Source organism: Brenneria izadpanahii, from assembly GCF_017569925.1.
GTDB classification, from domain to species: domain Bacteria; phylum Pseudomonadota; class Gammaproteobacteria; order Enterobacterales; family Enterobacteriaceae; genus Brenneria; species Brenneria izadpanahii.
Map to the genome: position 1 here is coordinate 3,916,225 of NZ_CP050854.1, position 461,373 is coordinate 4,377,597.

The following is a 461,373-nucleotide window of genomic DNA, read 5'->3' on the forward strand; positions in this document are numbered from 1 at the left end:
GGCGCTCCGCTGCACAAAACAGGCGGCGCTCTCCGCCTGTTTTCTTTTCCCCTTCCGCCCTGCCCCGCCAAATCGCGTAACAAAGCTATCGTTTACGCGCTGACGGATATCGAACTAGAATAGCGCCGACTGTTTTCCAGAGGTATCAATGAACGACAATAAAATGACTCCCGGCGAACTACGTGCGACCTGGGGCTTAGGTACGGTATTTTCGCTGCGCATGCTCGGCATGTTCATGGTACTCCCCGTTCTGACCACCTACGGCATGGCGCTGCAGGGCGCCAGCGAGTCGCTTATCGGTATCGCCATTGGCATTTACGGCCTGATGCAGGCGATTTTCCAGATCCCCTTCGGCCTGATGTCAGACCGCGTCGGCCGGAAGCCGTTGATTGTCGGCGGCCTGCTGATCTTCACCCTGGGCAGCGTCATCGCCGCGCTCAGCGATTCAATCTGGGGCATTATCCTTGGCCGGGCGCTACAGGGCTCCGGCGCGATTTCCGCCGCCGTGATGGCGCTGCTTTCCGATCTTACCCGCGAGCAGAATCGTACCAAAGCGATGGCGTTTATCGGCGTCAGCTTCGGCGTCACCTTCGCTATCGCCATGGTGGTCGGTCCCATCGTCACCCATGCATTCGGATTGCAGGCTTTGTTCTGGGGCATCGCCGTTCTGGCGCTGATGGGCATCGTGATTACCTTAACCATGATCCCGGCGGCGCCATCGCATGTATTGAACCGGGAATCGGCGATTGTACGCGGCAGCTTCCGCAAGGTTTTAGCCAATAGCCGCCTGCTAAAACTAAACTTCGGCATCATGTGTTTGCATATTCTGCTGATGTCGAGTTTCGTGGCGCTGCCAAGAGTTATGGAACAAGCCGGGCTGGCGCCGCAGGACCACTGGAAAGTCTATCTGGTCACCATGCTGATTTCATTCGCCGGCGTGGTGCCGTTCATTATCTATGCCGAATTGAAACGGCGGATGATCCGGGTATTTATCCTCTGTATTGTGCTGCTGATCGCTGCGGAACTGGTGCTATGGGCGGCCGGAAACCAGCTCTGGCGCATCATTTTCGGCATTCAGCTATTCTTTCTCGCCTTTAACGTGATGGAAGCGCTGTTGCCGTCGCTGATCAGTAAAGAGTCCCCCGCCGGATACAAGGGAACCGCTATGGGCGTTTATTCCACGACGCAGTTTCTCGGCGTCGCCATCGGCGGTAGTCTGGGCGGCGGACTGTTCGATCTGTACGGTCCGGCGGCGGTCTTCGCCATTGGCGCAGGCATTGCCGCGCTGTGGCTGATCGTCGGCTTCACGATGCCGGAACCGCCTTATCTCAGCAGCCTGAGAATCACTCTCTCCGATTTAGCCTTAAAGAACAGCGACCTCGAACAGAAAATGCGAACCCAGCCGGGGGTTGCGGAGGTCATCATCGTGCCGGATGAGTACAGCGCCTACGTTAAGATCGATAACAAGCGAATCAGCAGACAGCAACTAGAGCAGTTGGTCAGACAGGCATAAGAACGACAAGGCCGGCAATGCCGGCCTGTAAAATCTTAATCGCGAAAATTGGTGAACTGGAACGGTTGCCCCAGATCGGCGCCGCGCACTAACGCCATCACGCTTTGCAAATCGTCGCGCGATTTTCCGGTCACCCGCACCTGTTCGCCCTGAATCTGGGCCTGCACCTTCAGTTTGCTGTCTTTAATCAGTTTAACGATTTTTTTCGCCAGCGCGCTTTCTATACCCTGCTTCAGCTTGGCCTCAACGCTGTAGGTTTTGCCGCTGTGATCCATCTCTTCAGGAACCTCCAGCGCGCCGCCTTCGATACCCCGCTTCATCAGTTTTTCACGCAGAATATCAACCAGTTGCTGAACCTGAAAATCCGATTCGCTGGCGACTTTGATGCTTTGTGATTTTTCATTCAGTTCAAAGCTGGCCGGCACATTGCGAAAATCCCAGCGAGTGCTCAGCTCACGCGTGGCGTTATCCACCGCATTACGGACTTCCTGCATATCAATTTCCGAAACAATATCGAAAGATGGCATAATCAATCTCCTGACAATTTTGACCGGCGAGCATAATAACCGCTCCTTTTCCATATACCCAATAGATTTCATGGCGCAAGACGGCGTCAATGCACGAACCCCAAACGCAAAGCATTTAGGGAGCAATACGCCGCCGCAACTTGAAAGATAATGGATATAACCGAATAGTGATGCAAATAGTAACCTATGACTGGCCTATATAAGAACGACTGTTCCCGTGTCAATAAAGGGAGTATCAAATGAAAATAACCGTTCTTGGTTGCGGTGCTATCGGGCAGCTATGGCTAGCCGCCTTCCATCAGCATGGGCATGATGTCCAAGGGTGGCTACGTATTCCACAACCTTTCTGCCCGGTTAATGTGATCCAGCTAAACGGGCAGCACTGTAATCTGAATCTGACCGCCAACGATCCCGAGCATCTGGCGCAAAGCGAGCTGTTATTGGTCACGTTAAAGGCCTGGCAGGTTTCTGATGCCGTTATCGCGTTACTGCCGCAACTAAACCCCCATTGCACTATTTTGTTATTACACAATGGAATGGGAACACACGAAGAGCTGCCGCCTCTCAGTCAGCCGCTGATTTTTGGCGTGACGACGCACGCAGCTCGCCGTGATGCCACCACCGTAGTCCATGTCGCGGCGGGCACAACGCACATCGGATCGGTCAACAATGCCGATACGCAAAGTCATTTTGCAGAAATACTGCACCAGGTTTTACCCGATGTCGCCTGGCATAACAATATTACCGCCACCTGCTGGCTAAAACTGGCGGCCAACTGCGTCATCAATCCGTTAACGGTGGTGTACCAATGCCAAAACGGAGACCTGCGGGATCATCCGCAACAGTTGGAATCGCTTTGTCAGGAAATAGCGGCCGTGATGGATCGGGAGGGCTTCCATACCTCAACGGAAAGCCTGCTAATCTACATTAACCAAGTTATTCAGAACACTGCGGCTAATATCTCTTCCATGCGGCAAGACATCATGGCGCAGCGGCATACCGAGATCGACTATATCACCGGTTATCTGCTGCGGCGGGCGCGTATCCACGGTCTGACGCTGCCCGAGAATAGCCGGCTGTTTGAAGCCATCAAGCGTAAGGAGAATGAATATGAGCGCATCGGTACTGGCGTGTCTGGCTCCTGGTAGCGAAGAAACCGAAGCCGTCACGACAATAGATCTCCTGATCAGAGCGGGCATTCAGGTTACGACCGCCAGCGTCGCCAGCGATGGCGGCCTGGAAATCATCTGTTCCCGCGGCGTAAAACTTTTGGCCGACGTTCCGCTGGTCGCGGTTGCCGATCGGCATTTTGACGCATTGATTTTACCGGGCGGGCTGCAAGGCGCCGAATGTTTTCGCGATAGCCCGCTGCTGGTGGAATGTATTCGTCAGACCCATCAGGAAGGAAAAATCATCGCGGCGATGTGCGCCTCGCCGGCCGTGGTGCTGGAACATCACCAGCTATTCCCCATCGGCAATATGACCGGTTATCCGGGGTTAAAAGATAAAATCGCGCCGGAGAAGTGGATGGATAAGCGGGTGGTTTACGATCCCCGCGTCAAGCTGCTGACCACCCAAGGTCCGGGCACCAGCATGGATTTCGCCCTGAAACTGATCGATCTGCTGCTGGGTAAAGAGAAAGCGGCGGAAGTGGCGGCACAGCTAATCCTGCCGCCCGGTATTTATAACTACCGGGACTGACAAAGAAGGGCGCGGTCCGGCGCCCTTCCCATCGCATTACGGACGGTACACCTTCACGTTGCTGAACCCTTGTTCGCGCAGGTACAGCGCCTGTAAACGGCTCATCACCCCGCGCTCGCAATAGAGCAGATAGGTTTTACTCTGGTCCAGATCGCCGAATTGCGTGCTCAATTTGTAAAATGGCAGCAATTTAATCTCGGCGCCGTTCGGCTCCAACGGTTTATCTTCCTGCTCGTCCGGCGCGCGGATATCCAGTAAGACATCCGTTGGCGCAAACGCCGCCACAGTTTCCACCTCAGCCACTTCCTGACTGGCTTGCTCGGCGATTTCGCGGATATCGATGTTACGCGCTTCGCTGACCACGCGTTCCAGAATCGAGAAATCGAACAGGCTTTCTTCATGCTCGATTTTAGCTTTAACCGCTTTCACCGTCGGGCTTTTGGAAATCACGCCGCAGTATTCCGGCATCGTTTTGGCGAAGTCTTCGGTTCCCAGTTGACGAGCCAGCTTGATGATGTGCTCTTTGTCATGAGAAATCAGCGGGCGCAAAATCAATGTATCGGAAGCATTATCGATCAGGCGCAGGTTCGTCAGCGTCTGACTGGAAACCTGTCCCAGCGCTTCGCCCGTCACCAATGCCTGAACGCCATAGCGTTCAGCCATTTTGGAAGCCGCGCGCACCATCATGCGCTTGAGCACCACGCCCATCTGACCATCATCGATCTTTTCAAGGATCTCGCCGACTACCGGCTCAAAATCAATGGCAATGAAACGCACCCGATGTGAACTGCCAAAACGGCTCCACAGATAATGCGCGACCTGCTTAACGCCGATTTCATGAGCCGCGCCGCCCAGATTAAAGAAGCAGTAATGCACCCGACAGCCGCGGCGCATCAGCATATAGCTGGATACGCCGGAATCGAAGCCGCCGGAAATCAGCGACAAGACGTCTTCCTGCGTGCCGATGGGAAAGCCGCCAATCCCTTCGTAGCGGCCATTAATCAGCAGCAGCCGATCCTGATCGATTTCCAGATGGACGGTAACCTGCGGAGACGTAAGGTTTACCCTGGCGGTTTCAATATGCTGGTTCAAACCGCCGCCGACATAGCGCTCCACGTCCTGAGAGCTAAACTCATGCTTACCCCGGCGTTTCACGCGCACGCAAAACGTTTTCCCTTCCAGTTGCTCGCGGTACAGCGCCAGCGTCTGCTCAAAGATGTCATGAATATCGCTATAGGCGCGATCTTCAACATCCAGAATGTGATGAATGCCGGGAATACGCGTCAGCGCATCGCGAATACTCTCATGCTGGCTTTCGTCTTTTGCGCGAACTTCTATATGATCCCAGTGACGGACAACCGCCAGCGTTTCATCATGATTTTTGAGTACGTTGCGGATGTTCCCCGTCAGAATCTTGATAAAGCGCAACCGCACGGATTGGCTTTTGATGGTGATTTCCGGGAACAATTTAATGATAAACTTCATGGCGGCTGTCGTTACTTGATCAGATAGGGTGTAAATAAATTTACCCTGAGCGCTAAAATCACGTTATCGGTAAAATTAGCCAGACAGCGATGATTTTACCGATAGCATCCAGGGCGCGGAGTATATCATTATCTATACCCAAAGTAATTGGCGTTACGGCCAATCACGCGGCGGCATCAAATAATCAGCCTATAACCAATATATTTCGATATCCAGGAAGGCGGAAGCCCCAACGGGGCGAGGCCCAGCGAAGGGCCGAGTAATAAGCGCGGCCGCGCGCCTGCAATTTGAAAGATGACGGGGATATAGAGATTGCCCTATGCTTTAGCCGTATAATTGCATCGGCATTGGTTGATGTTCGCATGTAAAATAACGCTATGCAGTAACCACACCGCAGCGTATAAACCAGGATTCTGAAAATACTATGCCCAAGAAAACCGAGCAGCCAGTGAGTTTTGAAAACGCGCTGAACGAGCTGGAAAAAATCGTGACCCGCCTTGAATCCGGTGAATTGCCGTTGGAAGAGGCTCTGAATGAATTTGAGCATGGAATACAGCTTGCGCGTCAGGGGCAGCAAAAACTGCAACAGGCTGAGCAGCGGGTACAGATTTTACTTAGCGATGAGCCGGATGCGGAGCTGTCGCCTTTTACCCCGGACAGTGAGCCGCTATGACAGACTTCTCCGAACAATTGGATGCCCACTGCCAGCGGACTAATCGTATCCTGAGTCATTTCATCTCCGCGTTACCCTTTCAGAGTAGTCCACTGGTTAACGCCATGGGTTATGGTTCATTGTTAGGCGGCAAGCGGCTGCGTCCATTTCTGGTTTATACTACGGGTGAACTGTTTGGTATGCCGCTGGAAAGTCTGGATGCGCCCGCCGCGGCGGTAGAATGCATTCATGCCTATTCATTAATCCATGACGATCTACCGGCGATGGACAATGATGATCTGCGTCGCGGTCAGCCGACCTGTCATATCAAGTTTGGCGAAGCCAGCGCCGTTTTGGCCGGAGATGCCCTGCAAACGTTAGCATTCTCAATTTTAGCTGATGCCCCGATGCCGCAAGTTACGGTGCAAAATCGCCTGGCGATGTTGTCCGAGCTGGCCCAGGCCAGCGGCGTCGCAGGCATGTGCGGCGGCCAGGCGTTGGATTTGGCGGCGGAAGGCCATCAGGTGGATTTGGCCGCGCTGGAGCAGATCCACCGGCATAAGACGGGCGCGCTAATCCGCGCGGCGGTAAGACTGGGCGCGCTGGCGGCCGGCGAGCCGGGCCGGGCGGCGTTGCCTTACCTCGATCGCTACGCCAACGCTATCGGTCTGGCCTTTCAGGTACAGGACGATATTTTAGATGTGGTCGGGGATAGCGCCACGACGGGGAAACGTCAGGGCGCCGATCAACAACTGGGTAAGAGTACCTATCCCGGCTTGCTGGGGTTGCAAGGCGCGCGGGAAAAGGCGCGGGAGCTTTACCAGGAATCACTGGCGTCGCTGGACGATCTGGTCGCTTCCAGCCAAGAACCATTGAATATTGAGCCATTACAAGCGCTGGCGAATTTCATCGTCGAGCGCAACAAATAAAATCTCTAAACGAGTCTCTAATGAGTTTTGATACAGCGAAATACCCTACATTATCGTTAGTGGAAACACCCGATGAACTGCGTCTGCTACCGAAAGAGAGCCTGCCGAAGCTGTGTGATGAACTTCGCCAATATTTATTGGATAGCGTCAGCCGTTCAAGCGGTCATTTCGCCTCAGGATTAGGGACCGTTGAACTCACGGTCGCCCTGCATTACGTCTACAACACGCCGTTCGATCACCTGGTCTGGGATGTCGGGCATCAGGCCTATCCGCACAAAATCCTGACGGGCCGCCGCGACCGTATCGCCACCATTCGTCAAAAAGGCGGTTTACACCCCTTCCCGTGGCGTGAGGAAAGCGAATATGACGTATTAAGCGTCGGCCATTCGTCAACCTCAATCAGCGCCGGACTGGGTATGGCCGTCGCCGCGGAGCGTGAAGGGAAAGGCCGCCGCACCGTTTGCGTGATCGGCGACGGCGCCATTACCGCGGGAATGGCCTTTGAAGCCATGAACCACGCCGGCGATATTAACGCCGACCTGCTGGTGGTGCTGAACGACAACGAAATGTCGATTTCAGAGAACGTCGGCGCGCTGAACAACCACCTGGCGCAGTTGCTGTCCGGCAAGCTGTACGCCAGCCTGCGCGAAGGGGGCAAAAAAGTGTTATCCGGACTGCCGCCGATCAAGGAACTGGTCAAACGGACGGAAGAACATCTCAAGGGCATGGTGGTTCCGGGCACTCTGTTTGAAGAGCTGGGATTTAATTATATCGGTCCGGTGGATGGTCACGACGTGCAGGCGCTGGCGCAAACGCTGAAAAATATGCGCAGTCTGAAAGGTCCGCAACTGCTGCACATTATGACCAAAAAGGGTAAAGGCTATGCCCCGGCAGAACAGGATCCCATTAGCTGGCATGCGGTGCCCAAGTTCGATCCCGCCAGCGGCACGCTGCCGAAAAGCAAAGACAACCTGCCGACCTATTCCAAGATTTTCGGTCAATGGCTCCAGGAAACCGCGGCGAAAGACAGTAAATTGATGGCCATCACCCCCGCGATGCGTGAAGGATCCGGCATGGTGCAGTTCTCCCGTGACTATCCGCAGCAATATTTTGACGTCGCCATCGCCGAACAGCACGCGGTTACTTTTGCCGCCGGTCTGGCCGTTGGGGGATACAACCCGGTAGTGGCGATTTACTCCACCTTTTTGCAGCGCGCCTACGATCAGGTTATCCATGACGTCGCCATTCAAAATCTGCCGGTGCTATTCGCCATCGATCGCGGCGGCATTGTCGGCGCCGACGGTCAGACGCATCAGGGCGCTTTCGATCTGTCGTTTTTACGCTGCATCCCCAACATGGTCATTATGACGCCAAGCGACGAAAATGAATGCCGTCAGATGCTGCACACCGGTTATCACTACAAGAAAGGACCGGCGGCGGTGCGCTATCCCCGCGGCAGCGGCGTCGGCGCGGATTTAGCTCCGCTGGCTGAATTGCCGATTGGCAAAGGCGTCGTGCGGCGTCAGGGCAAAGGGATCGCAATCCTTAACTTCGGCACGCTATTGCCGGAAGCGCAAAAAGCCGCGGACAAACTGAACGCTACGCTGGTGGATATGCGTTTCGTCAAACCGTTGGATGAAGCGCTAATTATGGAAATGGCGAACACCCACGATACGCTGGTTACGCTGGAAGAAAACGCCGTTATGGGCGGCGCGGGCAGCGGCGTAAACGAGCTGCTGATGGCAAAACGCAAACCGCTGCCGGTACTGAATATCGGCCTGCCGGACGCCTTCGTTCCTCAAGGTGTGCAGGAAGAAATCCGCGCCGATCTCGGTCTGGATGCCGCAGGCATCGCACGTCGCATCCAGGAGTGGCTGGCCTAACGCCCTCCTACGCGGAATAGCGCTTTCACCGGCGTTATTCCGCCCTTCCCTATTTTTCATTTCACATGGAACCCAAGCCGCGCTCCCGCCACTCAAGGAAATCGAAAAGGAGAAATGGCATGAGCAGTAAGCGAGGTTTCCACATCGTCATGTCCAAGCTGATGAAACGGTATCAGGTTGACGCGGAAAAAGCGGCGGAGAACGGGCACGATGTCTATATCATTACGCTGGAAGATGAAATGCAGATCCTGCTGTTGGGGAACCAGCAGGATTACCTGAACATCATCAGCCCGGTTATCTCGCTGGAGCCGGACGTCAGCGCGCGCCCCGACATTCTGTTATCGCTGCTTTCCATGAATATGTGGAACACCAAACATCCGGTGTTCAACATTGGTCTTGATATCCGCAACATGCAAGTCATGCTTTCGTGCCGGCAGGCGCTGGCCGAGTTGGATGAAGCCGAAACCTATAAATTAGTTGGTTCATTTATCGATACGGCATCAAAACTGAAAGCCTGGATCAACAAGCTGATGAATTCCTCCGCAGGGAAATAGATCGCCCGCGTTTGCCTGACATCTCCTTTTCATCAATCAGTGATGACCGCAGTACATGCATTACGCCGGACTAAAACGGAAATTTATCCTACGCCGCTACATCACTCTTAAGACGTTAAAAAGGTTAAGGACAGGAAAACCATGCTAAACGCCACGCACAACAGATATTTCCCCGGAGGAGTTGCGGTAAACCCGCTGGAAAATTTCAGCCGAGAACGTACGGTTAAACTCCATGACGCGGTCAGCGCGCAAGAGTTGGGCATTGGCGCTTATGAAGGCAAACGCGTCAGCGTCAGCGCCGCCACGATGGAACACTTGCAACTGGCGCAGGAAACGCTGCGCAAAGTGAAGATGCTGTTGCCCTATGGGGCGGGCAACCAAAAAGTGGAAATGGTTTACACCAACGGAGAAAGTTCAGCGCGCGCGCTAATGCACAGAAATAACGCGTCCATTGACAACCCCATCCCTAACGCTTATCAGGCCGCACGCTATCAGGCGGGTAACTGCGCAGAAAATGCTGATGTAGCCTATACGTTGCTGGCGCAGAAGCAAATCAACGCGCCGGTGTTATATGTAAGCGATAGCGATTGGGAGCATAACTACATACTCATTGGCGATCCGCGCGATCAAACATGGGGAGAGAAAAATACCGTGGTCGTAGATCCTTGGGTCAGGTATCCCGCGGCGGTCACGCTGGAACAAGCCAGCCGGCGTAATCCTTATCCCGAGCCGGAATATCAGAGAGCCCGCAATGCGTCGCCTCTGACCGGCGCCCAGGCGTTAAACAGCATACGCCACGTGACTACCGACGAAGTAAGCCACTATCTCGCCGAGATTGAACTCCCTTCCCTCGGTGACGATTTTCTGGAATGGTTTTCCCAAAGCGGAGTTGAGTCTGAAACGTTTGATGAGAAAACCGCCGCCAAAGATCCCAGCACGCGTTATTCAAGCAACCTTTTTAACGCCAGATCAATGGACGATATCGCGCAGGCTACGGTGTCCCGGCAGCGCGCGGCGCAGCAAGCCTGGAATAATTCGCCATATCGATGGTAGCGCTCGCTTTTGCCTGTTTACTCGCGGGGAATGCTTCACGCTATTGAGAATGACCGCGGTATATGCATTACGCCGGCGGCCTACTTAGAACGGAATTTATCCTACGCCGGCACATCGCTTTCAATACGTTACAAGGATAAGGACGGAAAACCATGCTAAACGCCACGCATAACAGATACTTCCCTGGAAGGGTTACGGTAAACCCGCTGGAAAATTTCAGCAGCGAACGTACGGTCAAACTCCATGACGCGGCCAGCGCGCAAGAGTTGGGCATTGGCGCTTATGAAGGCAAACGCGTCAGCGTCAGCGCATCCACGATGGAGCACTTGCAGCTGGCTCAGGAAGCGTTGCGCAAGGTGAAGATGCTGCTGCCCTACGGCGCGGGCAATCAAACGGCTGAGGTTTTATATACCGGCGGCGAGAGCATGGCCCGTACCTATATGGTCAGAAGAACGCCGTTCTCCTCTCCAATCCAGGCCGCATGGGACGCCGCCCGCCATCAGTCCGGCAATTGTCAGGAATTCGCCAGCGTAAGCTATACGCTATTGGCGCAACAATCGATTAATGCCCCGGTATCCTTCGTGAAGGATCAAAACTGGTGTCATGCCTATGTTTTGATCGGCGATCCGCGCGATCAGACCTGGGGAGAAAAAAATACTGTCGTGGTCGATCCCTGGGTCAGATATCCTTCCGCCGTCACACTACAGGAGTCGAAAAATCGCACTCCGGCCCTGCCGGCCCTTTATCAGCGCCCCCCTAATGCAGCGCCGCTCCCGGCGGCGCTGACGCTCAATCATATAAAGCACGTGACCAGCGGTGAAGTGGCGAACTACCTGCGGCAGAACCAATACCCGCCGATCGGCCGGAGCTATATCCAGTTGAATGATTACTACGGCGTACTCAGTAGTCTGTTGGATGAGCGGCTCGTCGCCAAAGACCCCAGCACGCGCTATTCCAGCGACGCCTTAAGCGCCAGGTCAATGGACGACATCGCCCAGGCCACGGTGTCCCGGCAACGCGCGGCGCAACAAGCCTGGGATGATTCGCCTTACTAAGCGGGCCAACGCGCCTTACAGGAGCGTCAGTGGATGCGGGCAAACACATTTAAATCAAGGCCAGTAGGCCCCAATGCCGTAGATTATGCCGGCGGCAATCACCCCGGCGACGATATCGTCGATCATAATGCCCATTCCGCCATGCACATTGCGATCGAACCAGCGGATCGGCCAGGGCTTCCAGATATCCAGGCAACGAAACGCCACAAAGCCTACAGCGACCCACCGCCAGTCGTTTACCGGTATGCTCATCAGGGTAATCCACATGCCGACAAACTCGTCCCAGACGATGCTGCCGTGATCGTGAACCCCCATATCTTTTGCCGTCCGATGACACAGATAAACGCCGATACAGATGCTGAACATCACCACCAGCGCATAAAGCTCGGTAGGAAGAAACGACATCACATACCACAGCGGGATCGCCGCCAGCGATCCGAATGTGCCGGGCATCCAGGGCGCCAAACCACTGCCGAATCCCGTAGCCAGCAGGTGCCACGGGTTGCTCAAATGCAGCCGGCTTTTTGCCGTTTGCGACCCTTTAGTTTTACTGGCTAAAATGGTCATATCCCTTCCAGTTCAATTCAATCTCTTTCTCGCCCCGGAAGAAACGCACCCCTTCGGATGAAGGCGATATTTGCCCGATACAGGTATAAGCGGCGCCCAGATGGCCTAATGCCATATCCAGCGCGCCACGGTTGATTTCAGGTACGGTGAAGCACAGTTCGTAATCTTCGCCGCCTGACAGCGCCCAGCGCAGAGCCTGCTCGGCATCGACATGATCGCGCAGCCAAGGCGAGTGGGGAATGGCGTCCAGATTGATTCGCGCCCCACATTCACTGCTTTTCAGCACGTGACGTAAATCGGAAATCAGGCCGTCGGAAATATCAATCGCCGAACTGGCCAAATCACGCAGCGCCTGCCCTTGCAATATTCGGGGCTGCGGACGCAGATGACGCTGAATCAGCGCCTGACGGGCATGCTCGTCATCGATCGACAATTCGCCCTGTAGCAGCGCCAGCCCGGCCGCGCTATCCCCCAGCGAGCCGGTAACGTAAACCCAATCGCCTATCCGGGCGCCTTTGCGGGTCAATGCGCGCCCAGCGGGGACTAAACCGTAAATCGTCAACGTCAGGCTCAGAGGGCCTCTAGTAGTATCGCCGCCGATTAACTGCATGCCGTAATAGTCGAGCAGTTCAAACAGGCTATCGCTATAACCAGACAGCCAGTTGCTGTTTGTTTCAGGCAGGGTGATTGCCAGCGATAACCAAGCGGGATCGGCGCCCATTGCCGCCAAATCGCTTAAATTGACCGCCAGTGATTTGTAACCCAAATCCGCAGGATCGATATCGGGTAAAAAATGAATCCCGGATACCAACGTATCGGTACTCACCGCCAGTAATTGTTTTTCGGCAACCGACAATAACGCGCAATCGTCTCCGATACCCAACGCAACATCCCGGCGTGAACTTCTGCCCCGATTGAAATAGCGGGCAATAAGGTCAAACTCACCTTCAACCATAACCTTTCCAGCCAGCGTTTAACTTAAAAGGCCAGGGCCGGATATCCGGCCCTGACTTATTTATTTTTTACCTTTCCGCACCGAAGGCGCAGCCTTGTCGAGCACGCCATTAACAAACTTATGACTATCCTCGGCGCCAAATACCTTGGCCAGTTCTATCGCTTCATTGATAGCCACTTTGTAAGGAACATCGTCGCGTTTGCTGAGTTCAAATATGGCCAAGCGCAGAATAGCCCTTTCAACCTGCCCCAACTCATCGAGCTGACGCGACAGGAAAGGCGCCATCAGTTGATCCAATTTTTCTGCCTGAGTGGCGACGCCCGCCAGCAGCTCTCGGAAATAGGTGATGTCGACATCTTTGACATCCTGCTCGCTCAGGAATTGTAGTTCAATATCGGCAATATCGTTTTTAGACAATTGCCAGGAATAAAGCGCTTGAACCGCACATTCACGGGCGCGGCGACGAGCAGCAGGTTTCACGGAATTCCCCTTACTTAATCAGGCTTACTTATTAATAGCTTTCAATACATTAATCATTTCTAACGCGGTCAAGGCAGCTTCTGCGCCTTTATTACCCGCCTTCGTGCCGGCGCGTTCAATAGCCTGCTCAATACTTTCTGTGGTCAGCACCCCGAAGGCAACCGGGACATCGCTGGTCATAGCGACTTGTGACAAACCTGAGCTGCATTCGCCAGCAACAAATTCAAAATGGGCTGTTCCACCACGGATAACCGTTCCCAGCGCGACCACGGCATCGTAACCGCCGTTTTGAGTGCTTTTGGTCAGCGCGCGAACGGCTAACGGCAACTCATAGGCTCCAGGAACCCAAACAACGGTAATATTCTCGTCTTTAACCTGACCGATGCGTTTCAATGCATCAACGGCGCCTTCCAACAGGCTGTCGTTAATAAAATGGTTAAAACGAGCAATAGCAATCGCCACGCGGGCATCAGGAGTAGCGACAACACCTTCAATAACGTTCATAGCTTTCCTTTATCTGGTCTTTATACCCCGCAGGGGGGCGGATTCTATCATATTCTTCCGGTTACGTATTCGGTTTTAACCGCAGCCGTAAATCCGGTCCGACCTGGCGAACATCAATTATCTCAAACTCAGGCGCCAGCGACAGTTGGCTTAATCCCGGCAGGACGCAGAGCCCGCGAGCATCGTCGCCCAAAAGCTTCGGCGCCAGATAGACAATGAGTTCGTCCACCACGCCGGCCGTCAATAGGGCGCCCGCCAGGTTCGCGCCGGCTTCAACCCATACTGAATTAACCTGCCGCTTGCCCAGCACCATCATCAGAGCGACCAGATCGATACCGCCATTGTGCTGCGGCAACCGGAGTTGCTCAACATTTTCAGGCCAGGCCTGCTCATCCGTCTGCGTGCGCGCCAGCCAGGTTTGCCCCGGCTGCGAAATGATACGATGTTGCGGGGTAACACGCCGCCGGCTATCAACAATGACGCGTACGGGCTGCCGCACATGCTCGGCTGGGTAAACCCGCTGCGTATCGGCGTCCATCTCCTGCCAACGCACGGTCAACGATGGATCATCCGCCAATACCGTGGCGCTGCTGCTTAGGATAGCTGCGCTCTCCGCCCGAAAACGCTGCACATCCCGCCGGGCCTGCGGCGAGGTGATCCACTGGCTTTCCCCTGAGGCCATTGCCGTCCGGCCATCCAGCGAGGCGGCCATTTTAAGCTGTACATAGGGAAAACCGGTACGCATACGCTTCAGAAACCCCGGATTGACCTTCTCCGCCTCAGACAACATCAACCCATGACTGACATCGACGCCGGCCTGCTGCAAACGGCGTAACCCTCGCCCCGCCACCTGGGGGTTAGGATCCTGCATGGCGGCGACAACCCGGGAAATGCCGGCCGCGATCAGCGCGTCCGCGCAAGGCGGAGTTCTGCCATGATGGCTGCATGGCTCCAGCGTGACGTAAGCCGTCGCGCCACGGGCCCGCTCTCCGGCCATCCGCAGCGCATGAACTTCTGCGTGAGGCTCACCGGCGCGCAAGTGGTATCCTTCCCCGACAATCTCGCCGTCTTTGACTATCACGCAGCCGACATTAGGATTGGGTGCGGTAGTAAACCGCCCACGGCGCGCCAGCTCAAGCGCCCGCGCCATATACCGCTCATCCTGCGAAAGCGCCAATTCGTCCAGTGGATTACCCATTCCCCGCGCCTCTTCTCTCTGTTGGGCCTATTACCCCGCCGCGCTTAATCTTGCAGGCGAGCAATCTCTTCACCGAATTCCCGGATATCCTCAAAACTTCGATACACCGACGCAAAGCGGATATAAGCGACCTTATCCAGCTTTTTCAGCGCGTCCATCACCAAATTACCTATCATCTTGGCCGTCACTTCCCGCTCACCGGTTGCGCGCAGCTGAGATTTAATATGGTTAATCGCCATTTCAACATCATCAGAACTGACCGGCCGCTTCTCTAAGGCCTTGAGCATGCCACTGCGCAATTTATCTTCATTGAATGGTTCACGCACATCGTTACTTTTTATAACCCGGGGCAACACCAACTCCGCCACCTCAAATGTGGTAAAACGTTCATTACAAACCAGGCACTGCCGACGACGGCGTACCTGGGAACCTTCACCGACCAGACGGGAATCGATAACTTTGGTATCCACAGCGGAACAAAATGGGCAATGCATAATGCTTCCTGACCACTAATCCTTAACATAGAGACAGTTTACCCTGAATTAACAGACTAACCAAAGCACCTGAATATTGTTGCGAACTGATTCGCATGCCCTGGAAATCGCATAAAAATATCCAGCGATCGATACCCCATGGATAGCGCGATGCCGGCAGCCTATGACTTGCCTACGATCACGGCTAAACTGTCAGAAAAGAGAACTGAAGGATTCGTAAATAAAACCACGCAGGGGAAACGCTGAAATGACAACCCGATACCGCATACTCTCAATTCTGCCAGCCCTGGTTTTCCTGGCCGGCTGTGCGCAACAACGCCAGGTGCCGCAGTTGCAAAATCAATTGAGTCAGTTGAACCACCAATTACAAACGCTGACCGACCAGGCCGCCGCGCTGGAACAACAAAATGCGCTGAATGAACACTCAGACTCCGGCGTCTATTTATTGCCGGCGGCGCAAAGCAGCGCGGTATTGCAAAGCGATATCGGTCAGCTTCGCGTATCACTCAGTCATATCGAAACTGAAGCCAACGGCACCCGCGCGCTGTTGAATATTCGCACCCTTGATGCGGCCCGCTTGCCTGGGTTCAGCGCTCATGTAGATTGGGGGCAAATCGACCCCGTAAGCGGAAAACCATTAATCAGCGATACGCAAACGCAGGCGTTCAGGTTCCTGCCTCCGCTGTTGCCCAAAACCGAAACGGCGATCGAACTGAGGCTTAGCGGGCTATCCCCGGAGCAACTGGGTTTTGTCCGGTTATACCGCATAACGCGCGAAGAGCAGACGCCGCCGCCCGTTGCCAGCACCGATGCGCCTTAACCGGCATCGGCGGCCTAACGGCCCGCAGGATGGATAATCAGGCATAAAAAACTGCGCCTTACTCAGTTGGATCTCCAACTTTTAGGGCGCAGTTAAAAATGGGGCTCAGACTAATGATCAAACTGCCTTCGTAATACCGACACTCCCGCATAGGCAGGCGTTTTCATGATATCAACGCGCCGCCTGACAGCGGATCCCCGCCTGCGCGGGGATGACGGAAAGGGATTGTCAGCAATTTCAAACCCCGGAAACGTTTTTTACCGGGGCGCACGGCAAACTTACGGCAGCAGCGAGGGCTGATCGGCCCCCTCTTTCTCCACCTTCTGAACCAGCAAATGCTCGCGTTTCATCCCCAGCTTCAAAGCCAGCGCAGAAGCGACATAGATAGAAGACACCGTACCAATCGATACGCCGATCAGCATGGCCAGCGAAAAGCCTTCCAGCATCGCGCCGCCGAAAATGTACAACATCAGCACCACAACCAGCGTGGTCGCCGACGTCATGATGGTGCGGCTCAGCGTTTGCGTCAGAGAGACGTTCATAATCTCATAAGGCGTACCACGGCGAATTTTACGGAAATTCTCACGGATACGGTCGGAGACCACGATACTGTCGTTCAGCGAGTAACCGATGACCGACATTAACGATGCGACGATAGTCAGGTCGATCTCTATCTGAAAGAGAGAGAGCACGCCCATGGTGATAACCACGTCATGCGCCAGCGCGATAACCGCCCCCAACGCCAGCCGCCATTCGAAACGGAAACCGACGTAAATCAGGATACAGATCAACGCGCTCAGCAAGGCCATTCCCCCCGCCTGCGCCAAATCGCTCCCGACGCTGGGGCCGACAAACTCAATGCGTTTTACCGTCGCATGTTGTTCGGTGCTCTGATTAATCACGCTCACTACGCGATTACCCAGTTCCTGACCGGAGGTGCCGACGCTCGGCGGCATACGCACCATCACGTCACGACTGCTGCCGAAGTTTTGCAGCAGCGGATCGTGGAACCCTGCCTGCCGCAATGAATCGCGGATCAAATCCAGATCGGCGGGTTTTTCGAGACTGATTTCAATCACCGTACCGCCGGTGAAATCCAATCCCCAGTTGAAACCCCGTACGCCCATAACAATCAGCGAGAGAATCAGCAGCGTTCCTGAAATCAAAAACGCGACGTTATCCCACCGCATAAAGTCATAGACCCGGCGTCCATAGTTCAGTTGTTCAACAGTATAATCCTGTGCCACAACGCACTCCTCAGATAGACAGCTTGTTAATGCGTTTGCCGCCGTAAAGCAGGTTAACGATGGCACGAGTACCGACGATCGCCGTAAACATCGAGGTCGCTACCCCGATAGCCGTGGTGATGGCAAAGCCTTTGATCGAACCAGTACCGACGGCGTAAAGGATAACGGCAGTAATCAGAGTGGTCAGGTTGGCATCCACAATACTGGAGAATGCGCCCTTATACCCTTCATGAATTGCCTGCTGGACGCTGCGTCCGTTTTTAAGCTCTTCCTTAATACGCTCGTTAATCAGCACGTTGGCGTCAACCGCCACCGCCAGCGTCAACACGATACCGGCAATGCCCGGCATGGTCAGCGTAGCGCCCGGCAGCAGCGACATGATACCGACAATCAGCACCAGGTTGACCACCAGCGCCGTTGTCGCGATCACGCCGAACTTACGGTAGTAAACCACCATAAAGACGATTGAAGCGATCAGCCCCCACAAACAGGCTTCCAGCCCCTGGGTGATGTTCTGCATACCCAATGTCGGCCCGATGGTGCGCTCTTCCACAATCTGGATCGGCGCAATCAGCGCGCCGGCGCGCAGCAGCAGGGAAAGCTGGCGGGCTTCGTTCGGATTATCAATACCGGTGATACGGAAGCTGCTGCCCAGCCGCGACTGGATCGTCGCCACGTTGATCACTTCTTCCTGTTTCTCCAGAATCGCACGGCCGTTGGCGTCTTTTTTGCCGCTGTCTTTATATTCGACAAACAGCGTCGCCATCAGCTTGCCAATGCTGTCTTTGGTGAAGTTGGACATGGTGTTACCACCGGCGCTATCCAGCGATATATTCACCTGCGGGCGGTTGTATTCGTCATTGCTCGACGTGGAGTCGGTAATGTGATCGCCAGTCAGGATAACGCGCTTGAACAGCACAACCGGCGAACCGTCGCGCATATTCTTCACTTCGGAGTCGCCCGGCACACGGCCATTGGCGGCGGCCGTCGCATCGGCGTCGCTATTTACCAGGCGGAATTCCAGCGTGGCGGTCGCCCCCAGAATTTCTTTCGCCCGGGCGGTGTCCTGAATACCCGGCAGTTCAACAACAATCCGATCGGCGCCCTGGCGCTGAACCAACGGCTCGGCGACGCCAAGCTGGTTAACGCGGTTGCGCAGGATAGTGATGTTTTGCTGCACCGCATATTCACGCGCCTCGCGCAGACGTTCGTCACTCATTACCGCGCGCAGCAAATTGCTGCCGCTAGCGCTGATGACCAGATCGCGGTGACGGGAAGTCAGATAGCTCACGCCTTCGTCACGCGTTTGCGCATCGCGGAAACGGATTTCAACACCGTAGTTGTCGATTTTGCGCACCGCGGCATAAGGAATATTTTTCTCGCGCAAATCGCTGCGCAGAGAATCCATTGACTGTTCTTGCAGCTTGCCCAGCGCTGTATCCATATCCACTTCCATCAGGAAGTGAACGCCGCCGCGCAGGTCAAGCCCCAGCTTCATCGGCTCGGCGCCCAGAACGCGTAACCATGTCGGCGTGGCGGGAGCAAGGTTAAGGGCCACAACAAATTTATCGCCCAATTCGCTTAAAAGGGCTTCACGGGCACGGATTTGTATGTCCGGGTTAGAGAAGCGAGCCAGAATCGCACCATTTTCCAATGCAATCGACTTACTGGTGATATTTTGCTCTTTTAATACATTTTGGACTTGGATCAGCGTCGTTTCGCTGGCGGCGGTTCCCCGCGCGCCAGTAACTTGTACCGCAGGATCCTCACCATACAGATTAGGAAGCGCATAGAGCAGACCGATGACTAAAGCCACGATCAGCATCAGGTACTTCCACAAAGGATAACGGTTTAACACGGCAGTTCCCTTCGGGAAAATCGAAAATTACAGGGCTTTGATCGTGCCCTTCGGCAGCACGGCAGCCACGAAATCACGTTTGATAACCACTTCATTGGTGTCATTCAACGCAATGGCGATATAGCCGGTTTCAGACACTTTCGTCACACGGCCGACCAGACCGCCGGTAGTTAAGACTTCATCGCCCTTGCTGATAGAATCCATTAACTTTTTGTGTTCCTTGGCGCGCTTTTGCTGTGGACGCAGGATCATAAAGTAAAAAATCAGACCAAAAACGGCCAGCATAATAACCAGAGAGTACGGGCTTCCCTGAGCCGGAGCGCCAGTCGCTGCTACAGCATCGGAGATAAAAAGACTCATTTAAATTTCCTCTTTGTTATCAAAAAGATAAGTTATCAGTGTGACAAAATTGAATAATATGAAAATCACAATAACGCCGGCTGTCAGTTGCTGTCGGCAACTTCTTTTTCAGCAAGCGGCGGAACCGGTTTACCCATCCGTTGGTAAAAATCCACCACAAAGTGCTCTAATTTACCCTCATCAATAGCCTGACGTAAACCTGCCATTAAACGCTGATAATAACGCAAATTATGGATAGTATTGAGTCGCGCTCCGAGTATTTCGTTGCAACGGTCAAGATGATGCAAGTATGCGCGGCTATAATTGCGACACGTATAGCAATCACAATGCTCATCAAGCGGACGGACGTCATCCTTATGCTTCGCATTACGGATCTTAACCACGCCGTCCGTGACAAATAGATGACCGTTACGCGCATTACGCGTAGGCATGACGCAATCGAACATATCAATACCGCGGCGTACGCCTTCCACCAAATCTTCCGGTTTACCGACCCCCATCAGATAGCGTGGCTTATCTGCCGGGATCTGCGGACAGACATGCTCCAGAATACGGAACATATCCGCTTTAGGCTCACCAACCGCCAAACCGCCCACAGCGTACCCATCAAAACCAATGTCTACCAGTCCTTTTACCGATACGTCACGTAAATCTTCGTAAACACTTCCCTGGATAATACCGAATAGCGCGTTCTTGTTGTTCAGCTCGTCAAAACGCTGGCGGCAGCGTTTCGCCCAGCGCAGGGACATTTCCATCGAGCGCTTTGCGTAGTCCCATTCGGCCGGATATGGGGTACATTCGTCAAAAACCATGACCACATCAGATCCCAGATCGTACTGAATCTCCATCGATTTTTCCGGACTGAGGAAGATGGCGTCGCCATTGATGGGGTTGCGGAAATGAACGCCCTCTTCGGTGATTTTGCGGATATCCCCCAGGCTGAAGACCTGAAAACCGCCGGAATCGGTCAGAATCGGGCCATGCCATTGCATGAAATCATGTAAATCGCCATGCAATTTCATAATTTCCTGACCGGGGCGCAGCCACAGGTGGAAGGTGTTTCCCAGCAGGATCTGCGCGCCGGTATCTTTCACTTCTTCCGGCGTCATGCCCTTCACCGTACCGTAGGTTCCCACTGGCATAAACGCCGGGGTCTCCACCACGCCGCGTTCAAAAATCAATCTGCCGCGCCGGGCGCGGCCATCGGTTTTTTGTAATTCGTACTTCACTTAGCCTCCAGCATCAGAAAAACAGTCTGATGTTGACATTGATAGTGCCGGACAAACGCCTGACAGAGCCTGGCCTGCGGCGTACATAAAAAGTTCGGACAGGGTAACTATCCGATTTGCTCCTGTTCAGCCAGCGGATTGCGCGTAATAAACATGGCGTCTCCGTAGCTGAAAAAACGGTACTGTTCGGCCACCGCCTGCCGATAGGCGGACATGGTATGCCGGTAGCCGGCGAAAGCCGACACCAGCATAATCAGCGTCGACTCCGGCAGATGGAAGTTGGTTACCAGCGCATCAATAATCCGGTAGTGATAACCAGGATAGATAAAGATACGGGTATCGCCGAAAAAAGGCGCGATCAGCGCGTCTTCGCTGGCTTGCGCGGCGCTCTCCAACGAGCGGACAGAGGTGGTGCCGACCGCCACCACTCTGTTCCCGCGCGCTTTGCAGGCCAGCACCGCGTCGACCACCTCCTGCGGCACCTCGGCATATTCGGCGTGCATCACATGATCTTCAATGGTCTCTACGCGCACCGGCTGAAATGTCCCCGCGCCAACGTGCAAGGTGACAAACGCCATCTCCACGCCCTTTTCACGCAGAGCGGCCAGCATCGGCTCATCAAAATGCAAGCCTGCCGTCGGCGCCGCCACCGCGCCCGGACGCTGGCTATAGACCGTCTGATACAGTTCGCGGTCAGACTCTTCATCAGGCCGAGCGATATAAGGCGGCAGCGGGATATGGCCGATATCGTTCAGAATCGACAGCACATCGCGGGTATCATCAAAATGCAGTTCAAACAGCGCATCGTGGCGGGCGACCATCGTCGCCCTGACGCTGTCGTCATCGCCCAGCAGCAGCTCCGCGCCGGGTTTCGGCGCTTTTGACGCGCGCACATGCGCAAGCACTCGGCGCTCATCCAGCACCCGCTCCACCAGCACTTCCAGTTTACCGCCGCTGGCCTTGCGCCCGAACAGCCGGGCCGGAATAACGCGCGTATTGTTAAACACCAGCAGATCGCCGGCATCCAGCTTATTCAGCAAATCGGTAAACACGCCGTGCGTCAGATTTCCCGTCGGCCCGTCCAGCGACAGCAGACGACACCCGCTACGCTGGGCCTGCGGATAATGGGCGATCAATGATTCAGGGAGTTCAAACGAGAAATCGGCAACACGCATGACAATTCACTTAGCTATTTAATACATTAAAAAATGGGCGGCCTAGTCTAGAGCCGCAAGCGCATGGCTGCAAGAAATAAGCACACGGGAAGCGTAATGCATTATACTTCCGCCATGAATTTTCTTGCTCACCTCCACCTGGCCACGCTGGCTGACAGTTCGCTGTTAGGCAATCTGATGGCTGACTTTGTCCGCGGCAATCCTCAGGAAAACTATTCTGATGACGTCGTCGCGGGTATCCGTTTACATCGCCGGGTTGACTCTCTGACCGACAGCCTGCCGGAAGTGAAACAGGCCCGCCAGTATTTCAGCGCTGATTACCGCCGCGTCGCGCCCATTACGCTTGATGTGCTGTGGGACCATTTTCTGGCCCGCCACTGGCGGCGGTTGGAGCCGCAGATATCGCTGCCAGCGTTCGTCAGCCAGGCGCAAGCGCAAATCACGCCGCATCTGGCGCAGACGCCCGATCGTTTTCAAAATCTGAATAGCTACTTATGGCCGGAACGCTGGCTGGAACGTTACGCCGAATTGCCGTTCATCGCCGATGTGTTGCATAGAATGTCGATTCGCCGTCCCAGACTGGCGGCGCTTTCCGGCTCATTTGGCGATATTGAACGGAGCTATCCTCAATTTGAAACACTTTTCTGGCAGTTTTATCCAAGGATGATGAACCTGGCGAAAGCGCGGCAGATTTGAATCCGGGAACGATGGACACAAGGCCATGATATAAATCATCTATTAGATTGATAGATGAAAGCTATCTCATTGATTGGTCTCTTCGCCTGTCTTCCCTCCGGTAAAGTCCATATACTTATTAATGTTATTTACATTAATCCATCATTAATAATAAATCACAGGAGTAATTATGGTCCTGGTAACGCGTCAAGCCCCTGACTTCACTGCCGCAGCCGTTCTCGGCAGTGGCGAAATCGTTGAAAACTTCAACCTGAAAAAACACATCAGCGGTAAATCGGCCGTGATTTTCTTTTGGCCGATGGACTTCACCTTTGTCTGTCCGTCGGAATTGATCGCATTCGATCACCGTTACGCCGAATTCCAACAGCGCGGCGTTGAAGTGGTCGGGGTTTCTTTCGACTCCGAGTTCGTTCATAACGCATGGCGTAACACGCCGGTCGATAAAGGCGGCATCGGCGAAGTGAAATACGCCATGGTCGCCGACGTTAAGCGCGAGATCCAAAAAGCTTACGGTATCGAACACCCGGATGCCGGCGTTGCGCTACGCGGATCCTTCCTGATCGACAAAGAAGGCATCGTCCGCCATCAGGTGGTAAACGATCTGCCTTTGGGCCGCAACATTGATGAAATGCTGCGTATGGTCGACGCGCTGCAGTTCCATGAAGAGCACGGCGAAGTTTGTCCCGCCCAGTGGGAAAAAGGCAAAGCCGGTATGGGCGCCTCTCCGGACGGCGTTGCGAAATACCTGTCTGAAAACGCCGACAAACTGTAATCGCCCCGCACGTCATTCCGCCGAAGCCAGTTGCCCGCAGCAGCTGGCTTCTTTGCTTTCCGACAACGTTCTTACCGCCCCGTTAAGTCAACCCGTAGCGCAACCCCGGCTATTTCCGTCTTGACCCGCGTCGTCAAAACAAAAAGTTGACTGAGTGCGCCAAATCCTTAGCCTTAAACGTCACCTATCGTTAATACCTGGCCGGTTTGCTGGCATATCAAAGAGGGACGCATGCAACAAAATCTTGCTCTGTGGCTGGAAAACGCGGGAATGCAACACACCGGCATCATTGCGCTACTGATTGTTCTGGGGCTGATATTGCTGATTTCAGCCGTCATTCATCTGATTCTCCATCAGGTGGTGCTAAAAAGGATGGTATTGCGTTCGTCAAACCAAACGAACAGTGCCGACGTCCCTGGTTGGAAGCAGGCTTTAACGCAGCATAACCTGTTTAATCGCCTGGCCTTTCTTTTCCAGGGCATCATTCTCAATATTCAGGTGGTACTGTGGCTGCCGTCCCAAAGTGAAACCCGTGAAGCGCTGGTGATCTGTTCTCAGGTCTGGATCATGATTTTCGCTTTGCTGGTGCTGTTTTCGCTGCTTGATATCCTGCTGACCGTTTCCGCGCGTTCAAAAGTCGCCACCCAGTTGCCGCTACGTGGGATCTTTCAAAGCCTGAAGCTGATCGCCACCATCGTGATCGGCATTATGGTGGTGTCGCTGCTGATCGGAAAATCGCCGTTGATTCTGATCAGCGGTCTGGGGGCGATGACCGCCGTCCTGATGCTGGTGTTTAAAGATCCGATTATGGGGCTGGTGGCGGGAATTCAGCTCTCGGCCAACAATATGCTGTTGCTGGGAGACTGGCTGGAAATGCCGAAATACGGCGCGGATGGCGCGGTAATCGATATCGGCTTGACCACGGTTAAGGTCAAAAACTGGGACAATACCATCACCACCATCCCCACTTACGCCCTGATATCGGACTCATTCAAAAACTGGCGCGCCATGTCGGAATCGGGCGGTCGCCGCATCAAGCGCAGCGTCAATATCGATACCACCAGCGTGCATTTTATGACCGAAGACGAACAGCAGCGGCTGCTACGCAGCAGACTGCTCTCGCCGTATATCGCCCACAAGACCAGTGAATTGCAACAACATAATGCGCAGGCCGACCTCTCCTCGCCGCTCAACGGACGCCGGCTGACCAATCTGGGGACGTTCCGCGCCTATCTTCAGGCTTATCTGCAAGCGCATCCGGGGATTCATAACGGCATGACGTTGATGGTGCGCCAGTTGGCGCCGACGCCGGAAGGCTTACCGCTGGAAATTTACGCCTTCACCAATACCACTGCCTGGGTGGAATATGAAAGCATACAGGCGGACATCTTCGACCATATCTTCGCCGTGATGCCGGAGTTTGATTTGCGAGTGCATCAGACGCCGACCGGTTATGATATGCAGGCGCTGGCTCGGCAGGCGGTTGCAACCCGTTAACTCACGCCGGCGCAAAGTAAAACGGGGATGAAGCCTTCATCCCCGTATGCTCGCCCGCTTGTTCAACCTAGCGCCGCTGATATCTCTGCTTGATCACAAAACCCGCCAGCAGCAATACAATCCAGACAATGCCGACATAAAGCGACACGCGGGTGTCGGGGAAATAACCAATCAAGCCAATAATAAAAAACAGGAAAACGATAGCGAACATCGACGTCGCCACGCCGCCCCGCAACGGGAACGCCAGCGCTTTCACCTGATCCCGGTTCAAGCCGCGTCGAAAAGCGATCTGGGAACACAGGATCATGATCCAAACCCAAACGGTGGCGAAGGTTGCCAGAGAGGCGATAACCAGAAATACTTTACCCGGCATGATGTAGTTCAGATATACCGCTATCAGCAAAGCCAGCATCATTACCACCACCGTTACCCACGGTATCCCGCGTTTAGAAACCTGGGTAAAGACCTTTGGCGCATTGCCCTGCTCAGCCATACCGTGCAGCATGCGCCCGACGCCAAACACATCGCTGTTAATGGCGGATAGCGACGCGGTAATCACCACGAAATTCAGGATACCGGCCGCGGCGGTGATCCCCAGATGCTGGAATGTCAGAACAAACGGACTCCCGTTGGTGCCAACCTGATTCCACGGGTAAATCGACATGATGACGAACAGCGTGCCCACATAAAACACCAGAATACGCCAGGGAACGGAGTTAATCGCGCGCGGGATCGATTTTTTCGGATCCTGGGCTTCACCGGCGGTAATGCCGATAATCTCCACCCCGCCATAGGCGAACATCACCAACTGCAACGAGAGGATCATCCCCATCACGCCGTTGCTAAAGAATCCGCCGTTGGTCCATAAGTTATGAATGCCGGTAGGTTCGCCTCCGTTGCCGATGCCCCAGACGATAATGCCTACCCCGGCCACTATCATTATGATAATGGTGGCGACTTTAAAGAAAGACAGCCAAAACTCCAGTTCGCCGAAAACTTTTACATTCATCAGGTTAATGGCCCCGATGATCAGCACCACGCTAAGAACCCACACCCAATGGGGAACCGCCGGAAACCATACCCCCATGTAAATACCGAACGCGGTTACATCGGCAATGGCGACAATCAGCATCTCAAAGCAGTAGGTCCAACCGGTAATATAACCGGCCAGCGGTCCAAGATAGTCGTGCGCATAGCGGGAAAAGGAGCTGGCCTGCGGGTTGTTCACCGACATTTCGCCCAGCGCCCGCATGATAATATAAGCGACGACGCCGCCGATCAGATAGGCCAGCAGGACGCTAGGCCCCGCCATCTGAATGGCGCTGGCCGAACCATAGAAAAGCCCGGTGCCGATCGCCGAGCCCAATGCGATAAAACGGATATGCCGGGTACTTAACCCACGCTTGAGCTTAGTGGATTGTTGTTCCATAAATAAGCAGCCCTGTTGAAAAAAGAAAAACCACAGGCAACTGCCTGTGGTATATGAAGCAAATTCACCGCGCGATTAATGAACCGCGACTTTCTCACGGCCGCACAGCCGATCGTAGATAGCCGCCGCCAGTAAAATCAATAATGAAGGCGGCAGCCAAGCCAAATCCTGTTCACCCAGCGGCATGTGCAGACTCCACTCCGGCAACAGCGACTTAAAGTTCGACGATTTTATTCCATCAATAATGCCGAATAACAGGCTGATTAACATGACAGGTGCCACAATACGCGAGCTGTTATTCCACCAGTGGCGCGTAAAACTCAGTAAAACCAGCACGATACAAGGCGGATAGATGGCTGTCAGTACCGGAATCGACAGTTGAATCAGATGGCTTAAACCAAGGTTTGACACCACCATGGAGAAGCAGCCCAGCGCAAATACCAGCGAGCGGTAGGAGAACGGCAGATACTGAGAGAAAAACTCCGCGCAGGCGCAGGTCAGGCCGACCGCCGTTACCATACAGGCAATAAAAATCAGCAACGCCAAAAAACTGCTGCCCATAGCGCCAAAGGTATGCTGAACGTAAGCATGCAGAATTTCGGCGCCATTCTGGGCTTCCGGCGCTAAAACGCCGCTGACGGAGCCGAGCTGGAATAAACTCAGGTAGACCAGCATCAGGCCGACGCCGGCAATAAGACCGGCCCAGATGGTGTAACGCGTCAACAGCTTGGCGTTGTCAACGCCGCGCGAACGGGCCGCATTAACGATAACGATGCCGAACACCATCGCGCCCAACGTATCCATAGTGAGATAGCCATTCACAAAACCGTTGGAAAACGGCACGCGTTGATAGGTTTCAATCGCCGGGAGAGGAGAACCAGCCGGCAGCAGTATCGCGGCAATCCCCAGTACCGCCAAGGCGGCGATTTTCAGCGGGGCCAGAATGTGTCCGATGGTATCCAGCAAGCGCCCCGGATACAGCGAAATGCCGATGACAATCGCAAAATAGATCAGGCTATAAATCAATAACGGAGAAGCGCCGTTTCCTACCAGCGGCGCCAGTCCGACTTCAAACGATACCGTGGCGGTGCGCGGCGTGGCGAATAACGGACCAACAGCCAGATAACAGACCGTCGCCAATACCACGCCCGCTTTTTTACCGATGGGGGAGCTTAATGCATCAATACCGCCGCCGGTACGCGCCAGCGCGATAATGGTGAGTACCGGCAATCCCACGGCAGTCAGTAAAAAGCCGGCGGCGGCCAGCCAGACGTGTTCGCCCGCCAGTAAGCCCACCATGGGCGGGAAAATAATGTTCCCCGCGCCGACGAACAAGGCGAAGGTCATAAAACCTAATGCCATGATATCTTTGGAAGTTAAACGATGACTCATAATTATGTCGTGTTGCCTGTATCAATCGAAACGAAAAATAAGAAGAAAAACTGCGCTGCCGACTGCCGCCGCCGATTAAAAAACGAACGGCATATGAACTTATAAGAATTATATTCTGTCGCACAGCCATATTGCGGGCTAAGTAAAACGTTTATAGCGATAGAAGACAACCCTTTCGCTAAAAAGCAGAGTTTTTGACTGTATTAATTGATGTATTTGGAATATACAATTAACAATACAGATTTACCCAATACATGATTTGCGCATTTAATCGCACCACATTGCAATAAAAACAGCAATAAATGCCTAAAGCGCGCAAATTATAACCATATATTCATCTTATGGCAAAAAATAAGGCGACGGCGCGCAACCCGCCGGCTTAATCGGCGTAGCGGTTGGATAGTCGGGTGATAGCCTAATGAGAATAAAAAACGGCTGAGAGAGACTTAACGCTGAAAAGGGGGAGCCGGCGTAGTCAGACCAAGCTGCTGGCGGGCCGCCCGGCGCGTCTCTTCCGGTAACGGTAAATAACCTTCCTGACTGACCAATGTCTGGCCGGCATGCGACAACACCCGATCCAAAAATGCGGACGTCAGCGCTTCCAGCGGTTGGCCCGGCGTTTTATTAACATAGATATACAGATAGCGGGTATATGGATAACGTCCGTTACGTATATTCTCCATGGAAGGATACACATAATCCGTACCTTGAGATGCCAACGGCACCATTCTTACCCCACTGGTAATAAATCCAACGCTGGCATAGCCAATCGCCTCGGTCGAGGCCGAAACGGCCTGCACCACAGAGGCGGAACCAGGAAGCTCATTAACCTGGGGCAGAAAATCGCCGCCGCATAGCGCCCGCTGCTTAAAAAAGCCGTAGGTTCCCGAGGCAGAATTACGCCCATAACGCACCAGCGATCGCTTTTCCCAACTGCCGCCCAACCCCAGATCGCGCCAGTTTTTTGCCGGCTGATGCCCGCCGCAGCGCCGGGTGATGGAAAAAATCGCATCCAACTGCGATAAATTCAGCCCCGGCAATGGATTATCTTGATTAACCATCACCACCAGCGCATCCATGGCGACCGGCACAGCCAGCGGCGGGTAGCCATAGCGTTGAACAAAAGCATCGATCTCGCTGGATTTCATGGCCCGGCTCATCGGCCCCAACTGTGCGGAGCCCGATGCCAGCGCAGTCGGCGCGGAAGAAGAGCCTGCAGCCTGAATCTGTATATTCACGCCGGGATAGCGCCGGCTGAAATCCGCCGCCCAACGCGACATCAGATTAGCCAGCGTATCCGATCCCGCGCTGGAGAGATTACCCGCCAACATTTGAGGTGGTTGCGCCATGCAGAAAAAACCGAGCAACGCTAAAATAGCGCCCGCGATTATATTAACGGCGGATTTCATGAATAAAATTATCCGTCAGGCTTAGAGGTTCGCTGTATTCTCGGCCAGAGAGGCGGGCACAATCAACCTATTCGGCAGCGTAAACACAAAACGAGAGCCTAAACCGAACTCACTGATAACTTCCAAGCGGGAATCATGATGGGTCAGCGCATGTTTAACAATCGCCAGGCCTAACCCGCTGCCGCCGGTCTGCCGCGAGCGCGCTTTATCGACGCGATAAAATCGCTCCGTCAAACGCGGCAAATGCTCCGCCGCGATCCCCGGCCCGTTGTCGCTGACTTGAAACTGCGCGCCCTGAGGCGTTTTTTGCCAGCAAACCTCGATACGGGTGCCTGCCGGCGTATGGTTAATAGCGTTGTAGACCAGATTGGAAACGGCGCTGCGCAGCTGTTCTTCGTTGCCGAAAACATGAAGGTTTTCATTCACGCGGAACACAATCTCATGGCGATCCTGACTTAACGCCTGAGCCTCGCGCTGCAATACGCGCAACATCAGAGGCATGTCGACTTTCTCGCTGAGATCGATGGTAGCGGCGGCTTCAATACGCGACAGGGTTAGCAGCTGTTTGACCAATCCGTCCATACGCCGCGTCTGCTCCTGCATGGTATTCAGAGCCTTACTGCGCAGAGAGTCGTCCAGCGCGTCATCCTGCATCATTTCCAAATATCCTTGCAATACGGTCAAAGGCGTACGCAGCTCATGGCTCACGTTGGCAAAGAAATTACGTCTGGCCCCTTCCAACTGGTGCATCTGGGTAATGTCGCGCGCCACCATCAGCAACTGCCCCTCGGAATAAGGCATAATGCGGAATTCAACGTGGTGGGAGTTATTCAGTTGCAGCGTGAGAGGACGGCTGAAATCCCGCCCTTTCATATAGCTGGCGAATTCAGGATAGCGCAGCAAATTGAGAATATTTTGCCCGCTGTCTTCCGGCCAGCGGAAATTGAGCAGATGCTGGGCCAGCCGGTTGCACCAGAAAATGGTGCCGTCTTCGGTGGTAATCACCACCGCATCCGGTAACGATTCGGCGCCGCTACGAAAACGCTTAATCAATAATGCCAATTCGCGCCGCCGCCGGCGGTTGCGCAATTGCATTTGATAAAGGCCGTAGAACAGCGGTTCCCAGCTCCAGCGTCCGGGCGGCGGCGTCATACTGCGATCGACCCACAGCCAGTAGGAGAGTTTAAGCTGATTGTAAAAATGCCAGCAAAGCACAATCAAAACAGCGGCGAAAAGAAACCAGGGCAGATAACCAAATACCAGCCCCAGCAAAAGCGCGGGCAGACAAAAAAAAGCCAGCTCCAGCGCCAGCCTCTTCCATGATAGACGTTCTAGCACGTTGATGTTTCTCCGGTACGACAACCTTCAATAGCGCGTTGAAAAACGGTACCCCGTTCCTCGAACGGTTTGCACCATTTTATCATGGCCGCTGGTTTCCAGCGCTTTACGCAGCCGGCGGATATGAACATCAACAGTGCGATCTTCAACATAAACGTTAGTGCCCCAAACGTGATTGAGCAACTGTTCACGACTGTAAACCCGTTCGGGGTGAGTCATAAAGAAGTGCAGCAGCTTAAACTCCGTTGGCCCCATGTCCAGCGCGAGTTCTTCCGTCGTTACCCGGTGAGAGGAGGGATCCAGACTCAAGCCGCGCATTTCAATCACCTCTTCAACGGCCATTGGCGAAATGCGGCGCATGACCGCTTTAATGCGCGCCACCAACTCTTTGGGAGAAAAAGGTTTGGTAATGTAATCATCCGCGCCGACTTCCAGCCCGCGCACCCGGTCTTCTTCTTCGCCCCGGGCGGTTAGCATCATGACGGGTATGTCACGAGTCAGCGCTTCACGTTTCATATGCTTGATGAATTGCAACCCCGATCCGCCCGGCAGCATCCAGTCCAGCAATACCAGCTCAGGAAAAGGTTCTGACAGTTGCATTACCGCGCTGTCATAATCTTCAGCTTCGACGGGCTGATAACCATTCTGCTCCAGTACAAAACATACCATTTCACGAATCGGTGCTTCATCTTCCACGACCAATATGCGTCTTGCCATTGTTAATCCTGCCGTTAATCATCGTCGCTGTTAGCATGCGCTGTGCATTATGCGTCAGTTTTGTGACAGATTTATGAAAAAAACGCCGGCGCATTTTTCCACGTCACGGAGTGACGACCCGAAAGGCGGCGGGCTCTCCAGCCCATCGCGAAAAAACGTTCCACCTTGCCGCATATTTTCGAACCGCTTTCCAAACTTATGTTTTCGCAACGACAGCGCGCTCACAGGCCGTTTATAATCAGAGACATTGCGATTACACGCCGTTCAGGGAGTTCCATGCGTATTATTCACACCGCCGACTGGCATCTAGGGCAATATTTCTATACCAAGAGCCGCGCGGCCGAACATCAAGCGTTTCTGCACTGGCTCATTGCTCAGGTCGAACAACATCAGGTGGATGCAGTAATAGTAGCAGGCGATATCTTTGATAACGGTTCTCCGCCAAGTTATGCGCGGGAAATGTATTACCGTTTTGTTGTCGATTTACAGCGTAAAGGCTGTCAGTTAGTCATATTAGCGGGCAACCATGATTCCGTCGCCACCCTGAATGAATCACGGGAATTGCTGGCCCGTCTGAACACGCAGGTCGTTGCCAGCACTGACGGCGATATCGAAAAACAGACGCTTGTGCTGAAAAACCGCCAGGGGCAGCCCGGCGCCGTGCTTTGCGCGATCCCCTTTCTACGTCCGCGCGATCTGATCGTCAGCCAGGCCGGGCAATCCGGCGACGAAAAACAACAGGCATTGCAGGACGCCATCACCGAGCATTACCGGCAGTGCTACCAGTTGGCCTGCCAGACGCGCGAAAGATTGGGGCTGCCGTTGCCCATCATCGCCACCGGCCACCTGACGACCATCGGCGTCACCGCCTCCGAGTCGGTGCGCGATATCTACATCGGTACGCTGGATGCCTTCCCGGCCCAGGCGTTTCCGCCGGCGGACTATATTGCCCTCGGACATATTCACCGTCCGCAACGCGTGACGAAAAGCGAACATATTCGTTACAGCGGTTCCCCTATTCCGCTCAGTTTTGATGAACTGGGCAGTGAAAAATCCGTTTGTCTGGTCAGCTTCGAACCAGATACCCCGCCAGCGATAGAGACGCTTGCGATCCCGATGACGCAGCCAATGCGGCTCATCAAAGGCAATCTGGCCGACATTGAGCGCCAACTCTCCGCCTTCAATGATTATCAGGGCGAAAAAACGGTGTGGCTGGATATCGAAATCAGCACCCAGGATTATCTGAACGATATGCAAAAGCGCATTCAGGCGCTGACCGAGGATTTACCCGTTGAAGTGCTGCTGCTACGCCGCGCCCGCGAACAGCACATGCAGGCGATTGTGCGGCAGGAAAAGGAAACGCTGAATGAACTGACGGTACATGACGTTTTTGAACGGCGGCTGGCGGCGGCCGGCGACCTGGAGGAAAATCGTCGGCAGCGCGTGCGCGCGTTGTTCGATCAGGTTATTGAAGAATTGGAACAGGATAAGCGCGCCGAATGAAAATACTCAGTCTGCGGTTAAAAAACCTCAACGCCCTGAAAGGCGAATGGAAAATCGACTTCACGCAGGAACCTTTTTCCAGCAACGGGCTGTTTGCCATCACCGGCCCGACCGGCGCGGGGAAAACCACGCTGCTCGATGCGATTTGCCTGGCGCTATATCACGAAACGCCAAGACTAAAAAGCATCACCGCCAGCCAGAATGAACTGATGACCCGCAACACGGCCGAATGCCTTGCCGAAGTGGAGTTCGAAGTCAAAGGCGTCGGCTATCGCGCCTTCTGGAGCCAGCGCCGGGCCAGAAACTCCCCCGACGGCAATCTGCAAACCCCGAAAGCGGAGCTGGCGCGTATCAATGACGGCAGGATACTGTGTGAAAAATTGACCGAAAAACTGAGCATGACCGCCGAAATAACCGGGCTGGACTTCGGTCGCTTCACCCGCTCGATGATGCTGTCGCAGGGGCAATTCGCCGCGTTTCTGAATGCGGATGCCAATGACCGCGCCGAACTGCTGGAAGAGCTGACCGGCACCGATATTTACGGGCTCATATCCGAACGCGTTTTCGATCGGCACAAACAGGCCAGGATAGCGTTAGAGACGCTGCAGGCGCGCGCGTCAGGAATTGAGTTACTGAATGATGAACAGCGCCAGTCGCTGGAAACGCAGCTGTCATTATTAACGCAGCGGGAGCAAGAGCTGGTTGCCGAGCGAGAGCAAGCACTAACTTATCAGCGTTGGTTTGAACAGCAGGATCGGTATCTGCACTCGCTGACGGCCGGCAAAACGCAGCGCGACGCGGCGCAAACCGCTATCCAGCAGGCGCAGCCCCAACTCGAACGTCTGGCGCAAAACGAACCGGCGGAAAAACTCAGACCCTTCCAGCAAAACAGGGATCGTTACCAACAGGAGTCCGCGGCGCTGTCGCAGCGCATCGCCGGCCTGGCCGAGCAGCAAAAAACGCAGCTATCCGCCGTAGCCGCGCTGCGCCAAGAGGAAGAAAAGGCGCAGCAAACCTGGCGCCGGCACGTTGATTACCGCCAGCAGCAGGAGGTATTGATCCGTGAACGCGTGATACCGCTGGATCACCAGATAGACAGCCTGCTACAGCAGGGTATAAAACTGCGGCAAGAACTGGAACAGGCGCAAAAACGTCAACAGGACGATCGGCTCAAGCTGGCGCAAACAGCGCAACGGCGCCAGCTTGCCCAACAACGGAGCGAGCAACTTCATAGCTATCGCCAGCAGCACCCGCATCACCAACACTGGGGGGAAAACCTTTCCCTGTGGCGGACCCAGTTTCAGCGTCAGCAACAGCTTGAAAGCGAACTGGCGAATTTGCGCCACAAGCAGGAAAGCTACACGCGACAGTCGGAACAGTTACAGCATCAAACGGCTCAGTTAGCCGCGCAACAAACCAAACAGCAGCATGAAGCCGATCGGGTTCAGCAGCAGTTCGCCCTGCATCAGCAAAGTCTGCAAGAACAGGAAGCATGCCAGCCGCTTGCCGCGTTGCATCAGCAACTTAGCCGCTCCATCGCGCAACGTCCCGACCGCCAGCAATTGGCCACGCTCAGCGCCTTATTTCAGCGGCTGGGCGAGGAGCGGCGGCAGTTGGAAACGCATCAGGCTCAGCAACAGGCGCAAATCGGCCGGTTGGAAGAACAACGCAAACAGCAAAGCAAAGAATACGCTCAGCGCCGCCAGCATTTAGCCGACCTGGATAAACATCACCAGTTGGAAATGCGCATCGTTAAGCTGGAGGAAGAGAGGAAGCGGCTACAGCCTGGCGACGAGTGTCCGCTATGCGGCTCAACGCACCATCCGGCAATCGACCGCTATCAGGCATTACAGCCATCGGAAACCGAGCAACGCTTGCAACTGTTACGTCAGGAAGTCAGCGATCTGGAAAGCGCGCTGACGCGCGCCGAAGCGCAGTTGGTTTCACAACAACAACAGACTGAACAACAACGGCTTGAACTCACCCGAATAGATGAAGAGCGCCAGCGTTTGCTGCAACAGTGGCAGGATGTCAGTAAGCGCTTACAAGGGGATTTCGATCCCGAACAATCCGCCGCAATAACCGCATGGCTGGAGCAGAGCGAAACCCAGGAACAGCACATTCAACGGCAAATTTCGCACCGAGAACAGATACAACGGCAATGGCAGGAAAGTAAGGATTCACTGACCAATGCGAATGCCCTGCTGCAACAGACCCTGCAGCAGATAGAACTGAATACCCAGCGGCAGCAGACGCTGAAAAACGTTCGGACCGAACTGGAACAATCGCTGCAACAAACGCAGGAGCAGCAAAGACAACACCGGTTGGCGCTGGAGCAAACGATCACCGGCTTTGGCCTGGGCCTGCCGGAGGCGGCGGAGCAGTCCGCCTGGCTGACGCAACGCGGCGATGAATGGCGAAAATGGAAAGACGCCGAGCAGGAGCAGCAACAGCTATCTAACCAGTTGTCGGCGCTGGAAGCCGATCGCCAGCACCTGACGAAATCCCTTGAAGAGTTTGAACGGCATCTGCTGGCATTACAGCAGCAGCAGGCGGCGCATATAAAAACCCTGGAGGCGGCGCAACAGCAGCGGCGCGAGCTTTTCGGCGACCAACAAACCGCGGACGTCAGCAATCGGCTTCGGCTAAGCGATCAGCAATATGAGCAGGCCAGCCGACAGGCGCAGGAACAGCGCCAGCAGGCGGAATCATCGTTGAGCCGTTTAACCGGCGAATTGACCGGCTTTCAACAGCAGCAAACCCGCGTAAACGCGTTATGCCAGCAGGCGGCGCAAGACTTCATGCAGGCGTTACAGCACAGTATTTTTACCGACGAGGAGGCATTTCAACGCGCATTGCTTGATGAGCAGGAACGCAACGAACTGCGCGACTGGAAAGAAAAACTGTATCAGCAGTTGCAGCAGGCCAGCGCGCTTCATCAGCAGGCCGAGCAGTCGTTGGCCGCGCATCGGCAGCAACGTCCGGCGACATTGGCGGCTGACGCCACCCCGGCGTCGATACAACAGGCGCTGTCCGAATTCGGCGAGATGCTGAAAACCAACCTTCAACAGCAGGGGGAAATCAATCAGCAGCTAGCCACCGATCGCCGCTACCGCCAGAATCAACAGGCACTGCTGGCCGAAATCGCACAAAGCCAACGCCACTATGACGACTGGAGTTGCCTGAATGAACTTATCGGCTCGCAAAAAGGCGATAAATTCCGCAAATTCGCCCAGGGGCTGACGCTCGATCATCTGGCGTATCTGGCTAATCTGCAACTTGCCCGTCTGCATGGGCGCTATCTGCTGCAACGTCAGACCGATGACGAATTGAAGCTCCAGATCGTCGATACCTGGCAGGCCGACGCCGTCAGAGATACCCGCACTCTTTCGGGCGGAGAAAGTTTTCTGGTTAGTCTGGCGCTGGCGCTGGCGCTCTCCGATCTGGTGAGCAACAAGACCAGTATCGATTCGCTGTTTCTGGACGAGGGCTTCGGCACGCTGGACGCCGAAACGCTGGACGCCGCGCTGGATGCCCTGGATAACCTCAACGCATCCGGCAAAACCATTGGCGTAATCAGTCACGTCGAAGCCATGAAGGAACGCATCCCGGTACAGATCAGGGTCGCTAGAATTAATGGGCTCGGCATCAGCCGCTTAGCGCCGGAATTCGCGGTTTAGTTTAGGTTCGGCCGATGAATAATCTTATTTTTATGCAACATAAGCCGGCCGAATTCGCTATTATGCCCGCTGCCTCAATGAACCTGCGCGCAAATTCGCGCGCCCAGTCTGAGATAACACCATGCTGTGGTTTAAAAATTTAATGATTTACCGCTTAAGCCGGGAAAGCGCTTTCTCTGCGGATGAGATGGAAAAACAGTTAAGCACCTTCGCCTTCGCGCCGTGCGGCAGTCAGGACATGATGAAAACGGGTTGGGTATCGCCGATGGGCTCCCACAGCGATGCGCTGACGCATGCCGTTAACGGCCAGATCATCATCTGTGCGCGTAAAGAAGAAAAGATCCTGCCCTCACCGGTCATCAAGCAAACGCTGCAGGCCAAAATCGAGCGGCTGGAAGCGGAACAACACCGCAAACTGAAAAAAACCGAAAAAGACGCGCTGAAAGACGAGGTGCTGCACAGTCTGCTGCCGCGCGCCTTCAGCCGTTTCAGCCAAACCTGGCTATGGCTCGACACCGTTAACGGACTGATCATGGTCGATGCCGCCAGCGCCAAGAAAGCGGAAGATACGCTGGCGCTATTGCGTAAAACGCTGGGGTCGCTTCCGGTTGTGCCGCTGACGATGGAAAACCCGATAGAACTAACGCTGACCGAATGGGTGCGCTCCGGTGAGCCGCCGGCGGGTTTCGCGCTACAGGACGAAGCCGAACTGAAAGCGATTCTGGAAGATGGCGGCGTCATCCGCTGCAAGAAACAGGATCTGGTGTGTGATGAAATCGCCGTCCATATCGAAGCCGGCAAACTGGTCACCAAGCTGGCGCTCGACTGGCAGGAACGGGTACAGCTGGTGTTGTCGGATGACGGTTCGCTGAAACGGATGAAGTTTTCCGAAACTCTGCGTGAACAAAATGATGATATCGATCGGGATGATTTCGCCCAGCGTTTCGATGCCGACTTTATTCTAATGACCAGCGAACTGGCCGCGCTAATCAGCAACCTGATTGAAGCATTGGGCGGAGAAGCGCAACGCTAGCCTAACGGCGCATGTTCCGCGCTGATGAAATAGTGCCCGCCGAAGCTACGCCAACGGCGGGCATGCCGGTTACACCTTGAAGTGTCCGATAGCCGCCGTCAGATCGTCGGCCTGAGACTGCAACGCGGCGGATGCAGCCGCAGACTCCTGAACCAATGCCGCATTCTGTTGCACCATCGAATCCAGTTGCACAACCGCCTGGTTGATTTCATGGATGCCGCGCATCTGCTCATCCGCCGCATGGGCGATCTCGGACATCACCGTCGTTACCGTCGATACTCCGCCGACGATGCCGTTCATGGTATTACTGGCCTGACGCACCTGAGCCGAGCCGGATGATACGCTGACCACGGTCGATTCAATCAACGCTTTAATCTCTTTCGCCGCCTGTGCGCTGCGCTGCGCCAGATTACGGACCTCGCCGGCGACCACCGCGAAGCCGCGCCCCTGTTCGCCGGCCCGCGCCGCCTCCACCGCGGCATTCAGCGCCAGAATATTGGTCTGGAATGCAATGCCGTCAATCACGCCGATGATATCGCCGATTTTGCCGGACGCGGTCACGATATCCTCCATCGTCACAATCACATCAGACACCACTTTCCCGCCGATCTCCGCTTCTTTCGCCAGCGCCAGCGACCTTTCATTAACCTGCCGGGCGGAACCGGCGGACTGTGTGACCGTTGCGGAAATTTGCTCTAACGCCGCCGCCGTTTGCTGAATGCTGGAAGCCGCAGATTCCGTGCGCGACGACAGGTCGTTATTTCCGGCTGATATTTCATCTGCGGCGGCCTGCAGCGACGCACTGATATCGCGGATCTGAATCATCACCAGACTGAGCTTATCGATAAAGGTATTAAACGAGCGCGCTATCTGCGCCACCTCGTCATGACCCTCATCAGGCAGGCGCTGCGTCAGATCGTTGTTGCCATGACTGATATCGTCCATCGCATCGCGGATCAGCAGCAAACGTTTCAGCGTAGAAGTGATAATGACGCCAACGACCAGCGAACCCAGCAACGCAATAATCAGCAGCGTACTGACCGAGGTGACCAGTAAAGAGCGCATCCCCGCCGTCGCTTCCGCCTTGTCCAGCGCCACCAGCATATGCCAGTTGGTGCCGCGAATCGGCTGAGCAAGAACCAGCTTGGTTACGCCGCCGAAATCGACAGCGAGCGGATGCGTTGCCGTCATCAACGCATTCAGGTCGATGCCCGGCGCAATCTCGGCGATATTCTTCAAAGTGAGGCTTTCATCAGGATGCGCGATAATCGTCCCATCCTGAGCGATCAGCACGCCAAAGCTGGAAGGCGTTGGGTTGATCGACTTGACGTTTTCAATCACGCTGCCCATCGTTAAATCGCTGCCCAACACGCCTTTGACCGTATTTCCCTCCACGACCGGAACGGCGAAAGACACAATCAGCGTTTTGGTCGACACATCGACATAAGGCGCGGTGGCCACCGGCTTCCCTTCCCTTACGGCTTGCTGATACCAGGGCCGAATGGTGGGATCGTAGTCGGCGGGAATGCCGTTGGAGTCGGAAAATTTCGCCGTTTTATTTTCGTAGCCCATGTAAACGTTCAGAAAACCGCCGGCCGCGGCGATCTGCTGAAACATCGGCACCGGATCATCCTCCACCAGCGCCCGTTCCTGGAGCGACGTCATCATCAACGTCTTAGACGCGACCCAATCGCCGATCGCCATACTATGACTGGCGGCGACGGACTGTAGCATATTGTCGATGGATTCCTCATTGGCACGATTTACAATGGTGTAATTGAGGAAAGTATTAATGGTGAGCGAGAGTACGACGATCATCGTACAAGCCGCCAAAATTCGGGCTCGTGTCGTTTTTAGCATAGGACGTTCTTCACATAGAAAGCTGATAAAGATCTTAACGGCACAACCGAATAAAACTTGAAATAGCCTAAATAACAGCAGATTGATTTATAAAGGAAATTAACGAGAAAGGCGAAATACGTTATCGCGTATTCAGACCACGGAAGAGTCATTAAATACGTTCAGGAATAAAACCTTAGTTTAATTTACTAAAAAAATTAATATTTTCAGCTAATAAAAACTATTTTTTGCATAAGAGATGATTAGCGCTAAAAAAAACGGCTATCGCTGCATTTTTACTCAACAAGTTCGCGCCTCCCGGCGTGTGGCATAACAATTAATTATTACCGATAGTTTTTAGTTTAATGATTTATATAGATAATAAAAAGTAATATATAAAAAAGCCGCTTTGCACTAATTACGAAAAGCAGCCCCATATTAATCAGACTTAGGCGACTACAGATACTTACACAAGTAAGAAGACGTTTCCGCCACCTCTAAATTGAATTCGCTTTGTCCAGGAACAGAGAACGAATCGCCGGGCATAAATACCTGCCAATCAGTCTCTCCTGGCAATAATACCTTCAGCGCGCCGCTAACCACCGTCATTTCTTCAGGCTGTCCCGTTCCAAACGTGTATTCCCCAGCCTCCATGACCCCGACACTGGCGCGGCCAATGCTGTCGCTTTCAAAGCCAATAGACTTCACTTTCCCGGCAAAATACTCATTCACATTCAGCATAGCTGCGGCACCTATCATCGAAAAAAATCAAGAAAATTCATCATAAAAGGAGAATAGCGCCGCTGTCATCAACTATTCGATGAAAAATATTTCGTCAGCGCAATAAGAGGCTAGGCCGCCGATAAGCGCAGAATCCGCATAACATGGGCGACGATGGCGATCGGCTCCTGCGTCGCATCAATAATATGATGAGCCACGCCGCGGTAAAACGCCTCGCGCGACGCCAGTACGTCGGCCATCTCTTCCGCGATAGGACGACCGGTCAGCGTTGGGCGCTGATGCGCCTGCGGGCTGTGTTCCAAACGCCGGGCCAGCAGTTCAGCAGGCGCGCGGAGATAAATAACCGTCCCTTTGTCATGCATAAACCGCCGGTTTGATTCCGACAGCACCATGCCGCCTCCGGTGGCAATCACGCGACGACGTTTCGTCACATCCAGCAATGCCTGGCTCTCCCGCCGGCGGAAACCGTGCCATCCCTCTAGCTCGACCACCTCGGCAACCGTCATATTGCTGTTTTGCTGCATAAAAAGATCGGTATCGACAAAGTCATACCCTAACGCCTGCGCCAGCTCTCTTCCTATCGTGGTTTTACCACAACCTCTGGCGCCAACCATAAAAATGGGTTGTGTCATCTAATGATATATCCTTAATTTTCTCCAGGCTTGCACTGAACACCATAATTCCGCCATCGGGTAGCCCATTATACCCAATGGATTTCAGGATGAAGGCATAGTCGAATGGCTGAATCATACCGATAAAACCCAACAATATGAAAGCCGCGATTAAAGCAGAAAGCCCCGCAATAAATAACGGGGCCATCATTTTTTTATTCGCTACTGATTTTTTATGACGGACGTCCTGCCCGTGCCCCTTCGGGCCGCCGCAAGCGGCGTTGAAAATCGCTCCCGGCGATTTTTATCTGAAGCGAATATCAGTACGTATGGAAATACTCTTGAATCACCGCCGGATTGGTGGTTTTCGTCAGCGCCAGCATCAGCAGAATGCGTGCTTTAGCCGGATTCAGCGAATCGGAAACCAATCCTGGCTGAGAAGCATCCGGCGGCACGATGCCGCTGCCGGTACGGCTGGCGCGAACCACCACGATGCCTTTGCTTTCTGCTTTACGAATTCCGGCATCGCTGCGTTTGGATACGCTGCCGGCGCCCATACCGGCATAAACGATACCCTTCACGCCATGAGCGATGGCCGCGTCATACATATATTCCGGATCGTCCTGATAGCCATAAATAATATCGACTGCCGGCAGTTTTTCCAGTTTGGAGATATCGAATACGGAACGCGTGGTATGAATTTTATCCAAACGGTTCTGGAAATAGACTTTGCCGCCGATAATCACGCCCAGGTAGCCCTCTTCCGGCGCTTTGAAGGTATCCAGCGTGGAAGCATTGGTTTTAGTGATGAAACGGGCGGAACCGATACGGTCATTCAGCACCACCATCACGCCCCGGCCGCGCGCATTTTTATCCGCCGCCACTTTAACCGCGTCGTATAGGTTCATTGGACCGTCGGCGCTGATCGATGTCGCCGGACGCATTGCCGCCGCGAAAACAACCGGCTTGTCGCTTTTCACCGTCAGGTTCAGGAAATAAGGGGATTCATCAAGCGTATCCGTACCGTGCGTGATGACGACGCCGTCCACATCGCTGCGGGCCAGCAGCTCATTGACCCTTTTGCTCAACTTCAGCAAAACGTCGCTGGTCATATTCTCGCTGCCGATATTGGCGATCTGCTCGCCGGAAATATTCGCTAGCGTTTTCAACTCCGGCACGGCCTGAATCAGCGTATCCACGCCTAATGCGCCGGCCTTATAACCCGTGGTTTGCGTGTTGGCCGCCGCGGAGCCCGCGATTGTTCCGCCGGTAGCCAGAATAACCACGTTAGGCAGGTTTTCAGCCGCACTCGCCACGGCGGAAAAACAAACAAAAATGACTAAAAACAGAGAATTAAATATCCTTTTCATACCTGTACCAACCCAATATATTTAAATACGAAGACTTTCTGAAATCGTGTTATCGCATCAGAATGCCGCCAGTGAGCGATATACCCAATAAAATAAACTTCAAGACGCAGGGTATCGATATCCTGTCTGCCAGCAGGCTAGCTGACATCGGCGTTTATGATGCCCCAGCGCCGCTGATCTGTATAGCGTTTGCTGCAAAATCATTGGCATAGTTCATTATGCTCATAGTTCAAGCTAATGGGCGTAATGATCCCTGCTGATGGAGTATCAAGAAAACGATGCCCCGCGCAGGGGCTGGGAAGTCTAGTTACGGAAAGGGGGGTTGATCTCCTTTGTCGGTAATCCAGGCAGCCTCATCCATGAGGCTCCATTCACTTTATCCCTGCTTCAGTTCAGGAAAAAGTATGCGTTTCAGCGCCAGCTCGATGCCGCGCACTTCCGCCAATCCTTTCAGACGGCCAATCGCCGAATAACCGGGGTTGGTTTTCTTTTTCAGATCGTCCAGCATTTGATGGCCGTGATCCGGACGCATCGGGATCGGACGCAGATCGCCGGATTTCTGGCGACGCAGTTCTTCCGTCAGGATCGCCTTCACGACGGCAACCATATCTACATCGCCATACAGGTGAGCGCCTTCATGGAAACTTTTCGGATTCTGCTCGCGGCACGTCGCCCGCAGATGGGTAAAATGAATGCGATCGCCGAAGGTTTCGATCATCTTGACCAGATCGTTATCCGCCCGCACGCCGTAAGAGCCGGTGCACATGGTGAAACCGTTATTGATGCTATCCACGGTCTGTTTCAGCCAGTGCATATCATCAATGGTTGAAACGACGCGCGGCAGGCCGAGGATCGGACGCGGCGGATCGTCCGGGTGGATAGCCAAACGGATCCCAACCTCTTCCGCAACCGGCACAATCTGCTGTAAAAAATATCCCAGATGAGATCGAAGCTTAGCATGATCGATGCCGTCATATTCCGCCAGGCGCGCGCGGAACTGATCCAGCGTATAACCCTCTTCCGCGCCCGGCAGTCCGGCGATGATATTGCCCGTCAGACGTGCGATATCTTCCTCGCTCATCGCCTTGAAGTATTCAGCGGCCTGCGCCTGCTCTTGCTCCGTGTAATCCCGATCCGCGCCGGCGCGTTTCAGAATATGCAGTTCAAAGGCCGCGAAGGCTATCTGATCGAAACGCAGCGCTTTGGCGCCGTTCGGCAGTTGATACTCCAGATCGGTTCTGGTCCAATCCAGCACCGGCATAAAGTTATAGCAAACGGTATCAATACCGCACTGCGCCAGATTGCGCAGCGACTGCTGATAGTTCGCGATATGCTGTTGATAATCGCCGGTTTGCGTTTTGATCTCTTCGTGTACCGGCACGCTTTCCACCACCGACCACACCAGCCCTTTGGCTTTTAATTCAGCCTTGCGCTTTTCAATTTCTTCAACCGACCAGACTACCCCATTGGGGATGTGATGCAGCGCCGTCACCACGCCTGTGGCCCCGGCTTGCCGGATATCATCAAGTGATACCGGATCTTTCGGGCCGAACCAACGCCAGGTTTGTTCCATACAGAGTTACCTTCTCGCTAAAGTCACTGTTTATATCAGACCAGATTTATGTCAGACCAATTACGACAAAAATATAACCAAAGCCTACATCAACAGGTTTTAGTGTCAAATAAAAAGCCGAATTGGTTGATCGATTACACAAAAATAACCTGTTTTGGACAAACAAATTTCATTTTAGGCCGTTAAGGCTTACATTATTGCTAGCGGCACAGCACCATAATGTCTGTTTTTTGTCCAAATATGCATTTTGGTCTGACATATTTCGGTTTCCCGTCTATAAAAACGCTTTATGGCAAGGGAAAGAACTCAGAGAATCCGTATGAAAACGACTATCGCTGGAAAAAATACATTGAATAATGAATCACTGGCCGATGATCAGAACAACATCGCCAATACCCCTTTACCCGATGAAGTTCAACAACCGCATTACGATCGCAAGACGTTGAAAAGCCGCATCGTACATATTGGATTCGGCGCGTTCCACCGCGCCCACCAGGCGCTGTTGACCGACCGCGTGCTCAATCGGCAAGGGGGCGATTGGGGAATTTGCGAAGTCAGCCTATTCGGCAACGAGAACCTGTTTAAAAGCCTTCGCCAACAGGCCCACCGCTATAGCGTGCTGGAAAAAGGCGCCAACGACAATCAGGCCATCATTATCGGCTCGGTCAATGAATCGCTGCATGCCCGTCTGGAAGGCATCACCGCCATAATAGAGAAACTGGCCGAACCGCAGGTCGCCATCGTTTCGATAACCATTACAGAAAAGGGCTACTGCATTGATCGAAGTACAGGCAAGCTGGATCGCGAAAACGCGCTAATCAAGATGGATCTGGAAATGCCGGATGCGCCGGCTTCCGCGCCGGGCGTGCTGGTGGAAGCGCTGCGCGTGCGCCGGGAACGCGGCCTCGCCCCTTTCACCGTGCTTTCCTGCGACAACATGCCGGAAAACGGGGATGTGGTGAAAAGCGCCGTGCTGGAGCTGGCGGCCCTCAGAGACCAGGAATTGGCGCAGTGGATTGAAACCCACAGCGCGTTCCCGAACACCATGGTCGACCGCATCGTGCCGGCGGCGACGCCGGAAACCTTGCAGCAAATTGCCGATACGCTGGGCGTCTACGATCCCTGCGGCATTGCCTGCGAGCCCTTTATTCAGTGGGTGGTGGAAGACAAATTCGTCGCAGGCCGCCCCGACTGGGATATCGCCGGCGTACAGTTGGTCGACGATGTGCTGCCGTTTGAGGAAATGAAACTGCGTATGCTGAACGGCAGCCACTCTTTCCTCGCCTATCTTGGCTACCTGGCAGGCTATCAACACATTAATGACTGCATGACGGACGAACATTACCGCCGTGCGGCCCACCATCTGATGCTCAAAGAACAAGCGCCGACGCTGCGGGTTACCGGCGTCGATCTGGCGGACTACGCCGGCCAGTTGATTACCCGCTATGAAAACCCGTCGCTGAAACACCGCACCTGGCAAATTGCGATGGACGGCACGCAAAAATTGCCGCAGCGTATGTTGGACTCCATTCGCTGGCATATCAGCCACGGCGGCGATTATCGTTGCCTGCTGCTGGGCGTCGCAGGCTGGATGCGTTACGTCGGCGGCGTAGACGATGCCGGACAGGCGATTGACGTTCGCGACCCGATGGCCGAACAGCTTCAGCAAATCGTCGGCGCCACCGCGGACGGCGAACCCCGCGTGCGGGCGCTATTGGCCCTAACGGCGGTGTTCGGCGAGGAATTGCCGCAAAACGAAGCGTTTGTTGACCAACTGATTAAGGCTTACGCGTCACTTCAACAGCACGGCGCAAAAGCCGCCGTCGCCGCGTTGTTGTAATTAATAATTAAACGGCTAAGCCCGACTCGCGCGTTCGGGCTTATGCATAATGGAGTCCGGGCGGGAAAGCCCGTCAGTACTCCAGACGAGAAGGTACGGACTCGAACAGATAGCCGTCAAAGGCCGGATCGTCCATGTTTGAGATTTCCAGCAGCTTATTTTTCACGTTTTCCAAATGCAGCCACATTTCCTGACGCGCCATTTTTGAATCTCGCCGCGACACCGCCCGCAGGATTTTCTGGTGGTCGTCCAGCCACTGCCGTTGATAGCTGAAATCATCGGTATGAGAATGAATCCCCTGCCACATCGGGCTTCGTTTACGGGCCTGCCACACTTCATACACCATATTGGCCAGCACGCTGTTTTGGGTGGACTGCGCCAGCAGGCAATGAAACTGCTCGTCCGCGCTCTCATCCACGCTGCCGTTTTCCAGAGAGAGCGTCTCCTGTTCAATGGCCTGACGCATTTTAATAATATCGCTCTTGGTAGCCTGCATCGCCGCAAACGCCGCCACTTCGCTTTCCAGCAGCTGACGCGCCTGCAACAGCTCAAACGGGCCATAACCGCTGTCCGCGGCGTCGTCCTTTTCCGGCCCGTCGGGGATCTGGATCACATAGACGCCTGAGCCTTTACGCACTTCGATCAGCTTTTCCAGCTCAAGCATAATCAGCGCCTCGCGCACTACGCTGCGGCTGACGCCATAGGCATCGGCGATATCGCGCTCAGGAGAAAGACGATCGCCAATCTGATATTTTCCATTCAGAATTTCTGCGCGGATGTTACCGCCTATTTGCTGATATAACCTCATATCACCTCGTTCCTTCATCCATTCCGCCGCCACAGCCCACAATTGGCAGGACCAATAACGCGATAAGTCACCCAATTTGTCCGAAGTATAACACGAAGACCGGAAACCTTTTCTATTGGAAGAACCTATATAACCCCAAAAACGTTGCTATTACCGGGGGACGGATCCCGGAATATTGCGGCGCGGCCGGGTGCGCGGGCTTAAATTGAAGGTAACTTGCTGCGGAATATGGTTTATATACTATATCCACCAGATTTCGAGATGCAGGACAAGCCAATGGGAAAGCGCGTCTTTTGGCCAGCCGTTCCGGCGATGATTGCGAAAAGCCTATCCTGCGCGATTGTCGCCGTCTGCCTGCTTTTCATTTCAGGCTGCGGCGGCAAACAGCGCGACGTTACGCCGCTTGGACAAACCACGTTCGCTCAATATCAGCGCGACGCCACGCAATGGGTAGAGCGGCATCGCGCTTTCCAGAGCGCCGATAGAGGCGTCGAACTGGCCTGGAATACGCCGCGGGAAATGCGTCCGTCCGGTAAGCCGACCAAGGGAATGTTACTGGTTCACGGCCTGGGCGACTCTCCCGGTTCATTTAACGATATTATGCCGCGTCTGGCGGAACAGGGCTTTCTGGTCCGAACCGTGCTGCTGCCGGGACACGGCACCCGCCCTGCGGACATGCTGCATATCACCGTCGATGACTGGCGCAGAGTCGTCAATGAACAGGCGGCGATTCTTCGCCATGACGTAAGCGAGGTTTATCTGGGCGGTTTTTCCACCGGCGGCAATCTGGTTTTGGAATATGCGCTTAACCACCCGGAAATCAAAGGATTGTTGCTATTTTCACCCGCGATAAAATCCAACGAGCGGTACGATTTTCTGACGCCGCTGCTTGCCGTTTTTACCGACTGGATACTGAAACCCCGCCCCGGATATCCTGAACAGCTGGCGACGCGTTACATGGTGGTGCCGACCAACGGTTTCGCCCAGTTTTACCATTCCAGTAGCGCGGTGCGGGCGCGGCTGGCCCGAACGACTTACGATAAGCCCGTCTTAATAGCGCTTGCCGAGCATGACTCGGTGCTGGATACGCCCTATATGCTCGAACTCTTCGAGCGGAAATTCACCAACCCACGCAGCAGGCTGATTTGGTACGGCAGCCAACCGGCGGAACCGCACTCCTCGCGCGTGCTGGTTCGCAGCGACTACTTGCCCGAACGGCGGATAAGTCAGTTCTCCCATATGTCGATGCTGTTTGCGCCGGACAATAAAGAGTACGGCGAGACGGGCGCCATCATTATTTGCGCTAACGGACAAACCCACGTCAGTCAGCCTCAATGCCGGGATAGAAGCAAACTGTGGTATTCCGACTGGGGCCATCAGGAAGCGGGCAAAACGCATGTTCGCTTAACGTTCAACCCCTATTTCAATTGGCAAACCCAGGTGATGAATGAAGTCCTGAAAAACGAATGACTTATCGGTCAAATTCCCCTGGCGAGAGGGCGTATTGTCATTATTCGTTCATAAACATCGGCTATTTTAGCCTCAAGGACGATCAGCTTGTAAAAAAGGGCCATGACTTCTCTCTCTGTTCCACGCGATAAGCAATATCACTGGGGGCCGACCAAGGCGCTGGATCTCTGCATCCCGGCCCCAAGCGTCTCCCCTGACACAGATAACTCCACCGTGTTACAGCTTTTCAGTAAAAACAAAGAGCTGGTCAGTTTGCCGGTCGTCGAAAACGGCCGCCCTTTCGGGTTAATCAGCCGCCACATATTCATGTCCCAAATGTCCCGCCCTTTTTATCATGAGCTGTACGATAAAAAGAGCTGCATCGCCTTTATGGATAAAAATCCATTGATTATTGATGCTGCGTCCCCGTTGAGCGATGTGGCGGATCAAACGGTCATCACCGGGGATAAATCGCTGACGGACGGCTACATTATTACGGAAGACGAGCGGTATATCGGTATCGGGCTCGGCATCGATCTGATCAAAGCGGTTTCCGACATGCACTCGCAACAGCATCAGCAGATCATGCAGAGCATCGAATACGCCAGAGTGCTCCAGGAGGCCATGCTGACCACGTCGCGCCAGTCGATGTCCGGTTCGCTGACGGACTGGTGCATGGTATGGGAGCCGCGGGACTGCGTCGGCGGCGATTGTTATTACTTCAAAGCATATAAAAACGGCTGGCTCGCCGTTGTCGCTGACTGCACCGGTCATGGCGTTCCCGGCGCATTTATGACCCTGATTTTCGCCTCCGCACTGGAACAGGCGCTGACGCAACATGGGCCGGAAATGCCCGATCTATTGCTGCAGGCCATCAACCGTCATATCAAGAATACCCTCGGTCAGGGCAATGGCGGGCGGCAACATCCCTCATCTAACGACGGTTGCGACGCCATTCTGATCTTTTGCGATACCACAAAAAATACGATCGTTTGGGCCAGCGCCCACATGTCCGCCTTTCTGGTCAAGCAACAAGCGTCGCAGGTGGAGATCCTCGCCGCTGACCGCATGGGAGTCGGTTATACCGACACGCCCTACGATTACTGCTGGCCCTGCCATCAGTTAACGCTCGACAACAACGATCTCTTTTTCACCACCACCGACGGGCTGACCGATCAAATCGGTGGCGAGCGGAAAACGATGTTCGGCAAACGCCGGCTACAAGAGCTGCTTCTGCGTTACCAGGATCAGCCGATGCAGGCTTTCGCCAGTCATTTACTACAAAAACATATGGATTATCAAGGCGATCAGGTAAGAAGGGACGACCTGACTTTTTGGGGTTTCCGACATTGTTCGACATTGACTTAATCAGGTGAAACGGGATTATGCCAGATACTAAATACACCGAACTTTTCGACTCTACGAATCAACGGGATATCACGTTGTATTACGTCGGATATTTTTCGCAGAACATCATCAGTTCTCTGGCTGAAACGGTGCGGTTACAACTTGAAAAAAAACAGGTTCCCACCGGAATACGCCGGAAGCTATTTTCCGCTTTCGTCGAAATGGTGCAGAACATCACCCGCTATTCGGCGGCCCATTTGACCGAGATCGACCAGCTCAATGAGATACGTCACGGGTCCGTGTGCGTCGGTCTTGAAAACGGGAAATATTTTTTACTTTGCGCAAACCAGGTCCATCCTGACGACATCGAAAAGTTGCGGATCCGGCTTGAGCCTTTGCGCTATATGACGCTTGATGAAATCAAGCTCGCCTATAAAGCCTCCCTGCGCGATGAAACGCCGCCCTGGAGCAAGGGGGCGGATATGGGATTACTGACCGTCGCACGTGATGCCAGCGAGCCGCTGCAGTTCACCTTTCGAGCGGACGCATCAACGGGACTGTCTATGTTTTATCTGAAGGCGATCATCTGAAATGGCGAATATTATAAATATGGAAAATCTTCACATCGCAGGGACGCCCTGTACACCGGCCGTGGACTTTTACTTTGACGCGCACCGCCTTTCTCTGACCGGCGAGTCCTATCCCGAAAATGCGGCGGCGTTTTATCGCCCGCTGATTGAGCAGGTTCAGAACTACCTTCATACGCTGGCGGCAGAAATCGATGCCTCGGAGGCGGCCCCGCCGACGGCCGTCGAGTTCCATGTGTCGCTGGTTTACTTCAACAGTTCCAGCACCAAAATGCTGTTTAGCCTGCTCAACGTGCTGAATCAGGCGGCGGAACATGTACTGCCCATTACTTTGCATTGGTATTACGACCAAGATGATGACATTGCGGAAGAGTTCGGTGAAGAATTACGCATCGATTTTCCCGCTCTCAACTTCAACAGCCATACTCTGGAGTAACCCAACGATGAGCACTTTTGAGCTATTCACGCCGGAATACGATATTCTCATCGCCGCACGTAATGTCGCCACCCAGCATGATATGCCGGCGGAGGTCTACCGGGATACGCTGCTGGCATTGACCGAACACTACCAGCGCCTGGTCCGGGAGTCCCATCGGCTGATTTCCCGTAGCGACCGGGCGGAAAAAGAACTGAATCGCCTGAACGCGCAGCTACACAAACTGGCGATCGAGCTGGAATACAAAGCCAGCCACGATCCGCTGACCAACGTTTATAACCGCGGCGCGATCATCGAACGCATAAACCAAACGCTGGAACGCAATCAGGCCGCGCTTATCGTATTGGATATCGACCATTTCAAGCGGGTAAACGACGCCTACGGCCATCCCACCGGGGATGCCGTAATATGCGCGTTGATATCACGGGTACGGGAAGTCCTCAAAGAGAACGGCAGCGTCGGCCGGGTGGGCGGCGAGGAGTTCACCATCTTACTGGATAACTTTACCCTTGAGCAGGCCGCAGAGATTGCGGGGCGCATCCATTTCAGCCTGAACGACGCGCCGCTGCCGGTTTTACCCCACCATACGGTAACGGCCAGCTTCGGCGTGAGTTGGGCGCCGCCCAAGGCCTGTTTTGATACGATCTACGGTTCGGCGGACGCCGCGCTTTATAAAGCGAAGAACCGGGGCAGAAACTGCGTTGAATATCAGTAAGCGCTCCCGCGGCGGGCGCGGCCGACCGCTTCCCCAAGTTGCCATACCGCCATCGCATAATGGGTACTGTGGTTATAACGGGTAATGGTGTAAAAGTTCGGTAGACCGTACCAATATTGATAGCCGCTACCGATGTCCAGACGCAATAAACTGGCCTCCTCATTACCGCCCAGCGTGCTCAACGGTTTTAATCCCGCCGCCTGCAATGTGGCGATGGAATAACGCGTATTGAAACCATTTTTCAGCGACGGAGCCTGACCCAAAGCGGGCACGGCCACCAAACCATCCTTGACCCAACCGTGAGCCTTAAAGTAATTGGCGACGCTGCCGATGGCGTCCACCGGATCCCACAGATTAATATGACCGTTACCGTCAAAATCGATGGCATATTGCTTAAACGACGACGGCATAAACTGGCCGTATCCCATGGCGCCGGCGTAGGAGCCGCGCAAGCTAAGAGGATCGTTGCCTTCATTACGGGCCATCAGCAGGAACGTCTCCAATTCGCCGGTAAAATATTCGGCCCGGCGCGGGTAGTCGAAAGCCAGCGTCGCCAACGCATCAATGATTCGGGTCTTACCCATCACCCGGCCCCAGCGGGTTTCAACGCCGATAATGCCGACGATAATCTCCGGCGGAACGCCGTATATTTCCCAGGCGCGTTGCAACGCATCCTGATACTGATTCCAGAAAGCCACGCCGTTTTGCACGTTACCCGGCGTGATGAATTGGTTACGGTAGCGAAGCCAGGCGCCGTTAGGAACAGACGGCGCCGTAGTCGTAGGCGTGGGAGCCTGTTTATCCATCAGGCGCAGCACCCAGTCCAGCCGCTGCGCCTGGGCCAGAACATCGTGTAACTGCTGACGGTCGAATCCGTGCTCGCTTACCATCTTATCGACGAAGCGCGTCGTCGCCGGATTGAAAGCGAAATCGCCGCTCAGCAGATGACCGCTATGCGCAGGCTCCAGCAAAAAGCCGCCTTTAAAAGGATTGCCTTTAGGCGCTTCAGGTGGCGGCGGCGTCGGTTTACTGCTACAGGCGGAGAGAAACACAACCAGTGGAAGAAGAGTGGCCAAATGACGCATCAGATGTCCGTGTAACCGAGTCAGGGAAAAGTAACCGCAATGGTAAATCATTGCCCGATACGAAAAAACTGAAATATGCGCCCCGGACCGTTTAAAATCGAAGCGCACCAGATTGTCAGTTTTTCTTAACAAACTCAGATTTCAGCTTCATCGCGCCGAAACCATCAATTTTACAGTCAATATTATGATCGCCTTCGACAAGGCGAATACCTTTAACGCGCGTACCGATCTTCAGCGTTGATGAACTTCCCTTAACTTTCAAATCCTTAACTACCGTTACGGAGTCACCATCCGCCAGCAGATTACCATTGGCGTCTCTGACGACCAGTCCTTCTTCTTCGGCCGCCGGATCAGCGTTCATTGCCCATACATGCCCACACTCCGGGCAGTTCAATAATTCATTGTCCTGCCAGGTATATTCAGAATTGCATTTAGGACAATTAGGTAGCTGTTGCATGATAAAATTCCCGAAAATTTAAAAAATTAGATAAAAAGCCAATAAAATCAAAGATGGTGTTACCAGCTATGTATATTTTAACTTTTTATTCGCCCGGAGAGTAGCCATCTCTTAGGCCGGCGCGGTTGAATCACTTCACAATTTTCCCGTCCTGCAGGATAAACATGACCTTCCCATTCCAAAACTCGGCGATAAAGACATCCTCTTCCTCAAGGGCATGCCGCTCCAGCTCACCTTTCAGCCAATCTTCATCTTTTTCTATTTGCTCCAGCTCGTCATGTCTGATCTTGCCGTCCTTCATAATAATGACCGAGGGCATCTTGGCGTCATCGCAAACCACGGTGAGTTGACCGCTGGGTTCTATTTGAGCGTAGGTTACCTGCTGAAAAGAGTTGATCCCCTGGGAATGAAGTTGAGAGGCGACATTCAGGATATCGATCTTATTTTTCTTGCGCAGAATATTATCCATCAGGAATCTTCCTTTCTTAACGATAGGAAGCGGATTGCCGATAGCGATGGAGCGAAACAGACTAACGTGCTTGGTGATGGCATTCAGCAACGAGATCAATCCGACGCCGATAAATAGCACGATAATATATTGTTGCAGAGGAATACTGTCGCTGTAGATTACCCCGCCGATGATGCCCCCAAGAACAAAGTTGCCAATAAAATCAACCGGCGTCATTTGAGACAGTTGCGTTTTTCCTGACAGATTGAGATGCATTATCACAATGCAGAACCCAATGACGAATTTTATTAGTACAAAACTGTAATATTCCATATATTTTCTAACCCGCGTATTACGCTATTTCAAATAAATTACCGGCCCTAAAGCAAAAGCAAAGCGCCACAAAAATAAACCAGCCAAGAAAGAGGCCGTTACTTATTGTGTTTGCATTAACCCATTACTTATCAATGTGTCACAACACTAATTTATATAGATGAAAATCGGCGTCCATGCCGATTTTTTACGTAAAATAGACGGAATTAATTAAATCGTGGTTAAACATACATGCATTTCAAACCAATTCGTCATTGCGCGGATTCGTTGTTAAGTAAATATATTAACTTTTCATTTCCATACCTTCGCTTTTCAGCTGGTGCATCGCGGTGGCCACGCCGGCGCCGGCTTTGGCAATATCGCCCTCCAACACAAATCCGATCGGCGTATCCTGATCTCTGCCATATTTCAGGCCGATCGTACCGGTGTTTTTGGTCATGGATACGGTGGCGCTGCTGTTCCCGCCTAAGATCAACGTGGGCGTATTCAATCCCTCTTTTTTACTCAGCGTCTGGTAAAACATAATGCTGCCCAGCCGCAAATTAGTTCTATCGCCGAACAACCGGACGATATCCTGCCGATCCAGCTTTTTATCATGTATCCCATCAAGTACCCGCTGTTTCAGATCCTCCTTTAATTCCAGCTTAACTATCATCAGTATGGGCGCGTCCTTCCTCAGTTTATCCAGAACCGATTTCACTTCCGGCGTAGAGTCCATCAGCGTTTTTATACGTTTGGCATTATCCGGCGCCAGGGCGGAATCCAACTGCCGATGCAGATAGTGAGATACCCCTTCGCGCTTGAGACTCGGCACCCAGTTGTAATACGACCTTAGTCTTGCGTTCGACAATATTTCCTCGCCATGAAGCGCGGCATGGTGCTCAAACAACGAGGCCTTGATTTTATTGACCGCTTCATAGCGTTCGTCGCTGTTAATCTCCTGCCCGCTGAAATGCTTATGTAAAATGGTCAGTTTCTCCCCGATATCCGACACATCCTTCAACGCGGCTAAAACCTGACGGCTGGTATTGTCTTTAAAATGCTTGCCCAACGATTTGACGAGATCGTCTACGTTATCCTCAGTCAACGGCTCGGCGTTTTTCATGGTGACATCCACGCGCTTATGGGCGTTTTTGTCCACGCTGGCGCTGACGGACGCAGAAACCGCGCTAAAGAACGGCAACGTTTCCGGCGGATTATCGCTGGTGGCGCGCATAATGCCTGCGCTGGCGGAAACATGCGCATCCACGTTGGCCTGATTGAAAAATCGCACCTTGCTGTCTCTATGACTGATGGTTGTCAAGGCGCTCCCCTCTTCAACAGCGCGCTCGCGGTTAACCGACATCAGCTTCGCCCCGCCGCCCACGCCCACGGCCAAACGCGCCACTGCCGATGTCGGCGCGGCGCCGGTATCGGTGAGATTAACGCCGGCGCGCGCCTCCAGCGCACCGTTGACATCCAGACTGAAACCGAGCTTGTTCCCTTCCATCACCCGATGCCGAACCCCTTTGGTCATCACATCCACCGGGTTCAACGTCCCCTGGGTTAATCCTTTGATAAAATCCGGTAATTCGTCATTCGTTAAGTAAAAATAGAGGCCGCTTTTCGGTCCGCCGGTCACGGTTCCGCTTACGGTTCCGCTGGCCCGCAGATCCGGCAAGAGATCGCGTTCTTTATTAATCGCGACGGCGCGCGCTTTTTCCTTGAGGTTATCCGGCAACAGTTCCGGTATCAGATTAAAACCGGTGGCGACGGAAAGGCTGCCGGTAGCGTTGCCCTTTTTGTCGAACTCGACCAAAAAATCGTTGCCGACACGCGTCAGGCTGAGTGCGTAAGTTCGGTTAAATCCCACGCTGGCGCCCGGTATTAGCGGAATCGGCAGCGATTTCGGCGATAAGATATAGGATGAAGAGGCCGCCGCGCCGTAATGGCGCTCAAAAGTAATAAACTCCTCTTCTTCCAGCGACTGTAATGTATCGACAAGTTTCGACTCCAGCTGCGTCTGGCTTTCCGCCTCCAGCACGGTGCGCGACGTCATATTGATCCCGTGGTTTTCTTTACGGAACGCGTTCAAAAACGCTTTAACGGTATCATAATCGGCCTCCAGCGCCCGATCGCTGACAAATCCCATATCCGTAAATTGCTTGACCGGATTATCGCCGTACTGGTGATTTCGCAACTGCGAAAGTTCCTGTTGCAGCTGCTTTATCTGCCCCTCATCAGGCGATCTTTCCGACAGCAGCTCCGCCTTGCGCACCAGCTGATGCAGATCTTTCAGCGTCAAGGTATCCAGAATCAAGCGGGATTTAAGCAACGAACCGCGATCGTTGGGATCGCGCTGGCGCGCCATATCCGTTTTCTGGTGGCTGATGTCGGCCTGCTTGTCGACAAAGCCGGCCAGTAGCTTTTCGACTTTGCTTTCCCTGGCTACCGGAACGCTCCGCCAGACATCCAGCAGCATGCGAATGAGATCGTGCCCGGAACGATGCGGATTCAGGGATTGCGCCACCGGTTTCAGTATGGAAGGTTTGAATTTGTCGTTCAGTTCGCCGTTCTGCGTGACGACTTCTTGTTGCCGCCCCAAACGGATAACGCTATGCAGCGCGCTATCTTCCAGCTCATGACGGAAATGTTGTAGCTGCGCGACCACGTTTTCTCCCCGTTCGCCCAGATCCAGTTTTTCCAACCGCAGCTGCAAATCTTCCCCGGCATTCACGTCATCGGGCGATACGGCGATAGCGGACTTATGGATGTTTCCGGCTTCCAGCTGTTTAAATAAAGCGCTTTGCATCTGGTACAACGGTTTGAGTCCGTCACGTCCTTGCCACTGGTGCTGAACGGCGTAAGCCAGATTTTTAAGCGGCCTGGGCGCCGCCATTGAGGGGGAGAACATATGAGCGCTGAGACGCTCGGAAAATTTGCTCTTTATCTTTTTACTTTCTTCGCCGGTGAAACCGCCCAGACTCACCGCGCCCTGTACCGTAACGCCGGTTTTGGGTATGCGGTGACGCTTCATCGCTTTCCCTAACCGCTCAAATACGGTTTGTTTCAACAGCTCTTCCGACGACGACGTTTTCGCCGGCTCGATGTTGTGCATCGGACGCCAGCCATCGCCATCGCGCTGATAGCTGTCCATATCCCGCGTAACCACGAGATTGCCGGCGGCGTCATTCTGAATATGGCTAATATGACCGGCGCTTTCGTCCGGTAACGGCAGCGTCTGCCAGACGGCGTTGGTCTGTACGCCGGGGGGCTGCTGCCACTGCGCTTTCGCCAGGGTAAAGACCTCGCCCTGGTTCGTTAAGGCGTACAAATTCTGACCGCGGTCGAGCACGATGTCCTTAACCTCGCCGCGGATGCCGGTTTTCGGCAACGTTTGCGCCGGGTGCAGCGACAGCCTGGAATCCGGTTTGGCCTGGTGAAAGCGAATGTCGCCTTTGTCCGATACGACCAGAAACTTATAAGGATTAATAACCGCCATTGCCGTAGCGTTATCGGGCTTGGCGTCCGGCAACAGTCCGCCGCCGGAAGAGGGTTTATTGCGCACATGCGCAAGCGAGAAAACATTATCCCGCCCTTGTCTGAAACCGCCGCTGTTCACGCTGATGCTGACTTTTCTGACTTCGCCGTCTTTCAGCACGTAGGCCTGACCGTCCAGGCCTTTCTTTAACTGGCCGCACCCGCCTTCCGCTTTGGCCCAGGATTGGGTCAGTTTATCGAGATAATACAGCGCCCCCTCTTGCTGCGTCAGCTTGCCCAGGTGCTTCAAATCTACGGTTTCCAGCTCGGTGGGATGGATGTGCGTCAAACCTAACTGGTTATCGCACACCAGCGCGTCGCTCAGGTTCCAGCCGGGGCGGAAACGGCCCTCTTCGCCCAGCGGACAAACGTGCGTTTGCTTGAGCGGGTCTTTTACCAACGCGTTCAGCCTGCCGTGCTCATCGCTGGAAAAGCCTTCGATCTGATAGTCTTTTGAAAAAGCCCGCTCCAGTTCCGGTTGCGGCGCCGGCTTCAGCGCCGCTTCCCGTTGGCCGGGGCGCGGATAGTCCCCGACAAACAGTTTGCCGTCGCTATCGGTAACATAGAATTGGTCATCCGCCATGCCGAGGGTTTGCGCTTCAAGATGTTCGCTGCCGCGTTCAAGCGCCAATGCCGAATTAGCCAGCGCCAGCGTCACCGTCTCACGCTGGCGCGCCGCGTCCAGCGACGGCATAAAATGCATCCTGGCGTTTTCACCGCTATCCGTCAGCACCGCCGCCTGACCGCGCTTATTCACCGCAAAGGCGGCGATATCATCGTCAAACGATGCGGAACGCACGCTGTCCGTCAAATTGGTCAGCGTGCGTTTATCCTGTACCGCATAGAGTTTATTATCCGCCTGCGCCGACAGCTTGCTGAAAGAAATATCGCTTTTCTTTTGCCATACCTCCAGCGTTTCGTCCAACGCATAGAGTTTTCCGTCGTGCAGGCGAACCTGCTCTTCCGACCGATCCGCAGGCGTGGCCGGCTGACGGTAGATGCCGGTCAGCAGCGACTCATGCAGCCGCCCCGGCAATGGCAGCGTCGCTAGCGTCTCGCCGCCGGTATGATGTTTATCACTCATCCGCACGCTGGCGTTTTCGCCATCCGCCGCCACGTGCAGGCTATAGGCGGACTTCCCTTTCGCCGCCTGTTCCAGCATTTTTTTCTCCGCGCAACACTCGCTGGAATGTAGGGCGATGCTGGCGTGCGCCGAACTTTTCAGCGCGAACAGTTTGCCCTCGTCCCCCAGCAGCAGATGACGCCGTTCGCCGCCGTCCGTCTCATAGGTCGTGTGGGCAAGAAACCGCTGGCTGTCTTTTCCTAACGTTTCGTCCAGCAGCGTCCGCAGCGCGGGGGAAACCGTTTCATCCGCCTGAAGGCGGCCTTTCCCGTCCAGCTTCAGATTCAGCCCCGGCGAGGAGGAACCTTCGCCTGGCGGCCGCCGCGCCGCGCTAAGCTGACCGAACGGTTCCGCCTGCGCGACGTCATCGTTAAACTGCGCGCCGTCGGACTCTGGGGCGGACTCCGGCGACACGCCGTAAAACTCCACCGGATCAAATACTTTCCCCGGCTTGCCCGCCTGACGCTCCATCATTTCACGATACAGGCGCTCCGCAACGCCATCATCGTCAAACGACGCATCGTCAGCCATTTCCGGCGGCGGCAAATCGAACGTCTCGGCGGACATATAGCCAGACGACGACGGCGACAACAGCGGCGTATGGTAGTGGGAGGAAATGGAATCCGCATTGCTGCTTTCCGCCGCATAGGCGTGCGATGCGATCTTGCCGAGAATGTTTTGCCGCACCTGATTGAAGTTTTGCTGATAGCGCCGCGCTTCCTCTTTGGTCGGGCGCTCCGCATACTCGCGCAGTAAATCCGTCGGCCGCTCGGCCAGCATTTTATCCAGCAAGCTATCGCCGCCCGGCTTCCGCGCGCCTTCCGCCCTGGCTGGCTGTTCCGGCGCCGCGGATTTTTTCCTGAAGAACGGCAAACTATGCAGCAGGCCGTCCAGCTTGCCGCCGCGGCCCCGTTGACGCGCCGGCATGTCATCCTCAACGGAAGAGCGCGCCTGACGAACATCGGTTCGGCTGGCGTGACGTTTTCCCTCTTCAATCAGGGAGCCCGCCGCGGCCTTCGCTGAATGCTGAGTTGCCTTTTGCTGTAGTTTCGCCTTACCTGCGCCCTCCATCCCTACCGCGTTTTGCGCAATAGTTTGCTGCGCAGAGGTAATCCGCCCCCTGTTGTTGAGCATCGCCTCCCCCTATTTTCATTTTTGCAATAACAATTTATTTTTTAAGGAATAAATATTGTTTTTTATCAAATAGGGTAAGCGCTGTTCCTGTGGCGAAAACATCGATCGTTCTCGTCATGCCGACGCCGCCAGCCGCTGGAATCGCGGTTAGCGCCCAACCACTATCCTTCAGCCGTTTCTGACGTAATCGACTTGCGCCCTCACGCGGCGGCTATCCGCGTGAGCGCATCGCGTAAAAACGCGCCCACTTCGTCAACCTGTCGTATAAAGCCCTCAACCAGCGCGGTAAATGCCTGCTCATTCAGCGTATTGACGGTATGTTGCGTACACAGGCGGAGCGTCTGGTACTCATCCATCGCCAACCAACAGCCGCGCATGGCGTTCATTTCGAAATTCAATTGCAGACAAAACCGCGAAATCCCTTCGGCGATCTCTTCCGGCAACACCGGTAGCTGGCAATGCAGCAGCAGGCTGTCGCTTTGCGCCGGCACTTCAATGATCGCCGCTTCGCCGCCGTTCTCGTCGCATAGCGCGCACACGCCGTCCCGCAGCGTCAGATCGGTCCGATAGCGTTGAGCAAGATGCTGCAACCAGCGCTCAACCTGTCGTTGATACTGTGTCATGTTCTCGTTTCCTTATTTCTGCCCGTGAATTAACTCTTCATTTCCATACCTTCGTTCTTCAACTGATACATAGCGTTAGCGAGGGTCGGATTCGCCTTGGCGATATCGCCGTCCAGCGTGAATCCGCGCGGGACGCTCTGATCCTGCCCATATTTGAACGCGATCGTGCCGATGTTCTTCGACATGGAGACGCTGGCGCTGCTGCTACCGCCAAAGACCAGCGTCGGCGTATCAAACCCCTCTCTCTTTTTGGCGGTTTGATAGAATGCGATGTAACTCAAACGCAAGTTATTACGATCGTTAAACAGGTTGGCAATATCCTGATGTTCAACCTTCTTCTGTTGAATACCCTCAATAATTTTTTGTTTTAACGGTTCTTTTAATTCCAGTCCGATCGTTGCGTTAGTGCCGGGCAACTGTTTTATGCTTTCAATGGCCCTGTTTAGCTCAGGCGTTGACGCCATGAGCGCTTTAAGGCGATCCGAGTTGGTGGGCGGCAACGAGGCGTCCAAAAATTTACGCACGGCATGGATCATGCCGTTGTTATCCAGCCGCGACAGATTGTTATAGGTGGTGTTGAGCGTGATCCCCGCCGCCATCATGCCGCCGTCCTGGGCGATCTGGTGCTGAAAAAAGGCGGATTTAACGTTATTCAGCGCCTCATAACGTTCGTCGCTGTTGATCTCCTGACCGATGAAATGATTATTCAGAATGCGCAATTTTTCCCCGACATCCTTCACGTCGGGCAGCGCCGCAAGTACCTGACGGCTGGCGCTGTCTTTAAAATGCTTACTGAGTTGAACGGTCAATTCGGTAACGTCATCGTCAATGACAGGTTCCGCCCGCTTCATCGTCATATCGACCATTTTGTTGACCGAACTGTCTATGGTGAGATTCGCCGATGCCCCGGAGCCGACGAATATCGGAACAAGGTCATTCGGATCGTCGGCATTGCCGTCTTCAATGGGGAAAATCGCCCCCGCGTTGATACCGGCATGCGCATCCATGTCCACCCGGTTAAAGAAACGCACCCGGTTGTCGGTGTAGGTTCTGTTAATGGCATTCTCGCCTTCGGCTAACGTCCGTTCGCGGGTGGCGGACAGCACATTCAATCCGGCGCCGACGCCCAACGACGCGCGCGTCAACGTTTCCGGGAACGGCGCTCTTGATTGCGACGTCGCCGGATCGACGATATTCGCGCCCAGGTTCACCGCGGCTCGCGCTTCCAGCGAGCTGCTGATATCCAGGCTAAAGCTGATTTTATCGCCGCTTCTCACCAGATGCTGCACGCCCTTTTGCATCAACTCCGCAGGGTTCAGCGTTCCCTGGGTCAGGCCTTTAACAAAATCAGGCAACTCCTCGTCCGTCAGCGTGAAGGCCAGCCCTTTTTGACTGCCTTTGGTTAACGCGCCGGCCATTGAACCGTTGATGCGCAAATCCGGCATCAGGTTGTAATGGTCGTTGATACTTATCGCGCTCACTTTTTCTTTGATGGATTTAGGCAGTAATTCCGGCAAGAGGTTAAAGCCGGTCGCCATGGAAACATTGCCGACCGTATCTCCCCGCCGGTTAAATTCGACATATAAACTGTTATCAAGGCGCGTCATGGTAAGCCCATACACGCGGTTAAACGTCATACCGCCGCCCGGCACGACGGGAAGCGGCGAATTCTTCAGCAAAAAGACATAGGCCGCGCTGGCGCCGCCGCCGTAGCTGCGCTCAAAGTTGATGACGTCGCCTTCGCCCATGGATTTCAGCGTATCGACCAGCTTCGACTCCAGTTCAGCCTGATGCGAGGCGTCCAATACCGTTTTCGCCGTAACGTTTAAGCCGTGATTCTCTTTACGGAAAGCATTGAGAAACGCTTTTACCGCGTCATAGTCCGCCTCCAGCATGCTGTCGCCGGAAAATCCCATATCGGTGAATTGTTTAATCGGGTTCTGGCCATACTGACCGTCGCGTAGCTGGGTAACTTCCTGCCGCAGTTGGCTAATCTGTTGCTCATCCGGCGCTTTACCGGACAACAGTTCCGCCTTGTCGACCAGTTGGTGGAGATCTTTGAGCGTCAGCGTATCCAGAACCAGGCGGGATTTGAGCAATGAATTTTGATCGTTGGGATCGCGCTGGCGTCCCAGCGCGATATCCGCTTTCTGATGACTGATGTTGACCTTTTTATCCACGAAGGCGGACAACAGCGTTTCGACCTTGCTGTCTTTCGCCGCCGGGGCCGAACGCCAGGCGTCCAGCAAGGACTTACTGAGATCGCGGCCGGAACGGTTGGGGTTCAGAGACTGCGCGGCGTTTTTCAGCGGCGACGGCTTGAACCCTTCGTTCAGTTCGCCGTTGTCTTTCACAATGCCTTTATGCTGCCCCAGCCGGGTAACCGACAGCGTCGCGCTCTCTTCCAGTTCGGAACGAAAACGCTGCAACATCGAGATTAGTTCTGTCCCTTTCTCGCCTAAATCAAGGCGATCCAAACGGGTACGCAAATCCGCCACGGCCTCGGCATGAGCAGCGACCGGCGTAATCGCCACCGCCGACTTGCGAATATTTCCCCCTTCCAACTGTTTGAGCAAGGCGCTCTGCATCTGATAGAGGGATTTTAAGCCTTCACGTCCCTGCCATTGGTGTTGAACGGCGTAGGCCAGATTCTTAACCGGCCTTGGCACGGACAGGGTCGGCGAAAATACGTGCGCGCTAAGACGCTCGGCGAACTTGCTTTTCACCGCGCCGCCTTCCGTGCCGGTAAAACCGCCTTTCATAATCGTACCCTGCGCCGTCAGCCCGGAACCCGGCAGACGCACGCGCTTATTCACGTTATTCAGACGGTTATAAACGGTCTCCGACGAACGCGACTCTATCGGCGGCGGCTCCGCGTGGCGCACGGTATCCAATGAGTGCCAGCCGTTATCGGTTAACCGGTGATGAACGGCATCCTGGGAAACGACCAGATTGCCCGCATCGTCATTCTGAATATGGCTAATCTCGCCGGCGGCGACGTTGGGCGGCGATACGGCTTCCCAGGCTATCTGTCCCTGTTCGCCCGGCGGTTTCCGCCACTGAGATTGCGGCAAAGTGAATACGTCCCCCTGCCGGGTCAACGCGTACAGGTTTTGATGACGATCCAGCGAAATGTCTTTTATCTCGCCGTTAATCCCCGTTTTAGGCACGACATGGGCCGGATGCAGCGACTGCTTAGTGCCGGGTTTTACCTGATGAAAATGGATATCGCCCTGTTCCGACGCCACCAGAAACTGCTGAGCGTTGATCACCGCCATGGCGGTCGCATTGTCTTTCTTCGCTTCGGGCAACAGCGCTTTGCCCAATTCGGGTTTATTGCGCACATGCGGCAACGAAAAAATATTGTCCGTTCCCTGCCGCAGCGTACTGCTCTGGTGGTTTATGCTGAGTTTTTTGACCTCGCCGTCTTTCAGAATATAGGCTTGGCCGTCGCTCCCTTTTTTCAATTGCGCGCAGCCGTCCTCCGCTTTTGTCCAGGCATGCGTCAGGCTGTCGTGGTAATACAGCGTTCCTTCCTGCAACGTCAGCTTACCCTGATATTGCAGGCCGACGGTTTCCAATTCCGTGGGCTGAATATGCGTCAGGCCCAGCTGATTATCGAGCACCAGCGCATCGGTCAGGTTCCAGCCGGGCGTAAACTGATTATCTTTGCCTAACGGACAGGCGTGCGTTTGTTTGAGGTTGTCTTTAACCAGCGCGTTCAACTGGCCGTATTCATCGCTGGCAAAGCCTTCGATGTGATAATTCTTTGAAAACGCCTGCTCCAGCTTCGGCTGCGGGGCCGGCTTAAGCGTAAGTTCATCCTGTCCGAGCCGCGGATAGTCGCCGACGAACAGCTTGCCCTCGCTATCGGAGACATAGAACTGGTTATCCGCCATGCCGATGGTTTGCGCTTCGATATGCTCGCTGCCGCGCACCAACGCCAATGCCGGATCGGCCAGCTTAAGGATAACCGGCACGCGGTGTTCCGGCGCGGCGTCCAGCGACGGCATAAAGCACACTCTGGCGCGATCGTCCGTATCCACCAGCACCGCCGCCTGACCGCGCTTATTGACCGCGAACGCGGCAATGTCATTCACGAATTTCTCAGAATGCGCGCCGTCCGTTAAGTTGCTCAGCGTATGCTTATTCCGGATCGCATAAAGTTTGTTGTCCGCCTGAGCGGACAACTTATCGAAGGCGATATCGCTTTTCTTTTGCCAAACGTCCAGCGCCTCGTTCAGTTCATGCAGTTTTCCGCCGTGCAGACGCACTTGCGCCCCTTGCGTATTGGTTGCCGTTGAGGGATGACGATAAATGCCGGTCAACAGCGACTCATGCAGACGGCCGGGCAAGGGGAGAGACGATTGCGAACTACCGCCGGGCCGGTGCTTACTCTCGGCGCGCATGCTCACTATGCCGTTATCCGCGTCCGCATGCAGGGTGTAATTCGCTTTACCTTTCCCCGCCAGTTCCAGCGTTTTCTTCTCCGCGGCGGGCACGCTGGAATGAATGGCGGTATAGGCGTTGGGCGAACGGTTTAGGGCAAACAGCTTACCCTCTTTGCCCAACAGCAGATGTTGCTGATCGCCCTCGTCCGAGAGGCGCGTCATATGCGACAAAAAGCGCTGATTGTCTTTCCCCAACGTCTGCTGCAACAGGCTTTGGAGCGCCGGCGACGCCGTCTCATGCACCGCAAGGCGTCCTTTGTCGTCCAGACTCACGTTCAGCGGCTGCGTGGCCGGCCCCGCCTCCAACTGCTGTCCCGACACCTCGCGCTGACGGGAAGACGCCTCTTCGGCGCCTTCATACGGTTTCTCTTTTATTGGGGATAACGACGGCTGAAATGGCTCGCGCTTGGGCGGAGCAAGCGTCGGATCGAATACTTTCGGCGGTTTGCCCGCCTGGCGCTCCGTCATCTGACGATGCAACCGTTCCAGCATACCGTCGTCGTCAAGCTGCGCGTCGTCAGCCGCCTCCGCGGAGGTTGATGCCGCCGGTTCCGGCTCCAGGCCATAGAACGCCACCGGATCAAATACCTTGGGCGCCTGCCCCGCCTGCCTATCAAGCATGTCGCGGTACAGCTGGTCCACCGCGCCGTCATCGTCAAACATATCGGCGGGCAAAGAATCCAAAGACTCGGAGGAGAGATAACCGGAAGAGGTCATCGATGAAGGCGGGGTGTAATAGTGGGACGAGCCGCTGACAAAGCCCTCGTCCCCGGAAGCTCGCCCAATCTTTTTCAGGATATTCTGCCGGACCTGGCTGAAATTATGCTGATAATGCCGCACCTCATCCGCGGACGGCTTCTCATCGAGAGCGATCGTCCGGCCATGAGTCAACGCTGACGGCCGTTCCTCCGCCATCTTCGCCAACAACGAGTTGGGCTGGTACGCCGCGGCCGTTTTTTGCGGTTCGGGTTGCTTTGCCGGTTGTGCCTCGGCGCTCTTTTTTTTAAAAACCGAAAAACCATGCAAAAAGTTGCCGAGTTTGGAGCCGCGTCCGCGTTGACGCGCAGGCATCTCATCTTGGGCCGCGGGCGGCGCCTGACGAAGATTCGTCCGCGAGGCGTGATTTCGCCCTTCGCCAGCCAAGGAGCCAGCCGCAGATTGCGACGCGTGTGACGTCGTCGCCTGATGCAGTTTTTTATTCCCTCCGTTTTCCGCACCCGCTGCTCTGCTCGCGTTGACCCACTGCGTCGACGAAACATTTACTTTGCCGATGGCCATGCCGTGTTCCTGCCCATAATTATTTCAATTTTTTCCTTGAGTGGAAAAAAATATGGGGCAGTTCCCGCCGGCAATATAAATGTTGCGGTATTTTCTACATGAATTTGCTCGCTTTTTATGCGATCACATCACCTTACTCCATCAGCATCACGCGTAAAAACGCCAACGAACTTTCCTGCTCAATCCGGGTTAAACGTTGATACAGCGCATCGGCGTCGGCCAGCCCGGCGCAGCAGTCAGCAAACTTGCGCTGACGATCGGCAGCGCTGAAAGGATCGCTGATATCGCCTTTCGCCGTTAACCGCTGAGCGTTCAGCTTACGGCCGTCTTTTAGCGTGATCGTAACGATGTGCGGCAGATTGTCATTAGCTTCCTCTTCCGCTTCGCTCCAGCTTGTCATACTGACCCGGTTCAGTTTGTCCGCCGCCGACTGCCTGACGACCTGCTGCGGCGTAAAGTCCGCGACACTTAACGCCCCTTTTTCCAGCAGGACGCTGACGCAATAGGACATGGAGAAACGCGCCTGCATTTCATTTTCGGGCAGCGGATAGGCCAGATTACGCCGGTTGGCGATACCGACTTTGGCTTCGACTTTTACCACATCGTCGGCGCTGAAGGCATGCAGCGCCTGCAAATCGCTGATGGCGTCCAGAATTCGGTGCGTCGATCCGCAGCAGGGATGCTTTTTCGGCAGAACCCCAACGCTCTCGATCACATGCCGCGACGGGGCTAGCCAGCGCTCGATATCCGCGGGCTGAAAGCGCTTTCCGGCGAAGAGCTGATAAAAGCCCTGATCGCCTTCAATAATATCCAGGCGGCCGGACATACCGGCGGCGGCAAGTTCCGCCGCATCCACCGCATTACGGGCCGCCATGCCGGCGTGGAACGGTTTCAGCGGCGTACCGAACTGGCCTTTAACGCCGCCGGCAAGGCTGACGGCGATGCTCAACGTCCTGGCGATCCCTTGTTCGTCCAGACCTTTCAGCCAGGCGACGCCCGCGGCGGTGCCGATACAGCCCACGGTGGAGGTGCCGTGCCACCCTGCGGTGTAATGCGACGCGCTGACCACCGAGCCGACAAACGCCTGCGCCTGCAATCCTATCAGGTAGGCATCGACAAGGTCGCCGCCGCCGCGTTTTTCCGCCAGCGCCACCGCCAGCAACGCCGGCACCAGCACCGCCGACGCGTGGCTCATTCCGGGAGCAAAATTATCGTCGTAATCAATGGCATGAGCCGCGGTGCCGTTAATCAGCGCACACACGGCCGCCGGCTGCGGCTGGTAAGCCGCCCACGCCTGCCGCACCGCTCGGCTGGAGAAATCATTATGTCCGGCGTACAGGCACGCCAGCGTATCAATAATGGCCTCGCAAGCCCGTTGTCTGGCGGCCTGGCTGAACGTCGGTTTACGCGCGCACCAGGCGGCGATGGTTTCAATCACCGTCATCATGTTCTCCCTAGGAAAGTTCATTAAGCATTAGCTGCAACGCTTTACCGATCTGAAAACGGTTCACTTCGCGTCCGGGCTCGTCGGTATCGACGCGATGCACAACAACCGCATCCAAGGCGGGAATGACCAGGCAAACGTGGCCCCCCGCGCCGCAGGCGGCGTAGCTGCCATTGGGTAAAATCACTTCCGGCCAGGCGATACCGTCCCGAACGATCCACCACATATAGCCATACGCGCCGCGGCCGCCGGCATGGGAGATCGGCAATGTGCTGGCGCGCGCCCATTTAGCGGGGATCACTTGTCTGCCATGCCATGCGCCCTGTTGCAGAAACAGCTGGCCGAAACGCAACAGGTCGCGGGAAGAAAGCCGGAAAGGATATGCGGGATGACGGGAGGATTCTCCCGGCTCCATCCAGCCGTCCCGCCGCGCGAGGAAATCCTCCATCCCGATGGGCTGTGCGATGCAGCGCTCAAAAGCCTGATGAATCGGCTCGCCGGTCAGTTGCAGCCAGGCGGTTCCCAACGCATTAAAGTCCCAGTTGTTGTAACACCACTGTTCTCCGGGGGCGTAGCTATGACGCCGCGGCTTAATACGCTTCATCCAGGCGGTTTCGTAATTGGCCGGGTGATAGATGCCGGATCGGGCGGTCAGCAGGTCATACAACGTGGCCTGTTTTTCCACATCGGACAGACCGCCGATATCGTCTAATCCGAGCGCCTCCAGCGTCAGCGACAAATCGATGCGTCCCTCTTCCACGGCGATGCCGATCAGCGCGCTGAGAAAACTTTTGCGCATTGAATGGCACTGAAAGCGGGTTTGGCAATCGCCGTATTCATAAACGCGGCTCCCGGCGCGCCACACCATCATGGCCGCCGTATCAATGGTGGAGAGATAGGCAGTCAGCGACTGAAACATGGTTCTGGCTCCTTTACGCCTCGCTGGCGGCGAGAAAATGCCGGGTATACTCTTCGCGGGCGTCTCCCCGCCGCAGAGCGTCCGCGCTGAGTTCTTCCAATAATTTGCCCTGATGCATAATCGCCACGCGCTGGCACAGATGGGTCACCACCGCCAGATCGTGCGTGACCATCAGATAGGTCAATTTGCGTTGCCGGCGCATACCCGCGAGCAGATTAAGAATTTCCGCCTGCACCGACACATCCAGCGCGGAGGTGGGTTCGTCCAGCAGCAGAACGGAAGGCTCCATGATCAACGCCCTGGCGATGGCGACGCGCTGCCGCTGACCGCCGGATAGCTGGTGCGGATAGCGATAGCGGAAAGCATCCGACAAACCGACGGCGTTCAGCGCTTCGCTGATCCGTTCCTCATGGCGATCCAGCCCATGCAGCTGCAACGGTTCACGCAACGTGCCGTACACCATTTTGCGTGGATGGAGCGAAGCGTAAGGATCCTGGAACACCATCTGTACCTGACGATAAAAGGCTTTATCGCGCACCGGGTGCTGTTCGCGGTTGCCAAACAGAATCGCCCCTTGATAATCGCTGTTCAGCCCGGCGAGCGCGCGCAGAATGGTCGACTTGCCGCAGCCGGATTCGCCGATCAGCCCGTAACTTTCGCCTTCCGCCAGCGTGAAGCTGACGTCGCTGACCACCTGACGCCGCATCATCCCCTCGCCGAAAGCGATATTGAGATCGACGACCTCCACACTACGTTGCGATGCTGGAATAATCATAAGGCGACTCCATTGCGGTAACTGGGGCCATTCAGCCAGTCGGGATCGCGCGTCGGCACGCTTAGCGTCTCCACCGGGTGATGCAAGCGCGGCTGACTGGCCAACAGCGCCTGGGTATAAGGATGACACGCTTCGTGCAGGCGGCTGGCGAGGATCTCTTCGACGATGCGTCCGGCGTACATCACCAGCACCCGATCGCAAAAACGCGATACCAAATTCAGATCGTGGGTGATAAACAGTAATCCGGTATTACGGCGGGCCAACTGTTCATCGAGGATCGACAGCACCTGCCGGCGTACGGTGACATCCAGCGCCGAGGTCGGCTCGTCGGCGATGATCAGGTCTGGCTCCGGGATCAGCATCATGGCGATCATGATGCGCTGCCCCATGCCGCCGGAAATTTCATGGGGATAACGCTCAAACACATTTTCACAATCGCGGATATGTACCGATTCCAGCATCGCCAACGCTTTCTCACGGGCGATCTTATGGCTGACGCGCGTATGCAGACGATAGGCCTCGGCGATCTGGCGGCCGACGCGCATCAGCGGATTCAGCGAAAATTTAGGATCCTGCAAAATCATCGAAATGCGATTACCACGGATGGTGCGCATCTGTTTTTCGCTGGCGTTCAACAGATCGATATCGCCAAAACGGATCGCTTTGGCGCTGATGCGGCCGATTTTCGGCGTTAACTTCAGCAGCGCGCGGCAGGTCTGCGATTTCCCCGAACCGGATTCGCCGACAATCGCCACTTTCTCGCGCCCCACCTGAAAAGAGACGTCGCGCACCGCGTGGTTGTCCTGCTGAGCGCCCTTAAAAACGATATTCAGATCCTGTACATCAAGCAGCGTATCACTCATGGCGAAGATCCATTACGTCGCGCAGGCCGTCGCCGAGCAGGTTAAAGGCCAGGCTGGTGAAAAGAATGGCTAAACCAGGTATGGCGGCGATCCAGCCGTTATTAAGCATAAACTCGCGTCCCGACGCCAACATCGCGCCCCACTCCGGGCTGGGAGCCTGCGCGCCCAAACCGAGGAAACCGAGCCCCGCGGCGGTCAAAATAATGGCCGCCATATTCAGCGTCACCCGCACCACCACCGACGGCAGACACATGGGAATGATGTGGAACAGGATGATGTGCCAGGACGACGCCCCCTGCAAACGTACCGCCGCGATGTAATCCATCTTACGGATCGACAGCGTTTCCGCCCGCGCCAGACGGGCTATCGGCGGCCACGACGACAGGGAAATGGCGATGATCGCGTTCTCGATGCCGGGGCCGAGCGCGGCGACGAACGCCAGCGCCAGAATCAGGCTGGGGAAAGCCAGAAAAATATCCACCAGCCGCATCAGCACCGTATCCACCCAGCCGCCGAGATAACCGGCCGTGGTGCCGATCACCAGGCCGAGCGGCGTAATGATAATGGCGGTCAGCCCGGCGATATACAGCGTGATGCGCGCGCCGTACAGCAGCCGGCTGTAGATATCGCGTCCCAGTTCATCGGTGCCAAGCCAATTATCCAGGCTCGGCGGTTGCAGGCGATGCGCCAAATCCTGCGCATAGATATCGTGACTGACCAGCCAGGGCGCGAACAGCGCGGCGAAAACAATCACCAGCAGCACAATCAGGCCGAATAGCGCCGAGTGGTTGGCGCAAAAGCGGCGCCACTGAATCCATGTCTGTTGCATCCGAGCCTGAAACGGCGTGGTCGGCACCGGCGCGTTCAGCCAGTCGCGCAGGGAAGAACGCGGCCGGGCGGCAGAGGATTTGTTGGTCAAATCGGTCATTTATCCTCCTGACGGGTACGAGGATCAAACAGGCGGTAGAGCAAATCGCAAATCAGGTTGAGGGTGACGAATATCGCGCCGGTCAGCAGCGCGCAGCCTACTACCGCATTCATATCGCCCGCCAGCAAGGCGTTGGTAAGATAACGGCCAAACCCCGGCCAGGCGAAAACGGTTTCGGTCAAAACCGCGCCCTCCAGCAGCCAGGCCCAGGAGAGCGCGACCACCGTCAGCGTGGGAACGGCGATATTGCGCAGCGCATGCACCCAGACGCAGCGCGCCCAGGATAAACCTTTAACCCGCGCGGTGATGATGTACTCCTGAGAAAGCTGTTCGATCATAAAGCTGCGGGTCATGCGGCTGATGTAGGCCAGCGAACTTAAGCCCAGAATCGAAGCCGGCAAGACAATGTGGCTGAAAACGTTTTTGAATACCGCCCAGTTGTTGGCCAGCGCGCTGTCGATCAGCCAGAACCCGGTGACCGGCTGCAGATCGAATTCGTAGATAAAATCAATACGTCCGGGACCGCCGATCCAGCCCAGCGAGGCGTAAAACAGCAGTAACCCCATCAGGCCGAGCCAAAAATGCGGCGTCGAATAACTTAGCAAGCCGATGAAACGGATCAGGTGATCGAACCAGGAGTTTCGGTACATGGCCGACAACACCCCGGCGGGGATCCCCAGCCCCGTCCCGATGATCGCCGCCAGCGTCGCCAGTTCCAGCGTCGCGGGAAAAACGCGGGCGATATCCTGAGCGACCGGGTGACTGGTCGTCAGGGCGATGCCGAAATCAAGATGCGCCAACTGCCAGATATAATCGACGAACTGTTTCCACAGCGGCTGATCGAGCCCCAACTGGATATACATGGTGTTATAGGCCTCCTGACTGGCGTTATCGCCAATCACGGCCACGACCGGGTCGATCGGCAGCAGCCGGCCGATAAAGAAGGTCAAGGCCGCCAGCCCCAACAGCGTACAGAAAATGGAGATCGCGCCTTTTACCAGCCTTATCAGACGGCGGTAACGCAGCGACCACGCCAGGTTCATAGGTTGTTGCGAAAATACCTGCGACATTGACGCCCCTCCGATTATTTGCTTGCGGCGTTGTACCAGACGCGAAAGCCATTCCAGGTCCAGTTCTTAATCACCGGACTGATGCCCGCGGTGTTATACATCTGGAACATAATGGCCATCGGCCCTTTCTCCATCACTTCGCGCTGCAGCTCGGCATATCGCTCAATTCGCTTGGCCTCGTCCGCTTCCAGCAGCGCCGCCTCAACCTGCTTATTCAGATCCTCGTTATAAAACGCGGCCCGCCAGCTCGGATACTGCGTGGCGCGGGCATCCTTACTGTTATCAGGGTTGAATACCAGGCGCGATGCGTTGCCATGGGCGTCCGGCACCGAAGTCTGCCACGCCATCATGGCGCTGGAGAACTCGCGCCCGCGCGCCCGGCTGAACAACTGCGCGTTCGCCATGCGTTCCAGCTTCAGCGTGACGCCGATTTTGGCGGCGTTCTGCTGGATGCTTTGCGCGATAGGCGCGGAGTGCGGCAAGGTGCCGAAAATAACGCTGGAGGTGAATCCGTTGGGATAACCGGCTTCGGTCAGCAGCTGTTTGGCTTTTTCCAAATCCAGCTTGAACGGCTGCCCCTGCTGCTCGTCCAGCGCGCCGAATGCGCCGATCTGGACGAAACTGGCGCGGGGAACGCCAAGATACGGCATCACATTTTTGGCCAGGCCGTCGTAGTCGATCAGATAACGCATCGCCAGACGGACTTTTTCATTTTTGAAAATCGGATCTTCGTTATTAAAGGTCCAGAAGAAGAGCTGGGGCTTCAGCACTTTCTCCACCTTGATCTTGCCGCCTTCATCCAGCGTTTTCAGATCGTCGGCGGAGAGATCGCGCGCCACGTCCACATCTCCCTGCGTCAGCAGCAGGCGCTGGGTGCCGGTTTCCGCCACGTGACGGATCAGTACGCGCTTCAGCGCCGGCGGCGTCGACCAGTAGTTGTCCGTCGCCTGTAACACCACGCCTTCGCCGGCGTTCCAGCGCACCAGCTGATAAGGGCCGACGCAGGCGGTGCGGGTGGAGAGATATTTATGGCCGAAGTCGCCGTTCACCGCTTCTTTCTCCAGCAGCTTACGATTCAGCAAGGAGGAAACCACATTCGCGGCAATGGATTGTAATACCAGATTGGTGGGATAGGGCTTATCCAGCTTCATGACCAGCGTTTTATCATCCGGCGCGGCGATCGTCTGGTCGACGTTTTCCTTATTGAATCCATAATCGGTGATGGCGGCGGCATTGCCGTATCCCAATTTAACGATCCGCTGCATCGACCAGGCGAGATCGCCGGCCGTAGCGGGCGAGCCGTCGGGAAATTTCAGGTTATCCTGCAAATGAAAGGTGATCTGCTGATGATCGGGCGACACGTCCCAGCTCTTCGCCAAATTAGGGACGACCTTTTTTTCGTCGCCGGCGTCAAACTTAACCAGCGAATCGCAGGTATTCAGCACAATCTCATTGGTAACCACTTCGCCAATCTGCGCCGGATCCCAGGTGCTGATGGCATCAATATTCCATGCCATGACCAGGGAATCTGACGGCGTGGCGGCATGGGCGTTCGCGACGATCGCGCCTGAAAAAACGAGTGCTGCCGTAATCGTATTGAATTTTATCATTGAACGGACTCCAGCGTATTGAAAAACAAAGGATTAGAGGTTTTCCGGGCGCGGCTGAATCGGCGGTTTGACCTCGGCCGGGATAGGACAGCGGTAAGGGGTTTCCTGTACCTGTACGGCGTGCGCTTGCTTCACCTGCGCCAACAGCGCGTCATCGGTCAACGCATCGACGGCGGTGGCGGCCATGATTTTGGCGACATGAGCCAGCCCCTTATGCGCGGCCGGCATTTTGCCCTGCGCGGTAAGCTGCCACGAGTGGCCCGGCGTGCCGATAGCCATTGTCGGCACATGCGCCTGAACGGTGGGGATCACCCAGCTGACGTCGCCGACATCGGTGGAGCCGATCATGATTTCCCCGTGCACATCCAGCGGAACGATGTAATCACTGAGCGGTTTTAATTCGGCGGGTTTCATCCCCACGCGGCGATAATCGCTGGCGATCTCTTCCGGGCTCAGCGTGGCCTGAATTTCCGCCGCGAAAGCCATATCCGTGTCATCGAAAGGCACCGGGCCCAGCGCCTCGAAATTACGCTGCATCGCTTCTTCCAGCGGTCGGTTGCCCAGCAGATTGGAGACGGCGCTCATAATGCTGATATCCACCTGGGTATCCGTCATCATGGCGGCGCCGTTGGCCACGCGTTTTACCCGCTCGTTGAGATCAAACATGGTCTGCACATCGCGGGCGCGAATCGCATAACGGACGGCGGCCTTGGCCTGCACCACATTGGGCGCGATACCGCCGGAATCGAGCATCGCATAGTGAATGCGGCAATCCTGCGGCACATGTTCGCGCAGAAACTGAACGCCGACATTCATAAGTTCAACCGCGTCCAACGCGCTGCGGCCCAGATGGGGAGAGGCGGCGGCATGCGAGGAGCGGCCGGTAAAGCGGAAATCCATGCGGGTATTGGCCAGAGAGAGCGGTTTCGCCACCTCATGATGCGGGCTTGGATGCCAGGTAATGGCGACATCCACCCCGTCAAACGCGCCGGCGCGCGCCATAAACGACTTGGCCGCCCCGCCCTCTTCCGCCGGACAGCCGTAATACCGCACCCGTCCCGGCTGGCCGGTTTTCTCCAGCCACTCTTTTATCGCCGTCGCCGCCAGCATCGCCGCCGCGCCCAGCAGGTTATGCCCGCAGCCATGACCATTGCCGTTGCCCGGCAACGGCGAAGGTTTGGCGACGCCGGAAGCCTGGCTCAGTCCCGGCAAGGCATCGTATTCGCCCAGAATGGCGATGATCGGGCCGCCCTCGCCGGCCTCGCCCATCACCGCCGTCGGAATATCGGCCACGTTTTCGGTTACGCGGAAACCTTGCTTTTTCAGCATCGCCGTGTGCTCGGCGACCGAACGATATTCCGTATAGCAGATCTCCGGCATACCCCAGACGCGATCGCTCAGATCGCAAAATTCGGCCTTGCTTTCATCCACCAATTTCCAGACTAACGCTTTATTTTTCATGACAATCCCCAGAATTTACCGTTGGATGGGACGACGGGCGCATTAGGCCCTGGAGATTCACAGAATGCGACAAGAATAAGCGGCAATGCCAATGAGCAATTCACACCACCTATTCCAAAAATTCATAGTTTGGCGAAAATCCCGGCTGAAAATTTTTATGGCGGGCTATCTCTGCCCGCGCCTTCGGGATGGGACAGGAAGCCGCTCGCCTTTTGTACTCCGAATTGCCCCGTCTACCGCCGCGCAGATAACGGGATCGATGAAAAGAAAAAGCGGAGGGGTTGGCGGGTGCGGCTTGAGACCAGGCTCGGCACAACGGCGGAAGAAAGATGATGGGGTTAACTCACCGCCAGTTCCGGCAGGACGGAAGCCGCCGCAAGTTGCCAGAACTCTTCCCCCTGACGGTTGCGCAGCGCGGGCTGCCGGTACAGACGGATATCCAACGGCACATCCCAGTGGCTATCGCCTGCGCGCACCAATTCACCGCCGGCAAGCTCATCTTTCATCAGGCTCTCCGGCAACCAGGCGACCCCGCAGCCGGAAAGCGCCATGGCCTTAAGGTTAATCGACATGCTGTTTTCATAAATCGGCTCCAGCGGCAGCGGTTTGACGCTCTGCATTTGCGCAAGCGCATGGGCAAAAAACGAATGCTTGCCATAACTAAGCCAGGGAACCGCATCGCGTGAAAAACCGATGGGATAAAGCGGACGCCCGTGGCTATCCGGGCGACAGACCGCAATCGCGCGCTCTGAGCCCAGCGTCAACATCGGGTAAGCGGAAAGCTGCTTGATTAACGATACCGAATCATGCGCATACGTCAGCAGGAAATCCGTCTCGCCGCTGTGCAACAAAGAAATATGCTCAACAAAGGTCGGCTTTTGATCGCACAGGCGAATGTAACCCATGCGCTGCTGGCTATTAACATGCTTGAACCACTCTGGGAAAAACGTCAGCGATAAGGTATTCAACATGGCGAAGCGCAGAACGGCGGTGCGCTTCTCATAGCGCTGGTGCATATTACTGCGTAAATGCGCCATGGCAAACACGGTTTCATTGGCCGTAGCGAGAAACTCCTGCCCTTCCGGCGTTAAGGTTACAGGATAGGTTTTGCGATCGAATAACGGCACGCCAAGCCACTCTTCCAACTGGCGGATGCGGCGGCTCAGTGCTGATTGCGTAATATGGCGCTCATTGGCGGCGCGAGTGAAGCTATAACAACGAGAGACACTGAGGAAATCTTCAAACCATTTCAATTCCATAGCAAGAAACCTCTGTCTGGACGAAAGGGAACAAAGTCATTTCAACTAGTGGTCAATTTACAAGCAAGAAGCGAGCCACTTTTCAAGCCATATCAAATCAGTTGGTTATATCTATCTTTAAACCAGAGCGCGATGCTAACGGCACAGAAAACCCATACCGATGCACAAAAAAGGTGCAATCCGACGGCATGCAGATAAATAGCTGCGCGGGCGAAATCATCATTCCCCGGTTCTCGCCGAGCAGAATATGCGTCTCACCGGTTTTCAGTTCAAAATCGCCCAGTCAATGCGCGCACGCCGGGATTCCGTTTTTGACTGGCTAGCGCCTGTAGCGGCATAACCGTCTCTAGGATCCCTGGGCAAAAATGCGAACCGCTTCGCGCGGCCAATCAATATTCGCAAAATTAAACACATTTCCAATCGATGCCCGGATAAGGCGGCTTAGCGCACGGAGGATCGCGGCGTACGTCCGGCGAATAAGTACGGTCTACTTTTATATCTTTCTTTCGATTACCGATGAATTTCCAGATAGTAGTCATCCGACAGCAATTCATAGTTCGACGAGCGAGGCACGGGCGCGTAGTTTTTCCAATCGTAGATATACTCATTATTTCCGTTTCTTTCGAAAACAACCGAATGGGCTTCACTGACTTCACCTTGCACCGAAACAATGGCCAAATCAGGCAGGTCACTCCAGTCAACATCCTGATCGTGCCTGCTGGCTTCAACCCCCATGGATTCAAGAATGTCCTGCGCCTCGGTAAAGGTTAATCCTCTTTCGCCATCGAAATCCGCGACAGACTCCGCCTGATCGCGCGCTTCCTTATAAGGTACGCCCGCCACCATCGCAATACAGGCCACCACGCATCCCGGTTCATTCCATCCTTCTCCGCGATCAAAACGTAATGTCGGTCCGTGTGATGAAGCGCTGCCGGCCGGATAAGAGACCTCATGCGACGACATCAATGCCGAATAGCCTTGAGCAAGATGACTTAAATTGCCATAGCCGGGCATGGCGGCAAAACCGGCGGGAAAATACGGCGCTTCCGGCGGCGCGTACTGCGCGTACTGGTAATGGCTGGACTCATGATAAACGTTAGCGTTGTCATACCCATGGTTTACGGCATACGAATGGACGTACCCGGAATTATCGGCATCATGATAATCGTTGGAAGACTCGCCGCTTGCAGACTGCGTATCGTCTGATACAGCGGTGTTGTTAACCGCATCTCTCAAGCGCTGATATGCATTAATGTCATAAAGATAGGGGTTTATATTAAACATTTGATTCCTCCTGAAAAATGGTTTTCCTAAACAGCTACAATGTCTGAACGCGTCATTGATAATGACCGTACAAAAATCTCAGCTTCTTGAGTGGTTCAAACCGCGTTTAGTTCCATCTGATATGGCATCGCCATATGCAAAGCGGCACGTATCGCCGTCGTGCGCCGGAACGTTAATGGAATGAAGTCTGTTGGCGCGGCGGTGAAGGGAAAAAATTTTGCCGCAAGGCCGATCTATCTGGGTCCGGCGCTCCTGATTTGCCTCTCTCCCTTGCAATGCCATCCTCGCTATTACAAGCAAAGTTTGCGAAGCGTTTTCAGTTTTTACCGGTGTCAGTTTACGGGACGCTGGGCTAGTATAGCGGTAGAAAAAAGCCTTAATATCTATCGCGCCGCGCATGGCGAACCGGCTGCCGGCTTATCGGCAATCATTTGATTTATTTGCACTGATTTTCATTTTCAGCAGAAGCGTGTAGGTTATTTGCACCAAAAATATCCGTGCATTATAACCGGCGCCTTAAAACACCCAGTCAGTGAGACACTGTGATACCCGATGAAAACAACAAAAATCACAATTAACTTTAAATTCAATGGACTAAAAAACATAATCGCATGAAAACCACCGATAACCTCGATAACCACACGCCGATGATGCAGCAGTACTTCAAGCTGAAGGCGCAGCATCCGGAGATTCTGCTGTTTTATCGTATGGGCGACTTTTATGAGTTGTTCTATGACGACGCCAAACGGGCATCGCAGCTTTTGGATATCTCGCTGACCAAGCGAGGCGCCTCGGCCGGCGAACCCATCCCGATGGCCGGCGTTCCCCACCATTCCGTCGAGAACTATCTGGCAAAGCTGGTGCAACTGGGCGAATCGGTCGCAATCTGCGAACAGATCGGCGATCCGGCCACCAGCAAAGGGCCGGTAGAGCGCAAGGTGGTGCGCATCGTCACGCCGGGCACCATCAGCGATGAAGCGCTGCTGCAAGAAAAACAGGATAATCTGTTAGCCGCCATCTGGCAGGATGGCCGCGGATTTGGCTATGCCACGCTGGATATCAGTTCCGGCCGTTTCCGCGTAACCGAACCGGCCGATCGGGAAACCATGGTTGCAGAGCTGCAACGAACCAATCCGGCCGAGCTGCTTTATCCTGAATCATTCGAATCCATGTCGTTGATTGAACATCGTCACGGATTACGCCGTCGCCCGCTGTGGGAATTTGAACTGGATACCGCCCGTCAGCAGCTAAATCTGCAATTCGGCACGCGCGACCTCATCGGATTCGGCGTCGAGCAGGCGAAACTCGCGCTGCGGGCCGCCGGCTGCCTGTTGCAATATGCCAAAGATACTCAGCGCACCTCGCTGCCCCATATTCGCAGCATAACCATGGAGCGCCAGCAGGATGGCATCATTATGGATGCCGCCACGCGACGGAACCTGGAACTGACGCAAAACCTTTCCGGCGGAACGGAAAATACATTGGCCGCGGTGTTGGACAGCACGGTAACGCCGATGGGCAGCCGAATGCTCAAGCGCTGGCTGCATATGCCCAGCCGGGACATTGATACGCTGACCAACCGTCAGCAGGCTATCGGCGCCTTGCAGGATCTCACCTCGGAGCTGCAGCCCTATCTGCGCCAGGTCGGTGATTTGGAGCGGATTCTGGCGCGTCTGGCGCTGCGTTCCGCCCGACCGCGCGATTTAGCGCGTATGCGTCACGCCTTCCAGCAGCTTCCCGATATTCGAGCGCTGCTGGCCCCGGTGGAAACCGAGTATGTGCAAACGCTGGTCAGCCAGATCGGCCAGTTCGACGAATTGCGCGGCCTGCTTGAACGCGCGGTCGTGGAATCGCCGCCGGTGCTGGTGCGCGACGGCGGCGTCATCGCCGCCGGTTACAACGCCGAGCTGGATGAATGGCGGGCGCTGGCGGATGGCGCCAGCGATTATCTGGATCGGCTTGAGATCCGTGAACGTGAGAAGCTGGGGATTGATACGCTCAAGGTCGGCTTTAATGGGGTGCATGGTTATTATATCCAGGTCAGCCGCGGTCAAAGCCATCTGGTGCCGATACACTATGTTCGCCGTCAAACGCTGAAAAACGCCGAACGCTATATCATCCCGGAGCTGAAAGAATATGAAGACAAGGTGCTGACCTCCAAAGGCAAGGCGCTGGCGCTGGAAAAAGCCCTCTATGATGAACTGTTCGATCTGTTGCTGCCGCATCTGGCGGAACTGCAACAAAGCGCGGCGGCGTTAGCCGAACTGGACGTATTGTCTAATCTGGCGGAACGCGCCTATACGTTAAACTACGTATGCCCGACGCTCAGCGATAAACCCGGCATCAAAATCATTGGCGGCCGCCACCCGGTGGTGGAACAGGTACTCAGCGAACCCTTTATCTCAAACCCGCTGTCGCTTTCACCGCAGCGCCGCATGCTGATTATCACCGGTCCCAATATGGGCGGGAAAAGCACCTATATGCGTCAGGCGGCATTGATCGTGCTGATGGCGCATATTGGCTGCTTTGTCCCTGCGGATCAGGCGGTTATCGGCCCGGTGGATCGCATTTTCACCCGCGTCGGCGCCGCCGACGATCTGGCTTCCGGCCGTTCGACCTTTATGGTGGAAATGACCGAGACCGCCAATATCCTGCATAACGCGACAGAAAACAGTCTGGTATTGATGGATGAAATCGGCCGCGGCACCTCGACCTATGACGGCTTGTCCCTGGCCTGGGCCTGTGCGGAAAACCTGGCTAACCAAATCAAAGCCATGACGCTGTTCGCCACCCACTATTTCGAACTGACCAACCTGCCGGAAAAAATGGAAGGCGTGGCGAATGTTCATCTGGATGCGCTGGAACATGGCGATACCATCGCCTTTATGCACAGCGTGCAGGATGGCGCGGCCAGCAAAAGCTATGGGCTAGCGGTAGCAGCGCTGGCGGGCGTGCCAAAGGATGTGATTAAGCGAGCGCGGAAAAAGCTCAAAGAGCTGGAAACCTTGTCCAACAACGCATCGGCCAGTCATATCGACGGCGCACAGCTTACGTTGCTCAGCGATGAAGAGCCGTCGCCGGCTGTGGAAGCCCTGGAAGCCATCGATCCCGACACCTTGACGCCGCGTCAGGCGTTGGATTGGTTATACCGACTGAAAAATATGCTGTAATAACCGGCGATATTGCTTACCCAGACAAGAAAGGCGCTGAATTATCAGCGCCTTTTTATCACTCGGCGTTATCCGTAACGGTATCGCAATGCCGCCGCGCATCCATCCTGGTTTTACTATCAGCGTCCGGCACCAACGCCTTGATCGTCCGTCCGTTCTCCATTGAGGGGATTTCGGCAAAATGCGCCGAAAACTCCATAAACACCGGCGCGCCCGCTTCAGGTTCGACCTGCATGTATTCCCGTTCCAACTCGATGTTGTTTGCCACCGCAAAGGTTTTACCCGTAGCGCAATCAGCGAACGCCGCGGCATCAGCCATATAGCGGTACATCCCTTTCATGGGCATCGGCGTATCCGGCAGGGTCAACGCGGTTGCATTCAAACGGTAAGAGAAGGAGGAATTGATAGGCACGCCCTGTTGATCGAGCATTTCCAAATCATTACCCAATGGACGGAAATAGCGCTTTTCACCGTGGCTATCGGTCAACACCAGTTTATCCGCCGTCCGCCGCCATTGACCATACTCAGCAAAGGTATTCGTGCCTTCGCGCGTCGTCTGATAATGCTCCCGCAGAACAAACGTCCCATCCTTTTCCAAAAAGAGTGACGTATCAATACCTTCGCAATCAGCACAGGGCAATATCCCGCGATAACTCTGCGCCATCGGTTTTAATTGTTCTTCTTGTCCCCGTGAACCTGTATGGCACCCAATCAGTACAGATATTACTGCAACCAACAGCGCGCCAACCGCCAGTTTTTTCACCATTATTCTCCTACTGGGTTGGCCTGTTATTATAACCGGCTATTTTACTGATGATTTCTTCTACTTTTCATCAACACCGCGCATAATAATCCTTATTGATGCGCGCTTTGCCAGTCGGCAAATGTGATTTCCAGACTATTCTCACTGTCGGACAACCAGATGGTTCCTTCCTGTAAAGTAGCCTGCAGCGTCATATTTCTCTTTGCCAAAGCGGCGAGTTGGGCCAACTGGCGATCGTCGAGAAAATAGATTGCCAGGTTCTTATATCCCGAGACTTTGCCCGCCATATTTTGCCACCATACCTGCGCGGCACGTTCGCTATAGGCGTACAGCGCGACGGAACGCGACAGGCTGCAGGCTTTCTTCAGACGTTTTTCATCCGGCAACCCCAGTTCGATCCACTTTTCCAGTTCCAGCGTATCGTTACGCAGCCAGATTTCAGGCTCATCATCGGCGCTCAGGCCTTTGGTAAAGCGTAAATTTTCATCCGCATGGCAAATCCAGGCCAGCAAACGCAGCATCATCCGCTGTTCCGTTTCTGAGGGATGTTGAGCGATTGTCAGGTTAGCGTCATAGAAAAAATGGCGGTCCATATCCGCAATGTTGATCGCCGCTTTGTACACCGTTGCTTTTAATGCCATCTGTTACCTCATGTTTATCCGCAGACAGTGTACTTGAGTTGGGACTAACCTCACAGTAAAGGCGATAGCTGTTATGAAACAGACCAATTGGAATGCTGATATCCTAATAAAGCCTATGCTATAGTCGATTTGATAAATAGAGTTTATCTTCGTAGGCTTACAACATCCCCTCGCTGTAAACACGAGGATGCATGAATCCCTACCGGGTTAGGCTTTCAGGGGAGGATATAGTGCAAGAATACTGTGAATTAGTACGCCGCGTATACGCGGAGATCGCCAGCGGCGATCTGGGCTATATACCCGATTCGCTGGGTTGTGTATTGAAAACCCTGGATGGCATCGCTGCTAACAGCGAATTGCCATCCTCTGTCAGGGAACAGGCGGCTTATGCCGCTGCCAACTTATTGGTGAGCGATTATGTCAATGAGTAACGAATATCAACCCATCAACTGTGATGATTATGACAATCTGGAGGCCACCTGCCAGCAGAATTTGATACTGACGCTGGAACTGCGTAATGGTGAAACCGTGATCGGCAAAGCCAGCGACATGATCTCACGTAAACATGTTGAATATTTAGTGATCGAAGAGTCCGGCTCGACGCGTGAACTGCGACTCGATCACATCGTCAGCTTTAGCCACCCTGAAATAGGGAAAGTGGTGGTCAGCGAATCTTGATTCGCATCGATTTTTCTCAAACGGACAACGCACGTTGTCCGTTTTTCTTTCAGAAATCATCAGTCAGCCAGACGATACACCAATCCGGATCGCCCTCTTTCGCCTGACCTGCCAACGTCACAAACCGGCCGGGCGCGGCAATCAACCGATCGTTATAGAAAAGCAAGGGAGTACGATCGCGCAACCATGGCGGCACGCCCAGCTCCTGCCAGATTTTTTTCATCAACCGGCCGCCGCTCCGCCCTACTATATGCACCCGTCCGCCGGCACGGAAACGGATACTGACCTGTTCGTCCGCATTCGGCCGACGCACTCGCGTGCCGTCGTCCCCCAATGATAGTACGCCAGCGCCGTCAGGTAACGTAAGAGGCGCGAACGGCGGCGTCCATGTTAATACGCGGGTTTTCAGCGATTGCAGCGGCGGCAGCACATAAAGATGCTGTCGAAAACGCCGAATCTGCCGCTGGTTAAGCTGTAGCAGCGGCTCGGCATCCTGACGGCTAACGGCAACCTCATGCCACAATCGCTGCAATTGATCGCGGGCGGGCATCTGCGCTCCCCGCGCCGCCAGCCAGCGACGCAGCAATGCAAATCTCCGCACCGGACTGAGCGGCAGCAGGCCGTCAATGCTTAGGGAGCCATCCGGCTGACACAGCGCCTGCAAGGAATCAGCCAAAAGCTCGTCAAGCAGTTGTTCCTGTTCGGCGCATAGCTGCGCGCTGCGCGCAACCGCCGTAGGGAAATGCGGCCAGCGTTCGGTTAATTGGGGAAGTATCTTTTTACGCAGAAAGTTACGATCGAAGCGTTCATCCTGATTGCTGTCATCCTCGATCCAACGCAATTGGCGGCATCGCGCATACTTCTCCAACTGTTGGCGGGAAAAACCGAGTAAAGGCCGTAGCAGCGCGTGGTCGCCTAATGTCGTTTGGGAGGCCATCGCTGAAAGCCCGGCAGGACCGCTGCCGCGTTTGAGCGCCAGTAAAAACGTTTCACTTTGGTCGTCAAGATGCTGCGCCGTCAGCAAAACTTCATCGTCCAACAAGTGCGAATTCAGCGCCTGATAGCGCGCCTCTCTTGCCGCCGCCTCAACGCCGCCGTTTTGCGCATCGACGGTAACGCTAAGCTCGGCAAACGGCACCTGCCATTGCCGGCATTGCTGACGGCAGTGCTCGGCCCAGCTATCCGCCAACGGGTTCAAACCGTGATGAACGTAAGCCGCGCGCACCGCAATATCGTTATTACGTTGGCGTAATTCCACCATCAAATGCAGTAAAACGCTGGAATCCAGCCCGCCGCTGTAAGCCACCAGGATCCGCCGATATTCAGCCAGTTGAGCGATAAGGGAGGCAAGTAAAGGGCTTTCGGGCGTAGCGCTGTTCACCGTGTCAAATCTCATACAGTTCTAAAGGCAATCCATCAGGATCGCAGAAGAAGGTAAACCGCCTCTGCGTTTCAGGATCGATGCGCACCGGCTCGCAAACCACGCCCGCCTGAGCGAGCGCGGCGCTGGCCTGTTCCACGCTTTCAACCGAGAAGGCCAGATGGCGCAAGCCGCAGGCTTCAGGCCGGCTAACGCGATCCGGCGGTTTCGGGAATGAAAACAGCTCAATGGTATAGCGCCCATTCAGCGCCAAATCCCCTTTCCAGGAATCCCGCGCGGCGCGATACACCTCATTAATCAGTGTAAAACCCAGCACGTCGCAATAGAAAGCCTTACTGCGTTCATAGTCAGAGGCAATAATTGCAATATGATGCGTATCAATGAGTTTTAGCATAAATCCCACGTTGATTGATGATGTTCGGCCCAGGTTATCTGCAAATCGCGCATTTATCGCTAGAGCGACGCAATTCAAACGGAGCAGGAAAAATCATAGCAAAAAGTCCGCTCTCATTGCTGACAGCGGACTTTTAAATAGTAACCCGATGAATAAATCAGCAGTAGCCGTAATTCATCAGACGCTGATAACGGCGGTTAAGCAGCTCTTCTTCATCCAGCGCATCCAGATCCTGGAGATCGGCCAGCAGTTGCGCCTTCAGCGATTCAGACATCGTCGCCACGTCCCGATGCGCGGAACCCAGCGGTTCCGGGATCACGCTGTCAATCAGCTTCAGCTCTTTCAAGCGCTGAGCCGTAATGCCCATCGCTTCTGCGGCCAACGGCGCTTTATCCGCGCTCTTCCACAAAATAGAGGCGCAGCCCTCCGGTGAAATCACCGAATAGGTGCTGTATTGCAACATGTTGACCTTGTCGCCCACGCCGATAGCCAGCGCGCCGCCGGAACCGCCTTCACCGATAACGGTACAGACGATCGGCACGCGCAGGCAGGACATTTCCCGCAGATTGCGAGCAATGGCTTCCGACTGCCCGCGCTCCTCGGCCCCGACGCCCGGATAAGCGCCCGGCGTGTCGATAAACGTGATGATCGGTAGTTTGAAACGTTCCGCCATTTCCATCAGACGCAGAGCCTTACGATAGCCTTCCGGCGCAGGCATGCCGAAATTACGACGGATTTTCTCTTTGGTTTCGCGGCCTTTCTGATGACCAATAATCATCACCGGACGTCCGTCCAGACGCGCAATGCCGCCAACAATCGCTTTGTCATCGGCATAGGCGCGATCGCCCGCCAGTTCATCAAAGTCGGTAAAGATATGCTTGATGTAATCCAGCGTATAAGGACGCATTGGATGACGAGCCAACTGGGCGACTTGCCAGGCCCCCAGATCGGAGAAAATTTTACGCGTCAGTTCAACACTCTTCTCACGCAGGCGCTGGACTTCTTCATCCAGATTAATATCTAATTTTTCGTCTTGACGGCTGACTGCGGTCAGCGAGTCAATTTTCGCTTCCAACTCTGCAATCGGCTGCTCAAAATCAAGAAAATTCAGACTCATAGTATTCCTATATTAGTCAAATTCCAGTTCCACCTGTTCATTACCCACTAATGTGCGCAGATCGTTCAGCAACACATCGGTCGGCGTTATCCGCCATGCCGCACCGAAGCGTAACCGGGCGCGCGCATCTTCACGTTGATAATAGAGATGCACTGGGATCGTCCCCGATCGGTGCGGTTCCAACGATTCGCGGAGACGGTTTAATAACTGGTCATCAATTTGCCTGTCAGTCAGAGAGATAGCAAGCCCGCGCGCATATTTTTCCCGCGCTTCGCTGATATCCATTAACTCGCGGACGGTCATTTTAAGCCCGCCGCTAAAGTCATCAAAGCTGACCTGTCCACTGGCGATCAGAATACGGTCTTTTTCCAATAAATGCTGATATTTTTCCAACGCATCGGTAAACAGCATTATCTCAAGGCGACCGGAACGATCGTCCAGCGTACAAACGCCAATACGGTTTCCCCGTTTGGTAACCATTACCCTGGCCGCCAACACCAGGCCGACGGCCGTGGTCATTTTGCCCCGTTCCGTCGGATGCATATCTTTTAAACGTACGCCGCCGGCATAACGTTCTATTTCCTTAATGTATTGGGTGATCGGGTGGCCGGTAAGGTAAAGCCCCAGCGTTTCCCGCTCACCGTCCAGCACCACCTGTTCCGGCCAGGGCGGTACCGTGCTGTAGGACTGCTCAACCTGCTCGGGCGCATCCGCCAGCACGCCAAACATATCCACCTGACCGATGGCTTCGGCCTTGGCATGTTGATCGGCCGCTTTCAGCGCATCCCCCAGCGAATTCATCAACGCGGCGCGGTGCGGCCCCAGGCGATCGAACGCCCCGGACATGATCAGTTTTTCCAGCACCCGGCGATTCAGTTTCTTAATATCGGTACGGGCGCAGAGATCGAACAGTTCTTTAAAATAGCCGCCCCGATTGCGCGCTTCGATGATCGCTTCAATCGGCCCTTCGCCCACGCCTTTAATCGCCCCGATGCCGTAAACGATCTCGCCGTCGTCGTTGACGTGAAAATGGTAAAGTCCGCTGTTAATATCCGGCGGCAGAATTTTCAACCCCATGCGCCAGCATTCGTCCACCAGCCCCACCACTTTATCGGTGTTATCCATATCGGCGGTCATCACCGCCGCCATGAATTCCGCCGGATAATGCGCTTTCAGCCACAGGGTCTGATAGGAGACCAGCGCATAGGCCGCCGAGTGGGATTTGTTAAAGCCATAGCCGGCGAATTTTTCCACCAGGTCAAAGATTTTCATCGACAGTTCGCCGTCGATGCCCATCCTTTCCGCGCCCTCTTTAAATACCGAGCGCTGTTTCGCCATCTCTTCCGGCTTTTTCTTACCCATGGCGCGGCGCAGCATATCCGCGCCGCCCAGCGTATACCCCGCCAGAACCTGGGCGATCTGCATCACCTGTTCCTGATACAGAATAATACCATAGGTCGGTTCCAGCACCGGTTTCAGCGACTCATGCTGCCATTCGATATCGGGGTATGAAATCGCTTCGCGGCCGTGCTTACGGTCGATAAAGTTATCCACCATGCCGGACTGCAACGGGCCGGGACGGAACAGGGCCACCAACGCTATCATATCTTCAAAGCAGTCGGGCTTCAGGCGTTTGATCAAATCCTTCATGCCGCGCGATTCAAGCTGGAACACCGCCGTGGTTTCCGAGCGTTGCAGCATGTCAAAGCTCTTTTTATCATCCAGCGGGATCGCGGCAATGTCGATCGGCTCAAGGCCTTGCTTGGCCCGCCGCGCGTTGATCATCTCCAACGCCCAGTCGATGATGGTCAGCGTACGCAGGCCGAGGAAGTCGAATTTCACCAGACCGGCATATTCAACGTCGCTTTTATCGAACTGGGTAACCGGATGGTTGCCCTCCGCATCGCAATACAGCGGGGCAAAATCCGTGATTTTGGTCGGGGAGATAACCACCCCGCCGGCATGTTTCCCCGCATTGCGCGTAACGCCTTCCAGCTTACGCGCCATGTCGATTAGCGCCCTGACTTCCTCATCGGCTTCATAGATTTCAGGTAGCTGTGGTTCGGCCGCGAACGCTTTTTCCAGCGTCATTCCCGGATCGGGCGGCACCAGTTTGGAAATGCGATCGACAAAACCGTAAGGATGACCCAGCACCCGTCCCACGTCGCGGATAACCGCTTTGGCCGCCATAGTACCGAAAGTAATAATCTGCGATACCGCATCCCGTCCGTACATATCGGCAACGTGGTCGATCACCCTGTCGCGTTTTTCCATGCAGAAGTCAACGTCAAAGTCGGGCATGGAAACACGTTCGGGGTTCAGGAAACGTTCGAACAGCAGGTCGAACTCCAGCGGATCCAAATCGGTGATTTTCAACGAGTAGGCCACCAGCGACCCCGCCCCCGATCCGCGTCCTGGCCCGACCGGAACATCGTTATCCTTGGACCACTGGATAAACTCCATCACGATGAGAAAGTAGCCGGGGAACCCCATCTGGTTGATAACCTGAAGTTCCGTTTCCAGACGTTCATCATAGGCGGGGCGTTTAGCCGCCCGCTCTTCCGGATCGGGGAACAGGAACGCCAGGCGCTCCTCCAGCCCTTCCCTGGCCCGCTTGACCAGATAATCATCGGTGGACATATCCCCGGTCGGGAACTGCGGCAGGAAATATTCGCCCAACCGGATGGTTACGTTACAGCGTTTGGCTATTTCGACGCTATTAGTCAGCGCTTCGGGAATATCGGCAAACAGCTCGCACATCTCATCTTCGGAGCGCATATACTGTTGCGGACTGTAATTTCGCGGCCGTTTGGGATCGTCCAGCGTGTAGCCATCATGGATCGCCACGCGGATTTCATGCGCGTCGAAATCATCTTCGCTGATAAAACGGACGTCATTGGTCGCGACAACCGGCAGTTCGTGCTTAATGGCCAGTTCAACCGCGGCATGCAGATAGTTCTCTTCATCCTGACGCCCGGTGCGGATAAGCTCCAGATAATAACGATAAGGGAAATGCTGCTGATAGAAGGCCAGGCATTGCTCAACCTGCGCCTGATTTCCGCGCAGCAGGAATTTGCCGATGTCGCCGTGACGGCCGCCGGACAGCAGCAGTAATCCTTTGCTGTATTCAATCAGCCAATCGCGATCGATGGTCGGGCCTTCGGCTCCGTAACCGCGTTGATAGGCATGGGATATCAGTAACGTGAGATTCTGGTAGCCCTCATTATCCAGCGCCAGTATCGTGAGCTGCGCAAGTTCATCGCCCAACTCTTCGCTCGCGACATAAAAATCCGCGCCGACAATTGGCTTGATACCGTCGCCGTGAGCGCCGCCGTAAAACTTTACCAGCCCGCACAGGTTAGTGAAATCGGTAATCGCCAGCGCCGGCATGCCTAGCGCCGCCGCTTTTTTTACCAGCGGCCCGACTTTTGCCAGCCCATCGATCATGGAATAGTCACTATGAACACGCAGGTGAACAAAACGTGGCTCGGCCATATCCAGATCCCAGAATTCTTCGATTCGTCAGCGCTGCAATAAAAAGATTATTACAGCAGTTAAAAGTAAGGATGAACGTATGTTACGCCAATCCTAACGCCCGTTTAACCGGGGCAAAACTCCGGCGGTGGTACGCGGTGGCGCCCAGCGCCGCCAGTCTCTCCAGATGAAAAGCGGTCGGATAGCCTTTGTGTTGCGCAAACCCATAATCCGGAAACAGCTTATCCAATTCGACCATCTCGCGATCGCGCGTCACCTTCGCCATAATCGACGCCGCGCTAATCTCCATAACAAGGCTATCGCCTTTCACTACGGCCTGCGCCGGCATCGGCAAAGCCGGGCAGCGATTGCCATCGATAAGCACAAAATCCGGCGTCAATGACAGCCCGGCCACCGCCCGCTGCATCGCCAACATGGTGGCATGCAATATATTTAACCGGTCGATCTCTTCCGGTTCGGCCCGTCCCAGACTCCAGGACAGCGCTTTTTCTTTTATTTCGTCATAGAGCGCCAGCCGGCGTTTTTCGCTTAGCTGCTTCGAATCCGCCAGCCCGACGATCGGCCGGGAAGGATCGAGAATAACCGCGGCGGTGACGACTGCGCCCACCAGAGGTCCGCGTCCTACCTCATCAACCCCCGCAATGCAACAATATGCCTGCGGGTAGAGAAACGTATGACTCATGATTTTACTAATTCCAATACGGCTTGCGCCGCCTGCTCATCGGCATTGCAGCGAATTTGCTGGTGCAAATCCAGGAACGTTGCCCGCAAAGCGGCGATCTTATGCTCATCCGCCAGCCAGGGCGTCAGCGCCGCCGCCAGTTTATCCGGCGTGCAGTCCGTTTGCAGCAGTTCCGTCACTAGCTCGCGACCGGCCAGCAGATTGGGCAGGGAAACCCAGGGCGTTTTCACCAGTTTGCGCGCCAGCCAGAAGGTGAAAGGCTTCATGCGATACCCTACCACCATCGGACATTTCGCCAACATGCATTCCAGCGCGGCAGTGCCCGAAGCCAGCAGGGTGGCGTCGCTGGCGATCATCGCTTCGCGCGCGCGTCCGTCCAGGAGATGAACCGGTAAATCCGGCGCAACGCTATCTTTTATCCGATCAAACTGCTCGCGCCGTTTGCTGTTAACCAGCGGCACCACAATCTCCAGATCGGGGAAACGCTGACGCAGCAGTTTGGCGGTATTAAGAAAGACTTCGCCGAGCATCTCAACCTCGGCGCCACGGCTGCCGGGCAACAGCGCCAGGCAACGGGCATCGATAGGCAGCCCTAAAGCCGCTCTGGCGGCTCTTTTATCCGGATGCAACGGCATGGCGTCAGCCATTGTATGACCGATAAAGCGACAGGGAACATTAAAACGATCGTAAAACGCTTTTTCAAAAGGAAGAAACGCCAAAACCAGGTTGGTCGATTTACCTATTTTGAAAACACGTTTTTGACGCCAGGCCCAAACGGACGGGCTGACATAGTGAATGGTGTTAATACCCCGCCGTTTCAGGTTGCCTTCCAGCGTAATATTAAAATCCGGCGCATCGATGCCGACGAAAACATCGGGCTTCAGTTCGCTAAAACGCTGAGTTAAATCGCGGCGAATTTTCAGCAAACGAGGCAAACGTTCGAGCACCTCAACGATGCCCATGACGGCCAGCTCTTCCATCTCGTACCAGGCTTCGCAACCTTCAGCCTGCATATGCGGTCCGGCGACGCCAACGAAACGAGCATCAGGAACTTTCTCTTTAAGCGCGCGGATCAATCCCGCGCCAAGAATATCGCCGGAGGTTTCTCCGGCAACCAATCCGATAACCAAAGGACGCTGCGTCATGGATTAACGGATGATACCGCGGGTAGAACGGCTGAAGAAATCAACAAAGGCCTGCACCGCCGGATACTTCTGCGCCAGCGCTTCAATTTCCGGCCTCACTTCGTCCAGCGTTTTACCGCTGCGGTAAATCAGCTTATAGACATTGCGGATGGCATGCTGCGTTTCTTTTTCAAAACCGCGGCGTTTCAATCCTTCAATATTCAAGCCGAACGGCGTGGCATGATTTCCCTGCGCGATAACGTAAGGAGGAACATCCTGCGCCACGCCGGAACATCCGCCGACCATGACATGAGCGCCGATGATGCAGAATTGGTGTACCGCCGTCATACCGCCGATAATCGCAAAATCATCTACGGACACGTGTCCGCCCAGCGTCGCGTTATTGGCAAAGATACAGCGATTGCCGACCACGCAATCATGCGCGATATGCGTATTGACCATCAGCAGATTATCGCTGCCGACTTTGGTCAACCCACCACCTTGTTCCGTACCACGGTGAATAGTGACGCTCTCGCGGATACGGTTACGATCGCCGATCTCGACGCGAGTCGGCTCTCCTGCATACTTCAGATCCTGATTCACTTCGCCGATTGAGGCGAACTGATAGATTTCGTTATCGCGGCCAATCTTGGTTACACCATTAACCACGACGTGCGACTTCAACACAGTACCTGCACCGATCTCAACCTGAGAACCGATATAACAGAATGGGCCGATATGCACACCGGCGCCAACGACGGCGCCGTCTTCAACAATGGAACTGGGATGAACAAAGGCGGTTTGATCAATCACGGTATCAGGCCTCCCGACGACGAGCACACATCATTGACGCTTCACAAGCGATCTCACCATCAACTTTAGCAACGCCTTTAAAACGTGCAACGCCGCGACGCTCTTTGATAAATTCAACCTCAAGGATCATCTGATCCCCAGGCTCTACAGGGCGTTTAAAACGCGCTTCATCAATTGCCGCAAAGTAATAAAGTTCACCTGGCTCAAGCTTGCCGACGCTTTTAAACGCCAGAATACCCGTTGCCTGAGCCATTGCTTCCAGAATCAACACGCCAGGGAAGATAGGTTTGCCCGGAAAGTGACCTTGAAAGAAAGGTTCATTAAAAGAGACGTTTTTCACCGCCCGCAAAAATTTTCCTTCTTCAAAATCCAGTACACGGTCAACCAGCAAAAACGGGAAGCGGTGCGGTAATAATTCTAAAATCTCTTCAATATGCAGAGTATGAGTGTCAGTAGTCAAAATACTCTTCCTGTCCATAAAACTGATGCCATCAACAACACGGCCTGCTCAGACCCTAAAAGGGGGATCTTCAGGCAGGCCGCAAATAAGGATTGGTACACAAGTGGAGGAGCTCTCTGGCTCACACCCGGTCCTTTCGTTTACATCCAGACTATGCGTTTATACCCTTCATCTTTCAAGTTGCAGGTACGTTGGCTGTATTACTATTACTCGGCCCATCAGGCGGACGCCGCCTGCGGCATCCACATCAGCGTTTCCACCAAAGCGGATCAGAAACGCCGCCGGCTAACTTTTATCGACTTTTCGCTCAACGGCTTTTAACCGCTTGCTTATGTCATCAATATTCATCACCAGCGCGGCGGTCTTACGCCAAACTTTATTGGGCTGTAAAGGAATGCCTGAAGAGTATACCCCAGGTTCGGTGATTGGCCTCATCACCATCCCCATTCCCGTTACCGTAACTTTATCGCAGATTTCCATGTGCCCGTTGATCACGCTGGCCCCGCCGATCATGCAATAACGACCGATTTTCAGGCTTCCGGCCATAATGACGCCGCCTGCGACCGCGGTATTGTCACCAATCACAACGTTATGCGCAATCTGACATTGATTATCAATGATCACGCCGTTACCAATGATCGTGTCGTCCAATGCGCCGCGATCGATCGTTGTGCTGGCGCCGATTTCAACGCGATCGCCGATTTTGACCGAACCTAACTGCGGGATCTTCACCCAGTTACCCCGATCGTTGGCGTAGCCAAAACCGTCGGAACCGATAACCGCGCCTGACTGAATCAGGCAGTGTTCACCCATTTCGACGTTATGGTAAATCGTTACGTTCGCCCACAGCTTGCTTCCGGCGCCGATACGCGCATTTTTACCGATAAAACAGCCTGGACCGATGCACACGTTGTCGCCCAGCCGCGCGCCTGACTCAATAACGGCATTCGCCCCGATAGCGACGTCCCGCCCTATCGTTGCATCCGCTGCGATGACCGCGCTGGGAGCGATGTCCGCAGCAGGAGCCGGGGTGGTATCCATCAATTGCGCCATGCGCGCATACGTCAGGTAAGGGTTTTTAACCACCAGCGCCGCAACCTGACAGTAGGGTAAATCCGCTTCAGTCAGCACTACCGCAGAGGCTTTAGTCTCTGTCAATTGTTCACGATAGCGGCTGTCGGACAGAAAAGTGATCTGCCCTGACTTTGCTGAATGCATAGAAGCAATGCCGGTGATGGCAAGACTGCCATCACCGTGTAATTGCGCATCCAACTGTTGTGCTAAAGCATCCAGTCGAATTGAATACATGAATTATTTAACCTGTTTCAGCACATCGGCGGTAATGTCTTTTGCATTAGCCGCGTAAGCGACGGCATTGGCATCAATCACGACATCATAGCCTTCTTTACTGGCAACAGCTTTTACCGCGTCCTGGATACGGCTCAGGATCTTGTTACGTTCTTCCATCTGGCGACGACGGTTATCCTGATCGAAAGCCTGCGCTTTGGTGGAGAACTGCTCGCGCTGAGCCATTACGTCTTTCTCCATTTTGTTGCGATCGCTCGCTTTCATGGTAGAACCATCACGCTGCAACTTTTGCATCTTGGTTTGCAGATCTTTTTCCATGGATTGCAATTCAGTCGCACGGCCCTTGAATTCATTTTCCAGTTGGCGAGCCACGGTTTCACGCTGCGGCAACTGTTGGAAAATGCTGGATACGTTAACAACGGCAATCTTGTCAGCGGCCTGGACACCGGCTGAAGCAGCCAACGCTAGACCAAGACCAGCAGCACACAACCACTTTTTCACTATAAACTCCTTAACCTAACCTGTTTGTGCCTAAGCACATTTTGATGTGCATGGCGTAATCACGCTGGCAAAGCTATCAGCTCCTGAACATGACGTACGTCGATGCAACCTGCTTATATACGATCTGCCGACGTTACATTACCAGGTTTTGCCAATATTAAACTGGAACTGCTCCGACTTGTCTCCATCGTACTTTTTAACCGGCTGGGCATAGGAAAAGACCAATGGCCCAAGCGGAGACATCCATTGCAGGGCGATCCCGCTTGAAACACGGAAATTACCCGGCTTGCTGTAATCGGGAATACCCGCGGCGATGGTTGCCGAAGTATTTTCCCAGTTGGTATCCCAAACCGTACCGCCATCGATAAACAGCGAGGTGCGCACGGAACTGGAATATTTATCACTGATAAACGGCGTAGGCACAATCAGTTCGCCGCTCAGAACCGCCATCGCGTTACCGCCCACCGCGTCATCCGATTTTTCAACCGGACAAGATGAATAGGCGCTTTCGCTGCCGTTACATCTGTAATATGCCGCCTTCGGCCCGATGGTATTGGACTGGAAGCCACGCACGGTACTCGAACCGCCCGCATAGAAGTTGTCATAGAACGGCACTTCTTTATTACCCAAGCCATCGGCGTAGCCTGCGCGGGCGCGTCCCAGCAATACCCAATTCCGGCTTTCGCTCAGCGGGAGGTATGATGCGGAATCAAACGTCAGTTTATAATATTCGTTATCCGATCCCGGGATAGCCACTTTCGCATTGAACGAAGCGCGCGATCCTTCCGTCGGGAAGTAGCCACGGTCCAGGTTATTGTAGACCCAGCCGGTATTCAGGAAGAAGTCATTTGCTTTATAACTGGCCTTGGAGTGTTCGTTCGTACTTACAATCTCCGGGCTGACGCCGACTTTATCCAGGTAGCGCCACATTGCCACCTGCGGCGACATATCGGAAACATCATTGTGAACGTAGTCCACACCCAGACGCAGCGAGTTATTCTCGTTGATCGGGAACCCAAGCGTACTGCCGATGCCATAGCTGGAGTTGGTATAGTCGGATAGATCGGCATCGTAGGCTTCAAACTTGTTATAGAAAATACGCCCGCCGAGGCTGACGCCATCTACCGTAAAGTACGGATCGGTCAGAGAAAGTTCGACATAGGTCTGATAATCATTTCTGGTTCCGCTGATGCCGACGGAGTTCCCGGTACCCAGCCAGTTATCCTGCTGAACGCCGGCCTGGAAACTGACGCCGCTTTCCGTACCGAAGCCCACGCCGAAGTTGAACGTCCCGGTGTTACGCTCTTTGACCTTATAGATTACATCAACCTGATCGAGCGTACCGGGCACGCGCTGGGTTTCAACGTCGACGCTTTCAAAATAACCCAATCGGTTCAGGCGTTCCTTACCCTGCTCGACTAAATCGTTACCTAACCAGCCGCCTTCCATCTGGCGCATCTCACGGCGCAGAACAGAGTCCTTGGACGTGTCGTTGCCTTCAAAACGGATACGGCGCACGGAGAAACGGTTACCGGCATCAACGTTGACATTCAGCCTAACCGTCTTATCGGCGTCATTGATTTCAGGCTGAGTCACCACGCGCGGATAGGCATAACCATAACGGCCTAACAGCTTTTTGATATCCTCTTCCATGCGCGTGACTTTGGCGCCGTTATACAGCTCGCCCGGCTCAATTTTCGTCAGGTTTTCAATTTCTGCGGAGTGGCCGGCCAGATTGCCGTTGACCACGACGCCGGACAGTTTGTATTGATCGCCTTCCGTCAGGTTAATCGTAATATAGATGCCTTTTTTATCGGGCGTCAGGCTAACCTGCGTGGAATCGATATTGAAACGGGCATAACCACGATCCAGATAAAAACTGCGCAGCGTTTCGAGGTCACCGGAAAGTTTCTGTTTCTGGTATTTGCGATCGCCGACCACGTTCCACCAAGGCACTTCGTCGCGCAGTTGGAAATGGGAAATCAATTCATCGGTGCTGAACGCTTTGTTGCCAACAATGTTGATCTGCTGAATCTTGGCCGATACCCCTTCCGTAAACACCAGTTTCAAATCAACGCGGTTACGGGGCAGCGGCGTGACAACGGCTTTTACCGAGGCGCTGTATTTACCAACGCTGTAATAGAAATCTTCCAGCCCTTTTTCGATAGTGGAAAGCGCCGTACGGTCCAACGCTTCACCGACCCGCACGTCGGTCGCATCCAGATTCTGCTTCAGCATATCGTCTTTTACCGACTTATTGCCGGAAAACGTCAGGCTGGCAATTGTCGGACGTTCCTTAACCTGCACAATCAGCGTTTCGCCGTCGCGCAGGACACGAACATCTTCAAAATTTCCAGTAGCGAACAAAGCACGGATGGTATTACCGATATCATCATCGCTGACGGTATCGCCAACGCGGACTGGCATACTGAGTAATGCCGCTCCGACGGCAACCCGTTGCAGGCCCTCGAAATGAATGTCTTTCACTACGAACCCGTCTGCACCGTATACGGTGGCGCTGCTAAACAGCAGCGACGCTATGAGCAACTTTTTCATCGCCATCGTTGTTATGCGTTTTTCCTAACCTAATCCCACGCCTAAAGGCGGGAGAAATCATTGAAAAGTGCGAGTCCCATTAACAACATCAGCAACACAGTACCAATGCGATAGCTAAAGTCCTGCACACGCTCAGAAACCGGCCTGCCCTTCAATTTTTCAACTGCAAGAAAGAGCAGGTGTCCACCATCCAATACCGGCAACGGGAACAGATTGATAATCCCCAGATTGACGCTGATTAGCGCCAAAAACATCAGGTAATAAACCAACCCATAATCCGCTGACATTCCGGCGCCCTGAGCAATCGAAATCGGACCGCTCAGGTTATTCAGCTTAACATCGCCCGTCACCAGTTTCCCCAACATACTGACCGTCAATTTCATCAGTTGCCAGGTTTTATCCGTTGCCTGATAGATAGCGTTAAACGGCCCATACTGGCGTACCGTTCGATATTCATCGGGGAGCGGCGTTACGCTCGGCATCACGCCGGCGAATCCCTCTGTCCTGCCATTTCCTATTGACTTGCTATCGGGCGTCAACGTTAACGGCAATGTGACTCCGCCGCGCTCTACATCCAACGCGATGCGTTGGCCTGGGTTATCGCGAACAGCGACAACGAAAGCGCGCCAGTCCGTTAAAACCTGCCCGCCGACTTTAACGATCCTATCCCCCACTTGTAAACCCGCTTTTTCTGCTGCCGACCCCGGTTGCACCTGAGTTAACACAGCTTCAATCTGCGGCCCTTTGGGAACAATTCCCAATGAAGTGGCGGGATCTTGCTTATCCGGCTCAAACAGCCAATCGCGCAGATCCAACGTTTTCAACACAACCTGATTCGAACCTAAAGGCGCCGTACCGATCACCACATCGCTGTCGCCGATTTTACCGATCAATGCCAAACGCGCCGTGTCCCAATCAGGCGTTTCGATGCCGTCAACCGACTTTAGTTCAATTCCGGCGGACATTTCGGCCTGCGAAGCGATGGAGTTGGGCAATATTTCACCAACCACGGGACGAACGCCGGGAACCCCGATAATAAACACCAGCCAATACGCCACAACGGCAAAGATAAAATTGGCGATAGGCCCGGCGCTGACGATAGCCGCCCGTTGCCACACCGTTTTATGGTTGAAAGATTGATGACGAAATTCCGGCGATACGGTGTCGACCCGTTCATCAAGCATTTTGACATAACCGCCCAACGGGATCAGGGCGATAACGTATTCGGTGCCGAGCCGATCGCGGCGACGCCATAAAGCACGGCCGAACCCAACCGAAAAACGTTCCACTTTGACGCCGCAACGACGAGCTACCCAGAAGTGACCAAACTCATGCACGGTGATCAACACACCCAGTGCGATGATAAATGCAGCCAAACTCCAGAGGAAATTCATCATAAATAATCTCTACTGTCCCATCCTAAACGGCTTTAAACATTAACAGCATCAGGCAGGAAAACACCGGCACGGCGGCGGTCAGGCTATCAATGCGATCAAGCACGCCGCCATGTCCCGGAATCAAATGACTGCTGTCCTTTATGCCCGCCTCGCGCTTAAACATGCTTTCAGTCAAGTCGCCCAATACGGAAGCCAATGCCGCGACGATAGAACAGATCAACAACGTTGACTGAGAAATAACCAAAGGCGCATAGCGGCTAAACAGCAAAGAAATTACGGCTGAAGTGATCAGCCCGCCGATAAGACCCTCCCAGGTTTTACCCGGCGAAACTTTCGGCGCCAGCTTTCGTTTGCCAAACAAGCGGCCAAACATATAAGCGCCGCTGTCCGCGCCCCACACCAGCAGCATGACATACAGCAGCCACCACGCGCCACTAAAGGGATTGACGTCATAGTTGTACTGGCGAAGCGCCACCATCCCCCAAAAAAAGGGAACGATGGTCACCACGCCGAACGCCAGCCGCAGAATGCGGGAATCGCGCCATAATGATGCGGAAGCAGGATAAAACAGGACCAAAAACAGAGCAACAACCCACCAGACAAGAGAGATCCAGAGCGTTCCGCTGATTTGCGGTACATGTATGGAGTAATGGTACGCCGGAAGCGTCAACAACATAAGCGCCAACAAAAAACCGCACAGAATAGCCAGCCAGAGCCGTTGTCCATATGAGGCAAACCCTGAAAGCTGTCCCCATTCCCAGGCGGCCAGCATGCAAACAGCCAGAGTCACCAGGGTAAAGCCCAAAGGGGGCAACAAAAATAGCGCTGCAATAACGATAGGGATTAAAATTAAAGCAGTAATCAGGCGATACTTCAGCAAAAGTTCCCCCTAGGATGCATCTGCATCGATAGGTGTTGTTCTCCCGAAGCGACGCTCGCGTTGTGCAAATGCATTCAGCGCACCTTCAAAAACTTGTTCATCAAAATCAGGCCAGAGGACATCGGTAAAATAGAGCTCGGCATAAGCGATTTGCCATAGCAGGAAGTTACTTATGCGATGTTCTCCGCCTGTTCGGATCACTAAATCAACCGGAGCCAGGTCACTCAGGCAAACGCATTGGCATAACGAATCCTCGTTAATGCTATCGGGACGTAATGTTCCTTCCTGCACCTGTTCCGCAAGTTGCCGCACTCCCTGAATGATATCCCAACGGCCGCCATAATTCGCGGCAATATTCAACGTCAGCCCCGGATTATTTTTTGTCAGTTCTTCAGAGCGGCGGATCCGCTCTTGTAAACGCAGGCTAAAACGGCTGATATCCCCGATGATACGCAAACGGACTTTGTGCTTATGCAGGCTTTTCACCTCGCTGTCCAGCGCCCGGACAAACAGCTCCATCAAGGCGGTCACTTCCTGCGCGGGGCGATTCCAGTTTTCGCTGCTGAATGCATAAAGCGTCAGGGCTTCAAGTCCGTGGCTGGCGGCGAAGCTCACTGCCCGGCGTACGGATTTAACACCGGCCTGATGGCCAAAAATCCGCAATTTTCCCCGACTCTTAGCCCAGCGGCCATTACCATCCATAATGATGGCGACATGCCGCGGCCCGGCGAATGGCAGATTATTAGCACTATTTTGATTATCGGACGGCATAACGAGTACTTATATCCTCAAACAAGAAATAAAACAGTCATTCCATAACATCAGACCCTGTCAGCGCAAAAAAGCCGTGAACGATCACGGCTTAACTTCACCGCCGGCATGAGAAAGTCGCTTAGCCAGCTGTCAAGTGGCGCAGACTATACCACCTCAACCACACATGAACAAATCGTGCTATGCGAATAAACAAGCCTACTGTTCATAGCGCGTCAGTATCTGCGTCGCGGCTTGCCTGGCCCAGCGATCGATGAACAGAACGTCATCGACGCTGACAGGCTCTGATAATGTGAGTTGCTCAACAACCCGCTGATTAACAACAGCAATGTCTGTAAAACGAATACGTGACTGTAAAAATGCGGCGACCGCAATCTCATTGGCTGCGTTTAAAGCCGTAGTCGCCGCCTGACCATGATTACAGGCATCAATAGCCAGTTGTAAACAAGGGTAACGCTCATAGTCCGGCGCTGAAAACGTCAGGGCGCCCAATTGACAAAAATCCAGAGCCTTCACGCCCGAATTCACGCGTTCGGGATAGGCCATGGCATGAGCAATCGGCGTACACATATCCGGCGATCCCAACTGGGCCAGCACGCTGCCGTCAACATAGCGCACCATCGAATGGATCACTGATTGCGGATGGACGATCACTTCCATCTGTTCAGCGGATGCGTTAAATAGCCAGCGCGCCTCAATGTATTCCAGCCCTTTATTCATCATAGTCGCGGAATCCACCGAAATCTTACGTCCCATCGACCAGTTCGGATGAGCGCAAGCCTGATCGGGCGTCATATCGGCCAACGCGCCGAGCGGTGATTCACGAAACGGCCCGCCGGACCCGGTGAGAATAATGCGCTCAACGCCGTACTGTTCTAAAGAAGAGTAGCCTAACTGCCGTTGAATTGGCTCAGGTAAACTCTGAAAAATCGCATTATGTTCGCTGTCGATGGGCAATAGTTGAGCGCTGCTCTGTACGACCGCGTCCATAAACAGGCGTCCGCAGGTTACCAACGACTCTTTATTCGCCAACAGTATCTGTTTGCCCGCGCGAATAGCGCTCAGCGTCGGCAGCAATCCCGCCACGCCGACAATCGCCGCAATCACCAGATCGACGTCATCCAGCGCCGCCAGCTCACATGCGGCATGCTCGCCGGACAACACTTCGGTTCGGCATCCGTGTTGTGATAACCGTTGACGTAATAATTTGGCGGAAGCCTCATCCGCCATTGATGCGTAAGCCGGACGAAAAGCTAAACATTGCTCCAGCATCCGATCGACATTTCGTCCTGCCGATAATGCTTTCACTGCAAATTTGTCTGGGTTTTTATTAATGACCGCCAGCGAGCTGATGCCGACAGAACCAGTCGAGCCAAGAATTGTCAGTTGCTTCATTTGCTTCATTAAAATGCTCTGAATAACTGGATTTGATTACAGGAAGGTTTACTAGTCTGAGACGATCGCTATGAAGTGTCCATGCTATTTATCGCAAAAACCCATAGCCGGTGATCCACCGTCCAAAGAGGCTGGCCTGCATCAAAAAACAAAGCGCCGCCAGCAAGGTTGATGCAATACGCATCATCACTTTCCCGCGGCGCTATATCAAGCGAGCGAATTAAAACTCCATCAGCTCACTTTCTTTCTCTGTCAGCGCGGCATCTACTTTCTTGATGTAGAGGTCGGTCAGTTTTTGTATCTCTTCCTGCGCGCGGCGTTCTTCATCTTCACTGATCGCTTTATCTTTCAATTGCGCTTTCAGCTTATCGTTAGCATCACGACGCACGTTACGTACGGATACGCGCCCCTGCTCTGCTTCGCCGCGTACGACCTTAATCAAATCCTTACGGCGTTCTTCCGTCAGCGGAGGCAGCGGAACACGGATAACCGAACTTGCGGAAGAGGGATTCAATCCGAGATCGGAAGACATGATGGCTTTTTCAACCGCCGGGCCGAGCGTACGGTCGAATACCGTAATCGCCAGCGTGCGGGAATCTTCCACCACAATGTTAGCTAACTGACGCAGCGGGGTCGCGCTGCCGTAATATTCGACCTGGATACCGTCAAGAATGCTGGGTGATGCGCGGCCAGTACGAATTTTGCTGATTTGGTTTTTGAAAACCTCTACACATTTTTCCATGCGCGTTTCAGCATCTTTTCTGATTTCATTAATCACGTTGTGAACCCTTGAAAACTGGTTGCCTGACAGATCATGCCAACGCATGACCCGGTGAATAATTAACACCAGCATCAGCTGGCGGTATATGGCAATATCTTTGGTTACCAGATCTGGATATTACCCTATTTTTAGGGTTATCCGTTATTACTGATCAACGTACCTTCCTTCTCGCCCATGACGACGCGACGCAGCGCGCCGGGTTTGTTCATGTTGAAAACGCGGATAGGCAGATTGTGATCGCGCGCCAGCGTAAAAGCGGCCAGATCCATCACTTTCAATTCTCTCTCCAGCACGTCCTGATAACTCAGCGTTTCATGCAATATCGCGCTAGGATCCTGTACCGGATCGGCGGAATAGACGCCATCCACTTTTGTCGCTTTCAGAACAACATCAGCCTCAATTTCGATGCCGCGCAGACAAGCGGCCGAATCGGTGGTGAAGAAAGGATTGCCGGTGCCTGCGGAGAAAATCACCACGCGGTTATTACGCAATAGGCTGATGGCTTCCGCCCAGCTGTAATTGTCGCACACGCCATTGAGCGGAATAGCGGACATCAGTCGAGCGTTGACATAAGCGCGATGCAGCGCATCACGCATCGCCAGGCCATTCATGACCGTCGCCAGCATCCCCATGTGGTCGCCCACTACGCGGTTCATACCCGCTTTAGCCAGGCCTGCGCCACGAAACAGGTTACCACCGCCGATGACCACACCGACCTGAATGCCCAACTCAACCAGTTCTTTCACTTCCTGAGCCATGCGATCCAAAATGCTCGCATCGATACCAAAACCTTCGGTTCCCTGCAGAGCTTCGCCGCTGAGCTTAAGCAGGATTCGTTGATATACGGGTTTTGCATTGGTTGCCATGGTGTTTTGTCCTACAGGCTGTCATCGTATTGGGGGTTGTTACTGTCACACTTACCGCTGTTTACCAGAATGTAAACCTCAAATAAATGCACTGAAATTATTTTGGCTGGATAAAAAGGAACCGCCAAGCGGCGGCCCCCTTTTTTTATTATTAAGACTGCTTACTCATTGCCGCAACTTCAGCAGCAAAGTCAACTTCAGCTTTCTCAATACCTTCACCCACTTCAAAACGGATGAAGCTGATTACGTTAGCTTTGCGCTCTTTCAGCAGATCGCCGACGGTTTTGCTCGGATCCATAACGAAATGCTGGCCGGACAGAGAGATTTCGCCGGTGAATTTACGCATGCGGCCTTCAACCATTTTTTCTGCGATTTCACGCGGTTTGCCGGATTGCATGGCGATATCCAACTGGATCTGATGCTCGCGGGCGACAACGTCAGCCGGAACGTCTTCAGCTTTAACGTATTCCGGTTTGCTGGCGGCGATATGCATGGCGATGTGCTTGATCAGCTCTTCATCAGCGCCAGTGGCCGCAACCAGAACGCCGATGCGCGCGCCGTGCAGATATGAACCCAGAATGTCGCCTTCCAGAGTAGCGACGCGGCGGATATTGATGTTTTCACCAATTTTCGCAACCAGAGCGGTACGTTGGTCTTCGAATTTTGCTTTCAGCGCTTCAACATCAGCGATGCGATCGTTCAGAGCGGCTGCGGCGACTTCTTCGCCAAAAGCCTTGAAGCCGGCATCTTTAGCCACGAAGTCAGTTTCGCAGTTCAGCTCAACGATGACGCCAAATTTTCCGTCTGCGGAAATTTTGGTCAGAATGATACCTTCAGCAGCAACGCGGCCTGCTTTCTTGGCAGCTTTCGCCTGGCCGGATTTACGCATGTTGTCGATAGCCAGCTCGATGTCGCCATTCGCTTCAACCAGCGCTTTCTTACATTCCATCATGCCTGCGCCAGTACGCTCACGCAGTTCTTTTACCAGGGCAGCGGTAATTTCAGCCATTATCTTTTCCTCGGTTATCTCATGGGTGAGATAAGTAAAAAAGGGGCCTTAGCAGGCCCCCTAACCAACATATGTCAATACCTGGTTAATAAGGGCTCGTAGGAGCCAGTCTTATTATTCAGCTTCAACTAAGCCTTCTTCCGCTTGCTCAGCCAGATCTTGAGAACGGCCTTCACGAACGGCGGTAGCAACAGTGCTCAGGTACAGGCTAACTGCACGAATAGCGTCATCGTTACCAGGGATGATGAAGTCAACGCCATCAGGATCGGAGTTGGTATCAACGATAGCGAATACCGGGATACCCAGGTTGTTGGCTTCTTTAATTGCGATGTGTTCGTGATCGGCATCAATAACGAACAATGCGTCCGGCAAACCGCCCATATCCTTGATGCCGCCCAGGCTGTTTTCCAGCTTGTCCAGCTCGCGGGTGCGCATCAGCGCTTCTTTCTTGGTCAGTTTGTCGAAAGTACCGTCCTGGGACTGAGTTTCCAGATCTTTCAAACGTTTGATGGACTGACGAACGGTTTTCCAGTTAGTCAGCATGCCGCCCAACCAGCGATGGTTCACGAAGAACTGATCGCAGCTGTTAGCCGCTTCTTTTACCGCTTCGCTTGCTGCGCGTTTAGTACCAACGAACAGAATTTTACCCTTGCGAGAAGCAATTTTGCTCAGCTCAGCCAGAGCGTCGTTGAACATCGGTACGGTTTTCTCAAGGTTGATGATGTGCACTTTATTACGAGCGCCGAAGATGAACGGCTTCATTTTCGGATTCCAGTAACGGGTCTGGTGACCAAAGTGTGCGCCAGCCTTGAGCATATCGCGCATGGAAACAGTTGCCATGATTACCTCTATTAATTAAGTATGGGGTTATGCCTCCACGTGTCCCATTGCGCCGACCCCGCAGGTAAAAAACCGTTGGAGCACCCCGGCGAATGTGCCGACACGTGTGTGTTATATACACAAAGTGAGTTTAGCTGATTCAGCCGGACATATTAAAAATACTCCAGCCGGATCACCGGCGCGCTTTATACCATAATTCCCGCCGGGACACCAACTTTTGTTGTCCGCGCCTTCGCGGCCAAATGATAATTTGGCAAGCCAACGGCTGGGCTGATAACATACGTTATTAATTCGTAACTGACTGACCCTAATTCGTCGTTTAATTCGACACCTGCGGACAATATTTAATGGCAATATCAATCAAAACCCCTGAAGACATCGAAAAAATGCGCGTAGTCGGCCGCCTGGCGGCTGAAGTATTGGAAATCATCGAGCCCCATGTCGTGCCTGGCGTCAGTACCGCTGAACTGGATAGGATCTGCCACGACCATATCACTAATAAACAACATGCGGTTTCAGCCTGCTTGGGATATCACGGCTTCCCGAAATCGGTATGTATTTCCGTCAATGAAGTGGTTTGCCACGGCATCCCCAGCGAAGAAAAAATTCTGAAAGACGGCGATATCATTAATATTGACGTCACCGTGATCAAAGATGGTTTTCATGGCGATACCTCCAAAATGTTCATCGTCGGCAAACCGACGATCCTCGGCGAACGCCTGTGCCGTATTACGCAAGAAAGCCTGTATCTGGCGTTAAAGATGGTGAAACCCGGTATTCGCCTGCGTTCGCTGGGCAAAGCAATCCAGAAGTTCGTTGAAGCAAACGACTTTTCCGTCGTCCGTGAATACTGTGGTCACGGCATCGGCAGAGGGTTCCATGAAGAACCGCAGGTATTGCACTATGATGCCGATGACGGTGGCGTCGTTTTACAGACGGGCATGGCGTTAACCATTGAACCCATGGTCAACGCCGGCGACTTCCGCATCCGGACCATGAAAGACGGCTGGACGGTGAAAACCAAAGATCGTAGCCTGTCGGCCCAGTACGAGCATACGATTGTGGTAACCGAGAACGGCTGTGAAATAATGACGCTGCGGAAAGACGACACCATTCCCAAGATCATTACGCCTGACGCATAGTATCGAATCTACTTCTATTAAGATTGTTGACAAAGCGTTACTATCCCGTTGTCCCTGCGGCAGTAGGCAGGGACCGGCTTCTGATGGCGGCCCGGCGCGCAGAAGATCCCCGTTGGCGCGGAAATGACTGTTCAGCCATCAAAATGCGGAACAGATATTGGCCCGCTCCACTCCGCTAACTCCCGGCGGTTTTTATAGCGGGCGTCCCTGTCCGCCGCCCTTGCGGGCCGTCGCAAGCGATGTTTAAAATCGTTCCTGACAATCTTTTTATGGGCTGCGCATATGATCGACAAAAACCTTTCGCTAGATATTTCCGCTGAATCCCCTGCAGTTGCGCAGCCTCCTGAATCGCCTCTGAATTACAGTGACGACATGCTGAATTGCCAGACGCTGAAACAGCGGTTGGAACAATTTCAGCTCTGGCTGGGCCGCGAGTTTAAATCGGGCGTCAGCGCGGAAACGCTGATCGGCGCCAGAACAGAGTTCATCGATCAACTGTTGCAGCGGCTGTGGCTTTTCTATGGTTTTGAAAACATTCCACAAACGGCGTTATTGGCCGTCGGCGGCTACGGGCGCGGGGAACTGCATCCGCTATCCGATATCGACGTTCTGATTCTCAGTCAGGAAAAGCTCAGCGAACAATACTCGCAGCGCGCGGGGGAGTTTATTACCCTGCTGTGGGATCTCAAGCTTGAAGTCGGCCACAGCGTCAGAACGCTGGAAGAGTGCCTGCAAGAAGGCCGGGCTGATATTTCCGTCGCCACCAACCTGATTGAGTCGCGCATGATATGTGGCGACGTCGCGCTGTTTCTCAATTTGCAAAAACAGGTGTTCAGCGAAGAATTTTGGCCCTCGCCGAAATTTTTTCCGGCCAAAATCGCCGAGCAGAACGAGCGCCACCGGCATTACCACAGCACCAGCTACAACCTTGAACCTGATATCAAAAGCAGTCCCGGTGGATTGCGAGACATTCATACCCTGCTGTGGGTTGCCCATCGCCACTTTGGCGCCACATCTTTGGATGAGATGGTCGGTTTTGGTTTTCTGACGGAAGCGGAGCGGAAGGAGCTGAATGACTGCCAAAGTTTTCTGTGGCGTATCCGGTTTGCATTGCATCTGATACTGACGCGCTACGACAACCGCCTGCTGTTCGACCATCAGCTTAACGTCGCACAGCTTTTGCAATATCAGGGGGAAGGCAACGTCCCGGTAGAACGCATGATGAAAGATTTCTACCGCGTAACGGGCCGCGTCAGCGAACTGAATCAAATGCTGCTGCAGCTGTTTGATGAAGCGATCCTCGCGCTGGAAGCCAATGAAAAACCCAGGGCGATCGACGACGAATTTCAGTTGCGCGGCAACCTGATCGATCTGCGTGATGAAACGTTGTTCGAACGCAAACCTGAAGCGATCATACGCATGTTTTACCAGATGGTGCGCAATCCGGAAATTACCGGTATTTACTCCACCACGCTGCGCCAGCTAAGCCATGCCAGACGTCATCTCAGCAGCCCCTTGTGCACTATCCCGGAAGCCCGGTATCTGTTCATGAACATACTGCGCCATCCGCATGCGGTAAAACGCGCCCTGCTTCCCATGCATCGCCACAGCGTGTTGTGGGCCTATATGCCGCAGTGGGGCAACATCGTCGGACAAATGCAGTTTGACCTATTTCACGCCTACACCGTTGATGAGCATACGCTTCGGGTATTACTGAAGCTGGAAAGCTTCGCCGATGAGAAAAACCGCACGCGCCATCCGCTGTGCGTAGAGCTTTATCCGCGCATCCCCCAACCCGAACTGTTGCTGCTCGCCGCGCTGTTCCATGATATCGCCAAAGGCCGCGGCGGCGATCACTCCGAACTCGGCGCGCAGGACGCGTTGGAGTTCGCGGCGCTGCACGGTCTGAATTCACGGGAAGCGCAGCTGGTTTCCTGGCTGGTGCGGCGCCATTTGCTGATGTCCGTCACCGCTCAACGCCGCGATATCCAGGATCCGGCCGTTATTCAGCAATTCGCCGTCGAAATGCAAAGCGAAACGCGTCTACGCTATCTGGTGTGCCTGACCGTCGCGGATATCTGCGCCACCAACGAAACGCTGTGGAACAGTTGGAAACAGAGTCTGTTGCGCGAACTCTATTTCGCGACAGAAAAACAACTTCGCCGGGGGATGCAAAACACCCCGGATTTACGCGAACACGTTCGTCAGCATCGTTTACAGGCGCTGGCGCTGCTGCGCATGGATAATGTTAATGAAGACGCGTTGCGCGATATCTGGAGCCGCTGCCGGGCCGACTATTTCCTGCGCCACTCGCCGAGCCAGCTGGCCTGGCATGCCCGTCATTTGCTGGAGCACGATATCAGTAAGCCGCTGGTGTTAATCAGCCATCAGGCCTGCCGGGGCGGCACGGAAATCTTTATCTGCAGCCCGGACCGGCCTTATCTGTTCGCCGCGGTGGCCGGTGAGCTGGATCGCCGGAATCTCAGCGTCCATGACGCGCAAATTTTCACCAGCCGCGACGGCATGGCGATGGATACCTTCATTGTGCTGGAGCCGGACGGCAGTCCGCTGGCGCAGGATCGCCATGAAATGACGCGCTATGCGCTTGAACAAGCGCTGACGCAGCGTCATTATCAGCCCCCGCGCGTGCGTCGCTCCTCGCCGAAATTACGCCACTTCAGCGTACCGACCGAGGTCAACTTCCTGCCGACCCACACGGACAGACGCAGCTATATGGAGCTTGTTTCCCTCGATCAGCCGGGGTTGCTGGCTCGCGTCGGCGAAATCTTCGCCGACCTTAATCTATCGCTGCATGGAGCCAGAATTTCCACCATCGGCGAACGGGTGGAAGATCTGTTTATTCTGGCAGACAGCGATAGACGGGCGCTGAAACCGGAATTACGCGTTAAACTGCAAGAACGGTTGACAGAAGCCCTAAACCCAAACGATAAAGTACCATTGAACTAATTTTCACAATCAGGAAAGAGAAAACAGGATGCATCAACAACTACAAAACGTTATCGAAAGCGCTTTCGAGCGCCGCGCCGAAATTACGCCGGCAAACGTAGACGCCGTTACTCGTGAGGCGATTAATCAGGTTATCGGCCTGCTGGACAGCGGCAAGCTGCGCGTCGCAGAAAAAATCAACGGCCAGTGGGTTACACATCAATGGCTGAAAAAAGCCGTGCTGCTCTCTTTCCGCATCAACGATAACCAGGTAATGGAAGGCGCGGAAACGCGCTATTACGATAAAGTGCCGATGAAATTCGCTGATTACGATGCAGAGCGTTTCCAACGCGAAGGTTTTCGCGTGGTGCCGCCGGCCAGCGTACGTCAGGGGGCGTTTATCGCTCGCAACACCGTTCTGATGCCTTCTTACGTCAATATCGGCGCTTATGTTGACGAAGGTTCGATGGTTGATACCTGGGCAACGGTCGGTTCCTGCGCGCAGATCGGTAAAAACGTCCACCTGTCCGGCGGCGTCGGCATCGGCGGCGTTCTGGAGCCATTACAGGCGAACCCGACCATCATCGAAGACAACTGCTTTATCGGCGCTCGTTCCGAAGTGGTCGAAGGGGTGATCGTCGAGGAAGGTTCCGTCATCTCGATGGGCGTTTTCATCGGTCAAAGCACCAAGATCTACGATCGGGAAACCGGTGAAGTTCATTATGGCCGCGTACCTGCGGGTTCCGTCGTCGTCTCCGGCAATCTGCCGTCCAAAGATGGCAGCTACAGCCTGTATTGCGCGGTTATCGTTAAGAAAGTGGACGCGAAAACCCGCGGTAAAGTGGGTATCAACGAGTTATTGCGCACCATCGACTAAACTGAAAATGGCCGGTTATTGTTAACCGGCCATTTTTATGGCGGGCTCCCCGCCCGCCGCAAAGGCCGTCGCAAGCGACGTTCAAAATCGCTGCCGGCGATTTCGTATGCGACCAAAAAATCGTGGGCTATCACAGATGAATCCGGTCGTTTGCCAGTATTCTAGTTGGACTATTTTAAAATCAAAAAAGGTCGCATTATGTATGACAATCTGAAAAGCCTCGGCATTACCAATCCAGACGATATCGATCGCTATAGCCTGCGTCAGGAAGCCAGCAACGACATCCTGAAAATTTATTTCCGTAAGGACAAAGGGGAATTCTTCGCCAAAAGCGTGAAGTTCAAATACCCGCGTCAGCGTAAAACCATCATGGCGGACAATTCGGGCCAGGGATATAAAGAGATTAACGAAATCAGCCCTAACTTACGTTATGTCATTGATGAACTTGATCAAATCTGTCAGCATGAGCAGTCGGAAGTCGATCTTAAACGTAAAATTCTTGATGACCTGCGCCATCTGGATAGCGTGGTATCGAACAAGATCGCCGAGATCGAAGCCGATCTGGAAAAGCTGACTAAAAATCGCTAATAGTTTGCTGAAACAATAACGACAACGGGAGCGTCGCGCTCCCGTTCCGCATTCAGGCGCGGCGAGCTTCCACCAACGTCAGCCACTGTTCCACCCACGGACAAGAAACGACCTCCGGTTCGGGGTGCTCAACCGCATCAATTTCCAATATCTCGCCAATGCGCTTGGCGCCCATTTCCTGCAATAGCGCGTCAAAGCGGCGGCCGCCACCGCAGAAATTCTCATAGCTGCTGTCCCCGAGGGCAATCAATCCATAGTGCAGTTCTGGCTGATACCCCCCCTGTTCGCGCAGAGCGGCGTACAGAGGCGCGATAGAATCGGGGAGGTCTCCCTGCCCCGTCGTTGACGTCACCACCAGCACGTCGTGCTCGCGATAGTCCAGAAACGACTCCAGCGACGCATCCTCGTAGACTTTGACCTCATGCCCGCGCTCCCTAAGGATATTTTCCGCTTCTTCGGCCACCAGCAGTGCATTCCCGTAGACCGTGCCAACAAAAATACCAATCTGCGCCATGATTCCCGACTCCCTTTTTTATTTAATACCTGATGAAATGCTAGCCGCTATCCTGACCCGACGCCGCCGGAAACTCAACCCTTTCAAAATCAGGGAGAATGCCCTGCCAACCAAAGCGCGCCATGACTCCCTGCCACGGCGCATCCCAACGCGCCTGCAGCGTGAGATCCTGACCGTCTACCGGATGCGTCAGGCGCAGCCGGCTCGCATGCAGCATCAGCCGGTTGCAGGAGAAGTGCGTTCCCATGCCGCGGTTCTGCCGCAGATCGCCGTGCGTGCTGTCGCCGATAATCGGATGGCGAATATGCGACATATGGCGACGCAGCTGGTGTTTACGCCCGGTTTGCGGCGCCAGCTCCAGCAGGCTATAGCGCGATGTCGGGTAGCGACCAATGGCTACCGGCATCTCAGCCTGAGCCAACGTTCGGTAATGACTTACCGCCGGCTGCGGAGCTTTATCCGCATTGGCATATTTATCGGCGATTTTATCCAGCTCTTCCGTCAGCGCGTAGTCAATCACGCCGTCATCCATCACATAGCCGCGGACGACCGCGTGATAGGTTTTCTGCATCTGATGCTGCTCAAACTGTTGAGACAATGAGCGCGCCACATCACTGGATAAGGCTAACAGCAGTACGCCGGATGTTGGCCGGTCCAGACGGTGAACGGTATAAACTCGCTGACCAATCTGATCGCGCACCGTCTGCATCACCACCACTTTCTCTTTACGATCCAGCCAACTGCGGTGTACCAGCCAACCGGCGGGTTTATTGACCGCAACCAGATGCCGATCCTGATAAATGATCTCAAGCATCGTTATCGCCGTCAGCGGAATTCGGGTTATTGCCAAACAGCGCGTCAAGTTGGCCGATCCGCATCAGCAGCGGCTCGATATCGGACGGAGCCCCCTCCAACGCTTCTTCAAAATAGGGCAATAGCGAAAATGCCGCCGGCAACGGCGCGCCGCTATCGAGCAAGGCATGCATACGCGGCAGCAGAACCCACTGCAGCCATTGCTCGGCGCGCATGGTATCAATGCAGAAAGGCTCATTGCTGGCGAAAGCAGAAGCTTCCGGCGGAGATTGCTGCCAGAAAGGGCTGTCTCGTAACACGCGTTCGACCTCAAACAAAGACTGACGAACCTGATCCTCTAAACTCATGCGTTTTCTCACCATTAAAGCCTGTTGCCGTAGGCGGCAGAGCATAGCACTGATATTAGTCTCGCCCAAAATTCACATTTTGGTGAACTTCGCAGGCAAAAAAATGGGGGTACTGATTGCTCAGTACCCCCGATTCGTTTCATAGCTATCCCGCTACACCTTTGCGTCCCTGCTCATCCTTGAAAACTTTTCCTTAGTGGCCTTCCTGACCGACAATCCTTGCTAGCGTCCAACTTTCATCCTGACTTGCCCATCCTGTATCATCCATGACTCAATTCCTTTAGGCTCCAGCCCCACCTAGACGTCCCGTCCGGCTCTCAATCTCCTTCCTGGAGGTGTCCCTGACTTCATCCTGAAAATGTATCCATCCTTTAAAACAGCGTTTGGCGAACGGCGCTCAATCCCGCGCAACCGTTTACCAACTTAAGTAATAAGATGTATTAATTGTTTGGATTCAGCAAGAGGCAAGTGACAATGTTTATCAATTGTCTTTGGCGCGAAAAGGAAAAATAAATTTAATTGACTAATTAATAATGAAAAAATAAACACGCCGCCTGACATAAACACGAAAGTGGAGAGATTTCTTACAGTAAATGTAAGAGATCTCTCACAACATAGAAAGTGAAACATGATTAATGATTAGATGGTCACCGGAGTGAGCCGGGAAAGGAAATCAACCAACGTCGGCGCCAGCACCTGATGTTTCTTTGTGCCGAACTCTTCCAAAATCACCTGCCCGGAAACATTGGAGAGCGAAACCATCGTCATTTCAGAGTCGGTCGTCGCCACAAACAGCGTCGGAGGCAGCTTTAAACGTTTCTGCGTCAGCAGATGGCCGATCAGGTTCTCCTGCATACGGGAGAAATCCTCCTCGCTCCAGACCTGTAATAGCACACACGAAACCGATTCGAATTGAGCCGCCATGTCACCGGCATACTGAGCCGTATAAAACGCATGAATATCCGGGTGCAGGCTGATATCCAACGCACGCTCCACCCCATCCAGCGCGGCGTCGGGCAAAAACGGCTGCGGCAGCCAGAAAACCTCGCCGCCCTGACTTTCCGTAATGCACGGGGAAGGAACGCCGTATAACGCTTCGCTGGCGGGCGGATGGCCCGTTTCCTGCCGCCATAGTTCAACATAACGCCGGGTAAAGGCCGCTAATGCCTGGGGAACCTCATAATCCATAATTTTTCTCATCATTCTGTTAGTCGAGTTACACTACGCGCCATCAGTTCTTTTTCATCAAGGTAATCATATGTCCACTTACGACAAGCATCAGGCTCTTAGCCAACTGACGCTGGGGAAACCAACAGCTTATCACGATCGCTACAATGCCGACCTATTACAACCGGTTCCCCGTAGCCTGAATCGTGAGCCGCTCGGTATCTTCCCGCAGGCTCTGCCGTTTCACGGAGAAGATATCTGGACGCTTTATGAACTGTCCTGGCTGAATAAAAACGGCGTACCCCAGGTCGCCGTGGGAGAAATGCATCTGGATGCCGCCAGCCAAAATCTGGTCGAATCCAAGAGCTTCAAACTTTACCTGAACAGCTTTAACCAAACCGTGTTCGATAGCTGGGACAGCGTACGCGCCACGTTAATAAACGATCTGAGCCAATGCGCGCAAGGCCAGGTCAGCGTAACGTTATTTAAACTCAGCGAGCTGGAAGGCCGGCCAATCGCCGGTTTTGACGGCGAGTGCATCGACGATCAGGATATTCGCATCGACAGCTACGAGTTCAATGCGGACTATCTGGCATCAGACAGTCACGATGATACGCTGGTAGAAGAAACGCTGGTCAGCCACCTGCTAAAATCCAACTGTCTGATTACCCATCAACCCGACTGGGGTTCGGTTCAGATTCAGTACCGGGGGAAGCGCATTAACCGGGAATCGCTGCTGCGTTATATCGTGTCGTTCCGCCATCACAATGAATTTCACGAACAGTGCGTTGAACGAATTTTTAACGACCTGATGCGTTACTATCAGCCCGAACGGCTCAGCGTTTACGCCCGCTATACCCGCCGAGGCGGATTGGATATCAATCCGTGGCGCAGCAATGTTCCTTTCACCGCTCCCGTTGGACGGCTGCCGCGTCAATAAATGCGTAACGTTACGCAACTTCTTATTGCCAGCAGCCATCATTATTGGAAAAAATGATGGCTGCGCGCTAAGGTGAAGCACTGAGAAAGAATCAGGGTCCAATATTATCGAATGATGCCGACGCCGACTGTCGACGTTCGTGAATCAAAGGAAACATGCGGATGATCTCCCCGCCGGGGAGTCTCGCCTCCGACAGCCTGGGTATGCCGTCCTCAAACAGCATGACGGATCTTATGCCCGCAGGCATCTTAAGATGACGGGTATACTGCGTTTAAAGGAGCTAAATTGATTACACATATCAGCCCGCTGGGGTCTATGGATTTGCTATCGCAGTTGGAAGTGGACATGCTGAAAAGCACCGCCAGCAGCGACCTCTACCGACTGTTTCGTAACTGTTCCCTGGCCGTATTGAATTCCGGCAGCCAGACGGATAACAGCAAAGAACTGCTTTCCCGTTATGAAGATTTCGATATTAACGTATTGCGCCGTGAACGCGGCGTTAAGCTGGAGCTGGTTAATCCGCCGGAGGACGCATTCGTCGACGGCAATATCATTCGCTCGCTTCAGGCCAACCTGTTCGCCGTACTGCGCGATATTCTGTTTGTTAACGGGCAGCTAGTCCACGCCGGCCGTTACCTCAACCTGAACCTGGAAAACTCTACGCATATCACCAATCTGGTCTTCTCTATTTTGCGCAACGCCAGAGCGCTGCACGTGGGCGAAGAACCCAATATGGTGGTGTGTTGGGGGGGCCATTCCATTAATGAAACCGAATATCTTTACGCGCGGAAAGTGGGTAGCCAACTAGGCCTGCGCGAGTTGAATATCTGTACGGGCTGCGGCCCCGGCGCCATGGAAGCGCCAATGAAGGGCGCCGCCGTCGGACACGCGCAGCAACGTTACAAAGACGGGCGTTTTATCGGCATGACCGAGCCGTCCATCATCGCCGCCGAACCGCCTAACCCGCTGGTGAATGAATTGATCATCATGCCGGATATTGAAAAGCGCCTGGAAGCGTTTGTGCGTCTCGGCCATGGCATCATTATTTTCCCCGGCGGCGTCGGTACGGCGGAAGAATTTCTGTACCTGTTGGGCATTATGATGAATCCGGAAAACAGCGAGCAAGTCTTGCCGATCATTCTTACCGGTCCGGAGGAAAGCGCCGATTATTTTCGCGTGCTGGATGAGTTTATCGTCGGCACATTAGGCCGCCAGGCGCGCCGTCACTACTCCATCATCATTAATGACGCCGCGGAAGTCGCCCGTCAGATGAAAAAAGCCATGCCGGTGGTTCAGGAAAGCCGCCGTCACACCGGCGATGCCTATAGCTTTAACTGGTCGTTGCGTATCGCCCCCGATCTGCAGATGCCGTTCGATCCCAGCCATGAAAATATGGCCAACCTTAATCTGCATTTCGATCAACCCGCGGAAGAACTGGCCGCCGCCCTGCGTCGCGCGTTCTCCGGGATTGTCGCCGGTAATGTCAAAGAAGTGGGGATTCAGGCCATTGAGCAGCAAGGGCCTTACAAAATCCACGGTGACTCGCAGCTCATGAAAAGCATGGACCGGCTGCTTCAGGGCTTCGTCGCGCAGCAGCGCATGAAACTCCCCGGCAGCGCTTATGTTCCCTGCTACGAGATCTGCGCTTAACGCCGACCGCGCGCTTTGCCGATATCCGCTCAATCGGCTGATAACCAACGAGGGGAAGGAAATCTTCCCCTCACGACATGGACGACACCGTCAGGAACCCGCTTATGCCCGTACATTTGCTGATTGTCGATGCGATGAACTTAATACGCCGGATTCATGCCGTACAAGGTTCCCCTTGCGTCACTGCCTGCCAGCATGCGCTAAACCAACTGTTGCAACACAGTCAGCCAAGCCATGCCGTGGCGGTATTTGATGATGAAGATCGAAACGCCAGCTGGCGCCATCAGATTTTACCGGAGTACAAAGCCGGGCGTTCCCCAATGCCGGAAAATCTTAAACAGGAGCTGGTGCAAATTAAAGCCGCATTTGCCGCGATGGGAGTCGCGAGCTGGCATTCGCCGGGTAACGAAGCGGATGATTTGGCGGCGACGCTGGCCACTAAAGTAGCGGGGTCCGGGCATCAGGCGACGATCGTGTCCACCGACAAAGGTTACTGCCAGCTACTGGCGCCGACGATCCAAATCAGAGATTACTTTCAAAAACGCTGGCTGGATCTCCCTTTTGTACAACAGGAGTTTGGCGTATTGCCGCAACAGCTCCCCGACTATTGGGGGTTGGCGGGGATCGGCAGCAGTAAAATTCCCGGGGTCAGCGGCATCGGCCCCAAAAGCGCGGTGCAGTTGCTGCAACAGGCCGGCGGCCTGGATGCGCTCTATCAACAACTGGAAGATGTGCCGGAGAAATGGCGCGGCAAACTGGAGCAACAGCGGGAAATGGCATTTATCAGCCGCCGGGTCGCGACGCTCAGCAAGGATCTGTCGCTGCATGGCAACCTTCAGCAGCTAAGAGTGCCGTCCCCGCGCTGAGAATACTCAAATCTGGGAGTAAGGCATTTCTGTAGGCTCAGCGCCAGAACGCCGCCATCGCTCCGCTACGTCGTAGCACTCGCCCGACGCAGCACTGGCTTTCACGGCACCCATCAAGCTCATTCGACGGCAACGTCCACCTCAGCGCGATTTTTTACGCCGCAAAAACCATGAGACACGCCGAGTAGTAAATCGCGCCGCAATATTTTACCGCTCATCACGTCTGCCCGGCACCGCGGCCCAGAAACGGCGGGCATGAACGGTTACCTCTTCGCGATCGTGGTAGAGTTGTTTGGCATGCACTTCCGCATTGACGCCATTTTCCTCCAGCCGTTCGCGGAGTAACGCCAGATTCTGAGAAACTTCCTCAAAACGTTTCTTCATCGGCAGTTTGAGGTTAAAGATCGCTTCTCTGCACCAGCCTTTTACCAGCCAATCGGCAATCAGACTGGTGACCTTGGCCGGTTTTTCCACCATGTCGCACACCAGCCAATAGACGTTATTACGCGGCGGTTCGAAACGAAAGCCATCAGCCTGATGATGCATAACCTGCCCGCTATCCATCAAACTGGGCGCCATCGGGCCATTATCCACGGCGTGAACCATCATGCTGCGCTTTACCAGTTGATAGGTCCAACCGCCGGGGCAGGCGCCCAGATCGACGGCGTACATCCCGCTGGCAAGGCGCTCATCCCACTCATCCGCCGGTATAAAAACGTGAAACGCCTCTTCGAGCTTTAATGTTGAACGGCTGGGCGCGTCCGCGGGAAACTTCAGACGGGGAATGCCCATATAAAACGGTGAATTGTTGTTGCTGTAGGAATAACCCGCATAGCAACAGCCCGGCGCGATAAACAACACATGCAGCACCGGCCGATCGGCTTTCTCATAGCCCAGCAGAATTTTATTTTCACGCAGGGCGGCGCGTAAGGGTACGGTAAACTTGCGGCAGAACTTCATCAGTTCCTTGCTTTCGTTGGTATCCGGGACTTCGACCCGTAGCTCGCCGGCCCGCTCAATCGCCCCCGTCAGCATACCGACAATGGGAGTAATCCGGTCTTCCGGCGGAAGGTCGCGTAACAGTTCGCCGCTGACGAACATCTGACGGGCAAAAATCAACTCATGAAGCGGCAGCTCTTTTATCAGGCGATCGGCATCTTCATGCTGATAGCATTCGAAGATCACGTAACCGCTGTTATCCTTCACCCGCACAAAGCCATAGGCGTTATACTGCGCCGCCTTCTCGGTTATTTCCGCCGCACACTCTTTTTCAAACCCCGGACGACAGTACAAAATAACTTTATTCATGGCGTTCAGCCTTTCTTTTCAGACGCAATGCGCCAACCAACATCAATAACCACCCAATCAGAAAACAGAATCCGCCAATCGGCGTGACATAAGCCCAGAGTTTCAAATGGGAAAGCGCCAGACAATACAGGCTACCGCTGAACAACACCGTGCCCAACGCCAGAAAAACGCTGCTCCAGTAAAACCACAGATTGGTGCGCTGATGCATTGAAACGGACAGCGCCAAGATAGCCAGCGTGTGAAATGCCTGATACTCCAGCCCGGTACGCAACCAGGCAAGCTCTTCCGGCCCCATACTCTTACTTAACACATGGGAAGCAAACGCCCCCAGAGCAACAAAAACAAAACCGCTAATAGCGGCAAAAATCAGCATGAAACGGCTATTCATTGTTGATACCTAATTTTGTGCCTACTCCGTAAGCATTATTGTCGCCGGACAGCGCATAAAACCACCCAGACTCACCGCCTGTAAGGGGCATTCGCTATGCGCCCCGCTATCAGCGCGTACTGTTATCGTAACGGAAGCGAAACTTTTCCTGTTCGCTGGCGGCCCGCGCCAGAATCCAGTGGCGAAAGGCGGCTATTTTACCCAGTTCTGCCTGACTGTCATGACATACCAGATAAAAAGCATTTTTACTAACCAGCACATCATTAAACGGACAGACCAGCCGACCCGCTTCAAGTTCGCTCTGCGCCATCACATTATTCGCCAGCGCAACCCCCTGCCCGTGAATCGCCGCCTGCAATACCATCGCGCTGTGGCTGAAAATCGGCCCCTGCTGCACATTTATTTGTACCCCAAGTTGACGCGTATAAGCGAGCCAGTCACGGCGCGACGTATCATGCAACAGCGTATGCGCGCCCAGATCGGCCGGCGTTTTCAAAGGATGCTCCCCGGTTAACAACGCGGGCGAGCAGACGGGCAGCAGATACTCGGCATACAATTTCTCTACCCGTAACCCCGGCCAGTTCCCCCGGCCATAAAAAATGGCGACGTCCACGTCATCCGACATGCGATCTTCATCGCGATCCACCGCCTGAATTCGCACATCAATGCCCGGATATTCCGTATTAAAACTTGATAAACGAGGAACCAGCCAGTGAATGGCAAAGCTGGGCAGCAGGCTAACGGTCAATGCGCCTTTGGCGCTGCGCGACTGCAGCTTACGGGTCGCTTCATTAAGCGAGGAAAATATTTCTTTTATATCAAGATAATAACTTTGCCCTTCTTCCGTCAGCAGCAGAGAGCGATTACGTCGGCGGAACAATTTCAGCCCCAGGAAATCCTCCAGCGACTTTATCTGATGGCTGACCGCCGCCTGCGTAACGAATAGCTCTTCCGCCGCTTTGGTAAAGCTGAGATGGCGGGCCGCCGCATCAAATACGCGCAAGGAGTTGAGTGGAGGGAGACGTTTCGACATGAATGAAATTCTTTTATTTCCCGATAAATAACATACACATCATGTTCATTTATCTATTAGATTTTATAATCCGAAACATTATAAATTGTCCATTGAGGATGTACCAGCAAATACCTATATTAGCTCGACTTCCTAAGCCGGAACGAAAAGTGCGGAGGGGTAATCCGAAGTGCTTTTGGCTTGTGGTTGTGATGTTGTGTTTGCTATTTGTTTGTCTGCCTTTGCAGATAAGGTAGCCCGGCTACCTTTTCACTTTCTTACATTTACCTTGTCTGTCCTGATTTTAATACAGCACCGCATCTGCGGTGCTTTTTTTATCTCATAGCCGAAAATTATTCACAGAAGATTACTTCGCTTCCGTCATTCCCTGCACAAGATCGCGGCTGATCTGCTGATTCTGGCCGTACGCATCGGTATAGCTAATCATACCGGTTTCATCGTCGACCTGGGGTTTGCCGTCGGCAATGATCGTGCGCCCGTCATTGGTATGAATGACATAATTGCTGGAACAAGCTGCCAGAGAAAACGCCATCACAATAGCGGCGAAAATAGAGATTTTATTCTTCATAGTTAACTCCTGTTGAATAAAAACACTTTACAAGTGACTTTACACACCAATAAATTCTAAAAATTTAACAATCTAAAGTGTAGTATGAATTATCCGCTTTTCCAGAAAATAGCGCTAAGCATCGTCCTAAACTTGTGTCCCCAGTGAAAATGGGACAGGATCTGACTCCCAAAAGAGGATGCTCATGACACCGTTTAACGCCACATCTTTCCGCCGGCAGTTTCCCGCACTGGTGCACCCAGGGGTATACCTTGATAGTGCGGCCACGGCATTAAAACCTCGAATAGTCGCCGATACCGTTCAGCAGTTTTACTGCCAGGAGAACGGTACGGTTCATCGTAGCCAGCACCGTGCGGCGCAGCGGCTGACGCAGCGCTTTGAACGCGCGCGGGAGCAGGTTGCGGCGCTGATACATGCCGACGATGCGCGCTCCATTATCTGGACGAAAGGCACGACGGAAGCCATTAATCTGGTGGCGCAAAGCTATGCCAGACCGCGCCTGCGTCCGAACGATGAGATCGTGGTCAGTGAAGCGGAACACCACGCCAACCTGATCCCCTGGCTGATGGCGGCGGAGCAAACCGGCGCACGCGTAATAAAACTGCCCATCGGGGAGGATTTATTGCCGGATATAAAGCGCCTTCCTCATTTGCTGAACAGCAGAACGCGTATTCTGGCGCTGGGGCACATGTCTAACGTTACCGGCGGCATACCCGATCTGGCGGCGGCTATTCAGCTTGCCCACCACTATGGCGCACGGGTGATGATCGACGGCGCTCAAGGCATGGTTCACTGCCCGCCGGATGTTCAAGCGCTGGATATCGATTTTTATGCGTTCTCCGGACATAAACTGTATGCGCCCACCGGTCTCGGCGTGCTGTATGGGAAAACGGCGCTGTTGGAAAGCATGGCGCCGTGGCAAGGCGGCGGCAAGATGATGACCAAGGTCTCTTTTGATGGTTTTACGCCTCAGGCGATCCCTCACCGTTTTGAAGCGGGTACGCCTCATATCGCAGGCGTTATCGGCCTGTCTGCGGCGGTGGATTGGCTATCCGGGCTGGACTGGCGGGCAGCGGAGCTATACAGTCAAGCGCTGGCCGGCCAAGCGGAAACCCGCCTGGCGCAGTTTCCCGGCTTTCGCAGTTTCCGCTGCGCAAATTCCAGCGTACTGTCTTTCGAATTTGCCGGTATTCACCACAGCGACCTGGTCACGCTATTGGCTGAAAGCGGTATTGCGCTGCGCGCCGGGCATCATTGCGCGCAGCCCTTAATGACCGCGCTCGGAATCGACGGCGCGTTGCGCGCCTCATTTGCCCCTTATAACAACCAGCAGGATGTCGACGCGTTGATTACAGCCGTCGGCGCGGCGCTTGAATTACTGACCGACTAGCGAAGATAACCATGACCGACATGACACATACGGCCCATCCGTTCGGCCGCCAGATTAGCGCAGTTGACCTGAAAACGCGTTTCGACGCCTGCCGTTCATGGGAAGAACGCTACCGGCAGCTTATTTTATTAGCCAAGCAGCTCCCTTCCCTGCCGGAAACATTAAAAAACGAGACGATCGCGCTGTCCGGCTGTGAAAATCGGGTCTGGCTGGGTTATCAACGTCAGGAAGACGGGACGCTGCATTTTTATGGCGACAGCGACGGACGTATCGTGCGCGGATTGCTGGCGGTGTTATTAACCGCGGTAGAAGGGAAAACGGCGGACACATTACTTCAGGAAGATCCGCTGGCGCTGTTCGATACGCTGGGGCTGCGCGCGCAGCTTAGCGCCTCGCGATCGAGCGGCTTAGCCGCGCTGGCCGCCCGCATCCAGGCCATTGCGGCAGAGTGCGCCTGACGATAACCGGAGCAGGCGGCGGCATCGCTAACCTTCCTATGCCGATTTAACCGTCTGACTCTCGTTGGATCGACGCGCGGCTTTCGCCATCATTTTCTTCAACGCATGAGAAACGGCGACAAAACCGAACGTGGCCGTGACCATCGTGGCGGCGCCGAAACCGGATGCGCAATCCATACGTTTGACGCCCTCGGCGGTGCTGCGTGAAGCGCACACCGAACCATCGGGCTGCGGATAAACCAGAGGCTCGCTGGAAAACACGCAATCTATCCCCAGCTTTCCTTTACTGTTTTTCACCACGTTGAAATCATGTTTCAACCGCTCGCGCAGTTTGGCGGCCAGCGGATCCTGAATGGTTTTCGCCAGATCGGCCACCTCGATGCGCGTAGGGTCGATTTGCCCGCCCGCGCCGCCGACGGTCACCACCGGAATTTTGTAACGCCGGCAGTAAGAGAGCAGCGCCGCTTTAGGACGCACGCTATCGATCGCATCAATAACATAACTGAAATTGCGATCGAGCAACGTTTCGACATTCTCGGCGCTGATGAAATCATCCACGCAGGTCACGCGGCATTCCGGGTTAATCGCCAGGATACGTTCCGCCATGACTTCCGTTTTCGCCTGCCCGGTATGCTGACGCAACGCATGGATCTGCCGGTTGGTGTTACTGACGCACACATCGTCCATATCAATCAGGGTGATCGCCCCGATGCCGGTACGAGCCAGCGCCTCCGCGGCCCAAGAACCGACGCCGCCGATACCAATCACACAGACGTGAGCCTCGGAAAACAGTTCCAGCGCCTGCCGGCCATATAAACGAGCGGTACCGCCGAAGCGCTGTAGATAGGCTTCGGATAATTGCGAACTCATTACAACCAACCTTTACATGAGGAAAACAAGAAAATTAACGGTAATATTTGAAATCAGCAATACGTGAGCGACCCCACCCCAATCCACCCCTCCGCAGGGGAGGGAGTTCGGCTCCTCCCCCTGACAAGGGGTGCAGTATGAGCTCTGCGACAAAAAACCGAGCCAATCATAAAGGATCCGCCCGGTTGATGACAAACCGTCTGACGGCGTTACGCCAATACCTGTCGCTTAGCCTTAGGGGAATCGCCGCCGATGACGGGCACGACTTCAACCAGGCAGCTCATGGCGTTCGGGCCTTGCGTCAACGACGAGGTGCCAATATCCAGCGTCAGTACGTTCGCGTTCCCCGATTGCTCAACAGGGTGCCACTCTTTGCGCCCGAAACCGGGTTCGAACCAGGCGCCGGTAGACATGATCACCACCCCCGGCGTAACGCCGTCGGTAATCTGAACGCCGGCGAGGATACGGCCGCGCGCGTTTTTGACCTCCACCAGCGAACGATCGCGGATATCTCGCGCCGCCGCATCCTGCGGATGCATATAGAGCGTCTCTTTGCCTGCGGTTTTATTCGCCTCGACCTGCGGCGTCGTCGCCAGTTGGCTGTGCAGCCGATCCGCCGGCTGAATGGAAATAAAGTGCAGCGGCCAGTTTTTCGCAGCAGACGCCCCCAACCATTCGACCGGCGGCCGCCATTCAGGATGCGGAGCGAAATCGGGATAGCCGTAATCCGCAATAGTCGAACTAAACAGCTCGATTTTACCGCTTGGCGTTTGCAACGCATGCTGCTGCGGATCGCGGCGAAAATCCTCAAAGAAAACAAACGGCTTTTCATCCATCGGGATCTCAACGCGGCCCTGCTGCCAGAAATCCTCGAATGACGGCCAGGATAACCCGGCTTCCTGTTGCCTTGCGCGGCAATCATCATAGAGCGTCGTCAGCCACTCCCGTTCACTACGGTTCTGGGTGAACTCGCCCCAATAACCGAGTCGCTCCGCCAGCTCGCTAAAGATATCAAAATCATGGCGCGCCTGATGGCGGGGCGCAATCGCCTGATGCATAGCGAAGATAAAACGATCGCGGGAAGAGCCGCCGATATCGTTGCGCTCCAGCGTCGTGGTGACCGGCAGCACGATATCCGCCATCTGCGCCGCGGGCGTCCAGACGATATCCTGCACAATCACCGTATCCGGCCGGCTCCATCCTTCCACCAGCCGGTTCAACTGCTGGTGATGATGAAAAGGATTGCCGCCGGCCCAGTGGATGAGATGAATATCGGGATAGGTATGCGTCTCCCCCTGAAAGGTGTACGGCTGACCGGGGTTAAGCAACATGTCGGCGATACGCGCCACGGGAATGGCGCGTCCTGCATTAGCGCTGGAGGGAGAGGCCGGCGCAGGCGTCGCGATACGCTCGTTGCCGACGCTGTTCATTGAACCGTGACCGAACGAAAAACCGCCGCCCGGCAAACCGACCTGCCCCAGCATCGACGACAGCGCGATCATCATCCAGTATGGCTGTTCGCCGCGGTGCGCCCGCTGAACGGAATAGGAACAGGTGATAAAGCTGCGTACGCCGATTAATTGTTTAGCCAGGCGTTCAATGCGCTCGACCGGAATACCGGTGATCCCGCTGGCCCAGGCCGGGGTTTTCGCCGTCCCGTCGCTGCGGCCGCTGAGATAATCCGACAATTGCTCATAGCCGACGCAGTAGCGTTGCAGAAAATCCTTGTCGTCAGCGCCCAGACGCTGAATTTCGTACCCTAACGCCAGCATCAGGGCGACGTCGGTATTCGGGCGGATAGGGATCCACTCCGCATTGACAAATTCAGGGCAATCATCGCGCATCGGGCTGATATTAATCACCGGAATGCCCTTCGCCACCAGCGTTTCCAGCGCGGGTTTCAGCGTATGATGCCCCGCTCCGCCGGAGGCCACCTGCGCATTTTTCAACGCCAGACCGCCAAAGGCGAGAAAAATTTCACAGTGCTCGGCGACGCTGCGCCACTCCGTCACCTTGCCAGTCAACGGATGAAAGGTACCGATCACATACGGCAGGAAAAACTGCGCCGCCCCCAGCTGTAGTTACCCTGCTGATCCACCGCGCCGCCGCCGGAAAAATAGAAGCGCCGCACCTGAGAACGAGCGTGGTGAAAACGCCCGGCGGAAGACCAACCATAAGAACCGGCGAATAGCCCGTCGGCGCCATAGCGATCGCGGATACGGCGGTTCTCTTCGGCAACCAGTTTCAGCGCGACATCCCAGTCGACTTCAACAAAATCCTCTTTGCCGCGTAGCGAGCCATCGCTGTTCTCCCGCTTTTGCAGCCAGGAACGGCGAACGGCGGGCCGCCGGATGCGGCGTTCCGAATAGACCAGCGGGACAATGGAATCAAGCATTGGCGAGGGGGAAGGATCGTCCGCGAACGGCTCACAACGAATCAACTTTCCATCCTCAACAACGGCGGTAAACGCTCCCCAGTGAGCCAGATGTGGATAACGCTTAATCGTCATGACGACCTCATGGCAAGTAGTTAGCAGGGTATAGAATATACCTGAACTCACGCTTTACCCAATCGCCGAAACGGTAAATAGCCTTATATAAATAGCAATAAATCAGATAACAAAAGTTAATTATCGATAATAAATCGCTTTCCGGCGCAAATAACCATAAAAAACCTGAGGATACCGGGCGAGTAAATAAAATCGTCCGGATATATAAAAATTCAGCGGTTCACGGGCAGAACCATAACCCTATAAATAAAATGGATATTTTTAACGTTATATAAAATATCAGGTTATTGAAACGATCCCATTCCGGCCGCCCAAATAAACGGTTACGCCGGATAATCTATTTCAGATAAGGGATTAAAGGGAAAAGCGTAAATAAGGTATTACCCGCGGCGCCATTGGCCTGCCGCGGGTAAAGGATCGGCGGCGCGTTAATTCTGCGGATTGCTGACCAGCAGCGATCCGGAATTATTGCTATTCATTAACGGAGCGCTTTGCGAAGCGCTGAACAAGGTTCCGTTACTCTGCGTATTTTTTAAGACCCATACCCGGCCATAGTGATTATAGAAACCCGCCGCATGGCCTGCCTCATGGCCGATACCCTGATAAATATCAAAGTGCTGGCCTTTAATGGCGCCGCCGACGTCCAGCGCCACCATCAGGCGCATTTCATATTTACCGGTGAACTTCCCTTCATTATCCAATAATGGCACCTCCGCCAGCAGCGCGGTTCCGGCCGGGATCAGCGAACGGTCGGAAGCCACGGACGCTTTGGCGACCAGCGGCACCGCGCTCGCCCCCTTGACCGGCGACGTCATCATCGGTTTAAAGAACACGAAGGACGGATTCTCCTCCAACAGTTCGCGCACCTCATATTCCGAGTGCTGTTCGGCCCATTTGCGGATCGCCTGCATGGACATATCTTCACGCGCCACTTCGCCGCGATCGATCAGAACCTTGCCAATACTGCGGTAGGCATGGCCGTTTTTACCCGCATAGCCGAAGAACGTTAGCGGGCGGCCGTCGCCAAAATCGATGTAGCCGCTGCCCTGCACTTCCATCATAAAGTTATCCACCAGCGAATTAGTCCAGGCCAGGGCTAAGCGATCGTCTAAAGAGCCGGAGTAAATAGATGCTCTATCCGGCAGGCGGCGATTTTTCTTGCCGCGCGAAGGCATGGCATAAAGCGGATAGCGAAACTCGCCCTGACGGGTATAGCGGGCTTGCAGAACCGGAGTGTAGTAGCCGGTAAACTGGACGTTGCCGAAGTTGTCCACCCCCTCCATCTGCCAGGCGCTGAGGCCAAACTTGCTCAGTTCGCGGGTATCGGCTCCCGACATCATCCAGTTTTCTATCGCCTGGAAGGTACTATTATTGCTGGTATACAGGCCGGGCGAAGCGTTCCTGATTTCAGCGACCTGATCGACAAAGTCTCTGGCATTAACGGGTTTGCCGGTTGCATTCGGCTCATTCACCAGTTCCAGAGGCTGATTGAGGTGTCCATCCTTATATTGCTGTCCCCGATCGGTGGGTTTGGATTGGCACCCCGCAAGAATGGCAATTACCACGCCGGTCAGCAAATATTTTCCCCAACATCCTCTCATCTTCTTTGCGCTCTCTTTTGACATCGACAGATTCACCGCCGAACGATAACAAACACCTATAGAGAAAGAAACGTCACCTAATAAAAAATCGCCGGAAGCGATTTTCAACGTCGCATAGCGACGGCCCGCACAGCGAGCCACAGGGACGAGCCGCTCATATTGTAGTACCGATAGAGATACCAGAGCGACCGCGGCGCGGGCTGTTAGCGCAATATTGGGCTTTACCCCCCATTTTCGCTTCGCCGCGGCGTAAATCGTCGTCCATTAAAACCGTCGGCGCAACGTTTAAAAAATAGCCCATTAGGTTGCAAATTCAGCACCCGTGCGGGTTATACGGCATTTTTTACAAAAATAGGTTGCACTGAAGCTCATGGGGAGTATAGTGCGCATCCACGGACGCGGGGTGGAGCAGCCTGGTAGCTCGTCGGGCTCATAACCCGAAGGTCGTCGGTTCAAATCCGGCCCCCGCAACCAATTGATGTGAATAGACCATCAAAAGTAAAAGACAGTATCAAGACGGACGCGGGGTGGAGCAGCCTGGTAGCTCGTCGGGCTCATAACCCGAAGGTCGTCGGTTCAAATCCGGCCCCCGCAACCAATTGATTCTTATTAAAAAGGCACCCTTAGCGGGTGTTTTTTGCTTTCTGGCGTCCCCCATTCTCGCCAACGCATTATTATTTATGCCGCGTAACACTCTGCAAGCCATTCCCCTCTCGGCCCCGAAAATCGCGCCGGTATAGCGCTAGCGCCCCGTCTGACTGGCGAAATAGGCTTTAATTCCGTCAAGGATCGATTGGGCTACCTGCTGTTGAAACTGGCTGGTGCGCAACTTGCGCTCTTCTTCAAGATTACTGATAAATGCCGTTTCTACCAGCACGGAGGGAATATCCGGCGCTTTTAGCACCGCGAATCCGGCCTGGTCGACGCTATTTTTATGCAGACGGTTAACCTTGCTTAAACGGGTTAGTATTTCCTTCCCGAACTTCAAGCTGTCGTTAATGGTAACGGTCTGAACCAGGTCAAGCATGGTGTGATCCAGATAGCGATCGCCGCTCATGCTGACCCCGCCGATTAAATCCGATTCGTTCTGCGTCTGCGCCAGAAAGCTGGCAGCGGTGCTGGTCGCTCCCTTTTTCGACAGCGCAAATACCGACGATCCCCTTGCCGCGCGGTTGGTGAACGCATCCGCATGAATGGAAATAAATAGATCGGCCCGCTGCTTACGCGCTTTGGCGACCCGCACGCGCAATGGAATGAATACGTCCTCATTGCGCGTCATATAGGCTTTCATATTAGACTCGCGTTCAATCAGAGCGCGAAGCCGGCGGGCGATTTGCAGCACGATATCTTTTTCGCGGGTTTTATTTTTACCAATCGCGCCGGGATCTTCGCCGCCGTGGCCGGGATCCAGCATAATAACCAGCGGCCGATCGCGTCCGGCTTTCCCCGCCTGCGGCGCTTCCGCCGGCAATGTCCGCTCCAGATCGCCTTTGTTGTAATCCTCCAGCAACGCCAGCAGCGGATCCTCTTCGTTATCATAACGGCCGGCCAACGGATAAAGATCCATCACCAGACGATGTTTGAATTCGGCCACCGGGCCCAGCGTAAAGAGCTTGGCATCAACGCCTTGTTTTAGCTCAAGAACCAAGCGCAACGTATTTTTATCAAACTGGCCAATCCTGGCATTTTTAATCAACGGATCATTTTGGTGAAACTGGGCGGGAACATTCTTCAGGACGCTATTGAGATGAATATTTTCAATATCCACCACCAGACGATCCGGATTGCCGAGGGTGAATTGCTTGTATTTAAGCGAAAGATTTGACTCCAGCGTTACCCGGGTATAGGAAGAAGAAGGCCAGACGCGTACGGCGATAACCTGGGCAACGGCGGCCAAACCAACGCCGCTTACACTTAATAGCCAAGTTGCCGCGGCGCTTTGCAGCAGGCGCCGCCGAGTCAGATTGTGATTCGAGTAAGACATGCAACTCCGGTCTGATTACAGTGCCACTGCCGATACGGGAAGCAGAAATCGCAAAATTGTCAAAAACTTTAACCAATCTCTACACCGGTGTCATGCAAAAATCATTGTTACGCTTTCTCTTCCCGCTTCTTGCAAATTACGGCGGCATTGACTTTGCTTATTACATACCCCTTGCCTTTTACCTCGCAAAGAATAAAAATACAGAAATTACGAATAAAAATTCAAAGGAGTCGCAGTGAAGGAGCGTAGTACAGAACTGGTCGAGGGCTTTCGCCACACCGTTCCCTATATCAATGCCCACCGTGGCAAAACCTTTGTCATCATGCTGGGCGGCGAAGCCATTGAGCATGAAAACTTCGCCAATATCGTCAACGACATCGGGCTACTGCATAGCCTGGGCATCAAGCTGGTGGTGGTGTATGGCGCTCGTCCGCAGATCGATAGCAATCTGACAACGCATCACTACGAACCGCTTTACCATAAAAATATCCGTATTACAGACAGTACGACGCTAGAGCTGGTTAAACAGGCAGCCGGAATGCTGCAACTGGATATCACCGCCCGTCTATCCATGAGTTTGAATAATACGCCGTTGCAGGGCGCGCACATCAACGTCGTCAGCGGCAACTTTATTATCGCCCAGCCTCTCGGCGTGGATGATGGCGTCGACTACTGTCACAGCGGCCGTATCCGCCGTATTGATGAAGATGCGCTGCACCGTCAGTTAGACAGCGGCGCGATCGTGCTGTTGGGCCCGGTGGCGGTTTCCGTCACCGGAGAGAGCTTTAATCTGACTTCCGAAGAGGTCGCCACCCAGTTGGCGATCAAACTGAAAGCGGAAAAAATGATTGGCTTTTGCTCTTCACAGGGCGTGACGAATGAAGAAGGCAAAATCATTTCCGAGTTATTCCCGGATGACGCCCAAAAACGCATTGAAGCGTTGGAACAGGAAGGCGATTACCAGTCCGGTACGGTCCGATTCCTGCGCGGCGCGGTTAAAGCCTGCCGCAGCGGCGTGCGCCGCAGCCACCTGATCAGCTATCAGGTCGACGGCGCCTTGCTGCAGGAACTGTTTTCCCGCGATGGCATCGGTACGCAGATCGTCATGGAAAGCGCCGAGCAGGTGCGCCGTGCAACGATTAACGATATCGGCGGCATTCTGGAGCTGATTCGCCCGCTGGAACAGCAAGGCATTCTGGTCAGACGCTCCCGCGAACAGTTGGAAATGGAGATCGATAAGTTCACCGTTGTCGTCCGCGATAACCTGACCATTGCCTGCGCCGCGCTTTATCCGTTCCCGGAAGAGAGCATCGGTGAAATGGCTTGCGTCGCGGTGCATCCGGACTATCGCAGCTCCTCACGCGGCGACACGTTACTGCAAAGAATCGCCGCTCAGGCCCGTCTGCAAGGGCTGAAAAAGCTGTTTGTCCTGACGACGCACAGCATCCACTGGTTTCAGGAACGCGGATTTTTGCCCGCCGAAGTGGAAATGCTGCCGAGGAAAAAACAGGAACTGTATAACTATCAGCGCCGCTCCAAAATCCTGGTGCTGGATCTGTAACAACCATCCCCATAGCGGAGTTCATCCTGCTACGGGGATGCCGTGTTAGCGATGCTCGTCTGATGAAAGCGCCATGATGCGTTCAACCAAACCGCTATGACGCTGGGTGGGGGTTTTCACCGCTCGACACAAAATTTTGGTATCCGCATACAGCGACAAACGCTGACGGGCGCGGGTGATGGCGGTATAGACCAATTCCCGCGTTAATACCGGCAGATAATGGTTCGGCAATATCAGCGCGGTATGTTCGAATTCCGATCCCTGCGACTTATGCACCGTCATGGCATAGGCCGTATCGTGCGGCGGCAAACGGCTCGGCGCTACGGCCTTGGTTTTGCCGTTGGGGAGTTGAAAGTAAACCCGCAGTTCTCCCTTTTCACTCAGCATGGCGATACCGATATCGCCATTAAATAATCCCAGCACCGCATCATTACGCTCGATCATCACCGGGCGACCAACGTACCAGCGATTAAGCGGATTACGGCTGCGATGGATCAGTCCGCTTTTATCTAATGCCTGTTCAATCCGCTGGTTAAGCCCCGCCACGCCGAATGGCCCCTCGCGCAGAGCGCACAGTTGACGATAGCGTTGGAAGGCCGTCAGAACCGTTTCCGGATCGGCATCGGCGGCAATAAGCCGTAAATAATCCCGGTAGCCTGCAACGCATTGCGCCAGCATCTGCTGGTAATCTTCCGCTGCGGCCAGCGGACGGCAGGAGATATCCGTAAAGCTAGCGTTCAAAACGGCAAGCACTCGCCGGTCATCGCCGTTGTTCACCGCCAAAGCCAATTGCCCGATGCCGGAATGCCGATCGAAACGATAGCTTTTACGCAACAGACAGATGCTATCCCCGACGGTTGCCCGGTTTTCAGCCCCGTCATCGTCAAGCCGGCAGCCGGTCAGCCGCTGTAGCTGCTGCGCCCTTGCCCGGCTGTAGCCCGCCTGCGCAAAGCGGCAGATATCTCCCAGCACCGCTCCCGCCTCCACCGACGCCAGCTGATCGCGATCGCCCAGAAAGATGACCTTCGCCTGCTCAGGCAGCGCGGCGATCAGATTCGCCATCATCGGCAGATCGACCATTGAGGCTTCATCCACCACCAGTACATCAAGGTGCAGCGGATTCCCCTGATGGTGACGCAATCGTTGACTGTCGGGCACCGCCCCTAACAAACGGTGGAGCGTGGTCGCTTCCTGGGGAAAGCGCTCCCGGTGAGCCTGACTCAGCGATAGGTTGCTCAACGCCGCGCCCAGCGACTCCGTTAAACGCGCGGCGGCTTTCCCCGTCGGCGCGGCCAGTTGAATACGCAACGGCGTTCCCGAATTAAGCTGAATCAACGCGGCCAGCAGTTTGGCGACCGTGGTTGTCTTACCGGTGCCCGGCCCGCCGGAAATCACGGTGATACGCCGGGTCAGGGCGACGGCCGCCGCGACTTTTTGCCAGTCGATTTCACCGTCGACCGGTGGAAACAGGCTATCTAACACCGTGCGGATAGGTTGCTCATCGATCCGGGGATCGTGATCCTCACCGGCGATAAACCGCGCGACCTGTCCTTCGCTCTGCCAGCTGCGCTGCAAATAGAGATTTTGTTGCCGCAACACCAGCGGCGTCGGGCTATTGCCGTCGCCCACGGCGGGGGATGCCAACAGGCATCGCCGCCACCCGGATGCGTCCAATTTTCCGGCGGCTTCCCATACCGACTGAGCCAATTCACGATCGCGATCGTCAAACAACAGCGAGGGCTGTAAAACTTCCAACGGCAGGCAAACATGTCCGGCGCCGGACTGCGCGCTTAGACAGGCCGCGGCCAGCAGCAATTGAGGGTTGTCGTCATCCGCCAGCATCCTGGCGAACTGAATATCCAGCGGGCGCAGAAGCCGGCGCTGTAATGCCGTTTCGAGTAACTCAATCATGACTGGCATCCTGTATCAGCGTTCCTTCGAATAGCCGATCCAACCCGGCGATAAAGGCTTGCGGCGGGCGAAAAGAAAACACGCCGTTACCGGGAGCATTTGCATCAACGCCGCGCAAAAACAGGTAAAACACGCCGCCGAAATGACGCTCATAGTCATAATCGGCAATGCGGTGACGCAGATAGCGATGCAGCGCCAAACTATAAAGCTGATACTGCAAATCATAACGATGTTCCGCCATCGCCTGCATCATGGCTGACTGCGTGTAAGCGCTCGCATCCGCGCCCAGCCAGTTGGATTTGTAATCCAGCAGGTAGTAGCGTCCTTGCCAGCAAAACACCAGATCGATAAACCCTTTCAGCATCCCCTTAACCTGTTGAAAGGACAACGGCGGACACCGGGCGGACAAAGGATCATATTGCTTTGCCAGGCGATCGAACCAAGTTGCCTGCACCGGCGCCTGAATCGGCAGATAAAACTGGAGCTCCGCCTGCTTGCGCCGGGGATCCAGCGCGGACAACGCGATGCCCTCGTCATTCAGGGGCGTGGTTAACACCGCCTCCATCCACTGTCGCAATACGGGCAGCCAGACCTCCTCCAGCCCTTGCAGTTGCAATTGCTCGGCCAGCCAGGCTTCATCGATCGGCTGAGTAAAATCCAGCGTCTCAAACAGGCTATGTAAAAACGTGCCGGGGCTCGCGCCTCGCGGAAATGTGTGCGGGGTAAACTGCGTTTCCGGCTCTTCCTGACGCTCGCCCATCGCTTCAATATCCAGACGCGGTATCAGTTCCTGCACGACGGAAGAACCATGCTGCTGTAACCCGGAATAACTGGTCATCCGCCAGCCGTCCCTCGGCGCCCGGTCACTGCGGCGCGCTTGTAACTCAACCTTCTCCGGCTCGTTCGGCCGCCAGGGAAGTTCATCGTTGATCTGCGCCGGCGTTAATACCACGCCGTCGCCCGTCATGGCTTCAAGTTCGGCGATCAACGCCGCCACGTCGGCTTCTTCTCCGCGCTGGAGCAGATATCCCAGCGCGCTCTGGTGCATATCGCTGCCCGCCGTTTTCTTACGCGAACGCTGAAGCGGAGCTACGCCAACGCTGCAATGATAAATGGAGCGGGTCAGCGCCACATACAGCAGACGCAAATCCTCCGCCAGACGCTCCTCTTCCGCCAGCGTTCGGCTTTCCTCACTGTTATCCAGATCCAGTAAAGCCTGATAGGTGCTTCTATCGTGATAAATCCCTTGCGACTGTTCGCGGAAATTGCTGATAAACGGCAGCCAGACCAGCGGATACTCCAACCCTTTGGATTTGTGAATCGTCACGATCTGCACCAGATGGCGATCGCTTTCCAGCCGAAGCTGCTGATTATCCGCCTGCGGATTCGGTTGGGTAATCTGCTGCGACAGCCAGCGCACTAACGCGTGCTCGCTGTCCAATGCCGATGAGGCATCCTGCAATAATTCGCCGATATGCAGAATATCGGTTAACCGGCGTTCGCCATCGACGCTGGCCAGCAGGTTCTCCGCCAACTGATGGCGGCTCATCAGCGCGCGCAACATAGGCAATACGCCGCGCTGCCGCCAGAGCGCGCGATAACCGGCGAATTCATCGACCAGAGCATCCCATGCGGCTTCGCTGCGGCTTAGCGCATCCACCGCCTGCGCGTCCAATCCCATCAGGGAGGTGGCCATCGCGCTGCGTAATGTTCTTTCCTGTTCCGGCGCCAACACCGCCTGCAGTAGCCACAGGATATCGCGGGCTTCCGGAGTGGTAAAAACGCTGTCGCGGTTGGAAAGGTAAACCGACGGAATCGACAGCCTGCTGAGCGCGTCCCGCACCAGCGCAGCCTCATGGCGGCTGCGCACCAGTACGCTCATGTCCGAGGCCTGAACCAGACGCCGCGTTTTACCGGTTTCTAACCAGGCTTCATTCCGCTGGCTGGCCGCCAGCCAGTCTCTGATTTGCGCGGCGCATTGCCGGGCCATTAGCTGCTGGTAGTCGCCCACGCCGATAGACTCCGTTCCCGTCAACCATAGCTGGAGCGCCGGCTGAGGTTTTCCGGCTACGTTAAAAACCAGATCGCGTTTCGGTTCGGCGGGGGAAACGGCAAGAAAAGGAATATCTTTAAAGATAAAGGGATGCTCAAGACGCTGAAACAAACGGTTAACTCCGCGCACCATCTGGTGTGATGAACGCCAGTTGGTATCCAGCGTGTAATGCGCGCTCACCTCCGATCGGGCGCGCATATAGGTAAAAATATCCGCCCCGCGGAATGCATAGATCGCCTGTTTCGGATCGCCGATCAACAGCAGGCCACACTGCGCCTGCCCGACATACAGCGCGCTAAAAATCCGGTATTGCTGGGGGTCGGTATCCTGAAACTCGTCGATCATCGCCACCGGATAGCGTTCCCGAATTGAGGCGGCCAGTTGTTCTCCGCCCGTCTGCCGCAGCGCCTCATCCAACCGGCTCAGCAAATCATCAAATCCCAGTTCCGCCCGCTGGCGTTTTTCCTCCCGCACAGAGCGGCGGATTTCACTCAATGCCCGCACAATCACCAAATCACGCAGGGAAAGCGAGGCGCCAAGCAATTTATCCGTCGCCTCAAACACCGGATGTAACGGCGGCTCTCCCTTTTTGGTTTTTTCTATCAGCGTCTGCTGGCTAAATCTGTCCAGCTCTTTCGGCAATTGATAATCCTGCGTTGGCTGCTCCGCCCACGCGGTTATCTTCCGCAGCCAATTAGGCAGATGCTTACTGCTATAGCTACGTTTGTCCACGCCGGATGCGTCGATCAGCGCCGCCAAATCCGCCGAGGCCGCCAGCCATTGCCGCTTAAACGCATCAATCGCCGCAACGATTTTCTGATGGCGGCTCAGCAGCGTTTCATCATCCTGCGGCGAACTGCGCAAAACCGGCGTTTCGCCGTGCAGATAGGGCATCAGGTCGGTCAGTAAACTCTCGGGCCCGCTCCACTCCAGCCCCACGACGCGCGCCACCTCCAGCGGTAAAGGATAGCAGTAGCGACGCCAGAAATCGGCGCAGGCCTGACGGCGTAGCGGCTGCTCATCCTCAATCAATTCCTGTTCAAACAGCACGCCGGATTCAAAGGCATTGGTGCTTAACATCCGCTGACAAAAACCATGAATGGTATAGATAGCGGCTTCATCCATTTGCCGTTCAGCGGCAAGCAGGACATCCGCCGCATCGGCGAGATCCGGGATCTCGGCCAGCAGCATGGTCAGCAGCGGATCCTGGCTCTCCCCGCGAATACAGGCTATGCGCAGGGCGTGGATCTTCTCGCGGATACGCTCACGCAACTCTTCTGTGGCGGCCTCGGTGAAGGTCACCACCAGAATTTCCTCTACCAGCAATTGCCGGGGGTAAGCCGAGGCGCCCCCTAATCCCAGCAGCAGGCGTAAATAAAGCGCGGCAAGCGTATAAGTTTTCCCGGTTCCGGCCGAAGCCTCAATCAGCCGCTCCCCCAGAAGCGGCAACGTCAGAACGTTTAATGATTGCGGCGCGGCAGGCTTCATTTTTGCTCACCCGCGTTCGTGGTTTCCGCTGCGGCTTCACGCTTCTTGGCGGCGCTATCCTGCGACGGCGCTTTTTGCAGCGGCAGCGTTTTTTGCAGCGAAGACATATTCGGGTAGGTATGCCATTCCTGCGGCGCGGCATAATCCGCCTTGCCATGATGACTGCCGGAAATTTGCGATAATACCGCCAGCCCTTCCGGCTTCAGCGCCTGGCGGAAGAAATCGGCCAGTTGCGCCACCGTCAGCGGTTTGATTTCCTCAATAATCTTCTCCCGGGTATCAAACGCAAAGTTCTCCCTAGTCAGATCGTTACGCAGCCGGCTTATCTCTTCATCCAACGTTTGCGGACGCTGGCTTAGCTCATTGATTATGCCTTGCTTGTACTGGGCGAAATCTTCCGCGCTCATCGCACTCAACCGTTTTTCGGCCTTCTGATAGAAATCCAGATAGCGTTGATACAGATAGGCGGGCTGTTTGCTGTTGCTTTGCAGCAGGAAACCAATCCCCCACTGCCGTCCAACCGATATCGGGAAAGCAAACACCGCATAGCCGAGCTGCTCCTCCGTTCTCAGTTGGCTGTAGAACCAGGGTTGAATAATCTGCCCCAGCGCGGAGCTATAGGCCATACTTTGCGTTTCGCTATAACCGATGGGAATATAGACCGCCGCCAAGGCGGAATCGGTGCTGCTCCCCGGCTTTTGCAAATTGGCCCGCTGCGATTTACTGATGCTAACCTCGTCACTGCGCTGCAGGTTTTCCCCATTGCTCTTTAAATGCGCTTTCAAAGTCTGCGCCAGTTCAATCACTTTCTCCGGCGATAGATTCCCCACCACCAGCATTTCCGGCGTAGCTTTTTGCAATAACGAATTCCGGTAATCAACAACCTCTTGCAAACGAATATCCTTTAACAGTTCGCGCCGCTCGGAACGTTCGGTATAAGGCACCTGCGACAACGCCTGTATTGGCTGAATGGCCTGTTCGAACGCTTTCGCTTTTTCCGCCGCGTCCAACTGTTCCCGATACCAGGATTTCGCCTGCTGCAATTGTTCTTCAGTCGGCGAGAAAGAGGCATAGCCATCCGCCAGCGCCAGCAGCAGTTGAGGCAAGCGCTGGGTAAAGCCGTTGGCGTTGATCACCAGGCCGTCATTGCTGGTGGTGGAGAAGCTGATACCGCCAACCGACGCCTGATAGCTCAATTCATCCAACGCCAGGCCGGCCAGATAATCATTCAGGGCGAACAGCACCTGATTGCGGGCGGTGCTTCTGGCTTCATTATTTCGCAGAAGCAGCATAATCTCCGCCTTGGGTTCATCGGCAAAATAGCGGCTCGGCATATACAGCACGCGCAGGCCGGGCTGTTGCAGCAATATTTTCGGATGCGTGATGCTGGTATCCGCCTTGATCAGGGAGAAGTCATCCGGGATATAAGGATTGACGGCGGGCAAGGTTAGTGAAATTTTCTCTCCCAGTTGCCGCCACTTGGCAAAAGTCGCGGCGGGGATGGCATCGACCTCATAAGGCGCATCAACGAAATAAGCGACTTTGTTATGGGGTTCATTAGGGCTGATCAGCCAAATGCGCGCGTTCTGCGGGGTCATATAATCCAGCCGCTCGGCAATCGCCTTGGGATCGTATTGGTCGGCCAGATACATGGCGTCCAGCGTATGCTCCACCGGCACCCGCAACATGGTATCCACCAGCCACTCAATATAATCCATATCGCGGCTGATGGAGGGATAGCGGAAATCCAGATCCAGCACCCTGGCTATCTCATCGAAATAGCGCTGTTGGATCCCTTCCCGGCGCACCTGCCCCAGGTAATTGAATATCGCCGCGATAACTTCGTCGCGCTGCGCCAGCCCCTTATCCGTTAAAGAGGCCGAAATCGAGAAAACGCCGCCATTGCGATCGATAACCGGATCGGAACCGGCGCCGATCGATTCAATCAGCCCCTCCTTCTGTAGCCAGTCTGATAGCGTATTCTGGCTGCGGTTACCAATCAGATAGCTGATATAGGTATCGGTTTTACTGCGAAATGCCTGACTGTTGTTATCCACCCGGAATTCAATGCGCAGTTGTTTGCGCGGCTGAGCCGGAACATAGTGGATCATGATGCCGCGCTGTTTCTCCGTAGCCGCCGGTACGGTGATCGGCGGAACGTCGGCATTATGATTGGCGATACGGCCAAAGGTTTCCGCCGCCAGCTTCGCCAGGGACGGTAAAGGCTGATTGCTGTAAATCACCCCTTTCATCAGGTTGGCTGAATAATAGCGCTGGTAAAACTTCACCAGTTCATCATGCAGTTTGCTGCCGGGCTTATCGCTCAGGGTTTCGAGATTGCCGCCGGAAAAGCGTGAACTGGGATGCGCCGGGTTTAAGGTTTCCGCCCCCACCTGCGCCATACGATGACCGTCGCGAGAGCGCGCCATGGTCAATTCCGCATTAACCGCATGACGTTCGCGATCGGCGTTGACCGGATCGAGCAAAGGCTCGGCGATGGCGTCAGCCAGACGATCGACCGCCGGTTGCAACGCATCGTTCTCCACTTCCAGATAGAACGCGGTACGATAAGAGGCGGTGCTGGCATTGTGGCTGCCGCCGTGTTTTTTCAGGAATTCGGCAAGCGCTTCCGGTTCCGGATAGCGTTTGGAGCCCATCAAAACCATATGTTCGAGATAATGGGCCAGGCCAAGCTGGCTATCCGGATCCTCCAGCGATCCTACCGGTAATGCCAGCGATGCCAGAGACTTCGTTGCCTGCGGATCGGAAACCAGCAGCACCGTCATCCCGTTATCCAGTTTTATCGCCTGATACTGACGCGGGTCTTTTTCGCTTTTACGGATGGTTTGAGCTAGAGGCTGCCAACCTGTTTCAGCCCAACTCTGCGGAAGCCAGAAAGTAAATAAAAAAAACAATCCGGTGATCCAGACAAACTGCTTACGCATGCATTTCTCCAATAGCCTTCACGTCAATCAATCGATGTTCCCTTTAGCTTGCAAGTCGCAGGAATACCGGCCTCCCGCCACCCGAAATCTATTAGGTATATCAGGTATAAATCAAACCAGATTAGAACGGATTGGCGGCAGTAACCAGGTTTGCGCCGCTTCAATAATTTCTTCCATTCGCCTTTCATCCAATTCACGCACGATCCGCTGCAAATAATAATCCTCGCCCTCGCCCGGCATGCCCATATTGCCTTGCCAGGCCTGCAGCAGTTTGGCGCAAGCCTTCCTTTGCGTCTCCTCATCCCATTGAATGCTATCGCTTTCACGGTCATAGCATTGAGCCAACCAGGCGCTGCCCGACTTATTCAGCAGCAGCAACGGTTTGTTCATCCCGCGCTGGTAGCCCGCCAGCATCAATTGCAGATATTCCCGCGCCTGTTCGGCGGGCATTGCGGCAAAACGCCAGGCGGTGTTATCGCGTCCGAACATTCGGCTCTCCCCCTGCCCGCCGGTCAAGCAATAGACCAGATGCTCCAGCCAGAGCGTGATGCCGTCCGTCATCGACAGTTTTCCCGGCCGCCAGCGCAGCAAACCATCCTGCTGCACCCGAGACAGCCAACCGCTGACGCGAATCCCGTCAAGCTGGATATCCGCCTCCAGGCTTTCCGCCTTGCCCGGCGCCAGCTCTTCGCGTATACGCTCCGCCAGCGCCGACATTTCCTGCTGCTGAGTCTGCCAGTATAGTTCACCAAACGCGCCGTACGGCAACCCGCCCGCCGCCCGCACGCGCCGGTATAATCGTTCCGGCTCGCCCTGCTCTATCAGGGTGTTGAGAAGCTCGGTATTGAGTTGATAGCGGCTCAAGTTATCCACGATAAACGGCTCTTCATCAAGCAATTCATCATCTTGCAGCATGAAGCTCACGCCGAGCCGAAGCTGGAAGAAAGCCCGAACCGGATGACGATAAAATCGTTTCAGATCGTCCAGGCTGATTTCGGTATAACATTCCAATGGCAATTCGCGATCGAAATCAGGCTGAGGTTGCCCCCGCCGGTTTGCCGCCGCCAGCCACTCAGCCGCAAAGCTCTGCGGCAGCGGCGGTAGAAAATTTTTCTCATCAAACGGCATACGGCTATGCTCATGGCACAAATGCCGCGCGACGCGTTCCGAACTGGCATCAACATCGCTATCCCGATCTTCCGGCAGATAATGACTTTGCGCAATGTACTCAATCAGTTCGCTAACCAGTACGGAAGGATAACGGCGGGTGTTATCCTGTATCGAGCGGCCGATATAGCTGATATAGAGCTTACGCTGCGCCGAAAGCAACGCTTCCAGAAACAGGTAGCGGTCGTCGTCACGCCGGCTGCGATCGCCGCGTTGAATTTTCCGCCCCATCAGATCAAACCCCAGCGGCGGCAAAGTCCGCGGATAGACGCCGTCGTTCATTCCCAGCAGACATACGACTTCGAACGGAATGGAGCGCATCGGCATCAAGGTGCAAAAATTGATGGAGCCGGCCAGAAAACGCTGGCTGAGCCGTTCCTGATCGATCCGGCGGGAAAGTTCATCCCGCAACAGCGAAACGGGTACAAGCTGCGGATAACAGGAGGCCGTTCCTGTGCTGATAACAAGCTGCCACTGCTTTTCGATCAGCGCCAACGCCGCTTCGGTATCGCTGTCTGCATCAAAGAAGGTATCAATCAATTGACGGCATAAAGGCAGCCATTCGGTCAGCGTGCGTGATTGCTGCAAACGATGACGCCATTGGCTAAGCTGCATCAGCAACTCAGCCAATTGGCCGGCAAGCTCGGCGATCAGACCGCTGGACTCATCATAAGGCAGCACGCCCCGCCAATCACCGGCATGGCTATCCATGGCGTAGCCCAGCAGCATTCTCGTCAAGCCGAAACGCCAGGTATGCTGTCCGGTTGCCGGCAGCATCAGTTCACGTACATTGTCATCATCCAGTCCCCAACGGATACCGGACTCCACCACCCACAGGCGCAACCGCCTCAGCCCCTCCTCCTGAATGCCGAAACGCGCGGCCAGCGCCGGCACTTCCAGCAGAGCCAGCACCTGTTCGGCGGTAAACCGGCTATTGGGTAAATCAAGCAGGCTAATCACCGCCTGTAATGCGGGGTGGGCATGCCGCGCCCGCTGGTCGGAAATGGCGAAAGGCAGATAGCGATCTTCCGCCGCATTGCCGAACACCGCCTGAATAAAAGGCGTATAGCTGTCGATATCCGCCACCATGACGATAATATCGCGGGGGGTGAGATTTTTGTCGTCGGCCATCATGGCCAGTAATTGGTCGTGCAGCACTTCCACTTCGCGCTGCGGGCTGTGGCAGGCGTGCAAATCGACGGATCGATCGTCCGGCGCCAGCGGACGTTTCTGACGGCTGGTGTCCAAGGAGGATTTACTGAGCGCCACGACGCTGTGATCCTCCAGCTCCAAGATATCGCGCTGTATCCTTTGCAGCAGGTTGCTGCCGTCCACATCAACAAACGCATCCACCTCCTGCACATCATCAAGCTCGGCAAGCAGATAAAGATGATCGCGGCCTAACTTCCCCCAGGACGCTAACAGCGGGTTATTCACCTGCTGCTGGCCTTCCGCATTAAACAGCGAATCAGCCTGCTGCGGATCGCGGAATAGCGGACGATAATCCGCCGCTTGCGCGTTATCCCAGCAATGCAGCCGGCGGTTGCGGGATTTCAGCTTGGCCAAAAACTTATAATCCTGAATATCGCTCCAGTAATCGCGGCAGGGGTTGGTAAACAGCAGATGAACGTCAATATGCTTGGCCAGCGCGCGCAAAGCCTGCAAATACACCGGCGGTAAGGCGGAAATACCGCAGATAAATACGCGCGGCGGTAATCCCGGCGGACAGCTCTCCGCCTGTTCCAGCTTTTTGATAAAGCGCTGGTACAAGTTAGCATGATGCCACTCCGGCTGCCCCAGCTCGCGGGTATAGTTCAATAGCGCGCGCCAGGATGCCGACTGCCACGGTTGGCTAGCGCCCAAACCGTCAACCTGTTGACCCTGTTGCCACTGTTCGATCCACTTTGGACGATAGATCAGATATTGATCGAAGAGATCGGCAATACGCCCGGCGAGCTGGTGCAGCTTACGCCGATCGCCGTCATCCTGTAGATAGTGATGCAACGAAGCAAAATCGGGCTGCTCCAATTGTTCAGGCAGCAGATGCATCAATTTCCAGGTCATGGAATCTTTGCTGAACGCGCTTTCTTTGGGGATATCAGGCAAAACATGACGGCACATCTCCCACAGAAAAACGCCGGGCAGCGGAAAATCAATGTTGGCGGCAATACCGAAATGCTCGGCCAGTTCAATTTGCAGCCACTGCGCCATACCAGGGCTTTGCACCAGAACGACTTCCGGCTGAAAGGGATCCGCTAACGGCTGACGTTTAATCAGCTCGACCATCAGCCGTTTTAAAATATCCAGCTGATTTGAATGATAAACCGTAAACATTCTGGCTCCTGTCCTGCTGATTCTTTATCCCCTTCAGATTGCAGCGCTATCCGCTGCCGCCTGAACTTAACGGGGCTGATTGCTCATCCATTACGGATGATGCGGCATGGCGGAAGCTATGGCCGGCTGGCAAAACCAACGGGTAAGCTGCGCCTGATAGCGCCGCGGCGTAATCGCCGTTACCGTCACTTTGCGGCATTCCGCGCTTTGCCGCTGTTCCTGCAGATTAAAACGCCATCCATGTTCCGATCTTGCAATTATCGCATCGTACTTCATTCCCGCCTCATAGGTTTCCAACTGCTGGGAGGCCAGACGCCAGGCCTGACGCTGTTGCCATTGATGCAGGAAAGCCTGTTGCAAAACCTCATGGTATTGCAGCAGTCCAAGCAGCGAAACCGAAAACAACAAGGCCGCCGCTAACGTTTCCGGCAGACTGAAACCGTTTTGCCGATGCTGAATTCCGCCCGTTTCATTCAGCATCGGCACAGAGCTCGCTATCCTTATCCGGACAAAAATCCAGCCATCCATGCGGTACGGACTGCAGCGTAACATGCTGCGATTCCGACGTTAAGGCGGCGACTCGCCGATATAGCACCAGCGGACGCTGCGACGCAGGCAGCCGACCCTCGCCGCGCAATAACCATTGCACATCGTCGGAAGCCTTTCTCAGACAGGCTTTCAGCCCCTCAGTTGCAAGAGTTCGGCATTGCCAATGGGTTCCCGCATCGCGCCACCGTAGGCTCATCGCCCAATTCAGGGACGATAGCGCCTGGTTAAAAGCCCGCAGATAGTGGCGCTCATCACTTCCCGTCCGCATCGCGGCATCAAGCTGACGTTGCAGGCCGGACATTAACAGTAGCCCGACTATCGATATCAGCATAACCATCGCCAACGTACTCGCGCCGGACTGGGAGAATGTTTTCATTGGTTGCGCCCCATAATCAAACGGGAGATTTTCTGCTGAATAACCGGCCGGTTAGTCCAGTAGCCGGCCAACTGTAGCTGATACAGCACTGCGCCGGAACGCTCGCTCAGACGTTGCAAACGAAATTGCGTGAGCGTCACTTCCTGCGGATCAAAGAGTTTTTCCCAGCGGTCCCCCTGACAATTGTGCGCTCCGCTTTGGATCTCTAACGCGCCGGCCCGCAGACGATAACCAAAAGACTCGCCATCCTGCCGCTCTCCGCCGTCCCATCTGCCGTTGCGGTTCAAATCATACGACACATTGAAGCAGCTGTGCGCCATTTCCCCCGGATAGCTGCCGATGCTGATGGCTTTCCCCTGACAGGCGGCGGCGCAGAATCCCGCACGGCGAATGTCCTTTTCAATAGCGAAGGCTGTCTGGCTAAATAGCTGTTCCAGCCTGAAATATTGGGCGCTGTTTCGACTTTGCATGCGCAGCAACGGATATAACTGCGCCGCCGACAGCATAATCAGGCTTCCCAGGGCGAGCGCCAGCAGAATCTCCGGCAAGGTAAACCCCTGCTGCCTGATATTTAACATAGAGGAATAGCCAGAACCTGCCGCGCTTCGCTGCACAGACGCATACGCCCGCGCACCGATATGACCAAACGCACTCGCCCCGCCGCATTGGTCAGCGTTATGTGTCCGGCCTGCGCCGCATTGCGCAAACCGTAAAAAAAGAAGGCGTCGGCGGTAGACTCCGCGATGGAAAGCGCCTTAGACGCCCGCACAAATTGCCGTCCATTATCTTCACAGCAGCCGTTTTCTTCGAAACAAGCGCGCGCGTCGCGTTCAGCGCCGCTACCGCTATCCATGCACCAATGCTCTCCTTGCTGTATCAGCCGAACCTGTTGGTTTTCATTGAGCCAGTACGCCCTGCTCTGCACCCGGAGTAAAAAATCCAGCAGTTGCTGCGCGCCTTGCTCCAGATGCAACGCCTGTTGATAACCAATCCAGCCATGCAGGCCGCCGCCGGCCAGCAGCGCCGCAATGGTCATGACCACTAATAATTCCAGCAAGGTAAATCCCCGCGATTGCCGATCGATGATTTTCATACCGCGAGTGTAGGTTTTTTTGCGAGTAAAAACAGACTGTTAACCGTTTTATACGTAGCGATGCGCAATCTTTTCCTGCAACGATGCAACGGCAAAGAAAAGATGCGAAAAGGCGGGGATCTACTGTCAGGCCGAGCGTTGAGATCGGGAAGATCCCTGCCTGCGCAGGAATCAGGGATTAGGGTTCGCTAGCGCCGGGGCGGCTTTCATCGACGGTCTAAAGAAGACCGCGCAAGCGGCCTTTCAAACTTAACCACATCAAATAGCCACCGGCGCTTTAATCGCCGGATACGGATCGTAGCCTTCGATTTCAAAATCTTCAAAACGGTAATCAAACAGCGTTTCGGGACGGCGTTTAATCACCAGCTTCGGCAAGGCGCGCGGTTCGCGGCTCAACTGCAGATGGGTTTGTTCCATATGGTTGTTATAGAGATGCGTATCCCCGCCCGTCCAGACAAAATCCCCGACTTCCAGATCGCACTGCTGCGCGACCATATGCACCAGTAATGCATAGCTGGCGATGTTGAAAGGCAGGCCGAGGAAGACATCGCACGAACGCTGATAAAGCTGGCAGGATAGTTTTCCGTCGGCAACGTAGAATTGGAAAAACGCATGACACGGCGCCAACGCCATCTTGTCCAACTCGCCGACGTTCCAGGCTGAAACAATAATGCGGCGGGAGTCGGGATCCTGTTTTAACTGGGTAAGCACATTTTTCAACTGGTCGATCTGACGTCCGTCGGCCGCCCCCCAGGCGCGCCACTGTTTACCGTAAACCGGTCCGAGATCGCCGTTTTCATCCGCCCACTCGTCCCAGATACTCACTTTGTTATCATGCAGATAAGCAATATTGGTATCGCCATTCAGGAACCATAGCAGTTCGTGAATGATCGAACGTAAATGACAACGTTTGGTCGTCACCAGCGGGAAACCATCCTGTAAATTGAAACGCATCTGATGACCGAAAATCGATAGGGTTCCGGTGCCGGTACGGTCGGCTTTTGGCGTTCCTTCCTCAAGCACTTTTTTCATCAGATCCAGATACAGTTTCATATTACCTCACCACGAATATTAAAAAATTACGGCTGACTATTGCTGCGCAGGCTGCCGGCGATAGGCCCAGACCATCATCAGGATACCCGCGATCACCATCGGCAGCGACAGGATCTGCCCCATGCTGAGGATATTGCTGAACAGTCCCAATTGGGCATCCGGCTCACGGAAGAACTCCACGATGATGCGGAAAATGCCATAACCGATCAGGAATAGCCCCGATACGCTCCCCATAGGCCGAGGCTTACGAATAAACAGGTTCAGGATGATGAACAAGACGAGCCCTTCAAGCAGCATTTCATAAAGCTGGGAAGGGTGCCGCGGCAGAATACCGTACTGGTTAAAAATCGCCTGCCACAGGGGATTGCCGGCCGCCAGCGCCAGATCTTCGCTGCGGGAACCGGGAAAGAGCATGGCCCACGGCGTATCGGTGGTCACGCGGCCCCACAGTTCGCCGTTGATAAAGTTGCCCAGACGACCAGCGCCCAGACCGAATGGGATAAGCGGCGCGATGAAATCGGCGACCTGGAAGAAATGCCGTTTGGTGCGGTGGGCAAACCACAGCATTACGCAGATCACGCCGATCAACCCGCCATGGAACGACATGCCGCCGTCCCAGACTTTGAATAAATAGAGCGGATTATCCAGAAATGACGGGAGCGCATAAAACAGTACATAGCCCAGCCGGCCGCCGACAAACACGCCAAGAAATCCGATATACAGCAGATTTTCGACTTCGTCTTTTGTCCAGCCGCTACCCGGTTTGTTCGCGCGACGAATCGCCAGCCACATGGCAAACACAAACCCAACCAGATACATCAGTCCATACCAGTGCAGCGCCACCGGTCCAATCGAAAAAATCACCGGATCAAACTGGGGAAACGCCAGATAGCTCGTCGTCATCGTTCACCACATAAATTTATTGTGTTACCCCGGTTACGGGGCCATCGGTATAAAGCTGGATATTTATCCTTCCCGCAAGTTGCGGTTGCGCATCATAACATAGCGCGCCGGCGCCATTGGCTATTCAGATAGGGAAAGTTCTGTAAAACATTTTCAGTATTCATAAATCAACGGCCGCCCCGGATCAGGCCGCCCAACCCGCGCTCTTCGATGAAAATCGATGCCCATTGCCGTACCTCGCTGGCACTCTGGGCCTTCAGCAATTGTTGCACCAGCGTCTGCACCTCGGTTAAATCGATTTGGCGCAGCAGGTATTTAATGCGCGCCACGCTGCGGCCGTTCATGCTGAGAGAACGATATCCCAACCCCATCAGCATCAATGCCCCCAGAGGCTCCCCCGCCATCTCGCCGCATACGGAAACCGCGATATTATGACGCCGGCACTCGGTTGAAATGATATTCAGCACCTGCAGCATCGCTGGATGCAGACTGTCGTACAGAGAGGCGACATGGGTGTTATTACGATCCACCGCCAGTAAATACTGGGTAAGATCGTTGGAGCCGACGGAAACAAAGTCAATGCGCGAAGCCAGATGCGACAACAGAAAAATCATGGACGGCACTTCGATCATAATGCCGATACGAGGTTTGGGCTGGGGAAATCCCATCAGCTCTTCAACCTCGCCTGCCGCCTGTGCGATCAAACGGCGGGCCTCATCGATTTCATCCAGACTGCTCACCATCGGCAGCAGAATGTTCAGGTTCCCGGTATGCGCATTGGCGCGCAGCATGGCCCGAATCTGAATTAAAAATATTTCCGGCTGATCGAGGGTAATACGAATGCCGCGCCAGCCAAGACACGGGTTCTCCTCGCTGATGGGAAGGTAAGGCAATGGCTTGTCGGCGCCGATATCCAACGTGCGCAGCACCACCGGCCGGGAAGGATAAAGCTGCAGCATACTTTGGTATTGGGCCATTTGTTCATCTTCAGACGGAAAGCCGCTCTGAAGCATAAAAGGGATCTCGGTCCGATATAGCCCTACTCCATCGACATGATTAATAAAAAATTTCTCATGCTCCGCGCTTAACCCGGCATTCAGCATCACCTGAATACGCTCGCCGCTTTTCAACGCGGCGGGACGATCCATATCATCTTCCGCTAAGCGGGTAAGCTCATGTTCTTCAAGCAACAGACGTTGATATTCCTGCACCAGCACCGGCTCGGGATCCACCAGCAGCTCGCCGCGATAGGCGTCGATAATCAGCAGCCGCTGATTAAGCAGCTCCGGCTCGATATCCGCGCCGATCAAGGTTGGGATCCCCATGGCGCGAACCAGAATGGCCGCATGCGAATTCGCCGCGCCGTCGAATACCACCACGCCCGCCAGACGCTCCTGCGGCAATTCCGCCAGCAGCGTCGCCGTCAGTTCATCGGCGACCAGAATGAAGCGTTCGGGCCACTGTCCGATGCTTTGCGCATTATCATCAAGATGAAACAGCAGCCGTTGCCCCAGCGCGCGCAAGTCGCCGGCCCGCTCGCGCAGATAGGTATCCTGCAATTTGGAAAACTGCGCGGCGAAACGCTCTATCACCAGTTTAACGGCCCACTCCGCCGCATTACCGGCATCCACCTCCTGAAACAGTTCACGCGTCAGGCGGGCATCGTTTAGCAGGTGAGAGTACAAATCGAAAATGGCGGCGCTCTCTTTTTGCGCGCTGGCGCTGAAGCGTTTACTGAAACGCCGAAACTCCGCCGTGGCGTCTTCCAAAGCCTGCGTCAGTCTGGCGCGCTCCCGTTTGCTATCCAGACTTGAAGCCGGGAAAACCATATCCAGCGAAGGTTGGGAGCTATCGCGCCAGCCGGGCGCTATCGCTACGCCGGGCGATGCCGCCAGCGCTTTGATGCGCGCCTGCCGGTATTGGCCAAACAGCGTTTTAATCTGCGATAGGGAAAGAATGGCGGCCATCTGCGTAGCCAGCGTGACCATAAACGACTCTTCGTTTTTATCAAACTGCCGATGCTCGCGCTGCTGCACCACCAACACGCCCAGCAATTGGCGGCGGTGGATAACCGGCACGCCGAGAAAAGAGCGGAAATGCTGTTCTTGTACGGCGGGAATATATTTGAAACTGGGATGGGTGCGGGCATCCGCCAGGTTAATCGGTTCGGCGCGCTGCCCCACCAAGCCGACCACGCCTTGCCCGAATGCCAGCGTAACGGCGCGTCCGCGCGGTTTTTTCAACCCGCGCGTCGCCATCAGGTAGTAACATTGATGATCGTGATCGGCCAGGTAAATTGAACAGACTTCCGTATCCATTGCCTGGCAGGTTTCATTAACCAGAATTTCCAGCGCATCATTAAGGCGGGCCGCCGCCGCTACTTTTTCGACAATTTCTCGCAAGCGCGTAAGCATGATGTGCTTGTATTACCCTCTCTTTCGCCGAAAGCCGGACGAATGGGTCGTCCGAGCCGCGGTATTCTCCTGGAGTTGTATCACTGAACTGACGAACTCTTTCATCACCCGACGATAAACATCGCGTTTGAAAGAGACGACCTGGCGTACCGGATACCAGTAACTGACCCAGCGCCAACCATCAAATTCAGGCGTACCACTGCTTTGCATATTGATATCTGACTCATTACACATCAACTGTAGCAGAAACCACTTTTGCTTTTGGCCAATACATACCGGTTTTGTATCCCAACGCACCAAACGTTTCGGTAATTTATAACGTAGCCAGCTGCGGGTAGATGCCAAAATACGAACATCTTTTTTCTTTAACCCCACCTCTTCATACAGTTCACGGTACATCGCCTGTTCTGCGCTTTCTCCGGGGTTAATCCCCCCCTGGGGAAACTGCCAGGAGTGCTGACCGTAACGACGGGCCCATAAGACCTGTCCCTGCCGATTACAAATTACAATACCAACATTCGGGCGGTAGCCATCATCATCGATCACCGGACTACCTCGATAGACTTTAAATGCAAAGATGACCTGATTGTTTCACACTCCCGGCAGACGGTAAACCACTGCTTGGCACAGTTATCCTTCTAATAAGATTTAGATAACTCACAGATGCGCGCAAAGTTATGAACATGTAAAGTTCAATACCGCCGGTTTATTCACTATTTCTGTGGACATCTTTGTGCAGAACCCATGAAAAAGTGAGTAAAACTTATTTCCCGGCGGGAAAACGCATCGCGGCCGACGATAAAATAATTATTATATTTCATCTAATTAGGCGCATTCTTAACAGCAAGGCCGCTGTGGGATCCGCTGATTAAATGACAGCCGCCGAAATAGTGGCGAAAGATCGCGCTATGCCGATTTTATCCACAGCCATAACCCCGACATTAGGTAAAAAACAGGCAAAAACAGCAAAACCCTCTCACGTCAAGGCTGTAAATCAAACCAGTAATCCATCTTTATACGGGTTATCCAAGAAATCTGTGGATAAGATGGTGTAAGATCCTGTTCATTGTCGGTGTCTACAAGTGCACAGTTTATGAAAACAGATCCAGATAACGCTGCCGCACTGAAAAAAATCGCTATGAATCATGCTATTATTGATTTTTCTAACCGCTCCGCCGCTTGTGCATTAATACGCTTTAAACGTTGTGTTTTTTTTGAACAGAAAAAAATCAGGCTATAGACTTTATGAATTCACCATCCGTTTCCGCTACGCCGCCGCAGAATGAACAGGAACTATTGCTGCGGGCCCGCTCGCTTGCGGGTTATAACCTGGCTGAGCTGGCGAGCATCGCGCAACTGCCGCTGCCGGCGAATCTGAAACGGGATAAAGGATGGATTGGCATACTGCTGGAGCTTTTTCTGGGAGCCAGCGCCGGCAGTAAACCGGAACAGGATTTCCCCGACATCGGCATTGAATTGAAGACCATCCCCATCGATGAGCAAGGCCGCCCGCTGGAAACCACCTTCGTTTGCGTTGCGCCGTTAACCGGCAACAGCGGCGTAACCTGGGAAAGCAGCCACGTGCGGCATAAGCTGGCGCGGGTACTATGGATCCCGGTTGAAGGCTCCCGCCACATTCCTCTGGGCGAACGCCGGATTGGTTCGCCGCTTATCTGGAGCCCCAGCCGGGAAGAGGAAGATCTGTTGCGGCGCGACTGGGAGGAGTTGATGGACCTAATCGTACTTGGCCGGGTTGAAAGTATCACCGCACGCCATGGCGAAGTGCTACAATTGCGCCCCAAGGCGGCGAATAGCCATGCATTAACAGAAGCGATTGGTGAGTTTGGACAACCGATCCTGACCTTACCCCGTGGATTCTATTTAAAGAAAACGTTCACCGCTCCGTTGTTGGCGCGCCATTTTCTGCTGTAACCCGCGATATTTTAGCTTGCCTGCTCACCAAGTTGGCAGAGTATAATATCGTTTACATTTCGTTTAAGGTACTTTGATATAATGTTCGATTGGATTGTTGATCCGAATGCCTGGTTAGCTCTGGGTACGCTAACTATTCTGGAAATCGTTCTTGGCATCGACAACATTATTTTTCTGTCGTTGGTTGTCGCCAAACTTCCCAAAGCTCAACAAAATAAAGCACGCCGTTTAGGACTAATGGGCGCCATGCTCATGCGTCTGGGATTGCTGGCCTCCATTGCCTGGGTTATCCGCCTGACAAACCCCTTGTTTACCGTGTTGGACAATGATATTTCCATTCGCGACCTGATCCTGTTTTTCGGGGGACTATTCCTGATCTGGAAGTCGTGCAAGGAGATTCATGAAATGGTGGAAGGCGGTTCGGAAGATCATGCCTCCCAGGTGCACTCATTTTGGGGCGCGATCATACAGATCATGCTGCTGGATATCATCTTCAGCCTGGATTCCGTCATTACCGCGGTCGGCCTTTCCGACCATCTGTTTATCATGATGGCGGCGGTGGTTATCGCCGTCGGCGTGATGATGTTCTCCGCCCGCGTCATCGGCGAGTTCGTGGATCGTCATCCGTCGGTTAAAATGCTGGCGCTGTCATTCCTGATCCTGGTGGGCTTCACCTTGATTCTGGAAAGCCTCGATATTCATGTGCCGAAAGGCTACATCTATTTCGCCATGTTCTTCTCCATGTCGGTGGAAGCGCTGAATCTGCTGCGCGGCAAAAAAGCCAAGACAACGAATTAAAGAGTCGCCGCTATTTTTTAGCCTCGCGTCTGTTGGTTACCGCCGGATATCAACAGTTTTACCGGGGAAGCACGGGGAATGAGGTTCCGCAAGGCATCTTTCTTCTTCCGTGCTTTCACCGCCGCTACTTACATAAAGGTCCGGCAGTGCCCGCCTTACCAATTTTTCCCATTATTCTTACTCAACCTTGACAATCTATTTGCTAGACTCCCTTCGATAGCTTAGTGCCGCCCGCTTTAAGGAACAACCACGGCGTGAGGCGCCCCTGCCGGGCCTCTTCGCCGTGTTTCCCCCAAATCCAAGAGCGCGGCATTACTCAATAGCTCCCGTTTTTTACTGTCGATAACAGGTAATGATGATGAAAGTTCGGATGAAGATAGCGGTAACGCTGGCGTTATTATTCACCCTCTGCGGCTGCTCCAGTAACTACGTGATCGCCACTAAAGAGGGGCAGATGCTGCTGACGCACAGCAAGCCCGTCCTGGATAAGGATACCGGTATGATCAGCTACATTGATGAAGAGGGTAATGAAAAACAGATCAACAGCGATCGGATCTCCCAGATCATCGAACGGTGATGGCCGAATTCAGACATCCGCAGGGCTTCGCCCGATTTTAAACAATAAAGATACTTCCCCACGTGACGCGGCTTCGTTATAGTCAAACTCAGGTGTTTATACCCAAGAGGTTTTAAGATGCGGGAAGCCGACTCCCCGCATCTTGAAAATTACGGGTATAGATATGCACCTGCCATTCTCAGATATAAAGGAAGCTGGCAATGCAATATCACCGTATTCCCCATAGTGCTTTAGAAGTGAGCGTGCTGAGCCTCGGCACAATGACCTTTGGCGAACAAAACAGTGAAGCTGAAGCTCATGCCCAATTGGATCACGCCATTGCCGCCGGTGTTAACCTGATTGACACCGCAGAGATGTATCCGGTGCCTCCGCGCCCGGAAACTCAGGGATTAACCGAAAGCTATATTGGCTCCTGGCTGAAATCCCGGGGCGGGCGTGAAAAACTGATTCTGGCAAGCAAAGTCGCCGGGCCGGTTCGCGGCAATGACAGCGGCATCCGTCCGCAACAGGCGCTGGATCGTAAAAACATCCGTGACGCGCTGGATGCAAGCCTGACGCGTCTGAACACCGATTACCTGGATTTATACCAGTTGCACTGGCCGCAGCGGCAAACCAACTGCTTCGGTAAACTGAGTTACCAATATACTGATGAAAAGCCGGCCGTTACATTACTGGAAACGCTGGAAGCGCTGAATGAGCAGGTTCGCGCGGGTAAAATCCGCTATATCGGCGTTTCCAACGAAACCCCCTGGGGCGTGATGCGTTATCTGCATCTGGCGGAGAAACACGATCTGCCGCGCATCGTGTCGATTCAGAACCCTTATAGTCTGCTGAACCGCAGTTTCGAAGTGGGATTGGCGGAAATCAGCCAGCACGAAGGCGTTGAGCTACTGGCCTATTCCGCCCTGGCATTCGGTACGCTGACCGGTAAATATCTTAACGGCGCGAAGCCCGCCGGCGCGCGCAACACGCTATTCAGCCGCTTTGTCCGCTATAGCGCGCCGCATACCGAACAGGCTATCGCCGAATATGTGGCGCTGGCGCAGAAACACGGTCTGGATCCCGCGCAAATGGCGCTGGCCTTCGTCCGCCAGCAACCGTTTGTCGCCACCACCCTGCTGGGCGCGACCTCGGTGGAACAGTTGCAAACCAATCTCGCCAGCCTGAAACTGACGTTGGATAAAGAAATTCTGGACGAATTGGATGCAATCCACCGCCGCTTTACTATCCCCGCGCCTTAATTAAGCGATAACCCTTTCTGGCTCCCCACTACAGCCCTTCCCTGCACGGGGAAGGGCCGATATTAACGCATCCCCCCGGCGCGCCTGCGTTATCTCAGTCCTGATTCAGCGTTTGCAGCAAGCCTTTACGCTGATTTTCCAGCGACGTTACCCGATCGCACACTTCACGGCCGAAACGTTGAAATTCAATTTCCTGGTTGTTCCACTCGGTCTGAATCGCTTTCTGCAAGCCGCCGAGATTGCCCATCATCACCTGTAGCGGATTGCCGCCGTTCGACATCTGCTTCACGCCCATTTCGTTCAGGCTGTCCTGCAATACGCCGCCCATGCTTTGCTCGACGATTTGCCGTCCATCCTGTTCTACCTGCTTAATCGCCTGATGGTGAAAAGCCAGGCCATCGCTGCGGTGTTCAATAATGCGGTTCATCTGTTGTTTAAGCTGATCATTCAGCGTGGTCAGCCGGTTACGCACATTACTGCCGCTGCCCAACTCCTGCACGATCACTTTATCCAGCGCCACGCGCGCTTTCTCCAGGTGCTGATGCGCGCCCTGATCGATCCAGGGAAGCTGCTGACGTATATCCGCCTGGTAGGCTCTAGACTGTTGACGCTGCCCGGCGGTCAGCGTCAGCGGCGCGCCGTTGCGAATGATGTCGCCCTGCGGAGATATCTGTAAATTTCCGCTGGCGCCCACTACCTGCACGGATTGCGGACTGATAACGATATCGTCCTGCGGATTAACGTTACACTGGTATGCGGCCTGAGCCTGCCAGGACAACATCATCAATAAACCCAGAGTTATTTTACGCAGCATATTTTCTCCTGAGGGAAACAGCGGGGGAGCAGTCCGCCCGTTGCCGAGCGGAGAGGGCTGGACGACGGCGTTGTTGCCCAGCCGGAGCAAAATCTAGATCAGTTCCTCTGGCAAGTCCCACCAGATATCAAACAACTCGCTTACCTTAACGTCCGTTAGATTGTGACTTTCCAGCCAATGACCGATTAACAGACGGTGCTCATCCGTGCAGTGGCCGATCTTCTGCAAGCAGACCAGCCCCTGCCATTGCAGATAACCGCTGCCTTCAAACGCCAGACCGTTAGGTTCAATCACGTCATCAACGAACTTATCCAGCGTCCCATCGATATCTTCAACGCTGGTTCCCTCAGGGAAACGCCAGCTAACGGAAAATCCCAGTTCCTGAAATTCATCTATGTGTAGTTTTTTACGTAAACGACGGCTACGAGCTTGTGCCATTATTTCTTCCTCTCAAACATCAGATCCCAAACACCATGCCCTAAACGCTGGCCGCGAGCTTCAAATTTCGTCAGCGGACGTGATTCCGGCCGCGCAACGTAGTCATTATTATCGGAAAGATTGCGATATCCCGCGACAGCGTTCATCACTTCGAGCATATGCTGCGCATAAGGTTCCCAATCCGTCGCCATATGGAATACTCCGCCGGCCTTAAGTTTGCGCAGCACCAGCTCCACAAACGGCGTCTGCACGATACGGCGCTTATTATGCCGAGCCTTATGCCACGGATCGGGGAAGAAAAGCTGCACCATTGACAGAGAACCATCGGGGATCATGGTTTCCAATACTTCCACCGCGTCGTGGCACATTACGCGCAGGTTGCCGACGCCGGCCTCATGCGCTGAAGCGAGGCAGGCGCCGACGCCCGGCAGATGAACTTCAATCCCGAGGAAATTCTGTTCCGGGTGCTGCGCCGCCATGGTGACCAATGACGCGCCCATTCCAAAGCCGATTTCCAACACCACCGGCGCATCACGGCCAAATAGCGGCGTAAACGCCAGCGGCTCAGACTGAAATTCCACGCCCATCACCGGCCAATAGTTATCCAGCGCCAGCTGTTGTCCTTTGGTCAAACGCCCCTGACGGCGAACAAAACTGCGGATGCGACGCAGCGGGCGTCCGTTTTCATCAAATTCCGGTGAGATGACGTTGTTAATCATAAAGAGTGCTTACTATCGGTCCGATTTCATAAAGGAAACGCGCATTATGCAAGGATACTGTGGTTTAGCAAGAGCGCCGCCTCGGAAAGTTCCGGTTTACAGCACATTCACTCTGTGCTGGAATCGCTGTCAGACTTTTTACCTGCCGGATAGTGATCCCTTTTATGATGCAAGCGCAACAGTTCGCGCAACAGGTGCTGAACTGGTACCAACGCTATGGCCGAAAAACCCTGCCGTGGCAGCTTGAAAAAACGCCTTATAAAGTATGGCTGTCCGAAGTGATGTTGCAACAAACGCAGGTCGCCACGGTCATTCCCTATTTTCAACGTTTTATTACGCGTTTTCCTGATGTGAAAGCGCTGGCCGCCGCGCCGCTGGACGAAGTGCTGCACCTGTGGACCGGACTGGGCTATTACGCCCGCGCCCGCAATCTGCACAAGGCGGCGCAGACCATCGTCGCCCGCCACGGCGGCGAATTCCCGATGACTTTCGATGAAGTGGCCGATTTGCCGGGCGTCGGCCGTTCGACCGCCGGCGCCATACTCTCGCTGTCGCTGGGGCAGCGCTATCCAATCCTCGACGGCAACGTAAAGCGCGTGCTGGCGCGTTGCTATGCGGTAGACGGCTGGCCGGGCAAAAAAGAGGTGGAAAAGAAGCTGTGGACCTTAAGCGATTCGGTGACGCCCGCCAAGGGCGTCAGCCAGTTTAATCAGGCGATGATGGATCTGGGCGCGATGGTCTGCACCCGCAGCCGCCCCAAATGCGAACTCTGCCCGCTGCATACCGGATGCGTCGCCTATGCCAACAGCAGTTGGACGCAGTACCCCGGCAAGAAGCCCAAACAGACGCTGCCGGAAAAAACCAGCTGGTTCCTGCTGCTGCAGCAAGGGGAGAAAATATGGCTGCAACAGCGCCCCGCCGTCGGGCTATGGGGCGGATTATTTTGCTTTCCCCAGTTCAACGAACGCAGCGAATTGGAACTCTGGCTGCGGCAGCGTGGTCTGAACGCAGAAGGATTGCAACAGCTCGTCGCTTTCCGCCATACATTCAGTCATTTCCATTTGGATATCGTGCCGCTATGGCTGGCTGTTTCACCGTTGGATATCGCACAAAAAGGGTCTTGCATGGATGATGGCCCAGGTCTCTGGTATAACTTAGCGCAGCCGCCTTCCGTCGGTTTGGGCGCGCCGGTCGAACGTCTACTGCGAGAGTTAGCCCAGCCGCAGCCAACACTATTGAATCGCTGCGAAATTAATGAGGAAAAAGCATGAGCAGAACCATTTTTTGTACTTTTCTACAACGCGAAGCCGAAGGGCAGGACTTTCAGCTCTATCCGGGCGATTTAGGCAAACGCATCTATAACGAAATATCGAAAGAAGCCTGGGCGCAGTGGCAAACCAAGCAAACCATGCTGATCAACGAAAAGAAGCTGAGCATGATGAACGTGGAGGATCGCAAACTGCTGGAACAGGAGATGATCAAATTCCTGTTTGAAGGCAAGGATGTGCATATCGAAGGCTACACGCCTCCGAGTCATTGATTTTGCAGGGCCGGCGGCCCTTTTGCGCCCTATTCCGACACGGCTTTTTTATATGAAGAAAATTTTAGCTCTGCTGGTTATCGCACCGTTATTGGTTTCCTGTTCGGGAAATAAAAGCACGACTGACAATGAAGAATTCATCAAAGACACCAACGCATTCGATATTTTGATGGGGCAGTTCGCCAATAACATCGAAAATATCTGGGGCATAAATGAAGTCCTGATTGCCGGGCCGAAAGACTACGTAAAATATACCGATCAATATCAAACCCGCAGCCACATCAACTTTGATGCCGGTACCATCACCATTGAGACGATTTCGGCTACCAATTCGGTCGCCAGCCTGCGTCAGGCGATTATCACCACGCTGCTGATGGGCGACGACGCCAGCAACACCGACCTGTATTCGGATGCCAACGACATTCAGATCAGCCGCGAGCCGATGCTGTACGGTCAGGTGCTGGACAACACCGGCCAGCCGATCCGCTGGGAAGGACGCGCCGCCAACTTTGCCGACTATCTGCTACAGAACCGGTTGCAAAAACGGACCTCGGGGCTGCACGTCATCTGGTCGATCACCATCCAGTTGGTGCCTAACCATCTGGATAAGCGCGCGCACAAATATCTGCCGCTGGTGCGTAAAGCCGCCGAACGCTATGGCATTGAGGAATCGCTGATCCTAGCCATCATGCAGACGGAATCCAGCTTCAACCCTTATGCCGTCAGCCATGCGGACGCGCTGGGATTGATGCAGGTAGTTCAGCACAGCGCCGGCCGCGACGTATTCAAACTGAAAGGGAAATGGGGACAGCCAAGCCGTAGTTACCTGTTCGATCCGGAAAATAACATTGATGCGGGCACCGCCTATCTATCGATCCTGAAAAACAGCTATCTGGCCGGCATCGAGAACCCGACTTCGCGGCGCTACGCCATTATCACCGCCTATAACGGCGGCGCAGGCAGCGTGCTGCGGGTATTCTCCAGCGATAGAGATCGCGCGGTGAATATCATCAACAACATGTCGCCGGGCGAAGTGTATGACACGCTGACCACCAAACATCCGTCCGCAGAGTCGCGGCGTTATCTGTATAAGGTCAATACCGCGCAGAAGAATTACCGCCGATAAACATTATTTTAATGCTACTGACTGAACCTCTGGTATGGATGACCAGAGGTTCAGTATCATGACCCCATCCCCCACGACTGCATAAAGGAACTGGCATGCCTGCGATACCGCTACCTTTTATCACCGCGTTCCTGCTGGTCGTCCTTTTCCTGCGGGTTCGGCACGCCAAGGGGAAAAACCGTACGACGAAGACAGAAACGGCGTTTATCGCCGCCAGTTGCCTCACTATCGCCCTGTGCGGATTTCACTGGGGAACATCGCTTCCGCTACCGGCTCTTTTTCAGCCGATTGCCGCCGCCAGCGTGCCTCCGCTGTTTTGGCTTTGCGCCAAACCAGGCAACAACGACGGTAAACCGCGCCGCCTACGCTACTTTTGGCATCTGTTTCCCATAGTCATGGTGGCCCTCTTAGCGGCGCTGAAAGCCTACATCAGCTTGCCGCTACTCGATTTTTCCTTGCTGATGATTTACGCCGGCTACGGCATCGCGCTAGTTCACTCGGCGCGCTATAGGCCATCTGAACACGGCAACGGTTCCCCTTGGTGGAAAAACATGTCCTCTCTGGCCGGATTCTATTTCATTTTCTCCGGCATGGCTGATATCGCCATCGCGCTGGATCTGGGCATGTTGGGCGGCAAGCGGGCGCCGGGCATGATTGCCGCCGCCCACATCGCCACGCTGATTGTTCTAACGTTCCTGATTGTGACGAAGAACGCTTCACCCGCGGGAACGACGGTAAAAAATAAGGTCGCAGCCGAAATACAGCCCGCCGGCCTTGAAGATCAGGAACTGGCGGATAAATTGGATCAGTTGATTCGTAAAGATAATCTCTATACCGATCCCAATATGACGATCCAACGCCTTGCCCGGCGCCTGGGCATTCCCACGCGGCAACTCTCGGAAGCCATTAATCGCGTTTACGGACGCAATATCTCTCAGATCGTGAATGGCTATCGCATTGACGAAGCCCGACGGTTACTCAGTCAGACGGATTGGCGTATCACCGACATCATGTTGGCCTGCGGTTTCCAGACCAAATCAAACTTCAATCGCGAATTTTTAAAATCCACGGGGATGAGTCCCAGCCACTGGCGGCGCGCCAACGCCGCATCGGAATCCGCTACTTCTGCCGCCATGCCTGCGTCAGAAAGCCGCTGATCTTCTCGAACAGCGCAGTATGAATCGCCTCGCGGGAACCCGTTGCGCCATCCATACAGATAATGCCTTCCCCCGGTTCCGACGCATTGATGAGATCTACCGCTCCCGGCTTGCAAAGCTGCATAAAACTAAAGTGCGTAGCATTGGCGATTTCCCAATATCGGGACGTTTTTCCCGGCAGAAACTTCATCAGATACTGTGACTCAAGCGAGGCCGGGAGCGCGGGATCGGGAACGCCGGCGGCGACGACCAATACGGGTATCGTCACCGCGGAAAGACTCTCGGGGGTGAATCCTCTAGCCAGCCCGAGGTCGAGCGAGACGACCGCGCTGACCCGCTCGTCCCGCGCCGATTGATTAAGCCGCGCCCGCGATGCATCATCTTTGCCGGCGCCAATCGCCTGATAAGTCTTGCAGGATGCGAGTTGCTTTTGCGTCAGGCAATCCGATTCAAACCGATCGGCATCAAAACGCGCGCCGGCGATAGCCAGAGCCGTCCACCCGCCCAGCGAATGCCCGATGACGGCAATCCGATCGGATGCGGTATTCCCCTCGATCGCCGAATCCGCCTGTAAGGCGGTAATCACCCGGCTGACGTCGCCGGGCCGCAGCCAAAGTTTCGCCGCTGTCGCCGGTTTCATATCGTTGGATGTGGTGCCGGGATGATTAGGCGCGGCAACCACATACCCTTTTTGCGCCAGCGCGTATGCCAACCAGAGTTGATTACGCCAGTTTCCGCCATAGCCGTGGGAAAGAATCACTAAAGGATGTACGCCGTCCTGTGGCCGAGCCTGCTTAATTACCGGCACGCCGAAGAAAGCGGGATTCTCGCCAAGGGATTCGGCTTCTCCCGTTGCCGGAGTCGGATACAACACCGCGACGCTGAGCGGCCGCCCGTTTTTTTCGTCGGCCACATCCAGATGCCGGTATCCCACGGACGAAAAAGCCAGCAACGGGAAACAGACCAGACAGCCCCACATAAAAATGCCGAATGCAGATTTCATTACCAGACGCTCCATATTGATTAAACGTAAACAAGCAGCGTCTTTGTACTGAGAACCCGCGCCGCGCGCGACCTAAAACGCTATTCAGTACCTTTTAATCTGAGAATAAGCGCCGCCTTCCCCAACGAGAAACCGCTTATCAGCAATCGCTAATCAATCACACAGCTTGGATGAGGATAAAAAACCGGACATGATCGCAACGCGGGGAATGGCTATGGAGATCGATCTCGTCCCCGAATCTCCCGTTGCCCCCGGAATAACGTTGATCTAACGGAAGAAGTTCAAATACAGGAATATATGCGCGACCAAAAATAGACGGCCGGCGAGTATGCCGGCCGTGTTTCCCTGGTATTGACGCCAATAGATAATAAAAGTTAACGCTTAATATTTTTGAATTGCTTAGTCGTTGCGGTTAATGCAATTTCCGTTGGCAACCGCTCCATTGAGCTGGCGCCATAAAAACCATCGCAGTGCGGACAGTTATCCATAATGTACTGGGCATCTTCCGGAGTTGAAATCGGGCCGCCATGACACAATACAATCACATCGCTACGAACTTTCTTCGCGGCTTCCGCCCATTGATTGATTAACGGTACGCAATCGGCCAGTTCAAGCGCGGTTTCCGCACCAATGTTGCCGCCGGTGGTCAGCCCCATATGGGGAACGATGATATCCGCGCCGGCCCGGGTCATCGCTATCGCGTCTTCGGCGCTGAATACGTAAGGCGTGGTCAGCATATCTTTCTCATGCGCCAGACGGATCATATCGACTTCCAGCGCGTATCCCATTCCCGTCTCTTCCAGATTGGCGCGGAAGTTACCATCAATCAATCCGACGGTCGGGAAGTTCTGTACGCCGGAAAATCCTAACGCTTTCAGATCGTCCAGAAATTTATCGAACTGACAGAATGGATCCGTACCGTTGACCCCCGCAAGAACCGGCGTATGCCTTACCACCGGCAACACCTCTTTCGCCATATCGACCACAATCTCGTTGGCATTGCCGTAAGCCAGCAGCCCCGCCAGCGAACCTCTCCCTGCCATGCGATACCGGCCCGAGTTGTAAATCACGATTAAATCAATCCCGCCGGCCTCCTCACACTTTGCGGAAAGTCCGGTTCCAGCCCCACCGCCGATAATGGGTTCCCGGCGGGCGATCATATTGCGGAATTTCACTAACAACTGTTGACGACTAATAGCTGACATAATTTTCCCCTTTTATTTAAAAATCGCCCTGAACGCATCAACGGCGGCACGAGCGAATAAAGGATCGTTGATATGGAATGGCAAACGGATAATCCGCCGTTTTTCAGTCTGCCGAACCACGCTTTCCAGCGTCTGAATAAAGGCTTCTCGCGCCTGTGGGTGCCAGAAAGGTTGGCCCGGCGCATCCAGCGCAGAGAACCCTTGTTCGGGAATGAGGAATCGCACCTCGCCTTCGCAGCGATTGAACTTTTCACCGATCCACTGCGCCATCGCCACATTTTCTTCAATCGTCGTACGCATCAGCGTGACCTGCGCGTTATGGTTATAGAACAGACGGCCGGCATACTTTTCCGGCACGCTGGCCGGCGCGCCAAAATTCACCATATCCAGCGCCCCGCAGGAAACCACGCAGGGAATCCGCGTTTTTGCTATCACGTCGAAACGCTCGGGGGCACAGGCCAATACGCCATCAAATAACAGATCGCACACTTCGGTGGTGGTCAGATCGAGGACACCGGCAAGCAAACCGCTGTCCACCAACTTTTCCATGGCTTTACCGCCGCTGCCGGTGGCATGAAATACCAGACAGTCGAACGCATTTTCCAGCGAGTCACAGGCCGACTGAATACAAGGCGTGGTAACGCCAAACATGGTCAAACCAATTACCGGCTTATCATCATGATGACTTTCCCGGATCCTGAATTTCACCGCCCCGGCAATCTGATGCGCCGCATTGCTCAACACCTGCCGGGAAATCTGGTTCAGGCCGGCGACATCGGTAACGGAATACATCATGCTGATATCGCTGGCGCCGATGTAACCGGAAATATCGCCCGATGCCATGGTGGAAACCATCAGCTTCGGTAAGCCGATCGGCAGCGCCTGCATCGCGGGCGTGATCAGCGCCGTTCCGCCGGATCCCCCCAGTCCTAGCAGCGCGGCAACGTCATTACGCGATAACATAAAGCGCTTAAACGCCTCGGACATGGCATTCATCGCCCGCCCTCGATCGCCGCAAAATACCGCCTTGGCCCCCAGCGGATGACAGGCCGCAACGGCTTCGGCGCTGATATCCGCCGCGCTTGCCGCCGGCGCCCTGGTTGACAGATCCACGGTGACGGTTTTCAAGCCAACTGCCGCGATCAGATCGCGGACATAGGTTTGCTCATTTCCCTTGGTGTCTGATGTTGTTGCAATATAAATGCTGCCGACTTCCATTCCCATAAGGTGTACCCTCACTATTAATAGAGACGACTAACTAATTGATATAAAAATAAATTATTAAAATAAGGTGTGGCTGTAGATTAATTTGCAATCATATTGAGACGACAGTATCAATAATGCAATCGGCCCGATCTAAATTTGAGACTGGAGTCTCACAATAAAGCCAATCGCGTTGTTCTCAATCGAACAAGCGTGGCGTAACACATGAACCGTCCATTTTGTTATAGTGCGAGCAACGATAATGACGTCTGGAACGCTTCAGCTCGAAAAATGCGATAAAACGAGGTCTATGTGATTGAAAGGAATGGTCAACTGACATCGACGCGGGCACGAACCCGTCGCCTGCTGCTCGATACTGCCGTGAGGATGTTTAACCAGGGCATATTTCCCTCAATTACCGACGTCGCCACAGCAGCCCAGGTTTCACGCGCCACTGCCTACCGCTATTTCCCGACGCAAAGCGCCCTGGTTTCCGCGGTTATCGACGAGAGCCTTGGCCCGGTTCTCGCCTGGAATCCAACGCAGCCAGATGCCGAACAACGGGTTGCCGAGCTATTACAATTCGCCTATCCGCGGATGTTGGAACATGAAGGCGCTTTACGCGCGGCGCTATTGCTTTCTCTCCAGCAATGGGCAGATCGTCGCTCCAATCGCCCTCACAACGAAAAACTGGAACGCGGCAACCGTAAGCGGCTGTTAAAAATAGCCACTGACCCCCTGGAAGGGAAAATCCCGGCGGAATCCCGCCAGCGCGTTATTCATGCCCTATCTCTGGTTTATGGTTCGGAAGTTTTTCTGGTTTTAAAAGATATCTGGGATCTGAATGACGATGCCATTCAAGACGTAACCCAGTGGGTCGCCAAAGCAATTCTGCGCCAGGCGGAAGAAGAAGCGTCAATAAGCGAAGATTAACGTTGCTAAAGATAAACGAGCCGCATCCTTAATAGTAAAAGCCCGCGCGGCCTACAACGTCATTCAGTATCTTTTTTTTTCGGCAACGGCCGTTCCCGCCGCATAGCTACGGCTGGGGCATACTGCGTAATAAACAACGCGCGCGATCCTTTTGTAGACGACCGGTCTATTACAATATAAGATGAGCGTATGAACAAAACACATAAAGCGGAACTCACCCGCCAGCACATCCTCGATACAGGTAGGAACCTGGTGCTGCGCAAGGGGTTTATCGGGGTGGGCCTGAAGGAAATACTCGATACCTGCGAGGTGCCCAAAGGCTCTTTCTATCACTATTTCTCGTCTAAGGAGCAGTTCGGCTGCGTGTTGCTTGAGCAGTACGTCAGCGATTACCAACGGCGGCTGGACGCCCTGTTCGCGCCCGGCGCGGGCAGCGGGCGCGAGCGCCTGATGCGCTACTGGACGGCGTGGATAGACGATCCCGAACTGGGCGGCTGGGCCGAACACTGCCTGGTCGTCAAGCTGGCGGCCGAAATCGCCGATCTGTCCGAGGACATGCGCCTGATCCTATGCGATGGCGTCACGCGGCTGGTGTCGCGCATTAGCGAAGCGGTGGCGGACGGCCAGCGCGACGGATCGCTACGCTTAGCGCTGACGCCGCAGGCCGCCGCCCAAACGTTGTACCAGCTCTGGCTAGGCGCCGCCCTGCTCTCTAAGCTGAATAAAGACAAGTCGCCGCTGCGACAAGCATTAGCGACGACCGAACTGCTGCTCGTTCCGGCAGGAAATAGCGCCGGCATTTGACGGCGCCGTTACGAGCAAGCTCACTGAGACTAAATTTAGGAGTCCTGGATATGAACATTTTGATCGTGCTTACTTCACATGACCGCCTCGGCGATACCGGCAAGAAAACCGGCTTCTGGCTGGAAGAATTTGCCGCGCCTTATTACGTATTCAAGGATGCCGGCGCGCAACTGACGCTGGTTTCGCCGCTGGGCGGTCAGCCGCCGCTGGATCCCAAGAGCGACGAACCGGAAGCGCAGACGGCCGCAACCGAGCGTTTCCGTAACGATCCGCAGGCGCAAGCGGCGCTGGCCAACACCGGCAAGCTGGCCGATGTGCGCGCGTCTGATTTTGATGCCGTGTTCTATCCCGGTGGTCACGGCCCGCTGTGGGATCTGGCCGAAGACGCCGCGTCGATCGCGCTGATTGAAGCCTTCGATCGCGCCGGCAAGCCATTCGGGCTGGTCTGCCATGCGCCGGGCGCATTACGCCGCGTTCGCGCCGCCGATGGTCAGCCATTGATCAAAGGACGCAAAGTCACCGGTTTCTCCAACAGCGAAGAAGAGGCGGTGCAGTTGAGCAAAGTGGTGCCGTTCCTGATTGAAGATGAATTCAAACGTCTGGGCGGTCTGTATGAGAAAGGGGCGGACTGGCAGCCGCACATCGTCATCGACGGCCGTTTGATCACCGGGCAGAACCCCGCCAGCTCCGAAGCGGTGGCCGAAGCCTTAATCACACAGCTGTCTTAACTTTTTAACACGTTCCGGAGTCAATGATGAATTCTCCCGTTACCGCGGCCACACTGGCTGCAACCGTGGCAGCGATGAAACAAGCCCACGTTCAGGATGGTCCGGCCAGCGCCGAACTGCGCCGCGACCGGCTGAACCGCGCGGCGAAACTGCTCACCGAGCATCACCAGGAGCTGGAAGCGGCCATCAGCGCCGATTACGGTCATCGCAGTCCTTATCAGACCCTGCTGGCCGATGTACTGTCTTCCGTCGGCGAGTTGCAGTATGCGGCGGAAAATCTGGAACAATGGATGCAGGCTGAAGAACAGCCTGCGCCGGGCCCCGGAATGCAGGCCCGCATACAGTATCAGCCGCTGGGCGTGGTCGGCATCATCAGCCCGTGGAACTTCCCGCTCAACCTGGCCTTTTGCCCGCTGGCCGGCGTATTTGCCGCCGGCAACCGCGCCTTGATCAAACCGTCCGAGCTGACGCCGCGCACCGCCGAACTGCTGGCCGAGCTAATCGCCCGCTATTTCGATCCGCTGGAGCTGACCACGGTGCTGGGCGATGCCGACGTAGGCGCCGCCTTCAGCGCGCAGGCGTTCGACCATCTGGTATTCACCGGCAGCACCGGCGTCGGCCGTCATGTGATGCGCGCCGCCGCCGAGAACCTGGTGCCGGTGACGCTGGAACTGGGGGGCAAGTCGCCGGTGGTTCTCGATACCGATGCCGATGCGCAGGTGGCCGCCGAACGGGTGCTGACGATCAAAACGTTCAACGCCGGTCAGATTTGTATTTCTCCCGACTACGTCATGCTGCCAGAAAGCGCCTGTGACGCCTTCGTGGAACACGCGCGTCGTTTCATCGCCCGGACGTTCCCGACGCTACAGAAAAACCCGGACTACACCGCTATCGTCAGCGATCGCCACTTCCAGCGCCTTCAGAACCTGCTGGACGATGCGCGCGCCAAAGGCGCCACCGTCATCGGGCTGGAGCCGGAAAACGAAGCCAACGCCGATGCGGCGACCCGCAAGATAGCGCCGACGCTGGTGCTCGGCGTCACCGACGAGATGCTGGTGATGCAGGAGGAAATCTTCGGGCCGATCCTGCCGCTCAAGACTTATCGCAACGTTGACGAAGCGCTGGACTACATAAACGCGCATCCGCGTCCGCTGGCCGCCTACTACTTCGGTCAGGATCCGGTGCGTCAACAGCGGTTTAGCGTGCAGACCACTTCCGGCGCGCTGGTAATCAACGATGTGATGACGCATGCCACGGTCGAGAGCATACCGTTCGGCGGAGTAGGCGCATCGGGAATCGGCGCCTACCACGGCATCCACGGTTTCCGCCGTTTCAGCCATGCCAAGGCGGTTGTGGTGCAGAGTCCGGGCGGCGAATACAATCTGCGTATGCGCGCGCCTTATGCCGACGGTCTGGCGGAAATCAAAAAACTGCTGGCTAACTAAATCAGGATCTACGGGCTGTGGCGCGCCACAGCCTACAAAATGCCCCGTGGCGACGTCGAAGCGCATTTGCATACGACGATTGCCCGGCGCAATCCATTCCCGCCGAATTTCCCGCTTCCCTATCAGGTTATAAACGCATTTTTTGCTACCTTTGCCAATAAAAGGTAGCATCACCGCCGTTCTTTAACGCTATGTAGATACATTTATAAGAAACCACGGATGCGGTATAGCCTATTCGGGTGCAAAAATACTCATTGCTATACCCTTCATTTTTCAAGCTGCATCGATAGTTGGCTGCTTTTTATTACCCGGCTCATCCCTGAGTCTTGATGCAACGCGAAATCTATTGGGTAGATACGTCATTCATCGCAAATGAATGATTGACAGGAATACAGGTAAGTAATGGCTCAGAGCAAACAAACACGTAGTGAACATGATACAAACCAAAGACGTTGGCTGGACTCACATGAAGCAGGCTATCACAAGGGATTAGGCAATCGTCACGTTCAGATGATCGCCATTGGCGGTTCTATTGGCACAGGTCTTTTTCTTGGCGCAGGCGCGCGTTTACAAATGGCGGGGCCGGCGCTGGCGCTGGTCTATCTGACCTGCGGCATCTTCGCTTTTTTCATACTGCGCGCGCTGGGCGAACTGATCGTCCATCGCCCGACCAGCGGCAGCTTCGTTTCTTACGCCCGCGAATTTTTCGGCGAAAAAGCCTCTTATGTGGCGGGCTGGATGTACTTCCTTAACTGGGCGATGACCGGTATCGTCGATATCACCGCGGTGGCGCTATACATGCACTACTGGGGCGCCTTCGCCGACATCCCCCAATGGTTTTTCGCATTGTGCGCCTTGTCGCTCGTCACCCTGATGAACCTGATCGGCGTCAAATGGTTTGCCGAAATGGAATTCTGGTTCGCGCTGATTAAGGTCGCCGCCATTTCGCTGTTTCTCATCATTGGGACGGTCTATCTCGGCATCGGCGCGCCGCTGGACGGCAACCAGACCGGCATGCATCTGATTACCGATAACGGCGGGATTTTCCCGCACGGCCTTCTGCCGGCGCTGGTGCTGATTCAGGGCGTTATCTTCGCCTTCGCCGGCGTTGAAATGATCGGCATCACCGCCGGGGAGTGCAAGAATCCGGAAACCGTACTGCCTAAAGCCGTCAATAGCGTTATCTGGCGTATCGGGGTATTTTACGTGGGTTCAATTGTTCTGCTTGTTTGTTTACTGCCATGGAATGCCTATCAGGCGGGACAAAGCCCGTTTGTAACCTTCTTCAACAAACTGGGCGTGCCTTACATCGACTCGATTATGAACATTGTCGTGTTGTCCGCGGCGCTTTCCAGCCTGAACTCCGGCCTATACTCCACCGGACGAATTCTGCGCTCGCTGTCTCTGGGCGGTTCGGGACCGAAATTCCTGTCGAAAATGAGCGCCCAGTCCGTACCTTATACGGGTATTCTGGTGACGGTAAGCATTCATATTATCGGCGTTTTTCTTAATTACATCGTACCGTCGCAGGTATTCGAGATCGTGTTGAATATCTCCTCGCTGGGCATTCTCTCCTCCTGGGGGTTTATCATCGTCTGCCAGATGAAACTGCGCAAAGCGATCCGCCAGGGCAAGGCCGCTCCCGTGACCTTTAAAATGCCCGGCGCCCCCGTCACATCCTGGCTGACGCTGGCCTTTCTGCTGGGGGTGCTGGTGCTGATGGCGTTCGATTACCCGAACGGCACCTGGACTGTCTCCGCCATTCCCATTCTGGGGTTGATGCTGGTTGCGGGGTGGTTGGGGCTGCGCAGACGGAAGGAAAGGCAGCATCAGGCTGAAGTTCAAGAGCCGGAATCAACCACCATCTGACGGCCTATTTGATATAGACAGGCCCGCGACCGGGCCTGATGTTTTTAACGCTCAATCACGTAGCCATAAAGACGTTTGCTGCCGTCTTCCTCAGCCACGCTGTAAACGCCTTGCAGTTCCGGCGAGAACCCCGGCAGCAGATTGATCCCGGCTTCCAGCGCCAGAAAATAACGCTGCACCGCCCCGCCCCACACTTCGCCCGGCACCACGCACAGCACGCCCGGCGGGTAAGGCAAAGCGCCTTCCGCCGCGATACGACCGGCGATTTGGGCAATCGGCGCCAGCTCAATGTTGCCGCGCACAAACTCACGATTGGCATCCTGCGGCAGCATCACCGCCGGAGGAAAATCCGCCTTGCGGAACATCGCCTTTTGCAGATCCTTCACGTTATGACCGGCATAAAAATCATGCATTTCCTGACACAAGCGGCGCAGCGTATAACCGCGATAGCGCTGCTCATATTTCTGATACAGGCTGGGCAACACATCGCTCAGCGGCGCGTCTCTGGCGATAAGCCGTTCAAAATGGACGATAGCCTCTACCAGACGCTGCATTTTGACGCTGTCTTCGGCGGGCGTCAGCAGGAACAAAATCGAGTTCAGGTCGCACTTTTCAGGAATAATGCCGTGCTCGCGCAGGTAATTGGCCAGAATAGTCGCCGGAATGCCGAAATCGGTGTATTCGCCGCTGATCGCGTCAATTCCCGGCGTAGTTAACAATAATTTGCAGGGATCGATAAAATATTGATCCTGCGCGTAGCCGTCGAACGAGTGCCACTTTTCGCCCGGTTCGAAATTGAAGAACCGCACATTATGCGCAATGATGTCCGTATCGTGATCCTGCCACGGTATCCCCGCCACCGTCGGCGGCACAAACGGCTGAATCAAATCACAACGCGCCAGCAGCTGTTTGCGCGCTTCGATACCGGTTTTCACGCACTCCAGCCATAGCCGGCGCCCGCTGGCACCCTCATGCATTTTGGCGTTCACATCCAACGCGGCGAACAGCGGATAAAACGGGCTGGTAGTGGCATGCAGCATAAAGGCGTTATTAAAACGCTTATGATTGCAGAAACGCCGCTGCCCTTTGATATGAGTATCTTTCTTATGTATCTGCGACGTCTGGGAGAAGCCCGCCTGCTGCTTATGCACCGATTGCGTGACAAAAATGCCCGGATCGTTTTCATTCAACTCCAGCAACAGCGGCGAGCATTGCTCCATCATCGGGATAAACTGCTCATATCCCACCCAGGCGGAATCGAACAGAATGTAGTCGCACAGATGACCGATACTATCGACCACCTGACGCGCGTTATAAATCGTCCCGTCGTAGGTGCCGAGCTGAATCACCGCCAAACGGAACGGACGCGCTTCTCTGGCCCGTTCCGGCGCCGCTTCCGCAATCAGTTCGCGCAGATAGGCTTCATCAAAACAGCGCGCGTCGATCCCGCCGATAAAACCAAACGGGTTGCGCACGGTTTCCATATAAATCGGCGTCGCCCCTGCCTGGATCAGCGCGCCATGATGGTTGGACTTATGATTATTGCGGTCAAACAACACCAAATCGCCGCGCGTCAGCAGCGCATTAGTCACCACCTTGTTGGCGGCTGAAGTGCCGTTCAGCACAAAATAGGTTTTATCAGCATTAAACACGCGCGCGGCGAATTTCTGCGCTTTTTTGGCGGCGCCTTCATGGATCAGCAGATCGCCCAGCTTCACATCGGCGTTGCAAATATCCGAACGGAAAATATTTTCGCCGTAAAAATCAAAAAACTGTTTCCCCGCCGGATGTTTACGAAAAAACTGTCCGCCCTGATGCCCCGGACAGGCGAAGGTGGTGTTTTCCATTTCGACATACTTGACCAGCGTATCGAAAAACGGCGGCAGCAACGTCTCCTGATAACGCTGGGCAGCGCTTTCCAATATCTCTGCGGCGCCATCATCGTCCAGCGGCAACCACTCGCTGCCTAGCGGCAACATTTCGGATAGCGAATCGGTATTATCCTGCGCCACAAAAGCCGGAATGGTAAAACCGGTGTGGTGCAATATCGACAAAATCCCGCTGCGATCCTCCTCAAGAGAGACAACGACCGCTGCCACATCGGTAAAATCAGTCTGACTGAGCGCAACAATTTCACGTGCAGTGATTAAACGGGCGGCAACCGCAGAATTAGCCGCAATTTTTAACTGTTTCATTTAACCAAACCCAAACGGTTAAGGATGAGTGTACGTGCCCGGAAGACACAGCGCAGGGATAATAATCCCGACCAATCACAATGCCGATCGGTAACGGCAAGCGTATGATCCCTACAGTTATTACTGTAGGTTAAGAATGGATAAACTGGGGTCAGCACCATCCGATAGACATCAGTAAAATCAGAGCGGCGCTCTATTTTTAATCATGCCTAACAGTGAGCGTACGAACGCCTCACCGCATGGTGGCGAAGGATAATCGAAGAGACGGGGAAAGGCGGCTGGAACGAGAAACGTGCGACGCCATCATCAAAGATCCGGCGCAGTCATTTTGCACCAAGAACCATGAATCCGACATATCAGCAGCCCTCTTTAGCCACGGGTGAACAGGGAGTTCAAGCGAACAGGAAGTTAAAAACCGCGCAATATTGGCATTATTTTCCGCCGAATTCAAGAAATGGACGGCTTTCATTTTGTCTCCAATCATGACATTTCGGCGCAAAACAGCGCTACAGATGGAAACTCCCCTACGCGCATGGCCCAACCGCGTAATAACGCCCGGCGATTGCCTGAAAATAGAGCAAGTACGAGCGTTTGTGACAGAAACTCGTTGACGGCGCGCAGCCAATACGGTTTAATGCGCCCCGTCGCCCGGATAGCTCAGTCGGTAGAGCAGAGGATTGAAAATCCTCGTGTCCTTGGTTCGATTCCGAGTCCGGGCACCATTAATTCTGCATCAAAGCACGCTGGTTAGAGGGAAAACCCTTTGACGGGCGGAAAAAATGGAACCGGAAAGTTAATATCGTAGTGTTTTCTAAGACCTTGTACACTCGATGTTAATGATTAGGTTCCTCTTAAAAAGGATGCCTGTTAGCGCAGGCGTCCTTTTCTCGATCGCTGGCAATTCTTACAGTTCGTTAAAGTTATGTCAAGGCGTGTCTGGTCTCTTCTTCCCTGGTTGGGATAATATCCATATACAGCGACAATTCCTCCTCCAGTGCCTGCCCGGTGATCGCCAAATCCAACTCGACGTATTCCATTGTGGTGCTGACGCTCCGATGCCCCAACAACCCTTTGACCAGCGCCAGGTTGCGATCGGGCGACTTCATCATTTCTGTCGCCAGGGTATGCCTGAATCGGTGAGGGCTCACCTTAAAACCACACTCCTTTGTCAGTCTGGTGAAAAACGAACGAACAGGCTGTATCGCCGGTTCGGGGCCGACCTCGCCTGATGGATTCAGGAATCTTGCCACATCAAACAGGTAGCTTTCGCGTTCGGCGCCTTGTGCTATGGCGCGTTCAACCAGTATCCGCACACGCTCGCGGACAAAACTGACGACAGGAACCCGCCACTCGCGATGAGTTTTACTCCCCTCTCTGCACAGCAGAATAGCGTTGGCCCCCAGATCGACGTCCATTATACGTATGTGCAACAGCTGGTTTTGTCGCATACCTGTCGAACGCAACACATCAATCACCGTCCGCCAATACCACACTGGATAGAGTGCGCAAGGCCGGCCTTTCCTCTCCTGGCGCTTTTCTCTTACTTCAAATAGCCCCAGAACCAGGTTCACCCTGACCAGTTGGTCACGACTCAGGATTTTCTTTCGTTTGCTTCCTAATGGCACCTGTGTTTCGTTGAGCGGATTTTCCCCGATAATGAGCCATTTTTTCTTGATCCCCTGGTTGTAAAGCGCCCGTAAATGACGCACCTTATTATTCCAGGTGCTGGTCGTTAAACCTCTTCCCAGCATGTCCCTGCGCCATAAAAGCAAGTCACGGTGAGTCACTTCGTCAGGCAACCTGTTATGGCCGATGAATTTCCGAAACACCGCGACCACGCGCCGATAGCTATTTTCAGTATCCGGTCGCAATGGTTTGGAGAAAAAGTATTCATCAAGCAGTGCATCCCAGCTCATTAACCGTTCCTTATTCATGATTGACATCCCTCTTGTTTAACAGACATACAGCGAACGCCCGGCTCCCCAGGCCACAGATAATTCCAGTCAGGGGATAACCAGCATCTTGCTATCGTCAGGTACATTTTTTCCGCGAAAGAGCAAACTCGCTTTAATGAGGTAGCCTTTAGTTCGTTTATAAGGGCCCGATCCATCGGCGCTTTCATACAGATGAGCAAAATAAAAACGTTTCCCTTTGACCCGACGGTGTTTTTCCAGACGTTCAAAGTCCTCCTGGAGGGCTTCGCGCTGATTGCCATCCAGTCCTTGCTGTTTCAGATAAAGATAAAAAATACCGGGTACGGTGATGAAGATAAAACCGGAAACAAAATGGACCCTCGCCCCTGCCGTGTTGACCTCGATCTCGTCTGAATTAAGTCCTTCACTTAACCATTTCCAAAAATGTTCTCCCGGTTTGTCTTCTGTGGTCGGCTCAGTAAACAGTTCCATATCGCGCCCCAAATGGGGCGTTAGCTCACCTAAACTTAGATCAGCGTCAATGGTCTCAGTCGGCAACTCAATAGCCTCATATTTAATTTCAGGCCGTCTGACTGTTTGATCTGTTAAATCAGTGTGTTCTTCCGTTGCAGTGGGGATAACTGATTCCTGCGCCAGGTTCTCTTCGGTCAGGGGCTCCTCCTGAACAGCGAGCTCATCGTTCTGCGTTTTCTGGTGCTCTGGTGCAGACACCTTCACCGCCATCAGTGACAACAAGGCCTCCATATCCTCTTCAGTGCCGGCAACCGGTTCCGGCGCCACAACCATTTCAGCCAGCGGTTTGTCATTAACGGGTTCATCCAGTGCGGAGCTCAGCAACACATCGGCTGTTGGCGTTTTGCTCACCTCTGCCGCAGGCTCGCTTTCCACTGACGGCGCCTCTACCGTCGGTAAAGCACTGGCCGCGCTTTGCAAATCCTCCGGTGGGGCCAATGGCCCGGCGGCGGCAGTGACCGTTTGCAGCGGTGCCGGTGAAACGATAGCCAAGCTACCCGAAGGTAAGGCGGCCAGCAGACTATCTCCCCGCGCCTGCCGAACAGCTTCCCGGACAATCTCATCAATCACCGGTAATGGGCTGTGCTGACGTGCAACGATCATCATAAGTGCCTGGGCGGCGGCCGGCAGCGTCGACAGCCAGGTAATGGCATCAGACGGTACCAGGCGTGCGGCGATCAACGCACACTGACTTGTCGTCAGTGCCGGTTCTGGCGGCTTAACCCTGAAACGAAAACGGTATGGTTCATCAGGTACGGTGAGGCCGGGCAACCAGGGTCGGCCGCTCAGCAGCTCGCCTTCAATTTGGCTGAGGGCTGGCAGGTAACGACAAAGGGCGGCGTAAAAAATGACGGCATTCCACAGTACATTCTGGGCGGACTGATCTTCCGGCGCGGCACCCGGAGGGAGCATATGCCCCCTGGCCAGGCGTACGGCAAAAGTCGTCGTCTGCAGGGTGACCTCCGCCAGCCCGCCCTCGCCGGCATACTCCCCTTGTTGCGTTGCCGGCAACGATTGCATCAACGTTACCAAATGCTCCAGGGGCTGCAGATAAAATTGCCTGTAGAGATCTCCAGGTAATGCACTGCTTTCCCATAGCTGTTGCAGGCATTGTTTGCGGGATACGGGGTTCAACAGTTGTCCGGCGGATACCGGTATAAAATAGCCTGCGGGGCATGCCGGAGATGAAGACTGAAGCACAGATTTTGCCGGTGCCACCCGGCTGCCAACCAGTAACGCCCTGATGGCTTTCAGCATGACGTCTCCCCGGCGGTATCACGCTCTTCGGCCATAAGCGCCTGCAGCAACGTATTGATCACCAGCGTTTGCCGGGCGCGCGTCACCGCCACATACAGCAAATTGGTTTCATCCGTGCGCTCGCACTCCGCCATCAACGGATCGGTGATATCGGCAAAATCCTCATCCAGCACTACCACCGGCCACTCCAGCCCCTTGCTGCGATGTGCCGTTGAAACGGTGACCTGTGCCTGATTTTCATTCGTCACCGCGTGCTCACGCATTACCTGTAGCTTTTGTGGCAGGGGAAAATACCGATCAAGCAACCGCAATGCCTGATTCATGTCGGCATCTTTGGTGGCTCTGGCCACGGCTTCAAACTCGTCAAAATTGCGATATTCCCGCGCCAGCTGTGGCGATTGCATGCGTTCCGGCATATCGGCCGAGAACCAGTACAAATCTTCCATTTCCTCCGTTTTGTAGCCGGCGATGCCGCCCACCCAATACACTTTATTCCCTGCCAGACTGGCCTGCAGCGCCGCGCCGATGACACCGGCAACGGTCCGGCTCAATATGGCGACATGCCCCTGCTCAGCGTCTTTGGGCAGATGTGCCACGACGTTATCACTGCCCCCGTTACCCACCACGGCCAGCGTTTCCCCCTGGCGGGCCAGCAGCATATTCGCCACGCCGGCCACCGCCGGGCCAAACCGAAAACTGTGGGTCAGGCAAAGTTGATCCGCATCAGCCAGTTGCGGCGCATCGAGCGCATTTTCGGCGCCGCGAAACCGGTAAATCTGTTGATGACGATCGCCGACCAGCACCACGTTGCAGCGCTGTGTCAGTATCAGCGACTGCGTCACCGGGTTTGCATCCTGCCCTTCATCGAACAACACGGTATGCCAGCGCGTCGAGAAGTCGGGTCGCGAAAGCTGGTACAGCTTAAGATAGACGTCATGGGTGACAGGAAAATGTCCATCTGGTCGGGCAGACTCGTGCCAGAGCCGCTGTACCGCCGCTAATATCTTCCCGTCGGACAATCCACTGCGTGCCTCGTCGCTCGGTAAGTGTTGATGCCCAAACCCGGTATCGCCACTACAGAGGAAGGCATTGAACGTGATGATAGCCGCTCGTGCCAGCGGCCAGTGGCGGGTATTGAGCTGTCGGGCAACGTCGGTGATGCGCAGGTTCCCGGTCAGCCGGTGTTGGTAGTGACGGCCAAAATTGGGCCAGGCCAATTGATGTGATGTTTTGCATTCCACGTTGAACGGGAATTTTTGCTCGGCTTCATCCCTGACCGCCCGATTATAGGCGAGATAGAGCATCCTGTTTCCAGGGTTGGCCAACGCAAAACGCACCAGGGTCGAGGTTTTGCCTGTGCCGGCAAAGGCCCTGACCACCAGGCGGTGTCCGGACCAGCCGATGACGGCGGCCTGTTCAGGCGTATCAGAATAGGACATCAGCAGCACTCCGTAAAATCATGACGGGCGTTATGCTGCGTGGGTCGTTACGACGTTCGCCACAGAAAAACCTTTTCCCGGAAAGAAAAGATTATTTTCAGGCAAGCTTAATGCTACGACAGCGCCTGACCGAAAACACCGCTGAACTGTCTGATAAAGCAGACGAAATCATACGGTCTAAAATAAAAAAAACCGGCCAACAGGCCGGCACAAAGATAGCGTTTATTGCCCTGAGTCAGGCAATACTTTCCCGTCTTGACGGTAACCGATGTGTCCAGTTCCCCAGATAATGTCCGGGCGTGTAGAGGATCCGACGACGCTCATCGTTAAGGCTGTTCCCAATCACGACTTCACCCGCTACGCCGCAAAGCGACAACTGTATGTAGGCCATTCCAGCCGCCAGTGGATCAACATCCGTCGCGGAAACCCACAGGTGACGGTGCGAAGCGTAACCTGCCTGGTTAAGAACATCGGCATAGGCCAATACCATGCAACCCGCTCCGCATGCAGGCTCGCTGAGCGTGATAAAGGGGCGCTGCTTAAACACCTTATTCACATCGCCCAGCTGTATTTTTGCCATCATGAGTGAAATTTCCCACGGCGTAAAAAACTGGCCGCGGTATTTGTCGCCCAGTTCCAACTGCATAAACACCCGGCCGAGGAAGTCACAGAACCCTGTTTGCAAGCCGTTAACCACATGGGCAAGCAGTTGCGCCAGGCGACTCACATCCGTTTTTTCATAGCCACTGATTATTCGCATATATTTGTCCTCTCGCTTTTGGCTGAAGCAAAGGCGGTTCTCCAGCGCAATCACGCTGCAGCTGACAAAATCTTCGAACACCTTGTGGCGCTTATGGTATCGCGCAGTCTGGTTAAAAAGAGAAACAAAAGCCTTTTCATGGTTAATAACGCCGTTCATACGTGCTCTCCATAAAAAAGGGAACACGTATCCCGTCAGGGAAACAATGTTCCCCAACGGGTAAAAAGGCCACCGTTGTCAGCGGTGGCCACAGGTTAATTTAAACGAAAAGGCGGTGGTTAACTGGCAGTTGCATTTGACGAAAGCGGCACTGAATCCTTGTCTGCGTAGGTCAGGTACACAACCTCACCTTCAGGCTCTATTCGTCCGCCATCAACATGTTCGCCACGGTCGTAACAGTCATAACCACTGCGTTTCGCATCCGGCATAAACCAGGCATGCTCGACCTGGCAACTGAACTGCTCTGATAATATCCCGATAACTTCGCCTGCCGGCGGATACCACGGAGAGTCGAAATGCACCGTTAACGTGTTGATACCGTCACGAACGCAGCCGACGTTATGCCCACATGGCCATTCAACCCCGTACTGGCGGCCGTAAAGCCCGGGCGTTGTCGGCACGTCCCGCAACAGATCCCCTGAACCATTCAGTTCAGTGGCCAAACGTGTCGGTATCAGCATCAGCATATCGCACGGGGCGGTATACTCAGGCATCATGCCCAGACGTTCCCAGCAATTGCCGGCATCAATGACAGGGCTGACGCCGACGATGCCAAACCAGTCCGCATACTGACGGGTGAGCACATCCGCAATACGATCCTGCGCCATGGCCGGGATGTTTTCCCACTTCACCGCATCGATGCCTGACTGGCGATAGGAACGTTCAATCAGCCGAATGTTCTCTGTCGTTAACGGCACATCCGCTTTCAGCAACCCAACCCATTGTTCAAAGGCCAGATTCTGCGGCGATGCCACGCCAGGATGCGCCAGTAATCCTGGATAGGGTTCATAGATACCGGGCTTTACCGTCGCCGGCTTCAATATGCCGGCGCAACCTGCCAAAAACAGGCGGCAGCTCTGCAAAATGGCATGACGATAATCAGGCACCACATGGCCATTGGCCCATTTTTGCACCTCATCCACAAACACGGATTGGCCAGTGATAATCAAACGATTGTTGCACCAGTTCGACATGGTAGTTCTCCTCTTCTTTACAAGAAAAAGAGGGAGTTTCCCCCATAGGGGGAGTGTCTCCCCCCTATGGGTCAGGTGTTAAATCATGACAGTCAGGCTGATTACGCCTTCCTCTCTGTTAGCTGTATTCCTCTTCCGCCGCCAGGATAACCTTCAACTCATCGACTTCACGGATATACGGTGATAATGGCTGATAGTCAGTGGAATCAATGCGTTCAAGGTGGTACTTGTCCACCAGGGTGTTGATCGCCTCAAATGGCCGTATCCCGGCCTCATCTAAAGCAATAACGCAATCGTCTTCACACAGCTCGGTATCGTTTAACGTCAGGCCAAAATATTTGGCCAGAAGCATGCCGGCAGTGGATTGCCAGATTTGTTGTTCATGATTCATCATGATGCCTCTCTCATGCCGCTCACCGCGGATTCAGTCGACCCCATTTCTGCTTCGGCCAGAGGCGTTAACAGAAACTCGGATGCCTCCCTTGCCTGTTTGCTGGCACGAAAAATCGCACGTTTATCCTCATGCAGCACCTTAATCCAGGACTCAAGGTAACTGTCGTGCTGAACATGACCGAAGATCCCCAACTGCGCACATAAAAAAGCGCTGCCCAGCTCGGCCACCAGTTCTTCAAACGCATAAAGCGGATCGCCGAACCGGCGCGAAGTTAAGGTGATCCCCTCACGATTAAGCCGTTTGGCATGACCGGTACTGTGTACCAGTTCATGCAGCAACGTTGACCAGTAGTCCGCCTCGGTTCGAAACTGCCGAACCTGCGGCAAAACAATCTGGTCGCGGCCCGGTGAGTAAAACGCCTTGTCCTGGTAAATCCGGTCAAATTGAACGCCACAGGCTTCAACCATCGTATTAACCTGTTCCTGAACTTTCCCATCAACCCGAGTGACATCCTGTTCCGGAGCATCTGCCGGCGGTTCGCCGACAACGCAATCCGGGAGGTCATCACACTGGGCGACGTTAAACAGATACAGGGGTTTCAGCATGGGTATTCGCATTTTCAGCGGGTTCCCGTCGTCGTCCAGTTGCGGCTTACCGTCGGCATCCTCCACCTGTTTATCCCAGGGTTTGAATACCACGGCCAGTGTCGCTCTCTCGCCTGCGCGTACATGGCCACCGACGGCTTGCGCCTGTTTGTAGGTTAACCAGCGATTAGCCTCATAGCCCTTCTCTGCTGCAGCTATCCATAACAGCAATACATTGACGCCGCTGTAGAGATAACCGGTCGTGCCGTTGCACGGCATGGCGGCATGCGAAGAAATGCGGCGCTGATTGGTTCGCCATGGCTTACGCCAGGGCAAGGTTCCATTCTCTATGGCCACAATGATTTTGTCCGTCACCTGCTGATACAGATCCGGACGGTCGCCACGAGATTGAGTGAACTGACGTGATGTTTTTTTCATGGAGTGCTCCTCATAAAAAAAGGCGCATTCCTCCCCAGGTGGCGAAGAATACGCCCCGGGGGACAGAAAAAGGGTTAGCAAGAGGGGTAACGTATCGCCCCTTGCGCGTTGACCGAGTCAATGCGTTGTTTCAGTAACCTGAAAGCGGCCTGGAACTCTCCCCGATCGCGCGGTTTAGCCCGTTTGCAAGCGGTGTAGCAAGCCGTTCCCAGCAGGTTGATGGCGCTGTTACGCCAGCGTTTCAGTTCCGATTTACCGACACATGCCGGATAATGGACGTTAGCCTGTTGCAACAGACGCGCCGCCATTCGACGGTAATCGGCAACGCATACCCACTCAACAGGAGCAACATGAATGATGAATTCCTCTTTGAGTAAATGTATCCGTAACTGATTGCCTTCAGACAGTATTCGTTCAGCAGCCTTTGCATCCAGTTTGAGGTGCTCGCAAAAATCATCACCGCCGGCAAATTCACAGGCGGTATCGTACCAGTCCTCATCCTTCTCAGGATGGCAGCCATCCGCATAAACCAGATGCTTGATATGACCATCTTTGCGCCACGCTCCCTCCGCCGACATCAGGTAAATCCCCTGATCCTTGACCAGCAACAACTCACACTGGTTAGCCAAAGTTTCCTCGACGACCGGACGCAATTCCGCAGAGTTAAAATGCAACATGTTTGTCTCCTTCAATAACGGAGACAGCTTCCCGGGAAGGAAAGCTCCCTCCGGGGATTAACGCCTTAAAGGCGCAGGGTTGTTTAGCTCAAAGCCGTAAAGTCATCAGTATTCGTAAAAATTTTCCGCTTTTAGTTGATACAAACGATGTTCGGTTTCAGTCAGGATCCGCCAATCGTCTTTATTCAGAGAACGCTTCGGATCGGACAGAAAAGTAAGTAAAAGCTCGTCTACAGAGCCCGCCATCACTGTCACGGAAGACGGTGAAAGCGGAGCCGATAACACTGGCCAGCCCAGATTCCGGTTCAGCCAACGTAACGGCATAGACCAACTGGCTTCGCCGGCAGAGGAATGCACCCGAAAATTATTTCGGCAGAGACTGTGCAACAGCACCATGACAAGCCGACTAAAAAAATCATAGGGTTGATGCTGCGGGGTAAATTCCTGAACGCAAAGTGTGTTGTTGCTACGTATACGTTCGACAGTAATGACATCCGGTCGGTGTTCAGCATCAGTTTCGCCTGAAAAGACCAGAACGCCAGCGTCAGGGAACAGACCAGAGGCATCAGTCAGTACCCTGTGCTGCCCATCATACGGACGCAAAACAGAGGGTAATTTCCAAAATGTATCCGTCACTGCCAGCACAAAACTTTGCCAGTCGTGAGGGGCAATAGTATTCACCTGTTCAATGGTGTAAGTAATGGGTTCAACCGTGGGGGTGAAAGATAACGCGCTCATGAATAAATCCTCCAGGAAGAAATGAAGGGGGGATTTATCCCCCGGACGGGAATAAATCCCCGTCTGGGTCAGTCGTTACAGAAAACCAAACGCTTTAATGGTAACGATAACGAAGTGAAGCAAGATGTTCGGCCAGAATAATTGCCGCCGCCATTGCCTCCCTTTGAGTTCGAAATTCGACTGAAGCCATTCCTGCTGTCAACGGTCGGATAGAAAAGCTGTACTTCCCGGCATAGAATCCGGAACGAGAGATGATTGACGCCCCCCAACCACCAGATGGCAGTGGGAAAGCTCTGGCCCTAAAGCTCAGGTCTCCCATAGCGGTATGTTTCCACTCACCTTCAATTACTCCTTCCAGAACCGGATTTATTCGGTACCAAAGCGAACGCAATTTTTCGGTGACACGAAAAGTTGGACGCAAGTAACGCAGTGAAAAGGTATGCATGGTGTTTCTCCTGTAAAAACGGGAAACACCCGTCCCATCGGGAAGGTATTTCCCGATAGGTAAACCAACTGCAAAGCAGACTGGCTGACGGTGATTAGTCGTCCATATCCATTGAATGGACGAACTCAGGGTTTTTCAGACTCAGAAGCCGAACGCCGCAATGGCTTCGTCGCCCTCGCCGTTTCGACTCAGTTCTCAAGTTTCTGATGGTAGTACATGAGTTAGGACATGCAATCGTCTCCAAAAACCAGGAGAAACTACTGTCCTGCAGGGATTGGATTATCCCTGGGGATTGGATAATGTAAACAGCCTTAATCATCATAAGATGATATCTACTCTCAAAGGCGGGCAGATGTACCACACCAAAAACGGCGTGCTCCCTCTCAGGCTACGGAAGCGTTTTTTTGCCATCACCCGAAGGCGATCCTCACAGATGGCCAGGTCATTGGTGGCTGTCTTTTGACAGCAGGGTCACCCGAAAGCGCTCATCACAGACCCACTGAGCATTGGTGGTTGTCCGAAGACAACGAGTAAGCAACTTTATTTTTGAATCCTCAAGCCGATATGTCAAGCCTATTTATCGACAAGTTGAAAAAATTATAAGCCGCAGCCCTGAGTGAGCTGCGGCGAAAGGTTTAAAAATACGTTAGTAACATCCGGTGCGGGATACATACAGTTGCAGCCCGTCGCTCTGAACGATTTTATTTATTATTTGTTTATTTTATAAAGAAAATATACGAAACCAGTGAAAATATTATTGAGCTAAAGAACCATGATTTAGGGTTAAAATATTGCGGGTATATTATGTAGTTCAATAAAAACAAACAGATATATGCAATTAAACTTATAATCATAGGTATTATTTTCATTATTCCTTCACCTTTTCCTGTAAGTTTATTCATTGTCCGATAATATATTTTCTTGTTAAGCGCTAAAATTCCTCAGGACGCTGGCGCCGCCTCCGACCACAACGCCTCATAGGCGGGGTTGGCACTGCCCCCCAGAGATGTCGCAGCGACGGCCGAAACTATCATTCATCCAGTCCATCTTTTAAATACACCTGTTTTATATACCGACCACGACCATCTCCGTGTCCTAAGTCCATCGAGACTAATGCTTCAGCTTCAACCTTACTCATCCCATTTTCAACATGAAAACTAACAGCATCACGTGAATAAGCGTAACGTAAACTATGAGGCGCATCTTTACCGACCATTCCCGCCTCACGAACGATATTTCTGTAACGCTCAATTGCGGTATGTAAAGATGGCTTGTCAATCAACTTTCCGTTGTTTTCTCCACTGTGCTTTATTGCTGCATCTAAAATGGATAAGACTTTTTCTCTATTATAAACGGTTGTTTCCCGTGGACGTCCACCTTTTGTTCCGAAAATAACGCGCACACGTTCATTCCCATTAATCAAAGCCTGCTTCCACGTTTTTAACGATTTTGCCGACTGAACGGCTTCTTCGGTTCTCAAACCTAAATAACGAGACAATTGAACAGCCAGCGCTACACCCTCGTCTTTTTTTAATGAGTGGTTTATGACTGCTGCTAATTTTTCATCCGTTATTGGTGCTTTTGTTCCATCTCGGTTAGCCCCTGAAATACCCAATGCCTGGTTACTCAGTTTTTCATGATTTGGGTCAGCTAACTTATTTCTACCTGCTGCAGTCATGATTGAACGCACAGCTGACATTTCATTTTGTAACGTACGACACGATATATTCTCAGCCTGACGGCTATGAATATATTTCTCTATGTGAGACGTCTTAATGTGTTTTACATCCCTGATCTGAATATTTAACTTCGCCAAGCGCTCAGAAAAACGGTCGGCAATTCTGGAACGGTCAGCTACGGTTTTAAAACTTCCTCGCCCTTGGCGGGCGAGAGTCACTAGCTGCTTGCTGAGTTTAGACATCGTTTCATCTCCCACGGCATACACAAACCTCTACTTTTCACCAAAGCAGACGGATCTGTATCCCGATAATTTCAACCCCGACGACACGGTTACTTTTGCGCTTCCAGCGTCTCGACTGGCATCTGTGCATCGGGGCGGCGAAATGTTGAGTTATTTCGAGGCTCCCCAGGTCTCTGACCTGTTCGCTGTTTTCACAGGGCTGACTGTCGTCAGACTGCCTCCACACACTACTGTTCGTAGTGTCGCCATCGATACCGAGTCGATTTCCTCCTTATAGGTAATGAAACGTTCAAAACGGTTAGTCCCGTCGTAGTTACGTTGAAGTGAATGTAAGTTTAAGACCGTACTGACACGGACTACGTGTTGGTCAGATGGTACTAAAACGTTGAAAACCACGTCGTGCGTGGGTTGAGACGTTGTGCGCTACGCGCGTCACTTGGTAGTGTCTTCGCCACTTCACAAGTGACGCGCGTTCCTCTGCTCCCAATGGGACTCACGTAAGCAGCCAAATGTACCAATTGGCTTTATACGTTCGTTCAAAGGTTGCATCGTCAGCAACACGTCATTAAGGCTTTAATAGCTTTAAAGAAGTAAGCGATATCAGTCGGTTGTATCCGACTTATCCAGGCAGAGATGCCTAATGTGGAAATGTGCCTGGCTAGCGAACACCGCGGCATTGGTGGACTTTTCAGCAGCCTTCACCGCTCCGAATACTACGTTGAATGAGCGATATCTGCTCCCAAAGGCGGGCAGATGTACCACACCGAAAACGGTGTGCTTCCTCTCAGGCTACGGAAGCGTTCTTTTGCCATCACCCAAAGGCGATCCTCACAGATGGCCAGATCATTGGTGGCTGTCTTTTGACAGCGGGGCCACCCGAAGGCGCTCATCACAGACCCACTGAGCATTGGTGGTCGTCCTGGGACGACAGTACAACTCGGTAATCCTAGCAATCTGAACAAACCACGTCAAACATAGGAGTAGACATTTTTCTGTTATTTGATAACGTTTCCCTCGGATATAAGTACCATAAAGTGAGTGATATGTTTTCTCTAATAAATAAAGTTAGCATTGTTATTTAGGGAGTAGAGCGCCAGCCTCACTCTTTAAATTTTTCCAAATAGAACGTTGCGATAAGATATATTAAGGAATTAATGGACAAAAACACAAGTAAAAATGACGCTATAAAACATCTGGCATCAGAGTTTTCAGATTAATGAACAATCACGATTTAAATGGCAATGAGCCGTCTGGCATGGTTTTTATCACGGTTTGCTGGGCTTCTTTTCTCATCAGACGTCTTTCTTCATCAGCGATAAATGCTATGATCGGCATAACTCAGTCCGGTTAGTGATGTGGGATATTTGGCGAGTGATTAGATCACTTAAATCGGACTGAGTTCCCTTCGAGTGATCTAATATTTTTCGAAGTTATTTAGCGTTTTCAATAAATCACGCTATAATTATATAGATGGAAAGTAATATTCTCGATCTTTAGAACGTTAAAGGGTAAGAATTATTTTCCTATATCAAGTGTTCTTTAAGTATTTACGCTTTATTAGGAAGGTTTTATGAGCAAAGACGAACAGCTGACGGTTATAAAAGCCTTAGTCAATAGTTTAAAAAAAGTGGGTGTTGAAGCTGCTTTTGGTGTCTCAGGTGGATTTATTGTTCCTTTGTGGGAAGCACTGTCAGAGTCACCACTCAAGGTTATCCATTGCAGACATGAAAGCGGTGCCGCTTTTTCAGCCTCAGAGTACAGTTTATATAACAATGTCCCCACCATTGTTTTCTCCACTTCCGGGCCAGGGATCACCAATGCCTTAACGGGATTACGTGCGGCCAAGCTGGATGGCGCAAGAGTGATATTCATTTCAGCAACTACTATTGAGGAACACAACGGTAAATGGGGATTACAGCAAACAACTCGTCAAGATATCAACGACCTCGCAGGCGATGGCATCAGCGGTTTTTTTGATAGTATTGTCTTTATTGACAGACAAGAAAAATTAATGGAAGCAATCACTGCCATAAATAATATGACAACATCTTATGGCCATGTGTTGGGGATTTTTATACCAACAAATATCCAAAAAGAAGTTTTAAAAGAAAATAATAGAATCAATATAGAACGCATCACACCCGCATCGAATTCTTACGAAAAGAACAATAACGCTGAGAGTCAACAACAAAAAATTGCAGATGCGCTTGCGGCGGGAGGTGCTATTCTTTGGAATGGATTTGGTTGCCTCCATGCCGCAGAGATATTAACCCGCATCGCTGTTGAAACGAATACACTGGTAATGTCTACTCCGAGGGGAAAAGGGATTTTCCCCGAAAACCATGCGCTTTACCTTGGCACAACTGGATTAGGTTCCGATGGCAAAAAAATCAGAAATACGCTAAGCAACCCATCATTAAAGACTATTATTGTATTGGGTTCGAAACTGGGAGAGTTTAGCTCTTCATATATACAAAATCAGATGACTAATATTGATGTTTATTATATTGGTCTGGGAAATGAGGATATCAAAAGAAACCTTCCCGCCAGCGCTGTTATTATTAATGCGGAAATTTCTCATTTCCTGCATGGGGTATACGATAAAGTAAAAAAAACCGCCTTTTGTCATAACCCGCAGAGACTCCGCAGAGAACAGAAACCTGAACAACAGGATCCGATACCGGTTAAGGATGGCGTCGTTCATCCACAGCAGGTAATGGCGATTACTCAAAAGGTAGCAATTGAAGAACATGACTGTTTGATCGCCGCAGACGCAGGAAACACGTTTGTTTGGACCAACAGATATTTACATTTTCAAAAACCAAACCGCTACCGGGTTTGTACCGCGCTGGGCGCCATGGCCCATTATGCTTGCGGGATCGTGGGCCTGAGCGTGTCAGGAAAAACTACCCTGGGTATTATCGGTGATGGTTCCATGTTGATGAATAATGAAGTCAGCACCGCTGTTCATTATCAGTTACCGGCTATTTGGCTAATAATGAACGATGGCGTATACAACATGTGTCGGCAAGGATTGGGGCTATTAGGTTACCCACCGCTGGACTGTGTTATTCCCCAGGTTGATTTTTCTTTGTTTGCCAAGGCATTGGGCGCGGATGGCGTCAGGGTCACAGAGGCGGACGAGTTGGAAACCTCACTACGTGCAGCCATCTTGAAAGGCGTTCCTACTGTCATTGATGTTCTGATCGATAAAGATGCGCAGCCGCCGTTGCTTGATCGGATCAATACAATTAAGTCACTCTAGGAATTAAATATTATGCTGAATTTTCCCAGAATATTATCTGCCTCAGGCGTATTGCCTGATAAACGCATTGATATCAAGCACCATGACGAATTAACGACTGAGTTCAGCACAAATGTTGTTCAGTTTGAGGCGGATACGCGACATATCTGGCCTCTTGACGATAAACGGGATATTGATATTTTGCTTGATGACAGCTTTCTAGCCGCGATGGAATATGCCCAATTGTCTGTTGACGACATTGACTTTCTGATATTGAGCCAATCATGGCCGGATAATATTTTGGGGCAGGAATCTGGCCTGCTGGCGAAAAGAATAGGTGTGAAGTGCCCTTCGATTGGCATCAATGTTGGTACTGGTGGTGGATGTACGGCAATGGAAATTGCCAATTCACTGATTTTGTCAGGACGTTATCAGCGAATTGCTATAGTAACCGGTTGTAATTATCGTCATTTCTTTCAAGAGAACGAACCGGCAAAGCAATTACTCAGCGATGGCGCCGCCAGTATGATCATCGGTCAGGGAAACGGGCCGGAAATCATCGCGTCTTATTCGGTATCTACTGCTCATTATCAGCCACTGGAATATGTAGATGGTACGTCAGACAATAACGTATCTCATATCAGGTTCCCCCCTGGTTCAGGAGGTTATATTTTTGACCATTTGCCAGAAACGATTATTGACTGCTGCACCGGCGTCTGCCGTTCTGCTGATTTTCAACTGTCGGACATTGACGCATTCTATGTTTTCGAACCGGTCCACTGGATACATGAAGTAGCGGCGAAGGCATTGCAAATAGACAGCAAAAAAATTTTTTCCACTTTTTCACGCTACGGAAGCCTGGGAGCCGCACTAAACACGGTCGCTCTTATTGATATGGCAAAGCATTTTTGTTTACGAGACGGACAACTGGTGATAACCATGGGGTTTGGAGCGACATCAACCGCGACGGCCTGTTTGCTGCGATGGCATGACTTTCCTTGCCGAATACACCAGACAGAGCGCATGAATGGGGTATAAATATAACGTTTAGGTGTTTGCCTGATTCTTTATTTGAGCCTGTTGCGGAAACTGATAAAGCACTATTTCGATGATTTTGACGATTAACGCTCCTGCGGGAATACACGCGCACAGGGAAGCGACTCAGCAAACAATCCGCATCGATAACGCACCCGATTTTCGTGTACCAATTTGTGTACTACTTCGGCGTGGTTGACGGTAGTTTTCAGTGGATTTCGCTGGAGGCTCAACAGCGCGATTACCCTGTTGAATCAGAGAGCTACAGACTTTAGTGGAGGTCTATAGAACAAGAAATGAGATCTTAATTTTTTCAGTAACTAATTGATACTGTTATCAATATCAAGATATTGAATAAACACATTTAGGGATTGATTCTTTACGTTTGGCAAGTCCATAATCAGGCGTTGCCAACGCGCCACTTTGCGGCTTTTATAGAGGATGTAGTTATCAACCACCAGTGTCATGGTTTTCGCTCGCCGGTAAGTGCGGCGTAATGTTTCTAATAGCTTGATAAATAAGTCAGAACTCTTGCTGCCGCCGCTGACGTAGTGGACGCGTCCCGTACCCGAATGGAGCGCGCCAGCCAGATAATGTTTTTAATTCTTCCCCGGTGTAACAATGCGTTTTTGTTGCCATTTGGGCATCCAGTCCGCACCGATTTTCGGGTTCAGGTCAATATCGACTTCATCCTGATAGAACCCGGGATGGTCTGTCTGCGCCTGAGCCAGTGCCTGCTCAATGACAAGCCGCTTTTCCTCATAATGCGGCTCTTTGATTTTCAGCGTCGGCGCGGCCCTGCGCCAGACCATGCCTGCTTGTTTCATGTATCGATGTAATGTGGCGGGATGAAGAGCAACGCCAAAAAACTGGTTGACGATACGGGCCAGCAACGCTGTACTCCATCGTGAGCGCAGCCAGCCGAAATCTTTCGGAGAGCGTTGTATCAGTAGCGGAAGAGCCTGAAGGATATCGGCAACCAGCCACCGTGGAGCGCGTCCGGGCCTGAGGCTTTTTAGTCCTTCAACACCATGTAAAGTAAACCAATTTATCCATCTCCCAACGGATGAGCGAGCGGCGCAGAGTATTTTGGCGACGTCGGTAACGGTCATTCCCTGATGGAGCATCAGCATGGCAATGAGCCGTCTGGCATGTTTTTTATCACGGTTTTGCTGGGCTTCTTTTCTCATCAGGTGTCGTTCTTCATCAGCGATAAATGCTATGATCGGCATAACTCAGTCCGGTTAGTGATGTGGGATATTTGGCGATTGATCAGATCACTTAAACCGGACTGAGTTCCCTTCGAGTGATCTAATATTTTGCGAAGTTATTTAGCGCATCACAGAACGCAAAAAAAAGGCCTGAGCATCTGCGGCCAGAAGGGCCAGGTAAATAGCAATTGGTTGTTATTTCAGCTATAGTCTCAAGAAAGCCTAACAAGAGATATGGAAGCTCTATGAGCCAAACGAGAAATCAGCAAGCATTGCAACGAGGTATTTTAGCGGCACGTATGTGGAAGCGCCTTAAAAGTACGATTTTACGTTTGGATCAACGCTGCGTATCTAAAGCGCGTGCACATAAGTTCCCTGGCTGGGTCGGACACATTCCGATGAGCATGTTTGCTATCATCATGCTGGCAGCACTTGTGTTCGGCGGGATGATTATTGCGAGTTCAGCAGTACTCGTTGGTGCGCTGGTTCTTCTTGTTAGTGGATCATTTTCTTCAGAGGGGGACGCTAATCGCAAAGAAGGAGGTGAAGACTTCCCCCCCACTTACCTTAATAACGATTTCGGTACAAAATATCGCAGTGGCCCACATGGCTGGGGCTGGTATGATTCGACAGGCTATATGCATGATGAAGACGAGAACTGAGAGTCCTTTCTCAGCTTTATTACCTCTGAAACTCTGAAATAAACTAACCTCCAGTCAAATTTTTTCCAGCTTTGCTACTAATTGCATTACTTCCCCCCGCCCCTACTTGTCCCCCTGATGTTTGAGCAGTTTCAGTGCCTCCTTTAATTGCATTACCGAGTGTTACACCAACACTCAACCCAGCCCAGGACAACGCCCCCAGCCACACGGCCGGCAACACGATAAACATGGTTCCCATCACCAGATTCATGATCAGATCATCGGCGCTGTTCTGGAACCCGGCCACGTTCCATCGGCTGTGGGTATCAGAACTGTAGAGCGCTTCCAGCAGCCAACTGTCCAGCCAGCGTGCCAGCTCCCACCAAAAGGTCAGGAAATTCAGTGCGAAGATCACAAACGTCACTGTAATCACGGTTTTGTACTCGTACGCCGCAAATGCTAGGATTAAGGGGATCATCACATAGATGGCCATTAGCAGCACCGCTTGCACCATTGGCAATGCCTGACGCATCGCATCAAAAGCAGGGAACGCCGCCAGGCTGCCCAGAGCGGTGCCGCCAAGCGATGCGAGGCGGTTTATGGAGTTGTCCAGCGTAAAGTCCGCATTGCCGCCATAACCGGCATAGGCACGCCCGCCCTGGGAAACCGTCAGGTTATCCGGGCTGACCAGACGACGCACCACCGCTTCCTTATAGTCTGCGTCACTTTGCCCCATCATCTTCAGGGCTGCGGACATTCGCAACAAAACACCTGAATCAACCTGCTTCAGTACACGGGCCTCCAAGCCTGTATCTGCTGATGACCACCATTCGCTGCAGGTCGGATATCCGCCTCGACCGGTGTTTGGCCGGCCACTATCCCGAGAGTCATTCCAGGGAAAACTTGATCGCGGCGTTTTTGACTGCAGAGTAGCGTAATAGCCTCCATTCAGGAACGTGCTGGAGCCCAGCCATTCAATATCCCGTAACGTGGTTTTATCTGTCGTCTGCCCCTGGTCACGGTTCTGCCAGGTATAGAGCGCCAGCGCGTAACAGTCGTTTGTAAAGTCCTGCAGTTCTTTTGCCAGCGCCGGATTGTTCACCCGGCTATGCTGAACCTCAAAACGCACCTGCCGCAAATCCGGCCGGCACGGAATGCTGGCCACCGCCGCCTGGGTGATCCCTTTGGAGAGCTTATGCACCACCAACCACCACACCGGCACCTTCGCCGCCTGGCCATTCATGCTCGATACAATATTGGCATACCCGGTGTCCCCCGGTTTTTTCGGTGTCCAGGTACCACAGGTCGATGCTCGGCTGCTGTCATATTTGATCGTGTCCAGGCTGACGTTGATCAGCGGCAAGCAGCAGGCGATCATCACAAAGAAAGCGACATAAAGCAGGTTCTCGATGCGCGGCAGGGACAGCATCCCTTTGTTACCTTCGTCATCGCCTTCTTCACGTACTTTCAGCCAGATGCCGACAACCCTGAACAGTAACGGCAGCACGAATAATCCAGTGCTGACCAGCAACTCCCACAAGCCATTGTTGATCAGCCAGCCGAGCAGCGTCAGGAAGTATTCGAGATAGCTGTTGGTCATCATAACGGCAACCCTCCGCCAAAGAGGGAGTACTCACAGACCAGCGCGAACAACGCGCATGCGATCGCCATACGTTTCAGAGGCCCTCTGTATGACGGTTTGCAGCCCGGAGAATGCCAGATTTTCCAAAATCCCCAGGCCAGCGCGGCGTAAAGCGCCAAACGCCAGACCAGCCAGCCGTAACGAGTGCTTTGCATCCAGTTTCGCAACGCGGCGCTATCAGTTGGGTGATTAATGCCCCAGTGCGCTATCACCAGGGCAATCGCCATCATGGCCACCATCGTGCCCAGCAGTTGCAGAACTCGCTTTGCCCGGTGGCTGAATTTGCCGTCCCGTCGGGGCGACAGCGTATTCTTCTTTGTTTCGTTCATCACAATGTATCCCCCTCGGTTACTGATCGCTTTCCGGCACGGCCAGCCGATTAAATTTGGTATCCTGACTGTCGGTAGACTGGCGCTGCGGGTTAGTTTCGACGCGGTTGTTCTCACGCTCAATGATGGTCAACACCGCGTTACGAGAGATTTCACGTTTCATTTCCATCTCGTTTTTCAGTGCGGCAATTTCTCTGTCCAGCGCCTCGATACGACGCCCACCTTCCTCCATGGCGGTTTTCAATGCGGCCGCGTTCGGCTCCGACATCCCGGTGGTGATCATGCGGCGCATGATGAAGGCCGTTTCGATGGTATCCGCCATCGCCAGTTCGCTGGCCAGACGGCCGACTAACGCCGCATTATCCGGATCTCGCTGCAGTGCTTTGATAACGCCGGCGGTGACCGCCAGGCTGCCGGTTTTGAGCTTTGCCAGATTGGTCGCATTGGGCTTTTCTGTTCCGTTAACCAGCTTGGCCAACTGCTCATTATTGGTTTTGGTGGCGTCTTCCAGCATTGGCGCAAAGCCGGTGCCGGCCACGGTGCTGCCCGGCTGTTCCGCGCCGTCACCACTGGTGCATGCGTTGGCGTCTTTGCAGGTACGCAGCGAGGCATCCCCCAGCACCTTCACGACCGCGGCAGCCGCTTCTTCGCTGTTGGCATATTTGGCGCAGGCCCCGCCGGTACAACTGCTGCCCGTGACGCTGGAGGTACTCGTTACGGCCTGCCCGTTCATCATGTTGTAGCCGGCTGCGGCCAGGTCATGCGTCGGCTTGATAGAGGGTTGCCCGGCGCCGCCGCGCTTCTGGCCGCCGATCCAGGTCTGCCCGGATTCCCCGGTCACCTTTTCGGTGGCGTTCATTGAACGTACCGCATCCCCATCACCGCCGTTGACCAGGCTTTTGGCTTCTTCCATCGCAGCCGACTGGCTCCAGCTACCGGTATCGGCCATGTCCATCATGCGTTTGGAGAGGTTCTGACAATTCAACTGAGCCTTATCGAACGCGACACCACCCTGTAATACCCCGTTGGTGAGCATTTCATACAAACCCGGGTTGGCGCGCTGGATAATCATCGCCGGCAAGCTGGCCACCGCACCCGTTGCCCCCTGGATAACCTCACTCATCAGGTTCTTGAAACCGGAGGTAACGCCGTTAAGCTGATTGCCGACCGTGGTCTTCAGATCAAAGTTGCCGCACATCAAATCCGAGCTCCAACCCAGGTTCATTCCGAGACGCTGCATATTGCTGCGCGTCGCCGGCTGAGAAATCACCGAGCCACCGCCCAGGGAGTAGAACAATTTGTCCGAAACGGCTCCGCTGGAGTTCAGCCCATAGCCCATATTGCTTTCATTTACCTGGGGTAATGACACCCCAAACAGCGTGTCATTATCATCAGCGAATACGTTCATACTGCCCGTAGTGCCGGTCATGAGCAGACTCCCGGTCATCATCAAAGACAGGGCGCGGCATCGCCTCCTGGAAAACTGATTTTTTTCCGTTTTCTGCATTATTCGTTACCTCATCAAAAATTCGTGCTGTACAGGAAAGTCTGGCCGCGTCGCTGGCAGCAACTGTAGGGTTGCCACAGGGCAAAAGCGGCATTGGCATCAGTCGCGGGTGTGTGGTCTCCGTCAGGAAACACGGCGCAGGACTGGCTGAGCTGCGGGGAAAGACGCTGCCATTTGTGGTTTTGGGTACCGGTGTTTTCCTGAACTGCATCCGGCGGCCAGTAGCCAGCGGAGCGATGGCCAACCAGGGGCTGGTAAACATGGGGTTGCCCCGAACGAGTGATAATGTCGGCCACCCGCTGCGCCACCAGAGCACCGGCCTTGTCATCATCGACCTGCGTCACGAACCCCGAGCGGGGATAGACGTTCCCCCACATGTTACCGGCAGCCTGACTGCCGACCTCGCGTTGCCCGGGGACCAGGGCTTCCGGATACAGTGACTCCGGCATGCCGGTACGCCATACCAGGCTATCCAGCGTGCTGAGAAAATAGGGAACGAACGGCGTCGCCGCACTGTTGCACGAATAGCCGGGGATACTGCCGCCGATTAATGACGTCGCCGGATGGCCAATGGCATCGGCATACTTGAAATGCAGGTTTGTTTTACGTTGCCCTGGTGTTTTCTGCTCATTGTTGCCGCCGCCGGCAGACAAGCCACTCAGTGCGCTGGTGACGGTGTTTTCCAGACCGCCGGCGGTTTGACTGACGAAGGCCATTTCCTGCCACGGATTGCCGCCAGGGGCGTTATAAGAAGACACGACAGCTTCCGGAATAAAGTGGGTCACCTTAACGGAGGTACGCACTTTACAGCCAAATGGCGTACACAGCAGCCAGTAGCAAATACCGGACACGCGCCAACTGATGCAAGACTGTGATACGGCACTGGCAATAATCTGGGCGCTGTTCAGCGAAGCATTAACGGCAGGCACGCTGGCTGCGGACAGCATAATGGCTACACGGAGAGACTTGAGGTTAAGGCGTGATTGATTTGGCCGTTGCCCGGAGATCAAATGGAGATGAGTAAATTGCATATTACTGTCCTCCCTGACCCTGGATGCGCAGCGCCCTGGCGCGTGCAATGTCGGCCGTGCCATACACCACGTCCTGATCATCAAACACCACCGCAGGTACCTTTTTCACACCCAGTTCCCAGGCGCGAACAACGGCACGGTAAACCGTCGCCAGTTGCTCTTCTTGCGCCTGCCATTGTGAGGATTGAAGTACCGCTTTCGCATGGCGCTCTGCCAGAACGGGATCGGAAGGAAGCTCGCCGAAGATCTGCGCCTGTAGTTGGTCCGGTCCGTCAAGGTAAATGACGGCGACCGACGCATCGCTATTCGTCGGGGGATGGAGGGAATCGGTATAGAGCACTGTGCCGGCAAGCACCGATGCCGGCATCAGCAGTGGGAACAACGTCAGCAACGTGCTGATTTTCATGGTCTACACTCCTGCATGGATAGAATTCACACAGGGTGCTATGGGGAGCTCAGAAAGGCAGCAAAGAAGTCTTTATTGGATTGAGAAAATTTTTTGGCATCAAACGATAAAACCGCTTCTATGCCAAAAGTATTTATCATTATAAATAATCACATTGAGTCATTAATGAATGAGAATTTATAATCTGCCCACTTATTTATTAACGATCCATAGCATTAATATTGTGCGCTTTTAACACGAAGCTACCAGCAGTCGGGTCGGCTATGAGCGAAAACCCGACATAAAGCCATCCGATGCTAATCACAGTAGAAATAAAAAATTCCTTTCTTACTAAAAAACTAAGAAGTAAATAAATCGAATCGGGCGTGTCAGGTATTGGGCAATTTTGCACGTACGGGCGGTTTTGTCCTGCGTCTTTCCGGCGATCGAACCGCGTAATGCTGCGACGAGTTCCGGAACGGGACCGTCGCAAAGCCGGAAGACACTATATATTGTGGCCCAGCTATCTGCAGGAGATGCCAGATGTGGGACCGCAGCCGAAACGGACCCTTACTGGGCAGAATTACCGTTCTGTCCAGTGAAGGGAACAACGTATGAGCAGTGAGCTATCAAAGTATCAGACGGCCTTTGGCCCCAGCCAAGCTGGTAATGTCACCGACATCATTGATAAAGTTGAAAAGGATAATCAACTGACCCATAACCACATCCATGAATTCATAAGACGATACGAAAACGAACATGGCAGATCTTGATAAGATTAACTATTTAAGGAATCATCATGGCATGGCTCACCCTCATTATTAAGCGAGGCAGACGCTAAATTTACTATCAATCTGGTTCGTTCGATAATGAATTATGTAGATGACCTTTTAGGCTAAGAGAATTTTTTTAATGCTGGCCACTGCCAGCGTTATATAACATAGATAAATAAAAGGATTATTATTTGTGAATGTCAGATATCTGTACGGTAAGAAAAAAAATTTACTGCCTGTTATTGATGATAAGGCTGGGTTACGCCTGAGTGATTTATCGCATTATTCAAGGATGGAAAACGAGATGATGCGTGATAATGAAAGGGAGTGTTCAGAATTCTGTGTCACGGTAAAAATATTACAGCGTAATCACGTTATTCAGTCGCCCGTCAAAATAAATGGCCAACTGCGACAAGGTCAAGTTCCAGTTCTGGATTGGCATTGTCCATTTCTCCCGCGCATTCATCAGCCCCAGATAAAGCAGCTTCAACAGGCTGTTTTCATTAGGGAACGCCCCTTTGGTTTTCGTCAGCTTCCTGAACTGCCGGTGAACTGATTCGATGGCGTTGGTGGTGTAAATCACCTTGCGGATATCCGCCGGATAGCGGAAGTACGCCGACAGATTTTCCCATTTCCGGCGCCATGACTGGATAACCATCGGATACTGCTGGCCCCATCTGGCATCCAACTCGTCCAGCGCAGTTTCCGCCGCCGCTTTCGATACCGCGCGGTAAACCGGCTTCAGGTCGGCCATGAACGCTTTGTGGTGCTTCGACGCCACGTATTTGATGGAGTTGCGTATCTGGTGGATGACGCACAACTGCACTTCCGTCTGCGGATAAATGCTATTTATCGCTTCCGGGAACCCGGTCAATCCGTCCACGCAGGCAATCAGGATATCCCTGACACCCCGGTTTTGCAGGTCGGTCAGCACCGACAACCAGAAGTTGGCTCCTTCACTTTCAGACAGATACAACCCCAGCACGTCTTTTTTGCCTTTGGCGTTCAGGGCCAGTACGGTATACACCGCCTTGCTCACATAGCGCCCATCCTCACGGATTTTGTAGTGGATGGCATCCAGCCAGACGAAAGGATACACCGGCTCCAGCGGGCGCTGCTGCCAGTGTTTCAGTTCGGGGATGACCTTGTCGGTAACGGCGCTGATAGTGGACGTGGAAACGCTGAAAGCGTACAGGTCTTCGATTTCCCGGCTGATGTCGGCGTAGCTCATGCCGAGAGCGAACAGGCGGATAATCTTGTGCTCAATCTCGTCGGACAGGGTGGTCTGGTGCTTTTTTACCAACTGAGGCTCGAAAGTGCCATTGCGGTCGCGTGGTGTGGCGAGTTCAAAACTGCCGGTCGTCGCTTTAATGGTCTTTTTGCCGGAACCGTTTTTACGGTTTGCTTCCACATCTGCAGCCAGATGAGAGTCAAGTTCAGCGGCCAGAGCAGCTTCAGTTAACTGTTTAATTAATGGGGTTAAGATACCATCCTTGCCTGTTAATGCCTGACCGGACTGGAGGGCCTTAAGTGCTTTGTCGAAATCGAAGGGCTGGGACATGTGTCATTCCTTTTTTGAAGTATATTACTGGAATGACACAGAATTTCTAACGCTCTCACAGGGTATTGCCGGTCACCGTTATCAGGACATCAATGCCCCTCCCCCTACGGCCTTCCAGATGCAGCGCCACACTGGTGCGGCTTCCAATCCGATGGGGGTGCGCGGTCAATGAGACCGGCCCCGACAGCCGATCGCGGATAGCCTGACAAAATACATCCAGCGCCCGGGCATCGGTTTCACTGATACTGGCAGCCCCCTGAGGCGGCAGGGTAAACAGAGACGGCTCCCGATACAGATTATGCGAACGAACAGCGAGGGCGGGGTATTTCAGTGTCATCATGCAGCCTCTTCCCCCTCGTCTGTCAGCAACCCACGAAGGCGGTCAAGCTTTTGCGCCACTTTGCGGGCGGCTTCCAGCTCACTGCAGCCAAATTTCTGCATCAGCGCGCGACGCTCAGCTTTTTCCTCTTTTTCGGTCATACCCAGTGCCAGGTACAGGCTGGGCGGCACTGCCCGGAACAGCGCCTCCACTTTTTTCGACAGTATCACCCCTTCGGTATAGCAGCCGGACAGTTTACTGGCGGACAGCAATACCGCCTTTTGTTCATCAGTCAGCGCCTTGAATCGGGCGATATCGTTGACCTCTTCCGGCGGCATCGTCAGACAAACCCACCATTCCGCCATATTCAGCATCTTCTCGGCGATGTCCGGGAAGTCTTTCAGGTTCTGCGTGGCCAACCACAGCCACGCGCCGAGCTTACGCCACATTTTGACGATTTTAGTCATGTACGGCGCCAGCAGCGGGTTCACCGTCACGATGTGCGCTTCATCCACGGCAAACACGATATCCCGCTCCGAGTATTGGTCGCGTTCGGCAATGTTGTTGATGGTGTTGGTCAGACTCACCATGGTCAGCGCCATTTGTGCTTCATAGCCTTCCCGCGCCAGGTGGCCCAGGTCGATCAGCGTCACATCCGCCTCCGGCCACAGACTGCCTTCACGATTGAACAGTTCAGCTTCAAAACTGCCTGCCTGTGTGAACATCCCCAGCGACTCCGCCATCTCGGCGGCTTTTGCCCGCCGTTGCGCATTACGCACATCGTTGCCGTCATCTTTGGAGATGTCATACAGCGCATTCTGCAGGTCGGTCGGCAACATTTGACGCCCCTCTTCATACGTCTGGCGTGCCGCCATCAGCAGGGCTTCACGGATCATCGCGCGGTCAGCGCGTTTCAATTCAGCCTCTTCCTTCTCATCCCCACCGGTGATCATCATGCGCGCCGAAATTTCCATTTCTCCCAGATAATCACGTTTGTCCTCATCTTCATCATCAGCATCAAGATCCGGCAACTCGTTCTCATCCAGGTTCAGGGCGGTTTCTTCAACCAACTTATGTGCATAAGTAAACGGCGGCAGTGACACGCCGCTACCCGGCTTGATGCTCACTTTATTGACGCTGAGCCCCTGGCTCTCGTAATAATCTGCCAGCAGACCAAAACTATTGCCTGCTTCTGCAATAAACAAACGGGGACGGTGTATCGCCATCAATTGAGACATTACCGCGCACAGCGTCGCGGATTTCCCGGCGCCGGTCGGGCCGAAATACAGCATGTGCGCATTCTGACTACGATCGTGCTTGTTCAGCGGGTCGACCGTCAACGTGTCGCCGCCACGGTTGAAAAAGCTCATTCCCGGGTTACCGGTACCAGTTTCTCTCCCGGTTACCGGCAACAGACCGGCGAGGTGTTGTACCCAGGTCAGGCGGGTATACCAGTGTTTTTTGTCCGTCTCCGGGTTAAAACACATCGGCAGCGCCCGCAAATAGGTATTGAGGGGCGCCACGTCAAATTCGGGACGAATGGGCTGCAGGCCGGCGCCAAGCAACACGTTAGTCAGTTCCACTCGTTTGTGGTTGAGTGCATTCAGGTCGCCGGCACGCAGCAGGAACGTGATGCCGGCACGGTACAATTTGTGGCGATTGCCCAGGTATTCCTTCACCTGTGCTACATCCTGGCGCACGCGCCCGGACTCGGTATTTTCACCGACGGCATTCTTAGACAGCTTGTTGAAATCGTTCTCCAGCGTATCCTGCGGCTGCACCAAGATGGTTATACACAGCATCGTCCCTTCCGGGAACAAATCCATCAGCGCATTGATTTTTTTCTCACCGCGTTTCATTTCCCCGGTGATCGTGCCCGGCTCCGGCGGGCGGCGCAGTTTCTCGACCGGAATGGCGCAATGCGCCTGATTATCGAACCACCAGACACCGTTGTCCGGATCGGACCGGGGCGGGGTAAACCACAATGTTTCAGCGAAATCGTTCATCACCGGCATCTCGCCATCCGGTGTATCACGACGGTCAAAATAGGCAGCGTCCCGGTACAGGGTCTCTTTATTCACCCAGTCCGGGCTCGGATTAAAATGACGCAGTAGCCAGTCATGCACCTGCGCCCCGTTCTGCCGCACGCAGATGACGCCGGCGCCGGCGAGAGCGCCGGTGACACGTTCACAGGCCTGATCGAGCATCGCGATTGGCGGCATCGGATCCGCGTTATTCTTTCCAATCCAGCGATAGATCACCATGCGGGTACGCCGCTGCTGCCCCCGCCATGGCTGATCGGTGATAAGCGTATCTTTAAACAGTCCTTCCGGCCGGGCGATACCTCGCAGATGTCGCTCAGTCTCTCTTAACCAGGACTCTGACAATTTACTGCCCTGTGCATGGGGTTTAACGTAGGCTCTGAGCCGGTCGATATAGGCCTCGACATTGTTTTCATCCTGGCAGAAAAATTGTACCACCCAGGGGTTTTCGTCATGTTCATCAAACGAATCCTGCAACGCATCCTCGACCGTGTCGCGCATCTGCTCAAGGCGGTCGTCAGTACGCCCTTCTGTCGCCACAGGCGTGACATCAAATACCGCGCCCACGGAAACGCCGTCATCGAGCAAAATACATTGCTCGCGATCCAAAAACTCTGCCCAGGGCAGGTAATCAATGATGGATGGATTGGCGTGATACAACTGCTTTTCATCATCAATCGTCATTTTTCCCGGTCGCGTCAGCGCCTCTCGCCCGGCAACGATCAGGGAAACACCTTCCTCAGCGGAAGTGAGCTGGCCGGTCGTATTATCAGCGGGAAGCGCCGGACTTTTTCGTATCAGGCGCTTTTTATCAAACAGAGGGAATCGCATCAGTAGGCCTCCGTCCGCTCGCCGGGCATCGCGTATTGCACCTGGCTGTAGAACGGAAACACCGTACTGTAACCCGGCACCGGGGTATTGCCGTCAGCGAGGTGCGGAAACACATACATCACAAGATCAGGATTAGGCAAACGCGGGAACTGCTGGCTGATTTCACTTTCCTGGGTGCGGCTGTAGCTGCGATCGTCTGCCAGGGTGGCCTGTTGCTCGTTCTCAGTAAGCGGACGCCTCAGGCTGTCCCGGGCGGCCACCGCATGGCGCGTGGAGCCGGCGCCGTCCTCCCCCTGCCACAATTCCAGCATCGTGCTGTCACCCGCCGGCAGCATTTCTTCTTTCGACGTAGAGCAGCCGCTCAGCAGTGCGCTCACCAAAATAGCGGCCATCACCGCCCTTGTTTTTTTCATTTTCATGGAAGGTTCCCCTGTAATCAGTCCAATCCGCCAGTGCTACCGTCTGCGCCTGGCAGACTGAAGTCGTCATAACGCACCTTGCGCCCCTGGGTCTCAAAATCGATCGCCAGTTGACGGGTGATATGGATAGCCAGTTTCTGACCCGGCGGCACATAAATGGCATCAAACATCATCCCGTACCGCTCACGCACCCAGTCAGCCGTTTCTTTCATACTGCCGGACAGCGCCTTGCCCAGAACAGCCTGGCCGGCACTGCCCGTCATGGTGGAGGTGATACCGTTGACGTTATTTTGCGTGGTGTACTGCCCCTGGCTAAATGCATCACCGGCGGCGCTGGCGCCGGAAAGGGCAGCAATGGTAGGCAGATAGGTCGAGGCATTGGACTTACGCTCACCGCTGATACAGGGGATACCATTGTCATCCGAAATCCAGCCAATGCCGGCATTAGTGCTCACGTCCTTGCCGTTGCCACCGCTGTTACCGCTGCCAGCATTGGCGTTAGCTTTCGGCAACGTACGAATCGTGCCATCAGCAAAGACAAACGTAATGCTGTTGACCTGGCCTCGCACACAGGAAAGCGTCCAGTCACCGCTGGCGGTGCCTGATACGACAGCACCTTCGACGTCCGGCAGTTCAATGCCATTGGCCGTCAGGTTATCTTTGCCGATAAGCAATTTAAACGGATAGGGGTCGGTGACCGTACCGTTGATTGGCACCCGCCCCAACAGTGCGGTCATCGCGCGGCTACCCACCAATGTGGCGTTCTCCGGCAGGGTATAGACCGGCTCAACGTTCTCCTCCGCCCCTTTTTCATGGGTGTGGCCCTTCACCTGCTGCTCATACGCGGCTTTTTGCCGGGTTAACGCATTGTCAGCCAGGAAAGAGGTCGGGAACTGAGGCCCTTCTTTCGCACTGTTGGTATTGCGCGGATCGGGTTCTTTCTGATCTTTGGGGTTCACCCACATCAGGCCGTCCTGTCCAGACGCAGCGCGCCCATCACCGGCGCCCATTCCGTCCAGCCCCAGGCCTAACGGGATATCTGAATCGTGTTTCTTCTTATCCTTGTTGTTGGCCAACTGATCGGTCAGACTCTGAATTTTACCCATCAGCGTCTGCTGCTCCTGCTGGAGCTGCTGCTGACGTTGCTGAGCCTGTTTCTGGAACCCGGCAACCGCCTCGCTCACCTGACCCGAAACGTTCTGATTACGCTTGCGCAATTCCTCATTTTCTTTCAGGACATTATCGATATTTTTCTGCAACTCCGCCTGCTGGGTACGCGTAGTACGCAATGTGCCGACCAGGGTGCGCAGCGTGTCCTCCGGGGTATCGCCTTCAACCCCAGCGCATGCAGTTCTGCTGGAGATAAGTTGGCCAGCACACTTTGATCGTGCTGGTTTTTTTCAGGTGATTTGTTACCACCGCAGCTTTTCAGCCCGACAACAATCGCAGCCGCCAACACCCCAACCACAATCACCTTAGGCAGCATATTGGATTTAACGCTCGCCATACTCACCTCCTTGCTTCACCGCTTTACGCACAACGTTAGGTTCTGCAACAAAAGCGCCGTCCGGACGCCCGGCCGTGACCAGATACAGCGTAGTCGTGTCCTCCGGCGTGCCGACCGGACCGAGGAAGCGATGCTGGAATGTCGCCGTCACAAACTGTCCCTGCAGGTTGCGAGGATCCAGGACGATCTTGCGGCTGGCGGTGTTTTGTACCTTGAGCGCGACGACATTGCGACGGCCGATCCCCCATCCTCCCAGCGGCGTAACCGCCACCGGCTCTGACGGGTACAGCGTGGTGATACGTTTTGGCAGGTGAGGGTTAACCGGATGAATACCCGGTACCGCTTCAACCGTTCGCACCGGGCCGTACAGGCTTTGCGCCGCATAGCGTGTCAGCACAATCGGAAGCGGGGCGTTATATTTCGCCGGCTTGCGTTTCGTCTGGGTACCGTTATCAGCGCCGGGAGTCGAACTTTCTTCGCCAGTGGCGACGGCATTGTCTTTATCACTGCTGACCGATGTGACATCACCGCTGTAAACAAGACGCACCGGCTCGGTGGGGCCATTTTCTGCGGCAGTGACATCAAGGAGAATGAATTCACCACTCTCCACGTCCTGCAACTGCAGCCGGGTTTGCGGAAAGGCGCTGTCGGCTTTCAGATATACCGCGCCACCGCTGCTTTGCACGCGTAACTTATCGTTCAGCGACGGCGGGAAACCAACGCGCACATTTTTATCGACGAACAATACCCGCTCCTTACCCACGGCCAGCGGAATTGGCAGAGGAATACGCTCCCACTTCATCAACTCATCCGCATGGGCAGCCGGTGCGGTAAACGTCGCCGTCAGCGGTAATAAACCAAGGGCAAGCGCCAATACACGTACGTTGATCATTGGAACACTCCTTTTTTCTCCGGCGCGGGTTCTTGCGGTGCGACAGCCAGGCGCTGTGGGATACCGTCGTAGCAATCCAGCGCCATACCAAACTCATTACGTTCCGGATCGCCTTCCCAGCGAACAATTTTCAGCGGATAGCGCGTCAGCGCCCGCTTCACCGGCTCCCCGGCAAACGACTCATCGGCCACCAGGTCAAGACGCACAACCCAGTTGTCCCGTCCCTCGACCGTAACCGGATCCTGGTTATAGCGTCCGTTGTAGCCATGCTCCGGGATTTCGAACACCACGCGCGTTCTGCCAGTCAGCTCGCCGTTATCACTGCGTTTTTTCGCATCCGCCTGCAGGAAACGTTCGCACGATGGCGTCAGGTAGGCGGAGAGCGTGTTAATTTTTGCCGGGTAATCCACTTCGCCGTTTTTCGGCCAGGCATTGAGTTGCTGGAAAATATAGAACGCGAAGCTGTACACCGTGGAGGGCGGTATTTCCCACCAGGCGCGGGTAGAGCCGCTGCGTAAATCAGGAGGGTTATGGATGGTGAGATTATCCGGCGCCCGCATCCAGCCGACGCTGGCCACCAGAACGAAGAAGACCAGCACGCCGCAGGCTATACGCAATGTGAGAATATGCTGGTCACGGTTTTTTACCGCATGACGGAAACGGCTCATGTTGACCTCTTAACCACTCGGCTGCGCCGCAACGACCAGCCTTGTTTGTCGATAATGAGGGTGGGGTCACCCCACCCTATGCGACGTTTACGCTCCCCGAGACGCTGCCAGATATAGTTCTCCGGTTTACCGCGCTTGAGGCGCGTTAGCCGGCTGCCACCAAACCAGATGACGAGGAGTGGCGTCACCAGCATACCGGTGGGGACAACAACCCAACCGGCAAGCGGAAGAAACGGCAGCGACACAAGCAGACCCAGTCCCACACCGGCCAGCGCCGCCAGCCCCATCTCCGGGGTGGTAAAGCCCCGGAAAACCACCGGTTCAGCATTGAGGCGATCGGGTAAAAAACGGATAGTCTGCATCGTCTGCGACCTCAGAACAGAATTTCGGCAGATTTGCCAACCAGCCAGATAACAATGACCAACAACACGACGCCGACCAGCACGATGGCGCCAAATTTGGCCCAGTTCGCTTTACCGTCACGAACTTCCGCAAAGGTGTGAATGGCCGCATTGGCGACGATAAGGAAGGCCACCGCGGCGGCTACCAGGCCAATGACGACGATCCCATCCTGGAAGTAGCCTTTGATGGTTGACATCAGACCACCACCGCTACCGGTAGACGGTGCTTCAACGGTGGGTAATGCGGCCTGTGCCGGTTGGACAGCGGCATACGACAGTGACGTAGCCACCGCCAGTCGCGCGGAAAGATGACGAAAAAGACCTACAACAGCGTTCATAAGAGATTCCTTTTACGATAAGACAACACATTCAACTGGCGAACATCCAGGTTGAGATAACCAACAAAAAAACGAGCCTGACGCCGAAATGAATCAGCGCACTGTTACGCACGTTCTCGTTACTCCACCCTTGCCAGACATCAACCAATGCCCAGGCCGCCCACACGAACAGCGTCGCAAGTAACCCACCGATGCAAATCAACGAAAGGATATTGATTTCAACCCCGCCGCTGGCGGCGTTGAAGGCCTGTTCCTGTGCGCTACTCATGGCCATCAGGGACGCTCCCGGCGGTAATTGCCGGCGACAGCGCCGACGTCGCGCGGTTGCGCACGGGATGGCTCCAGGTAGCGTTCGATACCGGCATTGATGGTTTTGAGGTCGGACGTGGCGCGTTGATAGTCAAAGTAAAAACGGCCCTGTTCCGACGGATCCGCCTGAACAGCGGCGACTCGGGCGCGCTCCAGCGCCGACTGCACCTGAATCAGCATGCGCTGGGCAGACGCCAGCTCGTCCTTTTCAGATGCCAGGGCTGGCAGCGCAGTCAGCAGTGTCAGACCCAGCAGACAGCCGGCGCCGACACGACTACTCACAACGGGGATAGGCATACGAGCACTCCTTAGTGATTTAGGGTGCTGTCAGGGTGCGGTATCAGGCGGAGAAGGTCAGCGGATAACTCTTTATGGGTTTTTGATAATTTTCGGGACAAGAGATCAACTGGTATGAATCAACAGAAGTATACTTTTTCACTGTTTAGCAAAAGGAGAAACAAGGAAATGACACTGAAAGAAGTCAATGATATTGCAGTAATTCTTTTATATAGCGCTATACCGATAGCTTTCGCTGTTATGGCATCGGGGATTATCATTTTTATCGGTTGGTTTATAACGAATCTTCGTTATCGTAAAATAATAAGCATATCCTTAAATAACAATAAGTTGAAAAAGGAGGATTTACACACATTCCTCAATAAAGGGTATATAAGCTATAGATCACTCAGCCTGGTTTTAAAACATTTATTCGAAGAAGAATTAAAAAAACCGGGATTGATAATCATGCAGATACCCTCAGAGACATCATTAACTGGTACGAAGAACAAGAAGGTCTGATTGATCTCCCTAAAGATATCAGGACTAACCTTGAAGTAATCAAAAAACAAACCCCAGAAACCGAATATCAGATCAGCCGATTAGCAGCCAGTTTGAAAGATCTCTTCATAACCCGGGAACGACGTGAGAACAGATTAAGATGGTTCAGCTACATATCGGGTGGGGTCGGGATAATTGGCGTCCTATATGGCGTAATACAATCTGTTTGGTGAACCACCACTGACGCGCCGCTTTTCGCGGCTTGTCTGCTGACGGCGGCGCACAAAAACAAGTTTTGCACGCCGCCGTCCAGCTGGGATAACAGCCTGATATCAGAGGTATTTTTTGAAAGATGCGGTGGTCACAGTCACCGCGATCCCCAATAGAATCGCAGCCGGCAGCAGCAACAGGTTAGGATATACGGCTGTTGGCCAGGACAGATACAGCATGCAGGGGATATAAACAGCGGGTTTCACCATCCGTTTCGCATGGTGATATACAAAGCTCGATTCATACCCGGCGCCGTAACGGCGAATATCACGCCGCCCCATCCCTTCGGTCAATGCTACCAGCACCACCAACACAAAGAGTGGAATAGACAGCACCAGAATCGTGACGCGAATCAGGGCGATCACCGTGACATACATGCTCGCCAGCAGGAAATCCTGCAATGAATCTGCCAGTTGAGCACTCCAGTTGTTCAGTTCTCTGGCTATCGCATTCTGGCTGTGCGCTTGCGTCTCATAAGCGCGATGGATCCACGCCAGAAAGCCGCTGTCGACAAATGCCCACTGATAGACCACGCTGATCCAGCGAACCAGGGTGACCGACGGTTCCGACAACAGCAGACTGCGGGTAAATTCCGATGACAAATACCCTATTTCCGTATGCATCACCGCTTCACTGTGCGACGCCCCGAGCTCCGGCCAGAAGAACACCATTCCGACATATTCGATCACCAGACTCACAAAGAGCGAAGCCAGGAACATCCCGATCAATGTCCAGGGCCAGCACCACAGCACGTTGTAAATCAATCCGTGTTTTCGCGGCGGCACAGGATGCTGTGGCTGAGTATTATCCGTTTGCGACATGCGTTCTCCCTACCGTATCCGGCATGATCTGGCTCGCCGACCACCAGGACTCGCTAGTCCGGTAGTTACGCCTCATCTCCTCGGCAATTTTTTGCAGATTAGCGGGCATCAGTGCATCATCACCGTCACCGCTGGGCAACGGCATGCGAATTTTCCATAACTGCCCGCCTTCCAGCAGGGCAAACGCCTGGCCTTTGGGCAGATTGATCACGTCAGCCGGCGCCAGTAACGGTGTCTTCACTGTACTGACACGATCCTGGGTGCTGGAAGTAAAATCCTGCCCTTTCTCAACATCGGCGGTGTCTGCATGACCGGATACCAGGGTTTTGGTATAGACCTCCACCTCCGGCAATTGTGATGTCAGTAACTGAGCCGTCCGTTGCTCACGCACGCGCAACATAATCAGGGTATTGAAGTTACCGGTGACCTGGGCCGCTTTAGCCGCACTGCCGATACGGGCCTCGATGTCTGACTCGGTTTGCGTATAGGCTGTCACCTGAATGCCGGCGCCGCCGCCCTTATTGATTAGCGGGATAAACTCTTCCCCCATCAATTCATTGAACTCGTCACTGTGCAGGTTTATCGGCAGCTTGCCGTCGGATCGGGTTGGCAGTCCACCGTGCATACCGTGTTTATAGATATGGCCGGCTACGGATACCAGATCAGCGAACATGCTGTTACCGACGGCTGAGGCCACCACGCCATCGGACAACGCATCCAACCCGACATACACAATGCCGCGCTTGCGGATGACCTGCTCCCAGTCAAAAATAGGCCTCGGATCGGCCATATTCGTATAATCGGGCGCCAACAGTTCAGCAGTTTTGCCGGTCGTCAGCTTCTCCAGCAACGGCAGCAATGAAGCGACGATTTTGTCAAAGTAAGTGCGGTCATAACGCACGGCCGAGCGCAAACCATCCAGGATGGGATCATACAGTTGCTTGCCAATGTCAGAGCTCAACGCCATTTCCACCGCCATGATTTTTATTGCGTTCGGCTGGCCCTGCATGTTGCGCGGCACATCATCTTCCGTCAGCACCTGCAGGCTGTTATCAATCTGCTGCAGTAGCGCCGGTATCCGTTCCTCGATAACCTTATGAGCATAGGTCTCGTAAAGTTCATTAATGTTATTCACATAACGGGTGATCAGGGTGTAGTCAGGGCGTTGGCCCAGAGCGACCAGGGCGCGGGCGACGATATTGACGAACCGCCAGGCAAACTCGCGGAACGCGGCGCTGTTCCCCTCCCCACTTAACTGCCCGGAAATGCGGCCCGCCACTTCCGAAACACGCTCAAACCTGCCGACCGCGTTATAACGTGCAGAGATATCCGGCCACCCAAGATGAAAGATATACAACTCATCACTACGGCCGGCACGGTGGGCCTCAGCCCAGACCCGGCGTAACAGGTCCGCATCGCCTTTTGGATCGAACACGATGGTGATATCGCCGCGGCGGATATCCTGGGAGATCAGCAGTTCAGCCAGGCGGGTTTTACCGACTCGCGTCGTACCCAGCACCAGGGAGTGGCCGACACGTTCACCGAGCGGCATCGAGACATCGAGCTCATCCGGCTCAATGCCATGGATTGCCGGATTGCCCCCACCGGCGGCAAAGGCCTAACCGGATTCAGCGGCGAATCGGTTCGCAGCAACCGGGATAACCACGGCATGTTGTATTCGGTTTGCAGTTCCAGACGCCGCGCCATCTGATAAAGTTTTGGCGGCAGGACATACTTCTCGACTTCCGGCCGGCGCGTATCCATCAGGCGCTGGGTGTGTTTCTGTTGCCAGCGAAAACCTTTGCCAAGGAAAAGCCGTTGCCGGCTGACGGGGATCTGCGCGCTGGTCATGACATAACGGGGTAAGCGGCGCAGATTACGGCGGTAACGGATCACCTTCATGCCCTGACGTGCCCGAATAACCGACAGAACGGCGAAACCACTGGCGGTGACATAACTGACCGACGGCGCCAATGCCACCGACCAGGGCGCCACAAAACAAATCCCAGCAGCGGCGCCGGCGACAATTGCCGTATTGAGTTCCACCGCAGGACGCAGCAGCGCTTCCATCACATGGCGATTACTCATCGTTTTTTCTCCGTCCATACCGGCACTGTACCGGCAACAGATTAAAGGAAAGACGCATCGGATTGACTCCGTTGGGATTTAAAAGGGGTGAAGGAAACCGCATCCCAGGACGCTTTACCATTCAGCAGATCCAGCAGGCGCTGTCCGCTTATCAGTTGAACTTGAGGATGAGTGTTCAGTAATGATCGGCTGAGTTTGCCCGTGCGTCCGGTATGGATAAAGAAGCCGCCACAGCGTTCTCGCAGCAACAACGCCCCGAACTGCTGAATATGGGCCGGGGTAATCGTTTTACCGTAACGTTTGGCCTGGATGAGGTAACGCTGGCCATCGATAAACACTTGCCCGTCCAGCCCACCGTCGCCACTGTATGAGGCATTGCGAACGATCGGATATCCCTGACGTTCAAAAGCGAGTAATAACAACTCTTCAAACACATAGGGGTTGATTTTACGCAGGTATGCCAGGCGTTGCGCATCGCCAGATAATTGCGGCAAACGCTGAATCACCCGCTCAGCCTTGGTCCTGTAACGACGGTGACGCCTTGCGCTGGCCTTTTGGCAACCGCGCAGATTCAGCGTCACCATAACCACGATAAACAACCCGACCAGCAGCGTCGTCAGCAATGGGTTGGCCATCAATTCAGCGGTCAGGTGTGGCGCCGGCATCATGGGGTCACCTGCTGCGATAACCCGGTGTCTGTGATAAGTACCGGGTAATGGCTGAACTGCAGACGGCGCGCCAGCTCGCTGCCTGACGCCGGCGCCATAGGCACGCCGGGGGCCATTTCACGCAGTGACTGAAGCGCCGGAAAGTGGCTGACGTTCACCACCAATCCGGCGGCACGCCGGGACTTCAGGCTTTTCGCATTTGCCTGCAGCCAGGCACGGGAGGCGTCATCATCCCCCACAATAAACAAGGCGCCGATGCCCGGTAGATTCAGCGGTCGTGAGGCGACGTTCCCCGGGGTCAGATCCGGCGTGCTCACTGGCAACATCGCCGTTTCCGTTTCAGGCGCAGACAACGGGAGCGGCGGTTCCACAGGGGGGGAAGGCCGCACGTCCTGGCGATTGATCCCCTCAAAATAGGGTGCGGCATCATCGCCCCCTACATCGGCAATGACGTTCAAATTCGCTAATGCGGTGGCCGTTACCAGGTACAAGCCGAACAACAAAAAATTCACTTTACGCATAATTATTGGCTCCGTGGTTCTATCCAGGTCAACGCCGCGGTCTGTACCGGCATTGGCGTCATACGGGTCACGATGGCGGGAGCCGTCGTTCCGCCGTTAATCCGTGCCAACTTGGTTTTCACGATAGATTTGTAACGGGCGGCAGGAGCGCCGCCGGCGGGATGGTGATAGCAGCCGGCGGCCGCCAGCCAACTCCCCGGGTTACGGTCATAGCACTCTCGCAGAATGCTCGCGGCAGCGTTGAGGTTGGTATAAGGGTCAAATGCCTCCCAGGTCGACATAAAGTAGTGACCGTTCCAGCCCAGGTTGACCTGGGCAATGCCGACATCAATACGTTTACGCGGATGCGTTTTCAGGAAATTCTGCAGGGCTTCCCAAGCCTGCAGACGGCTGGCATATCGGTAACCTTTCCCGGCCACATTGATGGTCCATGGCCAGGGACGTTCGACCGAAGGGGGCTGGCCAGCACCCCGGGTAACAGAGGAAATGCTTTTGGGCGCCATCGAGGTTTCAGCCAGCGCCACCGAGTAGAGTGATTCCGCCGGCACCCCGTGGCGCATAGCCACTTCGCGGTAACCGGCCGGGATATCTTGTGCCGTAGCGGCCTGTCCGCAAACCGGCACCCCACATCCCACTAACAGCGCCAGGGTCAGAACGCGGCGATAGTCCATCCGTTTTCCCCCTGTTGCAACACAACCGGCATCAGGCCGTTGCCGAATTTCATCCAGCGGCCACCGTCATGATTGAGCGTAATTTGGCGCGCACGAACCTTATCAGCGGGAATGTGGTGCGCCCGGGCCCAGTCACGCAAAAAACTGTCGTTGCCCTGGCTGTCGACCAGGTAAATATCGACAGGTCGGTTGTCCGCCAGAACCGCCGCCAGACGCGCATCGCACTGGGCGCAATCTTTGGCCTTAACAAACAGGGCCAGGCGGCCGCCGGTATCGTGTGCAATCCCCGCGGCATTCCCCATATTGACCGGCAATACTCCCAGTCGCTGCCAGGCAGCATCCACCTCCCGCTGGAACTTCAGTTCTTTCTCGGTACGGGCAAATTCTTGCCTGACCCATTGTTCGGCATATTTTTTTCGTTCAGCATCGCTTCTCGCTTCAATGCCCAACGCCGTTAATGGATCGAGCCCGGGTGACTGCATACCGCGGGGGCCATCCATTAATTGTTGGTATCGCTGGTAATCCTCAACATTCAGCCCCCACTCGCCGGCCTGTTTCTGGAGATCCTGAGAAGTGCTCTGCGCGGTTTCCTGCCTGGAAACGTCCTGCCCCTGACTGTTTACAGTCTGGATCCTGGCGTGGGCAGAACCACAGGTTAGGAGCAGTACCGACAGGATAAAAAACGCGTTTTTTTGTCTCATCTAACATTCCTCACTGCACGTTGAGCGTCTGCAGACGGCCATTTACGCGGAATGTAGCCTGGCCAACCCCGGCGCTGACCAACTGCCATCCTGATACTGATTCTCCCTCGCCGATTAAACGCACCTGGGATAAATCACTGACCCCCTGCGGTGCCACAGCGGCGAATGCGGCAGTACCTCGCCGCTCAATACCCGTCAGCACAAAAGGCGCTTTACGCGCCACGCGGACGGCTGCTCGTGCAGGCGATTTAATCGGCGTAGCCGGATGCTTTGGGATGATTTTGGCCGTCGCAGACGGCGCGGCGGGGGCGGATGTTGATGGCTTTGTCGATGCGCCAGTTGAGCTTGCCGGGGTATCAGTCGTTGGTGTCGGGGCTGATGACGCCGACTTTTTGTATGCGGCGAGGTCATCTTTCAAAGCGTTCAAATCCGCTTGCTGAGCCTCCAGTTGCGCCTGCAACTGCTGCGGCAGTGCTGCGTTACTGATGATTGCCGCAAGTTTCGTCTCGAATTGCGCCTGGCGGCTTTCCAGCATGGCGACTTGCTGCTGTTGCGCCCCCAGCGTGTTGCGTAAAGACGTTACATCGTCTTGTGGCGACAGGTTTCTCTGAGCCTGCTCCAGTTGTGCAACGCGTTGATTAACGCCCTTAAGCGCATGACTGCCTGCCATGCCCATCATGAGGACAATCAATGCGCCTCCGGTGAGTCCCCAGAATGTTTTGCTGCGAAGGAGACCTTTTTGAGGCGCGGTCATCCGGGGCATGTGTTCCTTTTGTTCTGTCATTTTTTCAGCCATCCTGCCGTTGCCGGTACGGGTTTTACTGGCGGCGGCGCAATAGACGTCGCCGGTGCGCTGATCGGGGCAGAGACAACCGTCGCCGGCGGCAGCTGCGTGGCCGGCAACTGGTAGCCTTCGCGCAGGCTGTGGCAAACGACACGCTGTACATCGTCCACGTCAAGCTGCCACGCGGGCCCCGCCAGTACCTGCAACGCGGTACGTAAACGCATTGGCCCTAATTGGTACTGAACAGCCGGCAGAGCCTGTCGGTACAGCACACCGTTTGCCGGCCCCGTGGCGCACAGCGAGTATCCCGACTGGCGCAGGGCATAACGCAAGGCATCCGCCACCGTCGGTTTAACCGACGCCGGGATGCGAATATCGATAATCTGGGAGAGCGGATCGCGCTGGACGGAAGCAGGATCGGTGCTGACCAGTAAATAGCGGTCATAACGAACCACTTCCGGCGCCCGGGCATAAACGTCCGGGCTAACCGGTTGCACATTACGGGTAACGATGACAGGCGGCGTGACTGATGAAACATCACGTTGTTGCAGAGGTTGCCGGGGGGCGCACCCTGTCAGCATGATGGCCGCCAGGGAAGTGATGACGAGTGTTTTTTTCATCTGGATGGTTTCCTGTTCAGTGACAATTGACAGGTGTCACTGTGCGGTTACCGCCCACGGCCCTCAATTAACAACTCTTTTTGCAAAACAAAAAAAAACGCCAACCCGAAGGTCAGCGTTGATGATGAAGTCCAGATAACTCTATTTATGACTCAGGGTAGAAATCCGGGCTCATAATTTGTTCTGTTGTCCAAATGCATGAAGCCGGAAGTTTTTCCAAACCGATGCCCGTTTCTTTTGATGCTATAGCCAGCGCATCAAACCAGGTATCTTCCAACCATTCCTGATCGGCCAGAGTCACTTTCAGGCTTGGCGTTTTCTTAAGGCGGCGTTCAATCAAGCCTCGTTGCCCCTTAATCGTCAATTCCCAGCTCGCACCACGATGAGTGGGTTGAAATTGCCATTTGAGAAGGTGAGCAAGTAAAACCGCCATCCGGCTGGCCAGTTCGCGTTTTTCACTTTTACCCACGTCTTCTATCTCCTCGGCAATGTTTTCAATATCGAGCTGACTGAGTTTACCGGCACGTAGTAACGCAGCCTGTTCATTCGCCCAGGCTACCACGTCAGTATCATAACGAGTTCCCATGGGAGCCTCCGGTTAGTTAATAAAAAACATACGAGCAGACAAATCGTATGTCGAAGTATATCACACAGCCTTTCTTATAAAGCATGAATAGCTGATTTCGCTATTCCGTAACCAAACCCGAGAAACGGAATATCATCGTCAAAATCCATCGGAGGTTCATTTCCTCCTGATTGGGATTGAGGCTGTTGAGGCGCAGAACCACTGTGCGTTGGCTGCTGGGGCTGTCCCCATCCTCCCTGAGCACGTTGACCAGAGTTTGCAGACTGGGAACGACCGCCCAACATCTGCATCGTTCCCCCATACTGACCACGACTTCGGTTGAATAGCGGTCCTGGCCACTCTGATCCTGCCATTTACGGGTCTGGAGCTGGCCTTCGATATAGACCTGTGAACCTTTGCGCAGGTACTCACCGGCAATTTCAGCCAGTTTGCCGAACAGCACAACACGGTGCCATTCCGTTTTTTCCTTCTGTTCACCAGATTGTTTATCACGCCAGGTTTCGGAAGTGGCCAGTGACAATGTTGCTACTGCACTACCGGCCGGCAGGTAACGGATTTCAGGATCCTGACCAAGAAAACCGACAAGAATGACTTTATTTACGCCGCGAGACGCCATAATCGAATCCTCATAGGGAATAAGAAAGGGAAAAACGCCCCGAGAAACGCGGGGCGTAGAGGGCGTTATCAGAAGGAGTTTTCTGCGTATTGTTGCTGAGCAGAACCCTGCTGAGGCGGCGTGGAGTCAGATTTATCAGCCTGATAAACCTTCTCCTGGCCGATTTTGATCCAATCGACCTTGATCAGGCGGGCTTTCAGACTGACACGTTGTTCACCGGCATGTTCACCGCTGTTGAGCGTAAAAATGTCCGTTTTCAGGTTGCTGAGCACAAACCCAATCAGGACTTTTTTGTCTTCATCAACCGACTTTTGACAACGATTGATTAGGCTGCTGGCTTCTTTACCGGCGACCGTGACATCGAAACGCGTATAACTGGCGTTATCGGTCGGACCAGAAAGTCCGTTGATAACACAGCTGATAAAGGTGCCGTTAGAACCATTGACCTGGCGAACATTGCTGAGATACCCCATTCCTTTAATGGTCAGGTTGAAATATTCAGTTTTGTTGGACGTGTTTTGCACTTGAGACATGATGTTTTCTCCATGGAGTGTAGATTCGGTGACGGAGAAAGACACCTTCCCCGACGGGAAAAGTGTTTCCCGTCGGGAGTCTGCAAAGTCGTACGTCAATGCAGACAGTCTGGATTGTGAGATGGACCTTCATCACTGTTGAGTGATCCCCGTTCTCAAAGGTTAAACGGAGTTACCACCACAAGGGCATCCTCTTTCAGGCTACAAGGATATTCGCGATCGCCCGAAGGCGTTTCTCACAGACCGCTGAAACATTGGTTGGCACTCACCCGAAGGCGCTTCTCACAGAGTGCGGAAGCATTGGCTGGTTGTCCGGAGACAACAAGTAAGCCTGTTCATTTTTAATGCAAGTTATGTGAGTGTCAACGTTAATAACTAGTTTTGCGGGCGATAAAAATAAAAACGGCGTTGATCCGAAAATCAACGCCCTGGGGTCGGTACCTTAACCTTTCATATAATCAAACAGACTCCGGGGAGGAACCTAGTGTCCCGGCGCGTTTTTCACGGAGTCGCATGCGCCTTGTCAACCAACCTGAGTGTGGAGGCCGCTGACCGGACTGAAGTAGAAAAAAACCATGGAAGAATTTTCCTACCACCGCAGTCACGGGGTACCCTGCATCAAAGCCAGTTCACCTTAGCAAAAGTTTCCGCCATATACATCAGACAATCTCTTACTCCGATGCGGTTGCTTTATTTTTAGCCGCTGGTTTCCCTTTATATCGCTTACCGTTACGGTTGGTTTTAGCCCCAATATTGACAATGCCCTGGCAGGTCGGGTAATTGATACATCCCCAAAAAGCGCCACTGCCTTTCTTGCCCGCACGCCGGCGCATCGCTCCGCCACAGACAGGGCAAGGAGGAGATGGCGGCGCAGTGAACTTCACCGCCTGCGTTTTACCTTTCTCGACCAGATGCCCCGTCCACTGTGCCTGCCGCGACATAAACGTTTCCAGCGTCATCTGCCCCTGGGCAATCTCATCCAACGCCTGTTCCCATAGCGCCGTCATACCCGGATTTGTCAGCGCCGCCGGCAGGGCATCAATCAACTCGCCGGCAATCGGTGTGGAGAACAAGAATTTTCCTTTTTTCTCCAGGTATCCCCGCTTGAATAGCGTTTCCAGGATAGCGGCTCGCGTCGCTTCAGTTCCCAATCCGGCATTCTCTTTCAAAATTTTCTTAAGTTGAGGATCGCTGACGAATGCAGCTGCATTTTTCATCGCCGCAATCAACGTTCCATCAGTGAAGTGCGCTGGAGGCTTTGTTTGCAGGGTTTTAAGTTCAGCGCAGGCTACGGCACAGGCCTGTCCTTTAACAAGTGTCGGGAGACGGGCCTCATCATCGTCATTCTCCTTCGATTCACTGCCTTCATGCTGAAACAACGCTTTCCAGCCTGCTACGATCTCAACCTTACCGCGGGTACGAAACAGTTGGCCGCCAATATTGAAGGTTGCTTCAGTTACATCGACTTCATGGAGCGGCAGGAACTGCGCCAGGTAATGCTGTCGTATCAGTTGGTAGACCCTGAGCTCATCGGCAGACAACTTACTCAGGTAGAACGGCTGTTTTGTAGGAATAATACCGTGGTGAGCGGTGATTTTCTTATCGTTCCAGATCCGTGAAACGAAACCTGTATCGAGTTTAGCCACTGTCGCACTCAGTGTGGGGTCCGTTCGCGTAATGGCATCGAAGACCTGTGGGATTTCTTCACGCATTGACGTCGGCAGGTAACCGCAATCGGTGCGGGGATAGGTTGTCGCTTTGTGGGTTTCATACAACGATTGAGCAATGCTCAATACCTGGTTTGCGCTCATCCCCCATTGGCGAGAGCAGGCCTGTTGCAGTGTACCCAGATCAAAGGCCAGAGGAGCTGACGCTTTCTTACGCTCCGTCCCCACATCAAGCACCAGGGCGCTACCCGTTTGCTGGCAAAGTTGCAGCACGGCCTGCGCCACATTTTGCTGAATACAGCGTTTCTCCTCGTCACAGTAGTTGGCGGCGGGCACCCAGTTGGCAGGGAAATTGATCCCCTCCTTCTGCAACATAGCCTGTACCTGCCAGTGCGGTTTTGACACAAAACTGGCAATTTCACGGTCACGGTTCACGACCAGCGCCAACGCGGGAGTCTGCACCCGGCCGATCGACAAGACCTCGCCATACCCTTGTTCCCGGGCTTTCAGGGTATAAAGCCGGGTCAGGTTCATTCCCGTCATCCAGTCAGCCCGCGCTCGCGCCATGCCGGCATGGTAAAGCGCCGCCGTCTTTTCACCAGGCAGCTTATTCGCCAGAGCCTGGCGAATACTCGCCTCATCCAGCGCGGATAACCAGAGCCGCTGTACGGCCCCCGTAAAGTGGCAATACTCCAGCAGCTCGCGGGCGATGACCTCGCCTTCCCGATCGGCATCAGTGGCGATGACCACGGAGTCCACTTGCTTCAGAAGTGACCTGACAACGGCAAACTGATCCGCCGTATCTTTTTTAACGGTCATTTTCCACTGCGTCGGCACGATGGGCAGTACGGACTCGCGCCATGGGTTACCGTACTGTTCACCGTAGATCTCAGGTTGAGCCTGCTCTAATAGATGCCCTACAGCCCAGGTAACAATGACTCCGGGACCGGCAAGATAACCCTGCTTACGTTGGGTCGCCCCAAGGATGGCGCCGATATCCTTACCCTGGGACGGTTTCTCACAGAGATAGAGTTGCATCTGATCGCCTCCAGTCAGCTCACCTGACCGTTAGCAACCTGCTGCAGCTGCTTCATTAAGCGCCCCAAATACGCATCGGTCAGATGCGAACTATCCGGGGAACTGTAAGTCACCTTCAAACGACTGCCGGCACCTGATTTCTCGACTTCCAGCACCAGGCGATCGCTTCCTTTCCATTCCTGCCCCATTTTATAGTAGCTGCCCTTTACCGCTGACCATACGGAGTGAGCTTCATCAACAGAGCCGGCACTCCAGTCACCGTACTGATCACGCTTACGCAAACTTTCCAGCTCATCTGAAGAGATAAACTGATAATGACTTTTGAGGCGGGCCGCGGCGGTATCAACATCCACGGGAAGGGTATAAACATGGAGCACATTTTGACGCGGGCCGGTGTTTCCGGCTTTGGTCATCCATGGCATGTCACTGTCATTAGCACTATTAGCACTGCCGCCGGCCAGCGAATGGGCGGCATCACTGATTTTTTGATTCCACGCAGCGAGGTCGCTACCGGCGCAACCGCTTAAAATCAGCGCAGTGCAAAATAGAGCAGGCATTAACGCTTTCTTGTAAGGGCTCATGCATTGCCTCCTTTATCAGAGGAAGCATCAGCGGAGACAGTGACAGGATTACGTAACGGCGGTGAGAACATTGAACGTTTCACACCCGTTAAGATATCTGCATTCGGCTCACCTAACCGTTTGATCGCCTCAAGACCGGCAGGCGTTTGCAGACGAATATCATCGCGGGTCACGCTGACAGAATGATATTGTTGCACCACCCCGTACACCTGACGAACCCAGTGCCCTCCCTTACTCAGCAAATCATCGCGTTTCTGACGTGAAATCAAACCGTAATGCCAGGCCTGAAAAGCTTTCATCGCAAGCTGATCAAAACCCACCAGTAACCAGACACAACGGTAACCCAGGGGAGTTCGGCTGAATACACCGATATTTAAAGGCGAAACGGAGTAAACATCGGACATCGTGATCTGACCCGGCAAATCGGATAAGGTGTTTTCAAGCTCAGCAACCGCCTTTTGTAACCGTGCGGTTCCTCGCTCTATCGCCTGCTCCAATAACAACATCGCGTCGTCGGCATACGGGTTGTCACTATCCGAATCGGCATTGATTTTACCTGCCCTAGCGATGACCTGGGGCATGCTAACTATTTGAGGTTTTTTTGACTCTTTCTGACGTTGACGGCCTTCCCATAAAAGGATGGCATATTGGGTATGTAGCTGGACGGTTAAAGTCGACTTCAGTGCCCCCGCCTTTCCCCGTGCGGGAGTGTCCGGAGAATTGTTTGCTGTATCTGCCATATTAAGCATCCTTCTGTCTGCTGAGAGTATGTTTGGCTTGAAATAGTCTCGGCAGGGCCAGAAAGCAGCAATTCAAAACTCTTTTTGGTTTGTGAAGAGAAAGTGTAAAAGGCAGAGTGTTCATTTTTTAATCTTGTTGGCACTGCCAACAAGCTCACTTTTTAACCACCAATGAGTATCCTGAGTGACACAAGATACGTATTTAGTTCAGTATCCCGAGTAGCAGGCCGGAAAAACCTGCGACCTGCACGACTATCCAAAACGCTTTTTGGTGCGCGAAGAAAGAGTCCAGAAGGCAATATGCTCATTTTTTAATCTTGTTGGCACTGCCAACAAGCTCACTTTTTAACCACCAATGAGTATCCTGAGTGACACAAGATACGTATTTAGTTCAGTATCCCGCAGTAGCAGGCCGGAAAAACCTGCGACCTGCACGACTATTCAAAACGCTTTTTGGTGTGTGAAGAGAACCACACCCCGGCAGGGATCTGCATGAGATCATTCAGAAACGTTCCCAGGAAACGTGCATATCCCGTGCAACCTATTTTCGTCTGAAAAAGCATACCGATTGAGTTTGTAGCTTTTCCTGCCGTAGGAATTTATTCCCATATAAAAATTAATGCTAATGCATGCTAAAGTAGCATTGTTTTTATGGAGTTAACGGAAAATCACGGTCCAATGCCTGATGGCTGCCACCAAATGGAAGGGGAATAAGGATGAGTATAAGAAGCGAAATTATTGATGGCAACGAGGCCCAAAGAAGCACATACGGATTGATATATACGGAAGTATTGGGCTGGGTGGATCTCGGACATGCGCAGGGTATAGACATACGCAATTTGTGGGCGCAAATGCTGCGAGGTGAATCCCAAAGCGGGCCAACTTATGATGTGACATATAAACAATCGATGGCTGGCCTTAAACGTCGTCTGACGGTGGGTAAATCAATCACCTGGCGCCTAAAAAAAGGCCTGTCATATCATCAAAAGCAAAGCATTGCTCTTGCCATGATGATGACTGTAGCCCGAAGATTTGAGGGGCTCCAGGGCTCTTTCCCTTTCAACTGGGCTACAGATAGCGGGTTCAGCGGTGAAGACCTAGTATCGGACCTCCTCGGCTTTTACCGGGTTATGGCGTGTATGAACAACGTGTTCAGCTACCTGAAACCAGTAAGCAAAGAAGAGGCTTTAAAACGGTGGGACCATTACGGAAAAATAGGCTCGTGGAAAAATGAGACTTTCAAACCGCTGCTATTCCCAGACCCGGACCATTCCCCAACGGCAGGCCACATTTTGGGCAATTACCTAACTTCATGAGAACCGTCACTCCTTATAACAGGTGGACATCTGAGGATGTCGGTATTGTTGACCCTAACCGCAGCTTTATCCTTTTTGGCAGGGGAGAATCACGGACATGAAAAAGTCACTAAAAATTACACTGGCCATTCTGGTGGTATGCGTAATTGGTTTTTTATATGGCTTGCAATATCTCAAGATGGAATTCGCGGATGGTGCTGATTATACGGAACAGGATAAGCGGGAGTATGATTTTTATACTCCGAAATTGCTGAAAAATATGCCGCGCGTTAGCAACATCTACAACTTTCATTACAGCAATGTGTCCGGACCCAACCCCGCACTGATTTATCAGGCAAGATTTTCCGGCACAACGGATACTAGCGAAATTGACACCTACCTGGAAAAAAACGGGTATAAAAAAGGAGGAATGTGCAATACCAGCGGAGATTGCTGGATCGGCAAAGATCCCAATATAACCATATCGGTAGGTATCGAAGAAAACCCGAGCGCCATCCGTGTCGAGATGGTAGATAAGGCGGGATACCATTGAAGAGATTAGGCAAGAAATAGCGAAACACCAGCTAAGTAACCTTCACGAGCCCAGTTGGTCGGTGCTGGGTTTCTTAAAGAATGCTACAAACGAAAACCTTACTATAAACTACAACATCTGATTATTATATCCAATAAAAACAGGTAATTATGCTATTAGCGCGTTTTTTACATCATTGGACCTCAAACTCCAGAAAGAGTCCAGAAGGCAAGATGCTCATTTTTTAATCTTGCTGGCACTGCCAGCAAGGTCGTTTTTTAACCACCAAAGGCAGAATCTGAGCTCACATACGGATAAAATCAGGGCCAATAATGGCAATGATACGTGTACGATTTGTCAGTCTTACGATCTTTTGCTGGTTGAGTCCCCGTAACAATCTTCTGACTTCTTTACTCCGTCTGATATTCAGGCCGTTCGCCAGTTGTTTGCGACTAATGAAACTAAGCAGCCCCTCCTGAGTAGCCAGCGTTTCAAAACGAATATGGTGGCCTTCTGCCAGGAATGCGGAATGGCGTGCCGGGCTGAGCCAGTACAATGCCTCCAGCATATCATTCCAGGCTCTGCGCAGCAGTTGTAGTGAAGCATTCAGTCCGTACACCGGTCGGTTATAATCTGGCGCGCCGGTAAGTGGATTTTCTTCCTGAAATTTCCAGATGGCTTCATGGTGAGCAAGACGATTACGCAGATCACGTATACGAGTAAATTTTTTTTCCAGAATATGACGTCCCGTTCTGGCTGGTGCACCAGGGAAGACCTCCGGTAGCAACTGAGGCCACAGCAGCGAACGGTTTCGGGGCTCATTATAATTATTCGTCAGGAAATTGGTCCAGAAACCAAAATCCAGTCCAGAAATCACCCGTTCCGCAGTGGGTTGTTTACCTGCATCTCTGATCCGCTTTGATACCTTGCGAATGCAATCTTCTTCCCAGGCTGTTCTGTCATAAACAGGCTTTCCGTCACGATGCATAGTCTGACCACGGGCATTTTTCTTAAATCGTTTTCCCTGACGGATCCAGACCCTATCACCAATATAACGGGGCAAATCAAAGATCCAGTTGGCATCCGTGCGCCAATGTCCCACAGCCCCGGGCATAGGATGATGGCGAATGCTGTAATCGATGGCATTGCGCAGCGTCACTTCAAGACACTGCATAAGTGGCTGCATTGCACTGGCAATCGCCTTGTTCCAGTTATATCCACCCAGTTCTTCACCTGGCTTAAGCTTCAGCACATCGGCGTAAATTTTTAGCCGTTCAGCCGAGATATAATCTTCCAACTGCATTCTGCCCTCCCAGGCTCTTAGGTTGGAACAAAGTTGACATGCGTGTCAACTGCTGATAGATTTTCCACATCAAGGCGCGGATTTCTTCGGACCCGTGCGTATAAGTTAGTATCGGAAAAGCCACCTTAGGGTGGCTTTTCTCGTTCTGAGAGAAAATAGATCCCCGGCTGTCTATTCCGGGAAGAATCGCCTTCAAACTCTCCGCCAACTGATCAACTGGCAATACGCCCGTTCTGGCATAGAATAAAACAGAACAAATTAAGCTCACCAGTTCCAAAACGCAACGAACGGGAAGCTCTTCTGAGCGGAGTGCTCATTTTTTAATCTTGTTGGCACTGCCAACAAGATCATTTTTTATACAATCGTACCAAAACCCACTCATTTTCTAATTTTGGCTCGTGCCATTTCCTGACGTAATTTGGCCACAACACCACTGACATGTTCACGTGAGGCTGCTTGAGGACGAACGGGTTGCGTTGATGTTGACATGAGCGCCGAGCGTGATGCCAAACGCATTGCTTCAGGTTTGGCCGGGTGGGAAGATTTTCCTGCTGTGAACAATTCGCCATTCCGGGCGCGCTTTATCACCGTCAGCAGCCAGGCTGTCGGGTTATTCAGGTTTCCTCTGACCATCGTCTGAACAAGGCTATCCAACACTTGCCGGGCAGCCTCAGCAGGCAATGCGCAAAGCTGAGCGGTGATCTGTCGGCGATCTTCCTCAGCCATGCTGCGTTGCAGTTCGGCTGGTAGTTCTGGTACGTACGTTTTTTTATTCACACTGTGTGTGAAATTACGTACGTTACAGTTCGGTTTGGTTGAATCCTTGTAAGTAACTGATTCCAGAATGAGTTCGGAAAACGAACTCTGTATTTCATTACCCGTTTCATGACTGAGTTCGGTATCCGAACTGCGCTTAAATTGACTGAGTTCGGCATCCGAACCGGGGGGATTATTACCGGGTTCGGTTATAGAAACATGGGAAATAGACTCCCTGAGGGACACGCGGTTCGCCATCTGCTGAGGCGTTTGTGGCGCTCCCAATCGTTCAACGATAGCTGCCATCTGCGAATGCTGATGACGCATTGTCGGGTCATGTTGGATGTCGGACAACACTGACCAGGCCGTTTGATTCACTGTACGGTTTTTATGCTCACAGGCCGCAGCCAGCGTATCAAGCCAGGTCGGATCTAATGTCTCGGCATCACGGGCTGATAATGGTTCATCGTGTTGCGCATAGATGTTTCCCCGCACACGACCTTTATCGTCACGTACACGGCGACACAGGCTGAGCCAGCCGGTAAGGCGTAACATCAACAAAACGCGGCTAACGGTCTCACGGGATGCTTTGCCGTTAAATGGAGAAGCAAGCTGCAACTGTAATTCATCATAAGTCGGAAATACGGCCCCCTGATTCTGTTGCGCATACAGACGGATCATTATCCACGCCGTTTTATCCAGTGGCGATAAACGCGTGTCCAACAATAATCGGCGGGGTATGGAATCATGCACATTGCCCATATAGAGCAGGCCACTACGCAGATTCGTAACATCGGCGCTACCCGTGTGTTTTTCCGCGCTTATTCGCTCCGCCATTCGGGCATTCATTTGCGCCAGTGTAAAGGAGATCAGGCTATCATCAGGTATTCGAGTTGTAGTCATGGATTTAGCGGATCCTTAATCACGCGCCCTGCGCCAACAAATATGGCGAAGGAGTCAAACGGTAATCGTGCAGGCAATGCTGCACATGGCTAAAGGCACTCAGTCCTGTACCCGGTACCCAGGCACAGGGTGAATGTCGTCACTTCCAAATTTCATTGTTGTAGCGTTCGTGGGTGAGTAACTCCCAGTCTGCGCCACTGTTACGGCTTAACAGCCGCCAGGTGGCCCCGACATTAATCTTTATCCAGGCACGCCCGGGGGCGTGCTTACCTTTTACATGGATATTTTTGTAATTTCGCTCGCCGCGGCGAAACTGCTGAACCAGCGCTTTCGCTTTTTTCTGGCAAGATGGCGGCGCAGAACGAGGGACCTGTAAACCGGGCATCAAGATCATGGGCTTCATGCCGGCCTCCTCACCGTTCCTCTCTCGGCATGATTACGGACCGCCTGAATGGCTTTTTTGGCCGTGTTGGTATGAGGTACATCGAAGCCGCGTACCGCGTGCCACACAGCCGTAAGTGACACATCCATTTGCTCGGCGGCCAGCATCATGACATCCAGACCATCCGCGCTTGAGGGATCGTCAATGCCTGCCTTTTGCCACTGGCGCCACAGCGTCGCATTTTCTTCATCACTGAGTGCGGCGCAACGCCCCTGGCGGATACTGATACCGGTCATACGCCGACGCGCGGCGACTTCAACCGTCGTCAACCCAAAATAGTGCTGCATCATCTCAATAGAACCCCCCAGCGCCAGGGCACGGTCAATACGTTGCATGCGTTGTTGCTCGCGACGCGCATGCTGCAGCATCAATGAGAAGTTTTCATGGTGGATTTGAAATGTCAGTACCGATACCGGGCTGTTCAGCAGATAATGCAGATCTTCAACAGTCAAACCATGCAGCAGTTGCATTTCCTCTGTTGTCAGTCCCAGAGACTCACAACGGCGTATATAGCCGGACTTCAACTCCATAACCAACTGCGTTAACAAGCTGTTGGTCGCCTGAGATAAGCTGTTACTCATCGTTGGTTCCCCCCAGATATTCAGCCACCGGGCTCAAAGCAGTGAATGGCAAAAAAATAAAGCGGTAAGATAAGCAGGTCAGAAAAACAGGAGCCAGGGAAGGGTTACCCGTTGGCGATAATTGAATGCGCATCACTGAACCTCCCGGCGATGACCAAGCGCGGCAGGCCCGGTTCCCTGTACACCGTGATGCAACCGGGCGTTCTGTCCGGCCTCATACCCCTGCCGTCGGGCAATATCGTCACCGCGACATGTCTTGAGTGCGCGTGTTTGTAACTCGCCCATTCTCTGATTCTCCATCCATGACACCATCAACTGGTGCTCCTGTTCAGAAACCCGAAACGTTGTAATGACCTGCCGAACGCCCAGAACCCATCCGGCCCGAAACTGCTCCGCTCTCGCACGGCGCGTAGTCAGTTTCAAATGCTTGTTCTGGGTTTTCAAATAGGCTGAAGTGGCATCTTTCAACTGACGGCTAAGCACATCAAACGCATAAGCGGCAACAGCCGGGCGTCCGCTAAAGCCATAGAACGTCACATTACGGCGATACCCGGACGGGGTTTCTCGCCAGGAGAAATACAGGCGGCACCCAAAGGCATGGCAAACGGCCCATGCCAGACTGGACATCCACTCGGGGAGTTTGCTCTTAGCCTCTGACGGCGCGCCCTGACTTGGGGCCTGCTGTATTGATGAAAGACTCGCATCCAGCTCGCTGATACCGTATTTTTCCATCAGTTTTTGCGCCCGGGCCAACGCCAGACCAGCCTCATGGGCATTGCTGTTGCTACGAGCCAGTTCAAGAAGTTTACGAACCAGTTTCACCAAGCGTTCTTGTCGTTGTGAAGAACTCATCGGTCATTCTCCTCTGTTGCAGGTACGTCACGCTGCAGCTCGCGCAGACGACGCATAACCCGGATAAGGCGCATCAGCTTGACGGCGTGAATGTCGTCAAGCAGCGGTAAGTCAGCAGCCCTCTCCGTTCCGATTAACACATCGCCCAGTGAACAACCGTCATGGTCGGTGTTGTCGGCGCCGGCAAGAGAGAGCAGAAAAACAGTAAAAGGGGAAGGTTGTTCAATACGCCCTGCCGCCAGATGCCGATCGGCCAGCTCATAGCCGGCCGCGTACAATCCGGATCTGTCAGCTTTGATTTCAGCTTCGCACCCCGCGACTTCGGCCAGTTCGAAAGCCAGACGGAACGTCATTACCTGCAGATGTTCAATATCATCCTGCAGTGTTGGAATAGCCCAGATAGTGCCGACAGGCTCCAGACCCACTTCAGCAAAAGCAACCTCAGAATGTTCGGTATTATCTTGTTGTGGCGCCATGACCAAATGCGGGGGCTGGAATGGAGAACGCGTTAATACCTCATCGTTGTCCGGTAAAGGGGCACTCCCAGAGGCACTTTCGGTTTCACCAGAGAGTATCGCTGGCGCACCGTATAAATCAGGCTGGGTCTCTACACGCGTCGTATTGAAAGAAGGAGCCGTTTTCTCTTCCTGCGGTTCCTCCGAAGCGTTGTCCTGCTTACCATCTGAATCAAACAAAGCGCTGGCCAGGGCTGTCGGCGCAATATTCTGATCGCCCAGATGTTCTACGCCCGGCGATAATTGACTGTTTTTCTCCTCAGGAGATCCCTCTGACGGCAAGGAACCATCAATTTCTAAAGATTGTACCGATAATGATGTTGGTTCCCCCAAATGCTTACGCCGATTTTGTTCCTTTGGATCGAGCTCCAGTAACCAACGGTCATAGTTAAGTGAGGGATGTGGCAGTGCTTCTACGAGAGCACCAATCAGCTCGTCACGGAACATATCCAGTGAATACATTTCAGGAGCGTCGAAATGACGGCAAACGGCAGCAAATACTTCATCAAAAGAGCGCATTGTGGAAACATCATTAGCAAAGAGTTTCCAGGTTTTTTCAGCGTCACTACGCAGGGAAAGCAACTGCCTGATTTGCGGCGCCCCCAGCCCTGACTCAAGTAGTACCGGCATGGATGGATACAGATACTTCACCGTATCTTCCATTCGGCTGATCCCCGAGAAATGTACTGGATAACCTTCCGCAGCAAGTAATGAAGAAAGCTCCCGGAGAGTGACGCATTTACCCAATTGCTCTTCATAAATAGAGCGAGCCTTTCTGATACCTAGCGCTTTTTCAATGAAACTCAAGTCGCCACGCACGTCATTTTCGGCCAGATGTCCAATGACACAGGACAAACGGCCCGGCCACGGTTTGAACAAACAAGGAAAACGGTAAAAACGCTCTTCCCCGGTTTCCTGCCACAGTTCGCACAGGATTTGGTAGCGAGTGTTGCCACCATCACTAAAGATATAAACCTGCGAACCGGCTTCCGGATCCCGGGTAACTTTTGGCACAGTGTCCAACCCTCTGGCCTGAATAGAAGCTTTGATTTCCTCATATTTAGGGTTACGGGAAGTTCGGGGATTGTCTGGGTTAGGTGCCAATTCATCCAAAGTCAGCACCATCGGCAGTTCACTAACAGGAAGCGGAGTGACTGAGGTTGTTTCAGGCTGCGTGCCCAACGCGGTTTTACCCTGTTGCAATAATGCGCTGCTAAGATCGAGTACCTTGTTTTTTGAACGCGCCATGCTCATGCCCTCCCTGCGCCAACATATTGCCCGTCAGGAAGATCGCTGAAAGCGGTATATTGCCCTTCAAACTTAACGCGGATGGTGCCTGTAGCTCCCTGGCGCTGTTTGCCAATGATGATTTCGGCAATACCCATATCCTGCGTATCGGCGTTATACACCTCGTCGCGGTAAACAAAAGCAATGACGTCAGCATCCTGCTCCAGCGCGCCAGAATCACGAAGGTCGCCGTTAAACGGGCGTTTATCCGCCCGGCTCTCCAATTGACGGTTCAGTTGAGACAACGCTACCACCGGGCAGTCAAGCTCTTTGGCCAACGCTTTAAGACTCCGTGAGATCTCAGAGATTTCCTGTGTACGGTTTTCCTGACCTGGGCAACGCATCAGTTGCAGATAGTCCACCATGATGAGGCCCGGCCGGCCATAAAGGCGGGTATAGCGTCGTGCGCGTGAACGCAGCAAGGCCGGCGTCTGGTAGCTTTCATCATCAATGATTAAGCGATCTTCCCAGGGCGTCATTTCCGCGACAGCCTGGCTGATCCGCGCCCAGTCTTCATCATCCAGTTGACCATTGCGCAGCCGCGCTAACGCTACCCGTCCCAGCATCGAAACAAGCCGTTGCAGCAACTGCGCTCGCGGCATCTCAAGGCTAAAACAGAATGCCGGCTTACTGGCGTCCCGAAGGGCGCCGACGCAGAATGAGAGCCCCAGAGAGGTTTTCCCCATGGAAGGACGTGCAGCGAGTAAAATGAGATCGCCGCCCTGCAAGCCACAGGTAATCGCATCCAGTCTGGCGAAACCGGTCGGCGTTCCGGTAATGCCATTCCCCCCGTTAACCATTTCCAGATGACTGGCCAGCGATTCAAGACCGGCAATCAGACTCACATTTTGCTGCGTTTGTGTCTGTTCTGACAGTTGGAACAATTGCTGTTCCGCCCGTTCGGTCAGTACGGCCGCATCGGCACGGGGAACTACTGCTTCGACGCTTAATTCACGCCCTAACTGGAGAAGTCCACGCAGCCTGCTGCGCTCAGCAACAATATTGGCATAGGCAACAATGTTGGCCGCACTCGGCGTGTTTTTCGCCATTTCAGCCAGATAGGCAAATCCACCAACCGATTCAAGAGCTGTGTTTTGCTCCAACGAATCGGATAAAGTAATCAGATCGATTGGCTGCTGGCTGGCCATAAGTTGCCCCATCGCCTGAAAAATCCGGCGGTGTGCCGGCAGATAAAAATCGGTATCCCGGATCAGCGGCAGCACATCATCCCAGCGATCATTATCCAGCATTAACCCGCCGATCACAGCTTGCTCGGCATCAGCGGAATAAGGTACGTTTACGGTTTGTTCTGACACGGCTCGCCCCTTAGTCATGATCATCAGTGAGTGGATGATTCAGAAAAAAATCACAAGACGAACACACACCTAACCCTGTTTCACGGTTGACTTTGAGCCAGTAACAAAGGTTTCGGTTTTCGTCGACACAGGCATGGCTGTCTGTACAACCACACCCGACACAAGTGGCTTCCTGCTCAACCGCTACCGATAAGGCGCCAATTTCATGAAGCGCTGTAGTTAATATTGCGCGTAGCGCCGCTGAGGCGACCAGGATGAGGGGAGCATTATCATAGATTGCGCCTCCTCCAGCCTGATGGCTCCAGCCGATTTCTAGCAGAGGGGCTCCAGGGGAAGAAAACTCGCCCAGCGCCTGCTCGCGGAGTTCTTCTTCGCTATCAAGGTTATAGAAATCAATAAATCCGCGGGAAACACCCCATTCCAAAGACAATCGCTGGTATAACAACTCTTTGGCGGTTTCGTAATCGGGAGCGTCAACAAACGCAAAAATCTCTTCACATAAGCGAAGGGGATCTGTACTGCTGGCAACGGCACGCCACAACCGGTTTTGGTTATTTTTGCTCATGCCTGCACCTCCTTGTTTCCCATCAGAAGTGCGTCAAAGTCAGGCTTCCAATACGGAAATAACTCGCAGGCCAGATTATGCATAGTAACAGCAGCGGCCTGAGTGGATGTGCGTGTCGTCGTTCTTTCAAGACGGTGAACCGGCTGGCCGCAGGCGTGCCCCATCTTGTAGATTTCTAATTTTGGGATCAGGGTATTGAGGAGAGATACGTTGAATTGATCTGCACGAGTGTATAGGCCGTTGGCGATAATGTTGTTCAGGCTTTCCAGCGTTTGCTGGTCAAGGTTCGTGAACTCCATGCAGTTTGTCAGAATACGAATGTGTGGCAACGAAATACCGTAGCAAGTCAACGGTAATAGCCCTTCCATCAATCCCAACGTACCACGCAAGAACTCACGAGTGTCCGGCAGTATAGGTTTAATCACACCGACGGCAAATTCGGTGCTGGCCAGCAATATGAGTTCTAACATCACTGAAGCCGCACCTTTAGAATCGATGATAATGACGTCATAGCGCTGAAACAGAGGATGCTGCAGCACATTGCGCAGACGCATACGACCATCAGGCGCGTGAAGCATGGAAGAAGACAGGCGGTCATGCGGATCGTTAGAAACAATAATGTCCAGATTTGGGATGACTGACCGTGAAACGATATTCTCAGGCTGATTGAGATCGACTGACTTCATCAACAATTCGTACAGGCCGCTGGGTGCCTCGTATTCCAGGGCGAATATACTACTTGCTGTAGGTTGAGAGTGATCACCATCAATGAGGAGAGTCTTTTTGCCCGCATCCGCCAGAAAACCGGCGAGGTTGGCACTTTGTGTCGATTTTCCTTCGCCGCCTTTGGTTGAGACCATAGGGACGATTTGCGGCCGGGTACTGACGGAAGCTTCAGTGGCTTTAGTAACGATATTTTCCATGTGTACACTCGAATAAATTATTCGATGCGTACAGGGTCTACGGTACTCTACACACTGCGATATATTAACTTGCTTACAAAGAGAGGATTGAAAATCCTCGTGTCCTTGGTTCGATTCCGAGTCCGGCACCATAATTTAGTTTCAGGATGTCCTTATGCGTCCGTAAACGTTAAAAAATCAGTAAGTTAAAAAAAATCTGGAGTACCAATGGGTACTACCAGATTTTTTGACATCCGTAGTTTTTGGGGGCTTAATTGGGGGCCTGCCGGTTCGATAAACTATGGAGCCCCCATCATGCCTCTGACTGATACCGCCATCCGCAACGCCAAGCCGCTCGATAAACCTTACAAACTCAGCGACGCGCAGGGCTTATACCTGCTGATCAAACCCAACGGTTCCAAGCTCTGGCATCTTAAGTACCGCTTCGGCGGCAAGGAGAAAAAGCTGGCGTTTGGCGCTTACCCCACTGTCACGCTGGCAAATGCCCGTAAGCTACGCGAGGAAGCCCGTGCGGTACTCAGTGCAGGCGACGATCCCGGCGTAAAAAAACAGCAGGACAAGCAGGCGAGAAAAAACGGCAATACCTTTGAAGAGATCGCCCGCAAGTGGGTGGCGGGTAATATCCGTTGGACTGAAGCCCATGCCGCCAAAGCCCTGCGCTCGCTGGAACTGCACGTCTTTCCGCTGATCGGTAAATTCCCCGTTACCGGCCTGAAAACGGCCGATCTGCTAATCCCGCTGCGGGTGGCGGAGAGAAAAGGCAATCTGGAAACCGCCGCGCGGATACAGCAGCGCACCACGGCGATCATGCGCTATGCGGTACAGGAAGGACTCATCGCCAGCAACCCCGCCAACGATCTGGCCGGAGCCATTGCGCCGCCGCCAAAAAACCACTACCCCGCCCTACCGCTGGAGAAGCTGCCGGAGATGGTGGAACGGATCGAAGGCTATTCCGGCAGATTACTAACCCGGCTGGCAGTGCAGCTTAACCTGCTGATCTTTATTCGCTCCAGCGAGCTACGCTTTGCCCGCTGGACGGAGATCGATCTGGATGGCGCAATGTGGACCATCCCCGCGCAACGTGAACCCATTCCGGGCGTGCGTTATTCAGAGCGCGGCGCGAAGATGAAAACACCGCATCTGGTGCCGCTGTCAACACAGACGGTAACTGTACTGAAGCAGCTAAAACTGCTGTCCGGTAGCAGTGAGTTGCTGTTTCCCGGCGACCACGATCCGCGTAAACCGATGAGCGAAAACACCATCAACAAGGCGCTGCGCACGATGGGCTATGACACGCAGGTGGACGTTTGCGGTCATGGTTTCCGCACGATGGCCTGTAGCGCGCTGATTGAGTCCGGTCGCTGGTCAAAAGACGCCGTGGAGCGGCAGATGAGCCATCAGGAGCGCAACCACGTCCGCGCCGCCTATATCCACAAAGCGGAGCACCTCGACGAACGCACGCAGATGATGCAATGGTGGTCAGACTATCTCGACGCCTGCCGGCAGAAATTCATCCCGGCTTACCGTTTTGAGAGGCATATTCAGGTTGCCTGAACCCGCGACTGATTGACGCCGAAAAGCAGATCTTTGCGCCAGTGGATCTGCTTTTTTATTTGCACCAGCGCAGGGGCCCATATCACTGCACCCGTTCACCGACGCCGGGAAAATCGCAGGACTGCACCAGATTCCCCGCCGAACAAATTCGAACTGCGCCAGTGTTGGCCTTTTCAGCCCTTTGGCCCTTTCCGGTTTGGCGCTGTTACCCTTAGACCCCCTTTACCCTTTCGGCCTTTTCCCTTTTGACTGCACCAGATACAGGAATTATCCTTCGTTTCAACGCCCATAGACCTGCGCCACATAGCGCCCGCGCCCGTCGCCGTGGCCCAGATCCATCGCCGTCAGCGCCAGCGCCTCTTTTTCACTGAATCCCTGCGCCAAATAATAGCGAATAGCATCCTGCGCCCAGGCGTAACGCAATGAATGCGGAGAATATGCGCCGGTCAAGCCGATACGCGAAGCCTGACCGTGCCAATATTTCATCGCGCTTTTCAGGTCGGGCTTATCAATCAGCCTGCCGTTGCGGCTCTCTGCCACAGCCAGCGCATTTTCCAGCGCTTTTCTGACTGCGCCAGCATCCAGAATTATTGTCTCGCGAGGCCGTCCGCCTTTGGTTCCAAAAACGATGGTCAGCCGGGACTCACCACGCTCCAGCGCCTGTTTCCACGTTCTGAGCGACTGCGCACACTGCACCGCTTCCTGTGAACGCAGTCCCATCAACCTTGATAATTCCAACGCCGCCGCCATTCCCGCGTCTTTTGCGCGAGCGGTTTCCAGCACCTGCTGATAATGCTCCGCCGTTATAGCCTGCCGAGTACCATTACGGGATGCGCCGGATAAGCCGAGCGATTTATTGGACAGCCGTTCACTGGCTGCTAACCGATCACGCCCGGACTGCTTCAGCAGACAGCGGAGCGCCGCCATTTCGTTTTGCAGGCTGCGTTTCGTTATGCCTTGTTCCAACCGTTCACGAACGTAACTCTCAATATGCCGCGCTTTCAGTTGCCCCACCCGTCGGATCTGCACATTTTGCGCCACCACCAGACGGCCACAAAAGCGCTGCGCCAGCCTAATACGGTCATGAACGGTTTTATGACTGCCGCCCGCCTGCCGCGCCAGCGTTTTCATTTTCTGCTCCAGAATGCCCATTTTCGCTTTCCCCTTTTCATGATTGCCGCAACTCCAAAATCTGATACAACCTTCCCCGGCGCGTGGGCCGATAGCCCTGAATGGTGGTCGGGCTGCGAACGATACCTGAGCGCCGGGGCGGCAGCCGTTGAGGTGTTGCGGGGCTTCGGTGGTGCTCTCTGAGCAGCCGCCGCTTGCGCGGGTAATCCCCCGGATCGCCCTGATCCCCCTCCGGTATCGGTTCAAGTTCTCCTGTGAGTGAAAGTGGGTGGAATCACGGTGTCAGAATCCCGCCATAAGCTGGCGCAGTGACGTTCTCTGGCGCAGGACTGAAGGGCTGGTGCGTCACTTTCCCGCTCGGCGCGGTTAAAGTGACGCACTGGACTGGCGCAGTGATTGAAAATTGAAATTCTGGTGCAGGATTGCGGTCACACGGCAGCAAAGCAGCTATCGTTGCAGGACACAGTCCGTCACGTTTATAGACTGGTGCAGAGAGTGAAGGATGACCTTAACCATCAGTAAGATGGCCCGGCGGTTTGCAAAGGTAGCTGCCGGTAAAGGGACGACCATCCTGATTCATCAGGCGCTTCTCTCAGGTCGTGAAGCATTTTGTGCAGGTGAAAACTTACACCCGTGGCAACAAGGCAGAAAGGGAAAACTGTTTTTTGCTTTTACACAGTTGTTTGTTGATTTCTTCGCCATTTTATGAATGTAAAGCTGCCGCGCTTCGCTTGCCTTCTCCCGTCCTGTTATCCGCGTTCGCCGATAACAGGACGGGAGAGATTATTTTACTTTAGCGTTCTTCTGGATTGCGGTAACGGGAAGGCCAGATTTCCGCAGGCGCAACACCCAATGCTTCCGCAATCAGCCGTTCACCCTTGGGCCAGTGTTTTGTCAACGCATTCGCCAGCGTGGAAGAGGCTAGCCCCGCGTTACGCGAAACCGCCGCCAGCGACGTTCCCCGCTTTTTCAGCGCCGCAATAATATCGGCGGGATGCCAATCCTGTTGATTCATACCGCCTCCTCATTAATACATTTCACACCGTCGGCGGTACGTATCCAGCGCGGGGCTTTCAGTTCAGCGGCAAAGTAATCAACCAGTTCCGCCAGAAGCCAACGCAATTGTTCTTCCGCTTGTGGTGGAAACATCCGGCAAAGCAGAAGTTGAGTCAGGGTAAAACAGTAATCGCAAAGCGTATCCGCATCGGGGGCAAAACGGGGAGAATTTGTGGGCAAGGTATCAACGGTCAGGCTGTCTATCAGGTGAGGCGGAATGGGATCGCTTAGGCCCGGTTTCAGCAGCGCAAGACCGGCGGCAAGCCGACCGCAGAGAGCCATCTTCAGTACAGGATCGTAGCTTTCCGCCTGAGTATCTGCGCACTTTTCACAATGGTCGGCCAGTACGATGAAATCCGTGGCGGCGCTGAAAGGAACGCTAAGTAATGGGTGAGTCTGGTTGAGGGTTGTAGCCATAGTGGCAGCCTCCGATGAGTAAGGAATATTACCACCACCGAAGAGACCAATCTTGCGGGTGGTGGACTGAACGGAGTTGGTCTTACCGGCCTCATCGGACACCGGCGCACCTTGCGGTGCCCCCGCCCAGCCCACCATAATTCGGCATAGCTAAGCATACGACATAAAAAAGACGCTGGCGCGTCCTATGTCGCCGATGAAGTATTTCAGGAGACCAATCCCGGCACCTGATTTTGCAGGTGCGAGTAAAAGATAGCGCGGCGATGAATTAACCGCAAGCGATTTTCTACGCTCATAAACTGTGCAAATAAATACGCCGGTCATCATAGAGCTTGAACTTAATGTTCTATTTAGCTAATTTAGCCAAATTAGCTAATACACCTTTAGTCACCCACACAGTATGAATGAACAAGACATCTACCACCGTATTAAGCAGGCACTGGACAAAGCCCCGCGTAACCAGTACATAGCCGAATTGCATCTGCAAATGATCAAATATGCCGATGAACTGGAACATATTACGGCGAAAGAATTTTGCGAAGGGGCCGGTCTGCGCCAAAGTCTGGGTACTGAATTCAGCAAAATGCGTAACTTAACCCGTCGGTTAAAAGCTGCGGGTCTGGACACCGAACTGTTGTAAGCAGGCTTACGGCATATGACAACGTTTTACGAGACATTGAATGGCTATCAAAAAAACTGAACTTTACTCCTCTCTTTGGGCAAGCTGCGACGAACTGCGTGGCGGAATGGATGCCAGCCAGTACAAAGACTATGTGCTGACCCTGCTGTTTATGAAGTATGTTTCTGATAAATATAAAGGCGATCCCTACGGGATGATCGTTATCCCGCAAGGGGCCAGCTTTGATGATATGGTCGCGCTGAAAGGCGACAAAGAGATCGGCGACAAAATTAACAAGATTATCCAAAAACTGGCGGCTGAGAACGATCTGAAAAGCGTGATTGACGTGGCCGATTTTGACGATGAAGACAAACTCGGCAAAGGCAAAGAGATGATCGATCGGCTGTCGAAGCTAGTCGGCATCTTCGAGGGGCTGGATCTGTCCGGCAACCGGGCCGAGGGCGACGATCTGCTGGGGGATGCCTATGAATATCTGATGCGCCACTTTGCTACCGAATCCGGCAAGAGTAAGGGCCAGTTTTATACCCCGGCGGAAGTGTCGCGCATTCTGGCGAAGGTGATCGGCATTACGACTGAGACGCCACAGGATGCGACAGTGTACGATCCGACCTGCGGCTCCGGTTCGCTGCTGCTGAAAGTGAACGACGAAGCCCGCCGCGGGCTATCGCTCTATGGGCAGGAGATGGACAACGCCACCAGTGCGTTGGCGCGGATGAATATGATCCTGCACAACAACGAGACCGCTAAGATATGGAAAGGCAATACGCTGAGCGATCCGCAGTGGAAAGAGGCCAACGGCCAGTTGAAAGCCTTCGACTTCGCTGTAGCGAACCCGCCGTTTTCGAATAAAAACTGGACCAGCGGCCTGAATCCGAAGAAAGACCCGTTTGAACGCTTCGTATGGGGTACTCCGCCGGAGAAGAACGGCGACTATACCTTTTTGCTACATGTCATCAAAAGCCTGAAAAGCACCGGCAAAGGTGCGGTGATCCTGCCGCATGGCGTGCTGTTCCGCGGCAATGCCGAGGCGGCTATCCGCGAAAACCTGATCAAACAAGGCTATATCAAAGGCATTATCGGCTTACCGGCTAACCTGTTTTACGGCACCGGCATCCCGGCGTGCATTATCGTGATCGACAAAGAACACGCGCACAGCCGCAAAGGTATTTTTATGATCGACGCCAGCCGGGGCTTTATTAAGGACGGCAACAAGAACCGCCTGCGCAGTCGGGATATTCACCGTATCGTGGACGTGTTCAACCACCAACGCACGGTGCCCGGCTACAGCCGGATGGTGCCGGTCAGCGAAATCGCCAGTGAACAGAATGCTTACAACCTGAATATCCCTCGCTATATTGACAGCGGCGAGCCGGAAGATTTGCACGATCTGACCGCACACTTACAGGGCGGTATTCCGATGCGCGATGTCGATGCCTTACAGGACTACTGGCGGGTGTTTCCCGCCCTGCGCGACGTGCTGTTTGCCGACGATCGCCCCGGCTACTGTCGGGCGCGGGTCGAAGCCCAGCGGGTTAAACCAACTATTCTGGCGCATCAGGAGTTTAAGGATTTCGCTACCCGCAGCCTGCTGCCTTTTAAGGCATGGGTGAAAGAGTCGGCGCTGGATGACATAGGCAAAGGTGATAAACCGAAAGAACTGATACAGGATATCGGCGAAATGCTGTTGGCGCAGTACGCCAACAGCGAGCTAATGAACAAATACAGCGTGTACCAGATTTTAATGGACTACTGGTTCGACGCCATGCAGGACGATGTGTACGTGATTACGCAAGATGGCTGGAAAGCTGCCGCGCAGATCCGCGAACTCCAGCCGGTGAAAGGCAAGGATGGAAAAAACGTCTGGAAAGAAGCGCACGATTTCGAATTTACCAAACGGCGCTATAAGGCCGACGTTTTACCCCGCTCTCTGGTAGAGAAACGCTGTTTCCCGGAATTGCTGGAAGCGCTGAACCGCGCGCATGAACGTAGCGAGGAAGCCAGCCGTCAGTTAGTCGAGTTCATCGAAGAGCAGGCTGGTGAAGAAGATTTGCTGGCGGAAGCGAAGAATGACAAAGATAAGGTGACGCAAAAACTGGTGAATGCCCGCCTGACCCACCTGAAAAAAACCACCGCCGACCCGGATGAACTGGCGGCGCTGACCCGCTGTCTGGCGCTGATTAAGGCAGAAGCCAACGCGAAAAAAGCGCAGAAAGCCGCACAGGATGCGCTGGATCGTGCCGTGTTTAAGCATTATCCCACACTGGACGAACCGGCGATCAAAGCGCTGGTGGTGCAGGACAAATGGCTGGCAACCTTGCAAATGGAGATTAAGGCGGAGATTGAGCGTATTACCCAGCAACTGGCGGAACGTGTGGCGGAACTTGAAGAGCGCTATGCGGAACCGCTGCCAGCTCTGGAAGCATCCGTTACGGCGTTGAGCGAGAAGGTGGCCGGGCATTTGCGGGCGATGGGGCTGGTATGGTGATGGCTATGCAAGATCTAGTGATAGAGAAACAGCAGTCGGGTGCGGCGGGGAAAGTCGTGCCTGCGGGGTATAAACTAACAGAGGTGGGGGTTATTCCTGAGGATTGGGAGTGCAAATATCTCGGTGAATTTGGCGATATTGTGCGGGGTGGCTCTCCTCGCCCCGCAGGTGATCCTAGATATTTTGAAGGTGATTTTATCCCTTGGCTAACGGTTGCTTCACTTACGGCGATCCCGGATGCTCAACAGGTCGTTATGACAACATCGTCGATGTTAACCGAATTAGGTTCCAAGCATAGCCGGACCTTAGAAAAAGATACTCTTATTATTTCTAATAGTGGCGCAACACTTGGCGTTGCAAAACTCTTAGGAATCAAGTGCTGTGCAAATGATGGTGTTGCTGCGATTATTAATCAAAGAATTGGCAATAAATCATTTCTTATTCATTACATCAATACAATAACAAAAAACCTCCATGACAAAGTCGCAACGGGTAATGGACAGCCGAATCTAAATACCGATCTTATTCGACTTATTCCTGTACCTTTTCCAAAGGAGAAAGAGCAGGGAAAAATAGCGGGTACATTGTCGGATTGTGACAATTTCATCCTTAAATTAGAGAAACTAATCGCAAAAAAACAGGCTATTAAAACCGCCGCCATGCAGCAACTACTGACAGGTAAAACCCGTTTGCCGCAGTTTGCATTGCGGGATGATGGAGCTGCTAAGGGATATAAAAAGAGTGAGTTGGGGGAGATTCCTGAAGATTGGGTAGTATATCCTTTTGGATATATCATGAAAATTCGCCATGGGAAAAACCAGAAAGATGTTGAATGTATTGATGGAAAATACCCAATCTATGCCACTGGTGGGCAAATAGGGAAAGCGAATTCTTTTCTCTATAATAAACCATCCGTATTAATTGGACGTAAAGGCACTATTGATAAACCTCGGTATACAAACAAACCGTTTTGGACGGTTGATACTTTGTTTTATTCAGAAATATCAGAATCAGCAGATGCAAAATTTATTTTTTATCAGTTCTGTACGATTGACTGGATGCAATACAATGAGGCTTCGGGAGTGCCTAGCTTAAACGCTAGTACAATTGAAAGTATTAAAACGGCATTGCCATCAGTTGAAGAACAAACTGCCATCGCCGCCATCCTCTCCGACATGGACAAGGAAATTCAGACCTTGCAACAGCGTCTGGAGAAAAACCGTCAGCTTAAACAGGGGATGATGCAGGAGCTGTTAACCGGGAAAACCAGACTAATAAAAATGGGCTAAACCTATGGCTGATATTCGCACACAGCAATTTCTTTATCATTTAACAGATATTAACAATCTGGAGGACATTTTTTCAGAAGGGTTAAAATCCCGCAGCCTCTTACGTGGTTTTTCAGATGTTGCCGATCCTGAAATTATAGCCTCACGCCGAGCTTTGCGATTAGAAGAATATGTTCCTTTCCATTTTTTCGCTCGAAACCCCTTTGATGGCAGAGTTCATCGGAATAACCCAGATAAGACGCTCGTCCTCATCACCGTCCGACGCAACCATGCTCAAACGAATAACTGGTCAATCATTCCCAGGCATCCGTTATCTGGTTCAACGATTACTTTGCTTGATTATGAAACAGGCATGGCCACTATTGACTGGGAAACAATGAACCTTCGTGACTATAGAGATGATAATTGTAAGTGTGTCTGTATGGCGGAATGCCTATCTCCAACAACTGTGTCTGCAAGCGATTTTAATAGTATCTTTGTTCCTGATGCGGAAACAGAGGCAACTGTAAACAATCTTAAAAGAGCTTATGGGCTGAGTATGTACGTCAATAACAGCCCTAATATGTTCCCCGGAGCCTGACCGTGGCCTACGATTACAGCGCCAGTCTCAACCCACAAAAAGCCCTAATCTGGCGTATTGTCCATCGGGATAATATCCCTTGGATACTGGACAACGGTCTACACTGCGGCAACAGTCCGGTGCAGGCGGGAAACTGGATCAATATCGGCAACCCGGAGCTTATCAACAGACGCGCCGGACATCCGGTACCTGTCGGAACGGGCGGCGTACTACATGACTATGTGCCGTTTTACTTTACCCCTTCTCGCCGATGCTGATGAATATCCACAGCGGGCGTGGCGGCATTAAGCAGCGCCCCAATAAAGAAATTGTCATTCTGGTCAGCAGCCTGCGCACCGTGGCGGCGCAAAATGTGCCTTTTGTGTTTACCGATAGCCACGCCTACTATAACTGGGCCAACTACTACACAGAGTTGGACAACCTGAACCGGATCGACTGGCCCATTTTACAGGCGCGGGATTTTCGCCGCGATCCAGACGATCCGGGTAAATTTGAACGCTATCAGGCCGAAGCACTGATTTGGCAACATTGTCCAATTACACTGCTGAAAGGGATGGTTTGTTACAACGACAGCGTCAAGTTACAATTAGAACAGTGGCTGTCGCAACGCAATCTGACAATGCCCGTTCACGCACGGGCCGGGTGGTACTTCTCATGATCACATTTACACAAGGCAACTTACTGGATGCGCCCGTGGAAGCACTGGTGAATACGGTTAATACCGTCGGTGTCATGGGTAAAGGCATCGCGCTGATGTTCAAAGAGCGCTTTCCCGCCAATATGAAAGCCTACGCCCTCGCCTGCAAACAAAAGCAGGTGATGACCGGAAAAATGTTTATTACCGAAACCGGCGAACTGATGGGACCGCGCTGGATAGTCAACTTCCCTACCAAACAGCACTGGCGCGCCGACTCGCGTATGGAGTGGATTGAAGACGGTTTACAGGACTTACGCCGTTTTTTGATCGAAAAACAGGTGCAGTCCATCGCCATTCCACCGCTGGGGGCAGGCAACGGCGGTCTGAACTGGCCGGACGTTCGAGCGCATATTGAATCTGCGCTGGGCGACCTTCAGGACGTTCAAATCCTGATTTATGAGCCCACCGAAAAATACCAGAACGTTGCCAAAAGCACCGGCGTAAAAAAGCTCACCCCCGCCAGAGCGATGATCGCTGAACTGGTGCGCCGCTACTGGGTGCTGGGGATGGAGTGCAGCCTGCTGGAGATTCAGAAGCTGGCATGGCTTCTACAGCGTGCCATTAAGTTGCATCAGCAAGAAAATGTGCTGAAACTGCGATTTGAAGCGCACAACTATGGCCCTTATGCGCACAACCTGACCCATCTGCTTAATGAGCTAGACGGCAACTATCTGAAAGCGGAAAAACGCATCCCGGACAGCCAGCCGCTGGATGTGATCTGGTTTAACGATCGGGAAAAAGACCACGTAAATACTTATCTGAATAGCGAAGCTAAAGCGTGGTTGCCAGCATTGGAGCAGGTTAGTCAGTTAATAGACGGCTTTGAATCCCCATTCGGTATGGAGTTACTGGCGACCGTGGACTGGTTGCTTACCTGCGACAAATGCGAGCCCACGCTGGACTCCGTTAAAGAGGGGCTAAGCCAGTGGCCTGCGGGCGAACACTGGGCCAGCCGCAAGATGAAACTATTCGATGATAATAATCTGCAATTCGCTATTAACCGCGTAATGGAGTTCCATTGCTGAGGGTTTAAGGAGAGCGCCTTTTGAGCACCATCGGCCAGCGCGAACGCGCCACACAGCAGCGTCTGATTCAGTTTTTTGTTCAGGATTTAAGATACCGCTATCTAAGTCGGAGCGCCGGGTATGCCGGGGACAGCAATATCGACGCGGAAATACTGAGTGCATGGCTGAAACGGCGCGGCGTCAGCGATACCCTTATTACTCGCGTACTTCGGCAACTGGATTCCGCCGCCGCGCTGGGCGAAGGTAAGAAGCTGTATTACGCCAACAAAGAGGTCTACCGCCTGCTGCGTTACGGCGTGAAGGAAAAGGAAGGCGCGGGCGAGCAGAATCAGACCGTGTGGCTGATTGACTGGGCGCATCCTGAAGCCAATGATTTCGCCATCGCCGACGAGGTGACGGTGAAAGGCGAATATCGCAAGCGCCCGGATCTGGTGCTGTACGTTAACGGCATCGCGCTGGGCGTCATTGAGCTTAAACGTTCGTCAGTCCACGTCAGCGAAGGCATCCGGCAAAATCTCGATAATCAAAAGAAAACCTTTATCCGCAATTTCTTCACCACCATACAGCTTGTAATGGCGGGCAACGATACGCAGGGATTGCGCTACGGCACGACCGAAACGCCGGAAAAATATTATCTGGAGTGGAAGGAAGATAATCCCGGCATCTGTACGCATAAGCTCGATTTTCATTTGAGTCGTCTTTGCAGCAAATCAAGGCTGCTGGATATTGTCCATAATTACATTGCATTTGACGCCGGAGTGAAAAAACTGTGTCGCCATAATCAGTTTTTCGGCGTCGAGGCGGCTAAACAGCATATTACCCGTCGTGAAGGCGGGATTATCTGGCACACGCAGGGATCGGGCAAAAGCCTGACGATGGTCTGGCTGGCGAAATGGATCCGCGAAAACGTGCCGAACTCCCGCGTGCTGATTGTGACCGATCGCACTGAACTGGATGAGCAGATCGAAAGCGTGTTTATGGGGGTGGATGAAGACATTTATCGTACCTCCAGCGGCAACGATCTTATTGCAACGCTCAATCACCCAAATCCGTGGCTCATCTGTTCGCTGGTGCATAAGTTCGGTCGCCACAGCGAAGCGGAAGACAGTGCGGCAACCGACGCCTTTATCACCGAATTGCAGCAATCCCTGACGAAAACGTTCCACGCCAAAGGCGATCTGTTCGTCTTCGTGGATGAGTGTCACCGCACGCAGTCCGGCAAGTTACATAACGCCATGACCACCATTCTGCCGGAAGCCCTGTTTATCGGTTTTACCGGCACACCGTTGATGAAGAAAGATAAGAAAAAGTCGGTAGAGGTTTTCGGCCCTTATATCCATACCTATAAATTTGATGAGGCGGTAGCAGACGGCGTGGTGCTGGATCTGCGCTATGAGGCCCGCGATATCGATCAGTATCTGACGTCAGAGAAAAAGGTCGATGACTGGTTTGAGGCCAAGACGCGCGGCCTGTCGAATTTAGCTAAAACCCAGCTTAAGCAGAAATGGGGCTCAATGCAGAAGCTGCTTTCCAGCAAATCACGGCTTGAGCAGATCGTTAACGATATTCTGCTGGATATGGACACTCGCCCGCGCCTGATGGACGGGCGCGGCAACGCCATGCTGGTGTGCAGCAGCGTGTATCAGGCCTGTAAGGTTTATGAGATATTCAGCCAGACCGATCTGGCAGGGAAAGTGGCGATTGTGACCAGCTTCCGCCCCGATGCGACCAGCATCAAAGGTGAAGAAACCGGCGCGGGTCTGACCGAGAAGCTGTTTAAATTCTCAACCTATCGCAAAATGCTGGCCGACTATTTTGAGCAAAGCGAAGAGAAAGTTGCCGGACGCATCGCCGAATTCGAGCAGGAAGTTAAACAGCGCTTTATTAATGATCCGGGGCAAATGCGCCTGCTCATTGTAGTGGATAAGCTGCTGACTGGCTTTGATGCACCCTCTGCGACTTATCTCTATATCGATAAGAGCATGACTGACCATACGCTATTTCAGGCAATTTGCCGGGTAAACCGGCTGGACGGAGAAGATAAAGAGTATGGTTACATTATCGATTATAAAGATCTGTTCCGCTCACTGGATAAAGCGATAACCGATTACACCACAGGCGCATTCGACGATTACGATCAGGAAGATGTTGATGGCCTGCTGAAGAACCGTTTGGAGCAAGCGCGTCTGGATCTCGACAGTGCGCTGGAGGTGGTTCGTAGCCTGTGCGAGCCCGTCAGGGCACCACGTAGTTTGCAGGACTATCAGCACTATTTCTGCGGCGAGTCGGGAGAAAATCAGACGGCATTAAGCGAGAAAGAAGCGCTACGCCTGTCGTTCTATCAGAATGTCGCCCGCCTGCTGCGTGCTTACGCCAGTCTGGCGAATGAAATGCCGGAAGCGGGTTATACCGCTGAGGAGGCAGAAAGCATTCGCGCCGAAGTCGCTGAATTCGAGAAACTGCGTTACGAAATTAAACTGACCAGCGGCGATCTGCTGGATATGAAACGCTTTGAACCCGCCATGCGTCACCTGCTGGATATGTACGTTCGCGCCGACGGCAGCGAAGTGCTGATGGATTTCGAAGAGTTAAGCCTGATCGAACTCATTGTTGAAAAGGGTGCGTCGGCACTATCCGCCCTGCCGGATGATATTCGCAATAATCAGGATGCAATGGCGGAAACCATCGAAAACAATGTGCGTAAAACCATCGTAGATGAAAATCCGGTGAATCCGAAATATTACGGGCGCATGTCGCTGTTGCTGGATGAACTGATTACCCTTCGCCGCCAGAATGCGCTTGATTATCAGCAGTATCTGGAGCGTATCCGTGATTTGTGTAAACAAGTCATTCGCCCGGAACAAACCGCCGGAGCATCCTACCCTGACTCAATGGACACACAGGCGAAACGCGCGTTCTATGATAATTTCGGCCATGACGAAGTTCTGGCAACCCGCATTGATACGACGATCCGCTACACCAAAAAAGCGGAATGGATTGGCGATCGTTTTAAGGAGCGGGAAATCGCCTGCGCATTACGCGAAGAGACCGCCAGTTATGACGTCAACATTGATGCGGTTATAGAGCTTGCCCGCAAGCAGAAGGAATACCGCTGATGCCGGTTATGCAGATAGGCGCGCTACGTTTGCAGGTTAATCGTAAAGCGATTAAGAACCTGCACATCAGCGTCCTGCCGCCTGACGGCAAAGTCCGCGTTTCAGCCCCGGAACACATGACGGAAACAGCGATTCGTATGGCTGTCGCCTCGCGTTTTCGCTGGATCAGAAAGCAGCAGCAGGATTTCGCCCGACAACCCCGCCAGTCCGAACGGGAGATGGTCAGCGGAGAATGCCACTATCTTTGGGGCCGTAAATATCGCCTGTTTGTGATTGAGCGTCAGGGACGTCATGAAGTGAAAGTCGCAGGGAACAATAAACTCCAGCTTTATGTCCAGCCGGGAACCAGAAATGACAATAAGGTACTGGTATTAAACGATTTTTATCGACATGAACTAAAACAGCAGGTTGCCAAATTACTGCCCGAATGGCAGGCAAGAACCGGCGTTCCCCCGACGTTCTGGGGCATCAAAAAGATGAAAACCTTTTGGGGCACCTGCAATACCACAACGAAACGGATCTGGCTCAATCTGGAACTGGTTAAGAAGCCGCCGGAATGTCTGGAGTATATTCTGGTGCATGAACTGGTTCACCTTCTGGAGCGCCATCATAACGAGCGCTTTCGTCTTTATATGGATCGATTTATCCCTAACTGGCGTGAGCGGCGGGACTTGCTGAATATGATGCCGCTGGCGTTTGAAGCATGGGAATATTGAGAGAATGGTTGAAAACCGTTTGGAGAACAGGCGTCATACATCGCGACATTTCTTATGGCTGATAGAACCGGTGATGATGAACTAAGTGCATTGAGAGCAGAAAATGCCCGACTAATTTCATTACTCGAGTCCAACGGGATCGAGTGGCGTTTATCACCAAAAACTATTGCACCAGAGCCGCGAAGTTTATCTCCTGACGAAAAAATTACGCTATTTCGACGACTTTTTCGCGGGCGAGAAGATGTGTACCCCCTGCGCTGGGAAAGCAAAAGCTCTGGAAAATCAGGCTACACGCCCGCCTGTGCCAATGAATGGCAGCCGGGGATATGTGCAAAACCACAAATCAAGTGTAGTGATTGTACTCGCCGCCTACTCATACCTGTCTCTGAGAGAGTTATCTACAAACACCTGATAGGTGAACATACAATAGGTATTTATCCCCTGCTGGCGGATAACACCTGCCATCTTCTGGCCATTGATTTTGATGAGGCACAATGGCAGGACGATGCTGTCGCCTTTATGCAGTCATGTGAAGAGCTGGGAGTGCCAGCTGTATTGGAAATTTCGAGATCAGGTCAGGGCGCTCATGTGTGGATTTTTTTCGCCAGCCGGGTTTCTGCGCATGATGCAAGACGACTGGGTACGGCCATTATCAGCCACACCTGTACCCGAACCCGGCAACTGAAATTAAGTTCTTACGATCGATTATTTCCAAATCAGGACACGATGCCTAAAGGGGGATTTGGCAATCTGATCGCATTACCGCTACAAAAAACACCGCGAGAACAGGGACACAGTGTATTCGTCGATAAAAAACTGCGTCCCTGGCCCGATCAATGGGCGTTTCTGACCACCGTTAAAACAATGCCCGTTCATGATATTGAGCCAACCGTGTTGCGCGCAACCGGAGGACACCATCCGCTCGACATTTCATTCATTGATGATGAAGATTTAGCTACCCCCTGGAAACAAAATAATCCATCAGATAAAAAACTGGCAATATCAATACCTGAATCGCTAAATATAACGCTGGCGAACCTCATTTACTTCGAAAAAAACCAGTTGCCACAAGTTCTGATTAATCGTTTGATCCGTCTGGCCGCGTTTCAAAACCCTGAGTTTTATAAAGCTCAGACAATGCGGATGTCTGTATGGGATAAACCGCGAGTGATTAGTTGTGCGGACAATTTCCCGCAACACGTTGCATTGCCCCGCGGTTGCCTTGATAACGTATTAACATTATTGCGGGATAATGGGATTGGTTATGCACTCCATGATGAGCGATTTACAGGAAATCATGTAGACGTTACATTTCGGGGAACGTTGCGACAGGATCAAGAAGAAGCGGTTTCCGCCCTACTGCATAATGAAACCGGTGTATTATGCGCGCCTACGGCATTTGGCAAAACGGTGGTTGCAGCCGCGACGATCGCACGTCGGAAAGTCAGCACGCTCGTGTTGGTGCATCGTACCGAGTTATTAAAACAATGGCAGGAACGTCTGCAATCTTTTCTTTTCACTGAGGATAAAATTGGTGTTATTGGCGGCGGTAAAAACAAGCCTGGCGGGAAAATTGATATTGCCGTGATGCAATCGCTATCCCGACAGGGAGAGATTAGCTCATTGATTGATGACTATGGGCATGTGATCGTGGATGAATGCCATCATATTGGCGCAACCTCTTTCGACGCTATATTAAAAAGAACAAAAGCCAGATACGTGCTCGGATTAACGGCAACGCCAATCCGTCGTGATGGCCTGCACCCTATCATTTTCATGCAATGCGGACCTATACGCCATACCGCAAATAAACTGGCAAATGCGCCACAAAATATGGAAGTGGTTCCTCATTCACGTTTCACTCCCGGTCCCCTCCTGCCAGAGGCGCGAATTCAGGATATATTCCGTGAAATTGCTCAGGATCAAGAAAGAACATCGGCAATTGCCAGTGCAGCCAAAAGTGCTTTTCAACAAGGCCGAAAAGTATTGATATTAACTGAACGTACCGAACATCTTGATGACATAATGCTGGCCTTGAACGACATAGATACATCTCTGTTTGTTCTCCATGGGCGATTGTCAAAAAAGCGGCGTACAACGCTTATGACGGAGCTTAATGCTTTGCCATCCGACGCTCCCCGTATCCTGCTGGCAACAGGTAAACTGGTCGGGGAGGGATTCGACCATCACCCTCTGGATACGCTTATTCTGGCAATGCCTATTTCCTGGAAAGGGACGTTGCAGCAATACGCCGGGCGGTTGCATAGAGAACATGCTGGTAAAACTGACGTGAGAATAATAGATTTTGTGGATAAGGGTTATCCGGTATTACTAAGAATGTGGGATAAGCGCCAGCGGGGCTACAAAGCAATGGGGTACAGAATCGTTTCTGAAAATAGCGAGCTATTCGATTGACAAAATCTTCTAGAATTTAAGTTTTCCTCTTCATGATGGCGACGCATAGAACTCTTCCCTTAAACAACGCTTTTAGTGATAACCATCACAAAAACAAAGCGATTTTTTATGGGGGCTTTAGTGGGGGCGCTGTTTCAACAATTTCGCAATAAAACCAATAACAAACAGCATGTTAATCGTGGATATGATTCCGAGTCCGGCACCACCTTTCCTTTTTTATGCCTCTTTATAAATCACTATGTGTATGTAATTAAATAAGTTGGCGTAAAAATCTTTCCCGATGCGTTTTGATTTATCCCTTCGTATCGGGGAATTTGTGGGTCAGATTGCGGGTCATTCAGTTCGATGAACGAAGGAGACCCTCACATGGCCCTGAATGACAGCAAAATCCGCGCAGCCAAATCCCGCGCAAAATCCTACAAACTTACCGATTCGCAAGGCTTGTACCTGACGGTAGATGCTAAAACCGAGGTTTGCGGCTACGGCTTCGCAATTCCCATTCAGTTTCTAACAATAACGTTTAATCGGTTAATCAATTCGAAAACTTTCCCTTTCGCTTCTGCTGGCGTGCCCATTATCACAATAATATACCCCAGTCGATCATCTGAACTTTTCGGAACAGCAACATGGTCGCCAGGCTTAGCGCTAATCGAGGAACGCAACACTGCCGGATCATCTAACACACTTTGAAGATTTTCTATAGACTCCAGCACGCCATCCTTCTCGGCGCAGATATAGCCTACGGCGCAGCTGACTGGGCGATCTACAGTGAAATCGACCGGCAGCGCCAATGCGTTAAGTACGGCTTGGCGGAAAATATTAATCTGGTAAGCGCCCGGTATCAGATCCGAAGTAATATTGTCTCCGCCAGGCCGCCCGTTCACTTCTACAATCCGTGGTCCGGTTTGGGTGTATTTCAGTTCGACATGTGCAGGGCCATTGGTGAACCCTATAGCACTCAGAGCCTGATAGGCGACATCAACCATCTGTCCCTTTTTATCCTCCAATACTGAGGAGGGGAAGATATGAAACATTTCAACAAAGTACGGTAGTGGAGACGTCAATTTCTCTGTAACTTCTGAAAATACGACATTCCCTTTGACCAAAAAGATCTCTACGCTAAATTCCGGTCCATCCAGATATTCCTCCACCAAATACTCTTTACGTACGCTGAACCCCATATAGCTGGTAGTAAAGTTCTCCATCACCTTAAAGGCATCGCACAATTGCTGCTGTCCTTTGATAAAGAATACGTTCTGGCTACTCGCTGTGTTGGTGGGCTTCAACACCACCGGATAGCCAATGGTATTGGCGGCATCCTCAGCTTCGGCGAGAGTATTCACTATCTTAAACTGCGCGCCAGGAACCTGTCGCTCACTGTAGCGGATACGAGCCAGGTCCTTGTTGCGTGCCAAAGTGGCCGTTTCATCGCTCACACAAGGTATATGCAACCTCTCCGCCGCATTAGCAGTGGTAGCCATCGCGTAGTCGGTAGCAGCAATCAAGGCATCAATTTTCTTATATTTGCTGGAGCTGATCGCAGAATAAATTGACGCGGCGTCACGGATATCGCACACCAGCAAATCGTCGTATTCTCCCTCATAGCCATACAGTTGAGGATTATTTTCAGCAGACACCAGAACTACCACATAAAAGCCCAACTTATGGGCCTCTCGGACGAAACTCACCCCAAAAAAACTCGGCTCAACCAGAAAAACAACTTTTTGATCGGACATCATTCACTCCTGTAATTTTTCGTGATTCTTTTTGGTCAAAATAGCCTGATTAATAATGAACAAGATAAATCCCGCCCCCATCATCAGCGACATAATCACAATGCCGATCGTTGCCCCATGTTGATCGAGATAAGAACCTATAAACAGCGAGAACAGACACTGGCAGAGCAGTGAAATTCCGACCCATACCGCCATGGCGCGTCCCATATAATTCTTGGGCACAGTATTCATCAGTACTGAATTCATCAGGATGCGTAATGATGAATTGCACAGTCCAAGCAGCAAACTGCACAGATATAAGTTAAAAACCATCGTATTACGGCTGAGGAACATCAGGTTAACGCAGGCGAGAATAAAGAAGACGCCAATCAGTTTCCTGGGATCCAGTTTCATGACTGATGATGACATCACGATGCCCGACAAGAGCCCGCCAATCCCGTAGGACATATCGGCGAATCCAAAGGTGATGCTATCTTTGCCAAGCGTTTTATTGACGTAATCTGGCAATACCACGTTGTAAATCATGGTGACAACCAGCGGGATAATAGATACCACTCCGAGGATGAAAATAGCCTTATTTTCATAAAGAAAGGCCCAGCCACGACGTAGCATCACGGTGTAACCTTCATTGTCGGTAGAATGTCGTACGGCACTATACTTAATCAGGTTGATGGCGATTGCGCTTAAAATAAACATCAGCGCATTCACCAGGAGTATGGCGTTAAAACTAAAATATTTATAAATAAACCCTGATGCGGCGGCTGCAAGAAACATCCCCACTTGCAGACTGATCTCCAGTAATGAATTTCCAGTAACGTATTTCCCTTCATCGAGTATTTCCTGAAGAAAACTGCGCGATGCCGACATATAAATCGTCCAGCCCACGCCGTTTATAATAGCGAAGGCATAAAGGTAATAAATACTGAAATCAAAACTTTCAAGACAAGCAAGCAGCAATAACAAAAATATCGCCCGGATGGCGTGCGTAAAAAAAAATAACAAGCCTACGATTATATTTATCAGTAATCACCCCGGAAAATAAAGATGCTAAAAACCCGGCAATAACATTCACTGCCAGCAAAATACCGACGTATTTATTCGAACCGGTATTCATCAGAACAAACCAATTAGCACCGATAGTGGCCATGCCAACGCCAAATCCGGAAATAATGTCTGAGATAAAAAATGCTCGAAACCTGGCATCTTTTAAGATGGCAAAGCTCATGCTCATAGGTGTTCCTTGGTATAAATAATTTTTATATAGATCTTCTACGATCGTTTTTCTTCTTCCCACGACTTGGTAACAAACAAGAAGACAGACATTTCCCCTCCATTATTCGCCTTATTTTTCTTCCGCCTCTGGGGAAAAATTCAGACGATAAGAATTTTCTTGTTTAATTAACTTATGATCCTGACCACAGGAGCCACATTCGAGAATTTCGCCGACCAATACACCATCATCTACATCAATTTTCGATAAATAAGTCAAATATTGGAATTGTTTCATAACGGCCTTCTTGATAAAAATTAATCACTGAAGTTGCAATCAAGGTATTCCTTTATTGATGAAATAAAAGATTGCTGTTTAAGGATATCGCCTGAAAGTTCCGCCTCGCATTTAAAAGCGTGACATAACGACATACCGAGAAATTCGCAGATATATTTAAACTGCGTGATGATAATATCTGACTTATATTCTGGATTGTCACCGCCGATCACTATCAGAACTATTTTCTTCCCTTTACAGCGCTGACGAAAATCAGGGATTTTTTTCAGAGATTCTGAGAAGCGGTCAATAAAAACCTTCATAGTCCCAGAGATCCCATACCAGTATACTGGGGAAATAAATACGACCACATCCCCATTCAGAAATTTATCGATAAGATAATCGTAGTCATCATTTACGGGTTTATATTTTAGCTCCGTTTCACGATAGTCTTCATAGTGGGAAATATTGAAGTCTTTGAGCTGAAATTCTTCAAAATCCCGTCCCTGAAATACCGTCTCGACAACCATTGAGCTGTTGCCCGGATAGCGTGAACTGCCATTGAAAACTATAAACTTACTCATACTCCTTACTCCGACCGACAATGGCAACAAATCAGATTACAGAGAGAGGAACACATATCGCTCATTCCATAGCCATTCAAGTTATGCCACTAGAATAAGGACATTATCTTGTAAATAAAGAGCTATTTTTTTATTGATTTATTACTGTCAGTTTATAATCATGAAAACGATGTCAGCAGGAGCATTGCAATGGACTATCTAAAAAGCGTCGAGGCATTTATTCTTGCCGCGGATAAGGGCAGCTTTACCGCAGCGGCGGAAGAGATGGGGATTACGCCCGCAATGGTGGGGAAATATATTCGGGAACTGGAAAAGCGTCTTGGATGCCAACTGATCCACCGTACCACTCGGCGCCAGGGACTGACAGGAACCGGACAACGCTTCTATGCTCACGGCCTGCAAATTCTTTCAGCGGTGAATGAAGCGGATACTATTGTTCACCGACTGAATGAAGAAGTCGCCGGTGATTTACGCATTAGCGCTCCTGTTGCTTTTGGCAATCGAGTTCTTACGCCCTTGTTAACACCTTTTCTTCTGCGGTATCCCGATGTAAACATCGAGCTGGTTTTAACAGACAGGCGGGTCGATCTCATCGAAGAGAGGTTTCAGATAGCCATTCGGATTGGCAATATACAGGACGAAGGTCTCATAGCTTTGCCCATGCCACCATATCGTATGCTCCTTGCAGCCTCTCCAGATTATCTGGCAGCTTACGGAACACCTCAGACGCCTGACGAGTTGAAACAGCACAACTGCATTAGCTTTACACAATGGCAATCGAACCACTTTTGGCTGATGGATGGGCCAAAGGGACGCTATGAAGTTGAAATAATTCCCCGTCTGATTGTCAATTCGGGAGATGCCGTACGCCAGGCTGCATTATCCGGACTCGGGGTGGCGCTTAATTCCGCTGTTATACTGGAAGGGGATATTCTTTCCGGCAAACTCGTCAGAGTTCTTCCTGACTACACACCGCCAACACGACCGATGCACCTCTTACGCTTACCCATCAGGCCTGTGCCATCTTCAGTCAGGGTTTTTGTCGAATACTTGTCGCAAGAAAAGCTGATAGAGCAATCATCCGTCCCCAATGCTGGTGAGACAATCCGCCAAGCACCAATACGGAACTGAGCAATAACGCGTGGTTATTCCGGGGGTATTCAACGCTCCTCCTCGTCAGATACTCGCCACCAAATCCCCCAACGTCACCATCAGCATCATCGGATCCATAGGCGAAGGCTCAAACCCCACCCGCAGGTAAAAATCCCGAGCTTCATCAGACAGCGCATGAACCAACATTCCCCGGATACCAATAGTCTCCGCCACCTGAATCACCCGCAGACCGGCATCTCGAACCAGTGCCCGGCCAACGCCTTGACCGTGTAACGATTTATCCACCGCCAAACGGCCCAGTACCACAACAGGAATCAGATCAGGCATATTGCGGCGAAAGCGTCCGGATGCAGTATTCGTCGCCACAGCGCTGGACGTCAGCGAGTAATACGCCATCACCTTCGAATCGTCGCAGCAGACGAACATTCGAGACGCACCCGTTAGTTGATTTTTCATCGCCCGCTGTTTCAGCCAGTTGTCCATAGACTCCACGCCGCAACGGAATGAAGATAGTACATGTGTGGAGTGAAGAGGCTCAGGGGCAGAGATCATTTTTTCTGCTCCCACGGTGCCGGGGTTTGCATGGTTTTGCGCAGCGCGGCATTCGGCGCTGGAGCCTGATCCAGACGGGCAAGGAATTCCTGATAAGCGTCGGGATCCGCCATGATGATACGCTGCTCGATCAACGCTTCCTCTGCGGCGGCGCGAGCAGCTTCTAAGACAAAATCGGTGCGATTTTTTCCTCTGGCTTTCTCCAGCAAATCGACCTTCAGGACGCACCGACAACATACTTAACACTAAACGGTAAAGTGCGGATCAGATCACGGATATTTATTTTGACAAGTGAAATAAATACCGGGTGTTTATTAACAGTGCTGATGATCATGAAAAAAACGTATCAAGGGTTATTACTTACTTTTTCTTTATATTCAATTGGCGCCGTAGGCGCTATCCAGGGACCAATTAACGTAACCGGCGGCATGATAGAAGGTAAGCTATCCGCTGATAAGCAGCTGTCTATATTTCAGGGCATTCCCTATGCGGCGCCGCCCGTAGGTGAATTAAGGTGGAAAAAACCACAACCTGTAAACAAATGGAGCGGTGTTAAAAAGACGGACACTTTTGCCGCTGGCTGTATGCAAAAAGTGGTGACAGGCGACAAACTTCCCTGGACATCTGAATTTTTGCATCAGGGTCCGATGAGTGAAGATTGTCTATACCTCAATATTTGGAGTCCAGCTCAATCCGATAAAGATAAACTGCCCGTTATCGTATTCATTCACGGCGGCGGATTTGTTGAAGGTTCGGGCAGTGTGCCAATCTATGACGGTGAGAATCTTGCGCGAAAAAATGTGATTTTTGTGAACATTAATTATCGGTTAGGCGTCTTCGGTTTCCTTACTCTTGAAGAACTGACGAAAGAATCAGGCAGTTCCGGTAATTACGCGCTTTATGATCAAATAGCGGCGCTTCATTGGATAAAAGACAATATCGATAAATTCGGCGGCGATAGTAATAATATTACGATTATGGGGCAATCCGCGGGGGCTAATTCGATTGTTGTTTTAAATGCATCGCCTTTAGCTCGCGGTTTGTATAATAAGGCCATCATGGAAAGCGCCCCTGGCAGCACCATCTCTAACTATGGCATCCGTCCGGCTGAGAGCCTGGGTATTCCTTTAGCCGATGCGGAAAGAAAGGTTTCTCAATGGGCTAAATCCAACGGCTATTCATCCTTAAGCGATCTGAGGAACGCGCCGGCTAATCAGTTGGTTGAAAAATTCGCGATCAATACGCCAATAAAGGGCGCTGTCATTGATGGCGCATTATTGCCGATGCAGATAGCCGAGATTTACCAAAAAAACAGACAGAATGATGTCCCTGTCCTGGCTGGCATGAATAAAGATGAGAGAGGAAGTGAGTCCGATTATGGCAAGTGGAATATAAACGATCTCGATTCTTATGCTAAAAAATACTATGGCGAACACCTGGATGCATTTCATGCCTTATACAAGGCGAATGATAACCATGATGTTGCTGTCGTACAAAAAGATATTCTGCGGGATGAACGTCTTTACGCAATGAAATGGATGGCTGACCTTAGGATCCATTATGGTAATCAGCCAAATTATTTATACTTTTTTGGCAAAGCGATTCCCTGGCAGGAACATCCAAACTTTGGCGTATTCCATTCAAGCGAATTACCTTATGTTTTGAACAATCAGTCGAAACTCAATCGAAAATGGGATGCTACCGATAAAGCTCTGGAAAACGTGATGTCCTCCTATTGGGTCAATTTCGCAACCAGCGGCAACCCCAATGGTCAAGGTTTACCCGTATGGAAGAGTTACAGCCAGAATGAAAAATCCGTTATCTGCCTGGATAAAGACATCAATATTTGTAATTTACTAAATAAAGACAAAGAAGACTTAATAGCCGGAAAAAAAGAAAATCTATAATAGATTGTAGAAATAATCGACACATTAAATTAATGTTCAATAGCCATCGTTTTATTATCGATGGCTATTTTTTGTTCCCTCACCTGTTCCATCCCGGTATTTATGCAAGCCCGGCGCGTCAGTTGCTTTTTTTATTGGCGAGGTTTCATTTTCACAATGCCAGAAAGGGTTTATCGCTGCCCCATTCCCCTGATTCCTCATTCTAAGCACACGATGAACTTACCGTGAGGTGTGCATGTTTTTCTCATTTTCAGCGCCGCTCCTGCTTGTTTGTCTGGTTGGCGCTTCCACGTTGTATCAGTACCACTCAGGCATCAGGTCAGGAGCCAGACTCATGTTCTCTTGACCCCCGGCAATGCCAAGATCCGCATCCCGGTTTTCGATGAGCCGCATCGCTAAATGAATAGCCTTCAGGCCGAGTCCGCTCACTTTATTTATGGTCATTGCAGGAAAAGGTAGTTGTCATTTAGTGAAAATAGCTCTAAATTAAAACTCCAACGTTGTAGTTGTTTTTAATAGTAGAGGAATTGAGATATGAAGATCTGCATTGCCATTTGCGGAGACGGAGCGGTCATTTCAGATGCAGTGACGCAATAGAACCCCGCGGCATCACGTAAATTCTTTAATCTTCTGTTCAGGTAATCCATATGCCACTCCAAACTTGCTGGAGGCTGACGCCGCTGTTTGCCGTTTTAATTTTGGCCGGCTGCGCCTCCTCTAATAATATTGTTCCTCAATCGTCGCTGCTCGATACGCAGCAGCTTCATCTGCAGCAGGCAAAAGCCCAGTCTCTGACCATCAGCCCACAGTGGTGGCGCAGTCTTAATGACCCGCAGCTTGAAAACCTGATGACCACCACATTGCAAAATTCGCCATCGCTACGCCAGGCCGCGGCCCGCGTGCGTGAAGCGCAAAGCATGATGGGAGAAGCCGATGCGGCCAACGGCCCTTATCTGGATTTGAACGGCTCAATACGCCGTGAACGTGTGGCGAAAAACACGATCCCGACGTTCCTGACCAGCTATCCAGAAGCGCCGATTTACGACAGCAGCAACAGCCTCGGGCTGAGTCTGAGCTATGAATTTGACTGGTGGGGTAAATACCGCAATCAGCTGAATGCCGCGAAAGCGCGGGTGGCATCCTCCCGCGCTGAACAGGCGGAAGCCGCGCTGATGCTGAGCTGTTCGGTGGCGTCAGCCTATTATCAGTTGCAGGCCAATCTGGCCTTGCAGGACATCCTGCAACAGGAAGTGGATAACAATCAGCGTCTGGTGGATGTGCGTAAAGCGCAGTATCAGGCCGGTGTGTACGGTATTGAAATCCCACAACAAACGCGGGCTCAGGCCGACAGCGCCAAACAGCAGATCATCGTTCTGTCGTCGCAGACCGAACAACTGAGACATCAGCTTTCCGCGCTGGCCGGACGCGGCCCGGATGCGATGAACGGGCTGCACGCCGTTACGCTGCCATCGCCTGACGCGCTGGCGCCGAAAGGCGAATTGACGTTGGATTTACTGGGCAAACGTCCTGACATTACCGCACAGCGCGATCTGGTGGAATCCTATTCCCAACGTGTCAGCGCAGCGAAAAAAGCGTTTTATCCAAGCCTTTCCATCAGCGCCTTTGCTGGCCTGACTACCACCAACAGCCCGAATCTTCTGGAAGCCGCCAGTAAAGCCTGGAACATCACGCCGGCCATTTCGTTGCCGATTTTCCACGCGGGAGCTTTGCGCGCCAAACTGGGCGAGGAGTCCGCGTTATTTGACCAGGCCGTTGAGTCGTATAACCAAACCATCCTGAACGCCATCCAGCAAACCGCGGATGCCATAACCCTCTCGAAAAGCAGTATCGAACAATTGCAGCAGGCGTCTTCCGCCGCGAAATCGCTTGAAGCGGTGTATCGCGTATCGGATGCAAGATACCGCGCCGGCATCATCGGAAGGGATGAGCTCTTAAGCAGCCAGTCAGCGTTTCAACAACAACAACTGGCGCAACTTCGCGCCGGCAGTCAGTTGATGCAGGCAAAAATCCGCCTCATCCGCGCGCTTGGGGGCGGCTATCAGGCCCCCACAGCGGAGCAAAAATCATAATAAATAGACATATGTGGAGAAGATCATGAGCGCAAATGCCGAAACTCAGGCAACACAGCAAACTCAGAAGAATAAAAAGAAAACGCGGAAAATCGCGATGCTCTTGTTAACCGGGATTTTCATTATTATCGCCATCGCCTATCTATTTTACTGGCTGCTGGTTTTACGTCATTTCGAGTCTACTGATGATGCGTATGTCGCCGGTAATCAGATTCAAATTATGGCTCAGGTGTCGGGCAGCGTGACCGACGTCAACTTCGACAGCACCGACTTGGTGAAAAAAGGCGACGTGCTGGTGTCTATCGATCCGACCGATGCAGAACAGGCTTTTGAGCGCGCTAAAACGACGCTGGCAAACAGCGTGCGTCAAACGCATCAGTTGATCATTACCGGCAAACAGTATCAGGCGAATATCGCGCTGCGTCAGACGCAATGGCAACAGGCGCAAACCGACCTGAAACGCCGCGTTACGCTGGGGAATGTCGATGCGATTGGCCGTGAAGAGCTGCAACACGCCCGTGATGCCGTGGAAACGGCCAAAGCGCAATACGATGTCGCCGTTCAGCAATACAACGCCAATCAGGCGATGGTGCTGAATACGCCAGTTGCTCAGCAGCCGCAGGTTTTGCAGGCCGCCGCTCAGGTTCGTGATGCATGGCTCGCCCTGCAACGTACCAAAATCCGCAGTCCGATTGATGGCTTTGTGTCGCGCCGCGCCGTACAGATTGGGCAGCGGATCACGCCGTCCACCTCTTTGATCGCCGTTGTACCGGCCCATCACATTTGGGTTGATGCCAACTTTAAAGAAACGCAGTTGGAAAATATACGCATTGGTCAGGGGGTCACCGTCGTCAGCGATATGTATGGCGATAACGTAAAGTATTCCGGCAAAGTGGTCGGTATGGACATGGGCACCGGCAGTGCGTTCTCACTGTTACCTGCTCAGAACGCCACCGGTAACTGGATCAAAGTGGTTCAGCGTCTGCCGGTACGTATTGAGCTAAACGATCGGGACGTGGCGCAACATCCGCTGCGCATCGGTTTATCCGCGCTGGTCACAGTCGACACCCAGAACCGGGATGGTCTGGTGCTGGCGAATACCGTCCGTACAGAACCGCTGTATCAGACATCCGCTCTGACGCTGGATCTGGCGCCGGTCAATGCCATCATTGCCGACGTTATTCATGCCAATGCAGGCTAAAATCTCTGGAGGCCTCTGTGGCAAATAAACCGCTGGTAGGTGCCCCGCTGGCTTGGATGACGGTGGCGTTGTCTATGGCCACCTTTATGCAGGTTCTGGACTCGACGATCGCCAACGTGGCGATCCCAACCATTGCCGGGAATCTCGGCGCCTCGAACTCTCAGGGCACCTGGGTCATCACGTCGTTCGGGGTGGCAAACGCCATCTCGATCCCGATCACCGGTTGGCTGGCAAAACGCATCGGTGAGGTCAAACTATTCCTGTGGTCGACCGGGCTGTTTGCCGTCGCCTCCTGGCTGTGTGGTATGTCCAGCAGTCTGGGAATGCTGATTTTCTTCCGTGTGGTACAGGGGGTGGTGGCAGGTCCGCTGATCCCGCTGTCGCAAAGTCTGTTGTTGAATAACTATCCGCCGGCTAGGCGAAGTACCGCGCTTGCGCTCTGGTCGATGACGGTGATCGTCGCCCCGATTTGCGGGCCGATCCTCGGCGGATACATCAGTGATAACTATCACTGGGGCTGGATCTTCTTTATCAACGTGCCGATCGGCATTGCGGTGGTATTCCTGACGCTGAAAACGTTGAAGGGCCGCGAAACCGCGACGCAGATCCGCCCGATCGACTGTGTCGGCTTAATGCTTCTCGTTCTGGGCATCGGCGCATTGCAGGTGATGCTCGATCAGGGTAAGGAGCTCGACTGGTTTAACTCGACCGAAATTATCGTGTTGGCAATCGTGGCGGTGGTCGCGCTTTGCTTCCTTGTGGTCTGGGAACTAACGGACGACCACCCGATAGTCGATCTGTCGTTGTTTAAATCGCGAAATTTTACCATCGGCGTGCTGTGTATCAGCCTGGCCTTCATGCTCTATGTTAGCTCTCTTGTATTGCTGCCGCAGCTATTGCAGGTGGTCTATGGTTATACCGCCACTTGGGCGGGGCTGGCATCGGCGCCGGTCGGGATATTGCCGATTCTGATATCACCGGTCATCGGCCGCTTTTCACACCGTCTGGATATGCGCAAGCTGGTGACGTTCAGCTTTATTATGTACGCCTACTGTTTCTTCTGGCGTGCGTATACGTTCGAACCGGAGATGGATTTTGGCGCTTCTGCCTGGCCGCAGTTTATTCAGGGTTTCGCCGTGGGTTGCTTCTTCATGCCGCTGACCACCATTATTTTTTCCGGGTTAGCGCCGGAACGTATGGCGGGGGCATCCAGTTTGTCGAACTTTATCCGTATTCTGATGGGGTCAATTGGTACGTCGATGACCACGACGTTGTGGTCGAACCGTGAGTCGCTGCATCATGCGCAGCTAACGGAAAACATCACGCCGTTTAATCCGGCGGCGGCGCAAATCTATCAGCAACTCGAAGGCCGGGGCATGAGTCACCAGCAGGCATCCGGCTGGATAGCGCGAGAAATCACGAATCAAGGGCTGATTATTTCGGCCAACGAGATCTTCTGGTTATCCGGAGGGGCATTCCTGGTACTGCTGATATTCATCTGGTTCGCCCGTCCGCCGTTCAGCAGCGGCGGCGCTCACTGATGCCGACTGCCTGAAAGCAAAAACGGACGCGCAATGCGTCCGTCAGATGGCTGACGCCCGGCGGGCAATACAGCAAAAAACATTCCGGCGCCGCAGCGAAACGCACCGATCTGCCAAAAACACCGTCAATCGGCGCCGAACAGATCCCGGGTATAAACCCTGTCGGCCACATCGGACAATTCTTCCGCCATGCGGTTAGAGATAATCATGTCAGACACTTGCTTAAATTCCGCCAGATCGTTTATCACGCGCGAACGGAAAAAATGTTCTTCCTGCAACACCGGCTCATAAACGACAACTTCGACGCCTTTCTCTTTAATCCGTCTCATTACCCCCTGAATAGCCGAAGCCCTGAAATTATCCGAGCCGCGTTTCATTACCAAACGATAAACGCCGACAACTTTAGGGTTATGTTTGAGAACAGATTCGGCGATAAAATCTTTCCTTGTGCGATTGGCGTCAACGATAGCGCTGATTAATTTATTGGGAACATCGCTATAATTGGCCAGCAACTGTTTCGTGTCTTTCGGCAGACAATAACCGCCATAGCCAAACGATGGATTATTGTAATGTTTACCGATGCGAGGATCTAAGCCAACGCCTTCGATAATCTGTTTGCTATCCAGGCAATGAATCTGCGCATAACTATCCAGCTCATTAAAGTAGGCCACACGCATCGCCAAATAGGTATTGGCAAATAATTTAATCGCCTCGGCCTCCGTTGAATGGGTAAAGAGTACCGGCACCTCTTTTTTTATCGCGCCCTGCAATAATAATGAGGCAAATTGAGATGCGCGAGCGGAGCATTCCCCAATAACGATACGAGACGGATAAAGATTATCGTACAAGGCTTTTCCTTCACGTAAAAATTCAGGAGAAAAGATAATATTTCTGAAATGATACTTATCCCGCAGTTGGTTAGTATAACCAACCGGCACGGTTGATTTTATAACGATTACCGCATCTGGATTAATCTTCATTACATCCTGTATAACCGACTCGACCGACTGCGTATTAAAATAATTCTTTTTGGGATCGTAGTCAGTCGGCGTAGCGACAATAATAAATTTCGCATCTCTATAAGCGAAGGTTTTATCTGTCGTGGCCTGAAAATTTAGCTTTTTATTTAATAAAAAATCCTCTATTTCCTTATCAGCGATAGGCGATATTTTATCGTTGAGAAGATGGACTTTTTTTTCATCGATATCCAAAGCCACGACATCATTATGTTGCGCCAGTAAAACGGCGTTGGACAGACCAACGTATCCCGTTCCTGCAATTGCTATTTTCATTTTTTAACCATCAAGATTGTATTTTAGCGCTGGGTCAGACGTCCACCGCTAGCGGGTAGCATCGTTTTCCGCCGCGTTCCGCCGCGAGTCAGGTTTACCAGGCCGAGCGCACATGCACAGCAGGCCCAGCAAGATCAGCGCCACGCCGGCCAGCGCCCCCGGATGAAAGGGTTCGGCAAACGCCGGCAACAGAACGGCCAACATCCACACCAGCGCGTAGCTCAGGCTGAGCACCGGGTAGGCGCGGCTGAGAGGCAGCCGCCGTAAAGCGAGCAGCCAGCACAGCATGGAAAATCCGTAGGCGGTTAATCCCCCGCACAGTACCAGGAGCGGCCGCGGCGAAACGCTCCGCCACTCGGCCAGGATCTCGACGCCCGGCAGGCGCATCATCGACCAGCGCAGCATCAGCTGAGCCGCCGTAACCAATATGACGCTGCACAGCGCCAGTCCATATCCCTTCATGCGTAACTCCCGATAACCGCCACGCCCGCCACAATCAGCAATGTTCCAATCCATTGCAGGCTGGACAATTTTTCACGCCAGAAGAGCCTGGCCGCTACGGCCACCAGAATAAAATTGATGCTCAACATCGGATACGCCAGGCTCACCGGCAGACGCTGCAACACCAGCAGCCATGTCGCCATGCCGCAGATCAGAAAACCCAGGCTGGCCAGCAGCCAGCCCATCAGCGAGGCGCGCCTCGCCTGGTGCGCCGCCTGTTTCTGGCACATCTGACCGGCGCAGCTCAGCAGGCTGGTCAGCAGCACGAGGAGCAGACTCAGCTTCATGGCGCGGCCCTGTATTGCAAAAACAACATCTGATCGGCGCGAGAGATAATATCGGCGGGAGGCAACCCGGCGGGCATCGGCTCACCGCGATCCATCTGCAACACCAGCGAAACCGTTCCCTGTTTACGATGAGCGGCCAGCCAGCGATGAAAATCGGCGCTATCAACGTACCGTGACTGCGCATCCGGGTAGCTCAGTCCATACTTAAGCTCGCCCTGCTTATCGTAGAAAAGCATATCGCTGCGCTGGAGCGTCCATGCGATCGCAGACGCGATGCCGGGGTTGTTGCTCAGAATGTAGCGGCTGTCGGCGAGTTGGCCGGCGATGCCGCCGACAAAGGACTGGGGCTGCTTGGTGTTCCGCACGCTTTCCGGTATCGCCGCGCCGACGCACAGCGCCAGAGCCAGCGGGCAAAGCGCGGCGGCCAACCAGCGCCCCCGCTGCGGCTTCAGGCTTAGCGCGCCGGCTAGCGCCCAGCCGGCGAATGAAACCACCGCCAACGCCAGCGGAATCATCTCATGCTGCCGGTAAAGCGAGCGTCCGCCGATGCCCCAGGGCGCCAGCGCCGCCAGCAAAGCCGCCATGCCCACGCAGCCGAACAGAAGGTTAATCCAGGCATTTATCTTTAAGATGTTGCTGGCCTTTCTGGCGAGCATCAGCCCATGCCGGGCCATCAGAATCGCCAGGGGCGCAAAGCACGGCAGGATATAGGTCGGCAGTTTGCCTTTGGCGATGCTGAAGAACAGAAACGGAACGATCGTCCAGCAGAACAGATACAGCCCGCCGGGAGAGTCGGCCCGCTGCCGCCAGCCCTGATAAAGCGCGCCCGGCAGCAACGCCAGCCAGGGAAGCGCCCCTACCAGCAGCACCGGCAGGTAATACCAAAACGGCGCTTTGTGCTGAGCATCTGACTCCGCGAAGCGCTGGATGTGCTCCACCCAAAAAAAGTAGCGCCAGAAATCCGGCTGTTGCAGATGAACGGCCAGCGCCCAGGGGGCGCTCAGCAGCGCGGCGCTTAACACGGCAAGCGGGCCGTAAACCAGCAGTTCCCTAAAACGGCGCCGCCAGATGGCCCAGGGGGCGATGACCAGCACCGGCACCGCCAGCGCCAGAAAGCCTTTGGTCATAAACCCCATGCCGCAGGCCAGTCCCAGCAGCAGATAGCCGGCCACGCGCTGCTTTACGCCGGCGGCCCCGGCGGCAAACCAGTAGCTGCACATCGCGGCGGTCAGCCATAGCAGCAGCATCGGATCGAGCACCGAATAGGTGCCCACGCCGTAAACCAGCAACGAGGTAAGCATCATCACGACGGCGGTGAGCGCAACCGCGCGATCGGCATAGACGCGCCGTCCCAGCCAGTAGACCAGCAGCGCGCTCAGGATGGTTGAAAATACGGAGCCGATGCGCACCGCAAAATTATTGTGGCCGAACAGCCACTGCCCGACATTGTTGATCCAGTAACCCGCGACCGGCTTCTCGAAATAACGCAGGTCAAAGAAGCGCGGCGTTACCCAATTGCCGTTTTGCAACATTTCCCGGCTGATTTCCGCATATCGCGTTTCATCAGGCTGCCAGAGACTCCTGAACTCAAGAGGAACCAGGTAATACAAAATCAAAAGAGCAAGCAGGAGAAAGCCTTTTCCAGTGGTCGTCATTCCATCTTCCCCGTGAGTTTTTCACAGCCAAGCCACCCTTCACGGCCCGGAATATACCCGCGTACCACATTTCCCGTCGGCAGTCGGCTCACATCCTGCGGCAGCAGATCGCCGAGAGGACAAAACCGCAGCCCCTGCGCTTCGCAGCGCCGAAGTAAATCGCCGAATGCGCTGAGCTGGCTGATGCCTTCCACTTCGGCGTGAATGGTGTACACGGGCGTACCGCTATCCGCCCGCATACGCGCAAGTATGAAGTCGTTATAATTGCTGACGCCGACGACCTGCCCCACCGCTTCGTCCCAGGTCGGCAGCGTAACCGGAATCTGCACGGCGCCGGGCTGACCGCCGCTGAGCACCGGCCGGAAGGGCGCGGTTCCCCGGCAGTCGCTGTTATAGCGAAAACCAAACGCCCGCTTTGCCTCCATGACCCGGCCATCGGCGCGCCAGCCGGCCGCCGCAGAGCAGGTCACCGGTTGTTCAACGATCTGCTCCAGCGCCGCCAAACCGCGGGCTATCTGCTGGCTGAGTTTCTCCTCAGACCAGCTTCCCGCCCAGGTTTGCCAGGCGAAATGGTCCCAGGCGTGCAGCCCTACCTCATGGCGGTCAGCCGCGGCTCGGATCACGTCCTTCAACCCCTCGCCGATGACTCTGCCCGGCCAGGCCGTTCCTGCCAGCAAGATATCCCAGCCATACAGCGATGCGGCGCGTGAGCGCAGCATTTTCCATAGAAAGCGGGGTTTTATCAGGCGCCACAGGTGGCGCCCCATGTTGTCCGGGCCGACGCTGAAGAAAAACGTCGCCCGAATATTATGCCTGTTGAACAGATCCAGCAGCGCCGGTACGCCCAGTTGCGTACCGCGCCAGGTATCGACATCGACCCGCAGACCGACTGTCTTCATGCATCCCCCTCCGGCAGATCTACGGTGCGCAGGAAGAAATCAAGCGTATTTTCAATGGTGGTGTCCATCTCAACCGTCGGACTCCATTCCAGCAGGCGGCGGGCATTGCGAATGGAAGGCTTGCGGTGTTCGACATCCTGATAGCCTTTTCCGTAATAGCTGCTGCTTTCCACTTCGCGGAACCCGGCGAACGGCGGGAAACGGTCGCGCAGCGGGTGGCGTTCGAAACGGTCAAGCAACCGTTCCGCCAGCTCCTTGATGCTGGCTTCGTTATCCGGATTGCCGATATTGATAATCTGCCCGTCGCAGTTCTGATGTTTGTTTTCGACGATGCGGAACAGCGCTTCGATGCCGTCGCTGATATCGGTGAAGCAGCGTTTCTGGCTGCCGCCGTCAATCAGCTTGATGGGCGAACCTTCCACAAGGTTCAGAATTAACTGGGTAATCACGCGCGAACTGCCGATGCGGGCGGCGTTCAGGCTATCAAGACGCGGCCCCATCCAGTTGAAAGGACGGAACAGGGTAAAACGCAGCCCCTCTTTCTCGCCGTAAGCCCAGATAATGCGGTCCAGCAGCTGTTTGGAGACCGAGTAAATCCAACGCGGCTTGTTAATGGGGCCGACCACCAGTTTCGAACTATCTTCATCAAAACTGGCGTCGGTGCACATGCCGTACACTTCCGAGGTGGATGGAAAGATGATGCGCTTACCATATTTCACACAGCCGCGGATAATCTTCAGGTTCTCTTCAAAGTCGAGCTCAAACACGCGCAGCGTATTACGGGTGTACTCGATCGGCGTGGCGATCGCCACCAGCGGCAGGATGACGTCGCATTTTTTAATGTGGTATTCGATCCACTCGGAGTGAATGCTGACATCCCCCTCGACAAACTGAAAGCGCGGGTGGCCCACAAAACGGCTGATGGCATCGGAGCTGATGTCCAGGCCAAAGACCTCGAAGTTATCCTCTTTGAGCAAACGTTCGGTCAGGTGGTTGCCGATGAAGCCGTTCACCCCCAGGATCAACACGCGCGTGCGGCGCTTAACGGCGGCCACGGGCTGGGAATACAGCAGCGCGCCGGGCACCACGCCCAAACTTTGCGCCAACTGGCAGCCATTCATGTAGACGCCGTTATCCGTTTGCCCGGTCAGCACTTCAAGCGCGCCGTCTTTGCAGGCGATGACAAAGGGATCGGCAGACAGCACGGTGCCGGGTTTGGCGTGAACATGGTCCGATAAGACCCGGCTTTTCCAGACGATGAATTTCGACGCCCCCGCCCAGGCAAAGGCGCCCGGCCAGGGGTCGGTGACCGCGCGCACCAGATTATGAATTTCCCGCGCAGGCAGCGACCAGTTGATGCGCCCGTCCTCCGGCGTGCGGCGGCGCACCACCGTCGCCTCCGCCTCATTCTGGCTCCGGCCATCGATCCGCCCTTGTTTCATGGCCGGCAGTACGTCGCCAAGTAAATTACGCGCGCACCGCACCAGTTTATGATGAAGCGTCATCGCATCGTCCGCTTCTTCAATTTTCACGGACTGCTGCGCGATAATGTCGCCTGCGTCGGCGCGTTTGATCATGCGGTGCAGCGTTACGCCGGTCTCACGCTCTCCGTTGGCGAGAGCCCAGTTGAGGGGCGCCCGGCCGCGGTATTTCGGCAACAGGGAGCCGTGTAAGTTAAAAGCCCCGAATTTTGCGCTGCTCAGAATGCTGTCGCTCAACAGCGTGCGGTAATAGAACGAGAACAGGATATCCGGCTCCATCGCGTTGATGCGATCGAGCCACAATGGGTGATTAACGTCGTCAGGGGCGTAGACCGGAATGCCTTTCTCTGCGGCAATGCGCGCTACCGAGCCAAAAAAACGATTTTCAGCGGCTGAATCGGCATGGGTAAAAATGGCGCAGATGTTATAGCCTGCTTCAAGCAGCGCATTGATGCCCGCACAGCCCATATCGTGGTAGGCGAAGACGATGGTTTTCATTGTTCGGTTTCCTGTACTGAAGCGTCTTTCTGATGATGGATAACGCGTTGGATAAAATAGCGAGGCCGCGCCCGTACATCGTTGTAGATGCGGCCGATGTATTCGCCAAGCAGGCCCATACCGATGAACTGAGCGCCGACGAACATAAACAACACCGCGAAAAGCATGAATACGCCTTCCCCGGCCCACTCCGCGCCCAGAAACAGGCGCAGCGCAATCAGCAAGACGGAGAACGCGAATCCGGCCAGGGCAATCAGGCTGCCCAGCACGCTTAACATACGCAGCGGCGTGGTCGTCAGGCAGGTCACCAGGTCATACATCAGGTTGATGAGCCGCATAAAGCTGTACTTTGAATTGCCGAATTCACGTTCGGCATGCGTCACGGGCAGTTCCGTTGCGCGGCGCGCGAAAGTATTGGCGAGAATGGGAATAAAGGTGCTGCGCTCATGGCAATTCAGCATCGCGTCAACGATGTGACGCCGGTAGGCGCGCAGCATACAGCCGTAATCCCCCATCGCTTTGCCGGTTACGCGCTGAATCAGGTGATTGATGGCGCGCGACGCGCGGCGGCGGAACCAACTGTCCTGACGGTTCTGCCGCACCGTGCCAACCACGTCATAGCCCTCCTGGGCTGCCGCCACCAGGCGGGGGATCTCTTCGGGCGGGTTTTGCAAATCGGCATCCAGCGTGATGATAAGGTCGCCGCTGACGCGGCTGAATCCCGCCATGATGGCTGAATGCTGACCATAGTTGCGGTTAAGCAGGATCGCCGTAATATGGCTGCCGGGCGCGCCGGCCGCCGCCGATATCATGTCGGCGGAGAGATCCTGACTGCCGTCGTCGACCAGCAAAATTTCATATTCCAGACCCAGACCGCGGCAGGCGCTGTCCGTACGTCGAATCAGTTCCGGCAGGCTTTCCTGTTCGTTAAAAACAGGAATGACTACCGACACTTTATTAATCGTTTTTTCTTCAGTCATTTAAACCCCGGCTAGCCTGCGCAGCGCAGCGATTACGCGCTCGACGTCGCTGTCTGTCATATCGGGAAAAAGCGGGATGGAGCAGATACGTTCGCAGTTCCACTCCGTTGCGGGCAGCGACACGCCGGGGTAGCGTGCGCGATAATATTTATGCGTATGCGCGGCGCGAAAATGCAGGCCGGTGCCGATATCCTGCTCTTTAAGCGCCTGCATCAGGGCATCGCGCGAGATGCCGCAGGTTGCCTCATCGACGCGGATGATAAACAGGTGCCAGGCATGCTGATGCGGCCAGGCGGGCGCCTCAAGCGGAGAAAAAGGCGTCTCTTTTAGCGCCTGGAGATAGCGCTGCGCAATGGCCGTTCGCCGCGCATTGATTTGCGGCAGTCGTTTAAGCTGAACCAGCGCGATGGCCGCGCTGATATCCGGCAGATTGTATTTAAAGCCGGGCGTGATGACTTCCGCCTGAGGCTGGCGGCCGAGAGTCTGGCGATCGAACGCGTCCACGCCCAGCCCATGAAATTTCAGCATACGGATACGCTCGGCCAGGCCGGCGTCGTCGGTGACAACCATTCCGCCTTCCGCGCATGACATGTTCTTGATGGCGTGGAAAGAGAAAATCGCCGTACCGCGCCCCCCCACATGACGCCCTTTATAAAAGGTTCCCGCCGCATGGGCGGCATCTTCGATAACGGGAATACCGTGGCGCTCGCCCACCGCCCGGATGGCATCCAGGTCGGCCGGGGCGCCCGCATAATGCACCGGAACGATCGCCCTGGTACGGGGGGTGATGGCGGCCTCAATGGCTTCGGGCGTCACCATCAGCGTGTCGCGGTCAACGTCGATCATTACCGGCGTGGCGCCAAGTAACGAGATGATATTGATGGTGGAAACCCAGGTCAGCGAGGGGGTGATCACTTCCTCGCCGGGCTTCAGACCGAGCGCCATCAGGGTGACGTGCATACCGGCCGTGGCGGAGCTCACGGCGATGGCATGCTGATTTCCCGTGAGCCGGCAAAATGCGCGTTCAAGTTCGGCGCATTTCGGTCCGGTGGTAATCCAGCCGGATTCGAAAACCGCCTTCACCGCCGCCAGTTCCATCTCACCGAGCGAGGGCCGGGAAAAAGGAAGGAATGCCATAAAGTAAATTCCTTAATGTCTAATGCGTACTACCGCCGCCCGCGGTCTCAGAACGTGTAATTCACCATCGCGAAGCCCGTCACGCCGGTATTGCCTTCCACCAGCGGGCTATGATGCGCCCGGTCGCTGAATTCCATCAGGTTCACCCCCATGAATAGCGTCCAGTTCCGATCGAAATCGTGTTGCCAGTCGATCGACGCCGAATAGGCATAAACCCCGGATTTCGCGTTGAAACGGGAAAAACGCGAATTGCGATGCTGCTCCTCGCTCACGCCGAAGTAAGTGCGGTTGTAGCGGCCGTCGCCCGCATGCATATTGACGCCCAGGGTGACGGTATCGCCGCCGTCGCGCAGTAAGGTGCCTTCCAGCCCCAGCCGATAACGATTCCCGCGCTCGTAGCCCGCCACGCGAAATTCGGCCTCGCCATTGATCGCCAGCCAGGAGGTGATTCGCTGCGATACCAGCAAATCGGCGGTGGTCGCGCCTTTGACTTCCCCCATGCCGCGCAGCCGTTTGGAACCCGGCCGCCAGGTACTCTCTTTCTCTTTACGCCCTGGGTCGTAAGACAGCGCGCCGCTCACATAAAACCCGCTGTCGGTGAGATACTCCGCGCCGATGCCGCGCAGCGTATCGGCAAAAAAGATGCCGCGCGAAATGCTTAACTCCAGTTCGGGAGACACCCGCGTCTGGCGCGCGCCCAGGTAACGCGGGCTGAAAGTCGCGCCGAGTCCCAAGTTGACGTCAGTTTCATCGCCGAACAAGCTGGCGGGCGCCTGCGGTTCGGTTTGTTGCGCCTGTCCCGTCAGCGGCAGTGCCGCCAGAGCGCAGACTAGACAAAGAGATCGGCGCGTCGGGAAACTGTTTGTGTTGCTCATTCGTACTCATCCTCAAGCTGAATAGAAACCGCAAGCAGTACACCAGCGTTCAGACAAGTTCCGACCGAGAAATGGTGAAGATTCTATGAAGAGAGGGAAAAAATTCCCTTAGAGCCTATCCCTGTAGGCGTTATTGGCGCGGCCAGTTTGGCCACGAATAGCGCGCATATTGTCTGGGCGCGGCCCTGGGCCAAGCCCTAATGGGGAGGCTCTTAGTCAGGCAGGTAAAGAGTGATGCGCGCGCCGCCGCCGGCGCGATTGTGTACGGAGAGCCGGCCTTCATGCGCCTGACAGATCGCCACGGCGACCGCCAGGCCCAGGCCGCTGCCGCCCGCATGCCGCGAACGAGAGCTTTCGGCGCGCCAGAAGCGGTCGCAGACGCGGTCAAGGTGCTCCGGCGCAAAACCGGGACCGCCGTCTTCCACGTCGATATACACGCCGTTGTCCTGCCGGCGGGCGTTCAGCGCGATCCAATCGCCCGACGCGGCGTAGCGGATGGCGTTATCAAGCAGAATGGAGAGCACCTGCCCCAGGCGATTGCGATCCGCCAGCACGAGCAGATCCTCCGCCGCGTCGAGATTCGCGCGCATCCGCAATGCCTGCAAACGCGGCGCGACCCAGGCGATGCGCTCTTCCAGCAGGGGACGCAGCGCGAATTCAGAGGGCGACAGCGCCAATTGTCCGGCGGAAACCAACGACAACAGGTACAAATCATCAATCAACCGGTTCAGTTGATCCAACTGACCCATAATAAGGTGAAAATTCTGCGGCGTCGGTTCAAACACGCCGTCAATCAGCGCCTGTAGACGCGCTTTGGCCGCCGTTAGCGGCGTGCGCAACTCATGCGCGGTGGCGGCGCTGGACGCCTGCAACTCCCGTTCATGGCGCTCCAGCCGCGCGGCCATGCGGTTAAAATCGCTCGTCAGACTGCGCAGCGCCGCCGGCGTATGGGGCGCCAGCGCCGCGCGCGCCGTGAAATCGCCCTGCGCGATTTGGTCCGCGGAGATCGCCACGGCGCTGAGCTGGCGCGACAGATGCAGCGACACCCATACGCCGCCGCCCACTATCAATGGAACCGACATCAGCATGAACACGCCGAAAAACAGCATATCTTCATGGATGGCTTCATTGGTGAAATATTCGCCATACATATATTCGCCATAGATTTGCAGCAAACGCTGCCGGTGTTCGACCGGCTGGGCCTCCAGCTGTTGCAGTTCCTGCCGCACCGGTTCCGGGATCGCCGCGCGCTGGTGCTCCTCCCACCAGAAAAAACGCAGCCACATGCCGACGCCGACCAACAAAATAGCCGCCATCGCCAGACCGATCATCCGCAGGCTTATCCAGCGCCACAGCGGTTCGGCGGCGCGGGATTTGCTGTTGTCCATGACGTTTTTGTTCATAGCGCGTTGCTGAAACGATAGCCCAACCCGCGCACCGTAAGCAGTACGTCGTGGATGCCGACGCGTTCCAGCTTGCGGCGCAAATTATAGATGTGCGCGTCGACCACGCGTTCCAGCGCATCGCTTTCCGGCAAGCAGCCGGCAAGCAGTTCCGCGCGTGAAAACATGCGCGTCGGACAAGCCATCAGCATCGCCAGCAGATTGAACTCGGTGCGCGTCAGATCGAGCGGTTGCCGCACGCCGTCGACTTCGACCGAAACCTGCGCCGCATCGATATCCACCACCAAATTGCCGTGACGCAGGCTGCGGGAACGCGCCTGGGCGTTGTTGACCCAACGCCGCAGCACGGCATGGACGCGGGCGACCACTTCGCCGGGATTATAGGGCTTGACCACATAATCATCGGCGCCATACAGCAATGAATTGATGCGATTGGATTCGCTGCCCACCGCCGTCACCATAATCACCGGCGTGGAAGCATGTTGACGGATCGCCGCCAGCACATCGTTGCCGCTCAACCCCGGCAACATGATATCCAGCAGCACCAAATCCGGCCGCCATTGCGCATGTTGCTCCAATGCCTGACGGCCATCGGCGACATGACGAGTTTGGAATCCATCCCGCTTCAGGTAAGCGCTCAATACCTCGGCGCCGTCGAAATCATCTTCAACGATCAGCACTCTTCGCTGGCTCATAGATTCTGTCCCTTCATGAAATCTTGATAATTCATTAAGCATCACTTGATTTTGTAATGCGAAGATCGAACGGCTGGCATCTATCAAGACGGCGGCGGCGCAAATTATAGAAAATCATCTAGTTATTTCAATTTCAATTATTTTTACGGGTAATTAGTGAAAAACATAGCATAACCCCGAGATGATACCGGGTAAATGCAGCGGCATATTATGGATCATTTTCTTTGCGAAAATCGCCGGGATACAAAAGATTTATTGAATATTTCATAGAAGAAGGGTTTTCGCGATGCGGGACTGAAGATCAACGCATACCTGAAGCGCCACCTGCGCGACCCCATTGAAACCGCCGGCATCACCAACACTCATGCCCCGCGCGATATGCGAGGCATCGGTTACAGGCTCCGTCATCCATGAAAAATATTAAATATCATTCCCTTTGGCGCTGGATATGCGTTCGGATACTGGCGCTGGCGATTGGCACGGTCATTGTCATCGCGCTGTGCATGTGGCTGCGCTTCGCCATTCAGAATATCTGGGTGCTTCATCATATGCCGCCAATGCTACGGGAAGAATTTGAAATGTTGCGCCAGCATCCTGAAACCGACCTGGCGCGCTTTCACCAGATTGTCGATACCTGGTGGGGCGTAAGCTATTCCGAACCTTCCGTCGCCTCCGCAGACTGGCTGATGGTCGGCGTGCTGGTGGCGGTTATGATCCCTTTTATCGTTGTCATGGGGCTAAAAAGCGCACTTCCGCTTTCAGTCCAGTTCAGCCGACTGGCCGCCGCCTCCGAAGCCGTAACCCGCGGACAATTCGGCACGCAGGCAGAGTTGGTTGACAAGGCTCCGACGGAAATGGCCCGCTTCACCCGGGATTTCAACGCCATGACGCATCAGCTTGCGCGTTACGAGCATGAAATGCGGGCGTCGCACGTGGCGATAGCGCATGAACTGCGTTCGCCGCTAACGGCGGCCATCGGGCGGCTTCAGGGCATGATCGACGGCGTGTTCATGGCCGATCCGCAGCAGCTCGGCATGGTGATGAAGCAACTACAGCATCTGAACCGTCTGATTGATGAACTACACCTGCTGTCGCTGGCCGAAGCCGGCAGGCTCGAACTCGATCGCCGCGTACTAGACCTGGCGGAACTGCTGCGGGAACGCGCCGCCTGGCTCCGGCCCCAGTCAGAAAAAACAGGCATGTCGATCAATGTTATCGCCGCCATGCCCTGCGCCTACGTGGGGGATGCGTTTCGGCTTGGGCAGGCCTTTAGCGTTCTGATGGAAAACGCGCTGCGCTACGCCAGCGAAGGCAAGCAGTTGAACATTGAGATACAACCAGCGGGTAAGGGTTATCAGATCGCCTTCCGGGATTATGGCCCCGGCGTCGATCCGGAATTTTTATCCTGCATGTTCGATCGCTTTACCCGCGCGGATTCATCCAGAGCCCGCCACTCCGGCGGAAGCGGCCTGGGCTTGTCGCTAGCCCGCGCCATCTGCGCGGCTCATGGCGGAAGTATCAACGCCGCGCTGCCGGCGGGCAAAGGGCTGCTCATCACCATCCACCTGCCGGAAGCCGCCGGAATATAACGCTAAATTCGTCTCTCTTGATGAATCCTTGATGAAATATAAACGGAATTTCGTCACCTGATTGATTAAATGGCGCCAACTTGATTCAGGGGAAGCACCATGTCAAAACACCTTGCCACTTATGCGCGCAGCGCGCTGCACAAGATTATCACCCCTATCCGGCGCCTGCGGTTACCGCCGGCCCGGCCTCTGTTCTACCTGGTACCGCTGCTGCTTGCCGGTTGCGGGGATCGCGATACGCCGCAAACCGTAGCGCCCCGTCCGGTACGCTATGTTACCGCGCAGCCCCCCTCCGCCGGCACGACGCTTAGCCGCACCGGCGAGATCCGCGCCCACGATGAAATATCGCTGAGTTTCCGGCTTGACGGCAGGCTCCTGACCCGCGTGGCCGACGTAGGCGATCGCGTAGCCAACGGCCAACTGCTGGCCGCGCTGGAGAGCGATACCGGCCGCAATCAACTCAGCAGCGCGCAGGCTGAACTGGACAGCGCGCGCGCCGCCGAACGCGTGGCGGCGGTAAACCTGCGCCGTCTACAGTCGCTGATGCCGTCCGGCGCCATCGCCCGCTCGCAGTTGGACACGGCGACATCGGACTGGCAGGCGGCGGTATCCCGCCGTCAAAGCGATGAAGCGGCGCTGAAAAACGCGCAGGACAATCTGGCGTGGACCCGGCTTACCGCCCCGCAATCCGGCGTGATTACCAGCGTCAGCGCGTCTGCCGGTCAGGTGGTCACGGCTGGACAAGCTATTTTCACCTTCGCCGCCAGCAACGGACGGGATGTGGTATTCGACGTCGCCGATCCGCAAGAGATCGCCCGCGTCAAAAGTGGCGCGTTCACGGTTTCGCTGCTGACGGACCCCGCCGTAAAAACGACAGGCAGCCTGCGCGATATCAGTCCGCAGGCCGATCCCCAGACCCGAACCTGGCGAGTCAGGATTTCGCTTGATAATCCGCCGGACGCCATGGCGATGGGCGCCAGCGCGCAGGTGGAAATGCCGCTATCCGGGCCGGGAATGATTGCCCTCCCCGCGTCCTCGCTGACCCGAACGGGCGACCAGCCGGCGGTATTCGTCGTGGGCGATAACATGCAGCTTCATCTGCGTCCGATTGTGCCGGCACGTTACACCGCCTCATCGGTATTCGTCAGCGACGGCATTCAGCCGGGCGAAAAAGTGGTCACGGCGGGCGTCAGCAAACTGTGGGACGGTGAAAAAGTCAGCCCCGGAGAGGAAATGAAATGAATGCTTCCGATTTAAAAAAGTCATTTAATCTCTCGGCCTGGGCGCTGAAAAATCAGCAGTTGGTGAGCTTTTTTATGCTGCTTATCATGATCGCCGGCATCATCAGCTATGACCAACTGCCGCGTAATGAAGACCCGGCCTTCACGATTAAAGCAGCCGTGGTCACCACGCTGTGGCCGGGCGCCACCATCGGCGATACCACCAATCTGGTGACGGACACGCTGGAAAAGAAATTGCAGGAAACGCCTTATCTTGACTATGTGGAAAGCGAAACCAAGGCAGGGCAGTCCGTCATCTTCGTGAACCTGCGGGACGACACGCCGCCGGCGCAAGTGTCGGATATCTGGCATCAGGTACGCAATAAAATGCAGGATATCGCCCCCTCGCTGCCGCAAGGCGTGCAGGGGCCAGCGGTGAACGACGAGTTCGACAATACCTTCGGCACGATTTACGGCTTTACCGCCGAGGGCTTTACGCCGCGCGAACTGCGCGACCGGGTTGAAGACGTCCGGCGCAGCCTGATGTCGGTGCCGGACATCGGCAAAATCACCCTGGTGGGCGAACAGGAAGAGCAAATCATCATCGCTTTTTCTCCGCGCAAACTTGCCGGCATGGGGCTGGATCTGCAACAGGTTACCGACGCGCTGAAGGCGCAGAACGACGTCGTGCCGACGGGCGGACTGCGGACGGAAAAAGAGAATATTGCGTTACGGGTCAGCGGCGCGCTTAGCTCCGATGAAAGCCTGCGCGCCGTCATCCTGCGGATTAACGGACGCTACATTCCCCTGACGGATATCGCCGCCATCAGCCGCCAGCCGGCGGAACCGCCGGCGCCGGCGTTCCAGGTCAACGGCAAGCCCGCCATCGGCCTCGCCATTTCCATGGCGTCGACCGGCAACATGCTGCGCTTTGGTCAGGCGATTAACGAGCGAATGAAAGAGATACAGGCGCAGCTGCCTCACGGCATCGAAATGACGACCGTCGCCGACCAGTCCACCGTGGTGAAACAGGCGGTCAGCGGCTTCGTCAGAGTGCTGATCGAAGCGGTGGTGATCGTGCTGGCCGTTTCATTCGTCTCGCTGGGACTGCGCGCCGGGCTGGTGGTGGCCGCCGCCATTCCGCTGGTATTGGCCATGACCTTCGCCGTTATGATGCTGTGCGGTATCGGCCTGCAGCGCATCTCGCTGGGCGCGCTGATTATCGCGCTCGGATTGCTGGTGGATGACGCCATGATCACCGTCGAAACTATGGTGGCCTGTCTGGAACGGGGCGATAACCGCTGGCGCGCCGCGACCTACGCGTTTGAAACCACGGCGTTTCCCATGCTCACCGGCACGCTGGTGATGATCGCCGGTTTTATTCCGGTCGGCTTCGCGGCCTCAAGCGCCGGCGAGTACTGCTTTTCCCTGTTCGCCGTCGTGCTTATCGCCCTGCTCTGCTCATGGATCGTCGCCATCCTTTTCTCGCCGCTTACCGGAGCCTGGCTCTTACCCCATGCCCTCAACGCGCATAAGGGTGAACAAGCGCGCCGGCCGGGACGCCTGATGCGCTTCTACAGCGGCCTGCTGGCGCGGGTGCTGCGTCATCGCGTGGCGACGCTCGCTGTCGCGCTGGCCGTCTTCGCGCTCTCGGTATTCGGCGCCGCCTTCATGGAGGGGGAATTCTTCCCGGCCTCCGATCGTCCCGAATTGCTGGTCAGTCTTTCCCTGCCGGCCAACGCCTCGCAGACGGAAACGACGCGGCAGGTGACCCGGCTCGAACGGCTGCTGGAGGGGAATAAAGATATCGATCGCTACTCGACCTATATCGGCACCGGCGCGATACGTTTTTATCTGCCGATGGACGTGCTGCTGGATAATGAAAACACCTCGCAGTTGGTGATCGTCGCCAAAAGTCTGGCCGCGCGCGATCGGCTAAGCCAGCAGTTGAACAAAATACTGGCCGAGCAGTTTGATAACATCACCACGCGCGTTTCGCCGCTGGAGCTGGGGCCGCCGGTAGGCTGGCCGGTAAAATATCGCGTCAGCGGCCCGGATTACGCCAGAGTCCACGATTTCGCCCAGCAGCTGGCGGGCATCATCGGACAGAATTCCGCCGCGCGCGAAGTAAACCTGACGGCGGGAGAACCGGAACGGGTCATCACGTTCAAAGTGAATCAGACCGAAGCGCGGGCGGTAGGCGTCTCTTCCAGCAGTCTGGCGGAAACCCTGCATACCGTCTGGGCCGGCAGCGTTATCACCACCGTGCGCGATCGCAACCGGCTGATCGATGTGGTGCTGCGCGGCGACGATGCCGAACGGCTGGATACCGGCAGCCTGCAATCCCTGACGATCACCTCATCAGGAGGACAGAAAGTGCCGCTGAGCCGGGTCGCCACGCCGGTATGGGGAGTGGAGGATCCGATGATCTGGCGGCGCCAGCGGCTGCCGTTTATCACCGTTCAAACCGATCTGGCGCCGGGGATGAACGCCGTCGCCGTTTCTCAGGCGTTGCTGCCCGACGTTAATGCGCTGCGGGCCTCCCTGCCGCCAGGCTATAGCATTGAGGAAGGCGGCACGGTAGCCGAATCCGACAAAGGCAACAGTTCGGTCTATGCCGTATTGCCGGTCACGCTTTTCACCATGCTGGTTCTGCTGATGATCCAACTGCAGAAGTTTACCCGCATGCTGCTGGCCCTGCTGATGGCCCCGTTTGGCCTACCCGGAATCGTCGCGGCGATGCTGCCCACCGGCACGCCAATGGGCTTTGTCGCCCTGCTGGGCATCATCGCGCTGGCCGGCATGATCATTCGTAACGCCGTCATTCTGATTAGCGAGGTGGACAGCAATACCAGCCAGGGGCTGGCCAGAGAAGACGCGATTATCAAAGCCTCAAAACACCGCGCCAGGCCGATACTGTTAACCGCCTGCGCCGCCGTTCTGGGGATGATCCCGATTTCGCATCAGGTCTTCTGGGGGCCGATGGCCTATGCCATCATCGGCGGGTTAATCGTTGCCACGCTGGTTACGCTGACCGTGCTGCCGGCATCGCTCAGCCTGGTGATGCAGGCCGAAGAAAAAAGCGCCCGCGCCGCAGAAACGGAATAAACGGCCGGCGGATTGCGGCAGTCCCTTTTTCGAGGGGCCGCCGCATCGTTTTCAGCGAGTTGCGTTTATGCAATACAAAATCGCCGTACCGCATCGGCACCCGGTCGGGCGCGCCGCTGCTTATCCGGCATTAGCGAAAATACCGCCCCCGATATTGCGCGCGGCCGCCAGACAGGCGTCCGGCGTTTTCATCTCCGGCATCAGCAACATTTCGGACGTCATTACCGGCGCGCCGCAGTAATCGAAAATTCCGTGGGTGATCTGCGCATTAAACGCGTCGGAAAAACCGTGTTTTTCGAATGTCTTCCGGCTGGCCGCGCCCAGCGCGACAAGGTGCACCGGCAAATGCCCCAGTTTCTTCACGACGTTGCCGTCAGCCGTTTCTTCATAGGCCCAACCGTTTGTAAAAACGCGATCGATCCACCCTTTCAGTAGCCCCGGCATTGACCACCAGTAAATCGGAAATACCAGCACCAGCGCATCCGCATTATCAATACGCAACTGCTGCGCGGCGACATCAGGCGGCGTTGCGCCGGTTTGCTGAAAAGCGGCCACATCCGGCGCAGAAAACGCCGGGTTAAAGCCTTCCCGCGCAAGATCCGCTATTTCAAACGTATTGTGCGGATTTGACGCTGCGCCCCCTTGCGCGATGGCGCTAGCGACGCTGTGGGTCAGCGAGGTATTAACAGGATGAGAGACGACGATTAATGCATGCATTCCGGGTACTCCCCATTGCGTTGAAACGATGCCAGAGATAATCTTATATACCAACAGTAACCTACCAATAGTAAGTTACTGTTGGTATATAAGCATGTCAACAGGAAAATACCGCCCATGACCAAACCACGCGCACGACAGCGTTTAACAAGAGCAGAGCGTCATGTACAACTGATAGAAACCGCATGGCGGATCATCCGGGAAGAAGGAACAGAAGCGCTCACGCTGGGGCAACTGGCGCTGCGGGCGGGCGTAACCAAACCGGTGGTTTACGATCACTTTACCAGCCGCTCCGGGCTGTTAGCCGCGCTTTATAAAGAATACGATAAGCGCCAGACGGCGCTGATGGACGAACGCATCCGCAAAACAGAGCCGGAGATTGAGAAACTGGCGGCGGTGATCGCTTCAGCATACATTGAGTGCGAGCTACAGCAGGGGCGTGAAATGCCCAACGTGATGGCGGCGCTTACCGGCACCCCCGAACTCGAACAAATCCGTCAGGATTACGCCACGGCGTTTACCGGGAAATGCCGCGAACTGTTCGCCCCGTTCCGCGACGGCCAACCTCTGCATGAGGCGGCGCTGCGGGGCATGCTCGGTTCCGCCGAAGGGTTAGCCTACGCCGCGGCTAAAGGCGTCATTACCGAACAGCAGGCAAAAGATGAACTACTCCAGGTAATTATCTCTATAGTGCGAAGATAACGCGCCGGGCGTGACGAAGAAACGGCATAAACGGCCGGCGGTCCCTGCTTCGAGGGGCCGCCGGGCCATGTTCGCCCGGTTGCATAGATTCCCGATAAACATCCCGCCGCATCGGCATGTGACCGCGAACTCGGCGCTAGTTTACGATTTCAATACGAATCAACCGGCTGTCGGCGCGTCCGCGATCGTCCACCGCGCGGATGCGATACTGCCCGTTATCGATCGGCCGCCAGTCGATGGACGATTTGCTGGCGGAACTGCCGAGATAAATATCATCCACAAACCAGTACACCGTTTTACTGTCGGCATCCGTCACCGCGTTGAACGAAATCCGTTCGCGCCCCTGCTGCGACTGGCGAAGCGTGTAAACGGTATTTTTCAGCGGCGATGTGATGCGCGGCGGATTGCCGCTGATATCCACGCCGCTGTCTTTGCAGCGATTCACCGGCGGCTTACGCTTTGGCAAACCGGCCTGCGCAAACACGTTCGCCAGGTCCGACGGCCAAAACTCAAACACTTCGGTACGGACGTCATCTTCATCGTAGGGCGGGCAGGCCACCTCCCCGGTTTGTTTATCCAGCCGCACCGGGCGGTAAACCGTATCGACCTTGATCGGCGACTTGCCGGGAATAAACCAGGTTTTGCCCTTCTGCTGGCACCACGGCGTCGGCAAATCGCCGCTGGCGAGACAGATTTCCACCCGTTTAAGCTGTTTCGGGAACGGATGTTTCGGCTCCTGTAAGTCCGGATAACTGGCCTGAATGCTGTCGATAACGTTGAAAAACAGCGGGGCGGCGGCATCCACGCCGACAAACGCATTATTGCCCTTGCCGTCGAAATTCCCCACCCAAACCACCAGCGCATAGGGGCCGAAAATACCGACGCTCCAGGCGTCGCGAAATCCCCATGAGGTGCCGGTTTTCCAGTACACCGGCAGCGCGGAACGCCCCTGCGCCAGCGTATCGCCGGGGCGGCGGTGCTGGCGCAGAATATCGAGCGTCATAAAACTGGCCTCTTCGCTGAGCAAACGCACCGGCGCCGGCGTCGGTTCGTTTTTTAACATGCGCAACGGTTGCAGCAAACCGCGGTTCGCCAGCAGCGCATACAGCTTTGCCAGCTCCTGCATCGTTACTTCGCCGCCGCCCAGCACCAGCGACAGGCCGTAGTGATTCTCGCTGGACATATTGGCGATGCCGGAAAGACGCAGAAACTGATAGAACGTCGGCTGACGCAGCTGCGAAGCGATATAGACGGCGGGAATATTGCGGCTGAAATTCAGCGCGTCCGTGGCGGTAACCGGCCCGAGAAAACGCCGGTCAAAGTTCTCCGGCGCATAGGCGCCGAACACCGAAGGCACGTCGCGCAGGATCGTCATGGGGTGCAGCACGCTCTGCTCCATGCCCAGCGCGTAGATAAAGGGTTTTAGCGCCGAGCCCGGCGAACGTTTGGCGTTGGTGCCGTTCACCTGCCCCTGAATATCGCGGTTGTAATAATCGGCCGAGCCCATCAGCGCCCGTACGCCCATATCGCGGGTATCGACCAGCAATACCGCCGCATTGCCGATGCCGTGGCTGCGATTGCGGGTGATAAAGGCGTTCACCTGGCGCTCGACGAGCCGCTGCAAACCGGCGTCCAGCGTGGTGTCGATGCGGGTATCGCTCTGCGCCAGCTGCTGATTTTGCTGGCGCAGCTGTTCGATAAAATGCGGCGCGATATAGGGCATCCCCTCCGGCTGCCGCAGCGCCAGCGGCAGTTTGAACAGGGCAATCTGGCTGCCGTCCGTCGCATAGCGCGCCCGCCAGCGCTGGAACAGGCGATTGCGCGCCTCGATCAGCGCCGTGCTCAACACGCCGGTATTGCCGTCGATGCGATAGCTCGGCGACTGCGGCAACACCGCCAGCGTCAACGCTTCCGGCAGCGTCAGATGTTGCGGCGCTTTGTCGAAATAGATCAGGCTGGCCGCGCCGATGCTCTCAATATTGCGGCCATAGGGCGCATAGTTCAGATAGGCTTCGAGGATATCGCGCTTGGAATAGCGCAGCTCCAGCTGTATCGCACGCAGAATCTGCATCAGCTTGCCCGACGGCGTGCGGGTATTCAGACGCCAGTACATTCGCGCCAGCTGCATGGTGATGGTTGAGCCGCCCATCATTCGGCCGCCGGCGATGTAGCTACGCCAGAAGCCGCGCATCAGGCTGAGCGGATTGAAACCGGGGTGGTAATAAAACCAGCGGTCCTCGTGCAGAAGCAGGCCGTTGACCGCCAGCGGCGAAATCCGCTCCAGCGGCGTCCACAGGCGATAACGGTCATCGCTGGCCAGCGCGATGCGCATCAGCGCGCCGTGCCGGTCGTAATAGACTGACGAAAAAGGCTGCCCCTGGGAAAGCGGCGGATGCGGCCACAGGCGGCACGCCAGCACCACCAATGCCAGTAATAAGACGGCCATGGCGAGGTTTTGCAGCAGACGTTTTGCCGCCTTGAAAAACGCGGGGAAGGCGATCATCCTACGACTCGGAACCGGCTACGCTCCGCCGTAAACGGCGGAGCGCGTACCGTGGTGGATTATTTTTTATCAACGGGCGCGGCATCGGCGGGCACGACAATCAGTTTTTGGTTGCTGACGGACAGCGCCTGAACGTCGCGATCGTACATGGCTTCGCCATAGGCGGGCGGGATCGCGAAGCTGCCGGTGTTGGTGGCCTTGATCTGATACACGAACGTTTGCACATCCGTGCCGGCGCTGCCGTAAATGACCACCCGGTCTTCACGGATATCGCTGTAATCCGGCGCCCAGGTCGAACCGGATGCCGCCAACGGCGATTGCCATACGGCAGACGCCTCCTCTTCGCTGCTTTCATCGCCATCGTCGGATTCCGGCGCCGGCGGCGTTTGCTGCACCACCTCGAATCCGCCCGGCAGTAAATCGACGATCGCCAAATTGCTCTGCCCCTCTTGCGAGTTCGCGCGCACTTGCAGATGAACGTTAATCTTCTGCCCCAACGTCACCTGCGTGACCGGCTTGCCCTGCTCATCGGTATAATCGCGGGTGATTTCCAAACCGCGGGAAATGGCCTGCTTCGGCGCCGCCAGATCGAAACCGGCCTGCGTCACCACGTACCAGGCGGGAGCGTCATTGGCGTTTTCAAAGCGGATTGATCCGGCATCCGCGGTAAAACGGCCTTTGGCGAACAGCCCCTGCAGCGTGGAAATCAACTGCGGTTCGACATTGGCGGTTTTACCGATCTGCGTGATTTTCAGCCCGTCCGGCATCGCCGACTGCGCCGCGACCTGCGCGGAATAGCTCTCCAGCGCCAGAATGCTCATCGCCGATGAATACGTGGTGTAGCGTTCCTCTTTCAGCGCCTTGAGCATATTTTCCAGCACCTGCGGCGGAACGGCGGAGACTTTTTCCGGGAAGTGGCGCGTAATCAGATACAGACGCGTCGCGTCCTGCGCCAGCGGGTCAAAGTAGTTCTGCGTCCACCAGGCGGCGTCATACGCCTTGCTCATCCGCTGCCAGGTCGGCTGCAGCAACGCATTGGCTTCATCGTCCATTTTCAGCAAACGGTACGACGAGGCCAGATACAGCGCGCCGAGATCGGTTTTCCAGACGTCCGGATACAGCTGTTGCAAGGCGTTCTGCACCGAGGCCAGCGCGCTGGTGGTGATTTCGCCCTGACGGGTCAGCAGATACACCGCCCATGCGCGCAGGCGCAGCGTGTACAAGTCGTCAGACGGGTTGGCCGCCAGCTCGCGCAGCGACGCATTCGCCTCTTCCAGCATGCCGACCGGCAACGCATAGCCTGCGGCTCTGGCTTCCAGCAGATATTGCACCACGTACGGCGTGACGAAGGGATCGGCTTGCGGCGACGAACGCCACAGGCCGATCGCGCCGCGATCGTTCTGGCGCGAACGCAGCACCGCCATCATATCTTTCAGCTGCTTGCCGCTTTCCGCCGGACTCAGGCCGCCGCGCATTTCCGGGTGTAACGCCGCCAGAATCAGCGGAACCGAACGGCTGACAATCTGCTCCGAACAGAAGTACGGATAGTCCGCCAGATACTGCGACAGCCCGCTGGCCAGCACCAGCGGCGAGTTGGAGACCGCCGCCTGACGCACCGCATACGCATCGAACATCTGGCGCAGATTATCGACATCCTGACGACGGTTCATGCGTCCCATCACTGACTGAGTGCGGAATGGCATCGCCGGACGCACCGAGGTGCTGATGGTGCGGCGGCTGGTCTTGTCGGCGTATTTGGCCTCGAACGCCAGCGGCGCATCGCCCAGCATGTTTCTGGCGCGCAGACGGAAGTTAACCACGCCTTCGCGTTTTTCCGCCAGCGACAGATGTTGATCGGCCTGGCCCACCACTTCCAGCTGCGGCGGCACGTTCAGATGCAGCGCGATCGCCACGCTTTGGCCGTGCAAATCGGTAAGGTTATTGCTGACGCCCACGCTGACGTCAAACTCATCGCCCGGCGCGACCATGGCCGGCACGTTTGGCGTCATGATGAAGTTATCGCGCACGGTTGCCGACGTCTGCGCTTTACCGATCTTGTCCGGCGTAACGGAAATCGCCATTACGCGGATTTTACCGTTGAAATAGTCCGGCACCGGATAGTTGAACCGCCGCTCGCCGTTCACGTCGGTAATGCCGGACCAGTAAGCCACCGGCTTATCCCGTTTGCGTTTGAACGGATTGACGCTGAGATCCAGCCCTTCGCCGCCATCGCCGCCCGGCGCGGCCGTCAGCTGCATCAGCTTGCTGAATTCCGGCAGGATCAGATCGAGGATCTGTGAACTTTCCACGCCCAGTTCGCGTTTGCGGAAAAAATACTCCAGCGGATCTTTCAGACGATAACGCGCCACCTGCAAAATGCCTTCGTCGACGGCAAACAGCGCCACCTGCTGCGGGCCGTCGGTGGTGACGGTAATCGGCAGATTTTCGCCCGGTTTAACCACCTGCGGCACGTCGATTTTCAGGACGTTCTGACGCGCCCTGGCGCTGATTTTAAACGGCATCACGCCGTAACTCAGCGGGCTCATAAAGATTTCATCGGAGTTGATGTCGCGCACGAACTGCACGTTGATGTAGCCGTTGCCCTCCATGCCGTCCGGTATGCGGATTTTCTGCACCGAACTGGTGGTATCGGTGTGGAACCACTGCCAGCCGTAGACTTTGTCTTTCTCGATGGTGATCAGCCCGCTGCCGGTATAGGGGGCGTTGATCGCCACCTCGATTTCATCGCCCGGCTGGTATTCGCCCTGGTTGAGTTTCAGCTTCAGCTCGGCGTTGCGGTCCAGCGAACGGCTGAGGTTGGCGTTGCCGGCGACGCTGTAAGCAACGCGGTTCAGCACGTTGCCCTGCGCGTCCTCGACCGCCAGCACGAAATCGCCCGGCCGGTCGGTCGCCAGCGTCAGATCGTCGCCCTGCGCGCTCAGCGACAGCGGCTGTTGCGACAGCTCAACTTCCTTCATTTTCGACTGATATTTATAAATGCCGGAATCCTGCTTGGTCAGCACGGAAACGTACTTCTGCTCGATCAGCGTGACTTTCAAATCCGGCAGCGCGATCGGTTTCAGCGACGGATCAACGGCGATGATATTCAGATGCCGCGCGGCGTTGCGGTTGATATAGCCGAGATCGCCGTCCGGCTTCACGCCGACCAGATAATCATGCGGCGACACCAGCGTGCGCGCGCTGGCGGCGACGGAACGCCCGCCGCCGGCCACAAAGGCTTCCGACAACAGTTGCAGTTGATATGTCGCATCGGCGTAGGCGTTAAGATTCAGCGGAATCGCCGCCGCCCCTTGCTCATCGGTGGTGCGATCTTCCAGTTCAGTTTCAAAACTGTCCCGACTCTGCCGGTTCTCGTAAAACGCGTAATCCGGGAACGCGTCAAAGCGCGGATATACCGGATGCAGCGTCAGTTTCGAGGCTACGCGGCGATCCTGCGCCGGCGTGCCGAACAGGTTCTGCACATCGATATTCGCCTGTAACTCCGACGGTTTCACCCAGCCCTGCTTACGTTCCGGCGTCAGTTGTAGTTTCACTTTCAACTGATCCGGTTCGAACTCTTTCACGTTTACCGAGGTATATCCCAACAGCGTGGACGACTCATTGTCCTTACCGACCAGATACAGATAAACATTCCACTCGCCGGTCGGCGAATTCTCGTCGGTGGTGTAACTCAGCTCGTTGAACCCGCTGGCATTCAGCGTCAGCGGAATGGTGCTCATCAGCTTGGCGCGCGGATCGTGAATTTCAGCGCGCAGCGGCACGCCGGCCAGGCCGGTGCCCCAGTCGGCGGCGCGGGTGATCAGCCCGATGTTAAAGGTATCGCCCGGCCGATAAACGCCGCGGTCGGAGAACAGGTAGCTGCCCAGCGTACGCGGGTCGCTCGGCGCGATGTCGCCGCCGACGTCAAAGCGGGAGAAATCCAGGCCGCGGTCGTTATTGCGATCGGCGGGCAGGAAGGAGACATCGCCCTCCTTTTCCACCAGGAACATCACCGGCTGGCGTTCATTGGTGTAAACATCCAGCGCCGGGAAACGCGCATGGCCGTCGTTATCGGTGAACTGCGTCAGCAGCGTGACGCCGTTTTTAGCGATAACCGAAACTTTGGCATTGCCGACCGGCGCGCCGCTATGGATGGATTGCACAAACAGATCGCGGGTTTTATCCTGCGAACGCTTGGCGATGATGCCCAAATCCGTGACCACCACAAAGCGGGAATCGCCAACCTGCGGCTCGTCTTCGCTTTGATCTTGATACAGGTAGCCATCATCATCGGCGGCAGGTTTCTCTTCATCTCTCTGCGGATCCCATTCCGACAGCGTCAGCAGGAATATGCCGCGATGCGAACGCGGATCGGTGGATAAATAGCGCGACAGATCGACGCCCCGGTAATTCACTTCTCCCGGTTTGTCGTTATCCACCGCCGTCTGGTATTTAAAGTGCTCGGTAAAGTATTCGTCATTCAGGCGGTTAAATTCCGCCGATGAGTACTCACGGCGCTTGAACGAGACGATGTGTTGCAGCTGGCTTGGGATCACGCGTTTGACGTCAAGGCGCAGCCCCGGCACGTTGCGCGCGGCGACGCTGACCTGCTTATCGCCGTTAACCGACAAGAGCGAGCCTTGCGACATAAACTGCAGCAGTTTCGGGTAGTCCGGCACATGCACGATGCGGTAGAGGCGTTCCGGCATTTTATAGCCGCCGGACGAGGTCAGCACATTGTCGATTTCCACCAGCAGCGAACGGTGCGCCGGCGCATCAAAGCGGAAGCTGAACTGCGGCTGATAGTCGTTTTCCGCATCGTTCAGTTGGACATTCAGCGGCGTGGATTGCGCCAGCACGCTATTTTCCACGCTATCCACATTCCAGTGGTAAAAATCGTCCGGGTCATTAGCGGCGTACGGGTCGTTCGGATCGTGCTGCGGCAGCAGCCACACTTTCACCGCACGGCGAACATCGCTGTCTTTTACCGCGTCGCTGAAACCGACGATCAGCGCGCGCTCGCCTTTCGCCCCTTCGGCGTCGACAACCTGCGCGCTGGCTTCGTTCACCGTCAGACTGTACAGCGTCGGCACCGCGACCCAACCGTTGCGCGGCTGCGCGGTGGCATTGGACGCCACCGACGCTTTTACCCCTTCACCGATAGCAATATGCACCGAACCGCCGTGCTCAAAAGATTGCAACGGTTCGGAATGCACCCAGGCGTTGAGTTTTTTCCGGTCGTAGACCACGGAATAGTTGAGTTTGGTCTCTGATTTGGCTTTCGCCACGATCAGGCCAAGGGAAATCTGTTTTTCGAAACTGGCGGCATCCACCGGCGCGTTGAATTTAACGTTAAACACCGCGTGGCGTTTCTGCGGATCCTGCGGGTCCTGATAATACTGGGATTCGCCGAGCTGATAATCAAAAGCGGGAACGGTAAATTCATAACGCGTCGTCGTCAGTTTGATTTGCGGCGCCAGCAGCGCGTCAGGCGTGAAGTTCACTTCATATTTGCCGCCCATCGGCAGCGGATTTTTAGGCGTGAAGACTAACGTCGCGCCGTTTGCCCATTTCCACTGGCCTTCGGCGGCGGGCTTCAGCGAAATCCCTTTCTCTACCGTTTTACCGACGTCCGCCAGCGGCGCGGCGGAGTGGCTGAAATTAAAGCGCACTTCCTGAGGCGCGATTCTCTCGGCGGCGTAATTCACTACATCCGGCGCGTTAACCGATACGCCGGTTTCCTGGAACACCATCGGCGCGGGTTCGATGGGTTGAGGCCGGTTCAGCCACCAGTGCCAACCGTAAACCCCCGCCCCGGCGGCGCACAGCAGAACTAAAATCGTCAGGCCGACGGCTTTCGGATGTTTATCCACCCCGCCTTCCATCCGCTGAAAACCGCGTGTCAGCCAGCCGGACATCGCCGTCCACCAGCCAGGCGCACGCCAGTCGATATGACCGATGATTGGTTTAATAACGCGGCCAAGCAAGCCGAGAACAAAACCCAGCACGCGAAAAACGCCTTTTATCAGGGTAAAAGGCAGACGAAGTAAGAATTTGAGTAAATCCATTTGTCGCTATACACCTAGTCTCTGTGCTCCATGAGCGAAAATTATATTTTTATTGAATACAAAATATTACGCGAGATATCCGACGGTAAAAACCGGAATGATTGCGTAAAAGTGTAATAAGCATCTGACTAAAAAGCCATTGTTCTATCCTTTGTTTTTAAATAACGGCAGGGCTATTCTCGCGGCCTGAGCCACCTGCCTGAGCGCTGGCTCAGGCCGCCAATCCCCGCGGCGCACAGCCGGTATCGCGAACATCAAACGCGGCGGACGATCGCCGTAAATTCGTCGCCATAGAGACATCCAGATGGCGAATCCCTGCCTTATCAAACTGTACCGGAAGGAGATTATGTGTTTACATACATTGGTTTGAGATGTTATTTGTGATCCATCTCACCATTTTAAAAAATTAAAGTTCACTATTTTATACCCTAAGTAGTTCGAGCCGCGGGAAGGCGGCGACGCAACGAATCTCCAGAAGTTTACATTTGTAAGTGACTGAGGCGAGCGGCAAATTTGCATGAGGCGGATTTGCACGCCGCTTGCGTCGGCCCTATAGGCCGGGTGATTAAGGCAATGCTCCTGCGCTTGAAGTATGACGGGTTTATAAAGCTAAAGTTTCCGAGGAAGTTCATGGATTATAAGCAGGTAGCCCGGCAGCTCGTTCCGCTGATGGGCGGCAAGGATAACATTGCTTCGGCCATTCACTGTGCCACGCGACTTAGAGTAGTACTGGAAGATGAATCAAAGCTGGATCTTAACGCGATTGATGCGGTTAAAGGGGTAAAGGCGAGTTTTCGTAAGGCCGGGCAAGTACAGGTTGTATTCGACAGCAGTGTGATTAACGATATCTACGACGCGTTTGTCCACGCAGCCATGATCGATGACTCGACGCAGAAAGAAGAAGCCTCGCAAAATGCCGTAAAAAATCTCAGCTACTTCCAACGTATAGCCAGCACCCTGTCCAACGTTTTCATCCCCATTATTCCCGCCATTATCGCCTCCGGCCTGTTGATGGGGCTGATGAGCCTGATTAGAACCTACGGCTGGCTGGATTCGAAAAACGCCGTTTACGTTTTGCTGGAAATGTTCAGCTCCTCCGCCTTTATCATCCTGCCGGTGCTGATTGGATTCACCGCCGCCCGCGTATTCGGCGGGAACCCGTTTCTCGGCGCCACGATCGGCGGGATCCTGACACACCCGACGCTGGCGAACGTCTGGGGCGGATTAGGAAGCTACCATACGTTGGACTTTTACGGGCTGCAAATCGCCATGATTGGCTATCAGGGGACGGTGTTCCCGGTGCTGCTGACCGTTTGGTTTATGTGTTTTATTGAGAAGCGTCTGCGGCGCATCGTTCCCGATATCGTCGAGATCATCTTTGTTCCATTCCTGACGTTGATCGTCTCCGGCTTTGTCGCGCTGCTGGTTATCGGCCCGGCAGGCCGTATGCTCGGCGACGGCATCGCCTATGTGCTGACCACGCTGATTGCGCAAACGGGCTGGATTGCCGGGGTGATTTTCGGCGGCCTCTACTCGGTGGTGGCGATGACCGGCATCCAGAACAGCTTTCATGCCATTGAGGCCGGACTGCTGATCAATCCGAATATCGGCGTCAACTATCTGCTGCCGATTTGGTCGATGTCCAACGTCGCCCAGGGCGGCGCTTGTCTGGCCGTTTGGTTCCGCACCCGCGACAGTAAAGTCCGCAAGATAGCCATTCCGGCCGCCTTCTCGGCCATGATCGGATCGGTCGAAGCCGCGGTATTCGGCGTCAATCTGCGCTTTGTGAAACCGTTCGTCGCCGCTATGGGCGGCGGCGCGGTCGGCGGCGCCTGGGTGGTTTACAACAAAGTTTACGCTACCGGCGTGGGTCTGACCGGCCTGCCGGGCCTGGCCATTATTCAGGCCAGTTCATTGGTTAATCATCTGATTGGTCTGACTATGGCATTCGGGCTGGCATTCTTTATTTCTTTACTATTCAACTATAACCAAAAGGGCGATCAATGAGAGAAAAACACCTCCTGAAGCAGACGCTGCTCTCGGTGATGAACGGTTATCATCGCGACCCGTCCGACAGTTACCGGCCGCTATGGCACCTGTCCCCGGTGGTGGGGTTAATGAACGACCCGAACGGCTTTATTCAGTTCCAGCGGCGTTACCACCTGTTTTATCAGTGGAACCCGCTGGCCTGCGACCATAGCACCAAATTCTGGGGTCACTGGAGCTCGGCCGATCTGGTCAACTGGCGGCATGAACCAATTGCCCTTCTGCCGAGTGAAAAGTTCGATATTGACGGCTGTTTCTCCGGTTCCGCGGTGGATGACGACGGGCAGTTGGTGCTGATCTACACCGGCAACGTGATGCTCCCCGGCGATCGTACCGCCTGGCAATGCATCGCCCGGCAGAATGCGCAGGGCGAATTCGAGAAGCAACCGGTACTGGGCCAGCCGGAGGGCTATACCGGCCACGTGCGCGATCCGAAAGTCTGGCGCCATGGCGATAACTGGTACATGGTGCTGGCGGCGCAGGATCCGCAACTACAGGGTAAAGTGCTGCTGTTAAAATCGCCCGATCTGCAAACGTGGACGCTGATGGGCGAGATTGCCGGCAGTCAGGTGGGGGATAGCGGCGAATTCGGTTATATGTGGGAATGCCCGGACCTGTTTAACCTCGATGGCCACGACGTGCTGATTAGCTGTCCACAGGGCGTCGCAGCCGAAGAGCGCCGCTATTTAAACCAGTACCAGTGCGGCTATCTGCTGGGAAAACTGGATTACGCCACGGGCGGCTACGCTCACGGACCGTTCCACGAACTGGACTGCGGCCACGAGTTTTATGCGCCGCAGACCACCCGGACCGACGATGGCCGCCGTCTGCTGATCGGCTGGATGGGCGTGCCCGACCAGGATGAGTTCGAGCAACCCACCCTGCAACACGGCTGGATACATATGATGACCTGCCCGCGGGAACTCAGCGTGCGCGAAGGCCGGCTTTGCCAGACGCCGGCGCGCGAACTGCAAACGCTGCGCGGCGCGCACCGGCAGGCCGGCGGACGCGCCGATTCGCTGCCGACGCTTGACGTCCATAGCGCGGAAGTCGTGCTGCGGGTCTCCGGGAACTTCCAGGCGAATATTGGCGACACAATGCGGCTGACCTGCGATGAGCAGGGCATCACGCTGAGCCGTAAGGGACTGCGCAACGGCGAGGAAGAAAAACGTTACTGGCAAGGCAAGGTGGAGAAGCTGCAAATCCTTTGCGACAGCTCCAGTCTGGAGATTTTCATCAATGACGGCGTCGGCGTCATGTCCTCACGCTACTTCCCTGCGGCGCGGGCCGAGATGAAATTTAGCGGCGGCGCGGAGATAGCGCTCGACCACTGGCAGCTAAAAGAAAGCCAGACGGGCAGCCCGCTGGCTAACATTAAGCAGTAAAATCCTCTGTTCGTGCGGAGCCGAATGCCGACGGCTCCGCACGCCACCGCTACTTCCGGTTATCTTTCAGCACAATCAGCGGCTCGATATCGCTCTCTTTTTTGATGACCAGCGAATCATCGCCGCGCAGACAGGTTCCGCCATAGTTGCCGCCGACGGTAAAAGTACATACCTGAATGTACTTCCCGGCGACGTTGGGCAGACACCACAGCTGCTGGTAGATATTTTTCCGATCGACGAACTTGCCGGAAGTCTTATCGAGCACCTCATCGTGATGACTGACCAGGTCAATGTTGCTGCCGCAGCGTCCGGAAATCGGCTTGACCGCGTAACCGGTTTTCGCCAGCTCTTCGTTCACCTCAAAATCGGTATCCAGCAGATAGCGATGATGCGGGAACAGCGACCAAAGCACCGGCAGAATCGCCTTATTGCCGGGGATCACCGTCCACAGCGGCTCAAACACCATCACTTCAGGGCGCATTAGCACGTCAATCAGGCGAACCTCGTTATCCGGGTGTCCGGTACGGATCGGCACCGCCGCAAATTCGGTTTCGCTGACTTCGCGCACCTGTTCGATCACCGTCTCCCAGGCCCAGGTTTTCCAGACGCAGTTAACCAGCCGGCCATCGCCATCGATAAGCCGCCCGGCCTCATCCCAGCGCAGTTCATCAAGCCCGCAAAGAATTTTGCTCTCGAAACCGGCCTGCGTCAGAGCGCGTTGCATAAACCCGGCGTGGTAATTCTCTTCCAGATCCTTGTCCTGCATGATGTGGACAAACGGCCGCGCCAGACTGTGCTTCCATGCGCCGGTCAGTTCGCTAAGCAGCTCTTCCGCCGGGTTATGTCCCTTGCCGGGATAGCCATGACGGGCCCACTGTTCGAGGATCAGCCCCCCTTCGGTGTGGCAGGAGGCGGAATCCGCATTGTATTCATAAACCTTCAGGCCGCGCTCATCCATACAGAAATCCATCCGGCCGGTGATCATATCGTGCCGGCGATGCTGCCAGGAGAGCCGCAGCCGCGGCCAGAGAATTTTGGGGATATCAAACAGCGCCAGCAAATTATCGTCTTTCATCACCTTGTCGGTAGCATGCAGGTACATCAGGTGCAGCTCGTTGGTCGCCTTGATCAGTTCCTGCTCGGCTTGTTCGGTGATGGTGAAATATTGGTAAGGATCCTGGTTGATAATGTGGCCGCCATTGGCCTTCACATAGGCCAATTGCAGGGGATCCTGCTCGTCCAGCCATTTGCCGGCGAACTGGCCCTGGTTATCCAGCCGCGCGCCGTGAATGACTAATGCTTCGCCGGGGATGGTCGGCTGCGGCAGGCTGTGTTCCGTCTCGTCGGTCTGAATCATCCAGCCGAGGATAGTGGTGTCATCGAAGGTGTCGTGAATGGTGTAATGGCCGTCGTTCACTTCCAGCGTCAGCTCGCGGGTCCACTGCTGTCCCGGCGGCAACAGCGTGTGGGTGACGTTTTGCTCGGCGATGCGAACTTTATTGCCCACGAGTTGGGTAATCACCGCCACGTGGCCGGTTTCGTAAAACTCGCCGCCTTTCTGCCAGATCAGCAGCGAACCTGCTACCGGCGGGCGCAGAGAGCCGTTGGCAAAGGCCTGTAGAGGCAGGATATTGTCATTAACGACCTGACGTAAAAAGCGCAGGGAGAAGATTTCATACGCCATACCGATATCGGTAAAGACGCAGCCATAGTTTAAAAACAGAAAACGGCGGGCAAATTCGACGCACTGCCACTTATGCCCCATATATTCGTTGTCGATATAGCTGCGAAACGAGGCGTCGCCCGGCATGTTCTGCGGATCCAAACTTCTGTAATTTGATGAATAAATTGCTACGCCACCCGGCGCGTACCCCAACAAGGTTCCAAATGGGGCGTCACTACCTGTTGTTCCTTTGCTCATTACCTGACCTCAAATTAATGCCGCCCGGACAGTTGGCTGTGGGAAACCCCTCTAATTATCTCGTCCGGGCAATGCCACGACAGAGGTGGATTTATGATAGCACTCATTCAACCCGATCATGATGCAAGACGGGAAATTTCGCTGTGGCTCCAGGAGCGCTCTCCCCCGTCGTAATGCTTAATAAATCTCATTATGCTTCGCGCCGTTAAACGCATTCGCCGGTAGCTGCTACACTGCTTCAGGACACCCACAAACAAGGTAGGTCAACATGTCAGAGAACAGCTACCAGCCGCCGAAAGTATGGGAGTGGAAGCAAAATAACGGCGGCGCGTTCGCCAATATCAACCGTCCGATCTCAGGGCCAACGCATGAGAAAGCGCTGCCGGTCGGCGCGCATCCGCTCCAGCTCTACTCGCTAGGCACGCCCAACGGCCAGAAAGTGACGATTATGTTGGAGGAGTTGCTGGCGCTCGGCGTCACCGGCGCGGAGTACGACGCCTGGCTGATTCGCATTAGCGAGGGCGATCAGTTCTCCAGCGGTTTTGTCGATGTTAACCCTAATTCAAAAATTCCGGCGCTGCGCGACCACTCAACCACGCCGCCGATCCGCGTGTTTGAATCCGGCAATATCCTGCTCTATCTGGCGGAGAAGTTCGGCCGCTTCCTGCCGAAAGAGGTTGCCGGACGCACCGAAACGCTGAACTGGCTGTTCTGGTTGCAGGGCTCCGCGCCGTTCCTTGGCGGCGGTTTCGGCCATTTTTATAACTACGCGCCGGTAAAAATCGAGTACGCTATCGACCGTTTCGCCATGGAGGCCAAACGCCAGTTGGACGTGCTGGATAAACAGCTGGCGCGCGGCAGATACGTGGCGGGCGACGAGTACACCATTGCCGATATGGCTATCTGGCCGTGGTACGGCAACCTGGTTCTGGGCAACGCCTACAACGCGGCGGAATTCCTTGATGCCGGCAGCTATAAAAACGTGCTGCGCTGGGCGAACGAGATCGGCAGCCGTCCGGCGGTCAAACGCGGGCGCATCGTTAATCGCACCCATGGCCCACTCAATGAGCAACTGCATGAGCGCCACGCCGCCAGCGACTTCGAAACCGGCACCGAAGATAAGCGTCAGGCGTGAGCGCCGTCAGCCCCCCCACCCGGCCTCCCCCTTGTCAGGGGGAGGAGATAACGCCGGATTTGCCCCTCCCCAGGGACTTTCTCTTACACATAAATGCAGGGACTCTGACGGGGTTCATAGGGGGCTGGCGTTTGAGCCCCCTATGTCGGGCGCGTGCTACGCCATAGCATAAAAATAGCGGCATTGCGGCGCACGAAACTGTCTCTGAGTCCGCATAAAAATGTGACCAAGAGACAACTTCTGCGAAGGGATGGAGCTACCAGTGGAGTCCGCATTAATTTCTATCAGCGCGCGTTGCGATCCGCACATACCGATAATCACAAAACATCCGATGTAAATTGTTTTTGCAAAAAACGCATCACCGGGCCGCTGAGCGAGGTATCGCCGGTATTGACCGCACACATCTGACTAATGTGATTATGTCCGTACACCACGTGCAGGTCGGGCGTAAATCCATGCTGCGTGACCAGCCGGGCAAATAGCTCTCCCGTTTCAACCTGCATCAACACCGGATCCAACTCGGCATAACTGATAAACAGCGGAAACGGCGCGGTATCGATCAACTCGACGGTAGACATTGCCGAGCGGTCAGTCAGGTTCGAGCCGAAATAGGCGTCGCCGGAAGGATCGGGCGTGGGAATTCCGAACTGTTGACGGGCCAGAAGCTCCAGTTGGGCGTTATAAACGCCTGAGATCAGCACCGCTCCGGCAATTTTCAGCCCTTCGGCGGGATGAAAACGGCGAATCAACGTGGCTGCAGCCACATGCGCGGCGCCGGCGGATTCCCCCGCCACCACGATTTTCTCAGGATCGCCGCCAAATTCGGCGATATTCGTTCGCGTCCACGCCAGCGCCGATGAAACATCTTGCGCCCCCGTCGGCCATTGGTGCGCAGGCGCCAGACGATAATTGGGGACGACGACGACCATCCCCTGACGCGCGTAAAAATAGCCCTGATTGCTGAGAGAGGATTTATCGCCGCGAACAAAACCGCCGCCATGCACAAAGATCAGAACCGGGCTTGTTTTGTTCGCGCCCGTCGTCGGCAGGTAGACATCCACGCGCTGCCGTTCATCATCGCCGTAAGCAATATCCGTGCGGACGCTAACGCCCTCAATAGGCTGCTCGGCAAGCAGCGGCGCATACCAGGCTTTCGTCGTCGGCACATCAATAACCGGCCCCAGCTGTTTTATCTTTTTTTCAATATCGACGGGAAGTTGCGTATTCGGCACCATGATCAACTCCATCAATCTCTGCGATCGTCATGTCTGAATAGTCATTATAAAAGAAAAAACGCTTTAACAACGGTTGGCGTTTAATAACAAAGCATTCGCAAGGCGGTGTAAACGCCCCCCTGCGAACCCAGACTTCTGGCTGAAGTCACGCCGCTAGCGCGGTTCCTTCGGCGGTCGTCCCCTTTCCCGGACCGCCAAGCGAACGCCGGCCATAATGACTATGCGGGGAAGCCGCTACGGCGTCAGCGTGTCGGCGCTCCAACCGCCGCCCAGCGCGGCAATCAGTTCGACGCTGGCCACCCACTGCGTGCTTTGCAGCGACAGCAAACTTTGCTGCTGGCTCAGGCTGGCGTTTTCGGTGGTGGCGACATCCAAATAGTCGATCATCCCGGCTTCGTACTGGTTGCGCGTTACGCGGGCGGAATCCCTGGCGGCATCGGCGGCGCGCTGCTGCGCGGCCAGCTCATCCTGCAAGGTATTTAGCTGGACCAGATAGTTTTCCACCTCGGTAAAGCCCTGCAACACCGCCTGGCGGTAGCTGGCGACGCTGGCGTCATAGGCGGCGCGCGCCTGTTCTACCTGCGCCGACGTCGCGCCGAAATCCAACAGCGTGCCGCTCAGCTCCGGCCCAAGCGACCAGACGCGGTTCGGCAGCGAGATCAGATTATGCAGCGCCGAACTGGTGAAGCCGCCGCTGGCGCTCAGCGTTAGGTCGGGATAGTAACCGGCGATCGCCACGCCCACCGCCGCATTCGCCGCCGCCACGTTGCGTTCGGCATAGGCGATATCCGGCCGGCGCTGCAGCAGTTCGGAAGGCAGCGCATGTGGGATCGCCGGCATGGCGGCGGTCAACGGCGCGTCGGCCAGGCTGAACTCCGCCGGCGTTTTGCCGATCAGCAGCGCAATCGCATGTTCCAGTTGCGCGCGCTGCCAAACATAATCCAGCGCCGACGCTCTGGCGCTCTCCAGTTGCAGCTGCGCCTGCGCCAACGTACTGCGCGATTCCGCCCCGGCCCGATATTTGTTATCGATCACCTGCAGATAACGTTCATACGCCTGCACGCTCTGTTGATACAAGGCGATCTGCTGATCCATGATGCGCAGTTGGAAATAGTCCTGCGCCAGTTCCGACTGCGCGCTCAGCGTGATGTTCGCCAGTTCCGCCTGGCTGGCCTGGGCGCTGGCCTTGTTCTCTTCCAGCGTGCGCCTGAGCTTGCCCCACAGATCCAGTTCCCAACTGGCGCTGGCCTGCGCCGAGAAACTGTTGCTGACGGCGCGCTGGCTGGATCCGCTGCTGCTGTCTTTGCTGCCGCTGCGCGTGCCCGATCCGGTTCCGCTGATCGTTGGGAACAGATTGGATCGCGATTCCGCCGCCAGCGCTTTGGCCTGGCGGTACAGCGCCTCGTACTGCGCCACGTTCTGGTTCGAAATGCTCACCTGTCTGAGCAGCGACGACAGCGTATCGTCATGGTAAACCGCCCACCACTCGCCTTTGTTGACCTGATCCTGCGGCGCGGCCTGCTGCCAGCCTTTCGCTTCCTTATACTGCAACGGCACGCTGGTCGGCGCCGGGCGCTGATAGTCTGGCCCCACGGCGCAGCCGCCGAGCAGCAGTGCGAGGAAAAGCGGGCTAAATGCGATAGTTTTCAGTTTCATAGGGTTTATTCAACATGGCGCAAACGCTGCCACTGGCGACGAGTGGCGCGGCTGGCGCGATCAAGATAGAGGTACACCACCGGCGTGGTGAACAGCGTAAGTAACTGGCTAAGCGCCAGGCCGCCGGCAATCGCCAGGCCGAGCGGGCTGCGCAGATCGGCGTCGCCGCCGCTGCCCAACGCCAATGGCAACGCGCCGAAAAAGGCCGCCAGGGTGGTCATCATGATCGGACGAAAGCGCATCAGGCAGGCCTGGGTGATCGCCTGCTGCGGCGACATGCCCTGTTGACGCTCGGCCATCAGCGCGAAGTCGATCATCATAATGGCGTTCTTTTTCACGATGCCGATCAGCAGCAGGATGCCGATCAATGCGATCACCGTAAGCTGCGTGTTGGTCAGCAATAGCAGCAGCAAAGCCCCTACGCCGGCCGACGGCAGCGTCGATAGAATGGTCAGCGGATGAATATAGCTTTCATACAGTACGCCCAGCACGATGTAGACCGCCGCCAGCGCCGCCAGAATCAGCCACGGCATGGTGGCGGTCAGTTCGCCGAACTCGCGGGCGGTGCCGCTGTATCCGGCCTGCACGTCGCTCGGCAGGCCGATCTTCGCCATGGCGTTTTTAATCAGCGTTTGCGCCTGCTCCAGCGAAACGCCGTCCTGCAGGTTGAAGGCGACGGTGCTGGCGGCGGACTGTCCCTGATGCGCCACCGACAGCGGCGCGGTATCGCTGCTGAAAGTGACGAAGGCGGAGAGCGGCACTTGCTCGCCGTCGTCGTTGACCACCAACAGATCTTTGAGCGTGTCCGGGTCGCTGGTGAAGCTGTCGTCCACCGACATCACCACGTGATACTGATTGAGCGTGTGGTACAGAGTGGCTATCTTGCGCTGGCTGAAAGCGTTATTCAGCAGAGTATCCAGCATATTGACATCCACTCCCAACCGCGTGGCCTTATCGCGGTCGATATTGATCATCACTTCCTGCCCGCCGGTTTGCGAATCGGAGTCTACGCTGGTCAACTGCGGGATCTGCGCCAGCGCCGCCTGCACCTTCGGCGTCCAGGTGCGCAGGGTATCGAGATCGTCCGCCTGCAGGGTGTACTGATAGCTGGCGTTGGCGCTGCGGCCGCCGACGCGCAAATCCTGCGCCGCCATCAGGAACACCTGCATGCCGGCGAGATGTTGCGCCTTGGCGGTCAGGCGGTTGGCGATTTCGCTCGCCGTGGCGCTGCGCTGGCTAAAGTCTTTCAGATGCACGAAGAAGTTGGCGCTATTGCGCGAGCCGAACGCGCCGCTGCCCATCGACGCCATCACCCCGTCCACGTCCGGGTCCGCGGCAATCAGTTTGGCGGCCTGCTCCATTTTGGGCTTCATCGCCTGGAACGAGATATTCTGGTCGGCGCGCACCATGCCCATCAGCAGCCCGGTATCCTGCGTGGGAAAGAACCCCTTCTGCACCACGGCGTAAAGGAAAATGTTGAGCACCACGGTGAGCAGCAGGCTGAACAGCGTCAGGCGCTGGTGCTTCATCACCCACCCCAATCCGCGGGCATAGGCCGCCAGCAGGGCGCTGAGCTGATTTTCGATCCACTGGTACAGCGGATGCGGACGCTGCGTCACCGTCGGTTTGCGTTTCAGCAGCCGCGAGCAGAGCATCGGCGTCAGGCTAAGCGACACCAACATCGAGATCAGCAGCGATACCGTCAGCGTCACCGCGAATTCGCGGAACAGCCGTCCCACTACGCTGCCCATCAGCAGGATTGGGATAAATACCGCCACCAGCGACAGAGTCATGGACAGCACGGTGGAGCTGACCTCCCGCGCCCCTTTCAGCGACGCCCGCACCGGGCTTAGCCCCTCTTCGATATAACGGGTGATGTTTTCCAGCACCACGATGGCATCGTCCACCACAAAACCGGTGGCGATAATCAGCGCCATCAACGACAGATTATCCAGGCTGTAATCCAGCAGATACATCACCGCGCAGGTGCCGATCAGCGAGACCGGCAGCGCCAGCGCCGGGATAATCACCGCCTGGGCGTTGCGCAGGAACACAAATACCACGGCGATCACCAGCAGCACGGCGATCAGCAGCGTCTCTTCGGTATCGTACAGCGAGGCGCGCACGGTGGTGGAACGATCCACCACCAGCTTCAACTGCGTATCCGCCGGCAGATCCTTCTGCAATTCCGGCAGCAGCGCCTTGACCGCGTCGATGGTCTGCAGCATGTTGGCGCCCGCCTGCCGCGTCACGCCAATCATCACCGCCGGCTGCTGGTTATAGTAACCGGCCTTGTATTTATCTTCGATCGCGTCGTATACCGTCGCCACGTCGCTCAGACGGATCGCCCGGCCATCCTGATAGCTGATCACCAGATTGCGGTACTGCGCCGCTTTGTCCAGTTGACCGTTGTTATCCACCACCCACGACTGGCTGGCGCCGTTCAAGATGCCTTTCGGCAGGTTGGTGGTGTTATTGGCGATGGCGGCGCGCACGGTGTCCAGCGATACGCCGAAGTGGGTCAGCATCTGCGGTTGCAGATCGATGCGCACCGCCGGCAGCGCGCTGCCCATCAGCGATACCTCCCCGACGCCCTGCACCTGGGCGATCTTTTGGTCGATTTTGCTGTCCGCCAGATCGTACAACTCGCCGGGGGGACGCGTCGCCGAGGTCAGCGCCAGCATCACGATCGGCGCGTCGGACGGGTTGGCCTTGCGATAAGTCGGCAGCGTCGACATGCTGCTGGGCAGCAGGCTGCGGGCGGCGTTAATCGCCGCCTGCACGTCGCGCGCCGCGCCGTTGATATCGCGGCTCAGTTCAAACTGCAAAATGATGTTGGTGCTGCCGGACGAACTGCTGGAGGTCATCTCGGTAATACCGGCGATCTGCCCCAACGCCCGCTCCAGCGGCGTCGCCACCGTGGCGGCCATGGTTTCCGGGCTGGCGCCAGCCAGCGAGCCGGTCACCATGATGGTGGGGAAATCCACCTGCGGCAGCGGCGCCACCGGCAGCAGGCGATAGCCCAGCATGCCAAGCAGCAGGATCGACAGCGTCAGCAATAGCGTGGCGACCGGGCGGAAGATAAACAGCCGCACCATGACTTACTCTCCGCCCCGCGACTGCTGCCGGGCGTTTTGCATATAGCGCTTGCCGCGCTGCGCCAGACCGTCGAACCACAAGTAGATCACCGGCGTGGAGAACAGCGTCAGCACCTGGCTGACGATCAAACCGCCGACGATCACCAGCCCCAGCGGCTGACGCAGCTCCGCGCCGGAGCCGGACGCCAGCATCAGCGGCAGCGCGCCGAGCAGCGCCGCCATGGTGGTCATCAGGATCGGTCTGAAACGCAGCAGACAGGCCTGATGGATCGCCTCGCGCGGGCTGAGGCGCTGATGATTCTCGGCCTCAAGCGCAAAGTCGATCATCATAATGGCGTTCTTTTTGACGATGCCGATCAGCAAAATGACCCCGATCAGCGCAATCATGCTGAATTCGCTGCCGGCCAGCAGCAGGATAAGCAGCGCTCCCACCGCCGCCGAAGGCAGCGTCGACAGAATGGTGACCGGATGAATAAAACTTTCATACAGAATGCCGAGCACCACGTACATGGTGAGCAGCGCCGCCAGAATCAGCCACAGCGTGTTGCTGCTGGCGCTTTGGAACGCGGCGGCCTCTCCCTGATAACGCAGCGTAATGCTGGAAGGCAGCGCCAGTTGCTTACTGACGTCGGCGATCGCCTGCTGCGCCTCTTCCAGCGAATAGCCGTCATTCAGGTTGAACGACACCGTCACCGCCGGGAACTGGTTCAGCCGCATATGCATCAGCGAGCCGGTGCGCTGGTGAATGGTGGCGATCGAGGTCAGTTTCACCATGTTGGCGGTAGAACTGGCCGACGACGATGAGGACGTGGAAGTTGAAGATGACGAGGTTGAAGAGGTCGAGGTTGAAGATGACGAACTGCCGCTGTCGGAGGACGCCGTGCCGGCCAGCCAAATATCATCGAACGACGCCGGAGATTGTTGATAGTCCGGCGCCACTTCCAGCACCACGCGATACTGGTTCGACTGGGTGAAAATGGTCGATACCAGGCGCTGCCCGAAGGCGTTGTACAGCGCGGTATCAATGTCCGACGCGGTGATGCCGTAGCGCGCGGCCTTGTCGCGGTTCATCTCGACATAGGAGACCTGCCCCTGATCCTGCAGATTGCTGACCACTTCGCTGAATTCGGGCCGTTTCGCCAGTGCCGATACCAACGCGGGCGACCATTTCACCAGATTTTCGCTGTCGGAATCATCCAGCGTGAACTGATACTGACTCGGCGTGACCTGATCGTTCACCGTCAGATCCTGTGCCGATTGCAGATAGATCTCGATGCCCGGCACGCTGCTTACCGCCTGTTTCAACTCCGCGATCACCCGATCGGCGCGCTCGTCGCGCTCATCGAACGACTTGAGATTAATCTGCATGCGGCCGCTGTTCAGGCTGGTGTTGCTGCCGTCGATGCCGATGGTGGACGAGACGCTCTCGACCGCCGGATTCTGTAAAATCACATCCGCCAGCGCCTGCTGCCGCTTGGCCATTTCACCAAAAGAGACATCCTGCGACGCCACGGTGATGCCCTGAATCAGCCCGGTATCCTGGGTGGGGAAAAAGCCTTTGGGGATAACCAGATAGAGCAGCGCCGTCAGCACGAAGGTGCCCAACGCCACCAGCAGCGTCAATTTCTGATGATTTAACACGATCGTCAGCAGGCGATCGTAGCCGTGCACCAGCTTGTCGAAAAATTCGCCGCCCTTGCGTGAAAAGCGCGATTGCTTTTCCGGCGGAATGTGGCGCAGTAAATAGGCGCAAAGCATCGGCGTCAGCGTTAACGACACCAGCATCGACACCAGTATCGCCACCGCCAGGGTAATGGCGAACTCGCGGAACAACCGCCCCACCACGTCGCCCATAAACAGCAACGGGATCAGCACGGCGATCAGCGAGAAGGTCAGCGAGATAATAGTGAAGCCAATCTGCTGCGAGCCTTTCAGCGCCGCCTGCATCGGCGTTTCGCCCTCTTCCAGCCGGCGGGAAATATTCTCCACCACCACGATGGCGTCATCGATAACGAAGCCGGTGGCGATGGTCAGCGCCATCAGCGACAGGTTGTTGAGGCTGAAATCGGCCAGATACATCACGCCGAAGGTGCCTATCAGCGACAAAGGGACGGCCACGCTTGGGATCAGCGTGGCGGCGATATTGCGCAAGAACAGGAAAGTCACCATGATGACCAACGCAATCGACAGCATCAGTTCGAACTGTACATCGCTGATTGAGGCGCGGATGGTTTGCGTGCGATCGGACAGTATCTCCATTTTCACGCCATCCGGCAGCGCCGCCTGCAGCGTCGGCAGTTGGGCCTTGATGTTATCCACCACCGAGATCACGTTGGCGCCGGGCTGGCGCTGCACGCTGATGACAATCGCCGGATTGCGGTTGGCCCAGGCCGACTGATAGCTGTTTTCCGAGGCTTCCTCGATATGGGCGATATCGCGCAGGCGCAGCGCCGCGCCGTTTTGATAGGCCAGAATCAGATTGCCGTACTCTTCGGCGGTACGCAGTTGGTCGTTGGCGTCGATGGTGACCGAATGATACTTGCCGTCGAAGCCGCCCTTCGAACCATTAACATTGCTGTTGCTAATCAACGTATTGACGTCTTCCAGCGTCAATCCCCGCGCCGCCAGCGCTTTGGGATCCGCCTGTACGCGGATCGCCGGCTGATGACCGCCCGCCAGCGTGACCATGCCTACGCCGGAAATCTGCGACAGCTTGAGCGCGATGCGCGTGTTCACCAGATCCTGCACTTTGATCAGCGGCAGCGTATCCGAACTGGCGGCAAGGGTGATCACCGCGCTATCCGCCGGATTGACCTTTTTATAGGTCGGCGGATTGGGTAAATCGGAGGGCAACAGACTGTCGGCGGCATTGATCGCCGCCTGCACTTCCTGCTCCGCGACGTCCAACGACAGATCGAGCGAAAACTTTAGGGTAATCAACGAAGAACCGCTGCTGCTGTTGGAGGTCATCTGGCTCAGTCCCGCCATTTGCCCAAGCTGGCGCTCCAGCGGCCCGGTCACGGATGACGCCATCACATCCGGGCTGGCGCCCGGATAAAGCGTCGTCACCTGAATAGTGGGGTAATCAACCTGCGGCAGCGCGGAGGTCGAAAGCGTGCGATAAGCAAAAATCCCGGAAATCAACACGCCCACCATCAGCAAGATGGTGGCGACCGGACGCTCAATAAATATTCGTGACGGATTCATTGAGCCTTGGCGCTCCCACTGGCCGCGCCGGTTTGCTCTTGCTCCGCTGTCACTACGCTGACTTTACTGCCGTTGGCCAGGCGATCGACGCCTTCCGTCACCACCCGATCCCCCGGCGCCACGCCGGAAATAATCGCCCGTTGGTCTTCACCGAAACTCGGCCCGGTTTCCACCACTTTGCGCGTCACGGTATTGTCCTGGTTGATCACGAAGACAAAGCTGCCGTCGCTGCTAAGCTGCAGCGCCTGGGAAGGTATCACCGTCGCCTGCGATAGCAGACCGATTTGCAGCCGCACGTTGACGAATTGGTTGGCATACAGCGCCTCATCCTCATTATCGAACAGGGCTTTTAACTGCACGGTGCCGGTGCTGGTGTCGATGCTGTTGCTGATGAATTGCGCTTTGCCTTCCGCCAGAATCGTTTTGTTATCCTGATCAAAAGCGCTTACCGGCATACTCTGCCCGTTATGCAGCGCCTTCAACAATACCGGAATGTTGCTTTGCGGCACGCTGAAAGTCACCGCCGCGGGTTGAGTTTGCGTAATGGTGACGATGCCGGTGGTATCGCTGCTGGTTACCATATTGCCCGCATCCACCAGGCGCAGACCGACGCGGCCGCTAATCGGCGCCGTGATGCGCGCGTATTCGAGATTCAGCTTCGCGGCGGCGATTTGCGCCTCATCGGCTTTGATCGCCCCGCTGTACTGCCCGACGGTGGCGATCTGCGTATCCAGATCCTGGCGGGAAAGCGAATCCTGGGCGAAGAGTTTTTTATAGCGTTCCAGAGTTAGCTGCGCGCTTTTCAGCAGCGCCTGATTTTCACTCAGTTCAGCCTGATACTGCGCCAGCGTCGCCTGGTAGCTGCGCGGGTCGATCTGCGCCAGCAGTTGGCCGGCTTCAACCTTCTGCCCTTCGGTAAAATAGACTTTCATTAACTGGCCATCGACGCGGCTGGTCACCGTTACCGAGGCATTCGGCGTTACCGTACCCAGCGCGTTGAGGTACACCGGCACATCCGCCTGGGTGGCGCTTCCGGCATGAACCAGCGTGCTTGCGCCGCCCATCATCATACCGGCCCCCGGACCGCCAGGTCCGCCCGGCCGCCCCATACCGTTCTGCCCGCTCTGTCCGTGCGGCCACAAACGCCAGACCACGCCGGCGATAATTAACACTAATACGACAAGTAACAGGAGTTTCAACAGTCGGGAACGCGATGGCTTTGTCATGAAAATCTTAATCGTAGTTAAGGGCGGATGCCTCTCCCGCAAGGCGGGAAAGAAAAGTGACTGGAGCTATTATCGTCAACTATGTTGGCGACTTCCATGTTTTAACCGTAATAGTTTCGTTAAGATTGTTCAGGATTCTAAGCTGCGGGAACTTTAAGAAGGGAACTTACTCCACTTGGCTCTTACTTACTGCATACATAACAGATCAGTAATGGAACAATTTTAATATGGATAAGATACCCGGCTATTCAGCAAACGCCTCATGGACGCACGCTTATGGAAATACCCCATCCGCCGCCAGTTCATCTTCGAATATACGAGCAACGGCCTCCGCTTCTCAATGTTTGGGGTTATTTGAGCGGATCGGTGAACTAACACAGCAAATAGCCAACAGAACCCGGTTATCGACCACAGGCTACCAAATTGCGATGGAGCGAATAAATAATTCCCACAGGCTGGATGCCAACACTCTGATGACAATGCGCAGAGCCGAGCAATATACACAGGCGGCCAAGCGGGCCTACCCGACAGAAACGCTAAAACAACTGGCGACGTTGCAACAACAATATATCTACCGCACCGCCGGCGATGAACTGCGGGGCGCAATTGAAATGTCGCCGGAACAGCTCACCGATTGTCTGCAAAAATGCCGCGAACACGGATTTTCCAATTGTGATATGCAGGCTCTCGAAGTCGGGCTGCACTTACGATATGGTTTAGGTTTGACTGACTTCAGCATCGTCAGCAACCACAAACTCAGTCATAACTATGTGGTTCTCCCCCCAAGCGATACTTTCCCCAAAGGAGCGATCGTCGATTCCTGGACCGGACAAGGAGTTGTGGAATTAAATATGAAAAATAAACTGAAGTTTATGCATCATGAGGGAAATTATCATGTTAATGAAAATATGCATAACTGGATAGAAAATGACGGCTCCCGCTATGTGCTTTCGTAATAAATTTCGTTTAATAACGGTATTTTTAGTCAGTTTGCCAGCTTAATCGGCAAGATAGCCAACGCCTCTGAGCCGTTCTATTTCCTGCGGATTGGCATAAACCATGCCGGTCGCCAGAATATGATAGCCATATTTTTTATAGAAGCCGATTTTATCCGGCACCGAATAGATAAAGGTTTTCCCATATTGGGATAACGTCGTCATAATCTCGCGCATCAATAGATTGCCATACCCCCGGCCTTGAAATTCGGGCGATATCGCCACGTCCGCCAGATAGGATGCGTAGGTTAAATCGCTGATGGCGCGAGCGGCGGCGATTATTTTATTATCGGCATAGCCAAGCCAATAAAATTGGCTGTTTTGATACGCCTGTTTTAATTTAACCGCGTCTCTGTCGCCCAAGCCGGCGCGGCGCAACAGGGCGGCCAGCGCCTGCCACTCAATGTCGGGCGCATCACTTTTTTTAACGATTAGCATACTCATCTTCCACGTTATCCCCGATTATATTATATTTAATTAGAATACAATCATCGTGTTAATACCAACACATTCACTGGAGGGCGGTATGTTAACGGTTTGGGGAAGACGTTCTTCGTCAAATGTTCAGGCACTAATGTGGTGTATCGGCGAGCTAAGTCTGCCCTATCATCGTCATGATGCCGGTCATATTTACGGCGGCACCAATACGCCGGAGTTTCTGGCGATGAATCCGAATGGTACGATCCCGGTACTGAAAGATGGGGACGAAGAAGCGCTATGGGAAACCGGCGCGATTCTCCGCTACCTGGCAAATCGTTATGGACCAGAGGCATTCTGGCCAAAAGATTTGTCTGCACGCACTAACGTCGACAAATGGGCCGAGTGGTCCAAGCTCAATATCGCGTTGATGTTTACCGCGCCGATTTTCTGGCGTGTCGTGCGTACGCCGGAAAACGAACGCGATGATGATGCGATCGAAAAAGCGCTGGCGGCATTCTCCGCCAAACTTAAAATCGCAGAAGAGAGACTGTCGGCGCATGACTATCTGGCCGGCCCGGATTTCACTCTGGCGGATATCCAGTTCGGCCACGTCCTCTACCGTTATTACGATATCGCTATTCAACGCCCCGCGTTTCCAGCCGTCAGAAGCTACTACCAACGGCTGACGGAGCGCCCCGCATTCAAAGAGCATGTGATGGTTTCCTACGACGAGCTGCGGGCTTGATCAATGCCGGCGGTAAAACCCGACGCGCGCTGATGGCTAGATCAGCGCGCGTTTTTTCAGTATCGGTCAGGATACGCCGCGCCATGCAAAGATACGGCGTTATTACCCCGCTGAAATGTTTATTTACCCGCCAGTTCGGTGGTTCGTTTCACCGCCGCCAGCACGCTGCGCTGTAAACCGGCGGCAAAATCGCTGTTGTTCAACGCATACAGCCCATTCATGCCCACCCCGGCCGGCGAGTTGTTGATATCCATCAACTGACGCGGATGCTTGCCGCTGATATTAAGCATCGCCACCGCGCCCACCAGGTTTTCATAGGCGATCTGAGTCGCCTGCGCCCGCGGCATCCCGGCCAGCACGCCGGCGTCAATCAGCGATTCGAGGAAGTAGTACACGTAATTCGGGCCGGCCACGCCGTAACCGGTGAAAATATCCAGCAGCCGCTCTTCCACCAGCATCACTTTCCCGAAACTTTCCAGAAACGCCCGCAGCGGCGCTTCCTCAACATAGGCGTTCAACGCCGCGCCGCTGTAGCCATAGCCGGTATCGGTCAGCGTATTCGGGATCACTCGGGCGATAGGCCGCGCGTCGCCCAGTTGTTCGGTCAAGGTGGCGATCGTCACGCCGGCGATAATGGAAATCACCGTCGCCTGCGGCGACGCATGCTGGCGGATGCGGGCGGACACCGACGCGATATCGTCCTGCGGCCGCACGCCCATTACAATATAGTCGGCCACCGCCAGCGCCTCCTCGCCGCGCTGGCGGGACGTCAGCTGGTAGCGCTCTTCCAGCGTGGCGATCCTGGCGGCGTCAATATCATCCAGGGTAACGGCGTCACGCGATAGTTTACCGCCGTTCAGCGCCGCCCGAATAATGGCTTCCGCCATCTGCCCCGCCCCAATAAAGTGAATCTGACTCATGATCTGGCCTCCGGATACTCAGCGTTCGACGTCAACAAATTCAAGGATAATGTTACCTGCCGTTTCCGGCGCCACGCGCACTCGTCCGGCGGCATCATGATGGCTGACCTGATTGGTCGTCAGGATATCGCGCAGCGCGCGGCCGTCCCGCGTGCCCAGCGTCAGGGCGATGGCATGAGGTTTGGTGTTAACCGAAACCGGCAGCGCCACGCCCGCGAAGTGCTCTTCCGCCTGCGCCGGGGTCATCGCCCGCAGCAGACCGGAGCCGGTATCCGCCGTCAGCACGCCGTCCCTCCACGTCGCCCGCTCGCCGTAAGCGTTGCGCCAGCGGGATTCCAGCACGTTCATTTCGTCTTGCCGCGCCATGTAGGTCACCGCTTCAATGCCGGTCGCGCCATTCGGGTGATGACGCCACGCGTCCACCCAGATCAGATCGGGACGGAACTGCTGACAGATAAAGCTGGACGCTTCCGGATAGCGGGGATCGATCAGTAAACCGATAGAAACCACCACCTCATCCAGTTGGCCGTTATCCATGATGATTTCACGGCGGAAATCGATCACGCCCTGATGCTGTTCAAAGCGTTTAATCAACTCCGCGTAATCCCCGCGCGCATCTTTGCTGTGCAGCGCAATCAGGGAGATACCGTCCTCGCCGCGCTCCAGAAATGACCCCATCTGACGGCCGAAGCAGAAGCCGTTGACCGCATTGGCGCCGAATTTACTGGCGTCGTTCACCCCGATAAGCTCGATGAAATTATCTTCAAACATCATAAAGCTGGTGACGGTTCCCCACGGATGATAGCTGATGGGCGATGGCGAAAATCCCATCCGGCGGTAGTTTTCAAAGGACTGCTCATAATGATTGACCGTCACCAATACATGATCGAGACTTAACGTCGCTTTCTGATTAATATTCATTTTCGTATTCCTTTTCCTGAAAAGAAGTCAGGGAATAAAACCTAAAAAAATGCATACCCGGAATAATGCGAGCCGCAGGGAAACGGCCACGAAAAATTATCGGATATAAATAAGACAATGCGATAAAATAGCCGAGTAACGGCAACTATCCCGGCGGCAATATTATTTACGGCGCTGATGATTACCGGTTATTTCGCTCAAGTTAATTTGCCGAAATAAATACGCGCCAGGCCTTCTTTCGTCACCGCCACCGCATGCTCCGCGCTCAATGAAACATGCTTTTCCATTAATAAAACCCCTCTCTCCACGTCACGCTGGCGCAACGCCTCAATAATGCCGATATGTTCGTCATAGGCATTGTTACGACGGCTGGGCGTTTCCAAATCGATGCGGCGGAAAAAACGAATCAGGGAATTCAGGCTGTCGAGTGTGTCATACAACCGCCCATTACGGGCGATACGGGCGATCGACATATGAAAGGCTTCATCATCCTCCGCGACTTTGGTCCAGTCCGTGATGGTATCCGGATCGGGCAAATCGCGGCAGCTCTGCTCCCAGATTTCCGCCGTCTGATTGATATCTTCATCGCTGGCGCGCAGACAGGCGAAGCGGAACGCCGCCTGTTCAATCACCGCCCGCATTTCATAAAGCTCATGCACGCCTTCAGGCGTGATATCTCTGGAGTAAAAACCGCGGTTGGGCACAAAACTCATGAAGCCATCCTGAGCCAGACGATTCAGCGCCTCGCGGACCGGCGTGCGAGATACACCCAGCCGGCTGGCCAGTTCAACCTCGTTAATGCGCTCGCCCGGTCTGAAGTGATAATCCACCGCCAGCGATTTCACCACTTCATAAACCTTTTCCACGCTATCCGCGCTGCGCACTGTTTTCTGACTCACCGGCACGTTATTTCCTCTTGATGGCTGAAATCGTTTAACAACCGGAGTTTTCCCCGGAAAACACGTTAATTAAATTCATAGCATGCCTGCATGCATAACACAATGACGATGTGAATACACTTCTATCTACACTTTATTTTTATCGGAATCAAATAAAAAATCCGCGTCACGGCGCTGGCTCAATATATTATTTGATTATATTTTTATAACAAAAACTTATTGCACTAAAATAACTCTTTCCTCGCACCAAACAAAAGCATATCCCGCTGGAATTTTATAATTTATTCCATTCACGCATTAGATATTCCTTTTCCGTATAAATCATCAAACCGCATTTTATCATCCGTTCTTTTTTATGGGACTTGTTGTTATTTATAGAAATATTACCGCCCGTTGCAATAACGTCCCGACTATTTTCACGCATGTGCGCCACTTTTTATCCCGGCTGGCATAGCAATTGCTGAATACTTTCGGCAAAGTGTATTCACTTAAGCATTCACTATGTTATTCACTTGTAGATAAACAAGGACAGCAAGACTTAACGTCCTGCCGGTCACAAACCATTACGCAGCAATGCCGTCGGGGAAAATAGGTTCACCGCCGCTCCGCCCGCATTTACTCTGACCAGGAGACACAGTATGACTTTACGTATTCGTCATGTTTTATTTGCTTCGGCGTTGTTAGGCGGCACGCTTTTGGGCGCCTCCCTGCCGGCAAAAGCGGATGTCACGGTTGGCGCGATTTTGCCGTTGACCGGCGTCAGCGCCACCATCGGCGAAGACATGCGCCGCGGAATAGAGCTGGGCGTGGAACAGGTAAATGAGCGCGGCGGCGTTAACGGCCAGAAGCTGGCGGTGACGATTGAAGATTCCGCGGGCAGCCCGGTCACCGCCCTGGATGCGGTGCGCAAACTCACTCAGGTTAACCGCGTGCCGCTGGTCATCGGCGAATTTTCATCCAGCGTCACCATTCCCGTCGGGCAATATCTGGTGAAAAACCAACTGGTGCATATCAACATTACCTCTTCCAGCACCGATATGCGTAAAGTCGGCAAATACTCCTACAGCGTGATTGGGCTGGCCGATCTGGCGGCCAGATTCTCCGCTCAGGATGTCTATGACATGGGTTACCGCAAGGTCGCCTTTATCGCGCCGAACGGCGCCTACGGCCAGAGCATGCTGGATCAGTTCAGTAAAGATTTTCAAAGCCTGGGCGGTAAAGTCGTCGCCAAGATGATGTACACCGGCGGCCAGTCCTCCTATCGCCGGGAACTGGGCCAACTTTCGCGCATCAAGCCCGATGCCTATGTCTACACTACCTACGGCCAGGATGCGGTGGTGCTCAACCGTGAGTCCTATGAAATGGGCCTGAATCAAACGCCCTGGTACGGTATGTACCTGACCATGTGTACGGCCAATACGCCGGCGCAGTACATCGAGGGAAGAATGGGCATGGAAGTGGCCGGCACGGGCGATGAAGGCCAGGGCTACATCGACATGTTCCACAAACGCTATGGCGCCGATCCGCAATCCGCTTACAGCAGCTATGCCTATGACAGCATCACGCTGGCCGCCGCCGCCATCAATAAAGCCGGATCGGCCGATCCCGCCGCGCTGCAGGCGGCGATGCAGAGCGTCGCGCCGCACTTCGACGGCGTAACCGGTCCGCTTAATCTGGATGCCGATAACCTGCGCCAGACCCAGCCTTATAAAAAGGTCAAAGTGGTCAACGGCGCGCAGGAACTTCGCTAAGCGCCGGGTGATTCGCTCACAAGAGATTCGTTTCCTTGCAGGAAGGCATTATGTTTCAGTTCATCCTTGATACATTACTGCGCACCGCCGATCTGTCGCTGATCGCCGTGGGCCTCAGCCTGGTTTATGGCCTGGTGCGGTTCGCCAACGTCGCGCATGTACAGTACGCCATGGTGGGGTCGTTTATGACATTCGCCCTGCTACAGCTCGGATTTCCGTTTCTGTTGGCGATCCTGGCGGCCAGCGTGCTATGCGGGATTATGGCGACCTTATTGCATCATTGGATCTTCCGCCGGCTGGCTCAGGCCGGTCCGGCGAACGCCATGATTGGATCGCTGGCGCTGTCGATGATCCTGATCGCGCTGATTCTCGGCGTCGTCGGATCGTCGCCGCAGGGCTATAACCTGCCGCTCAGCCCGATGCTATCGCTGGCCGGCAGCCACGTTTCACGCAATCAGCTATGGTCCGTCGCGGTGACGTTTCTGCTGCTGATCGGTTTTTGCGCCCTGTTGTTCTACTCATCCCTGGGGCGCTCCATCCGGGCGCTGGCCAGCAATCGCGATTTGGCCGCCGCCTCCGGGCTGAATGCCGATGCGCTGGTGCACATCGTCAATTTCATCGCCGGTACGCTGGCCGGACTGGGCGGCTCCATGCTGGCGATGAACGCCAGCGCCTATTTCAATCAGGGCAACGACTTACTGCTGCCGGTGCTGGCCGCCGCCATTCTGGGCGGATTGGGCAACCCGATGGGCGCGGTGCTGGGCGCCTTGCTGATCGCCGCCACCGAAACGCTGGTCACCAACCTCGATTTCGGCTGGCTGTTCGGCAGCGAACTGGTCTTTATTCCGGTGACCTACATTAACGCCGCCTCGTTCATGATCCTGCTGCTGGCGCTATTGCTGCGTCCTTACGGCCTGTTTAACCGGGAGGTGCGCCGTGTCTGACTTTCTGCTCCATCTCATCAGCATCACCGGCATTTATGCCCTTATCGCGCTGGCGTTGAACATTCAGGCCGGCTATGCCGGACTGCTGAACTTCGGCCATATCGCCTTTGTTGGCATCGGCGCCTACTCCGCCGGCATCGGCGTCCAGTTCGGACTGTCCTTTATCGAAGCCAGCGCAATCGGCATGGCGCTGTCGATGCTGATCGGCGCGGGCATGGCGATGCTCGGCCGCCAACTGGCCGCCGACTATTGGGGGATCGCCACGCTGGCGGTGGCCGAAATCATCCGCACGATAGCGATTAATGAAGATCAGCTGACCGGCGGCGCCCAGGGGCTTGGCAACATTGTTCCTGCCTGGACAAGCGGCTCCCAACAGCAGGACAGCGTTATTTTCGCCATCCTGATCCTGTCGGCCGTGGCGTTAGTCGCCCTGGCCTCTCTGCGGCTGAGCAAAAGCCGCTTCGGCCGGGCGCTGCGGCTGATGCGGGAACAGCCCCAGTTAGCCACCTGCATGGGCTACCACCTGCAATGGCTGAAGTGCCGCACCTTGATGTGCAGCGCCGCGATCGCCGCCGCCGCGGGTATTCTGCTGGCCTATTACACCAGCTACGTTAGCCCCGATTACCTGCTGTCTTCAGAAACCTTTCTGATCTGGAGTATGGTGATGATCGGCGGCATCGGCAACGTAGCCGGCGTATTGTTGGGCGTACTGTTGGTAGAGTGCCTCTATACCTTTATTCCCTTCGCCAAAGATATTTTCAATATCAGTTCCGATGTTACCGGCGCGCTGCGTCTGGGCGCCGTCGGCGTCATTCTGCTGGGCTGCCTGCTGGGCCGCGCCGGCGGTCTGCTGCCTGAACGACTAAGGAGAATACCGTCATGACACCATTGATGCAGATCGATGCCGTCAGCAAGGCTTTCGGCGGCAACCGGGTACTGGAAGGCGTGACGTTCACTCTGAACCGGGGGGAAATCCTCGGTTTGCTGGGGCCCAACGGATCGGGTAAAAGCACGCTGCTTAACGCGATCTCCGGTTTCACCCCCATCGACGGCGGCGCCATTCTGGTGGATGGACGGCGCATCGACCGTCTTCCCACCTACCGCATTATCAACGCCGGCGTGGCCAGAACCTTTCAGCTCCCGGCGATGCCTGAAAAAATGACCGTCATGGAAGTGGTGATGGCCGCCGGAACCCGGCATCATGGTTTTTGGAGCAGCCTGCTGTCTCTGTCCGCCGCCCGGCGGGCCGAACGGGAAGACAAACACAAGGCCCAGGCGCTGCTTGACGAACTGTTGCTGACCACCGTTCGCGATCTGCCCGCCGCCGCGCTGTCGGGCGGACAAAAGAAGCTGTTGGGCATCGCCTGCGCGCTGATGGGCGAACCGCAAATCCTGATGCTGGATGAGCCGATGGCGGGCGTGCATCCCAATCTGCGGCGCGACATTGTGGAAACGCTGCTGCGTCTGCAACGTGACGGACTGTCGCTGGTGATTATCGAGCACGACATGCACTTTATCCGCGAACTCTGCCAGCGCTGCATCGTATTGGACCGGGGCAATATTGTCGCCGACTGCCGCCCCGATGAACTGGCCGATAACCAACAGGTGCTGGACGCCTATCTCGGCCGCAGCACAGCGTTTTCACTACAGGAGGCCGTATGATCAGGCTGCATGACGTGATTGCCGGCTATACCCCCGGCATCGATATCCTGCAAGGAATTTCCCTACAGGTTGATAACGCGGAAATCGTCACGCTGCTGGGGCCGAACGGCTGCGGCAAATCCACCCTGCTAAAATGCATCGCCGGTTATCTGCGCCCACGCAGCGGACAGATCCTGCTGGACGACCGGGACGTCGGTCAGATCCCTATTCACCGCAAAGTACGCGAGTGCTCGCTGGGGTTTGTGCCGCAAACCGATAATGTTTTTAACAACCTGACCATTAAGGAAAATTTGCAGATCGGCGGACAATTTTTGCCGGACGGTCAACGCCGCCAGCGCATGGAGGAGCTATGCGAACGCTACCCGTTATTGCGTAAAAAGTGGCGCGCCATGGCCTCGGCGCTCTCCGGCGGAGAGCGGCAGATACTGGCGCTGACCCGCGCCCTGATGCCGAAGCCCGCGACGCTGCTGCTGGACGAGCCTTCCGCCGGGCTATCGCCGAAAATGCTTTCAGACGTGTTCGCGGCGATCCAGGATATCCGGCGACAGGAAAAGGTGGCGATCCTGATGGTGGAACAGAACGCCATGGAAGCGCTGCACATTTCAGACCGCGCTTACGTGCTGGCGCTGGGTAAGGTGGCGCTTACCGGCAACGCCGGCGAACTGCTGGAGGATCCGCGCATGCGCGAATTGTATCTGGGAGGCCGGGCGGCCTGACAATCGCCGATAATGACCGCCGCCCCTGCGCATGTCAGAGGCGGCGGTTCATCGCCGTAATTTAGTTTGCGATCGCTGATTTTCGCTCGCCGGCGGGATAGTGAAACGAGAAGGCGAAAATGATGGCCAGCACCAGCGCATAGGCGGCAAATACCAGCCAGATGCCATTCCAGTCTTTCACCCCGTCGCGGGTAAAGTAATCCACCACCATGCCGCTGCCGATAGCGCCGGCATAAGCGCCCAATCCGTTCACCATCGTCATGAATAACCCCTGGGCGCTGGCGCGAATATGCGGACTGGCTTCTTTTTCAACAAAGATTGAGCCGGAGATATTAAAGAAATCAAAGGCGCAACCGTAGACGATCATCGAGAGCACCAACAGCATAAAGCCCAGCCCCGACGGGCTGCCCCAGGCAAAAAAGGCGAAACGTAAGGTCCAGGCGATCATACTGATCAGCATGACCCTTTTGATGCCGTAGCGTTGCAGAAAGAACGGAATGGTGAGGATGAAAAAGACTTCGGAAATCTGCGAAAGGGACAGCAGTACCGATGGATATTTCACGGCGAAACTGTCCTGATACAGCGCATTTCTCGCAAAATCATGCAGATAGGGGTTACCAAACGTGTTGGTGATTTGCAATGCGGCCCCAAGCAGCATGGCAAAAAGCAGAAACAGCGCCATCCGCCGCTGACGGAAAAGCACCAGCGCATCCAGCCCCAGCATGCTGAACCAGCTCGCGCCTTTTTTCGCCTGCGAGGTAGAACAGGTCGGCAGCGTCAGCGAATAGAGCCCCAAAACCAGGGAAACCGCCGCGGCCAAATACAGCTGGACGCTGCTAAGCTCCAGCTTGCTGAAGCTGATGATCCACATGGCGCAAATAAAGCCGACGGTGCCGTACACCCGTACCGGCGGGTAATCTTTCGTCGAATCAAGGCCATGTTTTTCCAGACAGAAATAGGAAATGGCGTTGGTCAGCGCCAGCGTCGGCATGTAGAGCATCGCGTAAACCAGTATCACCCAGAACATCGCCGCGGAGGTGGAAACCTGAGCCGCAATCAGCAACGCCACGGCGCCCAGCAGGTGACAGAAGCCGTAAAGCCAGTTGGCTTTGATCCAGCGATCCGCCACGATCCCCGCCAGGCTGGGCATAAACAGCGAGGCGATGCCTTTAGCGCTGTAAACCAGCCCGACTTCCAGCCCGCTGAAGTGCAGCGTGTTAATCATGTAGGAACCAAATGTCGTCAGCCAACATCCCCAAATAAAAAACTGCATAAAAACAAAAAACTTCAAACGTAACGTTATCGACATGACATTTACCGTAATAATAAAAATCGGCGCCGGCGGCCGCTGGGGCCGCACAGCTAGCGGACACACAAGTGTTGGATCGGCCAGGAACGATACCGCTATTTGCAACGCTCCCGACGGCGGAAAGTTACGCCTCCGATAGCGACGCGAAGAATTCCCGGATTAACCGGGTAAAATCTTTCGCCGCCATAGCGGCGCAGCGCAGAGTTTGTTCATGGGACAACGGCGTATCCGACAGCCCTTCGGCATAGTTGGTGATGGCGGCGACGGCCAGCACCTTCAAACCGCAATGCCGGGCCGACAGTACCTCCGGCACAATCGACATCCCCACCACATCGCAGCCCAAAATCTGCATCATACGGATCTCCGCCGGCGTTTCGAAATTGGGGCCGGTATATGCGGCAAAAACCCCTTCCGCCAAATCAATGCCGGCCCGCTCCGCCACGCCAGCCAAACGATTGCGCAACTCGCGGTCGTAAGCATTCGCCAGGCTGAAGAAACGCGGGCCGAAACGTTCATCGTTGGCTCCCACCATCGGTGATTCCGGCATGAAATTGATGTGATCGCTGAGCGCAACCAGACGGCCGGGGCCGACGCTCGGCCGCAGGGAACCGGCGGCATTGGTGGCGAATAGGAATTCACAGCCGAGTAATTTAAAGGTGTAAATCGGGGTTGTCATTATCTTCATTCCCCGCCCTTCATAGAAGTGCCCCCGGCCTTTCATCACCAGAACCGGAACGCCTTCGAGATATCCGGCGACCAACTGCCCGGCATGACCAACCACGCCGCTGACCGGGAACCCCGGAAGCTCATCGTAATCAATAACAACGGCGTCCGTCATGGCATCGGCCAACTCTCCCAGGCCGGAACCAAGAATTAAGGCGGCGCGAGGTTGCAGATCGGCGATTTTACCGCGGATAATATCCGCCGCGATGAAAGCATCATTTTGATTAAACATGGTTATTTCCGGTCGAAAAATCAGGAATTTTATCTTATGAGCAATAAATAACAGGGACTAATACAATATCGGCGGCCTATTTATTGCCTGTCTCTATAAATAGCTATAAATTGCATCGCCCCGGCCCCAGGAGAAAATAGCGATGAAAAGGCAACAAACTAGCAAATTTGATCTTGGACCGATTAATTTCCGTCTGCTGCACTACTTTCGCATCGTAGCCGAAGAGATGAACTTCACTCAGGCCGCACACCGTCTCAACATGTCGCAACCGCCGTTGAGCAAGCATATCAAAGAGCTGGAAGATCAGCTGGGCGTGAAGCTGTTCCTGCGCACTACCCGCACCATGTCGTTGACTCCGGCCGGCAGCAAGCTGCTAAGCAGCGTGGAGAATCTGTTGGATCAGGCCACGATTTCTCTGCGTGAAGTTCAGCAGTTGGGACGCGGGGAAGTGGGACATATGGTGGTGGGCGCCGTCGGAACGTCGGTATGGGGAGCGCTGATGCAAACCCTGCAACAATTTACCCGCCAGGTTAAACACGCCACCTGGTCGTTGAATGAATTGACGCCGGTTGAGCAAATTATCGCCCTGCGCCAGCGCCGTATCGATATTGCCGTCTGGCGGGAAGCGGCGAGCCAGTCGCTGCCGGAGATGGCGTGCCAATTGCTGGCTCGTGAAAACTTTGCCGTCGCGCTGCCGCAGGATCATCCGTTAGCCAGCGGGGACGCGATCCCCTTTGAAGTATTAAAACGCGAGTCTTTTATCGTGCTGCCGTCGCAGGAGAGAAATCTGGGGCTTCAGGTGCGCAATCTGTGTCTGAAATATGGATTTTCGCCGGTCATCGCCCATCAGGTCAACGAGCCGCAAACCGCGCTGGCGCTGGTCGCCGAAGGATACGGCATCACCTTGCTGCCCGTCAGCTACGGCCGAATTACCTGGCCCGGCGTGCGGTTCTGTCCATTGATCAACCCGCCGTCGGCCGACCTGTATGTGGTATACGATCCCTACGCCACGCCGCCTCTGGTGCAAGAGTTTCTGCAAATAGTGCGCCGGCAGGTGCGGCGCTAAATGGCGCTTTTCCGCGAAAGTCTCTTCTTCAGAACGTCAAAAAGGCCGATTAATCGGCCTTTAAGTTTGACAACAAAGTTCGAAATATTGCCATCAACGACCCCCTCCCGGCCTCCCTCTTGTCAGGGGGAGGCGCTAATGCATTAAGAACACTAGCTTTTCTTCCTCCCCTGCGAAGGGGAGGGTCGGGGTGGGGTCAGAACAAAAAATTAGTGGATTGCTCCCGGCGGGACATCTTTATATGCATTGATGTAGGCCTTCAGGACTTTCTTCAATAGATTACGCATTTTGTTCACCTTGACTAATTACGTTGTAAGATTGTTACCTCAAGGTGAATAATTGTACGATTAGCCATCAACGCACGCAAGATTTTTGTGACGCAAATCACAAAAAATCACATCCTTCGCCGATGGCGCTTTCCCTCATCTCCAACGCCGGCATACCTGTATCCTCACACGATTGATTTTTGAATGTTTTTGTTGCGAATAGTTACCGGACTGTCAAACAACAAATTAGCACACTATGTTATGCTCATAGCATGAGATGAAATACCGGTAGCCTTACGTATTTGTTGATACTCACACGCGATGGATTTCATCAAATTACGTTCCGACGCTCAATTTCACCATTGGCAACCCGCTTACAAAGGCTCGCCCTGCACACCATGGAAACCTGGAAACTCAACTTATTCTCTGCCTGGCTGGGATGTTTTTTTACCGGCCTGGCCATGAGTCAGATATTGCCTTTTCTACCGCTGTACATAGAGCAACTCGGCGTACATTCACATGAGTCATTAAGCCTCTGGTCGGGGATTATTTTCAGCTCTTCATTTATGGTTTCCGCGATTGTCGCGCCGCTATGGGGGAGCCTGGCCGACAGAAAAGGGCGCAAGCTGATGCTGCTGCGCGCGGCGCTCGGCATGTCCATCGTCATGGCGCTGCAAGGCCTTGCCACCAACGTATGGCAGCTATTTTTTCTGCGTTCCATGATGGGTCTGACGTCAGGTTTTATTCCTAACGCCATGGCGTTGATCGCCTCGCAAGTACCGCGCGAAAAGAGCGGCTGGGCGCTAGGCACTCTGTCTACCGGACAAATTTCCGGGGTGATACTCGGTCCGCTGCTCGGCGGATTTATGGCCGACTATATCGGCCTGCGCATCGTATTTTTCGTTACGGCCGGAATGCTGTTCACCAGCTTTTTGATTACGCTTTTCGCGATTAAAGAAAACGTTATCAAAGTCAGCAAAGCAAATCGCCTGAGCGGGAAAGCGGTGTTTACCACCCTGCCCTACCCGATGTTGATCGTGGGTCTGTTTATCACGACCATGATGATCCAACTGGCAAACGGCTCCATCAACCCGATTTTGACGCTGTTCATCCGCGACCTTGCGCCCGACAGCAATAATATCGCCTTTATCAGCGGCGTTATCGCCTCCGTTCCCGGCGTATCGGCCCTGTTGGCCGCCCCTCGCCTCGGCCGGCTGGGCGATCGCATCGGCGCGCACCGCATACTGATCGCCGCCCTGGCGTTCAGCGTTCTGCTGTTTTGCTTAATGTCGGTGATTCAAACGCCAATCCAGCTCGGCATACTGCGGTTTATGCTGGGATTTGCCGATGGCGCGCTGATGCCCGCGGTACAGGCTCTGCTGGTGAAATACAGCAGCCAACAGGTAACCGGCCGCATCTTTGGCTATAATCAATCATTCATGTATTTGGGGAATGTCGCCGGTCCGCTCATTGGCTCAAGCGTTTCAGCCATGGCGGGCTTCCGCTGGGTCTTTCTGACGACCGCCTTTCTGGTGCTGTGTAACGCCATACAGATCGCATTAAACTTCCGTCGGGTAGCTAAAAAAGCCTGAACAGATCAGGCCGTCGTCCAGAACGTCTGGATTTTCACCAATATCCGCCTTATTCCCGACCGCGCGGCGGCGTAACAGCCTGGCAATCACGCAAATGACATATCCGTTATTTAAGCTCCTGTGATTTTCATAATCAAATCAGCCTAGATCCCCAAGATGACGGATACCACAAGAGTGAACACGATGAAACACAATGTATTACCGCTATTGCTAGCCGGCCTTGTTCCGTTAAACGCCCTGGCCGATGGCGAAAAAGTCACCCGCTATATCGTTACTTTTCCCGCCGGAGAGCGAATCGCTTATCAGGGCAGATTCGCCGGCAATTTTCCCAACGGTTTGCCGATAGGGATTGGCTCCGGCCTCCATTTTGCGGGTAAACAGGGCGACGACCTGCTGTTTACCACGCTGACCGATCGCGGTCCCAACGCCGATGCGCCGCTGGCGGGGAATAAAGAAGCCAAGATCTTCGCCACCCCGGATTACACCCCGTTGATTATGGATATCAAAGTGAGCGCCAAAGCAGCGCTGGCGATCAACCCTCGTCCCTTGCATGACGAGCAAGGGGCGGTAAATGGCCTGCCGTTGCCGGGCGATTTAATCGGCGCCACCAACGAAGCGGCGTTGAATGATGCACTGCTTCCCCTAAACACCAGTACACGCGGCCTGGATACCGAAGGGATCACGCCGGACGGCAAAGGCGGTTTCTGGCTGTGCGATGAATACGGTCCGTTCCTGATCCATATTGATGCGCAAGGGAAAATCCTGGAAAAATTCGGCCCGACGCCGGCCGGTGACGAGCAGTCCGTCGCCAGCGGACTGCCCAATATCATCAAATGGCGTCAGCCCAACCGTGGCTTCGAGGGATTGACCCGGCTACCGAACGGCACCCTGGTGATGGCGCTGCAAAGCACGCTGGATATTAATGAAAAAAGTAAGAACAAGGCGCTATTCACCCGGCTGGTGATGTTCAACCCGGCAACCGGCGCCAGCCGAATGGTGGGCTATCCCATCAATATCGACAGCTATAAGAAAGCCAAAGATGCCAAAATCGGCGATATCACCGCGTTAGATAACCAACGCATCTTGCTGGTGGAACAGGGCGAAGATAAAGATAAGCGGCTACAAAACCGCATTTATCTGGTGGACTTAAGCTACGCCACCGATCTGACGCCGTTTGACGCTGACGGCAAATCGCCGGAATTTGACGACCGCGAACGGTTGGAAAAACGCGGCATTCGTCTGGCGCAAAAACAGGAGTTGGTCGATCTGCGGAAACTGGGTTGGCGGCAGGAGAAAGTTGAAGGTCTGACCATTGTCGATAGACAAACGCTGGCCGTCATCAACGATAACGACTTCGGCCTGCGTTCCGTCCTGAAATCCCCGGTGAAAGCAAAAGACAAGGCCGATGATTACCAGGTCAGCAAGGACGGCAAACTGACGCGGGATGGGAAAGCCACCGATACCACGCTGGAAATCGTACCGTTGCAAAAGCCGGAGTCCGATAACGAGCTGTGGCTGATTAAACTGGATCGCCCTTTGCCGTAACAGGATGGCAACAGATGCTGCCACAAGCGGCGATTTTTATGACCCTCGCTAATAACGCAATGGTTTATATACAGATTTTATATAAAACCTCTAATCCGCTGGTGGCGGCTTTTCCGCAGCAGTAGGATCGAAACGATTTTTCTATCGTCAAACGAAGGAGGTTTTAAGGTGTATAAGGCGTATGACAGATACAGAAATCCGCTCGATACCGGTTACCGCGTGATGCAAAGCGATTCTCGCCTGGTCGGAACCATTGCGGCTATTCATACCGAAAATCTAAAACGTGAAGAAGTCCGTCGTTCAAAATGCGTCGAGCTGCGAGGCGTTAAAGGGCTATTTGCCCCTCAAGAACTAATGTGTCTTAGCCGTGCCTGATCTTTAGGATGCGTGGTATTTTAACGCGCGGTTTATGATGCAGTGTTTTTGTTATTCGGGCGTCGTTTTGTCGCCCGATATTGCCCAAACGCTTTCACCCCGCCCCGGCAAACATCTCCGTTCAGGTTCGTTCAAACCAATCGCTGTTTTGTTCCGCGATCGGGGTAATCGAATAAATCATTTCCTGTAAGTGATCGCGCAGCGCCTTTTCAGCCGCATCGGGATCGCGTTTTTTCAATCCGTCAAAAATAAGATAGTGCTGCTGAATCAGACTCTGCGGCGGGGAAACCTGGCCCAGGCTGAGGAAACGCACCCTGTCCATGGTCGCTTTAATCGATTCAATGGTTTCCCAGGCCAGAGGACACTTTGCAATCTGGGTCAAAAACTGATGGAAGCTGTCATCAAGGTTGAGAAACTCGCGGATCTGTTCATTCTGCGCAGCCAGTTCCTGACGGCGCAGGTTATGTTCCAGCGACAGCAATTGCTCATCGGTTACCATCCCGGCGGCGCGGCGGACAATCGCACACTCCAGCGCCTGGCGGATAAAGCGGGCATCCGCCACCCGCTGTTCGGAAATCTTCATCACAAAGGTGCCGCGCTGCGGCAGTATCTGCACCAGCCCGGATTCAGCCAGCTTGATAAACGCCTCTCTGACTGGCTGGCGAGACACCGCGAAACGCGTTGATATCTCTTTTTCAGACAGCAGCTTACCCGGCGGAATATTGCATTCCACGATATCTCTTCGCAGTACGCGATAAATTTGTTGATTTACAGGCTCATTGTTATTGATTTGAAAAGAGTTATCCATTCAGCCGTTTTTTACCCAAGATATTTGCCGACTGAATATCATACATCCTTCACGCTTATCGCCCTAGGCATAATTATTGCCAAAAGAGCTGATGTTCAGACATACACGGCTAATGAAAATAGCTTAAAAAGCACGGCCGATTGATAAACCGTGCTTTACCAGGATTGCCGTATAAATTAGCGGACTAACGTTTTTAACGTTGCTTTGGCGCCTTTTTCCACCAACGCCAGATAAAACTGCGTTACCGTTTGCACGAAGGTTTGATTGTGGGATAAGTCCTGACCAAAAACGGCATCCAAAGAGAGTAATGCCGTCACTCGCTCTTTCCCTTCACGGCTTCGTTGTACCGTTTCGGCTAGCACCGCCTGCAACGGATCGCTGATTTCAATGGGTTGCCCTTGTTCATCAACCCCGCCGACATAACGCATCCAGCCCGCGACGCCTAACGCCAGCATGTCAAAGCGGCTGTCATGAGCCAGATGCCAGCGAATGGAATCCAGCATGCGCTGCGGCAATTTCTGCGAACCGTCCATCGCTATCTGCCAGGTACGGTGTTTTAAGGCCCGGTTACGATAGCGCGCCAGCAACGCATCCGCATAGGCGGCGAGATCAACGCCCTGAACGCTCAGCGTGGGCGCCTGCTCTTGCAGCATTAAGCGGTGCGCCGCCGCCACAAGATCGCCATCTTGCATACATTCGCTAATGTATTGGTAGCCGGACAGGTAACCCAAATAGGCCAGGAACGAGTGGCTGCCATTGAGCATTCTCAGCTTCATTTCTTCAAACGGCAGCACATCCTGTACCAATTCGGCCCCGGCTTTTTCCCACTCAGGACGATCATTCACAAAGTTATCTTCGATAACCCATTGAAAAAACGGCTCACAGGCAACGCCGGCCGGATCGACGACGCCCAATTGGTTATGAATAGTTTCCAGCGTCTCCGGCGTGATCGCCGGAACGATCCTATCGACCATCGTGGAAGGAAAAGTGATGTTCCGCTCAATCCATCGCGCCAACTCGATATCCTGCTGCTCAGCCAATTGCACAATCACATTGCGGGTAACGTGGCCATTTTCCGGCATATTGTCGCAGGACATCACGCTGAATGGACGCAACTGACGTTCCCGTCTGCGCTTAATGGCAGCCAGAATCACGCCGGGCAGGGAGCGCGGCTGGTCGGGCGACGATAAGTCATGACTAATCAGCGGATGTTCGGTATTTAACCGGCCGGTCGCCGGATGATGGCAATAGCCCTTTTCAGTCACGGTAATTGACACGATGGCAATATCCGGCGCGCTCAGCGCTTCCAATACCGCATCAATACCGTCAATTTCGGCGTGCAGCGCCGATGTCGCCACTCCCACAATTCGGCTCTGCCATCCGGTATCGGCCATTTCCGATACCGACCAGAGTAAATCCTGCTGACGAATATCGTTGATTTGCTGCTCGCCGCCAACCAGATTGATCTCGCAATATCCCCAGTCGCTATTGTGTTCAGATGCCAGCTTATCGGCGCAAACCGCCTGATGAGCCCGGTGAAACGCGCCAAAACCGATATGGGCGATACGCGTCTTCAGGGCGCTGCGATTATATTTTGGAACGATCACCTGTGGTTTCAGCAGGCTAAATTCAGTGATTTTCATTCTTTTCCCCGATCTCGATTTTAAAAATATTGAGGTATTGCCGCTATTAAATAAAACCAGAGAGATTGTCGTCCGTTCTATCTCTCTGAATATTTATTATGCGGCATCCTCCAGAGCGCCCAGGTCGCGATCTTTTACTTCCGGCATGCAAATGGCTGAGAATAAACCGACAAGTGAATAAATAATTAACATAGCAGCGATAGGCCACCAGGATCCGGTCATATTACAGAAGATACCGGCCAACAGCGGACCGAATCCGACGGCAACCAACCCTCCCGCTTCTTTGGCGATAGCCATTTGCGTGAAACGATCCCGCGCGCCGAATATTTCCGCCATGGTAATATTTTCGAGCGCAAACAAACCTAATACGGCCACGTTATGAATAACAATAATGCAGAGGATTATCGTGCTGACCGCGACATTTTTATCCACAATGATCGACAGCATTGGGTAAGCCAGAATGATCGCGGAAATATTGATAATAATATAAGGAATCCGCCGCCCGACCTTATCAGAGAGCCACCCCAGTAACGGTATGGTAATAAAACCGATGACGGAACTGATCATTAGCGCATCGGTCGGAATCGCTTTTTCAAACAATAATGTCTGGACTAAATAACCGGCCAGGAATGTTTGAATAAGACCTGAATTGCCAGCCTGACCAAACCGTAGCCCGGTAGCCAGCCAGAAAGACTTACCCTTGAACATGCTTAATATTGATTTACTGGCAATAACAGGCGCTTGAGTCGACGACGCGTCATCACCGGTTTCATTAACTTCTTCAAAGACAGGGCTTTCTTTAAGGTTCATCCTTAACCATATGGCAAAGAACATGACGACCACGCTGCACAGGAAAGGCACGCGCCAGCCCCATGCGAGTAATTGTTCTTTATCGAGCAGGAAAAACATAATCGCCCAAATCGCCGTCGCGCTAAGCGTTCCGCAGTTCGTGCCCATCGCAACCAGAGAGGAAATAATCCCGCGTTTTCCTCGCGGCGAGTATTCCGCCAGCATGGTGCCCGCGCCGGATATTTCAGCGCCTGCGCCCAATCCCTGAACGATGCGTAGCGTCACCAACAAGATGGGGGCAAAAATGCCAATCTGGGCATAGGTGGGTAAAACGCCGATTAGCGTCGTACAGATCCCCATCATCGTAATAGTAATAAAGAGGACTTTCTTCCTTCCTATTCTGTCCCCCATTCTTCCGAAGATAAAGGCGCCGACAATACGCGCTATATATCCCGCGCCGTAGGTTCCCATCGCCAAAATTAAGGCCATGGCCGCAGACTGTTCCGGGAAAAATATTTCATGAAAAACTAATGCAGCTCCTAGCGAGTACAACTGAAAGTCCATAAATTCCAAAGCGGTTCCTAACCATCCGGATACAGCCGCTTTTACTAAATCAGTGGTGCTCCGCTCAGGTTTATTCGTCCTGGACTCTACTTGTTTATTGTTCATATTTATACTCTCTACGATTTGTAGTTAGCGTATAGCACTCTATCAGGTACAATTTATAAATGCGCTATACCTCTATCCAGGCCTGGCGAATAGGGCCTGGATAAATACAGAAGAAGATAGTTGTTATAAAAACGCCCGGTGTTGTTTAAATCAATCGTCACCCCCCTTTAAATAAATTGCAGAAACAATCTAACCTGCTATTTATTAAAACTTATTCATCAAATTCCAATAACACCTTACAACAGCTTTTTTGATCCTTTTCGAAAATCTCAATCGCATTAACGACTTGCTCATAATAAAATTGATGAGTGATTAATTTTGACGGATCGATTTTCTTCTTTTGCAGCCATTCAATAACAACCGGAAATTTGTTCGCATTGAGTCTTGATGAAAAAATAGAAAGCTCTTTACTCGTAATCCCTTGTTGGCTTATATGACAAGGTTCGTTGGAAAAGCCCATGATAGCGATGCGGGCCGCCGGCGAGGCAATGGTGATCGCTTCTTGCAAAATCGCCGGATGGCAGGCCGCGTCAATAATCAGCGTCGGTTTAATATTCAGCTTGTCCAATTCATCCTTTAATGACAGCGACGCGTTATTAATCACTTTAGTGGCGCCGCAGCGCTGCGCCATACTTAAACGCTCAGGAATGCGATCGACGACAATCACTTCTTTAACCTGATATACCCCTTTTAGCACCTGAACAGATGTCAATCCCATCGGTCCGGCCCCGTAAATCAGAGCGATATCCTGTTCAGTGGGCTTAACTTGAGCCGTCACATTTGCCGAGATGGTAAAAGGCTCCACCATCACCGCGAACTCATCAGGAATCTCATCAGGAATGGGGTAGGCGTTTTTAGCCGGCACGGCGGCATAATCGCTAAATCCGCCATCACGGTGGACGCCTAATACCACCAAAGAACTACATACGTTCGGCCTGCCAATAGAACAAGGATAGCAGTGTCCGCAACTGACGACCGGATCAACCGACACCCGTTCGCCAATGCGCGATACATCCACGCCCTCGCCGACGGCATCAATAACACCGAAGAATTCGTGGCCAATGACTCTGGGGTATTTGGCAAAAGGATTGTGTCCACGGTAAATATGGCTATCCGAACCGCAAATTCCGGCTAACTTCACCTTGACTCTGACTTCGCCACCGGCTGGCTGAGGGATCTCTCTTTCCTCGATCGCCAAATCATTCGGCTGTTTTATAACGATGCTTTTCATATTGTTACCTCTGTCACCAACTCCACAGCGTGCCGTCTTCGAGACGCGCCACCGGCAAATAGGCGGGTTCATAGGGATATTTGGCCGCCAGCTTTTCATCAAATTCGATCCCCAGCCCAGGCTTATCGCCAGGGTGCATATAACCGTCGTCAAACACCCAGTTATGCGGGAATACTTCCAGCATCTGCTCGGAATAGCCCATATATTCCTGTACGCCGAAGTTGGGCACCCAAAGATCGAAGTGCAGCGCGGCGGCCATACAGATAGGCGACAGATCGGAAGGACCGTGAGAGCCGGTGCGAACCTGGTATAACGAAGCAAAATCGGCAATTCGCCGCATCCCGGTGATGCCGCCGGCATGAGTGATGGTGGTGCGGATATAGTCGATCAGCTGCTCTTCGATTAGCTGTTTGCAATCCCAAATGCTGTTGAATACCTCGCCGACGGCAATCGGCGTTACGGTGTGTTGGCGGATTAAGCGGAAACATTCCTGATTTTCGGCGGGCGTCGGATCTTCCATCCAGAATAGGCGGTAATCCTCGATGCTCTTGCCAAAACGGGCGGCTTCTATCGGCGTCAACCGGTGGTGCATGTCGTGCAGCAGATGTTCTGAGAAACCAAACTTTTCGCGCACGGCTTCGAACAATTTCGGCGTGAAGTCGAGATACTTTTCCGTTGACCACAGTTGCTCTTCGGGCCAGTTGCCCTTGGTTGCCGGCTCATAGGCCAGCCCTTTGCCTTTCGCCATGCCGTAGGTGGTTTTCATACCGGGGACGCCGCACTGCACGCGAATGGCTTTGAAGCCCATATCGCGATGTTTGGCGTAATCTTCCAGCACTTCATCAATAGTATGGCCGGTGGTATGGCAATAAACCATTACGCCGGTGCGCGATGCGCCGCCCAGTAACTGATAGAGCGGCAGGTTGGCGACTTTGCCCTTGATATCCCACAGCGCCATATCTACGGCTGAAATGGCCGACATCGTCACCGGGCCGCGGCGCCAATAGGCGCCTTTATAAAAAAACTGCCAAATATCTTCAATCCGTTGGGCGTCCCGGCCAATCAGCTGCGGGCAAAGGTGATCTTTGAGGTAAGACGCGACCGACAGTTCACGACCGTTGAGCGTGGCATCCCCAATGCCGGTAACTCCGCTGTCCGTGGTGATTTTCAGGGTGACGAAATTACGCCCCGGACAGGTAACAAACACTTCTGCGCTGACAATTTTCACTTTGCTTATCCTTCTCGACTTATCACTGTTACGCCTTCTATGCTGACTACCATACAAGTATATACAGAAGGATAATTTGAATCACTTCACACTTATGCATTTACGATTTAATGAGCACAGGCGGGCAAATAAAGTGATGGCTGGCGGCGCCTTCGCGGGGCTTCCGCCTCAGCGTAATCTCTTACGCCGTAGGCGTAGACGGTTTAAACACTGCGTTTATATTCAATATCAGTATGTTAAATATAAAGGTATTTTATGGGGAGTTCGCGGCCCAGTAAGGCAAAGCCGAGTTTCATGCTTATGCGCAATTTGGACTGTTCCATTATTTCGCTTAATCAAACGAAATGATGAAATCACATGTTTAGCTAAAAAGCATTAGCCTCGTTATATTATTACCGTCTGAGAGTAGTTTTCGAAAAAAAAACAATTACCGATCACAAATCTACTATTTCCATTACAACCGAATTAACAATATGCAAATAAAATCGCCAATGCAAATGTAAATTATTTGAAAAATAGCAATTCATTATGCCGCAGATTATTTATCGCCTATCGAATTGAATAATTGAGAGACTTATCTAAATAACAGACAGTTATAATAGGTTAAGATTGGTTTCACATAGATATACAAAGAAATAAATGTGACTGAGAGCACAACCATCATTTCGTCGCTATGGTCAAATAAAAACGAATAAAAAGAATATGGATTATGGGTAAGTTAGCCGTCTGATCCAGAATATTTTAAGTCATAAAAATTACCTCTGATGCCAGATTGGTACCATTTTCCCGCTTAGGCTTTTTGTTGCACAACGCAACGGATTGTTTGTTGATCGTCAGGATGACTGAATTCAACAAAAACCTATGCCCCGAATAATTCAAGTTGCAAGAAGGCGGCGTTGCTGCGAATCCCCAGGCGCTTACGAAGGTCGAATAACGGGAGTAAGCGAGGAAAACAGCGCCTCTGCGGCATGAAGAATAAAAGGGTATATCACGATGATCTGCTGATATCGGTACCACTTTTCAGCATGGCTGTAGTTTCAATGTGAAGGTTATGTTATGGAAGAATTCTCTCGTCGTCGTTTTATCGCTTACCTGGGAAGCGCTATTGTTGTTACCGGGAATTCCAGCCTCGCGCTTGCGCAGACTGAAGAAGAACCCTCGAAAACCACCAAACCCAAAGGCGTCAAATACGGTCTGTTGCACAATGAGCAACGCTGCATTGGCTGCAACGCCTGTATCGGCGCCTGCAAAACCACAAACAATGTTCCTGATGGCGTGACTCGGCTGGAAATACTGAAAACGGTCGATATTCCCGCCGAAGGAAAAACGCGGGCTTTCAAGCAATATTTCCGCAAATCCTGCCAGCACTGCGAGAATCCGCCTTGTGTTTCGGTATGTCCGACCGGCGCGTCATTTAAAGATGCGTTAACCGGCATTGTCGACGTCAACGATAAACGCTGCGTCGGCTGCCGCTACTGCATCGCCGCCTGCCCGTACCACGTCCGTTTCATTAATCCGGTCAGCAAAACGGCGGATAAATGCAACTTCTGCCGGGAAACCAATCTGGCGGCAGGCAAACAGCCCGCCTGCGTTGAAATATGCCCGACCAAGGCGCTGGTCTTCGGCGATCTGAACGACCCCGAAAGCGATATTTCGAAAATGATCCAGGCCAATACGACCTACCGGTCGAAAGTTTATCTCGGCACCGAACCGCAGGTTTATCGCGTGCCTGGCAGACGGGGAGAAATAGACAATGCTTGAAGCCTTCCACTTTGACTCCCTTGTATGGGACTGGCCCATCGCCATTTATCTGTTGCTGGTGGGGATTTCCGCGGGCATGGTTTCGCTGTCGATCTTGATTAAATACTATGTGCCGGCCGAATATCACGGCGGCAATAATATTATTAAATCGACCGCCATCATCGCGCCGCTGGCGGTTATCGTCGGGCTGGTGATCCTTATTTTCCACCTGACCCGGCCGATGACATTCTGGTATCTGATGGTTTTCTACAGCCCCACTTCCATCATGTCGCTTGGAGTGATGTTATTTCAGGTCTATTTCGTGGTGATCGCCTTGTGGATTATCAACCTTTACCGCGAAGGGCTGCTCCACCTGATAGCAACCAAAATCCGCCGTCCGCGGCTGACCGCGCTGGCGCAAAAGGTCACCGCCGTCATCGCCAATCAAGCCGGCGTGATTGAGAAAGTGCTGCTGGTATTGGCCATTCTGCTCGGCTGCTATACCGGTTTCCTGCTGTCCGCGCTGAAATCGTTCCCGCTGTTAAACAACCCGGTGTTGCCGGTGTTGTTCCTGGCCTCCGGCACCACTTCCGGGATTGCGGTCGCGATGCTGGCCAACGCCATGAGCCGTAACCGTTCCGGCAATACCGCAACGCTCCACTTTATTCATAAAATAGAGAACCCGGTCGTCTACGCCGAACTATTCCTGCTGTTCGCCTTCTTTGTCGGCCTTTTCCTCGGCGGCGGGCAAAAAACGGTGGCGGCGCATACCGCCCTCAGCGGCTTCTGGGGCGGCGTGTTCTGGATCGGCATCATCGGCATCGGCATCGCCGTACCGTTAATCGCCAGCTTTATCCGCGATAAGCATCATCAACCCAGCCGGGGCAACCTCGCCTTGATGGCGGGATTGAGTCTGCTGGGGGTGTTCTTATTACGGCTGTTTGTGCTTTATGCCGGACAAATGACGGTGGCCTGATCCGATGAATACCTCATGGGTCTTATTCTGGATTGCATCAATCACATTTTTCATGCAATCCCTGGATACCACCATGTTGTATGTCGCCATTCCAGCCATTGCCGATTCGCTGCATCAACCGGTGCTGCATATGGAAATGATCGTCATTTCCTATGTCATCACCGTGGTGGCGTTTACCCCCGTCAATGGCTGGCTGGCCGAACGTTTCGGCGAAAAGAAAACCTATCTGCTGGCAATCAGCATATTTATGCTGGGTTCGCTGTTATGCATCACGGCGAACTCGGTTATCAGCCTGAGCGCTTTCCGCTTTATCCAGGGGATTGGCGGCGCGCTGATGTTGCCTATCATCAGAACCGTGATATTACGCACCACGCCGCAGTCCATGAAGTTGATATTCCTCAACCGGATTACCCTGCTCGGTTTACTGGGAACGATGGTCGGTCCGCTATTAGGCAGCCTTTTGGTCAACCTGTTTTCATGGCGGATTATGTTTATCGCCAATATTCCGCTTTCGCTTCTCTGCCTGCTGCTGGCGGCGAAACATATTCCCAACGAAACGCCCGGCATCGAGCGGCGAGCCGATCCCTACGGGCTGGTCTTGATGGTATTAATGCTGTTTATGGCCGCCTTCACGCTCACCGCAATGCCCAAAAACATCATTTCCACGCCGGTCGCCTTACTGCTTTGTTTATCCGGGACGGGTTTGGCGTTTCTGTACTTCAAACGGGACATCACCCGAAGAGAGGCGCTATTCCCCGCCGAACTCTTTGAAATAAAGACCTTCTCCATCGGTATTCTCGGCGGCATTCTGACTCGGGTGCTGCTGTCGTCCACGCCCGTCGTGCTCTCATTGATGTTGCAAACGACGTTGGACTGCAAACCCGTTGAAACCAGTATTATCCTGCTGCTTTTCTCCACCGGCGCGCTGCTGTCGAAAGTGATTTTTGAACCGATGATTAAGCGCGCGGGCTATCGTAAACTCTTGATGGTTACGACCGGATTTACGTCGCTGTTTATTCTTGCCATGAGTTTCGCCGTGCAGGAAAAATCCATGATGCAGATCGGTATTATCGCCGCCATCCTCGGAATATTGATCTCAACGCTGCACTCGGCGGAAAGCACGCTGGCGTTCAGCAACCTGAGCAATTCCACGTACAATAGCGGCAATAACGTGCTGACCATAACGCAGTTAATCTCGGTCATGGTCAGTATGGCGCTGACCTTTCCGGTGCTGCGATTCCTATCCCAATATGAAGTCGTCTTTAAGCTAAACAGCTTCAGTCTGCTGTTTTTGTTGCTGGGCATCGGATTACCGATTTGCTGTCTGGTGTTCAAACATTTAAATGAAGAGGACGGCCATCATTTTATTCATGGGCGTTAATTCAGAGGCCCGCTTTACGAAACGTCAGATTAAAACGATACATGCCCGGCAAATACGCAGGCGCCGATCCCGGCTTCAGCGGCAACACGCCGTGATAGCGCAGCCGGGATTCCCCTCCCCAGACGACCACATCGCCATGCGCCAGCGGCCAACGCTGCGCCCGCTCGCTACGCGTCATACCGCCGAACAAGAACACCGCGCTTAATCCCAGTGAAAAAGAGACGATCGGCTGCCTAAGATCGTTTTCATCTTTATCCTGATGCAGAGATAATCGGGCGCCGACATCGTAACGGTTAATCAGGCAGGCATCCGGCTCGAAGCCGGCGAACCCCGCCTCTCTGGCGGCATCTTTCGCCAGTTGGGAAAAGATATCCGGCATCGCCGGCCAGCGTTGTCCGCTAAGCGGATCGAACGGGGAATAGCGATAGCCCGTTTCATCCGTTACCCAGCCAAGCGGCCCGCAGTTACTCATGGCTACCGACATGGTATAGCCGCCCGGCGTTATCATGTAACGAAACGGCGCGCGGGCGGTAACCGTATCAATCGCCGATACTAATGCCGGCGCCTGATCATAAGCGAACCCGCGCAGGATCGCCGCCCCAGGAGCCAAAGGTTCCGTGCGGCGTTGCGGTTCATCCTGTTCAAACAAATCAAGATTCATGATGTATGGATCCTCCCGCTTCTTTTGCCAATAACCTTCTCTTGCGTTCCACGCCCCAGCGGTAGCCCGATAGCGAACCATCCTGACGCACCACCCGATGGCATGGGATCGCCACCGCCAGCCGGTTGGCCGCGCAGGCTCCCGCAACGGCGCGAACCGCGGCGGGAGAGCCGATCCTGGCGGCGATATCGCTGTAGCTGGCCGTTTCGCCGATCGGGATATCCCGCAGCGCCTGCCATACCCGCTGCTGAAAAAGCGAACCGCGGATATCCAGCGGCAGCGTCAGCCCGACGCTCGGCGCGTCGACAAACCCCACCACCTGCGCCATCCGTTGCTCGAACCCGGCGTCCCCCCCTACCAGTTGCGCATTGGCGAACATATCCTGCAATTCATTCACCAACTGCTGCGGATCGTCCCCCAATAGAATGGCGCAGATCCCCCGCTCGCTTTCAGCCACCAGAATATCCCCCACCGAACAGACGCCGACGGCAAAATAGATCGTCATCCCCCGTCCTTTATGCTGAAACGTTTTCGGCGTCATCCCCAACTGCGCATTGGATTCCGCATAAAAACGCCCGTTCGGGCTGTAGCCGGCATCCTGGATCACGCCGGTAATCGGATTGTTTTTCAACAGTTGTTTGCGAACCTGCCGCCGCCGGCGGGCTTTGGCATATTGTTTTGGCGTAACGCCGGTGAGGTTTTTAAACAAACGGTGAAAATGAAAGGGGCTGAGTCCCACGCCTTTCGCCAATTCCTTCAGCCCCGGCGCCCGCTCCGCTTGTTCGATCATCCGGCAGGCCTGAGCAATCTGCCTGGCATGCTGCTCGTCACGCGGGATCAATCCCTGGCGGCAACGCTTGCAAGGCCGAAATCCGGCGGCCTGGGCCGCCTCCGCCGTGGCGAAGAACAGCACGTTTTCGCGTTTTGGCAGGCGGGACGCGCAGGAAGGCGAACAATATATCCCGGTCGTTTTTACCGCATAAATAAAACTGCCGTCCGCCGCTTTATCACGCGTCAGCACCGCCAGCCAGCGCGGATCATCATCAGATTCAGGGATATCGCCAACGTTCATTCGTCACCTCTGCATAGTCGATCCATTAATCCTTGCCTATCGTCAATAGATTTCAAGGTTCAGGAGCCACACACTAAGACGAAGAAGCATCATAAACACGCCCAACTCTTGCTTTTTAATTCCGCAGCCACTGCACAAGGCATGGCGAACCAACTTATACTCAGCTTCCTGACGCATATGTTATCACCCCGGCCCATGGAAAAATCGTTATGACATTCGATAGCCAACTGGATTTTAACCGCCAAGCCAAAGAACATCTTTGTGCGATTAATGGCCGCTGGGCCCATCTGATATCGCATATTGGCGACTGCCGGCATCAAACGGCGCCGCACCGGGAACCTTACGAAGCCTTAATCCGCGCCGTGGCTCACCAGCAGCTCACCGCCAGAGCGGGCGATGCGATGGTGGCGAAATTGCTGCGGATTCATGACGCCGCGGGGAAAACCTTTCCCAGCGCGGAGCAAATAGCGGCTTGCTCCGCCGAAACGCTGAAACAGTGCGGCTTCTCCGCTCGCAAGGCTGAAACGTTGCTCGCCATTGCGCAAGGCGCGCTCAGCGGACGGGTTCCCACCCTCAAACAGGCGATGGTAATGGACGATGAAACGCTGATCGAACAACTTAGTTCATTAAAAGGCATCGGGCGCTGGACGGTGGAAATATTTCTGATTTATTCGCTTGAGCGCAGTGACATTATGCCGCTGGACGATCTCGGCATTAAGCAAGGGCTACGCTATGTTTACGATCTACAGACGATGCCGAACCGCCAGACGCTGCGCGAGTTGAGTCATGCCTGTCAGCCTTATCGCACCATCGCCTCTTGGTATTTGTGGCGGACTCCGGCATTACCCGAATATCAGCAATTCAAAGGGATGCTGCGACCAACCCGCTGAGAACGCCGCTCAAGACATAGCGGCGGTTATTATCAGCGCGGATGAGAGTTCCGCGCGTACTCTTACTTCGCCGCTGAATAAATCGCTTGCAGGCTATCGTAGCGCCGCTTATATGCCGCGGCATAAGATAGCCGGGAAACGGTAACGCCATCAAAGCGCCGTCAGTAAAGGGGTCTGAAGCGCTCCATTTATGCCTTCATCCTCCGGGTTGCAAGCGTGTCGGCTTTCCCGCGGCTCGAATCATTTAGCGCGATATATTATTTAATCCTTACGTAATGAATTTAAAAAATAAGGATTCTAATAAAATGATTATTCCCTTCAATCATTACCATTATTTTAATTAAATAATTTAATTAAGTAACTTAAAGTGCGAATATTAATAATTCATTCTATTTGATTACAATCATTTTACTTTTCTATTTAACCGCAAATAAAAAGAGGTTTGCATGATTTTCTTGCCAATTATGTGATGCGGCGAAGTGGTACGTTTCGTCACAAAACCATACTATTATAGGGCTTATTACTTTTGTATTCGTGCCAAATGAAATAGGTAGCGATGATAACGACTCTGATACAAAGGTCATTAATAAGGAAATGAATCATACAGGATGTAATCCTACTAATATAATGCGAACGCAAGTGAGAAAAAAATGTCGACTAAACCCTTTCATTACCAAGATCCTTTTCCGTTAAGTAAGGATGACACCGAATATCGTCTTCTCAGCGGCGACTATGTTTCCGTTACCCAGTTTGAAGGCCAGGACATCCTGAAGATCGAACCGGAAGCGCTTACCCTCCTGGCCCAACAAGCCTTTCATGACGCCGCCTTCTTTCTTCGCCCTTCCCATCAGCAACAGGTCGCCAGCATTCTTCACGACCCGGAAGCCAGCGAAAACGACAAATACGTCGCGCTGCAATTTCTGCGCAACTCGGAAATTGCCGCCAAAGGTATTCTGCCGACCTGTCAGGATACGGGCACCGCGATTATCGTCGGCAAGAAAGGCCAGCGGGTCTGGACGGGCGCCAATGACGCCGAATCGCTGTCCCGCGGCGTTTACAACACATTCACCGAAGATAACCTGCGCTACTCGCAGAACGCCCCGTTGGATATGTATAAAGAGGTGAATACCGGCACCAACCTGCCGGCGCAGATCGACCTCTACAGCACCGAAGGCGAAGAGTATAAATTCCTGTTTGTCAGCAAAGGCGGCGGCTCCGCCAACAAAACCTATCTGTATCAGGAAACCAAAGCGCTGTTGACTCCGGAGAAGCTGAAAAACTTCCTGCTGGACAAGATGCGCTCGCTGGGCACGGCCGCTTGCCCACCGTACCATATCGCCTTTGTCGTCGGCGGCACCTCCGCCGAAACCACGCTCAAAACGGTGAAGCTGGCTTCAACCAAATATTATGATGAACTGCCGACCGAGGGTAACGAACACGGTCAGGCTTTCCGGGATCTCGCGCTGGAGCAGGAACTGCTGGAAGCGGCGCGCGATCTGGGGCTGGGGGCGCAGTTCGGCGGTAAATACTTCGCCCACGACGTGCGCGTTATCCGTCTGCCGCGCCACGGCGCCTCCTGCCCGGTGGGCATGGGCGTATCCTGCTCGGCCGACCGTAATATCAAGGGTAAAATCAACCGCAAAGGCGTCTGGCTGGAACAGCTGGAACACAATCCGGGCAAATATATCCCCGAAGAGTTACGCCAGGCGGGCGAAGGCGAAGCGGTCAAAATAGATCTTAATCGCCCCATGCCGGAAATCCTGAAAGAACTGTCGAAATACCCGGTTTCCACCCGTCTTTCACTGACCGGCACCATCATCGTGGGCCGCGACATTGCGCATGCCAAAATGAAAGAGCGTTTGGACAACGGCGAAGGGTTGCCGCAATACATTAAAGATCATCCGATCTACTACGCCGGCCCGGCGAAAACCCCCGCTGGCTACGCCTCCGGTTCATTAGGCCCGACAACCGCCGGACGCATGGATTCGTACGTGGATTTACTGCAAGCCAACGGCGGCAGCATGATCATGCTGGCCAAAGGCAACCGCAGCCAGCAGGTAACCGATGCCTGCCACAAACACGGCGGCTTCTACCTCGGCAGCATCGGCGGCCCGGCGGCGATTCTGGCGCAGAACAGCATCAAGAGCCTGACCTGCGTGGAATATCCGGAACTGGGTATGGAAGCGGTATGGAAAATTGAAGTGGAGGACTTCCCGGCCTTTATTCTGGTTGATGATAAAGGCAATGACTTCTACCAGATGATCCAGAGCGCCAAATGCACGAAATGCGCTTAAGCGCTCATCGCTGAAACGCACTGGTTATCATGTCAAAACCCCGGCATTCATTGCCGGGGTTTTAAATTACTGACAACGTTCGAAACATTGCCATAGCTTACCCCCACCCAACCTCCCCCTTGTCAGGGGGGCGCTAACCCACTAAAAAACCAGTTTCCCCCTGGGAAGAGGAGGATGTCGGAGAGGTGTTAGAACCGGATGGTTGGTCATCCAACTCGGTATTTTTTACCTTATTCCTTCATCTTTCAAATTGCAGCTACGTTGGCTGACGTCATAAGAACGTTTTTGCTTTATCCCCGGCCGAAAAACAAATAATGCATTTCAAATGCATATTTCTGGTCAAGCTGTCCGCCGATTTATAAAATACCTCAATCAACGATATGCAGAGGTAAAAATGCAAAATCTTATTTGCTATAAAAAAATGCCGCGCTGGAACAGCGCCACCCTCCCCGCCGCCTTTCAGGAAAAACACAACACCAAAGAAGGAACCTGGGCCAAACTCGTCATTCTGCAAGGAGAAATGACCTTTTCTCTGCTACACGAAAACGGGGAAACCAAAGAGACATTGCACTTCTCGCAGCACAATCAACCGCCATTTATTGAGCCGCAGGCATGGCACCGCATCGTGTCCTTTTCCGACGACCTGGAATGTCAGCTGAGTTTTTTCTGCACACCGGAAGATTACTACGCCCAAAAATATCAACTCACCCGCACCCATTCAGAAGTCATCAACGCCATGCAATATATCCAGCCCGGCAAAGCGCTGGATTTAGGCTGCGGCAGCGGACGTAACGCGCTGTATTTAAACCTGCGCGGTTTTGATGTCACCGCCTGCGACAAAAACGAGCATAGTATTGAAGCGCTCAACGAAATCATCAGAAGCGAGGCGCTGAATCACATTCAGGCCCACGTATACAATATCAACCTGGCGGAAATCAAAACGCGGTACGATTTTATTCTCTCGACCGTGGTATTCATGTTCCTGGAACGCGAGCGCATTGCGCACATTATTCGCAATATGCAGGCGCAGACGACGCAGGGCGGATATAACCTGATCGTCGCCGCCATGTCGACCGATGACTACCCCTGCCCTATCCCGTTTTCTTTTACTTTCAAAGAGGGCGAACTGAAAAACTATTATGCCGATTGGCAGATCGTCAAATATAACGAAGACCTCGGCGAGCTGCACAAAACCGATGAGAACGGCAACCGGATAAAGCTGCGCTTCGCCACGCTGCTGGCGAAAAAGCCTTAAGCACCGCAATCCGCTTGCCCAAAGGACAAAATTACCGCCTCACCGCATCTCGTTGAGGTAAATAAAATGGTCGGTGCTGAAACGGTGATGCGCAAGGATCACCGGCACCGCGCTCTGATCGAAAGAAATTTCGTCAATCACCATAATGGCATGGGGTTCGGAGAGTTCGAGCAGCGTCAGATCCTCCGGCGTCGCCAGCACGGCCGTCAACTGTTCTCGTACCGCGGCCACCCGCACTCCGTAATGTTCCAACAGGAAACGATACAGTAATTCCGGCACCTGCTCCGCTGGCGGGAAATCAGGAAAGTGCAACACCGGCAGCACCATGACTTCATGCATGGCGGCGATTCCCTTCACCCGCCGCAAACGCTTCAGGCGGATAACCTGCTCCGAAGGCGAAATTTGCAGTTTGGCGGCCTCATCCGCGCTGGCGATAGCCACCTGATAATCCAGCAGTTGGGTCGCCGAATGAACCAGAGCGCCGTCTTTGCCATGCAGGCGGAAATATTGAAAGAAATGGCTGAGATTGTGCAGCGGCGCCCATCCGGTGACTACCGTCCCGGTCTTACGCCGGCGCATCAGCATCCCTTCGTCGGTCAACGCCGCCAGCGCCTTACGCACCGTCCCCACCGAAACGCCGAAATCCGCCGCCAGCGCCTGTTCCCCCGGCAACACCGAACCTGGCGTCAATTGCCCCATCAGAATGGCTTCACTGATATGGCGTTTCACCACTTCATATAAGCGCGCGCCTTCAAATTCATTTAATCGGTGAAAGCGGCTGACTTCCTGTTCATGTTTTTGCTGCACCATTACTGATTACCTCTTGACCAAAGGCACTAACTGAATTATCTATAAACTATATAGAAATAAAAAATCGAGTATAGCATGTCGTATAAGAAAAAAATATCGGCGACGTCGTCCAGCGTCACGCAACAACCATCCGCGGAACCGCGGGCAGAAACCGCCCATGGTAAAAAACTGGACGCGGCGCTGAAATCACTGCCGCAGGACGAACAAGCCATACTACACGATCTGCGCGATATGCTGGCGGTCGATACCTGCTTCCCTCCCGGACAGGGTTATCCGGCCTTTGCCGATTTGATGGAAGAAATACTCACGCCTCTGGGATTCGCCTGCTCCCGCGTCGACGTTCCTGAAGCGTTATGGCAAGTTCCCGACGGCAGCGCTCAGGGCGCGCGAACCAATCTGATTGCCTCGTTGCCGGCAAACGCGGCGGAAAACTGCAACCTCTACTTTCATGTAGACACCGTTCCTCCCGGCGACGGCTGGCATTTCCCGCCGCTGGCTTTAACGCAGCAGGACGGCAAACTATTCGGCCGAGGTAGCGCGGACATGAAAGGCACCATCGTCGCCACCCTGGCCGCCCTGCGCGCCGCGCAGCGATTCGATCTGCCTTTACGCTTCAATCCGGTGCTGCTGCTATGCACCGATGAAGAAGGGGGACTGTACCCCGGCATCCGCTATCTGGCGGAACAACGGCTTTTTCACGGCCACATGCTGAGCTTCAACGGCGGAGCGGCTCCCCGAATCTGGGCCGGATGCTTCGGCAGTTTCGATCTCGCTATTCAGGTGACGGGACGCGCGGCCCATTCCGGCGATCCGGCGGGCGGCATTAACGCCATCGAAGAGAGTCTGCCGTTAATGAACGCGCTGTACGAACTGAAAAAAGAGGTGGAGCGGAGAACCTCGGCCATGCCTGCGCCGCCGCACTATCAGGGCGCGCCCCTCACTTCCCGCCTCACCATCGCGCTCGCCAAAGGGGGAAGCAAAGGCTCCACCATTCCGGCGCGCTTCGAACTATTGATCAACCGCCGCTATTCGCCGGAAGAGACGTTCAACCAGGCGATGGATGAGATCGTCAACTGCATCGAACAGGCGATGTCCGGTTCACGGGCGCTTGCGGTTGAGCATCATCTTATCGGCCATCTTGCCCCGGTCAACGATCCGACCGGCCCGCACTGGCCGCGCTGGCTGTCCGCGCTGAGCGTGGGATTTGGTTTCCATGCCGACGATTTCCGCGCCTGGGGATCATCCACCAGCTCCGATATGGGATGGGTGCAGCAGGCCGGCATACGGGAAATCCTGCTGGGCGGACTGGCGCGCCCGGACAACCATATCCATGCCGCCGATGAATACACCACCATGCAGGATCTTATCGCGCTGTCACGCTCGATCCTGGCTTACCTGGCCCACGATTTCGAGCCGGGTCCGACCTTTGATATCTCCCCACCAGAGAGGAAAGCATCATGAGCACCGGGAAAACCACTTTAAACCGTCGTCAGTTCATCATCGGTTCATCCTGTTTAGCCAGCGCGGCCATGCTGCCATGGGCGATGCCGGCGGCTGCGGCCGATGCGGTCAGTTCAACGCCGGCCAACGGGACGCCGCGCCGGGGCGGCGTACTGCGATTCAGCGTCGATCAGGCCGCCAACGTCATCCATCCTCACCGGGTACGGGTAAACCCGGAATATCTGCTGGCGGAGCTGTTATATAGCGGTCTGACTCGTCTGACGCAGAATATGCAGGCGGAAGGCGATCTGGCTGAATCCTGGCAATCCAACCCGGAACTGACGCAGTGGACCTTCAAGCTGCGCAGCAACCTGAAATTTCATGACGGTTCCGACTGTACGGCGCAGGATGTGGCGGCGAGCTTTGAAGCTATCCTTAATCCGGATAACGCCTCGCCCGCGCTGCATAATGTCGGCCCAATCGACAGCGTTACCGCCAGCGACGACCATACCGTCATTATCACCACCACGGGCGCTTATGCGGATTTACCCGTCGCGCTGGCCTATCCCGATGCCAAAATTATTCCGGCGGCCATTGCCCGCGGCGATCTTGAACGCCTCAGTAAAGAGGCGATCGGCACCGGTCCATTTAAACTGTTGTCTTTTGAACCCGCCCGTCAGATCGTCGTGGAGCGCAACCCCGATTATTACGATCCCGCCCGTCCCTATCTGGACCGGATAGAAATCGTGGTATACCCGGACCCGATTGCGGAAAGCTCCGCACTAAGAGCGGGCGATACCGATCTGATGATGGCGGCCCAGACGACCGAATTTACCCGGCTATCCCGCACGCCGGGCATTATTCCGCTGCGCATCGCCTCCGGCCAGTTTTTGAACGTCAACATGGGGTGCGACCAGAAGCCGTTTAATGATGTGCGCGTTCGTCAGGCGCTGGCTCTGTGCGTCGATCGTCAGGCGATGGTCGATTTTGTCGCCGAAGGATACGGCGCGCCCGGTAACGATTATCCCCTCAGTCCGGCCTATCCGTTTTATAAAGCGATCCCTCTTAAACAGGCCGATTACGCAAAAGCCAAAGCGCTGCTGGCCGAAGCCGGTTATCCCAATGGTTTGGATCTCACGCTGATTGCCTCCGATAAACCCGCCACTCGTACCCAGTTGGGCATCGCTTTGCGGGAGATGTGCAAACCGGCGGGGATCAGCATCGACGTCAAAACCATGGCCAACAGCACCTATCTTGATCAGGTATGGAAGAAAAATAACTTCTATGTGGGTTTTTATAATATGCAACCCACGCCCGACGCGGTGTTTTCCCTGCTCTACACCACGGAAGCGGCCTGGAATGAAACTCGCTGGAATAATCAGGAATTCGATCGGCAGATCAAGCAAGCCAGAGAGGTCGCCGATCCCGCGCAGCGCAGCGCGCTCTACGCCAGGGCTCAGGAGTTAATGAATGAGCAGGTTCCCTCATTGATTCCCACCTTCTTCGATCTGCTGTCCGCCAGCCGCGACTATGTCGCGGGCTACCAGTTGAATCCGCGCGGCGCGGTGTTCCGTCTGGACCACGTGTGGCTGACCGCCAACGCGCCGGCACGCCGGTAACGAGGAGGCAGTGTGACCGCAAGCTATCTGTTAAAACGATTTTTACTGGTGATTTATACCTTGCTGGTGGTTTCACTGCTGGTGTTCGGCATTACCCAGTTGCTTCCCGCCGACGCCGCCGTCACCCTGCTGGGACAAAACGCCACGCCGCAGGCGTTGGCGGCGGTGCGGGAGCGCCTGGGGCTGGATGCCCCGGCCTGGTGGCAATACTGGCAATGGCTCAAAGGCATCGTCCAGGGCGACTGGGGCATTTCCATGCGCAACGGCCTGCCGGTCGCCCCCACCCTGCTCACCGCCCTCTCCCGTTCGCTGCTGCTGGCGGCCTGCGCGTTGACGCTGATGCTGATTGTCGCCATTCCGCTCGGCATCTGGGCGGCGATACGGCGGGGGAAAATGGCGGATATGCTGGTCGGCGTACTGTCGTATGTCGGGGTCTCTTTCCCTGAATTCGTTACCGCCACCCTGCTTCTGCTGCTCTTTGCCGATATCTGGCAGTGGCTGCCCGCCACCGGCTATGTTCCTCTGACGGAAGATCCGATCGGCGGCATTCGCCACCTGATCCTGCCGTCAGTCACCGTGGCGCTGATTCTGGTGGCCCACGTTTCCCGCATGGTGCGCTCCGAAATGGTCGACGTACTGCAAACCGACTATATCCGGGCGGCCTATCTGAAGGGGCTATCGCGCCGCCGCATCCTATGGCGTCACGCTTTGCGTAACGGACTGATGCCCACCATCACCATCGTCGCGCTGGATGTGGGCTATCTGCTGGGCGGCATCGTCGTGGTGGAGGAGATCTTCGCTATCCCCGGCATCGGCAGGGAACTGATCGTCGCCGTGCAATCGCGGGATCTGCCGACCATTCAGGCCGGCGTCATGATTCTGGCGGCCACCTATTCCATCGTTAATTTCCTGGCCGACGTGGCATATATCACTCTGGATAAACGGATCCATTATGCCTGATATCATCAAACAGCTTCTTCGATCTCCGCAGGGCGCCGTCGGCAGCCTGATTTTGTTGCTGGCGCTGCTGATGGTATGCGGCGGTAAACACCTTGCCCCCTACGATCCGGAAAGCCTGTCGCTGCTGGCGCGATATCAGGCGCCCAGCCTGCAACACTGGTTCGGCACCGATCAGCTTGGGCGCGATATTTTCAGCCGCGTTATGTCGGGCGCCAGAGCGACCATTCTGCTCTCTTTGCTGGCGACGTCGCTGGCCATGATTATCGGCTCCACCATCGGCACCACCAGCGCCTATCTGGGCGGCCGCATCGATGAAGCCATCATGCGCACTATGGACGCCATTATGTCCATTCCCAGTTTGCTGTTCGCCCTGCTGATCGTCAGTACGCTGGGCCAGAGCAGCCTGAATGCCGTACTGGCCATCACCATCGCCTTTATTCCGGGCATGGTGCGGATCGCCCGCAGCGTCTCCCTTTCCGTGCGCCAGCAGGATTACGTCAACGCCGCCATCGCCAGAGGCGAAAATACCGGCTACATTATTGTGCGGGAAATGCTGCCCAATATCGTCGCCCCGATCATCGTCGAGGCCACCATCCGCGTCGCTTTCGCCATTATGCTGTTCGCTACGCTGAGCTTCCTCGGTCTTGGCGCTCAGCCGCCGGATCCGGAATGGGGACTGATGGTGTCCGAAGCCCGCGCCTATTTTTTCAACGCTCCGTGGATGATGCTGATCCCCGGACTCGCCATCGCCATCGTCGCCATCGGTTTCAACCTGCTGGGCGACGGCTTACGTGACGTACTTAACCCAAGGAGCCGCCGCTCATGACACGGGATACCGCCAACACGCCGGTTCTGTCGGTAGAAAATTACCGTCTTGACTACCTGCTGCCCCAGGGGAATGTGCTGCACGTACTGGATGATATCAATCTGCGCGTGCAGCCTGGCGAAGTGGTCGGGCTGGTCGGGGAGTCCGGCTCCGGGAAAACCACGCTGGGCTGGTCCATCATGCGCTACCTGGCCGCCAATGCCAGAGAGCAAAGCGGCGCTATCCGCCTGCTCGACGCCGATCTCCGTCAAATGCCGCAATCGCAGATCGAATCGTTGCGCGGCGGGCAGTTGGGGATGATTTTTCAGGATCCCAGCGCCTCCCTGAACCCAACGCTGTCGCTGGGGGAACAGATCACCGAAGTGTTGATTCGCCACCGCCGGTTGGATCGGCAGCAGGCCGACGAACTGGCGATCCAGTTAATGCAGGACGTTGAGCTTAAACAGCCGCGGGAAATGATGAAACGCTATCCGCACCAGGTTTCCGGGGGAGAAAAGCAGCGTATTCTGATCGCCGCCGCGTTTGCCTGCCAGCCTAAGTGCCTCATTTTTGATGAGCCCACCACCGCCCTTGATGCGATCAGCGCGTCGCAAATTCTCCAGCTATTCGAACGCCTGCGCGAAGAAACCGGTGTCGCCGCGCTGTATATCTCTCACGATTTGGCGCTGGTGTCGAAAGTCGCCGACCGGATCTGCGTGCTGGAAAAAGGCCGCATTATCGAACAGGCGCCGGCTAGGGAACTCTTCCGCCATCCCCGCCATGACTATACCCGCAGTCTGGTTCGCGCCGCGCCCGATCCCAACTGCCGTTTGCTGACGAATGAAGAGATGATGACCAGGCGCGAACCGCTGTTGAGTCTGGAGAAACTGACGATTTCCTATGGCCGCCGCGGCCTGTTGGACAAGCTATTGCAACGTTCAAACGGGCAGACCAAAGCCGCGGACGATGTCAATCTGACCATTCACCGTGGGGAAATCGTCGGCGTCGTCGGCGAGTCCGGTTCGGGAAAATCATCGTTGGCGAAGGCGCTGACCGGGCTGGTGCCGTTCAGCGGCAAGCTGGATTTCCGCGGTTATAGCCTATTCGGCTCGGCGGAGATGGATAAGGATTACCGCCGCCGGGTACAGATGATTTTTCAGCACCCGGACGCCTCGCTTAACCCGCGCCAGCGCATCGGCGAAATCATTGCCCGCCCGCTGCGGCTATATGGTCTCCCTAAAGGAGAAACCGAGTCGCAGGCGGTTGCCCGGCTGCTCGAAGAGGTGCGCTTGCCGGCAGATATGGCGCAGCGTTTTCCTCATGAATTATCCGGCGGACAGAAACAGCGGGTCGCCATCGCCAGAGCCTTTGCCTATCCGCCGGAATTGGTGATCTGCGATGAGATTACGGCGGCGCTGGATGTCTCGGTGCAGGCCACCATTATTGAGCTATTGCTTAGCCTGCGCCGCCGCTACGGAACGGCCTACCTGTTTATTACCCATGACCTCAACCTGATCCGCCAGATTGCCCATCGGGTTGCCGTGATGTATCGCAGCGAGTTGCTGGAGATCCTGCCCGGAGAGGATATGACCGGCAGTGCCAAGCACCCTTATACGCAAGCATTGTTGGCCGCCGTCCATGTGCCGGAATATTGATAACTTAATGATAAATAAGAGTACATTATGACATCAGAACAACTGTTGGCATCCATCGACACCCAATATTGCCTGAATTTTTTGGCTAGCATGGTGCAACATAAAAGCTATAGCGCCACAGACGGCGAACGCAGGTTGGCCGATTATATGGTGGAGCAAATGCGGTCCCTGGGATTAAGCGCGGAGCTGCACCCCGTTCCCGGCGAGCGTTACAACGCCATCGGCACGCTGCACGGCGCCGGCGGCGGCAACAGTCTGCTGTTCAACGGCCACTTGGATACCAACCCCGTCACCGAAGGCTGGACCGTCGATCCGTGGGGCGGCAAGATTGACGACGACTTTATTTATGGCATCGGCGTCTCCAACATGAAGGCCGGCGACGCGGCCTATTTCTGCGCGCTGAAAACGCTGATTGACGCGGGCGTCAGGCTGAAAGGCGACGTTATCCTGACTTACGTGGTAGGAGAGTTGCAGGGCGGCATTGGCACGATCGCCGCCATCGAGCAGGGGATCAAGGCTGATTACTTTATCAATGCCGAACCGACCGATTTGCAGGCGTTGTCCATGCACGCCGGCTCGCTGATGTTTACCATCGAACTGGTGGGAGATACCCGCCATCTGTCGAAACGGGAAGAAGCGGTCGACGCCATCATGGCGGCGGTCGAACTGATCCCGCAAATCAACGCGATGACCTTCTCCGGCGCGAAAAGCCCTGAACATCTGAAAATCAACCGGGCCCACATCGGTACGGTGCATGGCGCGCTGGGGCGCGATCTGGAAGAGTGGCGCCCGCCCCAGGTTGCCGATTTCGTTCGTATGAAAGGCTCCGCCCGCTTTGCGCCCGGCCAGACCGTGGAAAGCGTGCTGGCCGATCTGCAAGGCAAGCTGGATCGGTTGGTTGAGAAGTTCCCCGGCTTACAGGCGACGCTGTTCGATGACGGCAAAAGGGATCGCCCCACCATGCTGCCGTTTGAAGTCTCATCCGATTCACGCATTGTGCAGGCGGTCAATCGGGCCTATCAGACCGTTCGCGCGGAAAAACAGCCCACCGGCGCGATTACGCCTCCGGCCTTCTACGGCACCGACGCCGCCCACTTCTACCAGATGTTGGGCATGGAGGGCATCGTCTGCGGCCCAGGAGGAAAATTCAATACCATGCCGGACGAACGGGTGCATATCGCGGATTTTCTCGACATGATCCGCATCTATATGCTGGCGATCCTCGATATCTGCCAGCCCGTGGAGGCCTGATGAGCGACGTAAATCATGCCGCCCTGGCCAGGTTACGAACGGCGATGAGTTCGGCGCAAGCCGATCTCCTCATCGTCGACCAGGGGGAGCTCCTGGCCTGGCTGACTGGATATAGCGTATCAGAAACCCTGTACCGCGCCTGTCTGGTTCCGGTGCAAGGCGACCCCTGGATGGTGCTGCGCCAGTTGGATGAAGCGCCTTGCCGCCAAAGCAGTTGGCTGCGGGAGATCGTTACCTTCGACGACCACCAATCGCCCTGGCAATGCGTGGCGGACAGCATAGCGGCAAAAGGATACGGAAGCGGCAGGATCGCCGCGGACTTCAACTCTTACGGCATGACGGTGCACAACTGGCGGCAGTTGCAAAAATGCCTGCCCGGCTCGCATTGGGTTGATATGACCGGCGTCAGCGATCGGTTAAGGCAGGTAAAATTCCCTCAGGAACTGGCCTACCTGCAACAGGCCGCCGATATCGCCGATCGCGCCATGTCGGCGCTGGCGGAACAGGTCAGGGGCGGCTGGCGGGTACGGGACGCGGCGGCGCTGGCGGCCGCCTGTTTCCTGCGTGAAGGCGCCGACACCGGAGAAACCGGGCCTATCGTCTGCTCGCGCAGCGACAACGGCTTTCTGCATAACAGCAACCACGAGCACCGCCTGGCGGCCGGCGATATTCTGCATGTCGAACTGATCCCGAAAGTCAGGCATTACAGCGCCCGGATTATGCGGCCGATATTTATCGGCCAGCCAACGGAGCAGCAGCAACAGGTGGCGCGGCAACTGATTGAATTGCAGGATCGGCAGTTGGCGATGATGACCCCGAACACGCCGGCCACTGAAGTGGACGCGTTACTGCGCGAAGGGGTGATGGCTGCGGGATTACGCCGCGCTTACGGCAACGTCACCGGCTGCGCGTTAGGGTTATATACCCGCACGCCCAGACCCAGCGACTTTTCATACTGCTTTACGCCGGCGGCAAACTGGCAATTGGAAGAGAATATGGTTTTTCATATGTATGCGTCGGCGCAGGGGATCGCTTTCAGCGAAACGGTGCAGGTGACGCCCCAGGGAGGAAAGCGCCTGAGCCGATTGCCCAGGCAGGCGTTTATTGCGCCATATTGATATATGGCGCGTTATCTTGAATCAAGAAAATCAGCTGGCTTTACGTTCCGTCGCCTGGCGATAGGCCACGATATCCTCAATCGTCAATACCGGCATATTATGCTGTTTGGCGAAGGCGATCACTTCCGGCGCGCGCGCCATGGAGCCGTCATCGTTGGTCAGTTCGCACAGTACGCCGGCCGGTTTCAGGCCAGCCAGCGTAGCCAAATCGACCGACGCTTCAGTGTGTCCGCCGCGGGTTAATACGCCGCCCGGCTGAGCGCGCAGCGGGAAAACGTGTCCGGGGTGGCTCAAATCGCTCGGTTTGGCATCGTCGGCAATCGCCGCACGGATGGTGGTAAGACGATCCGCCGCGGAAACCCCGGTGGTGACGCCTTCCGCCGCTTCGATAGTGATGGTGAACGCGGTTTGATAATGGCTGGAGTTATGCTCCACCATCATCGGCAACTCCAACTGCTGACGGCGCTCTTCCGTCAGGCACAGGCAAACAATGCCGCTGCCGTGGCGGATCGTCAGCGCCATCTGTTCTACGGTCATATTTTCAGCCGCAAAAACCATGTCACCTTCGTTTTCACGATTTTCGTCATCCAGCACCAACACGCCGCGGCCTTGACGCAAAGCATCAAGCGCGTGTTCCACACGTTCAAACGGGCTGCCGAATTCAGAAAGTAATGTCTGATTCATGGTAAAAAAACCTCAATGTTAATATGGATTACCAGAACCAGGGCGAGATTAAGGAGCCGCCATCGCAACAAGCTGCGTTGCAATGACTAAAAAATAACGCGAGTGGATATAATTATATAAAAATATAACTACCCGACAGGTACCGTTACTCTCTCCCGTCCGGACTCTAACCGTCGGCTCCGGAATTACACCGGATCTGCTGACCTCACGCTGGAAAACCAAACTATTCGCCGGTAAACCAACAGTGAGCGCTCGCGGGCTTCCAACGCGTATATAACAATATATATACGGCTGGTTTACCGCCGGTGGGGAATTACACCCCGCCCTGAGAATAAGCGGATTTACTATAGCGCCAATGCAGTAACAGGGCAATTGATTAACAACAAGAAATGTGACGTTACTCCACGGAATAATCGCCAGGCGCATCAAGCCAGTATCAAGCGGAAACGTGGAAGATGGCGGGGATAAATGTGAGTTTTAGTTTATCCGGCAATCAACTAGCATTACACTGAACGCTATGATCATCCGACATAGCATAATCAGGAAAGCGCCATGATTGACACGAAGAAGATTGAACAGATCGCCCGTCAGGTGCATGAGTCCATGCCGAAAGGTATCCGGGAGTTGGGCGACGACGTAGAGAAGAAAATTCGTCAGGTATTACAGGCGCAGTTTAGCCGGCTTGATTTAGTCAATCGCGAAGAGTTTGACGTTCAGACCCAGGTGCTGCTGCGCACGCGTGAGAAAATCGCCCGGCTGGAGCAACGCCTGAGCGAGTTGGAAGCAAAGCTCTCCGCCGAAGAGAAACCGGCCGCCGCCGAGAAGCCAGACGGCGAATAATCTCGTCGTCATTAACGCCTCCGCCCGCCTGGCCGGAGGCGTCGTCTTAATCGAGAGCGAGCTTCCTTTGTTTATGCGGCAGGAAAAACCAAAGTAACGCCAGCACGATAAGCGCATAAAGCGATTTCCAACCGATCATCAATAACAGCGCGCAGCAAAGCAGGCTGCCGATCATCGCCATAACTCTGGCCCGGCCTTTCAGTAATCGCCATCCCGACAGCATGCACAGCAGATAGATCAAAACAAAAATTCCATTCGCGTACACGATAAGCTGATCCAGCGGCAATTTCAGCCAGTAAATCAGTAAACAACTCATCACGCAGCACGATACCACAGCAGACAGCGCATTGGTTGGCGTCTGTCCGGCGGAGAGCCGAGCCAGCGCGCTGCCCGCCGGCGCCTGCGACCATACCAGACGGGCAAAACCCTGCGTATAGATATTCACACCGGCAAAACAGGCCAGATAGCCGACAAGACAGGCAAGCCACATCCCCTGCTCGCCGAATAACTGTACGACGATACGCGGCAGCGACGAGGTCGCCACCCACGCTTCGCCATAAGCATGGAAGTGCAACACGGCGACGGTGCATCCCCAGTAAACCGCGCCGGCCACCAACATGCCGATCAGCAATGCCCTGGGGAAATCGCGTTCCGGCACGCGGAACTCCGTCGCCATATGGGCAAAAGCCTCCATGCCGACAAAACACCAGAACATCACTGCCAACGCATCAAAAGTATTCGGCCAGGAAAACTCACTGGCCGCCGGCCAATGGATTTGGGCCGGCGTAATGCCCCCCTTCCACCAGATGGCTACCACCAATCCGACGACCAACAGCGCGATAATGACCTGAATATTGCCGCTCGATCTCGCACTACGCCTCCCCAGCAGCCATATCCCGCCAAGCGTCAGCAACTGCACCAGCAGCAATTCATTCGTGCTCCAGCCGAATACGGCCTGCCAAAAACCGGCGGCAATCTGTAACGCGGCCGGCAACCCAAGCGGAATAACCGACAGAAATAGCCAACCGCTGACCCGCGCCAGACGAGGTCCGAAAGCCATGGCGACAAAATGGGCGGTTCCTCCGGCATTGGGAAAGTGCTGCCCCAGCGCCGCGAACCCGATCGCAATCGGGAAAACGAAAAGGATCAACAACGGCCAAGCCCACAGACTATCCTGCTGGGCAATCTGCGCGATCAGCGCCGGCACCGCAAAAACGCCCGTCCCCAGCAGAGAAGTGGAAAGCAGTCCGACGCCTTGCATCATGCTCAGCTCCTGTTTTAATCCTTTTGTTTCACTCACGCTCACTCACCTTATTTTTTCATTGTTTTTCCAGGCCACGCAGCATCAATCCATGCAAAAAAAAAAGCCCCCAAAACGGAGGCCTTGTCACGAATCATTATCCTGCGTCAGGTATTGGCTTTCAATACGTCCCGAATTCGCGCTTTATAAGATTCGACTTTCTGCGGCGTCATCATCCGGCGTTCATCGTCAAGAACGACGCCGCCGACATCATCAGCGATACGCTGCGCCGACTGAAGCATCAGCTTAAAGTTCTGACTGGCATCGCCATAAGAAGGCACCATCATAAACATGGAGACGCCGGGAGTGGAAAACTCGGACATCTCATCCGGGTTAAATGAACCGGGTTTCACCATATTAGCCAGGCTGAACAACACCGGTCCGCCACCGGACGGGTTGACATGGCGATGGAAAATATTCATTTCCCCAAACTGGAATCCCGACTGCAACACGCTTTGCAGCAGCAGTTCGCCGCCGATAACGCCGCCCTGATGCGCGGCGACGTGCAGTACCAAAACAGCCTCTTTCGGTTGTTCATTCTGGACGGGTTCAGCGGAAGGCGACGCAGAGCGAGCCGCAGCGGACTCTTTTTCCTCTTGAACCTCTTGCTCATGGGGAGCATCGGCAAATACGGACGGTTCGCGCGAGGGCTTGTCCAGCTTAGGCTCGACGCTCTGGGCGGCGCGGCCATCGCTATGTATCTGAGAACGTGGGGAATCAACCGGCGCGGGTTCATCTAGCAGCGGATCGTATGACGACTCCGGTTGAGCGGACGGTTTGTCAAATGATGATTTAGCTGCGGGCCGCGTTTCCTCATCCGCATGATAGCTCCCCAGCGGGGGCTCATTCTGCGAACGTCCGCTCTTCACGCGAACTTCGCCGACGCCTTCATCAAGCTCTTCAAGCGGGGTTTCATCACGCTCTTTCTTCAAACGCTTAACCGGACGATCGCGAAAAAGGGACGAGCGCTCTTTACGGCTGGTCCACAAGCCGTGCAGCAACAGCGCTATTATCGCGATCGCGCCAACGACGATTAATATCAGACGCAAGTCCTGCATCATTGCTATCCCAATTGTTCCAATACATTGCCACCGCGGCAAAGACTTATATACCACTAACTCTATTTGCCTGCGTACACAAGTGCAAGTCTGCACGGTACATTATGACAATAAAGATAGGTACAACGCATTTTTTTGCTGTTTTTTCATCCAAATGCAGACTGGTCAGTATAAAATCATCCCGATATGATGCAGCCATGCATAGACAACCAGAGAACAATGACCCCATGCCTTATTTAAAACCGGTTGATAAACCACGCAGCGGCATCCACTATTTTCTTGAAGGATGGCGCCTGATTTCGCTGCCCGGCATCCGCCGATTCGTCATTCTGCCTTTATTAGTGAATATTCTGCTGATGGGCGGCGCATTTTGGTGGCTCTTCACCCGCCTGGGCGATTGGATCCCGCAGGTTATGAATCATATTCCTACGTGGCTCCAGTGGCTTAGCTATCTTATCTGGCCGATCGCCGTGCTATCCATTTTATTGGTGTTCGGCTATCTGTTCAGCACCATCGCCAATTTCATCGCGGCGCCGTTCAATGGCCTGCTGGCCGAACAACTGGAAGCGCGCCTGACCGGCCAGGCGTTGCCTGACAGCGGCATTCTGGGGATTGCCAAAGATGTTCCCCGCATTATGAAGCGGGAAGTACAGAAGCTGGCTTATTACCTGCCGCGCGCCGTCTTTCTGCTTTTGCTCTATTTTATTCCCGGAGTCGGACAGACCGTCGCCCCCGTGCTCTGGTTCTTGTTCAGCGCCTGGATGCTGGCCATCCAGTATTGCGATTATCCTTTCGATAACCATAAGGTCAGTTTTCCCATCATGCGTCAGGCGCTGCGCCGGCATAAAGTCACCAATATGCAGTTTGGCGCGCTGATCAGCCTGTTTACGCTGGTTCCCTTTTTAAATTTGGTCATTATGCCGGTGGCGGTTTGCGGCGCGACGGTCCTTTGGGCCGAATGCTACCGCGACCTTTCCGCCATACGTTCAAAACAGTAATGAGAGACGGCGCATATTGGCCGATGTTTCGTGTTGTAATGAAAACATATTTCCTAAGAACATAACGATATAGCAATTCTTTACTTCCCTGACGGGTGTGAACGAGTATTCTCTCTATGTTCGCAAAAATTTCATACAGTTATAAGGACGGGCTATGAGCAAGATCTATGAAGACAATTCTTTTACAATCGGCCATACGCCGCTGGTTCGCCTGAACCGTATCGGCAACGGACGCATTCTGGCTAAGGTTGAGTCGCGCAATCCTAGCTTCAGCGTTAAATGCCGTATCGGTTCCAATTTGATCTGGGATGCGGAAAAACGCGGAGTGCTGAAAAAAGGCGTCGAACTGGTCGAACCCACCAGCGGCAATACTGGTATCGCATTAGCCTATGTTGCCGCCGCGCGCGGTTATAAGCTGACGCTGACCATGCCGGAAACCATGAGTATCGAACGCCGTAAACTGCTTAAGGCGCTGGGCGCGAAGCTGGTGCTTACCGAAGGCGCGAAAGGCATGAAAGGCGCCATCGCCAAAGCAGAAAAGATTGTCGCCAGCGATCCTGACCGTTTCTTACTGTTGCAGCAGTTCAGTAACCCGGCCAACCCGGAAATTCATGAAAAAACCACCGGGCCGGAAATCTGGGAAGATACCGACGGCGCCGTTGACGTATTTATCGCCGGCGTAGGTACTGGCGGCACCCTGACCGGGGTGAGCCGTTACATTAAAAATACCAAAGGCAAGGCAATCACCAGCGTGGCGGTGGAGCCGGCGGATTCTCCGGTTATCAGCCAGGCGCTGGCGGGCGAAGAGATAAAACCAGGCCCGCATAAGATTCAGGGGATTGGCGCCGGCTTCATCCCGGATAACCTCGATCTCAAACTGGTCGACCGGGTAGAAAAAATCACCAACGAAGAAGCTATCAGCACCGCTCGCCGCTTAATGGAAGAAGAAGGCATTCTAGCGGGGATCTCTTCAGGCGCCGCGGTTGCCGCTGCGTTGAACCTGCTCAAAGAAAAAGAATTTGAAGATAAGACCATCGTGGTTATTCTGCCGTCTTCCGGTGAACGCTACCTGAGCACCGCGCTCTTTGCAGACCTCTTTACCGAACAAGAACTGCAGCAATAAATTTACTGACGGTCTCGAGACGGCAAGTAAAGGCAATGTTAAAAAAGCACCTGCCCAGGTGCTTTTTTTAATCCATTTTTGTGGTGCACTTCAAACTTTCCACCATATGTGGATTGCTTTTCTGGCTTAGGTCTAGTATTTAACCGAACAATTATTTCGATGCGTGAAATTAATAACTGCCGGATAACCGCTATTCGCTGAATCGATTTAACTGATGCAAAGATGGTTGTATCATCGTTCTGATTGCCCGGTTCAAACAATGATTCAAGAATCAGGCGGTGTTTGGTGGTATTTTATTCAGGAAATACTTTACGTTTCCTTGCCGCATCCCGGCCTGCCCCTGTAACATAATCAGGTGCTAACCACACAGGCTAAAGTTTCGCGCATGCGCTAAACTTTAGCTCCACAACATCAATCTAATCCATAAGTTGGGGAAAACAGAATGTTCCAGCAAGAAGTGACTATTACCGCACCGAATGGCCTGCACACGCGTCCTGCTGCTCAGTTTGTCAAAGAAGCCAAAGGCTTTACTTCAGAAATCACCGTAACATCCAACGGAAAAAGCGCCAGTGCCAAAAGCCTATTTAAGTTACAGACACTCGGCTTAACTCAGGGTACTGTAGTTACCATCGCTGCAGAGGGCGAAGACGAACAAAAAGCTGTGGAACATCTGGTTAAACTAATGGCTGAGCTTGAGTAATAGACGAGCCTTACAGACAAGCTTTTTAGTGAACATCAGAATCGAGTAAGGTAGGGTTATGATTTCAGGCATATTAGTATCACCGGGTATCGCTTTCGGTAAGGCGCTCTTACTGAAAGAAGATGAAATAGTCATCAACCGGAAAAAAATCTCTGCGGACCAAGTAGAGCAAGAAGTTGAACGTTTTCTGACTGGCAGGGCCAAGGCCGCTAAACAGCTGGAAGCCATCAAGATCAAAGCGGGCGAAACGCTGGGCGCAGAGAAGGAAGCCATCTTCGAAGGCCACATCATGTTGCTGGAAGATGAAGAGTTCGAGCAGGAAATCATAGCCCTGATTAAAGAAGAGCATGCTTCTGCCGACGCAGCCGCGTTTTCCGTGATTGAAAACCAGGCGAAAGCGCTCGAAGAACTGGACGATGAATATCTGAAAGAACGTGCGGCGGACATGCGTGACATCGGCAAACGTCTGCTGAAAAACATTCTGGGCATGACGATTATCGATCTGGGCGATATCGAAGACGAAGTCATCCTGGTCGCTTCCGACCTGACGCCTTCTGAAACCGCGCAGCTTAATCTGAATAAAGTCCTGGGCTTCATCACCGACCTGGGCGGCCGTACGTCCCACACCTCCATCATGGCCCGCTCGCTGGAATTACCCGCGATTGTCGGCACCACCGATGCGACCAAACAAGTTAAAAACGGCGACTTCCTGATCCTGGATGCGGTCAACAACAAAATCTATCAGAATCCGTCATCTGAAGTTATCGAAGAATTAAAAGCCGTTCAGCAACAATACAACACAGAAAAGCATGAACTCGCCAAACTGAAAGATCTGCCTGCCGTCACGCTGGACGGTCATCAGGTGGAAGTTTGCGCCAATATCGGCACCGTGCGCGATGTCGCCGGCGCTGAACGCAACGGCGCGGAAGGCGTAGGCTTGTATCGTACCGAATTCCTGTTTATGGATCGCGACGCCTTGCCGACCGAAGAAGAGCAGTTCCAGGCTTATAAAGCCGTCGCCGAAGCCGTCGGCGCTCAGGCCGTGATCGTCCGCACCATGGACATCGGCGGCGACAAAGATCTGCCGTATATGAACCTGCCGAAGGAAGAGAACCCATTCCTTGGCTGGCGCGCCATTCGTATCTGTCTGGACCGCAAAGAAATTCTGCATGCCCAGTTGCGCGCCATCCTGCGGGCTTCCGTATTCGGCAAGCTGCGCATCATGTTCCCGATGATCATCTCGGTTGAAGAAGTGCAAGCGCTTAAAGCGGAACTGGAGATGCTGAAAGGGCAGTTGCGGGAAGAAGGCAAAGCGTTCGACGAATCCATTGAAGTGGGCGTAATGGTTGAAACGCCGGCGGCGGCGACCATTGCCCATCATTTAGCTAAGGAAGTTGACTTCTTTAGTATTGGGACAAACGACTTAACCCAGTATACTCTGGCAGTTGATCGGGGTAATGAGCTGATTTCCCATCTCTACAACCCGATGTCTCCAGCAGTATTGACCCTGATTAAGCAGGTGATTGACGCATCCCATGCCGAAGGTAAGTGGACAGGAATGTGTGGTGAGCTCGCTGGTGACGAACGTGCTACACTACTGTTATTGGGAATGGGTCTGGACGAATTCAGCATGAGTGCAATCTCTATCCCACGCATCAAGAAAATTATCCGTAATGCGAATTACGAAGATGCGAAGGCGCTGGCGGAGCAGGCATTGTCCCAACCGACTGCGCAAGAGTTGAGCAACTTAGTGAGCCGTTTCATTAAAGAAAAAACGCTCTGCTGAGTCCGCTATACTGGACGCTGACCCGATATTAACGCTTAGGAGAAGATCATGGGTTTGTTCGATAAATTAAAATCTCTGGTTTCTGATGATAAGAAAGATACTGGAAGCATCGAAATCATTGCGCCGCTGTCTGGCGAGATCGTCAATATTGAAGATGTTCCTGACGTCGTATTTGCTGAGAAGATCGTGGGCGACGGTATCGCCATTAAGCCTGCGGGTAACAAAATCGTCGCTCCGGTAGACGGGACTATCGGCAAAATTTTTGAAACTAACCATGCTTTTTCTATCGAGTCTGATAGCGGTATTGAATTATTCGTTCACTTCGGTATCGATACCGTTGAACTGAAGGGCGAAGGTTTCAAACGTATTGCCGAAGAAGGTCAGCGCGTGAAGAAAGGCGATGTCATCATTGAGTTCGATCTGCCTTTGTTGGAAGAAAAAGCCAAATCGACTTTAACCCCGGTGGTTATCTCCAATATGGATGAAATCAAGGAATTGGTTAAACTGAGCGGCACCGTGGTTGTGGGTGAAACGCCGGTTATCCGTATTAAGAAATAAATTGCATCGCCATCGATGGCTTTAAAGCCATCGTCTAAAACGGCACCATCAAGGTGCCGTTTTTTATTTCTTTCTATATTAATTGCCCAGCGGATTTTAAGACGCGAACCGCAAACGAGGAATGCACAGGCAGATAACCAGCCCGCCCTGCTCGCCGTTCTCGGCTTCGATGTGTCCGCCATGAGCCAGCACCACTTTACGGGCGATAGCCAACCCCAGCCCATATCCTTTGCCGGAAACCGGCGACTCGATACGAACAAAGGGATCAAAAATACTGGACAGCTTGCTTTTCTCCACGCCCGGCCCCTGATCGGCTACGCGTATCGTCCATTCACGCTCGTCGCCTTTCAGCGAAACATAAACCTTCTGCGCCCGCGAAGAAAAACGCAGCGCATTGCGCACGATATTGTCGATCGCCCGGCGCATCAGCTCCGCATTCCCTTTAACCGTGTGATCCAGGCTTTCATCCGCCTCAAAGAGGATGTCGACGCCGGGAACCTGAGCCTCATAGCGCGCATCATTGACCACGGCTTTGACCAATCCCAGCAAATCAAAATACTCTTCGTCAATACCGGAGTTTTGGGTACGCGACAATGCCAGCAACTCGCCGATCATCTTGTCCATACGGGCGGCCTCACGCTCGATTCTCTGCAGCGAGTTTTCCGTATTTTCGGCATTCTGATGAACCAACCCTATCGCCAGCTGTAATCGCGCCAGAGGAGATCTCAGCTCGTGAGAAACGTCGTGCAGCAGTTGCTCTCGGGTGCTGACGAGTATATCCAGCCTTTCGACCATCGAATCAAAGTCACGAGCGACCTCGCTGATCTCGTCATGCCGCTTACGCATCAGCGGCAGCAAACGCACGGTGAGATCGCCCTGGGCCACCCGTCCAAAGCCGGCGCGCATCTGATCGAGCGGCCGGGCCAGGTTCCACGCCAATAGCCAACTGAAAAGCAGCCCGCAAAAACCGCCGATCAAGAACAAGGGGGTGGGTATGTTGAGAATTTCCCGCGGCCGGGTACGAGGACGAAACTCGTCACGTAGCTGATTGGTATCGAAGCGAACCTGATACCACTCGCCTTGCGGCCCCTGCACCTGCCTTACCGCATTGGCCAAGGCAAACGCGTCAAATTCGGAATTGGGCCTGAGCGAACGCCCGAGTCCCGGCGCCGGCTGAGCGTCCTGCGCCGATCCGCTCCCGATTTCCTGCGCGGATAGCGGTTGCGATGATGCGGTTACCGCGATATAACCCCGCTCCTTTTCCGGCCATTGAGCCGCCACGGCATTCCACTCGGCCTGTCCCCCGTGCCGCAACGCGGCCAACGCGATGTTTGACTGCATGTCGACGATACGCGTAACCGCCGTCTCCTCCATTGATCTATGCGGTTCGCCATACAAAGAGAACGCCAGCCATAACAGCTGCGAGATGATGATAAACGTCAGCCAGAATCCCAGTAATATTTTCCAAAAAAGCCGTCCGCGTATCATCATTAACGAATCCGGTATCCCACGCTGCGCACGGTTTCAATGGTCATCGTATTGCCATCCAGCGCGCCGAGTTTCTGGCGGATATTGCTGATGTGCACATCGACGCTGCGATCGTAGGCCTCACGCCGCCGTCCCAGGCACTTTTCCGACAGTTCATCTTTTGAGACCACCCGTTCAGGAGCCCGCAACAGCAACTCCAGTAAATTAAACTCGGAGGCGGTAAGATCAAAAGCCTGTCCCCGCCATTCGCTGCTGCGCGTCGCCGGATTAAGCACCAGATCGCCATATGAGGCTACGCTATCATCCTGTTTCTTACTGGGCTGATCGTCATAGCGCCGCAGAACCGCCCTAAGCCGCGCAACCAGTTCACGCGGATAACAAGGCTTCGGCATGTAGTCATCGGCGCCCATTTCCAGCCCGATAACGCGATCGATATTGTCGCCTTTCGCCGTCAGCATAATCACCGGCAACTGTTGGTTCTTTCTTATCTGGCGCAACACATCGATACCGCTCATATCGGGTAGCATGATATCCAGAATAATGGCGGTGTATTCTCCCGACATCGCCCCCTCAATCCCTTCTTTGCCGGTCAATACCCTTGATGTAGCAAATCCCTCGGCATTCAGGTATTCGCAAAGCATATTCCCCAATTCTACGTCATCATCGACCAGTAAAATTTTCATATCCTGTCCCCATTCGCGGATGTATCGTGCATTCTCAGGCCTGGCATAAATCTTAGCAGCCAGATTTACAGAATTCTTACCCTTCATTAACTAAAGATTACCGGTGCTTTTCCACACAACGCGTAAATTAACGCTTTTAATCCCGTCCCTGTATATGAAAATCCCCTCAATGGTAATAAGCATAACGGCGACCAGGTAATAAAAGAGCAGCCGTCCCCCGCCTGAAGCGGCCATTCAATCATCATTTGATAACTGCAACTTATTGAAATCACACAGCTCAGCGGCCTTTTCCGCGATAGCAGGAACAACGCCAAAGGTCCGATCGGTGCGGTACATAACGGCATAACGTACCAGCGGCGGCGCGGGCTTCAGTTTTATTACCCCAAGCTTTTGTTGATCCACCAGAAATTTCAGACACTTTACGGGAAGGTAGGTGATGCCGATACCTGAAATCGCCAGCCCAATCTGGGCCAGCAAATTGTTGCTGATAATATTTTTGTTGAACGTAATACCCCGGCTCGAAAAGTAGCGCTCATAAATCAGGCCGGTGCCGGACTGCGCGCCTTGTAATAGAAACGAATAGTCGGGGATATCCAATAAATTCAGTTCAGTGCCGTGGGGGATAAGCTTCGGCGAACACATCCAGGCATTTTCAACGCTTTTTAACGGCACCGAGATCAACCGGACGTCATTGAAAATATCAGGGACGATAATTAAATCCAGCAAGTCATTGGTGATATTTTCATATAAAACCGAACTCAGCTCAATTGACGGCTCAATCTGCACTCTGGGATACACCATTCGAATCGACTCGATCAGACTCGGCAGCCACGTCATCGCCGTCAACTCAGTCACGCCCAGGCGCAACCGGCTGACCAGTACCTGTTTATCACTGATCCTCTCCAGCAGTTGATCGCGCCGATGAATAATATCGGTACAGTAATCCAGCAGTTCCCGGCCCTTTTCCGTCAGTTGAGCGCTGCGGCTCCTTCTGTCGAAAATTTCAATATTGAAGGATTCCTCAAGCTCATGGATCCGTTTCGAAATGGCCGATTGCGACATATTGAGCTTACTGGCGGCCGCTTCAAAACTCCCTGACGTGACGATCCAATAAAGCGCATCAATTTGCTTGAAGGTGATCATAGCGCTATCTCATGAACAAAAGTGATGAGTTAATTCCATAAAATATCGCTAAAACTCTCCAAATACTATGGGTAGTATCACAATTGCTGTTGTGTACACATAACCGCCGATCAAAGGCTGATGCAACACTATGATTCAGAGGGGAAAAATGAACTTACCCGGAAGCGAGATTAATCCTGCGCCAGAGCCTGCCAGCCAGCAAGTACGCGACGCCTTTATTCATGTCGTCACCCCGCATATCAGCGACAGCCTGTCACGCAGCATCGGTATTAACGGCCTCACCCGTTATAACCAGTCTGGAAAACTCATCGGCAGCGCGCTCACCGTGAGATCCCGCGGCGGAGATAACCTCATCGTCTATCAGGCCATGACCATGCTCAAACCCGGCCACGTGCTGGTTATTGACGCCGAAGGCAATATGAATAATGCGGTAATCGGCGAACTGATCAAACTGGAGTCGGTAAGGCGCGGCTGCGTCGGATTCATCGTGGATGGCGCAATACGCGATATCGCCAGTTTTGCCGATACGCCTTGCTATGCCAGAGGGGTGACCCACCGCGGCCCTTACAAGGATGGTCCGGGCGCAATCAATATTCCGGTCAGCGTTGGCGGACAGGTGGTCAACCCAGGCGACATCGTGGTCGGCGATGAAAATGGCGTCGTCTGCTTTGCCCCCCGGTTTGCCGACGAACTGCTCGCGCTCGCCGCTGAACACGCAGCCAAAGAGGAAGCCATCAAACAGCAGATAGCCTCCGGCGCGGAAGACCAAACCTGGTTCACTCACATACTCAGACAAAAAGGATTACTTAAATCATGGTAAATAAAAAACAGATATCCGGGCGTCTGAACCGCATCAAACCATCGCCCAGCATTGCCGCCAACGATCTGGTCAATAAACTGCGGTCGGAAGGCAAGGATATTATTAATTTCACCATTGGCGAACCGGACTTTGATACGCCGGAGCACATCATAGCCGCTGCGATTGCCGCGATGGGAAACGGCGAAACTCACTATACGCCGGCCAATGGAACCCTGGCGCTGAGAAAAGCGGTCAGCGAGAAATTAAGCCGGGATAATCAACTGGATTATTCCCCGGATGAGATTGTCTGCGGCTGCGGCGGAAAGCACATTATTTTTCATGCCTTTGCGTCGACGTTGAATGAACAGGATGAGGTGATCATTCATGCGCCATACTGGGTGTCCTATCCGGATCTGGCGCTCCTGAACGAAGCCTTCCCGATCGTTATTAAAGGCCGCGCAGAAGATAACTTTAAACTTACGCCGCAAGCGCTGGAAAACACGCTTACCGCCAACACCAAATGGCTGGTATTGAATTACCCGAATAACCCAACCGGCGTTATCTATACGGAAGCGGAACTTCTCGCGCTTGCCGAGGTATTAAGAAAATATCCCAACGTGCTTATCATGCTGGATGAAATCTATGAATATTTCGTCTATCCCGGTAATAAGCACCTCTCTATGGCTAAGGTCGCCCCGGATTTGAAAGATCGCATTCTGATCATCAACGGCGTCTCTAAAGGCTACGCCATGACCGGATGGCGCCTTGGCTACGGCGCCGGGCCGCAATGGCTGATCGCCGCGATCGGCAAATTGATCTCCCAGACCACAACCTGCCCCAGTTCCATCAGCCAGGCCGCCGCCGCCGCCGCGCTTTCCGGCGACCAGACGCCGGTGCGCCGCATGCTGGATATTTACCAGCAACGCCGCGACCGGATATCGGAGCTATTAGCCGATGTGCCGGGGCTACGCTTTACGCCGCCGTCCGGCGCATTTTATCTATTCCCGAACGTTGCCGGACTGTTGGGAAAGGTCACGCCGGCAGGCGGGGTAATTAACTCCGATGACGATGTAGTGCAGTATTTACTACAGGAAGGCGGCGTGGCTACCGTTGGCGGCCGGGCTTACGGCCTGTCTCCCTATATCAGGATTTCCTTTGCCAGCTCGCTGGATATTATTGAAGAAGGATGTAACCGCATTAAGAACGCGCTCGCCAAATTAAAGTAACGCGTTAAGATTCAAACACCGTTTTATATTTCTCTGGTTATATTCCCGCTAGATGATGACTCAAATTAATTGAGCCATCATCTATTTCACCAATGGCATATTAAAATCCTATATCTCCCGATAAGACGTAAAATAAAAATCATTAATCCCCTCTAAACCAGAATATGCGCCATTTCCGTTATCTTCGCAGCGAATCATGAAGAAAAGTAATTTTAAACCAACATAAAAAATCACTTTTTTTGCCTGGATAAATGGTCTATTACTACTATTCATAGTGTGTTGCGTCCGTTGATGCCGGTTACAACCCATTGATGAGCACATTAATTTTATCGTACGCCAGTATCTCTGGGACATCCTGACCGCCAAACGGAACGGTATGGCCGAAGATTATCAACATATCTATATCGATTTTTATTTCGACAAACACACAGTGAAGGTAAGACGTATTGCCTTCACCTTATTACCTCTAGCCGTTTTATATAGAACGTTTGTAAACAAGGGGAACGACAATGCGTAAAACATTAATAGTCACATTGAGCGCGGTTGTGATGTCTTTTCTGACAGGAACATCGGCCCATGCCGATCAGCTTTCCGATATCAAAAATAAAGGAACGCTGGTATGCGGCACCTTAGGCACCGCCGAACCATTTAGCTTTCCCAATCCTCAAACCCGAGAAATCCAGGGATATGACGTAGATTTTTGTAACGCCATCGCTAAAAGCCTGGGGGTTAAACCAGAGCTCAAATTAATCTCCGTCGCCGCGCGCATTCCTGAATTACAGCAGGGCCGCGTTGACCTGCTGATCGCCAACCTCGGCTGGACGCCGGAACGCGCGCAACAAATCGTCTACAGCGATAGTTACTATGCCAGCTTGCAGAAGGTCGCGTCTAAAGTCAGCCAGGGATTCAAAACGCTGGACGATCTTGAAGGCAAACGCGTAAGCGCGCCAAAAGGCTCAACCTCCGAGGCCGCCGTGAAAAGCCGTTTACCCAGCGCCAAAGTCATCACCTTCCAGGATCCTCCCGCTGCGTTCCTCGCCATGCAGCAGGGTAAGGTAGAAGGCTTTGCCGTTTCTGAAATTATGCTGATGAAATTCAAAAAACAGGTCGAAAGCACTTCTCCTATCGCCATCCTCGAACCGGCGTTAATGACCGAAGCATGGGGCGTCGGCATGAAGAAAGGCGAAACCGCATTGACCGATCAGGTCAACAGTACCTTGCAATCCATGGAAAAATCGGGGGAAGCGCAACAGATTTTCGACAAATGGTTGGGTGAAAACACAGCCTATGGTCTACAGCGAGGCTTCACTATCGAACCGATAAAAGGCTGATAGAAAAGAAAAAAACATATCAGGAGATTCAATGGGAACCCAATTAGATTTCTCAGTTTTGACACAAGGCGAGTATCCGCACTGGATACTCCAGGGCGTCATTACGACCGTTGAACTGACAGCATTGGCATGGGTAATTTCTCTGGTGGTGGGGACGTTGCTCGCCCTGATCCGCATGAGCAATAGTCGCGTGGGTAAAATGCTGGTGGCCTGCTATGTTGAGTTTCATCAGAACGTCCCGATGCTGGTGCAGATTTTCCTCTGGTATTTCGGCATTCCCACGTTATTTCCCGAAGAGGTGCAGGCCTGGACGAATACGCATAACAGCGAATTCCTGTTTGCGTTTATTGCGGTCGGGCTATGCATGGGCGCTTATATATCGGAGGATCTTCGCGCCGGCATCCGAACGATACCCCGATCGCAGATTGAAGCCTCCCGGGCATTGGGGCTGGGGTATGTACAAGCGTTCCGCCTGGTTGTATTTCCACAAGCGGTTCGAGTCGCTCTACCGACATTAATCAACCATACCGTACTGCTGTTCAAAAACACCAGCTTGGCAATGACCGTCGGCGTTGCGGAACTGACCTACGTAGCGAGAGAAATTGAGAGCCAGACATTTCACACCGCCGAAATTTACGCGGTGGTTACCGCCCTGTACTTGTTGGTCTCTTTGCTCATTATGTTTACCGGTTCCGTGCTCGAACAGCGCTACCGTATTAAGGCGAGGTAGGAATGAGCGATATCCTGTTAATTTTTAAAGATAACTGGTTGCTGTTGCTCGTGGGCCAATATCCTCATGGTCCGCTTGGCGGGTTGGCGATTACTTTTTTGCTTTCCATTTTTGGTCTGCTGCTCGCTTTCCCATTGAGCGTGGCTATCGCCCTGGCGCGCGTCAGCCCGTTCCGCTGGCTGAGCGTACCGGCTACCGTGCTGGTTTATGCGGTGCGCGGCATCCCATTGGTTATGCTGATTTTTTGGGTGTACTTTTTCGTCCCGCTGTTAATCGGCCAGACGGTGAACGGTTTCACCACCATGCTGGTGACGCTGGTGATTTATCAGGCGGCCTATCTCGCGGAGATCATCCGCGCCGGGATCGTCGGCCTGCCCAAAGGCCAGACTGAAGCCGCGCGCGCGGTAGGACTGAGCTATATGCAAACCACCGTAAAAGTGATCCTGCCGCAGGCGCTCTACAACATGATGCCGGCCATGATTAGCCAGTTTGTTTCGACCATAAAAGAGACCTCGCTGGGCTATGTCATCAGCGTGAACGAACTGACGTTCGCCGCTAATCAAATTAACAGCACGCTTCTGACCAAACCGTTCGAAGTCTTCCTGATTCTGACCGTTATTTATTTTTTACTTTGTTTTTCATTAACACAATTAGCTCGTTACGTAGAAAGGCGCATCAATAAAAAACGCGCCGGCGAGAAAAAAACAATAATTACTGAACTATCCACTTCAGCTTCAAGCTGAATGGACAATGAATTCCACACCAGGGAATCTTATGATGACAAATAACACAACGCGCAAAGTACCAATGATTGTCTTTAAGTCAGTCAATAAATGGTATGGGGATTATCATGCGCTGAACGATGTGACAGCGCACATTTCCAAAGGCGAAGTAGTGGTTGTTTGCGGCCCTTCCGGGTCGGGAAAATCGACGCTGATCCGTACGGTAAATCGTCTGGAGGATATACAACAGGGGTCGATACAATTTGACGGGCAAGACATTCACTCGCCGGCATTGGATCTGAATAAATTTCGCAGCCATGTCGGATTTGTGTTTCAGAGCTTTAACCTTTTTCCCCACTTATCGGTGGCCGAGAATATTATGCTGGCGCCGGTCAACGTCCTGAAGAAAAAGAAAAGCGAAGCGCGGGAGCGGGCGAAAGAATTACTCCATCGCGTGGGGCTGGCGACCAAAATCGACGCGTATCCGGGCCAGCTCTCCGGCGGACAGCAGCAGCGGGTGGCTATCGCCCGCGCATTGGCGATGGATCCGCCCGCCATGCTGTTCGACGAACCGACCAGCGCGCTAGACCCGGAAATGGTCGCCGAAGTGTTACAGGTAATGAAGAGTCTGGCCAGAGAGGGGATGACCATGATGTGCGTCACGCACGAAATGAATTTCGCCCGTGAAGTAGCCGATCGCGTCTTATTTATGGATAACGGATGCCTGGTCGAAACCTCGACCCCGGATGCGTTTTTCTCAAATCCGCAGAGCGAGCGGGCGCGGAAATTCCTTACCGAGCTTCGCTCCCATTAGCGCCGGGAATTACGCCGGTTTACGGAAGGCGGCGTCACGGTTATTGGGCCGGCGTCACAGCGCTTCAATAGGCTGAAACATTACACGGCGGCAGCGCCGAATGTGAACGCTCAGGAGAGCCTCCCGCCCATCCGGCTAGTTGAACACGCCCGTCGATAAATAGCGATCGCCCCGATCGCAGGCTATCGCCACGATAACGCTGCCGGGGTTTTCCGCCGCAATACGCAACGCGGCGGAAACCGCGCCGCCGGAGCTGACGCCGCAGAAAATCCCTTCCCGCTGAGCCAGCTGACGCAGCGAGTTTTCCGCGTCGAGCTGGGAAATATCCAGAATACGGTCGACAAGTTCAGCGTTGAAAATGCCCGGCATATATCCCGGCGACCAGCGCCGAATACCGGGGATATGGCTTCCCTCCTCCGGCTGTAGCCCCACGGTGACGATCTCGCGGCGTTGCGCTTTCAGGTAACGGCTAACGCCGGTGATGGTGCCGGTGGTTCCCATACTGGAGACAAAGTGCGTTAATTTCCCCGCGGTCTGCCGCCAGATTTCCGGGCCGGTGGTTAAAAAGTGGGCTAGCGAGTTATCCGGGTTATTAAACTGATCCAGGACTTTCCCCTCCCCCGACTGCGCCATCTGCCGGGCTAAATCGCGCGCGCCCTCCATTCCCAGATGCTGACTGACCAAAATCAACTCGGCGCCATAGGCGCGCATCGCAGTCTGCCGCTCGTAGCTCATATTCTCCGGCATCAGCAAACGCAGGCGATAACCTTTAACCGCCGCAATCATCGCCAACGCAATGCCGGTATTACCGCTGGTCGCTTCGATCAACCTGTCGCCCGGCGCGATATCGCCGCGTTTCTCCGCCTGTTGAACCATGGATAACGCGGCGCGATCTTTTACCGATCCCGCAGGGTTGTTTCCCTCAAGCTTCAGCCAGACCTCGCTGTTCATTCCCTGCGTCAAACGCTGTAATTTCACCAGCGGGGTATTACCAATACAATGCTCAAGTGTTGTCAAAAACCTATCCCCATAAATGTCGTATGCGACGCTTATCAGATGCTCACCGCCCCCTAAATGCCTTTGTTATCATACTCCGTTATTCATCATTCGGACTACTTCCGACAGATCGATACAGACGGACAACGGCGCTATAGCGGCAAGAGAGGAAGAGATCGATAGGATAAGCCGCCGCGGCAAGGATCATGACCGGGGCGGCGGCAAAAGCGGGATGATTACAGCGTCAGCAGGCGATCCAGAGAAGGCGCAAAGAAATAGCTGCCGCTCACCGCACGGGTAAAGCGCAGCATATCGTCACGCTTGCCATCCAGCTCGCCGAACATGCTCAGCAATTGCTGTTCGATATTGCGCAGCCGGGCGCAGTAAGCGATGAAATAAAGACCATGCTTGCCGCTTGCCGTACCGTAAGGCAGGCTTTGACGCACGATCTTCAACCCCTTGCCCTCTTCCTTTAAATCAACGCGGCTAACGTGAGACGTAACGGGACGCTGCTCAGGCGGGAGCTCTTCGCTATCCTGTTTGGTGCGGCCGATCATCTGTTCCTGCTGCTCGACGCTGAAGCGCTGCCACTGTTTCAGATTATGTTCCCAACGCTGGGTAAAGACATAGCTGCCGCCGGCGTCCGGCTGACCGTCAGGAATGATCGCCACATCGTAGCGGGCATCGCCCTGCGGGTTTTCCGTGCCATCGACAAAGCCGCTTAAATCGCGCTCTTCAACCCAGCGGAAACCGTGTACCTCTTCTTCCACATGTATCGCGCTGCCAAAAGCGGCCAGCGCCGCCTGCGCCAAGCTGAAATTCACGTCATGCCGCAATGAATGAATATGAATCAGCAGATCGCGTTGGGTCGCCGGCGCCAGCCCTTTGCCCAACGGCGTAAAAGGCTTCAGTTCCAGAGCGGAGTGTTGGCAATCCAGATCGCGCCACACGTCGCTGCCAAAAGCGAGCACCGCGCCCAGGCCGGCGTCGGGAAACTGCTGTTGCAGTTCGGACAATACCTGGCAAAACTTTTTACATCCCTGACGAATGGCATCAAATTCCCCCTGGATCATGGCTTCCATATAAATGGCAAAACGGCGGTGTTCCAGCAAAATACCGCTCTGAATTTGTGTCATCTTTGCTTCCTCAATCTTAAGCATGCTTCTTTATTGTTGTCTGCGGTTCAAAATACGCAGCCGCCTATCATACCGGAAGAGATAAGGTTTTTACTTTGCTTAAACGCAAAATCGCCATGAACGCCGGGTTTCTTACCCATAGCCATCGCCGCAATATCAAAAAATATTTGAATCTCAACAAGAAGGAAAATGCATATTTGTTATGAAACTGGGTTTTCCCGCCGTTTTACGCGGATAAGACGCAAAGTCAGCACTTTGGCTATTTCAGAAAATAACAGCAATCCGAGGTTCAACAGCGCGTGGTGAAAACCGATGACGCCAATCAGCCAGGGAATAAAAGAGAGGGAAGGCGCCGCCGTCAATAGTCTGAGCGGCGTTTGGAGATACGCCAACGTAACGGCAAAGCGGTGATGACGTAAAAAAAGCCCGGCGGATACCGGAATGGAAAGCGTTAAAATCAGCGACAGCCCGAAAAAGACGTCAAGGTAGCCGCCATGAAAAGGACGCAGCCGCCAAAAAGTAAGGACTTCATCGTAAATTGGAATGTTGTTATGCGAAAAATTCAGCCACAGGTAACGAACGACATAAAAGAGATCCATGATCCCCCAGAAATAAAAAACCGATGCCGCGTTTATCCGCCCCATGACTGAATTCTTCCTTGCCCGCAAAATAAAGAGTCGGAGCGCCGCAATCAATCGCGAGCCTGGGCATGCCAGACGATCTTGCTGACCCGCCAGTCTTTGAGAATATCGTCAGGCGGCATCAACCCTTCCGGCCCGTTCCACTCGCCGGAGAACAGATAGCTGACGTGTTTGCTCTGCGGCGCCACACACTCAACGCTTTGGGCGTCATCCCCCTGTCCCGGCTGACAGGAGCCGAATGCCTTACTGTAGGCCGAACTGAACGCATCGCCGATTTTTACGCCCCACTCACTGTCAATCGCCGCATCCATCACTTCAACTTTCCGCACATGGCTTTTCGGTTCGCCGCTGATCACCAGCTTCACGTCATTACCGTCCAAGGCTTGATAGAACGCGACCAGTTGACCGTTGTTCGAGCCCATGCCGCTACGCAGCCGATAGTTATTATCCAGCGCCTCGCGCAAAATGGATTCAGATAACGGCGTACCGGCATTGATCGCGCCGACGCCGGTATCCGTAACTTGAATCGAGCCGCCGAACCAGTTAAACGGCGACAGGCTGGACCAGGAAAAATTGGACATGGCGCTGCACCCGCTCAGTACCAGCGGTAAACCCAGTAACAGTGGGCGGAATCTCATTACATTTACTCCTCAATATTGAACGGCCCCACGATCGGCCGTCGTCACCCGATTCGAGTTTGAGTATAGAGTTGACGGAAAGTGCCGTAAAAAGCGGGGCAATCTCGCTAAAGATTACCATTAATGATAATGCAGGGAGAAAGCTCAGTAATCCAGAGCCTTCTCTAACAGAGGCGGGAATGGGGCTGCCGGCGACGGATCAGTACTCCTGATCCTCAATCAGACGTTTACCCAACGTAACGCTGTCCACCATCTCATACTCCAGCTTTTCATACATACCGATAACGGCGTCGTTATCTTCACGCACCATCAGATGGATTTTGGGGCAACCGCGAGCGATGAGTTTTTTCTCCAGACGGCTGATCAGCGCATTGGCGATGCCTCTGCCACGGAAATCCGGGTGAACGCCGAGATAATAGGCCGAGCCGCGATGACCGTCGTAGCCCCCCATAACGGAGCCCACCACTTCGCCGCCGACCTCCGCGATCAGAAACAGATCGGGATCGTGATTCAGCTTGCGCTCAATATCCATTTCAGGATCGTTCCACGGACGCAGCAAATCGCAGCGTTCCCAAAGCGTGATCACTTCTTCAAAATCATCTTGCCGGAATATGCGGATTTCCATCACATTTACCACGTTGCAATTAGGTAAGCTCTGATTATCGCGTGATTTGTGTCAGACGCAATATCAAATTGCAGCCAGCCAGTGGAAAGATCCCCAACCAGCCCATTTTTTGACGCATCTGGACCGTTGCGAGCGTCGTTGAAAATCGCTCCCGGCGATTTTTTATTGATCGGCAATAGTCGCTATACTGTCTTGCCCGTTATTTAACACCTTGAAGGAACCAGTGCGCATGCCTCGCATCAATGCTGTAAAAACTTTCCTGCGTACGTTGCAGGATGATATCTGCCGGCAGCTTGCCGCCGCAGACGGCGCCGGCGATTTTGCCGAAGACATCTGGCAGCGCGCGGAAGGCGGCGGCGGATGCAGCCGCGTCCTGTCCGGCGGAGGCGTATTCGAACGCGCCGGCGTCAACTTTTCCCATGTATCGGGCCTCGCATTGCCGCCATCCGCCAGTGCTCACCGTCCTGAACTGGCCGGGCGCAGCTATCAGGCGATGGGGGTTTCGTTGGTTATTCATCCGCAAAACCCTTATGTTCCCACCAGCCACGCCAACGTGCGCTTTTTCATTGCCGAAAAACCGGGGGAAGAAGCGGTATGGTGGTTCGGCGGCGGCTTTGATCTGACGCCATTTTATGGCTTCAAGGAAGACGCGGTGCACTGGCATCAGACCGCACGCGATCTATGCCGTCCTTTCGGCGCGGACGTTTATCCCCGTTACAAAAAATGGTGCGATGACTATTTTTTTCTAAAACACCGCAACGAAGCGCGCGGCATCGGCGGACTATTCTTTGACGATCTGAATACGCCTGATTTTGCTACCTGTTTCGATTTTACCCGCGCGGTCGGCGAAGGTTTTTTAAGCGCCTATCTGCCGATCGTCGAGAGGCGCAAAGCCTTGCCGTGGGGCGAGCGCGAGCGCGAATTTCAGCTTTACCGCCGCGGCCGCTACGTGGAATTTAATCTGGTGTGGGATCGCGGTACGCTGTTCGGACTGCAAAGCGGCGGGCGCACCGAATCCATTTTAATGTCGATGCCGCCGCTGGCCCGCTGGGAATACCAGTATCAGCCCGAACCCGGCAGCCCGGAAGCCGCGCTGTACCGGGATTTTTTACCCGTCAGAGACTGGCTGAACGATGACAGCCACGGAGCAATCCCAACAGGAGTAATCAAGTAATGCAGATTTGGGTCGACGCCGACGCCTGTCCTAACGTCATTAAAGAGGTCTTGTTTCGTGCGGCGGATCGCACCGCCACGCTGACCACGCTGGTGGCCAACCAGTCATTGAAAGTGCCGCCATCGCGCTTTATCCGAACTCTGCGCGTCGCCGCCGGATTTGATGTCGCGGACAACGAAATTGTGCGCCGGGTTGAAAGCGGCGATCTGGTGATCACCAGCGATATTCCGCTGGCTGCCGAAGTGATCGAAAAAGGCGCCGTGGCGCTCAATCCGCGCGGCGAGCGCTATACGCCGGACACCATCCGCGAACGGCTGAATATGCGCGACTTTATGGACACCATGCGCGCCAGCGGCATCCAGACCGGCGGTCCGGCGACCCTGAGCCAGCGCGACCGGCAGCAGTTTGCCGGCGAGCTGGATAAGTGGCTTCGGCAATCAATGTAGTGTCATCGGATATAGAAAAGCCTGCGTCAGCAGGCCAAGTTTGATAACAAACCTTTTGGTTCTAACCCCACCCCAACCCTCCCCCTTCGCAAGAGAGGGCGTTTCGCTCCTCCCCTGATAAGGGGGAGGCCGGGAGGGGGTCATTAACGGCAATGTTTCGCCCGTTGTCAGCAGGCTCTTAGCTTTGTTGCCAGCCCGCCATTACAGCGGCTGGGTTTGCGCCTCAACCACCGCCAGCGCCACCATGTTAACGATGCGGCGCACCGAAGCGATTGGCGTCAGGATATGCACCGGCTTGGAAATCCCCATCAGTACCGGCCCGACGGTGACCCCTTCCGAGGAGGAAACCCGCAGCAGGTTATAGCTGATGCGCGCCGCTTCCATATTCGGCATGATCAGAATATTGGCCGATCCTTTCAGCGGGCTGTCCGGCATCTGCTCGCGGCGGATCGCTTCCACCAACGCGGAATCGCCGTGCATTTCGCCGTCAACTTCCAGCTCCGGCGCCAGTTTGTTAATCAGCGCCAGCGCCGCGCGCATTTTCTGCGCGGTCGGCGAATCCGATGTGCCAAAGCTCGAATGCGACAGCAGAGCGACTTTCGGCTCAATACCGAAACGACGTACGGTGTTCGCCGCCATCAGGGTGATTTCAGCCAGCTGTTCCGGCGTTGGATCGGGATTGACATAGGTATCGGTGATGAACGTATTTCCGCTTGGCAGCAGCAGCGCATTCATGGCGCCCGCTACATGCACGCCGTCGCGGTAGCCGAAGACTCTCTCCACCACGTCAAAGTGCTCTTCATAAGTCCCGATGGTGCCGCAGATCAGGGCGTCCGCCTCGCCGCGCAGCACCATGATGGAACCAATCAGCGTCGGATTACCGATCACTTCGCGCTGGGCTTTCTCCTGCGATACGCCGCGGCGCTTCATGATTTCGAAATACTCGCTCCAGTACTCTTTAAAACGCGGATCGGATTCGTTGTTGACCACCTCGAAGTCTTTACCGATGGTCAATTGCAGGCCCAGCTTTTGCAGACGCATTTCAATAACGTTCGGACGTCCGATTAATATCGGGAACGCCAGTCCTAGCGTCACCAGTTCCTGGGTTGCATGCAATACGCGGGGATCTTCCCCTTCGGCCAGCACCACGCGGCGGGGCTGCTTACGCGCCTGGGAAAAGACCGGTTTCATAAACAGGTTGGTTTTATAAACGAACTGGGTCAGTTTCTCGATATAGGCATCGAAGTCTTCGATCGGCCGCGTCGCCACGCCGGAATCCATCGCCGCTTTCGCTACCGCCGGGGCGATTTTGATAATCAGCCGCGGATCGAACGGTTTTGGTATCAAATACTCCGCGCCGAACGACAGATCCTGATCGCCATAGGCGGAGGCCACCACCTCGCTCTGTTCCGCCAACGCCAGATTAGCGATGGCATGAACGCACGCCAGCTTCATCTCTTCATTGATGGTGGTGGCGCCCACGTCCAGCGCGCCGCGGAAGATAAACGGGAAGCACAGTACGTTGTTCACCTGATTGGGGTAGTCGGAACGGCCGGTACAGATAATGGCGTCGGGACGCACTTCTTTAGCCAGCGGCGGCAGAATTTCCGGTTCAGGATTCGCCAGCGCCAGGATCAGCGGATTCGGCGCCATGGTTTTCACCATCTCCGGCGTCAATACGCCGGGGCCGGAGCAGCCGAGGAAAATATCGGCATCGGGAATAACGTCCGCCAGCTTGCGCGCGCCGTTATCGTCGATGGCGTAAGCGGCTTTGGTTTCCGCCATATTCTCTTCACGGCCTTTGTAAATCACGCCGCGCGAGTCGCATACTACGATGTTTTCGTGCTTCATACCCAGCGCCACCAGCAGGTTCAGGCAGGCAATGGAGGCCGCCCCGGCGCCGGAAACCACCAGACGCACCTCCTCGATCTTTTTCTCCACCACGCGCAGCCCGTTCAGCACCGCGGCGGTACAGATAATGGCCGTACCATGCTGATCGTCGTGAAATACCGGAATTTTCATCCGTTCGCGCAGCTTCTTCTCAATGTAGAAACATTCCGGCGCTTTGATGTCTTCCAGGTTGATACCGCCGAATGTCGGTTCCAGCGCAGCAACCACATCGATCAATTTATCGGGATCCAGCTCATCGACCTCAATATCGAATACATCAATACCGGAGAATTTTTTAAACAAGACGCCCTTCCCCTCCATCACCGGTTTACCGGCCAGGGCGCCGATGTTGCCAAGCCCAAGCACGGCCGTCCCGTTGGAGATCACCGCCACCAGATTGCCCCGCGCCGTGTACTTGTAGGCGGCCAGCGGATCTTCGGCGATCTCCAGACATGGAGCCGCAACGCCGGGAGAGTACGCCAGAGCGAGATCGCGCTGCGTCGCCAGCGGTTTCGTCGGCGATACCTGAATTTTCCCCGGAACAGGGAACTGATGGAAATCCAATGCGCTCTGTTTCAGTTGATCGTCCATTGTTACATCCTTTATCTGTTTTCGTTATGGATAGGGAGGGAGGTCACAGAGGGTCAGTATAGTGTGTGTGGTTTGTTAAACTTTGAAGGGCTGCAAAAACCGGAGTTTAATTTCGCTTAATATAGTTAATATAGTTAAATTACCACTGCGGCAATAAGCGCGGCGCAGTGGATTTCCCTGTCCTGCCACGCCTGAGTGAAGGAACTACGCAAACCATCCCCGAATATAAGCGTGCTGTAGCAGCATAATGGTCTTTGCATCTTTAATGCGCCCATCGTTGACCATTTCCATCGCCTGCGTGAAAGGCAACTCCAGCACTTCGATATCTTCATCCTCGACGCCGCCGCCCGAATTGTCATGATCGGATTCATCATATTCAGCGGCGAAAAAATATACGCGCTCCGTCACCCCGCCGGGCGACATGTAGGCATCAAACAGCTTTTCCACCTGACCGACCGCATAACCGGTCTCTTCTATCGCCTCATTACGGGCGCAGGCTTCCGGCGAATGGTTATCCAGCATGCCGGCGCAGGCCTCCAGCAACATGCCGCTTTCATTGCCGTTCAGGTAGGTTGGAATACGAAACTGCCGCGTCAGGATAACGGTTCCCTTACGCCGGTTATACAACAGGATGGTCGCCCCATCGCCTCGATCGTAAACTTCGCGGATCTGACGGACAGTGCCGCCATCCTTTGTTTTTAAATCAAAAACATACTTATGAAGGATAAACCAATGATCGGACAAAAGTTTCTTTTCGATAATGTTAATTGGCGACGACATAACTGAACCCATATAAAAAAGAATCAGTGTCTGATGATAAGATGTGACTTAGCGGAATGCACGCGCCGTCACAATCCAAAAGCCGTACTGACAAGCAGATGGGCGTTAAGCGATACGACAACAAAAACAATCACTTTCCCGGTATTTTGCACCAACCGGCTGTTCACCATATTCCCCATCAATTCCCGATTGCCGGTAAATGCCAGCAAAGGGATCAGCGCCAGCGCGATGCCAAAACTGAGGATAACCTGGCTCAACACCAATACCCGGGTAGGATCCATGCCGGAAAGAATAACAATAAATGATGGCAACATGGTTACGGTACGGCGCACCCACAATGGGATATGGAAGCGAACGAACCCTTGCATAACGACCTGCCCGGCCAACGTACCGACAACGGTTGAAGAGAGCCCGGCCACCACCAAACTCAGGCCGAAAATAGTCGCCGCCGCTTTGCCCAGTAAAGGCTCCAGCGTCAGATAGGCGCGATCCAGATCGACAATATTCTGATTACCGCTGAAATGGAAAGCCGCAGCGGCAGTCGCCATCATCGCCAGGTTCACAAACCCGGCGATGGTCATGGCGATGGCTACGTCGACTTTAGTGGCGGAATACCGTTCGGCTTTTGAGTGTTCCCCTTCGTGCTGCGTGAGGGATGAGTGCAGATAAATCACATGGGGCATAATCGTTGCTCCCAGCACTCCGGCCGCCAGAAAAACCGCGTCTGAAGTCGGCAGGCTGGGAATAACGATCCCTTTGGTCAGAGCGGCCAGCTCAGGCTGCGAGAACACCAGCTCGACAATGTAGGCCGCGGCGACAAACAGCAACAACCCGCCAATCACCATCTCCATCGGCTTCTGTCCACGCCGTTGCAGCATCAAAATCAGAAAGGTGGCGATACCGGTGAGGATGGCGCCTTCAAGCAAAGATACGCCCAACAGCAGTTTGAAGCCGATGGCGGCGCCGATGAATTCAGCCAGATCGGTCGCCATGGCGATGATCTCGGCCTGAACCCAGTAGATCCAGACGGCGGGCCGCGGAAAACGATCGCGGATTAGTTCAGCCAGGTTTTTACCGGTGGCGATGCCCAACTTGGCCGATAGCAGTTGAATCAGCATCGCCATAATATTGGCCCACACGACGACCCACAGCAGGGTATAGCCATAGGCGGCGCCGGACTGAATATTAGTCGCGAAGTTACCTGGATCGATGTAACCAATCGCCGCAATAAACGCCGGCCCCATCAAAGAAAGTTTAATTTTTCTCGATGTGCGGCTTGATGATTCGGCGACTCGGCTACCCGGCATAGTATGACCCTTCTAACTCTGTTGTTATATCACTCTCACAGAATCGATAATGATTATCAAGTGCATTTAGAATGGCGATACCAATTCTTTTAATAGGTAAAGATGATGATCTATCAAGACAATAAAAAACACTCTTTTAACAAAAAAACATTAACAAAATATAAACAAAAACCCCATGCCGAAGCATGGGGTCAGTGTGCCGGCAAAGGGCTTTCAAACATTGCCGGATCGTAGGGAAAGAGCAGATCCCCGCCTACTGCCGCGGGGAGGACAAATACATGCCCGCACGCATAAAAATGGATGCTTTGCCTATTAAGGCCTGCGTCATCACACGCATTTCCCGGCGCTTTCCAATCTCTCCAATACGTGCGTTATCCACCCGCAGCCCAGTCGCTTTCAGGCTGCGGAAAACAGACGCGTCAGCGAATTGAAGGATGAAGAATAATCACGCTTTCGCTTTGGATACCGCCACCATCGCCGGGCGCAGCAGACGGCCATTAAGCGTATAGCCCTTCTGCATCACCATCATGACGTGATTCGGCTGATAATCGTCAGACTCCAGCATGGTCATGGCCTGATGAACTTCAGGATTAAAGGGAACATTCACATCCCCAATCACCTCAATGCCGAACTTATGTACGGCATCCAGCAATGATTTCAGCGTCAGTTCAATACCTTCAACCATCGGAGCCAGCGCTTCGTTGGATTTATCAGCCAAATCCAAGGCTCGTTCCAGGTTGTCGATAACCGGCAGCATTTCGCTGGCGAATTTTTCCACCGCGTATTTATGCGCCTTCTCAACATCCATCTCCGCACGGCGGCGGATATTATCGGCTTCGGCCCGCGCCCGCAGTACGCTATCACGCTCACGCTGTTGCAACTCGCTCAATTGAGCCTCCAGTTCGGCGATACGCTCATCGCGTGGATCAGCAGCTTCCGCCGTTGTTGCTGACGCGCCTTCCTTTTGTTGCCCTTTTGCAGTATCCATTTGATCCAAGACTTGCTCGTCAGGCGTGTTCTGTTCTTTACTACTCATGAAATTCTCCGCGTTTTAGCATTAATCTCGCTAATTGCTTATTATGGGGATCAAAACCGGGGTTTCAAGGGAACCAGTCACATATTGGTTTTCCGCGATACCGGACACACTACGTCGAGGATAACGACAGCAATGAATAAACCGTTTAATTGCATCGGCATAGTCGGCCACCCGCGACATCCCACTGCGCTGGCGACCCATGAAATGCTCTATCATTGGCTGACCGGCAAAGGTTATTCGGTGCTTATTGAACAGCAGATCGCCCTCGAACTGAATCTGAAGGGCGCGCAGACCGGCAGCCTGGCCGATATCGGACAAAAAGCCGATCTCGCCGTGGTGGTCGGCGGCGACGGCAATATGCTGGGCGCGGCCAGAGTATTGTCGCGCTATGACATCCAGGTCATCGGCGTTAACCGGGGTAATCTCGGATTTTTGACCGACCTGGATCCCGATCATGCGCAGCAGCAGCTTTCCGACGTATTGAACGGCCGGTATATCAGCGAACGGCGTTTTATGCTGGAAGCGCATATTTGCCGCGCCAATCAGCCCAGCAGCAGCAGTACCGCCATTAACGAAGTGGTGCTCCACCCCGGCAAAGTGGCGCACATGATTGAATTCGAAGTCTATATCGATGATAGCTTTGCTTTCTCCCAACGTTCGGACGGCCTGATCATTTCCACGCCGACCGGCTCCACCGCCTACTCTTTATCCGGCGGCGGTCCGATCCTGACGCCCTCGCTGGACGCCATCACGCTGGTGCCGATGTTTCCCCATACGCTCTCGGCCCGGCCGCTGGTCATTAACAGCAGCAGCAGCATCCGGTTAAAGTTTTCCCATATCACCAGCGATCTGGAAATTAGCTGCGATAGCCAGATTTCACTTCCCATACAGGAAAAAGAAGAGGTGCTGATTCGTCGCAGCGAATATGCGCTCAACCTTATCCACCCTGAAAATTACAACTATTTCAATACGTTGAGCACAAAACTCGGCTGGTCTAAAAAATTATTCTAAAATCGCCGCTCATCGCTTTACTGTATATAAAACCAGTTTATACTGTATGAAAATACACCTTGTTATTACATACAGGAAAACTATCATGCTGGCGCAACTCACTATCAGTAACTTCGCCATCGTGCGTGAGTTAGAAATTGATTTTCAGGCGGGAATGAGCGTGATCACCGGGGAAACCGGTGCCGGTAAATCTATTGCTATCGATGCCCTCGGCCTGTGCCTGGGGAATCGTTCTGACGCCGGCATGGTAAGACCGGGCGCGTCCCGCGCGGATATCTGCGCTCGTTTCTCGCTGGTCGATACCCCAGCGCGCGCCGTTGGCTGGAACAAAATCAACTGGATGACAGCAATGAGTGCCTGCTGCGCCGGGTGATTGGCGCAGACGGCCGTTCACGCGGCTTTATCAACGGCACGGCCGTGCCGCTCTCGCAACTGCGCGAACTCGGCCAGCTTCTGATTCAGCTTCACGGCCAGCATGCGCATCAACTGCTGCTCAAACCCGACCACCAAAAGCACCTGCTGGATGCCTACGCCGATGAGGCCCAATTGCTGGAAGCCATGCAGCAAGTCTGGCGGCAATGGCACCAGAGCTGCCGTTCGCTGGCGCAGTTGCAGCAGGCCGCCATCGAGCGGGAAGCCCGGCGCGAATTACTGCAATATCAGTTGAAAGAGCTGAATGAGTTCGCACCGCAGCCCGGCGAATATGAACAGATCGACATCGAGTACAAACGCTTGGCGAACAGCGGACAACTGCTGGCGTTGAGCCAACAGGCATTACAACTGCTCAGTGAAGATGAAGAGCAAAATATGCTCGCCATGTTGCACAGCGTCAAACATCGGCTCAGCGAACTGGTCGGCATGGATGAAAGGCTGTCCGGCGTGCTGTCTATGCTGGAAGAAGCCGGGATCCAAATCAGCGAGGCCAGCGACGAACTGCGCCACTACAGCGAACAGATGGATCTCGATCCGATCCGGCTCTATGAGCTGGAACAGCGGCTATCCCGTCAGTTGGCGCTGGCGCGTAAACATCATGTTCCGCCGGAAGAGCTGCCGTCATTCCATCAACAGTTGCTGGAAGAGCAACAGCTACTGGAACAGCAGGAAAGCGATCATGAATCCTTGAGCAACGCGGTAAGCGAATATCATCAGCAGGCGTTGCACGTCGCCGAACAATTGCACATTCGCCGGCAGCATCATGCTAAAGAACTGGCGCAGTTGATCACCAACAATATGCATGAACTGGCTATGCCGCACGGCCACTTTACCATCGACGTAAAATTCACGCCGGAGTCCCTGACGGCCAACGGCGCAGACAGCATTGAGTTTCGCGTCACCACCAACCCCGGCCAACCGCATCAATCGCTGGCGAAAGTCGCCTCAGGCGGGGAGCTGTCGCGTATTGCGCTGATCATCCAGGTTATCACCGCGCGTAAAATGGATACGCCGGCGCTGATTTTCGATGAAGTCGATGTCGGCATCAGCGGACCGACGGCGGCGATTGTCGGCAAAATGTTGCGTCAGCTTGGCGAATCAACGCAGGTGATGTGCGTTACCCACCTGCCCCAGGTCGCCGGCTGCGGCCATCAGCACTTTTTTGTCAGCAAGCAAACGGACGGCGCGGAAACGGAAACGCTGATGCAGCCGCTTGATAAGCGCGCCCGGCTACAGGAACTGGCGCGTCTGCTGGGCGGCAGCGCCGTCACCAAAAATACGCTGGCGAACGCCAAAGAGCTTCTGGCCGCGTAAGGCTGGGCCTCTGAGATGGGACCAGTCATCGAATACCGAGCGTATTCGATGCGACGCGGAGCAAAACGGCCATCAAAAAGCGCTTGGAGCGTTTTTAAACGCCGCTTGCGGCGGCCCGGAGGGTGGCGGGCCGGGACAGTACGCCATAATAAAACGCCTGGAGCGTTTTCCGTTCCGCATCATGGCCGCCGCTATAAAAAATCCCAACTTTTTTGACTTACTGAGGTCATACAGGGGTCTTGTAGGTTTTCAATTCAGGCAAGGTCTATTATCATCGGCAACCTATGCCCTTAAGGAATGTAATCACTATGCGCTGTAAAACGCTGACTGTCGTCGCCGCGGTGGTTGTTATGCTAACTGCCGGTTGTTCCACGTTAGAGAAAGTGGTTTATCGGCCGGACATCAATCAGGGAAACTATCTGGCTCCAGGTGACGTCGCGAAAATTCATACCGGAATGACCAAACAACAGGTTGCTTACACTTTGGGAACGCCAATGATGCAGGATCCCTTCGGCAGCGATACCTGGTTTTATGTATTCCGCCAACAGCCGGGTCATGAATCCGTAAAACAGCAGGCCCTGACGCTAACCTTCAGCTCAGAAGGCGTGTTAACCAATATCGATAACAAACCGACGCTGAATTAATTTTGCGATAATCCATTGAATATAGAGAAAATCCAGCGCGGCGAAGAGCCTCTATTTTATCAGGATAAGGTTTCCGCCGTGTGGATGAATAGCAATAAGAGTAAGGCACAAGGTGCCTTATTTTTTTGTACGCTCGGCACGTTGACGGCGCAGTTCTTTCGGATCGGCAATTAGCGGACGGTAGATCTCAACGCGATCGCCATCATTGAGGGTATCGGTCAGTTTCGCCGCTTTGCTGTAAATACCGACTTTATTGGTCTGCAAGTCGATGTCTCTTCGCAGTTCCAGCAGCCCCGAAGCAACGATCGCCTGCTTGACGGTACTCCCTTCCGCCAACGTTATCGTACGCAAGTATTGGCGCTCTGGTAATGCATAGATCACCTCAACGCGAATATCAGGCACTGTAGACCTCTTTGGCGCGCTGGGTGAACGCTTGCACCATATTCCCCGCCAGCTCCTTGAAAACTTTACCGAAAGCGAGTTCAATCAACGCATTGGTAAATTCAAAATCAAGGTGCAGTTCCACTTTGCAGGCATCATTGCTTAGCGGAGTGAAATGCCAGTCTCCGCTTAGCTGACGAAAAGGACCGTCAACCAATTGCATGTTAATATTCTGATTATTGGTCAGCGTGTTGCGAGTGGTAAATGTCTTGCGAATCCCCGCCTTGGAAACATCAACCGCGGCGGTCATTTCGTCTGGCGTGGCGGAAAGCACCCGGCTACCGGTGCAACCCGGTAGAAAAGCAGGATAAGAAGAGACATCATTCACCAATTGATACATTTGCTCTGCACTGAATGGCACCAGAGCAGAACGACTTATTTTCGGCATATCATTTTCCGTGAGTCATAAAACGCGCAAAATAATAGCACTGATAAGCCGTCAGACAAAAATTCTGCGCGCGCTATCGCACGATATCATCAACGCTGACCCAGACATTCGACAGGGATTTCATTCCCTTTTACATCCAGTATAATGACGGCACTATGAAAAAGAAAAAAGCGTACAAACCCGGTTCCGCTACCATTGCGCAAAACAAGCGTGCCCGCCACGAATACTTCATTGAAGAGGAATTTGAGGCTGGTCTTTCGTTGCAAGGTTGGGAAGTAAAATCACTGCGTGCGGGCAAGGCCAACATCAGCGACAGCTATGTAACGTTCCGTGACGGCGAAGCATATTTATTCGGCGCCACCATCACACCGCTCAACGTCGCCTCTTCGCATGTTGTTTGCGATCCGACGCGCACGCGCAAACTGTTGCTTAACAAACGGGAGCTCGATTCCCTGCTGGGCCGCACCAGCCGTGAAGGCTACACGGTGGTCGCCTTATCCATGTATTGGAAGAACGCCTGGAGCAAAGTCAAAATCGGCGTAGCGAAAGGTAAAAAAGATCACGACAAGCGTGATGATATTAAAGAACGCGAATGGAAATTAGACAAAGCGCGTATCATGAAGAACGCAAACCGCTAAGCCGATTTCCAATAGATTTCAAGGTGCGGGAAGGCGGCAAGCGAACGAATCCCGATGAGCTTACGCCAGTAAGTGATTCGGGTGAGTGAACGTAGCCAACGCACCAGCAACTTGAAAGATGAAGGGAATATAGCTTAAGTAGGGTAAGTTCTGATATACTAACGAAAGTTTCTTGGGGCTGATTCTGGATTCGACGGGATTTGCAAAGCCCTAGGTGCATGCCGAGGGGCGGTTGGCCTCGTAAAAAGCCGCAAAAAAATAGTCGCAAACGACGAAAACTACGCTTTAGCAGCTTAATAACCTGCTCTGAGCCCTCTCTCCCTAGCCTCCGCTCTTAGGACGGGGATCAAGAGAGGTCAAACCCAAAAGAGATCGCGTGGATGTCCTGCCTGGGGCTGAAGCGTTAAATTCAATCAGGCTAGTTTGTTAGTAGCGTGTCTATCCGCAGCTGGCAGGCGAATGTAAAGATTAGACTAAGCATGTAGTACCAACGGTAGAGTAATTCCGGACGGGGGTTCAAATCCCCCAGCTCCACCAAATTTTGTTCTATAGAACGCCAAAGAAGTCCACTAAGCCCGCATGGCTCAAGCCCTGCGGGCTTTTTTACGTCTGCTGGGTGCTGTGGCCATCTTGTGGCTTCCACAACTTTTAGGTACCTTCTTAGGTACCCGAAAGGCAGGTACCCATCCAGCGGGTACCTAAATGATGGAGGTACCTATGGCACGGTTAACAAAACCCCTCACCGATACGGAGATCAAAGCCGCCAAACCACAGGAGGCGGATTACACACTGCATGACGGCGACGGTCTGCAACTGCTAATCAAAAGCAGCGGCAGGAAAGTCTGGCAGATGCGCTACTACCGGCCTTTAACCAAAAAGCGCGCAAAACTGACTTTTGGCCCTTATCCCGAAGTCACTCTGGCCGACGCCCGGCAACGCCGGACAGCGGCCCGCGCCCTGCTGGTAAAAGATATTGACCCCTATGAACACCAGCTTTCATTGCGCAAGCAAGCGCTGGAAATCCAATCCAACACCTTTAAGGTCGTTGCCGAACGCTGGCTACAGTTAAAAAAGAGCAGCGTCACCGCCGACTATGCCTCCGATATCCGGCGCTCCCTAGAAAAGGACATCTTCCCCGCCATCGGCGATATCAGCATCACAGATATCAAGGCGCGCACGCTGGTGCAGGCTATCCAGCCGGTGCAAGCCAGAGGCGCGCTGGAGACGGTAAGGCGGTTATGCCAGCGGATTAATGAAGTGATGATCTATGCCATGAACGTTGGTCTGATCAATGCGGCGCCCAGCGTCAATATCAGCAAGGCGTTCGAGAAACCGCAGAAAAAGCACATGCCCAGCATCCGCCCGGATCAACTGCCGCAACTGATGCAAACGATGCGGCTGGCAAATATCGAGTTGCCGACCCGCTGCCTGTTTATGTGGCAGCTTCTCACCCTCACCCGCCCGGTCGAAGCCGCTGAGACGCGCTGGCAAGAGATCGATCTGGATGCTAAAGAATGGCGCATTCCGGCCGAACGCATGAAAATGAAGCGGGTACATATCGTTCCGCTGTCAGAACAGGCGTTGGCGATTCTGGCGCTAATGAAGCCCTTAAGCAGCCACCGGGAATATGTTTTCCCCAGCCGCATTAAGCCGTTACAGCCAATGAATAGCCAGACGGTCAACGCGGCGCTGAAACGCGCCGGATTAGGCGGCATTCTGGTATCACACGGCATGCGGTCAATCGCCAGCACCGCGCTCAATGAGCAAGGCTTTCCGCCCGATGTCATCGAAGCCGCCCTCGCCCACGTAGATAAAAATGAAGTACGCCGGGCCTATAACCGCAGCGATTATCTGGAACAGCGCCGCCCCATGATGCAATGGTGGGCCGACTTTGTGAAAGCGGCGGACAACGGCAGTGTGCTGGAAGGCGGGATCCGGGGACTCAAAGCGATTGGGTGATTATATGAGGCCGTGTTTTTCTCCCGCCTCACACCATAAGCAAGTGATGGTGTGAGGCGGGAGACGCGTTATTTTTCGTTCATCGTCAATGGACAGGTGCTCAATCCCGCGTCTTTAGTAACTCTTAAGATAAAGTCACTTATCGGATGCTAAAAAGGAAGAAATTAAACAATATGCCTTAGTCAGAACAAACGATTTCATCGCCTCTGACGGGCATCAACCTGGGTGACTTCGTATGATTGAACAAGACTGGCATCCGGCAGATATCATTGCTGGTTTAAGAAAGAAAGGCACAACGCTGGCTGCGGTTTCCAGAGACGCGGGACTCGCCTCTTCCACTTTGGCAAATACACTGACGCGCCATTGGCCTAAAGGAGAACGCTTAATCGCCGAAGCCTTGCATAAACGCCCCGAAGAGATCTGGCCTTCGCGTTATAACAGCGGACAGCATCAACAATACCGAGATGGAACTTCGGATTAGCCACTAAAAATTTACAAAATTTTTTTCATACTGTTAGTGGATTTAGACGCTCCTTACTGGATTTCTATGGAATAGAAATCCAGTAAGGAGCCAACAAGCGCAGCGCGTTAGCCGCTTGATATACGGATTTGGGCGCAGTAAATTGTCAGTGCTATACCGCTGCTGCAAGCAGCATTCCCATGTTGCCACGACCTTCAAGGCAACGCGCAGGCCCAGCCTAAGTGGTCGACCCCCAACCCGCCCCGCTACCCTTTTGCGGGTGATCGCTGCGGCGATGGTAGCTACCTTATTTCAGCGCCTTAGGGCCGCATCCTGCTTGTTCTTCGTGAAGCAACTGCTTTTTGCATACGCATTGATGCGTACAACAACCTTTATAGCTGGCGCAACCGTCTGCGGCCTTCTGCTGCCTCAGCCTAGCTTATCCATGAGGCAGCGGCGTCACTTCATACGGCGCAAAGCCGTTGCAAGTGACGCCGCGAACGGACTCTGCGCCAGCCCTTACACCACAGCGCTTTCCGGCGCGACCTGTCATCTGACGCACATTTTCTGCGTCAATTCTCATCAACCTACTTATCAGAGGAGGACTGAACCGATATCTGAGGCAGGCTTTCAGCCTGAGGGGATTACCCTGCTGATGCAGGCGGCTGCACCGAGTGCATAACCGATATCCCCGTCATACCTCAACCGCTGCCGCTCCGGCGCGCAGGTATTGTTCAGTGCGGCACGGGAAATCCGTGTCGTGAATCGCCGTGCGCCGGAGAACAGAGGTTATTGAGGATGGGGGATAGCATATGTCACGATTAAGCCGGGAAATGCTTACGCTGGCCCGACAGGCCGGCGGCAGCCATAAGACGGTTCACGACCGACTAAAAATTGCAGAGCGGCTTGCCAGTCATCTGCTATCTTTGAATATTCAGATCCGCACGGTGCAGCATCTGAAAGCAAAACATATCGAATGCTATATCGCCGAACGGTTAGAACAGGGAATTACTTTGCGCACGCTGCATAATGAAATGGCAGCAGTGCGTGTCATTCTACGGGCTGCCGGACGGAGCAAACTGGCGGATGCGGACCGATTGAGCAACAGGGCATTAGGGCTGAGCGGCGCCAGCCGGGACGGCACGCGGAAAGCGATTACGCCGGAGCGTTATCAGACGGCGCTGGCAATCCTGCAACAAAAAGACGCCGGACTCACGCTGACGCTACAACTGGCACGGATGATGGGCCTACGTTCGCAGGAAGCGGTGCAGTGTTCGCAGTCGCTCAAGACGTGGGCCGAAGCGCTCGAGCGAGGCGACGAGCAATTGACGGTGGTATTCGGCACCAAAGGCGGACGGCCCCGACAAACGCGGGTTCTGGGTCGGGAAGCGTTAACACAGACAGTGAATCAGGCGCTGACGATTGCTGCTGCCCGCAACGGTCGGCTGATTGATAAACCGGATCTGAAAAGCGCCATTAATCGCTGGCGCTCGCAAACCGCTATGGCCGGACTAAAGGGGCAATATTCCCCGCACAGCCTGCGTTACGCATGGGCGCAAGATGCGATGCATTATTACCGGCAGCAGGGTTTCAGCAACCGGGAAGCCTACGCGCTGGTGTCGATGGATTTAGGGCATGGCGATGGGCGTGGGCGGTATGTGCAAAGAATCTACAGTAGAAATATATTATAGATATTAAAAAATAATAATTATTAAAAATAACGAACGGGAACAATTATTATTTAATCGTTCCCATAGTAACATTTTCAGTCCAAGCGACTTAATTGTGTAAGGATATATGCATGAAACTCTGAGTGAGTTACACGAGTCTTACCTAATTGATTTTTTAGTTCTGTCCCCATAGTCCTTAAAGTTGAACGATTTTTTTCTGTTTCTCGTTTATTTACTTTCCGAAGATGATAATTCAATTCATAATCTTCAGAGAAGTTAACATAATCATGATCACTAATAGCCACGTTATTACTCCTAATATTAACTAACTGTAATGAATTAGCACATTTATTAATATTACTAATCCGCGTTATTTTCAAGGAATCATGATAATAATCTTTAACCGAGATGAGACAAAAAAATTCACAAACCATGCCTGAGACACTAATGCGTGTGCAATATAGATACACATCCGACCATACCAATTAATAGCCACCGAATAGTTCAATATGGTTAGTATTGTCTTTGTATTGAAAGGCAAGCCGAACACAGACTGGCTACCAAAGTATGAACCAAACAACACATTTTAAGAAAGCAAACCGATGAATATCCGGTTTTCTATATTTACCTAATACTCGAGGTAAACTATCATACCGATGTGACTGATGACATATCTGTAAAAATCCTTCCTCTTATATTTAATAGGTTCTCTTATGTCGATAGAAGCACTTCAAATAGGTAGTTTTTTTGTTAACATTTTGATGGCACTAATAGCAATAATTGCATCCTTAATTAGCTATGCTATTTATGCGGATAATTCAAACCCTGAGATTATTGTTTACTTAGAGCAGGATAAAGATGTAAAACAAGTATTAAACCTCGTCATAAAAAACATCGGTAAAGGCGCTGCACATGAAATAAAATTCAATATAAGAGGAAAAATACCTCAGAGAGCAATGACTAATAGTGACATTCAAGAAATGACACAAGGTGCTTTAATAACAGGGATACCATTTTTAGCGCCAAGCAGCGATAGATCTATGATGTTTGGTAAATTTCATGAGCTACGTAAGTGGTTCGGTAATGAAAAAGTAAGAATAGATATAACATACCGAAGATCCAAAAACATTTTGCTCTACTCTAAAGAATTAAAAAGCAGTAGTTATATGGAGGTTTTTTCTTTTTCTCATGTGTCGGCAGCTGATAATAGCATAGGAAATAAAATATCAAAGGAAATTAGTAAAATAAGCAAAGAAATTTCAAATATAAATACGTCCATTGCAAATAAAAAGTAAGGGGTTATTAAATATCCATATCTACCATAAAGGTAAAAGCAGAGTATTAGACTGAATTTCCGAGGGCAGGAAGCCCCAATGAAGATAAAAAGCCTTTGCTCCTTCGGATATCGCATGAACTAAAAGCGCTTTTGTTCCAACTTGCTCCGCCACTTGCCGGGAACGTAATACCGCGTCTTTTAATAAGCCTGAGCCAATCCCTTTTGCCTGATAACGACCATCCACCGCCAAACGTCCCAATACTAAAACGGGCACTGGATCGGGCATATTACGTCTTATTGCACCCGGTGCTGACTGGCGCTGAACGCTTCCCGTCGCTAATGCATAGAACCCAACGACATGTTGGTTATCCGCATCGCAGACCACAAACGTTCGTGATGCGCCACTCGTCTGGTTTTTGAGCGCCTTACGCTTTAACCACTCATCTAACGACGACTCAGAGCAAGAAAAATCCGTTGTAATATGCCGGGCTGATAGCAATTCTGGTGCAGTTATTCCCACGGAGATGTCCTGTCTAGCAGTGCCCGTAAGCGTTCATTAGTAGCAACGGGCTTTTCCAAAGCAGCAATGAACGCATCGAACTGAGAATCATCGGCCAAAAACAGGCGTTGATCTAGCAACACTTCTTCAGCTTCACGGCATGCGGCCTCAAGAATAAAGTCAGTCCGAGATTTTGATTGTAGTCTTGCAGCGACATCGATCAATTCGCGCTGTGATGCTTTTGCCCGAATGTTAATGGGCGTTTCTTTCACTTCTATTCTCATGATTACCTCGTGTATAGCAATTTACTACACACTAACTATAACTAAACGTATGGCAAATTGCTACACAAGGTCATTTTATTAGCTGATAAATTTCTGGCTACTCACTTTGCAAAAAGCTTCCGCTGTCCAGGCTTATAAGCAAGCAAAAAATTTTTAGGCCCACACTTAGGCCCATAAAACAAAAAAATGAATCAGCAATAAGCCATCTAATCAAAATAATAGGTAACCTATTCAACTTCCCCAGCCAATTAATACCTTATTAATACATTGATTATTATAAATAAAAATATTTATGAAGAGGGTGAGCAGTTCTTTATAAAATCTTTTATTAGGGCGAGCTGACGGTCATATATTAGCCCAGGCGTGCCTTTGTTTATGATGCATCCCCAGGAGCTTAAAAGACAGGATATGTGTCGTTAAAGAAGCAGCCCAGCCGGTCGAGTGGATAGCTGCTCCTAAACGCTCACATCAAGGTAGCATGACAGAAAATTTCATACTGCCCCAAATGTTCAAAACGGAGACTCGATTAAATAATTATCAAAATACAGTGCGTTATAGTTACTCTATGGGGCACAGATTTGACATTACTATCTGAGGATTGACAAGAAATCACTTTTTGTCTTCTTTGTATGTAACAGCAGGAAAAGGAGAAGTAGGTAATGGGATTTACTTACCCAGCAGTTGCCGGCGGGATGCAAAATGACAGAAGAGCTTTTGCAACGGCTTTGGCTTCATTACAAGGAACTGCAGCAAACTTTGCCGCTCATTGCATCAAAGAAGCTCGCGTGAGAGAACAATATTTACGAGATATCCGCAACATGTCTACGGAGTTTACTCAGGCTGTAAATAGTGGAGCCATGACGCCACAAGAAGCATCCATTCAGGCTAACAGGATGCGAAATGAAATTCTTGAGTTATCACGACTCAAGAGCAGCCCGGTTGGTCGAGCTTACGCCAAATCACTCAAAAAAAGCGGTCGTACAATGGCTGAACTAGCCGAACAATATGCCATTCGCCTGTACCAGACATCTTTTACCTCACTATCAGAAAGCCAACAGGCAGCCGTATATAAAGAGATTGTCCAGTCTGCCGGCAGGGACAGAGGGGCGGCCACAAGCCTCGCTAAGGATTTGGGGTGGCTGGGAAGCGTATTCTTTTTGTTTCATTTGCTGTCGCAGCTTATGAAATATTCCAGGCTGAAGATAAAACAACGGAAACACTTCATCAGGGAGCAGTTGCCACGGCAGGGATTGCTGGGGGATGGGCTGCAGGAGCAGGTGTTGTGGCTGTTGGCGTTTGCGCCGCCACCGCTCCGGTATGCGTCGGCATCGCAGCGTTGATAGGTGGAATACTGGCTGCAGCAGGCACAGAAATGTTATATGGAACAATTTACATGGTGCCTTAAAGGGAAAATCTGAGCATGAAACTAAGCGATCACGAACTGACAACACGAGTTTTAGTATGGCATGCCTTGTCCGATCTTTTCACCGCACGTGAGTTACAGGACTATGATTATCAATGGATGGTCAAAGTGCTGAAAGAATCTGGCTTATCCAAGGAAACCATTTTTCAGATAATTGATGACGAAGTGGCACCCGCCTTACTGGGAAATCTGCTATTCAACCCTACTCCGGTTATGGATGGCTGGGAACCCGAAGAAGTAAAAGAATTGGTGCTCCGCTATTTACATAAAAAACCAACAATTATAGAGAAAATACTCCCGCGGAAGTCCCTAATTAAAAAAAGGCGTAAAAACATTCAAAGCGAATTATCCCGACTATCGATCGAGTTGGATAAAAACTAACTGACACATCATCATTAACGCTATCAACTCAATATCTACTGGCTGCCAGAACACGATATGCCTGATAGACACCAACAATGATAAAACCGGCTATGGTCGGTTTTATCGTTGTTATTCATAGGAAAGGTGATGAGTCACTCATTATCTGTTCACCAAATCCTAATCCATTAATATACTGATTATTAAAAATAAAAACGTCTAAATAGCTTCTCAGAAAAGTAAATCGCTTAGTTGTATGGATACGGCACTTTTGAGTCCTTTAGGTAAAAGAGGAAAAGTGCAGTTTGAGCAGGTTATTTCTGCTTTGCAGGGAGAAATGGCTGCCATTGCTGCGCAATTTTCTATAGATCCCCGATTACGACTTGAATATTCAAGGCTGATAAAAGCTATGTCAGATGAGCTTCGGGAACGAGCCAACCGAGGGATATTGACATGGGAACAAGCAGCGAAAGAAGCGATGGATACGCGCAACATGACTATGGAAATGATTCGAGCGAAGTCTACCCCTGTGGGGAGAGCGTTAGCGCAAAAAATGAAGCTGACAGGGAAAGGACTTGTCGTGTTTGCCGTTGCGGTGGCGGCTTATGAAGTAATGAATGCAGATGATAAACTGAATGAAACTGGGCGACAGTTATCAATTGGTGGAGCAGGAATTGCCGGAGGCTGGGCCGGTGGCGCTGTTGCCGGTTTGATATGTGGTCCTGCGGCCCCAGCGTGCGTGGTGTTGGGCGCTTTTGTTGGCGGTGCGCTTGCTGCGTGGCAAATGGGTAATGTGTGGAGGTAAAAATGGAAGTAACTAACGCAATATCATTACAGATTATCCATGAAGCCACACAATTTAAGGAATCAGCATGTGAAGTGCTGCTGAATGGTAAAGCCACTGGCGTTAAGGTGTCAGGTAAAGTGCTGGAAGCGGCGGTTAAAGTGGATGACGCGCTTTATCTTCTGTTTTTGACTGATGATGTTATTTTTGAGGAATCACTGAACATATTTCTTATCCGCTTGGGTTCTAATAGCACGGTTGTCGATTCAGCCACTATTGGCGCAATGTATAACACAGGGATTTTCAAAAATATAAGAGTAGCATCCTCTGACTCAGTTGATTTTAATTTTATGGGAGATAATTTATGGAAAGTGGCGGTTCATCATGCTCCGAAACTGAGAGTTCCCTTCATTAATGAAGATAAGAGAGTATCCCGCCCGGCTGGTTTTAAACGTCATTTCTCTATCTCAGTGAATTAAGTTGTAATACTTACTCAGTGAGAAAAATTTGTGATTATTTTCGCCCCCTTAAAATCCTGCCAGCAAGCCGCTCAGCAAACCCTGCTTTATCTACCGGATGCGCTTACTGACGCAGCACTAAACTAAGGCGCAATCTATGCCGATCCATAATGCTATCTGACGCGTGGGTGAAAACCCTGAACCACTTTCCATCAGCCGTTTGGCGAACGAGCAACTACTGGAAAAAATGATCCTGCGCGATCCTTCTATTCTGTCTAACGAGTGGATGTTGATTGGTCATCAAGAGCGCACGCTGGACGGCGGGCGTATCGATCTGCTGGCGATTGCACCGGATGCCTCGCTGATCCTTATTGAGTTAAAACCGTGACCGCACGCCGCGTAATCCGCGTAAATACCTGACCACGCCTACTTGTCGTTTATGGAGTCGCACGGCCATCAAAAATCCATCAGCCTGACGGCTTTTGGCAAGGTGCTGCCTAATATGATATCGGAATACGGGCAGGTGTACCTCAAGGGCAGAACCAAACAGGGCATACAGACTAACCCTGAGCTGAAAGATGAATCGGATGCCGACTGGCTGCCCAAGTGTGAGATGGCGAGGTAGACGCCAGCAAAGATACAATCGGCTCCGGCCGGTTTTTTTACGTCGGAACACCTTAAAAGGTGATGGGTCACTCGTAACCTGCTCACCGACTCATAACCCATTAATCTATTGATTAATAAAATAAAACCCTATAAAAAAGAGGGTGAGGAGTTTTTTATAAAATCTTTTTATTTGGCCTCATGCTCATACTGTGATGTTGCTGCTTTTTTGATTAAGTGCTAAATTCAGTATTAAATATCATACTTAAAAAGAGGCGAACTATGTCTGTACAACCTATCCTTGCTAATGCTGTCGTGAGTATCAGCGACTTTAAAAAATCGCCTAATGCCGCGCTTAAAGAAGCTAACGGCGAACCTGTAGCCGTGTTAACCAATGGCCGTATCTCTGGCTATTATGTTTCCCCTGAAACATGGGAAGCTCTGGCCGACTATCAGGAAGATATTGAACTCGCCAAAATTGCCCGTTCACGGATGAAGGGGAAACGAGTGAAGGTCGATCTGGATGAGTTATAAGCTGGAGTTTGAAGAGCACGCGCTGAAAGAATTTAAGAAGCTGGGTACACCCGTGCGGGAGCAGTTCACCAAAAAACTGAAAGAGGTTTTACAAAATCCCCACGTTCCCGCCAATCGTCTTCACGGAATGGCTGACTGCTACAAAATCAAACTTCGTTCCGCTGGCTATCGGTTAGTTTATCAAGTGATTGAGCATGAGATCGTGGTGCTGGTTTTAGCTGTGGGCAAACGGGAACGCTCAGAAGTTTATAAAGCAGCGAAAGACCGACTATAAACGCGGATGTTTTAAACTCGCGGCTTTCTTGTTGTGCAACATACCTATCATCAAGGTGATGAGTCACTCCCCCCGTTCATCTACTCAATACCCATTAATATATTGATTATTAGAAATAAAATCTTCTGGCGAAGAGGGTGAACAGTTTTTTATAAAATCTTTTTATTTCATTACTCCAAATTAAGCGAACAATAAATATACATATAGGGCATGGATCGGGGACTTGCTGACAAAATGATCGATTACCATCATATAACAGCGTTGCTCTTATTCGTAGGCTCACGTTTAGGCCTATAAACAAAGTCTGAACTCAAAATTATATATTATTTATCATAATGTTATGATACCCCGGCGCTGTGGCAATCTTGTGACTGCCACAACTTTTAGGTACCCCAAAGGCAGGCACCCATCCAGCGGGTGCCTAAATGGTTGAGGTGCCTATGGCACGGTTAACAAAACCCCTCACCGATACGGAGAACAAAGCCGCCAAACCACAGGAGGCGGATTACACACTGCAAGACGGCGATGGTCTGCAACTGCTAATCAAAAGCAGCGGCAGGAAAGTCTGGCTGATGCGCGACTACCGGCCTTTAACCAAAAAGCGCGCAAAACTGCCTTTTAGACCTATGCCGCAGTGATATAAATTAAACCCCCTGGATAAGAATCGATGGGTCGACATTATTCACATCGGCGGTGCCGGTCAGCACCATGCTTGACTCAAGCTCCCCCTGGAAGCGTTTGAACTGCATCTCAACCCCTTTAACACCGCCGCCGAGGCTGGCACGTAGCATTGGGCGGCCGACTAATACGGCCTGAGCGCCGCTAGCCAGTGCCTTGAGCACATCGCCGCCATCACGCACGCCGCCATCCACCAGAATCGGCATCTTATAACCGCGATCACGTACGGCTTTTACAATCGCGGGTAACACATGCATAGTTGCTACGGTCGAGCTCAGTACGCGGCCACCGTGGTTAGATACCACAATCGCACCGCAACCGGCTTCAGCGCACATCAGGGCTTCTTCAACCGTCATCACCCCCTTCGCCATAAAGGGGATCTTGGCGTATTTAACGATTTCTTTAAGCTTTTTCAGATCTTTAGGCTCAACCGTGCTGCCGGGTAGCGCACGAGCGGCGCGGCCAGCCGAATCGATGTCAATCGCAAAGAAAGGCGCGCCGGCATTCTGTACGAGATCGATACGATCAAAGATTTCCTGTTGAGTACGAGGCTTGATTTGCGCAATCGCGCGGCCTTTAAACTCTTTGACCACTTCTAAACGACGTTGGTAGGTATCGAGCGGATCTTCAATGCCATCCGCCGCCCAACCTAAACAGCCTACGTTCGCCGCCCCTTCGATAATGCCGCGGGCGTATTTATCTTCGGTCATCACTGCGCCATCGAACGCTAATTTGTTGGCCGCGCCCATGTTGTAGGTTAGGCCGCCGGTGACGCCGGTCAGGATGGGCATCGCTAATTTAACGCCGAGTAACTCAGTTTCCATTTTCGGCTTAGTCACATTGTGCAGGCTGCGCATATTGAGGCTCATGCCTTCAAAGGCTTCAATATTGCGCACAAAACTTTGACGCATACCGCCCATACCAGGCACCCCCTCTCCGCAGGGGCCTTTACCGTTACAACGGCCTGCGCCGGCTACATCGCAAGCAGCGCAAGTACTCATAATTCTACGGGCATTGTTGAGCACATCTTTTAAGTTTTTAGGCTCTTTAATGTAGCCGGTGATGGCTTTTGGCACCTCCGCAGCGTCCGTGGTTGCCGCCGCCGCGGCAGCCGATGCGCCTGCGGCATTGACCGAGGATGAGGCCGACATGGCAAACGTTCCTGCCGCAGCGGCGAGCATTGCTCCCTTGGCTAAAAATTCACGGCGATTTTGGTCTAATCTATTATTCATATTACTGTCCCCTATGTTATTCAATTTTTTTTCAGGAGTTATTGACGCGTTTTGCTCACGATCTCAATTTACGTCGCGCGATTTCTTAGGGGGTAACACTCGAAGATAAAATTTGGCGATAGATCTCTTAACTAAAAAAACTTTGACCCTTGCATACCCAATTATGCATTTTTGCATAGCATCGAAAATTCAGCCGTTCAAAATCAATTAATTATCTTTATTTTCAATTAAATATAATCTAACCGTAGAATTAGCCGAGCAAATTAAATGTGAAATCGCCAGCAGAAAAGAAGCAACGGACTGCCATTGCGGACTGACTGCGCTTATGGTTAAACCCAATCCAAAAAGGCCCGGATCTCTGATTTAGCCTGGCATCGATTTTGGGAAGATATCAAGAAGGCGTGTATTCAGTGAGCTATTGGCGGTATTTACGGGGAATGATATTGGCGCTAAGTCTGATCTCGACTCAAGGATTGGCGCAGCAGGCTCTGACGTTCAGCGTCCATAGCAATACCCCGCCCTTTGAGTGGCAAAATGAGGCCGGTGAAGAAACAGGCTTTAATATTGAATTAGCCCGGCAAATTGCCCAAAAATTGCAATACGATTTAATCATCAACCGCCAAACCCTAGAGCAAACCCTGTATGCCGTGACCCATAAGGCGCGCCAATTAGCCGTGATTGATTTGCCAGCGGGAGAGACGTTCGCTCTCAATACCGCGCTGCCGTTGTTGCCCACCTATATCAGCGCCTATAACCGGCGCACCGAAGGCCATGCGGACTCTTGGGCGGCGCTGAGTAAAAAGCGCGTAGCCATCAAACAATCCTCCTCGGTGGATATGTATCTTAAGGCCAATCCGCAGGATTTTATCCCTGTGCCCGTGGTCACCAACGAGCAGGGATTTGAGCTATTATCGGCCGGTAAAGTGGACTTTGTGCTGGCCGAATTCTACTGCGCCCGCCGCCTGCTGCAACTGTTCCCGATGACCAAAACGGCGGGGAATCCATTGCTTTTTAGCCAGTTTTATCTGGTTATGTCCGATAAGGATCCGTTGTTTTCCAAGGCCGTGAGTGACGTTCTGGAGCAGAATTACCACGGCGGTTATTTCGATGACTTGGTTTATAAATGGGTCGGGTTCGGCAAGGAAAAAATCGAGCTGGGACAAGTACGAAATAATTTGTTTCAAGGAGCGTTATTAGCCGCCATCGTCTCCAGCATTGGCCTGTTGATCACCCTCTATATCAGCCTGGTGCTCAGGCAAAAAACCCAATCCCTTAAACGGGAACTCAGCCAGCGGCAAAAAGCCGAGGCGGAAATTAGCCGAGTATCGGCCCAATTCCACTCGGTATTAGATGGCCTGCCCTGCGGCGTTATTCTCCTGGATCAACACCTGCAGATAATTTGGCAAAACGGTAAGTATCAATGGATGTTAGAGCCAGAGAGGCTCAAACAGGCGTATCCGAAGGTGGCGTTAAAGCAGCTTATTCAATCAGGATTTAACGGTGAAGACTCGCAATTAATAGAGTTTTCCCTCGACAATAAGCGCTGGAAACTTAACTTGTACCTGATCTCAAGCAATATGCTCGCCTTATTTATCGAAGACTACACCGAACCATTCGAGCTAAAACAGGCGAGCGAGCTGTCCAGCCGCCTCGCTTCCCTTGGGGAGCTAACCACGGGCATAGCCCATGAAATCAATAATCCCGTAGGACTTATCAATCAATCAATGAGTCTGATGCAGGATATTATCGACGATCTGCAACGAGCGCTGCCGTTGGCGGCCACGCAACCGCAGGCGCTGCAACAGGGGTTTGAGGAACTTAATTATACCAGCCAATCGGTGCAGGAATCGGCCGAACGCATCGGCTGCATTATCCACGATCTCAAGCACTTCTCCCGCTACGGCCTCAGCAATGTTAAGCCTGTCGCGCTAAACCACGTTGTTGAAACCGCGCTGCGATTAACCCATAACAATGTCAAACGTTTGCAGTTGCAGCTCTCACTCCATCCTAAACTTCCCGCGATTAAGGGAGACGAACTGCAACTCCAACTGGTGCTTATCAATCTGATCCAAAATGCCTGTCTGGCGATGGACAAAACCAATCCGCTGCTGACGATTGAAACCGGGGTCGAAGAGGGTCTGGTATATCTTAAAGTCATCGATAATGGTTGCGGTATGCAGCCCCACATACAGGCGCGTATTCGCGAACCCTTCTTCACCACCCGACGCGAGCAAGGCGGCACCGGACTTGGACTCTCGACCACCAATAAAATTCTTGTCGAGCACGGAGCCCGATGGCTTATCCATTCGCAGCCCAATATCGGCACCGAAATGAAAATCCTGTTAGGAATGTGCAATGAAACTTAGCCGCAATATTCTCGTCGTTGATGATGAAACCCGCTGGTTACGCACCATCGATATGTTGCTCAATCGGCATATTCCAGAAGCCAAGACCTACACCTGCGAAAACAGCCGTCAGGCGCTGCAACTGATTAACGACTTGGATATCGCGCTCGTGTTACTCGATCTCAACATGCCAGCCCTCGACGGCCGGCAATTACTTGGGGATATACGCGAGCACGCCCCCTATGTCCGGGTGATTGTATTGACGGGACTCAATGAAACCGCAATCGCGGTAGAGTGCATGAAGCAAGGCGCCTACGATTTTATTACCAAAACCAGTTCGACCGACCACTTGCTGCTGTGTGTCCGACGCGCCATGGAGATGATCGGGCTAGAACGGCGTTACCATCAAATTAAAGAGGGTTTCTTTAACCGCGTGAACCTGAAAGCATTCGATCAAATCCTTACCACAGACATCAAAATGCACGACTGCTTCAACTTCGCCGCCGCCCTGCACGATAGCCGCGAGCCCATTTTAATCGAAGGAGAGATCGGCACAGGTAAGCACCTGTTTGCCGAGGCGCTGCAACAACTGGTTTGCCCGGAATTGCCATTGTTAGCGCTGTCACTGGCCGATGTATCCCCGCAGATTTTGGAGCAAAAACTGTTTGGGATTGCCAATCAAGCGGGCTTACTCGATATGGCGGGCTCAGGCTTTTTGCTGCTCGATGATTTAGCGCTGGCGGGCGCGGAAACCCAAAGAATGCTCGCTCAACTGTGCCAGCGCAAACGCTATTTTCCACAGGGATCATTGCGGGAAACCGCCCTTAAATGCCGATTGCTGTTTAGCACGACGGTGCCGCTGGAACAACTCGAACAAAGGGCATTTTCCCACGGATTGATCTACTGCTTGCAGCCACAACGGATCAAACTGCCGCCGCTTAGGGAACGAGCCGCCGATATCGGCCTGTTATTGCAGCATTTTAATGAGATGGCCTGCCAGGAGTTGGGCCGGGATTACCTCGCCCTGCCCCATGCTTTAGCGAGCCGATTAGAGAGCTACTCCTTTCCTGGGAATATTGCCGAATTAAAGGCATTAACCTTTACCGCAGTTAGGATCAGTAACGGCCAAGAACTGGCCCTCGCGCCTTTTTTTAAGGTGCTGGAACAGACCCAACAGATGCCCCAAAGCGAACGGATTGCCTTTCCGGCGAACTTGCCCACCATTAGGGAAATCACGCAGCAGTTGATCCATGAGGCGCTCATTCGCACCAATAACAACCAGAGCGCCGCCGCCAAACTGCTCGGGATCACCCAAAGTTCTCTGAGCCGCCGTTTAGGCAAGACTACCATCAGCGAAAAAACAGCCGTCCAAAAACAAAAAGCCAGTGATAACACGTAATACCGGATGGTTTAGATACTTGACCGTTGTAGCATGCCGCATGGCTCATCTGTTAATGAGGTTGCGTCCTACCCGACAATCACTCTATATGCACAAAGACATAGTAGTTGCTTATAAAGAAAAGAAAGGCGTAATTAAGACTAAAAATCAATTCAAAGTGCGCCCGGCTAATCTTAATATAGCAGCAGAAAGAATTGAACGACTAGAAGCTAAACTTGAAGAGCATGCCAAAACTATCAATATCCAGAGGGATATATATTGTAAATTTGTTCGCTGTTTGTATAAGACATGGTGTTCAAGAAAGCTAATTAAATTTTCGGCCAGAATTAATAAAGTGAATAATTTTATAGTTTTCACCTATTAACTAGTTAAAAGATTATGTTACTTTTTTAATTGTCAGGATGACAATTATTGCAAGGATGCAACTATGAAAAATTATAATACTCTGTCAAAAGAAGAGAAGCTGCTGCTTCTTCTACAACTATTTGTTGAAAAATTAAAACAGTCTGGTTTCGAACATAGCAGAATCGTGCGCTATATGTGGCTATTTTGCGTAGGCTACTATATTAAATAGTATCTACCAAATGAGACCAGTACCACAATAGATCGCTTCACCATTATTTCAATGCTTTCAAATGCACTTAAAGGAAGCTCACAACGAATCATTGATACGTTAGGGTATGAGCATGAACTTACTTCTTTCGGTATCTAATTCACTATGTGATTGATAATGAACAAGAGGCTGAAGGGATTTATCAGGTAGAAAGGGTTAAGTATGAGAAGGCGATACTTTTAGGACAAGTTTACGCCACCAAAAAAAGAGAAAAGGAAAACGGCTCTAACCTTAATACTATAATTATAGTCTTTAAAAAATTATTAGACTGATGAAATTAATCTTGGTAATTTATTTTCTTTTCTTATTGGTGCATTTTTTGCGCAGTTTAGCACTGGCTTTAGATATCTCTTCACTAGCTTTTTTATTCCATAGATCAACACCTGAAGATAAATTTTCATAAATATTGGTTTTCAATGAAAAGGATTTAATTAAGGAAAGCATAACAGGAGATACATCGAGCTTTTTCTTATCGATTACATAAGTGATATGTTTAGATGAAAAGTAAAGCGATAATGAATATGTTAAGACAGTAACCTGTAACCAAATTGACTGCGCCATATTATACCTACCCGCTGTAATGTCGTTAAGGATATTTATATTGTATATGGATATAGCTAGAATTATTAAAGAAATTGAAACTGAAACTTTGGAAGAGTATTTTATACGGCCTATTTTAAATTTCAACAATTTAAATAAGTTGAAGTTACCAGCTAGCATGAAACTTAATCCAGTAGTACCTATGTCTATGCTAGAGTTGGTAAAAGTGTTTTGAGAATTCCAAAAAAATGAAAAAGTTAACAATGATAATATTAAAAGAATCAACACTTCAACTTTGCAACTCTTATACAGTTCGCGCATATAGGGTGTGTTATACTTCAAGACAGAAGTTAAAAAATCATAACTATACATAACGAAAACACCCCAGAAAGTTGAGGGTAAAGTATATTTATACATTCCTAAAAGACAATGATAACTATTAGATATCATATCACTTATATTTGTGGCAGAAAAAGATAGCATGGCAATAGAGCTATCTTCCGGGAATGCATACCAACTCCAAAACGTGGAAACAATAATTACTAAGTAAATAACATATTTCATTTTATTGACCGATGATTTGGATTTTAGGGATAATTATAAAAACCATGGTGTGAGAAGTTACCTATTTATAGGTATTTATTTACATAATTAAATTGTTTGAGTTCTGATCAAAAGTGCGATAACTGCGAGTAGAAAACAACAAAAAAAACCAAATAAAAACGTATAATACAATAGCTTGAGGCTGTTTATTGCTATTAGATTTTGACCTTCATGTGCAAAGTTATAAGCTTGGTTGTTTTTGTCTAAAAATAAGATCTTCTTATTTTGTTTTAACCGCATAAAAAAATAGGTCATTAGTGGCGAACCGAAGTAACCCATATTGCAGTGCAATAAGTAAGGGGTAGGCAGGGTATACTTTTGTTGAAAGTCGGAAATCAGTTTCTGATATCGAGATCTGCTAGTTAGATATAAAAAAATACTTATAATCAGGCAAACTAAAGGAAGCATGATTAAAACCATTATTGCCGAATTCATTTTTCAAATTCCCATGTATTCATAGATAGTATCCATTACCGAGTCACTTGCTTTGGCACCAACATAACCAGCAGCTATCGAGCCAACAGCAGCGCATACTACCGCGCCGGTTCCTGCTGTGGCGATCCCAATTGCTGCACATACACCTAATCCTGCGACAGAACCGGCTGCACCAGCTCCCACACCTGTTAAGGTCGAAGCGCCAAACTTACCATACTCTTTGAATGCAGTTCTTTTACATTCGCTCTCGCGTCCTTTAACGCAGGCATTGACTACTTCATTCGTGGTTCCCGCAAAGGCAAAACCTATACCTATGTAGCCGCCTGATTTCAAAAATTTTGCGGCTTTTGCTGCATTACCAACATAATTCGAATAGCCAGGTATCCCTCCGAGTCCCACAGTTGACCATTCATGTACTATGGATCGGCTGGATAGATTTAGTGCTCTACGCATGTCTTCGTAAGGCTTAAACTTCACGGCATAACGAATCAATGATTTCAGTAGTGGCTTGTTCACAAGTTCTTTTAGCTGATTGAAGAGCTGATTACGTTCTACAAAGAATTGCTGGCTAATCAGTGTTCCCTGAGCACGAAACTGGTTCTGGTAGCTGACCTCTATCCTTTTGAGGGTATTCTCAATCTCTGAAAAATATCTCTCTCCAACGTCGCCAACAGTGCCAAAAATTTTATCACCCGCGGTGGTCAGTGCAGCGATCAAACCATAGTGTTGCTGCATGAAGCCTGCTTCGTCAGAGCTTACGCCAACAAACGCTCTATTTGTTCTTTGTTTAGCCTCTCGTAAAGCGCCTATCATTTGCATGGTTTGTGAAGAAGCCGGGTCTGCTACGATCACTATCTGTCCCGGAGTCAACCAGGGAGTGTCTGCATTGTTTTGCATGAAGAGGCGGGCAGCTTCAGAGTTGCTGTCACGAAAAAGCATTCTTGCCTGGAATCCAAGGTTGCCAGGTTGTTGTACTACACAGTATGCTGGTGCGAGATTGCGCGGCATTCCATTTCCTCCAATGAAACCGCTAGTTAACTGTAGAGATAAACTTGTTTCTCAAAAAATACCTAAATCAATCCTGCCATGTATTGTAAATAAGTCTAATGATTTAGGCAAAAGGTATCGGTTTCATGACAGAGCTAAAACGCAGTAACAGTGCAGGGCTTCATAGTTGAGTATTAAGAGATTTTTGAGTTAAGGCGGCGCTACTGGGGATATTCCGTCATTTGTTAAATGATATTATAAAGGGCTACTTGACTCAAATTATGTAGCCGCATTCAATGTTTTTAATTGTCAGAGTCCATTGTGTACAGAATCATTACTCTCACTAAATGAACAGTTCTCTACTTTATCGCCTTTAAACGTGACTGTTAGTGATTTACTTTTCACATCGGTCCCGTTCGAAAAAATACCTACGATTGGAATATAAGAAATAGCTGACATATTCGAGTTCATGATCGAGTAAAGCCACATGTCCTCATTTGAATCTAAGGCTGTTTTACGTGTTGGTTCACCAAATTGTCTTTCAATATCGCTTTTTGTAGTTCGACCGTTTGTAATCTTTGACGCAATACTTTGCTGTGTCTCATTTTTAATCGATTGATTGCCGATTTTTTCAGCAAGCAGCAAATAAGCCGCTTTCTGAAATTCTATTTTTTGTAATTTTGTACAAGTTTCATCAGTTATAGTTACTTGCAACCGAAAAGAATTACATTTCAGCGCTTCTAAAGAGCTTCCATCAATAAACCATTGTTAACGGTAGCTCAGGCATGAGAGAAAGCGTTTTATTCTGCCGCGAAAAATCAAATGTAAGAACAATCTCATGCTGTTTACCTCGGATTATTTCAATCTCATCCAACATCGCTACTGCGTTTGCTGTATGTGAAAGAGATTTGATCCTACCCACGAATGGTGGACACGCTGTTAAGCGAGTAAAATCGTTAACAAGGTGAACCATGACGCAAGCAAAATCTGTGAAGAAGACATCCCGTAATCAATATACCCCGGAGTTTCGCCAGCAGGCGCTGGCGCTGGCTGAGCGCATCGGCGTCGCCAAAGCCGCCCGGGAACTCGGCCTGCACGACTCTCAACTCTACGCCTGGCGCAGTAAACAACGTCAGCAGGGCTCCACCTCTGAGCGTGAGCAGCAACTGGCCACGGAAAATGCCCGCCTTAAACGTCAACTCGCCGAGCGGGATGAGGAGCTGGCTATCCTCCAAAAGGCGGCCACCTACTTCGCCAAACGCCTGAAGTGAAGTACGGTTTTATACAACAGCATCAGGCGGCGTTCTCAGTGAAAAGTCTGGCCAGGGTACTGCGTGTCTCGCGCAGCGGCTGGTATGCCTGGCTGAAGCGCCGGCAATCCCCCTCACCGCGGCAGATGCGCCGCCAGCAGTGTGATGAGCGGGTGGCGCAAGCTTTTATACAGGCCAAACAGCGCTATGGCGCGCCCCGCCTGACGCAGGAGTTGCGTGAAGCCGGTCATGGCTGGAACCGTAAAACGGTGGCGGCCAGTCTGCGACGTCAGGGATTACGGGCCAGAGCGGCGCGCAAGTTCAAAGCCACGACAAACAGCCGGCATAACCTGCCGGTGGCGTTGAACCTGTTGCAACAGGACTTCAGTGCTACGGGGCCGGACCAGAAGTACGTTGGGGATATCACCTACCTGTGGACAGAGGAAGGCTGGCTGTACCTGGCGGTGGTTATCGACCTGTATTCGCGTCGGGTGGTGGGTTGGTCGATGTCGGAACGAATGACGGCGGAGCTGGCGTGCAATACGCTGAAAATGGCGCTGTGGCGGCGAAAGATGCCGCGCGGCGTGATAGTTCACTCTGACAGAGGGAGCCAGTATTGTTCCCATGATTATCAGAGTGTTATCAAAGACAATGAACTGATATGCAGTATGAGCGCGAAGGGCTGTTGCTACGATAACGCTTGTGCGGAAAGCTTCTTCCACAGTCTGAAAGTGGAGCTAATCCACGGTGAGAGGTTCAACACGCGGGAGGAGATGAAATCGGCGGTATTCGAGTATATCGAGATAGACTACAATCGGCACCGACGGCATAGTGCCAACGGCGGGCTAAGCCCGGTGCAATTTGAGGAAAGAAACCTCGCTTAAGGCTGTGTCCACCGTTGCTGGGCAAGATCAATTCGCCTTCTGGAATAGTTAATTGGATACCAGTCAATTGCTGTATGCCACAGGGGTGAGAGAGCGGTTGACGTTTTTCCTCTGCCGCATGATCTGGGCGGCCAGAAAAATCTAAAAAGAACCATAGCGGCTCATTGGATGGCGCTATCCCTACCTCAATCGAATATCCATCAGGCAAGTAGCTTGGCTGATAACTCCAGTGGGGAAATGGGACAGTTTCTCCCTGCGTTGTTGGGCGAAAACCGACACCAAATGGAGAATAACGGCATTCTTGATCGGTTAACCGCAGCAGAATATCAAGCGACGGGGTTGTTTGGGCAAACTGCCGGATAGGTTCTTTATCATCAAGGTAAATAAACTCAAGAAAGATATTATTGAAAAAAAATCGACGATTAGCCGTTCCTTGTCCGGGGTGGTGATTCGATGTTCCTTCAAGAAACCCATTCCGGACCAGAACATCGGCAATAGATGCATTATTTTTAGAGCAGACAAACAAATGATCAATTTCCATTATTCACAACCAACATTATACATATACATATGTTATGACTAAAACATAAGAGCATTCATTATCGAAAGCAACGCGCTTCATCATAGTGCACACCATCAGCCTTTCTGCCCCGCAAGCGACAATCAGCCGTCTCCGCCCGGAATACGGCGGCGGCTGGCGGCTTATTCCCAGCCAGGGAATATGTACATATTGCACAACCCACCCTATTCAACCTGCGACGCTACGCACAATACGGCGCGATATCGTGATGGGCGTCGGCTAAACGCGGCTGTCTGGTATGCACTTTGCTTTTGCTGGTCAGGTATTGCCGATCCATGCCGACATCCGCGGGCGGATCGAATGCGCCGATAACAGGCGGCCCGCGTCATCGCGGGTCGGCCCATGACACCGTTTTCACAGGAGATCCCCATGCGCAATGAAGTTCCAACGGACTATCCGCTTTCGGCGGTTCCTCTTTCCGCTCGCAAAGGGCTGCTGTCCACCTCGCTGGTGCTGGTGAGTTTTACCCTGTTTACCGCCACGATGTTCGCCGGAGGAAAACTGGCCAGCGGTTTTACCTTCGGCGAGTTGCTCTGGGTGGTGCTGATCGGCAATCTGCTGCTCGGCGCTTATTCCGCCATTCTGGCCTATATCGCCTACCGCAGCGGTCTAAACACCCTGTTGATGGGGCGTTTCTGTTTCGGCGAATGGGGCTGCAAACTGGCGGACTCGCTGCTCGGATTCACCCAAATCGGCTGGTATTCCTGGGGCGTGGCCACCGTCGCCATCGTGCTGATCAAAATCCTCGGTCTGCCGCCGAGCTGGGAAATTCCGCTGATGGTGGTGTTCGGCTTCGCCTTCTGCGTTACCGCCTATATCGGCTACCACGGCCTTGAATGGTTATCGCGCTTCGCCGTGCCGGCCATGTTGATCTTCATCGTCATCAGCTTTATCAAGAGCGGTGAGGATATGGGGTCATGGAGCCAATTGGCATCGATGACGCCCAGCGATCCCATGTCTCTGGCGACCGGCATCACCGTGGTGTTCGGCACCTTCGTCAGCGGCGGCACCCAGTCCACCAACTGGAGCCGCTTCGCCAAATCCGGGCCGGTGGCGATATGGTCCACGCTGCTGGCGTTTTTTGTCGGCAACGGTCTGATGGTCTTCACCGGCGCCTTCGGCGCGCTGGTTTATCAGCAGGCCGATATCGTCGATGTGATGCTGGCCCAGGGATTGGTCACCCTGGCGGTGCTGATGCTGATCGTCAACATCTGGACCACCCAGGACAACACCATCTACAACTTCGCCGTGGCGGGATGCAACCTGCTGCGCACGCCTAATCGCAAATGGATGACCCTGGCGGGCGCCGCCATCGGAACGCTGCTTGCCATCGGCGGCATGTATGACATGCTAATCCCTTATCTGATCCTGCTCGGCACCTTTATTCCGCCCATCGGCGGCGTGATCATGGCGGATTTCTGGCTACGCTATAAAGGCCAATACCCAAACCTGGAAACCACCGCCCTACCCGCGTTCAACGTCCGGGGGCTGGCGGCCTACGCCATCGCCTCGGCCGTGGCCTATGTTTCGCCCTGGATCGCCCCGCTGGTCGGCATTCTGGTCGCCGTGGCGGTCTATGGCGTGCTGACGCGTCTGGCAACGGGCGCCGAAGTCTCTACCGAAACCTCATCCTAAGCCGCGTTAGTCTGACAAGGATCCTCCATGCCGATCACCTGTGCCGACATCCCCCATCTGCCCGGACTGGAAAGCATCCGCTTCCGGGCGGGTTTTCAGGGCGCCAACCGGGTAGTACGCTGGCCCTACGTCGCGGAGAACGACACTATCCTTCCCTGGGTGGAAGGCGGCGAGTTGGTGTTTATTACCGGCATCAATCACCAGCGCGACAGCGCCAACCTCTGCCAACTGATTGAGGAAGGCCGTTCCCGCCAGGTGGCGGGCATGGTGATCCTGACCGGACAACCCTATATTCGCCGCATCCCGGAAGCCGTGATAAGGCTGGCCAACCAGTACGGTTTCGCGCTGCTGGAACAGCCCTACGACCTGAAAATGGTCAGCGTTACCGAGATCATCAGTAACGCCATCGTGCAGGACAACCTGCTCGGCCACTCTCGCCGCCTGTTTCTCGGCCGGATCATCGCCGGCATTGCCGAAGCGCCGGAGTTGATCCATCTGCGCGCCAGAGAGTTGAATATTGAACCCGAACAACCGCTGACCGGCGTCGTGATCCGCCTTACTCAAGGGGGCGATCGCCAGCAACGCGAAAACTGGCACACGCATCTGGATAGCTATCTGGCCGAACGCCTGTCGCTGCGCGGCAATCCGTTCCCGGTGTTGCGTCAGTTGGATGACTGGCAATTAATCTGGAGCGCCGCGCCCGATAACGAGGATATCGCCCAATTGTTGTCGCCCCTGCGCCAGACGCTCCCCGGATTGCCGCTGGCGGTCGGCATCGGCGGCGAGTGCAAAGGCCTCAGCAGGCTGGCGGATAGCGTACAACAGGCGCGGGAGGCGGCCACCTTCGCTGAAATCCACCAGCAACTATTCGAACCGGTGTATTATCGGGAACTGGGCGTCGCCCGCCTGTTCGCCGCCGTCCAGGATAAACGCCTGCTGCGCGATTTTTGCAGTCAGACCCTGGGGCCGCTGTGTTTCAACCGCAGCCGCGAAGCCCAGGATCTCAAGGCGACGCTAGCCGGCTATCTCAACAGCCACGGCCGCCACGTTGAAGCCGCCCGCGCGCTGGGGATTCACCGCAATACCCTTCGATACCGGCTGGCGGCGCTGGAGAAAATGACGGGCCGCGCGCTGCTGGATCCGCTGCACCGGCTCAACCTGCACAACGCCCTGTTGATCGAGCGCATATTGTTGCACACCCATCAGCTCGATCCTCACGAGTCCGACGGCTGACGGCCCTCCGACCCGCAATCTTTCCGTCACGACAAGGAGAATACTAATGAGAATCGTCAACGCCCGCCTGCGCCATCGTCCGGAACTGTTCACGCTGGAAATCCGCGACGGAATATTCACCGCGATCGCGCCGCAAACCGCCAGACAACACGCCGCGGCGGATGAGATCGACGCGCAGGGCAACCTCGCCTGCGCGCCTTTCGTCGAACCGCATATCCATCTCGATGCGGCGCTTACGGCCGGGGAGCCCAACTGGAACCAGAGCGGCACCCTGTTCGAAGGCATTGAGCGCTGGGCCGAACGCAAGCCGCTGCTGACGCCAGACGATATCCGCACCCGCGCCCGGAAAACCATTCAACTGCTGATGGAGAACGGCGTGCAGGCGATCCGCACCCATGTCGATACCACCGATCCAACGCTGACGGCGACTAAGGTGCTGTGCGAGCTGCGCGAGGAGTTGAAGGACCAGGTGGAGCTACAAGTGGTGGCCTTTCCTCAGGAGGGGCTTCTCTCTTATCCCAACGGCCTGCGGCTGATGGAAGAAGCGCTGGAAATCGGCGTCGATGTGGTGGGCGGCATCCCGCATTTCGAGTACACCCGGGAGTTGGGCGAGGCTTCCATGAAGCAGGTTATCGCTCTGGCGAAAAAATACGATCGCCTGGTGGATGTGCACTGCGATGAAATCGATGATCCCAATTCGCGTTTCCTGGAAGTGCTGGCGGCCGAGGCGCTGTTCAACGACATGGGACACCGCGTCACCGCCAGCCACACCACCGCTATGCACTCCTACGACAACGCCTACTGCTCCAAGCTATTCCGTCTGCTGAAAAAGTCCGGCATCAGCTTCGTCTCCTGCCCTACGGAGAGCATCCACCTGCAAGGACGTTTTGATACCTTCCCCAAACGCCGCGGCGTGACGCGGGTGAAGGAGCTGCTGAAGGCCGGGATGAACGTCTGTCTGGCGCAGGATTCGGTATTCGATCCCTGGTATTCCCTCGGCAATGGCAAGCTGCTGCGGGTGCTGGATGCGGGGCTGCACATCTGCCAGATGATGGGCTATCAGGATATTTCCACGGCGCTGAGCCTGATCACCGACAACGGCGCCAAAGCATTGGGTATCGATGCGCGTTACGGCATTGAGGCCGGCAAGCCCGCCAACCTGATCGTATTGTCGGGCGAAAACGATTACGAAGCGATCCGCCGTCAGGAGGACGTGCTCTGGTCGATCCGCCACGGCGAGATTATTCTGCAACGCCAGCCCGCGCAGGTGATTACCCGGCCGGAAATCTTTCCCGGATAAGAAAAAAACGCGGACAATAACCAAGGTGCAACATCACGTTATCTATGCGAATATACGACGATTGAGATCTACACCCATACCGTGATGTTAAACGTCAGGAGCAACCATGAGTTTTAGCCTTTGGCTCGCTTATACCGGTATTATCAGCGCATTAATCGCGATACCGGGCCCTTCGGCCTTGCTTTGCATGTCCCACGGACTGCGCTACGGGCATACCCGCGCCACCGCGACCGTGCTGGGCGGCGCGATTGCGGCGCTAACGCTGATGGCCTGCTCGGCGCTGGGATTGGGCGCAATCCTGGCGGCCTCGACCACCGCGTTCATCGCGTTAAAAATCGTCGGCGCGATCTACTTAATCTGGCTGGGCATTACGTCGTGGCGTTCATCGGCGATGAATCAGACGGAGCCGGGCGTTCAGGATGCGCCGACGACCGGCTGGTTGTCTCTGTTCCGTAAAGGCTATCTGGTGGGGATCAGCAATCCGAAAGATTTATTATTCTTCGCCGCGCTGTTCCCGCACTTTATTGATACCGCCGCCCCGCACCTTTTGCAGTTCGTGATCCTGGCCGTGACCTGGCTGATGATTGATTGCAGCATGATGTTTATCTATGCCTGCACCGGCCGCCGGCTGTCCGCGCTGTTTTCAAATCCGCGCCGCATCAAACTGTTTAACCGTTCAACCGGCGGCATTTTTATCCTGGCGGGCACCACGCTGGCGGCCTCAACCAAATAATAGCGGCGTTGCCGATAATCACGTTCTCAATGAAGGTGATTATTTTGCCGATGCCAGTTGTTTGATGCCGTTTTCATCCAGCCGATAGCGGATCCACTCGTCCTGCGGTAATGCCCCGATGCTTTTATAGAAATCGATCGCCGGCTGATTCCAGTCAAGCACGCTCCATTCCAAGCGACCGCATTTTCTTTGCCGGGCGATTTCGGCAAGGTGTCCGAGCAGCGCTTTACCCGCGCCGCGGTGACGGAATTTCTGCCCGATGTACAAATCTTCCAGATAAATACCGTTTTTCCCCAGCCAGGTGGAATAGCTCATAAAGAAAACGGCATAACCGGCCGGCTGACCGTCGATACTGCAAATAAGCGCCTCCGCGCCGGCATCCTCGCCAAATAACGATTGTTCAATATCCTGGCGTGAAGCCACCACTTCATGCCTGGCTTTTTCATACTCCGCCAGTTCAATAATCAGATCTAAAATAATGCCGGCATCAGACTTCTGGGCGGGATAAATATCTATTTTCATTTATGTTCCATGGATTGTAATGAAGAGGAATGCTTGCCATGCTACTCCATTGCAAATACTGTATGAACTGCATTGTTCTCAGGGATTAATGAATAATATGCATCTTGACCTACGCCGCATCGATCTGAATTTATTGGTTATATTTAACAGTATCTATCAGCACCGTTCCGTTGCCGAATCTGCAAAAGCGCTGGCAATGAGCGCCTCGGCCGTCAGCCACGCGTTGATTCGGCTACGCAGCGCTTTCTCAGATGAGCTATTTTTTCGTGTAGGCAATACGATGCAGCCCACCGTGCTGGCGGATGAAATAGCTGCGCCCATCGCCGACAGTTTGACGCTGCTGACTCATGGTCTGGCGCGCCGTCCTCGTTTTAATCCCGCCAGAAGTACGGAAAGCTTTACGTTTTCCATCACCGATTACACGGCTTTCTCGGTTTTTCCTTCTCTGATGGCGCAGATGGAAAAGCTTGCGCCGAATATTAAATTCAATCTGATCTATTCACCGCAGAAAGTGGCGATTAACGATTTATTAGCGGGCAAAATAGACTTTGCGTTGGGATTCAGCGAAACGACGCCATTGGGAAATAAGGAAATCGATGAGATCGACTGGATAGAAGACCACTATGTGGTGATATCTCCGTCTGATTATCTGCCCAACGGCGCCTTAACCCTCAACGATTATCTGCAAGCGCGTCATCTTGTGGTCACGCCCTGGAATGAAGCACGCGGCGTAGTGGATTATTCGCTGGATAAGATCAATAAAAAACGCCACATCGTGCTGAAAACCCCGTCAATGATGAGCGCGCCGTTTATCATCGCCCAATCATCCATGTTGATGACTCTGCCTTATCATGTGGCGATGCTTTTCAGCAAAATCATTTCACTACGCATCCATCCGCTTCCCTTTGACGTTCCCAGCTATCGGGTAAAGATTTACAGCCACCGCAGAAACAGCCGCTCGGAAGCCCGGCTGTGGATCCAGTCGCTGCTGCAACGTCTGGCCGCCTGATATTACCGCGGGTCAGCGCAGTTGAATCAGCGTCAAGCGGCCGCCGAACACGGCTCCCGTATCAATGTAGAGTTGGTTAAAAAAGATCAGGGGTTTGTGAAGCGGCGTGTGCCCGAAGATAAACAGATGCGCCCCGGAGATGCGGCTCCCTTCGCCTGCCATCGCCCGCGTGATACGGTTGCGCCCCCAGACCAGCTCATCCTCATCGACGGCTTGGCCGAAGGCATAAACGTCGGCGGGGTAGTCGGCGTGAGCTACCACATAGCGGCGGCCGCCGATATTCGCCTCAATAACCAGCGGCAGGTCTGCCGTTTGGGCTATGCGACTGCTTGCCAGCCGTTTATCGGCATCATTCAGAGCGGCGTACCAGGTTCCCCCATTGCGCGCCCAAAGCCAGCCGTTATCTTCAATCAGCGCTTCCCGCGCCATCTGTTCATGATTGCCGCACACGGCGGTAAACCAGGGCTGATCCAGCAATGACAGGCAGGCCGGGCTATCGGGGCCACGGTCAATCAGATCGCCGACCGAGATCAGCAGGTCGGTTTGACGATTGAATTTCCGGGCGGCCAGCACATCCAGCAATAGCTGATAGCAGCCGTGGATATCGCCGACCACAAATATTTTTTGATAATCCTCTGCGCTGATTCTGCGATACATGGATACCTCATCTGAAACGCGCCGCCTGTTTGGGTTGAATGCTGACGCCCCTTAACGCGGCTAAACGCTCTCCCATTTTTACGCGCTCGGATAAGTATGGCATTTAACGCGCCGCAGTGAGCGACTCTTCCGTCGGATGATGCGGCGTTTCCAGAATGAGCTGATAAAAAACCAGATCCAGCCAACGTCCAAATTTAAAGGCCGCCTGGGGAATCGTGCCCGCATGATGAAAACCCAGCTTTTAAGCGGCGACCAGCCGCCACGCCAACGGCTGCGCAGAAAAGCGGACCAGGAGAGATGGCGCGACCCGGAGCTGCGCTATCTGCGTCGGCAGGTGTCGGAAAGAGAGCCGGTTACCGGGTTGGAGATGATCGAAATTACCCTGCCCGCGTTCGCCAAAGTCAGCTATCCGCGCTGGAGCAATCACCCCTATCAGCAGCGTTTGTGGCTGATTGAAGGGACATTGCACGTCGAGTATCACAGCGAGCGCTTTGAACTCATGGCGGGCGATTGTTTAACTTTCGACGTGGGACATCCCGTCACTTTTCATAATCCTGAGCAACAAGAATGCCGTTATTTATTAGTGATAACCAATGAATAGCGGCGAAGAGCGGGCTTATAACGTCATTCGCCCGCTTGAAGGGGGAAAACCGGCCGACTTCGGGATAGGCGTCATCATCATGCTCCCCCGGTCCCGCCGCCCGCGCGGGCAAGCTCAGGGAAAAGCCCGCGCAGCGTACCGGCGATGGCCTGCCGCTCATATCCCATTTGTTGCAGGATCAGGGCGATTTGCCGCGCTGAGATGTTGTCCTGATACACCGAATGAAGCACATCGGCAATCAAACAGGGTGTGATCACGGTAATGTGGGAAATCTCCGTCGCCGATCCGCCCCACGCCTGCAAAATATGTTCAAAAGCCTGTTCCGGGGTCATGCCCTGTTCCTTTAGCGATGTCACCACGGAAACCAGCTTATCTTTTATTTCATTCGCCATCATTCGGCTCCTTGATTAGCGGCGCCTTTCCTCGGTTGCCGCCAACCGACCATTTACAAAAACCGGACGACCAACCTGCTCCGGCACGCCACAACCAGAGGTTGTGGCAACCACAAATAAAGAGTGTTTTTCCAATATATCTCAAATGCTTATAGTACAACCACCCCTTGTTATCTCCCCTACAGCCGTACCGATACAAGGACGGTATAGCCGTTTGGAAACGCCCGAACTGTGTATCAGGCTGCAGAAGGATTCATTCTCATCATACAACAGGCAGACGATATAACCAGGAAGCAGCACGGGGATCTGATATCCACCCTACATAACAGGAAAACAACACCATGAGCAGATTAAGAAAAAATAGCGCTATCGGTTGCTTTCTTTTCATCTTTAGCCTCTCCCTCGGCTACGCGCAACCGGCTGCCGCGCAAGAGCGCAAAATGGAAACCGACGTCGTTGTCGTCGGATTCGGTGGCGCCGGCGTGTCCGCCGCGGTGTCGGCGGCGGAATCCGGATTGAAAGTCATCGCGCTGGAAAAACAGGCATTCGCCGGCGGCAGTTCCAACTTTGCCGAAGGGCTGTTTGGCGTCCACACCGATCAAACCCGTAAAAACTCGATAACCATGAGCCCGGAAGAGGCTTACCAGACCTCGATGGAGTTTAATCAGTCTTACCGGGTCAATCCCGCGCTGGTGAGACTGTACCTGAAGGAATCCAGCGCCACGATCCGCTGGCTGGAAAAACACGGAGTGAGTTTCTACGTGACCCAGATATCCCCGCATGAACCGCGGGTGTGGCATATCGTGGAAGATTACGGCAACGCCCATCACGGCGCGGCGCTCATCAAACGTATGGTTGAGCGGGCCAACGAGCTGGGCGTGACGGTTATGTATAAAACACCAGGGAAAAAACTGATCTATCAGGATGGCGCTATCAGGGGCGTTGAAGCGGAAGATGCCGATGGCAACAAAATCACCATCACGGCGAAAGCGGTCATTCTGGCGACGGGGGGATTTCAGGATAGCAAAGAGAAAGTCAAAGCCTGGACTCCCTTCGATCCGGAAAAGGTTCAACCCTTCGCTTTCCTGAACAAAACCGGCGACGGTATCGATATGGCGATGAACGTCGGCGCGGATACCACCGACTTCGGGCTGATGATGCATCCCGCGCTGACGGATAAAGGCATTCCGCTGGTGGGCGATCTACAGGGAATGGCCTGGGAACCCAATCTGTGGGTCAACAAATACGGCGATCGTTTTATCGATGAAACGGTCGTGCAAAGTTTTGTGATTGCCGGTAATGCGATTGAAGCGCAGCGCGACAGCTTCGTCTGGTCCGTGTTTGACGACAATACGGTGAAATATGTCGAAGAACAGGGAGCCAGAACCGGAATGGGGGTCATTATTCCGGTCATGAAGAAACTCACCAACGTAAAAAAAGAGATCAACGACGCCATCAGCGCAGGCAGCGACAAAGTGGTCATGGCCGGCTCGCTGAATGAACTGGCTAAAAAGATCGCCGTCGATCCCAAACGGCTGCAAGCGTCCGTCACCCGCTATAACCAGATCAAAGAAAAGAATATCGATGAGGATTTTGTCAGAGATCCGACCACCATCATACCGGTTACCGGCCCGACCTATTATGCTCTGAAAGTCCAACCCCACTATTTCGCCACCATTGGCGGGGTGCGCATCACGCCGGCGATGGAGGTAACGGATAAGCAGGATAACGTGATTAAAGGGCTTTACGCCACCGGGCTTGATGCGGGCGGGCTATATGGCAGAACCTACACGCTATGGGCGTCGGGTTCCGCTTACTCCTTCTCGGTCACCTCAGGCCGTTTGTCCGGCGCCAATGCCGCAACCTATATCCGCGCGCTGAAATAACTCCCGCACGCTGTGTTGGGGAGCCGCCCAGGCTCCCCATCGTGCATCACATGCACAGGGGGAATAATGAATCATATCAATCGATGGGTTAACGCCGCACTGTTAACGGCAGCCGCTTTGGCTGCGCCCGCGGTTTATGGCGTGGAAAATGTCACGCCTTTGCAGCCGGGCGCCACCACCGGAAGCGCGACCGGGATGCTGCCGCCGGACGGGCTCTATTTCTCGTTTGGCAGCTCTTATGAAACCGGCTCCCTGCGGGACGAAAACGGCGATAAGGCCCAAACGCCCGGCGGCAGCGTCAAGCTCAAGGTCGTCAGCTCCGTGGCATCGCTGCTGTGGGTGCCGGGTTGGGAAGTGCTGGGCGCCCGTTACGGACTAAGCGTCACCCAGCCGTACCGCACGATCCGCGTCAAAACCGATAACGGCAAGAGCGCCACGACGGATCGCTATGACGGCTTACTCAACACCACGCTCACTCCCGTGATGTTGTCGTGGGATCTGGGCGGCGGCCTGTTCATGGGATTTGGCGCGGGGATCAGCCTGAAAAACGGCAAGTTTGAATACCAATACAGCGAGGCCGCCGGCAGAAACGTCATGCTGGGCAACTCCACCGCCAATAATTTTTATATTTTTCAGCCCAATCTCGCCTTCACCTACCTGCGGGACGACTGGGCGTTCACACTGAATAACATCTTCAACATCAATACCCGCAACAAAACCACCGAGTATCAAACCGGACACCTCTATTATCTGGATGCGACCGCAGCCAAAACCATGAATAACTGGACCGTGGGCGTGATCGGCAACTATACCCGGCAAATCAGCAGTGATGAGATAAAAGGACAGAAAATCGCCGGCATGCCGGGATTCTATGCTCAGGGGAAACGTACCGAATATGCCGCGCTCGGCCCGATGGTCGGCTACAACTTCGGCTCGTTCTCCGTTTCCGGCCGCCTGTTGGTCTCGCTGTTCGCCAAAAACGACGTGGATATGTCGATGCTGCACCTGGGCGTCACCATTCCGCTGAAATAACGCCGGACGCCATCGTCAATAACCTGGCGATGGCGTTTTCATTCCCTTTGCGCACAGCAAAACTGTGCGCAATATCCCCTTTCTCTATGCGTGTTTTTTATTCCTATGATAGCTGTCATGTTCTGACGGAAAAGGGCTGGTTACACTGTGCGTCAATCCTTGCACGATCTTCAATGATGGAAGCGATGGCACATGGATATCGGCACGCTGAAATATTTTGTTCAGGTGTATGAGGATCGTTGCCTGACTCGTTCCGCACAAAAATTGTTTATTACCCAGCAGGCGCTGAGCAGGCAGATCCTCAACCTGGAGACCGAACTGGGCGTCACCCTGTTTCGGCGTAATTCCCGCGGCATGTCTCCGACTGCAATGGGCGATTTGCTTTATGCCAAAGCCCTGGCCGCCATCAACAGCATCGCCGATCTGGAAAATGATATGCGCGCCAGGCAACGGCGCGAACATCCGCATTATCGTTTGGGCTTCTCCCCCGGCACATTGCAGAGTCTGGGCGTGCAACGGGTAATGGAGTTTCTGGCCACCTATGAGGATGCGGACTGCGAACTGTCCGAACACGCCGATATTGAGTGCGAAGCGCGCGTGGACAACGGCCTGCTGGATATGGCGATCACCGTCAAACCCGCGGACAACCCGCGCCTGCGCTACGCCAGTATCAAACAAGAGCGGTTGGTGCTGGTTTGCAATGAGGAACACCGCCTGGCGCGGCAGGCCAAAACGCGCCCCATCCGCCTGACCGACATGGTCGACGTCTCCTTGATTATGCTGGATGAAACCTTCCGGCTACAGGAGACGGTCATGCAGCATCTGCACCGCGCCGGCATCTCCCCGCACATCCATACCCGCATCAGTCACGATCTGCATGTCGCCTATGATTTGGTGACGTTGAACAAAGGCGTTTTTGTCTTCGTCGAAGGGCTGGCCCGTCCGATGCTGCGTGACGGCATGATCTGTATTCCGCTGTCGGGAACCGGTATGAGATGGGATATCGGGCTGATCGTCGGCCACGGTTCCGCGGCGCATTCACCGGTGCTGCTCAATTTCATTAACAGTTTCCGCCATGAAATGCGCCAGGATCCGAAAACCTCACGCCAGACAACCGGCAGCGGATGCCCGTCGTTTACCTGAAATCACGCCGATAGCGGCATTTATTCTATATGGTGTATAATATGCGGAATTGTTAAAAATATATTGAAACAACTCCGCATAATTAGAGCCGTCATCTTCGTTCTTCGAGATGCGATAATCCCCCGGATAACATCGAGTTTCATTCTGTGAGCAAAAAGGCTAAGTCATGATCACCACCGACGGTAACAACGCAGTCGCCTCTGTCGCCTGGCGGACCAATGAGGTCATCGCCATCTATCCCATTACGCCAAGTTCAACCATGGCGGAACAGGCCGCGGCCTGGTCGAGCGACGGCGACAAAAATATTTGGGGAGATACGCCGCGCGTGGTTGAAATGCAGTCTGAAGGCGGCGCGATAGCCACCGTTCACGGCGCGTTGCAAACCGGTTCTCTGGCGACGAGCTTTACCTCGTCGCAGGGGCTGCTGCTGATGATCCCCACGTTGTATAAACTGGCCGGCGAACTGACGCCTTTCGTCCTGCACGTGGCGGCGCGCACGGTGGCGACGCATTCGTTATCTATTTTTTGCGATCACTCCGACGTTATGGCCGTACGCCAGACCGGCTGCGCCATGCTGTGCGCCAGCAACGTCCAGGAAGCGCAGGATTTCGCGCTGATTTCGCAAATGGCCAGCCTGAACAGCCGGCTGCCGTTTATCCATTTCTTCGACGGCTTCCGCACCTCGCATGAAATCAACAAAATTGAACCGCTGAGCGACGATGCCCTGCGTCAGTTGCTGCCCCGGCAGGCCATTGAGGATCACCGTGAGCGAGCGCTTACTCCCGAACGTCCGGTGATCCGCGGCACCGCCTCCAACCCGGATACCTTCTTCCAGGCGCGCGAAGCGACCAACCCCTGGTATAACGCCGCCTGTCAGCATGTCGAACAAGCCATGGACGAGTTTGCCGGCGTCACCGGCCGTCAGTACCGCCCGTTCGAGTATTACGGTCATCCTGAAGCCACCCGCATTATCGTGCTGATGGGCTCCGGCGTCGGCACCTGCGAAGAGGTGATCGACACGTTACTGACGCGCGGTGAAAAAGTCGGCGTGGTTAAAGTCCGCCTGTATCGTCCGTTCTCCGCCAAACATCTGCTGTCGGCTATCCCGCAAACGGCGAAAAGCATCGCCGTGCTGGATCGCACCAAAGAGCCGGGCGCGGTTGCCGAACCGCTATATCTGGACGTGATGACCTCGCTGGCCGAGGCGTTCTCCGCGGGGGAACGCGCATCCATGCCGCGGGTTATCGGCGGACGTTACGGTCTGTCGTCCAAAGAATTCACGCCGCAGTGCGTACAGGCTATCTTTAATGAGTTAGCGCTCGCCAACCCGCGCCCGCGCTTTACGGTAGGCATCTATGACGATGTGACCAATCTATCGCTGCCGCTGCCCGACGAACATCTGCCGGCCGGCGCGTCTCTGCAAGCCTTGTTCTATGGGCTGGGTAGCGACGGCACGGTCTCGGCCGCTAAAAACTCGATTAAAATCGTCGGCAACACCACCCCGATGTTCGTGCAGGGCTATTTCGTCTACGACTCCAAAAAGGCCGGCAGCCTGACCGTCTCCCATATGCGCGTAGGCCCGCATCCCATCAATTCGGCCTACCTGATCGATCAGGCGGATTTTGTCGCCTGCCACCAGTGGCAGTTTATTGATAAGTACAGCATGGTGGAGCGTCTGAAGCCCGGCGGCGTATTTCTGATTAACTCGCCCTATTCCAGCGACGATTTGTGGCATCGGCTTCCGCAGGAAGTTCAGGCCGGCCTGAACCAGCGCCAGGCCAGGGTGTACTGCATTAACGCCGCGAAAATCGCCCGCGAATGTCAGCTGGGCGCGCGCATCAATACCGTAATGCAGATGGCGTTTTTCCATCTGTCGCAGATCCTGCCGAGCGATGTCGCGGTGGAAAAACTGCGTTCGGCGATCGCCACCAGCTACGGCAGTAAAGGCCAGGAGCTGGTTGAACGCAACTGGCGCGCCTTAAGCGCCACGCTGGAAGCCCTGGAAGCCGTAACGCTGGAAGCCGTCAATCCCGACAGCCCGCTGCGTCCGCCGGTGGTTTCCGACGACGCGCCCGACTTTGTCAAAACCGTTACCGCCGCGATGCTGGCCGGATTGGGCGATACGCTGCCGGTTTCGGCCCTGCCGCCCGACGGCACCTGGCCGACCGGCACCACCAAATGGGAGAAACGCAATATCGCCGAGGCGATCCCGCTGTGGCAGCCGCAGTTGTGCACGCAGTGCAACCACTGCGTCGCCGCCTGTCCGCATTCGGCTATCCGCGCCAAAGTAGTCCCGGCCGAAGCGATGGAAAGCGCGCCGTCGTCGCTGCAATCGCTGGACGTAAAAGCCCGCGATATGCGCGGCCAGAAGTATGTTTTACAGGTCGCGCCGGAAGACTGCACCGGCTGTAACCTGTGCGTGGAAGTCTGCCCGGCGAAAGATCGCCAGAATCCGGAAATCAAAGCCATCAACATGGAATCCCGGCTGGATAATCTGAGCGTAGAAAAAGAGAACTTCGACTTCTTCATGGCGCTGCCGGAAATGGATCGCGCCAAACTGGAGCGTATCGATATCCGCACCTCCCAGTTGATCACCCCGCTGTTTGAGTACTCCGGCGCCTGCTCCGGCTGCGGCGAAACCCCGTATATCAAGCTGCTGACGCAGTTGTACGGCAATCGTCTGCTGGTCGCCAACGCTACCGGCTGTTCGTCCATTTACGGCGGCAACCTGCCCACCACGCCGTGGACCACCGATGCCAACGGGCGCGGTCCGGCCTGGGCGAATTCTCTGTTCGAAGACAACGCCGAATTCGGCCTGGGCTTCCGTCTGAGCGTCGACCAGCACCGCCAGCGCGCCGTGCGCCTGCTGCGTGAACTTGCGCCGCAACTGCCGGATGATTTAGTAGCCGCATTGCAGGAAGAATCGATCGCCCCGGAACTGCGCCGTCAGCAGATTGAACAGTTACGCATGATACTGGCGGATCTCAACAATGAGCAGGCCAGAGCCTTGTCCGCCGAGGCCGATCATCTGGTGGATAAATCCATCTGGTTGATTGGCGGCGACGGCTGGGCTTACGACATCGGCTACGGCGGTCTGGATCATGTGATGAGCCTGAGCGAAAACGTCAACGTGCTGGTATTGGATACCCAGTGTTATTCCAACACCGGCGGCCAACAATCGAAAGCGACGCCTCTGGGCGCCGTGACCAAATTCGGCGAAAAAGGCAAACGTAAAGCGCGTAAGGATCTCGGCATTAACGTCATGATGTACGGCCATGTTTACGTGGCGCAGATATCGCTGGGCGCGCAGTTGAACCAGACGGTGAAAGCCATTCAAGAGGCGGAAGCCTGGCCGGGTCCGTCGCTGATTATCGCCTACAGCCCATGTGAAGAGCACGGCTATGACCTGGCGTTCAGCCACGATCAGATGCGCCAGTTGACCGCCACCGGCTTCTGGCCGCTCTACCGTTTCGATCCGCGCCGTATCGAGGAAGGCAAACCGGCGCTGATGACGGATTCCCGTCCGCCGTCAACCAGCCTGAGCGAGACGCTGCTGCATGAACAGCGTTTCCGCCGCCTGAACAGTCAGATGCCGGAAGAGACCGCGCAACTTTACGAAGAGGCCGAAATCGATCTGCGCCGCCGTTATGATTTCCTGACTATGCTGGCGGGCAAAGCCGAGAAGACCCCGCAGGAGTAACGCGCCGGAAAGGCTATCTTTCAGCGCGTTGGCAAGCCTGCGGGTTCGTACCCCACCCCATCCCTCCCCTTCACAGGGGAGGGAGAAAACCCCCGCGTTTTTAATGCATTCGCTCCTCCCCCTGGCAAGGGGGAGGCTGGGAGGGGGTCATAAATATCCCACTAATCCAATTATGCCCGCAAATCGGCCCACTACTCGCATCCTGCGCAGATGCCGGGCGTCTGGAGAAGCGGCTAACCAATCACCGGGGCGGCAGGCCCTCAGCGATAAATCCGGCTTATCGCGTCCGCCACCGTCTCTATCAGCTCTTCTTGCAACAGACAAACGCTCAACCGGATATACTGACCGTTTTTCGTGCCGAAACGTTCTCCCGGCTGCACGGCGACGCCATGGGCGGCCAGCGTGATCAACGCATAACGCTCCGACGGCACCGGCAACCAGATACACAGGCTGTCATTTTCCGGCACATAGATCCCCCGCCTCGCCAACGCATTCGCCAGCCATTGTCGTCTTTGGTGGTAAACCTGACGGGCATGCGCAATCCCCCGCTGCGTTTTCTCATCGGCCAGCAAAAAGCGCAACGCGCCTTGCAATATCCGGCTGCTCCACCCGGCGCCGAAATTACGAAAGGACTGGATCTTGCCGATAACCTCCGCCGAACCGGATAGCACGGCCATGCGTAAATCGGGGCCGTAGGCTTTGGAATAGGAGCGGACATAAATGGTCTGCGCCGGATAATACGCTCCCATGCTCAACGCGGGATTGGAAGAGATCTCGCCGACGCCGTCATCTTCGATAATCATCGTCATCGGGCTATCCGCCAGCAGTTCGGCCATCGCCTTCATACGCGACGGACTTACCGAACGGCCGGTGATCGAATGGGTTCTGGGCTGATAGATAAACGCGGCGGGTTTATGCTGCAACGCCTGTTTCAGCGCCTCGGCGACCGGCCCCTGTTCATCACATTCGACCGGAATGGCGTTGATGCCGATGTTGTCCAGCAAATCCAGCAGCCGCGCTGCCGTCGGGCTTTCAATCGCCACCGTGGAGCCGGGGAAGATCAGCGTCTGCAGCGTCAGGTTCACGCCGTCAAAACCGCCTTCAGACGTCATAAACGCCTGCGCGGCATACGGCCAGTCCTGGCGCAGCCGCGCCTCCAGTTCGGGAATGATCGGCGTGCGTTGATAGCTATTTAAATTCTTAACCTGAGCGCCATACAGCAGCGCCTCGCTCAGATCCGGCAGCAAATCAGGATCGGGCGCCGCCAAAGTGAGATCGGCAATAATCGTATCGCCGAAATTGCCGATCTTCTCAAAACGTTCCGGGCGGGGCGACGTCTGCTGGCCGGAAACCCACATCCCCGTTCTGCCGCGTCCCGCAATCACTTTCTGCCGCCGCAGTAGAGACCAGGCCGCCGAAATCGTCGCCGGACTCACGCCCAATGCTTCGGCCAGCTCCCTGACTGACGGCAGCTGCTTGCCGATTTCAATTTTGCCATCCCGGATCAGCGCGGACATATCCATCGCAATGCCCCGGATACTGTGATTATGCAGCTGTTCCGCCAGCCAGTCGGTATCGATCGATTTGCTCATAAATAATATTTTGTACAATAACAAAAATATCATTGTACACATATAAACAACGATCTAGTATCAAAAAAACGCACATTATGTGCAAATGTCAGACATCTTTTTTATATGCGAGCTATCGCGCCTTCACCAGGGAAACAACACGTTGACTATAACGATTAGATTGGCAGTGAGGGATTGGGATTACATCACCCCGCTTGCCTTGGGCGACATAAAACCAGAAGGGTTTGAACTAAAAATAGATCGAGTCGGTACGCTGCCAGACAACCTGGCGACCAGCAGTCAGTACGATGCGGGCGAAGTCTCATTCAGCCGCTATGCGCAAAGCCGCGCCCGTGGCGATGAGAGTTTGGTCGCCCTGCCCCACTTTCTTATGCGCGGTTTCCGGCAGCGCTGCATTCTGACCACGCAGGACAGCCCGCTGACCGAGTTATCGCAGCTGGCGGGCAAGCGCATCGGCCTGACGGGTTGGCAGGATTCCGGCAACACCTGGACGCGGGCGCTGCTGCGTCGTGAAGGCATCGGCAATGACGATGCCTACTGGTATGTCGGCCGCTTGACGGACGCGCACCCCATCGTCGATCGTCTGGGCGGGTTCGGCCGGCCGGGGCGGATAGAAGCCGCGCCGGGCGAGCAACCGTTGATCACGCTGCTGAAGAACGGCGGTCTGGATGCCATTTTCACGCCTTTCATGCCGGAAGGATTTTTTAACGGCGATTCAGGCTTAAGGCAGTTGCAACCCGATTTTCGCCAGGCGGAAATCGACTACTTCCATCAGGTCGGCTATGTTCCCGGCATGCATGTGCTGGCGATGAAGCCCGCCCTGGCGGCCGAACATCCCTGGTTGCCCCAGGCTCTCAGCAACGTGATCGACCAATCATATAAGGTGTGGATGGGCAAACGCATTAAATACGCCGATACCACCCCGTGGCTGTTGGACGACCTGCGCAGAACCGCCCAGGATTTACCCGCTCACTGGAACGATAATGGCTTTGAGATCAATAAAAACATGATTGCCGATTTTGCCAGTGAACTACATTTACAAGGGATCACCGCTAACCGCCTGACTCCGGAAGCGCTATTCCCATGGGCGTCCTCTTTTTCGTCTACAGACAAGAAGGATTGATATGAAAGTCGCACTTGGTCAATTTGCCGTCGATCGTGAATGGCAAAACAACGTTGTCATCGCGCTGAAGCTGATGGCGGACGCGCAACAGGCGGGCGCCGATCTGCTGGTGCTGCCGGAAGGCGTCCTGGCGCGCGATATCACCAATCCCAAACTGGTGTTAACCGCCGCTCAGCCGTTGGACGGTCCTTTCATCAGCCAACTGCTTGCCGCCAGCAAAGGCAATCAGATGACCACGATGATGTGTATCCATGTGCCGAACGGTAAAGAAAAAGTCTGGAACGTGCTCATTGCGATTCGTAACGGCGAAATTATCGCCCAGTACAAGAAACTGCATCTGTACGACGCGTTTTCCATGCAGGAATCAGAAAACGTCACTCCCGGCGATGAAGTGCCGCCGTTGGTCGAGGTCGCGGGTTTGAAGATCGGCCTGATGACCTGTTATGACGTGCGTTTCCCCGAACTGGCGCGCCGTCTGGTGCTGGATGGCGCGCAGGTGCTGGTGCTGCCTGCCGCCTGGGTGAAAGGGCCGCTGAAAGAGACCCACTGGGAACTGCTGGTTCGCGCGCGCGCGCTGGAAAATACCGCTTATGTCGTCGCGGTCGGCGAATGCGGCGTGAGAAATATCGGCAACAGCATGGTCGTCGATCCGCTGGGCGTGGTGGTGGTTCAGGCTCCGGAAGTACCGGCGCTGGTCTACGCCGATGTCGATCCCGAACGGCTTTCTTATGCGCGGGAAATCTTACCCTCGCTGGCCAATCGCCGTTTTGCCGCGCCGCGCCTGCCGAACGAGTAATGGAGTTTTATATTCTATTTATAGGAACGTTATCAACACGACACGCAGCCTGCTTTTCATGAGGGCGAAGGAGATTGAGCAATGAAAATGAAACGATTGGGGCAGACCGCACTGCTAACAGGATTACTCTTTTCCGCCGGCGCGTTTGCCGCGGAGACTCCTGAGATCGCCCCCCAGCAGGTGAATGAAAATCTGCATTCCCGTTTACCGGACGCAATTAAAACATCCGGCGTGCTTAAGGCAGTGAACAACGGTTCATTTCCTCCGTATGAAATTGTGAGCGGCACGCACTCTCTGGAAGGCGCCAGCGCCGATCTGGCGAAAGCGTTGGGCGAAGTGCTGGGCGTAAAAATCGAACATGCCTCCGTCAGCGGCTTATCCAGCCTGCTGAGCGGCATTCAGTCCGGCCGTTATCAGTTCGCCATGGGGCCGATTGGCGATTTCCCCGCTCGTCAGGAAAAAAATGATTTCGTCGATTTCGTGCGTGAGTTCGTCGTGTTCGCCGTGCGTTCCGGCAATCCGGAAAAAATCAATACGCTGGAAGACACCTGCGGCAAACGTATTGCCGTGATGTCCGGCGGCTCGGCGGAACAGGTGATAGTGAAACAATCCAAATCCTGTACCGACGCAGGCAAACCGGCGGTGGCGATCCAGTCTTATACCGATCAGCCGACCTCTATTCTGTCAGTCCGTTCAGGCCGGGCCGATGCGTTCTTCTCTTCACAGGCGCCGCTCACCTACTTTGTCGATCAGACCAACGGACAGCTGGAACTATCCGGCACCGGCCAGCACAACGGCTTTAGCGATCTGTATCAAGGTTCGGTATTCGCCAAAGACTCTCCGCTGGTTCCCATCGTCCAGGAAGCCTATCAGCAGTTGTTCGATAACGGCACCTACGCCGCCATCATGAAAAAGTGGCATCTGGAAGGAAACATGCTGCCGGCGCCCGGCACTAACCTGGCGGGAAAACAGTAACGCTGTCGCAGCCTTTCTGACCGACGGCGATGTGACCGCTAAATGCCGCTCCGGCTTTGGGTTGCATTGCCGTTATGCCTACAGGATCCTGCCCGTTTGGCAAGAGATCCGGCTAATATCAACATGTTATTTACGAACCGCTTTCGCCTGCGCGGCGATGGGGATAACCGCGGCCGATAAGCGCCATCGCTCGCGGACAACCGTTTCGTCAGGCGGCCGTTTTAAAAGGCCGCCTTATCGGAAATGCCGCTATTCTGAAATAGTAATCCGTTTGGCGAACCATCGATTTGGAAAAGCATCGTTATGAACCATAACGTCAACGACAAGGGGTATTCTTCTACTGTGGATGCGCTGAGAAATGTTGCCAGAGCCCAGGCCCCCAGCCGCCTAAAGCATAGGCTGTCGTGGGGCTTCACGCTGATCATCGCGCTTTACGTCATATGGTCGGTCAGCACCAATAAAAACTTCGAGTGGCCCGTGGTTTATCAGTGGTTCACTGAAAAAACCATTATGGAGGGGTTAAGCGTTACCCTGGGACTGACGGTGGTTTCCATGGCGATCGGCGTGGCGCTGGGCCTGCTGCTGGCGATAGCCCGCTTGTCCAATAATGTGCTGCTGCGCGGACTCTCCGGCCTCTATATCTGGTTTTTCCGCGGCACCCCGCTGCTGGTGCAGCTTATTTTCTGGTATAACCTGTCCACCCTGTTTCCCCGCGTATCGCTGGGCATTCCGTTTGGTCCGGAGTGGATAAGCTGGAACACCAACGACCTGATCACGCCGCTGACGGCGGCGATCGCCGGGCTGGCGCTGAACGAAGCCGCCTATATGGCGGAAATCATCCGCGGCGGGCTGTTGTCCGTGGATAACGGCCAGGTGGAAACCACCCAGGCCTTCGGCATGAGCCGCAGCCGCGCGCTGCGCCGCATCATCATTCCCCAGGCGATGCGCGCCATTGTGCCGCCGACCGGCAACCAGTTAATCAGCATGATCAAGGCGACGTCGCTGGTGAGCGTGATTGCGATGGGCGATCTGCTCTACTCGGTACAGGCTATCTATAACCGTACGTTTGAAGTGATCCCGATGCTGATGGTCGCGGTTATCTGGTATTTATTTATCACCTCGCTGCTGAACGTCGGCCAATCCGCCATTGAACGTTACTATTCCCGCGGCGTTCGCCGCCCGGCGTCGGAAACCCGTCGTACCGCGCCGGCAAAAGCGGCCCCGTTGAACGATGCGATCGGTAAGGACCAGCCTCATGACTAAACTTCATCATCTATCCGCCGAGGAAACCGTTTTGACCGAGGATCGGCCGTTGGTCAGAGCGCGTAATGTTCACAAGCACTTTGGCGATAACCACGTGTTGCGCGGGATCGATTTAGACGTTCACTCCGGTGAAGTGGTGGTGATTTTAGGGCCGTCAGGTTCGGGGAAGTCGACTTTCCTGCGCTGTATCAACCATCTGGAAGAGATGGATGAAGGCTATATCATGATGGGCGACGAACAAATCGGTTATCAACTGCGGGGCGAGAAACTCTATCCGCTGTCATCCCGTGAGATAGCCCGTCAGCGCAGCGAAATTGGTATGGTTTTTCAACAGTTTAACCTTTACCCCCACATGACCGTGCTGCAAAACATCATCGAAGCGCCGATCGGCGTCCATAAGCAAAACCGCCAGCAGGCGCGGGCCTATGCGCTGGAACTGCTCGAACGCGTCGGGCTAAGCCATAAAGCGGACGCCTATCCCCGCCATCTGTCCGGCGGACAACAGCAGCGCGTCGCCATCGCGCGGGCGCTGGCTATCCGCCCCAAACTGATGCTGTTTGATGAGCCGACCTCGGCGCTGGATCCGGAACTGGTGGGCGAAGTGTTATCCACCATGAAAGATCTGGCGGTGCAGGGGTTAACCATGATTGTGGTGACGCATGAAATCGGCTTTGCCAAGGAGGCGGCGGATCGGGTGGTGTTTATGGATCAGGGCGTGGTGGTGGAACACGGGCGGCCGGAAGATATTTTGGTCAATCCGCAGCATCCGCGCACCCAGGCATTTCTCAGCCGTTTTATTTAGCCGCCGGCCGAACACGCCGTGGCGGCGCGGCGTGTTCGAATTGGCTTAACCGGCGATGGATGAGCGCCATTTTTTCGGCGACGCGCCGTACCAGCGGTGAAAAGCGCGCGACAGCACGCTGACCTCCGCATACCCCAGCAGAGCGGAAAGTTCGGAAATGCTCACCTGACGCTGCTCTAAATAATAAACGGCCAGCTCGCGCCGGGTGCTTTCGATCATATCCTTAAAACTTACCCCGTACTCGGCCAAACGGCGTTGCAGCGTCCAGCTCGGCATTTTCAGCCTTTTGGCGATGGTGTCCAAACGGGGATTTCCGGTCGCCAGCAAGGTAATGAGCTCGCTTTTCACCTCGCTCACCAGATTGACCGCGGATTGATTTTGTTCCCCGACGATCTCCAGACTGTGCCGGACAACGTTAAACAGATAGTCATTACATTCGGGCATTGGCCGGTTCATCACCTCGCGGGAGAAAAAAATGGCGTTTTGCGGTTTTTGAAAGTAAACCACACAGCCGAAAAGCTGCAAGTGCGCGCGTTTGGCGCGCGGAGCTTTATGCTCAAAATAGACTTTGGCGGGCGACCAATCGTTTCCCAACACGTGGCGCATGATATTGAGAAATATCATCATGGACAGCTCCGCGTTCTGCCGCCGGTCGATGACGACGGCGTCATCGACGCGGTATTCCAGACGGTAGCCGTCCGGCTGTTGGCTTAATCGCAGTTCGCTATTCTGCTGATGCAGCGGAAAATAGCGCGCAAGATTCGTCAGCGCCTGACCAAGCGTCCGGGACGATAAGCACAGATATCCCAATAGCCCCAACTGCTGGGGGAGAAACTGAGCGCCGAACATCAGGCCGAAATTCTCATTGCCGGTCTGTTTGGCCGCCTCGTTGACCGCCTGGCAATAGCGGCCAAAGGAGATCGGCTGGTTGGGCTTCTTAAGCAATTCGCTCTTCAGACCGGCCCGCGCCAATACGCCGGCCGCATCAGCGCCCTGTTGTTCAATAAAGCGCTCCAATCCTTCCATCATCGTCGCTAATACAGTCGCTTCAACAACGCCTTCTGGCTGTATCGCATAGGATCGCATCAGAGATCTCCTTAACTGCCTGCTTAGTGTGAATAGTGAGTCTTATGCGAGGGAATGCCCTGAACAAAGGCGGTCAATCAGGTATTGAACGTTTTCAATCCGTTCAAATTGCAACAACTCGTCGAATAGTTCAGGCAACGCGGCTGACGGCAAACTGTAGCGGGCGCAGGCGCAAAACTTGCTTTCCAACTGCTGACGGCTCAGACGCCAGGTTTTACTGCCCGGCTCGACATCGGCCGCGCGGCGATAGGTTTCGCCGCTCGTCGTCGTAACCTGTAGGCGGCAGCCTAATGCCACGCCGGCAATCCCTTTGGGCAAATCCTGGTCCGGCAGGATCCGCACCTTTTCAGCCAGCGTCCGCACATCCTGGCGTTGTACGTTTTCATCGGAAAAATCTTCCAGATTCAGATGGCCGACCAGCGCGGCGATAGCCAGGCTGTACGGCAGGCTGAACTTGGCTTCCAGGCCGGTGGCCGCCCGCTCGTGGATCAGGATCTTCGGCGCGGCGGGATCCAGATGAACATCAATCGCCGCGATTTGCGCGGCGGCCGTTTTTTCCGTCGCCAGCACATCCTGCAACAGCGCAACGGCGGCATGGCTACAGGTGCAGCACGGATAGCGCTTAATGGTGATGCCCGGCTCCAACAGCGCATAAGGACGGCCGAACGTCATTACCGCCGCTTTCTTCGGGTCGAATCGCTCGGCGAACACATCCACCAGCCCCATCGGTCCCAGTAGGCTTCCCGGCGTCGAAGTCATGCCGACGGCGGCCAGGCGCGCCGCCATCACCCCATGACTGGCGGCCAGCGCCGTTTGCAGCGGCTTCGCATCGCTGCCGAAATTGCTGCGCAGTCCCGCGGCCATCGATGCGGAAAGCCCGATGGCATGGCGCAGCTGCGATACCGTTAGATTCATCGCCAGCCCGCTGGCGACGGCGGCGCCGACGACGCCCAGCGTACAGGTGGCATGCCACCCTTTCATATAATGATAGGGGTGAACCAATACCCCTAGCCGAGCGATCGTCTCCACGCCGGCGATATAGGCATTCACCAGTGATTTTCCGCTGATGTTATGCGCTTCGCCCAACGCCAGACATGCCGCGCCGACCGTCACGGTCGGGTGACTCAGCGACATCAGCGTATCGTCATCGTCATAATCGTGGATATGACCGGCGAAGGCGTTGAACAACGCCGCATCCTGTACGCCAAGACGATCGCCGCGGCCGATCGCCCGCGCGGTCAGCCCCGGCGCGTAATCGCACCTCGCCAGACTGCGCAGTAAATTGAGCGATGCGGGATGTTGAGCGCCGGCCAGCATGACGCCGAGCAGATCCGCCAAATGTTCATCGGCGACGCTCAGCAGCTCCGCCGGCTTCTCCGCGGCAAAACAGGACTGTAAATCAGCCGCGATTTCCAATTCCAAATCCAGATAAAATTTCATCACGATTCCGCTTACGTTCGGGGGTCAAGCGACGATACGCCATCCGCCGGGGCGCTCTGCCCCCGATCGTTATTGCGGCGGATATGGCGCGACAGGCGTTTTTCCAGCATCAGTCCTGCTTTGGAAACCGTATAGCAAATCAGATAGTAAACAATCAGCATGCCGCCATAGATCGCCAGGCTGGGCGTACCGTCAATTTGCAAGGCGGAGCGTTCGATAACGATTTGCCCGGTGCGTAAAAATTCGACCACTCCGACCACGGAACCCAGGGTCGTCGCCTGTATCAATGTGGTGGCCAACCCGCAGTAGGGGGGCAAAATGATGCGCACCACCTGGGGAACTATCACCAACACAAAAAACATAATGGGATGAAATCCCAAGGCATTCCCTGCTTCTTTCTGACCGGGATCGATGGACGATAAGCCGCCGCGAATGATTTCCGCGCCATTGGCGCCGCCCCATAACGACAGGCTAATGACGGTAGAGGTAAAGGGATCGAGGGACATCGCCACCATCGGCACGACGAAATAAACCGCCAGCACCAGCACAAAAATGGGAATGGCGCGGATAAACTCCACGATAAAGATGAAAAGCCAACGAATCGCCCTGATACGCGCGGTGACGCCGATCGCCAACAGAATCGCCAGCACGGTCGACAGTATCAGCGTGCACAGCGACAACCACAGCGTTACGCCGATGCTATGCAGAAAAAGCGGAAAATAGCTGATTAATAACGTCATCGCTTACCTCCTGACAAACGGGCGGTTCATACGGCTTTCCATCAGCCGCATCGCCATGGAAAGCGCGAAGACGGTGACCACATAGATGATCGTAATAGCGCTAAACATTTCTATTGATTTGAATTCCAGAGACACCTTATCCACGGCGACGAAGGTTAATTCGGCCAGCCCGATAACCTGCATATAGGAGGAATTTTTCAACACGCCGATCGAGGTGTACAACAAAGAAGGTAACGCGATGCGCAACGCCAGCGGCCATGCCACCAGCAAAAAATAGTGCAGCGTGGAAAACCCTAACGCCTGGCTTGACTCTTTTAAGCCATGCGGCACCGACGCCAGGCCCGCTCTGAAATTTTCAATATTAAAGGCGACGGCCCAGAGCGACAGCGCGAGGATCCCGGAACCGGTAGCCGATAACTTAATGCCGATTTCCGGCAACCCGAAATAGATGAAGAAAATTTGCAGCAGTAAGGGCGTATTACGAATAAACGAAACGTAGCCCGCGATAATTCTGGCGATAAGGCGGCTCGATGTTGAAACCAGCGCCGAAGCCAGAACTGCGCCTGAAATCAGGGAAATAACTATGCTGATCATGCTCAACCACAGCGTCATTAACCAGCCGTGATATAACGCGGGAGCATTTTCAACGATATACTGCCAATCGAAAGAAGAACCCATTGCCGCCTCTGTCGTCTTGATTGCCCCGTGACGGCCGGTGGTTCGCCGTTCACGGGGTTATTGCCATGCTACATCAGGTAAATGACGGGTTATTTCTGCGGCGGATCGGTCTCATAGGTGGCCACCATCAAATCTCTGACCACCGGCTCCTTGACATACTTATCCACTACCGGGCCGTAGAAATGCTGAGATTTCATGTCCGTTAAAATAACGTCAAGGTAGGCTTTCCACTCTTGTTCGCCTTTACGGATCCCGCCGCCGCCCCACTGCACGTCGTACTGTTCTTTCAGCGGCAACATGCGCAGATCGGGATTCGACGGCAGTAGGTTGATCAGCGAAGCGACATCGCCGGTATAGGCTTCCCCGCGTCCCTGACGCAGACTTTGCAGCGCATCCGAATTGGTATTCATGCGGATCAGCTCCGCTTTAGGCGCGTTAGTGGTCAGCCAGGTAATCTGGCTGCCGCCTTTCAGCGCAATGATTTTTTTATCAAGCACTTCGGCATTGGTTTGATAAGGGCTGTCTTTGGCGACCAGGAAGGTGCTGGAGCCCCAGAAATAAGGAACGGTAAAGTCGATCACCTTTTGCCGGGCGGGGAAAATCCCCAGCGTCGCCAACAGCAGATCCACTTTCTTCGCCATCAGCGTCGGAATACGATTTTCCGAGGTCACGCATTGCAGATCGACCTTATCCGGGCTGCCGAACGCGATCTGGGCGATATGGCGCGCCATATCGATTTCCACGCCGGTCGGCTTGCCGTCGCTGCCGAGAAAGCCCGCGGGGGGATAATCGCACTTCACGCCGACCCGCAGTTTCCCCTGATCCGCAATGTATTTAGGAAGAGGAGGCAGCGTGTCGGCACTGGCGGCCTGAATACCGCACAACATCCCCATGGCCGCGGCAGTGCACAGCCAAAGTAATTTTTTCGAAGACAGCGGACCGCCTTTGAATGGGTTAAATCGCTTCATCAAATAAACCCTCGCCTGGTGAAAAATTGCTGTTAATAAATATAGCTACCCTGCGCAGCGTCTTGCAGAAAAGCCTACGCATCGTTTAAAAAAATTTATTAAAATACAAATTGTTAGTGAAGAAGTTGATCGAAAAACGCCTGGGTGCGCGGCATGGCCGGACGCGTGAATATTTCGTCAGGGGTATTCACTTCGACGATCTCCCCCTGGTCCATAAACACCACCCGATCCGCCACGCGCTTGGCGAACCCCATCTCATGGGTCACGCACAGCATGGTCATCCCCGTTCCCGCCAACAGCAGCATGATTTCCAGCACTTCGTTGACCATTTCCGGATCCAGCGCCGAGGTGGGTTCGTCAAACAGCATGATTCTGGGTTGCATGCACAGCGCCCTGGCGATGGCGACGCGCTGTTGCTGCCCGCCCGACAGCTGACTGGGGTATTTGTCGGCGTGGCTGGCGATATGGACGCGCTCCAATTGCATCATGGCTACCTCGCGCGCCTCTTTGGCTTTCATTTTTTTTATCCAGACCAGCGCCAGGGTGCAGTTTTGCAATACGGTCAAATGGGGAAATAAATTGAACTGCTGGAATACCATCCCCACTTTACGTCTGACTTCGTGGGCCGATTTGGCGTTATCCGAAATCTCCATTCCATCGATGAATATTCGCCCCTGCTGGTATGGCTCAAGCAAATTAATCGTCCGCGTCATGGTTGACTTACCGGAACCGGAAGGGCCGCAGATCACGATCTTTTCGCCGGTATGAATATCAAGGCTGATGTTTTTCAGTACCTGCGTTTTGCCAAACCATTTGCTGATACTTTCCAAACGGATGATCAACGGCGAATTATGTTTCGGATATAACGACATACCACCTCTCTACATCAAAATAACCAGCTCGATTAACGAGTTGCCGAGGCTTAACTCATGACCATTCATTGCCGCCAAATAGGAATGACCGACATTCGAAATCCGACAGAGCCGCATAAGCCGATGTGGCAAGAAAACCATAATAATGTTGCACATTCAACATATTTTTTTAGAGAAAACCGGGCGATTTTTATGCACGGTTTTGGTGCTCGATTATTGTGCAGAGGTTTGATTTTATCATTTTAATTATTTGTTTTAATTAATATAAAGTTATAGCCAAGTTAGCCTGCTCTCATACATCCCTCCTCTTTAATCCCCCGCCTCATCCACAGCATTACTGTTTTATTTGCCACATTTTAGTGCATGATTATTTAGCCAAAACCACGGCAAGAGAGGCATAGCCAGAAGAGAACGCACAAATCATAATCTTATATTTATTATATTTTTCATTAAGTTATATAAGACACATCATTAAATCACGACAATCGCCATTTCATCGCTGACGCGGCAAAATCACATATGAAGTACTTATGGCATAAACCATCATTTTTAGTTGAAACTTAAACATTAAAATGTTGTACTCAGCAACATGTCATGTCATAGAGAGCCGTGAGCATGGTCTATCAAGAGGAATTTCTGCAACGATTGCAGTATCTGCTCGGCAAAGCGCTGCCACGCTGGGGATTGAGTACGAATTCTGAACTGAAGCTGCTGACTATTTCAGAAAACGCGACTTATCTGGTCACCGATCCTGACCGTCAACAGCGCCTGGTGATGCGCGTTCACCGTCCCGACTACACCACGCATGCGGAAATACGCTCGGAATTGGAGTGGATAAAAGCGCTGCGCCGGTCGGGCGCCGTGCCTACCGCCGCCCCCGTACCGATGGCGGATGGCGAACTGGTTGGCGTGATCCAGGATGGCGAGCACATCCGCCATGTCGTCGCGTTCGAATTCGTGCCGGGCAGAGAGCCTGAAACCTCCGACAATCTGGCAGGTTGGTATCAGGAGTTGGGCAAGATTACCGGACGCTTACACAGCCACAGCAAAGCATGGGAGAAACCATCCGGGTTCACCCGCAAAATCTGGAATTACGACACGATTCTGGGTGATCGAGCCTATTGGGGGGACTGGCGCAATGCGCAGGGACTGACGCCGGAAGGCCTGGAAATCCTCGAACGCGCCTCGGCGTTACTCAAAAAACAGATCGACGGCTTTGGCTCGGATCCGCAGCGATTCGGCTTAATACACTGCGATATGCGTCTGGCCAATCTGCTGGTGGACGAAGAGAAAATGACCGTCATCGATTTTGATGACTGCGGCATTTGCTGGTACGCCTATGACTTTGCCGCATCGGTAAGTTTTATGGAGCATGACCCGCGCATCGATTCATTTCTGAATGCCTGGCTTACCGGTTACCGCAGCGTCGCGCCTTTCTCTGAGGAAGAGGAACGGGCCATCCCGATGTTTCTGATGTTGCGGCGTATGCAGTTAACCGCCTGGATCGCCAGCCACGCCGAAACACCAACCGCGCAAAGCATGGGGACGGATTACACCCTGGGCACATTAGCGCTTGCTGAAAACTATCTGAGCCGACACAAGAAGTGAATATGATGAAAGGAACAAAACCGATCCTTGAATTAAACCGATTTGAAGTGAATGAGACGCAACCGCTGGATAGCCGTTTGGCCGGATTAATCAACCACCGTCACCAGACGCAGGGAAAATCTTCGGTTCTGTTTTACCAGCAACCTTTAGAGATGGTGCGCGCCAGCGGCGCGTGGATGTACGACGCCGCCGGGAAAGCCTATCTGGATATGTACAACAACGTGCCTTCCGTCGGCCACTGTCACCCGCGGGTAGTCAGCGCGATGAGCCAGCAGGCCGCCTTGCTCAACACTAACAGCCGCTATTTATACCCGATTCTGGATCGGTACGCCGAAGCCCTGCTCGCCACCTTTCCTCCCCGATTATCGAACGCGGTATTTACCTGTACCGGCAGCGAAAGCAACGATATTGCGCTGCGCATTGCCAAAACCAATACCGGCAAAAGCGGTTTTATCGTTACCGAAGGCGCCTATCACGGCAATACTTCCGCGGTAATGGAGGTATCGCCTTCCGCCTATCGCAACCACCGGGTGCCGTCCCATGTCCGCACCATACCCGCGCCGGATGCCTTTCATCTCGCGCCGGGCCAACAGGTGGCCGATGCGTTTGCCGCCCATGTGGCGGCGGCCATACGGGATCTCAATGAACAGGGGATCGGTTTTGCCGGCCTGTTGGTGGACACCATCTTCTCCAGCGACGGCGTCTTTGCCGAACCCGCCGGCTTTCTGCAAAAAGCGGTCGATCTGACGCATGAAGCCGGCGGGCTGTTCATCGCAGATGAGGTTCAACCGGGTTTCGGGCGCACAGGCGCAGGCTTTTGGTGCTTTGCCCGGCACCATATCGAGCCGGATATCGTCACGCTGGGAAAACCCATGGGCAACGGTTTTCCGATGTCTGCGGTCATCACCCGCCCCGAACTGCTGGAAAACTTTTGCCGGGAAACAGACTATTTCAACACCTTCGGCGGCAACCCGGTGGCGGCGGCAACCGGCATGGCGGTATTGCAGGTGATTGAAGAAGAACGCCTGATTGAAAATGCCGATCGATGCGGCGCTTACCTGCGGGCGGGATTAAAAGATCTGTCTGAACGATATCCGGTTATCGGCGATATCCGCGGCGCGGGGTTATTCAATGCGGTGGAATTTGTGCGCCCAGGGAGCCGCGATCCCAATACCGCGACCGCGACCTATGTGATTAATGCGCTGAAAGAAGAGTGTATATTGATTGGCGCGGCCGGGATATTCGGCAACAGCCTGAAAATCAGGCCGCCGCTGTGTTTCAGCCAACAAAATGCGGATTATTTCCTGGATAAGCTGGGAAAAGTCCTTGGCGATTGCGTCCAGCAGTAGTCCGTCGCCCGGCCTTACAGCGCATTGAACGCCGATAGCCTTTATAGTATTTTCTATCGCCGCTATGGCTATCACACCAGCTTCAATGGCGCGTTGGCGGCCTTACCCGCGCCGGAGAGCCGGCGGGTAAGGTTGCCATTGATAACAACCATGTTCCCTTTTCTCTGAGTAGTCATTTTATGTCGAAAGCCAAGCAGCTACGCCAGGCAAAAATACTGGCCGAAATAAATGAATCTTCCAGCCTGCGCATCGCTGAACTGGCCAAGCGTCATAAAGTATCGACGGAAACCATTCGTCGGGATCTTGATGAACTGACTAACAGCGGCCACCTAAACCGCACTTATGGCGGCGCGGTCAAAGCCGAAAGCAGCGAACCCTCGGTGACCGAACGCCACCGTTTATTTGTCGCGGAACGAGAACGGATCGCCAGGGAAACCGTTAATCATATAAAAACCGGCCGGATCTTTATGATTGGCTCCGGCGCCACGACGCTGCATGTTGCGCGCAGAATGGCTATCGATATGAAGAATGTTACCGTTATCACCCACTCTTTCGGCGTAGCGACCGTCTTATCTATCAATCCGTCGATCCGGGTGATCGTCATTCCCGGAGAGTATGAATCGACGGAAGGTTCCGTGGTCGGCGCGCTGGCGGTAAGTTTCCTCAACCAATATTTCGTGGATTACGCCATACTGGGCGCCAGCGGGATTTCAGCCGAAGGGCCAAGCGACGCGCTGATTGATTTCGGCGCGGTGTACGGCGCGATGGCGAACCGGGCGAGCGAAACGCTGATCGTCGCGGATCATTCCAAATTCGGCATGACCTACCCTTCGCGCTATACGTCGTGGCACCAGGTCGGCAAGCTGATTACCGACCAACAACCTCTCGACTCCCTGCGCGATGCTTTGCAGAAAAACCATGTGGACGTTTACATTACCTAAACGGCGGCAGCGGATAACGGGGCCGTCGCCAACCCCGTTCGCTCTTTACGCCGCCAGCGCATGTAAAGCCGACTCAAGTTCTACTCTGGCGCGTTCGCGTCTCGACTCCAGCCCGGCCAATTGCCGGCGGTCGTCGGCAAGCCGCCGTTGAGCGATGCCGAGAGATCCGCGCACGCGCTCCGGCGCCGCGCCGCCGAACGAAACCTTACCCAACACCGACTGAGCGGGATCCAACGCACGGGCGACGAAAACATCATCAACCTCCAGCGTACGCCCCAAAATAGCCAGCGTCGCCTGATTAAGCAGCGCGGCGTCTATTTCACTGGCGTTTTTCCCTGCATCCAGCGCTAAGCGGACCACCAGGCCGACAACATGGTGAGCCTCGCGGAATGAAAGCCCCTGATGTTTGACCAGCTCGTCAGCCAGCTCCGTAGCCGTACTGAAATTGCCGTAACAGCGCCGCAGCATGAGTTCCGGCCGAGGCTCCACGGTGGCGAGCACCTGTTTGAACAGTTGCAGATCCTGAGCCACTCTGACCAGCGACGGCCACACATCCGTTAGCCCTTCGCGGATAGCATCCAGAGAAACCGTAAAATTCGTGGAGCGAATAGCGCCCATCGCCCCCGTCAATGCGCCAAGAAGGCGCGCGGATTCGGCCCGCAAGAACTCCAGCGCAAAGGGGTTTTTCTTCTGCGGCATAATACTGGAGGTGCCGGCGACGCTGTCGGGGAAGCCGATAATGGAAAATTCATCGCTGGTAAACGTATGAAAATCCTGAACGACGCGGTTCCAGGTTACCGCCAACTGAGTAGACGCATACAACAGTTCGGTGGCGAAATCCCGAGACGCCACGGTATCAAGCCCGTTGCGGGTGACGTCATCAAAACCCAGCAGCTCCGCGGTACGGTTGCGATCGATGGCAAAGCTGCTGCCCGCCAGGGCGGCCGCGCCCAGACTCCCCTGGGTGATGCGCGGATAACATTCCGCCAGCCGCTGATAATCCCGGCCGAGCGATTCGGCGTAACCCGCGAGCAGATAACCGAAAGTAATCGGCTGAGCCGGCTGGAGATGGGTATAGCCCGGCATAACGACATCCGCGTAACGTTCCGCCTGCGCCAAACAAACATCGCGCACGTCGTTCAGCGCGGCCATGATAGTCAGCGCATAACGGGCCGCGCGTAAGCGATCCAGCGTTGCGCCGATATCATTGCGGCTGCGGGCGACGTGGAGAAAACCGGCTTCATGTACGCCGACTAAATGCCCCAGACGCAGTTCAAAAGCGAAATAGGCATCTTCCGTGCGGGAGTCAATGGTTGCGGGATCTTGCACGCCTTCCTCAGCCATGTTAATCAATGCGCCAGCCAGCAGCTTCGCCCTTTCATCTGTCATCAGGCCATTTTCTTGCAACATCACCAGATGCGCGGCGTTTACCGCCAGCATGTCGCGGAAATCAGCCGGATCGGTATTGTTCAGCAATGGCCGGTAGATAAATTGCTGGATTTCCTGAATAGGATCCTGCGCTAAACGTGCGCCTATTTTTTCTGTGGACATGACGAAAATTTCCTTTTGATAACCAGTGAGTACCCAGCGCAACGCAGTAAAAATAAAGCGTTTAAGCAAATGCGTTACCGCCTTCTGTAGGCTGTTATATTTATTATGTTGTCGGCTCCGCATCTTTGTCTTGACCCATACCCACGATTTTTTGACTTATAAAGACACGCCGTGCAATGCATGCGCTTATCGGCGACCGGACGCCGGCTTCGTCTCCCGTTTGCCGGGCCACGATCGCGGAACATGGAAAGACGGCCGCCGGGCGCATTTTCAGGATGATTAGAAAATCAGGCGACGGATATAGTATTAATATTATTCCTCACGCTACGTTCAGCGTTTTTAATAAAATGACGGCAATCCGTAAAATAAAACAATATATTCCCGCTTATTCTTCCGTTCTCCGCTATTTTTCTCTCCCGCGAAAAATGCCGGATATAACAATATTTCTTTAAATACGCTCAAATACTTTTAGTTGAATTAAAAAAATAAAAAAAGCAATAAAGTCCAGCCAAAACGTTCCGATAAATCATTACACAATTTACGTGCAAGACGTATGACAAATAATCAACCGGTAAGTATCCGTCATACATCAAGCCGCATAGACATTGGTTTTACTACGGCGAAAATTATTCATAACACATGAATAAAATCGGCTTATCTGTTTGTTTTTTTAGTTAAAAAAACGGAATTCAACTTAATAAATAAAAGGAATCCAATAAAAACAACTCATTATTTTAAACGGTTTTTAATAAAAAGTTAATTTTTTGAATTCATGGAGATACATATGAAATTAATAGACTGGCGGATAGGATATCGCCTGGGATTGGGATTTTCTTTTCTCATATTTATGGTGTTGGCCATCGGCGCTATCGCGATAATCAACCTTTCCGATTTTAATAAAAAGATCGATTCCATTGTCTCGGATACTTATCCCGTCACGGTGGAAGGCAATGCGCTGATCAGTACGATTAACGATGCGTTACTGGTCTATGAACAGCTGTTTATTTTTAATACGCCAGAAGAACTGGAGGCCGGTTTTACCACTATCCAAGGATATATCTCGAAAATAAGCCCATTATTAAAAAGCCTGCAAGAAGTCGCGAACGATAGCGAATCGCAGCGCATCATACAGGACATCACCCAGGTGCGGGGAGAATTCCTGACTACCAGCCAAAAATTTATGAAAATGATTAAGGCGAACGATCGCGAAGGCGCTATCCATGAATACCTGACGGTCACCCGTTATGTACAGGAGCGCTATAAAAGCAAAGTCGCCGAGTTTGTTGACTACCAGAACAGCAAGATGATCAAAGCCAGAGATTCCGTCACGCAAAGCTACCACAACGTGCTGATTTTTCTGGCCTCGTCCATTTTGCTAAGCATTATTCTGGGCGCCGCCATCGCCTGGCTGATCACCCGCAGCGTAACCCGTCCGTTGAAAGAAGCGCTAGAGGTGGCGGAAAACGTGGCGCTGGGCGATCTGACCATGCAGGCAAAAGCGTTTCATCGCGACGAAACCGGCCAACTGCTGGCCGCGCTGCACAAGATGAACGCCAACCTCAGACAAATCGTCACTCAGGTACGCGACGGCGCGGAAGCCATCACCACCGCGGCCACCCAGATTGCCGCGGGCAACCAGGATCTCTCCTCCCGAACCGAAGAACAGGCCAGCTCGCTGGAAGAAACCGCCGCCTCGATGGAACAGCTTACGTCGACCATCAAAAATACCACCGACAATACGTTCCAGGCGACGGAGTTATCCGCCGGCGCCTCCCTCACGGTGGAGAAAAGCGGAGAGATGATGACCGCCGTCACACGGGAAATGCGGGAAATCAGCGATTCGTCGCAACGCATGTCGGACATCATCAACGTGATCGACAGCATCGCCTTCCAAACCAATATCCTGGCGCTGAACGCGGCGGTGGAAGCGGCGCGCGCCGGAGAACAAGGGCGCGGTTTCGCCGTCGTGGCCAGCGAAGTGCGCTCTTTGGCGCAGCGTAGCGCCACATCGGCGAAAGAGATCAAAGAATTGATCGCCGCCGCCGCGCAGAAAATCCAAAGCGGCATGACGCTGGTGGATGACACCAGCACCACTATGACGTCGCTGGTTTCGGATGTACAAAGCGTCAACAACATTATCGGCGAAATCGCCCAGGCCAGCAGGGAACAAAGCGATGGCGTCAATCAGATCAATATCGCCATCGGGCAGATCGACACCACCACCCAGCAGAACGCGGCGCTGGTGGAAGAATCCGCCACGGCGGCGCGCTCGATGCAGGATCAGGCCTACTCGCTGATGCAGATGGTCAGCGTCTTCAAGCTCGGCGCGACGACAACCTGGCGGAATAACGCGGCCAAGGCGCTGCCGGCGGCGAAAAACGACGCCGGTTCCGACAAGCAACCAACTGGCGAGATACAGGAAGGATGGGCGTCATTTTAAACGGCGACGCCAGCCGCCGGCGTCAGACGCGCCTTAACTGGCGCCGGCGATCCCAGGTAAAGGCGATGGCGCGGACGATCGCCTTTATCCTGCCCGCCAGCGGCGGATCCGCGCTCATGGCGGATCGTCAAAAAAAAGAATGATTAGTTACATAAGCTATTTCCCTCTAAGGCCATTCTGAACATATAATGCGCATCCGGTCCATTGACCCAGAACAAACCAGGTTCATCTTTTCTGGTATGGCATTTACCACTCGATAAAGATATGAAAATGAGTATTCGCGCAATCCTAACTCTGGTTGTGGCTGCTGTATTCAGCCAGGCCGCCTTTGCTGTTGTTTACCCTCTGCCTGCGGCCAATAGCCGTCTGGTAGGCGAAAATCTGGAATTTACGATTCCGTCGGACAGTACGCTGCCGTTGGAACACTTTGCCGCCCAGTTCCAGATGGGGCTGAGCAATATGATGGAAGCCAACCCTGGCGTCGACGCCTATCTGCCTACGCCGGGCAGCACGCTGGTCATTCCCCACCAGTTGATTCTGCCGAACACGCCGCGTGAAGGCATCGTAATCAACAGCGCCGAAATGCGTCTGTATTACTATCCGAAAGGCACCAAAACCGTGGTGGTATTGCCCATCGGTATCGGCGAGTTAGGTAAAGATACGCCGGTTAACTGGGTTACTTCCGTGCAGCGTAAGAAAGCCGGCCCGACCTGGACGCCGACCGCCGCGATGCACGCCGAATACGCCGCCCGCGGTGAAACATTACCGAAAGTATTCCCGGCGGGACCGGATAACCCGATGGGGCTTTATGCTTTGTATATCGGCCGCCTGTACGCCATTCACGGCACCAACGCCAATTTCGGCATCGGTCTGCGCGTTAGCCACGGCTGCGTGCGTCTGCGGGCTGACGATATTAAATATCTGTTCGACCACGTGCCGGTCGGCACTCGCGTACAGTTTATCAACGAGCCGATAAAAGCGACGGTCGAACCGGACGGTTCCCGCTATGTGGAAGTGCATCACCCGCTGTCGCGCACCATAGAAGAATTTAACTCCGACGCCCCGGCGCCGCTTACCATTAGCGCCAGCGTAAGTAAAGTGATCGCCGATGCCAGCACCAATCAAAGCGAGCTTGATAAAGCGCTTCAGGCGCGTTCCGGCATCCCGACCAAAATCAACGGCCTGAGCGAAGAGGAAGCGCCTCTGGCGGCTCCGGTTGAATCCGCCGATGCGCCTGCGGTTACGCCGGAGGCACAGCAGCAAGATGATGCGGCCCAGCATAGCCCGGAGCAAGACAACGCGCTTCAGGACAGCCAGGATAACCCGAACCCGGCGCAAGAAAGCGCCGAGCCGGAGACGGATAGCGCCGAACCGGAATCCAGCGCCAACCATTCTTGATTATGCCCCCATCCAGCCTCCTCCCCCTTGCCGGGGGGAGGATCTAATCGATTAAAATACTGGACGCACTCCCTGCGCAGGAAGACGATCTGCGTCATCCGCGCGATTAGATCATTTCGATAACAATATCAGTTGACACGTCATTAGTTACATTGATAATAAATGACATGTCATTTAACTGATTATTTGTCCCTATTATGTCTATACCAGAATCCTCCCCCACCGCCGCTTCGGGCTCCTGATGGGGCACACCATGCGCCTGTGGCGCCGCGTTATCGATAGAGAATTACAGCCTTACGGACTGACGCAGGCCACCTGGCTTCCCCTGTTGTATATCTCCCGTTCATCAACTCCGATGAATCAAAAAGAACTGGCGGAATCCATCGGCTTTGAAGCCTCTGCGGTCGTCCGCCTGCTGGATAACCTGCAAAAGCAAGGGCTGATCGAGCGCCGCGAAGGAACCGACCGCCGCATCAAGGAGATCCACCTCACCGCCCAGGGCGTTGAACAGGTCAAAGACGTTGAAAACATCGCCAACCAGGTGCGAATCAAAGCATTAAACGGCCTCAGCGACGAGCAGGTTGCACTGGTGAATCAGGCCGTGGAACAAGTTATCGCCAACTTATCCGCCATTGAACGGAGCGATGCATGAGCAGCAGGTTTTTCCGTTCATTTCATCATTTGAACCGGCGCCACAAGATCATGCTGCTATCCGGCGTATTGATCCTGATGCTTATGTTGATCTGGGCCGCCTTATGGCTGCACAAACGCATGACGCATATTAATGAGAGCGATGCGCGCATCGTCGGCGAAGTGATCTCCCTCGCCAGCCGGGAAAGCGGATGGCTAACCGCGCGCCCGGTGATCGATGGCGATGAGATCAAAAAAGATCAGATCCTGGCGCAGATCGACGATCGGGACGCCAAACTGCGGCTGGCGGCGCTGGAAGGCAGCCTGGCCGCCGCGGACGCCCAGGTCAACTACAGTCAGGCGCAGCGGCAAACGCTGGATCTGACCACGAAGGCAGAGCTGGAAGAGGCGCAGGCGCAGCTTGCGTCGGCCGAATCCGCGCTATCCAACGCGGGCTATCAGCTTACGCTGGCGCAGAACAATTTCAAACGGGACGACCAACTGGTCAAAACCGGTCTGACCCCGAAAAAAACCTGGGATGAATCTCACGCGCTCTTGCTGCAACGCCAAAGCGAACAGCAGGAAGCGCAAGCGCAGCGGACATCCCAACAGGCGGCGCTCGCCAATGCCCAGGCGCAGCGCAACAACCTGACGGTACTGGATCGGCAAATCGAGATGCAGCGTCAGCAGCGGATCGCTTTGCAGGCTCAGGTGGATCAGTTGAAACAGGAGATTGCCGATAGAGCGCTGCGATCTCCGGTGGACGGCGTGGTGGATCGGACGATCGGCGACGTCGGCGATTACATTCAGGAAGGTCAGTGGATCATGATGGTACACGATCCCCGGAATCTATGGGTTGAGGCCAATATCAAAGAAACCGCTATCGAGCATGTGCAAGTAGGGCAAAAAGTCGACATTACGGTGGATGCCTATCCGGGCGCTGCGTTTCACGGCCATGTCATGCGAGTCGGCAATGCCGCGACCAATCAGTTCGCCCTGCTGCCCAGTCCTAACCCGTCCGGTAATTTTACCAAAATCACCCAGCGGGTGCCGGTGCGTATCGCGCTCGATCGGCCGGACACGCGTCTGAAACCCGGTTTAATGGCGGAAGTGAACATCAATGTCGCCAATTGAAGCTCAGGCGGCGCGCTTTGGCGATTCGTACCGCTGGATGGCGACGGCCACCATTATGCTGGGCACGATCGCCACAACCGCCACCGCCACTATTGTGAATGTCGCCATGCACGACATCATGGGGGCATTCGGCATGGGACAAGATCAGGTGCAGTGGCTCTCCACCGCTTTTCTGGCCTCCATGACCGCCACCATGCTGGCGACGGCCTGGGCGCTGGAGCGTTTTGGCTACCGTAACACCTTTGTCGGATCGCTGGTGATCTTTGTGATTGGCAGCGTGCTGGGCGCCGTCAGCCAGAACGGCGCCGAAGTCATTTTCGCCCGTATTCTGCAAGGCAGCGCGTCCGGCATTATTCAACCCCTGGCGATGGTGGTGATCTCGCAGGTGTTTCCGCCCTCGCAGCGCGGAAAGGCGATGGGGATTTACGGCGTCGGCATTGTGCTGGCGCCCGCGCTCGGCCCGACGGCAGGCGGCATGATGGTTGACCAACTGGACTGGCGCGCCGTCTTTATGGTGGTAGTGCCCTTCTGCCTGGCGGGCATCGCCGCAGCGATGTTTATCTTACCCGGCAAACAGCAGCGAACGGACGCACCGAAGCATCAGTTTGACGGTATCGGCTTCACACTGCTGGTGATCGCGTTGGTCACATTGCTCAGCGGGCTATCCAACGGCCAGCGGGAAGGATGGGATTCGTTTCTGATTATTGGTTTGTTGACCTGTTCGCTGCTTACCGGCATCGCCTTTATTTTCTACGAGCTTATCACCCCGCACCCTTTATTGAGCCTGCGGGTATTTTCTAACCGGGCGTTCAGCGCGGGTTGTATTGTGGCTTTCGCCCTCGGCGCCGGTATTTATGCCTCGACCTACATCATTCCCCTGTTTGTTCAGACTATTCAAGGATATACCCCAACGCGTTCCGGGCTGCTGTTGATGCCCGCCGGCCTGGCGCTGGGGCTGGTGTTTCCAATCGCCGGCAATATCAGCGACCGCATGACGCCGTATATCCCCATCATCATCGGGCTGGCGCTGTTTGGCCTGTCCTGCTGGCTCTCCAGCGCAGCCGATACCGACACGCCATTCTGGACCATGGCCTGGTGGATCGTACTGGGGCGTATCGGCCTCGGCCTGATGCTGCCGGCCCTGAATGCCGGCGCGTTGCGCGCCCTGCCCCCGGAAACGCTGGCGCAGGGCGCGGGCAGTCTGAACTTCATCCGCCAGTTGGGGGCGCGTTAGGGGTGAACCTGCTTTCGATCTTTATTGAACGCCGCGGCACGTTCCACGGTGAGATCCTGGCGGAATCGCTGACCCGCGATAATGCCGTCAGTACCGATATCATCCGCCAGCTCAGCGGATTTTACGCCCATTGGGGAATCCCTTCGGCGAACCGCTCAGCGCCAGCGTCAACCCCGGCGTGATGACGTTTATCGAACAGGTGCTGACGCCCAAAGCGCAAATGTTCGCCTATCAGGATGGCTTTTACATGGTTGCGATGTGCTTCTTCGCCGCCATCATTCCGGCGCTATTTATTCGCCGCAGCGTCTCAACGCTGACGACGCTCCCGGAAAGCAAGGTGAATGCGGCGCGATAACGGCTGGCGTTTAGCGGGCGGGACAACACGGCGCTGAAAAGCGCTAAGGCGGACACGGCGATCGTGTAATACCACAATCCATTGTTATGAAAGGGAAAACATCGGCAGATAATCGCATTTATTATCTGCCGGACTCTATGGCTAAATCAGCCCCGCCTCTTTCAGCTCACTCTTCAGATAAGCGTAATAAATCGGCGCGGCGATCACGCCGGACAGGCCAAACGCCGCCTCGAACACCAGCATCGCCAGCAGAATTTCCCAGGCATGGGCTTTGATCCTGGTGCCGACAATCTGCGCGTTCAGAAAATACTCCAGCTTGTGAATCAGCATCAGATACACCAGCGCGACTATCGCTGTCGGCAAGGAGATGGATAAGGCGGAGATAAAGACGATGGAATTGGAAATCAAATTGCCAATCACCGGCAGTAAGCCGAAAACGAACGTCAGCACCACCAGCGTTTTAGAGAATGGCAGATGGATGCCGAAACAGGGGAACGCGCCGAGGATAAAAATGGCGGATAGCACGGTATTCACCGCAGAGATTTTCACCTGAGCAAAAACAATGTTGCGAAACGATGCCGACAACAGCGCAACCCGACGCAGTAACTCGGCCTTCAGCATCGGTTTTTCACCGTTATTTTCCACATTATAGAGAGAGACTATCGCGCCCAGCACCATCCCGATCAGCATGGTGACGAAACCGTGCAGAAAACTTTTCCCCATGTTCTGCAGGATAACAATATGCTGCTGTACCCACTGTAAAAATTCATGTTGCAGCTCTTCCACGCTGACCGGCAGATATCCCGGCAAATAGACCATCAGCTCCTGCTGGATGTCGTTGAGGATGTAAGCAATCCGGGTGTTGAATGCCGCCGTGTCTTTCATTTCCTGCATCAGCAGCCCTACCAGGCTACCGAAAAGCAGGCTCAGCAGGCTGACCACCAGCGTACTGATGATCGCCACCACCATCCAGCGGGCGCGCTTGCCGCTAATCACTTTTTGGAAATAAGGCGTCAGCAGATTAACGATTTCATAAACAAGAAAACCGGCGATAAAACAAGCTAACAGACGCAGGGGCAACAGCAGCAACAAGCCCCCCATAATAAAGAAAAAGCTCAAAAACCGGGCTTGTTTCAGATTCAGTAACTGCATGATGACGTCCTGTATACGTAAAGCTGATGCTAAATGTAAAATGCAAAGATACCCCTATGGATTTCAGGATGAAGGGTATGAACAGATGGCGCGGTTATGGCCGCGAACCGACTTTATGAACGTTATTCTTAGCGTTTTATCACGGAAACGCCAGCGGGTTTTCTCGTTGGCTGATATCGCTCTCCTGATGCAGCGGCGCGCTGGCCGTTTCGCCGTGTTTTCCCCATCCGTACGGTGAATATCCCTGTAAGTTGTAAAAAATCGTGTTTATCTCTTTATATTTTACTTGCTGATATTAAATATAAATTCAGTATGTAAGCCATTCACCCCATGGCTTAAGAAATTATGATGAGGTGGAGGCCCCCGCGAATGCGCCGCTGGCGCGGTTCCTGCGATATCCGCCTACTATTTGGCTAATCAAGACTATTCCTATTGCACCTGTGGCGAATGTGACAGAAAAAAGCAGTCTCTTCAGGAATAATGCTGCAAAGGATATTGTGCCGTGACTATCAATTCATCACCGTCTGTCGTCTGTATTTTCAGCAAAGGGCTGATACCTCTCCCCGCAGGCTACCGCAACGACACCGTCCGTGTTTTCGTCTCGCCGTGTAAAAAACCGTTGGATTTCAATCTATCCTGCGCCCCCGATCGGGTGCCGGGCAAACCGGTGTTGCTGCTGTTTACCTTCTCCGCCCTGCGGCCCTTCAACGACGACGATGCGGTGCGTTGGGAAAACTTTAAATCCAGTCTGGCGCTGAACGACCATCAGGATGATTAAGACATGAGTGATAACTACGCGGCCCGCCAGGACGACGCCATTATCCATTCCAGTATTTTTGCCGATATCACCAGTCTTGTCGCCGAAGGGGTTGTCTACGCGGCTATCGGCACCATCGTCGCCGCCTCCATCACCGCCGCCGCCCCCCTGCTCGCCGCCGCAGGGGCCGGCGCCGCGGCCGCCGGCGTTGCCGCCGTGGGCTCCAGCTGTGTGCTGACCGGGATTATCGGCGGCGCCCTGGCCAACGCCGCCGGCATCACCGATGACATCAGCAACGTGGCCGACAACCTCGGCAACGCCCTGTTCCCCCCTCCCCGGCCGGCCTGATTACCTCCGGGGCCTCGGACGTCCTCACCAACGGCAAACCCGCCGCCCGCGCCGCCGGCACGCTCAGCACCGCCGAGACGCCGCCCCCCGAGCCCCAGTCGCCGACCAGCTTCGCCGACTACGGCGGCATGCTGCTGGCCGCCGCCGGCCAGTTCGGCAGCGAGATGTGGCAACCCTCCGTCGCCGCCGCCGCTTCCGGCACCTCCCCGCTGGAAAAAGACACCGTCGCCTGCCAGAAACACAGCGGCCCGCAATATCTGGCCGAAGGCTCCAAAAGCGTCTTTATCAACGGCCAGCCCGCCGTCCGCGCCGGGGACCGCACCACCTGCGAAGCCACCGTCTCGAGCAGCGTCTCGCCCGATGTCATTATCGGCGGCGAGCCCCTTGTCGTGCGCGATATCAAAAGCGGCAAAACGCCCGGCCTGGCCGTGGCGATGATTGCGCTCTCCCTCATTCGCGGCCGCCCCGGCAAAGTTCTCAAGAACATGCCCTGTGCGCTGGCCGCCGCCGGCGGCGGGATGCTGGCCGATATGGCCATCAATGCGCTCTTCGCCTCCCCGCACCCCGTCCATGCCGCCACCGGCGTGAAGGTGCTCAATGACGAGCACGAACTCGATTTCTCCCTGCCGGGGCATTTCCCGCTGTACTGGCAGCGCAGCTATAACAGCCTGACCACGCGGGAAGGCCTGTTCGGCCTGGGCTGGGCCACCGCCTTCGACAGCTATCTGCGGCTGGAGGACGGCGAGGTCATGTTCTTTGACGACACGGGGCGCGAGCTGCGTTTTGCCCTGCCCCCCGTCGACCAGCCGCTCTACAGCATCAGCGAAGGCCTTATCGTTCGCCGCAACGAAAACGGCGACGTCGCCATCGCCGATGACGACGGCGCGGTATGGCGGCTGTTCAAACCCACCCGGGCCAACCCGTCGCTGTTGCGGCTGGCCTCGCTCAGCGATGAATACGGCAATGCGCTGGAAACCGGCTGGGACGAACAGGGCCGCCTGGTGCGTATTCACGACGCCCCCTGCGCCATCGACCTCACGCTGGCTTATGACGACGCGCGCTTTCCGTCACGCGTTACGGCGGCCAGCCATTTTGACGGCCGCCGCCGCTGGCCGCTGGCCGCCTACCGCTACGACGACCGCGGCCAACTGGCCGCCGTCATCGACGCCGCCGGCGTCGTCACCCGCGAGTACCGCTACAACGATGACGGCCTGATGGTCTGGCACCGGCTGCCGGGCGGCCTGGAGAACGCGTACCGCTGGCGGATGTTCGACCACTGGCGCGTGGTGGAAAGCCGCACCAGCACCGGCGACGGCTGCCGTATCGACTACGACCTCGACGCCGGGCTGACCACCGTCACCCAGTACGACAACCAGATACGCCGGCACTACTGGAGCCCACAGGGGCTTATCACCCGGTTTGTCGATGAGCGCGGCGAAGTCTGGCGCTTTGAGTGGAACGACAACGAACAGCTCACCCGCCGTATCGACCCGCTCGGCAACGCCGTCACGTTCGCCTATGACGACCAGGGCAACCGGGTGCGGGAAATTGACGCCGACGGCAACGTCCGCGCCACCCAGTGGCTGGCGCACCGCGCCATTCCGGCCTCGGTCACCGAACCGGACGGCGCCGTCACCCGCTTTTACTACGACGAGCACCTCGGCCTGACGCAGGTGGTGGATGCGCTGGGCCAGTCGACCCGGTACCGCCGCAACGAACAGGGCCAGGTGGTCGAGGAGCTGGATGCAGCCGGCAACCTCCGCCGTCAGGAATACAACGACGCCGGGCAGGTTATCCGCGCCACCGACTGTTCGGGGCGCACCACCCGTTATCGCTATCACCCGCTGGGGTGGCTGGAAGCCGAGGTCACGCCGGACGGCGAGGAGACCGTCTACCACTACGACGCGGCCGGCCGCCCGGTCCAGATGGAGCGGCCGGAAGGCTGGCGCGAGCGCCTCGTCTGGAACGCGCACGGCCTGCCGCAGACCCATGAGGGCGCCGACGGCAAGCGTAACGCGTTTTTCTACGACAAGGCCGGACGCCTGGTGGCCACCCGCAATGCGCAGGGCGAGGAAGTCCGCCGCGACTGGGACGCCCGCGGCAGACTGACCGCGCTGCACAATGAAAACGGCGAAGCCTACCGGTTCCGCTGGGGCGCGGACTCGCTGCTGCGCCAGGAAACGGGCCTGGACGGCACGGTCACGCGTTACGATTACGACGCCTGCGGCCGCATGACGTCCCGCACCTTTGCCGCCGGCCACCCCGAGGCCATCACCCATGCCTTCGCCTATGGCGCCGGCGGACAACTGCTCGCCCGCACCACGCCGGAAGGACAGACGCGCTATCACTACGCCCCGTCGGGGCGGCTCGCCCGCGTCGCGCGCCATCCCGCGCTGGGCGAGAACGCCTGGAGCCGCGAAGCCGAACAGGCTCTGACGTTCGACTACGACGCCCTCGGCCGGCTGGTCGGCGAACAGGGCGAGCACGGCGCGCTGGCATGGACCTACGACCCGCTCGGCAACCGCACCAGCGTGCAACTGCCCGACGGCCGAAAACTGAAGCATTTTTACTACGGCAGCGGCCATCTGCTCAGCATCGCCCTCGACCGCCTGCCGGTCACCGATTTTACCCGCGACCCGCTGCACCGCGAAATCAGCCGTACGCAGGGCGCGCTCACCAGCCGCAGCGAGTACGACCGCCTCGGCCGTCTCCACCGCCGCGACGTCTTCACCGGCGAGGCACAGCGCCCTGCCCCGAGCCGCTGGTCCCGACGCTGGGACTATGACTACCGCAACAACCTGGTGCGCGAGGAGCGCGACGACGACCTGTTCAACGCCACGCGCTGGCAGTACGACCGCGCCGGACGCCTGCTGCTCCAGGACGGCGACCTGCCCGGCCGCGAGCTGTGGCGCTGGGACAACGCCGGCAATCCGCTCGACGCTGCCGACGCCCTTCCCCCTGTCCATAACCGCGTCACGCAGTTGAACGGCATCCGCTGGCGTTATGACGTCCACGGCCGCACCGTCGAAAAGGACAACGGCCACACCCGCTGGCAGTACCGCTACGATACCGAACACCGTCTGACCGACGTGGTCAGCCTGCCCCGCCGCCACAATGCGCCGCAGGTTCACGTCAGCTTCCGCTATGACCCGCTGGGGCGGCGCATCAGCAAGACCCGCCGGCAGACGCTGAACGGGGAGCCGCAGGGGAAAACCGTCACCACCCGTTTTATCTGGGAGGGCTTCCGGCTGTTGCAGGAAATCCGGGACGGCCTGCCGCTGACGTATGTGTACGCCGACCCGGACAGCTACGAGCCGCTGGCGCGCATCGACGGCGTCGCCGCCCCCGAAATCTTCTGGTTCCACTGCCAGCCCAACGGCACGCCGGAGCGGCTGACGGACGCCGAAGGGCGGCTGCGCTGGGAAGGCCGCAACGGCGCCTGGGGCAAACTGCTGCACGAAAGTCCGCAGCCCGACCCGGTTGCCGCCCAGAACCTGCGCATGCAGGGCCAGTATCTCGACAGGGAAACCGGGCTGCACTACAATTTGTTTCGTTACTACGACCCGGACTGCGGACGGTTTACCCAGCCGGACCCGATAGGGATAGCGGGGGGAGAGAACCTGTATGCTTATGCGCCGAATCCTATTAATTGGATCGACCCGTTAGGGTTGAAATGTACTCATTCAGCTAAGAATCCAAAACAGGCTCATGCTGCCATTAAAGATAAATGGGGTCACAGTATGACGAAAAGAGACATGCGCGAACTTCAAAATACCGTAGATAGAATTAAATTGAATAAACCGCATTATTCAAATGATGGGACGACATTTAATAACACTCATTCTATCGGTAATGCTAATAGTCAGCGTCTTAATACTGGTAGTGGACCATATAAAGAATGGACTGTTAAAACACCAGATATAGGTGGGAATGGAGCGAGGCGTATAGTAGTTGACACGAAGACAGGGAAAGCTTATTACAGCCATGATCATTATGATTCTTTTATAGAGATCAATCTTGGAGGGTGGAAGTAATGAAAATAGGAAAGAAAGTCAAAATAGACTTTGCCAAGATAAAAACATTAGATGATTTCTATAATGAGTTATCTGGCTTGTTCGGATTTCCTGATTTCTTTGGTAGAAATATCAATGCGCTAATAGATTGTTTGTTCAGTCTTCGTTATCCAGAAGATGAAATGACAAAAATTCATGTGGCAACTTCGGAATATTTATTAATAGAGTTGCATCATTTCTCTTTAACAACAGAAGAAATAAAAGAAACATTAATAGTTACTATTGAAAATGTAAGCTTAAAATGTAAGGAAAAAGGGCAGGAGCCTTCGATTGTTTTATTATTGAAGTAGTTTGAAAAAACCGGAAGCGATCCCAACGATCCTTCCGGCTTTATTTTATCAGTTATTTATCGTGTAAGGCGTCAGAGATTAATCTCCGTCTCGATCACTATCCTTCCCCGCTCAACCGTCACCGTTATCGGCATACCAGTCATAAAGCCCAACTCCTCCAGCCAGCGGCCTTTAAGGTTAATCGCGGACGGCGGGTTAGGCCTGCCGTTTTGCGGGGCGTATCCCACCGTGTAGTAACGCGCTGTTTTGGTTGCTTTATTAACGGTGACGCCTGACTTAGAATGTGCCTCAGCCATAGTCAACTCCTTCCAGTTGGTTGTGGTGAGCGGCTGTTACAGGTTGCCCCCTGTAGCAGTCGCGCTATCGTTTACTGCTCTTCTGCCTTGCCAATCACGTTATCTAAAATCTCAGAAACCAGCTTCTGCTTCGTGCGCGGTAACTGGCTGATAATCTCAATCTGTTGTTCCAGCCGTGAAGCCGGGCCACGCTTGCCACGCTTGCGGGGCGCGGGTAATCCAAGCAGTTCATCCAACGACAGGTTCAGGATCTGCGCCAGTTGTGGCAACAGCGCCGCCGAAACCTTGAGCTTCCCGCCTTCATAATGCGCCATCGTCTGCTGCGCAATCCCCAGTTGTTCCGCCAGTTGCGTCTGCGTTAGCTGCTGCTCCTTGCGCGCCTGCGCGATCCTTGCGCCAAGCTGCTTAAAAAACTGTTCGTCTTTGGTGTTCATGGCCTGCTGTAGCTGTCTTGTCGTTAACACTGCCATGATGTTACTCCCTGTTTTAAATAACTCAGTTGACAATACCCCAATATAGAGTACTCTGCAACAGAGTTATTTTTACCCTAAGTCTATTGACAGGTTTTACAGGAGTTCCCGATATGGCCCGCATCCCCGATACCGAGTTGCAGCACCTGAAAGCCGCCGTGCCGTTAGTGGACGTGGTGCGTTCGCAGGGGCGGCAGGTGTTTAAGCGCGGTAAAGACTTCGTGGTGCTGTGTCCGTTCCATGACGAGAAAACGCCGTCATGCGTGCTCAGCCCGGAGAAGAATCTCTATCACTGCTTCGGCTGCAATGCGGGCGGGTCGGTGCTGGACTGGGTGATGCAGACGGAACGCTTAAGTCTGCGCAAGGCGGTCGAACGGCTGCGCGGCGAACTGGGCGAAAATCCGTCTGTTCAGCCGCTGGTCGGTCAGGATGAACCGGCGGTGTTCGCGGAGGATGAGGCGGGCCGTCAGGCGCTGCTCTCCCGCGTGGTTGAGTTCTACCATCACACGCTGCTGAACGCGCCGGAGGCCATCGCGTATCTGGAAAAGCGCCGCCTGAATCATCCTGAGTTAGTCGCTGCCTTTAAGTTGGGGTTCGCCAACCGCACGCTGGCGTATCGTCTGCCAGCAAAGAAACTCAAAGACGGCGCGGCTATCCGGGGTCAGTTGCAGGCGCTGGGAATACTGCGTTCATCCGGTCATGAACATCTGGCGGGGTCGCTCGTGGTGCCGGTTATCGATATGAATGGTCAGGTGCGTGAACTGTACGGGCGCAAGGTCAGCAGTGAGTTACGCAAAGGCACGCCGCTGCACCTGTATCTGCCGGGGCCACACGGCGGGGTGTGGAACGAGCAGGCGTTAGTGGCGGGTAAAACGGTCATCCTGTGTGAATCATTAATCGATGCGATGTCGTTCTGGGTGGCGGGTTATCGTAACGTGACGGCGGCCTATGGGGTGAACGGCGTTACCGATGAGATGCGGCAGGCGTTTATCCGCCACGGCGTCAAACAGGTGCTGATAGCGTTCGATAACGATGCGGCGGGCAATGACGCGGCGGTCAGGCTGGCTTCATCGTTAGCCGCTGACGGCATCGCACCGTTCAGGGTAGTGTTCCCGGCGGAAATGGACGCCAACGGCTATCTGTGTCAGGTAGCGGAGGTCGCTCCTGCGCATCCTGCGCCCGCGACACTGGGACATCCCTGTCCGGCGCCTGAACGCGAGTTCGGACTGTTAATCGACGGCGCGGTGCCGATGAACGATGCGGCCGGCACAGACGTGGCGGACACGTTGCCGGAGAGAGAGGCAGCGACGCTGCCCGTCTCATCGTTAGCCGCCGGGGTTGAGGCGGTGAGAGCGGCGCAGGCGGATGAACCGGGCGTGGTGCTGGAGGCGTTGCCGGGTGGTGAGCTTGAGATAGCGTTATCCGGCCAGCAATGGCGCATCCGGGGCATGGCGCAGGTGAAACCGGGCGCGGCGGCGCTCAAGGTGAACGCGCAGGTACTCGATACGGTCAGCGGCGTGGTGTTCGCGGACAGCGTGGACATGATGAGCGCCCGCAGTCGTGCGGGCTATGCGCGGCTGGCCGCGGCGGAGTTGGGGTTGGCTGAAAGCGCACTGAAACAGTCGCTGGGGCGGGTGCTGCTGGCGCTGGAAAACCACCTGAGCCGACCGGAAATGAACGGTGAAAGCGTTCCTGAACTGGATGACGACGCCAAAGCGGAGGCGCTGGCGTTGCTGCGCGACCCGAACCTTACCGGCAGGATAACGGACGACCTCGCGGCCTGCGGCGTGGTGGGCGAATCGACCAACCTGCTGGCCGGTTATCTGGCGGCAGTGTCGCGCAAGCTGGACAAGCCGTTGGCGGTGCTGATACAGAGCAGTTCGGCGGCGGGTAAATCCAGCTTAATGGACGCAGTGCTGGGCCTTATCCCGCCGGAAGAGCGGCTGCAATACTCGGCCATGACCGGCCAGAGCCTGTTCTATCTGGGTGAAACGAACTTACAGCATAAGATACTGGCGATAGCGGAAGAGGAAGGGGTGAGGCAGGCGGCGTATGCGCTGAAGCTGTTGCAGTCGGACGGAGAACTCACCATCGCCAGCACCGGCAAGGACGACGCCACCGGGAACCTTGTCACCAAACAGTACACGGTAAAAGGCCCGGTGATGCTGATGCTGACCACTACGGCCATCGACGTGGACGAAGAGTTGCTAAACCGCTGTCTGGTGCTGACGGTGAACGAATCCCGCGAACAGACCGAAGCCATCCATGCTCAGCAACGTAAGGCGCAAACGCTGGAAGGGCTGCTGATGGAGAACGAAAAAGAGTACCTGACCGAACTGCACCAGAACGCGCAACGGCTACTCAGACCGCTGAACGTGGTCAATCCCTATGCGTCACAACTGACGTTCCTGAGCGACAAGACGCGCACCCGGCGCGACCATATGAAGTACCTGACGCTGATACAAAGCATCGCGCTGCTGCACCAGTACCAGCGGGAGGTGAAAACCGTCTCGCACCGTGGGCAGGTTATCGAATATATCGAAGTCGAGCGCTCGGATATCGTGCTGGCCAACCGGCTGGCGCACGAGATACTGGGCCGGACGCTGGACGAAATGCCGCCGCAGACGCGGAAGTTGCTGATGCTGATACAGGGCTGGGTTGCCGGCAGCGGGCAGCCAAAGGCGGAATATCACTTTACCCGCAAGCAGTTACGGGACGCGGTGCAGTGGGGTGATACGCAACTGAAAATCCACCTTGCGCGACTGGTTGAACTGGAATACCTGATGCTGCACAAGCGCGGGCTGACGTTCTGCTACGAACTGCTGTTCGACGGGGACGCACAGACCGATAACGCGCACCTGTGCGGGCTTATCGACGTGCCAGAAGCGCCTGCTAAAACAGTAAAAACGACAGAGAAAGATAACTACGACGCCGTCCGGTCGGGGGTAAATGAAAAGCGGTCGGCCTCAGGTCGGGGTGTGGTCGGTAGTCAGTCGGATAAGGCCATCTCTGTTAAAGTCAGTACCCGCAAGGCTTCCGCGTCATCCGGTCGGGTTAACGGTAAAAACACTGCTCCGGCACCACACGATAAGCCCATCGTACCGTAGTTCCCTTCTCATCCTCACGCAGGACGCGCCGCCATGACACGACCGATACCGCCGACACCCGAAGCCACTTATCTTAGCCGCCAGAGCGAGACGCTGCGCCAGCATCTGACGGACTACCTCGACCATCTGAGCGCGGCAGGCTACAGCCGGCGCACGATGGAGAGCTACCGGGAGCGGCTGTTGCCGTTCGCGGCATGGTGCGAGGACAGAGGGTTGCTTCATGCACCACAAGTAAGTCTGTCAGGGCTGGAAGGGTATCAGCGCTGGCTGCGGGGCTATCGTAAAGCGGACGGGAAACCGTTAACGGCGGGCAGTCAGTTAAACCGGCTGTCGGCTATCCGCATGCTGTTCCGCTGGCTGCTCAGGCGTCACGTTATCCTGTACAACCCGGCGGAGATGCTTCAACTGCCGAAAGAAGAGCGGCGCTTACCGGCGCAGGTGCTGAGCGAGGAGGAAACGGGCGGCGTGTTGCAGTCGGTGGAGAGCGGCACCGTTATCGGGCTGCGTAACCGGGTGATACTGGAAGTGCTGTGGAGTACGGGCGTTCGCCGGACAGAAGCCGCTAATCTGATGCTGAGTGATATCGACCTGAGTCGGGGCGTGATGGCGGTGCGTCAGGGCAAGGGGAATAAAGACCGGGTGGTGCCGCTGGGTGAACGAGCGTGTAAGTGGCTGGTACGTTATCTGAACCATGCCCGGCCTGAACTGGCGAAACGGTATGACAGCGGCCACTTGTTTATCAGCCACAGAGGAAAAGGACTGGCGCGGGCGACGCTGACGCAGATGGCGGGCAAGGCCATCCGGGGCACGGGTCACCTGGATAAACCGGGCGCGTGCCATGTGTTCCGGCACAGTATGGCGACGCAGATGCTGGAGAACGGGGCTGACACGCGACATATCCAGGCGATACTTGGCCATGAGAAGCTGGAGACGACGCAAATCTATACGCGGGTCGCCATCGGTCATCTGAAGCAGGTGCATGAGAGGACGCACCCGGCAGAGCGGAAACAGAAAGCGCGCTGGAAGAAGCGCAACGCGGATAACCCGGTGTCGCCGGACAGCCCGAAAAAGTAGCTCACTCTCTTCAAGCCAGCAGGACGGTGCAGGGCAAACGCTGCGCCGTCCGTGGCGCACCGCTTGCCTTGTTCGGCCAAGGCACTCCGGCGGCGCCGGGAAGCATAAGGGCGCGTTGCGGGCTACCTCAACAACGGTGAGCGGCTGGCCGCCGGGGTCGGGTTCGTGGCGCGGCGTGGCGCACAGGGCTGCGCCCTCTGCTGTCGGCAGCGGCAAGCGTTCTTCGGCATCCACGGCGTGGCCGCCGTCCCTGGCGGCGCAGGCATCTGTGCCAACGCTCGGCCAACATCAACGTCAACCCCAAAGCAGAAGCCGTTCCTGCGTCACGGCGTTAAACGGCTTCACCTCGCCCCCGCCCCAACCCCGCTGCGACTTGCTGCGCCCGGCTCGCAGTCGCAGGCTCCTTGCTCGTTCCCGTGCTCGCCATCTCCGCCCCGTGCGGCCCCCGCCGGGGGCCTCCCTGTTCAACCTCTTCTCCTGCGGGCTTCGCCAGCCCGCACCCGGCAGACGCTTCACCGTCCCACAGCAAGCTGCGGAACGGCTCGCGCCGCGCTAACCCCGGTTCAACAGCAAACGACTAATGGCAGCGGCTGACGCCGCTGCTATGATGTGGCACAGGCAGACAGGGCAGTCACAGCGTGGCGGTAGCGTGTGCGGGGGCAAAAGTGCGCGTCGGGGTGTTCGGGTTAAGGTGGTGTTAATGCTATAAAAAGTGCTCTTTAAAAAACCATTGGTATCAGTGAGTTAGGTGCGATAAAAAGTACGACGGCGTCGGGATCGTCCCTATGACCCGATAGGGCTGTTGGGGGGATTAAACAACTACGCTTATGCGCCGAATCCGCTGACGTGGATAGACCCGTTGGGGTTGGCGAAGTGTAGTAGCAACAAACCGCCAAATGCTTATTCCACAGCCTATGAAATGAAACTGTCTAAAACATCTTACCCCGGTGTATCACGCGGCCGACATTTTCAGGAAGCAAACGAATCTTTATTAAAAGCAATGGAATCCGATAAAGGTTTTGCCCAAAATATGAAAGGGTTAGGAATTAATCTTGAACGCACGCCTACCGGACTGGCTCCGAGAAAACCGCCGGAAGGCTGGACATGGCATCATGAGCTTGACGAAGGTGTTATGCGATTAGTTCCTCGTTCTCAGCATACTCCGGGAAGTGAGTTCTGGAAGATATTGCATCCTGATGGTTACGGTGGATATGCCGTATGGGGAAAGTGAAATGACATTAAATGATATTATAAATCAGCTTGATAGCTTCGATGATGACGATACTATTTATGTGGTTCAGCCGTGGAAACCTGACTCGGAAGCAGTTGTCGCAACAGAACCCAATGACGGCGGATTACCTGATGAAGCCGTTAAAGTAAATGCTGATTATTTTTTAGAAATATTCCTTACTAAAGAATTTTTAGAAGGCTGGTTATCTAATTTAGATCAAGAACCTTCAAGTAAAGATCAATGTTTTCGATTGATCCAATATGCTGAAAACGATGCATAATCTTTGAATAAAAATAGCCGGAAGAGATCGTAAAGATCCTTCGGGCTATTTTTTACCTGCTGTTTATTGCGTGCAATGTCAGACATTAATCTCCGTCTCAATCACCAGTCTCCCCCGCTCAACCGTCACGGTGATCGGCATCCCGGTCATAAAGCCACATTCTTCGAGCCAGCGACCTTTAAGGTTGATGGCGGAAGGCGGGTTAGGCCTGCCGTTTTGCGGGGCGTATCCCACGGTGTAGTAACGCGCTGTTTTGGTTGCTTTATTAACGGTGACGCCTGACTTAGAATGTGCCTCAGCCATAGTCAACTCCTTCCAGTTGGTTGTGGTGAGCGGCTGTTACAGGTTGCCCCCTGTAGCAGTCGCGCTATCGTTTACTGCTCTTCTGCCTTGCCAATCACGTTATCTAAAATCTCAGAAACCAGCTTCTGCTTCGTGCGCGGTAACTGGCTGATAATCTCAATCTGTTGTTCCAGCCGTGAAGCCGGGCCACGCTTGCCACGCTTGCGGGGCGCGGGTAATCCAAGCAGTTCATCCAACGACAGGTTCAGGATCTGCGCCAGTTGTGGCAACAGCGCCGCCGAAACCTTGAGCTTCCCGCCTTCATAATGCGCCATCGTCTGCTGCGCAATCCCCAGTTGTTCCGCCAGTTGCGTCTGCGTTAGCTGCTGCTCCTTGCGCGCCTGCGCGATCCTTGCGCCAAGCTGCTTAAAAAACTGTTCGTCTTTGGTGTTCATGGCCTGCTGTAGCTGTCTTGTCGTTAACACTGCCATGATGTTACTCCCTGTTTTAAATAACTCAGTTGACAATACCCCAATATAGAGTACTCTGCAACAGAGTTATTTTTACCCTAAGTCTATTGACAGGTTTTACAGGAGTTCCCGATATGGCCCGCATCCCCGATACCGAGTTGCAGCACCTGAAAGCCGCCGTGCCGTTAGTGGACGTGGTGCGTTCGCAGGGGCGGCAGGTGTTTAAGCGCGGTAAAGACTTCGTGGTGCTGTGTCCGTTCCATGACGAGAAAACGCCGTCATGCGTGCTCAGCCCGGAGAAGAATCTCTATCACTGCTTCGGCTGCAATGCGGGCGGGTCGGTGCTGGACTGGGTGATGCAGACGGAACGCTTAAGTCTGCGCAAGGCGGTCGAACGGCTGCGCGGCGAACTGGGCGAAAATCCGTCTGTTCAGCCGCTGGTCGGTCAGGATGAACCGGCGGTGTTCGCGGAGGATGAGGCGGGCCGTCAGGCGCTGCTCTCCCGCGTGGTTGAGTTCTACCATCACACGCTGCTGAACGCGCCGGAGGCCATCGCGTATCTGGAAAAGCGCCGCCTGAATCATCCTGAGTTAGTCGCTGCCTTTAAGTTGGGGTTCGCCAACCGCACGCTGGCGTATCGTCTGCCAGCAAAGAAACTCAAAGACGGCGCGGCTATCCGGGGTCAGTTGCAGGCGCTGGGAATACTGCGTTCATCCGGTCATGAACATCTGGCGGGGTCGCTCGTGGTGCCGGTTATCGATATGAATGGTCAGGTGCGTGAACTGTACGGGCGCAAGGTCAGCAGTGAGTTACGCAAAGGCACGCCGCTGCACCTGTATCTGCCGGGGCCACACGGCGGGGTGTGGAACGAGCAGGCGTTAGTGGCGGGTAAAACGGTCATCCTGTGTGAATCATTAATCGATGCGATGTCGTTCTGGGTGGCGGGTTATCGTAACGTGACGGCGGCCTATGGGGTGAACGGCGTTACCGATGAGATGCGGCAGGCGTTTATCCGCCACGGCGTCAAACAGGTGCTGATAGCGTTCGATAACGATGCGGCGGGCAATGACGCGGCGGTCAGGCTGGCTTCATCGTTAGCCGCTGACGGCATCGCACCGTTCAGGGTAGTGTTCCCGGCGGAAATGGACGCCAACGGCTATCTGTGTCAGGTAGCGGAGGTCGCTCCTGCGCATCCTGCGCCCGCGACACTGGGACATCCCTGTCCGGCGCCTGAACGCGAGTTCGGACTGTTAATCGACGGCGCGGTGCCGATGAACGATGCGGCCGGCACAGACGTGGCGGACACGTTGCCGGAGAGAGAGGCAGCGACGCTGCCCGTCTCATCGTTAGCCGCCGGGGTTGAGGCGGTGAGAGCGGCGCAGGCGGATGAACCGGGCGTGGTGCTGGAGGCGTTGCCGGGTGGTGAGCTTGAGATAGCGTTATCCGGCCAGCAATGGCGCATCCGGGGCATGGCGCAGGTGAAACCGGGCGCGGCGGCGCTCAAGGTGAACGCGCAGGTACTCGATACGGTCAGCGGCGTGGTGTTCGCGGACAGCGTGGACATGATGAGCGCCCGCAGTCGTGCGGGCTATGCGCGGCTGGCCGCGGCGGAGTTGGGGTTGGCTGAAAGCGCACTGAAACAGTCGCTGGGGCGGGTGCTGCTGGCGCTGGAAAACCACCTGAGCCGACCGGAAATGAACGGTGAAAGCGTTCCTGAACTGGATGACGACGCCAAAGCGGAGGCGCTGGCGTTGCTGCGCGACCCGAACCTTACCGGCAGGATAACGGACGACCTCGCGGCCTGCGGCGTGGTGGGCGAATCGACCAACCTGCTGGCCGGTTATCTGGCGGCAGTGTCGCGCAAGCTGGACAAGCCGTTGGCGGTGCTGATACAGAGCAGTTCGGCGGCGGGTAAATCCAGCTTAATGGACGCAGTGCTGGGCCTTATCCCGCCGGAAGAGCGGCTGCAATACTCGGCCATGACCGGCCAGAGCCTGTTCTATCTGGGTGAAACGAACTTACAGCATAAGATACTGGCGATAGCGGAAGAGGAAGGGGTGAGGCAGGCGGCGTATGCGCTGAAGCTGTTGCAGTCGGACGGAGAACTCACCATCGCCAGCACCGGCAAGGACGACGCCACCGGGAACCTTGTCACCAAACAGTACACGGTAAAAGGCCCGGTGATGCTGATGCTGACCACTACGGCCATCGACGTGGACGAAGAGTTGCTAAACCGCTGTCTGGTGCTGACGGTGAACGAATCCCGCGAACAGACCGAAGCCATCCATGCTCAGCAACGTAAGGCGCAAACGCTGGAAGGGCTGCTGATGGAGAACGAAAAAGAGTACCTGACCGAACTGCACCAGAACGCGCAACGGCTACTCAGACCGCTGAACGTGGTCAATCCCTATGCGTCACAACTGACGTTCCTGAGCGACAAGACGCGCACCCGGCGCGACCATATGAAGTACCTGACGCTGATACAAAGCATCGCGCTGCTGCACCAGTACCAGCGGGAGGTGAAAACCGTCTCGCACCGTGGGCAGGTTATCGAATATATCGAAGTCGAGCGCTCGGATATCGTGCTGGCCAACCGGCTGGCGCACGAGATACTGGGCCGGACGCTGGACGAAATGCCGCCGCAGACGCGGAAGTTGCTGATGCTGATACAGGGCTGGGTTGCCGGCAGCGGGCAGCCAAAGGCGGAATATCACTTTACCCGCAAGCAGTTACGGGACGCGGTGCAGTGGGGTGATACGCAACTGAAAATCCACCTTGCGCGACTGGTTGAACTGGAATACCTGATGCTGCACAAGCGCGGGCTGACGTTCTGCTACGAACTGCTGTTCGACGGGGACGCACAGACCGATAACGCGCACCTGTGCGGGCTTATCGACGTGCCAGAAGCGCCTGCTAAAACAGTAAAAACGACAGAGAAAGATAACTACGACGCCGTCCGGTCGGGGGTAAATGAAAAGCGGTCGGCCTCAGGTCGGGGTGTGGTCGGTAGTCAGTCGGATAAGGCCATCTCTGTTAAAGTCAGTACCCGCAAGGCTTCCGCGTCATCCGGTCGGGTTAACGGTAAAAACACTGCTCCGGCACCACACGATAAGCCCATCGTACCGTAGTTCCCTTCTCATCCTCACGCAGGACGCGCCGCCATGACACGACCGATACCGCCGACACCCGAAGCCACTTATCTTAGCCGCCAGAGCGAGACGCTGCGCCAGCATCTGACGGACTACCTCGACCATCTGAGCGCGGCAGGCTACAGCCGGCGCACGATGGAGAGCTACCGGGAGCGGCTGTTGCCGTTCGCGGCATGGTGCGAGGACAGAGGGTTGCTTCATGCACCACAAGTAAGTCTGTCAGGGCTGGAAGGGTATCAGCGCTGGCTGCGGGGCTATCGTAAAGCGGACGGGAAACCGTTAACGGCGGGCAGTCAGTTAAACCGGCTGTCGGCTATCCGCATGCTGTTCCGCTGGCTGCTCAGGCGTCACGTTATCCTGTACAACCCGGCGGAGATGCTTCAACTGCCGAAAGAAGAGCGGCGCTTACCGGCGCAGGTGCTGAGCGAGGAGGAAACGGGCGGCGTGTTGCAGTCGGTGGAGAGCGGCACCGTTATCGGGCTGCGTAACCGGGTGATACTGGAAGTGCTGTGGAGTACGGGCGTTCGCCGGACAGAAGCCGCTAATCTGATGCTGAGTGATATCGACCTGAGTCGGGGCGTGATGGCGGTGCGTCAGGGCAAGGGGAATAAAGACCGGGTGGTGCCGCTGGGTGAACGAGCGTGTAAGTGGCTGGTACGTTATCTGAACCATGCCCGGCCTGAACTGGCGAAACGGTATGACAGCGGCCACTTGTTTATCAGCCACAGAGGAAAAGGACTGGCGCGGGCGACGCTGACGCAGATGGCGGGCAAGGCCATCCGGGGCACGGGTCACCTGGATAAACCGGGCGCGTGCCATGTGTTCCGGCACAGTATGGCGACGCAGATGCTGGAGAACGGGGCTGACACGCGACATATCCAGGCGATACTTGGCCATGAGAAGCTGGAGACGACGCAAATCTATACGCGGGTCGCCATCGGTCATCTGAAGCAGGTGCATGAGAGGACGCACCCGGCAGAGCGGAAACAGAAAGCGCGCTGGAAGAAGCGCAACGCGGATAACCCGGTGTCGCCGGACAGCCCGAAAAAGTAGCTCACTCTCTTCAAGCCAGCAGGACGGTGCAGGGCAAACGCTGCGCCGTCCGTGGCGCACCGCTTGCCTTGTTCGGCCAAGGCACTCCGGCGGCGCCGGGAAGCATAAGGGCGCGTTGCGGGCTACCTCAACAACGGTGAGCGGCTGGCCGCCGGGGTCGGGTTCGTGGCGCGGCGTGGCGCACAGGGCTGCGCCCTCTGCTGTCGGCAGCGGCAAGCGTTCTTCGGCATCCACGGCGTGGCCGCCGTCCCTGGCGGCGCAGGCATCTGTGCCAACGCTCGGCCAACATCAACGTCAACCCCAAAGCAGAAGCCGTTCCTGCGTCACGGCGTTAAACGGCTTCACCTCGCCCCCGCCCCAACCCCGCTGCGACTTGCTGCGCCCGGCTCGCAGTCGCAGGCTCCTTGCTCGTTCCCGTGCTCGCCATCTCCGCCCCGTGCGGCCCCCGCCGGGGGCCTCCCTGTTCAACCTCTTCTCCTGCGGGCTTCGCCAGCCCGCCCCCGGCAGACGCTTCACCGTCCCACAGCAAGCTGCGGAACGGCTCGCGCCGCGCTAACCCCGGTTCAACAGCAAACGACTAATGGCAGCGGCTGACGCCGCTGCTATGATGTGGCACAGGCAGACAGGGCAGTCACAGCATGGCGGTAGCGTGTGCGGGAGTAAAAGTGCGCGTCGGGGTGTTCGGGTTGCGGTGATGTTAAATAGGCCGAAAACACTGTCTGAAAAGCATGTTGCATCAATGGGTTAAGTGCGCTAAAAAGTACGACGGCGTCAGGATCGTCCCGATGACCCGATAGGGCTGTTGGGGGGATTAAATAACTACGCTTATGCGCCGAATCCGCTGACGTGGATAGATCCGTTGGGGTTGAAACCCAAATGTGCACCGACGAAAGCAAATGACCATAATCAGGCTGCTTTCGCTAGGCAGTGGCAAGGTCATGGTGCGTATAAAGGACGCGACTCGTGGTCTAACACTATGTTAAAAGAAGGCGACATCGTCTACGGCGGTGCGCCCGGACAGTCTGGTTTTTATTTTGATAAGGCGACGCTTGATGCCGCTGGCGGTAGCAGACAAAAACTATGGGA

390 protein-coding genes, 3 tRNA genes, 1 other RNA gene, 17 pseudogenes and 1 riboswitch (1 of these 412 only partly in view) are annotated in these 461,373 nt (G+C 54.1%); of the genes and pseudogenes, 178 read left to right on the top strand and 233 right to left on the bottom strand.

Annotation, left to right across the window (positions count from 1 at the left end):
* The first annotated feature begins 148 nt into the window (after positions 1–148).
* Positions 149–1,513, top strand: coding sequence for an MFS transporter (locus HC231_RS17485; RefSeq protein ID WP_208228004.1), 1,365 nt, complete (start codon positions 149–151; stop codon positions 1,511–1,513).
* Positions 1,514–1,548: 35 nt separating this feature from the next.
* Here the strand turns inward: HC231_RS17485 and HC231_RS17490 are convergent, their stop codons facing one another.
* Positions 1,549–2,040, bottom strand: a complete 492-nt coding sequence (locus HC231_RS17490) for a YajQ family cyclic di-GMP-binding protein (protein ID WP_208228005.1) — start codon at positions 2,038–2,040, stop codon at positions 1,549–1,551.
* A 239-nt stretch (positions 2,041–2,279) separates the two neighbouring features.
* Here HC231_RS17490 and panE point away from each other — a divergent pair, with 239 nt between their 5' ends.
* Entirely contained in the window at positions 2,280–3,188 is a 909-nt protein-coding gene (panE, locus tag HC231_RS17495) for a 2-dehydropantoate 2-reductase (RefSeq protein WP_208228006.1), read from the top strand.
* Positions 3,151–3,741, top strand: a complete 591-nt coding sequence (gene yajL, locus HC231_RS17500) for a protein deglycase YajL (RefSeq protein ID WP_208228007.1) — start codon at positions 3,151–3,153, stop codon at positions 3,739–3,741. Before panE ends, yajL begins: the two co-directional genes overlap by 38 nt.
* 36 nt (positions 3,742–3,777) lie before the next feature.
* Here yajL and thiI read toward each other — a convergent pair whose 3' ends face one another.
* Complete coding sequence (thiI, locus tag HC231_RS17505) at positions 3,778–5,226, bottom strand: tRNA uracil 4-sulfurtransferase ThiI (RefSeq protein ID WP_208228008.1); 1,449 nt, start codon at positions 5,224–5,226, stop codon at positions 3,778–3,780.
* Positions 5,227–5,650: 424 nt separating this feature from the next.
* Here thiI and xseB point away from each other — a divergent pair, with 424 nt between their 5' ends.
* From xseB to HC231_RS17535, 6 genes are all read left to right on the top strand, one after another.
* Positions 5,651–5,899 (top strand): exodeoxyribonuclease VII small subunit, encoded by a 249-nt coding sequence (gene xseB / locus HC231_RS17510; RefSeq protein ID WP_208228009.1) that lies wholly within the window; start codon positions 5,651–5,653, stop codon positions 5,897–5,899.
* Positions 5,896–6,807 (top strand): (2E,6E)-farnesyl diphosphate synthase, encoded by a 912-nt coding sequence (gene ispA, locus HC231_RS17515; protein ID WP_208228010.1) that lies wholly within the window; start codon positions 5,896–5,898, stop codon positions 6,805–6,807. Before xseB ends, ispA begins: the two co-directional genes overlap by 4 nt.
* 20 nt (positions 6,808–6,827) lie before the next feature.
* Entirely contained in the window at positions 6,828–8,690 is a 1,863-nt protein-coding gene (gene dxs, locus HC231_RS17520; protein ID WP_208228011.1) for a 1-deoxy-D-xylulose-5-phosphate synthase, read from the top strand.
* Positions 8,691–8,809: 119 nt separating this feature from the next.
* Positions 8,810–9,244: a CesT family type III secretion system chaperone gene (locus HC231_RS17525; RefSeq protein WP_208228012.1), complete on the top strand. Its 435-nt coding sequence runs from the start codon at positions 8,810–8,812 to the stop codon at positions 9,242–9,244.
* A 141-nt stretch (positions 9,245–9,385) separates the two neighbouring features.
* The gene (locus HC231_RS17530; protein ID WP_208228013.1) at positions 9,386–10,297 is read left to right on the top strand and encodes a hypothetical protein; all 912 of its coding nucleotides are present in this window, start codon (positions 9,386–9,388) and stop codon (positions 10,295–10,297) included.
* Positions 10,298–10,449: 152 nt separating this feature from the next.
* On the top strand, positions 10,450–11,352 hold the full coding sequence (locus tag HC231_RS17535) for a hypothetical protein (RefSeq protein WP_208228014.1): 903 nt from the start codon (positions 10,450–10,452) through the stop codon (positions 11,350–11,352).
* A 54-nt stretch (positions 11,353–11,406) separates the two neighbouring features.
* On the opposite strand, the gene pgpA is transcribed toward HC231_RS17535, so the two are convergent.
* The 6 genes from pgpA to nrdR all read right to left on the bottom strand — a co-directional run bounded on the left by pgpA (position 11,407) and on the right by nrdR (position 15,550).
* Positions 11,407–11,919: a phosphatidylglycerophosphatase A gene (pgpA, locus tag HC231_RS17540; RefSeq protein WP_208228015.1), complete on the bottom strand. Its 513-nt coding sequence runs from the start codon at positions 11,917–11,919 to the stop codon at positions 11,407–11,409.
* Positions 11,900–12,874: a thiamine-phosphate kinase gene (gene thiL, locus HC231_RS17545; protein ID WP_208228016.1), complete on the bottom strand. Its 975-nt coding sequence runs from the start codon at positions 12,872–12,874 to the stop codon at positions 11,900–11,902. Before thiL ends, pgpA begins: the two co-directional genes overlap by 20 nt.
* Before the next feature lie 60 nt (positions 12,875–12,934).
* Positions 12,935–13,354: a transcription antitermination factor NusB gene (gene nusB, locus HC231_RS17550; RefSeq protein ID WP_208228017.1), complete on the bottom strand. Its 420-nt coding sequence runs from the start codon at positions 13,352–13,354 to the stop codon at positions 12,935–12,937.
* Between the two features lie 24 nt (positions 13,355–13,378).
* Complete coding sequence (gene ribH, locus HC231_RS17555; RefSeq protein ID WP_208228018.1) at positions 13,379–13,858, bottom strand: 6,7-dimethyl-8-ribityllumazine synthase; 480 nt, start codon at positions 13,856–13,858, stop codon at positions 13,379–13,381.
* Positions 13,859–13,919: 61 nt separating this feature from the next.
* Positions 13,920–15,056 carry a bifunctional diaminohydroxyphosphoribosylaminopyrimidine deaminase/5-amino-6-(5-phosphoribosylamino)uracil reductase RibD gene (ribD, locus tag HC231_RS17560; protein WP_208228019.1) on the bottom strand — a complete coding sequence of 379 codons (1,137 nt, stop codon included), beginning with the start codon at positions 15,054–15,056 and terminating at the stop codon, positions 13,920–13,922.
* A gap of 44 nt (positions 15,057–15,100) precedes the next feature.
* Positions 15,101–15,550 (bottom strand): transcriptional regulator NrdR, encoded by a 450-nt coding sequence (gene nrdR / locus HC231_RS17565; RefSeq protein ID WP_208228020.1) that lies wholly within the window; start codon positions 15,548–15,550, stop codon positions 15,101–15,103.
* Between the two features lie 247 nt (positions 15,551–15,797).
* Between nrdR and HC231_RS17570 the strand changes: the two genes are divergently transcribed.
* Positions 15,798–16,370 (top strand): SadB/YajI family lipoprotein, encoded by a 573-nt coding sequence (locus HC231_RS17570; RefSeq protein WP_208228021.1) that lies wholly within the window; start codon positions 15,798–15,800, stop codon positions 16,368–16,370.
* Positions 16,371–16,648: 278 nt separating this feature from the next.
* Here the strand turns inward: HC231_RS17570 and secF are convergent, their stop codons facing one another.
* The 5 genes from secF to queA form a co-directional block, all read right to left on the bottom strand.
* Complete coding sequence (secF, locus tag HC231_RS17575) at positions 16,649–17,617, bottom strand: protein translocase subunit SecF (RefSeq protein ID WP_208228022.1); 969 nt, start codon at positions 17,615–17,617, stop codon at positions 16,649–16,651.
* 10 nt (positions 17,618–17,627) lie between these two features.
* Positions 17,628–19,475 carry a protein translocase subunit SecD gene (secD, locus tag HC231_RS17580; RefSeq protein WP_208228023.1) on the bottom strand — a complete coding sequence of 616 codons (1,848 nt, stop codon included), beginning with the start codon at positions 19,473–19,475 and terminating at the stop codon, positions 17,628–17,630.
* A 27-nt stretch (positions 19,476–19,502) separates the two neighbouring features.
* Positions 19,503–19,835: a preprotein translocase subunit YajC gene (yajC, locus tag HC231_RS17585; protein WP_048635837.1), complete on the bottom strand. Its 333-nt coding sequence runs from the start codon at positions 19,833–19,835 to the stop codon at positions 19,503–19,505.
* Positions 19,836–19,918: 83 nt separating this feature from the next.
* Positions 19,919–21,064 (bottom strand): tRNA guanosine(34) transglycosylase Tgt, encoded by a 1,146-nt coding sequence (gene tgt / locus HC231_RS17590; RefSeq protein ID WP_208228024.1) that lies wholly within the window; start codon positions 21,062–21,064, stop codon positions 19,919–19,921.
* Between the two features lie 107 nt (positions 21,065–21,171).
* Positions 21,172–22,239: a tRNA preQ1(34) S-adenosylmethionine ribosyltransferase-isomerase QueA gene (gene queA, locus HC231_RS17595; protein WP_208228025.1), complete on the bottom strand. Its 1,068-nt coding sequence runs from the start codon at positions 22,237–22,239 to the stop codon at positions 21,172–21,174.
* 114 nt (positions 22,240–22,353) lie between these two features.
* On the opposite strand from queA, the gene HC231_RS17600 reads away from it, so the two are divergent.
* From HC231_RS17600 to HC231_RS17610, 3 genes are all read left to right on the top strand, one after another.
* The gene (locus HC231_RS17600) at positions 22,354–22,935 is read left to right on the top strand and encodes an acyl carrier protein phosphodiesterase (protein WP_208231390.1); all 582 of its coding nucleotides are present in this window, start codon (positions 22,354–22,356) and stop codon (positions 22,933–22,935) included.
* 169 nt (positions 22,936–23,104) lie between these two features.
* A complete protein-coding gene (locus HC231_RS17605) occupies positions 23,105–23,707 on the top strand; it encodes a peroxiredoxin C (protein WP_208228026.1) in 603 nt (200 codons plus the stop codon).
* Between the two features lie 231 nt (positions 23,708–23,938).
* Complete coding sequence (locus HC231_RS17610; RefSeq protein WP_208228027.1) at positions 23,939–25,204, top strand: mechanosensitive ion channel family protein; 1,266 nt, start codon at positions 23,939–23,941, stop codon at positions 25,202–25,204.
* A gap of 67 nt (positions 25,205–25,271) precedes the next feature.
* Here HC231_RS17610 and proY read toward each other — a convergent pair whose 3' ends face one another.
* The 5 genes from proY to phoB form a co-directional block, all read right to left on the bottom strand.
* A complete protein-coding gene (gene proY, locus HC231_RS17615) occupies positions 25,272–26,633 on the bottom strand; it encodes a proline-specific permease ProY (RefSeq protein ID WP_208228028.1) in 1,362 nt (453 codons plus the stop codon).
* A gap of 75 nt (positions 26,634–26,708) precedes the next feature.
* Complete coding sequence (gene brnQ / locus HC231_RS17620; protein ID WP_208228029.1) at positions 26,709–28,025, bottom strand: branched-chain amino acid transport system II carrier protein; 1,317 nt, start codon at positions 28,023–28,025, stop codon at positions 26,709–26,711.
* 446 nt (positions 28,026–28,471) lie between these two features.
* Positions 28,472–29,434 (bottom strand): PstS family phosphate ABC transporter substrate-binding protein, encoded by a 963-nt coding sequence (locus tag HC231_RS17625; protein WP_208228030.1) that lies wholly within the window; start codon positions 29,432–29,434, stop codon positions 28,472–28,474.
* 21 nt (positions 29,435–29,455) lie between these two features.
* Positions 29,456–30,772, bottom strand: coding sequence for a phosphate regulon sensor histidine kinase PhoR (phoR, locus tag HC231_RS17630; RefSeq protein WP_208228031.1), 1,317 nt, complete (start codon positions 30,770–30,772; stop codon positions 29,456–29,458).
* 27 nt (positions 30,773–30,799) lie between these two features.
* Positions 30,800–31,489 (bottom strand): phosphate response regulator transcription factor PhoB, encoded by a 690-nt coding sequence (gene phoB / locus HC231_RS17635; RefSeq protein ID WP_208228032.1) that lies wholly within the window; start codon positions 31,487–31,489, stop codon positions 30,800–30,802.
* A 276-nt stretch (positions 31,490–31,765) separates the two neighbouring features.
* Between phoB and sbcD the strand changes: the two genes are divergently transcribed.
* The 3 genes from sbcD (at position 31,766) to rdgC (ending at position 37,705) form a co-directional block, all read left to right on the top strand.
* The gene (gene sbcD, locus HC231_RS17640; RefSeq protein ID WP_208228033.1) at positions 31,766–32,992 is read left to right on the top strand and encodes an exonuclease subunit SbcD; all 1,227 of its coding nucleotides are present in this window, start codon (positions 31,766–31,768) and stop codon (positions 32,990–32,992) included.
* Positions 32,989–36,672, top strand: coding sequence for an AAA family ATPase (locus HC231_RS17645; protein ID WP_208228034.1), 3,684 nt, complete (start codon positions 32,989–32,991; stop codon positions 36,670–36,672). The genes sbcD and HC231_RS17645 overlap by 4 nt, the downstream gene beginning before the upstream one ends.
* Before the next feature lie 121 nt (positions 36,673–36,793).
* Positions 36,794–37,705 carry a recombination-associated protein RdgC gene (gene rdgC, locus HC231_RS17650; RefSeq protein ID WP_208228035.1) on the top strand — a complete coding sequence of 304 codons (912 nt, stop codon included), beginning with the start codon at positions 36,794–36,796 and terminating at the stop codon, positions 37,703–37,705.
* A gap of 69 nt (positions 37,706–37,774) precedes the next feature.
* Here the strand turns inward: rdgC and HC231_RS17655 are convergent, their stop codons facing one another.
* The 5 genes from HC231_RS17655 to uxuA form a co-directional block, all read right to left on the bottom strand.
* Positions 37,775–39,565, bottom strand: a complete 1,791-nt coding sequence (locus tag HC231_RS17655) for a methyl-accepting chemotaxis protein (protein ID WP_208228036.1) — start codon at positions 39,563–39,565, stop codon at positions 37,775–37,777.
* A 435-nt stretch (positions 39,566–40,000) separates the two neighbouring features.
* The gene (ppnP, locus tag HC231_RS17660; protein ID WP_208228037.1) at positions 40,001–40,285 is read right to left on the bottom strand and encodes a pyrimidine/purine nucleoside phosphorylase; all 285 of its coding nucleotides are present in this window, start codon (positions 40,283–40,285) and stop codon (positions 40,001–40,003) included.
* 110 nt (positions 40,286–40,395) lie between these two features.
* Positions 40,396–40,917, bottom strand: coding sequence for a shikimate kinase AroL (gene aroL / locus HC231_RS17665; RefSeq protein ID WP_208228038.1), 522 nt, complete (start codon positions 40,915–40,917; stop codon positions 40,396–40,398).
* Between the two features lie 299 nt (positions 40,918–41,216).
* On the bottom strand, positions 41,217–42,266 hold the full coding sequence (locus tag HC231_RS17670) for a type II asparaginase (protein WP_208228039.1): 1,050 nt from the start codon (positions 42,264–42,266) through the stop codon (positions 41,217–41,219).
* 376 nt (positions 42,267–42,642) lie between these two features.
* Positions 42,643–43,839, bottom strand: coding sequence for a mannonate dehydratase (gene uxuA, locus HC231_RS17675; RefSeq protein WP_208228040.1), 1,197 nt, complete (start codon positions 43,837–43,839; stop codon positions 42,643–42,645).
* A gap of 319 nt (positions 43,840–44,158) precedes the next feature.
* Here uxuA and HC231_RS17680 point away from each other — a divergent pair, with 319 nt between their 5' ends.
* Positions 44,159–45,679, top strand: coding sequence for a mannitol dehydrogenase family protein (locus tag HC231_RS17680; protein WP_208228041.1), 1,521 nt, complete (start codon positions 44,159–44,161; stop codon positions 45,677–45,679).
* Positions 45,680–45,752: 73 nt separating this feature from the next.
* Here the strand turns inward: HC231_RS17680 and HC231_RS17685 are convergent, their stop codons facing one another.
* Entirely contained in the window at positions 45,753–46,487 is a 735-nt protein-coding gene (locus HC231_RS17685; RefSeq protein ID WP_208228042.1) for an FCD domain-containing protein, read from the bottom strand.
* A 276-nt stretch (positions 46,488–46,763) separates the two neighbouring features.
* Here HC231_RS17685 and HC231_RS17690 point away from each other — a divergent pair, with 276 nt between their 5' ends.
* The 5 genes from HC231_RS17690 to HC231_RS17710 all read left to right on the top strand — a co-directional run bounded on the left by HC231_RS17690 (position 46,764) and on the right by HC231_RS17710 (position 51,021).
* On the top strand, positions 46,764–47,957 hold the full coding sequence (locus HC231_RS17690; protein WP_425490404.1) for an alpha/beta hydrolase: 1,194 nt from the start codon (positions 46,764–46,766) through the stop codon (positions 47,955–47,957).
* A 102-nt stretch (positions 47,958–48,059) separates the two neighbouring features.
* Positions 48,060–49,304: a SpoIIE family protein phosphatase gene (locus tag HC231_RS17695; RefSeq protein WP_208228043.1), complete on the top strand. Its 1,245-nt coding sequence runs from the start codon at positions 48,060–48,062 to the stop codon at positions 49,302–49,304.
* 14 nt (positions 49,305–49,318) lie between these two features.
* Entirely contained in the window at positions 49,319–49,873 is a 555-nt protein-coding gene (locus HC231_RS17700) for a SiaB family protein kinase (RefSeq protein WP_208231392.1), read from the top strand.
* Between the two features lies 1 nt (position 49,874).
* A complete protein-coding gene (locus HC231_RS17705) occupies positions 49,875–50,306 on the top strand; it encodes a DUF1987 domain-containing protein (RefSeq protein WP_208228044.1) in 432 nt (143 codons plus the stop codon).
* Between the two features lie 7 nt (positions 50,307–50,313).
* Positions 50,314–51,021: a GGDEF domain-containing protein gene (locus HC231_RS17710; protein WP_208228045.1), complete on the top strand. Its 708-nt coding sequence runs from the start codon at positions 50,314–50,316 to the stop codon at positions 51,019–51,021.
* Here HC231_RS17710 and mltB read toward each other — a convergent pair.
* The 16 genes from mltB to HC231_RS17790 form a co-directional block, all read right to left on the bottom strand.
* Positions 51,015–52,106, bottom strand: coding sequence for a lytic murein transglycosylase B (gene mltB, locus HC231_RS17715; protein WP_208228046.1), 1,092 nt, complete (start codon positions 52,104–52,106; stop codon positions 51,015–51,017). The two genes, HC231_RS17710 and mltB, sit on opposite strands and share 7 nt — an antisense overlap.
* A gap of 115 nt (positions 52,107–52,221) precedes the next feature.
* Complete coding sequence (locus tag HC231_RS17720; protein ID WP_208228047.1) at positions 52,222–52,563, bottom strand: zinc ribbon domain-containing protein YjdM; 342 nt, start codon at positions 52,561–52,563, stop codon at positions 52,222–52,224.
* Between the two features lie 130 nt (positions 52,564–52,693).
* Positions 52,694–53,344: a DUF421 domain-containing protein gene (locus HC231_RS17725; protein ID WP_208228048.1), complete on the bottom strand. Its 651-nt coding sequence runs from the start codon at positions 53,342–53,344 to the stop codon at positions 52,694–52,696.
* A 283-nt stretch (positions 53,345–53,627) separates the two neighbouring features.
* Complete coding sequence (locus tag HC231_RS17730; RefSeq protein WP_208228049.1) at positions 53,628–59,120, bottom strand: AvrE-family type 3 secretion system effector; 5,493 nt, start codon at positions 59,118–59,120, stop codon at positions 53,628–53,630.
* Positions 59,121–59,320: 200 nt separating this feature from the next.
* A complete protein-coding gene (locus HC231_RS17735) occupies positions 59,321–59,743 on the bottom strand; it encodes a type III secretion system chaperone (protein WP_208228050.1) in 423 nt (140 codons plus the stop codon).
* A 29-nt stretch (positions 59,744–59,772) separates the two neighbouring features.
* A complete protein-coding gene (locus HC231_RS17740; RefSeq protein WP_208228051.1) occupies positions 59,773–65,472 on the bottom strand; it encodes an AvrE-family type 3 secretion system effector in 5,700 nt (1,899 codons plus the stop codon).
* A gap of 133 nt (positions 65,473–65,605) precedes the next feature.
* The gene (locus HC231_RS17745) at positions 65,606–66,916 is read right to left on the bottom strand and encodes an MmgE/PrpD family protein (RefSeq protein ID WP_208231393.1); all 1,311 of its coding nucleotides are present in this window, start codon (positions 66,914–66,916) and stop codon (positions 65,606–65,608) included.
* A gap of 10 nt (positions 66,917–66,926) precedes the next feature.
* Positions 66,927–67,835 (bottom strand): serine hydrolase domain-containing protein, encoded by a 909-nt coding sequence (locus HC231_RS17750; protein WP_208228052.1) that lies wholly within the window; start codon positions 67,833–67,835, stop codon positions 66,927–66,929.
* A 13-nt stretch (positions 67,836–67,848) separates the two neighbouring features.
* Complete coding sequence (locus HC231_RS17755; protein WP_208228053.1) at positions 67,849–68,610, bottom strand: ABC transporter ATP-binding protein; 762 nt, start codon at positions 68,608–68,610, stop codon at positions 67,849–67,851.
* Positions 68,607–69,473, bottom strand: coding sequence for an ABC transporter ATP-binding protein (locus tag HC231_RS17760; protein WP_208228054.1), 867 nt, complete (start codon positions 69,471–69,473; stop codon positions 68,607–68,609). Before HC231_RS17760 ends, HC231_RS17755 begins: the two co-directional genes overlap by 4 nt.
* The gene (locus HC231_RS17765; protein WP_208228055.1) at positions 69,466–70,401 is read right to left on the bottom strand and encodes an ABC transporter permease; all 936 of its coding nucleotides are present in this window, start codon (positions 70,399–70,401) and stop codon (positions 69,466–69,468) included. The genes HC231_RS17760 and HC231_RS17765 overlap by 8 nt, the downstream gene beginning before the upstream one ends.
* Complete coding sequence (locus HC231_RS17770; protein WP_208228056.1) at positions 70,398–71,471, bottom strand: ABC transporter permease; 1,074 nt, start codon at positions 71,469–71,471, stop codon at positions 70,398–70,400. The genes HC231_RS17765 and HC231_RS17770 overlap by 4 nt, the downstream gene beginning before the upstream one ends.
* Positions 71,472–71,485: 14 nt before the next feature.
* On the bottom strand, positions 71,486–73,081 hold the full coding sequence (locus HC231_RS17775) for an ABC transporter substrate-binding protein (protein WP_208228057.1): 1,596 nt from the start codon (positions 73,079–73,081) through the stop codon (positions 71,486–71,488).
* Between the two features lie 33 nt (positions 73,082–73,114).
* Positions 73,115–74,542, bottom strand: coding sequence for a M20 family metallopeptidase (locus tag HC231_RS17780; RefSeq protein ID WP_208228058.1), 1,428 nt, complete (start codon positions 74,540–74,542; stop codon positions 73,115–73,117).
* 338 nt (positions 74,543–74,880) lie between these two features.
* Complete coding sequence (locus HC231_RS17785) at positions 74,881–75,801, bottom strand: LysR family transcriptional regulator (protein ID WP_208228059.1); 921 nt, start codon at positions 75,799–75,801, stop codon at positions 74,881–74,883.
* 510 nt (positions 75,802–76,311) lie between these two features.
* Complete coding sequence (locus HC231_RS17790) at positions 76,312–77,085, bottom strand: cysteine peptidase family C39 domain-containing protein (RefSeq protein WP_208228060.1); 774 nt, start codon at positions 77,083–77,085, stop codon at positions 76,312–76,314.
* 611 nt (positions 77,086–77,696) lie between these two features.
* Here HC231_RS17790 and mutS point away from each other — a divergent pair.
* The gene (mutS, locus tag HC231_RS17795; RefSeq protein WP_208228061.1) at positions 77,697–80,255 is read left to right on the top strand and encodes a DNA mismatch repair protein MutS; all 2,559 of its coding nucleotides are present in this window, start codon (positions 77,697–77,699) and stop codon (positions 80,253–80,255) included.
* Between the two features lie 58 nt (positions 80,256–80,313).
* On the opposite strand, the gene nlpE is transcribed toward mutS, so the two are convergent.
* Together nlpE and HC231_RS17805 are read right to left on the bottom strand one after the other, a co-directional pair.
* The gene (gene nlpE / locus HC231_RS17800; RefSeq protein ID WP_425490562.1) at positions 80,314–81,018 is read right to left on the bottom strand and encodes an envelope stress response activation lipoprotein NlpE; all 705 of its coding nucleotides are present in this window, start codon (positions 81,016–81,018) and stop codon (positions 80,314–80,316) included.
* Positions 81,019–81,110: 92 nt separating this feature from the next.
* Entirely contained in the window at positions 81,111–81,659 is a 549-nt protein-coding gene (locus tag HC231_RS17805) for a YaeQ family protein (protein ID WP_208228063.1), read from the bottom strand.
* Positions 81,660–81,889: 230 nt separating this feature from the next.
* On the opposite strand from HC231_RS17805, the gene HC231_RS17810 reads away from it, so the two are divergent.
* Positions 81,890–82,090: a YaeP family protein gene (locus HC231_RS17810; RefSeq protein ID WP_208228064.1), complete on the top strand. Its 201-nt coding sequence runs from the start codon at positions 81,890–81,892 to the stop codon at positions 82,088–82,090.
* Complete coding sequence (rof, locus tag HC231_RS17815; protein ID WP_208228065.1) at positions 82,077–82,337, top strand: Rho-binding antiterminator; 261 nt, start codon at positions 82,077–82,079, stop codon at positions 82,335–82,337. Before HC231_RS17810 ends, rof begins: the two co-directional genes overlap by 14 nt.
* A 49-nt stretch (positions 82,338–82,386) precedes the next feature.
* Here rof and tilS read toward each other — a convergent pair whose 3' ends face one another.
* From tilS to rpsB, 19 genes are all read right to left on the bottom strand, one after another.
* Positions 82,387–83,733: a tRNA lysidine(34) synthetase TilS gene (tilS, locus tag HC231_RS17820; RefSeq protein WP_208228066.1), complete on the bottom strand. Its 1,347-nt coding sequence runs from the start codon at positions 83,731–83,733 to the stop codon at positions 82,387–82,389.
* Positions 83,723–84,112 carry a VOC family protein gene (locus tag HC231_RS17825; protein WP_208228067.1) on the bottom strand — a complete coding sequence of 130 codons (390 nt, stop codon included), beginning with the start codon at positions 84,110–84,112 and terminating at the stop codon, positions 83,723–83,725. Before HC231_RS17825 ends, tilS begins: the two co-directional genes overlap by 11 nt.
* Before the next feature lie 157 nt (positions 84,113–84,269).
* On the bottom strand, positions 84,270–85,229 hold the full coding sequence (accA, locus tag HC231_RS17830; RefSeq protein WP_208228068.1) for an acetyl-CoA carboxylase carboxyl transferase subunit alpha: 960 nt from the start codon (positions 85,227–85,229) through the stop codon (positions 84,270–84,272).
* A gap of 12 nt (positions 85,230–85,241) precedes the next feature.
* The gene (dnaE, locus tag HC231_RS17835) at positions 85,242–88,724 is read right to left on the bottom strand and encodes a DNA polymerase III subunit alpha (RefSeq protein ID WP_208228069.1); all 3,483 of its coding nucleotides are present in this window, start codon (positions 88,722–88,724) and stop codon (positions 85,242–85,244) included.
* Positions 88,725–88,806: 82 nt separating this feature from the next.
* Entirely contained in the window at positions 88,807–89,406 is a 600-nt protein-coding gene (gene rnhB, locus HC231_RS17840) for a ribonuclease HII (RefSeq protein WP_208228070.1), read from the bottom strand.
* Positions 89,403–90,551: a lipid-A-disaccharide synthase gene (gene lpxB, locus HC231_RS17845; RefSeq protein WP_208228071.1), complete on the bottom strand. Its 1,149-nt coding sequence runs from the start codon at positions 90,549–90,551 to the stop codon at positions 89,403–89,405. Before lpxB ends, rnhB begins: the two co-directional genes overlap by 4 nt.
* Positions 90,552–90,554: 3 nt before the next feature.
* Complete coding sequence (lpxA, locus tag HC231_RS17850) at positions 90,555–91,343, bottom strand: acyl-ACP--UDP-N-acetylglucosamine O-acyltransferase (RefSeq protein WP_208228072.1); 789 nt, start codon at positions 91,341–91,343, stop codon at positions 90,555–90,557.
* 4 nt (positions 91,344–91,347) lie between these two features.
* Positions 91,348–91,821 carry a 3-hydroxyacyl-ACP dehydratase FabZ gene (gene fabZ / locus HC231_RS17855; RefSeq protein WP_183092042.1) on the bottom strand — a complete coding sequence of 158 codons (474 nt, stop codon included), beginning with the start codon at positions 91,819–91,821 and terminating at the stop codon, positions 91,348–91,350.
* Positions 91,822–92,088: 267 nt separating this feature from the next.
* Entirely contained in the window at positions 92,089–93,111 is a 1,023-nt protein-coding gene (gene lpxD, locus HC231_RS17860) for a UDP-3-O-(3-hydroxymyristoyl)glucosamine N-acyltransferase (RefSeq protein ID WP_208228073.1), read from the bottom strand.
* A 3-nt stretch (positions 93,112–93,114) separates the two neighbouring features.
* Positions 93,115–93,612 (bottom strand): molecular chaperone Skp, encoded by a 498-nt coding sequence (gene skp / locus HC231_RS17865; protein ID WP_208228074.1) that lies wholly within the window; start codon positions 93,610–93,612, stop codon positions 93,115–93,117.
* 138 nt (positions 93,613–93,750) lie between these two features.
* Positions 93,751–96,174, bottom strand: coding sequence for an outer membrane protein assembly factor BamA (gene bamA / locus HC231_RS17870; protein WP_208228075.1), 2,424 nt, complete (start codon positions 96,172–96,174; stop codon positions 93,751–93,753).
* A gap of 35 nt (positions 96,175–96,209) precedes the next feature.
* Entirely contained in the window at positions 96,210–97,565 is a 1,356-nt protein-coding gene (gene rseP, locus HC231_RS17875; RefSeq protein ID WP_208228076.1) for a sigma E protease regulator RseP, read from the bottom strand.
* A 22-nt stretch (positions 97,566–97,587) separates the two neighbouring features.
* On the bottom strand, positions 97,588–98,445 hold the full coding sequence (cdsA, locus tag HC231_RS17880) for a phosphatidate cytidylyltransferase (RefSeq protein WP_208228077.1): 858 nt from the start codon (positions 98,443–98,445) through the stop codon (positions 97,588–97,590).
* Between the two features lie 9 nt (positions 98,446–98,454).
* Positions 98,455–99,216, bottom strand: coding sequence for a (2E,6E)-farnesyl-diphosphate-specific ditrans,polycis-undecaprenyl-diphosphate synthase (gene ispU, locus HC231_RS17885; RefSeq protein WP_208228078.1), 762 nt, complete (start codon positions 99,214–99,216; stop codon positions 98,455–98,457).
* A 198-nt stretch (positions 99,217–99,414) separates the two neighbouring features.
* Positions 99,415–100,611, bottom strand: coding sequence for a 1-deoxy-D-xylulose-5-phosphate reductoisomerase (gene ispC, locus HC231_RS17890; RefSeq protein ID WP_208228079.1), 1,197 nt, complete (start codon positions 100,609–100,611; stop codon positions 99,415–99,417).
* Positions 100,612–100,831: 220 nt separating this feature from the next.
* Positions 100,832–101,389, bottom strand: coding sequence for a ribosome recycling factor (gene frr / locus HC231_RS17895; protein ID WP_208228080.1), 558 nt, complete (start codon positions 101,387–101,389; stop codon positions 100,832–100,834).
* A 137-nt stretch (positions 101,390–101,526) separates the two neighbouring features.
* A complete protein-coding gene (gene pyrH / locus HC231_RS17900; RefSeq protein ID WP_208228081.1) occupies positions 101,527–102,258 on the bottom strand; it encodes a UMP kinase in 732 nt (243 codons plus the stop codon).
* 151 nt (positions 102,259–102,409) lie between these two features.
* The gene (tsf, locus tag HC231_RS17905; protein WP_208228082.1) at positions 102,410–103,267 is read right to left on the bottom strand and encodes a translation elongation factor Ts; all 858 of its coding nucleotides are present in this window, start codon (positions 103,265–103,267) and stop codon (positions 102,410–102,412) included.
* A 114-nt stretch (positions 103,268–103,381) separates the two neighbouring features.
* Positions 103,382–104,107 (bottom strand): 30S ribosomal protein S2, encoded by a 726-nt coding sequence (gene rpsB / locus HC231_RS17910; protein ID WP_208228083.1) that lies wholly within the window; start codon positions 104,105–104,107, stop codon positions 103,382–103,384.
* 347 nt (positions 104,108–104,454) lie between these two features.
* On the opposite strand from rpsB, the gene map reads away from it, so the two are divergent.
* The 4 genes from map (at position 104,455) to HC231_RS17930 (ending at position 109,660) form a co-directional block, all read left to right on the top strand.
* Positions 104,455–105,249 (top strand): type I methionyl aminopeptidase, encoded by a 795-nt coding sequence (map, locus tag HC231_RS17915; RefSeq protein WP_208228084.1) that lies wholly within the window; start codon positions 104,455–104,457, stop codon positions 105,247–105,249.
* Positions 105,250–105,531: 282 nt separating this feature from the next.
* Positions 105,532–108,216 carry a bifunctional uridylyltransferase/uridylyl-removing protein GlnD gene (gene glnD, locus HC231_RS17920; RefSeq protein WP_208228085.1) on the top strand — a complete coding sequence of 895 codons (2,685 nt, stop codon included), beginning with the start codon at positions 105,532–105,534 and terminating at the stop codon, positions 108,214–108,216.
* A gap of 28 nt (positions 108,217–108,244) precedes the next feature.
* Positions 108,245–109,072 (top strand): 2,3,4,5-tetrahydropyridine-2,6-dicarboxylate N-succinyltransferase, encoded by an 828-nt coding sequence (dapD, locus tag HC231_RS17925; RefSeq protein WP_208228086.1) that lies wholly within the window; start codon positions 108,245–108,247, stop codon positions 109,070–109,072.
* Between the two features lie 198 nt (positions 109,073–109,270).
* Positions 109,271–109,660 carry a DUF3461 family protein gene (locus tag HC231_RS17930; protein WP_208228087.1) on the top strand — a complete coding sequence of 130 codons (390 nt, stop codon included), beginning with the start codon at positions 109,271–109,273 and terminating at the stop codon, positions 109,658–109,660.
* A gap of 52 nt (positions 109,661–109,712) precedes the next feature.
* On the opposite strand, the gene HC231_RS17935 is transcribed toward HC231_RS17930, so the two are convergent.
* The 4 genes from HC231_RS17935 to syd form a co-directional block, all read right to left on the bottom strand.
* Entirely contained in the window at positions 109,713–110,174 is a 462-nt protein-coding gene (locus HC231_RS17935; RefSeq protein WP_208228088.1) for a flavodoxin, read from the bottom strand.
* A gap of 40 nt (positions 110,175–110,214) precedes the next feature.
* Entirely contained in the window at positions 110,215–110,988 is a 774-nt protein-coding gene (gene truC / locus HC231_RS17940) for a tRNA pseudouridine(65) synthase TruC (RefSeq protein ID WP_208228089.1), read from the bottom strand.
* On the bottom strand, positions 110,981–111,334 hold the full coding sequence (locus HC231_RS17945; protein WP_208228090.1) for a YqcC family protein: 354 nt from the start codon (positions 111,332–111,334) through the stop codon (positions 110,981–110,983). Before HC231_RS17945 ends, truC begins: the two co-directional genes overlap by 8 nt.
* A 639-nt stretch (positions 111,335–111,973) precedes the next feature.
* Positions 111,974–112,522, bottom strand: a complete 549-nt coding sequence (gene syd, locus HC231_RS17950; protein ID WP_208228091.1) for a SecY-interacting protein — start codon at positions 112,520–112,522, stop codon at positions 111,974–111,976.
* A gap of 70 nt (positions 112,523–112,592) precedes the next feature.
* Between syd and queF the strand changes: the two genes are divergently transcribed.
* From queF to xni, 3 genes are all read left to right on the top strand, one after another.
* Positions 112,593–113,441, top strand: a complete 849-nt coding sequence (gene queF / locus HC231_RS17955) for an NADPH-dependent 7-cyano-7-deazaguanine reductase QueF (RefSeq protein ID WP_208228092.1) — start codon at positions 112,593–112,595, stop codon at positions 113,439–113,441.
* 285 nt (positions 113,442–113,726) lie between these two features.
* On the top strand, positions 113,727–115,091 hold the full coding sequence (gene ppnN, locus HC231_RS17960) for a nucleotide 5'-monophosphate nucleosidase PpnN (protein ID WP_208228093.1): 1,365 nt from the start codon (positions 113,727–113,729) through the stop codon (positions 115,089–115,091).
* A 104-nt stretch (positions 115,092–115,195) separates the two neighbouring features.
* Positions 115,196–115,957: a flap endonuclease Xni gene (gene xni / locus HC231_RS17965; RefSeq protein ID WP_208228094.1), complete on the top strand. Its 762-nt coding sequence runs from the start codon at positions 115,196–115,198 to the stop codon at positions 115,955–115,957.
* Positions 115,958–116,164: 207 nt separating this feature from the next.
* On the opposite strand, the gene rlmM is transcribed toward xni, so the two are convergent.
* The 4 genes from rlmM to HC231_RS17985 form a co-directional block, all read right to left on the bottom strand.
* Complete coding sequence (gene rlmM / locus HC231_RS17970; RefSeq protein ID WP_208228095.1) at positions 116,165–117,265, bottom strand: 23S rRNA (cytidine(2498)-2'-O)-methyltransferase RlmM; 1,101 nt, start codon at positions 117,263–117,265, stop codon at positions 116,165–116,167.
* Positions 117,258–117,653: a DUF423 domain-containing protein gene (locus HC231_RS17975; RefSeq protein WP_208228096.1), complete on the bottom strand. Its 396-nt coding sequence runs from the start codon at positions 117,651–117,653 to the stop codon at positions 117,258–117,260. The genes rlmM and HC231_RS17975 overlap by 8 nt, the downstream gene beginning before the upstream one ends.
* 109 nt (positions 117,654–117,762) lie before the next feature.
* Entirely contained in the window at positions 117,763–118,686 is a 924-nt protein-coding gene (locus HC231_RS17980; protein ID WP_208228097.1) for a transcriptional regulator GcvA, read from the bottom strand.
* 346 nt (positions 118,687–119,032) lie between these two features.
* Complete coding sequence (locus tag HC231_RS17985; protein WP_208228098.1) at positions 119,033–119,254, bottom strand: YgdI/YgdR family lipoprotein; 222 nt, start codon at positions 119,252–119,254, stop codon at positions 119,033–119,035.
* Between the two features lie 184 nt (positions 119,255–119,438).
* Between HC231_RS17985 and csdA the strand changes: the two genes are divergently transcribed.
* Both csdA and csdE read left to right on the top strand, forming a co-directional pair.
* Complete coding sequence (csdA, locus tag HC231_RS17990; protein ID WP_208228099.1) at positions 119,439–120,644, top strand: cysteine desulfurase CsdA; 1,206 nt, start codon at positions 119,439–119,441, stop codon at positions 120,642–120,644.
* Between the two features lie 11 nt (positions 120,645–120,655).
* Positions 120,656–121,102 carry a cysteine desulfurase sulfur acceptor subunit CsdE gene (csdE, locus tag HC231_RS17995; protein ID WP_208228100.1) on the top strand — a complete coding sequence of 149 codons (447 nt, stop codon included), beginning with the start codon at positions 120,656–120,658 and terminating at the stop codon, positions 121,100–121,102.
* 36 nt (positions 121,103–121,138) lie between these two features.
* On the opposite strand, the gene tcdA is transcribed toward csdE, so the two are convergent.
* From tcdA to mltA, 3 genes and pseudogenes are all read right to left on the bottom strand, one after another.
* Positions 121,139–121,972 carry a tRNA cyclic N6-threonylcarbamoyladenosine(37) synthase TcdA gene (tcdA, locus tag HC231_RS18000; RefSeq protein ID WP_208228101.1) on the bottom strand — a complete coding sequence of 278 codons (834 nt, stop codon included), beginning with the start codon at positions 121,970–121,972 and terminating at the stop codon, positions 121,139–121,141.
* A gap of 209 nt (positions 121,973–122,181) precedes the next feature.
* Positions 122,182–124,481, bottom strand: a pseudogene (locus HC231_RS18005) (molybdopterin-dependent oxidoreductase).
* A gap of 428 nt (positions 124,482–124,909) precedes the next feature.
* Positions 124,910–126,082 (bottom strand): murein transglycosylase A, encoded by a 1,173-nt coding sequence (gene mltA / locus HC231_RS18010; protein ID WP_208231394.1) that lies wholly within the window; start codon positions 126,080–126,082, stop codon positions 124,910–124,912.
* A 397-nt stretch (positions 126,083–126,479) separates the two neighbouring features.
* Between mltA and HC231_RS18015 the strand changes: the two genes are divergently transcribed.
* Positions 126,480–126,556 (top strand) — tRNA-Met (locus HC231_RS18015).
* A gap of 47 nt (positions 126,557–126,603) precedes the next feature.
* Positions 126,604–126,680, top strand: a tRNA-Met gene (locus HC231_RS18020).
* Positions 126,681–126,824: 144 nt separating this feature from the next.
* On the opposite strand, the gene amiC is transcribed toward HC231_RS18020, so the two are convergent.
* Positions 126,825–128,066, bottom strand: coding sequence for an N-acetylmuramoyl-L-alanine amidase AmiC (gene amiC, locus HC231_RS18025; protein ID WP_208228102.1), 1,242 nt, complete (start codon positions 128,064–128,066; stop codon positions 126,825–126,827).
* Positions 128,067–128,301: 235 nt separating this feature from the next.
* Here amiC and argA point away from each other — a divergent pair, with 235 nt between their 5' ends.
* Positions 128,302–129,627 (top strand): amino-acid N-acetyltransferase, encoded by a 1,326-nt coding sequence (gene argA / locus HC231_RS18030; protein ID WP_208228103.1) that lies wholly within the window; start codon positions 128,302–128,304, stop codon positions 129,625–129,627.
* 45 nt (positions 129,628–129,672) lie between these two features.
* Here argA and recD read toward each other — a convergent pair whose 3' ends face one another.
* The 12 genes from recD to rppH all read right to left on the bottom strand — a co-directional run bounded on the left by recD (position 129,673) and on the right by rppH (position 148,459).
* On the bottom strand, positions 129,673–131,538 hold the full coding sequence (recD, locus tag HC231_RS18035) for an exodeoxyribonuclease V subunit alpha (protein WP_208228104.1): 1,866 nt from the start codon (positions 131,536–131,538) through the stop codon (positions 129,673–129,675).
* Positions 131,531–135,079, bottom strand: coding sequence for an exodeoxyribonuclease V subunit beta (gene recB / locus HC231_RS18040; protein ID WP_208228105.1), 3,549 nt, complete (start codon positions 135,077–135,079; stop codon positions 131,531–131,533). Before recB ends, recD begins: the two co-directional genes overlap by 8 nt.
* A complete protein-coding gene (gene ptrA / locus HC231_RS18045; RefSeq protein WP_208228106.1) occupies positions 135,076–138,024 on the bottom strand; it encodes a pitrilysin in 2,949 nt (982 codons plus the stop codon). The genes recB and ptrA overlap by 4 nt, the downstream gene beginning before the upstream one ends.
* Positions 138,025–138,135: 111 nt before the next feature.
* Positions 138,136–141,525 (bottom strand): exodeoxyribonuclease V subunit gamma, encoded by a 3,390-nt coding sequence (gene recC, locus HC231_RS18050; protein WP_208228107.1) that lies wholly within the window; start codon positions 141,523–141,525, stop codon positions 138,136–138,138.
* A gap of 90 nt (positions 141,526–141,615) precedes the next feature.
* Positions 141,616–142,005, bottom strand: coding sequence for a prepilin-type N-terminal cleavage/methylation domain-containing protein (locus HC231_RS18055; protein WP_208228108.1), 390 nt, complete (start codon positions 142,003–142,005; stop codon positions 141,616–141,618).
* The gene (locus HC231_RS18060) at positions 141,995–142,450 is read right to left on the bottom strand and encodes a YgdB family protein (protein WP_246494559.1); all 456 of its coding nucleotides are present in this window, start codon (positions 142,448–142,450) and stop codon (positions 141,995–141,997) included. Before HC231_RS18060 ends, HC231_RS18055 begins: the two co-directional genes overlap by 11 nt.
* Positions 142,447–143,028 (bottom strand): prepilin peptidase-dependent protein, encoded by a 582-nt coding sequence (locus HC231_RS18065; protein ID WP_208228109.1) that lies wholly within the window; start codon positions 143,026–143,028, stop codon positions 142,447–142,449. The genes HC231_RS18060 and HC231_RS18065 overlap by 4 nt, the downstream gene beginning before the upstream one ends.
* A complete protein-coding gene (locus HC231_RS18070) occupies positions 143,022–143,543 on the bottom strand; it encodes a prepilin peptidase-dependent protein (protein WP_208228110.1) in 522 nt (173 codons plus the stop codon). Before HC231_RS18070 ends, HC231_RS18065 begins: the two co-directional genes overlap by 7 nt.
* Before the next feature lie 258 nt (positions 143,544–143,801).
* The gene (thyA, locus tag HC231_RS18075; RefSeq protein ID WP_208228111.1) at positions 143,802–144,596 is read right to left on the bottom strand and encodes a thymidylate synthase; all 795 of its coding nucleotides are present in this window, start codon (positions 144,594–144,596) and stop codon (positions 143,802–143,804) included.
* Between the two features lie 36 nt (positions 144,597–144,632).
* The gene (gene lgt / locus HC231_RS18080) at positions 144,633–145,499 is read right to left on the bottom strand and encodes a prolipoprotein diacylglyceryl transferase (protein WP_208228112.1); all 867 of its coding nucleotides are present in this window, start codon (positions 145,497–145,499) and stop codon (positions 144,633–144,635) included.
* Between the two features lie 167 nt (positions 145,500–145,666).
* Positions 145,667–147,913: a phosphoenolpyruvate--protein phosphotransferase gene (ptsP, locus tag HC231_RS18085; protein WP_208228113.1), complete on the bottom strand. Its 2,247-nt coding sequence runs from the start codon at positions 147,911–147,913 to the stop codon at positions 145,667–145,669.
* 12 nt (positions 147,914–147,925) lie between these two features.
* Positions 147,926–148,459, bottom strand: coding sequence for an RNA pyrophosphohydrolase (gene rppH / locus HC231_RS18090; protein WP_208228114.1), 534 nt, complete (start codon positions 148,457–148,459; stop codon positions 147,926–147,928).
* Between the two features lie 326 nt (positions 148,460–148,785).
* Between rppH and HC231_RS18095 the strand changes: the two genes are divergently transcribed.
* The 6 genes from HC231_RS18095 to HC231_RS18120 all read left to right on the top strand — a co-directional run bounded on the left by HC231_RS18095 (position 148,786) and on the right by HC231_RS18120 (position 152,461).
* A complete protein-coding gene (locus HC231_RS18095; protein WP_208228115.1) occupies positions 148,786–148,968 on the top strand; it encodes a hypothetical protein in 183 nt (60 codons plus the stop codon).
* A 38-nt stretch (positions 148,969–149,006) separates the two neighbouring features.
* Positions 149,007–149,153: a hypothetical protein gene (locus tag HC231_RS18100; protein WP_208228116.1), complete on the top strand. Its 147-nt coding sequence runs from the start codon at positions 149,007–149,009 to the stop codon at positions 149,151–149,153.
* 5 nt (positions 149,154–149,158) lie between these two features.
* Positions 149,159–149,845 carry a DNA mismatch repair endonuclease MutH gene (mutH, locus tag HC231_RS18105; protein ID WP_208228117.1) on the top strand — a complete coding sequence of 229 codons (687 nt, stop codon included), beginning with the start codon at positions 149,159–149,161 and terminating at the stop codon, positions 149,843–149,845.
* Between the two features lie 81 nt (positions 149,846–149,926).
* Positions 149,927–150,643, top strand: coding sequence for a TerC family protein (locus HC231_RS18110; protein ID WP_208228118.1), 717 nt, complete (start codon positions 149,927–149,929; stop codon positions 150,641–150,643).
* Between the two features lie 358 nt (positions 150,644–151,001).
* On the top strand, positions 151,002–151,220 hold the full coding sequence (locus HC231_RS18115) for a YgdI/YgdR family lipoprotein (protein WP_208231401.1): 219 nt from the start codon (positions 151,002–151,004) through the stop codon (positions 151,218–151,220).
* A 200-nt stretch (positions 151,221–151,420) separates the two neighbouring features.
* A complete protein-coding gene (locus tag HC231_RS18120) occupies positions 151,421–152,461 on the top strand; it encodes an NADP(H)-dependent aldo-keto reductase (RefSeq protein ID WP_208228119.1) in 1,041 nt (346 codons plus the stop codon).
* A 94-nt stretch (positions 152,462–152,555) separates the two neighbouring features.
* Here HC231_RS18120 and HC231_RS18125 read toward each other — a convergent pair whose 3' ends face one another.
* From HC231_RS18125 to trmB, 3 genes are all read right to left on the bottom strand, one after another.
* Positions 152,556–153,275, bottom strand: coding sequence for a YggN family protein (locus HC231_RS18125; RefSeq protein WP_208228120.1), 720 nt, complete (start codon positions 153,273–153,275; stop codon positions 152,556–152,558).
* A 93-nt stretch (positions 153,276–153,368) separates the two neighbouring features.
* Positions 153,369–153,713 (bottom strand): YggL family protein, encoded by a 345-nt coding sequence (locus HC231_RS18130; protein ID WP_208228121.1) that lies wholly within the window; start codon positions 153,711–153,713, stop codon positions 153,369–153,371.
* Complete coding sequence (trmB, locus tag HC231_RS18135) at positions 153,713–154,432, bottom strand: tRNA (guanosine(46)-N7)-methyltransferase TrmB (RefSeq protein WP_208228122.1); 720 nt, start codon at positions 154,430–154,432, stop codon at positions 153,713–153,715. The genes HC231_RS18130 and trmB overlap by 1 nt, the downstream gene beginning before the upstream one ends.
* A gap of 164 nt (positions 154,433–154,596) precedes the next feature.
* Here trmB and mutY point away from each other — a divergent pair, with 164 nt between their 5' ends.
* The 4 genes from mutY to HC231_RS18155 all read left to right on the top strand — a co-directional run bounded on the left by mutY (position 154,597) and on the right by HC231_RS18155 (position 158,255).
* Positions 154,597–155,703, top strand: coding sequence for an A/G-specific adenine glycosylase (gene mutY / locus HC231_RS18140; RefSeq protein ID WP_208228123.1), 1,107 nt, complete (start codon positions 154,597–154,599; stop codon positions 155,701–155,703).
* Positions 155,700–155,972, top strand: a complete 273-nt coding sequence (locus HC231_RS18145; protein WP_048635950.1) for an oxidative damage protection protein — start codon at positions 155,700–155,702, stop codon at positions 155,970–155,972. Before mutY ends, HC231_RS18145 begins: the two co-directional genes overlap by 4 nt.
* A gap of 52 nt (positions 155,973–156,024) precedes the next feature.
* Complete coding sequence (gene mltC, locus HC231_RS18150) at positions 156,025–157,098, top strand: membrane-bound lytic murein transglycosylase MltC (RefSeq protein WP_208228124.1); 1,074 nt, start codon at positions 156,025–156,027, stop codon at positions 157,096–157,098.
* A gap of 95 nt (positions 157,099–157,193) precedes the next feature.
* A complete protein-coding gene (locus HC231_RS18155) occupies positions 157,194–158,255 on the top strand; it encodes a helix-turn-helix domain-containing protein (RefSeq protein WP_208228125.1) in 1,062 nt (353 codons plus the stop codon).
* Here the strand turns inward: HC231_RS18155 and HC231_RS18160 are convergent.
* The 3 genes from HC231_RS18160 to HC231_RS18170 all read right to left on the bottom strand — a co-directional run bounded on the left by HC231_RS18160 (position 158,218) and on the right by HC231_RS18170 (position 161,687).
* Positions 158,218–159,258, bottom strand: a complete 1,041-nt coding sequence (locus tag HC231_RS18160) for an alpha/beta hydrolase family protein (protein ID WP_208228126.1) — start codon at positions 159,256–159,258, stop codon at positions 158,218–158,220. The two genes, HC231_RS18155 and HC231_RS18160, sit on opposite strands and share 38 nt — an antisense overlap.
* A gap of 374 nt (positions 159,259–159,632) precedes the next feature.
* Entirely contained in the window at positions 159,633–160,463 is an 831-nt protein-coding gene (locus HC231_RS18165) for a phosphoenolpyruvate hydrolase family protein (RefSeq protein ID WP_208228127.1), read from the bottom strand.
* A gap of 12 nt (positions 160,464–160,475) precedes the next feature.
* Positions 160,476–161,687 carry a Tm-1-like ATP-binding domain-containing protein gene (locus HC231_RS18170; RefSeq protein WP_208228128.1) on the bottom strand — a complete coding sequence of 404 codons (1,212 nt, stop codon included), beginning with the start codon at positions 161,685–161,687 and terminating at the stop codon, positions 160,476–160,478.
* A gap of 291 nt (positions 161,688–161,978) precedes the next feature.
* Here HC231_RS18170 and HC231_RS18175 point away from each other — a divergent pair, with 291 nt between their 5' ends.
* The 5 genes from HC231_RS18175 to ansP all read left to right on the top strand — a co-directional run bounded on the left by HC231_RS18175 (position 161,979) and on the right by ansP (position 167,445).
* A complete protein-coding gene (locus HC231_RS18175; RefSeq protein WP_208228129.1) occupies positions 161,979–162,599 on the top strand; it encodes a TetR/AcrR family transcriptional regulator in 621 nt (206 codons plus the stop codon).
* Positions 162,600–162,788: 189 nt separating this feature from the next.
* On the top strand, positions 162,789–163,403 hold the full coding sequence (locus HC231_RS18180) for a TetR/AcrR family transcriptional regulator (protein WP_208228130.1): 615 nt from the start codon (positions 162,789–162,791) through the stop codon (positions 163,401–163,403).
* Positions 163,404–163,453: 50 nt separating this feature from the next.
* Positions 163,454–164,131: a type 1 glutamine amidotransferase domain-containing protein gene (locus tag HC231_RS18185; RefSeq protein WP_208228131.1), complete on the top strand. Its 678-nt coding sequence runs from the start codon at positions 163,454–163,456 to the stop codon at positions 164,129–164,131.
* A gap of 26 nt (positions 164,132–164,157) precedes the next feature.
* Positions 164,158–165,576, top strand: a complete 1,419-nt coding sequence (locus tag HC231_RS18190) for a coniferyl aldehyde dehydrogenase (RefSeq protein ID WP_208231403.1) — start codon at positions 164,158–164,160, stop codon at positions 165,574–165,576.
* A 402-nt stretch (positions 165,577–165,978) separates the two neighbouring features.
* Positions 165,979–167,445 (top strand): L-asparagine permease, encoded by a 1,467-nt coding sequence (ansP, locus tag HC231_RS18195; RefSeq protein WP_208228132.1) that lies wholly within the window; start codon positions 165,979–165,981, stop codon positions 167,443–167,445.
* Positions 167,446–167,489: 44 nt separating this feature from the next.
* On the opposite strand, the gene HC231_RS18200 is transcribed toward ansP, so the two are convergent.
* Positions 167,490–169,640, bottom strand: coding sequence for an ornithine decarboxylase (locus tag HC231_RS18200; RefSeq protein WP_208228133.1), 2,151 nt, complete (start codon positions 169,638–169,640; stop codon positions 167,490–167,492).
* A gap of 646 nt (positions 169,641–170,286) precedes the next feature.
* Between HC231_RS18200 and HC231_RS18205 the strand changes: the two genes are divergently transcribed.
* A tRNA-Phe gene (locus HC231_RS18205) sits at positions 170,287–170,362 on the top strand.
* Between the two features lie 198 nt (positions 170,363–170,560).
* Here the strand turns inward: HC231_RS18205 and HC231_RS18210 are convergent.
* From HC231_RS18210 to HC231_RS24045, 12 genes and pseudogenes are all read right to left on the bottom strand, one after another.
* The gene (locus HC231_RS18210) at positions 170,561–171,574 is read right to left on the bottom strand and encodes a tyrosine-type recombinase/integrase (protein ID WP_208228134.1); all 1,014 of its coding nucleotides are present in this window, start codon (positions 171,572–171,574) and stop codon (positions 170,561–170,563) included.
* Between the two features lie 69 nt (positions 171,575–171,643).
* On the bottom strand, positions 171,644–173,344 hold the full coding sequence (locus HC231_RS18215) for a TraI domain-containing protein (protein WP_208228135.1): 1,701 nt from the start codon (positions 173,342–173,344) through the stop codon (positions 171,644–171,646).
* On the bottom strand, positions 173,338–174,783 hold the full coding sequence (locus HC231_RS18220) for a UvrD-helicase domain-containing protein (RefSeq protein ID WP_208228136.1): 1,446 nt from the start codon (positions 174,781–174,783) through the stop codon (positions 173,338–173,340). Before HC231_RS18220 ends, HC231_RS18215 begins: the two co-directional genes overlap by 7 nt.
* Positions 174,784–175,018: 235 nt before the next feature.
* Entirely contained in the window at positions 175,019–175,702 is a 684-nt protein-coding gene (locus HC231_RS18225; RefSeq protein ID WP_208228137.1) for an N-6 DNA methylase, read from the bottom strand.
* Between the two features lie 119 nt (positions 175,703–175,821).
* Positions 175,822–176,736, bottom strand: a complete 915-nt coding sequence (locus HC231_RS18230) for a DUF1281 domain-containing protein (RefSeq protein WP_208228138.1) — start codon at positions 176,734–176,736, stop codon at positions 175,822–175,824.
* Between the two features lie 118 nt (positions 176,737–176,854).
* The gene (locus HC231_RS18235) at positions 176,855–177,127 is read right to left on the bottom strand and encodes a TA system toxin CbtA family protein (protein ID WP_208231405.1); all 273 of its coding nucleotides are present in this window, start codon (positions 177,125–177,127) and stop codon (positions 176,855–176,857) included.
* Positions 177,127–178,152: an ArdC family protein gene (locus HC231_RS18240; protein WP_208228139.1), complete on the bottom strand. Its 1,026-nt coding sequence runs from the start codon at positions 178,150–178,152 to the stop codon at positions 177,127–177,129. Before HC231_RS18240 ends, HC231_RS18235 begins: the two co-directional genes overlap by 1 nt.
* Positions 178,153–178,226: 74 nt before the next feature.
* Complete coding sequence (locus HC231_RS18245) at positions 178,227–178,829, bottom strand: DUF3085 domain-containing protein (RefSeq protein WP_208228140.1); 603 nt, start codon at positions 178,827–178,829, stop codon at positions 178,227–178,229.
* Between the two features lie 105 nt (positions 178,830–178,934).
* Positions 178,935–179,567 carry a hypothetical protein gene (locus HC231_RS18250; protein ID WP_208228141.1) on the bottom strand — a complete coding sequence of 211 codons (633 nt, stop codon included), beginning with the start codon at positions 179,565–179,567 and terminating at the stop codon, positions 178,935–178,937.
* Positions 179,568–179,661: 94 nt separating this feature from the next.
* Positions 179,662–180,012, bottom strand: coding sequence for a hypothetical protein (locus tag HC231_RS18255; protein WP_208228142.1), 351 nt, complete (start codon positions 180,010–180,012; stop codon positions 179,662–179,664).
* 1,030 nt (positions 180,013–181,042) lie between these two features.
* Positions 181,043–181,933, bottom strand: a complete 891-nt coding sequence (locus HC231_RS18260) for an integrase domain-containing protein (RefSeq protein ID WP_208228143.1) — start codon at positions 181,931–181,933, stop codon at positions 181,043–181,045.
* A gap of 1,234 nt (positions 181,934–183,167) precedes the next feature.
* Positions 183,168–183,268, bottom strand: a pseudogene (locus HC231_RS24045) (hypothetical protein); the annotation flags it as partial.
* A gap of 235 nt (positions 183,269–183,503) precedes the next feature.
* Here HC231_RS24045 and HC231_RS18265 point away from each other — a divergent pair.
* Together HC231_RS18265 and HC231_RS18270 are read left to right on the top strand one after the other, a co-directional pair.
* Positions 183,504–185,198 (top strand): thiamine pyrophosphate-binding protein, encoded by a 1,695-nt coding sequence (locus HC231_RS18265; RefSeq protein ID WP_208228144.1) that lies wholly within the window; start codon positions 183,504–183,506, stop codon positions 185,196–185,198.
* A gap of 12 nt (positions 185,199–185,210) precedes the next feature.
* A complete protein-coding gene (locus HC231_RS18270; RefSeq protein WP_208228145.1) occupies positions 185,211–186,215 on the top strand; it encodes a 3-oxoacyl-ACP synthase III family protein in 1,005 nt (334 codons plus the stop codon).
* A gap of 407 nt (positions 186,216–186,622) precedes the next feature.
* Here the strand turns inward: HC231_RS18270 and HC231_RS18275 are convergent.
* A pseudogene (locus HC231_RS18275) lies at positions 186,623–187,444 on the bottom strand (IS630 family transposase); the annotation flags it as partial.
* 224 nt (positions 187,445–187,668) lie between these two features.
* On the opposite strand from HC231_RS18275, the gene HC231_RS18280 reads away from it, so the two are divergent.
* Entirely contained in the window at positions 187,669–188,085 is a 417-nt protein-coding gene (locus HC231_RS18280; RefSeq protein ID WP_208228146.1) for a hypothetical protein, read from the top strand.
* 43 nt (positions 188,086–188,128) lie between these two features.
* Here HC231_RS18280 and HC231_RS18285 read toward each other — a convergent pair whose 3' ends face one another.
* From HC231_RS18285 to HC231_RS18305, 5 genes are all read right to left on the bottom strand, one after another.
* A complete protein-coding gene (locus HC231_RS18285) occupies positions 188,129–189,667 on the bottom strand; it encodes a conjugal transfer protein TraG N-terminal domain-containing protein (protein ID WP_208228147.1) in 1,539 nt (512 codons plus the stop codon).
* A complete protein-coding gene (locus tag HC231_RS18290; protein ID WP_208231407.1) occupies positions 189,664–190,035 on the bottom strand; it encodes a hypothetical protein in 372 nt (123 codons plus the stop codon). The genes HC231_RS18285 and HC231_RS18290 overlap by 4 nt, the downstream gene beginning before the upstream one ends.
* Positions 190,036–190,054: 19 nt before the next feature.
* Positions 190,055–191,542, bottom strand: coding sequence for an integrating conjugative element protein (locus HC231_RS18295; protein ID WP_208228148.1), 1,488 nt, complete (start codon positions 191,540–191,542; stop codon positions 190,055–190,057).
* Positions 191,543–191,556: 14 nt separating this feature from the next.
* The gene (locus HC231_RS18300; RefSeq protein ID WP_425490563.1) at positions 191,557–192,489 is read right to left on the bottom strand and encodes a TIGR03756 family integrating conjugative element protein; all 933 of its coding nucleotides are present in this window, start codon (positions 192,487–192,489) and stop codon (positions 191,557–191,559) included.
* 85 nt (positions 192,490–192,574) lie between these two features.
* Entirely contained in the window at positions 192,575–192,979 is a 405-nt protein-coding gene (locus HC231_RS18305) for a TIGR03757 family integrating conjugative element protein (protein ID WP_208228150.1), read from the bottom strand.
* A gap of 593 nt (positions 192,980–193,572) precedes the next feature.
* Between HC231_RS18305 and HC231_RS18310 the strand changes: the two genes are divergently transcribed.
* Positions 193,573–193,731 (top strand): hypothetical protein, encoded by a 159-nt coding sequence (locus tag HC231_RS18310; protein ID WP_208228151.1) that lies wholly within the window; start codon positions 193,573–193,575, stop codon positions 193,729–193,731.
* A gap of 358 nt (positions 193,732–194,089) precedes the next feature.
* Here HC231_RS18310 and HC231_RS18315 read toward each other — a convergent pair whose 3' ends face one another.
* From HC231_RS18315 to HC231_RS18365, 11 genes and pseudogenes are all read right to left on the bottom strand, one after another.
* A complete protein-coding gene (locus HC231_RS18315; protein WP_208228152.1) occupies positions 194,090–195,292 on the bottom strand; it encodes an IS256 family transposase in 1,203 nt (400 codons plus the stop codon).
* A 55-nt stretch (positions 195,293–195,347) separates the two neighbouring features.
* The gene (locus HC231_RS18320) at positions 195,348–195,632 is read right to left on the bottom strand and encodes an acetyltransferase (RefSeq protein ID WP_246494561.1); all 285 of its coding nucleotides are present in this window, start codon (positions 195,630–195,632) and stop codon (positions 195,348–195,350) included.
* Positions 195,629–198,484: a conjugative transfer ATPase gene (locus HC231_RS18325; protein WP_208228153.1), complete on the bottom strand. Its 2,856-nt coding sequence runs from the start codon at positions 198,482–198,484 to the stop codon at positions 195,629–195,631. Before HC231_RS18325 ends, HC231_RS18320 begins: the two co-directional genes overlap by 4 nt.
* Positions 198,484–198,897, bottom strand: a complete 414-nt coding sequence (locus tag HC231_RS18330) for a TIGR03751 family conjugal transfer lipoprotein (RefSeq protein WP_208228154.1) — start codon at positions 198,895–198,897, stop codon at positions 198,484–198,486. Before HC231_RS18330 ends, HC231_RS18325 begins: the two co-directional genes overlap by 1 nt.
* A 23-nt stretch (positions 198,898–198,920) precedes the next feature.
* Positions 198,921–200,410 (bottom strand): annotated as a pseudogene (locus tag HC231_RS18335) (TIGR03752 family integrating conjugative element protein).
* On the bottom strand, positions 200,397–201,302 hold the full coding sequence (locus HC231_RS18340; protein WP_208228155.1) for a TIGR03749 family integrating conjugative element protein: 906 nt from the start codon (positions 201,300–201,302) through the stop codon (positions 200,397–200,399). The pseudogene HC231_RS18335 and the gene HC231_RS18340 overlap by 14 nt, the downstream one beginning before the upstream one ends.
* Positions 201,299–201,970, bottom strand: a complete 672-nt coding sequence (locus tag HC231_RS18345) for a PFL_4703 family integrating conjugative element protein (RefSeq protein ID WP_208228156.1) — start codon at positions 201,968–201,970, stop codon at positions 201,299–201,301. The genes HC231_RS18340 and HC231_RS18345 overlap by 4 nt, the downstream gene beginning before the upstream one ends.
* The gene (locus HC231_RS18350) at positions 201,967–202,332 is read right to left on the bottom strand and encodes a TIGR03750 family conjugal transfer protein (RefSeq protein ID WP_208228157.1); all 366 of its coding nucleotides are present in this window, start codon (positions 202,330–202,332) and stop codon (positions 201,967–201,969) included. Before HC231_RS18350 ends, HC231_RS18345 begins: the two co-directional genes overlap by 4 nt.
* A gap of 11 nt (positions 202,333–202,343) precedes the next feature.
* The gene (locus HC231_RS18355) at positions 202,344–202,709 is read right to left on the bottom strand and encodes a TIGR03745 family integrating conjugative element membrane protein (RefSeq protein WP_112104537.1); all 366 of its coding nucleotides are present in this window, start codon (positions 202,707–202,709) and stop codon (positions 202,344–202,346) included.
* Positions 202,710–202,740: 31 nt separating this feature from the next.
* Positions 202,741–202,983 (bottom strand): TIGR03758 family integrating conjugative element protein, encoded by a 243-nt coding sequence (locus tag HC231_RS18360; RefSeq protein WP_208228158.1) that lies wholly within the window; start codon positions 202,981–202,983, stop codon positions 202,741–202,743.
* Positions 202,983–203,315, bottom strand: coding sequence for an integrative conjugative element protein, RAQPRD family (locus tag HC231_RS18365; protein WP_208228159.1), 333 nt, complete (start codon positions 203,313–203,315; stop codon positions 202,983–202,985). Before HC231_RS18365 ends, HC231_RS18360 begins: the two co-directional genes overlap by 1 nt.
* 168 nt (positions 203,316–203,483) lie before the next feature.
* Here HC231_RS18365 and HC231_RS18370 point away from each other — a divergent pair, with 168 nt between their 5' ends.
* Complete coding sequence (locus HC231_RS18370) at positions 203,484–203,816, top strand: hypothetical protein (protein WP_208228160.1); 333 nt, start codon at positions 203,484–203,486, stop codon at positions 203,814–203,816.
* A 311-nt stretch (positions 203,817–204,127) separates the two neighbouring features.
* Here the strand turns inward: HC231_RS18370 and HC231_RS18375 are convergent, their stop codons facing one another.
* The 14 genes and pseudogenes from HC231_RS18375 to HC231_RS18440 all read right to left on the bottom strand — a co-directional run bounded on the left by HC231_RS18375 (position 204,128) and on the right by HC231_RS18440 (position 216,700).
* Positions 204,128–204,886, bottom strand: a complete 759-nt coding sequence (locus tag HC231_RS18375) for a TIGR03747 family integrating conjugative element membrane protein (protein WP_208228161.1) — start codon at positions 204,884–204,886, stop codon at positions 204,128–204,130.
* Positions 204,870–206,974: pseudogene (traD, locus tag HC231_RS18380) on the bottom strand (type IV conjugative transfer system coupling protein TraD). Before traD ends, HC231_RS18375 begins: the two are co-directional and overlap by 17 nt.
* 41 nt (positions 206,975–207,015) lie before the next feature.
* Entirely contained in the window at positions 207,016–207,642 is a 627-nt protein-coding gene (locus HC231_RS18385) for a restriction endonuclease (protein WP_208228162.1), read from the bottom strand.
* The gene (locus HC231_RS18390; RefSeq protein ID WP_208228163.1) at positions 207,639–208,163 is read right to left on the bottom strand and encodes an integrating conjugative element protein; all 525 of its coding nucleotides are present in this window, start codon (positions 208,161–208,163) and stop codon (positions 207,639–207,641) included. The genes HC231_RS18385 and HC231_RS18390 overlap by 4 nt, the downstream gene beginning before the upstream one ends.
* A gap of 2 nt (positions 208,164–208,165) precedes the next feature.
* Positions 208,166–208,834, bottom strand: a complete 669-nt coding sequence (locus tag HC231_RS18395; RefSeq protein WP_208228164.1) for a transglycosylase SLT domain-containing protein — start codon at positions 208,832–208,834, stop codon at positions 208,166–208,168.
* A complete protein-coding gene (locus HC231_RS18400; RefSeq protein WP_208228165.1) occupies positions 208,813–209,535 on the bottom strand; it encodes a TIGR03759 family integrating conjugative element protein in 723 nt (240 codons plus the stop codon). Before HC231_RS18400 ends, HC231_RS18395 begins: the two co-directional genes overlap by 22 nt.
* 10 nt (positions 209,536–209,545) lie before the next feature.
* The gene (locus HC231_RS18405; RefSeq protein ID WP_208228166.1) at positions 209,546–210,319 is read right to left on the bottom strand and encodes a hypothetical protein; all 774 of its coding nucleotides are present in this window, start codon (positions 210,317–210,319) and stop codon (positions 209,546–209,548) included.
* On the bottom strand, positions 210,316–210,939 hold the full coding sequence (pilL2, locus tag HC231_RS18410) for a PFGI-1 class ICE element type IV pilus protein PilL2 (protein ID WP_208228167.1): 624 nt from the start codon (positions 210,937–210,939) through the stop codon (positions 210,316–210,318). Before pilL2 ends, HC231_RS18405 begins: the two co-directional genes overlap by 4 nt.
* A 145-nt stretch (positions 210,940–211,084) precedes the next feature.
* Entirely contained in the window at positions 211,085–211,525 is a 441-nt protein-coding gene (locus tag HC231_RS18415; RefSeq protein WP_121555155.1) for a DUF29 domain-containing protein, read from the bottom strand.
* 74 nt (positions 211,526–211,599) lie between these two features.
* Positions 211,600–212,141, bottom strand: a pseudogene (locus tag HC231_RS18420) (single-stranded DNA-binding protein).
* Positions 212,142–212,209: 68 nt separating this feature from the next.
* Positions 212,210–212,674: an STY4534 family ICE replication protein gene (locus HC231_RS18425; protein WP_208228168.1), complete on the bottom strand. Its 465-nt coding sequence runs from the start codon at positions 212,672–212,674 to the stop codon at positions 212,210–212,212.
* Positions 212,675–213,345: 671 nt separating this feature from the next.
* On the bottom strand, positions 213,346–215,379 hold the full coding sequence (locus HC231_RS18430; RefSeq protein ID WP_208228169.1) for a DNA topoisomerase III: 2,034 nt from the start codon (positions 215,377–215,379) through the stop codon (positions 213,346–213,348).
* Between the two features lie 14 nt (positions 215,380–215,393).
* Positions 215,394–215,960 (bottom strand): hypothetical protein, encoded by a 567-nt coding sequence (locus tag HC231_RS18435; RefSeq protein WP_009114263.1) that lies wholly within the window; start codon positions 215,958–215,960, stop codon positions 215,394–215,396.
* Positions 215,957–216,700, bottom strand: coding sequence for a PFL_4669 family integrating conjugative element protein (locus tag HC231_RS18440; RefSeq protein ID WP_208228170.1), 744 nt, complete (start codon positions 216,698–216,700; stop codon positions 215,957–215,959). Before HC231_RS18440 ends, HC231_RS18435 begins: the two co-directional genes overlap by 4 nt.
* A 716-nt stretch (positions 216,701–217,416) precedes the next feature.
* Between HC231_RS18440 and HC231_RS18445 the strand changes: the two are divergent.
* Positions 217,417–218,117: pseudogene (locus HC231_RS18445) on the top strand (hypothetical protein).
* Positions 218,114–218,548, top strand: coding sequence for a hypothetical protein (locus HC231_RS18450; protein ID WP_208228171.1), 435 nt, complete (start codon positions 218,114–218,116; stop codon positions 218,546–218,548). Before HC231_RS18445 ends, HC231_RS18450 begins: the two are co-directional and overlap by 4 nt.
* Positions 218,549–218,831: 283 nt before the next feature.
* On the opposite strand, the gene HC231_RS18455 is transcribed toward HC231_RS18450, so the two are convergent.
* The 9 genes from HC231_RS18455 to HC231_RS18495 all read right to left on the bottom strand — a co-directional run bounded on the left by HC231_RS18455 (position 218,832) and on the right by HC231_RS18495 (position 227,970).
* Positions 218,832–219,830, bottom strand: coding sequence for an Abi family protein (locus HC231_RS18455; protein WP_208228172.1), 999 nt, complete (start codon positions 219,828–219,830; stop codon positions 218,832–218,834).
* 378 nt (positions 219,831–220,208) lie between these two features.
* Entirely contained in the window at positions 220,209–221,489 is a 1,281-nt protein-coding gene (locus HC231_RS18460) for an STY4528 family pathogenicity island replication protein (protein WP_208228173.1), read from the bottom strand.
* A gap of 139 nt (positions 221,490–221,628) precedes the next feature.
* Positions 221,629–221,892, bottom strand: a complete 264-nt coding sequence (locus tag HC231_RS18465; RefSeq protein WP_070082768.1) for a ParE family toxin-like protein — start codon at positions 221,890–221,892, stop codon at positions 221,629–221,631.
* Positions 221,889–222,512 carry a DUF2857 domain-containing protein gene (locus HC231_RS18470; protein WP_070082767.1) on the bottom strand — a complete coding sequence of 208 codons (624 nt, stop codon included), beginning with the start codon at positions 222,510–222,512 and terminating at the stop codon, positions 221,889–221,891. The genes HC231_RS18465 and HC231_RS18470 overlap by 4 nt, the downstream gene beginning before the upstream one ends.
* A 132-nt stretch (positions 222,513–222,644) precedes the next feature.
* Positions 222,645–223,364, bottom strand: coding sequence for a DUF2786 domain-containing protein (locus tag HC231_RS18475; RefSeq protein WP_208228174.1), 720 nt, complete (start codon positions 223,362–223,364; stop codon positions 222,645–222,647).
* Positions 223,361–225,127, bottom strand: a complete 1,767-nt coding sequence (locus HC231_RS18480) for a ParB family protein (protein ID WP_208228175.1) — start codon at positions 225,125–225,127, stop codon at positions 223,361–223,363. Before HC231_RS18480 ends, HC231_RS18475 begins: the two co-directional genes overlap by 4 nt.
* A 2-nt stretch (positions 225,128–225,129) precedes the next feature.
* Positions 225,130–226,500: an SPI-7-type island replicative DNA helicase gene (gene dnaB-PI, locus HC231_RS18485; RefSeq protein ID WP_425490409.1), complete on the bottom strand. Its 1,371-nt coding sequence runs from the start codon at positions 226,498–226,500 to the stop codon at positions 225,130–225,132.
* Entirely contained in the window at positions 226,493–227,047 is a 555-nt protein-coding gene (locus HC231_RS18490; RefSeq protein ID WP_208228177.1) for a hypothetical protein, read from the bottom strand. Before HC231_RS18490 ends, dnaB-PI begins: the two co-directional genes overlap by 8 nt.
* Positions 227,044–227,970, bottom strand: coding sequence for a ParA family protein (locus HC231_RS18495; protein ID WP_208228178.1), 927 nt, complete (start codon positions 227,968–227,970; stop codon positions 227,044–227,046). The genes HC231_RS18490 and HC231_RS18495 overlap by 4 nt, the downstream gene beginning before the upstream one ends.
* A 294-nt stretch (positions 227,971–228,264) precedes the next feature.
* Between HC231_RS18495 and HC231_RS18500 the strand changes: the two genes are divergently transcribed.
* A complete protein-coding gene (locus tag HC231_RS18500; protein ID WP_208228179.1) occupies positions 228,265–229,524 on the top strand; it encodes a tyrosine-type recombinase/integrase in 1,260 nt (419 codons plus the stop codon).
* A gap of 279 nt (positions 229,525–229,803) precedes the next feature.
* On the opposite strand, the gene HC231_RS18505 is transcribed toward HC231_RS18500, so the two are convergent.
* Positions 229,804–230,676: an integrase domain-containing protein gene (locus tag HC231_RS18505; RefSeq protein WP_208228180.1), complete on the bottom strand. Its 873-nt coding sequence runs from the start codon at positions 230,674–230,676 to the stop codon at positions 229,804–229,806.
* A gap of 481 nt (positions 230,677–231,157) precedes the next feature.
* Here HC231_RS18505 and HC231_RS18510 point away from each other — a divergent pair, with 481 nt between their 5' ends.
* Positions 231,158–231,364 carry a hypothetical protein gene (locus HC231_RS18510; protein ID WP_208228181.1) on the top strand — a complete coding sequence of 69 codons (207 nt, stop codon included), beginning with the start codon at positions 231,158–231,160 and terminating at the stop codon, positions 231,362–231,364.
* 84 nt (positions 231,365–231,448) lie between these two features.
* Here the strand turns inward: HC231_RS18510 and xreR2 are convergent, their stop codons facing one another.
* From xreR2 to HC231_RS24405, 3 genes and pseudogenes are all read right to left on the bottom strand, one after another.
* On the bottom strand, positions 231,449–231,670 hold the full coding sequence (gene xreR2, locus HC231_RS18515) for a cell morphology transcriptional regulator XreR2 (protein WP_208228182.1): 222 nt from the start codon (positions 231,668–231,670) through the stop codon (positions 231,449–231,451).
* The gene (locus HC231_RS18520; RefSeq protein ID WP_246494562.1) at positions 231,667–232,128 is read right to left on the bottom strand and encodes a hypothetical protein; all 462 of its coding nucleotides are present in this window, start codon (positions 232,126–232,128) and stop codon (positions 231,667–231,669) included. Before HC231_RS18520 ends, xreR2 begins: the two co-directional genes overlap by 4 nt.
* A 30-nt stretch (positions 232,129–232,158) precedes the next feature.
* Positions 232,159–232,266: pseudogene (locus HC231_RS24405) on the bottom strand (Rha family phage regulatory protein); the annotation flags it as partial.
* Positions 232,267–232,528: 262 nt separating this feature from the next.
* Between HC231_RS24405 and HC231_RS18525 the strand changes: the two are divergent.
* The 9 genes and pseudogenes from HC231_RS18525 (at position 232,529) to HC231_RS18565 (ending at position 245,091) form a co-directional block, all read left to right on the top strand.
* Positions 232,529–232,768, top strand: a complete 240-nt coding sequence (locus tag HC231_RS18525; protein WP_208228184.1) for an HTH-like domain-containing protein — start codon at positions 232,529–232,531, stop codon at positions 232,766–232,768.
* A 40-nt stretch (positions 232,769–232,808) separates the two neighbouring features.
* Entirely contained in the window at positions 232,809–235,253 is a 2,445-nt protein-coding gene (locus HC231_RS18530; protein ID WP_208228185.1) for a type I restriction-modification system subunit M, read from the top strand.
* Positions 235,254–235,258: 5 nt separating this feature from the next.
* The gene (locus tag HC231_RS18535) at positions 235,259–236,542 is read left to right on the top strand and encodes a restriction endonuclease subunit S (protein ID WP_208228186.1); all 1,284 of its coding nucleotides are present in this window, start codon (positions 235,259–235,261) and stop codon (positions 236,540–236,542) included.
* A 4-nt stretch (positions 236,543–236,546) separates the two neighbouring features.
* Complete coding sequence (locus HC231_RS18540; RefSeq protein ID WP_208228187.1) at positions 236,547–237,122, top strand: DarT ssDNA thymidine ADP-ribosyltransferase family protein; 576 nt, start codon at positions 236,547–236,549, stop codon at positions 237,120–237,122.
* Between the two features lie 2 nt (positions 237,123–237,124).
* A pseudogene (gene darT, locus HC231_RS18545) lies at positions 237,125–237,780 on the top strand (type II toxin-antitoxin system toxin DNA ADP-ribosyl transferase DarT).
* Positions 237,777–238,844 carry a type II toxin-antitoxin system antitoxin DNA ADP-ribosyl glycohydrolase DarG gene (gene darG / locus HC231_RS18550; RefSeq protein ID WP_208228188.1) on the top strand — a complete coding sequence of 356 codons (1,068 nt, stop codon included), beginning with the start codon at positions 237,777–237,779 and terminating at the stop codon, positions 238,842–238,844. Before darT ends, darG begins: the two are co-directional and overlap by 4 nt.
* Before the next feature lie 20 nt (positions 238,845–238,864).
* The gene (locus HC231_RS18555; protein WP_208228189.1) at positions 238,865–241,960 is read left to right on the top strand and encodes a type I restriction endonuclease subunit R; all 3,096 of its coding nucleotides are present in this window, start codon (positions 238,865–238,867) and stop codon (positions 241,958–241,960) included.
* On the top strand, positions 241,960–242,676 hold the full coding sequence (locus tag HC231_RS18560; RefSeq protein ID WP_208228190.1) for a M48 family metallopeptidase: 717 nt from the start codon (positions 241,960–241,962) through the stop codon (positions 242,674–242,676). Before HC231_RS18555 ends, HC231_RS18560 begins: the two co-directional genes overlap by 1 nt.
* A 54-nt stretch (positions 242,677–242,730) precedes the next feature.
* Complete coding sequence (locus HC231_RS18565; RefSeq protein WP_208228191.1) at positions 242,731–245,091, top strand: TOTE conflict system archaeo-eukaryotic primase domain-containing protein; 2,361 nt, start codon at positions 242,731–242,733, stop codon at positions 245,089–245,091.
* 500 nt (positions 245,092–245,591) lie between these two features.
* Here the strand turns inward: HC231_RS18565 and HC231_RS18570 are convergent, their stop codons facing one another.
* From HC231_RS18570 to HC231_RS18590, 5 genes are all read right to left on the bottom strand, one after another.
* Positions 245,592–246,830: an ATP-grasp domain-containing protein gene (locus HC231_RS18570; RefSeq protein ID WP_208228192.1), complete on the bottom strand. Its 1,239-nt coding sequence runs from the start codon at positions 246,828–246,830 to the stop codon at positions 245,592–245,594.
* Positions 246,831–247,790: an MFS transporter gene (locus HC231_RS18575; RefSeq protein WP_208228193.1), complete on the bottom strand. Its 960-nt coding sequence runs from the start codon at positions 247,788–247,790 to the stop codon at positions 246,831–246,833. It lies immediately after the preceding gene.
* Complete coding sequence (locus HC231_RS24175; RefSeq protein ID WP_208228194.1) at positions 247,765–248,058, bottom strand: MFS transporter; 294 nt, start codon at positions 248,056–248,058, stop codon at positions 247,765–247,767. The genes HC231_RS18575 and HC231_RS24175 overlap by 26 nt, the downstream gene beginning before the upstream one ends.
* Before the next feature lie 111 nt (positions 248,059–248,169).
* Complete coding sequence (locus HC231_RS18585) at positions 248,170–248,334, bottom strand: lysine biosynthesis protein LysW (RefSeq protein WP_208228195.1); 165 nt, start codon at positions 248,332–248,334, stop codon at positions 248,170–248,172.
* 20 nt (positions 248,335–248,354) lie between these two features.
* Complete coding sequence (locus HC231_RS18590; protein WP_208228196.1) at positions 248,355–248,897, bottom strand: flavodoxin family protein; 543 nt, start codon at positions 248,895–248,897, stop codon at positions 248,355–248,357.
* A gap of 189 nt (positions 248,898–249,086) precedes the next feature.
* On the opposite strand from HC231_RS18590, the gene HC231_RS18595 reads away from it, so the two are divergent.
* Positions 249,087–250,028 (top strand): LysR family transcriptional regulator, encoded by a 942-nt coding sequence (locus tag HC231_RS18595; RefSeq protein ID WP_208228197.1) that lies wholly within the window; start codon positions 249,087–249,089, stop codon positions 250,026–250,028.
* A gap of 45 nt (positions 250,029–250,073) precedes the next feature.
* Here the strand turns inward: HC231_RS18595 and HC231_RS18600 are convergent, their stop codons facing one another.
* Both HC231_RS18600 and HC231_RS18605 read right to left on the bottom strand, forming a co-directional pair.
* Positions 250,074–250,562 carry a GNAT family N-acetyltransferase gene (locus HC231_RS18600; RefSeq protein WP_208228198.1) on the bottom strand — a complete coding sequence of 163 codons (489 nt, stop codon included), beginning with the start codon at positions 250,560–250,562 and terminating at the stop codon, positions 250,074–250,076.
* Positions 250,559–250,777 (bottom strand): annotated as a pseudogene (locus tag HC231_RS18605) (type II toxin-antitoxin system TacA family antitoxin); the annotation flags it as partial. The pseudogene HC231_RS18605 and the gene HC231_RS18600, both read right to left, overlap by 4 nt.
* Positions 250,778–250,846: 69 nt before the next feature.
* On the opposite strand from HC231_RS18605, the gene HC231_RS18610 reads away from it, so the two are divergent.
* Entirely contained in the window at positions 250,847–252,469 is a 1,623-nt protein-coding gene (locus HC231_RS18610; RefSeq protein ID WP_208228199.1) for a carboxylesterase/lipase family protein, read from the top strand.
* Positions 252,470–252,766: 297 nt separating this feature from the next.
* Here the strand turns inward: HC231_RS18610 and HC231_RS18615 are convergent, their stop codons facing one another.
* Positions 252,767–252,913 carry a thiolase family protein gene (locus HC231_RS18615; RefSeq protein ID WP_208228200.1) on the bottom strand — a complete coding sequence of 49 codons (147 nt, stop codon included), beginning with the start codon at positions 252,911–252,913 and terminating at the stop codon, positions 252,767–252,769.
* 203 nt (positions 252,914–253,116) lie between these two features.
* On the opposite strand from HC231_RS18615, the gene HC231_RS18620 reads away from it, so the two are divergent.
* Genes HC231_RS18620 through emrB form a run of 3 tightly spaced genes read left to right on the top strand, consistent with a single transcriptional unit; the run spans position 253,117 to position 257,301 of the window.
* Positions 253,117–254,559: an efflux transporter outer membrane subunit gene (locus HC231_RS18620; RefSeq protein ID WP_208228201.1), complete on the top strand. Its 1,443-nt coding sequence runs from the start codon at positions 253,117–253,119 to the stop codon at positions 254,557–254,559.
* Positions 254,560–254,584: 25 nt separating this feature from the next.
* Positions 254,585–255,760: a multidrug efflux MFS transporter periplasmic adaptor subunit EmrA gene (gene emrA / locus HC231_RS18625; protein ID WP_208228202.1), complete on the top strand. Its 1,176-nt coding sequence runs from the start codon at positions 254,585–254,587 to the stop codon at positions 255,758–255,760.
* A gap of 17 nt (positions 255,761–255,777) precedes the next feature.
* Positions 255,778–257,301, top strand: coding sequence for a multidrug efflux MFS transporter permease subunit EmrB (gene emrB / locus HC231_RS18630; RefSeq protein ID WP_208228203.1), 1,524 nt, complete (start codon positions 255,778–255,780; stop codon positions 257,299–257,301).
* A gap of 125 nt (positions 257,302–257,426) precedes the next feature.
* Here emrB and HC231_RS18635 read toward each other — a convergent pair whose 3' ends face one another.
* The 11 genes from HC231_RS18635 to HC231_RS18685 all read right to left on the bottom strand — a co-directional run bounded on the left by HC231_RS18635 (position 257,427) and on the right by HC231_RS18685 (position 269,004).
* On the bottom strand, positions 257,427–258,593 hold the full coding sequence (locus tag HC231_RS18635; RefSeq protein ID WP_208228204.1) for a nucleotide sugar dehydrogenase: 1,167 nt from the start codon (positions 258,591–258,593) through the stop codon (positions 257,427–257,429).
* Between the two features lie 48 nt (positions 258,594–258,641).
* The gene (arnF, locus tag HC231_RS18640; protein WP_208228205.1) at positions 258,642–259,055 is read right to left on the bottom strand and encodes a 4-amino-4-deoxy-L-arabinose-phosphoundecaprenol flippase subunit ArnF; all 414 of its coding nucleotides are present in this window, start codon (positions 259,053–259,055) and stop codon (positions 258,642–258,644) included.
* Positions 259,052–259,375 (bottom strand): 4-amino-4-deoxy-L-arabinose-phosphoundecaprenol flippase subunit ArnE, encoded by a 324-nt coding sequence (gene arnE, locus HC231_RS18645; RefSeq protein ID WP_208231409.1) that lies wholly within the window; start codon positions 259,373–259,375, stop codon positions 259,052–259,054. The genes arnF and arnE overlap by 4 nt, the downstream gene beginning before the upstream one ends.
* A 2-nt stretch (positions 259,376–259,377) precedes the next feature.
* Positions 259,378–261,036, bottom strand: coding sequence for a lipid IV(A) 4-amino-4-deoxy-L-arabinosyltransferase (gene arnT, locus HC231_RS18650; protein WP_208228206.1), 1,659 nt, complete (start codon positions 261,034–261,036; stop codon positions 259,378–259,380).
* The gene (arnD, locus tag HC231_RS18655) at positions 261,033–261,935 is read right to left on the bottom strand and encodes a 4-deoxy-4-formamido-L-arabinose-phosphoundecaprenol deformylase (RefSeq protein ID WP_208228207.1); all 903 of its coding nucleotides are present in this window, start codon (positions 261,933–261,935) and stop codon (positions 261,033–261,035) included. The genes arnT and arnD overlap by 4 nt, the downstream gene beginning before the upstream one ends.
* Positions 261,932–263,914, bottom strand: a complete 1,983-nt coding sequence (arnA, locus tag HC231_RS18660) for a bifunctional UDP-4-amino-4-deoxy-L-arabinose formyltransferase/UDP-glucuronic acid oxidase ArnA (RefSeq protein WP_208228208.1) — start codon at positions 263,912–263,914, stop codon at positions 261,932–261,934. The genes arnD and arnA overlap by 4 nt, the downstream gene beginning before the upstream one ends.
* Positions 263,911–264,894, bottom strand: a complete 984-nt coding sequence (arnC, locus tag HC231_RS18665; protein WP_208228209.1) for an undecaprenyl-phosphate 4-deoxy-4-formamido-L-arabinose transferase — start codon at positions 264,892–264,894, stop codon at positions 263,911–263,913. Before arnC ends, arnA begins: the two co-directional genes overlap by 4 nt.
* On the bottom strand, positions 264,895–266,031 hold the full coding sequence (gene arnB, locus HC231_RS18670) for a UDP-4-amino-4-deoxy-L-arabinose aminotransferase (protein ID WP_208228210.1): 1,137 nt from the start codon (positions 266,029–266,031) through the stop codon (positions 264,895–264,897). It lies immediately after the preceding gene.
* A gap of 47 nt (positions 266,032–266,078) precedes the next feature.
* Entirely contained in the window at positions 266,079–266,906 is an 828-nt protein-coding gene (locus HC231_RS18675) for a MipA/OmpV family protein (RefSeq protein WP_208228211.1), read from the bottom strand.
* Positions 266,907–267,118: 212 nt separating this feature from the next.
* Positions 267,119–268,309 (bottom strand): sensor histidine kinase, encoded by a 1,191-nt coding sequence (locus HC231_RS18680; protein WP_208228212.1) that lies wholly within the window; start codon positions 268,307–268,309, stop codon positions 267,119–267,121.
* Positions 268,306–269,004 (bottom strand): response regulator, encoded by a 699-nt coding sequence (locus tag HC231_RS18685; RefSeq protein WP_208228213.1) that lies wholly within the window; start codon positions 269,002–269,004, stop codon positions 268,306–268,308. Before HC231_RS18685 ends, HC231_RS18680 begins: the two co-directional genes overlap by 4 nt.
* Positions 269,005–269,414: 410 nt before the next feature.
* On the opposite strand from HC231_RS18685, the gene HC231_RS18690 reads away from it, so the two are divergent.
* The 3 genes from HC231_RS18690 to HC231_RS18700 all read left to right on the top strand — a co-directional run bounded on the left by HC231_RS18690 (position 269,415) and on the right by HC231_RS18700 (position 274,921).
* Entirely contained in the window at positions 269,415–270,593 is a 1,179-nt protein-coding gene (locus HC231_RS18690; protein ID WP_208228214.1) for a sensor histidine kinase, read from the top strand.
* Positions 270,594–270,692: 99 nt separating this feature from the next.
* Positions 270,693–271,835, top strand: a complete 1,143-nt coding sequence (locus HC231_RS18695) for an efflux RND transporter periplasmic adaptor subunit (RefSeq protein ID WP_208228215.1) — start codon at positions 270,693–270,695, stop codon at positions 271,833–271,835.
* Positions 271,832–274,921 carry an efflux RND transporter permease subunit gene (locus tag HC231_RS18700; RefSeq protein ID WP_208228216.1) on the top strand — a complete coding sequence of 1,030 codons (3,090 nt, stop codon included), beginning with the start codon at positions 271,832–271,834 and terminating at the stop codon, positions 274,919–274,921. The genes HC231_RS18695 and HC231_RS18700 overlap by 4 nt, the downstream gene beginning before the upstream one ends.
* Before the next feature lie 120 nt (positions 274,922–275,041).
* Here HC231_RS18700 and HC231_RS18705 read toward each other — a convergent pair whose 3' ends face one another.
* Positions 275,042–275,638 carry an NAD(P)H-dependent oxidoreductase gene (locus HC231_RS18705; protein WP_208228217.1) on the bottom strand — a complete coding sequence of 199 codons (597 nt, stop codon included), beginning with the start codon at positions 275,636–275,638 and terminating at the stop codon, positions 275,042–275,044.
* 117 nt (positions 275,639–275,755) lie between these two features.
* Between HC231_RS18705 and HC231_RS18710 the strand changes: the two genes are divergently transcribed.
* A complete protein-coding gene (locus HC231_RS18710; protein WP_208228218.1) occupies positions 275,756–276,340 on the top strand; it encodes a TetR/AcrR family transcriptional regulator in 585 nt (194 codons plus the stop codon).
* Between the two features lie 136 nt (positions 276,341–276,476).
* On the opposite strand, the gene pbpC is transcribed toward HC231_RS18710, so the two are convergent.
* Both pbpC and HC231_RS18720 read right to left on the bottom strand, forming a co-directional pair.
* Complete coding sequence (gene pbpC, locus HC231_RS18715; protein WP_208228219.1) at positions 276,477–278,843, bottom strand: penicillin-binding protein 1C; 2,367 nt, start codon at positions 278,841–278,843, stop codon at positions 276,477–276,479.
* Between the two features lie 59 nt (positions 278,844–278,902).
* Positions 278,903–284,911: an alpha-2-macroglobulin family protein gene (locus tag HC231_RS18720; RefSeq protein WP_208228220.1), complete on the bottom strand. Its 6,009-nt coding sequence runs from the start codon at positions 284,909–284,911 to the stop codon at positions 278,903–278,905.
* A 630-nt stretch (positions 284,912–285,541) separates the two neighbouring features.
* Between HC231_RS18720 and HC231_RS18725 the strand changes: the two genes are divergently transcribed.
* The gene (locus HC231_RS18725) at positions 285,542–286,918 is read left to right on the top strand and encodes a PTS transporter subunit EIIC (protein WP_208228221.1); all 1,377 of its coding nucleotides are present in this window, start codon (positions 285,542–285,544) and stop codon (positions 286,916–286,918) included.
* Positions 286,915–288,342 (top strand): glycoside hydrolase family 32 protein, encoded by a 1,428-nt coding sequence (locus tag HC231_RS18730; protein WP_208228222.1) that lies wholly within the window; start codon positions 286,915–286,917, stop codon positions 288,340–288,342. Before HC231_RS18725 ends, HC231_RS18730 begins: the two co-directional genes overlap by 4 nt.
* A gap of 49 nt (positions 288,343–288,391) precedes the next feature.
* On the opposite strand, the gene gss is transcribed toward HC231_RS18730, so the two are convergent.
* Positions 288,392–290,263 carry a bifunctional glutathionylspermidine amidase/synthase gene (gene gss / locus HC231_RS18735; protein WP_208228223.1) on the bottom strand — a complete coding sequence of 624 codons (1,872 nt, stop codon included), beginning with the start codon at positions 290,261–290,263 and terminating at the stop codon, positions 288,392–288,394.
* Positions 290,264–290,531: 268 nt separating this feature from the next.
* Here gss and yghU point away from each other — a divergent pair, with 268 nt between their 5' ends.
* The gene (gene yghU, locus HC231_RS18740) at positions 290,532–291,398 is read left to right on the top strand and encodes a glutathione-dependent disulfide-bond oxidoreductase (RefSeq protein ID WP_208228224.1); all 867 of its coding nucleotides are present in this window, start codon (positions 290,532–290,534) and stop codon (positions 291,396–291,398) included.
* Between the two features lie 317 nt (positions 291,399–291,715).
* Here the strand turns inward: yghU and HC231_RS18745 are convergent, their stop codons facing one another.
* The 5 genes from HC231_RS18745 to HC231_RS18765 all read right to left on the bottom strand — a co-directional run bounded on the left by HC231_RS18745 (position 291,716) and on the right by HC231_RS18765 (position 301,820).
* On the bottom strand, positions 291,716–292,633 hold the full coding sequence (locus tag HC231_RS18745) for an alpha/beta hydrolase (protein WP_208228225.1): 918 nt from the start codon (positions 292,631–292,633) through the stop codon (positions 291,716–291,718).
* A 234-nt stretch (positions 292,634–292,867) separates the two neighbouring features.
* Positions 292,868–294,289, bottom strand: coding sequence for an efflux transporter outer membrane subunit (locus HC231_RS18750; RefSeq protein WP_208228226.1), 1,422 nt, complete (start codon positions 294,287–294,289; stop codon positions 292,868–292,870).
* Positions 294,290–294,294: 5 nt separating this feature from the next.
* Positions 294,295–297,387, bottom strand: coding sequence for an efflux RND transporter permease subunit (locus HC231_RS18755; protein WP_208228227.1), 3,093 nt, complete (start codon positions 297,385–297,387; stop codon positions 294,295–294,297).
* A 3-nt stretch (positions 297,388–297,390) separates the two neighbouring features.
* Positions 297,391–300,594: an efflux RND transporter permease subunit gene (locus HC231_RS18760; RefSeq protein ID WP_208228228.1), complete on the bottom strand. Its 3,204-nt coding sequence runs from the start codon at positions 300,592–300,594 to the stop codon at positions 297,391–297,393.
* On the bottom strand, positions 300,591–301,820 hold the full coding sequence (locus HC231_RS18765) for an MdtA/MuxA family multidrug efflux RND transporter periplasmic adaptor subunit (protein ID WP_208228229.1): 1,230 nt from the start codon (positions 301,818–301,820) through the stop codon (positions 300,591–300,593). The genes HC231_RS18760 and HC231_RS18765 overlap by 4 nt, the downstream gene beginning before the upstream one ends.
* Positions 301,821–302,293: 473 nt before the next feature.
* On the opposite strand from HC231_RS18765, the gene HC231_RS18770 reads away from it, so the two are divergent.
* Positions 302,294–302,776 (top strand): hypothetical protein, encoded by a 483-nt coding sequence (locus HC231_RS18770; RefSeq protein WP_208228230.1) that lies wholly within the window; start codon positions 302,294–302,296, stop codon positions 302,774–302,776.
* Between the two features lie 42 nt (positions 302,777–302,818).
* On the opposite strand, the gene HC231_RS18775 is transcribed toward HC231_RS18770, so the two are convergent.
* Positions 302,819–303,253 carry a GNAT family N-acetyltransferase gene (locus tag HC231_RS18775; RefSeq protein WP_425490411.1) on the bottom strand — a complete coding sequence of 145 codons (435 nt, stop codon included), beginning with the start codon at positions 303,251–303,253 and terminating at the stop codon, positions 302,819–302,821.
* Positions 303,254–303,341: 88 nt separating this feature from the next.
* On the opposite strand from HC231_RS18775, the gene HC231_RS18780 reads away from it, so the two are divergent.
* Positions 303,342–303,980, top strand: a complete 639-nt coding sequence (locus tag HC231_RS18780) for a glutathione S-transferase family protein (protein ID WP_208228232.1) — start codon at positions 303,342–303,344, stop codon at positions 303,978–303,980.
* Between the two features lie 119 nt (positions 303,981–304,099).
* Here HC231_RS18780 and HC231_RS18785 read toward each other — a convergent pair whose 3' ends face one another.
* The 3 genes from HC231_RS18785 to HC231_RS18795 all read right to left on the bottom strand — a co-directional run bounded on the left by HC231_RS18785 (position 304,100) and on the right by HC231_RS18795 (position 306,720).
* A complete protein-coding gene (locus HC231_RS18785; protein ID WP_208228233.1) occupies positions 304,100–304,900 on the bottom strand; it encodes a pyrroline-5-carboxylate reductase family protein in 801 nt (266 codons plus the stop codon).
* Between the two features lie 18 nt (positions 304,901–304,918).
* Positions 304,919–305,821: a VOC family protein gene (locus tag HC231_RS18790; RefSeq protein ID WP_208228234.1), complete on the bottom strand. Its 903-nt coding sequence runs from the start codon at positions 305,819–305,821 to the stop codon at positions 304,919–304,921.
* A 197-nt stretch (positions 305,822–306,018) separates the two neighbouring features.
* On the bottom strand, positions 306,019–306,720 hold the full coding sequence (locus HC231_RS18795; RefSeq protein ID WP_246494563.1) for a GntR family transcriptional regulator: 702 nt from the start codon (positions 306,718–306,720) through the stop codon (positions 306,019–306,021).
* 638 nt (positions 306,721–307,358) lie between these two features.
* Here HC231_RS18795 and HC231_RS18800 point away from each other — a divergent pair.
* Genes HC231_RS18800 through HC231_RS18820 form a run of 5 tightly spaced genes read left to right on the top strand, consistent with a single transcriptional unit; the run spans position 307,359 to position 311,793 of the window.
* Complete coding sequence (locus tag HC231_RS18800; RefSeq protein ID WP_208228236.1) at positions 307,359–308,471, top strand: ABC transporter substrate-binding protein; 1,113 nt, start codon at positions 307,359–307,361, stop codon at positions 308,469–308,471.
* Between the two features lie 50 nt (positions 308,472–308,521).
* A complete protein-coding gene (locus HC231_RS18805) occupies positions 308,522–309,415 on the top strand; it encodes a branched-chain amino acid ABC transporter permease (RefSeq protein ID WP_208228237.1) in 894 nt (297 codons plus the stop codon).
* Entirely contained in the window at positions 309,408–310,298 is an 891-nt protein-coding gene (locus tag HC231_RS18810; RefSeq protein ID WP_208228238.1) for a branched-chain amino acid ABC transporter permease, read from the top strand. Before HC231_RS18805 ends, HC231_RS18810 begins: the two co-directional genes overlap by 8 nt.
* Entirely contained in the window at positions 310,295–311,077 is a 783-nt protein-coding gene (locus HC231_RS18815) for an ABC transporter ATP-binding protein (protein ID WP_208228239.1), read from the top strand. Before HC231_RS18810 ends, HC231_RS18815 begins: the two co-directional genes overlap by 4 nt.
* Positions 311,074–311,793 (top strand): ABC transporter ATP-binding protein, encoded by a 720-nt coding sequence (locus HC231_RS18820; protein ID WP_208228240.1) that lies wholly within the window; start codon positions 311,074–311,076, stop codon positions 311,791–311,793. The genes HC231_RS18815 and HC231_RS18820 overlap by 4 nt, the downstream gene beginning before the upstream one ends.
* Positions 311,794–311,854: 61 nt before the next feature.
* Here the strand turns inward: HC231_RS18820 and HC231_RS18825 are convergent, their stop codons facing one another.
* Positions 311,855–313,102: a nucleoside permease gene (locus tag HC231_RS18825; RefSeq protein WP_208228241.1), complete on the bottom strand. Its 1,248-nt coding sequence runs from the start codon at positions 313,100–313,102 to the stop codon at positions 311,855–311,857.
* Positions 313,103–313,226: 124 nt separating this feature from the next.
* Entirely contained in the window at positions 313,227–314,057 is an 831-nt protein-coding gene (xapA, locus tag HC231_RS18830) for a xanthosine phosphorylase (RefSeq protein ID WP_208228242.1), read from the bottom strand.
* 142 nt (positions 314,058–314,199) lie between these two features.
* Here xapA and HC231_RS18835 point away from each other — a divergent pair, with 142 nt between their 5' ends.
* Positions 314,200–315,123 (top strand): LysR family transcriptional regulator, encoded by a 924-nt coding sequence (locus HC231_RS18835; RefSeq protein ID WP_208228243.1) that lies wholly within the window; start codon positions 314,200–314,202, stop codon positions 315,121–315,123.
* Between the two features lie 209 nt (positions 315,124–315,332).
* Here the strand turns inward: HC231_RS18835 and azuC are convergent, their stop codons facing one another.
* Entirely contained in the window at positions 315,333–315,410 is a 78-nt protein-coding gene (gene azuC, locus HC231_RS24410; RefSeq protein ID WP_208231410.1) for a stress response protein AzuC, read from the bottom strand.
* Between the two features lie 377 nt (positions 315,411–315,787).
* Here azuC and HC231_RS18845 point away from each other — a divergent pair, with 377 nt between their 5' ends.
* The 3 genes from HC231_RS18845 (at position 315,788) to HC231_RS18855 (ending at position 318,901) form a co-directional block, all read left to right on the top strand.
* Entirely contained in the window at positions 315,788–316,981 is a 1,194-nt protein-coding gene (locus HC231_RS18845) for a multidrug efflux MFS transporter (RefSeq protein ID WP_208228244.1), read from the top strand.
* A gap of 183 nt (positions 316,982–317,164) precedes the next feature.
* Positions 317,165–318,526: an esterase-like activity of phytase family protein gene (locus HC231_RS18850; protein WP_208228245.1), complete on the top strand. Its 1,362-nt coding sequence runs from the start codon at positions 317,165–317,167 to the stop codon at positions 318,524–318,526.
* 222 nt (positions 318,527–318,748) lie between these two features.
* The gene (locus HC231_RS18855) at positions 318,749–318,901 is read left to right on the top strand and encodes a putative selenium delivery protein YdfZ (RefSeq protein ID WP_246494861.1); all 153 of its coding nucleotides are present in this window, start codon (positions 318,749–318,751) and stop codon (positions 318,899–318,901) included.
* A gap of 121 nt (positions 318,902–319,022) precedes the next feature.
* Here the strand turns inward: HC231_RS18855 and HC231_RS18860 are convergent, their stop codons facing one another.
* The 5 genes from HC231_RS18860 to manD form a co-directional block, all read right to left on the bottom strand.
* Positions 319,023–319,709 carry a GntR family transcriptional regulator gene (locus HC231_RS18860; RefSeq protein ID WP_208228247.1) on the bottom strand — a complete coding sequence of 229 codons (687 nt, stop codon included), beginning with the start codon at positions 319,707–319,709 and terminating at the stop codon, positions 319,023–319,025.
* A gap of 176 nt (positions 319,710–319,885) precedes the next feature.
* Positions 319,886–321,352: a mannitol dehydrogenase family protein gene (locus HC231_RS18865; protein ID WP_208228248.1), complete on the bottom strand. Its 1,467-nt coding sequence runs from the start codon at positions 321,350–321,352 to the stop codon at positions 319,886–319,888.
* 96 nt (positions 321,353–321,448) lie between these two features.
* Entirely contained in the window at positions 321,449–322,810 is a 1,362-nt protein-coding gene (locus HC231_RS18870) for an MFS transporter (protein WP_208228249.1), read from the bottom strand.
* Between the two features lie 211 nt (positions 322,811–323,021).
* Positions 323,022–324,041: a Zn-dependent oxidoreductase gene (locus HC231_RS18875; RefSeq protein ID WP_208231412.1), complete on the bottom strand. Its 1,020-nt coding sequence runs from the start codon at positions 324,039–324,041 to the stop codon at positions 323,022–323,024.
* A gap of 13 nt (positions 324,042–324,054) precedes the next feature.
* Positions 324,055–325,269: a D-mannonate dehydratase ManD gene (gene manD / locus HC231_RS18880; protein ID WP_208228250.1), complete on the bottom strand. Its 1,215-nt coding sequence runs from the start codon at positions 325,267–325,269 to the stop codon at positions 324,055–324,057.
* A gap of 1,056 nt (positions 325,270–326,325) precedes the next feature.
* On the opposite strand from manD, the gene HC231_RS18885 reads away from it, so the two are divergent.
* The 3 genes from HC231_RS18885 to HC231_RS18895 are packed head-to-tail and all read left to right on the top strand — an operon-like array spanning position 326,326 to position 329,366.
* On the top strand, positions 326,326–327,030 hold the full coding sequence (locus tag HC231_RS18885; RefSeq protein WP_208228251.1) for a 4Fe-4S dicluster domain-containing protein: 705 nt from the start codon (positions 326,326–326,328) through the stop codon (positions 327,028–327,030).
* Entirely contained in the window at positions 327,023–327,985 is a 963-nt protein-coding gene (gene nrfD, locus HC231_RS18890) for a cytochrome c nitrite reductase subunit NrfD (RefSeq protein ID WP_208228252.1), read from the top strand. Before HC231_RS18885 ends, nrfD begins: the two co-directional genes overlap by 8 nt.
* Before the next feature lie 4 nt (positions 327,986–327,989).
* Positions 327,990–329,366 (top strand): MFS transporter, encoded by a 1,377-nt coding sequence (locus HC231_RS18895; protein ID WP_208228253.1) that lies wholly within the window; start codon positions 327,990–327,992, stop codon positions 329,364–329,366.
* A gap of 1 nt (position 329,367) precedes the next feature.
* Here the strand turns inward: HC231_RS18895 and alkB are convergent, their stop codons facing one another.
* The gene (gene alkB / locus HC231_RS18900; RefSeq protein ID WP_208228254.1) at positions 329,368–330,027 is read right to left on the bottom strand and encodes a DNA oxidative demethylase AlkB; all 660 of its coding nucleotides are present in this window, start codon (positions 330,025–330,027) and stop codon (positions 329,368–329,370) included.
* Positions 330,017–331,099 carry a bifunctional DNA-binding transcriptional regulator/O6-methylguanine-DNA methyltransferase Ada gene (ada, locus tag HC231_RS18905; protein WP_208228255.1) on the bottom strand — a complete coding sequence of 361 codons (1,083 nt, stop codon included), beginning with the start codon at positions 331,097–331,099 and terminating at the stop codon, positions 330,017–330,019. The genes alkB and ada overlap by 11 nt, the downstream gene beginning before the upstream one ends.
* Positions 331,100–331,308: 209 nt before the next feature.
* Here ada and HC231_RS18910 point away from each other — a divergent pair, with 209 nt between their 5' ends.
* The 3 genes from HC231_RS18910 (at position 331,309) to tehB (ending at position 335,538) form a co-directional block, all read left to right on the top strand.
* The gene (locus tag HC231_RS18910; RefSeq protein WP_208228256.1) at positions 331,309–331,989 is read left to right on the top strand and encodes a DNA-3-methyladenine glycosylase family protein; all 681 of its coding nucleotides are present in this window, start codon (positions 331,309–331,311) and stop codon (positions 331,987–331,989) included.
* A gap of 650 nt (positions 331,990–332,639) precedes the next feature.
* Positions 332,640–334,283 (top strand): class I fumarate hydratase FumA, encoded by a 1,644-nt coding sequence (gene fumA, locus HC231_RS18915; RefSeq protein WP_208228257.1) that lies wholly within the window; start codon positions 332,640–332,642, stop codon positions 334,281–334,283.
* A gap of 394 nt (positions 334,284–334,677) precedes the next feature.
* Positions 334,678–335,538 carry an SAM-dependent methyltransferase TehB gene (gene tehB / locus HC231_RS18920; protein WP_208228258.1) on the top strand — a complete coding sequence of 287 codons (861 nt, stop codon included), beginning with the start codon at positions 334,678–334,680 and terminating at the stop codon, positions 335,536–335,538.
* Positions 335,539–335,577: 39 nt separating this feature from the next.
* Here tehB and HC231_RS18925 read toward each other — a convergent pair whose 3' ends face one another.
* Entirely contained in the window at positions 335,578–336,348 is a 771-nt protein-coding gene (locus HC231_RS18925) for a GntR family transcriptional regulator (RefSeq protein WP_208228259.1), read from the bottom strand.
* A 231-nt stretch (positions 336,349–336,579) separates the two neighbouring features.
* Between HC231_RS18925 and HC231_RS18930 the strand changes: the two genes are divergently transcribed.
* From HC231_RS18930 to HC231_RS18960, 7 genes are read left to right on the top strand one after another with little or no spacing between them, the layout of a single operon-like run.
* Positions 336,580–337,809 carry a M20 family metallopeptidase gene (locus HC231_RS18930; RefSeq protein WP_208231414.1) on the top strand — a complete coding sequence of 410 codons (1,230 nt, stop codon included), beginning with the start codon at positions 336,580–336,582 and terminating at the stop codon, positions 337,807–337,809.
* A complete protein-coding gene (locus tag HC231_RS18935) occupies positions 337,806–339,407 on the top strand; it encodes an ABC transporter substrate-binding protein (RefSeq protein WP_208228260.1) in 1,602 nt (533 codons plus the stop codon). Before HC231_RS18930 ends, HC231_RS18935 begins: the two co-directional genes overlap by 4 nt.
* A 12-nt stretch (positions 339,408–339,419) precedes the next feature.
* Positions 339,420–340,367 (top strand): ABC transporter permease, encoded by a 948-nt coding sequence (locus HC231_RS18940; protein WP_208228261.1) that lies wholly within the window; start codon positions 339,420–339,422, stop codon positions 340,365–340,367.
* Positions 340,360–341,193 carry an ABC transporter permease gene (locus HC231_RS18945; RefSeq protein ID WP_208228262.1) on the top strand — a complete coding sequence of 278 codons (834 nt, stop codon included), beginning with the start codon at positions 340,360–340,362 and terminating at the stop codon, positions 341,191–341,193. The genes HC231_RS18940 and HC231_RS18945 overlap by 8 nt, the downstream gene beginning before the upstream one ends.
* A complete protein-coding gene (locus tag HC231_RS18950; RefSeq protein WP_208228263.1) occupies positions 341,190–342,827 on the top strand; it encodes a dipeptide ABC transporter ATP-binding protein in 1,638 nt (545 codons plus the stop codon). The genes HC231_RS18945 and HC231_RS18950 overlap by 4 nt, the downstream gene beginning before the upstream one ends.
* Before the next feature lie 27 nt (positions 342,828–342,854).
* Positions 342,855–344,078: a M20 family metallopeptidase gene (locus HC231_RS18955; protein WP_208228264.1), complete on the top strand. Its 1,224-nt coding sequence runs from the start codon at positions 342,855–342,857 to the stop codon at positions 344,076–344,078.
* On the top strand, positions 344,078–345,196 hold the full coding sequence (locus tag HC231_RS18960) for a M24 family metallopeptidase (RefSeq protein ID WP_343073004.1): 1,119 nt from the start codon (positions 344,078–344,080) through the stop codon (positions 345,194–345,196). The genes HC231_RS18955 and HC231_RS18960 overlap by 1 nt, the downstream gene beginning before the upstream one ends.
* 30 nt (positions 345,197–345,226) lie before the next feature.
* On the opposite strand, the gene ribB is transcribed toward HC231_RS18960, so the two are convergent.
* Positions 345,227–345,880, bottom strand: coding sequence for a 3,4-dihydroxy-2-butanone-4-phosphate synthase (gene ribB, locus HC231_RS18965; RefSeq protein ID WP_208228265.1), 654 nt, complete (start codon positions 345,878–345,880; stop codon positions 345,227–345,229).
* Positions 345,881–346,023: 143 nt separating this feature from the next.
* Positions 346,024–346,217, bottom strand: a riboswitch (FMN riboswitch).
* A gap of 215 nt (positions 346,218–346,432) precedes the next feature.
* Between ribB and ubiK the strand changes: the two genes are divergently transcribed.
* On the top strand, positions 346,433–346,720 hold the full coding sequence (gene ubiK / locus HC231_RS18970; protein ID WP_208228266.1) for a ubiquinone biosynthesis accessory factor UbiK: 288 nt from the start codon (positions 346,433–346,435) through the stop codon (positions 346,718–346,720).
* A gap of 46 nt (positions 346,721–346,766) precedes the next feature.
* Here ubiK and yjeH read toward each other — a convergent pair whose 3' ends face one another.
* Together yjeH and zipA are read right to left on the bottom strand one after the other, a co-directional pair.
* The gene (gene yjeH / locus HC231_RS18975; protein ID WP_208228267.1) at positions 346,767–348,020 is read right to left on the bottom strand and encodes an L-methionine/branched-chain amino acid transporter; all 1,254 of its coding nucleotides are present in this window, start codon (positions 348,018–348,020) and stop codon (positions 346,767–346,769) included.
* A gap of 107 nt (positions 348,021–348,127) precedes the next feature.
* Entirely contained in the window at positions 348,128–349,081 is a 954-nt protein-coding gene (zipA, locus tag HC231_RS18980; protein ID WP_208228268.1) for a cell division protein ZipA, read from the bottom strand.
* 224 nt (positions 349,082–349,305) lie between these two features.
* On the opposite strand from zipA, the gene cysZ reads away from it, so the two are divergent.
* From cysZ to crr, 5 genes are all read left to right on the top strand, one after another.
* Entirely contained in the window at positions 349,306–350,076 is a 771-nt protein-coding gene (cysZ, locus tag HC231_RS18985) for a sulfate transporter CysZ (protein ID WP_208231418.1), read from the top strand.
* A 154-nt stretch (positions 350,077–350,230) separates the two neighbouring features.
* The gene (cysK, locus tag HC231_RS18990) at positions 350,231–351,199 is read left to right on the top strand and encodes a cysteine synthase A (RefSeq protein ID WP_208228269.1); all 969 of its coding nucleotides are present in this window, start codon (positions 350,231–350,233) and stop codon (positions 351,197–351,199) included.
* 442 nt (positions 351,200–351,641) lie between these two features.
* Entirely contained in the window at positions 351,642–351,899 is a 258-nt protein-coding gene (gene ptsH / locus HC231_RS18995) for a phosphocarrier protein Hpr (protein ID WP_005971891.1), read from the top strand.
* Between the two features lie 58 nt (positions 351,900–351,957).
* Positions 351,958–353,685 carry a phosphoenolpyruvate-protein phosphotransferase PtsI gene (gene ptsI, locus HC231_RS19000; RefSeq protein WP_208228270.1) on the top strand — a complete coding sequence of 576 codons (1,728 nt, stop codon included), beginning with the start codon at positions 351,958–351,960 and terminating at the stop codon, positions 353,683–353,685.
* A 48-nt stretch (positions 353,686–353,733) separates the two neighbouring features.
* Positions 353,734–354,243, top strand: a complete 510-nt coding sequence (gene crr, locus HC231_RS19005; protein WP_208228271.1) for a PTS glucose transporter subunit IIA — start codon at positions 353,734–353,736, stop codon at positions 354,241–354,243.
* 96 nt (positions 354,244–354,339) lie between these two features.
* Here the strand turns inward: crr and HC231_RS19010 are convergent, their stop codons facing one another.
* The 3 genes from HC231_RS19010 to HC231_RS19020 form a co-directional block, all read right to left on the bottom strand.
* A complete protein-coding gene (locus HC231_RS19010) occupies positions 354,340–355,734 on the bottom strand; it encodes an ATP-binding protein (protein ID WP_208228272.1) in 1,395 nt (464 codons plus the stop codon).
* Positions 355,734–356,414 carry a response regulator transcription factor gene (locus tag HC231_RS19015; RefSeq protein ID WP_208228273.1) on the bottom strand — a complete coding sequence of 227 codons (681 nt, stop codon included), beginning with the start codon at positions 356,412–356,414 and terminating at the stop codon, positions 355,734–355,736. Before HC231_RS19015 ends, HC231_RS19010 begins: the two co-directional genes overlap by 1 nt.
* A gap of 234 nt (positions 356,415–356,648) precedes the next feature.
* Positions 356,649–357,557, bottom strand: a complete 909-nt coding sequence (locus HC231_RS19020) for a LysR family transcriptional regulator (protein WP_208228274.1) — start codon at positions 357,555–357,557, stop codon at positions 356,649–356,651.
* Between the two features lie 148 nt (positions 357,558–357,705).
* On the opposite strand from HC231_RS19020, the gene HC231_RS19025 reads away from it, so the two are divergent.
* The 6 genes from HC231_RS19025 to HC231_RS19050 all read left to right on the top strand — a co-directional run bounded on the left by HC231_RS19025 (position 357,706) and on the right by HC231_RS19050 (position 363,179).
* Complete coding sequence (locus tag HC231_RS19025) at positions 357,706–358,377, top strand: RraA family protein (RefSeq protein WP_208228275.1); 672 nt, start codon at positions 357,706–357,708, stop codon at positions 358,375–358,377.
* The gene (locus HC231_RS19030) at positions 358,371–359,582 is read left to right on the top strand and encodes an aminotransferase class I/II-fold pyridoxal phosphate-dependent enzyme (RefSeq protein ID WP_208228276.1); all 1,212 of its coding nucleotides are present in this window, start codon (positions 358,371–358,373) and stop codon (positions 359,580–359,582) included. The genes HC231_RS19025 and HC231_RS19030 overlap by 7 nt, the downstream gene beginning before the upstream one ends.
* Positions 359,583–360,091: 509 nt before the next feature.
* Complete coding sequence (locus HC231_RS19035; protein WP_208228277.1) at positions 360,092–360,913, top strand: ABC transporter substrate-binding protein; 822 nt, start codon at positions 360,092–360,094, stop codon at positions 360,911–360,913.
* Positions 360,914–360,944: 31 nt separating this feature from the next.
* Positions 360,945–361,643: an amino acid ABC transporter permease gene (locus tag HC231_RS19040; RefSeq protein WP_208228278.1), complete on the top strand. Its 699-nt coding sequence runs from the start codon at positions 360,945–360,947 to the stop codon at positions 361,641–361,643.
* A gap of 2 nt (positions 361,644–361,645) precedes the next feature.
* Positions 361,646–362,386 carry an amino acid ABC transporter permease gene (locus HC231_RS19045; protein WP_208228279.1) on the top strand — a complete coding sequence of 247 codons (741 nt, stop codon included), beginning with the start codon at positions 361,646–361,648 and terminating at the stop codon, positions 362,384–362,386.
* 31 nt (positions 362,387–362,417) lie between these two features.
* Complete coding sequence (locus HC231_RS19050; protein ID WP_281397350.1) at positions 362,418–363,179, top strand: amino acid ABC transporter ATP-binding protein; 762 nt, start codon at positions 362,418–362,420, stop codon at positions 363,177–363,179.
* A 135-nt stretch (positions 363,180–363,314) separates the two neighbouring features.
* Here HC231_RS19050 and cysM read toward each other — a convergent pair whose 3' ends face one another.
* From cysM to HC231_RS19075, 5 genes are all read right to left on the bottom strand, one after another.
* On the bottom strand, positions 363,315–364,196 hold the full coding sequence (gene cysM, locus HC231_RS19055; RefSeq protein ID WP_208228280.1) for a cysteine synthase CysM: 882 nt from the start codon (positions 364,194–364,196) through the stop codon (positions 363,315–363,317).
* A gap of 215 nt (positions 364,197–364,411) precedes the next feature.
* Positions 364,412–365,311, bottom strand: coding sequence for a Dyp-type peroxidase (locus tag HC231_RS19060; RefSeq protein ID WP_208228281.1), 900 nt, complete (start codon positions 365,309–365,311; stop codon positions 364,412–364,414).
* Between the two features lie 200 nt (positions 365,312–365,511).
* Positions 365,512–365,955: an arginine:ornithine antiporter gene (locus tag HC231_RS19065; RefSeq protein WP_208228282.1), complete on the bottom strand. Its 444-nt coding sequence runs from the start codon at positions 365,953–365,955 to the stop codon at positions 365,512–365,514.
* A gap of 47 nt (positions 365,956–366,002) precedes the next feature.
* A complete protein-coding gene (locus HC231_RS19070; protein ID WP_208228283.1) occupies positions 366,003–366,590 on the bottom strand; it encodes an RpoE-regulated lipoprotein in 588 nt (195 codons plus the stop codon).
* Between the two features lie 199 nt (positions 366,591–366,789).
* Positions 366,790–367,215: a GNAT family acetyltransferase gene (locus HC231_RS19075; protein ID WP_208228284.1), complete on the bottom strand. Its 426-nt coding sequence runs from the start codon at positions 367,213–367,215 to the stop codon at positions 366,790–366,792.
* 229 nt (positions 367,216–367,444) lie between these two features.
* On the opposite strand from HC231_RS19075, the gene hemF reads away from it, so the two are divergent.
* The gene (gene hemF / locus HC231_RS19080) at positions 367,445–368,389 is read left to right on the top strand and encodes an oxygen-dependent coproporphyrinogen oxidase (RefSeq protein ID WP_208228285.1); all 945 of its coding nucleotides are present in this window, start codon (positions 367,445–367,447) and stop codon (positions 368,387–368,389) included.
* On the top strand, positions 368,389–368,835 hold the full coding sequence (locus HC231_RS19085) for a YaiI/YqxD family protein (RefSeq protein WP_208228286.1): 447 nt from the start codon (positions 368,389–368,391) through the stop codon (positions 368,833–368,835). The genes hemF and HC231_RS19085 overlap by 1 nt, the downstream gene beginning before the upstream one ends.
* Before the next feature lie 201 nt (positions 368,836–369,036).
* On the opposite strand, the gene maeB is transcribed toward HC231_RS19085, so the two are convergent.
* The 4 genes from maeB to grpE form a co-directional block, all read right to left on the bottom strand.
* Complete coding sequence (maeB, locus tag HC231_RS19090; protein WP_208228287.1) at positions 369,037–371,316, bottom strand: NADP-dependent malic enzyme; 2,280 nt, start codon at positions 371,314–371,316, stop codon at positions 369,037–369,039.
* Positions 371,317–371,520: 204 nt separating this feature from the next.
* On the bottom strand, positions 371,521–372,096 hold the full coding sequence (gene nudK, locus HC231_RS19095) for a GDP-mannose pyrophosphatase NudK (RefSeq protein ID WP_208228288.1): 576 nt from the start codon (positions 372,094–372,096) through the stop codon (positions 371,521–371,523).
* Between the two features lie 68 nt (positions 372,097–372,164).
* Complete coding sequence (locus HC231_RS19100) at positions 372,165–373,403, bottom strand: Nramp family divalent metal transporter (protein ID WP_208228289.1); 1,239 nt, start codon at positions 373,401–373,403, stop codon at positions 372,165–372,167.
* A gap of 445 nt (positions 373,404–373,848) precedes the next feature.
* Positions 373,849–374,439, bottom strand: a complete 591-nt coding sequence (grpE, locus tag HC231_RS19105) for a nucleotide exchange factor GrpE (protein ID WP_208228290.1) — start codon at positions 374,437–374,439, stop codon at positions 373,849–373,851.
* 132 nt (positions 374,440–374,571) lie between these two features.
* On the opposite strand from grpE, the gene nadK reads away from it, so the two are divergent.
* The 3 genes and pseudogenes from nadK to bamE all read left to right on the top strand — a co-directional run bounded on the left by nadK (position 374,572) and on the right by bamE (position 377,840).
* On the top strand, positions 374,572–375,450 hold the full coding sequence (gene nadK, locus HC231_RS19110) for an NAD(+) kinase (protein WP_208228291.1): 879 nt from the start codon (positions 374,572–374,574) through the stop codon (positions 375,448–375,450).
* Between the two features lie 85 nt (positions 375,451–375,535).
* Positions 375,536–377,196: pseudogene (recN, locus tag HC231_RS19115) on the top strand (DNA repair protein RecN).
* A gap of 308 nt (positions 377,197–377,504) precedes the next feature.
* Entirely contained in the window at positions 377,505–377,840 is a 336-nt protein-coding gene (bamE, locus tag HC231_RS19120) for an outer membrane protein assembly factor BamE (RefSeq protein WP_208228292.1), read from the top strand.
* 117 nt (positions 377,841–377,957) lie between these two features.
* Here bamE and HC231_RS19125 read toward each other — a convergent pair whose 3' ends face one another.
* Together HC231_RS19125 and HC231_RS19130 are read right to left on the bottom strand one after the other, a co-directional pair.
* On the bottom strand, positions 377,958–378,242 hold the full coding sequence (locus HC231_RS19125; RefSeq protein ID WP_208228293.1) for an RnfH family protein: 285 nt from the start codon (positions 378,240–378,242) through the stop codon (positions 377,958–377,960).
* Positions 378,235–378,669, bottom strand: coding sequence for a type II toxin-antitoxin system RatA family toxin (locus HC231_RS19130; protein ID WP_208228294.1), 435 nt, complete (start codon positions 378,667–378,669; stop codon positions 378,235–378,237). Before HC231_RS19130 ends, HC231_RS19125 begins: the two co-directional genes overlap by 8 nt.
* A gap of 155 nt (positions 378,670–378,824) precedes the next feature.
* Here HC231_RS19130 and smpB point away from each other — a divergent pair, with 155 nt between their 5' ends.
* From smpB to HC231_RS19155, 5 genes are all read left to right on the top strand, one after another.
* Entirely contained in the window at positions 378,825–379,307 is a 483-nt protein-coding gene (smpB, locus tag HC231_RS19135; RefSeq protein ID WP_208228295.1) for an SsrA-binding protein SmpB, read from the top strand.
* A 174-nt stretch (positions 379,308–379,481) separates the two neighbouring features.
* Positions 379,482–379,844: a transfer-messenger RNA gene (gene ssrA, locus HC231_RS19140) on the top strand.
* Positions 379,845–380,024: 180 nt separating this feature from the next.
* Positions 380,025–381,266 carry an integrase domain-containing protein gene (locus HC231_RS19145; RefSeq protein ID WP_208228296.1) on the top strand — a complete coding sequence of 414 codons (1,242 nt, stop codon included), beginning with the start codon at positions 380,025–380,027 and terminating at the stop codon, positions 381,264–381,266.
* Positions 381,267–381,501: 235 nt separating this feature from the next.
* Positions 381,502–381,747: a helix-turn-helix domain-containing protein gene (locus HC231_RS19150; protein ID WP_199377716.1), complete on the top strand. Its 246-nt coding sequence runs from the start codon at positions 381,502–381,504 to the stop codon at positions 381,745–381,747.
* 791 nt (positions 381,748–382,538) lie between these two features.
* Positions 382,539–383,417, top strand: a complete 879-nt coding sequence (locus tag HC231_RS19155) for an integrase domain-containing protein (RefSeq protein ID WP_208228297.1) — start codon at positions 382,539–382,541, stop codon at positions 383,415–383,417.
* 74 nt (positions 383,418–383,491) lie between these two features.
* Here HC231_RS19155 and HC231_RS19160 read toward each other — a convergent pair whose 3' ends face one another.
* On the bottom strand, positions 383,492–383,701 hold the full coding sequence (locus tag HC231_RS19160; RefSeq protein WP_208228298.1) for a hypothetical protein: 210 nt from the start codon (positions 383,699–383,701) through the stop codon (positions 383,492–383,494).
* Between the two features lie 408 nt (positions 383,702–384,109).
* Here HC231_RS19160 and HC231_RS19165 point away from each other — a divergent pair, with 408 nt between their 5' ends.
* Positions 384,110–384,691 carry a hypothetical protein gene (locus tag HC231_RS19165; protein ID WP_208228299.1) on the top strand — a complete coding sequence of 194 codons (582 nt, stop codon included), beginning with the start codon at positions 384,110–384,112 and terminating at the stop codon, positions 384,689–384,691.
* Between the two features lie 21 nt (positions 384,692–384,712).
* Here HC231_RS19165 and HC231_RS19170 read toward each other — a convergent pair whose 3' ends face one another.
* Entirely contained in the window at positions 384,713–385,192 is a 480-nt protein-coding gene (locus HC231_RS19170; RefSeq protein ID WP_208228300.1) for a GNAT family N-acetyltransferase, read from the bottom strand.
* Entirely contained in the window at positions 385,183–385,455 is a 273-nt protein-coding gene (locus HC231_RS19175) for a type II toxin-antitoxin system TacA family antitoxin (RefSeq protein ID WP_208228301.1), read from the bottom strand. The genes HC231_RS19170 and HC231_RS19175 overlap by 10 nt, the downstream gene beginning before the upstream one ends.
* 659 nt (positions 385,456–386,114) lie before the next feature.
* Between HC231_RS19175 and HC231_RS19180 the strand changes: the two genes are divergently transcribed.
* From HC231_RS19180 to HC231_RS19220, 9 genes and pseudogenes are all read left to right on the top strand, one after another.
* Positions 386,115–386,795, top strand: a complete 681-nt coding sequence (locus HC231_RS19180) for a hypothetical protein (RefSeq protein WP_208228302.1) — start codon at positions 386,115–386,117, stop codon at positions 386,793–386,795.
* An 80-nt stretch (positions 386,796–386,875) separates the two neighbouring features.
* The gene (locus HC231_RS19185; RefSeq protein WP_208228303.1) at positions 386,876–387,259 is read left to right on the top strand and encodes a DUF7079 family protein; all 384 of its coding nucleotides are present in this window, start codon (positions 386,876–386,878) and stop codon (positions 387,257–387,259) included.
* Between the two features lie 235 nt (positions 387,260–387,494).
* Positions 387,495–388,043: a hypothetical protein gene (locus tag HC231_RS19190; protein ID WP_208228304.1), complete on the top strand. Its 549-nt coding sequence runs from the start codon at positions 387,495–387,497 to the stop codon at positions 388,041–388,043.
* A gap of 2 nt (positions 388,044–388,045) precedes the next feature.
* Positions 388,046–388,501, top strand: coding sequence for a hypothetical protein (locus tag HC231_RS19195; protein ID WP_208228305.1), 456 nt, complete (start codon positions 388,046–388,048; stop codon positions 388,499–388,501).
* Between the two features lie 163 nt (positions 388,502–388,664).
* A pseudogene (locus HC231_RS19200) lies at positions 388,665–388,881 on the top strand (nuclease); the annotation flags it as partial.
* Positions 388,882–388,919: 38 nt separating this feature from the next.
* Entirely contained in the window at positions 388,920–389,105 is a 186-nt protein-coding gene (locus HC231_RS19205; RefSeq protein WP_425490412.1) for a primase-like DNA-binding domain-containing protein, read from the top strand.
* Between the two features lie 260 nt (positions 389,106–389,365).
* Positions 389,366–389,617, top strand: coding sequence for a type II toxin-antitoxin system Phd/YefM family antitoxin (locus tag HC231_RS19210; RefSeq protein ID WP_208228306.1), 252 nt, complete (start codon positions 389,366–389,368; stop codon positions 389,615–389,617).
* A complete protein-coding gene (locus HC231_RS19215) occupies positions 389,607–389,891 on the top strand; it encodes a type II toxin-antitoxin system RelE family toxin (RefSeq protein WP_208228307.1) in 285 nt (94 codons plus the stop codon). Before HC231_RS19210 ends, HC231_RS19215 begins: the two co-directional genes overlap by 11 nt.
* Positions 389,892–390,331: 440 nt before the next feature.
* Positions 390,332–390,523, top strand: a pseudogene (locus HC231_RS19220) (integrase arm-type DNA-binding domain-containing protein); the annotation flags it as partial.
* A 12-nt stretch (positions 390,524–390,535) separates the two neighbouring features.
* Here HC231_RS19220 and HC231_RS19225 read toward each other — a convergent pair.
* Entirely contained in the window at positions 390,536–391,801 is a 1,266-nt protein-coding gene (locus HC231_RS19225; protein WP_208228309.1) for an alpha-hydroxy-acid oxidizing protein, read from the bottom strand.
* Between the two features lie 410 nt (positions 391,802–392,211).
* Here HC231_RS19225 and HC231_RS19230 point away from each other — a divergent pair, with 410 nt between their 5' ends.
* Entirely contained in the window at positions 392,212–394,167 is a 1,956-nt protein-coding gene (locus HC231_RS19230; RefSeq protein WP_208228310.1) for an ATP-binding protein, read from the top strand.
* Entirely contained in the window at positions 394,157–395,545 is a 1,389-nt protein-coding gene (locus HC231_RS19235) for a sigma-54-dependent transcriptional regulator (protein WP_208228311.1), read from the top strand. Before HC231_RS19230 ends, HC231_RS19235 begins: the two co-directional genes overlap by 11 nt.
* A 904-nt stretch (positions 395,546–396,449) precedes the next feature.
* Here HC231_RS19235 and HC231_RS19240 read toward each other — a convergent pair.
* The 3 genes from HC231_RS19240 to HC231_RS19250 form a co-directional block, all read right to left on the bottom strand.
* Positions 396,450–397,262 (bottom strand): hypothetical protein, encoded by an 813-nt coding sequence (locus HC231_RS19240; protein WP_208228312.1) that lies wholly within the window; start codon positions 397,260–397,262, stop codon positions 396,450–396,452.
* 477 nt (positions 397,263–397,739) lie between these two features.
* The gene (locus tag HC231_RS19245) at positions 397,740–398,744 is read right to left on the bottom strand and encodes a hypothetical protein (protein ID WP_208228313.1); all 1,005 of its coding nucleotides are present in this window, start codon (positions 398,742–398,744) and stop codon (positions 397,740–397,742) included.
* Between the two features lie 288 nt (positions 398,745–399,032).
* Positions 399,033–399,437, bottom strand: a complete 405-nt coding sequence (locus HC231_RS19250; RefSeq protein WP_246494564.1) for a hypothetical protein — start codon at positions 399,435–399,437, stop codon at positions 399,033–399,035.
* Positions 399,438–399,694: 257 nt separating this feature from the next.
* Here HC231_RS19250 and HC231_RS19255 point away from each other — a divergent pair.
* Positions 399,695–400,857, top strand: a protein-coding gene (locus HC231_RS19255) for an IS3 family transposase (protein WP_208228314.1) whose coding sequence is annotated in 2 segments (ribosomal slippage) — positions 399,695–399,953 and positions 399,953–400,857 — 1,164 coding nt in all. Because the reading frame shifts where the segments join, the coding sequence is not laid out codon by codon here.
* Positions 400,858–401,197: 340 nt separating this feature from the next.
* Here the strand turns inward: HC231_RS19255 and HC231_RS24415 are convergent.
* Positions 401,198–401,398 (bottom strand): annotated as a pseudogene (locus HC231_RS24415) (VOC family protein); the annotation flags it as partial.
* A gap of 408 nt (positions 401,399–401,806) precedes the next feature.
* On the opposite strand from HC231_RS24415, the gene codB reads away from it, so the two are divergent.
* The 4 genes from codB (at position 401,807) to HC231_RS19275 (ending at position 406,338) form a co-directional block, all read left to right on the top strand.
* Positions 401,807–403,072 (top strand): cytosine permease, encoded by a 1,266-nt coding sequence (codB, locus tag HC231_RS19260; protein ID WP_208228315.1) that lies wholly within the window; start codon positions 401,807–401,809, stop codon positions 403,070–403,072.
* A gap of 27 nt (positions 403,073–403,099) precedes the next feature.
* Complete coding sequence (locus HC231_RS19265) at positions 403,100–404,305, top strand: PucR family transcriptional regulator (protein WP_208228316.1); 1,206 nt, start codon at positions 403,100–403,102, stop codon at positions 404,303–404,305.
* 46 nt (positions 404,306–404,351) lie between these two features.
* Entirely contained in the window at positions 404,352–405,605 is a 1,254-nt protein-coding gene (gene codA, locus HC231_RS19270) for a cytosine deaminase (protein ID WP_208228317.1), read from the top strand.
* Positions 405,606–405,711: 106 nt separating this feature from the next.
* Positions 405,712–406,338, top strand: a complete 627-nt coding sequence (locus HC231_RS19275; RefSeq protein ID WP_208228318.1) for a LysE family translocator — start codon at positions 405,712–405,714, stop codon at positions 406,336–406,338.
* Positions 406,339–406,377: 39 nt separating this feature from the next.
* On the opposite strand, the gene HC231_RS19280 is transcribed toward HC231_RS19275, so the two are convergent.
* A complete protein-coding gene (locus HC231_RS19280; protein WP_208228319.1) occupies positions 406,378–406,860 on the bottom strand; it encodes a GNAT family N-acetyltransferase in 483 nt (160 codons plus the stop codon).
* A gap of 88 nt (positions 406,861–406,948) precedes the next feature.
* Here HC231_RS19280 and HC231_RS19285 point away from each other — a divergent pair, with 88 nt between their 5' ends.
* Complete coding sequence (locus HC231_RS19285; protein WP_208228320.1) at positions 406,949–407,869, top strand: LysR substrate-binding domain-containing protein; 921 nt, start codon at positions 406,949–406,951, stop codon at positions 407,867–407,869.
* 12 nt (positions 407,870–407,881) lie between these two features.
* Here HC231_RS19285 and HC231_RS19290 read toward each other — a convergent pair whose 3' ends face one another.
* Positions 407,882–408,526, bottom strand: a complete 645-nt coding sequence (locus HC231_RS19290) for a metallophosphoesterase (RefSeq protein WP_208228321.1) — start codon at positions 408,524–408,526, stop codon at positions 407,882–407,884.
* Between the two features lie 223 nt (positions 408,527–408,749).
* Between HC231_RS19290 and HC231_RS19295 the strand changes: the two genes are divergently transcribed.
* Positions 408,750–409,127, top strand: a complete 378-nt coding sequence (locus HC231_RS19295; RefSeq protein WP_208228322.1) for a cupin domain-containing protein — start codon at positions 408,750–408,752, stop codon at positions 409,125–409,127.
* Positions 409,128–409,204: 77 nt separating this feature from the next.
* Here the strand turns inward: HC231_RS19295 and HC231_RS19300 are convergent, their stop codons facing one another.
* Positions 409,205–409,522 carry a hypothetical protein gene (locus tag HC231_RS19300; RefSeq protein WP_208228323.1) on the bottom strand — a complete coding sequence of 106 codons (318 nt, stop codon included), beginning with the start codon at positions 409,520–409,522 and terminating at the stop codon, positions 409,205–409,207.
* Positions 409,523–409,860: 338 nt separating this feature from the next.
* Here HC231_RS19300 and HC231_RS19305 point away from each other — a divergent pair, with 338 nt between their 5' ends.
* The 4 genes from HC231_RS19305 to nifJ all read left to right on the top strand — a co-directional run bounded on the left by HC231_RS19305 (position 409,861) and on the right by nifJ (position 417,280).
* Entirely contained in the window at positions 409,861–411,405 is a 1,545-nt protein-coding gene (locus HC231_RS19305; protein WP_208228324.1) for an FAD-dependent oxidoreductase, read from the top strand.
* A gap of 66 nt (positions 411,406–411,471) precedes the next feature.
* Positions 411,472–412,437 (top strand): SphA family protein, encoded by a 966-nt coding sequence (locus tag HC231_RS19310; RefSeq protein ID WP_208228325.1) that lies wholly within the window; start codon positions 411,472–411,474, stop codon positions 412,435–412,437.
* A 192-nt stretch (positions 412,438–412,629) separates the two neighbouring features.
* Positions 412,630–413,580 (top strand): LysR family transcriptional regulator, encoded by a 951-nt coding sequence (locus HC231_RS19315; protein ID WP_208228326.1) that lies wholly within the window; start codon positions 412,630–412,632, stop codon positions 413,578–413,580.
* Between the two features lie 166 nt (positions 413,581–413,746).
* A complete protein-coding gene (gene nifJ, locus HC231_RS19320) occupies positions 413,747–417,280 on the top strand; it encodes a pyruvate:ferredoxin (flavodoxin) oxidoreductase (RefSeq protein WP_208228327.1) in 3,534 nt (1,177 codons plus the stop codon).
* A gap of 260 nt (positions 417,281–417,540) precedes the next feature.
* Here the strand turns inward: nifJ and HC231_RS19325 are convergent, their stop codons facing one another.
* On the bottom strand, positions 417,541–418,872 hold the full coding sequence (locus HC231_RS19325; RefSeq protein WP_208228328.1) for an aminotransferase class I/II-fold pyridoxal phosphate-dependent enzyme: 1,332 nt from the start codon (positions 418,870–418,872) through the stop codon (positions 417,541–417,543).
* A 142-nt stretch (positions 418,873–419,014) separates the two neighbouring features.
* Here HC231_RS19325 and HC231_RS19330 point away from each other — a divergent pair, with 142 nt between their 5' ends.
* From HC231_RS19330 to HC231_RS19350, 5 genes are all read left to right on the top strand, one after another.
* Positions 419,015–419,995 (top strand): substrate-binding domain-containing protein, encoded by a 981-nt coding sequence (locus HC231_RS19330; RefSeq protein WP_208228329.1) that lies wholly within the window; start codon positions 419,015–419,017, stop codon positions 419,993–419,995.
* Position 419,996: 1 nt separating this feature from the next.
* On the top strand, positions 419,997–420,791 hold the full coding sequence (locus HC231_RS19335) for a deaminated glutathione amidase (protein ID WP_208228330.1): 795 nt from the start codon (positions 419,997–419,999) through the stop codon (positions 420,789–420,791).
* A gap of 81 nt (positions 420,792–420,872) precedes the next feature.
* Positions 420,873–421,766, top strand: a complete 894-nt coding sequence (locus tag HC231_RS19340; RefSeq protein ID WP_208228331.1) for an ABC transporter substrate-binding protein — start codon at positions 420,873–420,875, stop codon at positions 421,764–421,766.
* A gap of 303 nt (positions 421,767–422,069) precedes the next feature.
* On the top strand, positions 422,070–423,029 hold the full coding sequence (locus HC231_RS19345; protein ID WP_208228332.1) for an amino acid ABC transporter permease: 960 nt from the start codon (positions 422,070–422,072) through the stop codon (positions 423,027–423,029).
* Positions 423,022–423,831, top strand: coding sequence for an amino acid ABC transporter ATP-binding protein (locus tag HC231_RS19350; RefSeq protein WP_281397351.1), 810 nt, complete (start codon positions 423,022–423,024; stop codon positions 423,829–423,831). The genes HC231_RS19345 and HC231_RS19350 overlap by 8 nt, the downstream gene beginning before the upstream one ends.
* Before the next feature lie 45 nt (positions 423,832–423,876).
* Here HC231_RS19350 and qhpR read toward each other — a convergent pair whose 3' ends face one another.
* The 6 genes from qhpR to HC231_RS19380 form a co-directional block, all read right to left on the bottom strand.
* Positions 423,877–424,917, bottom strand: a complete 1,041-nt coding sequence (gene qhpR / locus HC231_RS19355; RefSeq protein ID WP_208228333.1) for an AraC-like transcriptional regulator QhpR — start codon at positions 424,915–424,917, stop codon at positions 423,877–423,879.
* 42 nt (positions 424,918–424,959) lie between these two features.
* On the bottom strand, positions 424,960–426,357 hold the full coding sequence (locus tag HC231_RS19360) for an MmgE/PrpD family protein (RefSeq protein WP_208228334.1): 1,398 nt from the start codon (positions 426,355–426,357) through the stop codon (positions 424,960–424,962).
* Positions 426,358–426,368: 11 nt separating this feature from the next.
* Positions 426,369–427,097 (bottom strand): amino acid ABC transporter permease, encoded by a 729-nt coding sequence (locus HC231_RS19365; protein ID WP_208228335.1) that lies wholly within the window; start codon positions 427,095–427,097, stop codon positions 426,369–426,371.
* 3 nt (positions 427,098–427,100) lie between these two features.
* Positions 427,101–427,775 carry an amino acid ABC transporter permease gene (locus HC231_RS19370; protein WP_208228336.1) on the bottom strand — a complete coding sequence of 225 codons (675 nt, stop codon included), beginning with the start codon at positions 427,773–427,775 and terminating at the stop codon, positions 427,101–427,103.
* 89 nt (positions 427,776–427,864) lie between these two features.
* Positions 427,865–428,743: a transporter substrate-binding domain-containing protein gene (locus HC231_RS19375; protein ID WP_208228337.1), complete on the bottom strand. Its 879-nt coding sequence runs from the start codon at positions 428,741–428,743 to the stop codon at positions 427,865–427,867.
* Between the two features lie 113 nt (positions 428,744–428,856).
* Entirely contained in the window at positions 428,857–429,615 is a 759-nt protein-coding gene (locus HC231_RS19380) for an amino acid ABC transporter ATP-binding protein (protein WP_246494566.1), read from the bottom strand.
* Between the two features lie 615 nt (positions 429,616–430,230).
* Here HC231_RS19380 and HC231_RS19385 point away from each other — a divergent pair.
* From HC231_RS19385 to HC231_RS19395, 3 genes are all read left to right on the top strand, one after another.
* Positions 430,231–431,223, top strand: coding sequence for a phosphotransferase enzyme family protein (locus HC231_RS19385; protein WP_208228338.1), 993 nt, complete (start codon positions 430,231–430,233; stop codon positions 431,221–431,223).
* 5 nt (positions 431,224–431,228) lie between these two features.
* Entirely contained in the window at positions 431,229–432,572 is a 1,344-nt protein-coding gene (locus HC231_RS19390) for an aspartate aminotransferase family protein (RefSeq protein ID WP_208231427.1), read from the top strand.
* Between the two features lie 179 nt (positions 432,573–432,751).
* The gene (locus tag HC231_RS19395) at positions 432,752–433,513 is read left to right on the top strand and encodes a DeoR/GlpR family DNA-binding transcription regulator (protein ID WP_208228339.1); all 762 of its coding nucleotides are present in this window, start codon (positions 432,752–432,754) and stop codon (positions 433,511–433,513) included.
* Positions 433,514–433,558: 45 nt separating this feature from the next.
* Here HC231_RS19395 and argH read toward each other — a convergent pair whose 3' ends face one another.
* The gene (gene argH / locus HC231_RS19400; RefSeq protein ID WP_208228340.1) at positions 433,559–435,064 is read right to left on the bottom strand and encodes an argininosuccinate lyase; all 1,506 of its coding nucleotides are present in this window, start codon (positions 435,062–435,064) and stop codon (positions 433,559–433,561) included.
* Positions 435,065–435,848: 784 nt separating this feature from the next.
* On the opposite strand from argH, the gene HC231_RS19405 reads away from it, so the two are divergent.
* The 5 genes from HC231_RS19405 (at position 435,849) to HC231_RS19425 (ending at position 441,900) form a co-directional block, all read left to right on the top strand.
* The gene (locus HC231_RS19405; RefSeq protein WP_208228341.1) at positions 435,849–437,504 is read left to right on the top strand and encodes a methyl-accepting chemotaxis protein; all 1,656 of its coding nucleotides are present in this window, start codon (positions 435,849–435,851) and stop codon (positions 437,502–437,504) included.
* Between the two features lie 270 nt (positions 437,505–437,774).
* Positions 437,775–438,902 carry a L,D-transpeptidase family protein gene (locus HC231_RS19410; RefSeq protein ID WP_208228342.1) on the top strand — a complete coding sequence of 376 codons (1,128 nt, stop codon included), beginning with the start codon at positions 437,775–437,777 and terminating at the stop codon, positions 438,900–438,902.
* A 253-nt stretch (positions 438,903–439,155) separates the two neighbouring features.
* On the top strand, positions 439,156–439,554 hold the full coding sequence (locus tag HC231_RS19415) for a MarR family winged helix-turn-helix transcriptional regulator (protein ID WP_246494570.1): 399 nt from the start codon (positions 439,156–439,158) through the stop codon (positions 439,552–439,554).
* Positions 439,551–440,666: an HlyD family secretion protein gene (locus HC231_RS19420; RefSeq protein WP_208228344.1), complete on the top strand. Its 1,116-nt coding sequence runs from the start codon at positions 439,551–439,553 to the stop codon at positions 440,664–440,666. Before HC231_RS19415 ends, HC231_RS19420 begins: the two co-directional genes overlap by 4 nt.
* Entirely contained in the window at positions 440,653–441,900 is a 1,248-nt protein-coding gene (locus tag HC231_RS19425; RefSeq protein ID WP_246494572.1) for a DHA2 family efflux MFS transporter permease subunit, read from the top strand. The genes HC231_RS19420 and HC231_RS19425 overlap by 14 nt, the downstream gene beginning before the upstream one ends.
* On the opposite strand, the gene HC231_RS24180 is transcribed toward HC231_RS19425, so the two are convergent.
* Entirely contained in the window at positions 441,897–442,031 is a 135-nt protein-coding gene (locus HC231_RS24180) for a hypothetical protein (protein ID WP_281397352.1), read from the bottom strand. The genes HC231_RS19425 and HC231_RS24180 overlap by 4 nt on opposite strands.
* On the opposite strand from HC231_RS24180, the gene HC231_RS24055 reads away from it, so the two are divergent.
* Positions 442,031–442,255 carry a hypothetical protein gene (locus tag HC231_RS24055; RefSeq protein WP_246494574.1) on the top strand — a complete coding sequence of 75 codons (225 nt, stop codon included), beginning with the start codon at positions 442,031–442,033 and terminating at the stop codon, positions 442,253–442,255. The genes HC231_RS24180 and HC231_RS24055 overlap by 1 nt on opposite strands.
* 141 nt (positions 442,256–442,396) lie before the next feature.
* Here HC231_RS24055 and HC231_RS19430 read toward each other — a convergent pair whose 3' ends face one another.
* Entirely contained in the window at positions 442,397–443,407 is a 1,011-nt protein-coding gene (locus tag HC231_RS19430) for an AI-2E family transporter (RefSeq protein ID WP_208228345.1), read from the bottom strand.
* Positions 443,408–443,909: 502 nt separating this feature from the next.
* Here HC231_RS19430 and HC231_RS19435 point away from each other — a divergent pair.
* The 4 genes and pseudogenes from HC231_RS19435 to HC231_RS19450 all read left to right on the top strand — a co-directional run bounded on the left by HC231_RS19435 (position 443,910) and on the right by HC231_RS19450 (position 448,875).
* Entirely contained in the window at positions 443,910–444,185 is a 276-nt protein-coding gene (locus HC231_RS19435) for a hypothetical protein (RefSeq protein ID WP_208228346.1), read from the top strand.
* Between the two features lie 3 nt (positions 444,186–444,188).
* Positions 444,189–448,186, top strand: a pseudogene (locus HC231_RS19440) (RHS repeat-associated core domain-containing protein); the annotation flags it as partial.
* Between the two features lie 165 nt (positions 448,187–448,351).
* Positions 448,352–448,546 (top strand): annotated as a pseudogene (locus tag HC231_RS19445) (ribonuclease domain-containing protein); the annotation flags it as partial.
* Complete coding sequence (locus HC231_RS19450) at positions 448,546–448,875, top strand: barstar family protein (RefSeq protein WP_208228347.1); 330 nt, start codon at positions 448,546–448,548, stop codon at positions 448,873–448,875. The pseudogene HC231_RS19445 and the gene HC231_RS19450, both read left to right, overlap by 1 nt.
* A 71-nt stretch (positions 448,876–448,946) precedes the next feature.
* On the opposite strand, the gene HC231_RS19455 is transcribed toward HC231_RS19450, so the two are convergent.
* Together HC231_RS19455 and HC231_RS19460 are read right to left on the bottom strand one after the other, a co-directional pair.
* Entirely contained in the window at positions 448,947–449,171 is a 225-nt protein-coding gene (locus HC231_RS19455; protein WP_208228348.1) for a SymE family type I addiction module toxin, read from the bottom strand.
* Positions 449,172–449,242: 71 nt separating this feature from the next.
* Positions 449,243–449,641 (bottom strand): helix-turn-helix domain-containing protein, encoded by a 399-nt coding sequence (locus HC231_RS19460; protein WP_208228349.1) that lies wholly within the window; start codon positions 449,639–449,641, stop codon positions 449,243–449,245.
* A 113-nt stretch (positions 449,642–449,754) separates the two neighbouring features.
* On the opposite strand from HC231_RS19460, the gene HC231_RS19465 reads away from it, so the two are divergent.
* From HC231_RS19465 to HC231_RS19480, 4 genes are all read left to right on the top strand, one after another.
* Positions 449,755–452,748, top strand: coding sequence for a DNA primase (locus tag HC231_RS19465; protein WP_208228350.1), 2,994 nt, complete (start codon positions 449,755–449,757; stop codon positions 452,746–452,748).
* Between the two features lie 33 nt (positions 452,749–452,781).
* The gene (xerC, locus tag HC231_RS19470) at positions 452,782–453,822 is read left to right on the top strand and encodes a site-specific tyrosine recombinase XerC (RefSeq protein WP_208228351.1); all 1,041 of its coding nucleotides are present in this window, start codon (positions 452,782–452,784) and stop codon (positions 453,820–453,822) included.
* 919 nt (positions 453,823–454,741) lie between these two features.
* Positions 454,742–455,053: an HNH endonuclease gene (locus tag HC231_RS19475; RefSeq protein ID WP_208228352.1), complete on the top strand. Its 312-nt coding sequence runs from the start codon at positions 454,742–454,744 to the stop codon at positions 455,051–455,053.
* 1 nt (position 455,054) lies between these two features.
* Entirely contained in the window at positions 455,055–455,333 is a 279-nt protein-coding gene (locus HC231_RS19480; RefSeq protein WP_208228353.1) for a hypothetical protein, read from the top strand.
* A gap of 78 nt (positions 455,334–455,411) precedes the next feature.
* On the opposite strand, the gene HC231_RS19485 is transcribed toward HC231_RS19480, so the two are convergent.
* Positions 455,412–455,636, bottom strand: coding sequence for a SymE family type I addiction module toxin (locus tag HC231_RS19485; protein WP_208228354.1), 225 nt, complete (start codon positions 455,634–455,636; stop codon positions 455,412–455,414).
* Between the two features lie 71 nt (positions 455,637–455,707).
* A complete protein-coding gene (locus HC231_RS19490) occupies positions 455,708–456,106 on the bottom strand; it encodes a helix-turn-helix domain-containing protein (RefSeq protein ID WP_208228349.1) in 399 nt (132 codons plus the stop codon).
* Positions 456,107–456,219: 113 nt separating this feature from the next.
* On the opposite strand from HC231_RS19490, the gene HC231_RS19495 reads away from it, so the two are divergent.
* The 4 genes and pseudogenes from HC231_RS19495 to HC231_RS24060 all read left to right on the top strand — a co-directional run.
* The gene (locus HC231_RS19495) at positions 456,220–459,213 is read left to right on the top strand and encodes a DNA primase (RefSeq protein ID WP_208228350.1); all 2,994 of its coding nucleotides are present in this window, start codon (positions 456,220–456,222) and stop codon (positions 459,211–459,213) included.
* A 33-nt stretch (positions 459,214–459,246) separates the two neighbouring features.
* Positions 459,247–460,287, top strand: a complete 1,041-nt coding sequence (gene xerC, locus HC231_RS19500) for a site-specific tyrosine recombinase XerC (RefSeq protein WP_208228351.1) — start codon at positions 459,247–459,249, stop codon at positions 460,285–460,287.
* 787 nt (positions 460,288–461,074) lie between these two features.
* Positions 461,075–461,161: pseudogene (locus HC231_RS24420) on the top strand (RHS repeat-associated core domain-containing protein); the annotation flags it as partial.
* A 102-nt stretch (positions 461,162–461,263) separates the two neighbouring features.
* A protein-coding gene (locus tag HC231_RS24060) for a hypothetical protein (RefSeq protein WP_246494575.1) crosses the window boundary here: on the top strand, positions 461,264–461,373 show its 5' portion. Its footprint extends 208 nt past the window's final position; only the first 110 of its 318 coding nucleotides appear in the window; the start codon lies at positions 461,264–461,266; its stop codon lies off the right edge, out of view.

Excerpts from the sequence above, each read along its gene's own strand:
- HC231_RS18925 (WP_208228259.1), bottom strand. The coding sequence starts at position 336,348 with ATGGTGCAGCAAAAACATGAACAGGAAGTCAGCCGCTTTCACCGATTA.
- HC231_RS19315 (WP_208228326.1), top strand. The coding sequence starts at position 412,630 with ATGGATATCGGCACGCTGAAATATTTTGTTCAGGTGTATGAGGATCGT.
- HC231_RS19030 (WP_208228276.1), top strand. The coding sequence starts at position 358,371 with ATGGTAAATAAAAAACAGATATCCGGGCGTCTGAACCGCATCAAACCA.
- HC231_RS19010 (WP_208228272.1), bottom strand. The coding sequence starts at position 355,734 with ATGATGATACGCGGACGGCTTTTTTGGAAAATATTACTGGGATTCTGG.
- pgpA (WP_208228015.1), bottom strand. The coding sequence starts at position 11,919 with ATGACCATTTTAGCCAGTAAAACTAAAGGGTCGCAAACGGCAAAAAGC.
- rlmM (WP_208228095.1), bottom strand. The coding sequence starts at position 117,265 with ATGAATAAAGTTATTTTGTACTGTCGTCCGGGGTTTGAAAAAGAGTGT.
- HC231_RS18230 (WP_208228138.1), bottom strand. The coding sequence starts at position 176,736 with ATGTCGAACTGGTGCAACAATCGTTTGATTATCACTGGCCAATCCGTG.
- HC231_RS18635 (WP_208228204.1), bottom strand. The coding sequence starts at position 258,593 with ATGAAAATAGCAATTGCAGGAACGGGATACGTTGGTCTGTCCAACGCC.
- HC231_RS18745 (WP_208228225.1), bottom strand. The coding sequence starts at position 292,633 with ATGGTGCCGAATACGCAACTTCCCGTCGATATTGAAAAAAAGATAAAA.
- yajL (WP_208228007.1), top strand. The coding sequence starts at position 3,151 with ATGAGCGCATCGGTACTGGCGTGTCTGGCTCCTGGTAGCGAAGAAACC.
- HC231_RS18425 (WP_208228168.1), bottom strand. The coding sequence starts at position 212,674 with ATGTCTCAAGTGCAAAACACGTCCAACAAAACTGAATATTTCAACCTG.
- tehB (WP_208228258.1), top strand. The coding sequence starts at position 334,678 with ATGCAAAATCTTATTTGCTATAAAAAAATGCCGCGCTGGAACAGCGCC.
- alkB (WP_208228254.1), bottom strand. The coding sequence starts at position 330,027 with ATGAATCTTGATTTGTTTGAACAGGATGAACCGCAACGCCGCACGGAA.
- HC231_RS18170 (WP_208228128.1), bottom strand. The coding sequence starts at position 161,687 with ATGGGAATGGAAGTCGGCAGCATTTATATTGCAACAACATCAGACACC.
- HC231_RS17985 (WP_208228098.1), bottom strand. The coding sequence starts at position 119,254 with ATGAAGAATAAAATCTCTATTTTCGCCGCTATTGTGATGGCGTTTTCT.
- HC231_RS18520 (WP_246494562.1), bottom strand. The coding sequence starts at position 232,128 with ATGGCTACAACCCTCAACCAGACTCACCCATTACTTAGCGTTCCTTTC.
- HC231_RS17785 (WP_208228059.1), bottom strand. The coding sequence starts at position 75,801 with ATGGAATTGAAATGGTTTGAAGATTTCCTCAGTGTCTCTCGTTGTTAT.
- phoB (WP_208228032.1), bottom strand. The coding sequence starts at position 31,489 with ATGGCAAGACGCATATTGGTCGTGGAAGATGAAGCACCGATTCGTGAA.
- cysK (WP_208228269.1), top strand. The coding sequence starts at position 350,231 with ATGAGCAAGATCTATGAAGACAATTCTTTTACAATCGGCCATACGCCG.
- HC231_RS17605 (WP_208228026.1), top strand. The coding sequence starts at position 23,105 with ATGGTCCTGGTAACGCGTCAAGCCCCTGACTTCACTGCCGCAGCCGTT.
- HC231_RS19275 (WP_208228318.1), top strand. The coding sequence starts at position 405,712 with ATGAGTTTTAGCCTTTGGCTCGCTTATACCGGTATTATCAGCGCATTA.
- nrfD (WP_208228252.1), top strand. The coding sequence starts at position 327,023 with ATGCTTGAAGCCTTCCACTTTGACTCCCTTGTATGGGACTGGCCCATC.
- HC231_RS18495 (WP_208228178.1), bottom strand. The coding sequence starts at position 227,970 with ATGGAAAATATCGTTACTAAAGCCACTGAAGCTTCCGTCAGTACCCGG.
- HC231_RS18765 (WP_208228229.1), bottom strand. The coding sequence starts at position 301,820 with ATGACAAAGCCATCGCGTTCCCGACTGTTGAAACTCCTGTTACTTGTC.
- HC231_RS19130 (WP_208228294.1), bottom strand. The coding sequence starts at position 378,669 with ATGCCGAAAATAAGTCGTTCTGCTCTGGTGCCATTCAGTGCAGAGCAA.
- HC231_RS18255 (WP_208228142.1), bottom strand. The coding sequence starts at position 180,012 with ATGCATACCTTTTCACTGCGTTACTTGCGTCCAACTTTTCGTGTCACC.
- HC231_RS19290 (WP_208228321.1), bottom strand. The coding sequence starts at position 408,526 with ATGTATCGCAGAATCAGCGCAGAGGATTATCAAAAAATATTTGTGGTC.
- csdE (WP_208228100.1), top strand. The coding sequence starts at position 120,656 with ATGACCGACATGACACATACGGCCCATCCGTTCGGCCGCCAGATTAGC.
- dnaE (WP_208228069.1), bottom strand. The coding sequence starts at position 88,724 with ATGGCCGAGCCACGTTTTGTTCACCTGCGTGTTCATAGTGACTATTCC.
- HC231_RS18480 (WP_208228175.1), bottom strand. The coding sequence starts at position 225,127 with ATGGCGCGTTCAAAAAACAAGGTACTCGATCTTAGCAGCGCATTATTG.
- HC231_RS17625 (WP_208228030.1), bottom strand. The coding sequence starts at position 29,434 with ATGAAATCCGCCGTTAATATAATCGCGGGCGCTATTTTAGCGTTGCTC.
- lpxB (WP_208228071.1), bottom strand. The coding sequence starts at position 90,551 with ATGACGCAGCGTCCTTTGGTTATCGGATTGGTTGCCGGAGAAACCTCC.
- HC231_RS19100 (WP_208228289.1), bottom strand. The coding sequence starts at position 373,403 with ATGCCGGGTAGCCGAGTCGCCGAATCATCAAGCCGCACATCGAGAAAA.
- HC231_RS18185 (WP_208228131.1), top strand. The coding sequence starts at position 163,454 with ATGAACATTTTGATCGTGCTTACTTCACATGACCGCCTCGGCGATACC.
- HC231_RS18780 (WP_208228232.1), top strand. The coding sequence starts at position 303,342 with ATGTTAACGGTTTGGGGAAGACGTTCTTCGTCAAATGTTCAGGCACTA.
- HC231_RS17670 (WP_208228039.1), bottom strand. The coding sequence starts at position 42,266 with ATGAAAAGGATATTTAATTCTCTGTTTTTAGTCATTTTTGTTTGTTTT.
- HC231_RS18430 (WP_208228169.1), bottom strand. The coding sequence starts at position 215,379 with ATGCAACTCTATCTCTGTGAGAAACCGTCCCAGGGTAAGGATATCGGC.
- HC231_RS17770 (WP_208228056.1), bottom strand. The coding sequence starts at position 71,471 with ATGTCGCAGGTATTTTCGCAACAACCTATGAACCTGGCGTGGTCGCTG.
- HC231_RS18465 (WP_070082768.1), bottom strand. The coding sequence starts at position 221,892 with ATGAAGCCCATGATCTTGATGCCCGGTTTACAGGTCCCTCGTTCTGCG.
- xapA (WP_208228242.1), bottom strand. The coding sequence starts at position 314,057 with ATGTTTAATCAAAATGATGCTTTCATCGCGGCGGATATTATCCGCGGT.
- aroL (WP_208228038.1), bottom strand. The coding sequence starts at position 40,917 with ATGACACAACCCATTTTTATGGTTGGCGCCAGAGGTTGTGGTAAAACC.
- HC231_RS18875 (WP_208231412.1), bottom strand. The coding sequence starts at position 324,041 with ATGAAAAGCATCGTTATAAAACAGCCGAATGATTTGGCGATCGAGGAA.
- pyrH (WP_208228081.1), bottom strand. The coding sequence starts at position 102,258 with ATGGCAACCAATGCAAAACCCGTATATCAACGAATCCTGCTTAAGCTC.
- zipA (WP_208228268.1), bottom strand. The coding sequence starts at position 349,081 with ATGATGCAGGACTTGCGTCTGATATTAATCGTCGTTGGCGCGATCGCG.
- HC231_RS19490 (WP_208228349.1), bottom strand. The coding sequence starts at position 456,106 with ATGGCAGTGTTAACGACAAGACAGCTACAGCAGGCCATGAACACCAAA.
- HC231_RS19150 (WP_199377716.1), top strand. The coding sequence starts at position 381,502 with ATGATTGAACAAGACTGGCATCCGGCAGATATCATTGCTGGTTTAAGA.
- HC231_RS17570 (WP_208228021.1), top strand. The coding sequence starts at position 15,798 with ATGACAACCCGATACCGCATACTCTCAATTCTGCCAGCCCTGGTTTTC.
- HC231_RS18865 (WP_208228248.1), bottom strand. The coding sequence starts at position 321,352 with ATGAAAATCACTGAATTTAGCCTGCTGAAACCACAGGTGATCGTTCCA.
- bamE (WP_208228292.1), top strand. The coding sequence starts at position 377,505 with ATGCGCTGTAAAACGCTGACTGTCGTCGCCGCGGTGGTTGTTATGCTA.
- HC231_RS18730 (WP_208228222.1), top strand. The coding sequence starts at position 286,915 with ATGAGAGAAAAACACCTCCTGAAGCAGACGCTGCTCTCGGTGATGAAC.
- HC231_RS17690 (WP_425490404.1), top strand. The coding sequence starts at position 46,764 with ATGGGAAAGCGCGTCTTTTGGCCAGCCGTTCCGGCGATGATTGCGAAA.
- syd (WP_208228091.1), bottom strand. The coding sequence starts at position 112,522 with ATGGATTATGAGGTTCCCCAGGCATTAGCGGCCTTTACCCGGCGTTAT.
- HC231_RS18845 (WP_208228244.1), top strand. The coding sequence starts at position 315,788 with ATGGAAACCTGGAAACTCAACTTATTCTCTGCCTGGCTGGGATGTTTT.
- HC231_RS19340 (WP_208228331.1), top strand. The coding sequence starts at position 420,873 with ATGAAAATGAAACGATTGGGGCAGACCGCACTGCTAACAGGATTACTC.
- bamA (WP_208228075.1), bottom strand. The coding sequence starts at position 96,174 with ATGGCGATGAAAAAGTTGCTCATAGCGTCGCTGCTGTTTAGCAGCGCC.
- ada (WP_208228255.1), bottom strand. The coding sequence starts at position 331,099 with ATGAACGTTGGCGATATCCCTGAATCTGATGATGATCCGCGCTGGCTG.
- HC231_RS18510 (WP_208228181.1), top strand. The coding sequence starts at position 231,158 with ATGACCTTAACCATCAGTAAGATGGCCCGGCGGTTTGCAAAGGTAGCT.
- HC231_RS18325 (WP_208228153.1), bottom strand. The coding sequence starts at position 198,484 with ATGCGATTCCCTCTGTTTGATAAAAAGCGCCTGATACGAAAAAGTCCG.
- HC231_RS18720 (WP_208228220.1), bottom strand. The coding sequence starts at position 284,911 with ATGGATTTACTCAAATTCTTACTTCGTCTGCCTTTTACCCTGATAAAA.
- ispC (WP_208228079.1), bottom strand. The coding sequence starts at position 100,611 with ATGAAGCAACTGACAATTCTTGGCTCGACTGGTTCTGTCGGCATCAGC.
- HC231_RS24175 (WP_208228194.1), bottom strand. The coding sequence starts at position 248,058 with ATGAGCATGAGCTTTGCCATCTTAAAAGATGCCAGGTTTCGAGCATTT.
- ansP (WP_208228132.1), top strand. The coding sequence starts at position 165,979 with ATGGCTCAGAGCAAACAAACACGTAGTGAACATGATACAAACCAAAGA.
- HC231_RS18110 (WP_208228118.1), top strand. The coding sequence starts at position 149,927 with ATGTTCGATTGGATTGTTGATCCGAATGCCTGGTTAGCTCTGGGTACG.
- HC231_RS18375 (WP_208228161.1), bottom strand. The coding sequence starts at position 204,886 with ATGTCGCAAACGGATAATACTCAGCCACAGCATCCTGTGCCGCCGCGA.
- HC231_RS18775 (WP_425490411.1), bottom strand. The coding sequence starts at position 303,253 with ATGCTAATCGTTAAAAAAAGTGATGCGCCCGACATTGAGTGGCAGGCG.
- HC231_RS19425 (WP_246494572.1), top strand. The coding sequence starts at position 440,653 with ATGTCGCCAATTGAAGCTCAGGCGGCGCGCTTTGGCGATTCGTACCGC.
- HC231_RS17655 (WP_208228036.1), bottom strand. The coding sequence starts at position 39,565 with ATGCTAAAAACGACACGAGCCCGAATTTTGGCGGCTTGTACGATGATC.
- recC (WP_208228107.1), bottom strand. The coding sequence starts at position 141,525 with ATGTTTACGGTTTATCATTCAAATCAGCTGGATATTTTAAAACGGCTG.
- lpxD (WP_208228073.1), bottom strand. The coding sequence starts at position 93,111 with ATGTATTCAATTCGACTGGATGCTTTAGCACAACAGTTGGATGCGCAA.
- maeB (WP_208228287.1), bottom strand. The coding sequence starts at position 371,316 with ATGGACGATCAACTGAAACAGAGCGCATTGGATTTCCATCAGTTCCCT.
- HC231_RS19460 (WP_208228349.1), bottom strand. The coding sequence starts at position 449,641 with ATGGCAGTGTTAACGACAAGACAGCTACAGCAGGCCATGAACACCAAA.
- azuC (WP_208231410.1), bottom strand. The coding sequence starts at position 315,410 with ATGCGTAATCTATTGAAGAAAGTCCTGAAGGCCTACATCAATGCATAT.
- HC231_RS19465 (WP_208228350.1), top strand. The coding sequence starts at position 449,755 with ATGGCCCGCATCCCCGATACCGAGTTGCAGCACCTGAAAGCCGCCGTG.
- HC231_RS18320 (WP_246494561.1), bottom strand. The coding sequence starts at position 195,632 with ATGATGACACTGAAATACCCCGCCCTCGCTGTTCGTTCGCATAATCTG.
- HC231_RS18565 (WP_208228191.1), top strand. The coding sequence starts at position 242,731 with ATGGCTGATAGAACCGGTGATGATGAACTAAGTGCATTGAGAGCAGAA.
- HC231_RS19215 (WP_208228307.1), top strand. The coding sequence starts at position 389,607 with ATGAGTTATAAGCTGGAGTTTGAAGAGCACGCGCTGAAAGAATTTAAG.
- HC231_RS18280 (WP_208228146.1), top strand. The coding sequence starts at position 187,669 with ATGAGCCAAACGAGAAATCAGCAAGCATTGCAACGAGGTATTTTAGCG.
- HC231_RS18220 (WP_208228136.1), bottom strand. The coding sequence starts at position 174,783 with ATGTCCTATTCTGATACGCCTGAACAGGCCGCCGTCATCGGCTGGTCC.
- HC231_RS18330 (WP_208228154.1), bottom strand. The coding sequence starts at position 198,897 with ATGAAAAAAACAAGGGCGGTGATGGCCGCTATTTTGGTGAGCGCACTG.
- gss (WP_208228223.1), bottom strand. The coding sequence starts at position 290,263 with ATGAGCAAAGGAACAACAGGTAGTGACGCCCCATTTGGAACCTTGTTG.
- HC231_RS19285 (WP_208228320.1), top strand. The coding sequence starts at position 406,949 with ATGAATAATATGCATCTTGACCTACGCCGCATCGATCTGAATTTATTG.
- HC231_RS19190 (WP_208228304.1), top strand. The coding sequence starts at position 387,495 with ATGGATACGGCACTTTTGAGTCCTTTAGGTAAAAGAGGAAAAGTGCAG.
- mutY (WP_208228123.1), top strand. The coding sequence starts at position 154,597 with ATGATGCAAGCGCAACAGTTCGCGCAACAGGTGCTGAACTGGTACCAA.
- HC231_RS19075 (WP_208228284.1), bottom strand. The coding sequence starts at position 367,215 with ATGGAAATCCGCATATTCCGGCAAGATGATTTTGAAGAAGTGATCACG.
- HC231_RS18560 (WP_208228190.1), top strand. The coding sequence starts at position 241,960 with ATGCCGGTTATGCAGATAGGCGCGCTACGTTTGCAGGTTAATCGTAAA.
- HC231_RS18145 (WP_048635950.1), top strand. The coding sequence starts at position 155,700 with ATGAGCAGAACCATTTTTTGTACTTTTCTACAACGCGAAGCCGAAGGG.
- HC231_RS18390 (WP_208228163.1), bottom strand. The coding sequence starts at position 208,163 with ATGCGTAAAGTGAATTTTTTGTTGTTCGGCTTGTACCTGGTAACGGCC.
- nrdR (WP_208228020.1), bottom strand. The coding sequence starts at position 15,550 with ATGCATTGCCCATTTTGTTCCGCTGTGGATACCAAAGTTATCGATTCC.
- smpB (WP_208228295.1), top strand. The coding sequence starts at position 378,825 with ATGAAAAAGAAAAAAGCGTACAAACCCGGTTCCGCTACCATTGCGCAA.
- HC231_RS18340 (WP_208228155.1), bottom strand. The coding sequence starts at position 201,302 with ATGATCAACGTACGTGTATTGGCGCTTGCCCTTGGTTTATTACCGCTG.
- HC231_RS18800 (WP_208228236.1), top strand. The coding sequence starts at position 307,359 with ATGACTTTACGTATTCGTCATGTTTTATTTGCTTCGGCGTTGTTAGGC.
- HC231_RS18070 (WP_208228110.1), bottom strand. The coding sequence starts at position 143,543 with ATGAAAATCATCGATCGGCAATCGCGGGGATTTACCTTGCTGGAATTA.
- HC231_RS18685 (WP_208228213.1), bottom strand. The coding sequence starts at position 269,004 with ATGAGCCAGCGAAGAGTGCTGATCGTTGAAGATGATTTCGACGGCGCC.
- HC231_RS19205 (WP_425490412.1), top strand. The coding sequence starts at position 388,920 with ATGGAGTCGCACGGCCATCAAAAATCCATCAGCCTGACGGCTTTTGGC.
- mltC (WP_208228124.1), top strand. The coding sequence starts at position 156,025 with ATGAAGAAAATTTTAGCTCTGCTGGTTATCGCACCGTTATTGGTTTCC.
- accA (WP_208228068.1), bottom strand. The coding sequence starts at position 85,229 with ATGAGTCTGAATTTTCTTGATTTTGAGCAGCCGATTGCAGAGTTGGAA.
- HC231_RS18750 (WP_208228226.1), bottom strand. The coding sequence starts at position 294,289 with ATGAAACTGAAAACTATCGCATTTAGCCCGCTTTTCCTCGCACTGCTG.
- HC231_RS18460 (WP_208228173.1), bottom strand. The coding sequence starts at position 221,489 with ATGACTACAACTCGAATACCTGATGATAGCCTGATCTCCTTTACACTG.
- HC231_RS18125 (WP_208228120.1), bottom strand. The coding sequence starts at position 153,275 with ATGCTGCGTAAAATAACTCTGGGTTTATTGATGATGTTGTCCTGGCAG.
- HC231_RS18295 (WP_208228148.1), bottom strand. The coding sequence starts at position 191,542 with ATGCAGAAAACGGAAAAAAATCAGTTTTCCAGGAGGCGATGCCGCGCC.
- HC231_RS18405 (WP_208228166.1), bottom strand. The coding sequence starts at position 210,319 with ATGACAGAACAAAAGGAACACATGCCCCGGATGACCGCGCCTCAAAAA.
- HC231_RS18190 (WP_208231403.1), top strand. The coding sequence starts at position 164,158 with ATGAATTCTCCCGTTACCGCGGCCACACTGGCTGCAACCGTGGCAGCG.
- HC231_RS17530 (WP_208228013.1), top strand. The coding sequence starts at position 9,386 with ATGCTAAACGCCACGCACAACAGATATTTCCCCGGAGGAGTTGCGGTA.
- HC231_RS18345 (WP_208228156.1), bottom strand. The coding sequence starts at position 201,970 with ATGAGCCGTTTCCGTCATGCGGTAAAAAACCGTGACCAGCATATTCTC.
- HC231_RS18250 (WP_208228141.1), bottom strand. The coding sequence starts at position 179,567 with ATGAGCGCGTTATCTTTCACCCCCACGGTTGAACCCATTACTTACACC.
- HC231_RS17805 (WP_208228063.1), bottom strand. The coding sequence starts at position 81,659 with ATGGCATTAAAAGCAACGGTGTACAAAGCGGCGATCAACATTGCGGAT.
- HC231_RS18675 (WP_208228211.1), bottom strand. The coding sequence starts at position 266,906 with ATGAGCAACACAAACAGTTTCCCGACGCGCCGATCTCTTTGTCTAGTC.
- HC231_RS19495 (WP_208228350.1), top strand. The coding sequence starts at position 456,220 with ATGGCCCGCATCCCCGATACCGAGTTGCAGCACCTGAAAGCCGCCGTG.
- HC231_RS19475 (WP_208228352.1), top strand. The coding sequence starts at position 454,742 with ATGAAACTGTCTAAAACATCTTACCCCGGTGTATCACGCGGCCGACAT.
- HC231_RS24180 (WP_281397352.1), bottom strand. The coding sequence starts at position 442,031 with ATGGGCGTAAAATCCGCTGAGCTGGCGGATGATATCGGTACTGACGGC.
- HC231_RS18475 (WP_208228174.1), bottom strand. The coding sequence starts at position 223,364 with ATGAGTTCTTCACAACGACAAGAACGCTTGGTGAAACTGGTTCGTAAA.
- thiI (WP_208228008.1), bottom strand. The coding sequence starts at position 5,226 with ATGAAGTTTATCATTAAATTGTTCCCGGAAATCACCATCAAAAGCCAA.
- ppnP (WP_208228037.1), bottom strand. The coding sequence starts at position 40,285 with ATGCTGAATGTGAATGAGTATTTTGCCGGGAAAGTGAAGTCTATTGGC.
- HC231_RS17975 (WP_208228096.1), bottom strand. The coding sequence starts at position 117,653 with ATGAATAGCCGTTTCATGCTGATTTTTGCCGCTATTAGCGGTTTTGTT.
- thyA (WP_208228111.1), bottom strand. The coding sequence starts at position 144,596 with ATGAAACTGTATCTGGATCTGATGAAAAAAGTGCTTGAGGAAGGAACG.
- HC231_RS19365 (WP_208228335.1), bottom strand. The coding sequence starts at position 427,097 with ATGACGTTATTAATCAGCTATTTTCCGCTTTTTCTGCATAGCATCGGC.
- queA (WP_208228025.1), bottom strand. The coding sequence starts at position 22,239 with ATGCGTGTTGCCGATTTCTCGTTTGAACTCCCTGAATCATTGATCGCC.
- HC231_RS19085 (WP_208228286.1), top strand. The coding sequence starts at position 368,389 with ATGCAGATTTGGGTCGACGCCGACGCCTGTCCTAACGTCATTAAAGAG.
- lgt (WP_208228112.1), bottom strand. The coding sequence starts at position 145,499 with ATGACGACGAGCTATCTGGCGTTTCCCCAGTTTGATCCGGTGATTTTT.
- pbpC (WP_208228219.1), bottom strand. The coding sequence starts at position 278,843 with ATGATCGCCTTCCCCGCGTTTTTCAAGGCGGCAAAACGTCTGCTGCAA.
- HC231_RS18710 (WP_208228218.1), top strand. The coding sequence starts at position 275,756 with ATGACCAAACCACGCGCACGACAGCGTTTAACAAGAGCAGAGCGTCAT.
- HC231_RS19240 (WP_208228312.1), bottom strand. The coding sequence starts at position 397,262 with ATGAAATATGTTATTTACTTAGTAATTATTGTTTCCACGTTTTGGAGT.
- sbcD (WP_208228033.1), top strand. The coding sequence starts at position 31,766 with ATGCGTATTATTCACACCGCCGACTGGCATCTAGGGCAATATTTCTAT.
- arnT (WP_208228206.1), bottom strand. The coding sequence starts at position 261,036 with ATGACGACCACTGGAAAAGGCTTTCTCCTGCTTGCTCTTTTGATTTTG.
- HC231_RS19185 (WP_208228303.1), top strand. The coding sequence starts at position 386,876 with ATGAAACTAAGCGATCACGAACTGACAACACGAGTTTTAGTATGGCAT.
- HC231_RS19015 (WP_208228273.1), bottom strand. The coding sequence starts at position 356,414 with ATGAAAATTTTACTGGTCGATGATGACGTAGAATTGGGGAATATGCTT.
- HC231_RS18160 (WP_208228126.1), bottom strand. The coding sequence starts at position 159,258 with ATGAAATCTGCATTCGGCATTTTTATGTGGGGCTGTCTGGTCTGTTTC.
- HC231_RS18120 (WP_208228119.1), top strand. The coding sequence starts at position 151,421 with ATGCAATATCACCGTATTCCCCATAGTGCTTTAGAAGTGAGCGTGCTG.
- HC231_RS17765 (WP_208228055.1), bottom strand. The coding sequence starts at position 70,401 with ATGACCGATTTGACCAACAAATCCTCTGCCGCCCGGCCGCGTTCTTCC.
- HC231_RS19395 (WP_208228339.1), top strand. The coding sequence starts at position 432,752 with ATGTCGAAAGCCAAGCAGCTACGCCAGGCAAAAATACTGGCCGAAATA.
- csdA (WP_208228099.1), top strand. The coding sequence starts at position 119,439 with ATGACACCGTTTAACGCCACATCTTTCCGCCGGCAGTTTCCCGCACTG.
- rnhB (WP_208228070.1), bottom strand. The coding sequence starts at position 89,406 with ATGAGTCATACGTTTCTCTACCCGCAGGCATATTGTTGCATTGCGGGG.
- HC231_RS18860 (WP_208228247.1), bottom strand. The coding sequence starts at position 319,709 with ATGGATAACTCTTTTCAAATCAATAACAATGAGCCTGTAAATCAACAA.
- HC231_RS18055 (WP_208228108.1), bottom strand. The coding sequence starts at position 142,005 with ATGCTGAATGAAACGGGCGGAATTCAGCATCGGCAAAACGGTTTCAGT.
- HC231_RS18155 (WP_208228125.1), top strand. The coding sequence starts at position 157,194 with ATGCCTGCGATACCGCTACCTTTTATCACCGCGTTCCTGCTGGTCGTC.
- HC231_RS19420 (WP_208228344.1), top strand. The coding sequence starts at position 439,551 with ATGAGCAGCAGGTTTTTCCGTTCATTTCATCATTTGAACCGGCGCCAC.
- ribH (WP_208228018.1), bottom strand. The coding sequence starts at position 13,858 with ATGAACGTTATTGAAGGTGTTGTCGCTACTCCTGATGCCCGCGTGGCG.
- emrA (WP_208228202.1), top strand. The coding sequence starts at position 254,585 with ATGAGCGCAAATGCCGAAACTCAGGCAACACAGCAAACTCAGAAGAAT.
- HC231_RS17485 (WP_208228004.1), top strand. The coding sequence starts at position 149 with ATGAACGACAATAAAATGACTCCCGGCGAACTACGTGCGACCTGGGGC.
- HC231_RS17490 (WP_208228005.1), bottom strand. The coding sequence starts at position 2,040 with ATGCCATCTTTCGATATTGTTTCGGAAATTGATATGCAGGAAGTCCGT.
- HC231_RS19070 (WP_208228283.1), bottom strand. The coding sequence starts at position 366,590 with ATGAGATTCCGCCCACTGTTACTGGGTTTACCGCTGGTACTGAGCGGG.
- HC231_RS19050 (WP_281397350.1), top strand. The coding sequence starts at position 362,418 with ATGATGACAAATAACACAACGCGCAAAGTACCAATGATTGTCTTTAAG.
- HC231_RS19210 (WP_208228306.1), top strand. The coding sequence starts at position 389,366 with ATGTCTGTACAACCTATCCTTGCTAATGCTGTCGTGAGTATCAGCGAC.
- HC231_RS17535 (WP_208228014.1), top strand. The coding sequence starts at position 10,450 with ATGCTAAACGCCACGCATAACAGATACTTCCCTGGAAGGGTTACGGTA.
- HC231_RS18470 (WP_070082767.1), bottom strand. The coding sequence starts at position 222,512 with ATGAGTAACAGCTTATCTCAGGCGACCAACAGCTTGTTAACGCAGTTG.
- HC231_RS19430 (WP_208228345.1), bottom strand. The coding sequence starts at position 443,407 with ATGCAGTTACTGAATCTGAAACAAGCCCGGTTTTTGAGCTTTTTCTTT.
- HC231_RS19300 (WP_208228323.1), bottom strand. The coding sequence starts at position 409,522 with ATGATGGCGAATGAAATAAAAGATAAGCTGGTTTCCGTGGTGACATCG.
- fumA (WP_208228257.1), top strand. The coding sequence starts at position 332,640 with ATGTCGACTAAACCCTTTCATTACCAAGATCCTTTTCCGTTAAGTAAG.
- HC231_RS18260 (WP_208228143.1), bottom strand. The coding sequence starts at position 181,933 with ATGTCTAAACTCAGCAAGCAGCTAGTGACTCTCGCCCGCCAAGGGCGA.
- HC231_RS17745 (WP_208231393.1), bottom strand. The coding sequence starts at position 66,916 with ATGACGGTGATTGAAACCATCGCCGCCTGGTGCGCGCGTAAACCGACG.
- HC231_RS18960 (WP_343073004.1), top strand. The coding sequence starts at position 344,078 with ATGAGCGACGTAAATCATGCCGCCCTGGCCAGGTTACGAACGGCGATG.
- HC231_RS18435 (WP_009114263.1), bottom strand. The coding sequence starts at position 215,960 with ATGAGCCCTTACAAGAAAGCGTTAATGCCTGCTCTATTTTGCACTGCG.
- HC231_RS18490 (WP_208228177.1), bottom strand. The coding sequence starts at position 227,047 with ATGAGCAAAAATAACCAAAACCGGTTGTGGCGTGCCGTTGCCAGCAGT.
- HC231_RS19410 (WP_208228342.1), top strand. The coding sequence starts at position 437,775 with ATGAGTATTCGCGCAATCCTAACTCTGGTTGTGGCTGCTGTATTCAGC.
- HC231_RS19375 (WP_208228337.1), bottom strand. The coding sequence starts at position 428,743 with ATGAAGCGATTTAACCCATTCAAAGGCGGTCCGCTGTCTTCGAAAAAA.
- HC231_RS19405 (WP_208228341.1), top strand. The coding sequence starts at position 435,849 with ATGAAATTAATAGACTGGCGGATAGGATATCGCCTGGGATTGGGATTT.
- HC231_RS18365 (WP_208228159.1), bottom strand. The coding sequence starts at position 203,315 with ATGCCTATCCCCGTTGTGAGTAGTCGTGTCGGCGCCGGCTGTCTGCTG.
- HC231_RS18820 (WP_208228240.1), top strand. The coding sequence starts at position 311,074 with ATGATCAGGCTGCATGACGTGATTGCCGGCTATACCCCCGGCATCGAT.
- HC231_RS18355 (WP_112104537.1), bottom strand. The coding sequence starts at position 202,709 with ATGAACGCTGTTGTAGGTCTTTTTCGTCATCTTTCCGCGCGACTGGCG.
- arnF (WP_208228205.1), bottom strand. The coding sequence starts at position 259,055 with ATGAAGGGATATGGACTGGCGCTGTGCAGCGTCATATTGGTTACGGCG.
- rseP (WP_208228076.1), bottom strand. The coding sequence starts at position 97,565 with ATGATGAATTTCCTCTGGAGTTTGGCTGCATTTATCATCGCACTGGGT.
- HC231_RS17695 (WP_208228043.1), top strand. The coding sequence starts at position 48,060 with ATGACTTCTCTCTCTGTTCCACGCGATAAGCAATATCACTGGGGGCCG.
- HC231_RS18350 (WP_208228157.1), bottom strand. The coding sequence starts at position 202,332 with ATGCAGACTATCCGTTTTTTACCCGATCGCCTCAATGCTGAACCGGTG.
- HC231_RS17600 (WP_208231390.1), top strand. The coding sequence starts at position 22,354 with ATGAATTTTCTTGCTCACCTCCACCTGGCCACGCTGGCTGACAGTTCG.
- HC231_RS19415 (WP_246494570.1), top strand. The coding sequence starts at position 439,156 with ATGCGCCTGTGGCGCCGCGTTATCGATAGAGAATTACAGCCTTACGGA.
- HC231_RS18455 (WP_208228172.1), bottom strand. The coding sequence starts at position 219,830 with ATGCAGTTGGAAGATTATATCTCGGCTGAACGGCTAAAAATTTACGCC.
- HC231_RS18680 (WP_208228212.1), bottom strand. The coding sequence starts at position 268,309 with ATGAACAAAAACGTCATGGACAACAGCAAATCCCGCGCCGCCGAACCG.
- yghU (WP_208228224.1), top strand. The coding sequence starts at position 290,532 with ATGTCAGAGAACAGCTACCAGCCGCCGAAAGTATGGGAGTGGAAGCAA.
- HC231_RS19360 (WP_208228334.1), bottom strand. The coding sequence starts at position 426,357 with ATGAAATTTTATCTGGATTTGGAATTGGAAATCGCGGCTGATTTACAG.
- HC231_RS19265 (WP_208228316.1), top strand. The coding sequence starts at position 403,100 with ATGCCGATCACCTGTGCCGACATCCCCCATCTGCCCGGACTGGAAAGC.
- ptsP (WP_208228113.1), bottom strand. The coding sequence starts at position 147,913 with ATGCTTACGCGCTTGCGAGAAATTGTCGAAAAAGTAGCGGCGGCGGCC.
- HC231_RS19450 (WP_208228347.1), top strand. The coding sequence starts at position 448,546 with ATGAAAATAGGAAAGAAAGTCAAAATAGACTTTGCCAAGATAAAAACA.
- HC231_RS17705 (WP_208228044.1), top strand. The coding sequence starts at position 49,875 with ATGGCGAATATTATAAATATGGAAAATCTTCACATCGCAGGGACGCCC.
- HC231_RS18440 (WP_208228170.1), bottom strand. The coding sequence starts at position 216,700 with ATGGCAGATACAGCAAACAATTCTCCGGACACTCCCGCACGGGGAAAG.
- HC231_RS18200 (WP_208228133.1), bottom strand. The coding sequence starts at position 169,640 with ATGAAACAGTTAAAAATTGCGGCTAATTCTGCGGTTGCCGCCCGTTTA.
- HC231_RS18450 (WP_208228171.1), top strand. The coding sequence starts at position 218,114 with ATGAAAAAGTCACTAAAAATTACACTGGCCATTCTGGTGGTATGCGTA.
- HC231_RS18115 (WP_208231401.1), top strand. The coding sequence starts at position 151,002 with ATGAAAGTTCGGATGAAGATAGCGGTAACGCTGGCGTTATTATTCACC.
- HC231_RS18415 (WP_121555155.1), bottom strand. The coding sequence starts at position 211,525 with ATGGGAACTCGTTATGATACTGACGTGGTAGCCTGGGCGAATGAACAG.
- mutH (WP_208228117.1), top strand. The coding sequence starts at position 149,159 with ATGAATTCACCATCCGTTTCCGCTACGCCGCCGCAGAATGAACAGGAA.
- HC231_RS19295 (WP_208228322.1), top strand. The coding sequence starts at position 408,750 with ATGATGAAAACCCAGCTTTTAAGCGGCGACCAGCCGCCACGCCAACGG.
- rof (WP_208228065.1), top strand. The coding sequence starts at position 82,077 with ATGTCAATGAGTAACGAATATCAACCCATCAACTGTGATGATTATGAC.
- HC231_RS18955 (WP_208228264.1), top strand. The coding sequence starts at position 342,855 with ATGACATCAGAACAACTGTTGGCATCCATCGACACCCAATATTGCCTG.
- HC231_RS18060 (WP_246494559.1), bottom strand. The coding sequence starts at position 142,450 with ATGAAAACATTCTCCCAGTCCGGCGCGAGTACGTTGGCGATGGTTATG.
- HC231_RS19305 (WP_208228324.1), top strand. The coding sequence starts at position 409,861 with ATGAGCAGATTAAGAAAAAATAGCGCTATCGGTTGCTTTCTTTTCATC.
- tcdA (WP_208228101.1), bottom strand. The coding sequence starts at position 121,972 with ATGAGTTCGCAATTATCCGAAGCCTATCTACAGCGCTTCGGCGGTACC.
- HC231_RS19390 (WP_208231427.1), top strand. The coding sequence starts at position 431,229 with ATGAAAGGAACAAAACCGATCCTTGAATTAAACCGATTTGAAGTGAAT.
- fabZ (WP_183092042.1), bottom strand. The coding sequence starts at position 91,821 with ATGGACAGGAAGAGTATTTTGACTACTGACACTCATACTCTGCATATT.
- ptrA (WP_208228106.1), bottom strand. The coding sequence starts at position 138,024 with ATGCGTAAGCAGTTTGTCTGGATCACCGGATTGTTTTTTTTATTTACT.
- HC231_RS17930 (WP_208228087.1), top strand. The coding sequence starts at position 109,271 with ATGTATGACAATCTGAAAAGCCTCGGCATTACCAATCCAGACGATATC.
- HC231_RS18530 (WP_208228185.1), top strand. The coding sequence starts at position 232,809 with ATGGCTATCAAAAAAACTGAACTTTACTCCTCTCTTTGGGCAAGCTGC.
- HC231_RS18315 (WP_208228152.1), bottom strand. The coding sequence starts at position 195,292 with ATGTCCCAGCCCTTCGATTTCGACAAAGCACTTAAGGCCCTCCAGTCC.
- HC231_RS19370 (WP_208228336.1), bottom strand. The coding sequence starts at position 427,775 with ATGGGTTCTTCTTTCGATTGGCAGTATATCGTTGAAAATGCTCCCGCG.
- HC231_RS18770 (WP_208228230.1), top strand. The coding sequence starts at position 302,294 with ATGACAATGCGCAGAGCCGAGCAATATACACAGGCGGCCAAGCGGGCC.
- HC231_RS18815 (WP_208228239.1), top strand. The coding sequence starts at position 310,295 with ATGACACCATTGATGCAGATCGATGCCGTCAGCAAGGCTTTCGGCGGC.
- truC (WP_208228089.1), bottom strand. The coding sequence starts at position 110,988 with ATGCTTGAGATCATTTATCAGGATCGGCATCTGGTTGCGGTCAATAAA.
- ubiK (WP_208228266.1), top strand. The coding sequence starts at position 346,433 with ATGATTGACACGAAGAAGATTGAACAGATCGCCCGTCAGGTGCATGAG.
- amiC (WP_208228102.1), bottom strand. The coding sequence starts at position 128,066 with ATGTCTTACTCGAATCACAATCTGACTCGGCGGCGCCTGCTGCAAAGC.
- brnQ (WP_208228029.1), bottom strand. The coding sequence starts at position 28,025 with ATGAGTCATCGTTTAACTTCCAAAGATATCATGGCATTAGGTTTTATG.
- HC231_RS19045 (WP_208228279.1), top strand. The coding sequence starts at position 361,646 with ATGAGCGATATCCTGTTAATTTTTAAAGATAACTGGTTGCTGTTGCTC.
- HC231_RS19335 (WP_208228330.1), top strand. The coding sequence starts at position 419,997 with ATGAAAGTCGCACTTGGTCAATTTGCCGTCGATCGTGAATGGCAAAAC.
- HC231_RS18240 (WP_208228139.1), bottom strand. The coding sequence starts at position 178,152 with ATGAAAAAAACATCACGTCAGTTCACTCAATCTCGTGGCGACCGTCCG.
- xseB (WP_208228009.1), top strand. The coding sequence starts at position 5,651 with ATGCCCAAGAAAACCGAGCAGCCAGTGAGTTTTGAAAACGCGCTGAAC.
- HC231_RS19040 (WP_208228278.1), top strand. The coding sequence starts at position 360,945 with ATGGGAACCCAATTAGATTTCTCAGTTTTGACACAAGGCGAGTATCCG.
- HC231_RS17710 (WP_208228045.1), top strand. The coding sequence starts at position 50,314 with ATGAGCACTTTTGAGCTATTCACGCCGGAATACGATATTCTCATCGCC.
- HC231_RS18395 (WP_208228164.1), bottom strand. The coding sequence starts at position 208,834 with ATGGACTATCGCCGCGTTCTGACCCTGGCGCTGTTAGTGGGATGTGGG.
- HC231_RS19385 (WP_208228338.1), top strand. The coding sequence starts at position 430,231 with ATGGTCTATCAAGAGGAATTTCTGCAACGATTGCAGTATCTGCTCGGC.
- xerC (WP_208228351.1), top strand. The coding sequence starts at position 452,782 with ATGACACGACCGATACCGCCGACACCCGAAGCCACTTATCTTAGCCGC.
- darG (WP_208228188.1), top strand. The coding sequence starts at position 237,777 with ATGATCACATTTACACAAGGCAACTTACTGGATGCGCCCGTGGAAGCA.
- HC231_RS18870 (WP_208228249.1), bottom strand. The coding sequence starts at position 322,810 with ATGAACAATAAACAAGTAGAGTCCAGGACGAATAAACCTGAGCGGAGC.
- xni (WP_208228094.1), top strand. The coding sequence starts at position 115,196 with ATGCCCGTACATTTGCTGATTGTCGATGCGATGAACTTAATACGCCGG.
- HC231_RS19310 (WP_208228325.1), top strand. The coding sequence starts at position 411,472 with ATGAATCATATCAATCGATGGGTTAACGCCGCACTGTTAACGGCAGCC.
- HC231_RS19020 (WP_208228274.1), bottom strand. The coding sequence starts at position 357,557 with ATGATCACCTTCAAGCAAATTGATGCGCTTTATTGGATCGTCACGTCA.
- rdgC (WP_208228035.1), top strand. The coding sequence starts at position 36,794 with ATGCTGTGGTTTAAAAATTTAATGATTTACCGCTTAAGCCGGGAAAGC.
- HC231_RS18360 (WP_208228158.1), bottom strand. The coding sequence starts at position 202,983 with ATGGCCATGAGTAGCGCACAGGAACAGGCCTTCAACGCCGCCAGCGGC.
- HC231_RS19155 (WP_208228297.1), top strand. The coding sequence starts at position 382,539 with ATGTCACGATTAAGCCGGGAAATGCTTACGCTGGCCCGACAGGCCGGC.
- HC231_RS19065 (WP_208228282.1), bottom strand. The coding sequence starts at position 365,955 with ATGGGGCGGATAAACGCGGCATCGGTTTTTTATTTCTGGGGGATCATG.
- arnD (WP_208228207.1), bottom strand. The coding sequence starts at position 261,935 with ATGAAGACAGTCGGTCTGCGGGTCGATGTCGATACCTGGCGCGGTACG.
- HC231_RS17735 (WP_208228050.1), bottom strand. The coding sequence starts at position 59,743 with ATGACACAGTATCAACGACAGGTTGAGCGCTGGTTGCAGCATCTTGCT.
- yajC (WP_048635837.1), bottom strand. The coding sequence starts at position 19,835 with ATGAGTCTTTTTATCTCCGATGCTGTAGCAGCGACTGGCGCTCCGGCT.
- HC231_RS18600 (WP_208228198.1), bottom strand. The coding sequence starts at position 250,562 with ATGATCTCTGCCCCTGAGCCTCTTCACTCCACACATGTACTATCTTCA.
- HC231_RS18270 (WP_208228145.1), top strand. The coding sequence starts at position 185,211 with ATGCTGAATTTTCCCAGAATATTATCTGCCTCAGGCGTATTGCCTGAT.
- HC231_RS19180 (WP_208228302.1), top strand. The coding sequence starts at position 386,115 with ATGGGATTTACTTACCCAGCAGTTGCCGGCGGGATGCAAAATGACAGA.
- HC231_RS19145 (WP_208228296.1), top strand. The coding sequence starts at position 380,025 with ATGGCACGGTTAACAAAACCCCTCACCGATACGGAGATCAAAGCCGCC.
- HC231_RS18570 (WP_208228192.1), bottom strand. The coding sequence starts at position 246,830 with ATGATGTCCGATCAAAAAGTTGTTTTTCTGGTTGAGCCGAGTTTTTTT.
- HC231_RS18290 (WP_208231407.1), bottom strand. The coding sequence starts at position 190,035 with ATGAACGAAACAAAGAAGAATACGCTGTCGCCCCGACGGGACGGCAAA.
- tilS (WP_208228066.1), bottom strand. The coding sequence starts at position 83,733 with ATGAGATTTGACACGGTGAACAGCGCTACGCCCGAAAGCCCTTTACTT.
- HC231_RS18300 (WP_425490563.1), bottom strand. The coding sequence starts at position 192,489 with ATGCTGTCCGCAGCCAGCGTGCCTGCCGTTAATGCTTCGCTGAACAGC.
- HC231_RS19480 (WP_208228353.1), top strand. The coding sequence starts at position 455,055 with ATGACATTAAATGATATTATAAATCAGCTTGATAGCTTCGATGATGAC.
- HC231_RS17610 (WP_208228027.1), top strand. The coding sequence starts at position 23,939 with ATGCAACAAAATCTTGCTCTGTGGCTGGAAAACGCGGGAATGCAACAC.
- HC231_RS18835 (WP_208228243.1), top strand. The coding sequence starts at position 314,200 with ATGAAAAGGCAACAAACTAGCAAATTTGATCTTGGACCGATTAATTTC.
- uxuA (WP_208228040.1), bottom strand. The coding sequence starts at position 43,839 with ATGGAACAAACCTGGCGTTGGTTCGGCCCGAAAGATCCGGTATCACTT.
- HC231_RS18265 (WP_208228144.1), top strand. The coding sequence starts at position 183,504 with ATGAGCAAAGACGAACAGCTGACGGTTATAAAAGCCTTAGTCAATAGT.
- ispA (WP_208228010.1), top strand. The coding sequence starts at position 5,896 with ATGACAGACTTCTCCGAACAATTGGATGCCCACTGCCAGCGGACTAAT.
- HC231_RS19235 (WP_208228311.1), top strand. The coding sequence starts at position 394,157 with ATGAAACTTAGCCGCAATATTCTCGTCGTTGATGATGAAACCCGCTGG.
- HC231_RS18885 (WP_208228251.1), top strand. The coding sequence starts at position 326,326 with ATGGAAGAATTCTCTCGTCGTCGTTTTATCGCTTACCTGGGAAGCGCT.
- HC231_RS18285 (WP_208228147.1), bottom strand. The coding sequence starts at position 189,667 with ATGATGACCAACAGCTATCTCGAATACTTCCTGACGCTGCTCGGCTGG.
- HC231_RS19455 (WP_208228348.1), bottom strand. The coding sequence starts at position 449,171 with ATGGCTGAGGCACATTCTAAGTCAGGCGTCACCGTTAATAAAGCAACC.
- HC231_RS18590 (WP_208228196.1), bottom strand. The coding sequence starts at position 248,897 with ATGAGTAAGTTTATAGTTTTCAATGGCAGTTCACGCTATCCGGGCAAC.
- HC231_RS17645 (WP_208228034.1), top strand. The coding sequence starts at position 32,989 with ATGAAAATACTCAGTCTGCGGTTAAAAAACCTCAACGCCCTGAAAGGC.
- HC231_RS17755 (WP_208228053.1), bottom strand. The coding sequence starts at position 68,610 with ATGATTATTCCAGCATCGCAACGTAGTGTGGAGGTCGTCGATCTCAAT.
- HC231_RS19325 (WP_208228328.1), bottom strand. The coding sequence starts at position 418,872 with ATGAGCAAATCGATCGATACCGACTGGCTGGCGGAACAGCTGCATAAT.
- HC231_RS18535 (WP_208228186.1), top strand. The coding sequence starts at position 235,259 with ATGCAAGATCTAGTGATAGAGAAACAGCAGTCGGGTGCGGCGGGGAAA.
- HC231_RS18225 (WP_208228137.1), bottom strand. The coding sequence starts at position 175,702 with ATGAACGGCGTTATTAACCATGAAAAGGCTTTTGTTTCTCTTTTTAAC.
- HC231_RS17685 (WP_208228042.1), bottom strand. The coding sequence starts at position 46,487 with ATGAGGTTATATCAGCAAATAGGCGGTAACATCCGCGCAGAAATTCTG.
- HC231_RS18540 (WP_208228187.1), top strand. The coding sequence starts at position 236,547 with ATGGCTGATATTCGCACACAGCAATTTCTTTATCATTTAACAGATATT.
- HC231_RS19380 (WP_246494566.1), bottom strand. The coding sequence starts at position 429,615 with ATGTCGTTATATCCGAAACATAATTCGCCGTTGATCATCCGTTTGGAA.
- HC231_RS17825 (WP_208228067.1), bottom strand. The coding sequence starts at position 84,112 with ATGCTAAAACTCATTGATACGCATCATATTGCAATTATTGCCTCTGAC.
- HC231_RS18245 (WP_208228140.1), bottom strand. The coding sequence starts at position 178,829 with ATGTTGCATTTTAACTCTGCGGAATTGCGTCCGGTCGTCGAGGAAACT.
- HC231_RS19165 (WP_208228299.1), top strand. The coding sequence starts at position 384,110 with ATGTCGATAGAAGCACTTCAAATAGGTAGTTTTTTTGTTAACATTTTG.
- HC231_RS17750 (WP_208228052.1), bottom strand. The coding sequence starts at position 67,835 with ATGTTTCAGTCGCTGACTGCCTATCTCTCCACCATTGATACGGCGGCC.
- ispU (WP_208228078.1), bottom strand. The coding sequence starts at position 99,216 with ATGCCGTCCGATAATCAAAATAGTGCTAATAATCTGCCATTCGCCGGG.
- HC231_RS18935 (WP_208228260.1), top strand. The coding sequence starts at position 337,806 with ATGAGCACCGGGAAAACCACTTTAAACCGTCGTCAGTTCATCATCGGT.
- HC231_RS19280 (WP_208228319.1), bottom strand. The coding sequence starts at position 406,860 with ATGAAAATAGATATTTATCCCGCCCAGAAGTCTGATGCCGGCATTATT.
- HC231_RS17945 (WP_208228090.1), bottom strand. The coding sequence starts at position 111,334 with ATGAGTTTAGAGGATCAGGTTCGTCAGTCTTTGTTTGAGGTCGAACGC.
- HC231_RS18400 (WP_208228165.1), bottom strand. The coding sequence starts at position 209,535 with ATGAGACAAAAAAACGCGTTTTTTATCCTGTCGGTACTGCTCCTAACC.
- recD (WP_208228104.1), bottom strand. The coding sequence starts at position 131,538 with ATGATTGAGTTACTCGAAACGGCATTACAGCGCCGGCTTCTGCGCCCG.
- HC231_RS18370 (WP_208228160.1), top strand. The coding sequence starts at position 203,484 with ATGACACTGAAAGAAGTCAATGATATTGCAGTAATTCTTTTATATAGC.
- mutS (WP_208228061.1), top strand. The coding sequence starts at position 77,697 with ATGAAAACCACCGATAACCTCGATAACCACACGCCGATGATGCAGCAG.
- arnC (WP_208228209.1), bottom strand. The coding sequence starts at position 264,894 with ATGACTGAAGAAAAAACGATTAATAAAGTGTCGGTAGTCATTCCTGTT.
- HC231_RS18235 (WP_208231405.1), bottom strand. The coding sequence starts at position 177,127 with ATGAATCATGAACAACAAATCTGGCAATCCACTGCCGGCATGCTTCTG.
- HC231_RS17525 (WP_208228012.1), top strand. The coding sequence starts at position 8,810 with ATGAGCAGTAAGCGAGGTTTCCACATCGTCATGTCCAAGCTGATGAAA.
- HC231_RS19485 (WP_208228354.1), bottom strand. The coding sequence starts at position 455,636 with ATGGCTGAGGCACATTCTAAGTCAGGCGTCACCGTTAATAAAGCAACC.
- HC231_RS18305 (WP_208228150.1), bottom strand. The coding sequence starts at position 192,979 with ATGAAAATCAGCACGTTGCTGACGTTGTTCCCACTGCTGATGCCGGCA.
- proY (WP_208228028.1), bottom strand. The coding sequence starts at position 26,633 with ATGGAACAACAATCCACTAAGCTCAAGCGTGGGTTAAGTACCCGGCAT.
- mltB (WP_208228046.1), bottom strand. The coding sequence starts at position 52,106 with ATGCGTCATTTGGCCACTCTTCTTCCACTGGTTGTGTTTCTCTCCGCC.
- HC231_RS18310 (WP_208228151.1), top strand. The coding sequence starts at position 193,573 with ATGAGCAGTGAGCTATCAAAGTATCAGACGGCCTTTGGCCCCAGCCAA.
- HC231_RS18790 (WP_208228234.1), bottom strand. The coding sequence starts at position 305,821 with ATGAATATTAATCAGAAAGCGACGTTAAGTCTCGATCATGTATTGGTG.
- grpE (WP_208228290.1), bottom strand. The coding sequence starts at position 374,439 with ATGAGTAGTAAAGAACAGAACACGCCTGACGAGCAAGTCTTGGATCAA.
- HC231_RS18855 (WP_246494861.1), top strand. The coding sequence starts at position 318,749 with ATGCAAAGCGATTCTCGCCTGGTCGGAACCATTGCGGCTATTCATACC.
- HC231_RS18755 (WP_208228227.1), bottom strand. The coding sequence starts at position 297,387 with ATGGTGCGGCTGTTTATCTTCCGCCCGGTCGCCACGCTATTGCTGACG.
- HC231_RS18100 (WP_208228116.1), top strand. The coding sequence starts at position 149,007 with ATGAAAACAGATCCAGATAACGCTGCCGCACTGAAAAAAATCGCTATG.
- HC231_RS18945 (WP_208228262.1), top strand. The coding sequence starts at position 340,360 with ATGCCTGATATCATCAAACAGCTTCTTCGATCTCCGCAGGGCGCCGTC.
- HC231_RS18585 (WP_208228195.1), bottom strand. The coding sequence starts at position 248,334 with ATGAAACAATTCCAATATTTGACTTATTTATCGAAAATTGATGTAGAT.
- HC231_RS19025 (WP_208228275.1), top strand. The coding sequence starts at position 357,706 with ATGAACTTACCCGGAAGCGAGATTAATCCTGCGCCAGAGCCTGCCAGC.
- HC231_RS18215 (WP_208228135.1), bottom strand. The coding sequence starts at position 173,344 with ATGCTGAAAGCCATCAGGGCGTTACTGGTTGGCAGCCGGGTGGCACCG.
- xreR2 (WP_208228182.1), bottom strand. The coding sequence starts at position 231,670 with ATGAATCAACAGGATTGGCATCCCGCCGATATTATTGCGGCGCTGAAA.
- ptsI (WP_208228270.1), top strand. The coding sequence starts at position 351,958 with ATGATTTCAGGCATATTAGTATCACCGGGTATCGCTTTCGGTAAGGCG.
- HC231_RS18210 (WP_208228134.1), bottom strand. The coding sequence starts at position 171,574 with ATGAATAAGGAACGGTTAATGAGCTGGGATGCACTGCTTGATGAATAC.
- HC231_RS18700 (WP_208228216.1), top strand. The coding sequence starts at position 271,832 with ATGAATGCTTCCGATTTAAAAAAGTCATTTAATCTCTCGGCCTGGGCG.
- HC231_RS18825 (WP_208228241.1), bottom strand. The coding sequence starts at position 313,102 with ATGTCGATAACGTTACGTTTGAAGTTTTTTGTTTTTATGCAGTTTTTT.
- cysZ (WP_208231418.1), top strand. The coding sequence starts at position 349,306 with ATGCCTTATTTAAAACCGGTTGATAAACCACGCAGCGGCATCCACTAT.
- HC231_RS19035 (WP_208228277.1), top strand. The coding sequence starts at position 360,092 with ATGCGTAAAACATTAATAGTCACATTGAGCGCGGTTGTGATGTCTTTT.
- HC231_RS19350 (WP_281397351.1), top strand. The coding sequence starts at position 423,022 with ATGACTAAACTTCATCATCTATCCGCCGAGGAAACCGTTTTGACCGAG.
- HC231_RS18385 (WP_208228162.1), bottom strand. The coding sequence starts at position 207,642 with ATGATGCCGGCGCCACACCTGACCGCTGAATTGATGGCCAACCCATTG.
- HC231_RS18760 (WP_208228228.1), bottom strand. The coding sequence starts at position 300,594 with ATGAATCCGTCACGAATATTTATTGAGCGTCCGGTCGCCACCATCTTG.
- tsf (WP_208228082.1), bottom strand. The coding sequence starts at position 103,267 with ATGGCTGAAATTACCGCTGCCCTGGTAAAAGAACTGCGTGAGCGTACT.
- argH (WP_208228340.1), bottom strand. The coding sequence starts at position 435,064 with ATGTCCACAGAAAAAATAGGCGCACGTTTAGCGCAGGATCCTATTCAG.
- HC231_RS19245 (WP_208228313.1), bottom strand. The coding sequence starts at position 398,744 with ATGCCGCGCAATCTCGCACCAGCATACTGTGTAGTACAACAACCTGGC.
- hemF (WP_208228285.1), top strand. The coding sequence starts at position 367,445 with ATGCCTCGCATCAATGCTGTAAAAACTTTCCTGCGTACGTTGCAGGAT.
- thiL (WP_208228016.1), bottom strand. The coding sequence starts at position 12,874 with ATGGTTGAAGGTGAGTTTGACCTTATTGCCCGCTATTTCAATCGGGGC.
- HC231_RS18850 (WP_208228245.1), top strand. The coding sequence starts at position 317,165 with ATGAAACACAATGTATTACCGCTATTGCTAGCCGGCCTTGTTCCGTTA.
- HC231_RS18705 (WP_208228217.1), bottom strand. The coding sequence starts at position 275,638 with ATGCATGCATTAATCGTCGTCTCTCATCCTGTTAATACCTCGCTGACC.
- HC231_RS18950 (WP_208228263.1), top strand. The coding sequence starts at position 341,190 with ATGACACGGGATACCGCCAACACGCCGGTTCTGTCGGTAGAAAATTAC.
- mltA (WP_208231394.1), bottom strand. The coding sequence starts at position 126,082 with ATGAGAGGATGTTGGGGAAAATATTTGCTGACCGGCGTGGTAATTGCC.
- HC231_RS17680 (WP_208228041.1), top strand. The coding sequence starts at position 44,159 with ATGAAAACGACTATCGCTGGAAAAAATACATTGAATAATGAATCACTG.
- codB (WP_208228315.1), top strand. The coding sequence starts at position 401,807 with ATGCGCAATGAAGTTCCAACGGACTATCCGCTTTCGGCGGTTCCTCTT.
- HC231_RS17980 (WP_208228097.1), bottom strand. The coding sequence starts at position 118,686 with ATGTCGAAACGTCTCCCTCCACTCAACTCCTTGCGCGTATTTGATGCG.
- arnA (WP_208228208.1), bottom strand. The coding sequence starts at position 263,914 with ATGAAAACCATCGTCTTCGCCTACCACGATATGGGCTGTGCGGGCATC.
- HC231_RS18695 (WP_208228215.1), top strand. The coding sequence starts at position 270,693 with ATGTCAAAACACCTTGCCACTTATGCGCGCAGCGCGCTGCACAAGATT.
- HC231_RS17740 (WP_208228051.1), bottom strand. The coding sequence starts at position 65,472 with ATGGCCATCGGCAAAGTAAATGTTTCGTCGACGCAGTGGGTCAACGCG.
- nudK (WP_208228288.1), bottom strand. The coding sequence starts at position 372,096 with ATGTCGTCGCCAATTAACATTATCGAAAAGAAACTTTTGTCCGATCAT.
- HC231_RS17935 (WP_208228088.1), bottom strand. The coding sequence starts at position 110,174 with ATGGCGCAGATTGGTATTTTTGTTGGCACGGTCTACGGGAATGCACTG.
- ribB (WP_208228265.1), bottom strand. The coding sequence starts at position 345,880 with ATGAATCAGACATTACTTTCTGAATTCGGCAGCCCGTTTGAACGTGTG.
- HC231_RS18525 (WP_208228184.1), top strand. The coding sequence starts at position 232,529 with ATGAATGAACAAGACATCTACCACCGTATTAAGCAGGCACTGGACAAA.
- HC231_RS18180 (WP_208228130.1), top strand. The coding sequence starts at position 162,789 with ATGAACAAAACACATAAAGCGGAACTCACCCGCCAGCACATCCTCGAT.
- HC231_RS18785 (WP_208228233.1), bottom strand. The coding sequence starts at position 304,900 with ATGAGTCAGATTCACTTTATTGGGGCGGGGCAGATGGCGGAAGCCATT.
- HC231_RS19175 (WP_208228301.1), bottom strand. The coding sequence starts at position 385,455 with ATGAGAATAGAAGTGAAAGAAACGCCCATTAACATTCGGGCAAAAGCA.
- HC231_RS18595 (WP_208228197.1), top strand. The coding sequence starts at position 249,087 with ATGGACTATCTAAAAAGCGTCGAGGCATTTATTCTTGCCGCGGATAAG.
- rpsB (WP_208228083.1), bottom strand. The coding sequence starts at position 104,107 with ATGGCAACTGTTTCCATGCGCGATATGCTCAAGGCTGGCGCACACTTT.
- xerC (WP_208228351.1), top strand. The coding sequence starts at position 459,247 with ATGACACGACCGATACCGCCGACACCCGAAGCCACTTATCTTAGCCGC.
- recB (WP_208228105.1), bottom strand. The coding sequence starts at position 135,079 with ATGAAGCCTGCCGCGCCGCAATCATTAAACGTTCTGACGTTGCCGCTT.
- glnD (WP_208228085.1), top strand. The coding sequence starts at position 105,532 with ATGATCGACAAAAACCTTTCGCTAGATATTTCCGCTGAATCCCCTGCA.
- HC231_RS18690 (WP_208228214.1), top strand. The coding sequence starts at position 269,415 with ATGAAAAATATTAAATATCATTCCCTTTGGCGCTGGATATGCGTTCGG.
- codA (WP_208228317.1), top strand. The coding sequence starts at position 404,352 with ATGAGAATCGTCAACGCCCGCCTGCGCCATCGTCCGGAACTGTTCACG.
- dnaB-PI (WP_425490409.1), bottom strand. The coding sequence starts at position 226,500 with ATGACTAAGGGGCGAGCCGTGTCAGAACAAACCGTAAACGTACCTTAT.
- qhpR (WP_208228333.1), bottom strand. The coding sequence starts at position 424,917 with ATGCGATCCTATGCGATACAGCCAGAAGGCGTTGTTGAAGCGACTGTA.
- map (WP_208228084.1), top strand. The coding sequence starts at position 104,455 with ATGGCAATATCAATCAAAACCCCTGAAGACATCGAAAAAATGCGCGTA.
- HC231_RS18805 (WP_208228237.1), top strand. The coding sequence starts at position 308,522 with ATGTTTCAGTTCATCCTTGATACATTACTGCGCACCGCCGATCTGTCG.
- HC231_RS19345 (WP_208228332.1), top strand. The coding sequence starts at position 422,070 with ATGAACCATAACGTCAACGACAAGGGGTATTCTTCTACTGTGGATGCG.
- HC231_RS17790 (WP_208228060.1), bottom strand. The coding sequence starts at position 77,085 with ATGTTTAATATAAACCCCTATCTTTATGACATTAATGCATATCAGCGC.
- HC231_RS19060 (WP_208228281.1), bottom strand. The coding sequence starts at position 365,311 with ATGACACAAATTCAGAGCGGTATTTTGCTGGAACACCGCCGTTTTGCC.
- HC231_RS18095 (WP_208228115.1), top strand. The coding sequence starts at position 148,786 with ATGACAGCCGCCGAAATAGTGGCGAAAGATCGCGCTATGCCGATTTTA.
- nifJ (WP_208228327.1), top strand. The coding sequence starts at position 413,747 with ATGATCACCACCGACGGTAACAACGCAGTCGCCTCTGTCGCCTGGCGG.
- HC231_RS18725 (WP_208228221.1), top strand. The coding sequence starts at position 285,542 with ATGGATTATAAGCAGGTAGCCCGGCAGCTCGTTCCGCTGATGGGCGGC.
- HC231_RS17760 (WP_208228054.1), bottom strand. The coding sequence starts at position 69,473 with ATGAGTGATACGCTGCTTGATGTACAGGATCTGAATATCGTTTTTAAG.
- HC231_RS18165 (WP_208228127.1), bottom strand. The coding sequence starts at position 160,463 with ATGTCAGCTATTAGTCGTCAACAGTTGTTAGTGAAATTCCGCAATATG.
- ribD (WP_208228019.1), bottom strand. The coding sequence starts at position 15,056 with ATGGGTAATCCACTGGACGAATTGGCGCTTTCGCAGGATGAGCGGTAT.
- HC231_RS18930 (WP_208231414.1), top strand. The coding sequence starts at position 336,580 with ATGCTGGCGGTCGATACCTGCTTCCCTCCCGGACAGGGTTATCCGGCC.
- HC231_RS17730 (WP_208228049.1), bottom strand. The coding sequence starts at position 59,120 with ATGCTCAACAACAGGGGGCGGATTACCTCTGCGCAGCAAACTATTGCG.
- HC231_RS19225 (WP_208228309.1), bottom strand. The coding sequence starts at position 391,801 with ATGAATAATAGATTAGACCAAAATCGCCGTGAATTTTTAGCCAAGGGA.
- dxs (WP_208228011.1), top strand. The coding sequence starts at position 6,828 with ATGAGTTTTGATACAGCGAAATACCCTACATTATCGTTAGTGGAAACA.
- ptsH (WP_005971891.1), top strand. The coding sequence starts at position 351,642 with ATGTTCCAGCAAGAAGTGACTATTACCGCACCGAATGGCCTGCACACG.
- pilL2 (WP_208228167.1), bottom strand. The coding sequence starts at position 210,939 with ATGAAAAAAACACTCGTCATCACTTCCCTGGCGGCCATCATGCTGACA.
- dapD (WP_208228086.1), top strand. The coding sequence starts at position 108,245 with ATGCATCAACAACTACAAAACGTTATCGAAAGCGCTTTCGAGCGCCGC.
- HC231_RS18615 (WP_208228200.1), bottom strand. The coding sequence starts at position 252,913 with ATGACCATAAATAAAGTGAGCGGACTCGGCCTGAAGGCTATTCATTTA.
- HC231_RS18065 (WP_208228109.1), bottom strand. The coding sequence starts at position 143,028 with ATGTTAAATATCAGGCAGCAGGGGTTTACCTTGCCGGAGATTCTGCTG.
- HC231_RS17725 (WP_208228048.1), bottom strand. The coding sequence starts at position 53,344 with ATGGAATATTACAGTTTTGTACTAATAAAATTCGTCATTGGGTTCTGC.
- HC231_RS17780 (WP_208228058.1), bottom strand. The coding sequence starts at position 74,542 with ATGAAAAATAAAGCGTTAGTCTGGAAATTGGTGGATGAAAGCAAGGCC.
- HC231_RS18620 (WP_208228201.1), top strand. The coding sequence starts at position 253,117 with ATGCCACTCCAAACTTGCTGGAGGCTGACGCCGCTGTTTGCCGTTTTA.
- arnB (WP_208228210.1), bottom strand. The coding sequence starts at position 266,031 with ATGGCATTCCTTCCTTTTTCCCGGCCCTCGCTCGGTGAGATGGAACTG.
- HC231_RS17775 (WP_208228057.1), bottom strand. The coding sequence starts at position 73,081 with ATGATAAAATTCAATACGATTACGGCAGCACTCGTTTTTTCAGGCGCG.
- HC231_RS18895 (WP_208228253.1), top strand. The coding sequence starts at position 327,990 with ATGAATACCTCATGGGTCTTATTCTGGATTGCATCAATCACATTTTTC.
- HC231_RS18505 (WP_208228180.1), bottom strand. The coding sequence starts at position 230,676 with ATGGGCATTCTGGAGCAGAAAATGAAAACGCTGGCGCGGCAGGCGGGC.
- HC231_RS18910 (WP_208228256.1), top strand. The coding sequence starts at position 331,309 with ATGACATTCGATAGCCAACTGGATTTTAACCGCCAAGCCAAAGAACAT.
- panE (WP_208228006.1), top strand. The coding sequence starts at position 2,280 with ATGAAAATAACCGTTCTTGGTTGCGGTGCTATCGGGCAGCTATGGCTA.
- trmB (WP_208228122.1), bottom strand. The coding sequence starts at position 154,432 with ATGATTAACAACGTCATCTCACCGGAATTTGATGAAAACGGACGCCCG.
- crr (WP_208228271.1), top strand. The coding sequence starts at position 353,734 with ATGGGTTTGTTCGATAAATTAAAATCTCTGGTTTCTGATGATAAGAAA.
- HC231_RS17720 (WP_208228047.1), bottom strand. The coding sequence starts at position 52,563 with ATGCAACAGCTACCTAATTGTCCTAAATGCAATTCTGAATATACCTGG.
- HC231_RS18130 (WP_208228121.1), bottom strand. The coding sequence starts at position 153,713 with ATGGCACAAGCTCGTAGCCGTCGTTTACGTAAAAAACTACACATAGAT.
- HC231_RS18500 (WP_208228179.1), top strand. The coding sequence starts at position 228,265 with ATGCCTCTGACTGATACCGCCATCCGCAACGCCAAGCCGCTCGATAAA.
- nadK (WP_208228291.1), top strand. The coding sequence starts at position 374,572 with ATGAATAAACCGTTTAATTGCATCGGCATAGTCGGCCACCCGCGACAT.
- HC231_RS19195 (WP_208228305.1), top strand. The coding sequence starts at position 388,046 with ATGGAAGTAACTAACGCAATATCATTACAGATTATCCATGAAGCCACA.
- queF (WP_208228092.1), top strand. The coding sequence starts at position 112,593 with ATGTCCACTTACGACAAGCATCAGGCTCTTAGCCAACTGACGCTGGGG.